The organism is Enterococcus sp. DIV1096b, from assembly GCF_050498765.1.
In the GTDB taxonomy this organism is placed as follows: Bacteria; Bacillota; Bacilli; order Lactobacillales; family Enterococcaceae; genus Enterococcus_D; species Enterococcus_D entomosocium.
This window is the reverse complement of the sequence record NZ_JBMHEK010000001.1, coordinates 1,162,672-1,605,000: the sequence shown is the minus strand read 5'-3', so window position 1 is coordinate 1,605,000 and position 442,329 is coordinate 1,162,672. Positions and strand designations below refer to the sequence as shown.

399 protein-coding genes, 2 tRNA genes, 1 rRNA gene, 1 pseudogene, 4 riboswitches and 4 other annotated features (1 of these 411 only partly in view) are annotated in these 442,329 nt (G+C 41.9%); of the genes and pseudogenes, 93 read left to right on the top strand and 310 right to left on the bottom strand.

The window, feature by feature from the left end; all coding sequences use genetic code 11:
• Nucleotides 1–90: 90 nt before the first annotated feature.
• From IGJ17_RS07635 to IGJ17_RS07570, 14 genes are all read right to left on the bottom strand, one after another.
• Nucleotides 91–1,650: ribosomal RNA gene (locus IGJ17_RS07635) — 16S ribosomal RNA — on the bottom strand.
• A 542-nt stretch (nt 1,651–2,192) separates the two neighbouring features.
• Nucleotides 2,193–2,378 (bottom strand): hypothetical protein, encoded by a 186-nt coding sequence (locus IGJ17_RS07630; RefSeq protein ID WP_005236216.1) that lies wholly within the window; start codon nt 2,376–2,378, stop codon nt 2,193–2,195.
• Nucleotides 2,379–2,516: 138 nt separating this feature from the next.
• Nucleotides 2,517–3,038 (bottom strand): GNAT family N-acetyltransferase, encoded by a 522-nt coding sequence (locus tag IGJ17_RS07625; protein ID WP_034872232.1) that lies wholly within the window; start codon nt 3,036–3,038, stop codon nt 2,517–2,519.
• A 57-nt stretch (nt 3,039–3,095) separates the two neighbouring features.
• The gene (locus IGJ17_RS07620; RefSeq protein ID WP_005236221.1) at nt 3,096–4,034 is read right to left on the bottom strand and encodes a dihydroorotate oxidase; all 939 of its coding nucleotides are present in this window, start codon (nt 4,032–4,034) and stop codon (nt 3,096–3,098) included.
• Between the two features lie 206 nt (nt 4,035–4,240).
• On the bottom strand, nt 4,241–5,281 hold the full coding sequence (locus IGJ17_RS07615) for a galactitol-1-phosphate 5-dehydrogenase (RefSeq protein WP_008381339.1): 1,041 nt from the start codon (nt 5,279–5,281) through the stop codon (nt 4,241–4,243).
• A 17-nt stretch (nt 5,282–5,298) separates the two neighbouring features.
• Nucleotides 5,299–5,958, bottom strand: coding sequence for a class II aldolase/adducin family protein (locus IGJ17_RS07610; RefSeq protein ID WP_429961208.1), 660 nt, complete (start codon nt 5,956–5,958; stop codon nt 5,299–5,301).
• Nucleotides 5,924–7,693 carry a PTS sugar transporter subunit IIA gene (locus IGJ17_RS07605; protein WP_429961207.1) on the bottom strand — a complete coding sequence of 590 codons (1,770 nt, stop codon included), beginning with the start codon at nt 7,691–7,693 and terminating at the stop codon, nt 5,924–5,926. The genes IGJ17_RS07610 and IGJ17_RS07605 overlap by 35 nt, the downstream gene beginning before the upstream one ends.
• A gap of 164 nt (nt 7,694–7,857) precedes the next feature.
• Nucleotides 7,858–8,298, bottom strand: coding sequence for a PTS sugar transporter subunit IIA (locus tag IGJ17_RS07600; RefSeq protein ID WP_005236228.1), 441 nt, complete (start codon nt 8,296–8,298; stop codon nt 7,858–7,860).
• Nucleotides 8,299–8,360: 62 nt separating this feature from the next.
• Complete coding sequence (locus IGJ17_RS07595; protein WP_005236230.1) at nt 8,361–9,617, bottom strand: PTS transporter subunit IIC; 1,257 nt, start codon at nt 9,615–9,617, stop codon at nt 8,361–8,363.
• 2 nt (nt 9,618–9,619) lie between these two features.
• The gene (locus IGJ17_RS07590; RefSeq protein ID WP_005236235.1) at nt 9,620–9,922 is read right to left on the bottom strand and encodes a PTS sugar transporter subunit IIB; all 303 of its coding nucleotides are present in this window, start codon (nt 9,920–9,922) and stop codon (nt 9,620–9,622) included.
• Between the two features lie 24 nt (nt 9,923–9,946).
• Nucleotides 9,947–11,020, bottom strand: a complete 1,074-nt coding sequence (locus IGJ17_RS07585) for an alcohol dehydrogenase catalytic domain-containing protein (RefSeq protein WP_034878878.1) — start codon at nt 11,018–11,020, stop codon at nt 9,947–9,949.
• Between the two features lie 538 nt (nt 11,021–11,558).
• Nucleotides 11,559–11,876: a DUF2500 domain-containing protein gene (locus IGJ17_RS07580; protein ID WP_005236239.1), complete on the bottom strand. Its 318-nt coding sequence runs from the start codon at nt 11,874–11,876 to the stop codon at nt 11,559–11,561.
• A 756-nt stretch (nt 11,877–12,632) separates the two neighbouring features.
• Nucleotides 12,633–12,962 carry a metal-sulfur cluster assembly factor gene (locus tag IGJ17_RS07575; RefSeq protein WP_005231940.1) on the bottom strand — a complete coding sequence of 110 codons (330 nt, stop codon included), beginning with the start codon at nt 12,960–12,962 and terminating at the stop codon, nt 12,633–12,635.
• Between the two features lie 74 nt (nt 12,963–13,036).
• On the bottom strand, nt 13,037–13,972 hold the full coding sequence (locus tag IGJ17_RS07570; protein WP_005236241.1) for a YitT family protein: 936 nt from the start codon (nt 13,970–13,972) through the stop codon (nt 13,037–13,039).
• 153 nt (nt 13,973–14,125) lie between these two features.
• Between IGJ17_RS07570 and IGJ17_RS07565 the strand changes: the two genes are divergently transcribed.
• The gene (locus IGJ17_RS07565) at nt 14,126–14,617 is read left to right on the top strand and encodes a YajQ family cyclic di-GMP-binding protein (protein WP_429961206.1); all 492 of its coding nucleotides are present in this window, start codon (nt 14,126–14,128) and stop codon (nt 14,615–14,617) included.
• A 91-nt stretch (nt 14,618–14,708) separates the two neighbouring features.
• On the opposite strand, the gene IGJ17_RS07560 is transcribed toward IGJ17_RS07565, so the two are convergent.
• From IGJ17_RS07560 to IGJ17_RS07550, 3 genes are all read right to left on the bottom strand, one after another.
• Entirely contained in the window at nt 14,709–17,198 is a 2,490-nt protein-coding gene (locus tag IGJ17_RS07560) for an ATP-dependent DNA helicase (protein ID WP_429961205.1), read from the bottom strand.
• Between the two features lie 258 nt (nt 17,199–17,456).
• A complete protein-coding gene (locus IGJ17_RS07555) occupies nt 17,457–17,993 on the bottom strand; it encodes a hypothetical protein (RefSeq protein ID WP_016613385.1) in 537 nt (178 codons plus the stop codon).
• A gap of 279 nt (nt 17,994–18,272) precedes the next feature.
• Entirely contained in the window at nt 18,273–18,686 is a 414-nt protein-coding gene (locus IGJ17_RS07550) for a GNAT family N-acetyltransferase (RefSeq protein WP_008381348.1), read from the bottom strand.
• Nucleotides 18,687–18,784: 98 nt separating this feature from the next.
• Here IGJ17_RS07550 and IGJ17_RS07545 point away from each other — a divergent pair, with 98 nt between their 5' ends.
• From IGJ17_RS07545 to IGJ17_RS07535, 3 genes are all read left to right on the top strand, one after another.
• Complete coding sequence (locus IGJ17_RS07545; RefSeq protein WP_005236256.1) at nt 18,785–19,405, top strand: MBL fold metallo-hydrolase; 621 nt, start codon at nt 18,785–18,787, stop codon at nt 19,403–19,405.
• 34 nt (nt 19,406–19,439) lie between these two features.
• Nucleotides 19,440–20,144: a histidine phosphatase family protein gene (locus IGJ17_RS07540; protein ID WP_005236258.1), complete on the top strand. Its 705-nt coding sequence runs from the start codon at nt 19,440–19,442 to the stop codon at nt 20,142–20,144.
• Nucleotides 20,145–20,292: 148 nt separating this feature from the next.
• Nucleotides 20,293–21,126, top strand: coding sequence for an undecaprenyl-diphosphate phosphatase (locus tag IGJ17_RS07535; RefSeq protein ID WP_016620835.1), 834 nt, complete (start codon nt 20,293–20,295; stop codon nt 21,124–21,126).
• 74 nt (nt 21,127–21,200) lie between these two features.
• On the opposite strand, the gene IGJ17_RS07530 is transcribed toward IGJ17_RS07535, so the two are convergent.
• Nucleotides 21,201–21,824, bottom strand: coding sequence for a DUF47 domain-containing protein (locus tag IGJ17_RS07530; protein WP_008381351.1), 624 nt, complete (start codon nt 21,822–21,824; stop codon nt 21,201–21,203).
• A gap of 12 nt (nt 21,825–21,836) precedes the next feature.
• A complete protein-coding gene (locus IGJ17_RS07525; RefSeq protein ID WP_081118972.1) occupies nt 21,837–22,892 on the bottom strand; it encodes an inorganic phosphate transporter in 1,056 nt (351 codons plus the stop codon).
• Nucleotides 22,893–23,128: 236 nt separating this feature from the next.
• Here IGJ17_RS07525 and rpsT point away from each other — a divergent pair, with 236 nt between their 5' ends.
• The gene (gene rpsT, locus IGJ17_RS07520; protein WP_005230162.1) at nt 23,129–23,383 is read left to right on the top strand and encodes a 30S ribosomal protein S20; all 255 of its coding nucleotides are present in this window, start codon (nt 23,129–23,131) and stop codon (nt 23,381–23,383) included.
• Between the two features lie 52 nt (nt 23,384–23,435).
• Here rpsT and holA read toward each other — a convergent pair whose 3' ends face one another.
• The 6 genes from holA to IGJ17_RS07490 all read right to left on the bottom strand — a co-directional run bounded on the left by holA (nt 23,436) and on the right by IGJ17_RS07490 (nt 31,925).
• On the bottom strand, nt 23,436–24,455 hold the full coding sequence (holA, locus tag IGJ17_RS07515) for a DNA polymerase III subunit delta (RefSeq protein ID WP_429961204.1): 1,020 nt from the start codon (nt 24,453–24,455) through the stop codon (nt 23,436–23,438).
• 31 nt (nt 24,456–24,486) lie between these two features.
• Nucleotides 24,487–26,730, bottom strand: a complete 2,244-nt coding sequence (locus IGJ17_RS07510) for a DNA internalization-related competence protein ComEC/Rec2 (RefSeq protein ID WP_429961203.1) — start codon at nt 26,728–26,730, stop codon at nt 24,487–24,489.
• Nucleotides 26,702–27,199, bottom strand: a complete 498-nt coding sequence (locus IGJ17_RS07505; protein ID WP_086299489.1) for a ComE operon protein 2 — start codon at nt 27,197–27,199, stop codon at nt 26,702–26,704. The genes IGJ17_RS07510 and IGJ17_RS07505 overlap by 29 nt, the downstream gene beginning before the upstream one ends.
• Before the next feature lie 93 nt (nt 27,200–27,292).
• Nucleotides 27,293–27,934: a helix-hairpin-helix domain-containing protein gene (locus IGJ17_RS07500; protein WP_016613381.1), complete on the bottom strand. Its 642-nt coding sequence runs from the start codon at nt 27,932–27,934 to the stop codon at nt 27,293–27,295.
• Nucleotides 27,935–28,021: 87 nt separating this feature from the next.
• Nucleotides 28,022–30,616: a family 78 glycoside hydrolase catalytic domain gene (locus IGJ17_RS07495; protein WP_429961202.1), complete on the bottom strand. Its 2,595-nt coding sequence runs from the start codon at nt 30,614–30,616 to the stop codon at nt 28,022–28,024.
• A gap of 19 nt (nt 30,617–30,635) precedes the next feature.
• Nucleotides 30,636–31,925: a PTS sugar transporter subunit IIC gene (locus tag IGJ17_RS07490; RefSeq protein ID WP_429961201.1), complete on the bottom strand. Its 1,290-nt coding sequence runs from the start codon at nt 31,923–31,925 to the stop codon at nt 30,636–30,638.
• A 167-nt stretch (nt 31,926–32,092) separates the two neighbouring features.
• On the opposite strand from IGJ17_RS07490, the gene IGJ17_RS07485 reads away from it, so the two are divergent.
• A complete protein-coding gene (locus IGJ17_RS07485) occupies nt 32,093–33,118 on the top strand; it encodes an AraC family transcriptional regulator (RefSeq protein ID WP_429961200.1) in 1,026 nt (341 codons plus the stop codon).
• A 118-nt stretch (nt 33,119–33,236) separates the two neighbouring features.
• Here the strand turns inward: IGJ17_RS07485 and IGJ17_RS07480 are convergent, their stop codons facing one another.
• Nucleotides 33,237–34,277, bottom strand: coding sequence for a CAP domain-containing protein (locus IGJ17_RS07480; RefSeq protein ID WP_429961199.1), 1,041 nt, complete (start codon nt 34,275–34,277; stop codon nt 33,237–33,239).
• Between the two features lie 196 nt (nt 34,278–34,473).
• Nucleotides 34,474–36,273: a penicillin-binding transpeptidase domain-containing protein gene (locus IGJ17_RS07475; RefSeq protein ID WP_086299495.1), complete on the bottom strand. Its 1,800-nt coding sequence runs from the start codon at nt 36,271–36,273 to the stop codon at nt 34,474–34,476.
• Between the two features lie 170 nt (nt 36,274–36,443).
• Between IGJ17_RS07475 and IGJ17_RS07470 the strand changes: the two genes are divergently transcribed.
• Nucleotides 36,444–37,112: a response regulator transcription factor gene (locus IGJ17_RS07470; RefSeq protein WP_005236299.1), complete on the top strand. Its 669-nt coding sequence runs from the start codon at nt 36,444–36,446 to the stop codon at nt 37,110–37,112.
• A complete protein-coding gene (locus IGJ17_RS07465; RefSeq protein WP_016620842.1) occupies nt 37,102–38,544 on the top strand; it encodes a HAMP domain-containing sensor histidine kinase in 1,443 nt (480 codons plus the stop codon). The genes IGJ17_RS07470 and IGJ17_RS07465 overlap by 11 nt, the downstream gene beginning before the upstream one ends.
• A gap of 72 nt (nt 38,545–38,616) precedes the next feature.
• Here IGJ17_RS07465 and IGJ17_RS07460 read toward each other — a convergent pair whose 3' ends face one another.
• The 5 genes from IGJ17_RS07460 to IGJ17_RS07440 all read right to left on the bottom strand — a co-directional run bounded on the left by IGJ17_RS07460 (nt 38,617) and on the right by IGJ17_RS07440 (nt 43,575).
• Complete coding sequence (locus IGJ17_RS07460; protein WP_400450261.1) at nt 38,617–39,234, bottom strand: HAD-IA family hydrolase; 618 nt, start codon at nt 39,232–39,234, stop codon at nt 38,617–38,619.
• Between the two features lie 217 nt (nt 39,235–39,451).
• Nucleotides 39,452–41,044 carry a TPM domain-containing protein gene (locus IGJ17_RS07455; protein WP_429961198.1) on the bottom strand — a complete coding sequence of 531 codons (1,593 nt, stop codon included), beginning with the start codon at nt 41,042–41,044 and terminating at the stop codon, nt 39,452–39,454.
• A gap of 140 nt (nt 41,045–41,184) precedes the next feature.
• The gene (locus IGJ17_RS07450) at nt 41,185–42,534 is read right to left on the bottom strand and encodes a PFL family protein (protein ID WP_008381372.1); all 1,350 of its coding nucleotides are present in this window, start codon (nt 42,532–42,534) and stop codon (nt 41,185–41,187) included.
• 8 nt (nt 42,535–42,542) lie between these two features.
• Entirely contained in the window at nt 42,543–42,809 is a 267-nt protein-coding gene (locus IGJ17_RS07445) for an ACT domain-containing protein (protein ID WP_005236306.1), read from the bottom strand.
• Nucleotides 42,810–42,912: 103 nt separating this feature from the next.
• Nucleotides 42,913–43,575 carry a 2,3-bisphosphoglycerate-dependent phosphoglycerate mutase gene (locus IGJ17_RS07440; RefSeq protein WP_429961197.1) on the bottom strand — a complete coding sequence of 221 codons (663 nt, stop codon included), beginning with the start codon at nt 43,573–43,575 and terminating at the stop codon, nt 42,913–42,915.
• A 393-nt stretch (nt 43,576–43,968) separates the two neighbouring features.
• Here IGJ17_RS07440 and IGJ17_RS07435 point away from each other — a divergent pair, with 393 nt between their 5' ends.
• From IGJ17_RS07435 to IGJ17_RS07425, 3 genes are read left to right on the top strand one after another with little or no spacing between them, the layout of a single operon-like run.
• Entirely contained in the window at nt 43,969–45,450 is a 1,482-nt protein-coding gene (locus IGJ17_RS07435; protein ID WP_005236308.1) for an ABC transporter permease subunit, read from the top strand.
• Nucleotides 45,443–46,165, top strand: coding sequence for an amino acid ABC transporter ATP-binding protein (locus tag IGJ17_RS07430; RefSeq protein ID WP_005230134.1), 723 nt, complete (start codon nt 45,443–45,445; stop codon nt 46,163–46,165). Before IGJ17_RS07435 ends, IGJ17_RS07430 begins: the two co-directional genes overlap by 8 nt.
• A 17-nt stretch (nt 46,166–46,182) precedes the next feature.
• Nucleotides 46,183–47,337 (top strand): pyridoxal phosphate-dependent aminotransferase, encoded by a 1,155-nt coding sequence (locus IGJ17_RS07425; protein ID WP_429961196.1) that lies wholly within the window; start codon nt 46,183–46,185, stop codon nt 47,335–47,337.
• Nucleotides 47,338–47,491: 154 nt separating this feature from the next.
• Here IGJ17_RS07425 and IGJ17_RS07420 read toward each other — a convergent pair whose 3' ends face one another.
• The gene (locus tag IGJ17_RS07420; RefSeq protein WP_429961195.1) at nt 47,492–48,199 is read right to left on the bottom strand and encodes a DUF4811 domain-containing protein; all 708 of its coding nucleotides are present in this window, start codon (nt 48,197–48,199) and stop codon (nt 47,492–47,494) included.
• On the bottom strand, nt 48,196–49,674 hold the full coding sequence (locus tag IGJ17_RS07415; protein ID WP_005236311.1) for an MDR family MFS transporter: 1,479 nt from the start codon (nt 49,672–49,674) through the stop codon (nt 48,196–48,198). The genes IGJ17_RS07420 and IGJ17_RS07415 overlap by 4 nt, the downstream gene beginning before the upstream one ends.
• Nucleotides 49,675–49,811: 137 nt before the next feature.
• On the opposite strand from IGJ17_RS07415, the gene IGJ17_RS07410 reads away from it, so the two are divergent.
• The 3 genes from IGJ17_RS07410 to spxB all read left to right on the top strand — a co-directional run bounded on the left by IGJ17_RS07410 (nt 49,812) and on the right by spxB (nt 53,026).
• Entirely contained in the window at nt 49,812–50,297 is a 486-nt protein-coding gene (locus IGJ17_RS07410; RefSeq protein WP_005236312.1) for a MerR family transcriptional regulator, read from the top strand.
• Nucleotides 50,298–50,472: 175 nt separating this feature from the next.
• Nucleotides 50,473–51,165: an N-acetylmannosamine-6-phosphate 2-epimerase gene (locus IGJ17_RS07405; protein WP_008381380.1), complete on the top strand. Its 693-nt coding sequence runs from the start codon at nt 50,473–50,475 to the stop codon at nt 51,163–51,165.
• Between the two features lie 127 nt (nt 51,166–51,292).
• Nucleotides 51,293–53,026 carry a pyruvate oxidase gene (gene spxB, locus IGJ17_RS07400; protein ID WP_016620850.1) on the top strand — a complete coding sequence of 578 codons (1,734 nt, stop codon included), beginning with the start codon at nt 51,293–51,295 and terminating at the stop codon, nt 53,024–53,026.
• A gap of 77 nt (nt 53,027–53,103) precedes the next feature.
• Here spxB and IGJ17_RS07395 read toward each other — a convergent pair whose 3' ends face one another.
• Nucleotides 53,104–53,232 (bottom strand): hypothetical protein, encoded by a 129-nt coding sequence (locus IGJ17_RS07395; protein ID WP_005236316.1) that lies wholly within the window; start codon nt 53,230–53,232, stop codon nt 53,104–53,106.
• Between the two features lie 411 nt (nt 53,233–53,643).
• Between IGJ17_RS07395 and IGJ17_RS07390 the strand changes: the two genes are divergently transcribed.
• The gene (locus tag IGJ17_RS07390) at nt 53,644–54,201 is read left to right on the top strand and encodes an NfeD family protein (protein ID WP_429961194.1); all 558 of its coding nucleotides are present in this window, start codon (nt 53,644–53,646) and stop codon (nt 54,199–54,201) included.
• Between the two features lie 12 nt (nt 54,202–54,213).
• Nucleotides 54,214–55,668: a flotillin family protein gene (locus IGJ17_RS07385; RefSeq protein WP_008381386.1), complete on the top strand. Its 1,455-nt coding sequence runs from the start codon at nt 54,214–54,216 to the stop codon at nt 55,666–55,668.
• Between the two features lie 78 nt (nt 55,669–55,746).
• Here the strand turns inward: IGJ17_RS07385 and IGJ17_RS07380 are convergent, their stop codons facing one another.
• From IGJ17_RS07380 to IGJ17_RS07370, 3 genes are all read right to left on the bottom strand, one after another.
• Nucleotides 55,747–56,316 (bottom strand): sugar O-acetyltransferase, encoded by a 570-nt coding sequence (locus tag IGJ17_RS07380; protein WP_005236324.1) that lies wholly within the window; start codon nt 56,314–56,316, stop codon nt 55,747–55,749.
• Between the two features lie 22 nt (nt 56,317–56,338).
• Complete coding sequence (locus tag IGJ17_RS07375; RefSeq protein ID WP_008381393.1) at nt 56,339–56,848, bottom strand: cyclophilin-like fold protein; 510 nt, start codon at nt 56,846–56,848, stop codon at nt 56,339–56,341.
• 124 nt (nt 56,849–56,972) lie between these two features.
• The gene (locus tag IGJ17_RS07370; RefSeq protein WP_008381394.1) at nt 56,973–58,070 is read right to left on the bottom strand and encodes an alpha/beta hydrolase; all 1,098 of its coding nucleotides are present in this window, start codon (nt 58,068–58,070) and stop codon (nt 56,973–56,975) included.
• A gap of 215 nt (nt 58,071–58,285) precedes the next feature.
• Between IGJ17_RS07370 and IGJ17_RS07365 the strand changes: the two genes are divergently transcribed.
• On the top strand, nt 58,286–59,164 hold the full coding sequence (locus tag IGJ17_RS07365; RefSeq protein WP_429961193.1) for a LysR family transcriptional regulator: 879 nt from the start codon (nt 58,286–58,288) through the stop codon (nt 59,162–59,164).
• Between the two features lie 309 nt (nt 59,165–59,473).
• Here IGJ17_RS07365 and IGJ17_RS07360 read toward each other — a convergent pair whose 3' ends face one another.
• The 19 genes and pseudogenes from IGJ17_RS07360 to IGJ17_RS07270 form a co-directional block, all read right to left on the bottom strand.
• Nucleotides 59,474–59,935, bottom strand: a complete 462-nt coding sequence (locus IGJ17_RS07360) for a DUF3788 domain-containing protein (protein ID WP_005236333.1) — start codon at nt 59,933–59,935, stop codon at nt 59,474–59,476.
• Between the two features lie 43 nt (nt 59,936–59,978).
• On the bottom strand, nt 59,979–60,443 hold the full coding sequence (locus tag IGJ17_RS07355; RefSeq protein WP_008381399.1) for a hypothetical protein: 465 nt from the start codon (nt 60,441–60,443) through the stop codon (nt 59,979–59,981).
• A 231-nt stretch (nt 60,444–60,674) separates the two neighbouring features.
• On the bottom strand, nt 60,675–60,806 hold the full coding sequence (locus tag IGJ17_RS07350) for a hypothetical protein (protein ID WP_008381400.1): 132 nt from the start codon (nt 60,804–60,806) through the stop codon (nt 60,675–60,677).
• A gap of 171 nt (nt 60,807–60,977) precedes the next feature.
• Nucleotides 60,978–61,343: a hypothetical protein gene (locus IGJ17_RS07345; protein WP_005236340.1), complete on the bottom strand. Its 366-nt coding sequence runs from the start codon at nt 61,341–61,343 to the stop codon at nt 60,978–60,980.
• A 268-nt stretch (nt 61,344–61,611) separates the two neighbouring features.
• Nucleotides 61,612–62,595, bottom strand: coding sequence for a serine hydrolase domain-containing protein (locus IGJ17_RS07340; RefSeq protein ID WP_008381404.1), 984 nt, complete (start codon nt 62,593–62,595; stop codon nt 61,612–61,614).
• Nucleotides 62,596–62,735: 140 nt separating this feature from the next.
• On the bottom strand, nt 62,736–63,272 hold the full coding sequence (locus IGJ17_RS07335; protein WP_061054032.1) for a CDP-alcohol phosphatidyltransferase family protein: 537 nt from the start codon (nt 63,270–63,272) through the stop codon (nt 62,736–62,738).
• 142 nt (nt 63,273–63,414) lie between these two features.
• Entirely contained in the window at nt 63,415–64,098 is a 684-nt protein-coding gene (locus tag IGJ17_RS07330) for a M23 family metallopeptidase (protein ID WP_429961192.1), read from the bottom strand.
• A 300-nt stretch (nt 64,099–64,398) separates the two neighbouring features.
• Nucleotides 64,399–66,363 carry an FtsX-like permease family protein gene (locus tag IGJ17_RS07325; protein ID WP_429961191.1) on the bottom strand — a complete coding sequence of 655 codons (1,965 nt, stop codon included), beginning with the start codon at nt 66,361–66,363 and terminating at the stop codon, nt 64,399–64,401.
• Between the two features lie 3 nt (nt 66,364–66,366).
• A complete protein-coding gene (locus IGJ17_RS07320; protein WP_005236354.1) occupies nt 66,367–67,125 on the bottom strand; it encodes an ABC transporter ATP-binding protein in 759 nt (252 codons plus the stop codon).
• 93 nt (nt 67,126–67,218) lie between these two features.
• Entirely contained in the window at nt 67,219–68,202 is a 984-nt protein-coding gene (locus IGJ17_RS07315) for a sensor histidine kinase (protein ID WP_086338140.1), read from the bottom strand.
• Complete coding sequence (locus tag IGJ17_RS07310) at nt 68,195–68,887, bottom strand: response regulator transcription factor (protein WP_086299510.1); 693 nt, start codon at nt 68,885–68,887, stop codon at nt 68,195–68,197. The genes IGJ17_RS07315 and IGJ17_RS07310 overlap by 8 nt, the downstream gene beginning before the upstream one ends.
• 107 nt (nt 68,888–68,994) lie before the next feature.
• Nucleotides 68,995–69,826, bottom strand: a pseudogene (locus tag IGJ17_RS07305) (prenyltransferase).
• 331 nt (nt 69,827–70,157) lie between these two features.
• Nucleotides 70,158–70,586, bottom strand: coding sequence for a VOC family protein (locus IGJ17_RS07300; protein WP_086338139.1), 429 nt, complete (start codon nt 70,584–70,586; stop codon nt 70,158–70,160).
• A 74-nt stretch (nt 70,587–70,660) separates the two neighbouring features.
• Nucleotides 70,661–72,322: a phosphoenolpyruvate carboxykinase (ATP) gene (locus IGJ17_RS07295; protein ID WP_086338138.1), complete on the bottom strand. Its 1,662-nt coding sequence runs from the start codon at nt 72,320–72,322 to the stop codon at nt 70,661–70,663.
• Nucleotides 72,323–72,745: 423 nt separating this feature from the next.
• Nucleotides 72,746–74,113: a 23S rRNA (uracil(1939)-C(5))-methyltransferase RlmD gene (rlmD, locus tag IGJ17_RS07290; protein ID WP_010749606.1), complete on the bottom strand. Its 1,368-nt coding sequence runs from the start codon at nt 74,111–74,113 to the stop codon at nt 72,746–72,748.
• A gap of 244 nt (nt 74,114–74,357) precedes the next feature.
• Nucleotides 74,358–76,187 (bottom strand): translational GTPase TypA, encoded by a 1,830-nt coding sequence (gene typA / locus IGJ17_RS07285; protein WP_005236363.1) that lies wholly within the window; start codon nt 76,185–76,187, stop codon nt 74,358–74,360.
• A 130-nt stretch (nt 76,188–76,317) separates the two neighbouring features.
• Nucleotides 76,318–77,085: an inositol monophosphatase family protein gene (locus IGJ17_RS07280; protein ID WP_005236366.1), complete on the bottom strand. Its 768-nt coding sequence runs from the start codon at nt 77,083–77,085 to the stop codon at nt 76,318–76,320.
• Nucleotides 77,086–77,093: 8 nt separating this feature from the next.
• Nucleotides 77,094–77,366 (bottom strand): UPF0223 family protein, encoded by a 273-nt coding sequence (locus IGJ17_RS07275; protein ID WP_008381425.1) that lies wholly within the window; start codon nt 77,364–77,366, stop codon nt 77,094–77,096.
• A gap of 207 nt (nt 77,367–77,573) precedes the next feature.
• Entirely contained in the window at nt 77,574–78,479 is a 906-nt protein-coding gene (locus tag IGJ17_RS07270) for a hypothetical protein (protein WP_429961190.1), read from the bottom strand.
• A gap of 188 nt (nt 78,480–78,667) precedes the next feature.
• Between IGJ17_RS07270 and IGJ17_RS07265 the strand changes: the two genes are divergently transcribed.
• Nucleotides 78,668–79,192, top strand: coding sequence for a type 1 glutamine amidotransferase domain-containing protein (locus tag IGJ17_RS07265; RefSeq protein WP_005236373.1), 525 nt, complete (start codon nt 78,668–78,670; stop codon nt 79,190–79,192).
• Nucleotides 79,193–79,264: 72 nt separating this feature from the next.
• Here IGJ17_RS07265 and IGJ17_RS07260 read toward each other — a convergent pair whose 3' ends face one another.
• The 19 genes from IGJ17_RS07260 to purC all read right to left on the bottom strand — a co-directional run bounded on the left by IGJ17_RS07260 (nt 79,265) and on the right by purC (nt 104,641).
• Nucleotides 79,265–80,464 carry an MFS transporter gene (locus IGJ17_RS07260; RefSeq protein ID WP_086338134.1) on the bottom strand — a complete coding sequence of 400 codons (1,200 nt, stop codon included), beginning with the start codon at nt 80,462–80,464 and terminating at the stop codon, nt 79,265–79,267.
• A gap of 162 nt (nt 80,465–80,626) precedes the next feature.
• Nucleotides 80,627–81,898: an O-acetylhomoserine aminocarboxypropyltransferase/cysteine synthase family protein gene (locus tag IGJ17_RS07255; protein WP_086338133.1), complete on the bottom strand. Its 1,272-nt coding sequence runs from the start codon at nt 81,896–81,898 to the stop codon at nt 80,627–80,629.
• Nucleotides 81,899–81,948: 50 nt separating this feature from the next.
• Nucleotides 81,949–82,202 (bottom strand) — a binding site (T-box leader).
• A gap of 110 nt (nt 82,203–82,312) precedes the next feature.
• On the bottom strand, nt 82,313–83,719 hold the full coding sequence (lpdA, locus tag IGJ17_RS07250; RefSeq protein ID WP_005230052.1) for a dihydrolipoyl dehydrogenase: 1,407 nt from the start codon (nt 83,717–83,719) through the stop codon (nt 82,313–82,315).
• A 7-nt stretch (nt 83,720–83,726) separates the two neighbouring features.
• Nucleotides 83,727–85,373: a dihydrolipoyllysine-residue acetyltransferase gene (locus tag IGJ17_RS07245; RefSeq protein WP_005236379.1), complete on the bottom strand. Its 1,647-nt coding sequence runs from the start codon at nt 85,371–85,373 to the stop codon at nt 83,727–83,729.
• A 25-nt stretch (nt 85,374–85,398) separates the two neighbouring features.
• Entirely contained in the window at nt 85,399–86,376 is a 978-nt protein-coding gene (locus IGJ17_RS07240; RefSeq protein WP_005230047.1) for an alpha-ketoacid dehydrogenase subunit beta, read from the bottom strand.
• A 2-nt stretch (nt 86,377–86,378) separates the two neighbouring features.
• Nucleotides 86,379–87,488 carry a pyruvate dehydrogenase (acetyl-transferring) E1 component subunit alpha gene (pdhA, locus tag IGJ17_RS07235; protein WP_005231936.1) on the bottom strand — a complete coding sequence of 370 codons (1,110 nt, stop codon included), beginning with the start codon at nt 87,486–87,488 and terminating at the stop codon, nt 86,379–86,381.
• A 434-nt stretch (nt 87,489–87,922) separates the two neighbouring features.
• A complete protein-coding gene (gene mgtA / locus IGJ17_RS07230; RefSeq protein ID WP_005236382.1) occupies nt 87,923–90,514 on the bottom strand; it encodes a magnesium-translocating P-type ATPase in 2,592 nt (863 codons plus the stop codon).
• A 187-nt stretch (nt 90,515–90,701) separates the two neighbouring features.
• Nucleotides 90,702–90,873, bottom strand: a riboswitch (M-box (ykoK) riboswitch).
• Nucleotides 90,874–91,271: 398 nt separating this feature from the next.
• The gene (wecB, locus tag IGJ17_RS07225) at nt 91,272–92,372 is read right to left on the bottom strand and encodes a non-hydrolyzing UDP-N-acetylglucosamine 2-epimerase (RefSeq protein ID WP_042890118.1); all 1,101 of its coding nucleotides are present in this window, start codon (nt 92,370–92,372) and stop codon (nt 91,272–91,274) included.
• A gap of 122 nt (nt 92,373–92,494) precedes the next feature.
• Entirely contained in the window at nt 92,495–93,472 is a 978-nt protein-coding gene (gene guaC / locus IGJ17_RS07220; RefSeq protein WP_086317478.1) for a GMP reductase, read from the bottom strand.
• 210 nt (nt 93,473–93,682) lie between these two features.
• Nucleotides 93,683–94,597: an aldo/keto reductase gene (locus tag IGJ17_RS07215; protein WP_086317297.1), complete on the bottom strand. Its 915-nt coding sequence runs from the start codon at nt 94,595–94,597 to the stop codon at nt 93,683–93,685.
• A 168-nt stretch (nt 94,598–94,765) separates the two neighbouring features.
• Nucleotides 94,766–96,052, bottom strand: a complete 1,287-nt coding sequence (gene purD, locus IGJ17_RS07210) for a phosphoribosylamine--glycine ligase (RefSeq protein ID WP_086317295.1) — start codon at nt 96,050–96,052, stop codon at nt 94,766–94,768.
• 16 nt (nt 96,053–96,068) lie between these two features.
• A complete protein-coding gene (gene purH / locus IGJ17_RS07205; RefSeq protein WP_429961189.1) occupies nt 96,069–97,604 on the bottom strand; it encodes a bifunctional phosphoribosylaminoimidazolecarboxamide formyltransferase/IMP cyclohydrolase in 1,536 nt (511 codons plus the stop codon).
• Nucleotides 97,597–98,181, bottom strand: coding sequence for a phosphoribosylglycinamide formyltransferase (gene purN, locus IGJ17_RS07200; protein ID WP_086317291.1), 585 nt, complete (start codon nt 98,179–98,181; stop codon nt 97,597–97,599). Before purN ends, purH begins: the two co-directional genes overlap by 8 nt.
• Complete coding sequence (gene purM / locus IGJ17_RS07195) at nt 98,178–99,224, bottom strand: phosphoribosylformylglycinamidine cyclo-ligase (RefSeq protein ID WP_005236392.1); 1,047 nt, start codon at nt 99,222–99,224, stop codon at nt 98,178–98,180. The genes purN and purM overlap by 4 nt, the downstream gene beginning before the upstream one ends.
• Nucleotides 99,225–99,348: 124 nt before the next feature.
• Entirely contained in the window at nt 99,349–100,773 is a 1,425-nt protein-coding gene (gene purF / locus IGJ17_RS07190; protein ID WP_016613330.1) for an amidophosphoribosyltransferase, read from the bottom strand.
• On the bottom strand, nt 100,758–102,986 hold the full coding sequence (gene purL, locus IGJ17_RS07185) for a phosphoribosylformylglycinamidine synthase subunit PurL (protein WP_301388387.1): 2,229 nt from the start codon (nt 102,984–102,986) through the stop codon (nt 100,758–100,760). Before purL ends, purF begins: the two co-directional genes overlap by 16 nt.
• Nucleotides 102,979–103,656, bottom strand: coding sequence for a phosphoribosylformylglycinamidine synthase subunit PurQ (gene purQ, locus IGJ17_RS07180; protein ID WP_016613328.1), 678 nt, complete (start codon nt 103,654–103,656; stop codon nt 102,979–102,981). The genes purL and purQ overlap by 8 nt, the downstream gene beginning before the upstream one ends.
• Nucleotides 103,653–103,925, bottom strand: coding sequence for a phosphoribosylformylglycinamidine synthase subunit PurS (purS, locus tag IGJ17_RS07175; protein WP_005230018.1), 273 nt, complete (start codon nt 103,923–103,925; stop codon nt 103,653–103,655). The genes purQ and purS overlap by 4 nt, the downstream gene beginning before the upstream one ends.
• Entirely contained in the window at nt 103,916–104,641 is a 726-nt protein-coding gene (purC, locus tag IGJ17_RS07170) for a phosphoribosylaminoimidazolesuccinocarboxamide synthase (RefSeq protein WP_086372828.1), read from the bottom strand. The genes purS and purC overlap by 10 nt, the downstream gene beginning before the upstream one ends.
• A gap of 214 nt (nt 104,642–104,855) precedes the next feature.
• On the opposite strand from purC, the gene IGJ17_RS07165 reads away from it, so the two are divergent.
• From IGJ17_RS07165 to IGJ17_RS07155, 3 genes are all read left to right on the top strand, one after another.
• Nucleotides 104,856–105,290 carry a hypothetical protein gene (locus IGJ17_RS07165; RefSeq protein WP_086372827.1) on the top strand — a complete coding sequence of 145 codons (435 nt, stop codon included), beginning with the start codon at nt 104,856–104,858 and terminating at the stop codon, nt 105,288–105,290.
• A gap of 101 nt (nt 105,291–105,391) precedes the next feature.
• Complete coding sequence (locus IGJ17_RS07160) at nt 105,392–105,997, top strand: DUF1054 domain-containing protein (protein ID WP_008381464.1); 606 nt, start codon at nt 105,392–105,394, stop codon at nt 105,995–105,997.
• 1 nt (nt 105,998) lies between these two features.
• Entirely contained in the window at nt 105,999–108,047 is a 2,049-nt protein-coding gene (locus IGJ17_RS07155) for a penicillin-binding transpeptidase domain-containing protein (RefSeq protein WP_086372826.1), read from the top strand.
• A 45-nt stretch (nt 108,048–108,092) separates the two neighbouring features.
• Here the strand turns inward: IGJ17_RS07155 and purB are convergent, their stop codons facing one another.
• The 9 genes from purB to IGJ17_RS07110 all read right to left on the bottom strand — a co-directional run bounded on the left by purB (nt 108,093) and on the right by IGJ17_RS07110 (nt 116,324).
• On the bottom strand, nt 108,093–109,391 hold the full coding sequence (gene purB / locus IGJ17_RS07150) for an adenylosuccinate lyase (protein ID WP_008381467.1): 1,299 nt from the start codon (nt 109,389–109,391) through the stop codon (nt 108,093–108,095).
• 13 nt (nt 109,392–109,404) lie between these two features.
• Nucleotides 109,405–110,523, bottom strand: coding sequence for a 5-(carboxyamino)imidazole ribonucleotide synthase (gene purK, locus IGJ17_RS07145; protein WP_172634721.1), 1,119 nt, complete (start codon nt 110,521–110,523; stop codon nt 109,405–109,407).
• Nucleotides 110,516–111,004, bottom strand: coding sequence for a 5-(carboxyamino)imidazole ribonucleotide mutase (purE, locus tag IGJ17_RS07140; protein WP_005236418.1), 489 nt, complete (start codon nt 111,002–111,004; stop codon nt 110,516–110,518). Before purE ends, purK begins: the two co-directional genes overlap by 8 nt.
• A gap of 331 nt (nt 111,005–111,335) precedes the next feature.
• Nucleotides 111,336–112,640 carry a nucleobase:cation symporter-2 family protein gene (locus IGJ17_RS07135; protein ID WP_016613324.1) on the bottom strand — a complete coding sequence of 435 codons (1,305 nt, stop codon included), beginning with the start codon at nt 112,638–112,640 and terminating at the stop codon, nt 111,336–111,338.
• On the bottom strand, nt 112,640–113,221 hold the full coding sequence (locus IGJ17_RS07130) for a xanthine phosphoribosyltransferase (RefSeq protein WP_016613323.1): 582 nt from the start codon (nt 113,219–113,221) through the stop codon (nt 112,640–112,642). Before IGJ17_RS07130 ends, IGJ17_RS07135 begins: the two co-directional genes overlap by 1 nt.
• 76 nt (nt 113,222–113,297) lie before the next feature.
• Nucleotides 113,298–113,395, bottom strand: a riboswitch (purine riboswitch).
• An 82-nt stretch (nt 113,396–113,477) separates the two neighbouring features.
• The gene (locus tag IGJ17_RS07125) at nt 113,478–114,155 is read right to left on the bottom strand and encodes a hydrolase (RefSeq protein ID WP_008381475.1); all 678 of its coding nucleotides are present in this window, start codon (nt 114,153–114,155) and stop codon (nt 113,478–113,480) included.
• Nucleotides 114,156–114,175: 20 nt separating this feature from the next.
• Nucleotides 114,176–114,781 (bottom strand): glycoside hydrolase family 73 protein, encoded by a 606-nt coding sequence (locus IGJ17_RS07120; RefSeq protein ID WP_005236425.1) that lies wholly within the window; start codon nt 114,779–114,781, stop codon nt 114,176–114,178.
• Complete coding sequence (locus tag IGJ17_RS07115) at nt 114,778–115,788, bottom strand: M15 family metallopeptidase (RefSeq protein ID WP_194188144.1); 1,011 nt, start codon at nt 115,786–115,788, stop codon at nt 114,778–114,780. The genes IGJ17_RS07120 and IGJ17_RS07115 overlap by 4 nt, the downstream gene beginning before the upstream one ends.
• 32 nt (nt 115,789–115,820) lie before the next feature.
• Nucleotides 115,821–116,324, bottom strand: coding sequence for a hypothetical protein (locus IGJ17_RS07110; RefSeq protein WP_086317279.1), 504 nt, complete (start codon nt 116,322–116,324; stop codon nt 115,821–115,823).
• Nucleotides 116,325–116,447: 123 nt separating this feature from the next.
• On the opposite strand from IGJ17_RS07110, the gene IGJ17_RS07105 reads away from it, so the two are divergent.
• Nucleotides 116,448–117,404: a Gfo/Idh/MocA family protein gene (locus tag IGJ17_RS07105; RefSeq protein ID WP_429961188.1), complete on the top strand. Its 957-nt coding sequence runs from the start codon at nt 116,448–116,450 to the stop codon at nt 117,402–117,404.
• Nucleotides 117,405–117,437: 33 nt separating this feature from the next.
• On the opposite strand, the gene IGJ17_RS07100 is transcribed toward IGJ17_RS07105, so the two are convergent.
• Nucleotides 117,438–118,400: an aromatic acid exporter family protein gene (locus tag IGJ17_RS07100; protein WP_429961187.1), complete on the bottom strand. Its 963-nt coding sequence runs from the start codon at nt 118,398–118,400 to the stop codon at nt 117,438–117,440.
• A gap of 98 nt (nt 118,401–118,498) precedes the next feature.
• Here IGJ17_RS07100 and IGJ17_RS07095 point away from each other — a divergent pair, with 98 nt between their 5' ends.
• Nucleotides 118,499–119,098, top strand: a complete 600-nt coding sequence (locus IGJ17_RS07095; RefSeq protein WP_005231932.1) for an FUSC family protein — start codon at nt 118,499–118,501, stop codon at nt 119,096–119,098.
• Between the two features lie 44 nt (nt 119,099–119,142).
• Here the strand turns inward: IGJ17_RS07095 and IGJ17_RS07090 are convergent, their stop codons facing one another.
• The 5 genes from IGJ17_RS07090 to IGJ17_RS07070 all read right to left on the bottom strand — a co-directional run bounded on the left by IGJ17_RS07090 (nt 119,143) and on the right by IGJ17_RS07070 (nt 126,449).
• Nucleotides 119,143–122,565, bottom strand: a complete 3,423-nt coding sequence (locus IGJ17_RS07090; RefSeq protein WP_429961186.1) for an FtsX-like permease family protein — start codon at nt 122,563–122,565, stop codon at nt 119,143–119,145.
• A complete protein-coding gene (locus IGJ17_RS07085; RefSeq protein ID WP_008381485.1) occupies nt 122,566–123,267 on the bottom strand; it encodes an ABC transporter ATP-binding protein in 702 nt (233 codons plus the stop codon).
• 160 nt (nt 123,268–123,427) lie between these two features.
• Nucleotides 123,428–124,267 carry an SDR family oxidoreductase gene (locus IGJ17_RS07080; protein ID WP_008381487.1) on the bottom strand — a complete coding sequence of 280 codons (840 nt, stop codon included), beginning with the start codon at nt 124,265–124,267 and terminating at the stop codon, nt 123,428–123,430.
• 122 nt (nt 124,268–124,389) lie between these two features.
• Nucleotides 124,390–125,535, bottom strand: coding sequence for an N-acetylglucosamine-6-phosphate deacetylase (nagA, locus tag IGJ17_RS07075; RefSeq protein ID WP_061054006.1), 1,146 nt, complete (start codon nt 125,533–125,535; stop codon nt 124,390–124,392).
• A 68-nt stretch (nt 125,536–125,603) separates the two neighbouring features.
• Nucleotides 125,604–126,449, bottom strand: coding sequence for a helix-turn-helix domain-containing protein (locus IGJ17_RS07070; protein WP_008381491.1), 846 nt, complete (start codon nt 126,447–126,449; stop codon nt 125,604–125,606).
• Nucleotides 126,450–126,609: 160 nt separating this feature from the next.
• Here IGJ17_RS07070 and IGJ17_RS07065 point away from each other — a divergent pair, with 160 nt between their 5' ends.
• A complete protein-coding gene (locus tag IGJ17_RS07065) occupies nt 126,610–126,789 on the top strand; it encodes a hypothetical protein (protein ID WP_005236448.1) in 180 nt (59 codons plus the stop codon).
• Between the two features lie 55 nt (nt 126,790–126,844).
• On the opposite strand, the gene IGJ17_RS07060 is transcribed toward IGJ17_RS07065, so the two are convergent.
• The 4 genes from IGJ17_RS07060 to IGJ17_RS07045 form a co-directional block, all read right to left on the bottom strand.
• Nucleotides 126,845–128,062 carry a pyridoxal phosphate-dependent aminotransferase gene (locus IGJ17_RS07060; protein ID WP_005236450.1) on the bottom strand — a complete coding sequence of 406 codons (1,218 nt, stop codon included), beginning with the start codon at nt 128,060–128,062 and terminating at the stop codon, nt 126,845–126,847.
• Nucleotides 128,063–128,230: 168 nt separating this feature from the next.
• The gene (locus tag IGJ17_RS07055) at nt 128,231–129,106 is read right to left on the bottom strand and encodes an ABC transporter ATP-binding protein (RefSeq protein ID WP_194199477.1); all 876 of its coding nucleotides are present in this window, start codon (nt 129,104–129,106) and stop codon (nt 128,231–128,233) included.
• A gap of 10 nt (nt 129,107–129,116) precedes the next feature.
• A complete protein-coding gene (locus tag IGJ17_RS07050; RefSeq protein ID WP_005236453.1) occupies nt 129,117–130,331 on the bottom strand; it encodes an ABC transporter permease subunit in 1,215 nt (404 codons plus the stop codon).
• Nucleotides 130,328–131,440, bottom strand: a complete 1,113-nt coding sequence (locus IGJ17_RS07045) for a hypothetical protein (protein ID WP_429961185.1) — start codon at nt 131,438–131,440, stop codon at nt 130,328–130,330. The genes IGJ17_RS07050 and IGJ17_RS07045 overlap by 4 nt, the downstream gene beginning before the upstream one ends.
• 196 nt (nt 131,441–131,636) lie before the next feature.
• Between IGJ17_RS07045 and IGJ17_RS07040 the strand changes: the two genes are divergently transcribed.
• From IGJ17_RS07040 to IGJ17_RS07030, 3 genes are all read left to right on the top strand, one after another.
• Nucleotides 131,637–131,719 (top strand) — tRNA-Leu (locus IGJ17_RS07040).
• 404 nt (nt 131,720–132,123) lie between these two features.
• A complete protein-coding gene (locus IGJ17_RS07035) occupies nt 132,124–133,359 on the top strand; it encodes an Ltp family lipoprotein (protein WP_429961184.1) in 1,236 nt (411 codons plus the stop codon).
• 199 nt (nt 133,360–133,558) lie between these two features.
• Nucleotides 133,559–134,830, top strand: a complete 1,272-nt coding sequence (locus IGJ17_RS07030; RefSeq protein WP_429961183.1) for a hypothetical protein — start codon at nt 133,559–133,561, stop codon at nt 134,828–134,830.
• Between the two features lie 92 nt (nt 134,831–134,922).
• Here IGJ17_RS07030 and IGJ17_RS07025 read toward each other — a convergent pair whose 3' ends face one another.
• The 12 genes from IGJ17_RS07025 to IGJ17_RS06970 all read right to left on the bottom strand — a co-directional run bounded on the left by IGJ17_RS07025 (nt 134,923) and on the right by IGJ17_RS06970 (nt 146,792).
• Nucleotides 134,923–135,150, bottom strand: a complete 228-nt coding sequence (locus IGJ17_RS07025) for a hypothetical protein (protein ID WP_005229963.1) — start codon at nt 135,148–135,150, stop codon at nt 134,923–134,925.
• A 64-nt stretch (nt 135,151–135,214) separates the two neighbouring features.
• Nucleotides 135,215–136,087 (bottom strand): VOC family protein, encoded by an 873-nt coding sequence (locus tag IGJ17_RS07020; protein ID WP_016621174.1) that lies wholly within the window; start codon nt 136,085–136,087, stop codon nt 135,215–135,217.
• Between the two features lie 165 nt (nt 136,088–136,252).
• Nucleotides 136,253–137,086, bottom strand: a complete 834-nt coding sequence (locus tag IGJ17_RS07015) for a sugar phosphate isomerase/epimerase family protein (RefSeq protein WP_301388351.1) — start codon at nt 137,084–137,086, stop codon at nt 136,253–136,255.
• 149 nt (nt 137,087–137,235) lie between these two features.
• The gene (locus tag IGJ17_RS07010) at nt 137,236–138,729 is read right to left on the bottom strand and encodes an extracellular solute-binding protein (RefSeq protein ID WP_016613309.1); all 1,494 of its coding nucleotides are present in this window, start codon (nt 138,727–138,729) and stop codon (nt 137,236–137,238) included.
• A gap of 3 nt (nt 138,730–138,732) precedes the next feature.
• Nucleotides 138,733–140,325 (bottom strand): glycoside hydrolase family 43 protein, encoded by a 1,593-nt coding sequence (locus IGJ17_RS07005; RefSeq protein ID WP_194187997.1) that lies wholly within the window; start codon nt 140,323–140,325, stop codon nt 138,733–138,735.
• Nucleotides 140,322–140,768 (bottom strand): DUF4064 domain-containing protein, encoded by a 447-nt coding sequence (locus IGJ17_RS07000; RefSeq protein ID WP_087664226.1) that lies wholly within the window; start codon nt 140,766–140,768, stop codon nt 140,322–140,324. The genes IGJ17_RS07005 and IGJ17_RS07000 overlap by 4 nt, the downstream gene beginning before the upstream one ends.
• Nucleotides 140,765–141,682, bottom strand: coding sequence for a pectinesterase family protein (locus IGJ17_RS06995; RefSeq protein WP_429961182.1), 918 nt, complete (start codon nt 141,680–141,682; stop codon nt 140,765–140,767). Before IGJ17_RS06995 ends, IGJ17_RS07000 begins: the two co-directional genes overlap by 4 nt.
• Nucleotides 141,643–142,533: a dienelactone hydrolase family protein gene (locus IGJ17_RS06990; protein ID WP_429961181.1), complete on the bottom strand. Its 891-nt coding sequence runs from the start codon at nt 142,531–142,533 to the stop codon at nt 141,643–141,645. Before IGJ17_RS06990 ends, IGJ17_RS06995 begins: the two co-directional genes overlap by 40 nt.
• A complete protein-coding gene (locus IGJ17_RS06985; RefSeq protein ID WP_008381518.1) occupies nt 142,530–143,846 on the bottom strand; it encodes a glycoside hydrolase family 28 protein in 1,317 nt (438 codons plus the stop codon). The genes IGJ17_RS06990 and IGJ17_RS06985 overlap by 4 nt, the downstream gene beginning before the upstream one ends.
• Nucleotides 143,843–144,964, bottom strand: a complete 1,122-nt coding sequence (locus IGJ17_RS06980; RefSeq protein ID WP_429961180.1) for a glycoside hydrolase family 88/105 protein — start codon at nt 144,962–144,964, stop codon at nt 143,843–143,845. The genes IGJ17_RS06985 and IGJ17_RS06980 overlap by 4 nt, the downstream gene beginning before the upstream one ends.
• Nucleotides 144,965–145,130: 166 nt before the next feature.
• Nucleotides 145,131–145,808 (bottom strand): YesL family protein, encoded by a 678-nt coding sequence (locus tag IGJ17_RS06975; RefSeq protein WP_005236490.1) that lies wholly within the window; start codon nt 145,806–145,808, stop codon nt 145,131–145,133.
• A 15-nt stretch (nt 145,809–145,823) separates the two neighbouring features.
• On the bottom strand, nt 145,824–146,792 hold the full coding sequence (locus tag IGJ17_RS06970) for an ABC transporter permease (RefSeq protein WP_008381525.1): 969 nt from the start codon (nt 146,790–146,792) through the stop codon (nt 145,824–145,826).
• 259 nt (nt 146,793–147,051) lie between these two features.
• Here IGJ17_RS06970 and IGJ17_RS06965 point away from each other — a divergent pair, with 259 nt between their 5' ends.
• Nucleotides 147,052–147,939: a carbohydrate ABC transporter permease gene (locus IGJ17_RS06965; protein ID WP_008381527.1), complete on the top strand. Its 888-nt coding sequence runs from the start codon at nt 147,052–147,054 to the stop codon at nt 147,937–147,939.
• A 62-nt stretch (nt 147,940–148,001) separates the two neighbouring features.
• Here IGJ17_RS06965 and IGJ17_RS06960 read toward each other — a convergent pair whose 3' ends face one another.
• A complete protein-coding gene (locus IGJ17_RS06960; protein ID WP_218193136.1) occupies nt 148,002–150,215 on the bottom strand; it encodes a helix-turn-helix domain-containing protein in 2,214 nt (737 codons plus the stop codon).
• A 162-nt stretch (nt 150,216–150,377) separates the two neighbouring features.
• Between IGJ17_RS06960 and IGJ17_RS06955 the strand changes: the two genes are divergently transcribed.
• From IGJ17_RS06955 to IGJ17_RS06935, 5 genes are all read left to right on the top strand, one after another.
• Nucleotides 150,378–151,358: a LacI family DNA-binding transcriptional regulator gene (locus tag IGJ17_RS06955; RefSeq protein ID WP_005229927.1), complete on the top strand. Its 981-nt coding sequence runs from the start codon at nt 150,378–150,380 to the stop codon at nt 151,356–151,358.
• 70 nt (nt 151,359–151,428) lie between these two features.
• The gene (locus IGJ17_RS06950) at nt 151,429–152,832 is read left to right on the top strand and encodes a tagaturonate reductase (RefSeq protein ID WP_429961179.1); all 1,404 of its coding nucleotides are present in this window, start codon (nt 151,429–151,431) and stop codon (nt 152,830–152,832) included.
• Between the two features lie 12 nt (nt 152,833–152,844).
• Entirely contained in the window at nt 152,845–154,356 is a 1,512-nt protein-coding gene (locus IGJ17_RS06945; protein WP_218193138.1) for an altronate dehydratase family protein, read from the top strand.
• A gap of 20 nt (nt 154,357–154,376) precedes the next feature.
• Nucleotides 154,377–155,801 carry a glucuronate isomerase gene (uxaC, locus tag IGJ17_RS06940; protein WP_008381536.1) on the top strand — a complete coding sequence of 475 codons (1,425 nt, stop codon included), beginning with the start codon at nt 154,377–154,379 and terminating at the stop codon, nt 155,799–155,801.
• Nucleotides 155,776–156,447 (top strand): rhamnogalacturonan acetylesterase, encoded by a 672-nt coding sequence (locus IGJ17_RS06935; protein WP_429961178.1) that lies wholly within the window; start codon nt 155,776–155,778, stop codon nt 156,445–156,447. Before uxaC ends, IGJ17_RS06935 begins: the two co-directional genes overlap by 26 nt.
• A gap of 258 nt (nt 156,448–156,705) precedes the next feature.
• Here the strand turns inward: IGJ17_RS06935 and IGJ17_RS06930 are convergent, their stop codons facing one another.
• From IGJ17_RS06930 to IGJ17_RS06910, 5 genes are all read right to left on the bottom strand, one after another.
• Entirely contained in the window at nt 156,706–157,512 is an 807-nt protein-coding gene (locus tag IGJ17_RS06930) for a gluconate 5-dehydrogenase (RefSeq protein ID WP_429961177.1), read from the bottom strand.
• Nucleotides 157,513–157,534: 22 nt separating this feature from the next.
• Nucleotides 157,535–158,377 (bottom strand): 5-dehydro-4-deoxy-D-glucuronate isomerase, encoded by an 843-nt coding sequence (gene kduI / locus IGJ17_RS06925; RefSeq protein WP_005229915.1) that lies wholly within the window; start codon nt 158,375–158,377, stop codon nt 157,535–157,537.
• A gap of 12 nt (nt 158,378–158,389) precedes the next feature.
• Nucleotides 158,390–159,388 (bottom strand): sugar kinase, encoded by a 999-nt coding sequence (locus tag IGJ17_RS06920; protein WP_301388315.1) that lies wholly within the window; start codon nt 159,386–159,388, stop codon nt 158,390–158,392.
• 1 nt (nt 159,389) lies between these two features.
• On the bottom strand, nt 159,390–160,037 hold the full coding sequence (locus IGJ17_RS06915; RefSeq protein ID WP_016621203.1) for a bifunctional 4-hydroxy-2-oxoglutarate aldolase/2-dehydro-3-deoxy-phosphogluconate aldolase: 648 nt from the start codon (nt 160,035–160,037) through the stop codon (nt 159,390–159,392).
• Between the two features lie 110 nt (nt 160,038–160,147).
• The gene (locus tag IGJ17_RS06910; RefSeq protein ID WP_016621204.1) at nt 160,148–160,900 is read right to left on the bottom strand and encodes an IclR family transcriptional regulator; all 753 of its coding nucleotides are present in this window, start codon (nt 160,898–160,900) and stop codon (nt 160,148–160,150) included.
• Between the two features lie 151 nt (nt 160,901–161,051).
• On the opposite strand from IGJ17_RS06910, the gene IGJ17_RS06905 reads away from it, so the two are divergent.
• Entirely contained in the window at nt 161,052–161,792 is a 741-nt protein-coding gene (locus tag IGJ17_RS06905) for a MurR/RpiR family transcriptional regulator (RefSeq protein WP_008381545.1), read from the top strand.
• A gap of 18 nt (nt 161,793–161,810) precedes the next feature.
• Here the strand turns inward: IGJ17_RS06905 and IGJ17_RS06900 are convergent, their stop codons facing one another.
• The 15 genes from IGJ17_RS06900 to recQ form a co-directional block, all read right to left on the bottom strand.
• Nucleotides 161,811–163,184: a gluconokinase gene (locus IGJ17_RS06900; protein WP_429961176.1), complete on the bottom strand. Its 1,374-nt coding sequence runs from the start codon at nt 163,182–163,184 to the stop codon at nt 161,811–161,813.
• A 219-nt stretch (nt 163,185–163,403) separates the two neighbouring features.
• The gene (locus IGJ17_RS06895; protein WP_086338716.1) at nt 163,404–164,735 is read right to left on the bottom strand and encodes a 6-phospho-alpha-glucosidase; all 1,332 of its coding nucleotides are present in this window, start codon (nt 164,733–164,735) and stop codon (nt 163,404–163,406) included.
• The gene (locus IGJ17_RS06890; protein ID WP_008381549.1) at nt 164,735–166,363 is read right to left on the bottom strand and encodes a PTS transporter subunit EIIC; all 1,629 of its coding nucleotides are present in this window, start codon (nt 166,361–166,363) and stop codon (nt 164,735–164,737) included. The genes IGJ17_RS06895 and IGJ17_RS06890 overlap by 1 nt, the downstream gene beginning before the upstream one ends.
• 164 nt (nt 166,364–166,527) lie before the next feature.
• Complete coding sequence (locus IGJ17_RS06885; RefSeq protein ID WP_429960065.1) at nt 166,528–167,106, bottom strand: hypothetical protein; 579 nt, start codon at nt 167,104–167,106, stop codon at nt 166,528–166,530.
• A gap of 15 nt (nt 167,107–167,121) precedes the next feature.
• Nucleotides 167,122–168,765: a hypothetical protein gene (locus IGJ17_RS06880; RefSeq protein WP_005236527.1), complete on the bottom strand. Its 1,644-nt coding sequence runs from the start codon at nt 168,763–168,765 to the stop codon at nt 167,122–167,124.
• Nucleotides 168,766–168,783: 18 nt separating this feature from the next.
• Nucleotides 168,784–169,659 (bottom strand): carbohydrate ABC transporter permease, encoded by an 876-nt coding sequence (locus IGJ17_RS06875; protein WP_005236529.1) that lies wholly within the window; start codon nt 169,657–169,659, stop codon nt 168,784–168,786.
• 12 nt (nt 169,660–169,671) lie between these two features.
• On the bottom strand, nt 169,672–170,619 hold the full coding sequence (locus IGJ17_RS06870) for an ABC transporter permease (RefSeq protein WP_005236531.1): 948 nt from the start codon (nt 170,617–170,619) through the stop codon (nt 169,672–169,674).
• A 57-nt stretch (nt 170,620–170,676) separates the two neighbouring features.
• Complete coding sequence (locus tag IGJ17_RS06865) at nt 170,677–171,594, bottom strand: ROK family protein (protein WP_429961175.1); 918 nt, start codon at nt 171,592–171,594, stop codon at nt 170,677–170,679.
• 13 nt (nt 171,595–171,607) lie between these two features.
• Nucleotides 171,608–172,609, bottom strand: coding sequence for a LacI family DNA-binding transcriptional regulator (locus IGJ17_RS06860; RefSeq protein WP_042890402.1), 1,002 nt, complete (start codon nt 172,607–172,609; stop codon nt 171,608–171,610).
• Nucleotides 172,610–172,832: 223 nt separating this feature from the next.
• Nucleotides 172,833–174,977, bottom strand: coding sequence for a glycoside hydrolase family 3 N-terminal domain-containing protein (locus IGJ17_RS06855; protein ID WP_086338112.1), 2,145 nt, complete (start codon nt 174,975–174,977; stop codon nt 172,833–172,835).
• Between the two features lie 303 nt (nt 174,978–175,280).
• On the bottom strand, nt 175,281–177,620 hold the full coding sequence (locus IGJ17_RS06850) for a WxL domain-containing protein (RefSeq protein WP_429961174.1): 2,340 nt from the start codon (nt 177,618–177,620) through the stop codon (nt 175,281–175,283).
• A gap of 45 nt (nt 177,621–177,665) precedes the next feature.
• Nucleotides 177,666–178,031, bottom strand: a complete 366-nt coding sequence (locus IGJ17_RS06845; protein ID WP_429961173.1) for a hypothetical protein — start codon at nt 178,029–178,031, stop codon at nt 177,666–177,668.
• 545 nt (nt 178,032–178,576) lie between these two features.
• Complete coding sequence (locus IGJ17_RS06840; protein WP_005236546.1) at nt 178,577–179,317, bottom strand: MurR/RpiR family transcriptional regulator; 741 nt, start codon at nt 179,315–179,317, stop codon at nt 178,577–178,579.
• Between the two features lie 57 nt (nt 179,318–179,374).
• Nucleotides 179,375–179,794 carry a GNAT family N-acetyltransferase gene (locus IGJ17_RS06835; protein WP_005236549.1) on the bottom strand — a complete coding sequence of 140 codons (420 nt, stop codon included), beginning with the start codon at nt 179,792–179,794 and terminating at the stop codon, nt 179,375–179,377.
• Between the two features lie 57 nt (nt 179,795–179,851).
• Entirely contained in the window at nt 179,852–181,618 is a 1,767-nt protein-coding gene (recQ, locus tag IGJ17_RS06830; RefSeq protein WP_429961172.1) for a DNA helicase RecQ, read from the bottom strand.
• A gap of 118 nt (nt 181,619–181,736) precedes the next feature.
• Here recQ and IGJ17_RS06825 point away from each other — a divergent pair, with 118 nt between their 5' ends.
• The gene (locus IGJ17_RS06825; protein ID WP_429961171.1) at nt 181,737–182,852 is read left to right on the top strand and encodes an NAD(P)/FAD-dependent oxidoreductase; all 1,116 of its coding nucleotides are present in this window, start codon (nt 181,737–181,739) and stop codon (nt 182,850–182,852) included.
• A 93-nt stretch (nt 182,853–182,945) separates the two neighbouring features.
• Here the strand turns inward: IGJ17_RS06825 and IGJ17_RS06820 are convergent, their stop codons facing one another.
• On the bottom strand, nt 182,946–183,956 hold the full coding sequence (locus tag IGJ17_RS06820) for a plasmid pRiA4b ORF-3 family protein (protein ID WP_008381564.1): 1,011 nt from the start codon (nt 183,954–183,956) through the stop codon (nt 182,946–182,948).
• A gap of 65 nt (nt 183,957–184,021) precedes the next feature.
• Nucleotides 184,022–185,566, bottom strand: a complete 1,545-nt coding sequence (locus IGJ17_RS06815) for a metal ABC transporter solute-binding protein, Zn/Mn family (protein WP_429961170.1) — start codon at nt 185,564–185,566, stop codon at nt 184,022–184,024.
• Between the two features lie 323 nt (nt 185,567–185,889).
• Nucleotides 185,890–185,989, top strand: a riboswitch (TPP riboswitch).
• A gap of 94 nt (nt 185,990–186,083) precedes the next feature.
• Here IGJ17_RS06815 and IGJ17_RS06810 point away from each other — a divergent pair.
• Genes IGJ17_RS06810 through IGJ17_RS06795 form a run of 4 tightly spaced genes read left to right on the top strand, consistent with a single transcriptional unit; the run spans nt 186,084 to nt 189,318 of the window.
• Entirely contained in the window at nt 186,084–186,707 is a 624-nt protein-coding gene (locus IGJ17_RS06810) for a YkoF family thiamine/hydroxymethylpyrimidine-binding protein (protein ID WP_005236559.1), read from the top strand.
• Entirely contained in the window at nt 186,700–187,302 is a 603-nt protein-coding gene (locus tag IGJ17_RS06805) for an ECF transporter S component (RefSeq protein ID WP_005236560.1), read from the top strand. The genes IGJ17_RS06810 and IGJ17_RS06805 overlap by 8 nt, the downstream gene beginning before the upstream one ends.
• Nucleotides 187,299–188,711, top strand: coding sequence for an ABC transporter ATP-binding protein (locus IGJ17_RS06800; RefSeq protein WP_086372802.1), 1,413 nt, complete (start codon nt 187,299–187,301; stop codon nt 188,709–188,711). The genes IGJ17_RS06805 and IGJ17_RS06800 overlap by 4 nt, the downstream gene beginning before the upstream one ends.
• The gene (locus tag IGJ17_RS06795; RefSeq protein ID WP_086372801.1) at nt 188,638–189,318 is read left to right on the top strand and encodes an energy-coupling factor transporter transmembrane component T; all 681 of its coding nucleotides are present in this window, start codon (nt 188,638–188,640) and stop codon (nt 189,316–189,318) included. The genes IGJ17_RS06800 and IGJ17_RS06795 overlap by 74 nt, the downstream gene beginning before the upstream one ends.
• 62 nt (nt 189,319–189,380) lie before the next feature.
• On the opposite strand, the gene IGJ17_RS06790 is transcribed toward IGJ17_RS06795, so the two are convergent.
• Nucleotides 189,381–189,899, bottom strand: a complete 519-nt coding sequence (locus IGJ17_RS06790; protein ID WP_016613282.1) for a signal peptidase I — start codon at nt 189,897–189,899, stop codon at nt 189,381–189,383.
• 178 nt (nt 189,900–190,077) lie between these two features.
• On the opposite strand from IGJ17_RS06790, the gene IGJ17_RS06785 reads away from it, so the two are divergent.
• Both IGJ17_RS06785 and proS read left to right on the top strand, forming a co-directional pair.
• Nucleotides 190,078–191,919: a hypothetical protein gene (locus IGJ17_RS06785; protein ID WP_429961169.1), complete on the top strand. Its 1,842-nt coding sequence runs from the start codon at nt 190,078–190,080 to the stop codon at nt 191,917–191,919.
• A 96-nt stretch (nt 191,920–192,015) separates the two neighbouring features.
• Nucleotides 192,016–192,220 (top strand) — a binding site (T-box leader).
• Between the two features lie 41 nt (nt 192,221–192,261).
• Nucleotides 192,262–193,695: a proline--tRNA ligase gene (proS, locus tag IGJ17_RS06780; RefSeq protein ID WP_008381577.1), complete on the top strand. Its 1,434-nt coding sequence runs from the start codon at nt 192,262–192,264 to the stop codon at nt 193,693–193,695.
• 47 nt (nt 193,696–193,742) lie between these two features.
• Here proS and IGJ17_RS06775 read toward each other — a convergent pair whose 3' ends face one another.
• The 6 genes from IGJ17_RS06775 to IGJ17_RS06750 all read right to left on the bottom strand — a co-directional run bounded on the left by IGJ17_RS06775 (nt 193,743) and on the right by IGJ17_RS06750 (nt 200,536).
• Nucleotides 193,743–194,747, bottom strand: coding sequence for a lipoate--protein ligase (locus tag IGJ17_RS06775; protein WP_005236575.1), 1,005 nt, complete (start codon nt 194,745–194,747; stop codon nt 193,743–193,745).
• A gap of 18 nt (nt 194,748–194,765) precedes the next feature.
• On the bottom strand, nt 194,766–195,506 hold the full coding sequence (locus IGJ17_RS06770) for an MBL fold metallo-hydrolase (protein ID WP_005236590.1): 741 nt from the start codon (nt 195,504–195,506) through the stop codon (nt 194,766–194,768).
• A 208-nt stretch (nt 195,507–195,714) separates the two neighbouring features.
• Nucleotides 195,715–196,500, bottom strand: a complete 786-nt coding sequence (locus IGJ17_RS06765) for a DUF975 family protein (protein WP_228085134.1) — start codon at nt 196,498–196,500, stop codon at nt 195,715–195,717.
• Between the two features lie 9 nt (nt 196,501–196,509).
• A complete protein-coding gene (locus tag IGJ17_RS06760) occupies nt 196,510–197,592 on the bottom strand; it encodes a M42 family metallopeptidase (protein ID WP_008381585.1) in 1,083 nt (360 codons plus the stop codon).
• A gap of 135 nt (nt 197,593–197,727) precedes the next feature.
• Nucleotides 197,728–199,782: an FtsX-like permease family protein gene (locus IGJ17_RS06755; RefSeq protein ID WP_005236604.1), complete on the bottom strand. Its 2,055-nt coding sequence runs from the start codon at nt 199,780–199,782 to the stop codon at nt 197,728–197,730.
• Nucleotides 199,772–200,536: an ABC transporter ATP-binding protein gene (locus IGJ17_RS06750; RefSeq protein ID WP_429961168.1), complete on the bottom strand. Its 765-nt coding sequence runs from the start codon at nt 200,534–200,536 to the stop codon at nt 199,772–199,774. Before IGJ17_RS06750 ends, IGJ17_RS06755 begins: the two co-directional genes overlap by 11 nt.
• 286 nt (nt 200,537–200,822) lie before the next feature.
• Here IGJ17_RS06750 and nrdD point away from each other — a divergent pair, with 286 nt between their 5' ends.
• Nucleotides 200,823–203,018, top strand: coding sequence for an anaerobic ribonucleoside-triphosphate reductase (gene nrdD, locus IGJ17_RS06745; protein WP_005236607.1), 2,196 nt, complete (start codon nt 200,823–200,825; stop codon nt 203,016–203,018).
• An 80-nt stretch (nt 203,019–203,098) separates the two neighbouring features.
• On the top strand, nt 203,099–203,695 hold the full coding sequence (gene nrdG, locus IGJ17_RS06740; RefSeq protein WP_429961167.1) for an anaerobic ribonucleoside-triphosphate reductase activating protein: 597 nt from the start codon (nt 203,099–203,101) through the stop codon (nt 203,693–203,695).
• 136 nt (nt 203,696–203,831) lie between these two features.
• Here the strand turns inward: nrdG and IGJ17_RS06735 are convergent, their stop codons facing one another.
• The 13 genes from IGJ17_RS06735 to dnaX all read right to left on the bottom strand — a co-directional run bounded on the left by IGJ17_RS06735 (nt 203,832) and on the right by dnaX (nt 214,307).
• Complete coding sequence (locus IGJ17_RS06735) at nt 203,832–204,488, bottom strand: DNA alkylation repair protein (protein WP_420657389.1); 657 nt, start codon at nt 204,486–204,488, stop codon at nt 203,832–203,834.
• Nucleotides 204,489–204,508: 20 nt separating this feature from the next.
• Nucleotides 204,509–205,633: a DNA polymerase IV gene (gene dinB, locus IGJ17_RS06730; protein WP_244733482.1), complete on the bottom strand. Its 1,125-nt coding sequence runs from the start codon at nt 205,631–205,633 to the stop codon at nt 204,509–204,511.
• A gap of 150 nt (nt 205,634–205,783) precedes the next feature.
• Entirely contained in the window at nt 205,784–206,125 is a 342-nt protein-coding gene (locus IGJ17_RS06725) for a P-II family nitrogen regulator (protein ID WP_005229830.1), read from the bottom strand.
• 16 nt (nt 206,126–206,141) lie between these two features.
• The gene (locus IGJ17_RS06720) at nt 206,142–207,359 is read right to left on the bottom strand and encodes an ammonium transporter (RefSeq protein ID WP_005236611.1); all 1,218 of its coding nucleotides are present in this window, start codon (nt 207,357–207,359) and stop codon (nt 206,142–206,144) included.
• Between the two features lie 171 nt (nt 207,360–207,530).
• The gene (gene rsmI / locus IGJ17_RS06715) at nt 207,531–208,391 is read right to left on the bottom strand and encodes a 16S rRNA (cytidine(1402)-2'-O)-methyltransferase (protein WP_005236618.1); all 861 of its coding nucleotides are present in this window, start codon (nt 208,389–208,391) and stop codon (nt 207,531–207,533) included.
• Between the two features lie 74 nt (nt 208,392–208,465).
• The gene (locus tag IGJ17_RS06710) at nt 208,466–208,813 is read right to left on the bottom strand and encodes a DNA replication initiation control protein YabA (RefSeq protein ID WP_077452675.1); all 348 of its coding nucleotides are present in this window, start codon (nt 208,811–208,813) and stop codon (nt 208,466–208,468) included.
• Between the two features lie 19 nt (nt 208,814–208,832).
• On the bottom strand, nt 208,833–209,633 hold the full coding sequence (locus tag IGJ17_RS06705) for a PSP1 domain-containing protein (RefSeq protein WP_005236620.1): 801 nt from the start codon (nt 209,631–209,633) through the stop codon (nt 208,833–208,835).
• 29 nt (nt 209,634–209,662) lie between these two features.
• Nucleotides 209,663–210,595: a DNA polymerase III subunit delta' gene (gene holB, locus IGJ17_RS06700; protein ID WP_005236622.1), complete on the bottom strand. Its 933-nt coding sequence runs from the start codon at nt 210,593–210,595 to the stop codon at nt 209,663–209,665.
• A 14-nt stretch (nt 210,596–210,609) separates the two neighbouring features.
• Nucleotides 210,610–210,939, bottom strand: a complete 330-nt coding sequence (locus IGJ17_RS06695) for a cyclic-di-AMP receptor (protein WP_005229817.1) — start codon at nt 210,937–210,939, stop codon at nt 210,610–210,612.
• A 32-nt stretch (nt 210,940–210,971) separates the two neighbouring features.
• Nucleotides 210,972–211,619 carry a dTMP kinase gene (tmk, locus tag IGJ17_RS06690; RefSeq protein ID WP_005229815.1) on the bottom strand — a complete coding sequence of 216 codons (648 nt, stop codon included), beginning with the start codon at nt 211,617–211,619 and terminating at the stop codon, nt 210,972–210,974.
• A 20-nt stretch (nt 211,620–211,639) separates the two neighbouring features.
• A complete protein-coding gene (gene recR, locus IGJ17_RS06685) occupies nt 211,640–212,236 on the bottom strand; it encodes a recombination mediator RecR (protein WP_005229813.1) in 597 nt (198 codons plus the stop codon).
• A 14-nt stretch (nt 212,237–212,250) separates the two neighbouring features.
• On the bottom strand, nt 212,251–212,565 hold the full coding sequence (locus IGJ17_RS06680; protein WP_005236633.1) for a YbaB/EbfC family nucleoid-associated protein: 315 nt from the start codon (nt 212,563–212,565) through the stop codon (nt 212,251–212,253).
• Between the two features lie 20 nt (nt 212,566–212,585).
• Nucleotides 212,586–214,307, bottom strand: coding sequence for a DNA polymerase III subunit gamma/tau (dnaX, locus tag IGJ17_RS06675; RefSeq protein ID WP_086317206.1), 1,722 nt, complete (start codon nt 214,305–214,307; stop codon nt 212,586–212,588).
• 283 nt (nt 214,308–214,590) lie between these two features.
• Here dnaX and IGJ17_RS06670 point away from each other — a divergent pair, with 283 nt between their 5' ends.
• The 5 genes from IGJ17_RS06670 (at nt 214,591) to IGJ17_RS06650 (ending at nt 219,868) form a co-directional block, all read left to right on the top strand.
• Nucleotides 214,591–215,817, top strand: coding sequence for an SPFH domain-containing protein (locus tag IGJ17_RS06670; RefSeq protein ID WP_086299567.1), 1,227 nt, complete (start codon nt 214,591–214,593; stop codon nt 215,815–215,817).
• A gap of 16 nt (nt 215,818–215,833) precedes the next feature.
• Nucleotides 215,834–216,955 carry an ATP-binding protein gene (locus IGJ17_RS06665; RefSeq protein WP_086299568.1) on the top strand — a complete coding sequence of 374 codons (1,122 nt, stop codon included), beginning with the start codon at nt 215,834–215,836 and terminating at the stop codon, nt 216,953–216,955.
• On the top strand, nt 216,952–217,773 hold the full coding sequence (locus IGJ17_RS06660; RefSeq protein WP_005236637.1) for a TPM domain-containing protein: 822 nt from the start codon (nt 216,952–216,954) through the stop codon (nt 217,771–217,773). The genes IGJ17_RS06665 and IGJ17_RS06660 overlap by 4 nt, the downstream gene beginning before the upstream one ends.
• Nucleotides 217,774–217,870: 97 nt before the next feature.
• Nucleotides 217,871–219,421: an ATP-binding cassette domain-containing protein gene (locus IGJ17_RS06655; protein WP_086317202.1), complete on the top strand. Its 1,551-nt coding sequence runs from the start codon at nt 217,871–217,873 to the stop codon at nt 219,419–219,421.
• A 9-nt stretch (nt 219,422–219,430) separates the two neighbouring features.
• The gene (locus tag IGJ17_RS06650) at nt 219,431–219,868 is read left to right on the top strand and encodes a helix-turn-helix domain-containing protein (protein WP_005236643.1); all 438 of its coding nucleotides are present in this window, start codon (nt 219,431–219,433) and stop codon (nt 219,866–219,868) included.
• A gap of 95 nt (nt 219,869–219,963) precedes the next feature.
• Here the strand turns inward: IGJ17_RS06650 and IGJ17_RS06645 are convergent, their stop codons facing one another.
• Complete coding sequence (locus tag IGJ17_RS06645; RefSeq protein WP_005236650.1) at nt 219,964–220,932, bottom strand: pyridoxal-phosphate dependent enzyme; 969 nt, start codon at nt 220,930–220,932, stop codon at nt 219,964–219,966.
• Between the two features lie 210 nt (nt 220,933–221,142).
• Here IGJ17_RS06645 and IGJ17_RS06640 point away from each other — a divergent pair, with 210 nt between their 5' ends.
• Together IGJ17_RS06640 and IGJ17_RS06635 are read left to right on the top strand one after the other, a co-directional pair.
• Nucleotides 221,143–222,162 carry a branched-chain amino acid aminotransferase gene (locus tag IGJ17_RS06640; RefSeq protein ID WP_086299571.1) on the top strand — a complete coding sequence of 340 codons (1,020 nt, stop codon included), beginning with the start codon at nt 221,143–221,145 and terminating at the stop codon, nt 222,160–222,162.
• Nucleotides 222,163–222,311: 149 nt separating this feature from the next.
• Nucleotides 222,312–222,485 (top strand): hypothetical protein, encoded by a 174-nt coding sequence (locus tag IGJ17_RS06635; protein ID WP_005236653.1) that lies wholly within the window; start codon nt 222,312–222,314, stop codon nt 222,483–222,485.
• A gap of 119 nt (nt 222,486–222,604) precedes the next feature.
• Here IGJ17_RS06635 and rplL read toward each other — a convergent pair whose 3' ends face one another.
• The 4 genes from rplL to rplK all read right to left on the bottom strand — a co-directional run bounded on the left by rplL (nt 222,605) and on the right by rplK (nt 225,005).
• The gene (rplL, locus tag IGJ17_RS06630; RefSeq protein WP_003127081.1) at nt 222,605–222,976 is read right to left on the bottom strand and encodes a 50S ribosomal protein L7/L12; all 372 of its coding nucleotides are present in this window, start codon (nt 222,974–222,976) and stop codon (nt 222,605–222,607) included.
• 60 nt (nt 222,977–223,036) lie between these two features.
• Nucleotides 223,037–223,537 (bottom strand): 50S ribosomal protein L10, encoded by a 501-nt coding sequence (rplJ, locus tag IGJ17_RS06625; protein WP_005236672.1) that lies wholly within the window; start codon nt 223,535–223,537, stop codon nt 223,037–223,039.
• Between the two features lie 65 nt (nt 223,538–223,602).
• Nucleotides 223,603–223,729: a sequence feature (ribosomal protein L10 leader region), on the bottom strand.
• 63 nt (nt 223,730–223,792) lie between these two features.
• Nucleotides 223,793–224,482: a 50S ribosomal protein L1 gene (gene rplA, locus IGJ17_RS06620; RefSeq protein WP_429961166.1), complete on the bottom strand. Its 690-nt coding sequence runs from the start codon at nt 224,480–224,482 to the stop codon at nt 223,793–223,795.
• A gap of 100 nt (nt 224,483–224,582) precedes the next feature.
• Nucleotides 224,583–225,005, bottom strand: coding sequence for a 50S ribosomal protein L11 (gene rplK / locus IGJ17_RS06615; RefSeq protein WP_005229787.1), 423 nt, complete (start codon nt 225,003–225,005; stop codon nt 224,583–224,585).
• A 318-nt stretch (nt 225,006–225,323) separates the two neighbouring features.
• On the opposite strand from rplK, the gene sdaAB reads away from it, so the two are divergent.
• A complete protein-coding gene (gene sdaAB / locus IGJ17_RS06610) occupies nt 225,324–225,989 on the top strand; it encodes an L-serine ammonia-lyase, iron-sulfur-dependent subunit beta (RefSeq protein ID WP_005229781.1) in 666 nt (221 codons plus the stop codon).
• A gap of 13 nt (nt 225,990–226,002) precedes the next feature.
• A complete protein-coding gene (gene sdaAA / locus IGJ17_RS06605; RefSeq protein ID WP_429961165.1) occupies nt 226,003–226,875 on the top strand; it encodes an L-serine ammonia-lyase, iron-sulfur-dependent, subunit alpha in 873 nt (290 codons plus the stop codon).
• Nucleotides 226,876–227,029: 154 nt separating this feature from the next.
• Here the strand turns inward: sdaAA and IGJ17_RS06600 are convergent, their stop codons facing one another.
• The 4 genes from IGJ17_RS06600 to rpmG (IGJ17_RS06585) form a co-directional block, all read right to left on the bottom strand.
• Nucleotides 227,030–228,520 carry a DUF1576 domain-containing protein gene (locus tag IGJ17_RS06600; RefSeq protein ID WP_400450070.1) on the bottom strand — a complete coding sequence of 497 codons (1,491 nt, stop codon included), beginning with the start codon at nt 228,518–228,520 and terminating at the stop codon, nt 227,030–227,032.
• A 128-nt stretch (nt 228,521–228,648) separates the two neighbouring features.
• Nucleotides 228,649–229,191, bottom strand: coding sequence for a transcription termination/antitermination protein NusG (gene nusG, locus IGJ17_RS06595; RefSeq protein ID WP_005229769.1), 543 nt, complete (start codon nt 229,189–229,191; stop codon nt 228,649–228,651).
• 119 nt (nt 229,192–229,310) lie between these two features.
• Nucleotides 229,311–229,481, bottom strand: a complete 171-nt coding sequence (gene secE / locus IGJ17_RS06590; RefSeq protein WP_005229766.1) for a preprotein translocase subunit SecE — start codon at nt 229,479–229,481, stop codon at nt 229,311–229,313.
• A 12-nt stretch (nt 229,482–229,493) separates the two neighbouring features.
• Nucleotides 229,494–229,646, bottom strand: a complete 153-nt coding sequence (rpmG, locus tag IGJ17_RS06585) for a 50S ribosomal protein L33 (protein ID WP_005229764.1) — start codon at nt 229,644–229,646, stop codon at nt 229,494–229,496.
• Between the two features lie 155 nt (nt 229,647–229,801).
• Between rpmG (IGJ17_RS06585) and cbpA the strand changes: the two genes are divergently transcribed.
• On the top strand, nt 229,802–230,440 hold the full coding sequence (gene cbpA, locus IGJ17_RS06580; protein WP_008379786.1) for a cyclic di-AMP binding protein CbpA: 639 nt from the start codon (nt 229,802–229,804) through the stop codon (nt 230,438–230,440).
• 83 nt (nt 230,441–230,523) lie between these two features.
• Here cbpA and IGJ17_RS06575 read toward each other — a convergent pair whose 3' ends face one another.
• Both IGJ17_RS06575 and IGJ17_RS06570 read right to left on the bottom strand, forming a co-directional pair.
• On the bottom strand, nt 230,524–231,033 hold the full coding sequence (locus IGJ17_RS06575; RefSeq protein WP_008379785.1) for a QueT transporter family protein: 510 nt from the start codon (nt 231,031–231,033) through the stop codon (nt 230,524–230,526).
• A gap of 628 nt (nt 231,034–231,661) precedes the next feature.
• Complete coding sequence (locus IGJ17_RS06570; RefSeq protein WP_005236686.1) at nt 231,662–232,360, bottom strand: Ig domain-containing protein; 699 nt, start codon at nt 232,358–232,360, stop codon at nt 231,662–231,664.
• A gap of 367 nt (nt 232,361–232,727) precedes the next feature.
• Here IGJ17_RS06570 and IGJ17_RS06565 point away from each other — a divergent pair, with 367 nt between their 5' ends.
• Nucleotides 232,728–233,255 (top strand): FUSC family protein, encoded by a 528-nt coding sequence (locus IGJ17_RS06565; protein ID WP_005236688.1) that lies wholly within the window; start codon nt 232,728–232,730, stop codon nt 233,253–233,255.
• Nucleotides 233,256–233,313: 58 nt separating this feature from the next.
• Here IGJ17_RS06565 and bsh read toward each other — a convergent pair whose 3' ends face one another.
• Nucleotides 233,314–234,288 (bottom strand): choloylglycine hydrolase, encoded by a 975-nt coding sequence (gene bsh, locus IGJ17_RS06560; protein ID WP_005236690.1) that lies wholly within the window; start codon nt 234,286–234,288, stop codon nt 233,314–233,316.
• Between the two features lie 394 nt (nt 234,289–234,682).
• Between bsh and IGJ17_RS06555 the strand changes: the two genes are divergently transcribed.
• The 3 genes from IGJ17_RS06555 to IGJ17_RS06545 all read left to right on the top strand — a co-directional run bounded on the left by IGJ17_RS06555 (nt 234,683) and on the right by IGJ17_RS06545 (nt 236,893).
• Nucleotides 234,683–235,195, top strand: a complete 513-nt coding sequence (locus IGJ17_RS06555) for a hypothetical protein (RefSeq protein ID WP_429961164.1) — start codon at nt 234,683–234,685, stop codon at nt 235,193–235,195.
• A 16-nt stretch (nt 235,196–235,211) separates the two neighbouring features.
• The gene (locus tag IGJ17_RS06550; RefSeq protein WP_005236692.1) at nt 235,212–235,460 is read left to right on the top strand and encodes a hypothetical protein; all 249 of its coding nucleotides are present in this window, start codon (nt 235,212–235,214) and stop codon (nt 235,458–235,460) included.
• A gap of 461 nt (nt 235,461–235,921) precedes the next feature.
• The gene (locus IGJ17_RS06545) at nt 235,922–236,893 is read left to right on the top strand and encodes a diacylglycerol/lipid kinase family protein (RefSeq protein WP_008379780.1); all 972 of its coding nucleotides are present in this window, start codon (nt 235,922–235,924) and stop codon (nt 236,891–236,893) included.
• 52 nt (nt 236,894–236,945) lie between these two features.
• On the opposite strand, the gene IGJ17_RS06540 is transcribed toward IGJ17_RS06545, so the two are convergent.
• From IGJ17_RS06540 to IGJ17_RS06530, 3 genes are read right to left on the bottom strand one after another with little or no spacing between them, the layout of a single operon-like run.
• Complete coding sequence (locus IGJ17_RS06540) at nt 236,946–238,118, bottom strand: ABC transporter permease (protein ID WP_016613262.1); 1,173 nt, start codon at nt 238,116–238,118, stop codon at nt 236,946–236,948.
• The gene (locus IGJ17_RS06535; RefSeq protein WP_034878640.1) at nt 238,105–239,250 is read right to left on the bottom strand and encodes an ABC transporter permease; all 1,146 of its coding nucleotides are present in this window, start codon (nt 239,248–239,250) and stop codon (nt 238,105–238,107) included. The genes IGJ17_RS06540 and IGJ17_RS06535 overlap by 14 nt, the downstream gene beginning before the upstream one ends.
• Nucleotides 239,251–239,263: 13 nt before the next feature.
• On the bottom strand, nt 239,264–240,196 hold the full coding sequence (locus tag IGJ17_RS06530) for an ABC transporter ATP-binding protein (protein ID WP_005236700.1): 933 nt from the start codon (nt 240,194–240,196) through the stop codon (nt 239,264–239,266).
• 86 nt (nt 240,197–240,282) lie between these two features.
• Between IGJ17_RS06530 and IGJ17_RS06525 the strand changes: the two genes are divergently transcribed.
• Together IGJ17_RS06525 and IGJ17_RS06520 are read left to right on the top strand one after the other, a co-directional pair.
• On the top strand, nt 240,283–241,392 hold the full coding sequence (locus IGJ17_RS06525) for a sensor histidine kinase (protein WP_005236702.1): 1,110 nt from the start codon (nt 240,283–240,285) through the stop codon (nt 241,390–241,392).
• Nucleotides 241,389–242,012 (top strand): response regulator transcription factor, encoded by a 624-nt coding sequence (locus tag IGJ17_RS06520; RefSeq protein WP_008379771.1) that lies wholly within the window; start codon nt 241,389–241,391, stop codon nt 242,010–242,012. Before IGJ17_RS06525 ends, IGJ17_RS06520 begins: the two co-directional genes overlap by 4 nt.
• 99 nt (nt 242,013–242,111) lie before the next feature.
• On the opposite strand, the gene IGJ17_RS06515 is transcribed toward IGJ17_RS06520, so the two are convergent.
• From IGJ17_RS06515 to IGJ17_RS06495, 5 genes are all read right to left on the bottom strand, one after another.
• On the bottom strand, nt 242,112–242,339 hold the full coding sequence (locus tag IGJ17_RS06515; RefSeq protein ID WP_005236708.1) for a hypothetical protein: 228 nt from the start codon (nt 242,337–242,339) through the stop codon (nt 242,112–242,114).
• A 96-nt stretch (nt 242,340–242,435) separates the two neighbouring features.
• Nucleotides 242,436–245,096, bottom strand: coding sequence for an SF1B family DNA helicase RecD2 (recD2, locus tag IGJ17_RS06510; RefSeq protein ID WP_016613259.1), 2,661 nt, complete (start codon nt 245,094–245,096; stop codon nt 242,436–242,438).
• 20 nt (nt 245,097–245,116) lie between these two features.
• Entirely contained in the window at nt 245,117–245,770 is a 654-nt protein-coding gene (locus tag IGJ17_RS06505) for a histidine phosphatase family protein (RefSeq protein WP_008379766.1), read from the bottom strand.
• Nucleotides 245,771–245,787: 17 nt separating this feature from the next.
• Nucleotides 245,788–246,291, bottom strand: coding sequence for a tRNA (uridine(34)/cytosine(34)/5-carboxymethylaminomethyluridine(34)-2'-O)-methyltransferase TrmL (trmL, locus tag IGJ17_RS06500; protein WP_008379765.1), 504 nt, complete (start codon nt 246,289–246,291; stop codon nt 245,788–245,790).
• A gap of 353 nt (nt 246,292–246,644) precedes the next feature.
• A complete protein-coding gene (locus IGJ17_RS06495) occupies nt 246,645–247,487 on the bottom strand; it encodes a methyltransferase domain-containing protein (protein ID WP_061053975.1) in 843 nt (280 codons plus the stop codon).
• 102 nt (nt 247,488–247,589) lie between these two features.
• Here IGJ17_RS06495 and IGJ17_RS06490 point away from each other — a divergent pair, with 102 nt between their 5' ends.
• Nucleotides 247,590–248,231 carry a copper homeostasis protein CutC gene (locus IGJ17_RS06490; protein WP_086332246.1) on the top strand — a complete coding sequence of 214 codons (642 nt, stop codon included), beginning with the start codon at nt 247,590–247,592 and terminating at the stop codon, nt 248,229–248,231.
• A 75-nt stretch (nt 248,232–248,306) separates the two neighbouring features.
• Here the strand turns inward: IGJ17_RS06490 and IGJ17_RS06485 are convergent, their stop codons facing one another.
• Entirely contained in the window at nt 248,307–250,088 is a 1,782-nt protein-coding gene (locus IGJ17_RS06485; protein WP_005236718.1) for an ABC transporter ATP-binding protein, read from the bottom strand.
• Nucleotides 250,075–251,826, bottom strand: coding sequence for an ABC transporter ATP-binding protein (locus tag IGJ17_RS06480; protein ID WP_086332245.1), 1,752 nt, complete (start codon nt 251,824–251,826; stop codon nt 250,075–250,077). The genes IGJ17_RS06485 and IGJ17_RS06480 overlap by 14 nt, the downstream gene beginning before the upstream one ends.
• A 144-nt stretch (nt 251,827–251,970) precedes the next feature.
• Here IGJ17_RS06480 and IGJ17_RS06475 point away from each other — a divergent pair, with 144 nt between their 5' ends.
• Nucleotides 251,971–252,807, top strand: coding sequence for an AraC family transcriptional regulator (locus tag IGJ17_RS06475; RefSeq protein ID WP_005236722.1), 837 nt, complete (start codon nt 251,971–251,973; stop codon nt 252,805–252,807).
• A gap of 59 nt (nt 252,808–252,866) precedes the next feature.
• On the opposite strand, the gene mgtE is transcribed toward IGJ17_RS06475, so the two are convergent.
• The 4 genes from mgtE to IGJ17_RS06455 are packed head-to-tail and all read right to left on the bottom strand — an operon-like array spanning nt 252,867 to nt 256,624.
• Entirely contained in the window at nt 252,867–254,231 is a 1,365-nt protein-coding gene (mgtE, locus tag IGJ17_RS06470) for a magnesium transporter (RefSeq protein ID WP_086332244.1), read from the bottom strand.
• Nucleotides 254,232–254,248: 17 nt separating this feature from the next.
• The gene (locus IGJ17_RS06465; protein ID WP_034872214.1) at nt 254,249–255,148 is read right to left on the bottom strand and encodes an RluA family pseudouridine synthase; all 900 of its coding nucleotides are present in this window, start codon (nt 255,146–255,148) and stop codon (nt 254,249–254,251) included.
• 4 nt (nt 255,149–255,152) lie between these two features.
• Entirely contained in the window at nt 255,153–255,950 is a 798-nt protein-coding gene (locus IGJ17_RS06460) for an NAD kinase (RefSeq protein ID WP_301280263.1), read from the bottom strand.
• Between the two features lie 5 nt (nt 255,951–255,955).
• Complete coding sequence (locus tag IGJ17_RS06455; RefSeq protein ID WP_005236729.1) at nt 255,956–256,624, bottom strand: GTP pyrophosphokinase; 669 nt, start codon at nt 256,622–256,624, stop codon at nt 255,956–255,958.
• A gap of 196 nt (nt 256,625–256,820) precedes the next feature.
• Here IGJ17_RS06455 and IGJ17_RS06450 point away from each other — a divergent pair, with 196 nt between their 5' ends.
• Nucleotides 256,821–257,399, top strand: coding sequence for a CYTH domain-containing protein (locus tag IGJ17_RS06450; protein WP_086332243.1), 579 nt, complete (start codon nt 256,821–256,823; stop codon nt 257,397–257,399).
• Nucleotides 257,400–257,504: 105 nt separating this feature from the next.
• The gene (locus IGJ17_RS06445; protein ID WP_008379746.1) at nt 257,505–258,161 is read left to right on the top strand and encodes a DsbA family protein; all 657 of its coding nucleotides are present in this window, start codon (nt 257,505–257,507) and stop codon (nt 258,159–258,161) included.
• Between the two features lie 136 nt (nt 258,162–258,297).
• Here IGJ17_RS06445 and pepF read toward each other — a convergent pair whose 3' ends face one another.
• The 5 genes from pepF to IGJ17_RS06420 all read right to left on the bottom strand — a co-directional run bounded on the left by pepF (nt 258,298) and on the right by IGJ17_RS06420 (nt 264,918).
• The gene (gene pepF / locus IGJ17_RS06440; protein WP_086332242.1) at nt 258,298–260,115 is read right to left on the bottom strand and encodes an oligoendopeptidase F; all 1,818 of its coding nucleotides are present in this window, start codon (nt 260,113–260,115) and stop codon (nt 258,298–258,300) included.
• A 60-nt stretch (nt 260,116–260,175) separates the two neighbouring features.
• The gene (locus tag IGJ17_RS06435; protein ID WP_223347076.1) at nt 260,176–261,174 is read right to left on the bottom strand and encodes a competence protein CoiA; all 999 of its coding nucleotides are present in this window, start codon (nt 261,172–261,174) and stop codon (nt 260,176–260,178) included.
• 100 nt (nt 261,175–261,274) lie between these two features.
• Nucleotides 261,275–261,925 (bottom strand): adaptor protein MecA, encoded by a 651-nt coding sequence (locus IGJ17_RS06430; protein WP_005236753.1) that lies wholly within the window; start codon nt 261,923–261,925, stop codon nt 261,275–261,277.
• A 152-nt stretch (nt 261,926–262,077) separates the two neighbouring features.
• Nucleotides 262,078–262,476 carry a transcriptional regulator SpxA gene (gene spxA / locus IGJ17_RS06425; RefSeq protein ID WP_003127030.1) on the bottom strand — a complete coding sequence of 133 codons (399 nt, stop codon included), beginning with the start codon at nt 262,474–262,476 and terminating at the stop codon, nt 262,078–262,080.
• A gap of 705 nt (nt 262,477–263,181) precedes the next feature.
• The gene (locus IGJ17_RS06420; protein ID WP_086332240.1) at nt 263,182–264,918 is read right to left on the bottom strand and encodes an ABC transporter ATP-binding protein; all 1,737 of its coding nucleotides are present in this window, start codon (nt 264,916–264,918) and stop codon (nt 263,182–263,184) included.
• Nucleotides 264,919–265,162: 244 nt separating this feature from the next.
• Between IGJ17_RS06420 and IGJ17_RS06415 the strand changes: the two genes are divergently transcribed.
• Nucleotides 265,163–265,897 (top strand): HAD family hydrolase, encoded by a 735-nt coding sequence (locus IGJ17_RS06415; protein WP_034872213.1) that lies wholly within the window; start codon nt 265,163–265,165, stop codon nt 265,895–265,897.
• A gap of 47 nt (nt 265,898–265,944) precedes the next feature.
• Here IGJ17_RS06415 and IGJ17_RS06410 read toward each other — a convergent pair whose 3' ends face one another.
• Genes IGJ17_RS06410 through IGJ17_RS06400 form a run of 3 tightly spaced genes read right to left on the bottom strand, consistent with a single transcriptional unit; the run spans nt 265,945 to nt 273,378 of the window.
• Nucleotides 265,945–269,109 (bottom strand): DEAD/DEAH box helicase, encoded by a 3,165-nt coding sequence (locus IGJ17_RS06410; RefSeq protein ID WP_086332239.1) that lies wholly within the window; start codon nt 269,107–269,109, stop codon nt 265,945–265,947.
• Nucleotides 269,110–269,125: 16 nt separating this feature from the next.
• Nucleotides 269,126–272,254 carry an AAA family ATPase gene (locus IGJ17_RS06405; protein WP_086332238.1) on the bottom strand — a complete coding sequence of 1,043 codons (3,129 nt, stop codon included), beginning with the start codon at nt 272,252–272,254 and terminating at the stop codon, nt 269,126–269,128.
• Nucleotides 272,255–272,256: 2 nt separating this feature from the next.
• Nucleotides 272,257–273,378 (bottom strand): exonuclease SbcCD subunit D, encoded by a 1,122-nt coding sequence (locus tag IGJ17_RS06400; RefSeq protein ID WP_005236763.1) that lies wholly within the window; start codon nt 273,376–273,378, stop codon nt 272,257–272,259.
• A 254-nt stretch (nt 273,379–273,632) separates the two neighbouring features.
• Here IGJ17_RS06400 and anmK point away from each other — a divergent pair, with 254 nt between their 5' ends.
• The 3 genes from anmK (at nt 273,633) to IGJ17_RS06385 (ending at nt 277,320) form a co-directional block, all read left to right on the top strand.
• Nucleotides 273,633–274,793, top strand: coding sequence for an anhydro-N-acetylmuramic acid kinase AnmK (gene anmK, locus IGJ17_RS06395; RefSeq protein WP_429961163.1), 1,161 nt, complete (start codon nt 273,633–273,635; stop codon nt 274,791–274,793).
• 21 nt (nt 274,794–274,814) lie between these two features.
• Nucleotides 274,815–276,110 (top strand): PTS sugar transporter subunit IIC, encoded by a 1,296-nt coding sequence (locus IGJ17_RS06390; protein WP_008379718.1) that lies wholly within the window; start codon nt 274,815–274,817, stop codon nt 276,108–276,110.
• A 118-nt stretch (nt 276,111–276,228) separates the two neighbouring features.
• On the top strand, nt 276,229–277,320 hold the full coding sequence (locus tag IGJ17_RS06385; RefSeq protein ID WP_086332236.1) for a DUF871 domain-containing protein: 1,092 nt from the start codon (nt 276,229–276,231) through the stop codon (nt 277,318–277,320).
• 53 nt (nt 277,321–277,373) lie between these two features.
• Here IGJ17_RS06385 and IGJ17_RS06380 read toward each other — a convergent pair whose 3' ends face one another.
• Nucleotides 277,374–278,009, bottom strand: coding sequence for a lysophospholipid acyltransferase family protein (locus IGJ17_RS06380; RefSeq protein WP_005229679.1), 636 nt, complete (start codon nt 278,007–278,009; stop codon nt 277,374–277,376).
• Nucleotides 278,010–278,146: 137 nt separating this feature from the next.
• On the opposite strand from IGJ17_RS06380, the gene IGJ17_RS06375 reads away from it, so the two are divergent.
• Together IGJ17_RS06375 and IGJ17_RS06370 are read left to right on the top strand one after the other, a co-directional pair.
• Nucleotides 278,147–278,881, top strand: coding sequence for a tRNA1(Val) (adenine(37)-N6)-methyltransferase (locus IGJ17_RS06375; protein WP_005236774.1), 735 nt, complete (start codon nt 278,147–278,149; stop codon nt 278,879–278,881).
• Nucleotides 278,871–279,149: a GIY-YIG nuclease family protein gene (locus IGJ17_RS06370; protein WP_005236776.1), complete on the top strand. Its 279-nt coding sequence runs from the start codon at nt 278,871–278,873 to the stop codon at nt 279,147–279,149. Before IGJ17_RS06375 ends, IGJ17_RS06370 begins: the two co-directional genes overlap by 11 nt.
• 83 nt (nt 279,150–279,232) lie before the next feature.
• Here the strand turns inward: IGJ17_RS06370 and IGJ17_RS06365 are convergent, their stop codons facing one another.
• Nucleotides 279,233–279,925 (bottom strand): hypothetical protein, encoded by a 693-nt coding sequence (locus IGJ17_RS06365; RefSeq protein ID WP_005236777.1) that lies wholly within the window; start codon nt 279,923–279,925, stop codon nt 279,233–279,235.
• Between the two features lie 231 nt (nt 279,926–280,156).
• Nucleotides 280,157–280,229, top strand: a riboswitch (Fluoride riboswitch).
• 94 nt (nt 280,230–280,323) lie between these two features.
• Here IGJ17_RS06365 and IGJ17_RS06360 point away from each other — a divergent pair.
• Nucleotides 280,324–281,535, top strand: coding sequence for a chloride channel protein (locus IGJ17_RS06360; protein ID WP_008379710.1), 1,212 nt, complete (start codon nt 280,324–280,326; stop codon nt 281,533–281,535).
• Nucleotides 281,536–281,597: 62 nt separating this feature from the next.
• On the opposite strand, the gene efp is transcribed toward IGJ17_RS06360, so the two are convergent.
• The 18 genes from efp to parE all read right to left on the bottom strand — a co-directional run bounded on the left by efp (nt 281,598) and on the right by parE (nt 307,823).
• Nucleotides 281,598–282,158, bottom strand: a complete 561-nt coding sequence (efp, locus tag IGJ17_RS06355; protein ID WP_005229668.1) for an elongation factor P — start codon at nt 282,156–282,158, stop codon at nt 281,598–281,600.
• A 74-nt stretch (nt 282,159–282,232) separates the two neighbouring features.
• Nucleotides 282,233–283,171: a cation diffusion facilitator family transporter gene (locus IGJ17_RS06350; protein ID WP_034872243.1), complete on the bottom strand. Its 939-nt coding sequence runs from the start codon at nt 283,169–283,171 to the stop codon at nt 282,233–282,235.
• A 104-nt stretch (nt 283,172–283,275) separates the two neighbouring features.
• Entirely contained in the window at nt 283,276–283,845 is a 570-nt protein-coding gene (locus IGJ17_RS06345; RefSeq protein WP_005236782.1) for a DUF2179 domain-containing protein, read from the bottom strand.
• A 362-nt stretch (nt 283,846–284,207) separates the two neighbouring features.
• Complete coding sequence (locus tag IGJ17_RS06340; protein ID WP_422705340.1) at nt 284,208–287,207, bottom strand: WxL domain-containing protein; 3,000 nt, start codon at nt 287,205–287,207, stop codon at nt 284,208–284,210.
• Nucleotides 287,208–287,616: 409 nt separating this feature from the next.
• On the bottom strand, nt 287,617–288,378 hold the full coding sequence (locus IGJ17_RS06335) for a hypothetical protein (protein WP_005236785.1): 762 nt from the start codon (nt 288,376–288,378) through the stop codon (nt 287,617–287,619).
• Nucleotides 288,379–288,459: 81 nt separating this feature from the next.
• The gene (locus IGJ17_RS06330) at nt 288,460–290,913 is read right to left on the bottom strand and encodes a glycogen/starch/alpha-glucan phosphorylase (protein ID WP_086332234.1); all 2,454 of its coding nucleotides are present in this window, start codon (nt 290,911–290,913) and stop codon (nt 288,460–288,462) included.
• 117 nt (nt 290,914–291,030) lie between these two features.
• On the bottom strand, nt 291,031–292,464 hold the full coding sequence (gene glgA / locus IGJ17_RS06325; RefSeq protein ID WP_086332233.1) for a glycogen synthase GlgA: 1,434 nt from the start codon (nt 292,462–292,464) through the stop codon (nt 291,031–291,033).
• Entirely contained in the window at nt 292,461–293,612 is a 1,152-nt protein-coding gene (gene glgD / locus IGJ17_RS06320; protein ID WP_016613233.1) for a glucose-1-phosphate adenylyltransferase subunit GlgD, read from the bottom strand. The genes glgA and glgD overlap by 4 nt, the downstream gene beginning before the upstream one ends.
• Nucleotides 293,602–294,744 (bottom strand): glucose-1-phosphate adenylyltransferase, encoded by a 1,143-nt coding sequence (locus tag IGJ17_RS06315; protein ID WP_016613232.1) that lies wholly within the window; start codon nt 294,742–294,744, stop codon nt 293,602–293,604. Before IGJ17_RS06315 ends, glgD begins: the two co-directional genes overlap by 11 nt.
• 42 nt (nt 294,745–294,786) lie before the next feature.
• Nucleotides 294,787–296,721 (bottom strand): 1,4-alpha-glucan branching protein GlgB, encoded by a 1,935-nt coding sequence (gene glgB / locus IGJ17_RS06310; RefSeq protein WP_086332232.1) that lies wholly within the window; start codon nt 296,719–296,721, stop codon nt 294,787–294,789.
• A 174-nt stretch (nt 296,722–296,895) separates the two neighbouring features.
• A complete protein-coding gene (locus tag IGJ17_RS06305; RefSeq protein ID WP_086332231.1) occupies nt 296,896–297,303 on the bottom strand; it encodes a hypothetical protein in 408 nt (135 codons plus the stop codon).
• Between the two features lie 94 nt (nt 297,304–297,397).
• Nucleotides 297,398–297,844: a hypothetical protein gene (locus IGJ17_RS06300; RefSeq protein ID WP_005236794.1), complete on the bottom strand. Its 447-nt coding sequence runs from the start codon at nt 297,842–297,844 to the stop codon at nt 297,398–297,400.
• A gap of 196 nt (nt 297,845–298,040) precedes the next feature.
• A complete protein-coding gene (locus IGJ17_RS06295; RefSeq protein WP_034872210.1) occupies nt 298,041–298,850 on the bottom strand; it encodes a DUF1803 domain-containing protein in 810 nt (269 codons plus the stop codon).
• An 88-nt stretch (nt 298,851–298,938) separates the two neighbouring features.
• Nucleotides 298,939–299,868: a manganese-dependent inorganic pyrophosphatase gene (locus IGJ17_RS06290; protein WP_008379685.1), complete on the bottom strand. Its 930-nt coding sequence runs from the start codon at nt 299,866–299,868 to the stop codon at nt 298,939–298,941.
• A gap of 94 nt (nt 299,869–299,962) precedes the next feature.
• Nucleotides 299,963–300,718, bottom strand: a complete 756-nt coding sequence (pflA, locus tag IGJ17_RS06285) for a pyruvate formate-lyase-activating protein (protein WP_008379682.1) — start codon at nt 300,716–300,718, stop codon at nt 299,963–299,965.
• A 104-nt stretch (nt 300,719–300,822) separates the two neighbouring features.
• Nucleotides 300,823–303,051 carry a formate C-acetyltransferase gene (gene pflB / locus IGJ17_RS06280; protein WP_008379680.1) on the bottom strand — a complete coding sequence of 743 codons (2,229 nt, stop codon included), beginning with the start codon at nt 303,049–303,051 and terminating at the stop codon, nt 300,823–300,825.
• Nucleotides 303,052–303,321: 270 nt separating this feature from the next.
• Nucleotides 303,322–305,784, bottom strand: coding sequence for a DNA topoisomerase IV subunit A (gene parC / locus IGJ17_RS06275; protein ID WP_005236805.1), 2,463 nt, complete (start codon nt 305,782–305,784; stop codon nt 303,322–303,324).
• 11 nt (nt 305,785–305,795) lie between these two features.
• Entirely contained in the window at nt 305,796–307,823 is a 2,028-nt protein-coding gene (gene parE / locus IGJ17_RS06270) for a DNA topoisomerase IV subunit B (protein WP_034872209.1), read from the bottom strand.
• Nucleotides 307,824–308,107: 284 nt separating this feature from the next.
• Here parE and plsY point away from each other — a divergent pair, with 284 nt between their 5' ends.
• Nucleotides 308,108–308,746: a glycerol-3-phosphate 1-O-acyltransferase PlsY gene (gene plsY, locus IGJ17_RS06265; protein ID WP_086332230.1), complete on the top strand. Its 639-nt coding sequence runs from the start codon at nt 308,108–308,110 to the stop codon at nt 308,744–308,746.
• Between the two features lie 52 nt (nt 308,747–308,798).
• Here plsY and IGJ17_RS06260 read toward each other — a convergent pair whose 3' ends face one another.
• From IGJ17_RS06260 to IGJ17_RS06190, 15 genes are all read right to left on the bottom strand, one after another.
• Nucleotides 308,799–309,674: an aldose 1-epimerase family protein gene (locus tag IGJ17_RS06260; protein WP_086332229.1), complete on the bottom strand. Its 876-nt coding sequence runs from the start codon at nt 309,672–309,674 to the stop codon at nt 308,799–308,801.
• Between the two features lie 11 nt (nt 309,675–309,685).
• Nucleotides 309,686–310,477: a GTP-sensing pleiotropic transcriptional regulator CodY gene (gene codY / locus IGJ17_RS06255; protein ID WP_005236817.1), complete on the bottom strand. Its 792-nt coding sequence runs from the start codon at nt 310,475–310,477 to the stop codon at nt 309,686–309,688.
• 13 nt (nt 310,478–310,490) lie between these two features.
• The gene (gene hslU, locus IGJ17_RS06250; RefSeq protein ID WP_005236820.1) at nt 310,491–311,888 is read right to left on the bottom strand and encodes an ATP-dependent protease ATPase subunit HslU; all 1,398 of its coding nucleotides are present in this window, start codon (nt 311,886–311,888) and stop codon (nt 310,491–310,493) included.
• A gap of 14 nt (nt 311,889–311,902) precedes the next feature.
• Nucleotides 311,903–312,445, bottom strand: a complete 543-nt coding sequence (hslV, locus tag IGJ17_RS06245) for an ATP-dependent protease subunit HslV (RefSeq protein WP_005229630.1) — start codon at nt 312,443–312,445, stop codon at nt 311,903–311,905.
• A 22-nt stretch (nt 312,446–312,467) separates the two neighbouring features.
• Complete coding sequence (gene xerC, locus IGJ17_RS06240) at nt 312,468–313,406, bottom strand: tyrosine recombinase XerC (protein ID WP_005236822.1); 939 nt, start codon at nt 313,404–313,406, stop codon at nt 312,468–312,470.
• A gap of 196 nt (nt 313,407–313,602) precedes the next feature.
• Nucleotides 313,603–315,039: a flotillin family protein gene (locus tag IGJ17_RS06235; RefSeq protein WP_016613227.1), complete on the bottom strand. Its 1,437-nt coding sequence runs from the start codon at nt 315,037–315,039 to the stop codon at nt 313,603–313,605.
• A 13-nt stretch (nt 315,040–315,052) separates the two neighbouring features.
• Nucleotides 315,053–315,478: a hypothetical protein gene (locus IGJ17_RS06230; RefSeq protein WP_008379668.1), complete on the bottom strand. Its 426-nt coding sequence runs from the start codon at nt 315,476–315,478 to the stop codon at nt 315,053–315,055.
• A 119-nt stretch (nt 315,479–315,597) separates the two neighbouring features.
• Nucleotides 315,598–316,899 carry an FADH(2)-oxidizing methylenetetrahydrofolate--tRNA-(uracil(54)-C(5))-methyltransferase TrmFO gene (gene trmFO, locus IGJ17_RS06225; RefSeq protein ID WP_016613226.1) on the bottom strand — a complete coding sequence of 434 codons (1,302 nt, stop codon included), beginning with the start codon at nt 316,897–316,899 and terminating at the stop codon, nt 315,598–315,600.
• A gap of 152 nt (nt 316,900–317,051) precedes the next feature.
• A complete protein-coding gene (gene topA / locus IGJ17_RS06220; RefSeq protein WP_008379664.1) occupies nt 317,052–319,130 on the bottom strand; it encodes a type I DNA topoisomerase in 2,079 nt (692 codons plus the stop codon).
• A gap of 142 nt (nt 319,131–319,272) precedes the next feature.
• Nucleotides 319,273–320,151: a DNA-processing protein DprA gene (dprA, locus tag IGJ17_RS06215; protein ID WP_429961162.1), complete on the bottom strand. Its 879-nt coding sequence runs from the start codon at nt 320,149–320,151 to the stop codon at nt 319,273–319,275.
• A 68-nt stretch (nt 320,152–320,219) separates the two neighbouring features.
• A complete protein-coding gene (locus IGJ17_RS06210) occupies nt 320,220–320,984 on the bottom strand; it encodes a ribonuclease HII (RefSeq protein WP_005236834.1) in 765 nt (254 codons plus the stop codon).
• Nucleotides 320,968–321,834 (bottom strand): ribosome biogenesis GTPase YlqF, encoded by an 867-nt coding sequence (ylqF, locus tag IGJ17_RS06205; RefSeq protein WP_005229614.1) that lies wholly within the window; start codon nt 321,832–321,834, stop codon nt 320,968–320,970. Before ylqF ends, IGJ17_RS06210 begins: the two co-directional genes overlap by 17 nt.
• Before the next feature lie 423 nt (nt 321,835–322,257).
• Nucleotides 322,258–323,163, bottom strand: coding sequence for a class C sortase (locus IGJ17_RS06200; protein ID WP_086332227.1), 906 nt, complete (start codon nt 323,161–323,163; stop codon nt 322,258–322,260).
• A gap of 22 nt (nt 323,164–323,185) precedes the next feature.
• Entirely contained in the window at nt 323,186–325,057 is a 1,872-nt protein-coding gene (locus tag IGJ17_RS06195) for a SpaH/EbpB family LPXTG-anchored major pilin (RefSeq protein ID WP_034878666.1), read from the bottom strand.
• A gap of 54 nt (nt 325,058–325,111) precedes the next feature.
• Nucleotides 325,112–328,687, bottom strand: coding sequence for a SpaA isopeptide-forming pilin-related protein (locus IGJ17_RS06190; protein ID WP_086332226.1), 3,576 nt, complete (start codon nt 328,685–328,687; stop codon nt 325,112–325,114).
• 343 nt (nt 328,688–329,030) lie between these two features.
• Here IGJ17_RS06190 and IGJ17_RS06185 point away from each other — a divergent pair, with 343 nt between their 5' ends.
• Nucleotides 329,031–330,524, top strand: coding sequence for a helix-turn-helix domain-containing protein (locus tag IGJ17_RS06185; protein WP_005236849.1), 1,494 nt, complete (start codon nt 329,031–329,033; stop codon nt 330,522–330,524).
• Nucleotides 330,525–330,657: 133 nt separating this feature from the next.
• On the opposite strand, the gene lepB is transcribed toward IGJ17_RS06185, so the two are convergent.
• The 7 genes from lepB to IGJ17_RS06150 form a co-directional block, all read right to left on the bottom strand.
• On the bottom strand, nt 330,658–331,206 hold the full coding sequence (gene lepB, locus IGJ17_RS06180) for a signal peptidase I (RefSeq protein ID WP_086299602.1): 549 nt from the start codon (nt 331,204–331,206) through the stop codon (nt 330,658–330,660).
• 32 nt (nt 331,207–331,238) lie between these two features.
• A complete protein-coding gene (locus tag IGJ17_RS06175; protein ID WP_086332225.1) occupies nt 331,239–332,669 on the bottom strand; it encodes a S41 family peptidase in 1,431 nt (476 codons plus the stop codon).
• Nucleotides 332,670–332,745: 76 nt separating this feature from the next.
• The gene (locus IGJ17_RS06170; protein ID WP_005236867.1) at nt 332,746–332,967 is read right to left on the bottom strand and encodes a YozE family protein; all 222 of its coding nucleotides are present in this window, start codon (nt 332,965–332,967) and stop codon (nt 332,746–332,748) included.
• Entirely contained in the window at nt 332,960–333,481 is a 522-nt protein-coding gene (gene msrA / locus IGJ17_RS06165; RefSeq protein WP_008379644.1) for a peptide-methionine (S)-S-oxide reductase MsrA, read from the bottom strand. The genes IGJ17_RS06170 and msrA overlap by 8 nt, the downstream gene beginning before the upstream one ends.
• A complete protein-coding gene (locus tag IGJ17_RS06160) occupies nt 333,481–334,131 on the bottom strand; it encodes a YpmS family protein (protein WP_005236869.1) in 651 nt (216 codons plus the stop codon). The genes msrA and IGJ17_RS06160 overlap by 1 nt, the downstream gene beginning before the upstream one ends.
• Nucleotides 334,128–335,114: an SGNH/GDSL hydrolase family protein gene (locus IGJ17_RS06155; protein WP_086317054.1), complete on the bottom strand. Its 987-nt coding sequence runs from the start codon at nt 335,112–335,114 to the stop codon at nt 334,128–334,130. Before IGJ17_RS06155 ends, IGJ17_RS06160 begins: the two co-directional genes overlap by 4 nt.
• Before the next feature lie 214 nt (nt 335,115–335,328).
• Nucleotides 335,329–336,171, bottom strand: a complete 843-nt coding sequence (locus tag IGJ17_RS06150; protein WP_034872242.1) for a DegV family protein — start codon at nt 336,169–336,171, stop codon at nt 335,329–335,331.
• Nucleotides 336,172–336,297: 126 nt separating this feature from the next.
• On the opposite strand from IGJ17_RS06150, the gene trhA reads away from it, so the two are divergent.
• Nucleotides 336,298–336,951, top strand: coding sequence for a PAQR family membrane homeostasis protein TrhA (trhA, locus tag IGJ17_RS06145; protein WP_005236874.1), 654 nt, complete (start codon nt 336,298–336,300; stop codon nt 336,949–336,951).
• Nucleotides 336,952–337,014: 63 nt separating this feature from the next.
• Here trhA and IGJ17_RS06140 read toward each other — a convergent pair whose 3' ends face one another.
• The 14 genes from IGJ17_RS06140 to IGJ17_RS06075 all read right to left on the bottom strand — a co-directional run bounded on the left by IGJ17_RS06140 (nt 337,015) and on the right by IGJ17_RS06075 (nt 351,615).
• Nucleotides 337,015–337,503 (bottom strand): dihydrofolate reductase, encoded by a 489-nt coding sequence (locus tag IGJ17_RS06140; RefSeq protein WP_086299606.1) that lies wholly within the window; start codon nt 337,501–337,503, stop codon nt 337,015–337,017.
• Between the two features lie 5 nt (nt 337,504–337,508).
• Nucleotides 337,509–338,255 (bottom strand): hypothetical protein, encoded by a 747-nt coding sequence (locus IGJ17_RS06135; protein WP_429961161.1) that lies wholly within the window; start codon nt 338,253–338,255, stop codon nt 337,509–337,511.
• Nucleotides 338,256–338,298: 43 nt separating this feature from the next.
• Nucleotides 338,299–339,246, bottom strand: coding sequence for a thymidylate synthase (locus IGJ17_RS06130; RefSeq protein ID WP_086317048.1), 948 nt, complete (start codon nt 339,244–339,246; stop codon nt 338,299–338,301).
• Between the two features lie 16 nt (nt 339,247–339,262).
• A complete protein-coding gene (locus IGJ17_RS06125; protein WP_086332222.1) occupies nt 339,263–341,170 on the bottom strand; it encodes an ABC-F family ATP-binding cassette domain-containing protein in 1,908 nt (635 codons plus the stop codon).
• 204 nt (nt 341,171–341,374) lie between these two features.
• The gene (locus IGJ17_RS06120) at nt 341,375–343,411 is read right to left on the bottom strand and encodes a cation:proton antiporter (protein WP_086317044.1); all 2,037 of its coding nucleotides are present in this window, start codon (nt 343,409–343,411) and stop codon (nt 341,375–341,377) included.
• Nucleotides 343,412–343,414: 3 nt separating this feature from the next.
• Nucleotides 343,415–343,696 carry a hypothetical protein gene (locus tag IGJ17_RS06115; RefSeq protein ID WP_008379625.1) on the bottom strand — a complete coding sequence of 94 codons (282 nt, stop codon included), beginning with the start codon at nt 343,694–343,696 and terminating at the stop codon, nt 343,415–343,417.
• Between the two features lie 190 nt (nt 343,697–343,886).
• Nucleotides 343,887–346,007: a peptidoglycan D,D-transpeptidase FtsI family protein gene (locus IGJ17_RS06110; RefSeq protein ID WP_086332221.1), complete on the bottom strand. Its 2,121-nt coding sequence runs from the start codon at nt 346,005–346,007 to the stop codon at nt 343,887–343,889.
• A gap of 311 nt (nt 346,008–346,318) precedes the next feature.
• Nucleotides 346,319–347,347, bottom strand: coding sequence for an LCP family protein (locus tag IGJ17_RS06105; RefSeq protein WP_422705344.1), 1,029 nt, complete (start codon nt 347,345–347,347; stop codon nt 346,319–346,321).
• Nucleotides 347,348–347,533: 186 nt separating this feature from the next.
• Nucleotides 347,534–348,343, bottom strand: coding sequence for an ABC transporter permease (locus IGJ17_RS06100; RefSeq protein ID WP_008379622.1), 810 nt, complete (start codon nt 348,341–348,343; stop codon nt 347,534–347,536).
• 45 nt (nt 348,344–348,388) lie between these two features.
• Nucleotides 348,389–349,444, bottom strand: a complete 1,056-nt coding sequence (locus IGJ17_RS06095; protein ID WP_008379621.1) for an ABC transporter ATP-binding protein — start codon at nt 349,442–349,444, stop codon at nt 348,389–348,391.
• A 168-nt stretch (nt 349,445–349,612) separates the two neighbouring features.
• Nucleotides 349,613–350,014, bottom strand: a complete 402-nt coding sequence (tagD, locus tag IGJ17_RS06090; RefSeq protein ID WP_008379620.1) for a glycerol-3-phosphate cytidylyltransferase — start codon at nt 350,012–350,014, stop codon at nt 349,613–349,615.
• Nucleotides 350,015–350,123: 109 nt separating this feature from the next.
• Nucleotides 350,124–350,324, bottom strand: a complete 201-nt coding sequence (locus IGJ17_RS06085) for a cold-shock protein (protein WP_005229578.1) — start codon at nt 350,322–350,324, stop codon at nt 350,124–350,126.
• 144 nt (nt 350,325–350,468) lie between these two features.
• Nucleotides 350,469–351,074, bottom strand: coding sequence for a superoxide dismutase (locus tag IGJ17_RS06080; protein ID WP_005236898.1), 606 nt, complete (start codon nt 351,072–351,074; stop codon nt 350,469–350,471).
• 79 nt (nt 351,075–351,153) lie between these two features.
• Nucleotides 351,154–351,615 carry a GtrA family protein gene (locus tag IGJ17_RS06075; RefSeq protein WP_008379619.1) on the bottom strand — a complete coding sequence of 154 codons (462 nt, stop codon included), beginning with the start codon at nt 351,613–351,615 and terminating at the stop codon, nt 351,154–351,156.
• Between the two features lie 664 nt (nt 351,616–352,279).
• Here IGJ17_RS06075 and IGJ17_RS06070 point away from each other — a divergent pair.
• Nucleotides 352,280–353,089, top strand: coding sequence for a DUF1189 domain-containing protein (locus tag IGJ17_RS06070; RefSeq protein WP_008379616.1), 810 nt, complete (start codon nt 352,280–352,282; stop codon nt 353,087–353,089).
• A 77-nt stretch (nt 353,090–353,166) separates the two neighbouring features.
• Nucleotides 353,167–354,111: a phosphoglycerate dehydrogenase gene (locus IGJ17_RS06065; protein ID WP_008379613.1), complete on the top strand. Its 945-nt coding sequence runs from the start codon at nt 353,167–353,169 to the stop codon at nt 354,109–354,111.
• Between the two features lie 62 nt (nt 354,112–354,173).
• Here the strand turns inward: IGJ17_RS06065 and IGJ17_RS06060 are convergent, their stop codons facing one another.
• From IGJ17_RS06060 to IGJ17_RS05965, 20 genes are all read right to left on the bottom strand, one after another.
• Nucleotides 354,174–355,118 (bottom strand): glycosyltransferase family 2 protein, encoded by a 945-nt coding sequence (locus IGJ17_RS06060; RefSeq protein WP_176256988.1) that lies wholly within the window; start codon nt 355,116–355,118, stop codon nt 354,174–354,176.
• A 57-nt stretch (nt 355,119–355,175) separates the two neighbouring features.
• Entirely contained in the window at nt 355,176–355,475 is a 300-nt protein-coding gene (locus IGJ17_RS06055; RefSeq protein ID WP_008379609.1) for a HesB/YadR/YfhF family protein, read from the bottom strand.
• Nucleotides 355,476–355,486: 11 nt separating this feature from the next.
• Nucleotides 355,487–356,152, bottom strand: a complete 666-nt coding sequence (locus IGJ17_RS06050) for a potassium channel family protein (protein ID WP_005229566.1) — start codon at nt 356,150–356,152, stop codon at nt 355,487–355,489.
• Between the two features lie 87 nt (nt 356,153–356,239).
• A complete protein-coding gene (locus IGJ17_RS06045) occupies nt 356,240–356,869 on the bottom strand; it encodes a response regulator transcription factor (RefSeq protein ID WP_005236913.1) in 630 nt (209 codons plus the stop codon).
• Between the two features lie 3 nt (nt 356,870–356,872).
• Nucleotides 356,873–357,940, bottom strand: coding sequence for a sensor histidine kinase (locus IGJ17_RS06040; protein ID WP_005236914.1), 1,068 nt, complete (start codon nt 357,938–357,940; stop codon nt 356,873–356,875).
• Nucleotides 357,937–358,668, bottom strand: coding sequence for a cell wall-active antibiotics response protein LiaF (gene liaF / locus IGJ17_RS06035; protein ID WP_010749367.1), 732 nt, complete (start codon nt 358,666–358,668; stop codon nt 357,937–357,939). The genes IGJ17_RS06040 and liaF overlap by 4 nt, the downstream gene beginning before the upstream one ends.
• 152 nt (nt 358,669–358,820) lie before the next feature.
• Nucleotides 358,821–359,300 (bottom strand): transcription elongation factor GreA, encoded by a 480-nt coding sequence (greA, locus tag IGJ17_RS06030; protein WP_005229556.1) that lies wholly within the window; start codon nt 359,298–359,300, stop codon nt 358,821–358,823.
• Nucleotides 359,301–359,415: 115 nt separating this feature from the next.
• Nucleotides 359,416–360,759, bottom strand: a complete 1,344-nt coding sequence (mltG, locus tag IGJ17_RS06025) for an endolytic transglycosylase MltG (protein ID WP_086332219.1) — start codon at nt 360,757–360,759, stop codon at nt 359,416–359,418.
• Nucleotides 360,760–361,077: 318 nt separating this feature from the next.
• The gene (locus IGJ17_RS06020) at nt 361,078–363,429 is read right to left on the bottom strand and encodes a GW domain-containing glycosaminoglycan-binding protein (protein ID WP_422706595.1); all 2,352 of its coding nucleotides are present in this window, start codon (nt 363,427–363,429) and stop codon (nt 361,078–361,080) included.
• Between the two features lie 335 nt (nt 363,430–363,764).
• Nucleotides 363,765–366,245 carry a CDP-glycerol glycerophosphotransferase family protein gene (locus tag IGJ17_RS06015; protein WP_422705348.1) on the bottom strand — a complete coding sequence of 827 codons (2,481 nt, stop codon included), beginning with the start codon at nt 366,243–366,245 and terminating at the stop codon, nt 363,765–363,767.
• On the bottom strand, nt 366,235–367,362 hold the full coding sequence (locus tag IGJ17_RS06010; RefSeq protein WP_422705349.1) for an acyltransferase family protein: 1,128 nt from the start codon (nt 367,360–367,362) through the stop codon (nt 366,235–366,237). Before IGJ17_RS06010 ends, IGJ17_RS06015 begins: the two co-directional genes overlap by 11 nt.
• Nucleotides 367,349–369,088, bottom strand: a complete 1,740-nt coding sequence (locus IGJ17_RS06005) for a DUF6020 family protein (protein WP_429961160.1) — start codon at nt 369,086–369,088, stop codon at nt 367,349–367,351. The genes IGJ17_RS06010 and IGJ17_RS06005 overlap by 14 nt, the downstream gene beginning before the upstream one ends.
• 36 nt (nt 369,089–369,124) lie before the next feature.
• A complete protein-coding gene (locus tag IGJ17_RS06000) occupies nt 369,125–370,069 on the bottom strand; it encodes a glycosyltransferase family 2 protein (protein ID WP_008381165.1) in 945 nt (314 codons plus the stop codon).
• The gene (locus IGJ17_RS05995; RefSeq protein WP_422705351.1) at nt 370,069–372,441 is read right to left on the bottom strand and encodes a CDP-glycerol glycerophosphotransferase family protein; all 2,373 of its coding nucleotides are present in this window, start codon (nt 372,439–372,441) and stop codon (nt 370,069–370,071) included. Before IGJ17_RS05995 ends, IGJ17_RS06000 begins: the two co-directional genes overlap by 1 nt.
• A 3-nt stretch (nt 372,442–372,444) precedes the next feature.
• On the bottom strand, nt 372,445–373,176 hold the full coding sequence (locus IGJ17_RS05990) for a WecB/TagA/CpsF family glycosyltransferase (RefSeq protein WP_008381161.1): 732 nt from the start codon (nt 373,174–373,176) through the stop codon (nt 372,445–372,447).
• Nucleotides 373,166–374,299: a CDP-glycerol glycerophosphotransferase family protein gene (locus IGJ17_RS05985; protein WP_008381159.1), complete on the bottom strand. Its 1,134-nt coding sequence runs from the start codon at nt 374,297–374,299 to the stop codon at nt 373,166–373,168. The genes IGJ17_RS05990 and IGJ17_RS05985 overlap by 11 nt, the downstream gene beginning before the upstream one ends.
• A gap of 169 nt (nt 374,300–374,468) precedes the next feature.
• A complete protein-coding gene (gene asnS / locus IGJ17_RS05980) occupies nt 374,469–375,767 on the bottom strand; it encodes an asparagine--tRNA ligase (RefSeq protein WP_086332213.1) in 1,299 nt (432 codons plus the stop codon).
• A 43-nt stretch (nt 375,768–375,810) separates the two neighbouring features.
• Nucleotides 375,811–377,004, bottom strand: a complete 1,194-nt coding sequence (locus IGJ17_RS05975; protein WP_429961159.1) for a pyridoxal phosphate-dependent aminotransferase — start codon at nt 377,002–377,004, stop codon at nt 375,811–375,813.
• A 50-nt stretch (nt 377,005–377,054) separates the two neighbouring features.
• The gene (locus tag IGJ17_RS05970) at nt 377,055–377,555 is read right to left on the bottom strand and encodes a DUF5590 domain-containing protein (protein ID WP_005236934.1); all 501 of its coding nucleotides are present in this window, start codon (nt 377,553–377,555) and stop codon (nt 377,055–377,057) included.
• Between the two features lie 48 nt (nt 377,556–377,603).
• Nucleotides 377,604–380,360 (bottom strand): helicase C-terminal domain-containing protein, encoded by a 2,757-nt coding sequence (locus IGJ17_RS05965; protein WP_008381153.1) that lies wholly within the window; start codon nt 380,358–380,360, stop codon nt 377,604–377,606.
• A gap of 212 nt (nt 380,361–380,572) precedes the next feature.
• Here IGJ17_RS05965 and IGJ17_RS05960 point away from each other — a divergent pair, with 212 nt between their 5' ends.
• Complete coding sequence (locus IGJ17_RS05960) at nt 380,573–381,343, top strand: SDR family oxidoreductase (RefSeq protein ID WP_008381149.1); 771 nt, start codon at nt 380,573–380,575, stop codon at nt 381,341–381,343.
• A 98-nt stretch (nt 381,344–381,441) separates the two neighbouring features.
• On the opposite strand, the gene IGJ17_RS05955 is transcribed toward IGJ17_RS05960, so the two are convergent.
• The 5 genes from IGJ17_RS05955 to IGJ17_RS05935 all read right to left on the bottom strand — a co-directional run bounded on the left by IGJ17_RS05955 (nt 381,442) and on the right by IGJ17_RS05935 (nt 385,616).
• Nucleotides 381,442–382,074 carry a YfbR-like 5'-deoxynucleotidase gene (locus IGJ17_RS05955; RefSeq protein WP_008381147.1) on the bottom strand — a complete coding sequence of 211 codons (633 nt, stop codon included), beginning with the start codon at nt 382,072–382,074 and terminating at the stop codon, nt 381,442–381,444.
• A 106-nt stretch (nt 382,075–382,180) separates the two neighbouring features.
• Nucleotides 382,181–382,381 carry a cold-shock protein gene (locus tag IGJ17_RS05950; RefSeq protein ID WP_003126918.1) on the bottom strand — a complete coding sequence of 67 codons (201 nt, stop codon included), beginning with the start codon at nt 382,379–382,381 and terminating at the stop codon, nt 382,181–382,183.
• Nucleotides 382,382–382,659: 278 nt separating this feature from the next.
• Nucleotides 382,660–383,784: a hypothetical protein gene (locus IGJ17_RS05945; RefSeq protein ID WP_086332212.1), complete on the bottom strand. Its 1,125-nt coding sequence runs from the start codon at nt 383,782–383,784 to the stop codon at nt 382,660–382,662.
• An 83-nt stretch (nt 383,785–383,867) separates the two neighbouring features.
• Nucleotides 383,868–384,587: a ThuA domain-containing protein gene (locus IGJ17_RS05940; protein ID WP_086317030.1), complete on the bottom strand. Its 720-nt coding sequence runs from the start codon at nt 384,585–384,587 to the stop codon at nt 383,868–383,870.
• 96 nt (nt 384,588–384,683) lie between these two features.
• Nucleotides 384,684–385,616: a PEP phosphonomutase gene (locus IGJ17_RS05935; protein WP_074536761.1), complete on the bottom strand. Its 933-nt coding sequence runs from the start codon at nt 385,614–385,616 to the stop codon at nt 384,684–384,686.
• A 69-nt stretch (nt 385,617–385,685) separates the two neighbouring features.
• Here IGJ17_RS05935 and IGJ17_RS05930 point away from each other — a divergent pair.
• Nucleotides 385,686–385,757: transfer RNA gene (locus tag IGJ17_RS05930), tRNA-Arg, on the top strand.
• 76 nt (nt 385,758–385,833) lie between these two features.
• Here the strand turns inward: IGJ17_RS05930 and IGJ17_RS05925 are convergent.
• The 11 genes from IGJ17_RS05925 to sfsA form a co-directional block, all read right to left on the bottom strand.
• Nucleotides 385,834–387,015, bottom strand: a complete 1,182-nt coding sequence (locus IGJ17_RS05925) for a GNAT family N-acetyltransferase (RefSeq protein ID WP_422705352.1) — start codon at nt 387,013–387,015, stop codon at nt 385,834–385,836.
• Between the two features lie 60 nt (nt 387,016–387,075).
• On the bottom strand, nt 387,076–387,489 hold the full coding sequence (locus IGJ17_RS05920; RefSeq protein WP_086317024.1) for a DUF3284 domain-containing protein: 414 nt from the start codon (nt 387,487–387,489) through the stop codon (nt 387,076–387,078).
• Nucleotides 387,476–387,670, bottom strand: a complete 195-nt coding sequence (locus IGJ17_RS05915; RefSeq protein WP_005236946.1) for a hypothetical protein — start codon at nt 387,668–387,670, stop codon at nt 387,476–387,478. The genes IGJ17_RS05920 and IGJ17_RS05915 overlap by 14 nt, the downstream gene beginning before the upstream one ends.
• A gap of 12 nt (nt 387,671–387,682) precedes the next feature.
• Nucleotides 387,683–387,904 (bottom strand): hypothetical protein, encoded by a 222-nt coding sequence (locus IGJ17_RS05910; RefSeq protein ID WP_005236947.1) that lies wholly within the window; start codon nt 387,902–387,904, stop codon nt 387,683–387,685.
• Between the two features lie 59 nt (nt 387,905–387,963).
• A complete protein-coding gene (locus tag IGJ17_RS05905) occupies nt 387,964–389,361 on the bottom strand; it encodes a PTS sugar transporter subunit IIC (protein WP_005236948.1) in 1,398 nt (465 codons plus the stop codon).
• An 81-nt stretch (nt 389,362–389,442) separates the two neighbouring features.
• The gene (locus IGJ17_RS05900) at nt 389,443–389,760 is read right to left on the bottom strand and encodes a PTS lactose/cellobiose transporter subunit IIA (RefSeq protein ID WP_005236949.1); all 318 of its coding nucleotides are present in this window, start codon (nt 389,758–389,760) and stop codon (nt 389,443–389,445) included.
• Between the two features lie 38 nt (nt 389,761–389,798).
• Nucleotides 389,799–390,116 carry a PTS sugar transporter subunit IIB gene (locus tag IGJ17_RS05895; protein WP_005229471.1) on the bottom strand — a complete coding sequence of 106 codons (318 nt, stop codon included), beginning with the start codon at nt 390,114–390,116 and terminating at the stop codon, nt 389,799–389,801.
• Between the two features lie 134 nt (nt 390,117–390,250).
• Nucleotides 390,251–392,965 carry a sigma 54-interacting transcriptional regulator gene (locus IGJ17_RS05890; protein ID WP_086332210.1) on the bottom strand — a complete coding sequence of 905 codons (2,715 nt, stop codon included), beginning with the start codon at nt 392,963–392,965 and terminating at the stop codon, nt 390,251–390,253.
• Nucleotides 392,966–393,031: 66 nt separating this feature from the next.
• Complete coding sequence (locus IGJ17_RS05885; RefSeq protein WP_086332209.1) at nt 393,032–394,306, bottom strand: DEAD/DEAH box helicase; 1,275 nt, start codon at nt 394,304–394,306, stop codon at nt 393,032–393,034.
• Nucleotides 394,307–394,320: 14 nt separating this feature from the next.
• A complete protein-coding gene (locus IGJ17_RS05880; RefSeq protein ID WP_008381134.1) occupies nt 394,321–395,322 on the bottom strand; it encodes a Gfo/Idh/MocA family protein in 1,002 nt (333 codons plus the stop codon).
• Between the two features lie 18 nt (nt 395,323–395,340).
• The gene (gene sfsA, locus IGJ17_RS05875; RefSeq protein ID WP_005236955.1) at nt 395,341–396,066 is read right to left on the bottom strand and encodes a DNA/RNA nuclease SfsA; all 726 of its coding nucleotides are present in this window, start codon (nt 396,064–396,066) and stop codon (nt 395,341–395,343) included.
• Nucleotides 396,067–396,248: 182 nt separating this feature from the next.
• Here sfsA and IGJ17_RS05870 point away from each other — a divergent pair, with 182 nt between their 5' ends.
• The 3 genes from IGJ17_RS05870 (at nt 396,249) to IGJ17_RS05860 (ending at nt 398,548) form a co-directional block, all read left to right on the top strand.
• Complete coding sequence (locus IGJ17_RS05870; RefSeq protein WP_008381130.1) at nt 396,249–396,593, top strand: DUF4828 domain-containing protein; 345 nt, start codon at nt 396,249–396,251, stop codon at nt 396,591–396,593.
• A gap of 214 nt (nt 396,594–396,807) precedes the next feature.
• Nucleotides 396,808–396,972: a hypothetical protein gene (locus IGJ17_RS05865; protein WP_008381128.1), complete on the top strand. Its 165-nt coding sequence runs from the start codon at nt 396,808–396,810 to the stop codon at nt 396,970–396,972.
• A 241-nt stretch (nt 396,973–397,213) separates the two neighbouring features.
• Nucleotides 397,214–398,548: a serine hydrolase gene (locus IGJ17_RS05860; RefSeq protein WP_008381126.1), complete on the top strand. Its 1,335-nt coding sequence runs from the start codon at nt 397,214–397,216 to the stop codon at nt 398,546–398,548.
• A gap of 57 nt (nt 398,549–398,605) precedes the next feature.
• Here the strand turns inward: IGJ17_RS05860 and IGJ17_RS05855 are convergent, their stop codons facing one another.
• On the bottom strand, nt 398,606–399,118 hold the full coding sequence (locus IGJ17_RS05855) for a GyrI-like domain-containing protein (RefSeq protein WP_429961158.1): 513 nt from the start codon (nt 399,116–399,118) through the stop codon (nt 398,606–398,608).
• Between the two features lie 124 nt (nt 399,119–399,242).
• Here IGJ17_RS05855 and IGJ17_RS05850 point away from each other — a divergent pair, with 124 nt between their 5' ends.
• Nucleotides 399,243–400,442, top strand: a complete 1,200-nt coding sequence (locus IGJ17_RS05850; protein WP_086332208.1) for a YdcF family protein — start codon at nt 399,243–399,245, stop codon at nt 400,440–400,442.
• A gap of 48 nt (nt 400,443–400,490) precedes the next feature.
• Here the strand turns inward: IGJ17_RS05850 and IGJ17_RS05845 are convergent, their stop codons facing one another.
• Both IGJ17_RS05845 and IGJ17_RS05840 read right to left on the bottom strand, forming a co-directional pair.
• A complete protein-coding gene (locus IGJ17_RS05845) occupies nt 400,491–401,000 on the bottom strand; it encodes an HD domain-containing protein (protein ID WP_005236965.1) in 510 nt (169 codons plus the stop codon).
• Between the two features lie 124 nt (nt 401,001–401,124).
• A complete protein-coding gene (locus IGJ17_RS05840) occupies nt 401,125–401,886 on the bottom strand; it encodes a TrmH family RNA methyltransferase (protein WP_086332207.1) in 762 nt (253 codons plus the stop codon).
• Between the two features lie 95 nt (nt 401,887–401,981).
• Here IGJ17_RS05840 and IGJ17_RS05835 point away from each other — a divergent pair, with 95 nt between their 5' ends.
• The 3 genes from IGJ17_RS05835 (at nt 401,982) to IGJ17_RS05825 (ending at nt 404,362) form a co-directional block, all read left to right on the top strand.
• Entirely contained in the window at nt 401,982–402,260 is a 279-nt protein-coding gene (locus IGJ17_RS05835; RefSeq protein ID WP_005236969.1) for an acylphosphatase, read from the top strand.
• Between the two features lie 124 nt (nt 402,261–402,384).
• A complete protein-coding gene (gene yidC / locus IGJ17_RS05830; RefSeq protein WP_005236971.1) occupies nt 402,385–403,311 on the top strand; it encodes a membrane protein insertase YidC in 927 nt (308 codons plus the stop codon).
• A gap of 109 nt (nt 403,312–403,420) precedes the next feature.
• A complete protein-coding gene (locus IGJ17_RS05825; protein WP_034872197.1) occupies nt 403,421–404,362 on the top strand; it encodes an AEC family transporter in 942 nt (313 codons plus the stop codon).
• Nucleotides 404,363–404,647: 285 nt separating this feature from the next.
• Here the strand turns inward: IGJ17_RS05825 and IGJ17_RS05820 are convergent, their stop codons facing one another.
• The 9 genes from IGJ17_RS05820 to rpsB all read right to left on the bottom strand — a co-directional run bounded on the left by IGJ17_RS05820 (nt 404,648) and on the right by rpsB (nt 417,307).
• A complete protein-coding gene (locus IGJ17_RS05820) occupies nt 404,648–408,997 on the bottom strand; it encodes a PolC-type DNA polymerase III (protein WP_005236975.1) in 4,350 nt (1,449 codons plus the stop codon).
• A gap of 108 nt (nt 408,998–409,105) precedes the next feature.
• Nucleotides 409,106–410,815 carry a proline--tRNA ligase gene (locus IGJ17_RS05815; RefSeq protein WP_429961157.1) on the bottom strand — a complete coding sequence of 570 codons (1,710 nt, stop codon included), beginning with the start codon at nt 410,813–410,815 and terminating at the stop codon, nt 409,106–409,108.
• Nucleotides 410,816–410,883: 68 nt separating this feature from the next.
• Entirely contained in the window at nt 410,884–412,152 is a 1,269-nt protein-coding gene (gene rseP, locus IGJ17_RS05810) for an RIP metalloprotease RseP (protein ID WP_008381110.1), read from the bottom strand.
• 150 nt (nt 412,153–412,302) lie between these two features.
• Nucleotides 412,303–413,109 (bottom strand): phosphatidate cytidylyltransferase, encoded by an 807-nt coding sequence (locus IGJ17_RS05805; protein WP_005236992.1) that lies wholly within the window; start codon nt 413,107–413,109, stop codon nt 412,303–412,305.
• Nucleotides 413,106–413,906 (bottom strand): isoprenyl transferase, encoded by an 801-nt coding sequence (locus IGJ17_RS05800; RefSeq protein WP_086332206.1) that lies wholly within the window; start codon nt 413,904–413,906, stop codon nt 413,106–413,108. Before IGJ17_RS05800 ends, IGJ17_RS05805 begins: the two co-directional genes overlap by 4 nt.
• 191 nt (nt 413,907–414,097) lie before the next feature.
• Nucleotides 414,098–414,655 (bottom strand): ribosome recycling factor, encoded by a 558-nt coding sequence (gene frr, locus IGJ17_RS05795; protein ID WP_005229434.1) that lies wholly within the window; start codon nt 414,653–414,655, stop codon nt 414,098–414,100.
• A gap of 1 nt (nt 414,656) precedes the next feature.
• Nucleotides 414,657–415,379 (bottom strand): UMP kinase, encoded by a 723-nt coding sequence (pyrH, locus tag IGJ17_RS05790; protein WP_005229433.1) that lies wholly within the window; start codon nt 415,377–415,379, stop codon nt 414,657–414,659.
• 147 nt (nt 415,380–415,526) lie between these two features.
• Nucleotides 415,527–416,408, bottom strand: a complete 882-nt coding sequence (gene tsf / locus IGJ17_RS05785) for a translation elongation factor Ts (RefSeq protein WP_005229432.1) — start codon at nt 416,406–416,408, stop codon at nt 415,527–415,529.
• A gap of 110 nt (nt 416,409–416,518) precedes the next feature.
• Entirely contained in the window at nt 416,519–417,307 is a 789-nt protein-coding gene (gene rpsB, locus IGJ17_RS05780) for a 30S ribosomal protein S2 (protein ID WP_005229426.1), read from the bottom strand.
• Between the two features lie 300 nt (nt 417,308–417,607).
• Between rpsB and IGJ17_RS05775 the strand changes: the two genes are divergently transcribed.
• Nucleotides 417,608–418,078: an arginine repressor gene (locus IGJ17_RS05775; protein ID WP_005236999.1), complete on the top strand. Its 471-nt coding sequence runs from the start codon at nt 417,608–417,610 to the stop codon at nt 418,076–418,078.
• A gap of 85 nt (nt 418,079–418,163) precedes the next feature.
• Here the strand turns inward: IGJ17_RS05775 and argS are convergent, their stop codons facing one another.
• From argS to IGJ17_RS05725, 10 genes are all read right to left on the bottom strand, one after another.
• On the bottom strand, nt 418,164–419,855 hold the full coding sequence (gene argS, locus IGJ17_RS05770; RefSeq protein WP_005237000.1) for an arginine--tRNA ligase: 1,692 nt from the start codon (nt 419,853–419,855) through the stop codon (nt 418,164–418,166).
• A 127-nt stretch (nt 419,856–419,982) separates the two neighbouring features.
• Nucleotides 419,983–420,176: a binding site (T-box leader), on the bottom strand.
• An 80-nt stretch (nt 420,177–420,256) separates the two neighbouring features.
• On the bottom strand, nt 420,257–421,270 hold the full coding sequence (gene argF, locus IGJ17_RS05765; RefSeq protein WP_086332205.1) for an ornithine carbamoyltransferase: 1,014 nt from the start codon (nt 421,268–421,270) through the stop codon (nt 420,257–420,259).
• Between the two features lie 136 nt (nt 421,271–421,406).
• Nucleotides 421,407–422,426 (bottom strand): tRNA (adenosine(37)-N6)-threonylcarbamoyltransferase complex transferase subunit TsaD, encoded by a 1,020-nt coding sequence (tsaD, locus tag IGJ17_RS05760; RefSeq protein ID WP_016621244.1) that lies wholly within the window; start codon nt 422,424–422,426, stop codon nt 421,407–421,409.
• Nucleotides 422,419–422,892, bottom strand: coding sequence for a ribosomal protein S18-alanine N-acetyltransferase (gene rimI / locus IGJ17_RS05755; protein ID WP_086332204.1), 474 nt, complete (start codon nt 422,890–422,892; stop codon nt 422,419–422,421). Before rimI (IGJ17_RS05755) ends, tsaD begins: the two co-directional genes overlap by 8 nt.
• Nucleotides 422,885–423,427, bottom strand: a complete 543-nt coding sequence (gene rimI, locus IGJ17_RS05750) for a ribosomal protein S18-alanine N-acetyltransferase (RefSeq protein ID WP_008381099.1) — start codon at nt 423,425–423,427, stop codon at nt 422,885–422,887. The genes rimI (IGJ17_RS05755) and rimI (IGJ17_RS05750) overlap by 8 nt, the downstream gene beginning before the upstream one ends.
• The gene (tsaB, locus tag IGJ17_RS05745; protein WP_005237009.1) at nt 423,411–424,136 is read right to left on the bottom strand and encodes a tRNA (adenosine(37)-N6)-threonylcarbamoyltransferase complex dimerization subunit type 1 TsaB; all 726 of its coding nucleotides are present in this window, start codon (nt 424,134–424,136) and stop codon (nt 423,411–423,413) included. The genes rimI (IGJ17_RS05750) and tsaB overlap by 17 nt, the downstream gene beginning before the upstream one ends.
• Before the next feature lie 264 nt (nt 424,137–424,400).
• Nucleotides 424,401–425,381, bottom strand: coding sequence for a LacI family DNA-binding transcriptional regulator (locus tag IGJ17_RS05740; protein WP_086332203.1), 981 nt, complete (start codon nt 425,379–425,381; stop codon nt 424,401–424,403).
• A gap of 32 nt (nt 425,382–425,413) precedes the next feature.
• On the bottom strand, nt 425,414–426,898 hold the full coding sequence (galT, locus tag IGJ17_RS05735) for a UDP-glucose--hexose-1-phosphate uridylyltransferase (protein WP_086332202.1): 1,485 nt from the start codon (nt 426,896–426,898) through the stop codon (nt 425,414–425,416).
• Between the two features lie 3 nt (nt 426,899–426,901).
• Nucleotides 426,902–427,900: a UDP-glucose 4-epimerase GalE gene (gene galE, locus IGJ17_RS05730; protein WP_081118772.1), complete on the bottom strand. Its 999-nt coding sequence runs from the start codon at nt 427,898–427,900 to the stop codon at nt 426,902–426,904.
• Nucleotides 427,901–427,941: 41 nt separating this feature from the next.
• A complete protein-coding gene (locus IGJ17_RS05725; RefSeq protein WP_008381089.1) occupies nt 427,942–429,099 on the bottom strand; it encodes a galactokinase in 1,158 nt (385 codons plus the stop codon).
• Between the two features lie 150 nt (nt 429,100–429,249).
• Here IGJ17_RS05725 and IGJ17_RS05720 point away from each other — a divergent pair, with 150 nt between their 5' ends.
• Nucleotides 429,250–429,417 carry a DUF3042 family protein gene (locus IGJ17_RS05720; protein ID WP_017144401.1) on the top strand — a complete coding sequence of 56 codons (168 nt, stop codon included), beginning with the start codon at nt 429,250–429,252 and terminating at the stop codon, nt 429,415–429,417.
• Nucleotides 429,418–429,473: 56 nt separating this feature from the next.
• On the opposite strand, the gene IGJ17_RS05715 is transcribed toward IGJ17_RS05720, so the two are convergent.
• The 9 genes from IGJ17_RS05715 to IGJ17_RS05675 all read right to left on the bottom strand — a co-directional run bounded on the left by IGJ17_RS05715 (nt 429,474) and on the right by IGJ17_RS05675 (nt 435,733).
• A complete protein-coding gene (locus IGJ17_RS05715; RefSeq protein WP_016613158.1) occupies nt 429,474–429,830 on the bottom strand; it encodes a DUF488 domain-containing protein in 357 nt (118 codons plus the stop codon).
• 151 nt (nt 429,831–429,981) lie between these two features.
• Entirely contained in the window at nt 429,982–430,383 is a 402-nt protein-coding gene (locus IGJ17_RS05710; protein ID WP_016613157.1) for a rhodanese-like domain-containing protein, read from the bottom strand.
• 82 nt (nt 430,384–430,465) lie between these two features.
• Entirely contained in the window at nt 430,466–431,437 is a 972-nt protein-coding gene (locus tag IGJ17_RS05705; protein ID WP_008381084.1) for an ROK family glucokinase, read from the bottom strand.
• Nucleotides 431,437–431,646: a YqgQ family protein gene (locus tag IGJ17_RS05700; protein ID WP_005229394.1), complete on the bottom strand. Its 210-nt coding sequence runs from the start codon at nt 431,644–431,646 to the stop codon at nt 431,437–431,439. Before IGJ17_RS05700 ends, IGJ17_RS05705 begins: the two co-directional genes overlap by 1 nt.
• A gap of 30 nt (nt 431,647–431,676) precedes the next feature.
• A complete protein-coding gene (locus IGJ17_RS05695) occupies nt 431,677–432,345 on the bottom strand; it encodes a rhomboid family intramembrane serine protease (RefSeq protein ID WP_086332201.1) in 669 nt (222 codons plus the stop codon).
• Nucleotides 432,346–432,357: 12 nt separating this feature from the next.
• Nucleotides 432,358–432,897, bottom strand: a complete 540-nt coding sequence (locus IGJ17_RS05690) for a 5-formyltetrahydrofolate cyclo-ligase (protein ID WP_086299630.1) — start codon at nt 432,895–432,897, stop codon at nt 432,358–432,360.
• A gap of 90 nt (nt 432,898–432,987) precedes the next feature.
• Nucleotides 432,988–433,965 (bottom strand): FecCD family ABC transporter permease, encoded by a 978-nt coding sequence (locus IGJ17_RS05685; protein ID WP_016621237.1) that lies wholly within the window; start codon nt 433,963–433,965, stop codon nt 432,988–432,990.
• Nucleotides 433,965–434,945: a FecCD family ABC transporter permease gene (locus tag IGJ17_RS05680; RefSeq protein ID WP_086332200.1), complete on the bottom strand. Its 981-nt coding sequence runs from the start codon at nt 434,943–434,945 to the stop codon at nt 433,965–433,967. The genes IGJ17_RS05685 and IGJ17_RS05680 overlap by 1 nt, the downstream gene beginning before the upstream one ends.
• Entirely contained in the window at nt 434,942–435,733 is a 792-nt protein-coding gene (locus IGJ17_RS05675) for an ABC transporter ATP-binding protein (protein WP_061053916.1), read from the bottom strand. The genes IGJ17_RS05680 and IGJ17_RS05675 overlap by 4 nt, the downstream gene beginning before the upstream one ends.
• A gap of 202 nt (nt 435,734–435,935) precedes the next feature.
• Here IGJ17_RS05675 and IGJ17_RS05670 point away from each other — a divergent pair, with 202 nt between their 5' ends.
• The 7 genes from IGJ17_RS05670 (at nt 435,936) to IGJ17_RS05640 (ending at nt 440,764) form a co-directional block, all read left to right on the top strand.
• Entirely contained in the window at nt 435,936–436,895 is a 960-nt protein-coding gene (locus IGJ17_RS05670; RefSeq protein ID WP_016621235.1) for an ABC transporter substrate-binding protein, read from the top strand.
• Between the two features lie 137 nt (nt 436,896–437,032).
• Nucleotides 437,033–437,182, top strand: a complete 150-nt coding sequence (rpmG, locus tag IGJ17_RS05665) for a 50S ribosomal protein L33 (protein ID WP_005229384.1) — start codon at nt 437,033–437,035, stop codon at nt 437,180–437,182.
• 330 nt (nt 437,183–437,512) lie between these two features.
• Complete coding sequence (locus IGJ17_RS05660; RefSeq protein ID WP_005237045.1) at nt 437,513–437,764, top strand: hypothetical protein; 252 nt, start codon at nt 437,513–437,515, stop codon at nt 437,762–437,764.
• A gap of 70 nt (nt 437,765–437,834) precedes the next feature.
• Nucleotides 437,835–438,245: a FosX/FosE/FosI family fosfomycin resistance hydrolase gene (fosX, locus tag IGJ17_RS05655; RefSeq protein ID WP_008381069.1), complete on the top strand. Its 411-nt coding sequence runs from the start codon at nt 437,835–437,837 to the stop codon at nt 438,243–438,245.
• 64 nt (nt 438,246–438,309) lie between these two features.
• The gene (locus tag IGJ17_RS05650) at nt 438,310–438,696 is read left to right on the top strand and encodes a VOC family protein (protein ID WP_061053912.1); all 387 of its coding nucleotides are present in this window, start codon (nt 438,310–438,312) and stop codon (nt 438,694–438,696) included.
• Between the two features lie 254 nt (nt 438,697–438,950).
• Complete coding sequence (locus IGJ17_RS05645; RefSeq protein ID WP_016613094.1) at nt 438,951–440,345, top strand: Y-family DNA polymerase; 1,395 nt, start codon at nt 438,951–438,953, stop codon at nt 440,343–440,345.
• A 143-nt stretch (nt 440,346–440,488) separates the two neighbouring features.
• Nucleotides 440,489–440,764 carry a hypothetical protein gene (locus IGJ17_RS05640; protein WP_008381063.1) on the top strand — a complete coding sequence of 92 codons (276 nt, stop codon included), beginning with the start codon at nt 440,489–440,491 and terminating at the stop codon, nt 440,762–440,764.
• Nucleotides 440,765–440,799: 35 nt separating this feature from the next.
• Here IGJ17_RS05640 and IGJ17_RS05635 read toward each other — a convergent pair whose 3' ends face one another.
• The 3 genes from IGJ17_RS05635 to IGJ17_RS05625 form a co-directional block, all read right to left on the bottom strand.
• Entirely contained in the window at nt 440,800–441,258 is a 459-nt protein-coding gene (locus IGJ17_RS05635) for a hypothetical protein (RefSeq protein ID WP_008381061.1), read from the bottom strand.
• A 67-nt stretch (nt 441,259–441,325) separates the two neighbouring features.
• Nucleotides 441,326–441,694: a thioesterase family protein gene (locus IGJ17_RS05630; RefSeq protein ID WP_008381059.1), complete on the bottom strand. Its 369-nt coding sequence runs from the start codon at nt 441,692–441,694 to the stop codon at nt 441,326–441,328.
• Between the two features lie 7 nt (nt 441,695–441,701).
• A protein-coding gene (locus IGJ17_RS05625) for a CCA tRNA nucleotidyltransferase (RefSeq protein WP_086299632.1) crosses the window boundary here: on the bottom strand, nt 441,702–442,329 show its 3' portion. Its footprint extends 587 nt past the window's final position; 628 of the gene's 1,215 nt are visible here — the last part of the coding sequence; the start codon falls outside the window, past its right edge; its stop codon occupies nt 441,702–441,704.

The window sequence follows — 442,329 nt, the reverse complement described above, 5'->3', positions numbered from 1 at the left end:
CCAGTTTTCAATGAACAAATTTGTTTGAGAGTAAACCTCTCAAAACTGAACAAAGGCAAACGATGTGTAGTCTTCCGAAATATTCCTTAGAAAGGAGGTGATCCAGCCGCACCTTCCGATACGGCTACCTTGTTACGACTTCACCCCAATCATCTATCCCACCTTAGGCGGCTGGCTCCAAAAAGGTTACCTCACCGACTTCGGGTGTTACAAACTCTCGTGGTGTGACGGGCGGTGTGTACAAGGCCCGGGAACGTATTCACCGCGGCGTGCTGATCCGCGATTACTAGCGATTCCGGCTTCATGTAGGCGAGTTGCAGCCTACAATCCGAACTGAGAGAAGCTTTAAGAGATTAGCTTAGCCTCGCGACTTCGCAACTCGTTGTACTTCCCATTGTAGCACGTGTGTAGCCCAGGTCATAAGGGGCATGATGATTTGACGTCATCCCCACCTTCCTCCGGTTTGTCACCGGCAGTCTCGCTAGAGTGCCCAACTAAATGATGGCAACTAACAATAAGGGTTGCGCTCGTTGCGGGACTTAACCCAACATCTCACGACACGAGCTGACGACAACCATGCACCACCTGTCACTTTGCCCCCGAAGGGGAAGCTCTATCTCTAGAGTGGTCAAAGGATGTCAAGACCTGGTAAGGTTCTTCGCGTTGCTTCGAATTAAACCACATGCTCCACCGCTTGTGCGGGCCCCCGTCAATTCCTTTGAGTTTCAACCTTGCGGTCGTACTCCCCAGGCGGAGTGCTTAATGCGTTTGCTGCAGCACTGAAGGGCGGAAACCCTCCAACACTTAGCACTCATCGTTTACGGCGTGGACTACCAGGGTATCTAATCCTGTTCGCTCCCCACGCTTTCGAGCCTCAGCGTCAGTTACAGACCAGAGAGCCGCCTTCGCCACTGGTGTTCCTCCATATATCTACGCATTTCACCGCTACACATGGAATTCCACTCTCCTCTTCTGCACTCAAGTCTCCCAGTTTCCAATGACCCTCCCCGGTTGAGCCGGGGGCTTTCACATCAGACTTAAGAAACCGCCTGCGCTCGCTTTACGCCCAATAAATCCGGACAACGCTTGCCACCTACGTATTACCGCGGCTGCTGGCACGTAGTTAGCCGTGGCTTTCTGGTTAGATACCGTCAAGGGATGAACGTTTTACTCTCATCCTTGTTCTTCTCTAACAACAGAGTTTTACGATCCGAAAACCTTCTTCACTCACGCGGCGTTGCTCGGTCAGACTTTCGTCCATTGCCGAAGATTCCCTACTGCTGCCTCCCGTAGGAGTCTGGGCCGTGTCTCAGTCCCAGTGTGGCCGATCACCCTCTCAGGTCGGCTATGCATCGTTGCCTTGGTGAGCCGTTACCTCACCAACTAGCTAATGCACCGCGGGTCCATCCATCAGTGACGCAAAAGCGCCTTTCAACTTTCTTCCATGCGGAAAATAGTGTTATACGGTATTAGCACCTGTTTCCAAGTGTTATCCCCTTCTGATGGGCAGGTTACCCACGTGTTACTCACCCGTTCGCCACTCTTTTTCTTTCGGTGGAGCAAGCTCCGGTGAAAGAAAAAGCGTTCGACTTGCATGTATTAGGCACGCCGCCAGCGTTCGTCCTGAGCCAGGATCAAACTCTCATAATGATTTGTTTGAATGACCATACGGTCATTAAGCTCATAAAAATTAACTTTGCTAGCTATTGCTTGCATGTATTTGTTTCAATAAATTGAAACGTCCTACACATTGGTTCGTTTGCTTGCTTTGTTCAGTTTTCAAAGGTCTACCGTGCTGTGTTAGCAACTTTTATATCATATCAGAGCAACAATTGATTGTCAACTCTTTTTTTAAAGTTTTTTTCGCTCGTTGTTTTTCAACTTCGCAGCGGCTGTCTCAGCGACTTCATTAGAATAACAAATGATTTGTTATTTGTCAACAACTTTTTCCAATTAATTTTGTTGATTTATCAACATCGATTAACTGTTTTATTATTGCGACTTTGTTATAATATCATCTGTTTCATTTTTGGTCAAGTCTTTTTTGAAGTTTTTTCAAAAGCTTTTTTGACCCGCTGGCTCAATTGCCAACGTTGAATACTTTATCATTCTAAGAATGAAAGAGCAAGCTTTTTTCTGAAATATTTTCAACTAAGTCGAGATAAACAAAAAAACTACCCAAAATAGGTAGTTTAATCAATATCGATCGTACGAAAACGGATCTGATTTTGATCGTCTCGTTTTAAGGTTGTTTCTTCTTTCAGATAAGAAAACTTCTTCTCATTGATCGCTGGATTCTCAAGCATTTCTTCATAACCCGCAAAAATATCATGGATATATTTTTTATAAGCTTTTTTCTTTTTGATTCTTTTCTTCATTTGGCACCGTCCTTTACGTGCTTATCTTAGCAAGCCGAAAGGATTCTGACAACCATTATCCGCATTTTCATACCAAAAATTCACTTTGACACAACTATTCCATTAATTCAGCCAAGTGACACTAATGGAATAGAATGCTTAGCTTGCGGTCAAACGTTTTTGAAAAGCCAATCGCTCTCCGTTCGGAAAAGGGAATGTTACCTCTCCTTTGTATTGATAGCCAGCTGCTTGAATATTCTTTTGCATACCAATATTAGCTTTATACGTATCGATACGTAAATCAACGATTCCTTGCTCTAATGCAACCACTTCAAGAGCTTGCAGCAATTTGGCGCTTAACTTTTGCCCTTTAAAATGAGAACTGACAACGACGCGATGAATGGATAGATATGGACCGTTTCCATCCCACCCTGCGCCGGTAATTGCGTTGTAGACAGGATCTTCACCGGATACTAACGCTGCCGATGCCGCAATTTTTCCATCTATCACCAACACATAGCTCTCATCGTTTGCAATATCTGCTTTGATTTGATTTTCTTTAGGACCGTATCCATCTTGCCATTGCGGAGATCCTTGTGCTTTTAAGAAAGCAATGCCTTCTTCAAAAAGCGCCATCAACTCAACCAGATCATCCTCCGTTGTTTTACGAAACTTCTCCATTAAAAACCACCTTTCTTCTATAAAAAGAAGCGGATAGTAAAGCATTCAAAGTCGTTCTTAATCAATCGTTTTTAATTTCCCCTGGAACTCACTGATTGATTGATACCCTTTTTCTTTCATGATCGCTGCTAATTCTTTCGTCAATCGTTCAAAGATCACCGGTCCTTCTTTTTGCAGCTCTGTGCCGATCTGCAACATAGAAGCGCCACATAACAAATGTTCGTACGCATCTTGACCATTACGAATCCCACCAGTACCGATAATTTTGATTTCTGGCTTGAGACGTGTATAGAAAGCCCGCACATTGGCTAATGCCGTTGGTTTCACATATTCGCCTCCCAAACCGCCAAACCCATCTTTTGGTTTGATAACTACTGAGTCAGTAGCAGGATCGATAAATAAAGCATTCCCAATACTATTGATTGAATTGATATAAGTTAACGGATACTTGTTCAATATCTTAGCCATCTCATCAAAGTGAGCCAAATCAAAGTATGGCGGCAATTTGACACCTAAAGGTTTTGTGAAAAAACCAAAGACTGTTTCCAGAATTTGATCGGTCAAAGGAAAATCATAGGCAACTTGGGGTTTTCCTGGCACGTTTGGACAAGAAAGATTTAACTCTGTGATTCCTTCAAAATCACTTTCTTGGATTTTCTTCAATAACTCAATGTTTTCAGCCACGCTCATACCAGCGACAGAGAAAAAGAAGGGCGCTTGCTGGGTCATTTCCTGCTGTTTTTTGATAGCATAGTCTAAGTAGTAGTCCACCCCTAGATTTGGTAATCCCATCGAATTGATGCTTCCTAACGGTAAATCGGTATAACGTGGTTCTGGATTTCCCGCACGTGCTTCTAGCGTTGCACTCTTCGTGACAAATGCCCCAGCTGCTGATGCCGCTAATTCATCTAATTCCTCGATCGTCATACAATGGACTCCTGAGGCGTTCATAAACGGATTTTTGTATGTATATTTCCCAAAATTCGTAGCTAACATTGATTCATTCCTCCAATCTTTTCAACTAGTTTACCGTTTCATTTCTGAAAATGCAACGATGTCTTTGAGTGGGACAGGTTTTAGAAGGAGCAACCTCTGTAATCAGAGTAGCAAATCAAAAAAACCATATCCATACAGCTTGTTAAAACTTACTGAATAAATATGGTTTTGAAAACAATCGGTTTATATTGTACTCAAATGTTTTTTTAGAGCATGATCATGATTTTATTAAAGCTTTCACTTCTATTTACCGCTAAATCAAATGCTCTTTGAAGATCCTCTAATGGAAAGCGATGGGAAATCATATGACTGACACTCAAGCGTCCGCTTTCTAAAAAGGTGATTGAATCAAACCATTCTTTACCTGGGAAAGGCGCAGAATAACTATTCCAAAAACCCTTAATGGTTAATTCACTGCGAAAGATTTTTTCAAATGCCCGTTGTCTAATCAAAACATCAGAATAAGCGATCCCTTGAAATCCAATTTTCCCGCCTTTTTTTGTCACTAAGAGACATTGCTCTTCGGTTATTTTAGTACCTGCACATTCCATTGCAATATCCACGCCTAAACCATCCGTTATTCGGGAGATCTCTGTTTCAAGATCTTGAAGACTAGGATTAATCGTATCGGTGACACCTAAATCTATTGCTTGTTCCAGTTTCTCTGATTGAATATCAATGCCAATGATCGTTTTCACACCCGCAATTTTTAACCATTGGATCGTCAGCAATCCAATCGTTCCTAACCCAAAAACTGCAACGACATCGCCCACTTTAGGTTCGATTCCATAAACACCATGCGCTGAGACAGCAAGAGGCTCAATCATGGCCGCTTCTTCAAAAGACAACTTAGTCCCTATTTTCACGATATTGCTCGCTGGCACGGAGACGTACTCTGCAAATCCCCCAAACCGTTGCGATCCCATCATGATATAGTCCGTACATAATTGATACTTCCCGATAGCACAGTATGCACAGTTACGACAAGGAATAAACGGGACAACAGCGACCCGATCGTCTTTTTTTAAATGATGAACAGAACGACCAACTTTTACAATAGTCCCAGCCATCTCGTGCCCCATGATCATGGGTAACTTGTATTTCCAGCCTTTACTCATTTTGTGGATATCTGACCCACAGATTCCTGAAGCTTCTACTTTTACAATCACTTCATTCTGATGGCATTGTGGAACATCCATTTCTCGAATCTCAAATTCATTCAGTCCAATTAAGAAACCAGCCCTCATCCACTCTCCTCCAATCTTCATTCATGGGATTCATAGGTAACGTTTGTTTTGTCAGTATAATATTCATAGCCCTGCTGGAGAAGCGCTTGCGAATGTAAATGCACATAAGCATTTGTTTCTAGTCTTTCCAGATAATCATTTGCAAAAGCCAAATTAGTGGCTCCAACAATTACCCCATGTTCTCGCAATAACATTCCATAAGGTAGTTTTTCTTCATTTGTCACCATGTTTTGAGAGTAGTCACCAACCAAGTGTGCTAACTTTTCAGTTGTTGCAGGTGCATAATCCAAACAACGGATCGCATCCGGTCCGAAACGAAGGTTTTCACAGATGATGGGCATATCAGTCCCTATACAACTGTAAACCATCAAATTTAATGGATGAGCATGAATCACTGCTTTGATCCGTGGATCTGAGTGATAAAAACTCATATGCATATTGATTTCCCTGGTCAAGCGACCAGTACCTTCGATGAGGGATAGTTTCTTATCTACCAAAAGAATTTGCGCTGCCTCTAATTCCCAAAGATACTGAACAGATGCCAAAGTAGGTGTAATCAAGAAATGATCTTCTGAAACTTTTATAGAGATATTGCCACCAGCAGCATCCGTTAGCTTCCTGTCAAATAAAGATTTGGCAATCTTACATATGAATTTCCTTTCTTCTAAATAATCCATCGGCTTCCTCCTGTCTAAAACGTAAATATTTTTCAATTAATCCATATTTCCCAAGAAACATAATATCTTCAACAATTTCTAAATATTCTTCACTTCTTACAAGAGCGACGAAGAAAACATAAGTTACTTGAAAATAATCCTCAGATCCGTATGAGATTTTTTGTTTATTCGTCAAGAGGCTAATCGTGCTACGGTGGACATTTCCCCGATTGTTCGCATGAGCTAAAGCAACACCTTCACTTATTACGATATAAGGTCCATTTTGTTTCACATTTTCAACGACTTCTTCTACATAGCTCTGCTCAATACACTCGTTTTGTGTCAACACTTTCCCTGCTAAGCGTAAAGAATGCTCCCAAGAACATTTTTGGTCGATTCTGATAACATGCGAATTTAACAAGTAATCATGCAATTTTCTTTGTGGTTGTTGGACAAATTGATCAAATTTTTCTTCAGTCTCTTCTTCATTAATCGTAAACAAACGGTCAACCGTCTTTACTATATTTTGGATATCTTCTTGAGTCACAAAAGGTGTTATCCTTAAAACATCCTCTTCCAAAAAAGGCAAAGGATCAGCAGTTAAGATTAAACGATTGGCTTTTTGACGGAAGCACATCTTACGATAAGTAGCAAGTGTTAGCACATTCATAATTTTGAACTGCTTGTATCGACTAATTTTCATAGCAATCATTTTCGCTATCGATAAATTTTCACACACGATCCAGATATCGATTTTGCTCATCTTATATTCTTGTCGGGTTAAGGCAGTTGCGATATGAATAGCGATCGTAGTAATAAATGATTCATTGAAGGATCGGGACAGGTAGTTTTCAATGACACCACTATTAGCCCTTACAGCTACGATAATATCCATAAACTGATGCCGCAAAAGACCGATATTTTCAATATCCAAAATAATGTTCTCTTCTTCAATAATTTGTAAGTGATTGTATAGATCAGAAATTAAGTCAAATTCGTACTTTAGAGTCGTCCCTAAATCTTCATCAATTTTATTCAGAAAATAGATGACCAAATTATACAATTCAGCATCCTTCACATTTTTTCGCTTTTTCAAATGACAAAATTCTGCTATTGCCTGTTTGTCTTCGAAAGAGATCGTTCGATCAAATCTTTTTTCAATTTGATCGATGAGTATGCTCAGGTTTTCCGACATAACGACAAATTTGGGAGATTCACCTTGTTCTTTGCGGGGCATATTGATAACGATAAAAATATAGACGAAAAGATCAAACTGCTGATACTTTTCTGCATACTTTAACTCGTTAAAAATGAATCCCAGAAAGTCTAAATACTCCATTGACCCGTCAAATGCCCGAAGGATTTGCATCCCGACATAATTAATGTATCCTTTTGCGTCTATATTTTCTAAAAACAATGTAAACAAATACTCTCTTTTCTCCGATTGATTCATCTTAAGGATAACCCCTTCGCCCCTAAGCGTTTCGATATATTTACTCATGATCACTTCTTGTTTTTTCAACGTATTGATATCGCGGATGATTGTTAATCGACTGACGTAAAACAAATCAGCAAAATGATCCATCGTAACAACATCTTCTGTTATCAATAAATTGATCAGAAGTAATGTGCGTCTTTCATCAGGATTCAAGGAATAGTCGTAAGGGGACAATTCTAAAACAAGCTGATAAGCTTCTGACAAATCTAGTTCATCAGGAACCTGCAAGTATCCGCTTTCAATTTTCACTTGCGGCATATCGTGAGTATTTAGAAACGAGTTCAAGACTTTGATTTCACTCGTGAATTTCTTTGGCGAGAGATTCAAGTTTTTATAAAGTTGCTCCAATCTAATTTTCGTTATTTTGTTATATAGTAGGAGATAGATGATTTCAGCAGTAATTTTCCTCACAGCACTCCTCCTTAATGAATAGACAAATTCTCTCTTAGAAAATCAACAAGTTTTTCAGGTTCACACTTGCTTAATTGAACAATAAAATTTCGAGATTGGATGCTTAAAATCAATTTTTTAAGAAATTCAATATAGGTATGCTCATCTTTTAGTGCCATGCAAAATACATGTTCGACTGCTAAGTCATCTACTTGCGTATCCATCTGTTTAAAAGTCACAGGCTTTTTTAGTCTTGCGTAACAGACAGAAGATTCTTTCACAGAGAGATCAAAGGTATGCGGAATCGCAACTGGCGGGTCAACTGGCAGACCAGTAGGAAAATGATGTTCGCGTTCGATACAAGACTCGATAAAACTATTCCCGACGAGCCCTTCGTTTAGCAGTTCAAGTCCGCATTGTTTAATCACTTCTATATTGGAGCGCTCATTCAATTCGATTGCTTTAAATTTCATACACTATTTCTCTCCCACTAAGCCATTTATTTTGTCAACAGTTCGTTTATTCATTTGGTCAATTACCCAACGATTCGATGAAATAAGCTGATTATAATATTTGCTAAATTGTAGCCCCAGAAACTATCTGTCACAACCCCTTCCACAGGTACACCGGTCGCATTCATCATTTCGGTTGCTTCAGGTGCAAAGGTGTTTGTTCCAATTAGAACGATAACTAAGAAGAAAAAGCCAGTGACAAGCGTTCGAAAAAGATTGCCATTTGATGCTAATGCTAGTAGTGGAATCATATATACGATTACTGTTAAAACACCAACTGGAAAATAATGCATACCAGGGATAATAAATGCTAAGAATATTGCTATCGGAATCAGAATCACTGTCGTTGTGATCGCTGTCGGATCTCCAAGACCAAGAGCAATGTCCATGCCGATATATAATTTTTTCCCTTCGCCAATATGTTTCTTCATAAATTCTTTGGCAGCTTCCCCGATCGCAGTCAAGCCTTCCATCATAACAGAGACCATTTTGGGTATCAGTACTAGCACCGCTGAAACTCCAACCCCCATAGAAATCGCTACCGTAAATTCTTGGCGTGTCAATACGCCTAGAAAAGTTCCAACCAACAAACCGATAACTGCTGGATCTCCAAAAAAACCAATTTTACTTTCGACTTTTTCCAAACTGATATCGATTTTGTTAAGACCAGGAATCAGATCAATCAGTTTATTTACTAATAGTCCAAAAGGATAAGCGAAAGTAATAAATGAAAATGTCGTACAAGTCGTGCCTTCCAGTCCGTAATACGCCTCCCATCTAGGAGCAAACCACTGAGCCACGAATAAAGTGACAATTGATAAGCCAACCGTAACAGTCAAACCTAGCCAAAAACTATCAAACAAGGCATACGCTAATGCTCCAGGAATCAAAAAATGAATATAGTTCCAAATGTCGACATTCATAACCGTTGTCCATTTCAAAAGAATAAACAATACATTTAATCCTACGATCATCAAAATAGCAATCGCTGCAAAAGGTACTGACCACGACGCCGCTCCCACAGCAGCCCAGCCAACATCCATCGTGGTATATCCTGATCCCATTTCCTGATAATAATCGATGGCTGGTTGCAAGGAAGTACCCAGGAGTCCTACAACAAGCCCCAACCCTTGAAAGCCGATGCCGACTAAAAGCCCAGTTTTAAGTGCTTTGCCAATTTTCATCCTAAAGACACAGCTTAAAATAAAAATGACAACGGGTAGCATAACCGATGCCCCCATATCCATGATGTTTTGAATAACTGATAATACAGCTTCCATTTTTATCCCCCTTTAATAATTCGATGGCACTCTTCAACGATTTTCTGCGCGGTCTGCTCTTCGTTGATTCCCGATATCAAACTGAAAACAGGAAGAATCGGTACTTTTACTGGCTTGACATATCGAGTAGTCACCAAGATTAAATCCACTGTTTCTGCTTTTGAGGGAATTTGATTAATATTCCCTTTGGTGATGGAAGCCTGAATGTTGCTCTGAGCTAAGATTTGTTTGACTTTCTCTTGAACAACCGTGGACGTGGCGATCCCACTACCACAAGCAATATAGATCTCAATTTTTTTATTCATTTTCTTTCTCCTCCTTTCCTTACTCTATTTTTGAGATTTCAATAAAGAATGAATTTTATACTCTTCTTCTGGTAGTAAAACGACTTTTAACGCCTTCCCTTCTCTCGTCAATTCGATGGCCTGATTGATGTCAGCTAAAGGCAAAACATGAGAAATAATTTTTTCAGCAGGAAACTGATCAGATAAGGATAAATGGAAAGATTTTTCGACTTGAATACTATTTGCACCATAATGACCATAAATCCAGAGATTGTTATAATGAACTGCATTCGTATCTATAGGCGTTAATTGATTCTTTGCTACACCACCAAAAAAGACGACAATTCCACATTTTTTAGCCATAAAAATACTTTGTTGCTGTGCTTCTATTGATGGATTAGCTGAAATCACTTTATGTGCGCCATGTCCATTCGTATACTCTTTCACCTTTTCTACAGGATCTTCTTTGGAAGAATCGATCCTATGATCTACATTAAACGCTTCCATAAGAGCTAGTCTGTCAGCATTTTTATCAATCACGATTACCTTGCTTGCTCCGCGAATCCTTGCTAGAATCGCTAAAAAGACCCCAATTGGACCTGCACCAATAATGACGACCGAATCGCCTAACGAAACCTGAATATTCTCCATGCATGCATAAGTGGAGGATAAGGGTTCAGCTAATGTTGCCGCGATAGGCTCTCGTCCTTCTGGCACTTCAAAAATCGCTCCTCGTTCTACTCTTGTTGCACTATATGCTATATACTCTGCAAAACCGCCTTGAAGATCGGTGTAACTTTCAGCTTCCGTACAACATTCGTGCTTCCCATTACGACAATTTTCGCAACGTAGGCAATGAGCCATAGGGTATACATAAACCATCTGCCCTCTTTGATACTTCGTCACATTTTCATCAATTTCGACGATCTCACCAACGATTTCGTGTCCATAAATATGAGGGTAGCGCCCCGCTTTTGAATCGGTCAGCAAATTGCGAATATCAGAGCCGCACAGACCAACTGCCTTAACCTTCAATAGAAAACCTCCCTCTGGACAGCAGGGTCGCTCTACTTGTTCATAGCGAATATCTCCTGGTCCATACATCAACGCAGCCTTCATTTTTTTCACAAACGTTCAACTCCATTCATTCTTTCTTATTTTACATGTTCATTGTAAGGTGCGTCGGATGTACCTCACAAGTAACACTTTTTGCATTTCAAGTTCTATATTTGTTACTTGAATGAGAAAATGTTTGTGAAAAACCATGAACGATTTTTCCTTCTTGGAATTATTTTGAAGCCACGTAAAAACAAAAAAACCTCTTAGCAATGAGCCAAGAGGTTTTGGTGAAGCAAACTATTCTATTTATGAGTATTTAAAACTATAGGTAGCTCATCACTTCTTCCATTCGAACGGATGAGTGAACTAAATTGAGCCGTTCCTCGTAGGAAACTTTCCTCGGTCTTGGTTTCAATTATGCGACCTCAGTAAGGAGAAATTCTCAAGTGTTACTCGATGATACTTGCGTTTTCCATTGAAAGCGTACAATTCAAATCATTTCAAATGATAAAACACTTGAATAGGAGTTTTTTAATTGACTGTTCAACTTTTTTTGAAATTGAAAACGAATAAACACATACTATATACATACAAATTTTTACCTATCAAGTGAATTAAACCTTTTTCTTTGATACCTCAATACCCCAGTATCTCCGATGACGTATAATTTGTATTTTCCATACCCTACTTTAAATTCTAATCTTTCGCCACTTGCGATTTCAAATAAAAGATAATAGGTAATGGATTGATTCGTAAAGCCGTTTGCAGCAATATTCGTGCTACTTGTCATTCGTTTGTCAACTAGCGTGGCAAGTATTGACACTTCTGGCGTAGATTGATCCTTTAAGAATTCGACAATATGATATAAGATAACTGCGACGAAAATAAAAGCAAATAAAGTAAACAGAAAATCCACAAAACACACTCCTTTTTGTTTTTTATGATCAAGGGAATCAAGCAAATCATTTTTACAACTTAACTATAATTATACATTAATTAAATTAATTAATCTCGAAACTCTAATAAAATATGTTGCTTGCTAAATGATTGACCGAAACTGTAACTGGGCTATCGTTTTCATGTATGGATTGTTGCATACAATACATTTGTATATTTGTTAGCCAAGAGTCATTTGAAAGGATGATATCACGTGACCTTTGAAAAAGCATTTCTAGAATCATCCTTTTTCTTTCTACATTGACTCCTTTAGGAAAAACCATCGTATCCCAAAGTCTCTGACTAAATTCAGTTACTTTTATTTAGACATGTTTTCTCGGATGCACCATAAGGTTATCAATGTGGATGAATAAGAATTTAATCTATGCTCTCTTTTTGTCAAAATGATTGAAGGTTTATTGAAAGTATTACTATTTCGGTAAAGTTAAATACTAACTCACTTTCAGTTGTCACATGAATGGAAAATAAGCTGAGCTTTCAGGTTCTAAAATATCTTGTATTCCTTAATGCTTTTAGTAAAAAAGCTTAACTTTTTCACCAAGTAACTGTTTATTTAATAAAGTATTCTAAAAAAAACTCTTCTACCAACTATTTTCAAAGTTAATAAAAGAGTTCTGTGTTTATTTTCTCATTTTGCCAACTGTCCACCACCTAAGAAAACAGCTTGTTCCAACTAGTTAACAAATATGAAACACAATTGTATGATTGAAAATCCTTAACGAATCCCCAAAGCAATCCGTGCATAACGACTCATTTTATCAGTCGTCCAAGCGGGATACCAAACTAGTTTTACTTCTGGATTTTTGACTTCTGGAATATCGCTTAATGCTTCGTGTATCGATTCAGTCAATACGTCGGCTAAGGGACAGCCCATTGTTGTTAAGGTCATTTTGATTACGGTATTGCCTGTTTCTGCATCAAATTCGACTTCATAAACTAAGCCTAGATTCACTATATCAATCCCCAACTCAGGGTCAATCACGGTTTCTAAGGCAGCCAAGACACGCTCTTTGATTGCTTCTGCTTCTACTTCAGTATATGCCACGGTTGAAGACCTCCTTTAATTCTTGTTTCAAATAATACCTTCTTTTGCAAGATTTGTAAATGGACGATCCTTGATTATGGACGGCTTTTCTTGTGTATTTTCAGTTCTGGGAAGACCCCCGTCGTTTTAAAGGTCCGTTGTTCATCATCTGTCGCAAAACGACCTGTGATCGATTGGGTCGGCACAAAGTTAATAAACGCATTGCCGTCTGCTTCTAAAACGGCTTGTTCTAAATCGTAGATCTCGTAGCGGGTCACGACCATCATGATCATATTGCCCGGTACGCCTGAATAGCCTCCGACTGAGGGGAACAAAGTCATGCCGCGAAACACATGCTTAGAAATATTTTTCCCAACAGCTTCCGCATTGGTCGTAATAATCATCGCCGTTACCTTTTGATGACTTGTGTGCAGCATGTCCACCACGTAGCTCATTGCGAAAATCGAAATGATCGTGTACAAGGCACTTTCCCAAGAAAAGACGAAACCTGAGACCATGACAATGATGCCGTTTAAAATAAACATATATTTACCGACCGTTTTTCCAGTCGTTTTTGATAATATCAACGAAAGGATATCCATTCCGCCGGTGGTAAAACCCATTTTCAGTGAAAACGCAACGCCGACGCCTAACAGTACGCCACCGAGCAAAGCGTTAACCAAAATATTGTCAGTGATTGCTCCTTGTGGAAGGATTATCGTTAAGACAGAAACGACAACGACATTGATAAAGCTCAATAGTGTCGATGATTTCCCGAGTTTGATGAACCCAAGAACAAAGATAGGCAAGTTTAAGAGGAAAATAAACAGCCCTGTACTAAGGTGAACGCCAAAATGTTCCAAGGCAAGTGCCACGATCAATTGGGCGACCCCGTTCATCCCAGCAGAAAGAACGTTTGCGGGAATCAAAAAGAAATTTAAAGCAATGGCTGCGGTGATACCTGACAGCAAAATAACCCCTATTTTTTTCAATCGTTCTGATTGTTCGTGCTTCGTTAATAACTTACTCACAATGATCTAGCTCCTTCACTAAAAATCTCCTTCCAAAGAATAGCAGTTTGTGTGAAAAAATGAAACAATTATTTGCAAAAATTTACTTTTGATTCCCGCATCGTTCGCCTCCATGTTAAAATCATAGGTAAGAGATGAGAGGAGTGATTGATTTTGGCAAAAGAAGCAAGTTTTGATGTCGTATCTGAGATCAACACAGAAGAAGTGAAAAACGCCATTCAACAGGCGGAAAAAGAATTGAAAAACCGATTTGATTTTAAAGGCTCCACGGTAGAAATCAAGATGACTGAGGGCAAACTGACGATCGTTGGAGATGACGAATTTAAGTTGGAGCAAATCAAAGATGTGCTCTTTGCGAAGATGATCAAACGGAATGTACCAACGAAAAATATTCAATTTGGCGAAACGGAGCATGCCTTGGGGGCAAAAGCTCGTCAAACGGCAGAATTGATCAATGGGATCGATAAAGAAAACGCCAAAAAAATAACGACAGCGATCAAAAACGCCAAGCTAAAAGTTAAAAATCAAATTCAAGACAATCAAATTCGGGTAACCGGCAAAAGTCGTGACGATCTGCAAGAAGTGATCCAATTGTTGCGTAAACTGCCCCTGACGATCGATTTACAGTTTACAAATTATCGCTAATCAAAAAAACTAGAACAGAGTCTAACGTGATGGTTAGGCAAAATCGGCCTTACCCGCTGATTTTGCACAACCTCTCCTGAAAGCTCTGCTTCTAGTTTTTTTCTTGCCAAAAATGAGTCAATGCCTTTGATAACTCTTGCGGCCGACGAATGTTTAAGGCATGCTGCCAGTGCAGTGGGAAAAGTTCTTGGTAACGCGGTGTCCGAAAACGTTGATCCAGCAATAACACCACGCCGCGATCGCTGACATCCCGGATCACTCGACCGGCTGCTTGCAGGACTTTATTCATCCCGGGCAGCTGATAGGCATACGCAAAGCCAGCTGCCTTTTTCTCATCGTAATATTCCCGAATCAATTCTTGCTCGTGATTGATTTGCGGCAGTCCGACTCCTACCACTGCCGCACCGATCAAGCGATCGCCTTTCAAGTCGATCCCTTCAGAAAAAATTCCACCAAGGACACAAAATGCCACTAATGTTTTTGGCTGGCTCTCTTGTCCGTCTTGACTTGTTTCTAGCAAGGATGATCGTTGCCGCTCAAGAGATTGAAACTGTGCAAGAAACGCCTCGCGCTCTACTTCGTTCATGGCTGTCCCCTGAATCAAGACCTCCACCTCTGGCGCCTGTTGGGAAAATGCTGCCGCCACATCATCCAAGTAACGATAAGAAGGGAAAAAGACCATATAGTTTCCCGCTTTCGCTGCGGTCATTTGCTGGATTGCATCAACGATTGCAGGAATGCTGGCTTCACGTTGGCGATACGTTGTTTGGATATAGTCTGCAATAAAAATCCCCTGATTTTTCGGATCAAAAGGACTTGGCAGGCGATAGCGCAAAGCTTCATTGCCGCCTCCTAACACCTCTTGATAATAGGACAAAGGAGTAAAGCTCGCAGAAAACAACAGGCTGGCCTTGCCCTTATCTAACACAGATTCCAAAAACGGCGCTGGTTCGATGCAAAATTGCCGTAGTTTGATATCATAGCGGTCGATCTCCACCGTCGTTTCGTAGTGATCATCATAAAATTCACTGATCTTCAAATAATGGTTAGCTTCAAAATACACTTGCAGCACTTCTTCTTGCAATTCATGCTCAGGATTTGCCGGCAACCATTCCTTCATCAATTCAGCTACTTTGTAGAGCTGATTGACCATCGTTTCATGGGGAGCTGCTTGATGGTGATATTCCCACTCTTCCTCTTTTGCTATTTGAGCAATAGCCGCAAATTCTTTGTCAACTTTGTTTAGGGCGCGTTTTAATTTTTGCTGGTCATTGGATAGTTTCTTCTTTAATTCCTTAAATGGCTGCCGGGTAATGGTTGCCGAATACATTTCTTTGGAACGGTTGACTAAGTTATGGGCCTCATCCACTAGAAAGAAATATTCTTCATCCGGCTCCTCAAAAAATCTTCGCAAATAAACGGTGGGATCAAACAAATAATTATAATCACCAATAATGACATCGCAAAAGACACTGACATCCAGTGAAAGCTCGAAGGGACAGACCGTATGTTTCTTTCCGTAGGTCTCGATCACTTCTCGGGTTATTTGGTTCTCGTGATGCAACAGATCCCATAATGCTTCGTTGATTCGATTGTAATAGCCTTGCGCATACGCACAGTGTTCTGGCGTACAGTTTCGTTCATCTAAAAAACAGATTTTGTCTTTGGCGGTAATCGTGACACTTTTGGTTTCACTACCGTTGTCTGCTAACTTGCTCAGTGCATCTTCGGCCACTTGTCTGGTGATCGTCTTCGCCGTCAGATAAAAGACCCGATCAGCCCCTTCTTCCCCTAGCACTTTTAATGCGGGAAACAGCGTTGACATGGTTTTTCCAGTTCCAGTTGGCGCTTCCGCAAAAAGTCGCTTGCCATTTTTTAGTGTTTTATACGCCGCTGCTGCTAACTCTCGCTGCCCTTTGCGAAAGGTTTCAAAGGGAAAAGACAGCAGCTGCAAAGACGTATTGCGGACACGGCGCCAATTCTCTTGAAAAACTAACCATTTATAATATTCCTGAAGTAATTCTTCATAAAAAACAGCTAATTCTGAAAACTGAAATGTTCTTCTCGTACGGGTGGTCAGCTTTTCAGTGGTTTGATAATAAGTCAATTGTACGGCGATTCGATCGATGGGTCTCTTCGGATCATTACCTTCAGCAGTAGGTTCCGCTTCTGGTTTCTCTTGATTTTCACTGTCACTAAGCGCTGCTTGTTCATTTTCTTGTAGTAAAAACAAATAAGCATAAACCATTCCCTGGGCAAAAAACAAATCGATTTGATCTTCAGGGATATCTTCGAACGCTGGTTCTGAAGTTTTGATCTCATCGATCACCCAAGAATTAAGAGTTGCATCAAAAAAGAGACCATCGGCACGACCTTCGACAGTGATCGAATCTTTCTCAATTTGGCTTTCTCGTTTGAAAAAGACTTCTTTTTGATACGCATCCCCAGCCTCTTTTTGTAGTTGGCGATGGATACGGGCGCCTTCTTGCGCGGTATGATTACTGACTTTGCGGCTATCAATATCGCCTCGGCGCAAAATAAATTCTACGATTTTTCTAACCGCAACTTTTCCTTTATACACGTGTTCACCTTCTCGTTTGCCATTATAGCGGATAGATTACTTTTGGAAAAGCGAACAGAAACAGCTTTTCATCCTCTGCGGAGAGTATCCTATCCAAACAGGTTTTATCACCATGAAAAAACCACTTGCAACAAAACACCTACTCATCAGATAATTGACTTCATTTTTTTTTCCAGAAAATGGGTTTGGCGAAGGATTTACAAAAAAGCCTACTCTACTCACCTAAGCAAGTAAAGCAGGGCTATTTTTGAAAGATATTTATTGATCGACTTGAATATCATAACTGACACCATTTTGGTCAAAAGCTTGTTGATTGTCTAGATCTAAGGTGAACTCAAAGGTCCGTCCATCTGCTTTGATTGTCAAATGCTTCCCTTCAACCGTGTATGATGCATCTTGATAGGTGATCTCATAAATTTGATAAGGGTCGTTGGACAACTGTACCTCTGAATGGGAAAAATGACGCTGAAAATCACTTTCGATTTGTCCTTCATACAAGGCAACATCACTAGAGCTGGCTGAACTATCTTCTAAATCTGCCATCGGCAAATACTGCTTAACGATCGTCAACTCATTCTCATGAAAATCATAAACCCCTTGGCTTTGCGGAAAGATGACACTCTCATCTTGGATCAGCATCAAATCAAGGTCCCCATTTTCAACCGTTTTTGAGGCGGAAGTAACAGTTTCAGAAACTTCTTTCGAATCGTTGATGGTTAGCTCCTCTTGGCCACAGCTCACTAAAGCGAGCGCGGCGAAGCATAGAGTGAAAAAAAATTGCAGGGATTTTTTCATAAAAAACACCTTCTTACAAAAAGTTGAGGTATACCAATCAAAACTAACGCAAGATACAGATCACACACTTTCCTCGAAGTTGGTCACGAAGAATGTTCATGCTTTTGTCAAAAACTAGACCCGTTTCAAACGAATCAACGCTTTCTTATTTTAATTAGTATAACAGCAGTTTTTTGCTAATGCGGTTTCTTAGAAAAATTTTCGAATTCCCACAATAATTCTAAGCTTTTCTCTCATCAAACTATTGGTTAGCCTTATCACCTGCCTGCCAAAGGTTGATCACAGCATCTTCACGAAGTAAAGCCTATCCGTGCCAAGCACAGGTGTATCCGTAAGCACAGCAAACGGTTCGAAGCCGACTGCTTGGTAGAATTGCGGCGCTTGGTAGTCTTGGGTGGTAACCGTCACGGAACGACACCCCGCTTTTTTACCGTGATCAAAAAGTGCTTTTATCAATTGTTTCCCGATCCCCTGATTCTGATGGCTTGGATCAACTGCTAACAATTGAATATGGATCGTATTGCCTGTCCGTTTTCCAATCACCCCACCAAGTTGATCCTGATTGTCAAAAAAAGCAAATGAAAGCTGCTCTTGATCGGAAAAGGCACTCACTGCCTCTGTTTTTTTCGTTGAATGATTTAGCCATTGACAGACTGCCTGACGATTGTCTTCTGCGTTTATCGTTTTTATCATTAATTTTTCACTCCTAAAAACCTTTCTTTGTTTCCTCTTATACTTTAAGCTATACTTATAGTCAGACACAAGTATTTGTGATCCTAGGAGGTTTTAGCATGAAAATCATTGGTTTAGTGACAGGACCCGTTCAAGAAAATTGTTACCTAATTTGGAAAGAAGATGTTTTGTTGATTATTGATCCTGGAGCAGAAGCAGCGAGATTGATCGCTGAGATCGAAAAAACAGGCGCAAAACCAGCAGCGATTTTATTGACCCACACTCATTATGACCATATCGGCGCAGTTGACCATTTGCGGGATTATTATCAGATCCCCGTTTACGTGAGTCCGCTTGAGCAAGGATGGCTAAGTGATCCTATGAAAAACCTTTCTGGCCGTCATCCTGAATTAGGAACCATCACCGCACGTCCAGCTGAATTCGAGCTAGAGTTGAAAGAGTACGAGATAGCTGGCATGTCCTTTAAGGTTGTTGCAACCCCGGGTCATTCCATTGGCAGCGTCAGTTTTATTTTTGACAATTTTGTCGTTTCCGGAGACGCCTTATTTAAAGGTAGCATTGGTCGGACAGACCTGCCAACCGGAAATTTGGAACAATTGCTGACCAGCATCCAAACGCAACTCTTTGTTTTACCGAATCAAATGGCGGTCTATCCTGGCCACGGAGAACCAACAACGATCGAAATTGAGAAACGGACCAATCCGTTTTTTAACGCATAAACGTATGACGAATCAAAAGGAGGAATAACTAGTTATGGCAAAGACGGAATTGTATGTCGTGCGTCACGGAAAAACAATGTTTAACACATTGCAGCGGGTGCAAGGCTGGTGTGACACACCATTGACTCGAACCGGTGAACAAGGCATCCACTATTTAGGCCTTGGGTTACGCGATGTGGATTTTGTAGAAGCAGTATCCAGTGACAGCGGTCGCGCGATTGAAACCATGCGTCTGATACTGGGTGAACATGTCAGAGGACCGGAGATCCCTTATCACATCGACAAACGGATTCGTGAATGGTGCTTTGGCTCACTTGAAGGGGCCTATGATGCAGAAATGTGGGGCGTTCTGCCGCGGATTCTTGATTTTCCTGATTATGATGAGATGATTGCTAATCATGTCACGTTTGAGGCGATCGCCAATGCGATCTACCACGCCGATACAGCCAATTGGGCGGAAACCTTTGATGTTTTGACCGAACGTGTCAAAACAGGGTTTGAAGATATCGCCTATCGCGTTGAGAAAAAAGGCGGCGGCAATGCGTTAGTTGTGTCTCACGGCTTAACGATCGCTTTTCTTTTGCATCTGATCAATGATGAGAACAATGTTCGTATGGATATTGAAAATGGTTCGGTCACTCGACTGATCTACGAAGACGGCAGCTTTACCATCGCCGAAGTTGGTAACACAGAATACATCAAAAAAGGCTTAGCGCTCTCTCAAGAGCTTTTGTCCTAAGAGAAACCTCTGACGGCTAATCAATTTCTTCAAGAAAGGAGCAGTTTTTGTTTTAAAAACTGCCCTCTTTTTTTAGGAAAAAGATTGGTATTCGAATCAGGAAACGGTATACTAAGAGTTGTATTTTGTCATAGAAAGGACTGGACCAATGTTTTTTACAAATTTTATAAAAGCGATTTTATTTGGGATCATTGAAGGGATCACGGAATGGCTGCCAATTAGCAGCACTGGTCACTTGATTCTTGCCGACGAATTTATCGGTTTGAATGTTACCCCCGAATTTATGACGATGTTCAATGTTGTCATTCAATTGGGCGCGATACTAGCGGTCGTCTACTTATATTTCCATAAACTGAACCCTTTTTCCCCACAAAAAAATGAAATAGAGAAAAAAGATACGTGGACGTTATGGTTTAAAGTTATTGTTGCGGTCTTGCCATCGGTTATTATCGGATTGCCGTTAGATGATTGGTTAGATGCGCACTTCTACAACTTTTTCTCCGTTTCGATCGTCTTGATCGTTTATGGGATCGGCTTTATCGTAGTTGAAAAACGAAACAAGAATAAAGCACCGAAATGTACCGATTTGAACAAATTCACCTACAAAGCGGCCTTGATTGTCGGCATGTTCCAGGTATTGGCATTGATCCCAGGAACTTCTCGTTCTGGTGCTACTATCTTAGGTGCTATCATGATCGGCGCTTCTCGTTATGTTGCTGCTGAATTTTCATTTTTCTTAGGTATTCCAACCATGTTTGGTGCCAGTGCCTTGAAAATCTTCAAGTTTTTGAAAGATGGCAATGCCTTTGATTTACAAGGAACCGTCATCTTATTAACAGGAACCATCGTCTCATTCATCGTTTCGATCATCGCGATCCGTTTCTTGATGAACTACATCAAGCGTAACGATTTTACCGTATTTGGATGGTATCGTATCGTTTTAGGAATCATTTTGATCGGCTATTGGCTGATCCAATTATAAGCAAAAAGAGCAACTCTTGTGGCACTTACCTGCCCAAGAGTTGCTCTTTTTTTGTTTGAAAGGTCTCTAGTTCCTCACGTGTTTTTGATTACCATACCGTCAATAATATCCACCGCACTTTCGGTGTCGTTGATAATTGATTCAAAACGATCATAAACATCTTTCCATTTAATGATTTCAAGAACGTCCGTTTCGTCTGTGAATAACGCTTTTTTCATTTTTGAATACAAACGGTCTGCTTCTGATTCAATCGTATTCACATCATTAATCATTTGACGCAATGTTTTTGAATTTTTGAACTTAGGAAATTCTTTTAAGGCCGTTTCAACGCCTTGTGTCGCTTGAACGATCATTCCAGCAAATAAGTTGGTTTCAGGGCGGATCTTCGTAATGACCAAATTCTCAAATAAATAAGTCAGTCCCATAATGCCATCCAAAATATCATCTAGACGCTCTGAAATGACTAGGATGTCCTCGCGATCGATAGGGGTGATAAATGAATCATATAACTCATTGGTTAGCTCAGCGATCACTTTATCCCCTTCTTTTTCCAAAGCATGAATCTCAGCTGCTGCTTCGGTCAATGCTCGTTCAGAATAATCGTTGATCAAAAGCGAAAAACGTTTGGCAGCTAAATGGCCGTTCGTCGCCAACTGCTCCATTGCTGCAAAATAATCGAATCCTTTTTTTCGTGCCATTACTTTCTCTCCTCACAAAATTAGCAATAAAAATTTGACCATTAGAAACGCAATCAATCCACAGCCAGGAAAGGTTAAAATCCAAGCATAGATCATTTCTTTTACAATGCGCCAATCAACGCTAGAAAAACGCCGAGACGCTCCAACGCCCATGATAGCGGTCGTTTTCGTGTGCGTTGTTGAAACTGGGATACCAAATACGGAAGACAAGAACAAACAGATTGCTGCAGTAACATCTGCAGAAAAGCCTTGGTATTTTTCCAGTTTTACCATATCCATCCCCACTGATTTAATGATCTTCATCCCACCGACCGATGTACCGATCCCCATGGTCAAGGAACAAAGAACCATCACCCACAGTGGGATGGCAAAGCCATTGCCGGTCTTTTCAGCAAGATTGTTGTAAAAAAGGCCTAACATGAACACACCCATGAATTTTTGTCCATCTTGGGCACCATGCAAGAAGGCATTGGCACCAGCCGCGATGGCTTGACCAACTGTAAAAATTTTGTTGGCTTTTCGCCGTTGGGTATCGCGAAAGAGCCATACGATCAGTTTCGTGATCAGAAAGCCGCCAATGAAGCCCATCAACGTAGAAACGACAAGACCGATCAAAACTTTCAGCCACTCCTCGCCATTGACTGCATGTAACCCACCAAGGGCCATGGCTGCACCAGTCAGTCCTGCGATCAACGCGTGGGATTCACTGGTTGGGATCCCAAAATACCAAGCTGCGACCGTCCAAACAACAATTGAAAACAAGGCAGCGGCTAATGCGATCTGTGAGACCCGAAAACTCCCGCCTGAGTCAAAAGTCACAATATTACTGATGGTTTCTGCAACTTGCGCATTAAAATACGTCATCACTAGCACACCTAAGAAATTCATGACGACAGCCATGCCAATGGCGATATTCGGGCGTAAGACTCTCGTGGAGACAGCGGTTGCAATAGCATTCGGCGCATCCGTCCACCCGTTGACGAAAATCACCCCTAATGACAAGACAATCGTTAGAAACAAAGCGATATTCACATAGATTCCCCCATTTAAAAATTCCGAAGTAATCATAGCATAGAAAGCTCTTTCTGTGTAAACTTTTTATAACTATTCAGTAAAAAATGTGTAAAGAAGCATTTTTCAAAACCATAAAGCAAAAAATAGCACGGCCAAAAAACAAATTTTTGTGTTAAGTAAAATTTCTTTACAACTTTTATTGCAATCACTCTTGGCATTAGGTATAATGACTAGTGTTGATTTATACGTTTTCTAAACGTAATTGAACTTTTTTTTCGGAGGTGAAATACATGCCAAACATTGAATCTGCAATCAAACGTGTTCGCACAAGCGAAGCGGCTAATGCTAAGAATTCATCTCAAGTAAGCACAATGCGTACAGCAATCAAAAAATTTGATCAAGCTGTTGAAGCTGGTGCTGATAACGTAGATGCGTTATATAAAGATGCTGTTAAAGCAATCGATATGGCTGAGACTAAAGGATTGATCCACAAGAACAAAGCTAGTCGCGACAAATCTCGTTTAAGTAAAAAAATTGCAAAATAAGCAAATTAAGAAAGGCGCAGCAATCATCGATTGCTGCGCCTTTCTTTTTGACTTACTGTTTGCCATGTTTTAAAACAAATAGCTGGAACAAATACTCTTTGTCCATCTGGCCACTTTTTACTAAGTAATCATTTTCGATCAATTCGTTATAGAGTGCCGCTAATTGCTTTTCTCCAAAGCCTCGCGCTTGCTGCATCGCTAACTTCACTCGGTACGGATGAATCCCCAACGTTTCTGCGATATTGGCTTGCTGGTAGCCAATTTTCATCAAAATCGCTGCCTGTAACAGTAGACGGACTTGGCTGATCAAAATAGCATTGATCTTGATCGTCTCTTCCCCTTGCAATAATAGATCGTCATACAAGCGCAACGCATCCGATACGTTCCCCTTTAAGACATCACTGGTTAATTCAAAGACATTATGTTCCAACGTCTTAGGGATCAACTGCAAGACGATCTCTTTCGTGATTTTATTGCCGTTTCCTGCATACAATCGTAGTTTCTGTAACTCCTGCATCGCTTTTGATAGGTGCAGATCCGTTAACCGTAAAAACAAATCAAACGCCTCTCGGCTCATCTCGATGCCATCATTGGCCAACGACTGTTGGAGATACTGACGCACGTCGGCTTCTTTCATAGGTGCGACATCAATCACAACTGCGGCTTTCTTCAGCTGCTTAGTAATTTTTTTCCGTTCATCTAATTTATCGACATCTGCAAAAATCACCATTACCGATGATTCCAATGGGTCTTTGATGTAATTCAAAAAATCATCTAGGTCATGCTCAGGTGCATTGCTCTTTTTTTCAGCCGTTAAGAAAAATGGCCGCTCAACGAAAAGTAATCGCTGATCGCCAAAAAAAGGCAACGATTGAGCTTCTTGGATCACCATATCAAGGGGATCTTTCTCCATGTCAAAGGAAGCAAAATTCAGATCATCTTTCCCAACGGAAAAACGCTCCAAAAAGGCCGTGCGAACTTGCTCTTGTAAAAACATTTCACTGCCGATGACTAGATAAATCGATTGCAACTCCTTGGTTCGAATTGCTTGCAACGCTTTTTGTAATTCCATCGTTCCCCCCGCTTTCATTCTTATCCTACCATTAGTCAATCGGATAGTCTAGCAGCGTTTTTATCAAAAATGATTGTTGTTTTTCAGACCAAATAAATTGGATCATGCCTTGCTGATCGGTTCGCAAAACGGTCTGATTTACCAACGTTTCAAGCACCTCTTCATGAGGATGCCCGTACCGATTGTTCCGTCCACTTGAAACGATCCCGAATTGGGGATCGATTGCCGCAACAAACTCAGGTGCCGTCGAGGTTCGACTGCCATGATGCCCTAGTTTCAATACATCAACTTTAAGATTCGGATAATCATGAATCAACTTTTTTTCCCCTGCTTGTTCGAGATCGCCAGTAAATAAAAATGTTTTATCCCCTACCTTGGTTTTAATCACCAGCGAATCTTCGTTTTGCCCTGCACCTGATTCTGGTGCCAATACTTGCAACTGAAGGAAATCACCCACTACTTGGCCAACCGTCGTCCAAACAACGCTTGTCTGCTTAGGCAGTTCGTTTAAAAGCTTGGCGATGCGGTGATCTTGTTCACTTCCTGGTACGAGATATAACGTTTCAACGGGGATCGCCTTCATCAAGGCTAGTGCGTCCCCCATATGGTCCGTGTCCCCATGAGTTAGAAACAAACCAGTAATCTTACTGACTCCCTCCCCTTTCAGAAAAGGAATCAATGTAGATTCCGCGGCAGCTTGTCGTTTGCGCTCTTGCCAGTTTTCTTTCGGAAAAGACAGTGAACCTCCAGTATCGATCACATAAACTTCGCGATTTTTTTCTGCCTGCAAAACGATACTATCGCCTTGACCAACATCGACATAACTAATGGTGGATAAAACGCGATTCTGCTGAAAGACGATTGGTACAACAAGCGAAAAACAGATCACCAGCAGCCACCTTTTCTTTTGGTAAAAGAGCATGCTGAACAAACAACAACTGCCAGCCAATCCTGCAGGAACGGCACCCACCGTTATCGATACGCCTCCTACAGCGCCCACGACAACTTCCATAAGCAGCAAAAGCCCTTCAAAAAGTGCAATCAGCCCACTGATGGTTGGAAAAAGAGTCCCAGTAACGAACATTAAGAAACAGGCTGGCAGCAAAACCATTTGAAAAAATGGTAAAAAGACAAACGTCAAAAAGCCCCCAAATAATGGGAATTCATAAAAGAGCGAGGCAATGACAGGCGCAGCCAGCACCGTGAGGAACTGACAGCGCCAAAACCACGTCAATCCGATTGGTCGCTGCATTACTATCAAGAAGGTCATCAAAAGACTTAGTTGCCCCGATGTTTGAAGCAATACTTTGGGATCAACGAATAAAAGAGCCGTTAAGACGATCCCATAATGATCACTTGCCGATAGCCGTTGTTGATAAAGAGTGGTCACTTGAGTAACCGACAATGCCAAGACAGCACGCCAGACACTAATGCCGCCGCCACAAATCCCAATTACGACCAAGAAAAAGACCCCCATTGGCAACAGCATTTCTTTTTGCGTAAACCCCAATCGGCAGAAGCATCCGCGAAACCATTTGAAAAATAAGACAACATGCATTCCTGAGATCGTAAAAAAATGCAATAAGCCACTCGCACGATACATTTGACGTACTTCTTGAAAGCCATGGTCTTTAAAACCAAAGAGCAACGCATTGATATAGGCAGCTGAGCGTTCAGGAAAGATTCGTTGAACAGAAGAAATAACATCTGCTCGAACTTTTGCAAGTGAAAAGCCTGCATCTGCTTCTTTCATCCCTACCATTTGCTCGATATGGACTGTGCCAATAATTGATCGACTAGCTAGATAAGCAGAATAGTCAAATCCATGGCGGTTTCGTGGTTTTTCAGGAAGAGAAAAAAATCCTTTCACCAGCAGCTTTCTCCCCCAATCGGATCGATTCTGCCATTGCTGTTTTTCAGTCTCTGAAGAAATTGTGTAACGGCCAATCACTTTACCTGCAGAGGATTTTGCTTCAAATGTAAGTAGATCGCCATTGATTTTGATCGTGTCTGGCAGCACATTGACTACCCCTTGATACTCACCTTCTTGTATGTTCCCAGTCCGAGAAAGAGAAACGCGGACACTTAACAGCAACAGTCCGACAAAACAAATCATGCACAAAAATGCTTGTCGTTTTAAGACAAGCATCCCGAAATAATAAAGTGCAATGAGTCCCAGTAAGATGGACTGCCGATAGTAAGCAGTCACCGAACAAGCAAAAATAATACTAAGAAATAAAAATGAATCAGTTCTCTTTTGTTGGTTGTGCATCATTCAGCACACCAAATGAAAGTTTTTCAAAATACACCGGATCGAGTTCAACTTGGTGGACGGAAGCACCTACTTGTTGAATCAATTCCATTGCATACTGATTGTTGCGATAGTCATTCAAATAATGGATCTTTTTGACCCCTGCTTGCAAAATTGCTTTCGTACAGGGAAGACAGGGAAAATGCGTCACATAGATTTCCGCATTGTCTGTTGATACCCCTAATTTTGCACATTGCAATAAGGCATTCATTTCTGCATGAATCGTCCGAATACAATGGTCATCGACAACATAACAGCCATCGTCAATGCAGTGTACATCGCCACTGACGGACCCGTTGTAGCCTCCAGCGATGATTCGGCGATCTTTGACTAATGTAGCGCCGACTTCAAGTCGGGAACACGTACTGCGTAAAGACAGTAATACAGCTTGTGCCATAAAATACTGGTCCCATGGGATTCTCGTATTGCTCATTCGTTTGCTCCTTTGTCATTGATTAGTTCTATTCTAATCGAATTTCTTGAATTTTCAACCGTCATTTCTTAGTATTTCTTACATTTATTTGGTTCAGTCCGCCACTGTAATCATCTCTTTCAAGGACTCAAAGGTCTTCTCTCCGATGCCTGTGATCTTTTTTAGGTCATCAATCTGTTTAAAAAAGCCATATTCTTCTCGGTAAGCGATGATTGCTTCTGCTTTTTTGGCACCCACACCTGGCAGTTCTTGCAGTTGCTGCGCATTGGCTTGATTCAGATTGATTTGTGTCACTGCTGTTTGGCTGCCACCTACTCCTGAAGCATTCATCTCCATAAACGCTTGATCCTCTTTATGAGGGACGATCACCATCTGTTGATCTTGCAGCACTTGTGCTAAGTTTATGGCTGTTTCTAACGCCTCTTCTGTCAGACCACCTGCTTGTTCGATCAATTCATACATCCGCGCACCTGATTTCAAGCGATAAATTCCCGGTTGGTGCACTTCCCCTTTGACATCTATAACGATCTCATACTCTTCATCGTGAAGACTATCTTCTTGAAGGGCTCCACCTTTCCCCATTTCAGACGATTGACCTGCTGCATCTGCCATTGAATGCCAGTTTGTTTCTTTTTTTTGCGAGAACGGTACAAACCAGATGATCAGCAATACCATCAAAACAGCACCACCAACTGCCAATCGCCAATAGTCTTTGAACAGCTTCCATCGATCCATTTTCACCACCTCATAGATGAAATACGCAAAAGATAGTAAACAACAGAAAAAAAGTCAACACTTTCCACGTGTCGACTTTTTCACTAGCTAAGTAGTAATCGTATATAGGCAGGAAACTTTTTTTCGCCCCCCCTCATCCTCTATTTTCTCACTGACTATTCTAAAACCTTTCATCTGACTGATTTCATAGCCACATGTTCGTGGCAACTCCACCGTTAAGCGAACGGTACGATCAGTCTTTTCCCAGCTTAAAGCTACTAAACCAAACGTACTTTGTAAGGAGCCTTTGACATGGGCTATAGGTACATCGAAGGCTGGTTGTATCAGTATCCCAGCGCTTGTCACCTGAATGCCTAATAAATGACGGACAAACCAATACCCATAAGAAGCAAACATGGCATGATTCAACGAACCCTCGTAAGTGGCTGAATGTTGCGGCGTTGGAAAATGTTCCATCAAAGTGCCGTTTCCGCTTGCCAGCATTGCTGCATAACTAGGCGCAGATTTCCTCGTTAACCAATCAAAAATAATATCATTATAGCCAGCTTCAGCCAGCAACTGATAACTCCATGCCATCCCGAAGATGCCGAAAGAGAAAATACCCTCTTGCTGCTTGATCCGTTGTACTAGTTTTGGCAATATTCGTTTTTTCTCACTGAGTCCTGTCTTCATTGCAAAGATCATGCTAGACAAGGTGCCCGCACCGTATTGCTCATTTTCTTTAGAAAACTTCTGTTTGATTTGCAGTGTCGTGTACTGGATCGCTGCTGTCACTCGCTGACAATAGTCCTCTTTACCAATGATCCTCAAGTCGATCAATTCTTGGTAACGCTGTAGTAAAAGTAGATACATGCAGGCAGAGCAAAAGGACTGATCTGGCGAAGTAATAACCCCGTTTTGCTGAGTTTCATCAATTGCTCCCCAATCGCCGAGACAGCACTGGGCGATATAATCAAAATCAAAAGCGAGTAAATAGTTGAGATGCCTTTCCAACTGTGGACGCAGCTTGGCAACCGCTGCTTGTTTTCCATAGGTCTTCACCAAGGCCAAAGCAAGCTCTGAAACTACCAATTGCCACCCTAACGCACCACCACCATTTGATGGACCATTTGTCATGATTCCTACAAATGGCGCAGTTGCAGTCATTGCACCATCCGATCGTTGGTCGTTGGCAAAATCCCACAACACTTTTTCCAACAACGGCTCAATCGCCAGATCTGCCATCTGCGTTGGTAGTAACGCAACGATGTCCCCACCATAACCAAAGCGCTCACGAGTGCAGTCCTCAAAATAAGAGTGGATGTTGTTCAACCGCGTGGCTTGTCCAACCGCCCATAACTGATCCAAGAAAGGATCGGAGGTTTCAAGTGTCACCAACGATTTCACATCCGTATGCAAGCGATAGGCTTTGATTGCTCCTACAATCGCTTGAAGGTTGTCAGCAGGTTTCCTCTCGATCAACGCATAGCGAAAGGAATGATACGTGTAGCGGTTTTCAAAAACGAACGTCTTCGCTGCCGTTTTCTCAATGATGTCTCGTTGAACGATAGGATCATCTGGCTGCTTCCCTTCATAGGGATCGTAGACGCCATAAGTTCCACTGATCGTAGACGTATAATCAGGGTTGCCTTGCTCGTCTAATGTTTCTGCATAGCTGATTCTGATCTGACCAATGAAATCTTCCTCAAGAGTACAAGCAAATTGACCGCTGATGATTTGACCGAAGTCAATGAGCAGTCCCGCTGCAGTTTCGGTCATTTTTTGGGGAACGATCGATTGTGTGCGCTTGATTTTTGGAATAAAGCTTGGCTTAAAACGTCCCGCGGGTCCAGCAATTTGTACCGTTTTTCCTTCTGGACGAGGATCAGGTACATCGGTAACGATTTCTCCTATATAAAGATTGTTTTGCAAATAAGGCCCAAAACTACTTTGCCACTGATTGTCTGAGTAAATGTAACGATTCTCTCCTCCATCATTTAACTGAAGCTCCCCCCAGAAACAGGGTTTGCCGATCGCTAGTTGTTTGCGGATGTTATACCGACCTAAAATCTCAATCGGAGCAGGGTTGTACCAGCCATTCGCAAGTTCAACTTCGATCCGATTGTCTCCCTCCTGTAAAAAATCAGTTAACTCATAAGTATCATAGTAGACGACTCGATCATAGTTCGTTACATCACTGTTTAAATAAACATCTGATACCGTTTTTCCATTAACTGACAAGCGATAAAAACCAAGCCCGCAGCAATCAATCACTGCATAGGAAGGACACTTTTCCAGTGTGAAAGAGCGAGACAAGCAGCTATTTTTCTCTTCTGAAAAGTAAAATCGTTCTTTTTTAATGGGATCATCTAAGCGAGTGATCCACTTGCCCATGGTTTCTTTAGGTTTCTCACGCTTTGCTATCGTGAAAAACACACTACTGTAACTGGTGACATCGTTTCCTGCTCCGGCGGTCAATTTGACTTGATATTTTTTTCGCTGCGGATGCTGTGGCAAGTGGACCGCCATTTTATTCTCAGAAGCGGCTATGTTGGAAACGTCATACACTGCTTGCTGCTGTTCATTGAAAATTTGCAATCGGTAGCCTTGGTGATTGGTCATCGGCCATTCAATAAGGATCGGATCATTTAAATCCACTGTTAATGGCTTTGTCATTCCGTTGATGGTTATCGTTTCTTTCATAAGCTGCTCCTTTCGTGGGTTATTGTGCTTCTTCAACACAGATCTGCTTATCAGCAACTTTGATAAATGGCAACCAAATCATCGTTGCGATCACGATCAAGACGATTTGTAACAATGCGCCCATGATACTACCAGTGACAAAATAGCCGCTAATGATCGGCGGAGTCGTCCACGGAATTTGCGCAAGCCCAGTTGGGATCGGGACTAGCCCGAAATAAAAAGCAAAGTAAGCGACGATCGTTGTGACGGCATTTGCAAAAACAAAAGGAATGATAAAACTGAAATTCAGCATCAACGGTATCCCGAACAACGCTGGTTCACCGATATTGAAAATATAAGGAACACTAGCAATTTTTCCAACCTCTTTGTACTGTTTACTTTTTGCTACGATCAAAATAGCAATGATCGCACCAACGACGCCAATCGAAGCAAAATGATTCCGAAAACTCATACTGATAATATTCGTTGGAATCTCTCCCGCCACTGATGCCACACGATTTTGGTCTTCAAGGACTTGATGGATTGGGTCCATCACTGCTTGAATGATCGAGGTTCCATGAAGGCCAAAAAACCACAGGAATTGCTCGAAAATTTTCACAACGACCATTCCTGCTAGGGAGCCACCTAACATAGTTAATGGAATCCCGAGGGTCCCATTGATCAACGTCATGGCATCACTATTAAATAAGGCTTCGATGATGAGCCGGATGACCCAAATCGTCGTGATGACAAGAAAAGATGGAATCACCGATTCGAATGGTCCAGAAACAGCTGGTGGAACTGCTGCAGGCATTTTGATTTTGATTCCTTTACCTTCAATCTTTTTATACAGAACAGTACTAAAAATACCGACAATGATCGCTAAAAACATTGATTGGGCACTAACACGGGTGATATCTAAAAAGGTCCCTGCTTCCATTGCATCCAACGGTGTTAATAGTAAAAAGGAAACAAAAGCAGTTAAGACACATTGTAAAACATTTGTTTCAAGTTTTTCTGCAAGTGATTTTGCGAGGGAAATGACAACTAGCAAACCACCGATTGCGAGTGTGGCATTGTTGACATAGAGCAATTTCTCTTGCCAGACACTAGCATCTTCTGTTCGCAACACCATAGTAATAAAATCGGTCACTTGTTGGATCGGAAAAAAAGCAATAATTAAAAAGATCGACGCAATAAAGGTGAATGGCATGTAAGCTAACATTGCATCCCTAACTGAAGTAATATAAATATTCCCATTAACTTTACTTGCAAATGGACCAAGGGTACTTTGGATCTTATTCCCTAATGATGGTTTGTCGTGGTTCATGGTGATTCCCCATTTCTTTCGAATTTGCTGGTACTATTGACTATTATTATCATCCGGATTATGATAATTGATAACGCTATCATACAAGTATTATATACTATCTCTACCTGTCTTCAATGACGATACTCTACTATTTCATTGACTATTTTTTACCTAAGGAGAAAGCGATGGATAAACAGAACATTCTGCAGCAGTTACAACAATTGACGACTACCGAAGAAATAGCCCTTAAAAAGACGCAATCTCTTCCATACAATTATGAGGATTTTAAGAAAGTCTACACTGAAAAAAATGAGCCAATCTACCAATATACATTCGAAAAACACCTTTCTCGTCTCATACGGAAACGGCCGCAAGATAGCGGATTTCTTAAGACAAGCCAGCTCTTGATTTTAAAACATGCACGCTTTTCTTCTACGCCACTACATCAGCATGATTTTATCGAAATGAATTATGTTTTTTCTGGAACAGTCACGATTATGATCAATGAGAGAAAAGTGATCCTAAAAGCAGGTGACTTTTGCTTACTAGATACAGGGGTGATCCACCAAATTATCGAAACAAATCAAGACGACATTGTTATTAACTTTTTAATCAGCAAAGAGTACTTTTCCACCCAGATGCTCAGTCGGTTGGCATCCAATAGCATGATCGCCGATTTTGCCATCAATGCGTTATCTGAAAGCCAAAAGCACAATCAATACCTAGTGTTTGAAACGAGTAACAACGACTATTTGATTGATGCGATTTTTGGGGTCTTGGCCCAGTTCTTCAATCCCTCCTTCGGTTCTCATGAGGTCATCCATTCCTATATGATCATTATTTTTTCCGAACTCGTTCGTAACTTCCAGGAAAAACAACGGATCGAGTCGCAAAAAAGTGACCAACTGTACCTCGGAGAATTGTTGGACTATCTGGAGAAACATTTCGCTACTTGCACACTAGCTTCGGTTGCGGAGGCATTTGGCTACAACCCGAGCTATTTGAGTCGCCGTATCAGTCAGCAGCTTGGTCGATCCTTTGTGACGATCCTTCAAGAATTAAAACTCAATCAAGCCAGTTTATTGTTGAGAAGCTCTTCTCTGCCTGTGGAACAAATCGCACACCAAGTCGGCTATAAAAATGTCTCATTCTTCTATAAGCTGTTTCAAAAGAAGTATCAGTGCTCTCCTCATGCCTACCGTCAAAACTAAACAATACTGCTGCACACCATTTTATCGACATAAAAACACTACTCACTTGATGCTGCTAACGCAGCAATCTCAAATGAGCAGTGTTTTTTAACTAATCAGTTTCAAGCAATTCAGGAATTTACGACGTCGATCCTCGGTGATACAACGTTGTATAATATGGCTGTTCGCTGGTATCGATCGCAATACCGATCCCGAGAAATTGATACTCATCGTTTAGAATCGTTGCCCGATGTCCCTCTGAATTCATTAAACCTTGATGGGCGTAAATACTGCTGGCTTGGCCAAATGCCAAATTCTCCCCTGCAGCAGTGAAGCTGATCCCGTCTTCTTGCATCCGATCAAATGGAGTCGATCCATCTAACCCAATATGGTCAAAGTATCGATGTTCTGCCATATCTTGGCTATGCTTGACGGCAGTCTCACTGGTTGCTTCACTGAATCCAAGGGGCGACAAACCAAATTTCACTCGGGTGGCATTCGTTAATTCAAATAACTGTGTTCGTAAGCCGCTTAAAATGGCAGCTTGATTTTGGCGAAAATCATTCGCATGGCGTGTTTCTAGCGAGCGATTGATGATTTGAATCGCAGTCACTGTATCTTCGGCATGAACATCATAGAAAAAAGTAATCAATTGGTCGTCTTGTAAGAACAGATCATAGTCGGCATCAGAATCGATGCGATACCGTCTTGATCCTCGTTGTAGACTTTCTTGGCGCGTACCCATCTGATTACGAACGCTTGCTTTTGAAGACCCGATACCTAGCGTGTCATCGATAAGAATCGTGTCTTGATTCGTATAGATCCCTTGCGCAATATCATGTTCATCGTACATCACCATCATGAAGTTACGAAAATCATCGTGATAGGAAGTCCAGTTCAGTCCATACCTATTCGCTGATTCATTGATCGCTTCTCCAAAGGTTTCTTCGATCACTTGTCGTGATTCATTATATAAATATGTCTGGGCAGGTGTTTCTGCCGATGGCCCGGCTGAAGTGTCTTGTGAAGGAGAAAATTGGGACGAGAGAGATTGAGTGATCTCGTTGAGTCGAGCATCCCGAAATGCCAAGCGCCCGTCTTGCCATGTAATCATCTGGCTTACAAAATAAAGAAGCCCGATGAGAAAAATGCTTTTGATTAAGAATTTTATTTTTTTCATATGACACCTCCGTCAATGAATCATTATGTGTTAGCTGTAGCGCGATCGTTTATCCACTCATTCATCCCTAGATTGGATCGCTGATAACCCGTCCTGCCTTTTCTAAAGACTATCATTCCTGTGGAAAATTGACCAGCTGCAGCATGAAACTTCTTAGATGGTCTATGTCTTTTTAAGCTCCTGTTAAGAAACTTTTTTACTCACGAAAACTTTGCAGCGCCATCGAACGCTCCATCAAAGGATTGGCAATTTTAGCTAAGGTATGACGATCGTATTCTTCTGGTCGCTTGATAGTGAGGTAAAGAATAAACTGTGGATCATCCGTTGGATAGATCGAGACCGCCGAATAAATATAATCAAACTCTCCTGTCATGTAACCTTGACCATTCTCATTGGCGATCTGAGCAGTCCCAGTTTTGACAGAAATCTCATGGTTCGTCAGTTGGTATACATCATAAGCGGTTCCATAGCGTTCATCCGTCACTACATCGGTCATGTATTCCAATACAGCATCAGCCGCTGTTTGTGAAATAGGCTGAGAAACGACTTCTGGAAAAACTTGGGTCTCTTCTCCCACTTGCCGAATCAATTGCGGACGAATCATCTCGCCACCATTGGCAAATGCGCTAAATAACTGCATCATCTGCATCTGATTGACCCCAATCGCATGGCCATAAGAACTCATGGCATAATCCACCCGATTTCTTGAAGGTAAGATACCAGGCACCTCACCGGGAAGCTCACTTCCTGTAACTTTCCCTAGTCCAAAATCAGTTAAATACTGCGCCCATGCATCAAAACCGATCCGTTGCTGAAGTCGAACCATCCCAGTGTTGCTTGACCAAGCTAACGCTTGTCGCATCGTCAACTCACCATTTGCTCCTGAGTCGTGGTCGTTGATGATTCGATCTTCAATCTGCATACTCACAGGATTGTAGCGTTCCGTCGGATCAAAAACACCTTCATCAATCGCTGCCGCAACGGTTGCCAGCTTCAAGGTCGAACCTGGTTCATACATCTCTTCCGTAAAAAGATTACGCCAAATAAAGTGCTCATCCGCAATTCCTTCTTGGGTCTCTGGATGAAAACTAGGTCTTTGAGCCATCGTTAAAATCTCTCCAGTTTTCGCATCCATTAATAAAGCCGTCAGATTCTCTGGTCGTGTTTGTTCCATAACTTCATCCATCACTGATTCAGTGAATAACTGCAGATGAGCATCTAATGTCGTCCAAACATCGTTCCCATCTACGCCTTCTTCTACCATTTGATTGGTTGCAGGAACAGGATTCCCTGAAGCATTGACTTGAAAAGACTCTCGCCCATTTTGATTCTTCAAAAAGTCGTTCAGTACATATTCTAATCCAGAAACTCCGACTCGAATTTCATCATCATCTGACGTTGTCCCTATCAAATGTGAAGAAAAGATGCCATTCGGATAGCTGCGACTTGAACGAGCATCGAAATAGATACCATTGATTCCAGCTGCATCAAACGCCGCTTCGATTTGATTTCGAGTGGTCACACTTAGACCACTGCCAACATTGCCAAATTCCACTTGAAAGACAGGCGGGTCTATTTGATTCGCACCGTCTGTCAAGATAGACAAAACTTGCTCGTTAGAAATAGGTAAATACTCCGAAAGAATCGTTGCGGTCTCCTCAAAGCGCGCTCTGTCTAAATACATGGGTCGTCCATTATCAATGTAATCTTCAGAAAGAACCGCTCGAACAGTATAGGAAAGAATATCCTGTGCGATCACTGTCCCCTGCCGATCAAAAATTGCCCCTCGACTTGTTTCGATGGATCGTGAACTATAATACAAATTTTCTATTCTTTCAGACAAAGAGACGCCAGCAATCACGCCGACTTGAACAATGTAAATCAAACGTGCAGAAAACCCCATAAAAAGCGCAAGACTGATTATGTATAACCAATGACCGACTAGCTTACGATTTTTCTTCGCTTTTTTCTTTTTGACTATATGATAGTCATACATCGCCAAAGCGCCCCTTTCGATCGAATATACCTCTATAGTATTGGGTATTTGTGATGATCTTGTGAGGGAAAGAACAATTATTTTTCAAAGAGTCATTTTCCTATTAATTCAGCGATTATGCTGTGATATACTTTAAAAAATATAAATTATTTTTAAGGATGTGAATAAAATTGCAAAAAATATTGATTGTCGATGATGACACTCATATGCGTGCCCTAGTGAAAACTTATGCGGAGATCGAAGGGTATCTATGTTTTGAAGCATCAGATGGAAAAGAAACTTTGGAAAAATTAACCAATCATTCATTCGACTTGATTCTCCTAGATGTCATGATGCCGGGAAAAGATGGCTTTCAGACGCTTTCGGAAATCAGAGGTAGTTGTAACACGCCAGTCATCATGATTACCGCTCGAAAGGAAGAGTATGACAAACTCTTTGGCTTCAATCTTGGTGCCGATGATTACATCGCCAAGCCATTTAGCCCTAAAGAGCTGATGGCTCGCATCAAAGCTGTGTTGAAACGAAGTAGTCAATTTCAGTTCGAAAAGATCGTTTATGGCGATCTCGAAGTCAATGTTTTTTCTCATACTGTAACGATCAAAGGGAATCCTCTGCCGCTTACGCCAAAAGAATTCGATCTGCTGGTCTATTTGACAAAAAATAATCATATTGCTTTGAGCCGAGAATCAATTTTAGAAGGTGTCTGGGGCTTCGATTATTTCGGTGATACCAGAACAGTGGATACACACATCAAGTCCTTGCGAGAGCGTCTAGGGGATTACCGAGAGTTGATCCAAACGGTTTGGGGCGTTGGGTATAAATTTGATTATGAAGACTAGTCGGTTAGGTTTTACTTACATCAAAAGTAAATTACTCGTGCGGCTTTGGTCCGCCAATATGCTGCTGGTCATCATTGGCATTGCTTTTTTATGGACTGTTCAAATTTTGCTCTTTGAACCAAATTATATCAATGTAACGAAAGAATCACTTTTAGAAACAGTTCAGGAAACAGCTGCCGCTGTTGAAGAAATGGCAGTAGATCCAGATGATTTACCAGAAGATCCATTGCTTTTCCTCAGTAAAACGATCGTTGGGACTCTTTTTTTAGTCGACGAGTATGGCGAAATTCTGGCGGCATTTAACAATGGACAACAATTAAACATAGATGGGTTGAGCAACGAATACAGCTGGTTGTTATCTCATGCACCCACTGTCCTTAACGGTGAGAGCCTTAGTGCTGTAGAAGACTTTGAAAAGTCTTCTGCCATTCTTATTGGCGTTCCTACGACTCTTTTCCAACGCCCAGCTGCCCTTTTGCTCTCCAATACGATCACTCAAATCGAAGCGCTTCAAAGCATGAATCGACAGCAACTCTTTCTATTCACCATCATATTAACAATTTTTGCATCAACGATCTCCTTTTTTTTAGCACAGCATTTTATTCGCCCGATCAAAACCATCAAAGAAGCCATCATCCGCTTAACCAACGGAGAGCTTTATTCCGTACCCAAACTAAACCGTGGCGATGAATTAGGTACACTTTCTGAATCTGTTGCGGACTTAAGTACAGAACTTCAGCGAGTAGACGTGTTGCGAAAAGAAGTGATTGCCAATGTTTCTCATGAACTACGATCCCCCCTCGCGTTGATCACGGGTTATGGGGAGATGGTACGTGATGTTTCTGGAAGTGACGAACGCCTTCGAAAAGAACATATGGAACTAATTATCAGCGAAGCCCACCGTATGAGTGCCATGGTTGATGACATCATGGATTTCTCTATCATGCAAGCAGGCTATACACAACTTAAAAATGAAATCTGGAATACATATGAGGTGGTTTCCTCCGTCGTTGCCTACGCAAGAGGGATCGCCAATCAATATGACATCACTGTCGATTTTGAAGCAGATAGTAAGAATGGAATTGCTCTTTTTGATCGCATCAAAATGGAACAGGTTTTGCGTAATTTAATAAACAATGGCATCAACCATACACCTAAAAACGAGCGTCTTTTGATCAAATTAACGAATACATCTACAAGAACAAAAGTTGCTGTCATCAATCCCGGAAAAGATATCCCTCCAGAACAACTCGAACTCATTTGGGAAAGATACCAACGCGTCCAACATCAAGCAGGACATAAAGAAGGAACCGGCATCGGCTTAGCGATCGTGAAAACCATTTTGACTTCTCACGCCTTCGATTATGGCGCTGAGTCGAAAAATGGCGTGACTTCTTTTTGGTTTGTTGTGCCGAGACTAGAAGACCAATGAGAACCACGTTTATACCGTTCATCATAAGTAATGAATGTCTTACTTTCTTTGCACAAAAAAAGCCTTGATTTCTCAAGACTTAATGATTTCTTGTATTTCAGCCATGGATTGGACGGTATGGTCGGCGGATACATCTTTTAAGATACCTTCTATATCATAAAATATCGTCTTGACACCTGCTCCTTGTCCTGCAAAAACATCCATCGTACGATCGCCGATCATGACGGTCTGATCTTTGTCTAAATGATATTTTTCGACAAGATAAATCAATGAAGTTGGATCAGGTTTACGGGGAAAGTTGTTTTCCGGTCCTACGATCTCAACGATCAGGTCTGCCATCTGTTCTTTTTCTAACAGCTCTTTTGTTGAAACGACATCGCGGTGGGTCAAAATGTAGTTCTTGCCACCAGCAGCAACCACGGCTTCTAATGTTTCTTTGGTTCCTACAAAGGAAAACGGCAAACGATCATCCAGCGCTTCATTTGCTTTGAATGCTTTAGTGAACTCTTGAAAATCTAAGTTGTATTTTTCAGCAACTTTTTTGGAAGATGAATCTTTCAATATATAATAAATCTCCGCTGGATCTGGATCGAAGCCATACTCCTTCAATGTCTTAATAAAAGCTTTTAACATGATTGGGTAGCTGTCGTAAAGTGTTCCGTCAAAATCCCATATGTAAGATTGGTACATGATATCCCTCGTTTTCTCCCTTTTTCAAATGAATGAAACTTCCATTCATTTTCTGTAACTCTAAAAAGTTTACCACACTTTGTTTGGTTTGTCTTATTTATCAAGGGATTTCCTCCACAAGAAAAAACGCCATTGACCATACAATCCTTCCGCTTGCACAAACCTACATGCAAGCGAATGTATTGCAGAACAATGAACGTTCCTCCTTACGAAAAAATTACCAGCTCCCAGAAACACCGCCACCGCTGCTGCTTCCTCCGCTAAAACCGCCAAAATCATTCGAAGAACTTTGTGTATCGGCAATGACTTGTTCTTGATGGGACACGTGATTATTCATCATCACAAAGAACAACGCCATATTCATCCCATGCGGGTCATACTCTTGGCGAGCATTATTTAAAACTGCTGCTCGATCAGAAGCATCAAATGAGGATAATTTGTTTGCTAAATCTGGGTGATTTTGATAAACCTGTTTCAAGTCAACTTGGAACAAGGCATCTGTTTTCACTTCCGCTATAACATTAGAAACTTCTTTCGGAATGGCTTGTACCATCTCAGGATAGGTCGCTTTTTCCGTCACAAGTTGCGCTAAATAACGCCCCTGCTCATTGCGTCTTCTGATCTCTTCTTTGGCTTGCTTAGCTATTTCTGCTCGATACGCATCTGCTAAAGGCAAATTCTCAGGTAACACCGCATCAGATAAATCATAGTCTGCCATCCGTTCAGACACTTCCCTGCCTAATTGGGCTTCATAGGTTTTTAAGGTGTCATGTTGTGTAAGGATCACCTGACCGAAATGTTTGACCGTGGTTTTTTTCTTCATCAGCAAGTTTGAAAAATAAGATCCAATTGCTGGATTCGTCAAGGCATGTTGGATAACTCGTTTATCCGCAGTCGGCAATCCGGTGATCGAGCTCAATTTCGCTGGCACGTAAGTACTCGTCACATACTGCGTAAATGCTTGTTGACAATCTTTTGCTGTCTGATACTGATGGTAACGCTGATAGTTCTTTCTATTGCTAGCCCATTTCAAGAAATCTTTCTGTTGGAAGTGACTATCTTCTAACAGATGTTTCGGCAACGGCAGGTGCTCTTCAAAACGCCGTTTGGTTTTAAGATGGCGAAAACTGATGAACCCGACAAGGCCTGCAGCTGCTGCCGCTACGACACCACTGACGATTTTTCCAATAGTGAACCACATTTGCTTAGTGGCTTCTGCTTCTTGTGCCTGTTTTTCTGCTAACATTTGATTGCCATCTTGATAAATCGTCCCTAATCCAATCGTTTCATCCGCTTCTTTCATTCGCTGATAGACTTCATTAGAAGCTGCCAATATCGCTGTATCATAATCTTCATCTCGTAATGCGTCTTTGGCATCTTCATCCACTAAATCATCTTCCGATAGCTCACTGAAGACATAGGATAGTCCATCGCCATAACCCAGACGAAATTCACGATCATCAATGGCAAAGAGAAACAATAGTCCATTATTGTCCTCTGGATTTCCTAAACCATATTCATTGAACAGTTCCAAATTACGCTCTTCAATCGATTGCCCATCTAAGGAAGGGATCGTGATCACAGCATATTCTGGCGCGCCAGTCAATGATTGGAACCCCTCTTTATTCAAGGCATCGATCTGTTCGATCGTCTCTTGTGAAAGGACCCCGGCATCATCGCGAACAAATGTCTGTCCAAAGGCAATTGATGGTTGAAGGACAAAAAATCCCATCAAACCAACAAAAACCAACATCCCAAGTTGGAAGATTTTCTTCATTTTACCACCCCTTTTTATCGTGTTATCTTTCATTGTATTCGATTCCAAACAAAAAAACATCCGCCTTAGGAATGAAAAAAATAGTAACAGGACCAAAAAACCTTTAAAAGACAGCATTCTGATTAGTCTTTTAAAGGTCACTTTATCATATTTTCTTACAAAATGAACACGAGCTAGTTTTTAAATGAATGGATCGGTGCGGGAATACGGCCGCCACGCAAAATGAAATCAGTAGACTTCGCAGGATTGGTTTTCATCACTGGCGCTGTCCCTAATAACCCACCAAACTCGATGCGATCGCCGATTTCTTTGCCTTTCGCTGGAATGATTCGGACAGCTGTCGTCTTGTGGTTGATGACACCGATCGCTGCTTCATCCGCGATCATTGCGGCGATCGTCTCAGCCGAAGTATCTCCCGGAATCGCAATCATATCTAAGCCGACAGAGCAGATCGCCGTCATGGCTTCAAGTTTTTCTAAATTCAATAAACCAGCTTCTACTGCTTTGATCATTCCTGCATCTTCAGAAACGGGGATAAAAGCACCCGACAGACCACCAACATGGTTGCAGGCCATTACGCCGCCTTTTTTGACTGCATCATTTAACAATGCCAAAGCAGCTGTCGTTCCGTGGGTACCGACAGATTCTAAGCCCATTTCTTCTAAAATCAATGCCACACTATCGCCGACTGCAGGAGTTGGCGCCAGCGAAAGATCGACGATCCCGAATGGAACGCCCAAGCGCTCTGAAGCCACGCGCCCGACCAATTGCCCCATCCGCGTGATCTTGAAAGCTGTTTTTTTGACTGTTTCCGCCACGACATCAAAGGACTCGCCTTTGACTTTTTCCAAGGCACGTTTGACGACACCAGGTCCGCTGACACCGACGTTGATTTCCACATCAGCTTCACCGACCCCATGAAAAGCCCCCGCCATAAAGGGATTGTCTTCCACTGCATTCGCAAAGACGACGAGCTTCGCACAGCCCATATCTGATGCCTCAGCCGTCTTCTTGACTGTTTCTCCCATCAGACGTACTGCATCCATGTTAATCCCAGCTTTCGTTGATCCAATATTGACCGACGAACAGACAAAATTGGTTTGAGCCAAGGCTTCTGGAATCGATTCGATCAATGCAAGGTCGCCGCCTTGATAGCCTTTTTCTACTAGTGCGCTATAGCCGCCGATGAAATTTACTCCGACTTCTTGCGCCGCTCGATCCAAGGTCTTCGCAACTTTGATACAGTCTGCGGGTGTCGGCTGGCAAGCTGCCACTACGATCGCTACAGGGGTAACCGAAATCCGCTTGTTAATAATCGGAATGCCATATTCACTTTCGATCTCTTCGCCGACTTTGACAAGATCTTTCGCTTTTGTTGTAATTTTTTGAAAAATTTTCTCACAGGTACGATCAATATCGGCGTCGATACAATCCAATAATGAAATCCCCATCGTGATCGTACGAATATCTAAGTTTTCTTCTTCCACCATGCGAATGGTTTCAAGTATTTGATTTGTCTCCATAGTGCCTCCTATAATTTATGCATGGTATCAAAAATCTCTTGATTTTGAATGCTGATTTTCACACCTAATGCCTGACCTATTTGGTGAAGCTCCTCACGAACACCGTCAAAATCCTGATTGGCATCCATGTTTAAAAGCATCATCATCGTGAAGTAATCTTCCATGATCGTTTGGGACACATCTAAAATATTGATTTCTAATTCTGCTAATTTCTGGCTGACACCGGCGATGATCCCAACCTTGTCTTTTCCAATAACGGTTAATACGGCTTTCATATTCTCCCGCCTTTCATTAAATTTTTCTTATTATAGCACAACAAAACCACATTTTCGATGTAACATCAAACGAAAATGTGGTTTATTCTTTAAATGTTCGTTATTACGCCCGTTCAATCAAGTTTGCTTGGCTATCAAACTCATAAATGATCGGCTGTGCGTTAGGAATATCGATCGTATCCATGTCATCTTTGGGCACGTCCTCCAAGTATTTGACTAACGCCCGCAAACTGTTCCCATGACCAGTAATGAGAATATTCTTATGATCTTTAAGTAACGGAACCACCTGATCTTGCCAAAATGGAACCACTCGGGCCACGACCATTCCCAGATTTTCTCCCTTAGGAATCAAGCGAGGATCCAAAGAATCGTAGCGTCGATCGAAATCATTTTCCTCCACATATAAAGGCGGTTCATCATATCCTCGACGCCATTTTTGCACCTGTTCTTTTCCATATTGTGCCACCATCACATCTTTATTGACCCCAACCAGTTGCCCATAATGACGCTCGTTTAAGCGCCATGTTTTGTGTATAGGGACCCAAAGCTGATTGCTAGCTTCCAAAACGGCATCACACGTGATGATCGTTCGTTGAAGCACAGATGCAAAGGCAAAATCAAAAGTAATCCCCATTGCTTTGATCTGTTCCCCTGCTACCCATGCTTGTTGCCGGCCTTTCTCGGTCAGCGAAACATCCAGCCATCCTGTCCAATAATTTTCGAAATTTGCTTCACTTTCTCCGTGTCGAATCAATACGACCTTCATCCTACCGCCTCCTCTTCACTTTTATTATCGCAAGAAATCAAAAAAATGTCTTATGTTTCGTTTTTTTTGGCTTCTTCTGAGACCATTTTCCATTTGTTCATTCAGTGTGGTCACATTTCTTTATTATCGGTTTTTTTCAAAGTGAAAGATCGAATATATATGTTTAGAAAAAAGACGCTGTGCCTTCTTCACATTGCTCTTGGTTGGATTGCAAAAAAATTGAATAAATGGTTTTACGCTCTACAACATTTTTTGACTTTTTTTCTCTGACTTATTGACTTCAACTGATGTTATGCTATGATAGTTTCTATCACTTATATGTATTTTTATACATTTATTAGTTATTATTTGCATTTTTAATAGATGCGCAGAAAAAGTTAAAGGGGCGTTTACATGAAAAGGTTTAGTAAGGGTACTGTTTTATTAGGGATCATCACAGCATTGCTGCCGTTTTTCTTTGTCGGACAAGCACATGCAGAAGAAACTGATCCAATCTATGAAAAAGTCAAAGAAAATGGTGTATTAGTCGTGGGTTTATCTGCCGATTATGCACCTTATGAATTCCGTGCCAATGTTGACGGAAAAAATGAAATCGTGGGAATCGATATTTCCATTGCCCAAAAGATTGCAGATGACTTAGGGGTCGATCTGAAAATCGAGGAACTTGGATTTGATGCGTTGTTAGGGGCGTTAAAAACAGGCAAAATTGATGTCGTCATCTCTGGGATGGCTGCTACGGATGAGCGCCGCAAAGAAGTCAATTTCACTGACACCTATATGGAAGTCCAACAAACTGTTCTGGTTCGAGCGGAAGACGCGGATCGTTTCCAATCGACGGCTGATTTTGATGGTGTGGCTGTCGGTGCACAACGACAAACCACCCAAGAAGAGCTGGCAAATACAGAATTGACTGGCGCGACTGTCACCTCTTTGCAAAGGGTGCCTGATTTGATCACCAATCTAAAATCACGCAAGATCGATGCGATCGTGATGGAAGGTCCCGTTGCCGAAGCATATGTGACGGCGAATGATACATTGGCATTAGCCGAAAATGTCACGTTTGAAAACGGTGTGAAGGAGACCGCCATCGCCATCTCGAAAGAAGCGCCAGTTTTACTGGAAAAACTCAACTCCTCCATTGAAACCATCATTAGTAATGATCTTTTAAGCCAATACAAAGAAGATGCCTATCGATTGATGTTTACCGAAGATGGCACGATCGATGAAGAGCAAAGCTTTTGGGAAAAATATCTGCCTTTTTATATCACCGGAACTGGCTATACCATCTTCCTAGCCTTGGTTGGGGTATTATTCGGCTCTATCGGTGGCAGTTTGTTAGCCTTTATGAAGCTTTCTAAATCAAAAGCACTGAAAGTCATTGCCGCTGTCTATATTGAATATGTTCGAGGAACACCTTTGTTAGTACAAATATTTATTGTATACTTTGGAACAGGCGTGTTAGGCTTAGAGCTTTCGAAATTAGCTGCCGGCTGTATTGCCTTAGCACTAAACAGTGCCGCCTATGTGGCAGAAATCATTCGTGCCGGGATCAATGCTGTCAACAAAGGACAGCTGGAAGCCGCTCGTTCATTAGGAATGAATCAGATCCAAGCGATGCGCTTCATCATTTTCCCGCAAGCCATCAAAAACATCTTGCCTGCTCTAGGAAATGAATTTGTCACGGTCATTAAAGAGTCTTCGGTCGTATCGGTGATCGGTGTGTCTGAACTGATTTTCCAAACAGGCGTCGTTCAAGGGGCCAGCTTCAAACCGTTTTTACCATACGTTATCGTATCATTGATCTACTTTGTATTGACCTTCGCCCTCTCACGTCTCTTGGGTGTTGCTGAAAGGAGAATGAAAACTAGTGATTAAAGTTGAAAAATTAGTGAAAACATTTGGCGAGAATACCGTCTTAAAAGAAATCGATCTTGAAGTGACACCTGGTGAAGTCGTTGTGATCATCGGACCATCAGGAAGTGGAAAAAGTACTTTCTTACGCTGCTTGAACCTTCTTGAACAGCCGACCGGCGGGAAAATCACCTTCGAAGGCAATGATTTATTGGCAAAAGGTGTGAAAATCGATCAGATTCGTCAAAAAATGGGAATGGTTTTTCAAAGCTTCAATCTATTCCCTCATAAAACGGTGTTAGAAAATCTGACTATCAGCCCGATCAAAGTCAAACAGCAAGAGCAAGCCGCTGCCGAAGAGACAGCGAAAGGATTGCTGGAGCAAGTTGGCTTAGCTGAAAAAGCGGATAGTTACCCCTCTAGCCTTTCTGGCGGGCAGCAGCAACGGGTCGCTATTGCTAGAGCGTTGGCAATGGATCCTGATGTAATGCTCTTTGACGAACCAACATCGGCTTTGGACCCAGAAATGGTCGGAGAAGTGTTGACGGTCATGCAAGCTTTAGCAGAAAAAGGCATGACGATGGTGGTCGTTACCCACGAAATGGGCTTCGCTAAAGAAGTTGCCGATCGTGTCATCTTTATGGCTGACGGTATCATTCAAGAACAAGGAACACCCGAACAAATCTTTGAGCATCCGCAAAATGCGCGGACACAGGATTTTTTAAGCAAAGTTTTATAGAAATTGGAGATGACAAAATGAACCGTCCGTTGATTGCAGAACGTTTTTTACAACCAGAAGAAAATCTTTTAATGGAGATCGCCACTCTTGCGAAGAAAACCCCAAATTTGATTGATTTGTCGATTGGTGATCCTGATTTGATTACAGATGCGACGATCATTGAAGCAGCTTTTGCTGACGTCAAAGCGGGTCATACAAAATACACCGCTTCAGACGGTAGTGCTGATTTTATCCAAACTGTCGTTGATTTTTATCAAAAGCAATACCAGCTTACTTTTTCTCCTAGCCAAGTACGAGGAACTGTCGGTGCATTGCATGGCATGTACTTAGCTTTGGCTGCCATCATTGATCCTGGTGATGAAGTGATTATTCATGAACCATACTTTTCACCTTATAAACAACAAGTCGAACTAGTCGGTGGTGTGCCGGTCTTTATCCCGACCTTTGAAAAAGATGGCTTTCAAATCGATGTCGAGGTCTTAAAATCCGCCATCACTGAGAAAACTCGGGCAATCATTATCAATTCACCAAACAATCCTACTGGCGCTGTTTTTTCTCCAGAAACTTTTGAAAAAATCGCAGCAGTTGCCATTGAACATGACTTGCTGATCCTCTCGGATGAAGTCTATGAAGCCTTTTGCTTTGATGATACCTTTGTACCGATGGCAGCCTTCGCACCTGAGAACACCATCACATTCAGCAGTTTCTCAAAAGCCTTTGCCATGACTGGCTGGCGGATCGGCTATATGATCGCACCTGAATCGATCAATCTTACGGCAAAACTGATCAATGAGGCGATCGCCTATTCGGCACCAACCCCTTCACAACGGGCAGGTATTTACGCATTGAATCACTATGATACCCTCGTGCCGCAAGTGGTTGCTGTCTTTAAGGAACGACTGACTTACATTGAACAACGGGTTGCTGAGATTCCATTCCTTTCCTTATCCCCTGTCAAAGGAAGCATGTATGCCTTCATCAACATTGAACAAACGGGGTTGGACTCTGTCAGCTTTGTCGAGAAATTATTAAAGGAAACCAGTGTGCTGATGATCCCTGGGAAAGCCTTTGGAGAAACGACCGGCGATGGCTATGTTCGCTTAGCTGCCACCCAATCGGTGGACTTGTTAAAAGAAGCTTTCGACCGGATTGCCGCGTGCTCATTTGAATAAAGAAAATCCCACTCACTACTAGTGTGTGGGATTTTTATTGTTGATGGACACGACCAACATTTAGCAGCTGTTTCGCTAAATCACAAGTTTCATGTAGAAAAAGGGACAGAAGAATCCGATTTGATTCTTCCATCCCATGACTATCTACTCGTTTTTACTTTTTTGCTTCTTCAAGCAGTTTTGCCATCGCTTCTTTTTGATAAGCTTCTGTCAATTCAGCGATTTTTGCTTTTTGGGCTGCCTCGTCCATAGTTGGATCAGCCATTAATGCAGCTTGCATTTTTTCTTGGACATACGCTTGTCCTTGTGTTTTCATGGTGTCCGCTTGTTCTTTCGCTAAAGAAGCCAGTTTTTTTGCTTGATCCACACTCAAGACTTCCCATGAATCTGGTAATGAGAACGTATTGGTACGGCTGACATATTGGCCATCGTTATCAGCGATTCCGAACAAGAAGCGTGATAGGTCACTTTTATAAACCCAGCGCGTCGTTTTTGTTTTTAATTGAGCTGAATCAGCCCCTGTTTCCACGACATTGGTCACTTTATCAGTACCGGTTTGTTTTGGTTCCTCTTGAACAGCATCCGTTTTATACAGGTAGATTTTTTCCGTACCATCTCCTAATGGCTGATACAATAGTAAATCAAAATTCTCGTTATCGGCACTAGAAACCAGTGGGGTTGTTTTAGCAGTCGTTTCTTTTTCCATTCCAAAATGGTAAGTCAAATTGGCCATCAATGCGACGACACTTGCTACGAAAACTAGACCTAAGACCAATGATAAACCTGTTTGCAGCTTGTTTTTGGCAAAAACATTCAGTACCGCAAACCCTAACACGCTAAGAACGATCAAAAGCAAGATCATTTGTCCGCACCTCCTTCAAGAACCGTCAATCGTGGTTCTTTTTTCTTTAAGGAGAAGGCGATCAAGAATCCTAAGAAGCTAAAGACCGCTGCCACATAAAAAGCGGCATGGTAGCCAGATAAAGTCGCTTCGATTGCTTGTTCTTTGTATGCCAAAGGCGTTGCATCCAGCAAAGAATCACTTGGCAAGTTGCCTTTGGTGACGTTTGTCAAGACACTGATCAAGATAGCCGTACCAATTGAGCTGGCTACTTGACGGAACGTATTGTTTACTGCGGTACCGTGACTGATCAAGTTTCCAGGCAATGCATTCATTCCTGAAGTCGTTACTGGCATCATCACCATTGAGATCCCGAACATCCGAATCCCATAAAGAATGATGATATGCAAAATCGGTGTATCTTTTGTTAAGAAAGCAAATGGTAAGGTTGCGGCGGTCAAGATAAACATCCCGGTGATAGCTAAACGTTTTGCACCATACTTATCAAAGATCGCACCAGTGATCGGCATCATGATCCCCATAATCAACGCACCTGGTAATAACATCAATCCTGAATGGAACGCTGATTCACCACGAATGTTTTGGATATACAATGGGAGAACCATTTCAGCACCGATCATCGCCATATTCGTGACCCCGGAAAGGATCGATGCCAAGGTAAAGGTTGTTGATTTGAACACGCGCAACTCTAAGAAAGGATGCTCGATGTGCAATTGACGCCATGCAAAGAAAGCAATGAAAAAGACACCGGCTGCTAGAAAACCGATTACTTCAATACTGCCCCACCCTTTGTCACCGACACTTGAAAAGCCATAGAGCAATGTACCAAAACCAAGCGTTGATAAAATCGCTGAGAAAAGATCGATTTTCGGATGCGACAATTCAATCACACTCTTCATTAGAAAGAGCGCTAAGACTAAGACTAAAACGACGATAGGAATGACCATTCCGAACAAATAACGCCAGTCATAATGATCAATGATCCAACCAGATAACGTTGGGCCTAAGGCTGGTGCCAACCCAATAACGATTCCAGACATGCCCATAGCTGAACCGCGTTTTTCTGGTGGGAAGATCGACAACATGATATTTTGCAAAAGCGGCATGGAGATCCCTACACCAGCAGCTTGCACTAAGCGGCCAATCAATAATGTAGAAAAGTTCGGTGCTGCAAAACAAGCGATCGTTCCAGCCAGGAAGATGCTCATTGCCGTTAAGTAAAGATTTCTTGAGCTGAACTTGTTGATCAGCCATGCGGTGATCGGGATCATGATCCCATTGACCAGCAAGAAACCGGTGGTTAGCCATTGGACATCAGATGCAGAGATGTCAAAGGCATCCATCAAGGTTGGAAAAGCCGTTGTTAACAATGTTTGGTTCAAAACAGTACAAAACGTACCGATCAGCAAAACCATAACCAGTAAGGAACGATTGTAAGGTTTGCCGTAGATATCTAAAGGACGACTCGTTGACATATTTCACACTCTTTTCAGTATATTTTTCATAAAACCTTCTTTACTTTAAATCTTTCCCTAACATTTGTCAACCTACTTGACATAAAAGTAAAACAAGTTACAATGTTAACAAATACCTTTACAAGAATGGAGTCCGTATGTCTCATCTTTTTCGAAAACTCGTTGATAATGAAAACTTGTTGGTCGGCATCAGCGAACTTAGCCAAATGTGTGATATCTCCCCTCGCCAATTGCGTTATTGGGAACAAAAAGGATTTATTCAATCGGTCCCACAAGAAGAAAATGCCCCACGAAAATACCGACTGCCCACGGTCGTCAAAGTGGAAATGATCAAAACGTTTTTAGATGAAGGCTTTACGTTAGCCAAGGCTGTTGAAAAAGCAGACAAAAAAATCAAGACCGCCCATCATATTCGCAAAGTGTTTTCTGGGGTTTTACAGAATTTAGAAGTCATCAATGAACGGTTTACGATCATCAGTCTGGGACCAGTAGACGAAGACGGAAAAATCCTCCATATCATTCACGATGAAGAAACAGAACGATTGCAATACGAAGTGCTGTCTGCTAATCAAACGATCGATTTTGAGAAGTTCAAGCAATGCACGTCAAAACAAGCGGAATAAAGGATTCCCTATCCTCACCTCCTAATGAAGCAAGCACCCTTGATGACGGTGCTTGCTTCTTTTTTGGTGTTCGCTTTCCTTTTAAAGAAGGTGTCGTTTCATTTACAAGGAAAAAGCCTCATGATATAGTCGAAGGGAGAAACGAACCTTTACAAGAATGGGAAGTGTCATATACATGGAAAAAGAAGTTTTTATCCAACAAATCAAGGACGGAGTGATCGTTTCTTGTCAAGCATTGCCTGGAGAACCCCTATATACCGAAAACGGCGGTGTCATGCCCCTATTGGCAAAAGCAGCTCAAGAAGCTGGTGCTGTTGGCATCCGTGCCAATTCCGTTCGCGATATTCGCGAGATCCAAGCAGCTGTTGATTTGCCGATCATCGGAATCATCAAAAAAGACTATCCACCGGAAGAACCATTTATCACAGCAACCATCAAAGAGGTACACGAATTAGCAGCTTTACATATTGCGGTGATCGCCTTGGACTGCACCTTGCGCAAACGTCATGATGGCTTGACGGTCAATGCCTTTATCAAGCAAATCAAAACTCTTTATCCCCATCAACTACTCATGGCAGATATCGCCACCTATGAGGAAGGCATCAATGCCTTTGAAGCGGGCGTCGATTTTGTTGGTACAACTTTGTCAGGCTACACGGCGAACAGTCCTACCAATGACGAACCGGACTATCAGTTGATCCAGCAATTGGTTGCGGCGAAGGTTCCGGTAATAGCCGAAGGCAAGATCCACACACCGGAACAAGCAAAAAAAATTCAGGATATGGGTGTGACCGGTATCGTGGTTGGTGGTGCCATCACCCGACCAAAAGAGATCGCCAGTCGATTCGTGCAAGAGCTTCGCAACTGAGTCGTTCATTTCCTAAAATAAGTCTTTCTATGCGCCTTGTGACAGAAGGCGCATTCTTTGTTGTCTTTTTGAGAAACGTTTATACTTAAAAGAGAACGAATGACAACAGAGAAAGCGAGTGAAGAAAATGACAAAAATCAATGCTGGTACAGCAATGATCAAGATTTTTGAAGCGTGGGGCATCGACCATATCTATGGAATCCCCGGTGGATCTTTCAACTCAACGATGGATGCTTTGTACCATGAACGGCAATCGGTCAAATATGTTCAAGTACGTCATGAAGAAGCGGGTGCGCTGGCAGCGGCGGCTGATGCCAAGCTAACGGGAAAAGTCGGTGCGGTTTTTGGTTCTGCTGGTCCGGGTGCCACCCATTTGATCAATGGCTTATACGATGCTCAAATGGATAATGTGCCCGTCGTTGCCTTGTTAGGACAAGTAGCTTCGAGCTCGATGAACTACAATGATTTTCAAGAAATGAATGAAAATCCGATGTTCGCTGATGTCAGTATCTACAATCGCACGGTCATGTCCCCTGAAAGTTTGCCCCACGTGGTGGACGAAGCCATTAAAGCAGCCTACAAATTTAAAGGAGTCGCTGTGGTAACGATCCCGGTCGATTACGGGTTTGCAGAAATCGACGAACAGGAGATTGCAACCGCAAAAAATCATAAGACAGGTGTTCTCCAGCCTGATGAAGAGGGTTTACAGGCTGCCCTTCCTTATTTTGAACAAGCAAAAAAACCCGTCCTTTATATCGGACAAGGTCTCTTTGGTCATTTTGATGCCATCGATGCTTTTTCTAAGCATTTCTCGATGCCTATCGCAGCTTCTGTCTTAGCCAAAGGCATCGTGCCTGATCTTTATGAAAACTTTCTTGGATTTGCTGGACGGGTTGCGACAAAACCTGCCAATGAAGCTTTGGCAGAAGCCGATCTCATCGTTTTTGTCGGCAGTGACTTCCCTTTTGGCCGCCGCTTTTTCAATCCTGGTGCCAACTTTGTCCAAGTTGATATCGACGCCTCGAAATTTGGTCGTCGTCATCAGACGGATGTCTCCGTTTTAGGAGATGGTGCGACCGCTCTTAGAAAATGGACAGAGATGGCAGCCCCTCGTCCTGCAGATGCTTGGTTAAAAGCCAATCAAGAAAACTGTCGCAATTGGCATGCATGGCGCCATCATTTTTACCATGATTCGCAAGTTCCTTTGCGTCCTGAACCTGTCTATCGAGAAATCAACCGGATTGCAGCTCCTGATGCCCTGTTTGTCACGGATGTCGGTAATGTGACGATCCACAGTATCCGTCATTTAGAAATGACGGGTGAACAGCGTTTTATAACGTCTGGCTGGTTTGCGACAATGGGTAATGGTGTACCTGGTGGGATCGCAGCTCAATTGAGCTATCCGAATCGCCAAGTATTTACCTTTAGTGGGGATGGCGGTTTTGCGATGCAAATGCAAGACATCATCACCCAAGTGAAATATGATTTACCAATCATCAACGTGGTCTTTTCCAATGACTCATTCGGCTTCATCGAAGCGGAGCAAGAAGATACCGAGCAAACCAAGTTCGGTGTGCAACTAGCCGGTGCTGATTTTGGTAAAGTTGGGGAAGCATTAGGTGCGAAAGGCTTCACGGTAACGAAGGAAGATGAATTAGCATCCGTCTTTACACAAGCTAAAGAAATCAACGGACCTGTGGTGATCGATGTCAAGATCGCTAACGAACGACCTCTTCCTGTCGAAGAACTGAAACTTGATCCGAACCGCTTCAGCGCTGAAGAAATCGCAGCGTTTAAAGCAAAATACCAAGTCCATGATCTGCCAGCTTTGAGTGAGTTGTACGTGAATTCTGAGGAATAAAAAAAAAGAGAGAAAGACAGCAACCCTGTCCTTCTCTCTTTTTTTAATCGCTCATTTCGTATTAATAATCCATCGCCTTACTTATTATAAATTTTCGGGCCTTTACGCATGTTTTTCCGATCATTTTTTGGGGATTCCATCTTTTTTGAACGGCCGCCGCCTTGTTTTTTCTTGATTAGTTCTAACATTTTTTCTTTTTGATCCATCGATTCCACCTCTATTTCTTAGCAATACGATCTGTCGGTTGAAAAGAAGTGTTCCTGACTTCTTTTATGTTTGCGAACAACTACTTTATTTCGATTGGGTTAAAAAACAAACGCTGCCTATTGACGTGTCTAGAGTCAGCAGTTCCTTTTGACATTTTTACTACCCTGATTTAATCTACTTTGATTTTGATTGTTTGTCAATGGCTCTTGAAAAAATCATGTGCTTTTGTTGCCTTCTCCCAAATAACAAACCACCATTTATTATATTATTTTATCATTTTATCTAATTAAATCGAATATTTTTATTATTTATTGGTATAATTATAACAGAATCTCTGTTCCTTTCTTTTGCTTCCTTCGTTCTTCTTCCGATTGTCTCCTAACTTTCGTCGTTCTCACAAATCACGCTATTTGAAAGGAGGTGGATATGTGCTGCACACTTATGCACCTGAGCAAATTTATTTGTATGTTTTGATTGGCTGTGCTGTTTTAGCCTTTTTGCTGCTTCTGTTTGGGGATATCTTCGATTTCGACGGACCAGTCGATCCGATGTTAATTATTCCATGGTTTGCCTTTACAAGTCTCTTCGGTTACTTAGGAGAAACTTTTCTGTCTGGCTATTCGCTCCTACTTTTCGTCATTAGCGGCTGCCTTGCTACAGGGCTCGTTTTTCTCTTGAATTTTTACGTGCTGATTCCCATGCGAAATGCGGAAGCGACACTGTCAAGTTCTGAGAAAGATTTTGAAGGTCGCATCGCAACGGTGCTGACGCCGATTCCTTGTGAAGGAATGGGCGAAATTCAACTCACAAGTGTCACTGGTTCAAGCAATCGACCAGCTACGGCTTTCCAACCAATCGATGAACCATTAGCAGCTGGATCGAAGGTTTTGATTATTGAAGTCAAAGAACGAGTTTGCTACGTCGTTCCTTACACAAAAAATTTTTGGATAACTAAACTAAATCACTAAAGAGGTGTATCTATGGATATTCTATTATCACCAATCGTTTTCCCGATCGCCATCGTGGCATTCATTTTATTAATGCTTTTGATCGTCTTTGTCACGAAATATCAAACAGCCAAGCCCGATGAAGCATTGATCATCAGCGGAAGCTATCTAGGTAGCAAAAATGTACACGCCGATGAAAGCAACAACAAAATCAAAATCGTGCGTGGTGGCGGAGCCTTTGTTTTGCCAGTGTTTCAACGATCGAATCGAATCAGTTTGCTCTCCAGCAAGCTGGATGTCTCAACGCCGGAAGTCTACACTGAACAAGGGGTTCCCGTGATGTGTGACGGAACTTCCATTATTAAGATCGGCTCATCCGTGGAAGAAATTGCAACGGCAGCGGAACAATTTCTAGGAAAAACCCGTGAAGAATTAGAAAATGAAGCGCGGGAAGTGCTAGAAGGCCATTTGCGTTCGATCCTTGGTTCGATGACTGTGGAAGAAATTTATCAAAATCGCGACAAATTCAGCCAAAGTGTGCAAGAAGTAGCCTCTGTCGATCTAGCGAAAATGGGCTTGATCATTGTCTCCTTTACGATCAAAGAAGTACGAGACAAAAACGGCTATTTGGATTCTCTTGGAAAGCCTAGAATCGCCCAAGTCAAACGGGATGCTGAAATTGCGGAAGCTGAAGCACTGAAAGAAACCCGCATCAAAAAAGCCCAATCGGAACAAGAATCGCAAACAGCGGAATCAAAACGCATGACCGAAATCGCTGAAGCATTGAAGGAAAAAGAATTGAAGCTGGCGCTTTATAAGAAAGAACAAGACATCGCCAAAGCCGATGCCGATCAAGCCTATCATCTACAAAGTGCCATCATGAAACAAAAAGTCCGAGAACAAGAGATTGAAGTCGAAGTCGTTGAACGACAAAAACAAATCGAATTGGAAGAAAAAGAAATCTTGCGTCGTGAGAAGCAATTTGATTCAGAGATCAAGAAAAAAGCCGATGCGGATCGTTATGCGCTTGAACAAGAAGCGCTAGCCAAAAAAGCATCTGCCTTAGCTACCACTGAAGCCGAGCAATTTCGAACAGAGTCCTTGGCAAAAGCCGAAGCCGATAAGATTCGTTTGATCGGTTTGGCAGAAGCCGAAACCACTTTGGCGAAAGGAACGGCAGAAGCCGAAACGAAAGAAAAAGTCGCTGAAGCCTTCAAGAAATACGATGAAGCAGCCATTCTGAGCATGATCGTCGAGATCCTGCCACAATTAGTCAAAGAAGCAGCCGCACCATTAGGCAATATCGATAAAATTTCAGTCGTTGATACAGGATCAGGTGAAGGTGGCGGTGCCAATCGTGTCACCAATTACGCCACCAATCTCTTATCGACCACACAAGAAACGTTGAAAGAAACCCTCGGTCTTGATGTGAAATCGTTGATTGAAAACTTCGCCGGTTCCACTACGAGCGAGCCGCCTCAAGAATAAGAAAACTGCTGTTAGTCTTCATCGCTTTACAAGCGACAAGGCGAACAGCAGTTTTTTTCTTACTCATTGCTATTATGCTTACTCAGTAACCTCTTTGACATATTTTGCAGGTACACCAGCCACGATCGTGCGCTCAGCGACATCTTTGGTCACCACCGACCCAGCAGCAATGATCGCATGGTCACCGATGGTCACACCGGCAACGATCGTTGCATTTGAGCCAATCCAGACATTCTTCCCAATCGTAATGGGGGCTGGATAAAGCGTGCTACGATCTTCAGGGTGAAGGCCATGATTCAAGGTAGCTAGAACAACGTTATGCCCAATTAGGGTATCATCACCGATCGTGATCCCTCCTTGGTCTTGAAAATGACAACCCGCATTGATAAAGACATCTTTGCCAATGCTGATATTCTTGCCATAATCTGTATAAAAGGGTGGAAACAGCGAAAAAGTCGGCTCAACTGGTTTTCCTGTTAATTGGGCAAAAAGTTCTTGTAACTCATCAGACTCATGGTAGACTGTATTGATTTTCATCGTGATTTTTCTCGCCTTAGCACTCAGAGCTACCATTTGTTTGGAAGCTTGCGAACCGGCAAGTAAGGGTTCGCCACTTGCCATGAGTTTGTTTAATTGATCGATCGTCATGTGTTTTTCTCCTATTCATTTGTTATTCACGAGGATTTCTTAACGAAAAAATAACCTCTACGTCTTCCGCCCCAAGTACTTCTTTTAACCCCGTCGGATCTTCAATGACACCGATACGATTATAACCACCATAAGAATTGGTAAAGGTCTGATAAAACAGCACCAACGTATGACTATTCCAGCTCATGATTTCTCCTTCGTGAATGATCTCCGGCCGTTCTGTAGTCATTTCTGGCAAATTCTCAGAAAAACGATAATATTTCTCGTTGTTGTTCAAATCACTCATTGTCACCGTAAAGGGCATTTGATTCATTAGGTGCTCAGACACCTCATTTTCATAAAACTTCGCTAGAAAATCCTGTTGACCAACCGTAATGACGACAGCTGTTGCTGCTGAAAACTGCTGGACATTCTCTTGGCTAGCTTCCGATGAAGTTTCGTTAGCGGATTGCATATTGGTTCTCTCTGTTTCGCTTGTCCCACAGGCACTTAATAAGAACAGCAAAATAGCGGATATCAATTTTATAAGCATCTCTTCGCTCCTTTCTGGTGATGATTCTATGTAGAAGCGGGCAACTGAATGCGTATTTTCAAAAAAACACGACTGCTCAGCAGAGGCAGAGTGACCGAACAGTCGTGAAGATCGTTGTGGCTATTTAGTTCAAATGTTCTTGGAAGAATTGGGTCATTTGATCAAAAGGAATTACGTCTGTTTGATCATATAGATCAACGTGCGAAGCATTAGGAATGACCGTCAACTCTTTGTTATCGCCTTGTAATTGTTCAAAGGCGTCTTGACTGAAGTAAAGAGAGTGGGCTTCTTCCCCATGTAGTAATAAAACGGCGCTTTGGATCTCATCGATATACGACAAGAGCGGCATATTTAAGAACGACAGCGATGATGTCACGTTCCAACCGTCATTAGAATTTAACGAACGTTCATGATAGCCGCGTTCCGTTTTGTAGTAATCGAAATAATCTTGCATAAAGACCGGTGCATCCTCCGGTAGTGTATCTGGCACTCCACCTGCTCTTTCGTAGCTACCGTTAGCAAAATCGACTGTCCGCTGGGCGTTCAGCTGTTGGCGCAATTCATGACGTCCTTCAGCCCCCATCTCATCAAAATACCCCTGAGCATTGACTCTCGACATGTCATACATCGTGGCGGAAACCGTCGCTCTCACACGGGTATCAATGGCTGCGGCATTCAATGCCATCCCGCCCCAACCGCAAATTCCGATCAAGCCGATTCTTTCTTCATCTACATTTTCTTGGACTGACAAAAAATCGACTGCTGCCTGAAAGTCTTCTGTATTGATATCTGGTGATGCCACATAGCGTGGTTCCCCACCGCTTTCGCCTGTGTATGAAGGATCAAAAGCGATCGTAACAAAACCTCGTTCAGCCATCGTTTGGGCATATAGACCAGATGTCTGTTCTTTGACTGCCCCAAAGGGTCCGCTAACCGCGATTGCTGGAAGTGGTCCTTGCGCATCAATTGGTTCATAAAGATCAGCAACTAAAGTGATGCCGTAGCGATTTTCAAAAGTTACTTTTCGGTGATTCACCGTGTCACTTTCTGGGAAAACTTTGTCCCATTCATCTGTAAATGAAACATTTTCTGTCATCGTTTCTCCTCCTGAACTGGCTTGTGTTGCTTCGTTTGCCGCCTCGTTATTGCTGCTGCAAGCACCTAAAATAAGTGGTGCTAGCATCAATAGTGATACAAGTGCCTTTTTTTGCCAATTTTTCATTTCATTCGCCTTCTTTCATGGTCAATCATCCTGTACCTTAGGGCGACATATACAACTCCTTTTCTCTTTTGATCTTTTGTTTGTTACCAGCAACTCATAGATCAAAAGAGTGATTCTCGGATTAAATCTATTGTACTTCGCGGTCTTTTCCATGTAAAATATCAATATCAAATACCTAACTATTCATTTTACGAATAACAAGAGGAGCATTTTAAATGGAATTAAAAAATCTGACCACCTTTTTAGCAGTTGCAGAAAAAGAGACAATTTCGGCTGCCGCAAAACATCTGCATCTTTCTCAACCTTCCTTGTCCCGACAATTGATGGAGCTAGAAAAAGAATTAGGCGTGACGTTGTTCACCCGAGGCAATCGCAAAATCACACTAACAGAAGACGGACTGTTGTTTCGTAAACGGGCGGAAGAAATCGTAGAATTATTAGAAAAGACCCGCTCAGAATTTTTGTCGCCTCGAGATACGATCGCCGGCAATGTATCGATCGGAGCTGGAGAAACTTATGTGATTCAGTTGCTAGGAGCAATCATCAAAGAAATCCAAGCTGAATACCCTAACATCAAATTTCACTTTTATAGCGGCAACGCCGATGAGGTCAAAGAACGATTGGATAAAGGATTGTTGGATTTCGGTGTCGTAATCAGTCCAGCAGACGTCAAAAAGTACCATTCCTTACGCTTACCTGCCAAAGATACCTGGGGCGTGTCGATGCGAAAAGACAGTCCTCTAGCTGTCAACGAAGTCATTACCCCAAAAGATCTCTGGGACGTTCCCTTGATTACTTCGCGACAAAGTTTGGTCAGCAGTGAACTTTCTAAATGGTTGAAAAAAGACCTGAAAAAATTGACGGTCGTCGCCACATATAACCTAGTTTACAATGCATCAAAGCTGGTAGAAGAAGGTGTCGGTTACGGATTGACTCTAGATAAATTAGTCAACTTCGCCCCAGATAGCCAATTGTGTTTTAGAAAATTGAGCCCAGCACTGGAATCAAACCTTGACGTCATTTGGAAAAACACTCAAGTTTTTTCAAAAGCTTCTGGACTTTTCTTGGAGCGGATGAAGGAACAGTTTTCGTAGGATAGGTATTGAAAAACAAAAAACGAAGTGTTTCATCTTTCACATGAAACACCTCGTTTTTCTTTATTAAATGAGATGATTTATTGGCTAAAATCAGTTAAGGCATTCCCGTTCTTTAACTTGGACGTCTTTTTCCATCCACTGAAATAGATGAAAAAATAGCCTATCTCCTTTAAATCACGACTCTTTATTACGAGACTTCCTAAAAAGCCATTGCGCATTCCGATAGCTATGGGTAAAAATATACAAATTTCCTTAGCTTTTAAGAACGACAAATATAAGAATTTTATTTTTTCGAAAGAAAATTGCTTAAATAGAATGCTTTCGAAACTCAGCGATTTGGTAAATATCACTCAAAGGAACGTCACTCGCTACATCAAAAATCACAGAAAAAAACTTCATTTTCGTGCCATTGGTCGGCGCCTTATGAATCCTTTCTTTTGTGTCATCACTGATTGGTAGAGACAATAACTGTGTTCGGACTTTCTCGCTAAAGTGAAAGGAGACTTTGAAGAAGCCCTCCCACATCGAAAGCCAAAAAATTGGTTTCACTTTATTCGTCCCACGAGTCGTTGTCCATTTGTATTCACCTTTGGACAACCACGCTTTTCCATCTTGGTAATAGCGCCAATCCATAAGAGAGATGCCCTCGTTTTCAAGCGTTTCGACAAAACGTTGATAAATGGCATATCCCTCACCCAGTGATTCCGCAATCAGTTGCTCTGTTGGTTTCACGTTTTTGTCTCGAAACAATTGCTCTTTGCCTTCCATCCTTTCGCTCAACTCCTTGCGCTTTTTTTAGGTTTTTGCTACGTTACAATTTAATTTTGTTGATATCATCAGTGATGACCCAATCGTCCATATTTTTTTCACGATTGTACTGAAATGGCGTTATTTCTTCTAATTCAGCGATTTCATAGACCGCTAGATACTTTTTCCCTGCCCAACGATCGACTTGCTTTTTCGATAGATTCAACTCTTTTTCATAGCGTTCTACAAAATCTATGGATTCTTCTTTCGTCATCTTTTCAGATTCAGTCACATTGGCAATGATGCCCCGATGAGTGATGGTCAAATCGCCGCCGGTCTCCACAAAATAAACAAGATCGTTGATTTTGGCTCTTCCTCCTAAGGGTGATTTTCTGCCAGCTGCCCCCCGAATGATCATTGTTTTGTCGCCATGAATCAGTTTCTCAAGCTCTTTGGCTTCCTTATTTAAATAGACCAAATGTTCTGCCCGCCCAGCTTTTCCTTGATACCATTCTGCTGTTTTTGTCATAAGAAGTTCCTCTTTTCATATGAATTGTTTTTTAGCGTTGTCCATTCCATACTGAATGGTTATTGGAACATTTTTTCAATCGTGTATAGGTGAGAGCTGCAACTGTTTCGATTGATGAATGAATAAAAACATTTGTGCAAAGGCATCTGGGATACCGCATTGGTCAAATGTTTCCGCATCTTCTTTCGTTTCGAACTTGGTGATGTCAGCCCAAATTTCTCAATCTACTAATCATTCAAAAGAAAGGTATCCTCTTTGTTTGAAAATGTATTCACGGTTGAATTGTTCAACGACTGGAACAAATTCTGCTGTTGAAGCACCTTTTATTAATTTGTATAAGTTATGAAATGCAACCTGTCCCATCGTGTGTTCCTCCTTTCCGATTCCCTCAAGAAACAGAGCATTTAAACAACTAATAGTCGTCGATTCAACATTCGAATGACTTTTTAACATCCCGTTGTATTTTTCCCTATAATTTCTAAACAGTTGCAACAAAAAGTCCGTTCATCTGAAGAGCATCCGATACTAAAACGATCACTCAATCACTTCCCCTAAAAGCTTGTCGTGGGGAACGATCAAACATTTCTCGATTGCTTTCCAATAGCTTTCATACAGCCTTTTTTGGGCTTTGCCATAGTTTTCTTCGGTATCAAACTCCCAATAGTGGGCATATTTCACACATTTTATGACTCTTGTCAATGGATCAGGCAGGCGTCCTTCCTTGATGGTGCTCATTTCTTTAATGTAATGGGTTCGTTTCATTAATCGAAAGAACAAAGCCCCCTCCATGGCCTTCATTGCCTCTGTTGCTTCCTGCATGATTGCTTCAAAGGTATCGACTTCACTTGGTTTTACTTGATAAATACTGATTTCTGAAAACACTCCGACCGCTCCTTTCACTTGTGATTTTCTTCTCAATTATAGTATACCAAGTTTACGCCGTTGATAGTTTGGTCATTTTATTCATTTCTCATTTATCTTCCGTTTATTATTGATTTGGCCTCCTATATGCGGGATCAAATTGCTAGATTTTAAATTCATAAAAGACTAGCAGCCAAGCTTTATCCGTAGTCACCTGCTTGCCATAGTCATTAAAAGGATCATAAAGCTTTCACCTACAAAAAAAGCAATCAACTTTTGACAGTAGACTGCTTTTTCTTAACGCTCATTATTGCAAAAAGAACGGTTTTAGCTCTGTCTCGATAAAGTCGATTCGATCAAAGACAGTTGGCTTAAAATAAGCCGTAATAGCAATGACGCAATCTGATTCGGGATCAATATAAAGGACATTTCCGCTATTACCGATGGCGGCATAGGTGCTTTTCTCAGTATCCAAAATCCACCACAAATATCCATAACTCATGTTTTGAAATTTCTCTATGTTTGTCTCTAGCGGATTGACCATTTCAGTGAGCCATTGTGAGGAAATCACTTGTTTCCCTTGATGGATGCCTTGGTTCAAGCATAGCTCACCGATTTTGGCTAAATCTTTTGCTGAAAGGCATAGCCCGTAACCTGCCGCCCCAATATTTAAAGGATCGCAAAACCAAACTGGTTTTTTTGGTGCCTTGCTCATTGTAAAGTGCTTATGTTCTTGTGCCGTTTTCGCATAATAATTGGTTATTTCGGCTACACCAAGAGGGCGAAATAAATAATGGTTCGCATAATCAACGGTCGTCATTCCAGAAGCTTTCGCTAACAAACCAGTGAGGATCTGCAGACAAACGGTTTGATAATTGAATTCATTTGTCACTCCTTTTCTTCCTCCCAATAAATCAAGGGAGGCGCTGGTCCAGTCGTCACTCGAACAAACTTTTGTCCATGGATCACCTTTGCATTTATACGGGGCTCGCATCGTTAATAGGTGTTTGATGGTAATATCGTGAATCGTTTTTTCGCCCCGTTTTACGGAATAGTCTGGAAAATAATCGAGTACTTTGTCATTGACACTCCTGATGAGGCCTTGATCTATCGCTATTCCGACTAGTAGAGAAACGATACTTTTCGTAGCGGACATAAGGTGGCAAGTATCGTCTGGCTTATACTCATGCCATTCATCCGAGTAAACTTCCTTTCCATTTTGGTAGGCAGAAATTTGGCAAATATTGGGCTGGTTTTTACTGATACATGCATGCAGTTCTTGTCTGTTCATTTGTGAAGCCTCCCTTCAAAGATAAGCATAGTACCATTAAAAATTGTTTTCAATGTTATTTTTAAAATTGTTTTTGAAAGGACTTTTAAAAGACTACTTCAGAGGAACAAACAAAAAAGGCCCTCAATGATAGAGGTACCTTACATAAAACTTTCGAATATCGATTTTTGATTTCTATCCAGTTTTTTTGCGAGAATCGTTATCAACAATTCTTCTAATGCCGAAATAGTGGCGATGGTCCCCAAAATCAAGACAACAATTCTTTCATGGAATACGATGAGCAGCAATGGAAAAATACATAAAAGAAATCCGACTGCTTTGTTGAGCCATGTATGCAGACTGCTAAAAGACTGAAATTTTACATAGCCAATCAGATAACTGACGAAGCGGATGATAGCGATCACCAAGATCCAAACCATGATCGTTTGGGTTTCCAAAAGCTGCGGTAGAAAAGAAAGAAAGACAGCGAGAAAAAAGCTTACATCTGCGAAACTATCTAGTAAGGCACCGACCTCACTCGTGAGGTTCATCCTTCTTGCTAGTAGCCCATCGACAAGGTCACTTAAAAAACAATAGGAATAAAGCAGCCAAAACCAGCCAGACATTGGCTGAAGGAATAGTAAAAGTGGTGCTAGAATCAGTCGAGAAGTAGTAATGATATTGGGTAATTGCTTCATTTGTTCCCCCTGAGATACATTTTCTGAATACCTAAGATTGTTGCAAGTTTTTTAAAGAAGCTCAGAAACGTTAAAATGTTCTTTCTTCTAAGCATTTCGGCGATGCCCCCTATCAAAGTCTCACAGCTAGTCCCTAATGCTCCTATAAAAATCGTATCCGTTCTGTACTATCTGGTATCTGATTCCGAACCTTTATCCATCGTCCTGCTCGGTAAACCTCGTATTCTTCAAAGCGGCAAGGCAGCCCTTTTGCATGGGCGATATCGTTACTGTCCATCACTTGAAAATGCAGATGAGGCGAAGTCGAATTGCCGGAATGACCGACATTGCCAATCACCATCCCTTTGGTGATTTTTTGTCCTACGGAAACTTTGATGGATCCTTTTTGCAAATGGACGAATGCCATATATACGCCCTCAGAAGCTTTTATCACAATGTAGTTGCCAGCTATTTGTTGATACTCATCTTTTTGTTCATTAAAAAACAAGCCATTTTTTAAAGCAATCGAAAAATCTACAACCCAATGAACGACTTTGCGTTCCCGATAGCCCTCTCCTACAACAATCACTTCACCATCACAGGGCGCATAGATTTCTTTGCCCCAACAATAACAGTTCTCAAGGGGAACTCCTAAGAAGAAATAGCGCAGAAAGCTTCGGTCGTGAAAAGCTTTTGTTTTCCCCTCAAAATCGACTTGTAAAAAATCAAACGCATAACGTAACCCCATTCGATCGGTGCCATGACTAGGAATCTTCTTGGCTGGTTTAGTCGGCGCAAGCCACTCACCTCTTAAGGGAAATTCAATGGTTATCGGCTGCTCTTTCATAGGACTTTCTCCTTTTTGGATCACATGATCTCTTTTATTTGGAAATGACTATCAGCCTCGCGGCAATCTATACCTGTGCTTTACTCCTTTTCACTATAGGTCACCTAAGCCTTTTTTTCAACTCTAAAAAAGTGGGCTAATAGGAGTAGCTAAAAAAAACACCTCAATCATATAGTGATTCCAAAAAGTTAGATCAAAAATTCTAACTTCTAGAAGTCGCTTCATGGATGAGGTGTTCTCACATTCTATTTTACTGTAGGTCCTGTCGGTGACGACTGTTCGACTAACTTTTTTTAACGGCTATTGTTTTCGCTCCACAAGTCGGTAGTAGACTCTTGCAGTGATGAAATACACCAGTAAATAGATCATTGTAAACAGCAGAACAGAGATCATCGATACCGTGATCAATAAGTTGCGATCTGTCAGACCAAAAAGAAGCAATAACTTCCGAATCATCGGCAAAGCAAATGCGAGATGGATGATCGCTGCCGCCAATGGAAATGAGAAAATCATCAAGACTTGCTGCTGGATCACTTGTTTGACTTCCTTATGGCTTAACCCAACTTTTTGCAAGATCTCAAAGCGTTCTTTGTCCTCCATCCCTTCGGAAACTTGTTTATAATAAATGATCAATGCGGCAGCTAAAATAAAGACCACACCAAAAATCAAGCCTAAGAAGAAGAAGCCGCCGGTAAAGGTTTTGGTCTCACCTTCAAAAAGATCTTTTGACTGAACGCTCGCATGAGCATCTGCTGCCAGAAGTTCGCTGCGAATCTCTTTTGCGATCGCTTCGCGATCGCTTGCTTGAAAATTAAAGACTGTTGTTGTCATTGGTTGCTGGTAAAGTTGAAAATCTTCTTTTTGATACCAAGAGCTTAGCTTTTCAGTAAGCCACTGATCATCCGCCACAAGAACAAGATGCTGAACCGGGTTTTCTGTTTTCGTGAATGTTGGCAGTTCCTTCAATTCCCGCAAACGAAATTGACGATCATCGATCGTGGTCTTTTCTGGTAATGCTTGTTGGGTCCAAGTTGCGGGAAAAACAAATAATTCACCTTCAGCAGGTCCTGTTTTCCCACTGATTTCATGGTATTCAGAACTGGTAAGAAAAATAAGATACACGGCTTTATCTAAACTACCGCTATTTTCTTCAAAAGTGGTTGAGGGAACAAAATTTGGTTCCTCAAAGGTAAAAAGCAATGGTCTTGTTGTAGTGACTTGCTGGCGCTCTTTGATCGTTAGCTTCTCTTCAAGTCCATCAATCACTGTGTTGATTTGCTGGGAATCAGCCGCTGACTCAATTTGAACATCGTATGGAAAACGAGTTTCGATCACATTCTTTTGTCCAAAGTAAAGACTGGCGGTCGTAGCAACTGTCACTAACACCATCGTTGATAAAATACAAATACTTGCTAAACCAGCCGCATTTTGTTTCATCCGATACAGCATGGTAGAGACATTGATAAAATGGTTCGTTTGATAATAATAGGTCGTTCGTTTTCTTAAAAACTGCAACGCTTTGATACTGCCAGAAATAAACAACAGATAGGTGGCTAAAATCACGAGGATCACTGCGACAAAGAACAGGCCTAAGGCACTGATGGGAGACTTGATCGTCACAGAGATCGTATAGCCGGCTACTAAACAAAGGACACCTAATAGTGCTAAAATGCCTTTCGCACGAGGCTCTTTTTCATTACGCTTGCTTCCCTGTAGCAGTTGAAGTGGGTTGGTTTTGCGTACTTGCAACAGGTCAATTAAAAATAGACAACCAAGCACGCACATAAAATAGAGGATCACAAATCCGATACTTTCAAATGAAAGTTTAAAAACAAAGAATTCGCCTACGGCTAAGATTTTCTTCAGGATCAAAAATCCTAATCGTGCAAACAATAAGCCGCTGATCAACCCGGCCGCAAGACTAATAAGAAAACTGTAAAAGAGTTCCCAAAAGACCACGAAGGCTATCTCGCGTTTTCCTAGTCCCAAAACATTGTAGAGACCAAATTCTTTTTTTCGCTGCTTGATCAAAAAGTTATTGGTGTAAAAGGAAAAGATCGCCGCAAAGATCATCAGGATGATATTTCCTAAATGAAACATGAAAATGGCGCTTTGACTACTAGGAAGTTCCTTCATCCCCGGATTGTTCACGATGATTTGCGTCATCATCAAAACAGCTACCAAGAAACTCATGGATACTAAAAAGGGTGTGTAGGCTTTGGCATTTTTACGTAAATTGGAGAAGGCGATTTTTTGAAAGAACATTCGTTACTCCTCCTTCGCAAAAACAGCAGTCATTGTTTCGGCGATTGCTTCTAGAAAAGCGGTATCACTCCGTTCTCCTCGATACAACTGGTGAAATACATACCCGTCTTTGATAAACAAGACGCGTTGTGCGCGACTGGCTGCGATCGAACTGTGGGTGACCATCACGATCGTCTGTCCGTTTTGATTGATCTGCTGAAATAATGTCAGTAGTTGATCAGAGGTTTTCGAATCCAGCGCTCCGGTTGGCTCATCTGCTAATAGCAGTTCTGGTTTTGTGATGATCGCTCGTGCGACGGCAACACGTTGCTTTTGTCCGCCAGACAATTCATACGGGTAATGCTGCAATAAATCGGCGATTCCTAAAGTTTGTACAATAGGCTGAAGCTGCAATTCCATTTGTTTGACGGAAACTTTCGATAAAACTAATGGCAATAAAATATTGTCCTTTACCGTAAAAGTGTCCAATAAATTAAAGTCTTGAAAGACAAAGCCTAAGTGATCCCGTCGAAAACTTGCTGCATCTTTTTCTTTGATGGTGGTCAAATCGATGCCATTCAGCTGCATCTCACCCGCTGTCGGTTGGTCTAACGTCGCCATCAAGTTCAGTAGCGTACTCTTCCCCGAACCTGATTCCCCCATGATGGCTACATATTCCCCTTCTTCTACCTTAAAGGTGATATTCTTCAACGCTTCGACGGGTTGCCCATTCAGCTGGCTTTGATAGATTTTTTTTACTTGTTGAATGTTTAAAAGTGTCATCTTGTTCCCTCCTTCCTTTTTAGAATAAGCTGACTGGCAGAAAAAAGCGACTTACAATAAAAACCGCAAACTTACAGTGTTGAAAGTTTGCGGCTATCGGTTATTTGTGGTGGGAAAAAGAAGTGTGACGATGGTTCCCTGTCCCACTTCAGAATCAATCGCTAAACGGCAGCCGATTTTTTCAGCCGCTTGTTGACTCATATATAAGCCTAGCCCGCTCGCTCGTTGCTGAAACCGACCATTGTGTCCCGTATATCCTTTCTCAAACACCCTTGGCAAGTCTTCCTTACGAATACCAATGCCGCTATCTTGAATCACCAAGGCATTGTCTTTAGTGAAAACATTAATGCCACCGGTTTCAGTATACTTCAAGCTGTTGAAAAGAACCTGTTCAAAAATAAAAATGAGCCACTTTCGATCAGATGTCACCGTCAAATCCACTGCCATATCCAGTTGCAGATTCTTTTTCGAGAAAAACAAGGCATACTTTTTGATTGTTTGACGAACAAGGGGCTCTAAAGCAATCGACTCAAAGACAAAATCATCATTCGCTAAATTTTGTCGCAAATAATTCAACATCATTTGCAAGTAATCGTTCACCTTAAATAATTCCGCTTTGACCTCCGTCGGTGACAGGGTATCGCTTTGAACCAAAAGATCCAACGCCGCTAGAGGCGTTTTGATTTGATGAAGCCACAAGCCGAAATCTTCATAAATTTCTTCATTTTTCACGGTCGCTTTGTATTCAGACAGAGTTTTTTCTTTTGCCATCTGCCTAAGAAGCGTTTGATACTCGTCTTCTAGCCGATTTCGAGTGGTCGGCAAGAACGCCAACGCCGCTTCCGTCATACGTTCTTTTCTTAATAAATGCTGTAGCTGCTTTCTTTTTTGTGCGTAACGAAAATAATGAAAAAGGGAAAGACCTCCTAAAATCACCCCTGAAAAAACCGCATAGTCAATGAAGGGTTCTAATGGAAGGCTGTGAAGAAAGAATAACCCTAGTAGACCCGCACTAAATAGCAGGTAAACGAGATAAAACTTTCCATACAACACGAAATATTCTTTCACATTAGTCATAGGCGTGTTCCTTTTCTATCAAATAGCCTTTATTCTTTACCGTTTGGATCAAATCGGATAGTTCGATCTGGCTCAATTTTTTTCGCAAACGAGTCATATTGACGGCTAATGTATTGTTATCGATGAACTCTTCACTATTCCAGAGCATTTCAATGATGGTCTCTTTGGCTACGATCTTCCCTCGATGCTGCAAAAGCAAGGAAAGAATCCGAGCTTCATTTGGAGAAAGCGGCAACTGTTCCCCCTGATTTTTTAATACATTTTCTGTTGGATAAAAGGTTACTTGCCCTATGTCAAAGGTCAGCGATTGTTGGTGGCTATACTGATAGCTGCGCCGCAGCAACGCTTGGATTTTTGCCAAAACGAAGGCTAAATCAAAGGGTTTTGTTAAATAATCATCCGCCCCCATGTTCATCGCCATGATTTGATTCATCTGCTGATCCATCGACGAAAGAAAAATGATCGGTACTTCTGACGCCTTGCGAATTTCTTGGCACCAATGATACCCATTGTAATAAGGCAAGGAGATATCTAAAAGAACGAGATCAGGTTTGATGTCGTGAAACTCTTGCAAGAGTTCAGCAAAATTCTTGGCCGAATGGCATTCGTATCCCCACTGCTGCAAATAATCGGCTAAAACAGAGACGATCGTCGCATCATCTTCAACCAGATAGATTCTTTGCATGTCTTTCTCCCCTCTGTTGATTATTCGGTCGGTTCTTTAGAGACAGTGTACCAGAAAAGAAAAAGAATCGTCTAGATGGAGGAACATTCCAAAGGACTGTTTTTTCCTTAATCTTCTGCCAAGTGAGCAAGGATTTCTTGGTACCGTCGGGTGGCGAAGGAACTAATTTGTCCTTTTTTACAAAAATTCAGTTTCCCCAGTTTTGGTACAACCCGTTCTACAATAACATTGCCATTTTTAACTTTCGATTCAAACTGCTGCAAAGCCTCCAGAAACCGTGCGTCTTTTCTGGCAGAAGGATAAAAAGACAAGACATACAGATAATAAAAAAGATTGTACCCTCTAAAGGGGTATTCTGTCTGCATAAACAATGTGCCCATTCCGTAATGACAGGGACTGATTGGCTGACGAATCTCCCAATGAGCAAGCAAGCATTCGATTGCTTGATTAAGTGTTTCCATCTGTTCACGATCATGAGTATATCGAAAGGCATCAAGGACCGTTAACGTCGTTCATCGGGGTTGAATAGCGGGTCTCCGGGCCGCGACCAAAACTGTATTTATTGCACTTCCAGCCGCCATCTGTTTCCTGAGTAGCAAGAAAATAGTGAAAGGTCTGTTGTAGCCGCGGGTCCCTTGCGTAACCAAGAGCACACAGCGTTCGCAAAGCCAGCGCTGTATGACAGGGATAAATCCCCCCTGATGGCGAAATTTTAAATCTGCCATCTTCTCTCCATCCTTGAAAGATCAATGCAGCGGTCTCTTTTAATAAGTTCTCCTCAGGCGACATACCAAGTTCAAGCAAATAATGAGGACACTCTAAGGTTGTAAAGGGTGCTCCTTTCAGTAATTTATGGTCTGGCGTCGACCATAAATCGGCGCCATGATCATATTGACGGGAAATGATCGCTTCGATATCTTGCTGAACCGTCTGATCCATATTGTTCCTCCTCCATTTCTTAAGTGCCCTGCAATCAACGCAACAATCCTTATTGACCCACAATGCAACAGCTTCTAGAATGATAAAATCGACGTTTTTCAACACATGAGTTAGATTTTTGTATTCGAATTGTCCAAATAAATTTTAGGAACCAACGAGTTTTTCAGGATGGACGTACTTAAAACAAGAGTGTTCAGATTTTCCTGATGACAGGTTCTAAAAAAGTTTCTCTCTAAACTCGCCTGATTATGCTAGCCCCTTAATGAAAGATCACCTTAATAAGAACGCGCTCACGCAATAATTTAATGCCACACTCTTCTAGTTAAAGGAATCAGGCATAATGAAATAGTTCAAAACGAATGCCTTCTGGGCTTTCAAAGAATAAGGCATAGTAGTTAGGAGCGATGCGCTCATTGTACTCCATTGGTCGATCGTGAAGGATCTTTACCCCTAAGGCTTTTATTTTGGGAAAGATCGCATCTACTACTTCGCGGCTTTCCGCCTTAAACGCCATGTGCTGAACCGAGCCAGGTTTTCTTGAATCGATTTTCTCCTTCTTCCATTCTTTTCGTGGGGAACAAATACCGAAATCAAATGAATCCCCTATATATTCTACTACTTCCATCTCGGCATGTTCTAAATACCCAGAATATTTCTTCTGAAGGTCGAAACCTAATAGTGCAAATAATTGATCATAAAAACCTTCTGCTTTTTTTACATCATTGACTGTGATTTGGATATGGTGAAACTGAATGTTCATAATCGCTCCTTTCTGGCTAACAAAATAAGTGTTTCAGGAAGAAAAGCCGCTTGCGGAAGTTTGATTCAATGGGATTAGCCAGGAAGCTCATTTAATGTAGAAATCACATTTCCCATTGCCTTTGCTACCTCTTTAGGCAACTTATTATAGCCATCATTTTCTGTTTCTTGAGCCAAAATAAAGTCCAGCCGTCCTTGCATCCGCTCTCTTAAATGAGCAACATAGGAGGCATCTTGAAAATCGACTTCGAACCCTGTTACTGGCAGGTAACTCATTTCTGTGATTTCACCAAACCTCTTAAAATTGGCCTCGCCTTCCACAATTTTTTCAATCGATGTCAGCGTGACTTCAGGTGTGACCTTCTTGTCTTTGTAAAAGCCTGTATTTAGAATATAACAAGCCGTTTGGTTTTCTTTGAATAAGTTCATGAAATGGGCAAAATCTTCTTTTAAAGGATAGACTCTAAATGGATTGGCATAAGGCTCGATGACCAGTTTATCTATATCCGTGGTCTCGACAACATGTTCAGCTGTCGTGCGCTTCGTAGCTAAGGTCAAACCAAAAACAGCGGCTAAAATCGGATCGTCAATTTTTACTACAGGAGGTAGCGTGTCATCTTTCATGATCCAAAATACTGCATCGATCGGCGACTCTAAATGATCCACCCGGTTAGGTGTGACATACCGTGATTTGACGGTTCGACCATTCCCGTTACGAATATCTTGGGTCACAAGCACCTTCTTTCCTTCCTCGTCTAAAGTAACCCCAACATTTTGACAGGTGATAAAGTAGCGGACATTTGGATTGGTTAATGGATAATCCTGCGTTTTATCAAAATAAGAAGGCTCCAGAGCAGTGGACGCACCGTTTGTTTGATTGATCACAAACGCATCGTCATGCAGAACCTTGATATCATATTTGCCATCATGTTCTGCCAATGTAATGGTCGATTTTCCTGATCCTGAAAGACCAAAAGCAGCCATCGTAAATGTTCGATTCGGTAGCTGATATTGCTTCATTCCTCCATGACACGCCACAAAGCCATTGCGATGCGCGGTAGCCCAAGCCAAAGTTAATGTCGCTTTTTTCAATTCACCAAAATAGTTTAAGCCTAAGACTGCCGCAACATTGTGTTCAGGATCAAAGAGAGATAGCCCATAGGGAAAATCAGGATGTGTCCAGTCCGGATCAGCGTACAAGAATATATCTGTCTCTGGATAGTTCTTGGAGTGTTGATACCTTTCCTGCCATGATTTCGTCAGCATTTGAAAATTCAACAAATAAGAATAAAAATTGGTTTCATAGTACTCTGGTAGCAACAGGTGTGCTTTGACCATAAACGCTTCGTCTAACCCTACAACAACTTCACCGCCATAGAATTTTTTACGTGTCCCTTGAAATAAAGCATCTCTTAAAATCCCTTCATACAATTTTCGATCAATCCCGGGATGTCCGATGATGCGTCGAGCTGCCGCTGTCCGTCCAACAACTTTTCCGTCATTAAACACGATGACTTTAGCATCCTCTGGTAGTCCTAACTCCTTGGTGTGTGTGACCGGCATATCCGTAAGAATAGCACCAGAAGATTCTTTTGCTAAGCAATAGGCCGTGGCTAGATCATGAATCCAAGTGACATTGTTCCCATAAAAAGCTGACTCTATCAACACTTTAAAACTCGACAAATGCGTATTCTGCGGTGTAATCTCTTTGTGTGAAAATGCACGAATCGTTGCCATGTGTAATCCCTCCTAACAAAAATTTTCTATTCACTACGTTTATTATAATACTTTCTAATCACCACACGCCATATTTTTATACACATTAACTATAAATTGCCGACAAACCATTTTGTTAAAGGATTTGGATCTCTGCATATTTGAAGCTTCACTGCTTTTTACATTGATTTTTTCCCCGCTCATCAATAGTGAGAAAGAACAAAAAAACTGGCACAGAAAGAGTATCTTTCAGTTCCAGTTTCTGGTTTTATATTTCATCCATTCTAAACGTCACAATCGACGTAACTAGATAGACAGATGGGTTTTAGTTGCTTATTTCTCAATTGACTTGCTTTCTCTAGTAACTTTGCTATCGTAAGATTTTATGACATTTACCATAAAAAGAATTCAAAATCAAAATTGCTGAAAAAAACTTGTTGTTTCTTAACCACGTTCTAACAACACGACACACTCCACATGGGTCGTTTGTGGGAACAAATCTACAGGTTGAACTTCTTTTGTCACATACCCTTCTTCCGCAAACAACGCGAGATCACGAGCCAAGGTTGCTGGATTGCAGGAAATGTAAACGATGCGCTCTGGTTTAACCGCAGCAGTCGTTTCGATAAAGCTAGCATCTAAACCTTTGCGAGGTGGATCAACGAAGACGACTGTCGGTTGAATGCCTTCGCGTAGCCATTGCGGCATGATTTTTTCGGCTTTACCGATAAAGTAATGCACGTTTTCGACACCATTTCTTTTGGCATTGGCTTTGGCATCGTTCACTGCTTCAGGAATGACTTCCATCCCTAACACTTCTTTCACGCGATCAGCCAAACTAATCCCGATCGTTCCGATTCCTGCATAAGCATCCACAACGACATCATTTTCAGACAGTTGCGCCATCTCGAAGGCGGTTTGATACAAGACTTCTGTTTGCGCTGTGTTGACTTGGTAGAAAGATTTCGCTGAGATTTGGAAGGTTTTACCTAATAATTGATCATCGATCGATGACTTGCCATACAACACACGCTCGAATTCCCCCATGATCACATTGGTTTTTTCTTCATTGATGTTTTGAATGACAGAAACAACTTCTGGAATCTCTTCGTGGATCACTTCCGCGATTTCTTCTCCTTTGAAGAATTTCGGTTTACGTGTCACTAATACGACCATCATTTCACCTGAGTGATGCCCACGACGAACGACAATGTGGCGTAAGAACCCTTCATGGGCTTCTTCATTGTAGGCTTTGACATTGAACCGCTGCAAAATATCTCTGACTTTGATGATTGCTTGATCGATGTTTGGATCTTGAATATAAAAGTCTTCGATCGGTACCAGAGTATGGCTGTTTTTGCGGTAAAATCCAGTCGTTAATTCCCCATGGATTTTTTGCACAGGGATTTGCGCTTTGTTGCGGTAACCAAATGGTTTTTCCATTCCGATTGGCGCATTGACTGTGATTTCAGGCAATTTGGCGATTTTAGCCAAAACATTCTCTACTTGCTGCTGTTTGAAGGCTAATTGTTTGTCATAGCTCAAATGACTCAATGGAGCGATACCGGTGCGCAACAATGCTTCATTCGGCAATTCTTGCCGATCAGGACTTGCTTGCAACAATTTCATCACTTTGGCAAAACCAAATTTGTTGCCGACTTTCAACACTTTGACTAAGGCACGTTCATTTGGCAGGGTGTTTTCAATAAATAATAAGTACCCATCGACTTTGGCGATCCCATTTCCTTCATGGGAAAGATCCAAAATATCAACTTCAAGTTCCTGATTCTTTTTAACAGGATAATTTTTCATAGATTTCTCCTTTGTGCTTGCTTTCTTCATTTTAAAAAGGAATGGCCGAAATTGCAAGCGGTGCTTATTCTAACGGTTCAACTTGACTTCGAGCAAAAAAGAACCGAAGGAGGGAAATCGGCTGATTGCTTTTTCTGGGTCCTGCGGCGAAGAGCCGCTGCAACACAGGAGCAATCCCTTTTCCATCCTTCGGAAAATCGAACAGATCAGAAGTGTTTAAAACTTTTGATCACTGTTTTAGTTATCAGTTATTTTTCTTTTTCTGTGATTTTTCCCGTTCGCTCTTGTTCAAGATTTGTTTTCTTAAACGAATGCTTTCTGGTGTTACTTCACAGTATTCATCATCATTCAAGAATTCCAGTGATTCTTCCAAAGAAAGAATACGAGGTTTCTTGATAACTGAGGTTTGGTCTTTGTTTGCAGAACGGACGTTGGTCATTTGTTTTGCTTTCGTGATATTGACCGTTAAGTCTTTGTCACGAGAGTTTTCACCAATGATCATTCCTTCGTACACTTCGGTACCTGGTTCAACGAAGACCGTTCCACGTTCTTCAATACTCATGATCGAGTAAGTCGTTGCTTTTCCTGTATCGATCGATACAAGTGCGCCTTGATGACGGCCACCAATTTGTCCTTGGATCATTGGCAAATATTGATCGAAGGTGTGGTGCATGATGCCGTAGCCGCGAGTCATTGATAGGAATTCTGTCGTGTAACCGATCAAGCCACGAGCTGGTGCCAAGAAAATGATCCGTACTTGTCCATTCCCTGTATTGATCATATCTTGCATTTCTGCTTTACGCATTCCCAATGATTCGATTACTGATCCCATGTATTCTTCTGGGGTATCGATTTGCACCCGTTCAAATGGTTCGCATTTCACGCCATCGATTTCGCGTTCGATAACTTCTGGACGAGAAACTTGCAATTCAAAGCCTTCACGACGCATATTTTCGATCAAAATTGACAAATGAAGTTCGCCACGTCCAGAAACGATCCATGAATCAGGTCCGATTGGATCCACACGCAATGAAACGTCTGTTTGCAATTGCGCCATTAAGCGTTCTTCAATTTTACGAGCGGTTACGAATTTTCCTTCGCGACCCGCAAATGGTGAATTGTTCACGATAAAGGTCATTTGCAAAGTTGGTTCATCAATGTGTAAAACAGGTAATGAATCTTGATGATCGATTGGTGTAACAGTTTCACCAACGAAGATATCTTCCATCCCAGAAACGGCAATCAAATCACCGGCTTTGGCTTCTTGGATTTCTAAACGTTTCAAACCGAAGAAACCGAAAAGTTTCGTCACACGGAATTTTTTAACTTCTCCGTTTAATTTCATCAATGCAACTTGGTCGCCGACTTTGATTGATCCGCGGAAGACACGGCCAATACCGATACGTCCAACGTAGTCATTGTAATCAAGCAATGATACTTGGAATTGCAATGGTTCGTCGCTGTTGTCGATTGGCGCTGGAATATGTTCGATGATCGTATCAAACAATGGTGCCATCGTTTTTTGTTGATCAGCAGGATCATCTGATTCACTTGAAGTTCCGTTAATCGCAGAAGCGTAGATCACTGGGAAGTCCAATTGGTCATCGTCGGCACCTAATTCGATAAATAGTTCTAAGACTTCATCGACAACATGCTCAGGACGAGCAGATGGTTTGTCGATTTTGTTGACAACTACGATTGGCACTAAGTGTTGTTCCAACGCTTTTTTCAATACGAAACGTGTTTGAGGCATCGTTCCTTCATAAGCATCAACAACCAAAACAACACCATCGACCATTTTCATGATCCGCTCTACTTCACCACCGAAGTCCGCGTGTCCTGGGGTATCCATGATATTGATTTTTGTACCGTTGTATTCAACCGCTGTATTTTTCGCTAAGATCGTGATGCCTCGTTCTTTTTCGATCGCATTTGAATCCATCGCCCGTTCTTGTAATTGGGTATGGCTATCTAACGTTTGGGATTGTTTCAATAATTCATCAACTAATGTAGTTTTTCCGTGGTCAACGTGGGCAATAATTGCGACGTTGCGGATATCATTTCTAATATTCAATTTATAAACTCCTTTTTTGGTGACATTGCACTCGACAAGCCATTATACCAGAATTTCTTTCTGAAATATAGTGCAAAGTTTTCATTTTTACAGAAAAAACCAGATATTAATAAAATATCTGGTTTTTTTCTTATTGATTAACGATCGCCAATAATTCTTCAAAAGCTTTCGGTGTACCGCCGACAAACAATTCCCGTCCATTCAGGGATAGTGGCTCTCCTTTGATGTTTGCCATTTTTAATCCAAGGGTTTCTAACAAAACACCCCCTGGCGCATAATCCCATGGCGCAAGATGAGAAAGATAGCCTGCTCTTTGTCCTTTAGCGAGGGCGATCAACTCTACCCCAGCACATCCAGTCATACGAATGCCTAATGCTTTGTCACTGACTTCAGTTTCGTGGTGGCGGTTATGGATCAACATGGGTGAATTCAAGCCAACGAGACCCTCGGATAAGGCAATATCTTTCGGCGGTTCGATCTTCTTGCCATTGTTATAAACACCAATCTCTGGACCCCCCCATAAGAATTCATCTTTCATGACATTATAGACAAAGCCAAAGCGCCCTTTGCCCTCTTCGTAGATCGCGATCATGATACAAAAGTTTTCTTTTTCCAACACGAAATTCATGGTTCCATCGATCGGATCAATGATGAAGACCCGTCCACTCATGTCGGCAAGTGTGTCCAGTCCGTTTTCTTCACCTAAAATTTTGGCATCCGGATCATAGGATTGGATCTTACCAATCAGAAAATCTTGCGTGGCTTTATCCAATTCTGTCACTAAGTCTTTCCGTCCTGATTTTGTCTCGACCACCAAGTCTTCTTTATTTAAATTGCCTTTGATCCTTTCGCCTGCAGCGATCATCCACTGGCGAACTTCATTAACGATTTCATGCATTCGTTGATCTACCCTTTCATTTTTAGTTTTCCCTCAGTCTTTTTCGCTGCCTGCACGGCATGGTATAACGAATAGCCTGATAGTTCTTCAAATTCTCTACCTAAACGGCGTTCCTCGCCAATGCTGGGAACGACTTTCTTAAAGGCTTGATACGCCTCAAGAAACGTGCTGCTAGGAAGGCCTTTTTCATAGGCTTGTTCTAACCGTTCCCACATCTTCATGACGACGACCATTTCATCCGTCGACCAATCTAAGTCCAGAGGATATTGATAATCCCGCATATTACCACTCCTATTCATCTTATTCAGTGTACCACAAAATTGAAAATAGGTCAGAGCCTCCGCTGCAAAAAAGGTACATTCTGGCAATGAATGTACCTCTGGTTTACAAACTATTTGGATTTCTAGAAGCTGAACTCCATGAATCTCAAATAAGAAGGAAATTCCTTTGTTCTTTCAACGAGATCGCTGATTAAAAGATGACCGATTTCAAAAAGGTTCGTCTAGAAAAGCCCGCAAAAACAAAAAATTTTTAATGATAGCAATTGATTTCCACCACTGTTTACTAATGAAAAACTCTGGGTAATCTGTTCCCCATTGCCATGGAATGACAAATGATCCGTCTGCTTGTTGGTGTTCTAAAATTTCTTCGGCTTCTTTTTTACATATTTCTTCACTAAAAATCCCAAGCAGCTGCTCTCTTGTAAAGAAAAAATTTGAAGGTTTGCTGACATAAGACGTGAACCACTCTTCTGGCTCGTTTGAGACAGTATGGCGAATTTGCTGGAATAAGATCTCGCGAAAGCGGTCATTTGCTAAAACAGGCTGATACTGGATTTCTTCACAGTCTTGTAATAATTCTAGATAGACGACTAATGTGTGCATTTCACTGGTTGGCTCCTTAAGGAAACTTGCAACTGCTGTTTCGGCGATTTCTTGTGCTTTTTGATAGAGGGTCGTTTCGCCTGTTCTTAAGATCGTACCAGCTAGACTGACCGTTGGGTTGTCTGCTGGCACGCCCACAGGACTCTCCCACCAAATCGCATGCGGATAGGATACCGTTGACGGCACTTGGTTGAGCCATTTCCCTTCAGAAAATTCTTTTCCACTAGCTAAATACCTTAGAATCCCTTGGACTTGTGGATTTGACGAATAAAGGCATTCAAGCTCTCGTAAAATTCGACATGCCTCCCACACTGCAATCGGTGTACTATTGGGATTCCAATAATCAGGTTCCAAACCATGCCCATAACCACCATCTTCATTTTGGTAGACTTGTAACGCCTGTAATACAGCCTCGCGAGATCCATTTTCAAAATGGTACTGCCAACGAGCAAGGTCTAAAGGGCGCGCGTTTTTGTAAATAAATTTTCGTGCTTTTTCGAATGCTTCCATATCTTCGCCTCCTTTGGCTTTCTTTTATTATCGCTTACTCCCCTAATGATTACAACGCTTACATCAATATCATTTCTCTGAACGACCATTCTCAGAATAGCTTCTTGGCATTTTTCAGGAAGCATACTTTTGGTGTTTCCCTTGGCATGATGTTACAGTAAGAATAACAAGAAAAAGGAGGAATTCTCTTGCGTTTAGAAAACAAAAAAATCATTGCCTTAGTCGACAATGATTTCGAAGATTTAGAACTTTGGTATCCGGTCCATCGGTTACGGGAAGAAGGCGCACAAGTCGATTTAGTCGGTGAAGAAGCGCATAAAACGTATATTGGCAAATATGGTGTACCCGCAGAATCAGCCTATGCTTTTTCTGATATTCACGCCGATGACTACGATGCCATCTTAGTTCCGGGTGGTTGGGCACCTGATAAATTACGGCGTTTCCCAGAGGTCATCTCTTTCGTGCGAACGATGGACAAAGACCAAAAAATCATTGGACAAATCTGTCATGCAGGCTGGGTCTTGATTTCTGCGAATATCCTGCAAGGCAAGACGGTTACCAGTACACCAGGCATCAAAGATGATATGACAAATGCTGGAGCCACATGGGTCGATACACCTGTGGTTACGGATGGACATATCGTTTCCAGCCGCCGTCCCCCAGATCTACCAGACTATATGCGGGAATTTATTGCTGTTTTAGAAAAGAAATAGTACCCATTGATCAGATTCAAAAGAGTTGCGACCGAAGGAAATACGGCCGCAACTCTTTTTTCTACCTATCGATCATTCGCTTATGATCGCTAATTTTTTGTTGCTTTTAGGGATTTTTTTCACACCGATAAAGGTCAATGTAGCACCCAAAACGGCAAACCCAGTCCCAATCAAAAGCATTTCCCAGACACCAAAGCTTTGGATCAGCATCCCCCCTAAAAGGTTGCCGATCACGCCACCGATCGTGGTAGCGATAATGATAATCGTTTGTCCAAAAACCCGGTCTTCATCTGCCAAACTATGGTTGAACAAATAAGCAGAAGCAGGAATAAACAAGGCAAAACTAACCCCTTGCATCAAATGGCTCATTTCCATCAGGATGATGGAGCTGATCAACAGCATCAGCACTCCACGAATGGCAAAGGCAACACTGGACAGCAACAGCCAAAAACGGCTAGACCGTATCCTCACTAACTGTTCAAAGAAAATCATGCCCGGCAATTCGCATAACGCCGCAATCATCAGGGCGATGCCAACTTCCTTACTGCCACCGCCAATATCGGCAAAAATTTGTGCCAAAAAACTGTTGATCATCGTGTGGAAGCTGAAGAGAAAGCTAAATCCGACAAAGAGAAAGAGTAAAAAAGGATATTTTTTCAAAAAGGCACCTGAATGACTTTGTTCTGTATGCATCACGGGCATTTCTGGCTTCTTGATCGCTGGCAGCAAAAGCAAAATAATGAGAAACAAAACGGCTTGCCCGATAGCGATCATTGGCAAAAGGGCTGCCGAAAACTCCTCTAAGAGCTGCCCCAGTAAAAAGGAGGTACCCGCAAATCCTAGTGACCCACCGGCACGGGAAAAGCCAAAATTGATTTTGTTGCCGCTATTTGTGTATTCAAACGCCAAGGCGTTGAGAAAGGACTGCATGGAAACGAGCAAAATCCCTCCTAAAACATAGGTCAGTATTGATAATCCAGGGACCATCACACCTGCTAAGAGCACCGCGACCACGCCGATTGTCATCGTTTTCAAGACAACGATCAGTGGTACTTTGCTTTTTTTGATAATGACTTGACTGATGAAGGGCTGCAAAATCGTAGACGCAATATTGACTAGGGCTAAAATACCGCCAATTTTTGCTGGATCGACCTTGAAATAAATCAAAAAGAGTGTCGCAAAGCCATAGATTGAGCAAAACATCATCCAATAAAGAAATTGCAAACTTGTGTAGTAAAACCGAATCCTCTTGTCACTTGCATGATTACGCATACATCCCCCACCTTATCCATATTCCTTAGCAACTAAATATAGCATAGAACCGATGGATTTACTATCCTTCTATCAACAGAAACCGCAGTTTTATTTGAAACACTAACCCACAACAAAAAAGCGCAGCATAGTATCCTGCGCTTTTCCTACTGCTTCAACTATTTAGAGCTGTTGGAAGGCTTGCGTGAGATCTTCCAATAGATCGTCGATGTTTTCCAATCCAATGGATAAGCGAATCGTCTCTGGACGAATTTTGGCTGCTGCAAGTTCTTCTACGCTAAGCTGAGAATGGGTCGTCGAAGCTGGATGGATGATCAAGGACTTTGCATCGCCAACGTTCGCCAGTAGCGAGAAGAGCTTAGTTGCGCCACAAAAGGTTTTGCTTGCTTCTGCCCCACCCTTTAATCCGAAGGAAAAGACCGAACTGGTCCCTTTGGGGAAATACTCCTGCGCCCGCTTAAAATAAGGACTGTCCGGCAGAGTTGGGAAATGAACCCAAGAAACTTCCGGGTGCTTGGCTAAAAATTCAGCAACTTGTTGCGCATTTTCTACATGACGTTCCATCCGCAACGAGAGGGTCTCGATGCCTAAAAGCAACACCCATGAATTGAAGGGAGAAATCGCAGCACCTGTATCCCGTAAAAGAATCGTTCGGGCCCGAGTGATATAGGCAGCGTTACCAGCGGCTTCTATCCATGAGATTCCATGGTAACTATGATCGGGATCGACCAGCTTGGGAAATTTGCCGTTTGTCCAATCAAAGTTGCCACTATCAATAATAGCCCCTCCTAAAGCAGCCCCGTGACCACCGAGGTATTTTGTCGTGGAATAAACGATGATGTCCGCCCCGTGCTCAAACCCTCGAAACAGATAGGGAGTCGCAAAGGTGTTGTCAATGATGAGGGGAATCCCGGCTTCATGAGCAATCGCTGCAATCTTTTTAAAGTCGGCAATATCAATATCTGGATTGCCTAAAGACTCTAGAAAAACTGCTTTGGTATTTTCTTGGATGGCTGCTTTTAGTGCTGGTAGATCTTCACTATCGACAAAGCTTGTGGTGATGCCAAAATCTGGCAATGTATGGGCGAACAAATTATAGGTACCGCCATAAATTGAAGCAGCAGAAACGATATGATCTCCTGCTTGCGCGAGATTTAAAATTGCATAGGTGATCGCCGCTGAGCCAGAAGCCGTAGCTAACGCACCGATACCACCTTCTAATAGGGCTAATCGCTCTTCTAGAACCGCGGTCGTCGGATTGGTAATACGGGTATAGATATTGCCGCTCTCACTAAGACTAAATCTCGCTGCCGCTTGGTCAGCATCATCAAACACATAGGATGTGGTTTGATAAATGGGTACGGCGCGACTTCCTGTGGTAGGATCTGGTATTTGTCCTCCGTGTAATTGAATCGTCTCAAATCTTTCTGTCATACTATTCCTCCTTAATAATGCAAATAAAAAAGCCCTCTGATATCGAGATATCAAAGGACGTGTTTACGTGTTACCACCTTTATTCAAGCAGACTTTCCAGCATGCTTCTCAGCAAGTACGCGACAAATAAACGTCGTTATACTCTGACGCGATAGCGGGCGCACCCGGATCTCCTTATCTTTCGTACAAGTTCAGAAGATCACCTTAGAGGCCATTTTCGATTGATCCTACAAGTTCTTCTTGCACCTTACGAAGACTCTCTAGGCTTGCCAAATCAATTTACTTTCCTCATCAACGGTTGAAATATTAAGAGCATCGTATCATTTCCAGAAGATTCTGTCAATAGCATAGGATCGCTTTATTTCTGGTGATAAAAAAACTCGTTCACCAAATGATGAACGAGTTTCACAAAGCTTAAATGTGGATTGGTAATCCTAGAGCTAACTCAGCAGCATCCATTGTGATCTCACCTAGAGATGGATGTGGATGGATCGTTAACGCGATATCTTCTGCGTTCATGCCAGATTCAATAGCTAGAGCAAGTTCTGAAACCATATCGCTTGCTCCTAGACCAGCAATTTGCGCACCGATGATCACATTGTCTTCAACCGTTGTTACTAAGCGGATGAATCCTTCAGTTTTTCCTAGAGATAACGCACGACCGTTACCTGAGAATGGGAATTTGAATGCTTTTGCTTCAATTCCAGCATCTTTGGCATCTTTGATCGTCATACCGACAGAAGCCAATTCTGGATCAGTAAAGGCAACTGCTGGCATTGCTTTGTAATCAACGGCAACTTTTTTACCAGAGATTGCTTCAGCAGCGATTTTTGCTTCGTAGCTGGCTTTATGTGCTAATGCAGCACCAGGTACAATATCACCAATTGCGTAGATGTTTGATACGTTGGTACGGCCTTGTTTGTCAACCGTGATCAATCCGCGTTCGCCTACTTCAACACCTGCTTGTTCTAAGCCCATGTCATCAGTATTTGGACGACGACCAACAGTAACCATCACGTAATCAGCAGTAACTGATTCTTCTTTACCATCTACGGCATATTTGACAGTTACGCTATCGCCATTGTCAATTGCTTCTTTCGCCATTGCGTTCGTAACGACTGTTACACCTTTTTTCGCAAAGTCTTCTTCAACCAATTTGACCATGTCTTTTTCATAGGTTGGCAAGATTTGAGGAGAGCCTTCAAGGATCGTTACTTCTGCCCCTAGGTTTGCATAAGCTGCACCTAGTTCAGAACCGATGACACCGCCACCGATAACAACGAATTTTTTAGGAACTTCTTTTAATGCCAATCCGCCAGTTGAATCAAGAACACGTCCGCCGAATTTGAAACCAGGGATTTCAATTGGGCGAGAACCTGTTGCGATGATTGCATTGTTGAAAGAGTATGTTTGTGCTGAATCTGGGTGGATGACACGCAATGTGTGATCATCAACGAAGAAAGCTTCTCCTTCAATCGTTTCTACTTTGTGTTTTTTCAATAGGAAACCAACACCTGAAGTTAACGTTTTAACGACTTTGTTGTCTTTCCATTCTTGTGTTTTGGTAAAATCAAGGGAAACATTTTCACTTGTTACACCAAACATTGTTGAATCCAAAGATTCTTGATAATGATGACCTGCAGCGATCAAGGCTTTTGAAGGGATACAACCAACGTTCAAACAAACGCCGCCGATGTATTCTCTTTCAATGATTGCTACTTTTTGTCCCATTTCAGCAGCGCGGATGGCAGCTACATAGCCGCCAGGTCCCGCACCGATTACAACTGTATCTAATTCAACAGCAAAATCTCCAACTACCATTTGTTAATCATCCTTCCATCATTAATAGCTCTGGATCAGCTAATAGACGTTTGATATTATTCATTGCTTGTTGCGCTGTTGCGCCATCAACGATACGGTGGTCGAAGCTTAATGAAAGTTTCATCACACGTCCGACAACGATTTCGCCTTCAGCGTTTACGATTGGTTGTTGCGCGATTGTACCTACACCCAAAATAGCTACTTCAGGGTAGTTGATTACTGGAGTGAACCAGCCGCCACCAACTGAACCGATGTTACTGATTGTGATGGTACCATTACGCATATCATCTGCAGCCAATTTGCCGTCATGAGCAAGTTTTGCTTTTTCGTTGATTTCATCAGCGATAGCAAACATGCCTTTACGATCTGCATCTTTTACGTTTGGTACATACAACCCATGGTCAGTATCTGTTGCGATACCGATGTTGTAATAGTTTTTGTATACGATCTCTTGTTTTGCATCATCGATCGACGCATTCAAGATAGGGAATTTTTTCACTGTTGCAGTCAATGCTTTCACAACATATGGTAAGAAAGTAAGTTTTGTGCCGTTTGCAGCAGCAACTTCTTTGAATTTCTTACGATTATCCCATAGGTTTGTTACTTCAACTTCATCATGCAAGGTTACATGAGGTGCTGTTTGTTTGCTGTTTACCATCGCTTTAGCGATTGCTTTACGTGTAGGTGTTAAGGCAACACGTTCTTCTAAATCACCTAAGTTTGATTTGAAGGCTTTTGCTGGAGCTGCTGGTTTGCTTTCAGTTGCTGCAGCTTTTGTTTCTTCTTTCGCAGGAGCTTGAGTTTCAGCTTTTGCAGCTTGTCCGCCACCTGATAGGAAGTTTTCGATGTCTTCTTTTGTTACACGTCCGCCTTTACCTGTTGCTGATACTTGGGAAATATCCACATCTTTTTCGCGAGCGAATTGACGGACAGAAGGCATAGCCAAGACACGTTTGTTAGGATCTGCTGCTTCAACAACACTTGCTGAACCAGAAGTTTCCACTTTTTCTTTTGGTGCTTCTGCAGGTGCGCTTGATGAAGCAGGCGCACTGTTGTGACCAGGTGCGTCGATTTCAACTAAAACATCACCAACATTTGCAACTGTTCCTTCAGCAACAACGATGTTTTTCACTGTTCCTGTTACTGGAGATGGGATTTCTTCGACTGATTTGTCGTTTTGAACTTCAAGCAACGTATCGTCTTCATTGATGGTATCTCCTGCTTTAACGAACCATTTTACGATTTCGCCTTCTGCAATTCCTTCACCGATATCCGGTAATTTGAATTGGAAAACGCCTGCGCCTTCAGAAGAACCAGCTGATGCTTCAGCCGTTTCCGTTGTAGGTTCTGCTGCTGGTTTTGCTGGTGTTTGAGACTCTGCTGCTACACCTGCATCGCCTTCGTTGTCTTCATGTCCTGGTGCATCGATCTCAACAAGGACATCTCCAACGTTTGCGACTGTACCTTCAGGGACAACGATGTTTTTCACTGTTCCTGTTACTGGAGATGGAATTTCTTCCACTGATTTATCATTTTGAACTTCTAGTAAGGTATCATCTTCATTGATGGTATCCCCTGCTTTGACGAACCATTTTACGATTTCGCCTTCTGCAATTCCTTCACCGATATCCGGTAATTTAAATTGAAATGCCATTTTCTATTCTTCCCTTCTTCAACTATTAAAAGTTCACGATTTCTTTCACTTTGTCTTCGATGTCTTTTGCATTTGGCAACCAAATGTTTTCAGCTTGACCGAATGGGAAGATCGTATCTGGTGCAGACACGCGTCCGATTGGAGCTTCTAGTGATAGAACCGCACGTTCAGAAATTTCAGAAACGACTTGAGCGCCAACACCTGCTTGTTTTTGTGCTTCTTGAACGACAACCACACGACCAGTTTTTTCAACTGATTTGATGATCGTTTCAACATCAAGAGGAGCAACTGTACGCAAGTCGATAATTTCAGCGTTGATGTTTTCTTTCGCTAAGTTGTCAGCAGCTTTGATTGCTTCACGAACCATTGCACCATAAGTGATGATTGAAACATCAGAACCTTCACGAGTTACTGCTGCTTTGTCTAAAGGAACTTCGTATGCTTCTTCTGGCACTTCTTCACGGAATGAACGGTAAAGTTTCATGTGCTCTAAGAAAACAACTGGGTCATTGCTGCGGATAGAAGCAATCAATAATCCTTTTGCATCATATGGGTTTGATGGAATAACGACACGGATACCAGGTGATTGAGCGATCAATCCTTCCAAGTTATCTGAGTGCAATTCTGGTGTGTGCACACCGCCACCAAATGGTGAACGAATAGTGATTGGTAAATTACGTGTACCACCCATACGGTAACGAGTACGCGCCATTTGACCAACGATTTCGTCAAATGTTTCAAATACGAAACCAAAGAATTGGATTTCTGGAACTGGACGGAAACCTTCTAATGCTAAACCGAAAGCCAAGCCGCCGATACCAGATTCAGCAAGAGGGGTATCGAAGACACGATCTTCGCCGAATTTTTCTTGTAAACCTTCTGTTGCACGGAAAACCCCGCCGTTTTTACCGACATCTTCACCAAAGACTAAAATCTCTTTGTCATTTTCCATTTCAACAGCTAAGGCATCTGTAATTGCTTGAATCATTGTTTTTTGTGCCATGACTATTTCGACTCCTTCGCTTCGTAAGTTGCAATTTGTTCTTTAATGTTTTGTGGTTGTACTTCAAACATGTTTTTCAAGAAATCTGAAACTTTTTGTTTTGGCACGCGGTCCGCTTCAGCGATCGCTGCTTTGATTTCTTCTTTTGTTTGTTCAATGACTTGTTCTTCTTTTTCTTCAGACCAAAGTCCTTTTTCAGTTAGGTAAGTACGGAAACGTACCAATGGATCTTTTTGTTGCCATTCGCTGTCCATGTCTTTTGAACGGTAACGGGTTGGATCATCACCAGACAATGTATGTGGACCGTAACGGTAAGTCAAGGTTTCAATCAATACAGGACCGTTGCCGTTTGCTGCCCATTCACGAGCTGCTTTAGAAACATAGTACACTGCCAATGGATCCATACCGTCAACTTGGATACCAGGGATCCCAGCTGCTGCAGCTTTTTGTGCCAATGTTGGTGCCGCGCTTTGTACTTCACGAGGTGTAGAGATCGCAAAACCATTGTTTTGGATATAGAATACAGCGTTTGCATGGTAAGCCCCTGCAAAGTTGATTGCTTCATAGAAGTCCCCTTGTGAAGAACCGCCATCACCTGTATAAGTGAATACAACATTTTTCTTGTTGCGTTTTTTCAATCCTAAAGCAACGCCGGCTGCTTGGACGTATTGTGCACCAATAATGATTTGTGGTGGCAATGCTTTTAAATCTTCTGGATAAAGGTTCCCAGCAACGTGGCCACGTGACCATAAGAAAGCTTCTTTCAATGGCAGACCGTGTTGGATCAATTGTGGTACATCACGGTAACCAGGTAATAAAACGTCTTCTTTTTCAAAAGCAAATTGACTTGCTAATTGGCTTGCTTCTTGTCCAGCAGTTGGCGCGAAGAAACCTAAACGACCTTGACGGTTTAACGCAGTTGAGCGTTGGTCTAATACACGAGACCATACCATACGAGTCATCAATTCAACTAATTCGTCGTCACTTAAATCTGGTACTAACTCTTGATTTACAATTTTCCCGTCTTTGTCCAAAGCTTGGTAAGTTGGAAAATCCGCATTGACTTGCTCCAAAATCGCTTGGAAATCAAGTGCTTTTTGTTTTTTTGCCATCTTGACACACTTTCCTCTCTGATATAAAAATTCACTTTCGTATGTAACAGGGTTTAAATCTGTACTATCGAAATTTCATTTACTCTTATAAATTATCATTTAACTTCGAAAATGACAAGTGAAAAGGGTATTTTTTTTAATAAAAGAATTCCCACTGTAGCAACTCTTAAGAAAACATTAGTGAAATTAATCACATTAAAGCAATCGCTTTCTTCAATTTTTTCTTTTCAGATTCTTTTTTTTATTTAAGAATAGTACAGCATCCACCATTCCGCTAAACAGATTTATCATTAACCTCCTTTTATCACTTGTGAAGGATTCGACTTGAATCAAAGAGAAATTTCTTAATATGAGAAAAAAATAATACAGAGAACGGATAAAAAGAAACAGATCGGCGATTCTCCCCCTGTTAGGAAGAACGCCGACCTGTTTTTTTAAATCCATTCTCTCGTGACATGAATGTAAATGCGTTTCGCAAACTCAACTGTTACTAAATAAGCTAGATTGATACCGACATACCATGGCCAGTAACTTGATGGCAGTGCTGCAAAATCAAAGACGGTATGCAATGGCGTCAAGATGACCAAGAAGCCAACTGCAATCGCTAGAACACTTGAAATCAAAACTGCAGGTGATGCGATACTTTTGATAAATGGTAATTTTCTCGTTCTGATCATGTGAACGACTAAGGTTTGTGTCGTCAAGCCAATCATAAACCATCCTGCTTGGAACAAGGCTTGCTCTTGGATGGTATTTGCACTAAAGACATGCCACATCATAAAGAAAGTCAAAATATCGAAGATGCTGCTGACAGGTCCAATGCCGACGGTAAACTTCAATAGTCCACCCACTTGCCATTTAACTGGTTTTTCTAACTCTTCTTTATCTACGTTGTCCCATGGGATCGTCAATTGGGCCATATCGTACACCAAGTTTTGAACCAACAGTTGAATGGACAACATTGGTAAGAAAGGTAAAAAGGCACTAGCAACTAAGATCGAGAACACATTCCCGAAATTCGAACTCAACGTCATTTTGATGTACTTCATCATATTGGTAAATACTTTGCGGCCTTCGATGACCCCTTTATCAAGGACATTCAAACTTTTTTCTAATAAAATGATCGAGCTGGCATCTTTGGTGATATCTGCTGCGGTATCAACCGAGATACCAACATCTGCTGTACGTAAAGCAGGCGCGTCGTTGATGCCATCTCCCATAAAGCCGACCGTATGGCCTGCCGCTTGAATGGTTTCAATGATTCGGGATTTTTGCATTGGATTTAATTTTGCAAACAGATTAGTTTTTGCAGCTTTCTCTGCTAACTCTTCATCTGACAGATGATCTATATCGGTTCCTAACAAGTATTCATCTGCATCAATACCAACATCTCGACAAACTTTTTGCGCAACGATCGCATTATCTCCCGTTAACACTTTGACATTGATGCCATGACCGTGTAAAGAAGCAATCGCTGTTTTTGCTGTTTCTTTTGCTGGATCTAAGAAGCCCATAAAGCCAATCATGATCATATCTTGTTCATCTTCTACAGAATAAACGGCATCTGCGTGGGCATCTCGTTTTACAGCAACAGTCAACACGCGCATTCCTTGTTTATTCAAGCGCAAATTCACTTGACGCAATTGTTTTCTCAATTGAGGAGTCAATTCCATCACTTTGCCATCAACTTCTACGTACTTGCAGACTTGTTCCATTTCCTCGGCGGCACCTTTAGTGACCATCAGTTGATGACCATCTGCATTGACAACAACCGTCAAGCGGCGACGTGAGAAGTCAAACGGAATCTCATCGATTTTTGTCACATCGTTAAATGGCGCTGCCAAGCCTTCTTCTTCATAGTAGTTTAAGACAGCAATATCCATCAGGTTTTTCCACCCTGTTTGATAGTAAGAATTTAAATACGTCATATCAAGGACTTGTTTATCTTCTACGCCAAATGGGTTTAAATGCTGTACCAGTACAACACGATCTTCGGTGATCGTACCCGTTTTATCGGTACATAGTACATCCATTGCACCTAAGTTTTGAATCGAAGGCAATTCTTTGACGATCACTTTTTCTTTTGATAAAGAGATCGCCCCTTTGGCTAAGTTACTGGTGACGATCATTGGTAGCATTTCTGGCGTCAAACCAACTGCTACTGCAATCGCGAAGAACAACGCTTCGCCCCAATCACCCTTGGTCAAACCATTGATCAATAAAACGATTGGGAAAAGAACCATGACCATTCGCAACAATAGCTTGCTAACTTTTGTTAAGCCATCTTCAAAGGTTGTTTTGCCCCGTTTCGTGGTCGCATTTTTGGCAATATCACCGAAGAAAGTACTTTGACCGGTTTTCAAAATAATGGCTTTTCCTTGACCACTTAAGACATCGGTACCCATGAAAACAAGATCTTGCATATCTAGTGCAGAAATTTGTTCATCGCTTTCTTTGATCCCAGCATCGACAAATTTTTCAACTGGCATTGATTCGCCTGTTAATGAAGATTGATTGATAAATAAATCTTTGGTCCAAATCAAGATCGCATCCGCAGGAATCATGTCGCCGGTTGCTAAGGTGACGATGTCTCCTGGAACGACTTCATCCATCGGAATTTCTCTCGTGATTCCATCTCGGGTTACGGAACAAGTATTTTCAATAAGTTCTTTTAACGCTAAGCTTGCTTTTTGGGAACGGTATTCTTGGACGAAAGTAATCATGACACTGGCTAAAATCATGATTCCCATCACGATCACTGCTTCAATATCGCCTGTTACAAAAGAAATAACCATTAATAATGCCAAAACTAACACAAAAGGATCTTTGAAAGCACCTAGGATCATCAACCAAGCAGGTGTTGGTTTTTGCGCATCCACTTTGTTTGGACCGTACTCTGCCAAACGTTCTGCAGCATCTTCTTCCGATAGCCCTTGGAAGGATGTCCGCATTTCCATCAGCAGTTCTCTTTCGGTCAATTTTGCCAGTAATTTTAGTTCTTGATCTTTCGATAGTTTTTTTAACATCTTTTTTTCCTCCTAGCACTTAGGAGTTGCTTACGCCACCCCTAGCGATTCGATAATTACTCCGCTGTTTCATCTGGGGACTGGGGTATTCCATGTGAATCTTCCTTTCTTTTTATTAGGTAAGTCACTGTGGAACATGCGTAAAAGACACAAAAAAACGCACGCTCCCAATAAGCATGCGTAAAAAACTCATGATCATTGTAGAGCTTTAGCACTATAGGGCGTAGATAGCAAATCTGCTATCAGCTACTTTGGGTTTAACCTTCACGATTAGACCTGTCCTACCAACTAAGTATCTCTCGATACTTTTGCGGCAGCAGCTTGTGTCCATATAGGAGCCTCACCTAACAATTATTTGTATAAAATGTCAGTTCGCCGGAAGTCTATCTTCCAACTACCCACATAATAACTGCTATCCTAGCCAATGTCAACCGCAACAATGGAAAATAGCACCCTTTTTTCATAGATTTTCGTTGGTTTTCAAATGAAAGGTCTTACAATAAAATAACAACGTTAAAGAACTGCTGTGATTTTATATGTGACAAAACTTCTTTTACACGAATAGATAGAGAGAAATCCTCTCAGGGCAAAACCCAGAATCCATCAAGTCACTTCGGCTATCTCATTGAAGGAGAGAATGTAATAAATTTCCAAACTCGAATAAAAAATAGACAGCCATTTAAATAAACAGCTGCCTATTTCTCTTTCATATCCGATTCTGAAAAATGATTTTTTCTATATTCTTTCGATCCAGCTCTCACGAAAAATGATCTGCTAAAATTTTCAAGATTCGCCGACTAGCTTTCCCATCGCCATAGGGATTTTCTGCATGTGCCATGGCATTGTAAGCTTCTGGATCCTCTAGTAGTCGCTTCGTTTCTTGATAAACCGCAGCTTCAGACGTACCGATCAGTTTTAACGTACCTGCAGCAATTCCTTCTGGGCGCTCTGTTGTATCTCGCAAGACCAAAACAGGAACGCCTAACGACGGTGCTTCTTCTTGGACACCACCAGAATCCGTCAAAATCAATGTGCTTTGATTGGCAACATTGTGAAAATCAATGACATCTAAAGGCTCAATCAGCGTGACATTTTCTAGTTCCCCAAGTATCTCCATAGCAATCCCTCGGACTTGAGGATTTTTATGCATAGGAAAAACCACTTTGATGGTTGGTTTCTCCTTAGCGATCTTCGCTAAAGCGCGGAAGACTTGCTTCATCGGAACACCTAAGTTCTCGCGACGGTGCATTGTCAGAAGAATCATGGTTTGATCTGCTGCAGAAAGTTCTGGATGCTGATAGTCCTCCGAGATCGTATAACGCATCGCATCAATGGCGGTATTTCCCGTTACAAAAATTGCAGCTTTATTGCGATTTTCCGCTAATAAATTTTCTTTGCTTTGGACAGTTGGCGCAAAATAAAAATCCGCTAATACATCGATCAGCTGACGATTGGCTTCCTCCGGATAAGGAGATTTTTTGTTCCATGTACGCAAACCGGCTTCCACATGCCCCACAGGAATCTGCTGATAGAAAGCTGCCGTCGCGGCTGCATAAGCTGTGGTCGTATCCCCGTGAACGAGTACGATATCAGGGGTTTCTTTTTGCAAGATAGGTTCCAGATCCAGCAAAACTTTGGTAGTGATTCCTGTCAAAGTTTGCCCTAAAGTCATAATATCCAGATCATAATCTGGTATGATTTCAAAAACCGTTAAAACTTGATCCAACATTTCTCGATGCTGCGCCGTCACCACAACGATCGATTCAAAACGCGGGTCGTTTTCCAATTCCTTTACTAGTGGCGCCATTTTGATGGCTTCCGGTCTGGTACCGAACACAGACATCACTTTGATTGTCATTTGGTCACCCGCTCCTCTACTTCTCATTGCTTCTATTATAACGAAGAAAACAGAAAAACAAAATGGTTGTTCCAACAAAAAAAAGAAACGACCGCTAAAAGGCCGTTTCTTCAGTATCCAGCTTAAATAGTATCTCCATTGAAAATCGAATTTTTCACGATTACGTAATCCACTTTACGAATCGATTCTAAATCTTTTCCACCTGCATAAGAGATCGATGACTGCAAGTCTTGCTGCATTTCAACTAACGTATCTTTTAAAGAACCTTTGTATTGAATCCAAATTTTCTTTCCTTCTACGTTTTTCTTTTCACCTTTTTGAAATTCTGATGCAGAACCAAAGTATTCTTTCATTACAACGCCATTTTCTACCTTGGTTTCTCCTGGTGATTCTTCATGCCCAGCAAACAATGAACCGATCATGACCATGGTTGCACCAAAGCGGACAGATTTAGCGATATCGCCGTGTGTCCGAATGCCACCATCTGCAATGATTGGTTTGCGAGCAGCTTTGGCACACCAGCGTAATGCTGCCAATTGCCATCCTCCAGTCCCGAAACCAGTTTTGATTTTTGTGATACAAACTTTCCCTGGTCCAATACCGACTTTTGTTGCATCGGCGCCAGCGTTTTCCAATTCACGAACTGCTTCTGGCGTTCCAACATTTCCAGCGATCACAAACGTTTCTGGTAAATGCTTCTTGATGTGTTGAATCATATTGATCACGGCGTTTGAGTGACCATGGGCAATATCGATCGTGATAAAATCAGGAACAAGCTCTTTCTCAGCTAGTTCTTCTACAAAGGCATATTCATTTTCTTTGACACCCACGCTGATTGAACTAATCAAGCCGCGGCTTTTCATTTTTTTGATGAATGGAATCCGTGCTTCTTCATCAAAGCGGTGCATAATATAAAAATAGCCATTTTCAGCTAAAAATTCTGCGATTGAATCATCAATAATTGTTTGCATATTTGCAGGAACAACAGGCATTTTAAACGAGTGTCCGCCTAATGTCACCGTGGTATCACATTCTGAACGGCTGTTCACGATACACTTGTTAGGAATCAGTTGTATATCTTCGTAATCAAAAACTTTCATGTCAAACATAAAAATATCCTCCAAATCTTACTAAGAGTGAAGCAAGCATCAAATGGCATCAGCCTATTTTTAACGCCCACAACAATTTAAACCACCTGGAAATGAAATACAAGCTTTTTAGAAATACTTTTTGAAAAAAAAGGATGAATGTTCGTCTTTTACGAACATTCATCCTTATAAGTACTGAAAAAAACGGAATTTACGTATAAATTACGGCAAGATGTTCCCTGCTGCTTTATACACCTCATACCATTCATGGCGGGTCAATACGATCGAAGATGCTTGCGCGATTTCTTCGATCCGATGTGGGGTCATCGTTCCAGCAATCACTTGCATGTTTGCAGGGTGACGTAAGATCCACGCAGAAGCAATACCTGTCGGTGTCGTTTGATACTTGTCCGCTAGTTCGGTCAATTTTTCGTTCAACTCTGGGAATTTCTCGTTACCGATAAAGACCCCTTCAAAGAAACCATACTGATACGGAGACCAAGCTTGGATCGTCATCTCATGCAAGCGAGAATATTCTAGAATTTCTCCATCATGATCGACACTACCAGCATCCGTCATGTTGACATGAATTCCTTGATCGATCATTCCCGTATGCATGATCCCGAATTGCAGCTGATTCGCTACTAAAGGTTGGGAAACATATTTTTTCAACAATTCGATTTGACCAGGTTTTTGATTGCTGACACCGAAGTATTTCACTTTACCGTCTTTTTCTAATTGGTCAAAGGCTGCTGCCACTTCTTCTGGTTCAAACAAAGTGTCAGGGCGATGCAATAATAACGCATCTAAATGATCAGTTTTCAATCGTTGCAAACTACCTTCCACAGAAGAGATAATATGCTCTTTCGAAAAATCAAACATTTCACCTGGAACGATGCCGCATTTTGATTGAATAAATAAATCTTCTCTTTTAGCTGCCGTTTTTGCTAACGCTTCTGCAAAAATCGTTTCACATTCACCGCGACCATAAATATCCGCATGGTCAAAGAAGGTAATGTCATTTTCAATCGCAGTCGTCAAGACCTTCACAGGATCTTTGGCATTGTTGATGCGCATCAATCCTAAAATCACGCTGGATACTTCTAAATCAGTGGGACCGAATTTAATTTTTTTCACGTAAAGTTCCTCCTTATTTAAACTACATTCCTATTTTATCACAACAAGATGAAAACGCTATACAAACGTCAAAAAAACCTCCCATAAAACGAAAACCACCAGCACAACCGATTGGTTCTACTGGCAGCCCTCCTTTTTTTCAGGTTGTGTTATGCACAGAAATATTCTTTACTTCATCGCCTTTGATGAGTTGCTATATTGCAAGGCTTTATCGCCGATATCGTTTCGGTAATATAAGCCAGATAAAGACAACCTGCTGATTGCTTCATAGACGTTCTTTTGTGCAGCAGCTAAATTCTCAGCTGATGCTTCCACAAGAAAAACGCGCCCACCAGCTGCCGTCAAACCACCTTGGTCGGCAGCTTCATCCACTCCTGCATAAAAGAATTGCGTTCCTTCTCCTTCTGGGCTTGGGACAGGCATTCCTTGCTGATACTTGCCTGGATATCCTTGAGAGGCAATCACGACACCGATCGAAGCCGATTGATTCCATTGGATCGTAGGTACTTGGTCCTGTAAGAGATCATCAATGATCTGGGCTAGACTGCTTTCTAAGCGACTTAGCACGACTTGTGTTTCTGGATCGCCAAAACGCGCATTGAATTCGATGACTTTCGGTCCATCATTGGTAGCAATCAGACCTGCATAGAGAATCCCCGTAAACGGTGTATTGTTGCGAATCATCCCTTTTGCTGCAGGAAGTAAAACTTCTGCTACCGCTTGATCGACCATTTCTTGCGGAATCTGCGGTACCGGCGTATAAGCCCCCATACCTCCTGTATTCGGACCTAAATCGCCATCGAAGGCACGTTTATGGTCTTGGGCAATGACCATTGGATAGACGGCTTCGCCCTTCACAAATGCCAATAGCGAAAACTCCTCGCCAGCCAAAAACTCTTCGATCACCACTTTTGCACCACTTTCACCGAAAGCATTTTGCTCCAGCATCGCTTCGACTGCTGCGTTTGCTTCTTCAATGGTTTCCGCGACAACCACGCCTTTGCCCGCCGCTAAACCATCTGCTTTGATGACGATTGGCGCACCTTTACGTTGGATATAGGCTTTTGCCTGGGCACTATCTGTAAAGCTTTGATAGTCTGCTGTTGGAATGTGATTGGTTCGCATCAATTCTTTGGCAAACTCTTTTGATCCTTCAATCATCGCTGCTTGGCGATTGGGGCCAAAAATTTCCAAGCCCGCCCCCTGAAAATCATCTACGATGCCATTTAGCAACGGAACTTCCGGACCAACGAAGGTCCAATCAACCTCCTGCTCTTGAGCAAAAGCAATTAGACTTTCATGATCGGACTCTTCAATTGCGACTGTCTTGATCCCGTCTTTTCGCATACCGGGATTGCCCTTCGCACAAAAGACTGTTTCCACTTGAGGATCCTGCAGAAACTTTTTTGCGACGGCATGCTCTCTACCGCCACTACCAATAACAAGTATTTTCATCGTCTTCTCCTATTTCTTAGTGTTTAAAATGACGAACACCAGTAAAGACCATCGCCACACCGTATTTATCTGCCATGTCGATCGACTCTTGATCTTTGATACTGCCACCAGGTTGAATAATCGCTTTGATTCCTTGTTGCGCTGCATATTCAACACTGTCATCCATTGGGAAAAAGGCGTCGCTTGCCAGCACTGAACCAGCCAGTTTATTGTTTTCACGGGCTTGTTCGACGGCGATTTTCACCGAACCCACGCGGTTCATTTGACCAGCGCCGATCCCGACGGTTTGCTGTTGATTGGCTAAAACGATGGCATTAGATTTCACGTGTTTCACCGCTTTCCAAGCAAAAACCAAAGCTGCGCTTTCTTCTGTTGTTGGCTTTCTCTTTGTCACCACGGTCCAATCTTCTGGTGTTTCCATTTGATCATCTGGTTCTTGCACCAATAAGCCCCCAAGGACAGAGACAACTTCTGGCTGTTTGGCTGCTTTTTCGAAATCAACAACCAGCAGGCGCAGATTTTTTTTCTTCGTTAAGATTTCTAGTGCTTCTTCTTCAAATGCAGGTGCAATGATGATCTCAAGAAAAATCCGCTGCAGTTGCTCCGCAGTTGCCACTTCAACTGGACGATTCAAAACAATGATCCCGCCAAAAATCGACACTGGGTCTGCTTCGTAAGCTTCTTGGAAAGCTTCAGCAATCGTTTCTCCACTTCCGATTCCACAGGGATTCATGTGCTTTAGGGCTACCGCAGTTGGCTCTGTAAATTCTTCTGCGATCCGCAAGGCAGTGTCAGCATCTTTAATGTTGTTGTAAGACAATTCTTTGCCGTGGATTTGTTTTGCGCTGGCAATCGAATAGGGCACGGGTAATGCATCTTGATAGAAGGAAGCTTTCTGATGACTATTTTCACCATAACGCAATGTTTGTTTCAAAACATAAGTTTTCGTCAAGGTCTCTGTTTCTGTTTCAGCCACCGCTTTGGTCAAGTATTCACCAATCAAGGCATCGTAAGCGGCGGTATGGCGGAAGACTTTGGCAGCTAATTTCTTTCTTGATGCCAACGTCGTATTGCCTTCCTTCAGCTCAGCTAAAACCCAGTCGTAATCGTTGGGATCAACGACAACAGTTACTGAGGCATGATTTTTCGCCGCAGAACGTAGCATGCTTGGTCCGCCGATGTCGATATTTTCGATTGCGTCGGCTTCTGTGACGTCAAGCTTACTGATGGTTTCTTTAAATGGATAAAGATTGACGACAACAAGGTCGATCGGTAAAATGCCATGCTCAGCCATTGCCTCCATATGAGAAGGCAGATCACGCCGTCCTAACAGACCACCATGCACCCTTGGATGTAGCGTCTTGACCCTACCATCCATCATTTCAGGAAATTCTGTGACCGCTTCGATGCCGATCGGTTGAAGCCCCGCTTGTTCCAAGGCCGTTTTTGTCCCGCCAGTTGAGATAATCTCAAATCCTAAATTGGTCAATTCTTGGACAAATGGTACGAGTCCTTCTTTGTCAGACACACTGATTAATGCACGTTTATTCACGATTCGATAGCCCCTTTTCCACGATTTCAGCTAAAACAGCTGGATAGATTTGATGTTCTACTTGATGAATTTTTTCTGTCACATTTGCTAATGTATCGTCGGTGTCGATCCGAACGATTTCTTGGGCAATGATTGGCCCTGTGTCAATGCCGGCATCGACATAATGAACCGTCACTCCCGTCACTTTCACGCCGTAAGCGAAGGCATCGGCGATCCCAGATTTACCTGGGAAACTCGGCAACAAGGAGGGATGGATATTGATGACTCTGCCTTCATAAGCGGATAATAGAGTGTTGCCGATGATTCGCATATACCCTGCTAAAACAATAAAATCGATGGCATGATCCTGCAATTCTTCGATCAATTTATTTTCAAAGGCTGCTTTTGATGCAAATGCCGCTGGCTCTATGACAAGCGTTTCATAGTCTCTCGCGCGGGCTTTTTCTATTACTGGCGCTGTAGGTTTATCGGAAAAGACCAACCCGATCTGCGCTCCTTTGATTTTATTTGCTTGGATCGCATCGGCGATTGCTGTAAAATTGCTGCCCGTTCCAGAAGCAAAGACGGCGATCCTCATCGGACTGCCTCTTTGAAGCAAACGGCTTCGTTGTTACGTTTGGTCACTTTACCGATCCGGTATGCTTGTTCTTCATTGGCGGATAGAAGTGCCATCACAGCCGCAACATTTTCTGGCGCAACGGCTAAGACCATACCGATACCCATATTGAAAATCTCGAACATTTCTTGATGAGGAATCGCGCCATGAGTAGCGATCATATCAAATATTGGCAACTGCGGCCAAGTGTCTAAGGCGATTTCTGCCGCCAGACCTTCAGGCAGCATCCGTGGGATATTTTCAACAAAGCCGCCACCAGTGATATGAGAAATTCCAGCTAACAATCCTTCTGTCAATAAAGGTTTCAGTGCATCAACGTAAATTCTCGTTGGCGTCAATAAACTTTCTGCAAGCGTTTGGTTACCAAGTTCCGCAAACGTTTCTGCTCCTGTATAGCCATGCTGTTCAAAAAAGATTTTTCTGACTAAAGAGTACCCATTGGAGTGAATGCCTGAAGAAGGCAAACCAATCAGCTCATCGCCTTCTTTAATGGTTTCTCCAGTGATCAAGCGACTTTTTTCGACGATCCCTACGGCGAAACCAGCAAGATCATATTCTTCTGGCTGATACATCCCCGGCATCTCAGCGGTTTCCCCACCAATCAGGGCAGCCCCCGCTTGCACACAGCCCTCTGCGACACCAGCAATGATTTGTTCGATCTTTGCCGGATCGTTTTTACCAACTGCAACATAGTCAAGGAAGTAGATAGGTTCTGCCCCTTGAGCGACGATATCATTCACGCACATCGCGACGCAATCAATGCCGATCGTTGTGTGCTGTTCTTGTTGGATCGCCAACAAAAGCTTGGTTCCTACACCATCTGTCCCAGAAACGAGTACCGGTTCTTTCAATTGGTACGATGATAAGTCAAAACAGCCACCAAAGCCCCCGATTGCCCCCATCACGCCTAGCCGTTCTGTTCGTTTCACATGCTTTTTGATCCGTTCGACTACTTCATAACCGGCTTCGACATCGACACCGGCTTTTGCATATGCATTTGCCACGTTCGTTCCTCCTCAATCATTCATCCGCTTTTCTTCATTCAGCTCATTCGTCGTTAACGCAAGTAAACCAGCGGTCCTTCACTGCTTCGTTTGAAAAACCATTTTTGCCTACTATTTATTCAGCTTATTCAGCTAAAGACGCGAGATAGTTTTCTTCATAATCATACAAAGGGGTTGGATAATCGCCATTGAAATAGGCCATACACAATCCTGAGTAAGGTGCGTCGAAATCTAAACCGATCGCTTCGATCAACCCGTCTTCACTTAAAAAGGCCAAAGAATCTGCTTCGATTTTTTCACAAATCTCAGCTTCCGTATATTTGGCTGCGATCAATTCTTTTCTCGTTTGAATGTCGATCCCGTAAAAACATGGATAGCGCAAAGGCGGCGAACCGATACGCACATGAACTTCTTTGGCACCTGCCTCTTTTAGCAGTTGCACGATACGGCGGCTGGTGGTTCCTCGGACGATCGAATCGTCGACTAGAATCACTCGTTTGCCTTCGACTACGCCACGAACAGCTGAGAGCTTCATTCGCACGCCTTGCTCTCTTAACTCCTGTGTCGGTTGAATAAACGTTCGTGCAATGTATTGATTTTTTACTAAGCCCAATTCATAAGGAATACCTGAAGCTTCTGCGTACCCGCTGGCAGCAGATAAGGATGAATTCGGTACACCAATGACCATATCCGCTTCGATCGGCGCCTCTTTTGCCAAGCGACGGCCCATATTTTTACGGGCACGATGAACATTGACGCCAGCGATGTTGGAATCAGGACGGGCAAAATAAATAAACTCCATCGAACAAATCGCCGGTTGTACTTCTTGGGTATACTGCTCGATTTGAATGCCTGCATCATCAATGATCACGACTTCGCCCGGTCGGACATCACGAATAAATTCCGCACCGATGACTTCCAACGCACAGGTTTCTGAAGCCACCACATAAGCACCATTGACCATTTTCCCGATTGACAATGGCCGAAAGCCATTGGGGTCTAGTGCTGCGATCATGGCATTTTCCGTCAGTAAAAGGTACGCAAATCCACCTTTAACTTGATTTAATGCCTCCTTGACCCGATCCATAAAAAGCGGTTCTTCGCTGCGACGGATCAAGTGCATGAGAATCTCTGTATCGGAATTCGAGTGGAAAATCGCACCAGCCTCTTCTAATGATTTCCGTAGACTTTTCGCATTCGTCAAGTTGCCGTTATGAGCTAAGCCAATCTGCTGATCAAAAAATTTGAATAAAAATGGTTGAATATTATCAACGCTACCATTACCAGCAGTTGCGTAACGAACGTGACCAATGGCAGCATCTCCTGTCAGACGCTGGAGGACACGTTCATCCGAAAACACTTCCGCTAGCAAACCTAAATCACGGTGACCATTGAGTTTTCCCGCATCATTCGTGACGATCCCAGCACCTTCTTGGCCGCGATGTTGCAAACTGTGTAGTCCGAAGTAGGTGACACGAGCGGCATCTGGATGACCCCAAACACCAAAAACCCCACATTCCTCGTTGAGGCTCTTTACTTCATTAAACATGGAATGGCTTCCTCCCATTTCAATTTCGCCTCAGTAAGGGGCATCTCGATCGTATCATCTTGTGCTTGCATGCGAATCTGGCCATCAGCAGTCACTTCCCCGATCGCTATTGCAGCAGCACCTACCAGTGCTTCAAAAGCTGCTTGCTTATCAGGTGCGACTGAAAGCACAAAACGGGATTGGGTTTCTGAAAACAATTGTGCTGCTGGCAATGACACGGTCACATTTAGACCAAAGCCCTTGTCAAAAGCGGATTCGGCTAAAGCGATCGCTAAACCACCTTCGGCACAGTCGTGGGCACTTTGAACAAGACCTGCTTGGATCGCTGCGGTAACCAAATGTTGGTTCGTTTTTTCTGTTTCAAGATCAAAGGACATTAAACGCCCAGCGATCTTTCCTGTCTGCAGTTTTTGCAATTCAGACCCATTGAAATCAGCATGGGTTTCCCCTAGGACATAGATCACATCCCCTGCTGCTTGGAAATGCTGCGTCGTGATATGCGCCAGCTCTTCGATCAATCCGACCATCCCAATTACAGGCGTTGGATAGACCGATTGTCCGTCCGTTTCGTTGTATAAGGAGACGTTCCCAGAGATTACTGGTGTCTCTAGTACACGACAAGCTTCTGAGATCCCGTCAGCAGCCGTAGATAACTCCCAGAATCCTTCTGGTTTATCTGGCGAGCCGAAGTTAAGGCAGTCAGTGATCGCCAATGGACGCCCACCGGAAGCGACGATATTTCGAGCAGCTTCTGCAACTGCGATCTGTCCGCCGACTTCAGGATCTAAGTAAAGGTAACGAGCATTACAGTCAGTCGTCATCGCCAAGGCTTTATTGGTTCCCTTGATTCGTAAAACGGCCGCATCACTGCCGGGTCCTACCACGGTATTGGTACGAACTTGCGAATCGTAGGTTTCAAAAATCGAGCGTTTCGAAGCGATCGTCGGCTGCTGCAGCAGATCCGCAAATACAGACGTTGCTGAATGAATCACTGGAACAAAGTCCGGTGTTTCCTTAAACACTTTGATCCGTGCTGGTTCTGCCATCTCTTTGTAGTAAGTCGGTGCATCTTCAGCTAAAGCATCCACTGGTAAATTAGCGACTTCCTGTCCATGATGGAACAAACGATAGTTGCCATCATCCGTCACTTCACCGATCACGACTGCTTCTAGATCGTATTTCTTAAAGAGAGCTTCCACTTCAGCTTCATGCCCTTTTTTGACACAGATCAGCATCCGCTCTTGGGATTCTGACAACATCATTTCATAAGGCGTCATATTGGTTTCTCGTTGTGGAACATCATCTAATGTTAAGCGCAAACCTGATCCGGATTTTGATGCCATCTCGGCACTAGAAGAAACCAATCCAGCAGCACCCATATCTTGAATTCCGACTAAAATGTCCGAATGATCCACGATCAATTCCAAACAAGCTTCCAACAAAAGTTTTTCCATAAAAGGATCACCGACTTGTACGGCGGAACGTTGTTGTTCTTCTCCTTCGACAAATTCTTCCGATGCAAAAGTCGCCCCATGTATCCCGTCGCGTCCTGTTTTTGCGCCGACATACATGATGGTGTTCCCAACACCTTTGGCCTGCCCTTTTTGAATATCCTTGTGGGCAATGATCCCTACACACATGGCATTGACTAACGGATTGCCTTCATAACAAGGATCAAATGCCACTTCACCACCGACGGTCGGAATCCCGATACAGTTGCCATAGCCACTGATCCCAGCAACGACTTCTTCCAAAAGATATTTCGTTCTTGGATTATCTAACTCACCAAATCGTAAGGAGTCTAAAACAGCAATCGGTCTTGCTCCCATACTAAAGATGTCGCGGATGATCCCACCAACACCAGTTGCTGCTCCTTCATAAGGTTCCACCGCAGAAGGATGATTATGGCTTTCCGCTTTAAATACGACAGCTAGATCATCGCCGATATCCACGATGCCCGCACCTTCTCCCGGACCTTGCAGTACTTGCGGCCCATCTGTCGGGAATTTCCGCAAAACAGGTTTGGAATTTTTGTAAGAACAATGTTCACTCCACATCACTGAAAAGAGTCCAGTTTCGGTATAGTTTGGTAAACGTCCCAAAATATCTTCTGAGATCATCCGATATTCTTCTTGGGTCAATCCCCATTGCTCGTATAATTTCGTATCTTTGATTTCTTGTGGTGTAGGTTCTTTTACGATCATTTTATCCATTTACCGGCACCTTCCCAAAATTTTTCAATAATGAAGCAAAAAACTTCTTGCCATCTTCTGAGCCTAATAAACTTTCCATCGCTCGTTCTGGATGAGGCATCATGCCTAGGACATTGCCTGCTTTGTTGCAGATACCAGCGATATTGTGTAGACTGCCGTTGACGTTATCTTCATAACGGAAAACGATTTGATTGTTGGCAACCAATTCCTGATAAGTCGTTTCATCACAATAATAATTGCCCTCACCATGAGCGACAGGAAGCGTAATGACTTGATCCGTTTCATATTCAGAAGTAAAAGCTGTTCGATTATTCACTTGCAGACGGACCGGCTTGCAAATAAAATGCAATGATTCATTTCTTTGTAAAACCCCTGGTAACAAGCCCGCTTCCGTTAAAATTTGAAACCCATTGCAGGTACCAAAGACAGGTTTGCCTTCATTTGCCAAACGAATGACCTCTGACATGATCGTAGAAAAACGGGCAATCGCTCCGCATCTTAAGTAATCACCATAAGAAAATCCTCCTGGAAGCAAAACACCGTCAAAACCGGCTAAGCTTTCTGCATCATGGCGCACATATTCTGCTTCTGCCCCCATGATATCTTTGATTGCCCACATCAAATCAACATCACAATTTGATCCAGGAAAGACGATCACTGCAAATTTCATAGGGCTGCTTCCTCCATTTGAACTATTTCATAACGGTAGGTTTCCATATTGACGTTTGCTAAAAGTTTGTCACAGATCGCTTCAATCTCCTCTGCTACTGCTGCTTGTGTTTGATTGTTGGAAGGTGTCACTTTGATTTCAAAGTATTTCCCGATGCGAATATCACTGACATCTTGATATCCTAAGCGATGAACAGCTCCTTTGACGGCTTCTCCTTGAGGGTCCAAAACAGATTCCTTATAAGTGACGTAAACTTTGACTAAATACATGTTGAATTCTCCTTTTCTAAACGATTTAAAACTTCTTCATAAACAGGAACGATGTCCCCTAAATCACGACGATAGACATCTTTATCAAGATGTTCATTTGTACCCATATCCCATAAGCGGCAAGTATCTGGTGAGATCTCATCAGCCAGGAGCAACTCGCCCTTCTTGGTTTTGCCGATCTCGATTTTAAAATCGATCAGTTGAATCTGGATACTTGCAAAGATTTCCAGTAACGCAGCGTTGACTTGTAGCGCCAGTTTTTTGATCTGGTCCAGTTCCTCTTTTGTAGCAAGACCCAGATAGAACACATGATCGTCATTGATAAACGGATCATCTAAGCGATCCTCTTTGTAGTAAAACTCCACGATCGGCTTTGGCAGTTTGGTTCCTTCTTCGATGCCCAAGCGCTTTGAAAAACTACCAGCAGCCGTATTGCGAACAACGACTTCTAAAGGAATCATGGTGACAGCTCGAATTAATTGTTCGTGTTTAGACACTAATTGAAGAAAGTGACTTGGGACATTTTTATCAGCTAAACGCTGAAAAAGATGCGCAGTGATCTGATTGTTTAGGGCACCCTTCCCTGCGACTGCATCTTTCTTTAAACCGTTCAGCGCAGTTGCTTGGTCCAGATAAAGGACTCTCAACACATCTTCTTCGTTGGTTTTAAACAATTTCTTGGCTTTTCCTTCATAAAGAAGCACTTCTGATTCCATATTCCACCTCAGTTAAGTATTATTTTTCACATAGCGATGACACACATCTTTATTTGTTTATTATTCTAACAACGCTGAAAAAGCGGGTCAACGATTATCTGTACATTTACACATTAATAAACACGAATGTTCGCCTTTTATCCCGTCAAGTAAGTTTACCTCTCCCGTTTGACTGGCGAAGGGTTTTATAAAGCGTTTACAACATTCTATTTTCATGCTATATTTAGGTCGTATTGTAGCTACATTCAAGGAGGAGTACTATATGTGGTCGCTAAAGAATCGTGCTGAACTTTTTTTAGCTCATCTAACAGACAAAGAAAAACAACATCTCCATAACGAATTATTGGCCGTGCAGCAAATCCTTTCCATTAACCAACAAACGAGTTTCTATGTATTCAGTCCCTTCAAAAAAGGGGCACGTCCTCACTATGCAGAAGAACAAAAAAGAGTTCTACAATTTCAAAATGGCCGCAATGACGAATTGATCATTCACCAGATACATCGTCAAAGCTTATTTAAACATACGTATTCTTTCCGTATTTATTTTAATTTAGAAGAAATGGACTTTTCTTTTTTAGACGATCTTTTGCATCTTTTGAAGGAACAAAGTCAAGCCCCTACCTTTAACTTAAGTCACGCTACGCACTGACGGGTGATCACTAAATAAAAATAAGATAAAAAAAACAAAAGCCCGAAATTTTACGGGCTTTTTTTGTTATACTGTTTTCAGACAAAAGAAAGGACACGATTATGCTATTTACAAAACAGTCATTTGATGCTTTTGCTTTAGAAACATTAGAAGAAAGAATGGAAAAAATCCGTTCAGAGATCCAGCCGGTTTTCCAAACCATCGGCGAGGCAGCGATCCCATTATTTGAAGAAAGCTGTCAAGACCCTTTTTATTTGCATATCGCACAGCATCGGCGTAGAACCGTCTACCCTCCTGCCGAAACGTGGGCGGGGATCGGCCCTAACAAGCGTGGTTATAAAATGGATGCCCACTTTCAAATTGGGATCAATCAAGAGTATGTCTTTGTTTGGCTCAGTGTGATCGATCAACCGAAAAATCAAGCAACGATCGCGGAATCTTGGCTGGCTCAAAAAGAATTATTTGATCAATTGCCAGCAGACTTTACGCTATCTCCTGATCATACCAAGTATGACCACTCTCCAATCGCTAAATGGCCAACCTACTTAGAACGATTACAGAAAGTCAAAAAAAGTGAACTTCAAATTGGCAAGATCTTTCCAAAAGAAATGATCGAAGACGTTGAAATGGCGGATATTTTAGCAGTTTATCAAACGCTGTTGCCGCTTTATCACGCCCGTTTGTCGGCACTAAAGGAGGAACAATAATATGTCAGAAAACCGGCGCTCTCGCAAAGAAAAACCAGCGAAAAAACCTAAGCGTTTCGTCTGGCTGGCACTCCCTGCCGCCTTATTAGTACTTGGTGGCGGTTATTATGGCTATACAGTCTATCAAAATCGACAAGAAGAAGCAGCAGCAAAAAAAGTCCTCAATTCCTTTATCGATGCTATATCTGATCAGAAGTACAGCGATCTATCTGCTTTACTGACCGAAGAAAGTTTGGAATCAAACGGCTTTACCGCAGACGAAGTCTCAGCAAAATACGAAGCGATTTTCACTGGTATCGGTGCCGAATCATTTAAAGCTTCAGGAATTGAGGTAACGCCCGATGATAAGGATTCCGATCAATTCAATTTCCAATACAACGGTTCCTTAACCACCTCGTTAGGTGAATTAACAGAGCTGTCTTATAGTGGCACGATTACTCTGACTGATGACCAAGCCAAGATCGATTGGTCGCCTCAATTGATTTTTCCGGGAATGGAAGGACAAGACAAAATCAGTATCTCTGTAGATAATGCCACACGTGGAGAAATCCTCGACCGAAATAATGAACCGCTAGCAGAAAATGGCACGCTCTATCAACTAGGCGTCATTCCTGGGCAGCTGGGTACGGGAGACGAAAAAACCGCCAATATCAAAGCAATCGCGGAGCGTTTTGACCTAACAGAAGATGCGATCGATCAAGCATTGGCTCAATCGTGGGTCCAAGATGAGTTGTTCGTTCCCTTAAAGATTATCGAACCAACCGATGAAATGCCAACTGGAACAAGTTTAAAAGAAACGACGGGACGGACTTATCCTCTTGGAGAAGCCGCTGCCCAGTTGATTGGTTATCTAGGGAACGTGACTGCAGAAGATATCGAAAAAGATGAAACACTAGCAAGTAACGGACAAATTGGTCGTAGTGGTCTGGAAGCTGCCTTTGACAAAGAGTTGCGGGGCGAAAATGGCGGAAAAATCGCCATCACTGATGAAGACGGTGCTGAAAAATCGGTTCTTTTAGAAAAAGAACGGGCAGATGGTAAAGATATCCAACTGACCATTGACGCACAAGCCCAAAAGACAGCTTTTGACGCCTTACAAAATCAGGCGGGCTCCACGGTCGTCACAGAACCAAAAACCGGTGATCTGCTAGTATTAGCCAGCTCACCAAGTTATGATCCCAATAAAATGACCCAAGGAATCTCACAAGAAGACTATGATGCGTATGAACAAAATGAAGCCTTGCCTTTCATCAGCCGCTTTGCTACGGCCTATGCGCCAGGTTCGACCTTTAAGACCATCACGGCAGCGATTGGCTTAGAAAACGGTACGATCGACCCTACCCAAAGTATTGCGATCGATGGATTGAAGTGGCAAAAAGACAGCTCGTGGGGAGACTACTTTGTCACCAGAGTCAGCGATGTAGCTTCTGTCAATCTAAAAGATGCACTGGTTTACTCTGATAACATCTATATGGCACAACAAACCTTAGCTATGGGTGAAGATGCTTTTCGTAACGGTTTGTCGAAATTGATTTTTGGTGAGACGTTGGATTTACCGATTGCGATGAATCCTGCTCAAATTTCCAATGAAGAGTCCTTCAACTCAGAGATTTTACTGGCAGATACCGGCTATGGGCAGGGAGAACTGTTACTGAATCCCATTCAACAAGCTGCTGCTTACTCGGTCTTTGCCAATCAAGGGAAGCTGGTCTATCCCCGTTTAGTGAAAGAGGCAGAGCAAAAAGACAAAGAAGTCTTTAAACCAGAGACGATTGAGCAAATCAATCAAGATTTGACAGCTGTTGTCTCAGATGCCAACGGAACGGCACACTCTTTGGCAGCGCTGAACATTCCGCTAGCTGCCAAAACAGGAACTGCTGAAATCAAAGAAAAGCAAGATGAAAAAGGCCAAGAAAACAGCTTCTTATTCACCTTCGATTCGCAAGATCAAGGATTTCTGATGGTTTCCATGTTAGAAGATCGCCAGGAAAACCAATCAGCAACTGGTTTAGCACCTGATCTATTGACCTACTTAGCTGAAAATTATTAAAAAAGCCGCAACCTTAAGACGGAGGTCTCAAGGTTGCAGCTTTTTTTATTCGGCTAAACCGACACGTTCAAAGATCGTGTCAACTTGTTTTAAATGATGGTTGTAATCAAAGGCATCGTCCAAATCAGCTTTGGTCAAAACATCCGTGATTGCTGGATCAGCTTCTAACAATGGGCGGAAATCCGTTTGTTCATCCCAAGCTTGCGCTGTTTTCGGCTGAACCAAGTCATAGGCTTGCTCTCTGGTCATTCCGTGATCGATCAATTTCAACATCACCCGTTGGCTGTAGATCAATCCAAAGGTCGCATTCATATTGCGCTTCATATTCTCTGGGAAAACGGTCAGATTTTTGACGATATTGCCAAAGCGATTCAGCATGTAATCGATCAAAATCGTCGTATCCGGAATAATGATCCGTTCTGCCGATGAATGTGAGATATCCCGTTCATGCCAAAGGGAGACATTTTCATAAGCCGTCACCATATGACCGCGAACGACTCTTGCAAGTCCGGCCATATTTTCAGAACCGATTGGGTTACGCTTATGGGGCATGGCAGAAGAACCTTTTTGTCCTTTGGCGAAGAATTCTTCAACTTCCCGCGTTTCTGATTTTTGTAGTCCACGGATCTCGGTGGCGAATTTCTCAATGCTGGTTGCGATCAATGCCATTGCTGAAAAATATTCTGCATGTAGGTCACGAGGCAATACTTGCGTGGAAATATCTTGCGCACGAATCCCTAGTTTTTCACAGACATACTCTTCGACAAATGGAGGGATATTTGCAAAGGTTCCAACAGCACCACTGATCTTTCCAGCTTCGACCCCTTTTGCTGCCCGCTCAAAACGTTCAACATTGCGTTTCATTTCTGAATACCACAAGGCTAATTTCAAGCCAAAGGTCGTTGGTTCCGCATGAACACCATGGGTACGTCCCATCATCACGGTATGCTTGTATTCTTTGGCTTTTTCACCAATGATCGTCACGAAACGGTTCAAATCTTCCCGAATCAAATCGTTGGCCTGTTTCATCAAGTAACCATACGCCGTATCAACAACATCCGTCGACGTCAAGCCGTAGTGGACCCATTTACTTTCATCACCCAAAGATTCAGAGACTGCTCGGGTAAAAGCAACCACATCATGTCGCGTTTGCGCTTCGATCTCTAAGATACGGTCGATATCAAAGGATGCTTTTTCACGAATCAATGCAACATCCTCTTTCGGTATCTCTCCTAATTCCGCCCAAGCTTCGTCAGCTAAAATCTCGACTTCTAGCCACGCTTGGTAGCGATTTTGATCGGTCCAAATAGCACCCATTTCTGGTCTTGTATAACGCTCTAACATGTTTTTATCTCCTTTAATCCCAAATATTGGTTTGATAGATTTCTTCAGTGGTTTCTGCAATGTCTTCCGTCAAAATAGTGATATGTCCCATTTTGCGACCGGTTTTTGCTTCTTCTTTGCCATAGTAATGAAATTGCCAAGCAGGTTTTGTGGCAATCAGATCATAGGTTTCTGTCAATTCATCTCCTAAGACATTGACCATGACTGCTGGTGAAAGCAAAGAAACTTCCGGCAACGGCCAGCCACAGATGCCGCGGATATGAGCGTCAAACTGACTCATGGAGCAAGCTTCGATCGAATAGTGACCCGAATTATGCGGACGTGGCGCCAATTCATTGACATACAAGCCGCCGCTTTTGGTCAGGAACATTTCGATGGCTAAAACGCCTTGCAGATCCAAAGCTTTTGCAATAATGTGAGCGATCCGTTTGGCTTCTTCGGCAACTTCTGGATCAATGTGCGCAGGAGCGATCGTTTGATGCAAAATATTGTTACGGTGGATGTTTTCTACCACTGGGAAAGTGGTAAAGGTTTCTCCATTACCGGCAACTAAAATCGATAATTCTTTTTCAAAAGGAATCCATGCTTCTAATTCGCAAGTTCCTTCGCGAAGTAAATTCATGGAAGGCGCCAAATCAGCCGTACTGTAAAGCACGTGCTGTCCTTTTCCGTCATAGCCGCCTCTGGTGGTTTTTAATACACAAGGGTAACCAATGCTATCGATGGCATCTTGGATGTCTGTCGGGCTGATGATCGTGGCATAAGGTGCAATCACGATATTGTTTGCCTCTAAAAATGACTTCTCTAACAAACGATCTTGAGTGATTGCTAACAGATCGGTGCCTTGAGGGATATGTGAGTAAGGCAAAATAGAGTTCAATGCTTCAACACTGACATTTTCAAATTCATAGGTGATTACATCGGCACGTCGAGCCATTTCTTCTAAAGCAAACACATCATCATAGGCAGCAACAATATGCCAATCAGCGACTTGGGCTGTTGGACAATTGGCAGTAGGGTCTAAAACGCCAACCCGAAAGCCCATTTCTTTGGCACTCATTGCCATCATACGACCTAGCTGTCCTCCGCCAACGATTCCGATCGTTGCGTTGGGCATTAAAGGTTTAATCAAGTTGATCACTACTTTCCAATACGATTTCTTTTAATGTATTTCTTCGTGCGTCTAATTTCTCCGCTATCTCTAAATCATACATGGAAAGCATCTGGGCTGCAAGTAGTCCTGCGTTAGTTGCGCCAGCTTTTCCGATCGCCGTTGTTGCTACTGGTACACCACCCGGCATTTGCACGATCGATAAAAGGGAATCCAAACCGTTTAATGCGCGTGATTGGACGGGAACACCAATGACCGGCAATGTTGTTTTAGCTGCCACCATTCCCGGCAAATGGGCAGCGCCACCCGCTCCTGCAACAATGACTTTAATCCCTTTTTCTCGGGCTGTTTCTGCAAATTCGAACATCAAATCTGGTGTACGATGTGCCGAAACGACTTTTTTCTGATAAGGTATCGCTAACTCATCTAAAATCAAGCAGCACTCCTTCATTGTTTCCCAATCTGATTGACTTCCCATAATCACTGCAACTGCTGGTTTCATTCAATTTTCCCTCCACTGAATTTTTACGATTCTCTTCTGAATAAACCTCAGAAGTATTTTTCTTACGAAAATCATTTTGTTAGCAACCTTTTGAAGCTACGTCTGAGATATCCCAAAGGCACATGGCTCTGCTAACATTCACTTTCACCTCTAAATAGTAACGAGTTGCCCGAGCAATGTCAAAATATTTTCGAACTATTAACAAATTTTACTTTTCATTGTTCGCTTTTATCTCAAAGATATGTATTCAACACGTCAGATATCCGATAATAAGACAAATAAAGGAACAATACAAAAAATCCAGACGAATCCTCGTCTGGATCAAATAAACTTACTGTTGCAAGCGCAATTCCGTCACTTCGTCTGTTTCTTTCGGCAGTCCATTAAAGAACAGATTCAAAACAATGGCAGTCAAACTACTCATGACGATCCCATTGCCTGTAAACATTTGAACGGTTTCAGGCATTTGACTGAATAAAGTGGGCATCATATTGAACCCTAAACCAAAACCGATTGATACTGCAATCACTAACAAGTTCTTGTCATTCATAAAATCAACTTTGCTCAGCATTCTCATCCCTTGAACAGCCACCATGCCAAACATCACTAACATGCCGCCGCCAAGCACTGCCTCTGGAATGATCTGTGCGATGGCACCGACTTTTGGAAACAACCCTAATACGATCAAAAAGATTGCTGAAAAGAAAATCGGACGGCGCGTCTTAATGCCTGAAAGTTGAACCAAACCTACGTTTTGTGAAAATCCAGTATAAGGAAACGTATTGAAGATCCCACCAAGGATCACCGCCAAGCCCTCCGCACGATAGCCGCGCTTTAAGTCATTGCCTGTAATCGGTTTTTCAGTAATGTCTCCCAGTGCAAAATAAACGCCTGTGGATTCTACCAAACTAACGATGGAAATAATGATCATCAAGACGATCGACCACAGATCAAAGGTTGGTAAACCGAAATAAAAAGGCTGAGGCAAATGAAACACAGGTGCATGAGTGATGGCAGAAAGATCAACCAAGCCTAATAATGCTGCTAAAATAGTCCCACCGATCAAACCGATCAGTACGGCAATCGAGCGAATAAAGCCTTTGCCAAACACTTGCACGCCAATGATCAGCGCAATCGTCACAAAGCCTAACAATAAATTCGTTGGATCACCAAAGTTAGCAGCTGCGGCATCCCCTCCACCGATTTTGGTGATGGCGACTGGAATCAAGGTCAAGCCGATGACGGTAATCACCGTTCCTGTCACCAATGGAGGGAACAAAACTTTGATTTTCGAAAAAATGCCGGCGATCAAGACAATGAAAATCCCAGCAGCAATGATCGCTCCGTAAATCGCACTGATTCCTGATTTGGTGCCAATCAAAATCAATGGGGAGACAGCTTGGATGGCACAACCTAAAACGACTGGTAGGCCGATCCCAAAAAAGCGGGTGACGACTAATTGCAAAAGCGTAGCGATTCCGCACATGAAAATATCGATCGAGATCAAATACGTCATCTGCGCTTCATTAAAGCCGAGGCCTGTTCCAATCAACAAAGGGACGGCAACAGCTCCTGCATACATCGCTAGCAAATGCTGCAAGCCTAAAACTGCTGAACGGCTATTCGTCTCTTTCATTAGGCATCTCCTTCTAAAAAGCTAACTTGACCTTCCGACAATGAGGCGATTCGTGCTAAGGAAACAACGGGGATTCCCATTTCTTCAAGCAATTGTCGACCAGTTTGGAATGATTTTTCAATGACGATCCCAATGCCAACGACTTTTGCTCCTGCTTGCTGACACAATTCGATCAATCCTTTTGCAGCTTGTCCGTTTGCTAAGAAATCATCAATTATTAATACCGTATCATCTGAAGATAAGAATTTCTTAGAAATCGATACTTGGCTGGTCACTTGCTTAGTAAAGGAATAGACCGATGCGGTCAACAACTCTTCATCCATCGTCAGACTCTTTGCTTTTCGAGCAAAGATCATTGGTACCTGCAACTTTTCTGCAGTATAAAGTGCTGGTGCGATCCCTGAAGCTTCGATGGTCACTACTTTGGTGATCCCACTTTCTTGAAATCGTTCTGCAAAAACTGTACCGATTTCTCTCATCAACTCATAATCCACTTGGTGGGTCAAAAACTGGTCCACTTTGAGAACCCCTTCACCCAAGACGTTCCCGTGTGTTTTGATACGCTCAACTAATTTATCCATCCTAGCTCTCCTCGTTCCTTTCTATTCCATCCTGAAAAAAAAGACACTCTTTTTGCCAAAGCAAAAAAAGTGTCTAACAGGCACGATTTTTACTTATAGTCCGATATTTACGGTATCGGGTAGAGACTGTCGACCATATTTCGACGATATACAAGTAATTTTTAAATGATAGATTCGATTATGCCTGTCTTTGATTAAAAACACAAGCATGGAATGCCCTTTATAAATAAAAATATTCTCATTTGTGGATCATTTGCTACTCTGGTTTCTCCATATCACGATAGTGCTCCATCTTTTTACTGAAAAGCTCCCCGTTGGAAGGCGGCGTGTAAGTGATCGCATTCGCACCTGCTTCAATCGTTTCTAAGATGCTCTCCTCAGTTGGACCACCCGTTGCAATGATCGGCAGCTTCGGATATTTTTTACGGAAGAAAGCCACGGTATCCGCTGTGTCCTTGCCGGCACTGATATTGATGACCTTCACACCAGCTTCAAGTTTGGCATCAATTTCAGTATACTTACTCGTTACGGTACTGATAACGGGAATATCCACGACTTTACAGACTTGCTCCACAGTTTTCAATGGCGTGGGTCCGTTTAAGACGACCCCGATCGATCCCTGAGCTTCAGCAAACATGCTCATATAAGAAGAGCGGAATCCTTGGGTCAAGCCGCCGCCGACACCAGAAAACACTGGAATATCCGCTGCTTCGATAATTGCTTTCGTAATTGCTGGGTGCGGTGTAAAAGGATAGACCGCTATCACAGCGTCAGCATTTGTATTACGGATGATCGCAATATCCGTAGTAAAAATAATGGAGCGGATTTGTTTCCCAAATATTTGAATGCCGCTAGCCTCTCGAATAACTTTAGGCACTTTGACGATATCTTTGCGTAAATCAGTGGTGATTTTTGGCATATATTTTTCTTCCATAAGCAGCCAACTCTCTTTTCTTATTGATCAAATCGATTCAATTGGTAGGTTTCAATGACTTGAATGATTTTGCTGGCATAATCTGGATCCGTTGCATATCCTGCATCTTGTAAGGCTTGTGCGGCACTGCGGTAGTCGTTTGCTGTCAAGACATCTACATAAAGCGCAGGATTCCAATCAACACCATTTACAAACAACATCGTATGATCATCCATTGATTCTTCCCAAGTATCATAGACACGAAAATCTCCTTGAATCGTGACCCATTCTCCATTATAAAACTCTTGGGTATCTAATGTCACCTTTTTTGAATGACCAAATGACTTGATGCCAAATAAATTATTGTATTTGCTGGCTAGAGAACTCTGGCCCCAATCTGATTCAAGAATCGCCTGACCTATAATGATACTTGGTAAAATCCCATAGCCTTTTTGCAGTTCTTGCGCGTAAGGAGCAATGCGATCGATAAATTCTTCATGAGAGATCGCTTCAGTATTTGTTTCTTCCTCTTTCGGAAGAGGATCCGCCAAACTATTTAAGGAAAAAATAAAAGCAATCCCAATTAAGAATAACCCTAGAAAGACTAATGGGAAACGAGTCTTCTGTTTTTTTCGTCTTGCGCTCATTTTTTCACTTCCTTTGTCTGACTAAACACGTTCTTAGCGAACAAGTCGCCTCCACTCAGCAACACCTCATCTTGTGTAAGCTCACTGCTTTCTTGACTTTTAGCAAGAGAACCCTCATAGATCCAGTCCTCTGACAAAGGATCTTCCCATTCGTGAGAGGACAGTTCTGCTTCTTTTCGAGCGATGTGTTCTTTTGCTTCTTCTAGAAACTCTTCAAAGGTCAACTCCTGCTCCTCAATGTAGGTTGCCGCTTCGACTCCTACATATCGTAGATGCCAAGGCTCATAATCGATTTGCGTAATAGCATGTTTTCCTTTCGGGTAACGGATGATAAACCCATACTCCCTTGCATGAGCTTGTAGCCATTTTCCACCCTCAGTATCACCGAACCCCTCATTGAGCAGCTCTCCTGTATGATTTTGATACCAATCCAGATCCACAACATCAACAGCAAGCCCAGTATGGTGTTCGCTATAGCCAGGCTCAGTAAAGGTCAGTTTCGTGATCCGAATTGCTTCTTCTTTTGTATGACCTTGACTCATCAGGGTGTTGACATTGGCATTGAATATCTCCTCTTGATACGCTACTGAACGGTAGGCAGAGACCATCACCAAAGGATGTCCTGCAGCTTTTGCGGCATCTGCCAGCTTTTCATAAGTTGAAACGATGCGTTGATCGACGAGATAGCCATTCGACAATTTTCCTAAATCTTTTTGGGCAATTTCGCTTTTGATTTTATTGTTTGGGCCTACCAAAACCAATGACCAATCATCCAATGAAACAGTTGGAAAATCCTCTTCGTTCACTTCATCACTAGCACTTGCTTGTTCTTGTGACTCTTGCGTGTTCCCATTTGGCTCTTTTTCATTTGTTTCTGTTGTTTCACCCGTTGATGCTTGATCTGTTGAACGAGCGATACTTGCACTCTTTGTTGGGGTGACTGCGGTCACTCGGTTCACTTGAATGGTTAAAAGAACCAGAAACAAGAATCCTGCTGCCGCAGCCATTCCATAATACTTTTTCAAAAAATACCCTACCTTTAATTATAAGTTTCTTCCAGATTTTCTTTAACCCACTCTAACAACTCGATTTTTTCATTGCGGATCTGCTGCTGAACAACAGCGGGCAATCGGAAGTTTAATATATCATCATAACCCCACTCATCATACGTAATACTGACTCTCAAATCAAGGTATTGGGCTGTTTCTTCAGATTCTGTTAACAATTCGACTTTTGCTAAATCGCTACCTAGCCACGTTCTGGCGATTTGGGTTTTCATTTTTTTGAACTCGACGACCGCTTGATTGCGTTTTTCTGGATAAATGACGGTCTGGCGAATGATTTTTTGGATCAGCATCCATTCATAATCCGAAAACAGCAGTTTCACTTTCTGATTTTCAGCAGGCGATAAACTCATTGTGCCGCTTTTCCAAGCTTCCCATTGCTCCTCAGTGATTCCTAAATGTGTCTCATAAAACTGTTTTTCTGATGTATATTGCTCGATAATCGTATTTAAAATAATGGCTATTGATACATTATGCATATGTTATCCCTCCTCTTCTATATTTTACTGAAAGTCAGCCGTAATGGAAACTTTTTGCGATTGTTTTTGATTATTTTAAAGAATTCATTTCTTTTGTTATACTAAATATGAAGGAGATGATCAATGATGAAAAAATACCGTTGGGGAATGATTGGACTTGGAGACATCGCGACACAATTTGCCGCTGGTTTTTCCAATGAAGCAAGTGAACTGTATGGAGTCAGCGCCCGCAGTTTGCCAAAAGTCCAGGCCTTTGCCGAAAAATACGCTATCCCCCATGCTTATGAAAGCACAGATGCTATGCTGGAAGATCCGCAAATTGATATTGTGTACATTGCAGTACCTAATGATCTTCATCACGAATTTATTATGAAAGCTCTAATGGCCGGAAAACATGTCCTCTGTGAAAAAGCCATTACGACCAGTGCCGATGAATTAGCTGAAGAATTGACCTTAGCCAAAGAAAAAAATCTGATCTTAGAAGAAGCTATGACGATCTTCAATATGCCGGTTTATGCACGTTTGAAAGAAGAGATCGATGCTGGACGCTTAGGAAAATTAAAAATGATCCAAGCACCATTTGGCAGCTATAAAGATCCTGATCCCACCAATCGTTTCTTCAACCCAGATTTAGGTGGCGGTGCGTTACTGGATATTGGCACATATGCCGTTTCATTTGCTCGCTTTTTCATGACGGATACGCCAGAAGTGGCGTTTAGCAGCATGAAGCCCTTCTCTACTGGTGTAGACGAACAATCTGTAACGATCCTCCAAAATCCAGCTGATGAAATGGCTAGTGTCACGCTGACTTTTCAAGCGAAAATGCCTAAAACCGGTATCGTCGCTTTCGAAGAAGGATACATTACCGTAGATGAATACCCTCGTGCGGACAAAGCCGTGATCCATTTCCGAGATGGAACAAATGAAGTGATTGAAGCTGGCGACAGCAGTCAAGCCCTTAATTATGAAATTGCCAATATGATCAAAGCCATCGATGGCGAGCTCGAAGGATCGATCCATTTGACCACCGATGTCATTGACGTTCTTGATCAAATGCAAGCTTTTTGGGAACAACAGTAAAAGCGAAAAGACTCCTTTGCAGGAGTCTTTTTTTTAGCGCTCCATCGTCTGAATCTGTTCAGAAAAGTCGGCTTTGGTTTCAATAAAACTTTTAAAGGTTTGCAGAAACTGAAACAGCTGGGCCCGATTTTCAAATTCTGCTCTTGTTTGCGGCAATGGTTTTTGTCGATAATCTTCGTATAAAGCTGCAATTTTTGCCAAGATCTCTTTTCCATCGTTATTTTCATGAAAGGACTGGGCGGTAAAGGATAGCAGCTCTTGAAACGCATTTGTATAGGCTTCTTCTACCCAAAACAATTGTAATAGATCAACCATTTCCAAGAGTAAGCGCGCTTGACTTTGCCGCATGGTGAAATACTCTTCATAATAAGAGGCTTCTCCTCGCCACTGGTTTTCACTATGAACCATCGCTTGCTGTTTGCCTTGCTTGATTTCTCCTAACAATGCTTGGCAAACATGAGGGAGCGTCGCCTTTTCTTTTTCTGTTAACGCGATCGACATGTCTTTTAAAAGACTTTTAAACGTTTCTTCCACCAACTGCTGTTTTTCTTTCAATGCCCGTTCGCCGTCTGGCATATACAAGTTAAATAAAAGTGCAAAGCCGATGCCAATACTCATCAACAAAAAAGCATTTCCAATCAATGGCCAAGCAAAAGAACGTTCCATCATATAATGGGTCACCAAGACCGAATTGACCACGATCCCATCGATTAATTTGAAATAGACTGCCGTCGGAATAAATAGGAAGAGAAAAAGAACAAAGCCCAGCGGACCAAAGCCTAAAAGATGAAAGCTGACAAAAGCTAGGAGCGTCGCGATCGCCAAGGAAACCAAGCGACCGATTCCTGTAAAGAGCGAGGTTTTCTTTGTATTCCCAACACTCAAAATTGCGATGATCCCTGCGGCTGGTGCATACAATAGACCGATCTGCTGAGCAAGAAACATGGACAAACCGGAAGCAACTGCTGTCTTCACTGTTCTCAATCCAATTTTCATTTTTGTCACCTCCTTTGAAAAGTATACTAAATTGTGAGGAATAAGACTAGAATTTCTCAACAGCATTGGGTATGATTAAGTAAAGGGGGCATTCTACCATGAAACTGGGGCGTTTTCGCTTAGGTATGCGAACGATAAAAACAGCCATCGCTGTCATGCTTTGTATTCTGCTCTTTCATTTCCTTGATCGCGGCCAGCCTTTGATTGCTGCCTTGTCTGCTGTCTTTTCATTGCGACAAGACCTGACAACAACAATCTCTTTTGGGAAATCACGGGTATTAGGAAATACGATCGGCGGCGGTACAGCCATTTTTTATTTTTTGACGAAGCAATATTTTCAAAATGATTTTCTGATCGAATTGTTTGTCCTGCCCGCACTGGTCATCTTTGTCATCGTTTTTTCAGATGGCATCAATAACAATTCTGGCATCATCTCTGCCATTGCGACGATGCTGTTGATCACTTCCAGTGTTCCACAAGGGGAATCGATCATCTTTGCATTGGACCGTGTGCTTGATACCTTTATCGGTACCTTAGTTGCCCTGTCAATCAATTTTGTTATTCGACCACCTGAGGAAGAGAAAAAGGATGAGATTCAAGAAGATTTGGTCGTGCTAAGGCAAAAAGAGCTTGAACTAAAAGCCATGCTAGAAGAAGTCCAAGGGGAAATCTCTGAGCAAGAAAAACAAGAAAAATAAAAACAGCCTTTTTCCAGAATGCTTCTGAAAAAAGGCTGTTTTTGTTACTCATTGGCTTTCAAGGCATCGATCATATTGACATGTTTCAACTTGAAATACATCGCGATCCCTACCACGCCTGAAAACAAGCAGGTCAATCCCGCTGCATACACATAGCTCATTGGTTCGACTGTCGGTGAAAACATGGCGATATCAACTTCGATGGTCTGTAAGACAAATTGATGCTGAAGCACCCCTAATAACAAGCCAAAACCAATACCGAAAATCGTTAAAAAGATATTCTCACGAAAGACGTACATCGTCACTTCTCGATCATAAAAGCCTAATACTTTGATAGTCGACAACTCGCGGATCCGTTCCGCTATATTGATATTGTTCAAGTTGTACAACACGATAAAGGCTAATGCCCCTGCTGACGTGATCAAGATCCAAATGACGATGTTCAAGGTTGCTGTCGTGTCATCTAAGGCATCCGCTGAAGCTGAGAGGAAGGAAACATTGATGACATTATCTTGTGCCATCAGGTCAGCTGCGATCGCTTCTTCATCTGTTTTGCTTAAGCGCTGATTGAATTTCAATAACTCACTATTGTAAGCAGGCGTTTCCTGAAAGATCTTTTCGTACGTTTCAGGTGTCAAATAAGCAAAATGGCCCGTGTAGTTTTCTGCGATGGCAGCTACCTTCAGTTGAAATTCCTCGCCGCTTTCATTCGTCAACGTTATCGTATCACCCACCGATACTCCAAACAACTTAGCAAGCTTTTCATTGATGATGGCACCCTCTCCTTCTAGCTCGTAAGCTTCTCCTGAAACCCGATCATTCAAGTGGACAAAACTCGATAAAGCCGCAGGTTCTTCTGGCACGGTGACGGTTACTTCTTGCTGCGTGACCCCCGATTGAGCCAACGTCAGACTTTCCGTATGCAAGAATAACCCTGCTTCAAAGCCTTCAATATCTTCTGCGGCGGCTTTTGTTTCACTCATTGCTTCCGAATCCTCATCATCAAAGGTGATCACCGCCTGATACTGCCAGATTTTCTCAAACTGTAAAGGAATGATATTGCTGATAGAATCTCTTAGACCAAATCCAGTCAAGATCATGGAGGTACATCCCGCGATCCCTAAGATGGTCATGAGCATTCTGGACTTGTAGCGAAACAGGTTTCGCATTGTAACTTTTTGAATAAAACTTAAGTGCCGCCATAAAAAAGTGATTCTTTCTAAGAGAATTCGTTTTCCTGTTTTGGGTGCCTTTGGTCGTAACAATGAAGCCGATGACTGTCTTAAATCAAAACGTAAAACCAGCAACGCGATACCGATGGTGCAAAGCAAGCTGACTCCCACAGCAATCAATGAAAGCCGCAAATACCATGGGGTGTCATACTCCGTGAGATTGTAAAGCGGTCCATAAGCTTGAATGATGATTGCTGGAAAAAAGGAAAAGCCTACTGCTAGGCCCAATACAGCACCTGTGATGCCTGCTGCAGAGGAATAAAGCAAAAATTTCTGTCCAATCTCCCAGTTGCGATAGCCTAGTGCTTTCAACGTTCCGATCTCACTGCGTTTTTCATCGATCATCCGCGTCATAGTGGTTAGACTCACTAAGGCTGCGATCAAAAAGAAAATGACTGGAAAAATCGTCGCTAACGAAGAAACGCGTTCCGCATTGTCTTGGTATTCTGAATAACCAGGATTCGCATCGCGGTTCGCGACACGATAAACTGCCGGTTTTAGCTCCAACAATTCCTGCTCTTTTTCCGCAACTTCTTTTTTGACATCTTCAAGCTTTTCGCGTTCTTTTGGTGCTCTTTCTTTAAATTCGGCAAGCTTTTCTTGAAGGGTTGCTTCGTTTTCTCGGTATTCCAGCCAGCCCTTGTCTAGCAAAGACTGACCATTAGCTTGCTCAGAAGCTAAAGTCTCACGAGCAACACTCAGCTGCGATTCTCCTTGAGTGATCTGGGTCTGAGCCTGTGCCAATTCTTGGCGTCCGGCACTGACCTGGCTCCAGCCAGCGTTGACTTGCTGTTGCGCCCGTTGAAGTTGCACTTCTTGTTCATTGATTGCAGCCAGTTGTCCGCTTAATTGGGCACGTTGTTGCTCACCTTCAGCAATGAGTGGATTCAATGTATCTTCAGCTGCCGTCAGCATAGTAGCAATCATCGTTTCATCGATTTCCTCCAGATCAGGAATCGGACCAAGGACATCTGTCGGTAGGTTCAACTGTGCCAGAGCGGCTGTTACTTGTGCATAGACGGTAGGCAGCTGGGCCATTTGCTCCTCTGCAGAAAGTTGACCCACACTTCTGATTTGATCCATGCCTTGGTATGCCAGCGCAAGTTGCTCCTCCACTTGTTGGATGCCACTTTGTAGTTCTGACTTTTGTGCCGAAATGGGCGCTAACTGGGCTTGGGCTGATTTTACTTGGGCTTCTTGCTGAAGCAACGCTTGTTCGCTTTGATCCAGCAGTCGTTGGTTTTCCGCCAACGCTTGCTTACCCTCAGCTATTTTTTGTGCTTCACTATTCAACTGCTCTTGGGCAGCTTGAATTTCTGTTTGGAATGCTGCTTCTTGTTCCGTCAGTTCCCGGTGCGCCTGCGCTAATTTTTCTTGTGCGTCGTCGAGTTCCCTTTGTGCTTCTTGCAGAGCCGTTTCTCCGTTGCGGATCTGTTCTTTGGCTTCGTCAATGGCTGGTTGTGCTTCATCGATCAGCTCTTGTCTGCGTCCTTGCGCCCGAGGAGCCAACTTTTTCTCAACTTCAGCACTTATTTGATCTCTTTTCGTCTGATACGCCACTGAATAGCTTTCCATTTGAGATAAGTCATCAAAGCGAACTAAAAATCGGGCGTACGCACTTTCTTTAAAATCCTCCTCAGGAATCACCGCAAAGTAATCCACTGTCCCATTACCAACGGTACTGTTCCCCCGATGAAAGTTCTCAATATATTCAGGACTATTGACAAAGCCCACGATCGTGAAGGTATGGTTTTTTAATTGATTTTCGCCACTTTCTGGAAACTCAAAGGATTCATCTAATTCGAAACCACCACTATTTTGTGCCGCTTGATCTAAGGCGATTTCCCCTGATTTTTGCGGCAATCGACCAGAAGTCACCTCATATTGATTGACAGATCGATCTGTTGAAAGAGAGAAGACACGAATCACAGCACGATGATTTTCGGCATTGATATCAGCGATCTGCTCCGTCTCAACCGCTGTGACACCAGGCATTTCCTCAATGATTTGCCGATCGGTATCCGACAACCCCAAAGTTGAAGCAATTGTAAGGTCGGCTAATTGTTGGCGAGAAAAGTAATCTTCAGCAGCTTGTTTCATATTAGGGCCGGTGGCGCTGATCCCGACAAAAAAAGCGACTCCTAAAAAGATAATGCCTAAAATGGACAAAAACCGCCCGGGTGCTTGCCTAATTTCACGTAAACTGGAACGTAATAATGTTTTTTTCATAGGCATTTACCAAGAAATAGAGGCAATTGGAATCGGATGAGTATTTTTTTCCATCTTGCGAACCTTTGCGTCATTGATATGGATCACGCGATCCGCCATGGGAGCCAATGCACTGTTGTGTGTAATGATCAAAACGGTCGTCCCAGTCTCGCGAGCTGTTTTTTCTAAAATAGCCAAAATCTGTTTTCCCGTTTCATAGTCAAGTGCCCCAGTTGGTTCATCACAAAGCAGCAGTTTGGGCTTCTTGGCTATGGCACGAGCGATCGTGACCCTTTGCTGTTCACCGCCAGACAATTGTGCAGGAAAGTGATCCAAGCGATCACCTAATCCAACTTGGGTCAAAATCTCAGCTGCATCAAGTGCTTCGGGTACGATTTGTGCCGACAGTTCCACATTTTCTCTAGCCGTCAAGTTCGGCACCAAATTGTAAAATTGAAAGACAAATCCGACGTCTTTGCGACGATAGGTCGTTAGTTGTTTAGCATCAAAACCAGCAATATCCGTTCCATCGACAATCACTTGGCCGCTGTCACATTGATCCATCCCGCCTAGTATGTTCAAAACGGTGGACTTACCGGCGCCACTAGGACCAAGGATCAGCGCGATCTCGCCTTTCTCTACGGAAAAAGAGACGCCATCATTGGCAGCAATCACCGTATCGCCCATTGTGTATTTCTTCACTTCTTTCACTACTTCAATATAACTCATTTTATTCCTCCAAGAATTCCAGCGCCGCATGCGCTTTCTCGCTTAACAGTGTATCACACTTTTTCCCTTGAAAGAAACCGCAAAAAAGCAGCACAAGGTCGTGCTGCTAAAAAACAAGTCATTTATTCAAAGTGATCCAGATTGGCAAAAGCAAAACAAATCATTTTGTGTGGTCCGCAATTCTTTGTTGCGTTTCTTGCCATAGTTTCTGTGCTTGTTGCTGCTCCTTCGGGATCTCGGTTAGGACTGCTTGACGATCAACAAAGTAGCGGCCACTGATACCCGCAACGTCTGGACTTAGCGCTAAGTAAATCGCTGTATCTGCCCCTTCTTCGGCTGTTTTAAAAAAAGGCGTCAACATTTTATAAATAGATTGACCAAATCCTGTTTGTCGACTGACCCCTAAGCTGGTCGCCACAGCTCCCGGATGCAAGGAATTAGCAGTAACGGTCGTATTGCGTAGCTGAAACGCAAGCGCATCCGTAAATAAAATCAGGGCTTTTTTTGAGCGGCCATATTCCCGCCAAGGGAAAAAATCCGGTACATCGAAAAAGCGCTGATCCTTTTTCTTTACAAATTTGTAGGCGCCGGATGACACATTGACGATCCTGCCGGCATCGGCACGTTTTATTAGCGGCAATAACTGACGGGTCAGTTCAAAATGCCCCACGTAGTTTACGCCCAGCATTTGTTCAAATCCATCGGCTGTTCGCTCTTTTTTTAAATTGACGATGCCCGCATTATTGATCAGTACATCCAATTTCTCAAAGCGGGCGTTGATTTCAGCGGCTGACTTGCGTACGCTAGCCAACGACCCCAAATCACCGATCACTAGATCGATGCTTGGATTGCCTGTCTCTTCCTTCAAACGTTGCTGTGCTGCCTGCCCTCGTTCGGCAGAACGGCAATACAAAATCACATGCATCCCCAATTCTGCCAATTGTTTGGCTGTTGCAAAGCCCATACCGGCATTGGCGCCGGTAACTAAAATCGTCTTCAAATCCCCATCATCTCCTTCATAGGATGTCGTTTTCTTTCATCATAACTGAAAACAAAAAAATCTGCTCAAAAAACAGATCAAGAGAAGCTCTCTTCTTGTTTCTTTAAGCAGATTGTTTTATTTTACACCTGGTAGCGGCAGACGCCATCTAAATAGGTGGCTGTTACATTCATTTCTTGATCCAAAACAATAAAGTCAGCTGGGCGACCTTGTTTGATCATGCCGCAAGCATGGTCAATTTTACAGCTGATTGCTGGAATCAAGCTGGCCATCATGACCGCTTCTTGAGGGGTAGCGATTCCCCAGTCTACTACATTTTTCACAGCTTCTTTTAGTTTCAAAATACTACCAGCAAGATTGCCAGTTTCCATTCGAGCCGTTCCGTCTTTCACCACTACTGGAAATTCACCTAAAATATAATCACCATCTGGCATGCCGCCAGCCATCATACAGTCAGTGATCAAGGCAACATGGTCGTGACCAGCTTTTTCCATCAAAATCTCAGCTGCTTGAGGATGCACATGGTGGCCATCACAAATCAACTCTGAAAAAACTTCTTTTAATGAAAGTAGGGCACCAACCATTCCAGGCTCGCGATGGTTTAATCCGCGCATACCGTTGAATGCATGAACAAAAACGCTAGCACCAGCTTCAACTGCTGTTTGCGCTTCTTGTAATGTACCGTTACTATGGCCTAGAGCAACCACTACGCCTTCTTCCGTCACTTGCGAAACAAACTCACTCACACCTTCTCGCTCAGGAGCCAAGGCGATTTTTTTGATAATTCCACCAGAAGCTTCTTGCCATTCATGGAAGGTATCGATATCAGGATCACCAAAATAAATTGGATTTTGTGCACCTTTATGTTCTTCAGTAAAGAATGGGCCTTCAAAATAGATCCCTTGGATTTTTGCTCCTGTAACTTCGTCTTTGACTTTCCCAACGGTTTCAGCAACATCCCGCAACCGTTCTTTGCTGGATGTTAAGGTTGTTGGCAAGAAGGAAGTCACACCACATGATAAAAGGCCTTCCGACATGGCTTTAATGCCTTCTGCATCGTTGTCCATCACATCATGGTTCATAAATCCGTGGATATGAGTATCCACAAGACCCGGTGCTACCCATTTGCCTGAATAATCTTCTACGTCTGCACCAGAAGGGACTTCATCGACGATCGCTCCGAATTTCCCCTCTTTGACCTCCAGGTAACCAGGGCCATGAACCGCTGATTTTAGAAAGAATTTGTCTGCGTAAATATATTTATTCATCTTGATCGCTCCTCTATTTCTTTTCTTCCTTAAAAGTACTCTTATTTAGGGAAGAAGTCAAGAAAGGTCTACACCACTTTGTCAGATTGGCGAATATCCATGACAGCACGATACAGCTGAAAACTTTTTTCGGCTGCATTTTCTTCTTTCAGTCTATAAAGTAAGTGTCCCTTCAGTTCAAACAATTCTTCTAGAAAATACAAACTGTTTTTTTCTCTGGCTAAGGAAATGCCTTCGTTCGTTACCTTTAGCGCGAGGCAATCTTCTTGTTGCTCCTTTAAAAAGACCGCATAATTGTAGTAAATTTTGGTCAATGATGTGGAGAGACGTTCCGGCGGCAGTGCGTGCATGGCATCGTAAGCTTTTTCTAAGTAAAAACGAGCCTCACCCAGTTGCAGCAAATCACTATAGACGCGGCCCATGCAGCTCAGGATACGAATTTCCATCACCGAAACATTGGTCTTATCCTGTTGATAGGAGTAGGCCAGTCCTTTTTTCAGCGCCTCAAGGGCGGCATCATAGTTTTGATCGAGGAAATAATCACAGCTGCCTAGATAGTAGTAATACATTTGCATATCTGAATCCAGATACAAATAATCCTTGATCGCCTTATCTTCCATTTTTTCCCGCATTTCTTGAAACTGCTTATGGACAAAATGTGATTCGATTTCGGCAAAGATTTGATTGGTTTTGTTGATCTCTTCCGAATGAAGCATCATTACTTGATCTAAGGTGACTCCTAAGCGTTGGCAGATTTGGTACATCACCCAGACATTCGGCAACTCTTCGTTGTTTTCAATACGGCTTAAAACACTTTGCGAACAAATATCTTCCGCTAACATCTTCTGTGTCATCTTTCGTTTCAACCGAATCGAACGGATATTTTGACCAAAAGATTCTTCTTTTTTCTTCATAATTGTCCTCCAGGGGGAATTCTTATAAAAACCGAACGTTTCTTGTCAAAAATGCGAATTCGCATTTTTAATTTTCTTTATTTTAGCACATAATGACAAAAAGGAAAGCAATTTCAAGAATGTCTTGTTATTTTTCCACAATTTCAAATGAGGTGTTAAGATGACGATCGACAGTACGATCTTTTTTACATGGGATGGCAAGAAGTATCAAGGGATCATCGAACGAGAATATGAGAACTCTGTTCTGGTTCAAGTCACCGATCCTAGTGCTGAAATGCTGGATAAATTTACCAATCGAATGATTGTGAGCAAAAAAATTTGTCAACCAGTTGCCGAATAAAAACATAAGCACCACTCCCTCACGGTTGTTGAAGGAGCGGTGCTTTTTTATATTTTTATTTCTGACGATAGGACGCCAAAAATTCTGTCATTTTTTCAGCAGTCGTTTTTAAGTCTTCCATATTAGGAAGATAAACGATTCGGAAATGATCTGGCTGTTGCCAGTTGAACCCACCGCCGTGAACCAGCAAGATGTGGTGCTCGTGTAAAAAGTCTAAAACAAATTGTTCATCATTGGTGATATTAAAGCGTTGAATATCAATTTTAGGGAAAATATAAAAGGCGGCTTTCGGTTTCACCGCTGACAATCCCGGAATGTCATTGATTGCCTTGTGGATAAACGCTCTTTGTTCATAAATACGACCACCTGGTAATAGTAACTCATCAGAACTTTGATAGCCTCCTAATGCGGTCTGAACGATTTGTTGCGATAAGACATTCGAACACAGTCGCATCGAAGATAGCATATTCAAGCCTTCGATATAGTCTTTCACATGGGACTTGTCGCCACTGAGGACCATCCAGCCCACACGGAAACCTGCCACTCGATGAGACTTAGACAAGCCACCTAGCGTCACAACGAATCGATCTGGCGCTAATGTAGCAATCGGCACATGGACATAATCATCCATGACTAATCGGTCATAGATCTCATCAGAGAAAATGATCAAGTCATGCTCACGAGCAACGTCGACGATTTGCTCCAAAATTTCTTTTGGATAAACGGCTCCTGTTGGATTGTTCGGATTAATAATGACGATCGCTTTGGTTTTGCTGGTGACCTTAGCTTTGATGTCCTCGATATCAGGATTCCAATCTGCTTGTTCATCACAAATATAATGGACGGGCTTTCCGCCAGCTAATGAGATCGAAGCAGTCCACAAAGGATAGTCAGGCATCGGCACGAGCACTTCGTCCCCATTGTTACATAGGCCCTGCATACACATCGTGATCAGCTCGGAAACACCATTACCTGTGTAAATATCATTGATGGTCACATCAGGAAATTTCTGTAATTGATAATATTGTTCGATCGCTTTACGGGCAGAAAAAATCCCTTTCGAATCAGAATATCCTTCCGATTCTCGCACGTTCATAATCAGGTCTCTAACGATCTCATTTGGGGCTTCGAACCCAAAAGGCGCGGGATTCCCCGTATTTAATTTCAAGATACTGATGCCTTCTTCTTGCATCCGATCGGCTTCTTCTAAAACTGGGCCGCGCACATCATAACTGACCCCTTCAAGTTTTGACGACTTCGAAAATTTCTTCATATTCCATTTCTCCTTTAACCATAGGTCAACGTCAGGTTATTGGTTCTCGTCGTTGATCTCTTTTCAGATTGAACCTATTATAGCAAAAAACTTTTACCTATGGCGAAATTTTTTTGCTTCTCCTTCATCTGTGCTTGTCCCGCTCTCATCTCGTAAATAGTGCGACAGTCAGTGATTTTCAGGAAAATACGTCAGATACAATTCATTTAGTGCCAAGTGCCCCACAGAAAAATCAGTGATCCCTGCAGCGATAAACCGTTGCGGTAGCTGAGGATCGCTGATTTCTATCAGATAGATCCGTCCTTGCAGATCGATGGTCACCGTCGTTAATTCTGGAAAAGCCACCAAAAAATCTGCCGAGTCCGTTTTTAAGTACAACGGTTGATTGACTAACGACTTGCGACCAAAGTATTCGTGAATGATCTTGCCGTCTTTTAAAAACAAGACCCGATCCGCGTAGGAATCCAAATTCGTCAAAATATGCGAAGCAATCACGATCGCTTTCTTTTGCGCTCGCAAGGCTTTTAATACGTTAGAGATCAATTCCACATTGGTCGGATCCAAGCCATTCATGACTTCATCCATCAGCATATAAGGCGTATCCGTCACGATCTGCATCGCAAAACAAAGACGTTGCCGCATGCCCAGCGAATAGGTACCCACAGGACGTTTGATATAGTCACTCATTCGCAAGCGCTCAATCGTTTCTTCCACTAAGTGTTCCTCTGAACGCCACATTCGCTGATACAGCTTGAGATGCTCGAAACCACTCAAATCATTGTACAAATCATTTTGGTCAGGAAAAAACGAAATTTGTTGATGCGCTGCCACTTCTGATTTTTTGGTCACATATACTTGACTGCCATTCAAAAATACTGCGCCTTCATTCGGCTGGATGAAATTCATCGCCACATTCAATAGCGTGGATTTCCCGGTGCCGTTAGGGGCGACTAACCCGACGATTTCCCCGGGAGAAAAGGCAATGGAAAGCTGATCCAATACTTTTCTCGTATACGTGACCGTCACATTTTTCAGTTCTAACATATCGTTCCTCCTATGCCAAATGAAATTTTTTGCGTTGGATCGTCACGAAGAAACACATTTCGATCAGAAGCCAAACGCCTCCTAATAAAAGCAACCCTTTTTCCATCGTAAACCCTGCAGAACCAAAATAAAAACGTGTCCAGCCTGAAAGGACTTGTCCCACATTTTGATACAGATAGACATACAGCGTTTTATCAAGGTAAGCACTGAACCAACGTCTTTGGAAAATATAGGGTGAAAGCAAGCAAAAACCAGCCAAAAGCAAATTAACCAGTTCTGAGCGAAACAGGGCACTGAACAACAAGATGCCGCGACAATAAATAAACTGCAAAAAAAGCGTCGCAAGAAAACATTGGCCTATAAAAAGACCGATGGCTTGTGTTTCAAAAGCGTTGAAATCTGTGATCGGGTAGCGAGCATCAAAGGTCGGTGATAAAATCGTGACCGGTAGTTCCAGGGAACCAAAGCCGAATTGAATGCCAGAACCCAACCAGAGAAAGAACATGGTCCCAAGCGTTGCAATTGCAGAACCGACCATCAATACTGCCGTTTTGCTCCAAAGGATCTCTTCTGCCGATAATGGCAGTGAAAGAAATAGGGATTTATGTCTTCGTTCTTTTGGCAAACAATCGATCGCCAAAAATAAAGAAACAGCAAGCAATAGAATCGGTAAATATCCAGTAAAACTTCGCTGCAATGCCTGTATCCCCGTTTTTTGCTCCATGACTGCTTGCGAGAGTTTCTTATTCGGCAACTGGCTGAAGGCTTCCATAAGCTTAGCGGTTGAAGCATAACCAAAGCGACCGTCATAGGCAGCGTAGTAATTTTGAAACGTATAATAATCCGGTGTATAAAAAACATTTCGTTCATCGGTAAACTGCAACGCCAACTGGTACCACGTAGTTGTTCCTCGTGCATAAGCTTGCCAGTTTTCATCAGCTAGTGCATCTAATCGTTGTTTTTCCGCTTCGTTCCATGGGGTAAACATTTCAACTGCTAAGCTTGCCGACCAATGGTCAGAAGGATTGGCTGCTTGTTGATCAAGAAAATCTTGTCGCACAGTATAGCGTTGTTGCATTTCTGTTTTATCTACTCGTTCAATCGGGCGAAAATCTTTTTGCCAAAAACTGTAAACGCCGCTATAGATAAGAAGCAAGCAAAAAAGACCAATAGTTTTCTTACTCTTTAAGAGTTGTCGTAATTCAAATAAAAAATAGTCTTTCATCCTTTGCCTCCTCTCAACAAGCGATTCTGTTTATCCGCAACGAGCATCAAAGCTATACAAAGGAAGATCCACACCACCGTCAGCAGCCAACTAGCATAGACTCCCCAAGAAGTACCAGAACCCAATGCAAAGGCGCCCGAATAAAATTTATCCATAGCAGCTATATGAACTGGTAACAGTGGGATCTTTTGCAGCATCGGAATCAAGCCGAGCCCATAAAAAAGCACCAGCAAAAAGAAAGAGACGTATCGATTGGCTGCGATCATGTTCATGACAAAACCTAAGCATTCGATCAAACCAATCAGCAAGCCAAAAGAAACCAGGCTATATAAAACGCTCTGCCAAAAAGGTAAGGCTACCCAATCCCCATTGAGATAGACGGCTACTGGATACTGCCAATCCCCGAACTCCCCCAGAAGGCTCATTGAAAGAAAGACGCCTAAGAAGAACACAATCAAAACGCCTAAATTTGTAATCCCTTTAACCACAATTTTACTTAACATCCGAATCGGAAAAATCTGCGGGTACGAGCGAATCAAAGAGAAGTGTTCTCTTTCTTCTATCAAATTGTCACTGGCAAAAAAAGCCCAAAAGAAGAAGCCAAAATTAAGCAAAAAGGTTATTGCCAAAGCGACAGCGGTCTGGGCATTGGCAGCCGTGAGGACCGGCTCTTTTTCTTGCTCGACTAAAGCTTGATAGACCTTCTGATCTTGTTCGATTGCCCATAAAGGTGGCAAAAATCCTTTGTCATCAACTTCTGACGCCCAAATCTGCTTTTTTAGTTCTGCAATTTGAATACTCGTTTGATTAAATCGTTCGTATTCTTCCATAATCAAGTTGGATAACTGTCGCGAAGTCAGTGTATTGTTTTCAAGCAAAAGTTGATACACCTCTTGTTCAGCAGGTGAACCCGACTGATTGGCTTGGTAGCGATCAACAAGCCGTGAGGCTTCCGCTTTTTCTGCAGTGATCGTGGCGGGTAAGTTGATGGGTTCCATCAGCTTCAAATAAATGGAAAAACAGCAACCTAAACTAAAGGCACCAATGAGCAGGAAGAGGAACGTTTTCTGTTTGACAGATTTAGCTAACTTGTTTTTAAAGTAGTTCATTTGCTCTCCTCTCAAAAAAATAATTATTCATTCTTTTAGCATACCTTTTATGGAAAAAAATGCAATCTAAAGTCTGAAAATTCTTTCAAATAGCATTAGGAAAAGTTATTGACAAACCTGTTGAAAATCAGGTAAGATATTTTCTAGACGCGGCGTGACAGAACTACCTCAGCCTGCGTTTCCTTCTATAGTATTTGCGGAAATGACGGAATGGCAGACGTGCAAGATTGAGGGTCTTGTGAGCAATCGCTCGTGTGGGTTCAAATCCCATTTTCCGCATCCTTACAGCTTCCCCATTGTGGGAAGCTGTTTTTTTGTTTGCTCAAAAGATTCCCCATGGCGATCCTTCGATGAATTCTTTCGATCGCTTTGATCTTGAGCGTCTACTCCTAGAAAGTTGATACGAAGCTTCCTTTCCCAAATGTAAAAATCGATAAAAACTCTTTTATCATTGCATTTCACACTATTTTTCATATAAAATGAATAATATAACAATTATTCTCAAAAGCTGGTTCGATGCTCCGCTTTTTCTTATTGGCGGATCAGAAACAGTTGCCTGAATTTACTGGTGATGAAAAATCTTTTCAGCATTTTTCCCATTCACCTTCTCTCCTCCTTCCCCCAGATAAACAAACCTCTTCCGACCGTTTTCTCAGTTACTTTCGATAGAAAGAAGGAGCCTAATGAAAAAAAGAGTACTGATCACCCTATTGTCATTCGTTATTTTGCTTATCGGTTGCGCAAAGGCAGATGAAAAACTGTCAGAGACCGTTGCACTTGGCATCGACGCACGACTGGAATATACAAACCAATCCGGAACGGGCTGGGCCTATTATCACCCAGCAACCTTAGAGTTGTTGATTGCCGGCAGTCAAGCCGAATTGGCTATTTTGGAAGAGCTTGATTCTTCCGACGAAGATCTTTATCAGTTAATCAGCCACACAATTGATTTGATGGCAACCGCTGAACGAGCGTTAGTGGAGCGTCGGATCGATGTCCCTGCTTGGTTTGCTGCCCGCATTGGTTATAGCCAGGCTCTGGCTGCGATTCATGAACGGAGCCCTATCATTCTCAGTAATCAAGACAACCTCAACCGTCTACTGGAGGTAGCAAACGAAACGATTCCTGAAGCCGACCCGCGTCAAAAGCTGGGGCTTATGGCAGACGATATTGCGCAGCTTCAGCAGCTCACCGAAGATGAGCTAACTCTTCATCGCAGGATCAAACTTGACGACGAACTCACCGCCACTGTTTACCACACAAGTGAAACGAATGTTGACGTCTTCGTTTTTTCGAAGCCCGAAGAGGAGTACGCATCTGGATTTACTGTTCTTAATCGGGAAACTGCCGACGAGCAAAAAGCTGCATTCTATGAAACGATTTTACGAGGGCTGGTCGTAAATATTCCTCGTGAATCGTTGATGTTTATGAATCGATTCGATCAATCTTCAGATGAATATCAGCTGGCGGTGATGACCTATGGCTTTGATCATGACATTGATCAAGACATGGTCACTACCGTGTATCAACAGCTTCAAGAAGCAAACGCAAAACAAGAAGCAGCTACGGCTTTGCAGCAAGAGCAAAGCCAGCAAAACCAGGACGAACAAACTCAGACCGAGAATGAAGGAGCTTCAGAACAAAGACGAGCGATCGCACTTGCCGAATCCTATACGAACCTCATGGCTTTCTCACGTGCACGATTGATCCAACAATTAGAATTTGAAGGGTTTACCCATAATGATGCGCAATGGGCAGTTGATCAGCTCACGATTGATTGGAACGAGCAGGCGTTGAAGAAAGCAAATAGTTACCATTCCTTGATGAGTCTTCCTCCAGACAACATTCGCCGGTTATTGGCTTCCGAAGACTTTTCAGAAGAACAAATCGACTACGCGATGACAAACATGGGTAACTAAAAACTAGCGAAGAAAAGGGCATCGCGATGCCATATGCTGTTGTAGTGACCCCAAAAAATTTGGTTTTTTGGTCTAACTTTGGGGGTCAGTTGATGTCCCTTATACTGTGACTATGTTTATACCCAAGAAAGTGCTCGTTCTGATGCGTTCATTCGTACAAATTGGCGAGGTTTACTAGAGTCTCACGAGGAGGAGAAAAATGAAAAAACAAGTTTTGTTGCCATTATTACTGATACTATCCCTGATTTCAGGATGTGGGACGATAAATTTAGCAAGTCCTGAGGAACTTTCTGAGCGCATCGGTGCCGCTTTAGATGCCGGTTGGGAGCATACCTATCATGCAGAAAATCTGACTTATGAGTTAAGTATTGAAAATCTCGAACTGATGATTCGAGGCAAAGAAGCAGAATTGGCCTTTCTAGAACAGGTCAATAGCAACTCAAAACACAAGGCGGCATTCATTGAAAACACGGAAAAAATGATTCAACTCGCCCAAGAAGCGATCGAAGCTCGCTATCTGGATATGCCCAGTTGGGTTGCCGCTCGGAATGGTCGTATCGCAGCCTTACTTGCCATCCATGAGGAAAGCCCGATCATCGTCAGTAGACGAGCAAAATTGCAAGAATTATTCAAAGAATACGAAGAGGATTTAGCACTAGTGACCGCTGGAGCAAACAATCCTCTTGCCGATGAAGAAGGAATTAATGAAGATACACGAGAAAAGCTTGGTTTGACACCTGATACACTTGAACGTTTACACCAACAAAGCGATGACCAAGAAATCGAGTGGCAGAGTGCTATTGATTTGGCGAACGGTGTGACCATGAATGTCTTTTCAACAAAACATGAGCCAGTGGGGATTCTCACATTTACGAATGCTGGTGAGACCTACCCTTCCGCAATCACTTTGTTTAATGGGCAAACGACGGAAATCGTTCCCGAGATAATGACACCACACGAAGCCGTTTCCGCTTATTTTTCCGAAATAGCTGATGCTGTTTATGAGACAATTCCACCTGGTTATCTCTTTCTCGTTGAATCACTAGGGCTTCAACTGGAAAACGACAATCGCTTTCATTTCAGAACCTATGTTTTTGACGATGAGATCACCGAAGAAACAATTTTGACAGGATTCCACCATAGCCCTTCTATCGCAGCACGCTATGAGCGCGAAAACAATGCGACAGAACGAGAACGTGAAGCCTTTTTCCTCGTTAGAGCGCAAGGAAATCGTCGCTTTTATTCAAAACAAGAGATGGCAGAACTGTTAGAAACAGAAGGTTTCACTGCGGAGGAAACACAATGGGCACTAGAGACCCTTGACGTAGATTGGTATCGCCATGCTTTAGGGCGCGCCAATCAATCCCGCCGGGTGTTAGGAATCCGTCAAAGAAATATGGCCGCTCATCTTGAAGGGAACGGCTTCTTACCTGATGAGATCGAATTTGCGATTGAAAACATGGAAAATTAGTATGTAGTGGACGAGACAGATCCCATTCCCCATTTTTTCTTAGCGTAAACAAAAAACCGACCAATCTTCCTGTTTAAGATTGGCCGGTTTCTTTATTTTTTGGTTTTGATTGGTACCATGGCTTTGCGCCGATGCTGTTTCATTATTGCTTGAAGACCATAGACACCAACTCCGATAATTCCTGCAAAAGCCGAAAAAGCAATAAAAATCACAGGAGACGCCCCACTTTCTATTAATTGTTTCCCTTGGACAAAGAAAAATAAGCCCATGCTGATCAATAATGCTAGAAATAGTGATTGTCCCGCCCCGTTTTTTTTCATGCTTGCTCTCCTTTTACTTGATTATAGGTTATTCTCTCATTTCATGAATGAAAAAACCTCCATCTTAAGGCTGATTCTTTCTTTCGATGATCAGATTGATCCCATTCGGATCAGTCAAATGCAAGCGGCTGTCTGTTTCTAACTCATAAGAAACGCCACTTGCCTTTAGATGACTTCGTAACGTAGAAAAAGCAAAAGCTGGCAAAACGATCGTAAAGTACGCTAAGCCTAGATCCTTTTCCTCCATAGCTGGAACATTTCTTCCCATCCAAATATTCGATCCGATATGGTGATGATACGAACCAGCAGCAAAAAACTTTGCTTGGCTACCAAAATCTGAAGTCAAACGCATGCCTAAAACTTCGGTGTAGAATTCTTCTGTTTTTGCCAGATCCGCCACTTTCAAATGGACATGCCCCACCGTGGTGCCAACTGGAAAAGTCGTTTGTGATCGGTCAGCGGCTCCCAGCACGCCTTGCGCGTCCATTTCGATAGTAACGCCCACGATCTCACCGTCTGCTCGAATATCCCAGTCACTCTTCGGTTTGTCACGATACACTTCGATCCCGTTTCCTTCTGGATCGGTCAGGTATAACGCTTCACTATACCCATGATCGCTAGCACCATCCAGAGGGGCTTTGGCCTCCAAATAATGAATCAGCATATTTCCTAGGTCTTTACGGCTAGGCAAAAGAAACGCCGTATGGAAAAGGCCTGTTTTCCGTGTCAAAGGCAACGGATCACTTACCTTCTCTAGGACTAAAAGCTCTTGTGTCCCCACGCCCAATCGCGCGTGATCTACACTTTGCTCCAATAAAGTTAGGCCAATCACGTCCGAATAAAACCGGCTCATTTTTTCCATATTCGCTACTTTTAAAACGACTTTGCCAATTGCGGCTGTTGCATCGATTTGATAGGTTGATTGAATCATTGTCATCGCTATTTCCTCTTTTCTAAACAGTTAAGTTCACTTGTACCTTTAAGTATAACACTAACTTTTAGTAAGTAAATAAATCTGCTTGTTGAGGAAAGGATTCCTTGATCTCCCGTGACTCCTTGTAACAAAGCTTTTCCTCATCAGTCACAATCAAAGACAGCTCGCTCACTTTTGCAATGCTTCAATCAGTGAAATGGCCGGCTGCATCGCTTCTTCGGTCGTCCCTTCTAACACAACATAACAAAATGGCTTGTATTCAGCGGTGATGGCCAATAGTTGTTGATAATCAATCCTTCCTTCTCCCAATGGCACTACCTTGATTTTACCATCGATTACTTGATAGTCCTTCAAGTGCAAGCAAACGATGGCATCACCAAAGCGGGAAAAAGCTTCCCTTGTCAAAGCGACTTGCTCTTGATAGTTCTTCGCCGTAATCAGATTGGTTGGATCAAAGATGATCCCTAAATAGTCAGACGGTACTCGTTCCAGCAATTCTTCGATTCGATCGATCGATGATAGTGGATGATTCAAGCCCGCTTCAATCCCTAGCATCACTTGATGTCTCTTAGCCACTTGGACCAAACGCTTGATCACCTGAACCAAATCATCGAAAACGATGTCACTGAAATTTTCCTCGGTATACCCCATATTTGGCAAAACCGAACCAGTTTCACTTGCAACCATAGCTGCATCAAAGTATTTGGCATGTGCGAGATAGGTCTCGAATCTGGATAAAATCGCTTCCCGTTTTTCCAGATCAGGATGGATCAGATTACTATAACAACTCAATAAAGCGACCTGAACATAAGATTGACCAAAAACACGTTTGAAAAAGCGGCCTAAACCAGGGCTTAATTGCTCTGGCTCTGCCCATTGCGGGAAGGATTTATTTAATGCAAATTGAATGTTATGAATGTTTTTGGCGACAATTTTTTGCGCTAATTCTTCTGGGGACCCATAATTCTTTAAATCATGCCCCCGAACAGTTAGTTGAAACATAGCTTCTCCTTTCTTCACTGCTTTTGAAGCAAAAAGAAGACCAAGCAGCGAATCACTTCAACTGGTCTTGGTCTTCCAATCATTCAGCAGTAGCGGCTCCTCACTTCATCCATTCCTTCTCAACAGATGATCAGAACCTTTTGTGACCTTTATTGTTGTGAACGATAATCTTCCGTGAACTCATCAATGATTTGCTGTCCACCATTTCTTAAGAAGGTTTCGATCGCTGTATCAAACCCATCGATCTCGATTTCCCCAGTCATATATTGGTAGTAAGCGTCTGAGATTCCTTCAATCAAGCTTGACCATGAACGATCATAGGTTTCAGAGGTCAGCGATTGTGCAGGATTGATCACCGCAAATTCTTCATTTTCCCGAATCTTTTCATTGGCTAAGTTGACATAGGGGTTGCTTGAAGGGAAAACTGTTACTAATTCTGATGGACGAGACGAAGAAAATGGTTGTACTTCTTGTTGCCACTTCGTATCATCTAAACGGACATAGACACCCTCATCATCAATTTCATAATGGACCCCTTCGATCCCTTGCGTCATCAAGGTAAACGGCTCTTCGTCCATCAAATCGTTGATAAATTTCAAAACAACACGTAAGTCTTCTTCGGTTTCAACATTGTTTTTCGGAATGGCTAACCAACCGCCCATTCCACCATTGGTATCAGAAAGGATACGACGTTCCACATTTTCATGGACGATATCATTGATCAAGACCCATTCCATATGCTCTTCATCAGTACCAGCTGCATCATCAATGTAGTTACGTACTTCTTGCAAACCACTCAATACAATCCCACCACGACCTTGAACGATATAGTTCTTCTGATCATTTTTCGCCATTACCGCAAAATCAGAATTCATCCAGCCGTTATCATAGATATTACGGAACCATTCCATTGCTTCTTTGTATTCTGGTTGCATAAAGGATGGCATCACTTCATCATCATCCGTGATCGTAAACCAATTGTCTGCACCAAAGTAACCTGAAAGTGAACGGAACCCAACATTAAAGGACTCATCACGTTCAACGAATCCGACCGTGTCATCTACCCCATTGCCATCTGGGTCTCCTTCTGTAAAGGCTTGTGCCACAGCTGATAATTCTTCTAAAGTCGATGGCACGTCCAACCCTAAATTGTCTAACCAATCTTTTCTTACGAGGACACCATAACGAGCGATCGGTTTTAGAAACGGTACACCATAGATATGACCATCGATCCGAGAAGATTCTAAGCGATCCTCAGAAATTTCTGCCAGATTCGGAAACTCTTCTAAATAGGGTTCCACATCCCAGAACATTCCAGATGCTAGCGAACTACGGACGGTTGTGTTATTGATTTCTGTCAAACTTACGATATCTGCTAAAGAATTTGACGCTAATGCTGCATTCAAGCGTTCTGTTTTTGATGCGTCCGGCACCCATGTAAAGTCGATCTCGACCCCTGTATATTCTTCTAACTTTTGTGTTACATCCCCAGACGGAGGTGAAGCGGTATGCAGCATTGCCATCCAAGAAATACTTGTTTTTTCATCACTTTCTGGTCCATCAGATGAACCTCCGCCATCGCCGCAGCCTGCTAAAAACAGTCCTGCACATAATAATAAACTTGCTACTTTCAACTTTTTCATTCGTTACCCTTCTTTCTCTATTTTTAGGGAATCATCATCGAGCGGATCTTTCCCTTGATACTTAAAGTACGTAAAATCGGCATAGCTTCCAGCAAAGTGATCTAGATCATGGGCACTGATTCCAATGAAATTCCCTGTAAAACCACCAGACAAGAACTGGATGTTTTGCTTTTTATAGGGATGCCACGTTTGTGATTGCCGATAGAACCATTCTGCTTCTAGATAAGAACCGACTACTTTCAATCCGATCGGCTCACTTGAAGCAGCGAGGGGCAATTTATCTGGGAACAAGTGAAATTCTCCTTCACAACACCGAATCAGACGAAGGATCTTGCCGTCTTTTTCATCATAAGTCACATAGAAAAACAAATAGTTTTCTTCGTTTAAAAACAGCGACAATCCAGCCATCTGATTAAACGATTGGGGGTGGTATTCCATCACTGTTTCAGCTTCAAAACAAAAGTCTTGTTGACGAATCGCCAATAAGTGCTTATGAAAGTTCGATTGCATCGATTCTCCGCCGATCAATCGCAAATACCCTGGTCGCTTACTCAGATTGCACCACTCTTCATTGGGCAGCAATCGCCTACCGTTCCATGCTTTTTGCAATGATCCTTTAAAATCATCCATAAAAACAGCAGGTGATGCCCTTTGCTTCTGAGCGTCGCTAGCGAGCCTGATGGTTTGATCTGGGATCGTATCATCATTGCTAAGACGCAGCCATCCTTCGTGATCCCAATAGACGGTTTGGAGTGCCGTCTCTCGTCCAAGGATCGCTGCCTCTTCTACTGGCCGAGTCATCAAATAGCTCATGACCCATTCTCCTGATGGTGCAATCGTCAAACTGCCATGACCTGTACATTGAAAAGGGGAATCTTCGCGCTGATAGGCACGCATCATGGGAAAATGCGGATCTACTTCATAAGGCCCAGTGATGGTTTTACTACGACAAACCGTTACCGCATGACCTGCACCCGTTCCTCCTTCTGCCGTCAGTAAGTAATAACACTCATTGTGGTAATAAAGATGCGGTGCTTCAGTCTTCGCCAGCTGGGTTCCAGAAAAAATTGGCACTCTGTCACCGATCAATCGGCCTTGTACTTCAGAGTATTCTTGGAGCACGATCCCCACCGATTTATTTGGTGTATCCTTACGATAATCCCAAAGCGCATTCAATAACCAGATACGCCCCTCTTGATCATGAAACAAGGACGGATCAAAGCCACTACCATTTAAGTAAATGGGCTCACTCCATGGCCCATGAATCGTAGGAGCCGTGATGAGATAGTTTCGACAGTCTTTGAAGGGGCGTGTCGTGTTGCGAACATTTGTATAGACACAATAGTATTGTCCGTTTGCGTAACTGATTTGCGGTGCCCAAATGCTGCAATTTGCTGCGTTGCCTAATAAATTCACTTGATTGGTCAGAATATCTGTTTCATGGGACCAATTGACTAGATCTTGGGAACAGTAGACCCGAATTCCTGGTAACCACTCAAAGGAAGAAACCGCTAAATAATAAGTATCCTCGACTTTTAAAATACTCGGATCAGGATGAAACCCTCTTAAAATCGGATTATTGATCATTGCCTTCATGCAACCCCTCCTTGTTTGCTGACTGCGTCCGTTGTTTTTTTCTTGTGTCCGTCATCGCGATGGAGAAAACAAAAACCCGCCGCTAAAAAGAAACAAAAGGCAATCGGAAAAGCGATCATTTGACTACCAATCAATGTCACGACACCAGTCAAAAAATAAATAGCACAAGATTGCTTTCGATAATTACGATAGCGAACAAGCATCGTCGCCACTGAAACCAATATCAGGAGTGCCAACAGCGTGAAGCCAAACCAAGCACCGAGTGTTTGAAATTGCGCCAATGCTGCTTCTGCCGTCATTTGCTTCAGTACAGAGGGAAACGCACGTTGAAAGATCTCTTCGAACTGCTGGACAGTCATTTGATTGATCGCCAAGGAAAAGCCGCCCATCAACACCAGAGCGAGAACCATCCCGATCCATCCAGACCATTTTGCCTTGCTCATTTTTCTATCACTCCTTCGATAGTCACCCATTCAGGACGTTTGGGGCTTGTTTGGTAACAACACATTCGCTCCGTGAACGCGACCGTTTGGTGGTTTGCTGTTTTTCCCCAATCAGACCATCCGCAAGGGACGAGCTGTTGATCAAAGCAGCAGGATAAAAAGGTTACTTTGGCTTCATTGCGCCAAGGGCGGCCTAGATAATAGGCTTTGTCCCCTGTCACCCGACACCGATCGAAGGTTAACCCGCTTGCTTGTTTGCTAGTTGAGGCAGCAGTAACGTAGTTCGTTTGTGGTGTATTTTTACAATGCAAGCGACACTCTTCAAAGGTGGCGGAACCACCGCCAAAAATAAAATCGACTGTTCCACTGATCCTGCAATGCAAAAACAAACTCTGTTGTTGGTCAAAGATTATCTTTCGCCAAGGACTGATCATTGGTTCACCTTCTTTGGTATATTTTGGCAATGGACCCAGACACAAGGTATCTTGAAAAGCATCGAGATGACAGCGTTCGAAGCGAATGTCATCCCCTTCGATATAGACGGCAACTGCTTGCCCGACTGCTTGCCCATACCCTGCGTCATTGATGATGGTCAGGTTTTTTACAAAGACTTCTCGGCTATTGATAAAGAGCGTCGCTGTTTGGAAGGTTCCTCTTTTTTGCCCATTTTCATCGGTTTGCTCGGCAGCCAAGTGGTAGCATAAGAACGTGTTAGTTTCCCCGATCAACGTAAGCTGGTTTTTATAGATTTTCACCTGTTCTTGATACACGTCAGAGGCGATCGTGATCTCACAAGGTGCGTTTAAGGCTTCAGCAGCCAACACGGCTGCTTGGATACTCGTAAAATCACCCTTTTGCGGCTCTTTACTAACCTTTAGCTTGATAGGAGGTGTTGTTTTAGAAATTCGATCCACTGCGCTCTCATCTCCTTGGTTTCTTCATGACCACCTGGCAAGCAACACGCCTGCCAATGCTCCTTGTAGCCTATTGCTTCATAATGCTGCCCGACCTGCTGATCCAAACGAGCGACGCCGCTTGAGGGGCAGCCACGATCCTCTTTGCCAACCAAACTCAAACGCGGGCGTGGTGCGATCTGTTTTTGGATCGCCGCAGTCGTAAAGTCTTTCAACACATTAGGAACATAATAGTAAAACCCATGTTTGCTTAGACGGTCCTCTTCGATCAATGCTTGATAGTCCACTTGTGCTGCCATGTCCACCACCACTGATATCCGTTCATCTAGCGCTGCCAACCACCAGCTCATCAAGCCCCCCATAGAAAGTCCCAATGTGGCGATAGCGGACTGTTTCACTTCTTTACGGGAAGCAAGATAGGTTAAAAACTGTTGATTGTCATAGATTCGTTGTCCCCATAATGTTTTGCCTTGCAACAGAAACCGCTTGTAGCTATCATTCTCACCGTTTTTTCGTTTGCCAAAGCCCCACATGTCGATCACTCCAACGGCGACGCCCAGCTTCATAAATGCAGCGAATAGGCTTTCTTTTTGCATATACGGCGGACTTTGTCGCAGTTCTTCTTTCCCCATCGTGAAGTCGCCGCCATGAGAATGATTGAACAAAACGAGTGGAACCGGTTGCTGAGAGCTAGGATAAGCAAAGTATGCAGGGACATCCTCTTCTTGATTTAATCGTAGAAGTAAATGTTCCAAGGTATAATTTTGCACCTGCTCTTTTGTTTGCTGAACCACTTGTGGTGCAACTTTCATATCAGGACCTAGCAGCTGAAGTAACTGAGGATCCCTCACAAAAAATCTCCTTGAAATCCCAGAGGCTGACGATTCTCAAATGACTGTGTGACGGTGATTTCCCGGCTATTCTCGATATGGAACGCTTCAGTTACACCTTCCAAATTGATACGATCAAACTGAATATTCCGTCCACAGCCAATATAAAAACCTTGTTTTGTCATCTCTTCGATACCTGTCATCATCGCAGGCTTTCCTGGAATTGGGTGCTCAGCCATAGAGACGGCAATATCTTGGAAAGTGATATCTGAAATAAATTGTTCAGCCAAGCCATAAACAAACCCAGCGGCCGCATGGACATTCCGAGCCGAGATATTTGCAAAATGAATTCTCCGGAAATGAGGGGTTTCCTCGGTGATCGGGTACGGATTTTTATCCCAAACATACTTTTCTTTGCCTTTCGGTCCACAGAAATAGTAAAGATTTAAAGTGAATGGACAGATGACATTATCCATCACAATGTTATTCACTCGAATATCTTCGATCGTTCCGCCACGTCCACGACGTGATTTCAAACGAATCCCACGATCGGTATCTTGAAAAATACAATTACTAATAGTGACATTACGAATATCGCCGCTCATCTCACTCCCTAGAACGACGGCCCCATGCCCATGAAGCATATGGCAATTTACGATCGTGATATTCTCACAAGCGACCCGTTCTTTAGTGTCCTCCGTTCCTGATTTGATGGCGATGCAATCATCGCCAACATCGATATGACAGTTACTGATGCGGACATTTTTACAAGATTCAGGATCGATCCCATCTGTATTTGGCGAATCCGCTGGATTTTTGATGCGAAGATTATCGATCGTTAGATTTTGACAAAGAATCGGATTGACGGTCCAACTGGGTGAATCGACAAGACGGATATCTTTCAACGTAATTTGCTGGCAAGAGTCAAAACTGATTAATTTTGGTCGTGGATAAGCAAGCTGTTCACGATTTTCCCGAAAGGTCTTCCACCATCTTTGCCCTTGTCCATCAAGCATTCCTAGTCCTGTGACAGCGATATTTTCCGCATTCTCGGCATATAAACAAGAGGCATAAACTTCCCGTTTGACCCCTTCCCAGCGAGACACGACGACGGGATAGTCTTTGGGATCATCAGAAAATACTAAGGTCGCCCCCAATAGTAGGTGCAGTTCAATGTTACTTTTTAAAAAGAGCGCACCCGTCGGATAGCGTCCTGCTGAAAAAGTGATTCTGCCTCCTCCTTGTTGATGCAATTCATCAATTTTTTCTTGAATCGCTTCTGTCAACAGACCTTCTTTTCCTTGTAAATCAGCTGTAGTCAATTGGATATTCATTTCTTGCTTCCTTCCTCCGTTAATGGTTGCAGCAGTAAACTCGCTTGTAAAAAGGCACCGTATCCTTTGAAATCATTCGTGATAACGGGTTCACTGATATAGTAAACAAACGTACCATCCCGATTATCTGGTCCACCAAGACCAGCAACTTCACAGTTTCTGATCAGATTCAACCAACCTTCTTTTGTTAAAAAGACAAACTCATCCAGCAATCCTTGATAGGTCTCTTGGGCAAACACTTGCCATTTTTGATCGATGATCCCTGCTTTGACCGCTTTCGCTGTTGCGTAACAAATCATTGAAGAAGCGGATGCTTCTAAATAATTCCCACGCTCCCTGCCTTTATCTAAGACTTGATACCACACTTTTTTCTGGGGATCTCTTACTTTAGCAAGAGCTTCTAGACAGGAGACAAACATATTTTCTAATGGATTCTTCAGCTCTGATTCCCCTAATAGCACCATCGTATCTGTGAGAGCCATCATGAACCATCCCATTGATCGTCCCCAGAAATTTTTTGAACAACCGGTCTTGGGATCTGCCCACGGCTGGACTTTTTGTTCATCCCACGCGTGATACAAAAGACCCGTTTTTGGATCTAGGGTATGCGTAAAGCATAAGGTGAATTGCTTGATTACATCTGCCAATGCTTCTTCTTTCTCAAATGTCAGTGCGTATTCTGTCAAAAATGGGGCCCCCATATATAAGCCATCTAACCACATTTGATATGGATAGATTTTTTTATGCCAGAACCCGCCTTCGCTTGTTCTTGTCATCTGCTGTAATTGTTGATACAGCGTGTCCAAGGCGATCTTGTATTTTGAAGCACCTGTTTCTTTGTATAGTAAGAATAAACATTTGCCATTATTGATGTAATCGATATTCATCGCATCCATCTGATAGTTTTTGATACAACCGTCTTCGTCAATATAAACATCCATCGTGTTTTGGATATAGTCGAAATAGCGTTTATCACCAGTTTGCTCATAGGCTTCTTTCACGCCTTGTAAAACGACCCCGATGTCATAGGACCATTTTCCGTGATAAATTTTTTCTTTGCATAAGTAGTCATAGCGCTCAAATAATGTGTTCAAAGCAATTTCCGAATAGTTCTTCATGTACGATACTTCCTTTTATTGTAGTCTCCTCAATTCATAGAGCTGTTTCAATGAATCCGTTTTACTGGCTATATTTCATGAGGGTTCAACTTGTTTTGCTATTTTTCAGGTGTTTTCTAGTGACCGTTTTGTTCACGGACCAGTAAAAGTCTTTGAGCCGTTTTCTTTAGATAATGACCTCATCTCCTTTACTGGCAACGGTTTGCTCCGTAGTCGATGCCGTTTTTGAAACCACCTGATCTGTTTCAATTGGGTGGATATCTTGAAGAATTTTTTTACCAGCAAGGGCAAAAACACCACCAACTAAGCTGCTCCCCATCAAAATGAGGCCGATCAAGAAATAGCTGCCAAGAACTAAATAGCCAACGATCAAAATCGACCAACTAATGATCGAATAATGCAGATAGCCTAAACCTAACAACGCACTCCCTCGCAGGATCTCAAACACGGTCACAAAGTTAGTGGCTGCCATGACGGTATACACGTGCATGAATAGAAAGAGAAACGCAATCAAAAAGAGGACATTCGCTACTTGGATAAACCATGGAAATGGCGCAAATATATTGGTGATCACGATTGCTGCGATGATCAGAAACAACCAACTGATCAGCACCGATTGTCGGAACCGTTCTTTACTATAGTAGAAAAAACTTTTGATCAAAGGCGGTCGTTCGTGAAGACGAAGCCAGCGATCATAATATTTCATCATGGCATACGAGGCTGGTCCGATTCCCAAAAAGATTCCCCCCAGAAGTGTCACACTTAGCCAAAGAAAATGAAGGGCGATCAGGGTCAAAAACGCGGTTAGCCCATCGTTGATTTTCGTGATTTTCTCAATCGTCATATGATCCCCTCTTTCTTAATAGATACCATCTTCCCCAATTTTTTTCGCCAAACGATTCGCAAAAACAACGAGGATCAAACCTACAAGACCTTTAAACAGCCCAACAGCTGTCGAGTAACTCAATTGACCATTTTGAATCCCGGCGGTATAGACAAAGGTATCAAAGATTTGGGCAACCTCACGGTTCATTGAGTTCATTAATAGGAACATATGCTCAAAGCCCATATCTAAGATCGAACCGATTTTTAAAATCATTAAGGTCACAATCGTCGGACGAATACACGGCAACGTGATGTGCCACATTTTACGTAGTTTGCCAGCCCCATCCATATCCGCAGCTTCATAAAGCTGTTCATCAACATTGGTAATAGCGGCTAGATAGACGATCGTCCCCCAACCGGCACCTTTCCAAAGATCTTGGAAAATGTACATTGGACGTAGCCAAGTACGGCTAGTTAAGAATGGGATACGTTCCCCACCAAGACTTTCGATCATGTTATTGATCACACCGCCTTCAGTCGTCAACAGGACGTAGAAGATTGAAACTACGATCACCCACGACATAAAATGAGGCAAATAAATAATCGTCTGGATACTTTTTTTCAAGCGACGGTTATTTACTTCATTTAACATAAGCGCCAATAAAATAGGAAAAGGGAAGGAAATCGTGATATTTAAGAAAAACATGATCAGCGTGTTGCGCATCAACATCACAAAAGTATCTTCAGTAAAGAGCCGAATAAAATGAGTAAACCCAACAAAGGGACTGCCTAAGATCCCTAAGAATGGCTGGTAGTCTTGAAAAGCGATGACTAAACCGCCCATTGGAATGTAACGAAAGATAATAAAATATAAAATACCTGGCAATACCATAATATAGAGCGCACGATTTTTTCTGATTTGCGCCCATTTTTTCTTTTTCAACCGCAGTCGCTGTTCTTCTTCAGTAAGTGGTGAGAAGTAATTATCAACTTTTGTTTCCATACTTGTTCCTCCGAGTTTTTTTGATTTGATAGTCCCATGGTAGCGTGTAAGAAAGATAACGTATATAATCATTTTCTCAGCATTGGAAGGGCATACATTTTTTAGGATTATTTCTCGGTCGAATTGGAAAACCATTGATTTATCAACGTTTGTCATGATTGTGATTTTTTTAACATGTAAAAGTGATTATATACGTTGTCCCCGCCTCATGATACGTTGGAAATACCTATTTAAGTAAAAAAAGATGGAGGTTTTTCCTATGCAACAAACCCTAAAAAAAACGAATCGCCCGAAGAGTGAACGGGTTGTTCAAGGATTTATTATCGGTTTTCTACTACTCTTTACCTTAATGTGTCTCTTGCCTTTTCTGAACATTCTCGGAAGCTCCTTTGCTTCTTCTTCTGAGATTGCGACACGAACATTTATCATTATCCCACGTGAATTTAGCTTAAATGCTTACCGGTATATTCTCTCGACTCCCACGATTTTTACGAGTATTGGTGTTTCCCTTTTTGTGACCATCGTCGGAACGGTTCTTTCAATGATCTTGACCTCTTTTATGGCCTATGCTCTTTCAAGAAAATATTTGCATGGACGTGGCATCTTCAATTTTATTGTCGTATTTACGATGTTGTTTAGCGGAGGGATGATCCCAAGTTTTATTTTGGTACAAAGCCTTGGCTTGATCGATTCTCTCTGGGCACTGATCTTACCGAGCGCCATCAGTGCATATAATATGATCATTATGAGAAACTTTTTCCAAGGGATTCCTGATAGTTTAGAGGAATCAGCAAAAATGGATGGTTGCTCTGATTGGGGCGTCTTTTTCCGTATCATCTTACCTCTTTCCTTACCATCGATTGCGACGATCTCTTTGTTCTACGCTGTTAGTTATTGGAATACTTATCAATCAGCGATTTTGTACATCAATGATTCAGCGAAATGGCCGATCCAAGTGCTCCTTCGACAAATCGTGATTGTCTCCAGCGGGATGAACGCCGATGCCGCTAGTGTCGATGTTGTCCCCCCAGCACAATCCGTGAAAATGGCCGTGATCGTCGTTGCGACTTTGCCAATGTTGATCGCCTATCCATTTGTCCAGAAGTATTTCGTGAAAGGTGCCATGGTTGGTTCCGTCAAAGGGTAGCCAACAGGCAGCAAAGAAAAAAAGCGTTTTTTGATCGTTGATCAAAAAACGCTTTTTTTCTTTTAATCTTTGGATCGTTTGCGATACTCTCCGGGTGTCATCTGTTCTTTCTTTTTGAAAAAGCGGATGAAGTTTTGAGAGTTGGTATATTGTAGGTTGGCGGCGATTTCTTTGATGGTCAAATCGGTTTCTCTTAACCACTTTTTCGCGACTTGCAATCGATAGTTTTGTAAGTAATCGGCAAAATTGATGGATAATTCCTTTTTAAACACATTACTTAAGTAATTGGCATTATAATGCAACTGTTCAGCAATGCTATCTAAGGAGAGATCTTGGTCGTATTGTTGGTGTACGATCAAGACCATCTTTTCAGACAAGGAGCGAATTTCTCGATCTGTTTTGGCTTGTGTCGTTTCAACGATAGGTAAAACTAACTCTTGATAGATGATTTGCTCAACTTTGAACAAACTGGTTTGGTTGAGCACGGATTGATAGACTTTACGACTATTCTGCAAGCTAGTATGATCTGCTCCTAGGAGTTGCCCTAGCTGAACGATACTGTTGATCAACTTAAACAAGGCACTTTCAATCGTCAACGGATTTTTGTTTTCATGAATGATTTCGCGTACGACTTCTGTGTAACTCGTTTTGATGGTCGCTAGATCCCCACTACGCATTGCATCCAAAAAGGTGCTTTCTGCTTCTCTAGGGTACTGAACGATCGCGTTATTGTCTAATTGTGCCGCAATGTCGTCAAAAAAGATAATGACTTCTTCCCCTAAATTCATTCGATAGTGCAAGGCTTCTTTAGCGTTATCAACCGCTAATTTGGTTTCTACGAGGCGGTCGTAGGATTGTGAGACCCCACAACTTATTTTGATTTTCAAGTAATCTTTTGCCGCTTGATGGATCTTTTGACAATAGGTCAATACTTGTTTTTGGTCAACTGATTCAGGAAGCTTTAAAATTGTTCCTTGGGTTTCTTGACTGGAGATGATTGGCTGAAAACGCAAATTCGCCGGAATGATTTCAGAAACGAGATTCTCGATGGCAAGCAAGAAAATATCAATAGTCGCTGTTTCTCGTCCACACAAATCATCGATTTGAATCAGTAATACGGCATAGTGTTCCGTTTCGGATACTTCATACCCAAATTGTGACAGTTTTAAGTGACTATCTGCTTCTGAGATACAGCCGCGAAACAAGTTTAATAAAAACAAGGATTCTAACTCGGGCTTTTGGTGTTCAACTTTGACGGCGAGATCGTGGTTTTGATGTAAGACCTGGTCGATATCGGAAATCAACTGATTGACTTCTAATTTCTGACCTTGTTTTTTGGGCTTTAAAAGCTCACCGATCCGATTGATGGGTGAGGTAGCCACGATCGCAATGCGATAGGATACTAATAAAAAGAGGATGATCAAAAGACTGCCAATCACGATCAAACCGCTTCTTAATTCACGGATTGCTTGCGAAACACTGGCAGGTGCCAGACGGATCACATGATACCACTTATTGTAATCCGATTGTGTGACCACATACTTATTGTTTTCTTTGTCAGTGAAGATGCCATCGTCGTGGGCAGCTGCGATCATTGTTTCGTGTAAGTCAGAATCGATCACTTCACCATTATCGAAAAGCAGTTGTCCGTCCGCATGAAAAATATTCAAAAAGGAATCGTCATGATCTGCCACCAACTGCGCAATGGTATGGTCTTGGATTTCAGCGATCCCCAAAGCAGTGGTTTCCTGTCGAAAAACAGGCAGCGTCATCACCATTTTTAAATAGCCATCTTCTGGCAACCAATACAAGTAGCGTTGGTTGTCGATCAACGCTTGAAAAGCAGCGAATTCAGTATCATCGATCTGTTTTAAGGAGCCTTCTTCGATTTTCCAATGCTGATTCAAATTCACCAATTGGTAGCTGGCGTTTTCGATTCCCATCACACCAATGTAAGCCAGTTGCGAATTGATCTCGCGCACTTGTCGATAATTCGTCACGGAAAACGGCTGTTCCATCGTATCGGAAAAGCTTTGCGTGCTGCTATATGTAGAAAAGGCATACTCCACCATCTGAATTTTTTGATCCAGATTTTCTTTGACTTGGTTGACCAAATTATGTTGACTTTGCAAAAACGTTTCTTGAATGTTTTGATACGTTCGATGATAAATGACCCCACTAAACCCAATGATTAAAGCGCTACCAATTAGAAAAATCAAAATAAATATTTTATAAAACAAGTTGGATGTTTGATGATAGCTTAAAAAGAATTTCATAGACTCCCTCCCATTACCTAACTATCTTCTTTTATACTAGCACATCCCAGAAAAAGTTCCTATGTTATTTTGAAAAATGTTTCACGTGTGCATCCTTGGTGTATTGACATTCTCGTGGGAACAAGCTATGCTTGAATCAAGCAAAAAGGAAGAAGGTTTTCTATGGTCACGATCAAAGATATCGCCAAAGTCGCTGGTGTTTCACATACAACTGTTTCTCGTGCGTTAAACGATAGCCCATTAATCAAGCCAGAAACAAAAAAGAAGATCGCAGCCATCGCTGAATCTTTACACTATGTGCCCAATGTCAATGCCAAAAGTCTGGTGAATCAGAAATCTTATATCATTGGTCTTTATTTTTCTCATCTATCCATTGGTACTTCCGATAGCTTTTTAGTCGAAGTGATCAAAGGAATCAGTGATACCCTACCATCCGAATATACTTTGGCGGTTCATGAATTATTGCAATCCGATACATTTGATGAAGAGCCGAATCGCCTAGATGGAGCGATCGTGATGAGTCAAAGTGATCGTGATGACGGCTTTATCGCTGCTCTTTCAAAGAAAAACATTCCCATCGTCGTTTTGAATCGTCAATTGCAGGATGCAACCTTGATGAATGTCACTAGTAATGATGCCCAAGGGGTCTATCAAATGATCACCTATGTGCTTGAACAAGGCTTTCGAAAGATCGCCATGATCGAAGGGATCGCTTCCTTTGGTTCCGCTAGAGAGCGTCGCAAAGGATTTATGAAAGCGATTCAAGAAAAGCAGCTTGTCTGCCCGAAAGAATACTTCGTAGCTGGCGACTACTCGTTGGAAAGTGGTCAGCTGGGTGCCCAGCAACTACTCGCTTTACCTGAACCACCTGAAGTGATTTTTTGCGCCAATGATGATATGGCGATCGGGGCGATCAATGCCTGTCATCAAGCAGGACGAAAGATCCCAGAGGAGATCGGTATCATCGGTTTTGATGATAGTTCTTTTTCTCCCTATACGTATCCCCCTTTAACAACGATCCGCAAACCAGTCTATGAAATGAGTCAATTGGCAGCAACTCTGCTGTTGCAAGCATTTGCCAATCAAGTAGTTGAGAAACAACATTTCTTTGATACCTCGTTAATCATTCGTCAATCGCTGTAAGCCTCTTGTTTTCAAGAGCGCTTACGCAAAAATGTTAACGTGTGCATAACTATTTTTTAAGGAGGATTCTATGAAAAAAATTACCGAACAACCCCATCAAACCTATCCAGCCCGAGTGATTCAATTCGGGGAAGGCAATTTTATGCGGGGCTTTTTTAACTGGCAGCTGCAGCAAATGAACAAACAAGGGCTTTTTAATGGCAGTGCCGTTGTGGTACAGCCGATTGATCACGGCTTGAAAGAGCTGTTGGCACAACAAGAAAATCTCTACACCGTTATCTTAGAAGGACTTGTCGATGGCGCTCCTTCTCAAACATTTGAAGTCGTCTCCACCATTGATCAAGTGCTGAATCCTTATCAGCAATGGGTAGACTATCTTGCTTTAGCCGAAGATGAGCAACTCGAGATCATCGTTTCTAATACGACGGAAGCAGGTATTGCGTTTCACCCAGAGGATACCTTACACGATACCCCTCCCAAAAGTTTTCCTGCAAAACTGACCGCTCTTTTGTATCGTCGTTTTCAACGACAAAAACCGGGATTTTTGATCATTCCTTGTGAATTAATCGATCGGAATGGGGAAAAACTAAAAGAGATCGTCTTACAATATGCCGCATTATGGTCTTTGGAGTCAGACTTCGTCAACTGGTTAGAAAAAGAAAACACCTTCTGCTGCAGCTTAGTCGATCGGATCGTTCCAGGATATCCTCGCGATAAAGTGGCACAATACCAAGAGATTCTTGGCTATGAGGATGCCGTAATGGTCACTGCGGAACCCTTTATGCTCTGGGTGATCGAAGGAAGCGGCGTAGCCGAAAAGCTTCCCTTGCAAGAAGCTGGGTTGAATGTGATCGTGACAGAAGATATGACCCCTTACCGTGAACAAAAAGTACATTTATTAAATGGTCCTCATACGGCGATGGTTCCTCTCGGTCTTTTAGCTGGTTTAGAAACCGTTGAAGAAGTAATGAACGACCGTGATTTTGCAGCCTTTTTGGATGGTCTTTTTCTGGAAGAGTTGATTCCAATGCTTGATTTGCCTAAAGCGCAGCTTGCAGCTTATGCGGAACAAATCAAAGAGCGCTTCAGAAATCCTTATGTGAAGCATCAGCTGCAATCGATCGCTTTAAACAGCGTCTCAAAATTCCGTGCGCGTCTTCAACCAGTCTTAACTCGTTATGTCCAACAAAACCAGCAGTTACCAAAACGAATCACTGCCGCACTGGCAGGGTTGCTGACTTTCTATCTCACTCGACCTTTTCAAGATGATGACCTAGTGACAACCATATTTCAGCAAGTGAAACAATTACCAGCAGAAGAACAGATCGCCACTCTATTAAAAAATGAGCAACTCTGGCATGCAGACCTGAGCTTTATGACAGCGACAATCAATGAAATGTGCGCATGTCTAAAACAAGACGGACCCCGCCAGTTACTTGCGTCGATTGACACCCCTGAGCCAAGTTTGAAATAAAGGAGAATCTTTATGTCCAGCACATTAACAGAAACACCCGCGCAACTATTGAAATTGCACCCTAATGATAATGTCGCAGTCGCATTAAAACCACTAGCTGCTAAAACGACCCTTTCATTTGAAGACCAAACGATCACCCTTTTTGAGGATATTCCGCAAGGACACAAAATCACCCTCAAAGACCTAGCTCAATCACAAGACGTGATCAAATATGGCTACCCCATTGGACATCTCTTAACTGATGTTAAAACTGGCCAATGGTTGCATACCCACAATGTCAAAACCAACCTTTCTGGTACCTTAGCATACACCTATGCCCCCGATTTGCATCCCGTCCGTTATCCAAAAAGGGCTGCGACGTTCCAAGGGTACCGGCGGGCAAATGGCAAAGTTGGGATTCGTAATGATTTACTGATCGTGCCAACAGTTGGTTGTATCAATGGCATCGCTGAGATCATTGTTGAAAACTTCAAGAAGAATCATCCAGATCTTGGCACCTTTGATCATATTACGATCCTTAAACATCCCTACGGCTGCTCCCAGTTAGGCCAAGATCATCAAAACACCCGTCAAATTTTAATTGATGCGGTGCATCATCCAAATGCCGGTGGCGTCTTGGTCTTTGGCTTAGGTTGTGAGAACAACACCGTTCCCGAGTTTAAGAAAAACCTGGGTGACTACGATCCAAAGCGCGTCAAATTTATGGTGGCACAGGAAAGCGACGATGAAATTGCGGTCGGCGAAAGCTTATTAGAAGAATTACTGGAAGCAGCAAAAGAGGATCAACGAGAAGCCGTTCCCTTGAGTGAGCTAAAGATCGGGTTAAAATGTGGGGGTTCTGACGGGTTTTCTGGGATCACCGCCAACCCTTTGTTAGGGGCATTTTCTGACTTTTTAGTTTCTCAAGGTGGCAGCACGGTCTTGACGGAAGTACCCGAAATGTTTGGCGCTGAACAAGTCTTGATGGCGCGTGCACAAGATGAAGCAACCTTTGAAAAAATCCTCCATCTAATCAACGACTTTAAAGATTATTTTCTTGCTTACGGTGAACCAGTCTATGAAAATCCTTCTCCTGGCAATAAGGCAGGCGGCATCACTACGCTAGAAGATAAGTCATTAGGCTGTACCCAAAAATCTGGGACTTCCGCTGTCGTCGATGTCTTAAAATATGGGGAAAAACTCCGTAAGCCAGGCTTAAGCCTGCTGGAAGGTCCAGGAAACGACCTTGTTGCCGCTTCTGCACTGGCTTCTGCCGATTGCCAACTCGTCTTATTTACCACTGGTCGGGGCACGCCATTTGGTGCCTATGTGCCGACCATGAAAGTTGCCACGAATCAAGAGATTTATCATAAGAAACCCCACTGGATGGATTTCAACGCTGGTCGCTTGTTGGAAGAGCCGATGGAGGTCGTGCTGGAAGACTTTATTCAAGCGATCATCGATACTGCCAGTGGAAAACCGACGCGTAATGAAGCCAACAACGTTCGTGAGATCGCCATCTTTAAAAATGGTGTGACACTATAACCAAAGAAAAGAGGTTCGACATGTTTTTAAATGAAAACTATTTACTGCCAAATGAAATTGCTCAAACCCTTTACCATGAATATGCCAAAGATCTGCCGATCATTGATTACCACTGCCACTTAGACCCGAAAGAAATCTATGAGGATCGGCCCTTTAAAACTATCACCGAGGCATGGCTAAGTGGCGATCATTACAAGTGGCGATTGATGCGCGCTTGTGGCGTACCCGAAGAAGCGATTACGGGCAATGCCAGTGATTATGAAAAATTTTTGGCATGGTGTCAAACAGTGCCAAAATTGGTGGGAAATCCCCTTTACAGTTGGACCCATTTAGAGTTAAAGCGATTTTTTGCGATCGATCTTCCCGTTACTGAAGAAAATGCCGAAACTTTGTGGAGGCTATGCAACGAAAAATTGCAGCAAAAAGACTTTACCCGAAGAGCTTTGATTGCTCGCAGTAAAGTCGAGATCGTTTGCACCACAGATGATCCAGTCGATGATCTTCACTATCATCACCAATTAAGCCAAACAGAGCAACGTTTTCGGGTCTTGCCGACCTTTCGACCTGACAAAGCGTTACAAATCGACCATCCGAATTTTCTTACCTATGTTACCAAACTCGAAAAGAGTGTCGAAAACGCGATCACTACCTACGATGCTTTCTTGACAGCCTTGCGGGACCGTGTAAGCTATTTTCACCAGCATCACTGCCGCTTGTCTGACCATGCGCTGGATACTTTAGTGTATGCTACAGACGAACAGTTATCCCTTGAAGCAATTTTTGCCAAAGCATTAGCTGGAGAATCTTTGGAGGAAAAAGAAGTCTCGTTCTTCAAAACCAATGTTCTAGTTGAACTGATGCAGCTGTATCACGAACATGGTTGGACGATGCAACTGCATGTCCATGCGTACCGTAACTGCAACCAACGAATGTTTGAGCGCTTGGGACCAGATACTGGCTACGATGGCATCAATGATCAACCACTGACTCAAAACTTGCAGAAATTATTGAACGCTGCTGATGCGCAAGACCATTTGCCTCAAACGATTCTCTACTCCTTAAATCCCAATGACTATGATGCACTCGTCGCTTTGATGGGGTGCTTCCAGCAAGAAGGCAATAATAAATTGCAGTTAGGATCTGGTTGGTGGTATAACGACACCCGCGCAGGCATGCGTCACCAATTGACGAAATTCGCAGACGGCAGTGTGATCTTTAACTTTGTCGGCATGCTGACGGATTCAAGAAGCTTTCTGTCTTACACCCGTCATGAATATTTCCGACGCGTCTTTTGTGAATGGCTTGCTGAGATCGTTGTACGTGGTGAAGCACCTGCTGATCTTCGTCAGCTAAAACCATTAGTAGAAAATGTCTGTTATCAAAACGCCAAAAACTACTTCAAATTTCAGGAGAAAGACAATGGAAAAAATCGTCATCGTCGGTGATTCCACCGCATCGATCAAAGAGCCTAGCGCTCGTCCAGAAACGGGCTGGGGAGAAAAAATCTCACGCTATCTACCCCAGCATCAAATCGTCAACTTGGCAAAAAATGGGCGTTCCTCCAAGAGCTTCATTGAAGAAGGACGCTTGTTGCAGGCAGAAAAAGAACTACATGCTGGTGATTATCTCTTGATTCAATTTGGACACAATGATCAAAAAACAGATAGTCGCGGTACGACACCTGTTGAATATCAGCATAATTTAACAACCTACGTGCAAACGGCACGCCAGCAGCAAGCGACACCGATCCTATTGACCTCGATCACTCGTTTGCATTACGTGGACCAACAACAACTTGATCCTTTGGCAGTCGGTCCTTACCCAGAAGCAATGCGTGCTTTGGCTACCTCCTTGGATGTGGTCTGTCTGGATCTTTTTGCCGCAACACAACGGTTCTTTTCAGCGCTGGAACCACAACAGGCGAAAACCTATTTTCTTCATTTAGAAAAAAATCAGCACCCCAATTATCCAGCCGGCATTACGGATAACACGCATTTGAATGACCAAGGTGCTACAGCCGTCGCCAAATTAGTTGCAGAATGTTTGAAAGATGCTCCATTACCGCTTGCACAACAAGTTCTTTTAGATTGAAACTCATTGTTTGTGTTGAATCTTCCCCTAACATAAATACGCTACCTGATTTGAAAAAGAGCTACTCAAGCAAAACGCTGCGAAGAACATTTTCCTTCACAGCGTTTTGCTTTTGATTCTTATTAAAGGATTTGTTTGCCATTCCTTTGCTTCAACCCATTTATCGCCAAGCTACCTTTTAAAAACTTGCATTTCTTAGGTGTTGCACCATAAAAATGGGAACGATTGCAATCGTCCCCATCCTTACTACTGATTGTTTTATTCAGGTTGTTTCCCGATATACGCCAAGATACCGCCGTCTACATATAAGACATGGCCATTGACAAAGTTTGATGCCTCAGAAGCTAAGAAAACCGTTGGTCCTGCTAAATCTTCTGGCTCACCCCAACGGGCAGCAGGTGTTTTCGCTACGATAAATTGATCAAATGGGTGACGAGAACCGTCTGGTTGGATCTCTCGTAATGGTGCGGTTTGCGGTGTTGCAATATAACCAGGTCCGATCCCATTACATTGAATGTTAGCTGAACCAAATTCAGCACAAATGTTTTTCGTCAACATTTTCAAGCCGCCTTTAGCCGCTGCGTAACCAGCCACCGTTTCTCTTCCCAATTCACTCATCATTGAGCAAATGTTAATGATTTTTCCATGTCCTTTTTTGATCATTGACGGTAAGACTGCTTTTGAAACGATAAATGGAGCGTTCAAGTCCACGTCAACGACTTGGCGGAAGTCTTCAGCAGACATCTCCAACATCGGGATTCGTTTGATGATCCCAGCATTATTGACTAAGATATCAATCACGCCAACTTCTTCTTCGATCTGCTTGACCATTTCGTTGACTGCTTTTTCATCCGTTACATCACAGACATAGCCGTGGGCTTCGATCCCTGCTTCACGATAGTTTGCTAATCCTTTATCCACTGATTCTTGATCCAAGTTGTTAAAAACGATCGTTGCTCCTGCTTCTGCTAATGAACGAGCGATCGTAAAACCGATCCCATAGACAGCGCCTGTCACTAATGCGATCTTACCATCTAAACGAAATTGATCCATTGAAAAATCCATAATTGATAAACCCTCTTTCTTTTTATTTTAAGTCGTCCATTGCCACCATATCCATGTCGGTATAGGTGATATTTTCGCCACACATTGCCCAGATAAAGGAGTAGTTACTGGTTCCAACACCCGAATGGATCGACCAGCTTGGAGAAATAACTGCTTGTTCTTCACTAACGACTAAATGCTTCGTTTCATCTGGTTTGCCCATCATATGGAACACTTTTGTGTCTTCGTTGGCAAAATCAAAATACACATATGCTTCCATCCGACGTTCATGGGTATGACTTGGCATCGTATTCCAAGCACTGCCTGGTTCTAAGATCGTGTACCCCATTTGTAATTGACAGCTTTCACAAACATTTGGGTGAATGTATTGATAAATTTTCCGTTCATTTAATGTCAAGCCCTCGCCTGTCTCCATTGGTGTGACTTGATCAATACTGATTTTTACATTTGGGTATTTCTTATGTGCTGGCACGCAAGATAGATAGAATTTCGCTGGATTTGCTGGATCATCTGAGTGGAACAAGACTTGTTTGGTTTCCTTGCCGATATAGTAGCCGTCTTGTTTTTTCATTGGTTCTTTTTGGCCATCGATCGTGATCGCACCAGGTCCTCCAATATTGATGACGCCTAATTCGCGACGTTCTAAGAAGTATTCCACCCCTAATTCGCTGCTTAATTGCACTTCTAACGCTTCTTCTGTCGGTGTCACTCCGCCAAAGATCATCCGATCATTGTGGGTATAGGTCAGCATGATTTGTCCTGGTGTGAAAATTTTTTCTACCAAAAATTCTCTGCGTAATTCCTCGGTACTATAGTGACGAATATCAAGTGGACTATGGGTATAGCGTGTTTCCATGTGTTGCATGTTTTATTCCTCCTATCGAATAATTTTTCCTGAACCTGTTGCAATAAATTCTTGTATCTCATTGGCGCTAAACTGATTACAGTCGCCATGGATCGTATGTTTCAAAGCAGATGCGGCAGTGGCAAAATCAACGATTTCTTGGTCTTGTTTCTTCGTGACAACACCATGTAGGATACCAGCTGAAAAGGCATCGCCGCCTCCGACGCGATCAACGATTGGATTGATCTCATGGGTAGCAGAAACGACATAATTGCCGTTATGCCATAGGCTTCCTGTCAATTGATTGTGACTTGCTGAGAGCACCTGACGACTAGTTGAATAAAAGAGCTGGATATTTGGGTATTTCCGATGCATTTCTTGATAATAGTAGTCATCTTCGACTTCCTCTGTTGGAGCTGCTACATCCATAAAGACTTGTGCATCTAACTGTCCTGCCGAGCAATAATCGACATAGGGGAGCACTTCTTGCAAAAAGTCGCGCGCTTCAGCGGTCGTCCACAGCTTTCCACGATAATTGATATCGAAACTGATTTTACAACCAGCTGCTTTCGCTTCTTTGATCAACGTCAGCAAAAGTGTCTGCCAAGTCGATGAAAGAGCTGGCGTGATCCCTGAAAGGTGAACAATGTCAATCCCATCAAAAAGGTCAGACTGCCACTCATTTTCCTTCATTTGAGCAAAGCTAGAGCCTGCGCGATCATAAACCACTCGCGCTGCTCGTTCCCCGATACCGGTTTCAATATAGTAAGTACCTAGTCGGGAACCGCCACGAAGCAAGTGACGACAATCGACGCCATAGCTTCGTAAATGATGAAAAACGGCATCTCCTAAAGCATTTTCCGGCACTTTACTAGCAAAAGAAACGTGATGACCAAAATTTGCCAAGGAAATCGCAACATTGGCTTCCCCGCCACCATAATGGGCAGCAAACGTCGAACTATGGGCGATTCGGTCGCCTAACGTTGTCGATAGACGCAACATGATTTCTCCTAGTGTCAGAATGTTTGCCATCTTACTTTCCTCGAATCTCTTTTAATTTTGCCGCATATTGTTTCGCTACTTCTGTTACTTTGTCAAAATCCCCACTTGCTGCTGGCGCTAACAAATTCCCCCCTACACCAACGGCTACAACACCCGCTGCAAACCATTCTTGCATGTTGTCTAAGCTGACACCACCGGTCGGCATAATGTTTAATTGTGGCAATGGCGCTTTGAAGGCCGAGATGATACTTGGTCCATACGCACTACCCGGGAATAGTTTAATGATATCTGCGCCTGCTTTTAAGGCGTCCTTCATTTCTGAAATGGTCATGCAACCAGGCAGATACGGGATTTGATATAAATTACATAATTCAGCCGTTTCTTGATCAAAGGTTGGGCTGACGACATATTCTGCTCCTGCCATGATCGCTAAGCGGGCGGTCACTGCATCAAGAACGGTCCCCGCACCAACAACTACCTCTGGATTCTCTTTGAAGGTTGCTACTAATTCAGCGATTACATCCGCCGCTTGAGGCACTGTAAAAGTCAACTCAATGCCGGTGATCCCCCCTGCAACGATCGCTTTACTTGCTTGTAGTGCTTCTTCTTTTGAAGCGCCACGTACAACAGCGATCACACCGCTTTCCTTTAGTTTCATTAAATTCGCTACTTTTTTCATTAAGACCCTCCACTTATTTCCTATTTGGAAAATGGTATTTATTATAAAGAAACTTACACGTTCATTATACCGTTCTCGTTTTTATTTGCAAGGGCTTTCCATTAAAAAGTTTATAACGCTTGTTCAATTTGTTGTTTTGTCGCAATAATCGCATCGATCAATGTCGTTTTGTATTCTGGGGTCAAGCGGTATTTCGGTAGGCTGATAGAAAACGCCCCAACGATCTCCTGATCTTTTATCAGTGAGGCGCCGATGCAATAGATTTCTTGTTCCATTTCTTCATCATCAAAGGCTACTTGGTTCGCTTTTGCCTGTTCCAATTCTTTCTTCAACTTCAACTGATTTGTAATGGTATTTTCGGTATAAGCGGTTAAAGGCGTTGCTGCCAAGTACTCCTCTACTTGAGGGGCATCAAACTCCGCTAAAACGGCTTTCCCCATGGCAGAGCTATACAACGGTCTTGTGATTCCTACTTTTGAAGACATGCGGATCGTTTGATTCTGAGGCTCCAATTTATTGACATAAAGAATCTCATTGGCGGTCAAGACCCCTAAGTGGATCGTTTCATCCGCCGTTTTCTGCAATGCTTCCAAGTATGGCAAGCTGATTTCCACTAAATCAAGCTCTTGAATGTTTTGATTCGCATACTTGATCAGCTTAGACCCTAAGCGATAATTCTTCTCTTTGTCGCGTTTGACATAGCCGATCATTTGTAGCGTTTCCAATATTTTCAAAGCTGTGGATGGGGTCAGTTTCGTTGCTTCTGAAATTTCTTGCAATGGTTTACTTGGCGCTTCTGCGAGGTAATCTAAAATGGTTGCTGCTTTTAGTAGTACGGTTCCATATGGTTTTTGTGTCATCATTTCTCCACCTTTATTTTCTATATAAGAAATTATAATATCTTTTTAGGAAATGCACAATCTTTTTTCCTATATATCAGCATGACGCGATTCCTATTTTACTTTCTGTCGTTATTCATTGTATGATGAAGACAAGACAAAGGAGTGCCGAACAATGGACTTAAATGTATTGATCAAAGGAAAAAAATTGACTGACAATGAGCTGCAAATTCTTGATTATTTGCTTGCAAATACCGCTGCGATCGATGGACTGCCCTTAAGAGAAATCGCTAAAACGATCTACACTTCCCCAGCAACCATCGTGCGGCTTGCGCAAAAACTAGGTTTTTCTGGCTATCTAGAGCTGCTTTACTTCTTAAAGAATCGCTTGAAAAATCAGACGATCACTGAAGCCGCCATCGATTACCAAATTGACGCTGCCAGTATTGCAGATACGATCGAAGCGATCAAAGAAATCTATGGACAAAACAAGAACAAGTTTATTACGATTTATGCCACAGGTTTTTCGGGGATCGTGGCAGAATACCTCCACAAAAAAATGCTTGTCAACGGCATCAAAACCTTATTAGTCAGTGCTTCTGACTCAGGTGGGATCATTAGTAACAACATCGAGAACATCAGTATGTTGATTACTATTTCTAAATCTGGCGAAACACAAAAAGTGCTGGAAAAGATGGCATTAGCCAATGAACATCACATACCAACTGTTTTGTTTTGTGGGAACGGTGAGCATCGCGCCAATCAACTAGCGACCTTTTCCTTTGAAGTGACAGATGAACGTCCCTACGACACCCAAAACATCCAGTACACCAGTTTCTTTGGCAAACTGCTCTTATTGATGGAATATATCGTCGACGCTTTCACGTGTGTTGAAAAAGAAAACCAGCAACCCTAGTGGATTGCTGGTTTTTGCTTATGCATGAAAATACGTTTTTGCCAGTTCTTGATAAAGCGCGTGGTTCTGCGGATCAGGAACAAATTTTTCATCTGGCTGATCTTGCCGCACAACAGAGCTTTTGTACAAATCATACAAGCCGAATATCGGTTCATTTTCATCGGAAAGATAACAGGTTAGCCCCAACACATCCGCGGTCATTTGACCTAATAGTTTTGTTTGAAAGAAACCACCACTTACAGTGACTGCTCCTTCCAACTGCGCCATTTGCTTTAATAAATCGATGTTCATCAGCATGCCTTCGAGGACTGCCCGCAACATATCTGAGCGATTGTGTTTCAGGGTCAAGCCAGAAAAGCCACCTGTGATTTCATTCGTCCAAAAGGGTGCCCGCTCGCCATTTAAATAGGGGAAAAAACGTAAACCGTTGCTGCCGATCGGTGATTCCTCCATGACTTGCGGCAGATAATGATAAAACCCATCAGGATCTTCTGATAAGGTCTCTTTTGCCCAAGCAAGGACACAGCCACCATTATTCGAAGGTGCCCCTACGACATAGAGGTCATCTTGCAGATAGTAGCAAAAATTTTGTTTTTGGTCATCAAAGACGGTGGTCTCACTTACTTTACGAACCGCCGCACTGGTCCCGATCGTCAAGCTGTTGCGGATCCCTGTAGAAATATAGCCAGCATATGCTGCCAAACACCCATCGCTAGCCCCACACATCACTTCTACCTCAGGCTTCAAGCCACACCGCTGCGCCATCTCCTCGGTAATCAAAAAACGATCAGTCGGTGCACATAAAGGCGCTAATTGGGCTTTTGAAAGGGATAAATAGGTGAGAATCTTTTGACTCCATTGCTTTTCTTTCAAAGAAAAAAGACCGGTTGCTGATGCGGTACTATAATCGATCCGTGCTTGTCCGGTAAACAACGCCATTGCTAGTTCTTTTAAGCCTAACCATTTCGTCTCTTTGGAATATGAACCACTTGTTTGAAAGTAAGCCAGTTTCGCAAAGGGAGACATCGCATGGATCGGTGTCCCTGTCTCTTCATAAAACGTTGCCGCCAGATCCGTTTGACGAAAGGCCGTCATCGTTTGATTCGCTTGATTGTCTGACCAAATGTAAATCTCTTCTGCTGTCTCACCAGCCACTGGCATCAAACTGTGCATGGCGGTACTGAACCCGATCACTGTGATTGCCGCTTTTAATTGAGCGGGAATCGTTGTGACACCACTGATCAATTGGCTACTGATCTGGGTCGCTGATTGGGTCTGTTTTAACCCGTGGCTATGGGTTTTGATTGGTAATGACTGTGAGTAAATGATTTTCCGATCTTCAATGACCCCAAATTTTATGGCTGTTGTGCCGATATCAATCCCTAAAAACATCGCATTGCTCCCTCTCATCTGATTCAATTAGCTTTATTCTACCATAGTTAGTGGCATATTCTAGCATACCTGTCTGATCGTTTTGTTGAGAAGACGTTTAGTGGTGATTTTCTTCAGAGAAATATCCTTCCACAGCAAAAATAAAAAAAGAAAGATTCTCGGAGAATCTTCCTCTTTCCAGTTAGCCAATCAGCAAATGTTTCGCAAATGTGAAACAAATCAAGACAATCCTGGCCAGTAATCACCATTTTCCGAGACCAAATCATCGAGTAACTCTTTGGCTACTTTTGCGCTAGGAATCGTTTTGGAAAGGCTTAACGCTTGCCACATTTTTTGATAGCTCTTTTCCACATATGCTTCGACCACTAATTTTTCCACAGTCACCTGTTGGAACATGAGCGCTTGTTGGAAGGCAGGAATTTTTCCTTGAGCGAGGGCTTCTGGTCCATCAGAACCGACGATACATGGCACTTCCACCATGGCATCATCCGGGAAGTTCGCAATCGCGCCGTTGTTTTCCACAATCATGACCATTCGCTCATGCGTATTAAAAGCGATGGCGCGTGCCAAATCAACGATAAAGGTTGCATGGGCATCAATCTCAAAAGCGATCCCTTCAGCAGATCCTTGTGCAGTGATCTTTTTGGCATGATCGAACACTCGTCTTTCCCGTCCTTCCATCACTTCATTGGAACGCGTATACTCTGGGTGTTCTTTCATGTGTTCGTAGACGTAATCTGGGTATAAATAATACTTCAAGTACGTATTTGGCAGATATTCTGGCGTGAGAGCCAAGAGGTCTTTGGCTTTTTTGTGGGTGTCTTGCCAACTTGGGTCTGTATGTTGGGTATCCACTTCGATCTGCGTCAAATAGCCATGTTCTGCAACATAGTCACGTATGGTTTGAATGTACTCCGTGCCTTCTTTGTCTTTGACACTAGTCCACCAGCCAAAATGATTCAAGCCAAAGTAGCGAACTTCTAACTCCTCTGGCTGTTTGCCAATGATTTGCGACATGCGACGCAACGTGCCCACGGGCATGTCACAGATATTCAGAACTTTTGATTTAGGACGCAAGACTCGACATGCTTCAGCTACGATTGCAGCCGGATTGGAATAATTCAGCATCCAACAATCGGGGGAATACTTTTCCATGTAATCAATGATCTCCAGCATACCAGTGATGCTGCGCATCCCATAAGCGATCCCTCCTGGACCACAGGTTTCTTGACCAAAGACGCCATGACGCAAGGGGACTTTTTCATCTTTTTCCCGCATATCATACTTTCCTACTCGGATATGCGCCATACAGAAATCGACATCGCTGAAGGCTTCTTCAGGATCCGTCGTAAATGAAAATTCGATTTGCGGTGCTTGTTCTTTTAATAAAATCGCCAGGGCTTCGCCGAGGATCGCTTGGCGTGCTTCATCATTGTCGTATAGTTTCAGCTTTCTTAAAGGAAAGCGTTCTTGATTGTCAAGTAGCATCATAACGATTCCCGGGGTAAAGGTACTGCCGCCCCCTGCGATCACTACTGAAAAATTTTTCATCATTCAATCTCTCCTTCTCTTCCAAGATAATTTTCTAATTCTTCCCGCACTTTCGGCACAGTCAACCCGTAAACGACATGGACATTTTCACCATTTTTGATCACGCCTTTGGCTTGTGTTTCGTCTTTTAGTAGCGCTTCATCCACGAGTTCAGGATCCTTTAGTTTTAAACGTAAGCGGGTATAGCAGTTGTCGATGGTTTTGATATTGTCATCGCCACCTAGCGCTTTGGTGATGATTGCTGAGATACTTGTTTCACCAGTCGGACTAATGGCGGCTTGGTCACTCGCCATGACCCCGACACCTGCTCCAGCAAGTTGTTTTTCTTTGTACTCTTTCTTCGAATACAGTTTGGTCTCTGTCCCATCTTCTTCACGCCCGACCGTTTTCAAATTCAGTTTCGTGATCAAAAAGCGGAACAAGAAGTAATAAAGAAAGAAGAAGACGACTCCGACGATCAAGTACACTGGCCAGCGAGTTTTCTCGATCCCTAAGGGCAAGTTGTACAAAAGAAAGTCGATGAAGCCATTCGGTCCGATGGCGCGAGAACCAAAGAGATTTAACGCCACCATGCTCAAGCCGCTAAGTGCAGAATGAATGACGAACAAAACAGGTGCCACGAACATAAAAGAAAATTCGATTGGTTCAGTCACACCTGCAATAAAGGAAGTGACGACAGCTGGAATCAAAATGGCTTTGACTTTGACTTTATTTTCTGGTTTTGCCGTTTGATACATCGCCAAACAGGCACCGATCAGTCCAAACATTTTTGAGATCCCACGAGCGTCCCAAATGACACTTTGCGATAATACGCGGACTGCTGGGTCAGCAATTTCCGCAAAATAAATGTTTCGTGCCCCTTCAAAGACTTGACCGCCAACTTCTGCGACACCACCTAATGAGGTATACAAAAACGGCGTGTAGATCAAGTGATGCAAGCCAGTTGGAATCAATAAGCGTTCCAACATACCGTACAAGAAGATGCCAAAGTTGCCCGTTTGTTGAATGATGCCGCCTAAACCGTCGATGCCAGTTTGTATTACTGGCCATATAAACGTGAAAACGATGGCTAATAACACGACGACCGGAATCAAGACAATAAAGACGAAGCGCGCGCCGCCATAAACTTGAAAGGCGTTGTTAAAGGTCGTATCGATAAAACGATTATGGATCAATGCTACGACGATCCCTAAAATGATCCCCAGAAAGACACCCATATCCAACACTTGGATTCCTAAAACGATCGCTTGTCCTGAACCTTGAAGGGCATCGGCTGGAACCAACATCCCCCGAAGTTCCATGAATTTATTCATGGCATTCAAGAAGACGAAATAACCTAACAACGCGGTAAATCCCGCTTCAGCTTTTTTCTTATTAGCTAACCCTAGAGCAATCCCGACACAAAAAATAATGCCCAAATTGGTTAAAATCGGTAATAAGGAAGCGGACAAGATACTACCAAAACCGGTGGTTATCGGATTATCCAAAAAGGGAAACTGCTCAAGCAAGCGGACATTTGTAAACACATTCCCAACGGCAATCAATATCCCTGCGATCGGCAAAATCAAGACGGGCACAAACATTGCCTTGGAGAATTTCTGCATCGCATCCATCACTTTTTCTTTCATTGAGGAAACTCCTTTGTAATTGATTTGTAGGTTCATTATAGGAAACATTTGTTACTAATAGAATAGCAAACGTTTTCAATTCAATGCGTTTCAAAGATTGGAATGTGTTTCATCCTGTTTACTTCCTTGCTAGTGGCGATTACAAGCAACAAAAAAAGAGTGAATCAAGATTGATCCACTCTGTTTAGATGCAACACTTTTTGATAGAAATACAAGGGCCCAGACAGACAAAACAGATAGAAGATACCTGGTGCTGATCGCCATGTGAAGAAATAGCCGATCGCTGCTAGGACTAAGATTCCGATCCCTTTATGGTAGTGCATCATCGTAAAGAAAAAACTACTACGAAAAAGGTCAAACAGGTTTTGCCGATCTTGCATTTTTGATTGCATCACATACAGGTTAATGTTGTAGGACAACAAAAAAGTAAGAAAAATGATGGTCAAAAAAGAGAAAAACAATGAATTCGTCAAAGTAGCAGAACGCCACAAGCTGAGTCCGCATAAAAATGAGAAGAGATTGAAGACCCCTAGTGGCAGAGTCTTCAATAACGCGCTTTTACTATTTTTCAAAAAGGGTTTTAGCAGTTTTGCTTCAGGATGTTCGTAAGCATCGACCACTGCTCGCAAAGCGGCTGGAAACGTGATGATCGGAAACGATACCACTAAAAACAAGAGATTCAATACCAGCATACGAAAAACGATTTCGCAAAGACGATAAAAACGACTCTCTAAAGCAAACATCACACTCACACACCTTTAGTTTAATTTTTCAATATTTTCAGCGATTTTCTCATTTCGATAATCAACGATTGCTGACCATCCATTGTTTTCTCGTTCTTTTAGGTAGTCTTCCCAAATCTGACGGCCCGCTTCTTCCGAGTCTGCTTGAATAAAGTTGACCAACGCTTGCACTCTTGCTGTGTTGATGGAAGTGAGGTTTCTTGCTTCAGAACCGGTGCGAGGATCAATGTCTTCGATCTCAAAACGCGGCGCCAATTTGTCTTGCGACCATTCCACCATCTGCCGAATCGATGTTGCTGGTTTTTGTCCCATTTGAATGGCGTAATTGTCATTGCCAACAAACCAATAAGAACCTAAACCAATTTCCTTATCAAAGCGAGCAATATCAGAATTTCGTAACGCTTCTGTTTCTTCTGAGTACTCAACCACGCCATCCACAAGATTGTATGTTTCCCCTTCGATACCAAAGGTAGTGACCATCGTGCCATACTCACTTGCTAAATACGTCAAAAGTTCCATGGCTTTTTGGGGTTCTTTTGTCGACGTCGTGATGAAGGTTTGTGTCCATCCACCAATATTTCCGCCAGTAAAAGTGGAATCATCGCCATTCGAATTTTTCGGACCATCGACGGCAATATAGGTTTGCTCAGGATTACGGGCATTATTATCGGACATAAACTCATTGAGTCCCTTCGTATTCGTATGCAGGTAAGCAAAATAACGCCCTTGTCCTAGTTTTTCCTTCATCGTGTTGTCATTGTCTGAAAACTGGTCATTGTTGATGTATCCCTCATTGTACGCTTTTCTAAATGTCTCGATCCAAGTGATGTACTCCTCATCAGCGTCACGATCATTGAATTGACCGTCTACACTTGGTGCGATACTGAGAAAGTCTTGCAAAGTACCACCATAGGCGCCATCCCCACCATTGGAAATATCTAGTGCAGTCGAAGCAAATGGGACTAGAGCTGCACCATCATCTGCTGTCGGAAATGCTTCTTTTGCCCGTTTTAACGCATCTAAAAATCCTTCTGGCGTCGACATATCGGGTTCACCTAACGCTTCGTAAATATCTTTGCGGACAATGAAAACTTGGTCTCCCACTACATTGCCGTCCTCATAATCTTGTGCAGTCGTGGAAAAGCTCGGGTATCCATAAATGTTGCCATCTTCTAAAGTAAACCATTGAACAGATTCCGGTTTCGCTGCATGTTCTAAGAAGTAAGGGTCATATTTTTCTGCCAAAAGATTCAATGGCAAGGCAAATTTTGTCGCTTCATTTGCAGCAGACAGGTTTTTATCGAAGGTCATGATATCTGGAAGATCGCCACCAGCTAGCATCGTATTAAGGTTCTCGTCATTTCCTGAAATAAATTCGACATTGATATTCATGTCTTCTTTGATTTTTCGCGTCACAGTGTCTTTGCCCCACCCCGGCTGAGCATACCAATCAAAATTGACATACCATTTTAAGGTCGCTTCATGGTCGGTGTCTTTTTGCCAGCTTGGTGTATCTTTGTCTGCTTCAAAGCGAGCTTCTGGCAGATCTTCTACCTCAGCAGCTCCTTTTGACTCGCTGCTGGAATTACCACAGGCACCTAATACCATGACTGATGTACATACGAGACCGATCCCTAAAAATAATTTGCTTGCTTTCATTTTTTTCTCTCCTTTTGTCTATTCTTTTACTGATCCAAGAGTCATCCCTTGAATAAAGTACTTTTGTAAAAATGGGTAGATCACGACGACAGGAACCGTCGTTACCACCATGGTTGCTAATTGCAATGACTGTGAAGTTGTATTTCTGACAACATTGGTTCCGGTCGCCACTGCGGGCGATAGATTTTCCGAAACGATCCGAAATAGTAGCATTTGTAAAGGATATAAACTACGATCATCCACATAGATATTGGCGGTCATGTAGTCGTTCCACTGAAAGACGCCGTGGAATAATGCAATGGTTGCCAAAACTGGAAGGGACAATGGCAAAATGATTTTCACGAAAATAATAAAAGGATTGGCGCCATCCATCATGGCAGATTCTTCCAGCGAAAATGGAATGCTCCGGAAAAAATTCATCAAAATCACCATATCGTAAAAAGAAAATAAGACAGGAATGATGTAAACCCAAAAATTATTTAACAACCCTAATTCTTTGAATAAGAGAAAGGTTGGGATCATTCCTCCGGAAACGAACATCGTTAAAATCCCCATGTTCATGTAGATTTTCCGTCCCATTAAGTTTCTGCGACTCATCCCATAGGCGACCATCGCCGTTAATGCCGTATGCAAAACAACGCCAATCACTGTTTTTGCAACTGAGATAACAAAAGCTTTATAGATCGCAGAATCTTCAAAAACGGTGTAGTAACTTTCTAGTGAAAATTCCCGTGGCCAGAAATAGATCCCCCCTCTTGCGGCATCGGTTGCATCATTGAACGACAAAGCGACGATATTCCATAATGGCAACGCAATGATGGCTAAAAAGAATACCATGAAAATCACATTGGCGGTATTGAAGATCTTCTCATCTTTTGAAAATGTTTGTTTCATACTTTTCCTCCTCTAAAAGACTGATTCATCACTGATTTTTTTGGTCAAAAGATGACTTCCTACTACAAGGATCAAAGAAACAACCGACACAAACAGGCCAACGGCGGTCGCATAGGAGAAGTCTCCTTGTTGGATCCCCATTTTATAGACAAATGAATTAATGACTTCACTGGACTGATAATTGACAGGGTTTTGTAAGACGAGTGTCTGATCGAGGTTTGAACCCAATAACCCCCCCACTGACAAAACAAATGTCAAGGCGATAATATGACGGATCGAAGGAATCGTGATCCGCGTGATCTGCTGGAACTTCGTGGCGCCATCCATTCTAGCTGCTTCATAAAGAGCTGGATTGATCCCCGTCATAGCAGCGATGTATAAAATCGTATTCCAGCCAACTTCTTTCCAAATATCGGAAATGACTGCAATCGCCCAATATTTTTCGGGATCGGTCAAGAAGCGGATCGGTTCATCGATCAACCCAAAACCTAACAGTAAATTATTGACCAGACCGGTATCAGACAACCACGTAATAAACATGCCACCTAAGATGACCCAAGAAAGAAAGTGCGGTAAATAAGACACCGTTTGAACGACCTTCTTCAAGCGCACATGAACGATTTCATTGATCAATACCGCTAAACCAATCGCCGCTGGAAAGCCAATCAGTAGTTTAAAAAAGCTGATGCCCAATGTATTACTCATCACCGTCCAAAACATTGAATCACTAAAAAATTCTTGAAAATATTGAGTACCGACCCACTCCGCATTTGCGATCGAATCAAGAACTGAGTAATCTTTAAACGCGATAACGATCCCATACAATGGGATAAAATTAAAAATAATCATCAAGATAATACCTGGCCAAACCATCGCTTGATAAAAGCTTTGGCTTTTTAGTTTTTGCAAAAATGACCTTTTCTGTGGGGTTGCTTTTAGCATGACACCTTTTGATTCCATTTTTCCACCCTTTCTAAAACGCTTACTTTTTCACCCAAAGGAAATACATGCTTTCCTTTATTGGTTCATCAATTGATAGACCGCACCAATCATACCAGCATCATTTTTTAATTTTGCTCGTTGAATCGGTGCAATCGTGCGACCTTCTAAATAACCAATACTTTCATGGCGAGCTTTTAGCTGGCTCATGGTCTCTTCAAGCCTTGTCATGAAACCATCATTTTCACTGACCCCACCACCAACCAAAATCAGCTCGGGATCAAATGTACTGATCAAATTCAGTAAGCCCACTGATAAATCTTGGAAAAATTGAGCAATCACTTGGTTCGCTACTACTTCTCCTTGTTCTCCTCTCTGGAAGATCTCGACTGCATCTTGAGGCAGATCACTTCGCCCTTGTTGCTGAAGTGCCAGTTGATACTGATGGCAAAGACCACCCACGATGGCTGCTCGTTGATTCAAGGAAACTGACTCTAGATTTCCCTGTTCAGGCAATCTGTCGATCAGCATCCACCCAAATTCACCTGCCATGCCATGACTGCCTCGATAGAGCTGATTGTTGACGATGATCCCGCCACCAATACCAGTTCCCACAACAAGACAAAGATAGTTCTCACAAGCCTGTGCATGCCCAAGCCATTTTTCAGCAATCGCTGCAGCATTGGCATCATTTTCAACAAGGACTGGCAGCTTGACACGTTTCTCTAATTCCAACTTTAGGTTGATTCCATAAAGCGGTTTGATTGATCCTGCCGTGATCATCGTGCCATCTTTTTGGATGATGCCCGGTGCGCTAATACCGACACCTTCGATCATTGCGTCTTGCTGCAGCGATTCGATCAATGCTGTGACGGATTGCAAAAATTTTTCTTTTTCATGAATGGTTGGCATCTGTCCTTTCTTCACAATTTCACCCGTTCTCAAAATCACACCATATTTGATAGCCGTTCCTCCAACATCAATTCCAATAAACATTGCTTCACCCTCATTATTCATTTACTTGTTTTGTCGATTGCTTAATACTCAATTCTCCTGGTAAAACGTAGGAGACACCACATGCATTTTCCTCAATCATTTCGATCAAGTGGTTTACTGCCGTGACCCCTTGCAATTGGATTGGATTTTTCACAGTCGTCAACCGAGGCATGAAATAGTCCAAGAGATCGATGCCATCAAAGCCAATTACGCTGAAATCATCCGGCACCCGCCACTTGGTCTCATGGATCGCCTTGACCGTTCCGATCGCACTAAGATCATTTCCCGCCAGAAACGCTGTGGGTAAATCTTTCTGCTCTAGCAAAAACTGTTGCACGCGGACTCTCGTTCGTTCTTCTTCAAAGAACCCCTGCAATTGATAGTCCGACCGTTTAGAAACCCCTGCCTCGTTTAATGCTTCTAAATACCCTCTTAAACGCTCATCACTATCATAAACACCAGTAATACCACTGATAAAGGCAATTTTTTTGTGGCCAAGTGACAAAAGATACTCGGTGGCTGCTTTCCCTTTTTCGAAAGAATCAAAGACTACACTGCCGAAGTTCTTCTCTTGAATGTTTCGATCGATAAAGACGGCTTTGATTTGTTCTCGTTCCATCGCAGCCAAATCCTGCTTCGTTAAAAAATCTTCAAATCCAATAATGCCATCAACAACACCACCTAAAATACTATTGAGGACAACGCGCTTATCTGCAGATAAAAACACGTTGACTGCATACCCATGTTTTTCTGCCTCTCTGGCAATGGCTTCAACTAGTACGCTAAAGTAGGGGCCCTTAATGCTGGTGGTGTAAAAACCAAGCATCTTGGTTTTCGTGTTTTTTAATTGTTTGCCCATCAAATTTGGGACATAATGCAACCGCTGCGCGGCAGCCATCACACGTTCTTTCGTTGCGGGCCGAACAACATCGACACCGTTTAATGCTTTAGACACGGTCGCAATCGACACGTTTGCCTCCTTTGCCACTTCCCGAATCGTGATTCGATTTGTCAAATGATTCTCCCCTCCTGAAGGATTCTTCCCAAAAATAAAAACGTTTTTATTTTGCTGAAAAAATCAACGACCACTCTAAGGTTGGCCATCCGATAAACCAACTATATATAAAAACGTTTTCACCCACAATGGTTCTAGGACTAATTGGCGCATGTACCAGCACCTTGAAACCTGTGCCACTTTGGTACAAGTTGTACCCGAAAAAAAAAGCCTCGAAAGGCTTTTAAATCGTGAGCGTACCAATCAACTTCGCTGAGGCAGCAGCAAAGCCAAGGTATAAGGAAATCGTACCAGGATCACTTTCTGTCGAGAAATCGGAATGAACATAAGCAAAATCCTCTGGTGTAACATAGAATGAATGCTGCCTTTCTTCGGCTGCAGCAAGATGGATTTTTTGCCATTGTTTCAATTCCCTCATCGGTCGTGCTACTTCCGTAACATCGTCTCTGCTATAGAGTTGCAATGTCGTTGTATGCGGCACATCGCCCTCATTTTTCAGTGTGCAACTGATCTCAAACGGCGCACCCTTTTCCTGAGGAATAATGATTTGGGTGTGGGTAATCGTGCATTTACTATAGCCTATCCCCGAGCCAAAAGAAAACAACGGCTCATTTTTTTCATCCATATAGCGCGAAATATATTTTTGATCACTATTCTCTTCTGTCAGTGGCCGACCTGTAGAGAGTTGAGCATAAGTCAACGGCAACTGTCCTTCTGCCCTTGGAAAACTCATAGCTAAACGTCCTTGCGGTTCAGATTCGCCCATCAACAAATCTGCCAATGCATTACCGCCTTCTGATCCAGGGAACCAGGCAATCATGATTGCTTGACAAAGAGGCTCGATGGCGGTCAAAACCAGTGGTCTGCCACAGAAAAGAATCGTTGCGATCCTAGGATTGACCTGACTTACTGCTTCAATCAATGCTTCTTGCTTTCTTGATAAAGAAAGTTTGGTCAGACTTGCCGCTTCTCCCGCTTCCTCGCTGGTTTCCCCCAGAGCCAATAAAACGACCTCAGCTCCTTTAGCGACTTTACACGCCTCATCAAGAAAGGCGCTCGTCAACATTTCCCCATCAGGGTACGGTAAGACAGTTAAGTCAATTTCTTTTTGAGAAAGACCTTCCGCTAAGGAGACCGCAGCCTCTGGTTTGCCGATCCACGACCAAGCCCCCAAAAGATCCTTTGAATCTGCTTTGGGACCGATCAGCGCGACCTTTTGTTTTTTCTGCAAAGGCAACAGTGCCTGGTTTTTCAGAAGAACCGTTGTTTGCTTTGCTGCTTCTCTTGAAAGAAGACGGGTTTCCTTTAGGAGTCTAGGCGTTAAGTTTTCCGGTGCTAACCCTCTATAAGGGTCTTCAAAAAGGCCTAGCTTGTTCTTTAAATGTAGCACATGAAAAACCGCCTTATTCAACTGCTCTTTCATAGCAGGATCTGCCTGAATGATTTGCTCTAGTGCGTTCAAATAGCAATCACTCATCATATCCATTTCGACACCTGCAGTAAAAGCTTTCTGTGCGGCTTCCTTTCGATCAGCAGCTACACGATGCGCCATCAATTCCGCCACCGCTGCCCAATCTGAGATGATCAAGCCATCAAACCCAAGCTTTTCTCGCAATACTTCCTGCAACAATGGTTGATTGGCTGTGGCCGGCACACCATGGATCGTATTAAAAGAAGTCATGACCAATTCTGCACCAGCTTCAATCGCCGCCTGAAACGCGGGCAGATAATTTTGGTAGAGCTCCAGATCAGACAAATCGACAGTATGGTAATCCCGGCCGCCTTCTGCAGCGCCATAGCCGATAAAGTGTTTGACACAAGCAGCAATTCGCTGTTTATTTTCTGCAAGGGAAGCAGTTCCTTGATACCCTCGTACATAAGCAGCCGTCAACACCGCAGATAAGGTCGGATCTTCCCCATTACTTTCCAAGACCCTCCCCCAGCGCGCGTCTTTAACATGATCCGCCATCGGTGAAAACGTGACATGGACACCAGCTTCTGCCGCTTCTTTTGCTGAAGCTTTAGCAACCTCTTCCACTAACTGCGCATCAAAGGAAGATGCTAAGGCCAGTGGAATTGGGAAAATCGTTTCATACCCATGGATAACATCTGCCATAAAAACAAGAGGAATCTTTAAGCGACTTTTCTCAAGATAAGACGTTTGGATGGCATACACTTGTTCCGCAGTATGAGTGCCCAACACAGAACCAATCGAAAATAATTGGTCTTCACTCATGTGCCATTGTTGCATCGGACCGGTGATTTCTCCTCCTTGCGCAAAAAAATCTGGTGTCAATTGGACCAACTGGCCCACTTTTTCAGCTACAGTCATTTGGTCAATCAGTTCTTTTAGTTTTACGGTTTCCACTATTATTCTCTCCAATCATTAGGCTCTATTCTTTTGCTTATCGAACTTGCGGCATTTGCTCCTTCTTAGCAGAAGCAACATGTTGCCGATTCCTTTCATTCAGTATAATTAAAAACGTTTTCAAAAAAAGACGGTCTTCATACTTTGGTGCAACTCATGGCAAAAAGGAAAAATCTTCATCATGGTACAAGGTGTACCATAAATAATGGATAACACCAAATCCCCTGGTACATCCGACATTGTGTCTTCTCCGATGCTAACAAAAAGAAGCTGCAATTCGCTGCAGCTTCTTTTTGTTTATTGTTAAGGAACAAATGAAAGTTCCCAAAGAATGGTTGCTGAATATCTCGTGGCTTGAGGAGTCGCACTAATTGGCACCTCAAGTTTGACACTTTGATCCATTGTTTCTCGATCGCCAAAGCGCTGGACCCAAGTGCCTCTGCCTTGGTTGGCACCTGCTTGTGCGATTATCTCCGCATTTCCAACAGTCAGTGCTGCTTGCTTTTTATGAGTAGGTGGCTCAGACACGTTTTCTCGAGTCGTTACTACATCGATATTGTCTAATAAAATTCTAGCACCAGTCAGTTGATGCCCTTCATCACTTTCAAAAGGCTCTCGTAAGGTTGCACGGAGGGTCCAACCGGAATTTTCCCGCCTCCGATCTGAAACCTGCACATAATTAGGGCGTAGATTATCATTTGGATCAGCCGGCTGAAGCAGTTTCTGCGGCAGGGCATCGTAGGTCGTCGTTTCTGACCGAATGCCAACTGTCCCAAACTGGAATTGGGAAACAAAATCCAAGCTGACAAACCCTTGTTCTGCATCAATCTCAGGCGGATTCTCAGGATTTACTTGCGTATCCGGATCAAGAGGGTCTACTGGTTGCGGAGTACTTTCCAAACCATAAACCAGCCAGTATTCTTGTTCATCTCGGGTGACTCTTGTTTCCAGCGGCTGACCGTCCCGCTCGTAAAGATATTGATAATAAGGAATTGTCAAAGGCAAGATATCAACCGATTCATTTACGAATTCTCCTTGATAGGTTGGTTCCCTCAATGCTACCCCTTCTTCATCTATGTGATTGATCTTGATGTTCGATGGCACGCGATCAAATAAAAAAGTAACATTCTGATGGAAAGGCTGCGGCATAATAGCAAATGTACCTGGGTCAAAGTGTTCTGTGACATACTCAACCCCGTAATAGTCATACCCTAACTGATAGGGTTCATCGCTCTCTCGGTTCTTGGGGTCAAGGGTATGAAGGAAACGTAATGGTAGTTCTAATGTTTCAGTTGGTAGAATATCCTCCCCTGTCTCTCGATCTCGATAATCCACATGGACGGTTCCGGTACCAATGTGATATTCCATCCAATCAAAAGTAAAGGTATGGCGATCACTCCTTGCACCTGTACTTCCAGTAATAAGAAAAGCCATCGCAGAAACATCCTCAGGTTGCCAATCACTAATATCTCTACGCCATGTCCGATTGTCATAATCGACTTGAAACCATCTCCCATCTTCATCCGGCTGATATTGAATAAGTACATCCAAATCATGTCCCAAGCGATTTCCAGCTCTTTGCGGTAATGCATCATTGCCCGTGTAGGTCGCCATCGTTCGCGGACCTGTATGATAGATGAATCCAGCGAATGGCGCACCGCCAACAGATATTGGATCTCTAATCACCTCAAATCGATTCGTGAATTCATCAAAAATACTAGGTGAATTATTATAATTATTGTCCAATTTAAACCCAAAGCCATCGATCAAACCGCCAATACCAAACGCATTTCCTGGATACCCGACTTCATCTGTAGCCGAATTGTGAAAGCCAAAAGCAATGCCATCGGCTCCGTCTAATCTCGTTCCGATATTTGCTTTGCCTTTTAGCGTAAATGGACGATCCAAACTGAGCCTTTCTTTTAAAGTAACATTACCAACGTGATTTGATAGATTGGGCGTTAACAGCACTTCTCCTGTTTGCTCGTTATAAGTAGCATCGATAGGGTGTCCTTGCAAATCAAAATGATCTAAGAAATCTGCTCGCTCAATTCGAATTTTAGCTGTAGGATCACTTCTATCATCTACTTCTGCCTCTATTCCTACTTCATCCGCAGCCTCATCTGCTTGATCTGCTTCCGCAGAGTCATTCTCTTCTTCCGTCGAATCAGTGTCTTCGGCATCCGTATGATCTAAGATCAGCAGGCGCTGCGTAGCAGTCTCGGCAACGATGATCTCATATTCTCCGATCGTATCCACAAGAATCGGTAAGACAAAAGTCGTTTGTGGGGTCTCGCTGTTCAGCTGCCACACACCTTCGTGGTCTGTTGCTACCACCGTCAGTTCATCGTTCAAAGCTTCCTGATCAATGATTATTTCCTGAGGCAACGCGATGTCCACCGTTTCGAGGGCAACTTCTGAGTAGAAAATAAAATCTATTACGTGCTCGACCTCGCCTTGGATCAGTTCCTCCGCAAAGGAGATTTCTCCACTCACTTCATCGTCGGCCTTCTCCTCGTGTTCTTCCTCTGGTGTCCACGAAAAAATCGTCTCGGCATTCATGATTGTTAATGTTGTAATCAGTGGGAGTAAGGCAAGTAGAACCAGCAACCACTTATTTTTTTTGCGAAAAAATGAGTTCATCGCATTCACTCCTAAATGTCATTTCTCTTATTTTCCCCATGGGATCTAGCCCCACTTAGGGAATGTTGATTTCCCTTTTTTGATAAGTTGTTTTACTACGTATATGTTAAGTGCGGTGATCAGCAAGAGACTTCCAAGAATCACCCAATCCAACCGTTGAATGAAGTTTGTCTGGGGCAGCTGCCCGCCGGGTTTACCCGTGTCTTGCGGTGGACGCGGAACAGGACCGGTTGGTGGAGATGGTTCTGGTTGATCCAAAGGCTCATAAATCCCGGTAAACCCCACTGTCCCCTCCGTTTCCGTTGAACGTCTCTCCTCGCCAAAACTCGTTCTTGTAAATCCGAAAGCGAACAATAAGACCAAACATACTTTCAAAGCACTTCCTCTAATAGATGCACCGTTGATATCCATTCTCCCTCCTCCTTGTGAGTTGTTCATTTCGAAAACGATCGTTTTTGAGACGTGTTATTTTATTAAAGCCAATCTCTTTACAAAAGCCTAAATAGTACTGTTTATATGGAATTCATTCTATCTTGATCCTAGTCGTACTTGATATCTCAAAAACCATGGTTTTCAAACATGTCATACTAATTATATCGATGTTCTACTTAGAATAAAATTCACGATATTCCTCGATCGATGAATATCCTGCATGAAGTTAAAAAAAACATACGTTTCATTCATATGTTATTGTTGCAACTATTTTAGAAACTTGCCATCTCCCTTTTATACAACAAAAAGCTCAATGATCATAGATTACGTTATTCCTTTAATCCTCGACACCTTGAATCGACGCTTCATGTCAGGCGTCCCTCTCATTTTCTATCAACAAGACTGAACCGTAATTAGCTTGCTAAAATGCAAAAAAACAAACAGGTCCAAAAGTCATCAAAAGAAAAGTCTCTTGATCCATTAAACCTGTTTGTTTTTTTCATTTATTTAAGGAAAAATGTAGCTTATTCCCCTGCGGACAAAGAAAACTGACGAACCGTCTCCGACAACGCTTCGACTAAGAAAAGGCAAGGAATTTGCGTCGTCAAATCTTCATACTTGTTGATGCGTTTCACATCAACTGAATAGTCTAAGACATAATCGGACATTCGCCCCAGTGTGCTGTTGGCGTCACTGGTGATTGCTACAGTGGTGAAGTCAGGATTATTACGAAAGCCATTGACCACTTCAATGATCTCGGTGGTCGTTCCGGTGATTGAAAGGACCACGATCATATTGTCTGACGTATGCTTCAGCTTCGCAAAGATTGGATAGGTATTATCCACCAAAGCATAACTGTTAAATCCGATCGTGGCAAAACGGCGGGCAGCATATTCACACATTGAACCTGACGCACCGATGCCATAAAAAATAATATTCTCACATTCCAGCATTCGTTCAGCGATTCGCCGGATTTTTCCTTCGATGTCTCGCGGGAAGCGTTCCGGATCCAAAACGGTCATACTGCTAAAAAAACTGACAGCATCTAACTCAGGTGCTTTGAACTGGGTACGAAATTCTGTAAAGCTCTCATACCCTAATTTACGGATAAAGCGCATAACAGAAGAAGCTGAGGTGTGGGATTCAAGCGCGATCTCACGGACCCGCATATAGGGAATCTTATCACTTTGGCTCGACATATAATGATAAATCGCACGATCGGTCTCTGATAACTCATTGAAATCGATTTTTCCAAAAAAAGACATAGTAAACGCTCCTATTTTCTCATTCTCCTATCAATGTACCACAAGCTAGCAAAAACATCACAACTGTTTGATAAGAAATAATTCCATCGGCTGTTCAAATCCAGGACTTGTCAAAAGTAACCCACCGGCATCTTGGTAACCAAGGTTGCGATAGAAATGCTGTGCCTGCTCGTCGACTTGCGTGGAAGTCAAACAAAGAGCATGGCCGGCTGCTTTTTGCTGTTGTTCCCAATAAGTAACCAACCGTTTTCCAAGTCCCTTGCCTTGATGCGCCTCTGCGATCACTAACATGGTACAAAAAGGAATCGTGTCCCAGAAAAAATTGTAGCGCAGTAACCCTACTGGCTGTTCGTCTGCAACTATCACATAAGCAGTTTTTTCCATTATCTTTTTGGCGAAGACTTCCTTTGGTAAGTGAGTATCCAAAGAAAACCAAAACGCTTGATCTGCAGCTATTGCCGGTCGAATCGTAATCACTGATTTTTCGTCCCTTCCTGCTGTTTTTTTGTCTTATCGTAGAGAAAATGGTCTATTTTAGTCACTTTCCGTCTTTTCGTATTCAGAAAGCAATGCTAAAAAGGCATCGCCATACTTATCCAATTTGTTTTGGCCAACCCCTTTGATCTGTAAAAAATCGATCGGCGTTTTTGGCTGAACTTCCGCCAATTCTCGCAGTGTTTTATCAGAAAAAACGACATATGGCGGCAAATTTTGTTCTTGTGCGAGATTCAATCGTAAGGTGCGCAGTTGATCGAACAGTTCATCATCAACCACTAACTGTTTGACTTTGGTTTGTTTTCTATAAACTTTTGCTTTTCCAAGCAACACATCAATCCCCGCATTGGTCACACTTAACAAAGGGTATTGCCCTTCTGACGGCAAAAGATACCCTGATGCTGTTAAATAATCGATCAGCTGATTGACTTCCTTTTGAGACCAATCTTTCATTAATCCATAAGTTGGTAACTTTTCAAAGCCCCACTGTTTGACTTTTTGGTCGCCAGAGCCCGTTAGCACTTTCCCCACCAAGGCTTTCCCGAAGCGTTCGCCCATTCGTTTCACACATGACAACACTTTTTGTGTATCCACTGTGATATCCACTTGTTCTCTTTCATCAAGGCAATTGCTGCAACGACCGCAATCGGGGCCATCTTCTCCAAAATAACGCAAAATATAGCGCTGTAAGCACAGTTGGGTATGTCCGTATTGGCTCATCTCCCGCAATTTCAAGTATTCGTTTTGGCGATAAAGAATATCTGATTCGGATTGATCGATAAAGAATTGCTGAATCTGCATGTCTTGTGGAGCATAAAGTAAGATCGCATCACTGGGTTCGCCGTCTCGCCCGGCACGCCCGGCTTCCTGATAATAAGACTCCAGATTTCCAGGTATCTGGGCATGGATCACGAAACGGACATTGCTTTTGTTGATTCCCATCCCGAATGCATTGGTCGCTACCATCACTTGCAGGCGGTCATAAAGAAATTCTTCTTGGAAAAATGAGCGCTCTTCTTCTGAAAGTCCGCCATGGTAATACCCGACGGACACGCGTTCATGTTTCAACAGGTGATAGATCCGTTCCACTTCCTTGCGGGTACTGGCGTAAATGATACCTGATTGTCCTTGGTTCATTTTCAAATACGTTGTGATGTAGGTATCTTTTTGATCCTTGACGACTTGAAAAGCCAAATTTTCCCGAGCAAACCCGGTTTTGACTTGATTTTCTGCCGGAATTGAAAGTAAGTTTTCGATGTCTTCGGCAACTTTGGGTGTAGCTGTCGCGGTAAGGGCAACGATCGATGGCTTCTGCTCCCAGTTTTCGATCGTTTCGGCGAGTCGCAGATAGCTCGGGCGAAAATCATGTCCCCATTGGGAAATACAGTGGGCTTCATCAACGGCCAATAAAGCGATCGGCATCTGCCGCAATGAGTAGCGGAAAGATTCTGAGTCTAAGCGTTCTGGCGAAACATACAGCAGTTTGATTCGCCCTTGGCGTGCTTCTTGCAAGCGTTGATTGATCTGTGCTCCTGTCAAGGAAGAATTGATATACGCTGCTGGGATCCCCATATCAACGAGGCTATCTACTTGGTCTTTCATTAATGAAATCAAAGGGGAGATGACCAAGGTCACTCCATCCAGCAAGAGCGCTGGCAATTGATAACAAATGGATTTCCCTCCACCTGTGGGCATGATTCCCAAAACATTTTGTTGTGTTAAAATAGATTGAATAATCGTTTCTTGACCTTCACGAAACTGTGAATAGCCAAAATGTTCTTTTAAGACTGTTTGAATAGTTTGCATAATACCCTCTTTTCCATTTCCTTATTATACGCAATTAAGTACGCAAAGAAAACGGCATTAAGAGAACTTTCGCTTTTTATTCGCTTTTCAATGAAAACAAACAAAGGAGTCTTCTACTATGAAAAAAGTTATGATTATCGGCGGTGGGATCATCGGTTTGACCCTCGCCAATTATCTTGATAAAACCAAATTTGACGTGACTGTCATTGATTCCCTCATCGGTCAAGCAACATCTGCCAGCGCTGGTATCATTTCCCCTTGGCTATCCAAACGCCGCAATAAAAAATGGTACCAGTTAGCACAAGACGGAGCCGCTTTCTTCCCGAAATTGGTACGGGATTTTGCTTTAGATGAATCCATCTATGCCCCATGTGGCACTTTGGTAGTGCGACCCGAAAAGGCGCTTCAAGAACTGGCAGAATTAGCTGAAAATCGACGTAAGGCGGCACCAGGAATCGGCGAAATCGACTTACTGACGGGCTCACAAACCAAAGAGGTATTGCCATTACTAAAAGAAATGCCCTCTTTACGAATCACAGGCGGTGGCCGCTTAGATGGTCAGGCTTATCTTGCCCACTTAAAAGCAAACGCTCAGCAGCAGCAAGTGACTTTTATTGAAGAAAAAGCTGAGATCGTCAGAACCGACAACCATTGGCAAATCAAAACCAAGGATCACTTTCTTGAAACCGAGATTCTTTGCCTGACAGCTGGACCGGGATTGCTAGACTTGTTATCACCTTTAGGGTATCAGGTTGATATCCGTCCGCAAAAAGGCCAGTTGCTCTCTTTTGCCACCAACCTGCCGACAAACAGTTGGCCGGTCGCCATGTTAGAAGGCGAAGGCGACTTGATTCCCTTCTCTAATGGTCAAATTTTATTAGGCGCTACTCATGAAAATGATGCTGGTTGGGATTTGACACCTACTGAAGCAGCCCAACAGCAATTGATGACAGGAATCGGTGCTTTCCTTGAAGACCCCGAAGCACTCTTTGCTGCCCCAATGACTATGCGAGTCGGCACACGCGCTTACACCTCTGATTTTGCGCCTTTCTTTGGGGAAGTGCCTGATGAAACGAATTTGTTCGCCGCCAGCGGGCTAGGTTCTTCCGGTTTAACGACGGGACCTTACACCGGTTATCTTCTAGCAAATCGGATCAATGAGGTACATGCGCAACCAACAGACTTCTCGTGCTACACCAAACCGATGACAGAGTATATCAAGAAGCGCCTTTGATAGGAAACCATTAAAAAACCACCAGAACCGTTACGGTCTGGTGGTTGTGCTGTTTGATTCTTGTAAAATTACGGACAATTTCCGAACTACTAGTTAAACATATTCTCCTGTTTCCCAATAATCGAGTAAAACTTCATTGATGATCTCACGATCCAGTGGTTCACGGATATCATCATCAAAGGCATCTTCGATCGGGACATCGCCCACAGCTTTGATACAAACCGGGACGACCGGATTCGGATGATCCTCTGCTGTCAACACTTTTTCAATCTTGATCTTATGTGTCCAATCTGCCCCCATATCATAAATATAGGTCATGGACTTACAATACTGAAAATCTTGGTCAATAGCGGACGCATCCGTTGGAACGGAATTGCCTAAGCCGATCGATTTCGAGCCGGCAATAAACAAATACAAATGTTGATTCATCCACTCAAAGGCAATCTGGATCAAAATATGTAGCTGTTCATAGGTCAGCCCTGCAGGAATAATCAAACGACGCCAAATTGGCGGACGGTATCCTTCTAAATCAATACGGACCTGATAGGCGACCGGCGTATCTGCTGCGTCATCAAAGGCCGTATGCTTTGTTGGAAATGGGACGATTTTTGGCGAGATTGCAGCAATCCGTGGGTCATCAACGGGCAATAGATCATGTTCTTCGGGATCGGTGTCTTTAATCATTGCTAACATCGCTTCTTTCTTTTCAGCTGACCAAAACTGTGGTTTGGACATCCGAGCGAAAAAGATAGGTTGTTTTTCAGCCAATACAAAGGCAATTTCTAGGTATTGCGATTTGGTAATATGCTTTTCTTTATACATGCAGTAATAAAAGTCTTCAATGGCTGTTTTGGCAAACGGAAGAAAATTTAGACTGTACGGTACTTCTTGAGGCAGCATTTCAGTATATACCCATTCAACAAAGACTTTGTCTTTTAGTTTGGTCATGCCGCCATCTGTTTCCGCGCAAAAGATCAAGTAAAAAACAGGATCTAAGTAATGCTCAAGATCGTCGTCACTAACCACACTGGGTCCGCCATACAAATCAACGTGATCCATCATCCGGTCAATCACTTTCGCTAATTTCTTCAATGTTTTTTCCAAAAAAATCTCGCTCCTTCCTATCAAGTTTACTTTGACGAAAAGAGCGAAGATTGTCAATCTTTTTTTTAATGGGAGAGCATTTCCTGTGCAATTTCTAATCCGCTCATCCCCGTTGGGTAATAGGTCGGCCAATGCTCCATTTCCTCTAGTAACGCTTCATGACTCTCGTTGCCAAAGTAGATATGGAAATGATGTGAAGCACCTGGTGCGATCATATGGTCGCTAAATTGGATATATTTGAACGCCGCATCTTCATCGGTGCTTTCAAATAAGAAGCGTACGCCACGATTACCAGCTGAGTAGTTCAAAACCTCTTTGCCAGTATACACATACTTAGCTTCTTTCTCTGTACCATCATCAAAAATAAATGTCATTGTATTGTCTGTGATCTTGATCTGAGCAACATCCGTTTGATACCCTGTCGTATAATACTCTTTGTATTCGTCAGCTGTCATTTTCTTGTCCATTTTTGCTTTATAATCAAACACTTGATCCAATGTTCCGTCTTGTAAAAATGGGTAAACGGATTGCCAGTCTCCTGCCCAGTCAGATAAAGGACGGTCTTGTACATCGGCATCCTCAAAGTAGCCGTTATAAACTGTTTTTTCTTTTTCGGCTTCAGCCATTTCTTTGTCATTTGCTACATCGGTGGTTTTTCTCAAGGCATCGCGGTTTTGCTCCATAATTGAAATGTAGTCTTCCCCGTTATCCATCTGCTCTTGGGTCAAGCCTTCTAATGGATTCAAAACAGCCAGTTCGACTCCTGCTTCTGACGCTAACGTCCGGGCAATGCTGTCTTTGGCATTTTCTTCAAAATAGATCGTCTGAATGCCTGTTTCTTGAACGAACTCTTTTAGTTCTGCGATCCGTGAAGCGGAAGGCTCTTCACTTGGTGAAAGACCGGAGATCGGAACTTGGGTCAATCCGTATTCTAAAGCTAAATAACCAAAAGCGGCGTGCTGCGTTACAAAATGATTTTGCGCCGGATTGCTAAATGCTTCTTCATACGATTCATGAAGATCTTGTAACTGTGCTAAATAATTTGCAGCATTTTCAGCAAAGGCTGTCGCTTTCGCTGGATAAGCCTCACTCAGCTGGTCACGGATAGCCTCTACTTGTTTCATGGCTAAGCTTGGGGCTAACCAGACATGGGGATCTAATTCATGAGAATGACCATCATCGCCGTGGTCATGATCGTGATCGTGGTCGTGGTCATCGTCACCGGGTAACAGGACCATTCCTTCTGTGGCTTTAACCACTGTCACATCCCCGTCATTTAACGTGGCTTCAATCGAAGGAACCCACATTTCCATGTTCTCATTGTTGTAGACGAAAACATCCGCATCTTGGATCTTTGCCATATCTTTTGCAGAAGGTTCATAATCGTGGGAATCAGTGCCCGCGGGCATCAATAATTCAACCTCCCCTTCATCCCCTACAACTTGACGAGTAAAATCATACATCGGATAAAACGTAGCCTTGACCTGGATTTGTTCATTATCAGAAGCAGCGTTGCCTGATTGTTCAGTTGCATCAGAGCCTCCTTGTCCACAGGCCGCCAAAGCTAGGGCTACTGTTGATAACATCGTTATTTTAAAAAACTTCTTCATTTTCAAAATACACTCCTTTTTATTTTTCCATATTTCCTTTTCCTCGGCAAAACACTGATAAATCAATTACGATTTACAAAAACAAAACGTAACGTTTACGTTTTACCATCGGTTTTCTACTTTACACAACTATTTACTCCTTGTCAACAGCTTTTCAAGATGTTTTTTTATATGTAAAAACTTTCATATGTACCACTGCTGATATCATTATTAACTTACTGAATGGATCGGTTGATTCGGCAACAATTGGCAAATGACGAAAATCGCTATCTATTGTCCTTTGTCGCCTCCTGTGCTACACTCGGGGGGTAATTGAATAGAAGATTATCCACTAGGGGCGCTTTATGCTGAGATAGACGTATGTCTGGTCCCTTAGAACCTGATTTGGTTAGTACCAACGTAGGGAAGTGGCAGCGCATGATTTTTCGCGTTCCCATTTTTTCTGTCTACGTGTGGATAGAAAAAGGAGGAACGCTTTTTTTGTAGACAGAAAAACCATCGAGAGGAGAAGAGAAAAATGACAAATGAACCAATCGCCTGTGCGGCAGATGGGATCGATATCACGGGGTGCCGAGTTAGCTTGTACCCAATGAAAGACCATTTCGCGCAACAAATTTTAACAAGTATCGAAAAAACGAATACGAGCGCTGTTTGGCAGCAGACCGATCTGTTCAGTACCCTTTTTCGAGGGGAAGCGCCTAGTGTCATAGACGCAGCAGAGGCGCTATTTATCAACGCCTACGAATCAAAGACACACCTCGTGGGTGAGTTTACTTTTTCCAAAGGCTGTCCCGGAGACACTGCGGGTGACACATTCTTGAATGGCGAACAGGCGCAACCCAATAAAGGAAAGAACCTTGCGAATGGTGACTTTTTGGTTGATTGCAAATATTCGTTTTACGTATTTGGCGAAAATCATTATATGGAAGAAATCGCCACGATCGTCCAACTGGCAGAGACTCATGGCTTGAGCCCTCGTTCCGCTCACTATGTGACGATGCTGACCGGATCAGCAAGCCAACTCTTTGCGTATTTTGAAGCCGCATTAGCTTATGCCCATGACCATCTCCCCCACTATGTTCTGGAAGCGACTGTTTCGGTCAATAGCCCTTCAAAAAAGGAGGCGATGCCACATGACTAAGTGGGCTTTGAAAGATGTCATCATGGTAGGAATTGCTTCGTTGATTTTTGGCGTGATCTATCTTGGGGCTGTCCATTTCGGATTGTTGTTAGGTACGCTTCTAACGCCCTTTGGTTTATCTGTCTTAGCCAATGAGTTTATCTTTGGTGTTTGGTTCATGGCGGCAGCTTTTGCCGGATATGTGCTACGTAAGCCGGGAGCAGCTACGATCACTGAAATGATTGCGGCTCTTTTAGAAGTGTTTATGGGAAATTTTTATGGACCTATCATTTTTATTAGCGGTTTTGTACAGGGGATCGGAACAGAAGCCGGCTTTGCATTAGGCCGCTACCGACGATACGGGTGGTTCCCTTTAGTTACTGGAGCCGTGGGCGCCACGATCACGAGTTTTCTTTGGGGAATCATTCGGTCAAATTTCATTAACCTACAATGGCAGTTGCTGTTGGCGATCTTTCTTATTCGCTTGCTTTCTTCGTTATTCTTTTCAGCCTTTTTAGTGAAGATCGTCTGTGACCACCTGACACGGATGGGGGTTCTCAACAGTTACCCCATTGCTGAAGATCAAACGGTCATCGTCAAACGGAAAACCGCATGAGCCTGTCGGTAAAAAACGGCAGTTTTTTGGTGGATCAAAAGCGACTTAAATTGACTCTGTCTTTGGCCCCTGGTGAAACAAAAGGGATTTATGGTGCTTCAGGAACAGGAAAAAGCACCCTTTTCCATCTCTTAGCGGGACTAAATGAGAAGGGGTTTGATGGAGGGACGTATACGATTGACGGCCAAACGATGAACCAGCTTTCCATCCGGGAAAGAAGCACGTCCGTCAGCTTATTGTTTCAAAATCCTGATATGCAATTTTGCATGGCAACACCTCGCGAAGAGTTGCTTTTCTGTTTAGAGAATCAATGTATTCCCCAAAAAGACATGCCAAACAAAGTGGCTGAAGCTTTGGCATTTTGCGAGATTACCCACCTTGCTGATCAACCTTTCACGACCTTGTCTGGTGGTGAAAAACAGCTAGCCGCATTGGCTTGTTGTCTGATATTAAAAAGTCGTTACTTGCTTTTGGACGAACCCTTTGCCAATTTGGATTCGGACACAAGTCAAAAAGTCATACGAAAGCTGCAGCAAATCCAACACAAAAATGCTCTTGGTATTTTATTGATCGATCATCAAATCAAAGAGACCGCTAACTGGGTCGATGAGTGGCTGCTGATTGAAGAGGAATTCAGAACGATCAATCAAGCAGCGCTCCGCCAACTTGATCAGCACCTACGCAAGTCGCTGCCGCTTGTGAACATTAAATCGACTTCTAACGAAAAACGGCTTTCATTTCAAAATTTCCGATTACCCATCCGAAACCATGAAATTGTTTTCCCAGATCTTGCCTTTGATAAGGGCTCACTGATTGGAATCACTGGACGTAGCGGCAGCGGCAAGTCTTCGTTTTTAAAAGCTATTTTACAGCAGCAGGCCTATAAGGGGGATATTCTTTTGGCAGGTAAACCAATCAAGAAGTATCCGTCACCTTTTCGCTCCATCAGTTGGATCATGCAAAATCCGCAAGACCAATTTTTGGCAGCTACCGTTGCGCAAGAGCTTAGCCAAGGAAGCGCCCCGACCGAGAGCGAAAAACTACTCGAAAAATTGCGTCTGCAAAACAAGAGTGCCCAGTCGCCTTTTCTACTGAGTCAAGGACAGCAACGACGCTTGGCTGTTGCCTCCTTACTGCAGCGCCCGGTCGACCTACTGCTAGTAGACGAGCCGACATATGGTCAAGATGTCACACAAGCTTGGCAGATCATGGAGCTATTAGCTGCTAAAGCAACCACTGGCACGTTAGTTTTGATCGTTAGTCACGATGTTTTATTGTTGCAACAGTTTTGCTCGCAAATCATTGATTTCAATTGCTATCAAAAGGAGGTCGCAGATGCGTACACTCAATCCCACAGTCAAGTTATTCGCCATTTTAGGACTCGCCTTAGTGGTTTCTTTTCAAAATAATTTCAGATTGAATTTATTGCTCTCTGTCCTATTCTTCGTTATTACTGTAAAAGAGCGCTCCTTGAAAAAAAGTCTTTTGCTCTTTTCTGCATTGACATTGGCAGCTGTAGGGGTCTTTTTCACTGGTCTCCTTTACTATCAAGACCATCAAGGCGATCCCTCCTCAACGACAGCTATTCACTATGGGCTTGACATGGCGAGCCGTATCTACTGCTTCGGTATTCTGGGCAGTTCCTTCAGTGTGACGACCACGATCAATGAATTGATTTATTCGCTGCAGCAACAGCTGCATCTACCTGCCGTTTTTGCGTACGGTCTGCTCGCTGCGTTTCAAATTGCTCCGATCATTCCAGCAGAGTATCAAAACATCCGCAATAGCATGCGTTCCAGAGGAATCTCAGTCAATTCGTTTTCTTTCAAAATGTTGATTCCTTTACTCGTCAAATCCATTCGCTGGTCCGAACTTTTGGCGACGGCAATGCTTTCAAGAGGTTTCGACGGTGAAGGAAAGCGAACTTATGCCAAGACATTTCGAATCACTTTTATGGATACGCTGTTTTTATCCTTATGTTTGATGGTGGGACTTGGCGGAACACTCATCCTATAAAGGGGAAAGAGACAAAAAGACAAAGAAACGTAAGGGTTTCTTTGTCTTTTTTCATTGATTTATTAAGAAGTGATCGTCTTTTTTACTGAGCCAGATTTGATTTGGTAAAACGTAACAAACATCGTCGTTGCTAATATATACAAGGCGAAAAGAAGATACATGTTTTTAAACAGCTGGATCGTCGTTTGGTTCAACCAGGCCCCTACTTTGGGAATATAAAATATCGGCTGGCCAATCAATTGACTTTTTTGAATTTCGTTTGGTTCCATCTGATTTTGATTGTCGCCAATGGTATAGAGCACCGATTGATTTTCCCCAACCGCAACGATTCGCCGCGTCCGCATCTGTCTACCTTGATCAACATAATACGTTACTTCGTTGCCAACCACTAAATTATCTTCAGAAGCTTTTTTTACAAAAAGGAGTGTCCCTTCAGAATATGTCGGTTCCATTGCATCACTAGCAACAATAGCCATTGTGAAACCAAACGCATGTGGGATCACCACAATTAGTACAGACAGCAGCATGAACATCAGTACAAAAAGTGAGAGCATGATACTTTGTTTTGGAAAAAGCTTCATTTTCTATTCTCCTTCTAAACCTCAGTTTCTTTTATGATTCTATAACATAACTCTATTTTTTTCAAATATTTAAAAACGTTTCATTGAATTTTTATACGAAGATTACTCGATTATTATTTGACTTTATTTAATTATTTATATTATGCTAAAGGCGATTAAAAAACAGAGGAGAAAAAGTATGCCTTTTTTAAATAACAAGTTTTTTTTAAAGCGTTGGATTCCCTTCATCCTTCTGGTCCTATTTTTACTGGGAAGTATTGTCTTTTTTCTCGTTCTTTTTTTATTCCCAACTTCTGATATCCATGCAGTGGAGAAAAAGGAAGACTGGATTTTCTATGCTGAGGACAATCCCGAATCTACTTTTATTAGTCGTTATGTGAAACATTTACCTAGTGTAAAAGCGAATGATCGTTTTGTGATGAAGCGAAAAATGACCAACGATTATAAATACCCTACAATGTTACTAATTGGCGATCATCAACACATGACTGTCTATCTCGATGACCAAGAAATTTACACCAACGATGAGCCCAATGATCCACTGACTCTCAATCATCCAGGCAAAACATTGTCTTTTATCACCTTGCCTGAGGATTATGTTGGTAAAACCTTGAAAATATACGTGACTAGTCCTTTTGACACCTATTCTGGCTTCCCAGCAGAAGTCTTTTTTGGCCCTGCAAATGCACTGATCGGCTATGTCTTCAGTCTGTCAATTTTAAATATTTACATTCTTTTATTTACTGGTTTTATTTGTATCATCAATTTATTTTATGTCTTAGTTTCTTTTATCAATCAACGAAGGCTGAAAACATCTTCTCTCTTATTCAGCGGCTTTGCCTTAACAGCAGGCTTGGAAGCGGGCTTCAGCGATATGCTTGGTGGACTACTGTTTCCCCCAATCGTCAACTCTGTAATGTTAAATATTCTTTCTATTATTACACCAATGTTTTTGATCGGCTTTTACTGCACGAATATGCATTTTATTCGCAAGTACTACCAGAAATGGTTATACTTCCACTATTCATTCGGTCTGTTAGCGATACTTTTCGCACTTTTCCAAGCACAAAGTTTGCCCGTCATCATGAATTATATGTTCTTGTTGAATATTACCAGTACCTTCGTTACTTCTTTTGCAGCAATCTATGAAGCATTGAAAAAAAATCCTTTTTATGTCATTTGTGCGCCTTGGATCGTGATTGCGGCTATTGGTCATTGTTTCTTGTATATTCAGGATATTTTAGTTTTGCCACAATCTGATATCAATTGGCGTTCGATCATCTTTTTCTTATTAATTATCATTTTTACTTGCTACGGCTTCCTTGAACTCTTTTTTGCCAGCGAGGGTAAAAATAAGCAGATCGATACAGCAGACATCAAAGTGCGTTTATATGAGAACCAACAAGCGATCAGCCCTGAACAAACGTTAAAATGGCAGCAAGTTTTACGGACCATCAAACAAAGAACCCATACGGTCAAGGATATGTTAGAAGATCAGCAGTTGGCAGCGGCCTATGAAGGCCTTAGTGAGATTGAAGAACAGATCAAGCAGCAGTTAACGAGTCCTTCCGTTGAAAAAGAATCACTCACGACGATGCTGCTTGCTAATTATAAACACACAGCTGCTCAAAAAAGGATCACCTTTGCCTGTGATGGCATCATAGAACCACCGGAACAATTGGCGGAAAATGATCGTCTATCCTTGATCGCTCATTGCCTAGAGTACGCCATCCGATACACTTGTGCGGTCACTGATCCTCAAAAGCGAAGACTCGCGTTGAGGGTGAATGACACGAACGGCCAGTTGCATATCGACTGCCAAATGCCGCTTCTCTCAAATGAAGAAGCAGAAAAACTACAGAACAATGAAACCAAACGACAGGCGATGCAGGCTGACATGCAAATGCTAGAACAACTTTGTTTAGCCTACCAAGGAAGTATCCGGATTGAAGAAACTGACGGGCTTCACCTCTTGCATTTGACACTTAGGGCGAAAATAGATCCGCTGTCTTTCGACTGACCGTCTTGCTACATTAGTTTTAAAGGAGCGATTTTAAGAAAAAGCGAAAAAACTCTTGCTTTTTTCGCTTTTTCGCTTTAGCATGATAAAGAACAGCAACAAGCATTGGAATAGTAGTTTTATGATGGTCTTAGAGAGTCGATGGCAGCTGAAAAATCGACACCCACTGATAAAATGAACCTACCCAATGGCAATGACCGCAAAACGGTCGGTGGAAAGGCCTTATCCTTTACGAGTTGGATTATCCCGATAGATAATCAACAAAGGTGGTACCGCGAAATCCAAGCATTTCGTCCTTTTTTAGGACGAGATGCTTTTTTATTTTTTTAAGGAGGAAAAAGAATGACACAAAAAAATGATTTTACAGAATGGTATATCCAAACGATCCAAAAAGCCGAATTGATGGCTTACTCCCCAGTGAAAGGCTCCATTATTTTCCGTCCTGACGGCTTCGAACTTTGGGAGCATATCCAAGAAGAGTTCAATCGATTCTTGAAAAAAGAGGGCATTCGCAATGCGTACTTCCCAATGCTGATTCCGCAAAATTTCTTTATGAAAGAAGCCGATCATATTGAAGGTTTTGCGCCTGAATTGCCATGGGTCACAGAAGTCGGCAATGAAAAATTGGAAGAACCTTTGGCCTTGCGTCCAACCTCAGAAACCATGATTGGCTCTGCCTTTTCTGATTGGATCAACTCCTATCGTGACCTACCTTACGAAATCAATCAATGGGCAAACGTCTTTCGTTGGGAAAAGAAAACATTGCCTTTCTTGCGTACCTCAGAGTTTTTATGGCAAGAAGGTCATACCGCTCATGAAAACGAAGAAGATGCACGTCAACGCACCATGAAAATCTTGGATGAATATGCCCGCCTTTGCGAAGAATTCCTAGCGATCCCTGTTTATCGCGGACAAAAAACCCCTTCTGAGCGTTTTGCTGGAGCAGTTGATACTTATTCGATCGAAGCGATGATGAAAGACGGCAAAGCAGTCCAAGCAGGAACCAGCCACTACATGGGGACAAAATTTGCTGAAGCATTTGATATTACGTATTTAACGAAAGAAAACAAGCATGTCCATGCCCACACAACCTCTTGGGGTGTCTCTACCCGCTTGTTGGGGGCCTTGATCATGACCCATGGCGATGAAAATGGGTTAGTTTTCCCACCAACCATTGCACCAACCCAAGTTGTGTTGTTACCAGTCGGTCCATGGAAAAAGAATCCAGCCATCTTAGAAAAATTAGAAGAACTGTATGCCAACTTTAAAGCCAAGGGCATTCGTGTTCGATTGGATGATTCTGATAACTCACCTGGCTATAAGTTCAATGAATGGGAACTAAAAGGCGCTTGCTTGCGAATCGAATGTGGCCCAAGAGATTTAGAAGCTGGCAAAGTGATGGTCAAAGTCCGCGACTTGACTGACAAGCAAACAGTCGCTCTTGAGGACTTGGAAGCCTTCGTTGATCAAGAACTGCAAGCAATGACCCCACGCTTATTGGCAGCTGCGAAGGAACGTAACAAAGATAATGAGTACACCAACATCGATACATTGGATGAACTAAAAGCCCATATCGAAACGTGCAAACAAGAAGACAAAGTGACTGGCTTTGTTTTGATCGGTTGGGACGGCTCGGAAGAAACGGAAGCGAAAATCAAAGAAGAAACCGGCTTTACTACCCGAAACATTCCGTTTGAAGCACCAATGGAAAAAACAGTCGATATCGTCAGTGGCAAACCTGCCAAGCATACCGTTTGGATCGCCCGCGCATACTAATAGAAAAAACGAAGCAGCCAGATTGAAAAGGCTGCTTCGTTTTTTGATTAATAAATCAATGAAAGAAAATCTTCAGGCGTGATGTTGCCAAAATATTTTTTGACATCAATGTTGGCGATGACTTGTGCCAAATCTTCCTTGGCATAACGAGTACCGATCAGGGCTTGTTCGACATCTGCAATGTCCCCTAGTCCGAAAAAGTCGCCAAAGATTTTGGCATCCGTGATTTTTCCTTCTGCCACATTCAAACGAACTTCGATGGAGCCGATTGGGAAGCGATGACGGCGTTCAATATCAAAAGCTGGAGATTTACCGTAATTCCAATCCCAGTTGCGATAATACTTATCGGAAATCTCATTGATCTTGACCCAATCCTCTTCAGTCAGTTCATAGGTTTTGACTTCTTCCACGGAATCGACACCAAAAATCTTCAATAAGATTTCTTGACGGAACTCTTCAGTCGTCATGTCTTGCTTCTCTTTTGGCAAGAATGGTTTGATGTTGGTCACTCTTGAGCGGATCGATTTGATGCCTTTTGATTCGATTTTGTCTTTGCGGACTTTCAAGGCGTTGACCACTTCATTGATGTCACTGTCAAACATGATCGTCCCATGAGCAAACATCCGGCCATTCGTTGCGTACATCGCATTCCCAGAAAACTTCATGTCATTGATCACAAGGTCGTTGCGCCCTTTTAGTTGCGCCCCTTCAACACCCATCTCATGCAAGGCTTGGACGATTGGTTTGGTCAGTTTTTCAAAATCTCTGAAAGAATTGCCATCGTCAGGCATAATAAAGCTGAAATTCAAGTTTCCGAAATCATGATAGACTGCACCGCCGCCGCTGAAACGACGAACGACATGAATCCCATGTTCATCCACATATTCCTTATTGATCTCTTCGATCGTATTTTGATTGCGTCCAATGATAATCGATGGTTCATTAATGTAAAAAAGTAAGATTGGTTCATCCACTTTCATTTCTTGAAGAAGAAAAATCTCGATGGCTAAATTGATGCGTGGGTCGTTCAGTTCATTCGGTACAAAAAGCATACTATTCGTTCCTCCTAATTAGATGATTTCTACTATTTTTTGAACAGCCGCCAACTCAACAGGGATTCCATTGGCAGCTAGCGCAGCCTCTTCTCGTAACTGTTCTAAGTCACCGTGTTGCGGCAAATGCGTCAACATTAATTTTTTCACCTGCGCTGCATGGGCGATCTCCCCTGCTTCTTTTGAAGTAAAATGAGCCTTGTGCCGCTCATTTCCTGCAAAAAGATAAGTATCTGCCAAGAATAAGTCAGCCCCTTCAGCAAACGGAACGAAAGATTCTAAATAGCCAGAGTCTCCAGTAAAAACAAAGACCTTGCCCGTACTTTTCTCAACAAATCGCATGGCATAGCAAGTGACTGGATGAATCGTTTTCATAAAGGTAATGGTGAACGGGCCCAATTCCAACGACTCAGACTGAAGGTAATCAAATCCTTGGGTCACTCCCGGCATCGTCAGACTTTCAAAATGAACCCTGTCCTCCCCATGACCGTAGATCGGCAAAACCTGCCGTTCTTCGTTTTCGGGATATAATTGCCAATAGTATTGTAATACCCCCAGATCCGCAATATGATCGTGATGGTAATGTGTCAAAATCACTGCATCTAAGTCTAAGGGATCAAGGATCTTTTCTAATTGGACCAAGGTGGTACTTCCCGCATCAAGCAGCAAATGAAAGCCATCTGACTCTACTAAATAGCCAGTAGTCCCTTCACCATTATACGGATAGGCACCTAAACAACCTAAGACAGTTATTTTCACATGTGTTTCCTCCTCTTTGGCTCCAGCTGATTTTCTACTTCTTTTATGCTATCACATCTCAGCTGATTTGACTAAAATCTGACCATTTTTTTTTGCGAAAAAGGATCAAGAAAATGAGAAAAAAACGACGTCTATTGATGAATCCCTTGAATGAGTGTTCTACTCTATCCTTAAGGAACCATTCCAATGGTACGTCGTCTTTTTTTACTTATCTGATCAGCGCTCGTTGTTCATTGATCAATTCTTCATAGAATGCTGCGTTGACCGCATACGCATAGGCGTTTGCCCACAACATCCCAATCATAAGCGCCAAGAAACCCAGAATAAACCAGCCAATCAATGATAATTGCAGCCAAATGTATTGGCCCAGATGCGGTCGCAAGAGAGCGAAAGCTGCTTTAATTGATTGAAGGACTCCTAATTCAGGCTGATCATAGCGCAGATAGATTGCTAATTGGATCACACCGGTAACAACTTGCGACAAAAAGAAGAACAAGATGATGGAGAGAATCGTCCCAACCACAAAAGCGATCGAACCGTTAAACATCGATACATCAATAGAAATTCCCCGATTAAAATTGAATACCAAGCCCAAATATTGATTAAGGCCTGATAAGACAAATTGCGGTAAGAAAATCGCAAAACTCAAAAGATAATTTAAAAGCGCGCTCACTAAGTTTAATAACAAAAACGGTACATACAGACGCTTATCAAAGACGAGAAAAATATCCGCCACCTGGATTCCTCTGCCACGAACCAGATAGAGTGCCATAATACTCAATGCTACCGAAAACGCAAAGAAGACAAAATTGTCCAAGATCAGATCGATCCAGCTCTCTGCATTGTTTGCACCAAAAGAAGTCCCAATACTACTAAAAAGCGAGCTGACCACCGCTTGTACGGCAACCGTCGCTAAAATACTTAAGACGAACGTTCCCCAGAATCCGCGCAAGGAGTTTTTAGCCGTCTCACGAATCATTGTGTTTGATCTCATAAGCTCACCTTAATAACTGCGCAATGCTTTAACGGTTTTATCGTCTAAGCGGCGAACCACTTCCGTTACAAGCTTGACTGTATTGAAGTAGTCATCCTCATGAATGACAGAAGTATGAGAATGCAGGTAACGAACGGGCACGGTAATAGCGATCGAAGGGACCCCATCACGAGTCAAATGCATTTGACCAGCATCGGTTCCTCCACCAGTGATCACGGTATATTGGAAAGGAATTTCCATCTCTTCGGCGACATCGATCACAAAATTCAATAATTTCTTGTGAGGAATCATGGAAGCATCGAAAATCAAGACTTGTGGGCCTTTCCCTAACACAGAATCCGCTTCTTTTGGCGTCATTCCAGGTGTGTCCCCAGCAGTACCAGTATCTAGGGCGATAGCGATATCAGGATTCACTAAATGAGTGCTTGTTCGCGCACCTCTTAGGCCAACTTCTTCCATCACGTCACTGCCGGCAAACAAGCAGTTTGGATGTCCTTCTGCTGCCAAGGTTTCTAATACCCGCAGTGATACCGCCGTACCGATTCGATTGTCCCAAGCTTTTGCTAGCAAAAATTTGCTGTCGTTCATCCGTTTGTATTGGATATAAGGGGTGATCATGTCTCCAGGACGGATGCCCCAGCCTTTGGCTTCCTCTTCGCTTGACGCGCCAATATCGATGAACATATCTTTGATATCGTAAGGTTTGTTTCGAGTCTCTGGACTCAACACATGGGGTGGTTTTGAGCCGACGACACCGTGGATCACTTTGCCTTCATTGGTTTTGATCTCCACTTGCTGTGCCAGCATCACTTGCCCCCACCAGCCCCCAAGGGTTTGAAATTCAATAAAGCCTTTTTCTGTGATTTTTGTTACCATAAAGCCGACTTCATCCATATGTCCCGAAATAAAAATTTTCGGACCGCCGCCATCACCAACATGTTTGGCAATGACACTTCCTAAACCATCAAAAAAGATATCTTCAGCAAAGTCTTTGGCATATTCTTTAAAGACTTCACGCACTTCCTCCTCATTCCCAGGAACCCCACGTGCAGTCGTTAGGTCTATTAAAAGCTGTTCTTCTTTTTTCTCCATCTTGCTTCCTCCTTTGTCTCATTGATTATGATTATACCATTCTCTTAATCTGGTGCCAGAGGGAAATACAAAAAGATTGGTTAAACGAAAAAAAACGATCCTAGTTTCCTAGAATCGTTTTATCGTATAAATAGATCAAGTTTCAATAATCCGCAGACACAGCTTGACGGTAATCAAATAGGCAAACAGATAGACGACTGCTGCCACTGCTGCAAACAAATGAGCAACCCAATACCCGGGACTATCGATGATCTGTGTGAAAGTATTGATGGCAAATACCGCATGCAAAATCGCCAATAAGGTGCCAGGCATAAAAATCCAAATGTTTTGCCAGTACACCAACTTGCGCACTTCATTACGGGTGTAGCCTAATTTTGTCAATAGTCGGTAATTGTACTTTTCCCGCTCCGTGTTAGAAAATTGCCGAACGATCAAACTACTAGACGTGGTGATCAAAACGATCACCCCAACAAATAGCGATACGAACAAAATGATTCCTGCTTGTCGTCGCACCCCGCGCATTGTTGTAAAGCGATTGGCTAACGTTAGCCGATATGCGGTCGTCTGACCACTATCACTACTTGAATCCCGAGCGGTCTCTGGATAAAAGCGTACGTTTTTTTGGTCGTCGCTAAATTCATAGGTCAATGGATGCGCCCACTCGATTGGCAGCTCTTCATCCAACAACTGTGTCAGCGCGTCTGTTTGCACCTTTTCGGTCTGTAAATAAGCAATGGTATAGGTGAATCCTTTGATTTGTTGGTACGCCTCATCTTGAATGACAAGGACATTGGGTAAAGAATAGCGTAAAGCACTATCACCAAAATAATCTTGTTCGGCTTGAATGAGTTTAAAATTATGCTGACTGCCGACTTTGACTTCATCGCGATATGTGATAAATGAGCGAGTTACGTCGTATTGACTGTCAAAAAGTACAGCTTGCTTATCAGTACTCAGTCGAATCTCAGGAGCACCCGGAACCAGTTTTCGCAGACGCTGATAATCCGAAAGTGCCACCAGATTCACCATCATATTTTCGACACTTTCATCTTGCAACTCTCCTAGGTAGCGTGTCTGCACCGTCATATTGGTCATTTTGTAGGGAATTGCTTGTTCCGCTGTAATTGGCACATCCGACTTTTCTAAAAGGGTACGCAAGGCCCCTGCCTGCTCTCCTGACACCTGAAAGGAAGTTGGATAGATACGGTTCGTTGCTTGGTAATTCAAAGAGATGACCCCCATTGTTCCCCCGATCAATGAAATCGCGATTGCAGTGATAATCGTCAAAAGGGCGTAGCTTTTCCACGTCCTTTGCAAGTAAGCACGCACGTTATTGTAAGCAATCAACTTCGCCCCTTTGATAAGGCGTTTTTTTGGTTTACTCAAAAAATACAACAGTGCTGGCAAGGAACAATCAAAAAAGAGATAGGTTGCCGTTATACAGCAAAATAGAATCAGTAAAGGGATCCATAGAATCGCTGAAAAATCTTGCGTATACGTGATATAGTTGGTCCATGTTTCCCTTAGGGTCAATGACAGATAATACCCTACCCCAAGTAAAATCAGACCTAGGACCCCCATCAATGTACGAAACGGAGTCATTTTCATTTTTTTGATCGGTAAGCGGTATTCAGTCTTGATCAGCTCACTCATTGGGGTACGCCATACAAAAAGGATCACTTGAATACTCAAAATAATCATCGCCGCGATAAAGACAAAAACCGTTGAAAAAATCGATTGGGGTGAATTAAAGAAATGACTCGTTAAATTCAAGCCCATCGCTCGAATCAAAATCATAGAAAAAAATTTCGAAAAAATAATCCCCATAAAGATGCCGGTCACTAAAGAGAAAAAGTTCAATAGAAACGTTTCCCGCAGCAACAGCCAAGCCAGACGACCTTGCCGCAGCCCCAAAAGCTGGTAAACACTGATTTCTTTTTGCCGCTGACTAAGAAAAAAATGATTGGCACTCAGCATAAAAAACAAGACGACAAAGGCAACCACACTGCTGCCGAATCCTAAAACCCCTTCAATGCGTATATCTTGCTGGACCCGTTGATTCAGCAGACGATCATTCATCAAGGCGTTAAAGGAATAGAAAATCATCACGGCGGTCATCATACAAATAAAGTACACCATATAGTTGCGAAACTGCCGTAAAAAACTCCGCCAGCCGATTTTAAACAACATGGCGCGGACCGCCTCCAATCGTTGCCTGCATATCGATGATTTTTTCAAAAAATTCCTGACGCCCGCCTTTTTTGACGACTTCTGCAAAGAAGACACCGTCTCGGATGAATAAAATTCGGTTGCAGTAGCTGGCGGTGAAAGGATCATGGGTGACCATCAAGATCGTTGTTTTCTCTTGTTGATTGATTTGTGCTAAATACCGTAATAATTCTGTCGCCGCTTTTGAATCAAGGGCGCCAGTGGGTTCATCAGCAAAAAGGACCGCCGGACGACTGATGATTGCTCGAGCAGCAGCGACCCGCTGTTTTTGCCCTACAGACAATTCTTCTGGGTAGCGATCTAACAAGTGCTCGATCCCTAACAAATTGGCCGTCTCCTCGATACGTACTTGGGTTTCCTTCACGGGCAAGCGATCAATCGCTAAAGGCAGCAAAATATTGTCTCTGGCTGTCAATGTCTCTAAAAGATTAAAATCTTGAAAGATGAAGCCAATCTGCTGACGGCGAAAATCGCTGAGGGCTTTTTCCGACATTCGGGTAATGTCTTTGCCATCGATATAGATCGAGCCTAAGCTAGGTCGCATGATTGAAGACAAAAGATTCATCAAGGTCGTTTTCCCAGCACCGCTTGGCCCCATGACCCCAACAAATTCTCCTTGATCCACTGCAAAAGAAAGGTTATCTAATACTTTGGTTTGATTGAAACGGGTGCCGTAACTTTTTGTCAGATGCTTCACATCGATCATATTTTTCACACAGAACCCTCCTTTAAAAAAATTCTCTCCTTATGGTAGCATACTTTATCATTGAATACTTCTGCTTCAAAACAGAGAAAAAATAAATTTAAAAAAGTTTTTATTCATTATGTGAAACATGGAACAACCAAATCCTTAATCTTATCAAGTTTTCTCGGAAATACCCAAATGAATATACACCATATATTGTGTATATCCAAAACACAAACCCTTTACGACTACTATATATAGTTGCTCATTTCTACAATTTGTTTTATTATATTGTGGAAGATAAGGAGTGGTAGAAATGATGAACATTAAGAGAAATCCTGAGCAAGGGTTGGAAAGACAGTCCGCTTTGCGTCAGTTAAAAATCGTAAAACGTGATGGACGGCTTGTCGATTTTGATGATCAAAAAATTTATGATGCGTTAGTGAAAGCCCTGAGAAAAATCAACGGTGAGCTTTCTCCCATCGACCACGAAAAAATCACCGAGATCGTTGACAGTGTCGATCACGAGATCGCGGAACGTTTTCGTACAAATGTAAAAATCTATGAGATCCAAAATATCGTCGAGCATATCTTGTTAGCAAAGAACGAGTATGCCTTGGCTGAAGAATATATCAACTACCGGACCCATCGTGATTTCGAACGCAGCAAAGCAACAGACATCAACTTTACGATCAATAAATTGATGAATAAAGATCAATCGGTCGTCAATGAAAATGCCAATAAGGATAGTAACGTGTTCAACACACAACGTGATTTGACCGCTGGGATCGTAGGAAAATCGATTGGTTTGAAAATGCTGCCTCCTCACGTGGCAAATGCCCACCAAAAAGGCGACATTCATTACCATGACTTGGATTATCATCCATATACCCCAATGACTAACTGCTGCCTAATCGATTTTAAAGGCATGCTAAATAATGGGTTTAAAATTGGGAACGCCGAAGTGGAATCGCCAAAATCGATCCAAACGGCCACCGCTCAAATCTCACAAATCATTGCAAATGTAGCATCGAGTCAATATGGTGGCTGTTCTGCTGATCGAACAGATGAATTATTGGCTCCTTTTGCTGAGTTGAATTACCAAAAACATTTAAAAGATGCCGAAGAATGGATTGAGACACCCGAACGTCGGGAAGCTTACGCGAAGAGCAAAACCCGCAAAGATATCTACGATGCAATGCAAAGTCTAGAATACGAAATCAATACGTTATTCACCTCTAACGGACAAACGCCGTTTACTTCCCTTGGCTTTGGTTTAGGAACCAACTGGTTCGAACGGGAAATTCAACGAGCGATTCTCCAAATTCGCATCAACGGGTTAGGCAGTGAAAAGCGTACCGCTATTTTCCCAAAATTGATTTTTAGTATTCGCCGTGGGGTCAACTTGGCACCTACCGATCCGAACTATGATATTAAAGAACTGGCTTTAGAATGTGCCACTAAACGGATGTACCCGGATATTTTGAATTATGATAAATTGGTTGAATTGACTGGGAGCTTTAAAGTGCCGATGGGCTGTCGTTCTTTCTTGCAAGGCTGGAAAAACGAACGTGGTGAAGAAATCAATGTCGGTCGGATGAATCTAGGTGTCGTGACATTGAATATTCCACGGATCGCCTTAGAAGCAAATGGCGATCAAGAAAAATTCTGGTCACTGCTGGAGGACCGTCTGCAAATCGTTAAAGATGCCCTTGTCTATCGAGTGGAACGCTGTAAAGAAGCGAGTCCCGCCAATGCGCCGATCCTTTATATGTATGGGGCTTTCGGTGAACGTTTGGATCGCAAAGACAATGTCAACGAATTATTCAAAAACAAACGTGCCACTGTTTCGCTTGGTTACATTGGTTTATACGAAGCTGCTTCGGCTTTTTACGGTGGAACTTGGGAACAAGACCCAGAAGCAAAGGCCTTTACGATGGCGATCGTGAAAGAATTGAAAGCTCATGCCGATGCCTGGGGCGATGAATACGGCTATCATTTCAGTGTGTACTCGACCCCTAGTGAAAGCTTGACCGATCGTTTCTGTCGCTTAGATACCGAAAAATTCGGTGAAGTTGAAAATATTACCGACAAAGAATATTATACCAATAGCTTCCACTATGATGTGCGGAAAAATCCGACACCATTTGAGAAACTTGATTTTGAAAAGGACTATCCAAAATACTGTTCTGGTGGCTTTATTCATTACTGTGAATATCCAGTCTTGCAGCAAAATCCAAAAGCGTTAGAAGCGGTTTGGGATTACGCATATGATCGGGTCGCTTATCTTGGAACAAATACCCCTATCGATCACTGTTACGAGTGCGGATATGAAGGAGACTTTAATCCAACCGAACGAGGCTTTGAATGTCCACAATGTGGCAATCACGATCCAAAAAGTTGTGATGTTGTCAAAAGAACCTGCGGGTATCTTGGAAATCCTCAAGCTCGCCCGATGGTCAACGGTCGTCACAAAGAAATCTCTGCTCGGGTCAAACATTTGCAAGAATAATCATAAAAGGAGTGTTAGATTTCTTCTACACTCCTTTTATCGAACAACCCCTGTAATTCACAATAGAAAGAAGTTTTCTTATGAGAAATCCTAAGCCCCAAGAATGGAAAACAAACGAGTACAGTCAAAATTATATCGCTGATTACAAAGCCTTCAACTTTGTGGACGGTGAAGGCATCCGAAATAGTTTATATGTGAGCGGCTGCCTGTTTGCTTGTGAAGGCTGTTTCAACAAAGCCGTCCAAAACTTTCGCTACGGCACACCTTTTACCCAAGAGCTAGAGGATCGAATCATTGAGGATCTGCGACATGACTATGTTCAAGGACTGACCCTCCTAGGCGGCGAACCTTTCTTGAACACGACGGTCTGTCTGAAAGTTGTTGATCGCGTTCGCGCCGAATTTGGTCATAGCAAGGACATTTGGAGCTGGTCAGGCTACACTTACGAAGAACTGCTCTTGGAAACCCCTGACAAACTAGAACTTTTATCCAAAATTGATATTTTGGTGGACGGCCGTTTTGAACTCAGCAAGCGAAACCTAAACTTGCAGTTTCGTGGTAGCAGCAATCAACGAATCATTGATCTTGCTGCATCTCGAGAACAAGGAAAAGCGGTTATCTGGGCAAAGTGCAAAGATTCTGAAGCAAGTTACGAACAAATCAAAAAACAAATTTAACGACTCAAAACACCGTGCATCTTGAGATGACCCCAAAAGTTAGACCAAAAAATCGAACTTTTGGGGTCACCACATCTTCCTTCAAAGATGATGCACGGTGTTTTTTTTGTTATATAAAAATCAGTGACCAAGCTTTTTAAAGGTACTTACTTGCTTCACGAACCGTCAAAGGCGCCAGACTTTTTTGATGGCGTAGAAGAAAATCTTGGACCCACAGAGGATTCGTCTTGGCATAGTCTCGCAAGCTCCAGCCAATGGCTTTGTTGATAAAGAATTCAGAACTCCCCAAATTGTTGACAAGGATCTCTTCAAGTAATGGTCGATCCATCTGTTCTTTTTGCAACAATTGGTGAAGAATCGCCACTCGCCGTAGCCAAAGATTATCCTCAAGACTCCAACGAAGCATCTCAGCCTTTAACGCTGGCAGTCGGCGAACAAGCTTTCTGACGACCTCACTTAGTGCGTCCACGCTATCCCACCAAGATTTCGTTATGACTAACTGTTCAATTTTTCCTAGATCAACGGCTGATAAAAAGGGCTCCAGCGCCACTAAATAATCAATCGCAAGGTACTGGTGTTCCCGATAGCTGCTTTGCCAACATTGATCGATAAATTCCCAATCGATTCGTTTCATTTGTTTTGCTACTTTAAAGGCTGCTTTTTCCTGCTGACGCCGCAACGGTGTAGGGATGCCTAAAAACTCAAACTGATGCCGCATATAGGCGGCCATTTTTTCACTTCGTTCTTCATCAGCCAAAGCAATCATCGTTTCATATACTTGATAGATCGTCATATTGGTCCTCCTTTTTAGGTCTACTGATCGTCAGATGTTTGCCATAAAGGCAGTACGATATTTTCATAGGTCAGAGGATCGAGATTTGTGACGGTGACTCCCAAAAGACGAATGCCTTTTTCAAGACCTAAAATCTCTTCCCAAATGAGACTGGCTTCCGAAAATAACTGTTCTTTTTTATGAACGTAAATCGGCAAAGTCACTCGTTTAGTGATCGTAGAGTAATCACTGTAACGGACTTTCAACACGACTGTTTTGCCATGTTTCTGTGTGCGCTTTAGTGATCTCTCAACTTCTTCTGCGATGGCGCGTAATTGACTTAAGACTTGTTCTTCACTCGTTAATGGATTGCCGTATGTATGCTCCTTACCGACTGATTTTCGTTCTCTGGTCACACTGACTGGTGAATCATGGATTCCTCTAACTTTACGATACAAAGAATACCCCATTTTGCCAAATTCGCGGATCAACGCCATCTCACTCCAAGCGTATAGATCTGCTCCTGTAAAAATGCCTAACTCATGCATCCTGGGGACAGTTTTCTTCCCGATCCCATGAAATTTATCGATGGGTAGTTGTTGTAAAAAGGCCACTGCCTCATCCGGCATCACCACTGTTAACCCTCGTGGTTTATGATAATCCGAGGACAATTTTGCCAAAAACTTGTTGTAACTGACGCCTGCCGAACAAGTCAAATGGGTCTCATGCCAGATGTCTCGCTGAATCAGACGAGCGATCTTAATTGCTGAAGGACAGTTGATTTTGTTCACTGTGACGTCCAGATACGCTTCATCAATTGAAACTGGTTCGATGATGTCGGTGTATCGGTGAAAAATTTCTCTGACTTGCTGGGACACTTCACGATACTTTTGATGATTCCCCGGTTTAAAAATCGCTTGCGGACAAAGCTCGTAGGCTTTTTGTGCGCTCATTGCCGAATGGATGCCATATTGTCGCGCCAGATAATTCGCTGTCGTGACCACTCCTCGGCCGCCGGTATCACTTGGGTGACGGGCAATGACAAGGGGATGCTTGGCCAGCTCAGGATCATCCCGTTCTTCCACCGAAGCAAAAAAAGCATCCATATCAATATGAATAATTTTGCGGCTCGTATCATTTTTTAAGGGAAATTGCAGTTCCGACATCGTTGCTCACCTCGCTTCTTATTATAAACGAACAGAAGTTCCCTATCAAGCAAGGAATCAAGACAAAGACGCAAAAAGGACCAATTTTCATTGGCCCTTCCCTAAACGTTCGCTACTTTTGCTGCACGGTTCATGACCCAAGAAGTTCTGCTATAAGGCAGCTTCTCCTCGTTCATTGGTGCGAATCCGAATCGCTTCTTCCAAAGGGTAGACGAATATTTTGCCATCACCGACTTCATCTGTCCGACAGATCGATACAATCAGCTCAATCACGGCATCGACTTTTTCATCTGCCAAAACAAAGCGGACATTTACTTTCGGTAAAAGAGTCGTGATCACTTCTTGGCCACGAATAAACTCTTTTAACCCTTTTTGATTGCCACACCCGAGAACTTGACTGACCGTCATCCCACTGATCAGATCCGATTGATCCAAAGCGGCTTTTAGCTCCTCTAATTTTTCTTGGCGAATAATCGCTTCAACTTTTTTCATGACTGCTCCTCCACTCTTAAGAATCTAACCCCATAAAGGTAGGATAGGCCGTTTCATCATGTTCGATCCGATCCATCCCCACCGCTTCTTCTTGCTGAGATACGCGAATCGGCATCACCCATTTGATCAAGGTAATTATGACAAAGGATAGGATACCAGCGAACAAAATCGTAAATACGATACTTTCGGCTTGTGCGATAAAAAGATCAACACCGCCATAAAGCAATCCTGAATGTCCACCAACAGCGGGATCGGCAAAGATCCCGGTCATCAAACCACCGAAGATTCCGCCTACCCCGTGACAACCAAAGGCATCCAATGCATCATCTAACCCTAATCGATGTTTGATGACGGAAATAAAGAAGTAACAAAACGGACTGACTAAAGCGCCAATGATAAAGGAAGACCAAAGGGAGACAAACCCCGCCCCTGGTGTGATGGCAACTAAGCCCACAACTGCACCTGTACAAGCACCGACGATTGTCGGTTTTCCCACGACGATTTTTTCGATCAGCATCCAAGAAAGCATCGCACTGGCTGCTGCTGTATTCGTGGTCATTAGGGCGTGGATCGCTAGACCATCAGCTGCTAACGCAGAGCCAGCATTAAAGCCAAACCAGCCAAACCATAAAAGACCGGCACCTAGTACAACAAAGGGAATATTATGAGGACGATATTCGGTTTGATGAAATTCTCGTCGCTTACCGACAACGATCGCTAAGACTAGCCCACTGATTCCCGAACTGATGTGAACGACATTGCCTCCTGCAAAGTCGATCGAGCCGATCGCATCTAAGAAGCCACCGCCCCACACCATATGCGCCATTGGAAAATACACGAAAACCAGCCAGAAGCCAATAAATAGAAAAATAGCAGAGAACCGCATTCTTCCAACGACTGATCCAGTGATAATCGCCGTCGTGATCAAAGCAAACATCATTTGAAAGGCAGCAAACAACCCTTCTGGAATTCCCTCTCCTTCTGACATCGAAACATGATTGAAAAAGACTTTGTCTAAATTGCCAATAAATGATCCTGTCCCGCTAAAGGATAATGTATACCCTAGAGCGACCCAGAGGACGGACGCCAAGCCCATCGTACAAATCACCATCATCATGGTATTGAGGATGTTTTTGCGTCGTTCCAATCCTCCATAAAAAAATGCCAATGCTGGAGTCATTAGAAAAACCATACCGCTACAAATTAAAATAAATGCAATATTCCCTGTATCCATTTTACACGCTCCCTTTCTATATGTTAGCTATCCTAACACCATATTTTCGAATAATCTAGATTTTTCTGAGAAAAACATGAATTTTCTGAAAATAGCTGACTTTATATGTTAGGTAATATCACATAAGTGAGCGTGTGGTACAAAAAAATACCGAGAGAAGTCTCGGTATGATTACTCTTCTATTTGGTGATACGCTTGATAGACAAGCTGTTTCTTTACTTGATTACGTTTAGCCACTTCTTTGATTGCTTCTTTTGAGGACATTTCGGCCTCTTCCATCAAGGCAGCTACTTGTTCTGCGTAACTTCCTTCATAAACAATTTCATGTATTTCAGAAGAGCCTTCCACCAACAGACAGCATTCTCCTTTGATTGGCTGCTGCTCTAAATAGTCGATCAATTCAGAAAAGGTCCCTCGCAAGTATTCTTCATGGATTTTTGTCAATTCTCGGCAAATGACTGCCTGACGTTCACCAAATACCTCTAGCATTGTTTCAATCGTCGCGGCGATTCGATAGGGTGACTCATAAAAAATCATCGTTGCTTTCTGGGTCGCTAATTCACTCAAGGCTTGTTTTTGTTCTTTTTTCTTACGAGGTAAAAAGCCATAAAAAAGATTTGGTTGCGGCGATAAGCCTGAAGCAATCAACGCTGTCAAACCTGCCGTAGGTCCCGGAAGCGCAATCACCGCGATTCCTTCAGCTAGACAGGCCTTGACTAATTCATGCCCCGGATCACTGATGGAGGGCATACCAGCATCGCTGCATTGGGCAATGGTCTTGCCCATCTGCAGCTGTTCTACCAAATGCGGAACTCGCTCTTTATAATTGTGTTCATGTAAGCTTTTTTGCGGTGTCGAGATCTCAAAATGATTCAACAATTTCTGGGTATTGCGAGTATCTTCACTTGCAATCAGGTCCGCTTCTTTTAAAATTTTGACACAACGGACCGTCATATCTTCCAAGTTCCCGATCGGTGTCGGAACAAGATACAGTTTTCCAGTGTCTTGTTTATAACTTTGTTGCTTTTGCATGTACTGCTCCTTTCGAAAAAAAGACCAGTGGAAACTGATCTTTTTTCTAACGAACCTATTAGACTGTCAGTCAGTTATTTGCCGCTTTCACGATAGATCACTTCTAGACAAAATGCACAAGGTTCATCATGTTCTCTGCGAGAACCGTATAAGTCATAACAAACATGAAATCCTTCTTCGTAAATCTTTTCTAAATTCATTCGTGATTTAGAAAGTTCTTGTTTGACCGATTCAGCGGGTGCATCTGCCACTTGGTTCAACTCACGAATGTGTTCACGTAAGCGTTGATTTTCCAATTCTAATGTCGTATTTTTTTCGACGATTTCTTGCAAAGACTGCTTCATTTCCGCTAGATTATTTAAGGAATTTTGCAACTCCGATTCTAACTGATTCAATCCGTCATATATTGATCGTTTGTCCATGCTCATTATGGTCACCTACTTATTTTGTCACTAGTTCTTCATAATCATATTCGATTGGTGTTTGCCGATCATGCAAACGGACTTTGATCACTCGGCTCAACAGATCCAGCCCAACCACACGTCCTTTGCCATCTGGCGTTTCAACTTCCTTGCCGCGATCCGGCAATTCTTTTTTCGCCCGCTCATATTCTTCACTTTCATACTTAAGACAGCACATCAAACGACCGCATAATCCTGAGATTTTCGCAGGATTCAAGGAAAGTCCTTGATCTTTAGCCATCTTGATGGATACAGGGATAAAATCCCCTAAAAACGTCGCACAGCATAGTTTGCGACCACAGGGCCCAACTCCGCCTAGTGCCTTCGCTTCATCCCTGACACCGATTTGGCGCAGTTCAATCCGGGTATGAAATTCACTTGCCAAGTCTTTGACTAATTCGCGAAAGTCAACACGGCTTTCTGCAGTAAACGAAAAAATCAGTTTTGTCCGCTCAAAGGTATAGGCTACTCGAATCAGTTTCATTGGCAACTGATGTGCGCGGATTTTTTCTTTTCCAATTTTTAACGCTTCATCTGCCGCCTTTTGATTGGCTGCTGCCTGTTCCAAATCTTTCTTCGTCGCCCGACGTAAGATAGGTTTGACTACCTGAGGCAAATCGCTCTCATTCATTTCTCTGCTTTTGGTGACGACTGTGGCAAGACATTTAGCATCTTGTGATTCCACGATGACTTGGTCATTTATAGTATAGGTCTGTTTTTTCGGTGTGTAAAAATAAATCTGGCCTACGTCATGATAACGCACTCCGACAACTTCGATCATCTCTGGTCTCCTTTTCCGGCTGCTGCGTTTTATCCATAGATGATTTTCACGGAAAATTGTTCTGCCACACCTTGGAAAGACACATTGGCTTGCAACTTTTTTTGTGCTTGCAATGCGGCTTCAATGGCACGATTGATCTCTTTTCCCCATAAACCTTGCCCCAACAATCGATCCCGCTCCTCTTGAAAGTAAAATAACAAGAGCAAAAAGATTTCTGATTGCTGATTTTTTTCTTTTGCTAGACCCAATAATTTTTTCTGAACAAAAATAAATGCTTGCGGGTCTTTCTTCAAAAGGTAATTCACCCAACGCTTAACAGCATCCTTAGTTTCATTAAACCATTCATCTTGCGAGATTTCAACTGCTTTATGATAACTATTGGTCAAGTGGCTTAGAAGTCGGCTTGTCTCTTTAGAAAGTCCCTCTTCTTGTAACTTTTCTTGCAGTTTTTCTTTTGACAAAGGAGAGAAATGAATGATCTGACAGCGAGACTGGATGGTTGGCAAAATACGACCAAGGCTCTCCGTTTCTAAGATCGCCAGAAAGTTTCCCACTGGTTCTTCTAAAAACTTTAGTAAACTGTTGGCAGCGCTGTTGTTCATTTTGTCAGCTTGAGACAAAATAAAGATTTTCAAACGGCTTTCAAAGCCGCTTTTTGAGAACTCCTCTTGCAGCTGTCGAATCTGGTCGACTTTGATCATCTGCCCATCAGGTTCAATTTGGATAACGTCAGGATGCTCTCCTTGGGCGATCCGTAGACAATTGCTGCATGCACCACATGGCGCTTCTTCTTGTACATTGGCACAAAAAAGGCGTTTTGCGAGCCATAGACTTAGTTCATGCTTGCCAGTCCCCTTGTCCCCTTCAAAAAGATAAGCATGAGCAATGCGCCCATGCTTGATACTTTTTTTTAGTTGGGCAAAAACAAGAGGCTGGTATTCTTGTAGAAATAACTCCTCCATGAAATGCTCCTTTTTTAATATTGATGGAATCCGTCAACTGGCAGCACGAATACGGTGGCGCCACCGACTTCGACTTCGACCGGATAAGGAACTTGACCATCTAAGGATATATCTAGTGACATCGGTGTCGAGACATATTGCTTTCTTGATTGACAGGTTTTTTTAATCAATTCTAACGCATCTTGCACACGGTCATCTTCAATACCAATGATAAACGTACTATTACCAGCCTTTAAAAAACCACCCGTTGATGACAATTTTGTAGCACGGATATTGGCATCAATAAACTCATTTGCCAAACGATTACTGTCTTTGTCTTGTACGATTGCCATAATTAATTTCATGGGACCATCTCCTTTGTGTTATCCAACCTACCCTAGATTGATTTGAAGTAAGCAGGATACGATTCAACGATTGCTGAATAGCTGGATTCAACAACTTCTTGTAACCCCATTCTAGCATCAATCTTATGAATGCGTACAGGATTTTCTTCCGCTAGCTTTAGATACGCATGACGAACCCGTTGATGAAACTCCAATCCTTCCGAATCTAGTCGGTCATATTGATGTGCACGATTTTCTTGGATGCGACGCAAGCCAGTATCAGAGTCAACATCTAGATACAAGGTAAAATCAGGGGTCGTTCCTTCCGTCGCAAACTCGTTGATCCGTGCGATCTCAGGAATCCCGATGCGACGTCCAGCTCCTTGATAGGCAAGCGAACTGTCAACAAAGCGGTCACAGATCACGATGTGTCCGGCGTTCAATGCCGGCAGGACAACCTCAATCAAGTGTTGGCGGCGTGCCGCTGCATAAAGTAAGGCTTCGGTCCGCTCATCCATTTCTTCATTTCGCGGATCTAAAATAATTTTACGAATTTTTTCAGCGATTTTAACTCCGCCAGGTTCTCTTGTTTTAACGATTTTTCTTGTTGCTTCAAGCTGTAACCGAGGATACAATTCTTCGATCACACTGGTTTTTCCAGCACCATCCGGTCCTTCGATGGTTATAAACAATCCATTCACCCTAATTGCCTCCAATATCTTTATAATTCTCGGCGACCTTCTACTGCTTTTAGCAAGGTCACTTCATCCGCGTATTCAATATCGCTGCCCACAGATAAGCCATGAGCCAAACGCGTGACTTTAATACCGGCAGGCTTGATCAAACGCGACATATACATCGCCGTCGCTTCGCCTTCCGTGGTCGCATTGGTCGCAATGATCACTTCTTTGACCTGATCATCATGCAGCCGCTGTATCAGGGATGCAATGTTGATATCTTCTGGACCTGTCCCTTCCATCGGGGATAACACGCCATGCAGCACATGATAAAGTCCATGATACTCGCGGACTTTTTCTAATGCCATGACATCTTTAGGCTCTTCAACTACTAAAATCGTTTCTTTGTCTCTTGTGGGATCACTGCAGATTTCACAAGGATCTTCTTCCGTTATATTTCCGCAAATACTGCAAAAGTGCAAATCTCGTTTAACACTAAGCAACGATTTAGCAAACTCATTGACGACTTCTTCTTTCATATCAATCGTATAAAATGCCAAACGTGTTGCGGTTTTTTGTCCAATTCCCGGCAGTTTCATGTAACTGTCGATCAATCGGGCGATCGGTTCAGGATATTGCACCGTCATTTCTCCTTTTATAGACCCGGAATGTTTCTTGTATATTTGCCCATTGTTTGTTCCGATTCTTTTTCAATTTTCTTTAATCCGTCATTGATGGCTAAAATGATCATATCTTGCAGCATTTCCACATCGTCAGCATCAACGATTGCTTCATTGATAGCAATGTCTTGTAACGTCTTATCGCCAGTAAAGGTCGCTTTGACATAGCCATTTGTCGATTCGCCGATAAATTCTTTGCTGTTTAGTGCTTCTTGTTCTTTCATCATTTCTTTTTGCATTTTTTGCATTTGTTTCATCATGCCTTGCATATTTCCCATGCCTCGCATCATTATTCATCACTCCATATTCATTAATTTTCTTCAATGCTGGTTAATTCACCAAATAACTCTTGCGCTTTTGTTACTAAGTCGTCATTTTCTGGTTCGACAGGAGCGGCTTCGGTCTCTTCTTGCTCTACTTCAATTTCTGACTCTTCCGTTGCTTGACCGCCAGCCAAAAACTCTTGTCGTAGCGTCGGCCAACTTTCTTTTGTAATAAAGACAGCCTGTGGGGCGTAGTCTTTGATCATACGGGACAATTGATTATGGATCATCAATTGAAACTCTTGGTCGTTACTTGCTCGCTGACATAAGATCTCATAGTCAAAAGCGATCACGACGCCCGATTCGCTGGCAGCTTTTGCTTCACTGGAGTGCAGCATAGCTCTTTGCGTCACGGAAAGAGACATCAAAAGATCGTCCCAAACATTACGAACATTTGCCAAGTCTTTCTTCGTTGCACTTTTCAGTACTTGGAACACGCGTTCCTTTGGTAAACGGAACGTAGTGGTCGCCTTGGTTTTCTTCACTGGCGCGGTGGTTTCAGCAACGGCACCTGTCGGTCGATTCTCTTGCAGTCGTTGCACCTCTGCCTGAAGTTTTTGCAGTGCTTGACGTAACTGCGCCACTTCTTGACTATTGTCAGCTGAATTGCTGGCAACAGCAGCACTTTCTGGATCATTGGCTAATTTGACCACAGCCACTTCCAAATAGATCGTAGGATTGTTCGTAAATCGTACTTCATTTTGCGTATCGTTTAAGACCGTGATCCAGTGATAGATTTTTGATGGCGGGGTAATTTTTGCCAGTGTTTGAAACGCTTCAGTCAACTGCAGAGACTTTTCAGATAGCAGCTGCGGCGCTTGTTGATACATCAGCAAGTCTCGACAATAAACCAACAAGTTTTCCAATAAACGGCGGGCTTCTTTACCAGAGGCTAATAACTCCCGCAAGGTCGCTAACGCATCGGCAACTTCTTTTTCCCCACAAGCCTGCATCAGACGGTCCATCATTTCATAGGACAAGCTGCCCGTCACTTCTAAAGCATCTTGGGTCGTTACGGTTCCATCACTAAAAGCGATCGCCTGGTCGGTGATACTCAAGGCATCCCGCATACCGCCTTCTGCGGCTCGCGCAATGATCTGTAAAGCTTCTGCTTCGTAATTGATCTCGCTAGTAGTAAGGACCGTTTCCAAATGACCCACGATGTCTTGCGTATTGATCCGTTTGAAATCAAATCGTTGGGTTCGGGAAATAATCGTTGCTGGAATCTTATGGGGCTCTGTTGTTGCCAAAATAAAGACAACATTTTTCCGTGGTTCTTCCAATGTTTTTAGTAATGCATTAAATGCGCCTGTTGACAGCATGTGCACTTCATCAATGATATAAACTTTGTATTCTGCTTGGGTCGGTGCATAGTTCGCACGATCACGAATAAAGCGAATTTCTTCTACACCGTTGTTACTTGCCGCATCGATTTCGATCACGTCTTCTTGCGTTCCAGCTGTGATTGAGCGACACATGTCACACTCATTGCAAGGCTCGCCATTGACTTGGTTCGGACAATTGATGGCTTTGGCAAAAATTTTCGCTGCACTTGTTTTCCCGGTTCCTCGAGGGCCCGTAAACAAGTAAGCATGCGAGATTTGATTTTGATCGATTGCATTTTTTAAGGTTTGGGTAATTGCTTTTTGTCCGACAACATCATCAAAACGCTGAGAACGCCAAACACGATATAATGCTTGATAGGCCATAGTTTTCCACACTCATTTCAAAATTCGCTACCTTCTATTATACGTAATATCAGCTAAAAAAACCACCGTTTGCGTGGTGGAATCTCAAAAGAAATGGAAATTTAATTCGAAGAGCCATTCCGCGCGCTTTCACTCACTATATCCTTTTATTCCTCCCTATTTTCAAGAAAAAAGACCATTCCTCTTCTCCAACTTTAGACTGATAACGTAAATCTCACCTCCTATGGTATAATGAATCTACGTTCATCTATTGTGATGAAAACAATTTAAAGGAGGACTGAAAATGGGTATTATCAAAGCGGCAACAAGCGCAATTGGCGGCGGATTAGCAGATCAATGGCTAGAGGTGATCGAGCCTGACAATATGAGCGATTCGACAGTAATGACAAAAGGTGTCAAAGTGCGGCGTAATGACAAACGCGGTTCTAACAGAAAAGGCACGGAAGATGTCATCACTGATGGGTCAGTGATCCATGTCTATCCGAATATGATGATGTTATTGGTTGATGGCGGGCGAATCATCGATTATACCGCTGAAGAAGGCTACTATACCGTCAAAAATGAATTAGCGCCTTCGATGTTGAACGGTTCATTGAAAGATGCGATTTCTGAAACCTTCGACCGCTTTAAGTTTGGCGGCGTTACACCACAAAAACAACAAGTTTTTTATATCAATCTTCAAGAAATCAAAGGAATTCGCTTCGGTACTTCATCGCCTTTGAACTATTTTGACAACTTTTATAACGCAGAACTATTCTTACGGGCGCACGGAAACTATTCCTTACGAATTACCGATCCAATTTTGTTCTATACGAATGCGATCCCAAAAAACAAAAGTCAAGTCGATATCAACGACATCAATGAGCAGTACTTAGCTGAATTTTTGACCGCCCTACAAACAGCGATCAACAAAATGTCCGCTGATGGCGAACGAATTTCTTACGTTCCATCTAAGAGCATGGAATTAAGCAAATATATGGGAACGGTTCTTGATGACAGCTGGCGAGAACTCCGCGGCATGGAAATCGTTTCTGTTGCCGTCGCAAGCATCTCTTATACGGATGATTCCGTAAAACTGATCAACATGCGGAACCAAGGGGCAATGTTAGGCGACCCTTCGATTCGTGAAGGCTATGTTCAAGGTTCGGTTGCTCGTGGTATGGAATCTGCCGGTAGCAATGCCGCTGGGGCTACGACTGGGTTTGTTGGCATGGGCATGGGGATGAACGCTGGTGGCGGGTATTTGAACCAAGCGTCACAAAACAACCAACAGCAAATGCAGCAACAGGCTTCTGCACAAAACAACGCAGATCATTGGGACTGTCCACAATGCGGCACCTCTAATACTGGTAAATTCTGCAGCAATTGCGGGACGCCAAAACCAACGAGCGATGGACCAAGCCTGAAAATGAAATGCAGCGATTGTGGTGAAGTGATCGATTTAGCCAACGGCATTCCAAAATTCTGTCCGAATTGCGGCAAACCTTTCAAAGGTGTCCCAGTAGACTAATTGAGGAGGATTGCTGATGGATGTTATCACACATAAGTGCCCCAATTGTGGGGGCGCTTTAACCTTTGAACCTGGTGATCAAAAATTTCATTGTCCATTTTGTCTGAGTATTTTTACTGAAGACGAAGTCACTGCCTTCGAAGAAAAGCAAAAAGAAGCGCAGATGGCCGATACTCCTGTCTCAGATACTTCTGCAGCGACCGAGACTGAACCGTCCCTTCAAGAAGAAGTTAGAGAGCAAGCCGATGCACAAGCGGGGCAGATGGACCTTTTCACCTGCCCCAGCTGCGGTGCTGAAATCGTGACGGATGCGACTACAGCCGCAACCTATTGCTACTTTTGCCATAACCCGGTCGTTTTGTCGGGACGGCTTTCAGGAGAATTTTTACCTAACAAAGTCCTCCCTTTTGCCATCGAAAAGGAAGAAGCAACTGCGAAATTCTTAGAATGGGCGCAAAAGAAAAAATTTGTGCCACGGGATTTCTTCGATCAAGCACAAGTAGAGAAATTGACTGGTGTGTACTTCCCTTATTGGGTCGTCGATGCTGAGATGAATGGCTCGCTTTCAGGTATGGGTACCTCTTTGCGTATTTGGCGCGTTGGTGATATTGAATATACTGAGCACAAACAATACGATGTCTTGCGACGAGGAAAAATCAAGGTGAATGAATTGCTCAAGCATGCGCTGTCAAAAAACGTTCAGCAAAAAATGGTGACTGGCGTTCAGCCGTTTCCCCTTGAAAAAGCTGTTAATTTTCGCAGTCAATATTTAGCCGGCTTCCAAGCAGAAAAAAGAGACATTGAATACATTGATCTTTCTGACGAAGTCAAAAACGAATTATCGGGTTATGCTGAAAATCTGCTAGCAGGTACCGTCAATGGCTATACTAGTTTTAAACGCAACAATCGTTCCATCAATCTAACAAAAGAAGAAAACAACTACGTTTTGCTTCCTGTATGGCTAGTGACCTATCGAGCCGATGATGAAAACAAGAGTGCCTTTTATTATGCGATGAATGGGCAAACCGGAAAAGTCAGCGGTGTTTTACCGATTAGTTACAAGCGCTTGGGAATCGTCAGTGGCGCAATTTTCGCGGCAACGACCATCCTCGCATTGATTGGAGCGTATTTCTTATGAAAAAACTATCTTATTTGTTGTTACTGCTGGTTGGTTTTTTCTTAACCGCCCTGCCCGCCTTCGCAGCCGAAGAGACAGTCGCAGACCACGCTGGACTCTTTACCGAACAAGAGATCCAGAAGTTGAACGAAGAAGCAGAAGCGCTGAATGCAAAGATCAAGGGCGAAGTTTTTATTCAAACAACAAACAGCAATACGGGAGATATCGAGTTGTACACTGATCGATATCTTTCAAGACGGATCGGCAACGACAACAACGGTTCGGCATTGGTGATCGATATGGCGCAACGGAAATTTCACGTTTCGACTTCCGGAAATATGATCGATTATCTTACCGATTCACGTCTAGATAAGCTACTTGATGCGGTATTTGACCAGATGGCAGAGGGAAATTATTATCAAGCTGCATTGGTCTATCTGCAAAAAGCAGAGGGTTTTGTGGAAGCAGGTGTTCCAGCCGATCATTATCGTATCGATCGTGATACCGGAAAAATTACTTATTACAAAGTGATAACGCCACTAGAAATTGCTATTTGCTTAGCGATCGCGGCAGTGATCAGTATCGCTTTTTTCATCATTGTTAAATCCCGTTACCAATTAAAAATGGGCGGCTACAAATTTAACTATCTAGAAAAATCAAGTATTGATCTGACCCAAAAAGAAGATCGCTTAGTCAATTCCTTTGTCACAACCAGACGCATCCCCCGTCCTTCGAATAATGGTGGAGGCGGTGGTGGCGGTTTTTCTGGCGGCGGCGGTGGCAGTACGACCCACTCTTCTGGTGGCGGAACATTCGGCGGCGGCGGACGCAGCTTTTGATTTTTCAAGAGTTCCTTTAATCAGGAACTCTTTTTTTATTGACAATTTTCATAAAAACATCTACCATTTAGGAAAATATAGGAAATGAGTTGATTTTATGTTTGAAATTATTAGAAACAATAAACTTTTTATCAGTTTGAGTAGTTTGCTAGTTTTTTTGACTGTCCTGACAAACCTCGCTTTCCCTTTGCTTCTACAAGAAGATCACGCACTGCGCTTTGATCATCTCGTCGGCTTATTAGCGTTCATATTAAGTATCACTTATTGCGCGCAATTCTTATTGATTTTGATGAAAGAGCGCTATGCAGCTTCGATGAATGTTCGCCATCTCTTAGAATTGTTAAAAAAAATGAAAAGGAAGAGTTATGTAGAACTCTCTGAAAAGGAGCCCACTTATCTATTAAACCGCATCTTTGGCGTTGTTGATTCCTTATACTTGTTTATTTGCGGTAGTTTTAGCGAATCCATTCGCTGCTTTTTCTTATTGCTGATCCCACTTTTTTTGTGTTTCCAATTGCATTATTTACTGGGTTTCATTTTACTATCGCTATTTCCCATCAATGTTTTTGGGTTTCGATGGATCAATCAACAGTTGAGTATTAAGATGAAAAATATGCAAGAAGCATTTGCTCTTAGCAATAAGGAAATGTTAACAACATTGTCCCATATTGATACAATGAAGCAATGGAGTGACGCTGTTCTTGAGCAGCTGTTTTCCTCTCAATTGACATCGATGTATCAAACATTAGCAAACACCAATACTTTTGCCCAAACGACTAGTTTAGTCCTTAATGCGATCAATCAGATCGCCCAGATCGGCGTCTATTTGTTTATGATTCAAGGAATATTACAAGATGAACTGCCAACCTCTGCGTTGATTTTGATTGGCGTGCTATTACCCATTTACTTTTCTGCATTAAGTGGTTTAACGAAAATCAATCTTGATACAGCTACTCTGAGGACCAATCAACGTTTTGTTAACGAAGAATTGGCTGCTCCCGATGACCGCTGGAACCAAACGTGTGAAGCTACTCTGAGTCTTACTTTCGACCACCCTGTCGTATCCATTGGCAACCACAGCTTTTCCTTTCCCATTGAAGAAACCTTGAAACCTGGTGAACATATTTACTTGGCTGGCGCTTCAGGAAAAGGAAAATCAACGTTTTTAAAGGCAATTGCTGGCCTTTATCCATCAGAAGGAATTTCGCTTTCAACGAAGAGTAAACGCATCAAGCCAAGAAACCCTGAAACAGATAAAACCCTCTACCTTGCTCAAGACCCTACGATTCTCTCTCGGACAATTGAAGAAAATCTTGTATGGGGAAGAAAAATGACGAGAGAAGAAAAAATAATTATCGAAACCTCTGGTATTTTAGCGCCCATTTTTCAACAGCGCTCATGGACTAGCAGGCTTACGGAAAATGGTGCCGACTTGTCTGGAGGAGAAAAGCAAAGAATCGCTCTAGCTCGCATATTATTAAGTGATGCCGAAATCATTCTTTTAGACGAAGCTACCAGCAGCCTTGATGATGAAGCTGCCGAAAAGATTATGAAGTATTTAAAAAAACATGCAGAAAAACGCATGATCATCTATACTAGTCATAAGAAAGAGGAGCAACGCTTTTGTGATCGTACAATCGCTTTGTAGGAGGAACCGATGAAAGATTATTATACCGTTGAAGAAGTCGCTGAAAAACTGGGCGTAACGACTCGAACCATCCGAAATTATCAAAAGACCAACCAACTTAAAGGGACAAAAATTGGCGGGCAGTGGCGCTTTTCTTACAAAGATGTGGCTTCGTTGATGGGCGAACCATTTGAAGATCCCCTGCTTTCTTTTGCTTCAATACGTTCAGAAAAACAGATACCCGAAAGCTTACTTGCCATTGATTTCTTTATTGAATCAGAGGAATTGCTACAACAGCAAAAAAAAATCGTTATTGATGAGTTCAATGCACTTTACTCAGGGGAAAGTCGGCGTTTTTACTTTGAAAAAATCAACCCAACGATGGCACGATTTACATTGATCGGACCGTTGAAATATGTAACAACCTTTGGACAGTGGATCGAAACAATACTTTCTCTCCCAAAGTAATCATCTGAGCGCCTGCTTTGAATTTAAAAGAAGAGACCCAATTAGGAGAATGTCTAATCAGGTCTCTTCTTTCTTTTTTGGAAGGCTTGTTGCACTCAGATGATTTCCTTAAACACAGAGAAATCAATATTGCCGCCGGAGACCAATGCCACAGTTTTCTTTCCTCGAAGCAAATGATCGATCTGTCCGCTTAAAATCGCCGCCGTACTTAATGCACCAGCCCCTTCTGCGATGACTTTTTCCCTCAATGCTAAGTAATGGATCGCTTGTTCGATATCGGATTCTTCAACTAAGACCGTTTCATCGATACGGGTCTTTAAAACATCATAGGTCAGTTCCCCTGCCAAAGCAACATCACAGCCATCGGCGATCGTTCTACTGCGGCGATTGGCTACTAGCTTTTGCTGCCAAAGTGAGGCGATCATGCCATAAACGCCATAGGATTGAACGCCGATGATTTTGACTTCTGGACGAAGTTCTTTTAAGGCTAAAGCAATCCCAGCAATCAACCCACCACCGCCGATGGGAATAATGACATTATCAACATCTGGAAGATCCTCCAACAGTTCGATCGCAATCGTTCCTTGCCCCTCCATTACTGCACGATCATCAAAGGGAGAGACAAATACTTCGCCACTATCTTTCATGGCGTCTAGTGTCAGTTGTTTGGTTTCATCAAACGTCTCTCCTGCTAAAACGACTTGTGCGCCATAACTTCTTGTCGCCTCTATTTTTGTTTTGGCAGCCGTTAATGGCATAAAGATTCGGACATTGATCCCCAGTAACGATCCGGCGAGAGCAACACCTTGCGCATGATTTCCTGCAGAACAGGCAATGACACCGCGAAGTTTTTCTGCATCAGTCAATGACGCGAGTTTGTTATACGCCCCCCGCGCTTTAAAGGAGCCGGTACGCTGTAGATTTTCTAATTTCAAAAATATCGTGCCCTCTTTTTCTTTGCCTAAAATATTACTTGGTGCAAGTGGTGTATGGATCATGATTGGTTTCAATCGTCGATACGCAGCAGCGATCCCCAGACTGTCCGTCAACACTTCCTCAATCACAAACGTTCCCCCTTTTTTGTTTTTTTATACTCTCATTGAAGCACAGAACTTGTAGAAAAACAATCTGGGGAACTCGTACAAGCAAAGATCGGTTCCCCTTTCTTTACACGTCACTGTCACCAAATATTCTTATAGAAGAATTTTCAGAAAATAATGACATTTCTTTTCTGAAGTGCTATACTTAGAAAAATTAAAAAAGGGTGTGAACGAATGACAATCGATTGGTCAAATTTAGGGTTTTCTTATATCAAAACGCCATGGCGTTTTTTGGCAACATGGAAAGACGGTTCTTGGAATGAAGGCGAACTTACCGAGGATAATTATCTGCATATCCACGAGGGATCAACCGCTCTTCATTATGGACAGCAATGTTTTGAAGGACTAAAAGCCTACCGAAGAAAAGATGGCGGCATCAATTTGTTCCGTCCAGACGAAAATAGCAAACGGATGAACCGCAGTGCCTATCGCCTGCGTATGCCAGAGGTTCCTGAGGCCTTTTTCTTAGATGCGGTAAAACAAGTAGTAAAAGCAAATCAGGAATATGTTCCGCCTTATGGCAGCGGCGCCACCTTGTATATTCGTCCTCTATTGATTGGCGTCGGAGAAAATATCGGTGTCAGCCCAGCACCAGAGTATATTTTTACGGTTTTTTGTATGCCGGTCGGACCTTACTTTAAGGGCGGATTGACACCAACCAATTTCATTGTTTCTGACTATGATCGCGCGGCACCAAATGGTACTGGCGCAGCCAAAGTTGGTGGAAATTATGCGGCGAGTTTGTTACCTGGATACGAAGCCCATCAACGGAAATTTTCCGATTGCATCTACCTTGATCCAGAAACGCATACCAAAATCGAAGAAGTCGGTTCTGCCAACTTTTTCGGGATCACGGCTGCTAATGAATTTGTGACACCAAAATCTCCTTCTATTTTACCAAGTATCACAAAATATTCATTGCTGCATCTAGCGCAACATTCATTAGGATTGACCCCTGTGGAAGGTGATGTTTATCTCAATGAGCTGGATCGTTTTGTCGAAGCGGGTGCCTGCGGAACAGCTGCTGTTATTTCCCCGATCGGCGGGATCCAAAACGGCGAGGATTTCCATGTGTTCTATAGCGAAACGGAAGTTGGTCCACAAACAAAAGCATTGTATGACCAATTGACCGGCATTCAATTCGGCGATATTTCGGCACCAACCGGTTGGATCTTTGATGTTCCATTGGATTAAGCGAACCGGGCTACATCCTCTTCAACCGAACGATCACTACGGACCGTTCGGTTTTTCTCTTACTATCGATCAATTTATCATCACTGCATCAGAATTGATTGCCACAACTCTTTTGACTTGTTACAATCATAGCAAAGGGAGGCGTAATGATGGGCAAACGATTCGGCTATTCTTTGCTAGCAACAGCCTTGTATTTGGTGGTTTCCAATATTGGTAATCTCGTTTTTGGCATTAACCGCAGCTTTAGTTGGACCACAACGTTGTGGGAAGCATTTTTCTTTTTTATTTTCGTGTTCTTATTCCAACAATTTCGAAAAAAATAAGCAGCGATCCTCGCTCATAAAAAAACGAGGATCGCTGCTTATTACTTTTTAGGAATCTCAGCCTCTAACAAAAAAAGCGCCAAATCCCTTCATACAAAAGGATTTGACACTAAGAAAAATTATTTAACTGTTACTGAAGCGCCAACTTCTTCTAAAGCTGCTTTCAATGCTTCAGCTTCGTCTTTAGAGATGCCTTCTTTAACTGCTGAAGGAGCTCCGTCAACGACTGCTTTCGCTTCTTTCAAGCCTAAGCCAGTTGCTTCACGAACTGCTTTGATAACTTTAACTTTTTGATCGCCAGCTGCAGTCAATTCTACAGTGAATTCAGTTTGTTCTTCAGCAGCACCAGCATCGCCAGCTCCACCAGCTACAGCTACAGGAGCTGCAGCAGATACGCCAAATTCTTCTTCGATAGCTTTAATTAAATCGTTTAATTCTAAGATTGTCGCGCCTTTTAGCTCTTCGACAATGTTTTCAATGTTCAATGCCATTTTGTTTTCCTCCATTTAAGTAAGTAGTTTAGTTTTTAATACTGAAAAATTATGCGGCAATTATGCTGCATCTTCTTCTTTTTCTGCCACTGCTTTGACAGCGTAAGCCACGTTGCGGATAGGTGCTTGTAGCACAGATAGCAACATAGAAAGAAGTCCTTCGCGGTTTGGCAATTTCGCCAATGCAGTAATTTCTTCCAATGAAGAAACTTTGCCTTCGATGATACCGCCTTTGATTTCTAAAGCTTTTGCGTCTTTTGCGAAATCGTTAATGATTTTTGCAGGTGCAACAACGTCTTCGTTACTGAATGCTACGGCAGTAGGGCCAGTGAATACTTCACCTAAACCTTCTAGACCAGCTTTTTCAGCAGCACGAGAAAGAATTGAGTTTTTGATAACTTTCATCTCAACGTTTGCATCACGCAATTGTTTACGTAAGCGAGTTACTTCATCAACAGTTAGTCCACGGTAGTCAACAACGACTACAGATGCGGCTGCAGAGAATTTTGCACTCACTTCATCAACGATCGCGGATTTTTTAGCGATAGCTGCTTCACTCATTTATATTTCACCTCCTGATTTTGATGGAAGAGTTTCTTCGAAACAAACTGTTCCTTTGTCCTATAAAGGACAATAAAAAAACTCTATGCCACCGTAGACATAGAGGGACTATTGAAGATTCTCAATAAACGTCCTCGGTAGGAAATTAAGGCAAATGCCACCTACTGTCTTCGGTACAGTTAAACTTTTAACCTTGACTACCTTACCATAGATAAGGTAGTCAAGTCAATAAAAGTTTTGAATTTTTGTATTAAATTAGAAAGAAGCTTGTTCTACATGGATCCCAGGACCAAATGTTGTTGTAACTGAGATATTTTTCATGTATTGACCTTTTGCTGCTGAAGGTTTAGCTTTCAACAATGTTTCATGGATCGTTTTGAAGTTTTCAATCAATTTGTCATCTTCAAAAGAAACTTTTCCGATTGGTACGTGGATGTTTCCAGCTTTGTCAACACGGTAAGTAACTTTACCAGCTTTTACTTCGTTAACTGCTTTTGTTACGTCCATTGTTACTGTACCAGTTTTAGGGTTAGGCATCAAACCTTTAGGGCCTAATACACGACCTAATTTACCAACAGTAGCCATCATGTCAGGCGTTGCAACAACAACGTCAAAATCGAACCAGCCACCTTGGATTTTTTGAACCATATCGTCGTCACCAACGAAATCAGCACCAGCTACTTCTGCTTCTTTGGCTTTATCGCCTTTAGCAAAAACTAAAACTGTTTGTGTTTTACCAGTACCGTTTGGTAATACAACCGCGCCACGGATTTGTTGATCCGCTTTTTTAGGGTCTACGTTTAATTTGTAAGCAACTTCAACCGTTGCGTCGAATTTTGCAATATTTGTTTCTTTTGCCAAAGCTACTGCTTCTTCAACTGAATAAGCTTTTGTAGCATCAACTTTTTTCAATGCTTCTTGCATTTTTTTGCTTTTTTTAGCCATTTTGTTTCCTCCTTGATGTGGTTATAACGGTAGAACCTCCCACGTGTCCCATATTTTTCAATATGAAGCCGACTGAGAAGCTACTTCCTTAGGGCTGTAATTATTCTACAGTGATCCCCATGCTTCGTGCAGTTCCTTCAACCATGCGCATTGCTGCTTCAACGTCAGCTGCGTTTAGGTCTTCCATTTTCAATTCAGCGATTTCTTTTACTTGATCGCGTGAAACTTTTGCAACTTTTGTTTTGTTTGGTTCGCCTGAACCTTTTTCAACGTTTGCTGCTTTTTTCAACAATACTGCTGCTGGTGGTGTTTTTGTAACGAAAGTAAATGAACGGTCTTCGTATACAGAGATCACTACTGGAATGATCAAACCTGCTTGATCAGCTGTACGAGCATTGAATTCTTTAGTGAATCCCATGATGTTGATACCCGCTTGACCTAGCGCAGGACCTACCGGCGGAGCTGGTGTTGCTTTACCTGCAGGAATTTGCAATTTAACGATTTTTTCTACTTTTTTTGCCACGAGACATACCTCCTTGAGTCCGTGATGTGGTTAATTGGAGATCCAAATTTCTCCTCCCACTTTGGTGATTCATGTGCACACACAAAAAACGTGTGACGAAAGCACACTGGAATATTATAACATCTTTATGGAATAATTCAAGGTTTTTCAGCTGATTTTTTTGAAAAAATGCTCACCAGCGCTTTTCGTTAGTCCATCGCTAAAAAAAGAAATAAAAATCACTTGCTTTTGGTCTGCTTTTTTCATTCTCTCATTTTTTTATGCTACACTACTACTGGAATTCTTCCCTATTCGTTTACTACTATCGAGGTGAAAAAAATGGAACAATTAAAATACCGCAGTGTATTTGACATAATCGGACCCATCATGGTGGGTCCCAGCAGTTCTCATACCGCCGGTGCTGCCCGGATCGGAAAAATCGTTCGCAGTATTTTTGGCGAACAGCCAGACAGTGTAGATATCCTGTTGTATGAATCGTTTGCTAAAACCTATCGCGGTCATGGAACCGATATTGCGTTAGTTGGCGGTCTCTTAGGCATGGAGCCAGATGATGCTCGCCTAGCGGACTCTTTAAAAATCGCTTATGAGAAAGGGATCGAAGTCTTATTCGTCCCTAAAAAAGAAAAAGCGGAACATCCGAATATGGTCAAGATGATTTTGACAAAAGGTAGCCACAAACTATCTGTCACTGGCATCTCGATAGGTGGTGGCAACATTCAAATCTCAGAGCTTAACGGCTTCAAAATTTCTCTGACACTGGGTACCCCTACTTATGTGATCGTCCATCAAGATGTTCCGGGAATGATTGCGAAAGTAACCAATTTACTATCAGAGGCTCAAATCAATATCGGTACGATGACCGTTACGAGAGAAGCTGTCGGTGATAAAGCAATCATGATCATCGAAGTCGATCAGCGCAATGATCAGCTGGCGCAACAAATCAAAGTTTTGCCGCACGTTTACAGCGCTGCGTATTTTGATTAAAGGAGATAAGCACATGTTCTATACAATAGAAGAGTTAGTAATAGAAAGTAAAAATTATCCTTCCGTTGCAGAGATGATGATTGCGATCGAAGCAGAAAATACTGGTCGTAGTCGCGAACAAATCCTTGCAATCATGGAAAAGAATTTAGTTGTTATGGAACAATCAGTCGCTGAAGGTGTCGCTGGTGTAAAATCGGTGACGGGATTGACCGGCGGCGATGCGACTCGCATGAACGACTACCTTGCTACCGGTGATTTTTTAAGCGGAGAAACCATTCTACAAGCGGTCCAAAATGCCATTGCAGTCAACGAAGTCAATGCGAAAATGGGCTTGATCTGTGCAACACCGACTGCCGGTAGTGCGGGTGTTGTTTCTGGTGTATTGATGGCCGTACGTGAGCGTTTGGCACTGACTCGAGCGCAACAAGTCGACTTTTTGTTTACAGCCGGCGCCTTTGGTCTGGTGATTGCCAACAATGCCTCGATTTCCGGTGCCGAAGGCGGTTGTCAAGCAGAGATCGGTTCTGCTAGCGCAATGGCAGCGGCGGCTTTGGTTTGTGCAAAAGGTGGCACCCCCCACCAAGCGGCTCAAGCGGTGGCGATCACCCTCAAGAATATGATGGGCTTGATTTGTGACCCTGTCGCGGGCTTAGTCGAGGTCCCCTGCGTGAAGCGCAATGCCCTGGGATCTTCCCAGGCCTTTATCTCTGCCGACATGGCATTAGCAGGAATCGAAAGTGTCATCCCACCTGATGAAGTGGTCTTAGCGATGTATCAAGTAGGACGACAAATGCCTAGCATTTTCAAGGAAACGGCTGAAGGTGGTCTAGCCATGACGCCGACTGCCCAACGCCTACAGGCAGAAATCTTAGAAGCCAATCGTTGATGTTTTTTTAGAAATGAACACGAATAAAAACCAACCAAGAACAACCAATCTTTGCTTGTTCTTGGTTGGTTTTCATTTTCCCATTATTTCCAACGACGAAAAGGCAAGCACTCCCTACTTGTTAAACAAGTAACAAATGACATTGGCGGTTTTTCTACTCCCACTCGCCTACCCTATAGTGTTTCTTTTGGGCAACGGGTTTTAATACCTTCACAGGCTCGGAAAATTTAGGTTTTCCTTCTGTTTGATCCAATGGGACCAATGGCTGCTCGCTTTCTTGTGCTTTCAAGTCCATTTGTGGTTTTTCATCCTTGGTAGCTTGCGCCTGATCGGCTGATTTTTGCCAAAGCTGTTTGCTGAGATCCAATAAGGGAATGATCATCATGGCGACTAGCCCGCCAGAAAAACCATTGTTATACAGATTCAAACCTCCATGTAAGAAATCAATATTCAGTACCATTGAGGCGTGCACAAAACCGACCACCAAGCCGCCTTTCCAGCCATAGGCATTTGTTACTGCACAGAGCATCATCGCAAAAATCGCTGACGTGACTGTAACCGTCTCGTTGATGGTGTATACGCTCAATAGATTGGCAATCGTCACCCCTGCCAATAAAGGCAGCGAGTTAAAGACATGAGAGCCACAAGCAGAAAAGCCGATGACGCAAAAGATCGCACCGATAACTGGTCCATTTAAAACCGCTCCAATACTGACAACATATGCCACAAGCAAAAACGTCATCAATCCCATGTTGATCATCGTATTATAAACGCCGGTATCACGTAAGATATCTCGTTCGATTTTGCCACTATGAGACCAAATCGCTCGCATATTCAATCGTTTTTTCTTGATTGCCATCAGCGACCCATAGCCTACGAACACACTTCCTAAAACCAGCATCATGAGAATCAAACGCGGCTGCTGTTCTTGCGACACCAATGTTCTTAGCTCAATCGTTAGGCCAAACATCCGACAGATAGCGGCGACTAATGTACACAACATTCCTGAAGTGAATCCAGCACTGTATAAACTGACGCTTTGAAAAAGTCCTTGAAAATATAAGGCCATGGGAACCATCAAAAAACCGGTAAAAATTCCAATACCGTACCCCATCACCAAGCTAAAATAAGGCGGTAGTGAGTCATTGAATGCAAAATAGCTGACGATTGGAGAAACCGACGATCCATACAATGCAATCAACAGAAATTTTTTCAATGGTTCATTCATAAAATACGAATACAGACGGACGCCTAAAAATATCGGGATAAAATTTAGTAGATTTTTCCCAAAAAAACCATACCCAGTCACCATAAAGATAGCAGACACCGCGCCTCCTGTGATCGGCACCCGATAATGATAGCAAATCGAGATCGCTACAAACGTCATCAAACTGCTGTTTAATAAAGCCGACCCTACAGAAGTCATAGCAATATAATCTGTCACAAGATGACTTTCCGAAAATAAAATCAACTTGAGCTCTTCGACTGCCACCCTTGGATCGAAAAACAACATGGCAAAGAAAAACAGCAGCAAATTAAAAAGAAGCAACAAGCTATACCCATTATGTACAGAGATCATCCCTTTAGTATGGGGATGAAAATCATTGTGAAACTTTACTCTAAAAAAAGCAAATAATTTTGACATAAGACCCCTTCCTCTTATAAAGCGCTTACTCATTTTGAGAAAAAAAGTGGGCCAACGAATTGGTCCACTTTATTCTCATTACTGTTATTTTACCGTAAATGAGCCGTTCATGCTAGTCTATCCAGCAGTTAAATTTTATCTACTTGCTCAAAATCAAGTTCTGTACTGGTTTCACGACCGAACATATCGATGTTCACTTTTAGTTTTTGTTTTTCTTCATCGATTTCTGCTACTTGTCCTTCTAGACCAGAAAACGCACCTTCGATGATTTTGACGGTTTCGCCAATTTCGACTTCCAGTTCAACTGTCCGAGTACTCATACCGATCGAACGTAAAATTGAATTGATTTCTTCTTGTAATAAAGGCGCTGGCTTGCTTCCTGCACCATGAGAGCCAACGAAACCTGTTACCCCAGGAGTATTACGTACAACGTACCAAGATTCATCCGTCATGACCATTTCAACTAATACATAGCCAGGAAATGTTTTATGAACGATTTCTTTGGTTTTGCCGTTTTTTTCTTCTGTTTCTACTTCTTCGGGAACGACGACACGGAAAATATAATCACCCATCCCCATGCTTTGTGCACGTGACTCTAGGTTCGCTTTTACTTTGTTTTCATAGCCAGAATACGTATGCAGTACATACCAATTTTTTTCAAAAGATTCCATTTTTTTCGGACTCCCCATCTTTTTTGTAAAATAAAAAAACCTCAGCTGCACCGAAGTTTTTCCTCAAAGCGATTATAGCACGATTTGTGATAAATGACTAGCGCTATCAGTAAGAAGTGTTACTTTAGGATCCAATTGAAGACCGTTTGAATCAGTGTGTCCATCACAAAGAACATCAATGCAAAAATAATTGTTGTTTGAATCACCACAAATGTATCTTTGCGTAATTGTTTTTTTGATGGCCAAGAAACGTTTTTCATTTCTTCAACAACATTTTTCAAAAATTTCATTCGATTCCCTCCTTACTTCGTTTCACGATGCAACGTATATTGATTGCAATACTTGCAAAATTTGTTGATTTCAAGGCGTTCGCCTTTTTTACCTTCACTGACTGATTTTGAATAGTTGCGGGATCCGCAGACAGAACAAGCCAAAGCAGCTTTTTTCGTTGCCATCTTAGTGTCCTCCCCCTTTTTATAAAGTTTTCCAACACTAAAAATACCATTTATTTAAGATTGTGTCAATTTTTGATTTTCTGTCGTATAAATATAGTTTCTGCTGATTTTGTGGTATGATAATGGTGTTAAATGGGTATTTGGGAGGGAAAATTATGTTATTAAAAACAATGGTTTACAAAAAACGCGATTTAACAACGGTAAAGGAAACAGCTACCTTAGAAGAAGCGCTGGCAATTTTAGAAGAGTCTGGTTATCGTTGTGTGCCTATCCTAGATGAATCAGGAAAGATTTTTAGAGGAAATATTTATAAAATGCACATCTATCGCCATAAAGCAAATGGCGGTGACATGACTTTACCCGTCACCTATCTGCTAAAAAATGCGACGAAGTTCATTTATGTCAACTCTTCATTTTTTAAGGTTTTCTTTACAATCAAAGAATTGCCTTATATTGCGGTACTAGATGAAAACAATCAATTTTACGGCATCTTGACTCATAGTTCCTTATTGAATATGTTGTCACAATCATGGAGCGTTGAACAAGGAAGCTATGTGTTGACGATCGCATCAACAGGTCAACAAGGCGACTTAGCGGTTATCTCAAAAATAATCGCAAAATACAGCAGTATCGCTAGCTGTATCACTCTCGACATCGGTAAAGACGAATTTATTCGTCGTACGATGATCACTTTACCAGCAAACACATCAAAAGAATTATGCGACAAGATCGTTGCGCAACTAGAAGCGAAAAACTTCAAAGTTGTGGAGATCGAAGACTTAAAAGCAGAATAAAATAAAAGATCATTCCTTCATTTCTTAGGAATGATCTTTTTTCTTGTTTTTTGAGAACCATCAAAGCAAAAAACAAGCTTTTTTTACACGCGCTTATCGAAGCGAACGGCACGATTGATGATATACATCACCGGTGCCGTAATCGTCATTACAATAAATTCACTCAATGCCGTTGTTGCAAATGTTGGCCAGAAAGGCAATGCTAAGGTGATATTTAGCATAATCGCAATCAGGAACATACTTAATGAAAAAACAATGGTATTAAATGCCAGTCTTACGAAAACATTTGGAATCTTCTTATATACCAATGCAGTTGCTCCTAAAGCCAAGAAGCTTCCGAAACCGCCGAATACGACATCCAAGATCCCCATTCCAAAGAACATGTTATACACTACAACCCCGCCAACGACACCCCACATCAATTTTCTGTTGAAAACGACCAAGTGATTCAATCCTTCAGATATCCTAAATTGAATCGCTCCTGAGGCAACGGGTGAGACTAGAACCGTTACAGCAACATAAAGTGCCATAATGATCCCATTGGCTGCGACGACACGCAAACGTTGATTGGTTAGATTTGTTGATTTTTCCATTTGATCCCTACTTTCTCCGAGTTTTGATTACGCGGGATGGTTGATGAACCGCGGTGCGCTTCGCACAAGTACTTATTATACACATTAATAGCCATATATCAATGTTAAACCGGCCATTTAATCATCAAATCATCTCGAAATCACCTGACAAAACTTTATGCAGATGGAATTGCTCCCTCTGTTCCTTCATTCGTTGATTCAAAGAAACACTTCGCAGCTTTCATTTTCTAGCCCTATTCGACTATCAATGAATCATCCATCGTCAGATTTCCTAATAGCTTGTGATTCAATCTTTAACCTTGAAAGAGATGGCAAAAATATTATTTTTACGCCTACCGAAGAAATGAACGATGAAGATGGTGGCTTTGTGTTGAAACCTCGCTAAATCAAGGCGCATCTCGTGATGAAAGGTTAAGTGCTGAATTACTTTAAGATTCGTCGGATCTACGCACAGAAATCATCTTGAATACGTAAAACATCCCTTTTCGCTAACGGAAAGGGATGTTTAGAATGAATCAGACGATTCAGTTACTTTTTGATCAAAAATAGCTTTCTTCTCGTTGCCTCGTTACCTTTTTGGTAAAGCAATTTCTCATAGATGTTTACTCAGCGAATGCCTGCCACACCTCTATTTAGCTGGTCGAAAGCCCGCTTTGTAGGCTTCCACCTCTGTCTTGAACATCCGAATTGGACTGGTCGTTTTATTATAATATTGACTCCCCGGTATATGATAAATCTTTTGTTTGGAGCCTTTGATCAGCCCTTTGCCCCGTTTGTCTACATATTTTTTCAGTCCATCTCTAAATGCATCATTCGTCGTTCCAGGTGCTTTCCCACCTTTTTTCACCAGTTTGACCTGGATTGCTTCCAGTTGAAAACCAAAGCCAGACGTTCCTGAAGACTGTCCGTTTTTCGCCCACCCCATCCAGCCAAATTGTTGTGCATTGACTCGATAATAGACATCGTAATACTTAGCGATCTCACCGGTGAGTTTGATTTGGATCGCCTCCAACCGTTGCCCTTTTCCACTTGTACCAGATAGAGTCCCATTTTTTCTAAACGATTTTTCCCATCCTTGTTTCTGAATGGAGGTTTTATATTCAATATTCCCTTTGTATTTTTCGTTAGTAATTTTTATCTTGATTGCTTCAAGTCGCTTGGCTTTCCCTGTGGTCCCTGACGTCTGACCGTTTGTTTTCCATGATTGCCACCCTTGAGACTGGATATTTGTTTGATAGCTCACACTTGGTGAAGATGCAGCAAAAACTGTCATCGGAAAAACAACAAAGCCAAGTAAAAGAACAAATAGTATTGACACTTTTTTCATTTTAAACCCTCCTTATTTTGATTATCTCAATATAATATCTAAAAAACAAACTTTTTATGAACAATAAATATTTTTTTATCAAAACACTTATTTAAACGTTGAACAGACTGAGAAATAAAAAAAGGAGTCTTAAGCGATGGCAACGAAAGTCAATTCATTTAGGGTTGGGGTCACTTATTGTATTCCTTTCAACACTCAAAGTTGAAAATTGCATGGTATCAAGCTAGCTTCTCGACGACTGATAAAATTTGCCTGTCAACGTACGATGAAAGAATCGTTGTTCATTTTTCTGAAAATCTAAGCAATTGACCGTCTGCAATGTGGTATAATCGACTTCGTTGAAATTTGTTTTGAGAGGATGGCATGATTGAACTTATTTGGATTGACCTTTGGCTTAAGAAATGTAAAAACTGGAATCAGTGTATTCCTCTGTATTTTGATTAGTGTTCTTTTGAATCGTGAAACCTACGTCGTATCAACGATCACAGCTGTTTTCACATTAAGAGAAGATCATGAGAATACCGTCAAATACGGGAAACATCGGATTGCCGGTAACAGCTTCGGCGCAATCGCTTCTGTATTTTGTATTGCGATATTTAACTTTTTCGGACATTCGTCCTTTATTCAAATGATTGCAATCCCTTTAGTGATCATGTTAATGATCGCTTTATTGGTCAAATTTGATTACTCCGAGGGAACAGTTGGTGCTTGTGCCACACTATTGACGATTTTATTTATGATTCCTCAAACTGAATCTTACTTGTATGCTTTTAATCGAATTGTTGATAGTTTTATCGGCATGACGATTGCAATATTGGTGAACCGCTTTTTTCCATTTCCGAATAAAAGTACCGCAGGGACGAAGACGACAACAAATGAGAGTGATTCATTTTAAAAATGAAAAAGAAAAAAACCATCTCAAAACAGCTTTGAGATGGCTTTTTAAGAATGGATCAGTTACTGAAAAGAACTTGTTGGTCTTCAATTAATGGATAAGAAATCGGTACATTACCTTCCAAATCTTCTTTATTCATATCAACTGCAACGATTTGACTATTTTCATACGTACGATAGTAATAGATTCCTTTATCTGTATTGCAGCAAGAAGAATAAATCGTGTACTCATAGCGCTCATTGCCTATGTCACAAAGTCCTTTTTGTTGCTCAACCGAACCTAAAATATGGAAGAACTGACTAATGCTTTCGGATTCAGATTCTCCAGAAACGGAATTCAATCGGGTAAAAGCTACTTTGACAAAGCGAGACATCGAAGAAAGATCTCCTGGCAGACCTAAGCCGCCCATTCCACGACTATATTCATCAAAATCCACCTTGTCAGAAAAATGAGTTTCCGGAGTTTTCGATGATAACACACGGTAATTATTCAAATTGAACAATTGATAGTCAAATGGTGGATTATTTGTCAAAACTCCCACCGGATTTTCATGAATATGAAGGCCATCACTCATACTTTCCACAACGATGGCACTTTTTTTATCAGCAATCATCCAATGCAAAGGCGATAGAGGCAAATCTTCACTAAAATTGATCCGAACGAGATTGACATTGGCTAATAGCCCTTTTACCTCTTCGACAGTAGCGCATTGTCCTAAGAGCCATGGGATGAACTCAAAAGGCGTAACATTCTCTTTTCCTTCTTGAAATTCATTGTAGACAGCATTTTCTGGAAAATTCAATCCAGCGATACCTAAACCTTTTTCATTGACCGCATCATAATACAGTGGATACTCAGCGACACCAGCAGCAATCCCAATCATTGCGTAATGGTGATCTATTTCACTTACTTTGCGAAATTTGAATGGATAATTTCTCGGAGTAATGGTCACTACTTCTTTATAAGAAACATCATAATCAAAATTTCTGCCAAAATAATGATCTTTCGTTACATAAGTTAACGCAGTACACATAATACTTCCTCCTAAAATAAGTTTTTTACACTTCTAATTTACTCCTATCGCTTTTTTTTAACAAGGAAAAAGCAATAAATAATAATAAAAAAATAATTAGATATATTATAGTTATTTTAATATCTTTTCTCCATAAAATGCAAACCTTTTGAATTTTTACACAAAATAAAAAAACGCTTTTTTTATCACTATTTATAACAATATGCATAAACATAGTTAAATAATGGTTAAAATAACCAGATACTTCTTTATTCGTGAGGCTTTTCAAGGTAAAATAAATAAAGTATCTAAAAAAGAAAGGATATGTTCTTTTTTAGATACAAAAAAATATTTCTTCATAAATTATAATATAAGCAAAATATTACAATTTATTTTGAAAAAAAGGGGTTTAAAAATGAAAAAGATTTTATTTGGTTTTGTACTAGTATCCACTTTATTCCTGGCTGGTTGCTCTAGTGAAGATGTGGAAAGTGATACTGTCGAATCGTCACAACAAACAACTGAAACAACAATGGAAAGCTCCGAAGATTCTGAGGATGTCGCTGCTTCTGAAGAAGAAGAGATTGAAACTAATGAGAGCTCAGAAGAAGAAATTGACAGCCAAGCGAATGAGCAAGCTTCTGATGAATTGGAAGCACAACTTGAAAAATTATCTGATACGTACGCTGATCTGATCGCAGAAGTTGAAGGGTATATTGCCAATCCTGAAACTTATGATTTGTCCGCTTACACTTCTGTTATGCGTAGCTACACTGATTTGATGAGAGAATTTCAAACAACCACTGAGACAATTGAAGCGGCTGATCTAGGTGACGGCTGGGCTTACTACGATATCTATATGGATATTTTAGAAAAATCTGTGAAACTAACTGAAGCCTTCGCCAATCTACCAGAAATGCAGCAATAACTAAAGGAGCTCTCCTATGAAAAAAGTACTAATTAAGCTAGTACGGATTTTATGTGTGATCACAATAATCCTTAACATACTAGGCACCTCTGCTTTATTTTATCTTGCCCATACTCAAAATTTACTGGGATTTATGTTTCAAACATGGCAAAATAATCCGTTTAATTTTAGTAATTACGATGTGCTGATAATCAATAATGCGATTATATTTTTAGTGGTTCCAATTTTGATTTTAATTTTTGTGAAAAATCCAAAAAAAGAATGACTGCTACTTTCTAAAAGACATAAAAGCAAAATCGAATGAAAACTCGGTTTTGCTTTTCCTTTATCTTTTATTTAAACTATTTAAATTTATCTAAAAGACAACTACCAAATCACGTAAGCGATTGCTAAAAGAGAAAAATGTGCTATACTATAAGTGTAAGGAGCAAGGATTCCCAGTAAAGCAGACGAAGCAGGTTCTGCAAGAAAAGAATTGTTGTCAACTTAGAATAAAAGACAAAGGATGTGGGAATTTGAGTTACTCCTTACTAATTGAATAGGATTCGGCGATGGGCATCATTACCTGAGGATCAAAGTGGACATAAGAACCTTTGAAAACCCAGAAAGCACAATCGTCGAATCTATTTTTTTGCTCTTTTTTCAGGCATCGTCTCCCCGCCTTCTGTCGAAACATGCTATAATTAACCGCATTGAACGAAAAAACGATATGGAGTTATTCATAAAATGAACTATTATTATCACTTCCTCGTAAACCCTGCTTCAGGTAGTGGACGAGGAAAAAAAGCGGCGGAACGTGTGCAAAGAATCGTAAAAAAACATCGTTTCCCCCATCAAATCTATCTAACCAAATCACCCGGTGACGAACGGAACATTACCAGAAAACTCTTAAAAGAACGCCTTTTGCCTTGGGATGATGTCTATTTAGAAAATGGCGAGATGCTTTATCCATTATTGGTGGTTATCGGCGGTGATGGAACGCTGCACCAAGTAGTATCAGAGTTACAACTGGAACAACAACAAATTCCCGTTGCTTACATCCCCGCTGGCTCGGGAAACGATTTTGCGCGAAGTATCGATCTGCCACGAGAGCCGGAAAAAGCGTTTTGGAAAATTGCCGGTACTACTAAGCCCCAAGAATTGGCCATTATCCGCTATGAAGAGCAGATCCAAGAGGAAAACGGCATCGCTCTTAATAATGTGGGTATTGGTCTTGATGCGGCAATCGTCTATACCACCAATCACTCTGTGGCAAAAAGCAGTCTTAATAAGTTCAACCTCGGCTCCTTTTCCTATATCGCTGCAATTATCCGCGTTTTGTTTCTTCAAAGAGGTTTTCCGATCTTAGTCGAGTGTAATGGGCAACAATTCAGTTATAAAAAAGCTTTTTTGTGCACCACGACCAATCATCCTTACTTTGGCGGCGGTGTTGCAATCGCCCCAACCGCTTCAGTCAGAGAGAAAAAGTTTGATTTCGTACTCGTTGAGCGTGTGTCGATTTTCAAGATTTTCTGGCTGATCGGTTTACTGATGCGTAAGAAACACATGAATTCACGCTACTTTCATCATCTCTCCACGTCGAAGCTGAGAATTATCTCTACCGTGCCCCAACATGGACAAGAAGATGGCGAAGAAATGGGCCAACGTCCCTTTGATATTACCTTTACTACTGCCAATCAATTATTTTGGTGCCCATAAAGAAAACGATACAAATCAGCAACGATTTGTATCGTTTTTTTCTGTGTACCTGTTAGTTTTTCGCTGAGTTGTACTGCCAACGAGGACTGCCTTCTTTTCCCAAAACAAAATGAATCATTGAAAATACTGCTGCAAATGCAACCAAGACAAAGCCATTGAACCAAAACGATTCAGTAAACCCTTGATTGTACGTGAGGGTCTCGCTAATCAAGGTATTGTTTTGAACAAACCAATACGTTGGTGTAAACGCCGCGATTTTATTGACGATATCTGGCAGGAAATTAGCTGATACAAAGACACCACCGATAAAACAGCTGCCGGTTATAAAGATATTGCTGATCCCGCCGATTGCTTCTGAATTTTTCACCAGGGAAGTGACACACGCCGAGAAGCTGATGACTGGTAATAAAAACAAGAACGTGTTCAAAATGTGGTACCAAGCTGCTGTATCCCAAGACGTGCGGATCACTAATAACACCATCAGTAATAAAAAGCCGAAAGTTAAGAGCAGCGAATAACTGATCAAGCTTAACAGGATTTTCCGCTGTAAGACACGTTTAGCAAGAGGGGCGCTCTGGTTTCGCTTGCTGATTGCTTTGCGATTAAAGGCCATATTGATCACGCCAAACCCGCTAAATATTGATAGAAAGAGACCATATGACAATAAGTTAAAGGTCATGCCTGTTAACATTTTTTTCATTCGTTGACTATATTCTGTACTGAGTTCAACTTGCCCAGTGACGGCTAGCGCTGTTTGTGCTTGTTCTATCGCCTCACTAACTGTTTTACCTTCTTCTTTAAAAAGCAAAAGCGTCTGTAAGTACGTGTTCACTTGCTGGGTGACAATGGTTTTAGAGAAAGCATCTGGCCGGCTTTGAATCTCGATTGCTGGCATCTGGCCGGCCTCCACCTGTTCCGTGAAATCTACTGGTAAATGCAAGACGATGTTTATGCGATTAAAATAAAGGGCATCATCAATTTCTTTTTGTGAGGTACCCTCCAAAGTGACCAAGGTCTGCTTCTCCTTCAAGTAGTCCCGAAGACCGTCAACGACTGGCGACTCCTCTTCACTGATCAAAGCAATGTTGGCTTCTTGTAAAGAGGTGTTTTCGACGTCGATGCTTTGTGCATAAAAGAATGTAACTCCCACAGTGATCAGTACTCCAATTAGTAAATTCGACTTATTGGCCTTCAGTAAAGTCCAAATCGTTTTATAAAGCGTCATAGCGCACCCCTCTTTCGATCCAAGTATTTCCAATTGCGAAAAGGACGATAAAGCCAGTCAACCATAAAAGATTGGTATAAAAGCTAGCCAGATCTGTATAGTAGTATAATTGATAGAGACTTTCACTGATCAAATTGACGAGATTTATTTGCCCCAGTATCGGCACATGTAGATCAAGCCAATACTTGATTTGTTCCGAGCCCATCATCCCGGCAAAAAAGCTCATCGCCATCGTCACGGAAATCAAAATGCCATCCTTTTGCACCAGATTCATTTTTGGCGTCAGATTTCCAATCAATGTTCCTAGCAAAATCGCACACAATGATCCCAACGCGGCAACCAGTAGTAGCCACTGCCATCGTTCACCAAAGTCTACTTGATAGACAAAACGAAAAACCGCTAAAATAATGTAGACTTCTACTAACACAATCGTAAAACTCGCCGCTAAATTCGCACTTGAAACCAATGTGCGTTTTCTTGGTATCAAGGAAAGCCGAATCCCATTCGCGGATTGATTGGCTTGCTGATCCTGAACATTGCGAACACCCCACATCGTCCCATAGAGGATCGCCATCCCAATCAAAGTAAAGAAATAAAAACTTTTAACACTCATGTCACGATCAGCATTCACTTCTTGAAAAGTCGCTTCCTGTTCAAACGCGGCCATAATTGGTGCAAGATCAAGCGTTTCAAGTTCTGCTGCTTTACTAGAAATAATCGCTGTACGTTGTAAAAATTGATCCATTACATTTTTCATCAACGTCTGACTCATGCCCGCTTGCCCCACATGGAGTGAAATCGTTTCGTCAGCTATCAGATAAAACCCAGCTAAATCACCCGCATTCAGCTCTTCAACTGCCTCTGCTTCTGATAGTTCCTTAAGATCAAATAATGGTTTTTCATTGATTTCCACTTGTTCAAGGACCGCGGAAAAATTTTCCGAAAGCGCTGATTGATCCCCGTTTTTTACGATTCCCGTCGTGATTGTCTCTAAATTTCCTGCTTGATCGATCTCCCCAAAGGCCGCCATAAACATTAGGCCTAAGAGAATGGGAAACGCCAACGTCCAAAACAGCATGGATTTATTTCGCAACAGCACTTTTGTGCGATATTTGTAAAAATGCCAAAACATGTTTTCCCCTCCTTTAGTCTCTCAATTCCTTGCCCGTGATCTCTAAAAAGACATCATTTAAGGTCGCTTCTTTGGTTGCAATTTTTCCGTAACTGATTTTCTCTGCTTGTAAGAGCGTCAAAATGGGGAGCAAGACCGTATTGAGTTCCGTCGTTGTTACTTGGAGCTGTCCCTCTTTATAAACGATCCCGTCAGCAGTAATGGTGGTTTGAATTGTAGCCAATACATGGTCTGGCAGTAAGGGGATGTCGATGGTCAAACGATCTGCCGTGCGTACCATGTCTTTCAGAGATTCCTTGGTCCCTTTGGCAATCACCTGTCCCTGATCCATAATCACGATCTGGTCACAAAGAATTTCCACTTCTTCCATGTAATGGGTCGTATAAACGATCGTTGCTCCTTGGCGATTCAGCTCTTTGATGCTTTCCAAAATTTTATTACGACTTTGGGGATCGACGGCGACTGTTGGTTCATCTAAAAAAATCAAGCGTGGCTTATGAGCGATCCCACAGGCAATATTCAACCGTCGTTTCAAGCCACCACTCAGCTCACCTGGATGGAAAGTCACGAAATTTTCCAATCCCACTAATTGTATGACTTCTTCGATCAATGCTTGCCGTTTCTCTTTGTCAGCAACATATAAACCACAAAAATAATCGATATTTTCTTGTACACTTAGTTCTTCAAAGACGGCAACATCTTGAGGAACGACGCCGATCATTGCTTTAACGGCATAGTTTTCAGGGGTCATGGTTGATCCAAACAGTTTAATGGTGCCTTTGTCATAATTTAGCAAAGAGAGCATACAATTGATAGCAGTCGATTTCCCACTACCGTTTGGTCCCAATAATCCTAAAACTTCCCCTTCTTGTACTTGCAGATCAAAATGATTCAATGCCACAAAATCACCATAGCGTTTAACTAATTTATCAATTTCAATAATCATGATGAAAAACTCCTTCCAAATTTCTTGTTAATCTGACTATAATAAAGTTTAAGAAAAGAAACTAGTGACGATTGACCAAATCAACTATGACATTTGTCACAATGAAGGAGTCTGCCATGTCCAAATCTCGACTACTCAGCGAAGCTGGCTTTCTACTCGCAATCTCGTTGCTTCTATTGGTAAATCAAGGATTTGTTGCCGTACAAGTCATTTTTTTGCTGATCGCTATTTTCTTCACTGGTGTCAGTTATTTATTGCCTAGGAAAGCAAGCTGGTTTTTTCAAGTTATTCTATTGCTTCTATGTACTTTTTGGCCAGAGCTTGCCCTCTTTCTGCCTGCAATGATGCGGGTGATCGCTCCTGAAGAAAGAAAAGATGACATTCTATCTTTATTAGGATTTTTATTGATCGCAACAGTTGGCAATCAATCCCCCTCCAAGATCGCCTTTGTCATCCTTTTGTTGCTTTTTGCTTTTTACTTACGTAAAAAAGAACAGCGAATGTCTGCTCTTGAGAAAAAGTACATCGCTTCAAAAGATACTCATTGGGAAAAACAGCAGCAATTATCGCAGCAAAACAAAGTACTAGCCTTATCACAAGAAACAAAATTGGCCTTACAAATTGCCGAAGAACGAAATCGAATCGCGCGAGATATCCATGACAATGTTGGCCATCTGCTGTCGAGTGCCATTTTGCAGATTGGCGCACTTGAAATGATCAATCAAGAACCAAAACTGAATGAGCCCTTAGCAAATTTGAGTGCTACGGTTCACACTGGGATGGATCGTATCCGCCAAAGCGTTCATGATCTCCATGAGACATCGATTACTTTCCAACAGTCCTTAGAGTTTCTGATTGCTGATTTTCCATCTTCAGTCACGATTGAAGGAACCTTATTTGAAGGATTGAACGAAGCCCAGCAAAATTGTTTCTTAATGGTGATCAAAGAAGCCTTGACCAACAGCATCAAACACAGTCATGCCAAAACCGTTGTCTTGCATTTTCGGACACTGCCTGCTTTTTTCCGCTTGCAAATCACCAATGATGGGGTCCGCGGATCTCAAATTGCTAAAACTGGAATCGGTCTGAAAACGATGCGTCAACGGGTCCAAGAACAACAAGGACAAGTTCATATCTTACAAGAAAACCAACGCTTTCAGTTGACGATCATTTTACCAAAGGAGGAACACCAATGATTACTGTAGTTATTATTGACGATGATCCGTTTGTGACGACCTCGTTGCAAACCATTTTAGAAAGCACAGAAGAAATTCGTGTATTAGGCATCGGTCATTGTGCCAAAGACGCCATTGACCTCTATGAAACTCATCGTCCTGACGTTTTGCTGACGGACATCCGCATGCCGGAACAAACTGGGATCGATGCTGCCAAAGAAATACTGGCTAAATTTCCCCACGCGATCCTTTTGCTATTGACTACCTTCAAAGATGAAGAATACATTCGAGAAGCCTTTTCCATCGGTGTGAAAGGTTATTTGATCAAACAGAATTTACAGGCAATCATCCCTTCTGTCAAAGCCTCTTATAATGGCCAAGTTGTCTTTGGGAATGAAATCGTTGAGACCTTCACGCAGCTAATGAAGAACGAACCATCAATTGACAATCAAGCTTCCTTTAGCGAACGTGAATTTGCGATCATCAAAGAAGTAGCAGCGGGTAAAAACAATAAAGAAATCGCCGATGCCTTGTATTTGAGTGATGGAACCGTTCGTAATTACATCAGCCAATTACTAGAAAAGCTGGGGTTACGGGATCGCACGCAATTAGCAATCTATTTTTATCAGCATTTACAGTGAGTCTCGTTAGACACAAAAAACCTGAAGAAATGCGCCTTTGCATTCTTCAGGTTTCTTTCTATTCGATTATTCAACAGTTGGTTTCTTCTTGGTAGAAAATCATGGATTTCCAGGACTGCCAGGATTCGTTGGGTTATTTGGTGTGTTAGGCGGGAAAATCGGCGCCTTATCTAACGTTTTTTCTAATCCTGATTCTTCCCGTTCGCCTCGTTCTGCATCAGGGCTTTCATCTAATTTAAATTCTTTTTCCATCTCATCCAATTTCTTAAAGTCGTTGCCAGATTCTTTTGCGAGTTTTGCTAATTTGTCTTCGGTTTCTTTCGCCATAATGTAACGCCTCCTTTTGATTTCAGCTTAGCATAAGAAGCTGAAAAACCAAAAGAAAGCGCTCACTAACAACCCATTTTTAGCATTTTCTCATCGTTATAATCCCTCGTTTTTTACGGGCATAAAGTCGTACGGAGAACAGTCCTTCATCCCAATCATTGGATCTACTAAATGCTTTTTGACCATCGTTAAGGTCAGCACACCATCGTTTTGCGTTTCTTCGATGAGTGCTTCTTCCCCCGTAGTCCCTTCACTTAGGACCTTATCCCCTGACAGAGGCTTGGCCGTTTCTGTCTGATTTGATGCCGACGGATCAGGTTCGGCAAAAGCAAACAAGTCCAACCCACTATCTGGTGACTTTTCTGTCGCTTGCTGGTTAGCAGCAGCTTCAGTGCTGGGATTTTCCTTTGGCTTCGAAGCTACCATTTTTGCCTTCGTGTTCTCAGAGGAATCATTATAAAACGGATCATCGGCTTCCTCAAACTGAGCCAATTTCGCCCGTTGCAGCGGCGTCATTTCTTCCGTGCCATTGATACGTTCTTTTAATGTCGTTAAGCGAGTGGCAGATTCGTGACTGACACAGGTTTGGTAGGCTTGCGGTTCACCAAGTAAAATCAGCATCTCTTTGCTGCGAGTCACAGCGGTATATAGCAAATTGCGCTGCAGCATACGCTGGTATTGATGAACCATCGGCAAAATAACCATTTGAAATTCACTACCTTGGGATTTATGGATCGAACAACAGTAGGATAATGTGATCTTGTTCCATTCATTACGCTTATAGGTCACTTCGTTGGCATCAAATTGAATGACCAGTTCGTCAACCTTGTCTTCCGACTGTTTGGCTAGAGTGATCCCAACGATTTGGCCCATATCGCCATTAAACACGTTATCTTCAGGAGAGTTTACCAACTGCAAGACCTTATCGCCGATACGATACACCGTATCATTGAAGGTGACCTCTTTTTTGGTTCCATCGTTGGGGTTAAAAATCTCTTGCATCATTTTATTCAGAGCATCGATCCCAGCTGCCCCACGATACATCGGCGCCAACACTTGAATATCTTGCGGCGTATAACCTTTGTCTTTCGCCCGTTTCACGATCTGAGCGATCAACGGTTCGATCTTGTACGCATCACACGCAAAGAAAGAACGATCTTTTTGGTTTTGTGTAAAATCAGCAGGCAGCTGCCCGTTTTTGATGGCGTGGGCCAGTGGAATAATACTTGATCCATCTCCTTGACGATAGATTTCCGTCAATTCTTGTTTCGGGATCGCATCGATCGCTAGCAAATCATGAAGGACTTGTCCTGGTCCCACAGAAGGAAGCTGATCTTTATCCCCCACAAAAATCACTTGCATGTTTGTAGGGATCGACTTAAAGAGCGTATTCGCCAACCACGTATCGACCATTGACATCTCATCGACGATCAGTAAACCGCCTTCTAACTCTTTGGGACTAATCGATGGTGCTTTTTCACGGCCATTCAATCCTAACAAACGATGGATCGTACCACTTGGCAAACCAGTCGTTTCGTTCATCCGTTTGGCGGCTCGACCAGTCGGTGCTGCCAAGAGAATCGGAAAGGTTTCGTCGCTGTATCTTGATGGTTCTAAGTCCAAATCGTTCAACTCAGCAAATAATTGTACGATCCCATTGATTACTGTTGTTTTCCCGGTACCTGGGCCACCTGTCAAAATAAACAATGGCGATCGGATTGCTTCTTTGATCGCTTCTTCTTGCGAGGAACCATAGGTGATGCCTAAGTGCTTTTCTATTTTACGTAACGTTTTGCTGATTTTTTTCTCAGGATAGACGATTTCTTTTTTGCGGGAAAGCAAGCGTTCGATGGAACTGGCAATTCCCCATTCAGAAAAGTACAAACTATTTTCATATAAACGGGTTTCTTCTTGTTGGATCTTTCCTTCTTCCACTAGATGAATGATCGTTGATGCCAAATCGTCAGGCGCAATCTCAATGGGGCGGCTCGTTTCTAATAGGCGCAGTGTCTGCTCTAACAAATCTTGGGCGTGGATAAAGGTATTGCCCGTCTGCAAGGACTGGGCGAAGATTTGATGCAAGACCGCCGCTCGAAACCGTTGCGGTGACGAAGCCTCGATCCCCAGCTGTTCAGCGATGCCATCTGCACGTTTAAAGCCAATGCCTTCAATGTCTTCCACCAGCTGATATGGATTCTCCTCAATAATGGATAGCGCCTCATTTTTGTAGGCTTGATAGATAGCAAAAGATAGCTGGCTACCAAAGCCATAGCGACTCAAGCCAACGATTACTTGATCCATCCCATGGTTTTGCCGAACGGTATCTAAAATCATTTTTTGCTTACTTTCATTTAACCCTGGAATCTGCTCCAACAATGCCGGTTCTTCCAGCATCCGGTCGATCGCTTCTTCTCCTAACAGGTCAACGATTTTTTCAGCAGTCTTTTTGCCGATGCCCGGAAATTTTTCACCAGAAAGGTAGGCAATCAATCCTTGTTCAGAGGTCGGTTGTTCTTGTTGGTAACTCTCAGCCTTCAACTGGACGCCATACTTGGGATGATTGACCAGCTCACCAAAAAACCGATACTTTTCCTCTTCTTGGATCTCGCCGAAACTACCAGTAACGACGATCTCCGAGTCTTTGTAGTCGGCATTATTCTCAGTGACTTTAACTAATAGTACTTTATAAAAATTGCTGGGATTCTGGAAAAAGATGGCGGCAACATGGCCGACAAAAAACGTTCTTTCTGGAATCATGGTGCCGCTCCTTTCATGGTTTACAATAAAGCGTCTAACCCTGCCTGATTGCTTAAAAAGCTTGCTTCATTCCAAAGTTTCAGTTCAAAAGGCAGTACTTTTTGGTCATTGGTCTCTAAAAGGCTTAAGCTGTTGTTGACTAGTCCACCTTGCTCTCTTAATTCGGCTAATGGTTTGCCTGCAAGCCACTGGATAGCAGCCGTAAAGGATGCCCCATGACCGACGAACAATAATGGGCCTTCATGCTGCATCACCGCATCCATGACGACGGTCTCGATCCGGCTCAATGTTTCTTGGATCGGCTCTCCCTTAAAGGCACTGGGATCGTAGCGATCAAGATGATTACGCAGATCAGTCAATTGTTGAGGATACTTCTCATGCATTTCATCGATAGAACGTCCTTCTAATTCACCAAGTCCGATCTCACGCAGGTTCTCATTATAAATAATTTCAACAGGGTGATGGAGCCTTGTTTGGATCTCTTGGGCAGTTACTTTTGCTCGTAAAGACGTGCTTGAATAAATCTTCTCAAAAGGAATAGCAGCCAGATGATCACCGAGCAGTTTGATCTCTTCATGACTTTCCGGCAATAACGGTGAATCCCCTAGCATCCCTTGAAAGCGGCGCGCTTGGTTCCACTCTGTTTTTCCGTGACGGGTAAAGTATAATTGCATCGAACAAGCCTCGTTTCTTAATCTAGTTTGTCGTTCTCATAATGGTGTGTCAATTCCAGCTGTGGGAAGCCTTGCTGCCGCAAAACTTCATAAATGATCAAAGCAGCCGTATTTGATAGATTTAGGGAACGAACATGCTCATCATTCATCGGAATGCGTAGGCATTTTTCGGCATGCTCACGCATAAAGCTTTCCGGAAGCCCCGTCGTTTCTTTCCCAAAAATAAAGAACTGATCATCATCTGCGGTATAATCGACGTCAGAATACACGCGATTGGCAAATTTCGAGATCAGGTACAACGGACGCTCTCCTAAAAAGTCCATAAAAGTAGCCAAATCTTTGTGATAGGTGATATTGACATCATGCCAATAATCAAGTCCTGCCCGCTTCAATTGCTTGTCATCCGTTGAAAAGCCTAGTGGCTCTATTAAGTGTAAATGAGTATTTGTTGCTGCACAAGTACGTGCAATGTTCCCCGTATTGGCCGGGATCTGAGGTTCAAAAAGAACGATGTGATTCATAGATAAAAACTCCTTTCGATCGGATATTGCCGATCGGTTCTCGCATTGATTTGTGTCTCTGTATCTTGCGTTTTACAATTGATTCTCAATAGCTTCTTCAATAACTTCTATAGTACCATATTTTGGCACGCTTGTTTTTTGAAAAAGACATTTTTTAAGTTGAATTTTGGGCATAAAAAAAAACGTACCAACTCGGTGTCGATCACTGCGAGTCGTTACGTTAGTGAAGCTCTTTTCACTAACTTTTATCAGAACAGGAACCTGATAAAAACCAATGAAAAATGACTTGAGAACAATATATCACTCCCATGGCATGATTGCAAGAGTAAATAACAAAAAAGTTCAAAATATTTTCAGGAAATTTTCGCAATCAACACCTCAACATCAACAGTTATCTGTGCCAAAGGGGTTTGACGCAGCTTTTCTTTCCTTTCCTCCGAAGCCCCCCACTCTAACGGCGACATGGCAAGTAAATCTTGCCGATTTTCTTCAGGAATCGCAAAAACATGCGTTACTCTTTGACGGGATGCGGTGGGATAGTGTTCAAAAAATTTGCTAACGACCCGTTCATTCGAATACTGCTGTTTTGTTTCGTCATCAGGATAAAAAGCGGCTCGTAGTTCTTTTAAATAATCCGCTGCTGGGACGACTTTGATCAACTGGCCACCCTTTTTTAGAATGCGGTTGAACTCCCCGTAATTTGACGGTGAAAACAGATTGAAAATCGTATCAAAGCTCGCTTCAGCAAACGGCAGGTTGGTCAGATCCGCCACACACCAAAAAGCCGGTACGTTTTGATTGGTTGCTAGATAGACCCCGTCTTTGGCGATATCAAAGCCGACAGCCGCCTGAGTCTTTTCATTGACCATCTGCGCAAGGAAACTGCCTTCACCGCAGCCGACATCTAAAAGATACTCAGCAGCCCCCAAAGCTGCTTTGATGGTCTCAAGGACTGGTGCATACATGCCGCTAGCGATCATACGTTGACGCGGCAAAAACAGTGCTTGATCATAATCTGCTTTAACTTGATGATCCAAAAAGAAAAGTGTGCCTTTCTTTGATAAGTCAAATCGATGACGATTTGGACAAACCAAGCCATTTTCGGTTGGGAAAAATGCTTGGCGGCACAATGGACATTCAAATAAGTGATAATGGGCGTTTAAAAAAAGGCGCCCCCGATCGATTTTTTTTAACATTCAACTTCCCTCATCTCTGCTCTACTTTAGCATATTCTTGTGGTAGAATGCTAGTGGATAGAATAACAAATCAATTGAACACCCATCTATTGGAGGTAAATCATGTTAAAAGAATTTTGTGCAGAAAATTATACCAATATTCCCTTAGCAATCGCACGAGGCGCACAGCGGATTGAACTCTGTGATAATTTAGCGGTCGGCGGAACAACACCAAGTACCGGCGTGCAAGAAGAAGTCCTGCAGTATGCTGGCGAAAAAGGAATACCCGTTATGACGATCATCCGACCTCGAGGCGGTGATTTTGTTTACAATGACACTGAGTTGAAAATCATGCATACCGACTTGATCGAAGCAAAAAAATTAGGAACAGACGGCGTTGTTCTAGGTTGCTTAACTCCTAGCGGCTGGTTAGACGAAGAAGCATTGGAGCTATTGTTAGAAACCGCAGAAGGCTTGCAGGTTACTTTTCACATGGCCTTCGACGCGATTCCTGCAGCGCGCCAATTTAAAGCGATCGATTGGTTAGCTGAGCATGGCGTACAGCGGATTTTGACCCATGGTGGTGCTGCAGGGACTCCGATTGAAGACAACTTCGATCATCTGAAAGAATTGATCGCCTATGCTGGTGAGCGTTTAACGATTTTACCTGGCGGTGGCATTTCCTTTGAAAATGCCCAACAAGTTGCTGATACATTAGGTGTAAAAGAAGTTCATGGAACCAGAATCGTCGACTTTAATGATTGAGCTTGCGTGACACAAAAGAATCACGCAAAGAAATCCCCACAAACGATGAGAACGCATCGTTTGTGGGGATTCTTTTTATATGGCTTGCAATAAGTCGTATTGTGATTGATACAAATGATGGTACAAGCCTTTTTGTGCCATTAGCTGATCATGGTTACCAGATTCAGCAATCGTGCCCCCTGCCACGTAAAAGATTCGGTCAGAATTTTTGATTGTGGACAGCCGGTGAGCGATGATGAATGAAGTTCTGCCTTCTAACAGCTTCAACAGTCCTTCTTGCAGCAATTCTTCTGTCTTCGTATCGATACTAGAAGTAGCCTCATCTAAGATCAAGATTTTTGGATCAGCCAACAACGCTCGGGCAAAGGAAATCAGTTGCCTTTGCCCCGCAGATAAAGTGCTTCCTCGTTCTTCGACGACGGTTTGATAGCCGTCTTTCAACTCCGTGATAAAGTCGTGAGCACGGACGATTTTCGCTGCTTCAATGATCTCTTCTTCTGTCGCATCTAATTTTCCATAGCGAATATTCTCTATGATCGTTCCTGAGAAAATAAAAGTATCTTGCAGCATGACCCCCATTTGTGAACGCAGCGATTCCAGCGTCACGTCACGAACATCCATCCCATCTACTTTAACACTGCCTTCATTGACATCATAAAAGCGGCTCAGCAAATTGATGATCGTGGTCTTTCCTGCACCAGTAGGGCCAACCAAGGCAATGCTTTCCCCGGGTTCGATGTGAAAATTGACATCAGAAAGAATGTTTTTGCCTTCTTCGTATCGGAAGGTCACGTGTTCAAAATCAACGGTCCCTTTCATCGTCGGCAATACTTTTGCATCTGGTTTGTCTTCGATATCTGGGACTTCATCCATCGTTTCAAAAATCCGTTCAAGATAGGCTGTTGCTGTAATCAAAGAATTATAAAAATTCCCGATGTTGATGACTGGATTCCAGAAATTATTGATATAACTGATAAAAGCGATCAGAGTACCTGTGCTGACAGCGACACCGATTTGGCGAATGCCGACAAAATAAATCAAACAAGTCGTAATGACTGAAATGTTTTGCACCCCAGGCCACATGAGAAACTGAATTTTGACAGCTTTCATCCAGGAAGTCCGATAATCATTGCTGACTTCTTGGAAAATCTCTGCATTTTCTTCTTCCCGTGCGAAGGATTGGGTAATCTTGATGCCGGCAATACTTTCATGAATGTAAGCATTTAAATTGGACTGTTTATTGCTCAACTCCTGATAGGCTTTGCGCTGGTTATTTTTGATTACCATCACCATGATGAACAAAATTGGCAGCAACGCAAGGGAATATAGGGTCAATTTGAAGTCGATTGCAAACATAAAGATCAAGGTGATGATGACGTTGAAAACATCGGAAATCAAATTGATCAGGCCATTACTCAACAGGTCACTCAGTGTATTGATATAGTTTACGATGCGGATCAAGATCTTGCCATGGGGCCTTGTATCAAAATAAGAAAACGGCAGCCGCTGCAGATGTTCAAAAATATCAAAGCGCATATCCTTCAAAACATCTTGCCCAATATTCGTGATATGGTAAATACGATAACGCATGCAGACGCCAATAACGATCAAGGTCACTAGAAAGGCAGCTCCTAAAAGCAGCAATTGATTGACATTTTTCTCAGGAATCGATGAGTCGATGGCGATCTTCGTGAAAACGGGCGCCAGCATTCCTGCTAAGTTTGCCAGGATGATCGTAAATAGTACTTTCCCAATGCTTTTTTTATACGGTACGACGTATTGGGACAAACGCTTGAAATCCTTCCAGCTAAATTCCTGGTCTAATTCCTCATCCACATCAAATTTATTTCTCGCCATCGTCTTCACCTCCTGACAAACCTAATTGTTTTTGATACACTTCATAGTATTTACCTCGCAGTTTGACAAGTTCTTCGTGGGTGCCTTGTTCAACGACCCGCCCTTTTTCCATCATCAAGATCTGATCGGCTTCTCGAACGGAGGAGATGCGATGCGCAATGATAAACGTTGTCTTCTCTCCAGTTAATTTCGTTAGTTCTTGTTGGATCTTCGATTCTGTTTCCATATCGACGGCAGATGTCGTATCATCCAAAATCAAGATCGATGGATCTTTCGCTAGAGCCCGTGCGAGGGAGATCCGTTGTTTTTGACCACCAGAAAGTCCGACGCCTCTTTCACCGACAATCGTCTCATAGCCTTGAGGCATTCGAGAAATAAAGGTATCTGCATCGGCGACTACCGCCATTTGCCGAATAAAGCCTTCATCTGCTAAAGGATTTCCAAAAGCAATATTGTCAGAGATGGTATTAGAAAACAAGAAGACATCTTGCATCACCATTGAAATGTTTTCCCGCATTTGTCGCACAGGATACTCTTTGGCATTTTTCCCATCAATGAATACTTCCCCTTCAGTCGGGTCATAAAAACGACCGACTAAATTCACTAAGGTCGTTTTCCCAGACCCAGTTTCGCCTAAAATCCCTAACGTTTGTCCTGGCCCGATGGTGAAGTTGATGTTTTCCAACACATTTTGATCCGGGTCATCTGAAAAGTGGAACGAGACATCTTTGAATTCCACAAACCCTTTGATCGGTTCTAATTTTTCTTGTTGGTGAACCGGTATTTTCGATTCTTGTGCTAGCATTTGTCGAATTTTGATACAAGCTGCAGAAAATCGCTGAACATCGTTGATCAACCAACCGCTCATACGCATAGGGTTATTCAACATCCATAGATAGCCATTAAATGCAACGAGATCACCTAATGTCATCTCCCCATTGATTACGAAAATTCCGCCTAAGACTAAGGCAATGACTGACAAACTTCCTGCTAAGCCATCAAGCCATGGCAGATAGGTACGGGATACTTTGGCAGATGCCATATTGCGGGTCTTAAAATCTTCGTTGTAGGAGCGAAATTTTTCAATCTCAAAATTTTCACGAGCAAAAGCTTTCACTACTCGATTGCCGCCGATATTTTCTTCCACCATTGAATTCAAGCGCGAAAAGCTCTCACGAATGTCAAAAAACAACGGGTGTGCTTTCTTAGACATGCGATTGGTCAACAGAAATATGATCGGTGTGACAGCCACCAGCGCCAACATCAATTTCCAATCAATAAAGCTCATGACCACCACCGCTGAAAAGAACCATAAGATACATTCAGCGATATTGTAAGTCACCCAAGAAACAAAGTGGCGAATGGCATCGGTATCACCAGTCATCCGTGCCATAATATCTCCCACGCGAGTGTGATTGAAAAAGTCGAAATCCAATTCTTGCAGCTTCTGATACAAATCTTCCCGTAAATCGTATAGCGTATTTTGCCCGACCCGTTCAAATAAAATTTGATAACTGTAGCGGACAATGGTACGAATGACGGTCGTTGCGATCATGATCAACAATAATGGAATCAATAAGTGCGTTTTTTGCTGATTGATGACATCATCGATCACCATTCCTCCCAAGTACGGATTAACAATGATCAGCGCTGCATTGATCACTAAAAACAGGACTGCCAATATGATTTTTCCCCGGTTCTTTTTGGCATAGCGCCAGATCCATTGTGTATTACTCATCTAATTCCCCCTCTCGTTGTTAAGCTTAGCGTTTTGAAAAGCGATTTGAATGGTTTTTCTTACTCATTTTGATGTAAAATATTAGTAAGAAGCACCATTCCCTTTTTTTATCGGAGATGGGCACCCAATTGGAGTGAATCAGCCATGAATTTAGTTAACCCTCGGACCTTCAATCCCGAAATCATCTATCTCTTTGACCCATGGACGCAAGCAGAAAGTCATGGAGAAATGCATCATCATGACTTTTTAGAAATCAGCGTCTTGTTAGAAGGAGAAAGTACGTATTATTTTGAAAAAGAACCAGCGAAGAAAATTCGTGCTGGCAGTGTCATGCTTTTTAATCCTGGTGTCGACCACTGCGAATTACAGCCTAAAGGCACTCGCTCCCACCAGTTGCATATTGGACTGAAGAATATTTCCTTGGAAGGATTCAAGCGAAATTTTTTCCCCAACAAACACCCATTGTTAGAATTAGGCAAATACCATCATCAAGTTTTGGAAAAAGCGTGGCAGTTGGTGCGAGAAAGCAGTGAAGAGCGGGATGAGTTTCAGTTGATGCAAAAAGCTGTCTTGATGGAGATGCTCGTCTATATTTTACGCGGACTAAATGAAGACCACATCAATGTCGTTCCTTACCTTTCCAAAAGCCAAAGAAGACAACAACAAATCGTCAACTATACCGTCTATTATTTGGAAAATCATTATAAAGAAGAAATCACCTTGGAAAAACTGGCACAAGATCAATTTCTCAGTCCAACGTACCTTTCCAAGATTTTTAAAGAAGCGACAGGGGTCAGCCCCATTAACTATTTGATAGAAATCCGCCTAAAACGTGCCAAAGACATGCTAAAAAATGACAACCTCACGATCAAGGAAGTCGCCTCTGCAGTTGGCTATCAAGATGCCTATCACTTTAGCAAGTCTTTTAAAAAACTTTATGGCGTCTCTCCTTCTGGGGTGTTGCCAAAACCAAAAAATTAAAAAGCAAGCCAATGATTCTTCACTCGAAGAAAAATCATCGGCTTGCTTTTATTTTTTATTCATTGAATAAAATAGTTCATAAAAAGACTGGCAATATTGAAATAGATCAAAACACTGGTCAAATCACTGAGGGTCGTAATAAACGGACCGCTCGCCACTGCCGGATCAAACCCAAGCTTATCCATTAGCATCGGAATCAAACTTCCCGCTAAGTTGGCTACTGTGATGGCACACATCATAGCCATCCCGATCACAAACCCTAGAATCGGATTTTGTTTCCAGACAGCCACAATAGCAAAAATCGTCAATCCGGTAATAGCTCCTGTGAAAAGTCCTGTAAGCACCTCACCGACCACTGTTTTCATAAAGCTATTTTCTTTATCATCATTGATCGCCAAGCGGCGTACGGCTACCGCTAAAGATTGGGTACCGGCATTGCCGGCAGTTCCGGTGATCAGTGAGATAAAGACGGCGAGAATACTTGCTTCACTAACTAACTCTTCATAATGGCTGATTAAACTGGCGGTTGCCATTCCGAGAAAGAGTAAGGTGATGAGCCAAGGTAACCTTCTCGAAGAAGCTTTGATCGGGTTTTCACTGACTTCTTCTACATTGACCCCTGCTAAACCCGAGTAATCACTGGCTGCTTCATCATCGATAACGTCGATGATATCATCGACGGTCACGATCCCTAATAGGTGATCGTCATAATCGGTGACTGGCAATGCGAGAAAGTCATAATCCCGGAAGGTCTGAGCGACATCCTCTTGGTCATCTCCAACATGAACCGACATCACCCGCTCGTTCAAAATATCAGCAATCATGGTATCTTCATCATTGATGATCAAGTCTCTTAAAGAAATAACGCCCACAAGTTTGTTGTCGGTATCCACGACGTAAATATAATAAATCGTCTCAGCAACATCTGCGGCATTTTTTAAGACATACATCGCTGAACGAACCGTTTGGTTGGCAACAATGGAAACAAACTCGGTTGTCATCAATGATCCAGCTGTTTCATCTTCATAATGCAATAGTTCTTTGATCTCGCTAGCGGCTTCAGCAGTCATCAGACTCAAATATTTGGCCGTTTGTTTCTTGTCCAATGTATTCAGTAGATCGACAGCATTATCGGTATACATCTCTGCTAACATCGTTGCAGCATATGCCGGCCGCATTTCTGAAAGATAGTCCACCATGTTTTCATCGTCTTCTTCAATGACGTCAAACATGTCTGCCAATTCTTTCGGCGATAGATACGTATAGACGATTTGTCGATCGTCTGCTTCTAGAGATTGGTAGAATTGACCCTGCTCGTAGATATGCAGATCCAAGAATGCCTCACGAAATCCCTGGATATCATTGTCTTTTAGTGCTTGATTCAGTTGATCAAATCGTTTGGTTAATTCTTGATTTTCATCCAATCTCTTCACCTCATTTGTTATTGCTTATCGATAGCTGAACAAACAGCGGCCATGTCTGCAGGTAAAGGCAGTTCAAAAGCCAACGGTTCATTCGTAAAGGGATGCTGGAATTGCAGCTGACAGCAATGAAGTGCCTGTCGTCTGATCCCAAAAGCCATTGGTCCCCCATACATCTCGTCTCCTAGTAAGGGACAACCGATTGCAGAAAAATGGACCCTTATTTGATGTGTCCGGCCTGTGTGTAGTTGAATGTCGACTAATGCGCAATCTGAATTGCGCTGTTTTAGCCAATACTCCGTACGTGCCTCTTTTCCTTCTTCACTGACCTTGCGTTTCAAAAGCGAGGTCAGGTCCCTAGCGATAGGCAAATCGATCTCGCTATGGGCGGATAATGCGGAAAGATCTCCCGCAACGAGGGCTTGATATTTTTTAACAACTTGCTTCTTCCGTAACTGGCTATCCAGCTTCGCATGGGCAAAGCCGTGTTTTGCAAAAAGCATCAATCCTGATGTGTCACGGTCTAAGCGAGTCACTACATGGATCACTTGATCTTCATAGTGTTGCGCTTGATAGTAGGCCTTGACTCGATTGGCCATCGTGCCAGTCGGATGATATTGCGCAGGAATCGATGAGATGCCAGCCGGCTTATTCACGATTAACAGATGGGCATCTTCATACACAATCTCAATAGGTGTCGGATCAGCCAGCATCGTTTCATGTTCCCCTTCAGGAGGAATTACAATAGTTACCCTATCATTTTGCGCCAAAGAAAACAAGACGTTTTGCTCGTGGTCGTTCACAAATATCTTTCCGCCTTGAAATTTTATTTTCGCTAGCAGACCTTTGGATACTCCTTGTTCCTTCAAAAAATATTTGACTTGCTGCCCTTGTCCAGTATATTGATACGTAAATTCCATGAGTTTATTCTTCTCCAATAAAGGAATCTTTGACACGATTCCAAAAATGCATATGCCGATAAGACGCAAAATGAATCCGTTCGTCGGCAATCCGGTAATAGATTGCATCGATTTCTTCTTGCTCGATGGTAAATTGATCAATCGTCACTAAATAGTCGGTACTTTGTTGCAGTTGCACTTTGACCCACTCGTGATGACCCACGACGATCGGTGATCCAAGTGTCCGAAAGACGCGATTGTTCAAAGAAGCAATCTCTGCTAATTGAAACGCATTGATACTTGGGTGCAATACTGCCCCACCAACACTTTTGTTATAGGCAGTTGAGCCGGTTGGCGTTGAGATCGAGAGGCCATCCCCGCGAAACTTTTCAAAGAGGTCTTCTTTAATAGAAATATCGGCAACCATGGTGCGATTGCCGCGTTTGATCGTTGATTCGTTCAATGCCAGGAAATGCTTGTCTGGTTTGCCATTTGCATAAGTGATTCGGACATCCAATAAAGGATAACTGACACTCTTTTGATGGTCATTGCATAAAGACTCTACCAATTCATCCAATTCATAGTCACGCCAATCTGTATAAAAGCCGAGGTGTCCCGTATGGACCCCTAAAAATTGTACTTGATCTAACTTATGGTTGAACAAGTGAAAAGCAGAAAGAAGCGTACCATCTCCACCAACAGAGATCACTAATTCAGGGTTCTCTTGATCGATCTTGTTTTCAGACTGCTCCAGGAGGACAGTTAAACGCTTCGTCACTTCTACTGACTTGCTTTCTTGATTATGGACGATTGCCACGCGGATGCCTTTCATTCTGATTCCTCCTTCGGCAACTTGGGCGTGTCATGTCCGCCGCGTTTGCCTTTCCCATGAGAAAACAATCGCTGTGCCTCTTGGATCTCTTCACGAATATTAGACATCTCTTCATCTAGCTGGTAGGCTGCTTCTGCCGAACGTCGTAGTCGCTCGCTAATTTCATCGGGAAATTCCCCTTGGTATTTGTAGTTCAATGAATGTTCAATCGTTGCCCAAAAGTTCATCGCCAGTGTACGAATTTGTACCTCTGCTAAGATAATTTTTTCTCCATCGATCAATTGAACTGGATACTCGATCACCAGATGATACGAGCGGTAACCACTGACTTTTTTATTGGTAATATAGTCACGTTCAATAATGACTTTCATGTCTTTACGTGTCCGCAACAGTTCAACGACTTGGTGAATGTCTTCCACAAACTGACACATGATTCGCAAACCGGCGATGTCAGACATTTCTTCTTCAAGACGATCCAGTGCGATTCCTCGTAATTTGCTTTTTGTTAAAATGCTATCTACTGGCTTGACACGCCCCGTGACAAATTCAATGGGAACATGTTTGTTTTGTTCCCGATATTGTTTTCTTATGCCTCTTAATTTTACTTTTAATTCTGAAACCGCCTGTTCATAAGGCGCTAAGAATTCTTCCCAATCTCGAATCATTCTTCTCCCTCGATTCTGTTCATAACATACCTCTTATTCTACCATACTCTTGGAATAAAACTGAATGGACAGAAGTGCAGAAGCAAAAGATTTTTTTGTCTGCCCCAATCGTTTCCGCTTTTCTTTGTTTAGTTTCTTTGACGGAATAGCTGAAACAGCGTACACTATGTTTGCAATAGAAAGAGAGTGAAAATCAATGGTCGAACAAGTAGAGATTGAATATAAAACAATGTTGACGGAAAAAGAATACCACCAGTTGCTTGCTTATTACAAATTGTCAGAAAAAGCCTTCAAGACGCAAACCAATTATTACTTTGATACGCAAGACTATAAACTGCGAGAAAAGCATTTTGGCTTACGCATTCGCACGACTCCTACCAATGCAGAATTAACGCTAAAGACCCCCATTGAACACGGTCTGTTAGAAACGACTGATCCTTTGACAATCGAAACCGCAGCGTCATTGATCGCATCAGAAAAAATTTTAAAAACAGGTGTGGTTGCTCAACGCTTAAAAGCAGCGAATATCGAACCTGATTCATTACACATGATCGCAGCATTAAAAACGAAACGGGCGGAATTTCCGATCAATGAAGGATTACTTGCTTTGGATGAAAGCTGGTATGGTCAACAGCATGATTATGAGTTAGAGCTAGAAGTCAGTGAGCCAATTCAAGGAAAACTTGCCTTTCAATCGTTATTGCATTCTTTTGGTGTTCCTTACCGACCAGCAAAAAACAAGATCATTCGAGCCGTTGAAGAAAAATCATTGTAGGATGCCCTTTTGCTTACTTTTTTCGCGTTTTTTTGCTATATTTAATAAAACATACTTATTTTGTTTTTCAAGTTACTCAAGAATCTTAATTGGGGAGAGATTCAAATGATCGAACTTTTTTTATTTATTAATCCGATTGGGCCTATTTGTTATGATATCGAAAAAGAGATTCTCAACAAATTAAACACGAGCCGCAAAAAAATCCATTTGCAGATCCTGCCTTTCGTTAACTTGTTTTCCGTAGGTGTTTCAATGGACTATTTGTCCATGAATAAGGCGGATTTGGTCTTGCGAAATGAACAGACCAACCAAATCTATGCTGCGTCATTGGATTATAAAGCAGCCCAGTTGCAAGGAAAAAAAATTGCTCGGGATTTCTTATTGAAATTGCAACAACGGATAGGGATCGAAAAACAGGAATATTGTGACACCTTAGTGAAAGATCTATTTTCAGAAACGAATGGTGATTTAGAGATGTTCCTAGAAGATCGTACATCTGAGTTAGTGAAAAAGAACTTTGCCACTGATCAGAGGGTAGCGAAAGACATGGGCATCACGATCACACCTTCTGCTGTGGTGTATGATTTTTCAAGTGAAGAAGAATATGGGGTCCTTTTAGAAGGATCAGAGGAACTGAGAAGTCTTCCTCTCGTCTGTGGTACAGCAACAGAACTCGATACATTTATGCAAAAAGCTCAGTCTTTGAAAGCACCAAAACTTTCCACTATTCATGAAATTGATCGAGGGTTGATTCTTTTATGAAACCCTATTCAATAGCGACGCTGCGCAGCGAGCCAAACGATGATCTTGTGTTTGGCTCGCTGCGCAGCGTTTTTCATTGCGGGAGGAACAAAAAAAACAAACCAATCCTTTTCGGACTGGTTTGTACTCTTTTCAATTATGCTTCGATTTCTTTTACGAGTTCTTCCAATTCATTCAAGCGTTGCTCAAATACTTTCATTGCATCTTCAATATAATCTGCTTTCGTCATATCTACGCCTGCTTTTTTCATGACTTCGATTGGATAATCACTACGTCCGGCTTTCAAATAGTTCAAATAGTTAGTTAAGGCATCAGGTTCGCCAGCTAAGATTTTCTTCGCCAAAGCAGAAGCTGCCGAAAAACCAGTTGAATATTGGTAAACATAGTAATTGTAATAGAAATGCGGAATGCGTGACCACTCAAGACGAATCTCCGGATCTTTTTCAACTGATGGTCCGTAGTATTTTGCATTTAACTCGGCATAGTTCTCGCTTAAGAATTCACTGGTCAACGGCGTTCCTTTCGCATCTTCCACGTGCATGAAGTGTTCAAACTCGGCAAATTGCGTTTGACGGAAAATCGTTCCTTTGAAGCCATCAAGAAAATGATTCAAGACATAGGCTTTGACCCGCGGATCAGTCTCAGTCTGAAGCATGTATTCCGTTAAAATATTTTCATTCGTGGTTGAAGCGATTTCTGCTAAGAAGATCGAGTAATCCCCATAGGCATAAGGCTGGTTACTCCGTGTGAAGTAACTATGCACACTGTGTCCCATTTCATGAACGAGGGTAAAGAGTTGATCCAATCGATCATTCCAGTTCATTAAGATATAAGGCAGTGTGTCATAAGCACCTGAAGAATAGGCACCACTGCGTTTGCCTTTGTTTTCAACGACATCGATCCACCGATTGCTGAAGGCTTCTTCAACTACAGCTAGATACTCTTCCCCTAATGGTTTTAACGCTTCTTTCGCTTTTTCGACTGCTTCTTCATAGGTATAGCGAATCGGTGCTTCCCCTAAAATCGGCGTGTACACATCATACATATGAAGCGTGTCGACAGCCAACAGGCGTTTTCTTAATGCCATATATCGGTGTAATAATGGCAAATGCTGATTAACGACGTCCACTAAGGTATCATAGACACTTTCAGGAATATGATTGGCACTCAAAGCGGCTTGGCGTGCCGAGTCGTATTTACGGGCTTTGGCTTTAAAGTTGTGGGCTTTGATATTCGTACTTAAGGTTTGGGCAAAGGTATTGCGGAATTGCTCATAAACGCCATAGAGACCTTTAAAGGCCGCTTCCCGAACAGACCGATCCGTGCTTTCCATCAACTCACCGTATACACCATGAGATAGCTGTACTTTTTCCCCGTTTTCATCTTCAACTACTGGAAAATCCAAATCAGCATTGTTTAAAACAGAAAAAATGTTGCCGGATGCTCCAAAAATTTCGCCTGCTCCGGCCAATAGCGCTTCTTGATCGGCAGGCAAAACATGGGGCCGCTCGTTAATAGTTTTTTCGATCATATGACGATAAACAGCTAGTTTCGGTTCTTGATCGAAATAGCCCCAAATGGTTTCATCGGACATCGTCAATAACTCGGGATCAAACCAAGCAACGGCTTCACTTACTTGCGCAACTAAACTGCTGGCTTTCGCATATAAGCCTTGATAAGTCGTATTAGCGGTATCTTGATCATTTTTCAAATGACTGTAAACATACAGTTTCTCTAAACGGCGAGAAAGATCTAAGACAAATTCTAAAGCGGATAGGAAGGCTTGTGGCCCATCTGCTAAAGTGCCTTGGTAACTGCTAGCTTCTTTGAGCTGTGCTTGGATTTCTTGAAATTCTATGTCAAAAGCCGCATCATCGGCATAGATTTTCGTTAAGTCCCACGTTTTTTCGACTGGAATCGATTCACGTGCTGGTAATTGTTTTGTTTCTGACATTCCCTTCACTCCTTGTTCATTGGTTAAAAATATCTTATCACACTTTTCAACGAAACCAAATCATTGGCTTGAAAAAGAAACCGAATTTTCTAAATATTGGCATTCTTGAAAGATTTCTCTCAGTATTTCTCTTTGATCAAGCAAAGGAAAGCACCATTGCCAATGCAGCTTCCTCAATTGAATCAACCACTGTTCAAAACTAATGGGACATTCACTTAAATAGAGAAAGCGAAAAATCAGTATGTGGTGTTCAAATAAAAAGCCAAACCGACTTTCACAATAGCACCAAAGAGGCAACTGTGAGACATTCCCATTCAACGGGTATACTATTTCTTGAATCTCTCTGATTTTAGGCAGTCTGTTTCGCAGTTTTCGAATCACCCACAAACGATAATCGACCGCTACCCATTCAATAGAATGGTGGGTATCTGATTCATCTGCTTCGTACAAAGGTCGAAGTGTCTCTTTCCTGTATGGCTCCCCTTTTTGTATAGCGCTTCGTCGACTGATTACCCCTTCTTGATAGTGCCATTTGATTTGGTGCAGCCGCACCAATGCCTGATTTCGCGTATCAATGAGCCACAAGCAAAAGCCAGTAGACTGATAAGTACAGCAGGCTTTTGCCAAAAGCGACCAATGGCGTTTCGGATACATTTTGGTCCCTAGGATCCACCAAGGCTGATAACCATTTGCTAAATAAGTGCTGGTTCGTTCCAGAAATCGTGAAACCTTGAGTGAAGAACACTGGACTTCAACGGCAATATTTTTGTAACAGAGATCAGGTCGCTGCTTAAGTTGCGGCAAGTAGGCTTCAAGTTCAATATCCATCTCTTGATACCATTCAAACAAAAGTTGTTTTGCTTCCAAGTGCTCCTTCGTCTCCCCTTCACTGTATGTCTGACAATCAGTGGTGGCTTGATGGGCAAAGTGGGATTGTCGCTTAAGTCCTTGCCTCAAAATCACTTCTTTCTGACAGCCTGGGCAATAAAAAGGGCCCGAGGATTTCTTTGCCCCTTTCGCTAGGATGACTTCTTTTCTTTGGTTCAACGCTTTCAACATCTGGCTCACCTCAATAAGAGGTACGCCAGATTCGTCAAACACAATTAAAAAAGCCAAAAACATTGTCAAAATGTCCTTGGCTGGAAATGATTTTCATTCATTAATCATTCTTGAAATAGAAACGAGTCAATTCAAGTGCATCGTTTTCCATGATCAACTCACCGTATTCTGATAAAACTTCGGGCGTCACTGAAGTCCTTTGGGCAAATTCCATCAAATAAGAAAGTGCATTTTCCACTTCAATATCAGTAATATCTGCATCCATAAATCGAATTTCAATATAATAATGATTGCCCATTTGGTAAAGATTGGTTGCAACGGAATCCAAATATACTTCGGATGCCAATTGAATCATATCTTCGAATCGCAACAACTCGAATACAAAACGATTGCCGATTTCTTCTGCTTGCTCTGACTCTTGTAATTGAGCCGCCACATGTTTTTTCAACATATCGGTAATGTCTTCATTCGCTTCATCGTTCATCTCATCAAAATTTTCCATTCCTTCTGGTGGAAGATTTTTGCTAATAAACAATTCTAACCCATCGCCTTTAGGCAAGACTTGGAAAGTTACAGCTTCACTGCCTTTAAATTCTTCGTCAATATCAACTTCTTCAAGAATACTGTAAAAGAAGTTTTCAATTTCATTGTGATTTCCTAGAAGGTCAAGAAAAGTGATGCCTCTCGCAGCTAAGTCTTCACTTTTGATCAATACACGAATGGTGTTCTCATTGATATGTTCCATTTCCATATTAGCTACACCTCACTTTTGCTACTCACTATAGGTTCATTGTATCGAAACCTGATAAAAAGTAAAGAGAAAACGAATATCCTCTTAAGAAAAACGTAAAAACTCAAAAAAAGACTCACTTTCTACGAGAAAGCGAGTCGATGAAGTCAAATTTATAAGCCTGCCATTAATTGCGCTTGTCTTAGTTCCAGTTGGCGAACATCCCTAGGTAAGAACCGACGAATTTCATCTTCATTAAACCCAACTTGCAATCGTTTTTCATCGATCATAATTGGCCGACGCAATAATCCTGGATTTTCTTGAACAAGTGTCAATAAATCTTTTAGGGGCAGGTCATCTAGATCCATATTCAACTTTTGGAATACTTTGGATCTGGTGGAAATAATTTCTTCTGTGCCATCTTCTGTCATTTGTAGAATTGCCTTAAGCTCAGAAATATTTAACGGTTCTGAAAAAATATTTCTTTCAACAAAAGGGATTTCGTGCTCTTGTAACCACGCACGAGCTTTGCGACAAGATGTGCAACTTGGGGAAGTGTATAGTGTCAACAACGTGCATCTCTCCTTTTTAATTTTCAATCAAGCAAGTCCTGTTCCCTCGCTTGATTTCAATTATACAGGTTTAACTAAAAAAAATCTAGTCTAAATCTCATATTTTTTAATAAAACTCGAAAGTTATATTAAAAGCGAAACCTTTTAGGCAAAAGGTTTCACTCAAAAAGTTTATTTTTAAATGAGAAAAATCAAATTTTTTTTTAATATTACTTCTTTTATACAACAGTGTGTCAAAGGTGTATCAAAAAGATGTCAGAATATTAAAATACTCTTTTAGTTGAATCCCGCGTTTTTTAATTTCCCCTCTGTAATTACATGTGTAATCAAAAAAATGGAGAAAAAAACCAAGTCCATGGCTCAATCGTTTTCAAAGGAAAAATTTCACGATACCTTGTTGCCTTGGAAACGACAGGGCTACAATAAAAATATATGTTATTTTTTCCAGAGAAGATTCTCAACCAATGTCTTCATTCTTGATTCCATTGTATCACATTCCTTTTTAATCAGAAAACCATACAAGCATTTCTGTCATAATCGACAATAAAACAGTAGGAGAAATGAATATCTGCTTATAAATGAAAAGGGTTTCTCACAAAAATTTAGTGAAAAAAGATCAACCTAAGAAACCCGTCTTTTATGCTTTTTCCTGACAAAGTATAAAAAGACTAGTGTTTTCTTGGATTGATCGTTCATTTCTTTCTTCTAAGGAAGAGAAGGTTCTCCATCACGAGCGAATTGCGCATCATGCAATGCGCGATAATGTCCCTTTTTCGCCATCAAATCTTCATGGGTCCCCTCTTCTAAGATGCCTTTATCACTAACGACAATGATGCGTGTCGCATGTTTGATCGTTGCGAGGCGATGGGCAATGATCAAGGTTGTACGGCCATCTGCCAAAGAATTCAATGACTCTTGAATCACTTGCTCGGTTTCCGTATCCAACGCTGATGTTGCTTCATCTAATATCAAAATCGGCGGGTTTTTTAAGAACATCCGAGCAATCGCTACCCGCTGCTTTTGACCACCGGATAATTTGACTCCTCGTTCACCGATGACCGTATCTAACCCATCCGTCATTTGATCGATGACCTTTTCTAAGTGTGCTAATTTGACTGCCTTTAAAATCTCTTCTTCTGTTGCATCAAGTTTGCCATAAGCAATATTTTCTCGAATCGTTCCCGGGAAAAGAAAGACATCTTGCTGCACAGTCCCAATCTGCTGACGTAAAGAAGCCAGGGTCATCTCCTGAATATTGATGCCGTCAATCGTAATGGCGCCTTCAGTGACTTCATAAAAACGCGGCAACAAGTTGCATAACGTGGTTTTCCCTGAGCCACTTTGCCCGACGAAGGCGATCGTCTCGCCAGCTTTGATCGATAAATCGATGTGATTCAAGACTTTCGTCGCATCCGCATAGGAAAAAGAAACATCTTGGTAGACGATATCCCCTTTTAATGATTGAACAGCCCGTGCCCCTGGTTTGTCTTTGATCGTCGGTTCTTTATCCAATTCTTCGGTCAATCGTTTGAAGCCAGCGATGCCTTTCGGATAGCTTTCAATCATCGTATTGACCTTCTCAATTGGTCTAACAAAGACATTCGATAATAAAATAAACCCAACAAACTGGCCATTCGTCAGTTCACCACGAATCACGTAGTAAGCACCAAAAATCAGAGCAAACAAGTTGATCAAGCGAATCAGAAAGTAATTATACGCTGAACTGATCGCCATTACCTTATAAAAAAGGATCTTCGATTGCCGATAGATTTCGCTCAATCCATCAAAGCGTTTATGTTCGAACGTTTCATTAGCAAACGATTGGGTCACTCGAATGCCGCTAACAGATGCTTCCACTCCGGCGTTGAACTCACCGAGGTTGTCATAGATCTGTGTATTGACTTTGGTCATTTTCTTATTGAAAAAAACCAAGGCAATCGTAATCAATGGAATCAACGCAAATGTCGCTATCGCTAATTGAACGTGCATATTCAACATCAATAGGAATGCCCCCACCAAAGTCATGATGGTAATAAAAACATCTTCTGGCCCATGGTGAGCGACTTCAGAGATTTCAAAGAGATCCGTGGTCAAGCGACTGATCAGCTTGCCGGTCTTTTGATTGTCATAATATTCAAAAGATTGGGTCTGCAGATGTCGAAACAGTTCTTGACGCATATCTGTCTCAATATTGACCCCAAGTTTATGACCATAAAAAACCACGATATATTGCAACACAGTATTGATCACATAAAACAAGAACAAGCCTAAGCAAGCCAATAGTATCAAGCGAAAGTTGTTCTGGGGCATGATCTTATCGATTACTTGGTTGACGGCAACGGGAAAGGCCAGTTCTAATAAACCAGCAAATACCGCACAAGTAAAATCTAGCATAAATAGTGACCGATACGGTCGATAATAACGAAAAAACCTTTTTAACACATTTCCCCCTCCTCAATAGCTTTCATTATAAGCAACTCTTTGAAGAAATGCAAAATGAGAAACATGTGAAAATGGGTAAAATTCACTATAATTTTGAAAACGTATCAAGACGCGGATTTCTAAAAACAGTAAATAAAACCTTTATTTCACAAGGTTTTTCCTCTTTTTTTTAGAGTCATAATGGCTTATGATTGATTCGAAAACAAACTGAAAATTTTCACTAACTTTGAAAGGCGTGTCTCTTTTGATCACTAGTATTCTTTTTGATGTCGATGATACCTTATATGACCAGCAACAACCATTTCGTAATGCCATAACCTCATGCTTTCCACAAATTGCCCGCAAGGACCTAACCGCTCTTTATTTGCGTTTTCGCGTACATAGCGATGAACAGTTTGGAAGGGTATTGGCGAATGAATGGACGCTGGAGCATTTTCGTTATTACCGGCTGACTCATTCTCTAACGGACTTAGGTTATTTCTCTATTACTATGGAAGAGAGCTGCCAGTTTCAGCTGTGCTATGAACAAGAACTAGATGCTATCACGCTACATCCGGAAGTTGAGTCAACCTTGAGTTATTTGTCCAAATTGCCAATCAAATTAGGAATTATTACTAACGGTCCCACCGACCACCAACAAAAGAAGTTGAATCAGTTGCAACTGACTCGATGGATCAAACCAGAGCATATGATCATTTCACAAGCAACCGGTTATCAGAAACCAGAGCTAGAAATTTTCCAATTGGCAGAAACCGCCTTTGCTCTTGATCCAGAAACAACACTGTACGTAGGTGACAACTTTGATAATGATGTAGTGGGCTGCAAAAAAGCCGGTTGGCAAGCCTTGTGGTTCAATCATCGTCTTCGTCAGGCGCCTAATGGATTGGAAGATTTACCCGATGTGTCGATCACTGCTTTCTCGCAGCTCCAAGAAAGTATTGACGCCCTCTTGCAGCTTCCTGCATACGCCTATAACTAAAAAAACATGGACCTTCGCTTCAAGCGGGTCCATGTTTTTTTGAATGCTTAATTTTCTTCGCCGATACTCAAAATTAAGCGAATATCTTCTTCGGTCATTTGTTGAAGCTGGGTTTCATTGCCTTGAATCACTTTTTGGAAAAGCTCACGCTTTTCTTGTTGCAATGCATCCATTCGTTCTTCAATGGTTCCTTCGGCGATCATTCGCCAGACTTCGACTACATTTTTTTGACCGATCCGATGGGCTCGTCCAGCGGCTTGTTCTTCCACTGCCGGGTTCCACCATAAATCGTATAAAATCACTGTATCTGCACCAGTCAGATTTAGTCCAGTTCCTCCTGCTTTTAATGAGATCAAGAAGACATCTTTTTCGCCACTATTAAAAGCATTGACCATCGTCAAACGATCTTGCGGCGGTGTGCTGCCACGCAAATAGAAGGATTCAAACCCTTCCTGGGCTAATTCTTCTTCAATGATCGAAAGCATACTGGTGAACTGAGAAAATAGCAGGACACGACGGCCATTTTCTTTGGCTGCTAAGAGTAAATCTTTGACCTGTTCAAGTTTCCCAGAAGACCCTCCGTAGTCCTCCACGAATAATCGAGGGTCACAGCAGATTTGCCGTAGACGAGTCAAGCCAGCCAAAATACTGATCCGATTTTTGCGGAAAGACGTAGAATCCATTTGCGCGATTTCTTCTCGCATTTGTCGCAAATACGCCAAATAAATTTTCTTTTGTTCCTCTGTTAGGACACTGTAATAATTTGTTTCCAGCTTTTGCGGCAAATCATGTAACACAGATTTTTTATCTCTTCGCAAAATGAAGGGTTTGATCATTTTTGCAATTTCCTGTGTAGATAGTTCCTTAAATTTCTGCTTGTTGGGGAAAAAGCCTGGCATAATCATTTGGAACAAGGACCACAATTCTTCTAAATTGTTCTCGATCGGTGTGCCACTGAGGGCGAACCGCTGCGGAACTTCCAAGGATCGCAATGCCTGTGCCGTTTTGGTCGCGCTGTTTTTGACCATCTGTGCTTCATCTAAAATCAAACACGATAGCTCTAGTGCTTGATAGGCATCAATGTCCTGACGCAAGCTTGCATAAGAAGTAATTCGGACGTCCGCTGATTGCGCCATCTGCGCTTCTCGCTCTTCTTTCGTTCCACTGATGACAGTCGCTGAAATTGAAGGTGCGAACCGTTTGATTTCTTGCTGCCAGTTGAATGTTAGACTGGCTGGCGCCACGATCAACGCATTCAATTTTTGATGCTCTTGTTTCTCAGAAAGCAAATAGCTAATGGTTTGGACGGTCTTCCCTAACCCCATTTCATCAGCAAGAATGCCGCCAAATTGATAATGGCTCAACATTTTTAGCCAACGAAAGCCAACTTCTTGGTACTGCCGCAACTCAGCATGCAAGTTGTCTGGCAACTGTGCCTCAAAGTTTTCTGGATGGATCAAATCTTCCGTCATTTGCTGAAAGCCTGTACTAAAACTCGCTTGATCGGCAAACTGTTCTTGCAGTAATAGCCCTTGATTCAATGGGACTTGGATTGCCCCGTTTTTCGTATCTAACGATAGCCGTAATTTTTTGAGGGCAGCACTTGCTTCTTGAAACTCTTCCGACTCCAGCGAAAGAACTTGCCCATTTTCTGTGGTATAAAATTGCGCAGATTGCAACAGACTCCGCAAAACATCGTTGATCTCTGATTCTTGAATGCCGCTAACATCAAACTTGATATCCAACCAAGAACCATTCTCTTCAATCACGATTTCTGGTCGATGATGCTGGGCATCAAGGTAGAGTTCCCTCAGCTTCTTGCCGATCCGCACTTCCCCTAATTGTCTCAAGACCGGGATCTCTCTCGTAAAAAAGGTATAGAGTTGCTCACCTAGCGGTAGATTTTTTTGCCAATTTTTGCTGCTGGCTTGATAGCCAAAGGTTTCAATAATGGCTTCGATCCGTGCTTCTTGTTGGAAATCACGTAAAATCTCTGGATGATTTTCTGGCATGTATTGATGTTTTTCATCACTTGAAAAAACGACTTCTCCATAAGTAAAATCAACTTGTAGATCTACTTGACCTTTGATTTTCCGCAAGGAGAAAACTGCTTTCAATTCAGATTCTTCGATGTCATTTTGAACCTCAGGAGCCACTTGGACACGCCCAATTTTTCGCAAATAAGGCAAAACTTTCATAAAGAGATTCGCCAGCTCTTCTTTTGGATAATCAATGATTGGCTGTTCAAAACGTTTAAACAGCTGCTGCATCGTGACATAGATCTCCTTTTGCTCGACAGTCAATTCATAAAATGTTCCGTCCAACAGCCCCCAGTTATAATAACTAAGTAAGTGGTCGAAGTCTTTTACGAACTGCAGCGGAAAATGATCCGCTTCTTTTGTAACTGAAAACGTCAATGGTTCCCCCGATTGGAAGTCTACTTGGCTGACCTTGGTTTCACCAATGGTGATTTGCGTGTAGACATCATTGAATTGCAATAGCAGTTCCTTGCCGAATTCAACGGGCAGAAGCAAGTATTTTTTATCAAGTTTGCCATTGATTTGAATGCCCGCTTGCCCCATTAATTGTTGGGTTTGCGCGATTCCTGTCAATCGATTCAATAAAGCTCGATTTTTCTCATCAAAGGCATCCGCAGAAAGCAAAAAGGTCTGTTGCTTATTGGCCGCATAGTGCTTGTTCTCTTGATACATCTGTAAAAATTTATAAATGTTTTTGACGACATAGGTCCTGGCCGTGCCGCGATGCCCGACCTTCAAAGAGACCCCTAAAATATCCATCTCTTGGTGATAAGGATTTGTCGCAATCGTATCTACCCGAAATTCAATCTGTAATGGTTTACTCGCTTCCTTTTCGCTGTCTAAGCGAGCAAAACCATTGGAAAACATCTCTGAAGCAGAAAAGGCTTTTTTGATGGGGGTTTGTTCATTGATTTTCCGTGTTTTTCCTTGTTGGCGTAAATAGAGTTCGACGGCCACCGTATGTTTGCAATAATGATGTTCTTCCCAATAGGGACATTGGCAATAATCCACTTCTTTGGCAGTAGCATCCAAAGTAACTAAATACAATTCTGTTCCGAGTACTTCTGCATGCCACACATTTTTTTCTTTATCCGGGGTGACAGACAGGACACGGCCTTCATTAAGATACGTTCTCCCCCGCTCGATTACTTTTTCTGGAATACTCCACTTCATAAGAGCCCTCCTCTCCTTATTCTTTTATTCGGATCCGGCTTTGCCCGCTGCCGTTGGTTTCTACGAAAACTTGCTGCAGGATCCTTGCCCGCAGTTCTCGAACATGACTGATGATCCCAATCATGCGCCCTTCATTTTCGATCATTTCTAATGCTTCCATCGCCATTTCTAATGATTCTTCATCAAGCGAGCCAAACCCTTCATCGATGAAAAGTGCTTCGATCTCAATCCCGCCAGCTCGTTGCTGGATCACATCTGCTAAAGAGATTGCTAACGCTAAGGCTGCAATAAAGCTTTCACCGCCTGACAGTGTATGTGCTCTTCTGACTTGACCAGCATTATCGTCATAGATGTCAATTTCTAAGCCTGTTGAGCTTCGATAGCTCCCAACTTTATCCGCTAATTCAAATTGATAGCGGCCACGAGTCAACCGAGCCAAGCGTTCATTGGCGACTTCTAAGATCTCTGTCAGAAATTGCTGCAGTACATACCGTTCCAAGCTGGTTTTTTTGACGTTTTCGCCGTTGATGGTTTCTGCCAACTGCTGAAGTTGGCCTAATTGGGCCAGTTCTTCGACATTTTGCTGATAAATGACCTGCAGCTCGTCAAACAACCGTTGATTGCCGTTGACTTTCTCCTGTTTGCGAACTGTTTCTTGCTGTAGTTCCTCCATCACGGTCTGCAACTGAAGGTAGTCAGCTTCCAATTGGTTTAAATCAATCGCAGCTTGCTCTTTTAACTGTGCATCTAACAATGCTAGCCGTTGCTGAACAAACACCGTTTCTTGCTCATAGGTTTTGATTTCTTCTGAGAGAACGGTTGTTTGAGCGGCTTGGGCAATCAATTCCCGCATCGTTTCCTCAGTCATACCAGCTTCTTGAAGTCGCTGCGTCAGTCGTTGTTCTGCTTTTGTCTTAGCCGCTTGCTTTTGTTCAAAAAATTGCTGCAGATTTTTCAGCTTCTCTGAAAGAATCGCTTGCTGTTCGTTTAGCTGCGCTTCTTGTCGGGCATCAGCCTCAATTTGTTGCGTATATTCCCTCAGTAAACCATTGGTTTTTGCTAAATCGGCTTGTAATTGTTCATACGTTGCGCCTGCAAGTTGTTCCTGTAAAGAAGCCAATTTCCCCTCCGCAAGCTGGCGCGCTTCTTGGGCTTTTTTCGCTTGCTCACTGACTTGCTGATAGGACTCATTTAACGTTGCTAATTTCTCATTTACTGCCTGATGTTTCTTCTGCGCGTCTTCATAAGAAGCGGCTTTTTGTTGATTGAAAGATTGCCGTTTCTTTAGTTCCGCTACCGCCGTTTCCTCGGTAATCGTCTCTTGGTTTTCTATCGGCTGCAAGGCAGCAAATGCCTGTTGAACTGCAGTCCAAGCGAATGCCACTTGCTTCTGCGCAGCAACACTGGTGGCTTGCCATTCGCTGATTCGCAATGTGGCTTGCTCCTGCAGCGTTTGATTTGCCGATACTTGCTGCTGGATCTTCGTCAATTTTTCTTGTGTTTGCTCAAGTCTTTGTTCACTGGCAATGATGTCTTCGATGCGATAGGTCGTGTGCTCCTGTGTATTCGGATGATCCAATGATCCGCAAACCGGACAGGGTTCATTTTCTTCCAGCAAAAGACGAAGCCGAGCAATTTGCATTCGAGCATTTTGACTGGTTTCTTGTTTTAACGTTTTTTGCAGCTCCAGCAAGGATGCTGCTAATTGCTGTTTTTCAAGAACCAACTCCGAATGAATTTGTTGCTGTTCCCCTGCTTTTTGCTCGGCTTCACGAAACTGCGCTTTTGCTTGCTGCCATTTTTCTACCAGAGCCTGCGTTTCTACTAATTTCACCGCTTCTGCTTGAAACCCTCGCAATGCTTCGATTTCTTCTGCCAGATGCTGCGCTTGCGCTTTGGCACTTGCTTGCGCTTGGTTTATCTTCGTTAATTCGGTGGTCTGTTTTTGTGCGGCTTTTTCAAGTTGCACCACTTCTTCTTGCTGCGCTTGTGTGCGCTGTGCTAGCGGGATCTGCTGCTGGATTCGTTGAACTTTTTGACTAGCAGCTTCCTGTTTTTTCTTGATGCCGTCAATCAACGCTCGTTGGTCTTGCCAGCTTACTTGTTGCTGCTGAATTTCTTGCAGCTGCTGCTTTGTTTCGTTGATTTGCTGAGTAGCTTGCTGTGCTTCTTTCACTCGTTCTTCTTTTTGCTGCATGATTTCTTGATGTTCAAGCGCCCACACCAACTGGTTCAACTGGGCTTTTTTCTGAGCGATCTCGGTTTTTTTAGCATGCAGCTCTCGGGCTTTTTCTTGTAGACCTTGCCATTCGATCCGTGCATTTTCAATTTCTTTTGCACGGTAAAAAGCGTCTTGCGCAGCTTTCATTTCTTGGATCGCTTGGTCTTTTTTGTGCAATAACTGCTGAAGCTGCGCCTGTTGTTTTTCTAAATCCTGCGCCCACAAAGTAAGACCTTCCGCAACCGTTAAAACCTCCTGCGCTTCTTCCCATTCAAAGCGCTCCATGATTTGCGAGGCGAGCAGCTGCTGATGCTCAAGCTTTTTACTTTGTGCTTTGACTTGCTCTTTCAACCATTCATTAAATTGTTGATACATTTCCGTGCCAAATAAATTCCGTAAAACGCGTTCTTTCTCATTGCTGCTGGCAATCAAAAAATTACGAAATTCTCCTTGCGGCAACATCATGATTTGAAAAAACTGTTTGGCATCCAGCTGCAGCAGATCCTTGATAAATGCATCAACCTCTGTCCGTTTACTGATCTGCTTTTTCTCTTTGCCCTCGGCGTCAAAAATTGTCAGCTGGACTTTTGCCGTTTGGTTGGTGACCCCGTCACCACGTTTTTTTGCTAAGGTCTGTTCCGGTTTCCGTTGGATCTGGTAAGTAAAACGCTGATGTTCAAAAGTAAAGGTGACGCTGGTCTCTTCGGTTGGTGAAGCAAACATCGATCGCATTTCTTTGCCTGAGCGCAGATTCCCCGATGTTTCACCGAACAAGGCAAACGTCATTCCATCGAAAATCGTCGTTTTTCCTGCACCAGTTTTACCGCTGATCAAAAACAACCCGCCAGCTTGCAGCTGACTAAAATCCAATTTTTCATCAATGAATGGACCAAAATTTTTCATTTGTAAAGACTTCGGTTGCATGACTATTCCCTCTTTTCCACGACAAATGCTTCATTTAATCCTTGTTCGATCCATTTGGTTTGTGAATCGAGCAATGAATCTCCCGTCATTTCTTGAAAAAAATGACTGATCAAGGTCTGCGGGTCGGTTTCTCGTGTCGTTAGCTGTCTTTTTTTCGTCTGTTCTCGTCCATTCAACCGTTCGACAGACAAAATAAATGGATAGATTTTTCGCAACTGATTCATCATATTTGGAATCACAGCACGATCCGTCAGCAGAAAATGCCAAAACGCCTCACGATCCAGATCACGGTAAAAAACCGGATCGATCAACTCCTCAAAGGACGCCGTCAGCTGCTGGATATCCCTTTTTGGTGTCAATGGAATAAATTCATTGGTATCTTTTACGGTATCAATAAGATAGATCCCTTTTTGGTTCGTCCGTTCAGAAAGGGAAAATTTCAGTGGTGAGCCGCTGTACCCGATCTTTGGGTGTTTGAGAGCCGTATTGGCATGTAAATGGCCTAAAACAACCCGATCAAAAGGCGCAAAAGCGGTGGTCGGTACGCTGTCCAATCCGCCAACTTGAATTTTTGTTTCTGAATCTGTTTGGCTAGAACCCGCCACAAAGAAATGGGTCACTAGCACTTGCTTTTTGGACGAGTCAAAGTTCTTGGTCATCTCCTCAATGACTCTTTGGACACTATCAGAAATCTTCATTAATGGTTCATCAAAAAACAAGCGGGCCTCGATGGGTTCGAAATACGGTAGTAAAAAGAATTGTGTATCGTCAAACTCAACCGGGTGCAAACTTTGTTCGATGCTGGTGGACAGGTAAAAGCGTGTTTGTTGAAACCACTGACTGCCGGTTTCTAAACGAGTTGGACTATCATGATTTCCTGAGATAGCCAATAATGGCAGTTCATTCGTTAAATTGATTTCAGCGATTTTTTCATTTAGTAATTTGACTGCATCAACAGCAGGAACCGAACGATCATAAAGGTCCCCCGCAATGACGATGGCATCGACCTTTTCTGCTCTTGCTAGCGCTATGATTTGATCAATGATTGCTCGTTGGTCTTCCAGCAGATCATAGCCATGTAGTTTTTTTCCGATGTGCCAATCAGCTGTATGTATAAAGCGCATTTCTTCACCTTCTTAAAAAATATCCTTCCAATCATTATACCACTTTCCCTGATCGTTAGACATCTCTCTTCCAGCGAAATTTCATTTACCACCCATTTTTGATAAAAATAGCGAACACCTAACATCATTATGTTGAAATGTTTTTTCAATTATAAATTTATATCTTGAAATATAATTACACTTCATTTACAATGAGTGTGAAATCGAATTCAACAATCGCTTTCATCACTATTCTAAAAGAAAGGAGAAAAGATATGCTTGCAATAGGACTCATGTCAGGAACCAGTTTGGATGGAATCGACGCTGCTTTAGTAAACATCAACGGCTGCGGTACCGAAACTGACGTCCAGCTGATGGAAATGCTCACACTGCCCATTGGTGAAGAATTGAAGGAACGAATAAAAACTGCTTGTGATCCGGTGGAATCAAATGTTCCCCTCATCTGCCAATTAAATACTGAATTAGGGTATCAATTTTTGAAAGCGTGTCAAATCCTCTGCCAAAAAGCCGGTATTGAAGAAAAAAGCATTGATTTTGTTGCCAGCCACGGACAAACGATCTGGCACTCCCCCGATGCTGATCCAGCGAATAACAGCACCTTGCAAATTGGCGAACCTTCGATTATTGCTTATGGCTTACAAACGAAAGTCGTCGCCGATTTCCGAGTGATGGATATGGCTGCTGGCGGGCAAGGAGCGCCCCTTGTACCTTATACGGACTATCTGCTTTATCAATCAGGCGATAAAAATCGCTTATTGCAAAATATTGGCGGCATCGGCAACGTTACGGTTCTGCCTAAAAATGGTGGCTTAAGCGAATTATATGCTTTTGATACAGGTCCAGGAAACATGGTCATCGATGAACTAATGGTTCAGCTATTCGGTCAGCCTTATGATGCGTTTGGTGAAACAGCCCGAGCGGGAGCAATTATACCCACCTTGCAAAAGGAATTAAGAACTCATTTTTATTTGTCCCAGCAACCGCCGAAAAGCACTGGACGTGAACAATTTGGCAAACATTTTGTGCAGCAGCTAATGACCGAATATCCCCAAGTAGCATCGGAAGACTTGGTGAGAACTTTAACCGATTTCACCGCATTTTCCATTGCTGACAGTTACCAAAGGTTCATTTTCCCTCAGTTGGGAACAAATGATATTGAAGTGATTCTTTCAGGTGGTGGCGCCCATAACCATCTGCTGATTGAGATGATCAAAGGCTATTTACCCGAAACAGTAGCCGTTGTAACACAAGATGACATTGGCGGTTCGAACGATGCCAAAGAAGCGGTGGCTTTCGCCATCTTAGGAAATGAAACCCTTCACAGCCGTGTCAACAATGCCCCTGCAGCAACCGGGGCAGCCCAAGGCGTGATTTTAGGAAAAATCATTCCGAATCCATGGGAAACAAAAATGTAAAACATCTTAGGAGGATAAACCATGTTAGATAAATTCACTCAGTTCATCGAACGCCATCTGGCAGGACCGATGGAAAAACTTGGCAGCCAGCGTCATTTGCGAGCGGTTCGTGACGGGATCGTTTCAACATTGCCATTGATTATCGTCAGTTCGTTCTTTATGATTTTAGCCTTTCCACCGCTGCCTCAAAGTTGGGGCATCTATCAATTCTTGTCTAGCAATGCCACAACCATCTTATTGCCTTATCGAATGACGATGTACATTATGAGCTTGTATGCTGCATTCGGGATCGGATACAGTCTTTCTCGCTCTTATAAGCTTGATGGTCTTTCAGGCGGGATCTTAGCAACGACCGCCTTCTTACTGACCTTCACCCCGGTCAATATCCCAGCAGAAGCGTTGGATGCAGCTGGAACGGTCGGTTTTGTCTTGCCAATGGCCAATTTAGGGAGTGCTGGTATGTTCGTGGCGATCATCACCTCGATTCTTGCCGTTGAAATCTATCGGTTAACGGACAAATCGAAATTCAAAATCACGATGCCAGAACAAGTCCCACCTGCAGTTGCTCGCTCTTTTGAAGCCTTGACTCCCACTTTAGTGATCATTTTAGGAATGGGCGCGATCACTTACTATATCGGTTTTGACTGGCACACGATCGTGGCAAAAGTCGTCGATCCTTTAGTCAGTGCCGCAGATACCTTGCCAAGTGTGCTTTTGATCACCTTCTTGACGACCTTCTTCTGGTCATTCGGGATCCATGGTGCTTCTATCGTTGGTTCACTGGCTCGTCCATTATGGTTACAGTTGTTAGAAGGAAATACAACAGCGCTTGCATCGGGAGATATGATTCCCAATATTGCAGCCGAACCATTTTATCAATGGTTCATCTGGATTGGTGGGGCTGGTTCAACGATTGGTTTGGCTATTTTGTTAGCTTTTCGCACAAAATCGGAATTCGGTTCAAAACTAGGAAAAACAGCCTTAATTCCAGCTATTTTCAACATCAACGAACCACTGATTTTCGGTACACCGATCGTCTTGAATCCAATCTTGATCCCACCGTTCATCATTGCGCCTTTAATCAATGGTGTCATTGCATGGGTCGCCACCTCAGCAGGTTTAGTCAATGCCGTCACGGTCAATGCCCCTTGGACATTGCCTGGACCAATTGGTGCTTTCTTAGCGACTGGCGGCGATTGGCGTGCGATCGTGCTGAATGTTCTTTTGATTCTTTTATCGATTCTGATCTATTACCCATTCGTAAAAATCTATGACAAAAACGAATTGGAAAAAGAAAATCAACCAGTCACACAATAATTTGTTGATAAAGGTCGGACGAAGCACCCATCAAGACAATCGGAAGAAGCGCTCCACAGCAGCATTTTTCGATACTAAGAGGTGCTTCGTACGATTTTTTTAGAAAGAGGGAAAACCATTGAAACGAGAAATTGGCCTTTCGATTTACCCCGACCATAGCGATCCTTTACTGGATCAAGACTATTTAAAAAAAGCTGCTGCCCTTGGTTACTCTCGCTTATTTATGAGTATGCTAGAAGTCAGTGAAGGCAAAGAGACCGTCAGAAAAAAATTCTCTTCGATTATCGGGTTTGCCAAGAACCTTGGGTTTGAAACGATTTTAGATATTTCCCCAGCTGTTTTTAGTGATCTGGCGATCTCTTATGACGATCTAAGCTTCTTTGCAGAATTAGGTGCGGACGGTATCCGCTTGGATCAAGGGTTTGATGGCAGCAAAGAAGCCCAACTGACCTTCAATCCATTCGGCTTGGCGATTGAATTAAACATGAGTAATGATGTGAACTATTTAGAAAATATCCTTTCTTATCAAGCCAATGAACCTTTTTTATATGGCTGCCACAATTTTTACCCCCAACGAGGCACAGGCTTAACGGAGGCTTTTTTCCGCAACTGCAGTCAACGTTTTAAAAAATATGGGTTGAAAACAGCCGCCTTCATCACTAGTCAATCAGCCAAAATTGGCCCTTGGGAAGTCAATGATGGCCTGCCAACCTTAGAATCTTGTCGCGATTTACCTTTGGCGTTGCAAGGAAAGCTGCTTTTTGCTTCTGGGTTGATCGATACGGTGATTGTTGGCAATGCCTATGCGTCGGATGCAGAACTGAAAGCTCTGGCAACGATCGATCGCTACAAACTGACCTTTGGCGTTTCCGTAGAAGCAGAAGCCAGCGAAATCGAACGGAGGATATTAGCTGAAACCAATCATTTTCGTCGCGGTGACAGTAATGCGTTAGTCGCTCGGTCCACACAATCACGGGTGAAATACCGTCCCATCGAAAACCTCCCTCATACAAACCAAGAACCGTTTGCTTATGGGGACATCGTTATCGGCAATGATACCTTTGGTCAGTACAAAAACGAATTGCAGATCGTTTTGACCCCTCACCAAGACGCCCGAAAAAACAAAGTCGGTGCTATCCCAAAAGAGGAGTTGCCTTTGTTGGAATATTTGAAACCATGGACCAAATTTGCTTTCGAATTGTTGGATTAAATCATTAGAAAAAAGCCGCTGATCACAAAAGGATCAACGGCTTTTCTTAGGTATTAATCTTCTCTTTTGGACTCATCGATTTGATAAACAAATGACGGATCGATCGCTTGATCCAGTGTGTCAAATGCACCTTGTATGCGCCGTTCCACTTCCGCCAAGCCCTCTTTGTCCATCTTTTTGATGTCACTGATATCGATTGGCTCCCCAAAACGGACAGTCACTCGCTTGCGTTTAAATAAATCCTTTAATGTCAGCGGTCCTTGATAAACAGAGGGAACGATCTTGACTTTGGCCATTTTCGCGATCAACGCCATGCCACCTTTTAAGGCCGTTGCATGTCTCGTACCACTTGGGAACATGATCAAGCTAAGATCGGTTTCCTTCAAGATTTTGACTGGCGTCTTTACCGCGCTCGGTCCTGGTTTGTCCCGTTTGACTGGAAAAGCATTGGCATGAATCAAAATGAACCGTAAAATCGGGTTTTTGAACAGCTCTTCTTTCGCCATAAAACTGAATTTCTTTGGCCGAGCAGCCACTGCTAGGTACAATGGATCCCACCAGGTTCGGTGAGGAGCCACTAAAATATAGTTTTCATTTTTAGGTAAAACCTCTTTGTTTTGATAACGAGCATTGCCGTTGATCAAAAATAATACTACGCGAACCACACCGCGCATAAAGCGAAAAAACATACTCATTTTCCTTTCTATTTCTCTCCTATTCAAGTATGCAAAAAAACGGTTTAAATGACAAGCCTTTTTTAGCGTTTCCCATTATTCTTAATCGTAGTATAATACATTGAAATGAATTTAGAACAGGAGTATGCTTCATGTTGCAACCGAACGAACGCATTGACCAATTGTATGCCGATGACATCAAGATTATTCAGAGTTCCGAAGTTTTTTCTTTTTCATTAGATGCTGTCTTATTAGCCAATTACGCTAGAGTACCAAAAAGAGGTGTGATCGTTGACCTTTGTGCAGGGAATGGCGCAGTCGGTTTATTTATCAGCAGAAAAACGACTGCTCATATTTATCAGGTCGAATTGCAGGAACGCTTAGCGGATATGGCGCAGCGCAGTATCGAATTAAATGACTTGCAAGAACAGCTGACGGTCTATCCTATGGATTTGAAGAATCTCTTTCAAAAAATCAAACCTGATTCCGTCGATCTTTTGGTCTGCAATCCGCCTTACTTTAAAAATATACCGACGGCGATCAAAAACCCGAATCCTTATTTAGCGATCGCCCGGCACGAGATCACCACAAATTTAGATGAAGTGATCCAAACCGCCAGTAAAGCGTTAAAAATGAATGGAAGGTTTGCGATGGTTCATCGCCCGGATCGCTTTCTCGATATTTTGGACCATATGCGCACCCATCGAATCGCGCCAAAACGAGTCCGCTTCGTCTATCCGAAAGTAGGCAAAGAGGCCAATATTTTATTGATTGAAGGAATCAAGGATGGTAAGGCGGAAGGGTTTAAAATTGATTCTCCTCTCATTACCTATGATGAAACGGGCTCTTATAGTCCAGAAGTGAAGGCGATGCTCTATGGCTGCTGACAACCATTACTTTTATGTCTTACGTTGCAACGACCAATCCTTTTACGGCGGCTATACTACCGATTTGAGTCGCCGCTTATTAGAGCATAACAAAGGGATCGGGGCAAAATATACCCGTCCCGCTAGTCGCAGACCCTTGCAAATGATCCATGCGGAAAGCTTTTCCACTCGCAGTAAAGCCACTCAAGCAGAAGCCGCCTTCAAAAAATTGCCTCGCAAAAAGAAAGAGGACTACCTGATCAGTCATAGGAAAAGCAATGTTCTCTGACCAAGCATGCAAAAAACTACCTGCGCACGGAAGTTTCCTTCTTGAGGGAGCTTTCTTTCGTGACTTAGGTAGTTTTTTTATCGTTATTCATTCCTATTCGGTAACGCCCATTGGGTTTGACTTTTCCCAAATTCTTTCGGGATCACAGAATCAACGGATTGATATTCGAGGGTTTCTTGGGACTTTGGAATCGTAATTGCCGTTAAATAGTTGTTGGTTTCGGAATAGAAACCAATTGTTTCAAAGGAAGGATCAGTCAAATGGTATTGAACCCCCTGCAGTTTAGCAGTTGTTTCCTCATCCACAAAAGTCGGTTGATAGCGAGCATAGTAAACCTGGGCGCCCATTTTAAAATATACGGAGTTATGAGCAGAACCAAGAAATTCAATCGCCCGTTCCACCGGTATTGCTTGATAGATTCCTAAAGTTTCAATCGCTTCATTGCTTTGGATGCGCTGATAAATTGCTGTAGTATCAGATTCGTAATATTTATAGCCTAGAAACATCTTTTCGCGATCTCGGATATTCGGTGTGATCAGCGCATTATACGTTTTGAATTCACCATACACTTGATCCCCAATAAAAAAACCTAATAGACACGTAACGACTATGCCGCCAAGCAATAGCGTCACTTTTGGGTTGCGGTTTTCTCGATAAAGCAGAACCATCAGGAACCCTAATAACGCAATCAGACCAACTACCATGAGAATTGGTAGGATCACATAATAAAAACGCTCACTTTGCAGCCATTTTTCGCTCGTCATAAATGCAACCATTTTTTATTCCTCTTCGATTCCTCACTACTCACTGTCTTACCCTTGGTAAAACAGTAGAAGGATCGTCCTTTCATCCCTTTTCATGCCAATTATCCTCAAGGCGCTCAATTCCCATATAAGTTCTTATGAGATTAATTTTACCATAACTATGTAGAAAAGATAAGTGTTAGATGAATTGCTTTTCACAACAAACATCCATTGACAAAAGGAGGGTTTTATCAGATAATATTGATGCTAATCGGGAATGAATGTCTCCCTCAGTTCTTACTGAAACCGCAATTTTGCTAATGACTTCTACCACTTTTTTTAGTGTGTAGCAGTCATTTTTTTATTTTCACTAGGTCGTCGTATTTGCAGGAGCATTGTTCCTATATTCTTTTTAAAGGATCGTGATAGAAATGATGAAACAAAAAACAACTAATTGGGAACTGACTGCTTTAGGTGTGGTCAGTCTGGTTATTGGCGTATTCGCTGGAGCCGTCGACACCTTCTTTGGGAAGATCCTACTTTCCTTAAGCGCCTTTCGTGATAGTCATTTTTTGCCCTTGATTCTCTTTTTACCCATTATCGGCATTTGTTTTACTTACCTGTTCCAAAAGTACGGTGACCGAAGTCCTCAGGGAATGAATTTAGTGTTTTTAGTCGGACATGAAGAAGAAAAAGACATTCCGTTGCGCTTGATTCCTTTTGTAATGGTGGGAACCTGGCTGACGCATTTATTTGGAGGAAGCGCTGGCAGAGAAGGGGTTGCGGTTCAGTTAGGTGCCACCATCGCCAATCGCTTAGGAAAATGGCTGCGACTAGAAAAGTACGCCAGCACCCTGATCATGATTGGGATGGCTGCGGGATTTGCTGGTTTATTTGAAACCCCGATCGCTGCGACGTTCTTCGCACTGGAGGTACTTGTCATCGGTAAATTCAGTCATCATGCACTCTTACCAACTTTGCTGGCTGCTTTCACTGCTAGTACGACTTCTCAATTGTTAGGATTAGAAAAATTTAGTTTTGCTTTGTCACCGTCCCCCGATTTGACTTTGGCTGTTTTTCTGAAATTACTTTTGATTGGCTTACTATTTGGTATTGTTGGTGGCAGCTTTGCGGGATTATTAGAAACGATGAAACGGATCATGAAACGACGCTTTCCTCATCCTCTCTGGCGCATCGGCATCGGTTCACTCGTGCTAGTCTTACTTTTTGTCCTTTTGTATCATGGTCGTTATTCAGGTTTAGGAACGAATTTGATCAGCGCTAGTTTCACGAATCAACCAATCTATTCTTATGACTGGCTGCTTAAGATGGTGTTAACTGTACTGACTATCAGTATTGGTTTTTTGGGCGGAGAAGTCACCCCTTTGTTTGCGATCGGCGCCTCTTTGGGCGTCGTGCTGGCACCGCTCTTCGGACTGCCTATCGAACTGGTGGCAGCCCTAGGCTATGCCAGTGTCTTTGGCAGTGCTACTAGCACTTTATTTGCACCGATCTTTATCGGTGGGGAAGTCTTTGGCTTTGAAAATCTGCCCTTGTTTGTGATCGTCTGCTCCGTCGCCTACTTTATCAGTAAACCCTATAGTATTTATCCCTTACAAAAATCATTGGCAGACGGGAAATGATTCACTTTTGATCCCTCCTCCAGAGCAAAAGAAAAAACCGCGAACAAGTCGCGGTTTTTTTCTTATTTCGCACGTTTTAAGTAGGTACCTTCAGCTGTATTGATTTCTAGCATTTCGCCTTCTTCAACAAAGTCAGGAACATTGACAACTAAGCCCGTTTCCATCGTTGCTGGCTTGCCTGAACCAGTCACAGTCGCCCCTTTGATCGACGGCTGTGTTTCAACAACCTTTAAGATTACGCTTGATGGTAGTTGAACGCCGATTACTTCGCTGCCGAAGAATTGGATTTTTACTTCCATGTTTTCAAGAATAAATTTCATTTCTTCTTCTACCACTTCAACTGGAATTTCATATTGTTCATAGGTTTCCAGATCCATGAAGAATGCTGTATCATCCATTGTGTATAGATATTGTACAGCTTTCGTATCAATATGCGCTTTTTCAAATTTTTCTTCTGGACGGAAGGTTGTATCATAAGTCGAACCAGTCCGAACGTCCCGTAATTTCATACGCATAACCGTATTTCCCTTACCTGGTTTGTGATGGCTAGCATCTAATACTTTGATAAGTTTGCCGTCTTGAACGAATGTCATTCCAGCTCTTAAGTCACTTGCATTGATCATAATTTTGAAATCTCCTTCACTATGTGATAATCCTTGTCTATTGTATCAAAAAAAGCTGCTTTATTCTAGCTAAATCAGTGGGAAGGTCGCACAAGTTTGCGCCGTTTCTCCATATAGTGAGGGTCATACTCATCTGTCTCAATATAAATATAGACTTTTTTATCTGCCATCTGGTGTCGAATCTCGGCTTCAATCTCATTAATGATCTCATAGCCGACCTCTTCTTGTTTCGAGGCAATATCAACTTTTGCCGCAATCAAAATTTCTGATGGTCCTAAATGCACCGTTTTAACATCAATCAAGCGATCAACATCTGGCCGTTCAAATGCTCTTTTGATCACTGCTAGATCCCGTTTTGTGACACTTTCGCCAATCAGTAGACTGTAAAATTCGCGGGCTAAGAAAATGGCTGCTACCATCAATAAAAGACCAATCAATAAACCACTGAAGGCATCAAAAAATGCGTTACCCGTAATCATGGTTAAAATCGTACCAAATAGTGCGATCATTAGGCCGATCATTGCACAAAAGTCTTCTGTGAAAATGATCAGAATCTCACTATGCCGACTTTCTTTCAAAAAACGATAGATTGGTTGACGTTCCACATTCAGTTCGCGGATCTCCTTGATCGCGATCCACAACGAACTTCCTTCAACGATCATCCCGAAAATCAAAATAGCGATCACCAACCAAGCGTTACCAACTTCATGGGCAGGATGCAGCAGCTTTTCTACCGCTTCCATCACACCGAGTGCGCCCCCACCAAAGAAGAGCATCATCGCAACGATCGTGCTAAAAAAATATTTCGCCCGACCTTCTCCAAACTGATGCAGTTCACTTTGGCCCTTTGTTGCCCGTTTATCCCCGATCAATAAAAAGATTTGATTGCTACAATCCACGACACTATGAATGCTTTCATTCAACATGGCTGCACTGCCACTTAGTGCATAACCGACAAACTTACTAATAGCCACCAAAATATTTGAGATCAGGGCAGCGATGACCGCCATCATACCATTTGCTTTCTTTTCCACACCTTACGCTTCCTCTCATCAATAAATTCCCTGTCTTTTACTCTGCTATTCTTCTCAAATGAATCACGGCTGACTGAGTTTCTTCAATCAACAGGTGCTTGTTTTTTCAACTTTGCTTCTCGGCGACTGATTTTTTTGGTCCAAAATCCACCTGAGATATACTTGGGTTCATAGCTGATGATAAACGCTCGTTCTTCCACCGCTTTGATGGTTTGATAGAGCTTTTTCTCACTTTTTCTTTGGGAAAGAATCTCTAAAATCAGTCGTGGCCCTTCTAAGCCTTCTCCATAACTTTGTGTAACTCCGTAGCCTTCTTGTCGTAAGATCTTAGGCAAACTTTTTTCCTCATCCGTATTACTAGGTAGGATCACTGTGACCATTGTATAGCCCAGAGCCAGCTTATCTTCGATTTTGATACCAATACTGACTCCTGCAGCATAACCTAATGCATAGAATAAGAGATTCAGCGGGTTATCCAAACGATCCAATACCATAGATAAGCCTAAAATATAGATCGTGATTTCGATCATACTCACTAATGGGGCAATCACGCGATACCCTTTCATTGTCAATAAAAATCGCAGTGTGTTCAATGTAACATAGGCGAGATTGATAAAGAAAATCATCGCCAGCATTTGTAGATCAACTTCCATCTTTGATTCCCCCTTGTTCTTAGCATATCAAAAGGCAAGAGAAAATTAAAATATTTGAGCAGGATTTAATTACTAAAATAGCTAAATAAAATTTATACTGGGGAAGATATAGTGCTTAAGTGATTTCATTGATCACTACCATGTCATGATTTTACTCATTGATCCATTGCCTGTGGTTTCACTCTCTTCTATTGATCGAAAAGCATATCCACCAAAGTGGAAAAAGCAGTTTAAACCACCGCTCGTCTGTTTCAGACAAAAAAGAAGTCCAATGGCAAATGGACTTCTTTTTGTCTGATCAACTTTTACAGTGTTCGATCATATTCACGATTGCAGAACATACTTACTTGTTTTCCAAGGGGTTATTCGTCAGCACCAGGTACGAAACTCAGCTCCCAATGGATGGTTCCTTGATAACTTGTTGCTTGCGGCCTCGCGCCAATAGGGATTTCCAGCTCGACACTTTTTTGCATGGTATCCTCGTTTCCATAGCGTTGAATCCAAGTTCCCGCCCCTTGCTTTTCATTGGCACGTGCAATCACTTGGTTCTGCGGTCCCAGCTCGATTGCATCAAAGTAGTCTGGTGCTTCAGAGGGATTTTCTCTAGAGGTAACCATTTCAATATTCGTCAAATGCACACTCGCTCCTTTTAAGTGGTGCTTAAACGCTTCCGTGCTAACGAACCCTTCCTCTGATAATCGGGCACTCAAGGTCCAGCCCTTTTGAAGAAATCGACGATCGGAAACCTGAATGTAGTTTGGTCGTTCGGTTGATTCATGATCATCCACTAAAGAAATTCGTTGCGGACGCGCCGGATAGCGGCTTGTCGACGAGCGAATCGGTACTGTACCAAAATCGAATTGTGAAACAAAGTCTATACTGATAAACCCGCGATTTTCTGGTATCAAGGGTGGATTTTCAGGTAGAATCGGTTGATCAGGATCAAGGGGATCTTTTGGGTCTACGTCACCAATGGGTTCCACAGTGGTTGATGCTTCTGCCCATTTGCCATCAAGAAATGCCTGAGCGGTGACCACCTCACCTTGAGTAAAATACTGGAAAGGTTCTAAATCAGATAGATCAAGTAAATAATGCCCGTTTTCATCCGCTTGGGTGTGAAAATACGTGCTATTGCCAGCACTATCGACTGTCGTTTCAAGCGTCGGTTCTGGCATCAGTCCCTCTCTTTGGAATCGAAGGTAGCTACCAGGATTGGCGGTTCCCGAAATCGTATAGGCATTAGGTAAGGTTCTATCTTCTGTCAAAGGATCGATGGTCACCGTGACGTCTGGTATGTTCTCAAACAATAGCCGTTGCGAACGAGAAGCAAACTGCGCGGCAAACCCTCGACTTGTTTCCTCATTTAGCGAAGATACATTGGTCACATTGGTATTGGTTCCTGAAATCGCCGCAGTCATGGACAAAATCGGTTGCCACTGAAAATCAACTGTCTCTCCTGTATTTCCATGCCGCCACTGGCGAATCGCCTGATTCTTTGCAGTGATTCCTCCCCCTTCAATTAGACCATTTGTGGTGGTCGTTATGGCGCGGGTTCTTTGCAAATTGACACGCTTGGCATCGTCGATCGTCAATCTTGCGGGATTGTTGGCACCGGTAAAGAAAAGTAGCCGTTGGACAGCTTGTGGGCTGTCCGAACGAATATCTAAGGTAGCATCTTTGCCCACGTTGAGATTGCCAGTCGTGCCAGAGAAGTGGAAGATATTTGCGGTTGTATTTTGATTTGTTGCTTCAACCTCTAAGGTGCTGCTGTCTTCTAAGGTGACATGCGTATTGGCACTTAACCAGAAAATATGACTGTACAACGTTCGGTTTGCAGCAGCAACCGACAAGCGACTTTTTTCCATTAAGCGAATATCATGGGGCGTGCCTGATGTGATGACTGCTGGGCTGTTGTTTTGTGTATTTAGTGTCAATTCCGCGCCTTTTCCTAACTCAATGCGTCCATTGCCAGCGACAAAGCGAATATTAGCACCGCCTGCTTCACCAGCTGAACCGTTGGCATTTAATGATAGTCGGGCATTATCCCCTAATACGAGACGCGCATTTATATTATAAAAATCAAGATTTCCTGAGCTGATCGTCGACATTTCGACGTTTGCTCCCTCACGAAGCTCGATTTGGTTGATTTCAAAATTCGCTTGGGTGTTCGAGTGAATCATCCAAGAAGCATTGAAGTCTGATGTATATCTAGGCGTTTGGTGTGAAACCGAATGTCCAGAAAAGCTGGCTCGAGAGTGCAACCCGTAAAACAACTGATTGCCCGTATGGTTGAGATTGTGGTACCGAATGATTGAACGCTGCTGATTTGACATGTTCAAATCATGGTATTCAATTGCCCCCCAAAAGTTTCCATGGTAGAGTTCCAAATTTTGCAAGGTAATGTCCCATGGGGAATCAGGATTGACACTGGAATCGCGGAAACAGATCGCTACGGCTCTAAGATCCATCTGAAAGGTGTCGAGACCATCGATGATTAACGTTCTTGAAACTCTCGAGGCATTGATATAAACATAGGCTAATCCGCCATTAGGATTGGCACTGCTGCTCCAGCCGTCAATTCCCGTAATGCCTAAACGAGGATTATCGTTCGTTTGAAAACTGGCTGTCAAATAAATATAATTGACCGTCGGATCGACCATTGCAGCCATAAATTCGACCCAGTTAGCAACCCCTCTCTTTTTTACGTCGTCGCCTAACAGATATAGATTGCCAGGATCTGACTCTGATTCGTCAGGAATCTGGCTTTCTATTTCCTTCTCTTTTGGTAATTGATCCTCTTTGTCCTCTTGATCGAATTGATCAGTGGAGTCACTCGAATCGGTTAGCGCATCCTCTTGTGTATCCGTAGGGTTTGTCTCCCGTGCTTCCTTTATTTCAAGTATTATCATTGATTCTGCTACTTCAAATGGAAACGCCCCTGCTGTATCAACTACCAATGGAACCAAAAAATCACTTCTAGGGATATCAGTCGTTAGTTTCCAACCATTCTCTTCAGTGGTTGACGTAATTTTGACTCCCTTTGGCAACTTCTCTTCAACAAAAACTGCAGATTGCGGCAACCGGATCGCTATTTCACTAATGGGACGGCCCGTATGAAACGCAACTAGTAACATGTCTCCTACAGTCCCGGCTTTCGTTGATTCATCAAAATAAATGGCAACTTTTTCCTCAGCCTCTTTCTCTCGTATCGGTTCGAATGGGTCACTCGCAACCGTTTCTTCCTCCAGCTGTGCAGCAAAGAAAATGTTTGAAGAAAACACACTCATGGTTGAAAAAAAGTAGAGTCCTCCAAGTAAACCAATAATGATGGTGAAATATACCTTTCTCTTTTTCTTGTTCATTTGTTGATGCCCCACCTTTCAGCGTATCTTTCCCTTGAAATCGATCATGGATCAGTCCTTCCCAAAGAGCAGCTTTAACCATCAGGACGCTTGCTTCCTTTTTTCAATTACGGCTGATCAGAAAACCACAATCCTGCCATCGATTTTAAATGACAAAAGAAATCGCCAATTAAAATAACAAACATTATAAATAACGATGGTTTTGATCGTTTCACTTTATTCTATAGCCCACGCTATTGCTTAGTAAAATCAGAATATTCCTCAGTCGGTGAAAAATGTAATTCGACTAAGTATTTTGTGAAATCGGCAGTTTCAGCACACAAAAAAAACAGCTAGATGTTCGCCATCTAGCTGAAATCATTCATCGTTATGCTCAAAGGACTACTTCTATTAAAAGTAACTGTCTCTGCTATTTAGAACGAAAATAGCCATTTGAAGATTCTGCTTGTTGATCGTCTTCAATCATTCCTTTTAATGATCGATCTAAAACGGACCGTTTTTTCTCACCATTTTTTTTATTGTTGGCTCGAAACTCGCTGCGTGTCATCCCAACAGAGGGGTGGCGATTGAATTTTTTGACGGTTGGATCGCTTTCTTCTTTGACTTGATAAGCTGCTGGTTCAGTGTCAAATAACAAATAACTTTCTTGTTTTTTTGCCATTGCATCCATCAAATCGTTCGGCGTAATTTCAGGTTTTTGCTCATCTGGAATAATTGATGCAGGAATATATTTAGGCACGAAGTAAGAGCGTCCCGAATATTCTTTTTTTGAAGAAACAGGAACCTCAGCTTTTTCCTTCTTACTAGTCACTTGATAAGAAGAATGGTTCGCTTCTTTGCCAAAAAAATTGGTTTTTCCTGTCGGCATCTGCTCTTTCACCGGACGTTTTCCGTACTGAGGCAAGTTGGCACGGTGATTGGCAAGCTCTTCTTTTTGACGAACATTGTGCCCTCGATCGCGTTGGCTGGACTGCACTTTACGCTGCAAAGATTGATTTTCTTCCTTGTGAGAATGACTCACGGGATCTTTGATTTCGGTTAAAATCCAATCATCTGCTTTACTGAATGCGGGGCGATGCTCGGATTGAAGCTTCACACCGTCTGTATCATCATAAGCAGGAAAACGGAAGTGTTTTCGTTTCACATCTAAATAATTTGCCACTGTACTCATCCTCTTACATGCATTTTTTTCATCATACCACAAATAAAAGAGAATTTCACGAAAGACTGCGCCATTTCAACCGAAGTCGCTTCAATTGTCTCCCCTTGGAGGCACTGACTCCGTCAAGCTTGCCGCATTTGGTTCTTTGATATGGGCAAATAATGGATCGATCTGCCAAATATCTGCTGCATAATTTCGCACCGTTTCATCCGCCGAAAACTTCCCAGCATTCGCAATATTCATTAGACTGATTTTTTGCCAGCGATGAGTATCTTGATAAGCAATATCCACCCGATGCTGTGCATCACAATAGGCGTGGAAATCTCTTAATAAAAAGTACTCATCATTGTATTTCAAAAGTGAATCAAAAATCTCGCGGCCTTCTACTTGAATATTGGGGATTGTCCCGTCAATAAAGGCATTGACTACACGTTGCAATAGTGGATCTGACTCATAATACGCATAGGCAGAATAATTACGCTGGGCGTAATACTGATACACTTCTTCTTCGGTTAGCCCAAAGATCGCGATGTTTTCATCACCGATTGCATCTCGAATCTCAATATTGGCACCATCTAAAGTGGCGATCGTTACTGCCCCATTTAGCATCAACTTCATATTACTTGTCCCTGAAGCTTCTTTGGAGGCCAATGATATTTGTTCACTGACATCCGCTGCTGGGATAATTTTTTCTGCTAAAGAAACGTTGTAATTTTCTAAAAAAACAACCTTGATTTTATCATTGATGGTTTCATCATGATTGATCAGATTCGCCACTTCATTGATGACTTTAATGATCGATTTTGCGTAGTGATAGCTTGGTGCGGCTTTGGCACCAAAGAGAAAGACTCTTGGATGAAACGCAGCAGTTGGTTCGTCTTTGACCTCAAAGTAGAGCTTTAGAATATGCATAAGATTTAGTAATTGTCGTTTGTATGCATGCAGACGCTTGATCTGCACATCAAATATTGCCGTCGGATCTACTGTGATGCCCGTTGCTTTTTGAATGTACTGTGCCAGTGCACGCTTGTTACTCATTTTTGCGTCGGCAATTTGTTGGAGAACAGTTTCGTCCTCATAATAGTTTTTGAGTAGTTGCAGGTCTAATGGATCATTGCGCCAGCTTGTACCGATGGACTGATCCAATACTTTGGCTAACGGTTGATTGGCTAGCTGAAGCCAACGCCGTTGCGCGATGCCGTTGGTCTTATTGTTGAAACGGGCCGGATAAATAAGATAAAAGTCATGGAGTACCACTGATTTTAGTAAATCAGAATGGAGCTTGGCTACCCCATTGACACTGTGGCTGCCGATGATCGCGAGATGTGCCATATGGACTTGATCATCAATAATGATTCGTGTCCGTTCCAGTAACGCTTGCGGATGGACCCCTTGCATCGTTTCCACAAAACGGCGATCAATTTCTTTGATGATCTGATCCATTCTCGGCAAAACTTCTTCAATCATGCGCACGGGCCATTTTTCTAAGGCTTCCGCCATGATTGTATGGTTCGTATAACTCATGACTTTCACGGTGATCGCCCACGCTTGTTCCCAAGCAAGACCTTCTTCATCAACTAAAATGCGCATCAGTTCTGGGACACAAAGGGCTGGGTGCGTGTCGTTGATATGGATTGCTACTCGTTCACTGAGCATTGCTAAAGGCAGATTCGATTTTTTATAATAGCGAATGATACTTTGAATGCCTGCAGAAACAAAAAAGTATTCTTGCATCAATCGTGTGCGTTTGCCGATCTCGTTTGAGTCATCTGGATATAAAACAGCAGTCAAATTTTCTAAAGCTTGCCGTGATTCCAATGTCGCATAATGCGCCTCATCTTCAGCAGGTACTTCGACACTCCACAAGCGCAGTGTGTTGATGTGTTGATTCTGATAGCCAACCATCGCGGTGTCATACGGAACTGCCCGCCAGGTAAAGCCACCTTCATAGACCGGTGCTAGTTTTCCGTCCTCTCCCGTAACGAGATAGACCTGGCCCCCGAAACGAATAGGCACCGCCTTGCTTTCTTTGCGGACTTCCCAAACATTTCCCGAACGCAACCAGTCATCGGGCAACTCTACTTGATGGCCGTCAATAAATTTTTGTTTAAATAATCCGTAGCGATAGCGGATCCCATTGCCATTTCCTGGCAAACCTAAAGAAGCCAATGAATCCATAAAACAAGACGCTAAGCGACCGAGGCCCCCGTTGCCTAAAGCCATGTCTTTTTCCGTCTCTGCAACATCGTCAAGTGAAACCCCTAACTCTTCAAAAACGGCTTCCGCTTGCTCCAACAACTGCATATTTAACAGATTACTCTTTAACATTTTGCCGGGTAAAAATTCGATTGAAAAATAATATGCTTGTTTTTGATCCTCCAACAAGAGATTTTTTCTGGTCTGGCGCCAGTCTTCTGAATACACTTGCTTCACCACATTGGCTAGTGCCTGAAACAATTCCTGCGGCGATGCTTCATCGATCTCTATCGCAAACAGTTCGTGCACGTTGGTTTCTAACAGATCACGCAATCGTTCTTTTGTCATAGGGTTACACTCCTTTATGCTAACCGTTTATAAAAAAGAAGAATTCTTGCCGCCAGAATGGCTAGTCATACAACTAGCCGCTCTGTTGCAGACAAGGATTCTTCTGTCTTAAAACAATCAAACTTTGATATTATTATACAACTCAACATAAAGATCTGAGCTTTGATTCCAGCTAAAATCTTTTTTCATTGCTTGCTTGACTAATGCCGTCCATGTTGTCGGATCCGATTCATATAATTCAATCCCCTGTTTTAAGGCATTCATCAAGTAAAAAGGTGAAAACTCTTGGAAGCCAAAGCCAGTTCCTTGTTTCGTGATCGGATTATAGGAATCCACCGTATCTTTCAAGCCACCGATTTCATGAACGATCGGTAATGTACCATAACGCATCGCGATCATCTGCGATAGTCCACATGGTTCAAAAGCCGAAGGCATCAAGAAGAGATCCGCTGCTGCGTATAACTTTTGCGCCAGTGCAATATCAAAAGAAATCGCGGCAGCACATTTGTCAGGATATTTCTGCGCAAAGTAGCGAAAGCCTTCTTCAAAATCATGCTCACCGGTTCCCAATAGGATAAACTGTACATCAAACTGCAAGAGGTTTTCCATTTCTTCAAGAACTAAATGGAACCCCTTTTGAGTGGTCAAACGACTAACAACGGAAATCAGCGGAACCTCTTTACGAGTTGGCAAGCCAAACTGTTCTTGTAGCGCTCGCTTGTTTTTAGCTTTTCCTGATAAATCCTCGACACTGAAAGGATAGTCCAAATGAGGATCGGTTTCTGGATCATTCATTTCATAATCAATTCCATTCAAGATACCGCTTAGCTTGCCACTTTCCATGCGTAAAATGACTTCAAGACCACAACCAAACTCAGCTGTTTTGATTTCTTCACTATAGGAAGGACTGACGGTCGTGATGCGGTCCGCATACAAGATTCCTGCTTTCATAAAGTTCAAGCAATCGTTTAAACGCAAGGTTCCATCATCATATCTTTCCGTACCCATCCCAAAAAGATCCGGTAAAATATCGCGACTATACCACCCTTGAAACCCAATGTTATGGATCGTCAAAACGGTGCGTATGTTTTGATACGCTTGGATCCAATGATATTTTTCTTTGATCAAGAACGGAATCATCGCCGTATGGTAATCATTGACATGTACGACGTCTGGAATAAATTCAATGCGTTCCATCATTTCGATCACGGCTAATTGGAAGAAAGCAAAGCGTTCCCCATCATCATAAAAATCATAGAGCCGTTCGCGACCAAAATAGTAGAGATTGTCTATGAAATAATAAGTCACAGCGCCTAGAACTAATTTTTTGATCCCACAATATTGCTTGCGCCAGCCGACCGCCACTTCAAAGGAAAAACATTCTTCCATTTGGTCTTGGTATTCGGCAGGCATTTTCGTGAAATAAGGTAAGACGACAACTGTCTCGACGCCTTTTTTGACCAACTCTTTTGGCAATGCACCTGCAACATCCCCTAACCCGCCTGTTTTAAAAAACGGAGCGCACTCTGCTGCTGTAAACAAAACCTTCATGCGCTTGCTCCTCCGATTACATCTTCTGTCACATGAGAATTCTTCTTAATGACAATCGGCGTTTCTTTGGTTCCCTGCACTTTTACACCTTCTGCGATGGTTACATTTTTATCTAAGATTGCATAAGAGACTTCGGCACCTGCTTTGATTTCGTTATTTCCGAAAATGATCGCGCCTTTGACTTTTGCCTCAGGATGGATTTTCGTACGGCGAGCAACCAGTGACTGCTCGACAGAGCCTTCAACGATGCAACCAGAAGCAAAGTGGCTATTTTTCACCTCAGACGTTTCCGAATAATAGGTTGGTACTTCATTCTTCAATTTGGTATAGATTTTTTGATTCGAATAAAGCAATGAGGTGAATTTATGCACATCTAGCATGTCCATATTTGTTTGATAATAAGAAGAGATATCATAAATGTTACTTAAGTAACCAGTGTACTCATATAGGCCAGTGTTCTCCACAGAGATCATCTCTCGTAAAAATTGACCGAGATCTGCCGTTGCGCCAACTTTTTGCCCTTCTTTAAGAGCCGCGATCAGACGATCCGTTTGAATGATAAAAATATCCGTACACAAGTTGACTAGGGAGCCAACTTCCCCTTTTTTCGCTTGGATCGCTTCTTCTAAGTGTCCTTCACTGTCAACATTAAACAACAAGTCACTTTCAGAAACATTGTCACTGCCGATGCGTTTATACACCACAGTCATTTCATTGCCTTGTAGTTGATGAATTTTCAGCAAAGCACGCAAATCGATGTTGCATAAGATTTTGCTGCCCATAAATACAGTGTGATCTGATTTTGATTTTTCCAAATAGTCAATGACGTTATAGTAGTACTCTTGCCCTTCGGCTTGCTTTTTCAATGAGTCTTGGAATAAGTGGATAAAGAACCGGTTTTGAACACCGTCCAAGTTCCACTCTTTTCCACCACCGATATGATCAAAAACTGACTGGGTCTCTCCTTCATTGAAAATCATGTAGACTTGTTTGATGTTGGCATTTTCAATACTTGAAAGATTGAAATCCAGCAATCGATATTTGCAGTCAAACAACAAGGTCGACAGCGGACGATTCTCCGTTAATGGCATCAAGTCTTGGTATCGCTGTAGGTTCCCTAAAATTGCACACATTTTATTAGTTCTCATCAATCGTCACCCCTAAAATTTCAGAATAGCCGACTACGGCAATTTCGTCTGTTCCATCGATCTCTGCGTCGTCACCAATCACTGCATTTTCCCCAACGATCACACGATTTAATTTGACATTTCTACCAATCACCGCTCCAGGCATGATCACGCTATCTTTGATAGTCGAGCCTTCTTTCACTTGCACGTTCTCTGATAAAATACTGTGCTCGATCTCCCCAGCAACATAGCAGCCGTCCATCACAAGCGAATTTTTAGCAGCACCGGTTTCAGTTACAAAGTGCGGTGGTGCGATTGGGTTTTTGGAGAACACTTGCCAGCTTTTATCCCGGATATTCAACTCCATGGCTGGATCAATAAATTCCATGTTGGCTTCCCACAATGAATCGATCGTTCCTACGTCTTTCCAATAGCCAGAGAAGCGATAGGCAAAAACGTTGTCGCCGCTTTCTAGATAAGAAGGAATGACATGTTTCCCAAAATCGACCATTTCGCCGTCTTTTGTGTAGTTACTCAATAGCATACTGCGTAGACGACTCCAATCAAATATATAGATCCCCATCGAAGCAAGATTGCTTTTTGGTTCGGCTGGTTTTTCATCAAATTCGATGATGCGGTCATTTTTATCAGTATTCATGATCCCGAAACGAGAAGCATCTTTCATCGGAACTTCGAGAACTGCAACCGTCAATGAAGCATCATTTTCTTTGTGTTTTTCCAGCATTTCTTCGTAATCCATTTTGTAGATATGGTCGCCGGACAAAATCAAGACATATTGCGGGTCCATCTCATCGATATAGGCGATGTTTTGATAGATGGCATGGGCAGTTCCCTCAAACCATTTTTCGCCTTCTGAATTTGAATATGGCTGTAAAATCGTCACACCGGTACTGATTCCATCCAATCCCCAACTGGCACCATTGCCGATATGGTTGTTCAGTGCTAAAGGTTGGTACTGCGTGACTACACCCACATTTTTGATTCCAGAATTGACACAATTACTCAACGTGAAATCGATGATCCGATACCTGCCGCCAAACGGAACTGCTGGCTTGGCAATATTTTTTGTTAGTTTCCCTAAACGAGTCCCTTGTCCTCCTGCGAGGATCATTGCTAACATTTCTGTTTTCATTTTGTTTGGTGATCTACTCACCGTTCCCCCTCTACTCTTTTTTTATGCTTTCTTTACTGCTTTTTTACGAGTCATTTTGATTTTTTCTGGTTTGATAATCAAAGCCCCAAGTGCAGGCAAAATTGTTTTGATTTGATAGTCGTATTGTTTAAAAGGGGCATTACTGGTCTGGCAGTCTTGGTTATTAGCCACCCAAGTTCCACCAAATACATCCCGTTCAGTGTTTAAAATCTCTCGATACGTTCCTTCGTATGGCACGCCGATCGCAAAATCGTGACGCTCCACTGGTGTCAGATTGACAACAACGATCAAGAAATCTTTTTTCGTTTTTCCTTGTCGTAAGAAAGTCAATGTCGTTTCATCTAAGTTGTCTGCATCGATCACCATCAATGAATCTTCTTGATCATCCAATTCCCAAAGGGCTCTTTCTTCTTTGTATAGTTCATTCAAGGTCTGGGTGAAGAATTGCATTTTTGCATTTAATGTGTCGTTTAAATCGCCCCATTCAAGTCCATGATCATATTTCCATTCTAAAAACTGTCCCCATTCACTACCCATGAATAACAGTTTTTTCCCTGGATGCATCATCATGTACGTATAGAGATTTCGTAGTTGTGAAAACTGTTTGTAGCGGTCCCCCCACATTTTATGCATCAAACTTTTTTTACCATGAACGACTTCATCATGAGAAAGTGGTAAGATATAATTTTCTTGCATCCGATACATGAAAGAGAAAGAAAGCAGATTTAAATGATCTTTACGGAAAATCGGGTCCATTTCATAAAAACGCAGGACATCGTTCATCCAGCCCATATTCCATTTATAATCAAATCCTAAGGCGCCTTCTTCGACCATTCCTGTTATTTTGGTTTCAGACGTACTTTCTTCTGCAATCATGACCACTGCTGGATGGGCTAACTTGATAACAGAATTAAGCTTCTGTAAAAAGTAATAGCCTTCAAAGTTGCGATTGCCCCCTTCGTGATTTGGTTCCCATGGACCTTCATCATAATCGCGATAGATCATGTTGGAAACGGCATCTACCCGAATACCATCAATATGATAAAATTCGATCCAGAACAAGGCACTTGAGATCAGAAAGCTTTGGACTTGTGGTTTGCCGAGATCAAAGTTGATCGCACCCCAGCGAACATTTTTGGCACGGTTTTCATCCATGTATTCAAATGTCGGCGTGCCGTCATAATAAGCTAGGCTGTCATCATTGACACAAAAATGTCCTGGTACCCAATCAACAAAGACACCAATATTTTCTAAATGGCATGCCTCTACAAAGTCTTGAAATTCTTCTGGTGTCCCATAATAGGAACTGAGCGCAAAATAACCTGTCAGCTGATAGCCCCACGAGGTACCTAATGGATGTTCCATCAAAGGCATAAATTCAATATGGGTATAACCCATTTTTTTCACATAAGGAATAAGTTCATCTTTTAATTCAGAGAAGCGATAAGGGGTGCCGTCTTCGTGATGCTTCCACGAGCTGGCATGAACTTCATAAATATTTAGAGGTCGATTAAATGTTTTCTGTCTTTTTTTGCGGCCTTGCCATAGTCCATCCCGCCATTTTTTTTGTGGGATCGAATGCAACACGGCAGCAGTTCCTGGTCGAGCTTCGAAATGGACAGCAAAAGGATCAATCTTCAATACTTCTCGTCCATTTGCTTGTTTGACTTTGTATTTGTAAAGCTGTCCTTCTTTTACTTGGTTGGTCTCAATCTCCCAGACCCCAGATTCTGCCCTTTTATTCATTGGCAAAGTGTCTGTCCATTGGTTGAAATCACCAACCAGCCAAACTTGTTGAGCGTTTGGTGCCCAAACACGAAACACATAGCCATCATCCGCTTGATGGGCTCCTAAGAAATGTTGGACATAAAAATTTTCACCGCTCAGAAAGTCCTTTTCTGCAGTCAGTACCTGTTGTTTGGTAACCACTCTCTCATCAGTCCTCCTTCGACTCATCTTGATCGCTTATTCTTTAACGATCGATCATTGTCCCATTTTTTAATAGAGAAGCATTTGCAATCAAACGATCTCTACTGTTAGCATAGCATAAAATAAAATTCTAGTAACCTAATAACCCTATGATACGAACGAATTATTCAGGACAGAAAAAAACAGCTTGAACGTATCTGTTCAACCTGTTTCAGCTCTACTTTTTAGCTTTTGGAAAATGAAGTATGTGACTACACTTAACTGAAACAAATTTGCCAAAACCAGGATGAAAACAACCATCACCGGAAATGTCTCAGTTAATTCAACATATGCCAGCAGTGTCCCAAATGCAGAAGAGGCGGAGCAAAAACACCAGAATCGAAACCCGTAAAAACTCGTCACTACGGTATAAAGACTAATAATCCCCAATAAGAAAAGCTGAGTAAATCGGTCAAATACCGTATCGGTATAATAAATTTCACCTAACATGACTTGTATCGTACCAAAACTAGTTGGTACTTTATAAAGCGTCAGCAATGCACCGATCAAACTGAATGCACCAATCAAAAGATGACTGCCAGCTAAGCTGATTCGAATGTTTAGTTTCACGCGTCCTTCACAACCTTCAATCTTCGATCCTTTTACGAAAACAACTGCTTCTACAGCCGTTTCCCTTCTTCGCTAGAGCCGAAATCACCTTCAATTATTTTGCTTGCCAAAGCTCTTTTACTTGCCCATCGGTGTAAACTTTATAGGCTTTATTTACTGCCAAGGACTTGTCTGCGTGACCAATTAAGTAATAATTGCCATCACAGTCAAACTCTCCCTCACTCAATAATTTATAACTCGTTAATGGACCATCTGCCATTTTTTTCGCCAAATAACGAAGGGCATTCGCGGGATTCACTAAATAGTTTTGATTCACTAGCCAATCAATAACCACTGAAACGATCGTATTTGCCCCAAATCGTTCCTTTTGCTTTAATGCGAGAATGAGATCTCCATCAGAAAAACGCGTTTCATCGATCCCCGCATTTGTAATTGCTTGCCGTGCCGCTTCTATCTCTGACATTGATACGAATGTAATCATTTCTGCTTTCGTTTTATTCCGTTCCAACTGTTCAAAATCAACCGTTTTATATCCTTCCATTTTTATATCCCCTTTCAACGTTCTAAAATCATCATATCATCCAGAAATCAAATCTCCAAACAAAACGATCGTTATATTTTAATTTTTATTCATCAAATTATCATTTTAGCGAACAAGAAAAAAAGCTATTAGAATAACATCTAACAGCTTTGTAATATTCAGAAATTTAAAACAAATAACATAATTATTAGAAATCTCAATTATCATTGAAAAAAAACGTGTTGTATGAACCTGCTTTTTTCGCTAAGTGAGCGAGCACTGATCGTTGCAAGAAAATATCCTTTTCAGCAGATGGATAACGGCCGTTTTTTAGATTATCACAATTTATTTCTTCCAGCAAGAAATCTAGCTCGGAACTAACGATTTTCAACTGTTGAAGCGATTCTAGAAAAATACTCGGACGCACTTTTTTGTTTTTACGGATACGTTCAAAGATGACACTTACTTGATCTAAGTAATAGACCGGATCGACATCGCCGATCAAATCCATTAGTTCGTCATAAACCGATAGATTTTGCAGCTGGCGATTTGCTTCAAAAAAAGCCGGCAGCGTTGGTGGCCATGGCGCTTCTGCGTATGAGATCATCTGAAAACTTTCATGGGCCAAGGAATAAACAATCCCCTGCTCCACCTCCTGCAAACAACCATAGAAGTATTTATTTTCATTACTTAATGTCGCAAAGTTTTTGAGAAAACCAGCGATTTCTTGTGTTGACCAATCAAGGGCATCTTGATAAAAACCGTCACTTTCTTGCAGCTGCTTTTGATCTTCTTCAGTATAAACAGGAAAACCTAAAAAATAGCGTCGATTTTGGCGGATGATCAAAGCTGATGCGATCAGACGGTCAAGGGTTTTATCAAATGACACCTCTGGAAACTTCGCTTTTAGCTCTCGTAGTGTCGGCGGTTCCTGACAGCTTAAAAGCACATGAACCAAATCATGGAATTCAGAAGATGCCAGGATCGGTTGCAACGAACGATAATGGGGACTATAAAAAAATTTCACTGTGTGTACTCCTTATTAAAAAAATCATGAAAAATGCTGGCTTGATCTACCAAAACAGATCTCACCAGCACTCTGACATTTATCCTTATTATCCTTCGAAAACCGCTGTTAATTGAGGAACGATTTGTTTTTTACGAGAAACAACGCCAGGTAAAAAGGCACGATGGTTCGTTAATGTCGTTTCAAACGCTGCTTCTACTGGGGCAATTGGTTCACCAACAACTAATAGCTCAGAATTACTGTCTAAGATATCAGTAGCAACAAGCAAGAACAAATCATAGCCATTTGCTGACATTGATTCTTTCATGGCAGCTTCCAATTCTGCTTGACGGTCAAAGACCTCTTTTAGGTCGACTGTATTGACTTGTCCGATACGGATGTTTTTCCCGCCCATTGGGAAGCTTTTTGCATCAAGATCCAGCAATTCTGCGGCTGATTTCGTTCCAAGATTTGTGCCGGCTTTCAACATATCCAATCCGTATGCTTCCAGTTCAACACCTGCTAAAACCGCTAATTCTTTTGCTGCCGCTACATCTTCATCGGTACATGTTGGCGATTTGAACAACAATGTATCGGAGATGATCGCTGAAAGCATGATTCCTGCGATCGCTTTTGGAATTTCCACTTGATTTTCTTTGTATAACTTCAATACGATCGTACTGGTACAACCAACAGGTTCTGCACGATAATACAACGGATTGGCTGTCTCAAAGTTAGCAATACGGTGATGATCAACCACTGCCAACACTGTAACATCAGCGATATCTGCCGCACTTTGCTGAAACTCATTGTGATCCACCAGCATTACTTCTTGTGTTTCCTTAGTTACTGAATCGATTACACGAGGAGCAGCCAGGCTAAAGGTGTCTAGTGCAAATTGTGTTTCTTCATTCGGTGTACCTAGCGCCACCGCTTCACAGTCTTTCCCAAGTTGATTTTGTAAGTTTGCAAAGGCAATCGCTGCACCAATAGCGTCGGTATCAGGATTTTGGTGACCGAATACTAATATTTTCGACATTTCTTCATCGCTCCTATTTCAATTGATATTCACTTTCTAATCATAGTAAAAAAACAGGAAAGAAGCAATAGCAATCTCTTCTTTCCTGTTTTGATCAACGGGTTAAGTAGCCTTTATAGTCATCTACATGGAGCAAACGTTTGGCATTTTTCACCCGATCTTCGGTTGGTGGTTCGATCCCTTCAAGGGGATATTTCAAGCCTAGCTCATCCCACTTGTATTTCCCCATCGTGTGATAAGGTAAGATCTCAACTTTATCGACATTCTTCAACGTCTTGATAAATTCATCCAAACGGATCAAGAAGTCATCATAATCGCTTCTAAAAGGAACCAGCACATGACGAATCCAGACGGGCTGATTGATCTCTGAAAGATAATTTGCCATATCCAAAATATTATCATTGGATTGGGTGGTCAGCTCTTTATGGGCTTTGTTATCGATATGTTTGATATCAAACAACAGCAAATCAGTCACAGTCATCAACTCTTGAAACTTACTGAAAAAAGGCTCTTCTCGTGTAAATGGTTTTCCGCAAGTGTCCAGTGTTGTGCTGACCCCTTCTGCTTTGGCTTTGCGAAACAGATCGATCAGAAAGTCCATTTGAAGTAACGGTTCCCCACCACTAACGGTGATCCCACCTTTTTGTCCCCAGAATTCGCGATATTTCAACGCCTCTTCTAAGACGTCATCAGTCGTTCGTTCGATACCCGTGCCAATCTTCCAAGTATCTGGATTATGACAAAACTGGCAACGCATGCGGCATCCTTGCATGAATACAATAAAACGGATACCTGGTCCATCTACTGATCCAAAACTTTCTGTTGAATGTACTTGTCCTGTTACTGCCATAATGCTCTTCCTTTCTTCGAAACGACGGATAACCATGCTCCGTCTGATACTCTCAAAACAAGAGGCGGCGGATTTTCCCGTCCGCCGCCTGAAGTTGTTGCTTATTACATTGCTTCGTGCATTGTACGAGCAATGACATCATCTTGTTGTTCTTTGGTTAATTTAATGAAGTTAACCGCATAACCAGAAACCCGAATCGTTAATTGTGGGTATTTTTCTGGGTGAGCTTGCGCATCAAGTAATGTATCACGGTTAAATACGTTGATATTTAAGTGGTGACCACCTTTTGCTGCATAGCCATCTAGCATTGTTGCTAGGTTTTCTTGTTGTGTCTCATCGTCACGACCTAATGCTTTAGGTACGATTGAGAAGGTGTTTGAAATACCATCTAATGAGTAATCATATGGTAATTTCGCAACTGACGAAAGACTTGCTAATGCACCATGCGTATCGCGGCCATGCATTGGGTTTGCACCTGGAGCAAATGGTGCACCTGCACGACGTCCATCAGGCGTGTTCCCTGTTTTCTTCCCATAAACCACATTAGAAGTGATTGTAAGGATCGAAGTTGTATGTTTTGCATCACGATATGTTTTTGTGCGTTTTACTTTCTTCATGAAAGCTTTCAACAAGTTGACTGCGATATCATCTACACGGTCATCATTGTTTCCGTATTTAGGATAATCGCCTTCGATTTCGTAATCTTCAACAATGCCGTTTTCATCACGAATCGTACGAACTTTGGCATATTTAATCGCTGATAATGAATCAACTGCAACAGAGAAACCAGCGATACCAGTAGCCATCGTACGTAGAATATCTGTATCTTGGAGCGCCATTTCAATGCGTTCATAAGAATATTTGTCATGCATGTAATGAATGATGTTCAATGTGTTCACATACAGATCACAAATCCAGTCCATCATTGTGTCATATTTTTCCATTACTTCGTTGTAATCCAAGTATTCAGAAGTAATTGGTTGGAATTTTGGTCCAACTTGTGCTTTTGATTTTTCATCGACCCCACCGTTGATTGCATACAACAATGTTTTCGCTAAGTTGGCACGAGCACCAAAGAATTGCATTTGTTTCCCGATGCGCATTGCGGATACACAACAAGCGATTCCGTAATCATCGCCCCAATGTCCACGCATCACATCATCGTTTTCATATTGAATCGCTGATGTTTGGATCGACATTTTCGCACAGAATGTTTTGAAGTTATGAGGCAAACGTGTTGACCATAAAACAGTCAAGTTTGGTTCTGGTGCTGGACCTAAGTTTGCTAGAGTGTGTAAGAAACGGAAGCTGTTTTTTGTTACCATGTGGCGTCCATCTTCACCCATACCAGCGATTGACTCAGTTACCCAAGTTGGGTCACCAGAGAACAATGCGTTGTAATCAGGCGTCCGAGCAAATTTCACAAGACGTAGTTTCATGACAAAATGGTCAACGATTTCTTGTGCTTCTTCTTCAGTGATCACGCCATTTTTTAAATCGCGTTCAACATAAATATCAAGGAAAGTTGACGTACGTCCCAATGACATTGCCGCACCATTTTGCTCTTTGATGGCTGCTAAGTAACCAAGATATAACCATTGGAATGCTTCTTTCGCCGTTTGAGCTGGTTTAGAAATATCAAATCCGTAAATGTTTCCTAATTCTTTCAATTCGCTTAAAGCGCGAATTTGTTCACTTAATTCTTCACGTTGGCGGATAATGTCTTCAGACATGGTTCCGTTTCCGCAATACAATAGGTCTTGTTGTTTTTCTTTGATCAAGAAATCCACTCCGTATAATGCAACACGACGGTAGTCACCAATGATCCGGCCACGGCCGTATGCATCAGGAAGACCTGTGATTACACCAGAACGACGAGCTGCTCTGATTTCAGGTGTATAGGCATCAAATACCCCTTGGTTATGTGTTTTACGGTAGTCGCGGAAAATGTGAGAAACTTCCGCATCGATTTCATAGCCGTAAGATTCTGCTGCTTGTTCTGACATGCGGATGCCGCCAAATGGTTGCAAGCTGCGTTTAAATGGTTTTTCCGTTTGGAAACCAACAACTGTTTCTAAGTTTTTGTCTAAGTAGCCAGGTCCATGAGAAGTAATCGTTGAAACGACTTTTGTATCCATATCCAATACGCCGCCAGCTTCACGCTCTTGCTTGTTCAGTTCCATGACTTGATCCCATAGCTTCGTCGTTGCTTCAGTAGCATCTGCTAGGAATTCATCTGTTCCGTCATAAGGTGTGTAGTTTTCTTGGATGAAGTCGCGTACGTTTACTTCTTCTTTCCAAGTTTTTCCTTTAAATCCATTCCATTGTTCCATCTGATGGACCTCCTTAAATTTTCTGTTCACTAATGTAACAGCTTTACGTGAACAGTATAACACACACCCTAATGATTGCAAGTGTTTTCAAGAATTATTTTGAACAATTTAGTTTTTTTTAAGATTTTTATTATTAAAAACGTTGATTTATAAGCATTTATCAAATGTGAATCTTTTATTAAAGTTCGTTTTTTATTAATGTGAAAGATTAATTAAGAGGCAAAAAAGCAACCATTCTGTACTGGTACAGAATGGTTGCTTTGTTATAATTTATAGTACAGAATCCTCTGCGATTGCAGGACTGATTTGTGTTTTCACTTCGTAGATTTGCCCCCCTGTTTTCTCATCCATGATAAATGAGCCGTTGGAGGTCCGATCATTGATCGGGATTTGATTCGTGATGACTTCAAAGGCTTGTCCTTTTTGGTTGGTTACCAGTAGCTGCTGGTTCTCTCCATTCCCCATATAGACTACGCGATGAGGGTTTTTCTTCAATTCCCGTAAGACCATCAATCCACGCTTCGCCCGTCCTAATTGGGTGATCTCTTGGGCTAGCATGCGTTTTGCTGCGCCACGTTGGGTAATCAGAACGATCGGTGTATCCCCTTCTGAATAAACTAACAACCCATTGATAAGATAATCATCCGCTTTAAGGTTCATCGCTTTGACCCCAGCTGCTTTTGGTCCCACAACGGGCACTTCATTAAGCGAATACCGTAAGCCAAAGGCAAGATGACTGACTAAAAAGACATCCATTTCTTCTGTTTGATCAGTCAAAAAGACATTGACTAATTCATCTGATTCATCTTTCAGCTTCATGATCGTCATTGGCCGTGTCTTATAGGTGCGCCAAGGTTCAAATTCCGTCATTCGTGTTTGTTTAATCATGCCGTTTTTACTGATCAGCACAAAGTTTTTCAACGGATCGATCTCTTTGTAGGCAAAGACCCCAATGATCATTTCATCTTGCGCCAGTGTCATAACCGTTTGCGAAATATGTTCGCCTAGATCTTTCCATTTTAAATCAGGCAATTCATGAACCGGACGATAGATCGTGTTTCCTTTATTGGTTACCAATAACAGATGATCCAACGTATTCATTTGGTTGCTGTAAAGTAAAGAGTCGCCTTCTTTCATGCCGATCTCTTCTGGTTTTGAGGCACCGTAAGAACGCAAACTGCTGCGTTTGACATAACCGTCTCTTGTGACTGTCACGACGACTTCTTCTTGCGCGACTAAAACTTGTGTTTCGATCTTGATTTCTTGAATTTCGGCTTCGATCTCAGTCAATCGCGGTGTCGAATATTTTTTCTTGATCTCCCGCAATTCCTTTTTGATCACTTTCAGTAATTCACTTTCCTCATTTAAAATCGTTGTCAATTCAGCGATCGTTTCAGCAAGTTCTTTCGCCTCTGCTTGCAATTGTGTGATATCCGTATTGGTCAAGCGGTACAACTGTAAGTTCACAATGGCTTCTGCTTGCTCTTCCGTAAAACCGTGCTGAACAACCAGATTGTTTTTGGCATCTTTTTTGTCTTTACTGCCGCGAATGGTGGCGATCACTTCATCAAGAATCGATAAAGCTTTGATTAACCCATCGACGATATGCTGTCTCTTTTGGGCTTTTTGCAGTTCAAAACGACTGCGTTTTTCGATCACTTCACGCCGATGCTTGATGTAGCTTTCTAAAATCCGTTTCAAACCGACTTGTTGGGGGCGCATATTGTCGATAGCCACCATGTTGAAGTTGTAGTTGATCTGCAATTCGGTATTTTTAAATAAATAATTTAAAATTCCTTGTGCATTTGCTTCTTTTTTCAGCTCGACAACGATCTGCAAACCAGTACGGTCAGTTTCATCACGCACTTCAGCAATCCCGTCGATCCGTTTATTCAAACGAATCTCATCCATTTTTTTGACTAGATTGGCTTTATTGACCTCATAGGGAATCTCATTGATAACGATTTGCTGCTTGCCACCTTTGATGTCTTCGATCTTGGTTTTCGAACGCAGGATCACTTTGCCTTTGCCTGTTTCATAGGCTTTTTTGATTTCTTCTTTCCCTTGTAAAATCCCTCCTGTTGGAAAATCAGGGCCGGGAATATACTTCATCAGCTGATCCAAAGAAGCTTGCGGATGGTCGATCAAATAGACCGTTCCATCAATGATTTCCCCTAAATTATGGGTGGGAATTTCCGTTGCATACCCAGCTGAGATCCCAGTTGAGCCATTGACTAACAGATTTGGGTATTTTGCTGGTAAGACCGTTGGTTCTTTTTCGGTATCATCAAAATTCCACACCAATTCGACGGTGTTTTTTTCGATATCTTTTAACAGCTCACCGCTTAATTCTGAAAGTCGTGCTTCGGTATAACGCATGGCAGCTGGCGGATCACCATCCATACTCCCGTTGTTTCCGTGCATTTCAATCAAAATCTGACGCAATTTCCAGTCTTGGCTCATGCGGACCATTGCTTCATAAATACTCGAGTCACCATGGGGATGAAAGTTCCCCATGATATTCCCGACTGATTTCGCTGATTTTCGGAAGCCTTTGTCATACGTATTGCCGTCTTGGTTCATGGCAAACAAGATGCGCCGCTGAACCGGTTTTAACCCATCACGAATATCTGGCAATGCCCGTTCTTGAATAATGTATTTGGAATATCGACCGAAGCGATCTCCCATCACTTCTTCCAATGTCAATTCTTGTATATTGCTTCTGTGTTCCAAGAGACCACCTCCTATTCCTTAACTAAATGTTTGCTTTCTGCTTGTTCGGTATCCATTAACTTTTCATCAACTAATTCCGGTACCGTATCTTCTTTTTTATCCAAAATACTGCCATCTTCTTCTAAACTGAATTGAACATGGCTTTCGATCCACTTCCGACGAGGTTCTACCTTGTCCCCCATCAAAGTGGTGACGCGACGTTCTGCTTGAGCCGCATCATCGATTCTTACCCGAATCAGCGTCCTTGTTTCTGGGTCCATCGTCGTTTCCCACAATTGATCGGCATTCATTTCCCCCAACCCTTTGTAGCGCTGAAGCATATAGCCTTTACCGATTTTTTGGGTCAGTTTGCTTAGTTCATCATCCGTCCAAGCATATTCGACTACTGCCTTTTTCCCTAACCCTTTAGACACTTTATACAAAGGTGGCAAAGCAATGTATACTTTTCCCGCTTCGATCAAAGGTTTCATATACCGGTAGAAAAACGTTAAAAGCAGCACTTGGATGTGCGCCCCATCGGTATCCGCATCGGTCATGATAATGACTTTGTCATAATTGCAGTCTTCAATCGAAAACTCTGGGCCAACACCGGCACCGATAGTATAGATCATGGTATTGATCTCTTCATTTTTCAAAATATCCTGCATCTTGGCTTTTTCTGTATTGATAACTTTGCCTCGTAACGGTAAAATCGCTTGGAACTTGCGGTCACGGCCTTGCTTCGCTGACCCGCCGGCTGAGTCCCCCTCCACCAAATACAATTCATTTTTCTTAGGATTACGAGATTGAGCAGGCGTTAATTTTCCAGAAAGCAGTGACTCACCTTTTTTGCGTTTCTTTCCAGTGCGGCTTTCTTCTCTCGCCTTTCTGGCAGCTTCACGGGCCTCTCTTGCTTTGATCGCTTTACGAACCAGCATTTGACTCATTTCACTGTTTTCTTGCAGGTAATAGCCTAGTTGCTCGCCAATCACATTGTCTACAGCATTTCTTGCTAAGGGTGTTCCTAATTTCCCTTTGGTCTGTCCTTCAAATTGCAAAAGATTTTCTGGAACACGGATCGACAGCACGGCCGCTAAGCCTTCACGAAAATCACTACCTTCAAGGTTCTTATCTTTTTCCTTCAACAAATTGACCTTGCGGGCATATTCATTGAAAGCTTTCGTCATTGATGTTTTCATCCCAACTTCATGGGTACCACCATCTTTGGTACGTACATTGTTGACAAAGGACAAGACATTTTCCGAATAGCCATCATTGTATTGAAAGGCAAGTTCTACCTCGATTGCTTCTTTGGTACCGGAAAAATAAACCACCTGGGTCAAGGTATCTTTTTCTTCATTTAAATAATCAACGAATTCTTTGATGCCTTCTTCATATAAAAAAACTTCATGAATTGGTTCTTCCCCACGTTCATCCGTCAGGGAGATTTTGACCCCTTTTAGCAAGAAAGCCGATTCTCTTAAACGTTCTGCGAGAATTTCATAGGAGAATTTGGTTGTTGAAAAGATCGTGTCGTCAGGTTTAAAGGTGACTGTGGTTCCAGTTGGTTTACGAGTTTTGCCGATTTTTTTCAAAGTACCCGCTGGTTTCCCACCGTCTTTGAAGCTCTGTTTGTATTCGATGCCATCACGAACGATGACTACTTCCAGCCAGCTGGATAGAGCATTTACAACACTGGCACCAACCCCATGAAGGCCGCCAGAAGTTTTGTAGCCTCCTTGGCCAAACTTCCCGCCGGCATGTAGCACTGTGAAGATCACTTCAACAGTAGGGATTCCCGATGCATGTGTCCCGACCGGCATTCCTCGCCCATTGTCTCGAACACTGATACTATTGTCTTTGTGGATCGTAACATCGATTTCATTGCCGTATCCAGAGAGTGCCTCATCAACCGCATTATCGACGATTTCATACACTAAGTGATGTAAGCCGCGGCTATCGGTCGAGCCAATATACATTCCTGGCCGTTTTCTTACTGCTTCTAGGCCCTCTAAGACCTGAATGGAAGCATCATTATATTCTGTGGTTTTCTTTGCCAAACCCACCGCTCCTTTAATCTTGATCAGTCCTTTTTTACTGCTGAAAGGACTGCAAAAAAAATCTTAACACAAAATACGCTTTTTTCAAGCGAACATTTTTCTAAACTATCTTATCCTTTTTCCTTTGTTTGCACAAGCTAGAGTCACAAAATGGCTTGTTTGTGTTTCACAGCTCCGAGGAAAGCTGTTTTTCTTCTTTCCCTGACTAGCGAAAGATTTTCTTATTGTTGGAAAGGCGTTTTCATGCTAAAATTGCCCTAGCCTTGCAAAGAAAGTTGGTTATTATGAATACGATTCTTTTATTTATTGTTGCTTACCTTTTAGGTTCGATCCCCTCGGGTGTTTGGATTGGCCAATTGTTTTTCAAAAAAGATATTCGCCAATTCGGCAGCGGCAATACGGGAACGACCAATACATTTCGCGTTTTAGGAAAGAAAGCCGGGATCGTTGTTTTATTGATGGATATCTTAAAAGGAACTTTGGCAACCAGTTTGCCTGTCCTCTTTGGTCTCCATACCGTCAATCCGCTCTGGTTTGGGGTCTGCGCGATCTTAGGTCATACCTTTCCGATCTTTGCCAAGTTTAAAGGCGGCAAAGCGGTGGCGACAAGTGCTGGGATGCTCTTAGGATACAATCCGCTCTTTTTCATTTATTCTTCATTGATTTTTGTTATCTGTCTTTATGTGACAAGTATGGTAAGCCTGACCAGTATGATCGCGGCGTGTTTGATCACCTTATCGACGGTCGTTTTGCCTTTTATCGCCCCTGCGATATTGCCTGAGCAAAACTGGTTGCTGACCTTCATCGCGATCGGCGTAACGATTTTTATCTTTATTCGCCATCGCGAAAATATTTCACGTATTAAAGACGAGACTGAAAGTCGGGTACCGTTTGGTCTGAATAAGCGTCAAGCGAACAAATAAGCAGAAGCTGAGAAAAGTGCAATGACTTTTCTCAGCTTCTTTTTGCCTGCTTTTATTTGACTGTGATCGAGTACTTTGTTTCAAATAACTCCTCAGGCGAAAGTGCTTGAATACCCAATTTTTCTGAAAGCTCACCGGAAGCTTCCAGTGTATCTGCGATACCGCACCATGGTTCTATACATAGAAACGGCGATTTTACGGGATACGTGGACCAAAAACCGACATACGGCATATTATTGTAGCTTAACGTAACACTATGAGGCGATTTCTCACTGCGAATCGTGTAGGAATGTAATCCTTTCGTTTCATAAACCAGCGCATCATTTGCAAACATATCGTGGGTCAAGCGCAAATCCGTATTCGTTTGACCGAGTGTGCGTTGTTCATAATCAATATAATTGCCTTTTAATGGCAATTTCACTCGTGATTTTTTTGGAGAAAAAGAAAGGTAGTAGTCTTCAAATGTCAGCCCTTTTTCAAGTGGGACGTTGAATGCAGGGTGTCCTCCAATGGAGAAGAATAGTTCTTTTTGACCGCTATTCTTTACTTGGTATTTGACGACTAAGCCATCACCGCCTAATTCGTAACTGACATACAGCTGAAAATCAAACGGATACTTCACTTTGGTTTCAGTTGAACTTTCTAATAGAAACAAGGCATAGTCTGTACGTTTTTCAACGACAGTAAACACCATGTCTCTGGCAAACCCATGACGGGGCAAATGATAACTTTTGCCCTCATGCTGATAGGTGTCCTCTTTTAAGGCGCCAACAATCGGAAATAAGATTGGCGCATGCTTTCCCCAGTGGTTTGGATCAGCTTGCCAAATATATTCAAGGTCATTGCTTGTATCAACTAAGCTTTGTAGCTCAGCCCCTTTTTCTGCAATTTTTGCTTGCAGATGACCCGCCGTGATGGTAACTGTCATGGTCTCATCTCCTAATATTGATGTTTCGTCAATTCCTCTTTAAAGCGGCTGTTAAGCACTTTTAAATAGGTGCCTTTCATCCCCAAAGAGCGGGATTCTATAATGCCGGCAGACTCTAGTTTACGCAAAGCATTTACGATCACCGACCGTGTAATTCCAATGCGATCAGCGATACTTGACGCGGTCAGACGACCTTCGTCGCCTTCTAATGCCTCAAAGATCGCTTGAACAGCTTTCAACTCACTATAAGAAAGGGTGTTGATTGCCATTTGAACAGCTGTGGTACTGCGAACATCTTCTTCGATACTGCGGGATTTTTGGTACAAGAATTGCATACCAACAACTGTCGCACTGTATTCCGCTAATACCAAATCGTCGTCATCAAAGGACTTATCGATTCTGGAAAGAATGATCGTACCTAAACGTTCTCCTGCACCGTAAATCGGTACGATGGTCGTTAGTCCGTTGGGATACAACTCACGGCCTTCTACAGGAAAAGCGGTCATATCATCACTGATTGGCACATTAGCTTCTGTGGAAGTCAGGTGATCGACTAAATCTGTATAATTTTTAGGAAACTGTTTTTCAACAAACATTTTTTTGATGCGTTCATTATTGACATCATGGTTCTCAACAAAACCTAACACGCTACCGTCAATGCTAATAATATACGCATTGCTGTCTAGGATGTTTCCTAAAATGACAGCCATCTTGTCGTAAGGCAAATCAGAAGCTAAATTAAAGGTGTTTTTTTGCTGCAATAATTCGTTGATTTGTCTTGTCTTTTCTAATAATGTTTTCATTGGTCCGCTCCCTTTATAAAATATACCGGCTTAAGTCTTCATCTTTTGCGATGGACGCAAGTTTTTCTTCCACATACGCTTCTGTGATGGTGATTTCACCCATTTGCATCTCAGATGCTTCAAATAATAAGTCTTCAAGTAGTTTCTCTAGAATCGTATGCAAACGACGAGCACCAATATTGTCGGTATCGCGATTCACTTGATAAGCAATTTCGGCAATTTTCTCGATAGCTTCCATCGTAAAGACTACTTTGACATTTTCGGTTCCTAACAAGGCAATGTATTGCTTGACTAAGGCATTGTTGGGCTCCGTTAAAATTTTAACAAAGTCTTCTTTTGTCAAATCATCTAGTTCCACACGAATCGGGAAACGCCCTTGCAATTCAGGGATCAGATCGCTTGGTTTCGACAGGTGGAATGCCCCAGAAGCAATAAAAAGGATATGGTCTGTTTGTAGGGTTCCGTATTTCGTATTGACTTGCGATCCTTCAACGATCGGCAAGATATCTCTTTGCACCCCTTCACGAGAAACTTCTCCTGACTGCTGTGATTTCGAAGATACTTTGTCGATTTCATCTAGAAAAATGATGCCACTAGATTCTGCTAAACGTAATGCTTCACTATGAATATCCGCGTCGTTGACCAGTTTTGAGGATTCTTCTTGAATCAGCAATTCTCGTGCTTCTTTTACGGTTACTGTGCGTTCAATTTTCTTTTGCGGTTTCAATGCTCCTAAGGTTTCATTCAAATCGATCCCCATTTGTTCTAAGCCATTGTTCATCATCGGTGCTTGATTTTTCGGCTCATCGACTTGGATCGTCACTTCCCGGTTGTCTAAAAGGCCCTTTTCTAATTGCTCAAAAATGGCTTGACGGTTGCTGCGAATCTCATCCGTCAATTCTTCTTTTGGCTCTTCTGGTTGTTGTGCGGCGTTGAACATATTCATCATTTGTTCATAAGGATTGGTATTCTTTTTCTGTTCCTTTTTAATACCAGGAACTAAGACTTTTACTAAACGACGGTTGGCTTTTTTCTCTGCTTGGATCCGCACGTTTTTATATTGTTCTTTTTTCACGATTTGGATCGCATTCTCAACGAGGTCACGTACCATCGATTCTACGTCTCGACCGACATAGCCGACTTCCGTGAATTTCGTCGCTTCTAACTTAACGAAAGGTGCATCAACGATCTTTGCTAAGCGTCGCGCAATTTCCGTTTTACCAACCCCTGTTGGTCCGATCATCAAAATATTTTTTGGTGTGACATCTTGTTGCATCTTTTCATCTAATTGCAGCCGGCGGTAGCGATTTCTCAAAGCAACAGCCACTGATTTTTTGGCGTTGGTTTGTCCAACGATGTATTCATCTAACTCTTTCACGATTTCTCGTGGTGATTTGTTTTGGTTTGTCATATCGTCATCCCTCTTTAAAACTCTTCTACAATGATATTGTGATTCGTAAAGACACAAATGTCTGCGGCAATATTCAAGGCACCTTCAGCAATTTCTTTGGCAGATAGTTCACCGCCATAACGTTTCATCGCACGGGCTGCTGCCAAGGCATAGTTTCCACCTGAACCGATGGCTAAGATCCCTTCATCTGGCGAAATGACTTCGCCTGTCCCAGAGACCAAAAGCATCTCCTTATCATTCATGACGATCAGCATCGCCTCTAATTTTTGCATCGACTGCTGAGTCCGCCATTCTTGTGCCAATTCTACTGCAGCTCGCTGCAAATTTCCGTTGTATTCATTTAGTTTTCCTTCAAATTTTTCTTCCAAGGTAAAGGCATCTGCCACACTGCCGGCAAAACCAACGATCACTTCACCGTTGTAAATTCGACGGACTTTCCGAGCGGTTCCTTTCATAACGACCTGTTCTCCCATCGTTACTTGTCCGTCACCGGCCATGGCAAATTTCCCATCTTTTTCAACCGCACAGATGGTGGTTGAATGAAATTCTGACTTCATTTATGTTCCTCCTGTACCAATTTTACGCGCGTGGATGAAATTGGCGATAATTTTTTTGTAAACTGTCTTTGGTGACATGCGCATAAATCTGTGTCGTCGATAGATTGGCATGCCCCAACAATTCTTGAACGGTCCGCATATCGGCGCCGTTGTTTAATAAATGGGTTGCAAACGTATGCCGAAGCATATGAGGATGGATTTTACTGTCTAAACTGCTTTTTCGAATGATTTGATTCAAAACATATTCGATCCCAGTTGCAGTGATCCCGTCACCAAGATGATTCACGAAAAGGATCTCGTGTTCCTTGTTCTGCTTTTCCATCAGCTGTTTGCGTCCTGAGGAAAGATAGCGTTTGACTGCTGCTTGTGCGTAACTACCGAAAGGAACATAGCGATCCTTATTCCCCTTCCCATGGATCAGTAATACGCCACTTTCCCAATCGATTGCCCCCAGTGTGAGACTGCTGCACTCACTGACCCGCAAACCTGAACCATAAAGGACTTCTAACAATGCTTGATTGCGCTGTTGTAGTGGCTCATCGCCAGCAACACTTTGAAAGAGAGCATCCATTTCCTTCTCATAAAAAAAACGCGGCAATTTGGCGTTTTTCTTTTTTAAATGAATGTAGGCGAAAGGATTCTCTTTGACGATCTCATGCTTGGTTAGAAACTGATAAAAAGATCGCAAACTAGCCATTTTACGACTGATGGAATTACGGCTGTACTCTCGTTCCGTCAAATAGCTTAAATAGACGCGAACATCGCGGTATTCCACTGCTAATGGGTCTTCATTGCCAGACTCTTTTAAGAAGTGAAAAAAATCGCCCATATCTTCTTGATACGCTTTTTTTGTCTTTTCCGAATACCCTCTTTCAACAATAAGATAACGAAAAAACTCTTCTTGAAACTGATCTGTTTGCAAATTAACCCCCCTTTTCATGATTCGAAATAACTTTAGCATAGACCACAAAAAAAAACAAATGAATTGTCAGAATTTAATCAATATTTCAAAGTTTAGACATAATTGTGAAAACTTTCTAAGAATCTACGTAAGATTCTTATCTTTGTTCAGAAAGATCCGTTAAATGCGCCAGAAAAACGTACCAGTCCCTCTCCTCAAAAGAAAGAGGGACTGATACGTTTCCACTTATTTGCTTTTATTCGATTGGATCAGTTGTTGGCTGATGCGAACCAGTGCTTTCAGATACAACCTGAACTAGCTCTTTGTTTCCTTGTTTTGTGGACATCGTGTCATTGATTAACCCAACTAAGTCTAATCCGGTTGTCTCTTTGATCGTATCAAAGGTTCGCGCTAAACCAGCTTCCCCCATTGATTGAAGACCATCATTGCCGCCAAAGCTAACCACTTTATCAATATTGCTCAGTGGCGCATTGACCTCTTTCGCGATTTCAGGCAGCACTTTGATGAACTCCATCAAAATACCAGCTTCGTTCAGTTTGGTCAAAGCAATCGCCATCTTTTCACGGCTTTCCGCTTCGGCTTGACCGACTTTTGCGATCCGTTCCGCGTCGGCACTACCTAGTTTTTCAATTCGTTCGGCTTCTGCTTGGGCAGCTAATTTGACTTTTTCCGCTTCCGCTTGTGCTCGTGCGATTTCTCTTGCTTTGTCTGCTAAAGCGTTTTGTTCAACCACATATTTATCCGCTTCGGCTTTTTTACGGACAGTTGCATTCAATTCTTTTTCCGTCAATTCCGCTTGTTTTTCTTGAATCTCGATATTTTTTTCTTGTTCGATCAATTGAACTTTCATTTGTTCGCCGACCGCGATCTGTTCCGCTTTCGCATCCGCAACTTCGCGTTCTTGTTTGTATTGTGCTTGTTTCAATGCCATATCTTTTGTCGCTTCTGCAATTTCTGTTTGGCGACGGATCTCTTCATGCTGTGCCAATTGCTCATTCTCAGCTTGCTTGATTCGAGTTTCTCTTAAGGCATTGGATTCCGCTACTTCGGCATTTTTTTTCACTTCAGCAATCTGAGGGCGTCCTAACGCATCCAAGTAGCCATTGCTGTCGCTGACATCTTTGATCGTAAACGAAACGATCTCCAACCCCATTTTCTTCAAATCCGTAGAGGCAACTTCTTGCACTTGTTCCGCAAAATCATCGCGGTTTTTATAGATGGCTTCTACCGTCATCGTTCCTAGAATCGCCCGTAAGTGACCTTCTAAGACTTCTTGGGCTTCATCTTCCAATTCACCTGTGGATTTGCCTAAGTATTGCTCAGCAGCTGTCTTGATCGACTCGGTACTGTTGCCGACCTTTACAAGCACCGTCGCACTGGCTTTGATCGGTACGCCTTGTTCCGTATAAACTTCTGGTGTCCCAATCTCTAACTTGTGGGTCAATAAACTTAATTTATGGGCTTTTTGAACAATAGGAATCACAAACGTCCCACTGTTTTTTAAGATTTTGATGCCTTCTTTTCCTAAAAACGACCCCGTAACGATCAATGCTTCATCGGGTTTCCCAATGCGATAGCGTATCATCAAAAAAGCGATCAATAAAACAACGAGGACAACACCCCATAAAATCGGATTACTTAAAAAATCTACTGCTGATCCTGTATCCACCATAACGTAACACTTCCTATTCTATAAAATTTTTACTTTCCACCACCAACGCGATCCCTTTTTTATCAAAATCGACAATGATGACTTTGGTTCCGACTGGCAATCGAACATTGTTTTCACGATCTTCTTCCCGAAAAAAACGTGCAGGATAAACAGAACGTGCACCTTGACTCCCTATCTCCATGACTTCGCCGATTGTATCTCCGACAATCTTTTCCGTCAGTTCACCGATCACAAAATCATTGCGACTAATGACATTGCTGCGGTTTTTGTCTGTGATGCGATTGTAAAGCCACATAATGGGACCTAACAGCAAACTAAATAAAACAAAGACAACGAAAATGACCCCGACCAACAGGATCAGCCATCCTAAAAATTGAATTACTGTAGGAAAACGCTGTAAATAGTTTTGAATCAAATGAATCCATTCTCCAATCACCATCTTCACCACCTTCTGTCATTGTTACTGTCTATCATAAGTCACCTTGATTAAAGTTTCAAGACAAATTAAAAAAAAACCTTCTTACCATTTATTAGTAAGAAGGTGATGACTCATCGCTCTTATAGTTGTTCTTTGGCTTCTTCTAAGGCAGCTAATGCCCGGTTTGCCAATGCTTCATAACGAGATTTTTTATCTCTGATTCGTTCTGGAAGTTCTGGCAGCAAACCAAAGTTGGCATTCATCGGTTGGAAGTGTTTGCCTTCTGCATGAGTGATATAATACGCCATACTGCCAATTGTCGTCTCTTGTGGCATAATGATCGGCGCTTCCCCTTTTGCAAGTTTGGCAGCGTTGATCCCGGCCATCAATCCACTGGCTGCACTTTCAACATACCCTTCAACGCCTGTCATCTGACCAGCAAAAAAGAGGTCTTCACGTTTTTTCGATTGGTACGTTTGTTGTAACAACTCTGGTGAATTCATAAAACTATTCCGATGCATCACGCCGTAGCGCACAAATTCTGCCTCTTCCAAACCAGGGATCATCCGGAATACCCGCTTTTGCTCGCCCCATTTCAAATGTGTTTGAAAACCAACGATGTTGTACAGAGAAGCAGCTGCATTGTCTTGCCGCAGCTGAATCACTGCATAAGGACGCTTGCCGGTTTTCGGATCTTCCAAACCAACGGGTTTCATCGGACCAAACAACATAGTTTTCGGTCCACGGCCAGCCATAACTTCGATTGGCATACATCCTTCAAAGAATTTTTCTTTTTCGAATTCTTTCAAAGGGGCCACTTCCGCATTGACTAAAGCTTCACGAAACGCATAAAACTCCTCTTCGTTCATTGGACAGTTCAGATAGGCTGCTTCGCCTTTGTCGTAGCGTGATTTCAAATAAACTTTATCCATATTGATGGTGGATTTATCGACGATCGGTGCTGCTGCGTCATAGAAATAAAATCCTTCTGATCCGTTAAAAGCTTGGATCGCTTTTGATAAAGGTTCAGAAGTCAAAGGTCCAGTTGCAATCACGGTAATCCCTTCTGGAATTTCAGTGATCTCCTCTTCGATGACAGTGACTAAAGGATGTTCTTTTACACGTTTGGTTACTAACTCTGAGAAATCATCACGATCCACAGCTAAAGCACCCCCTGCTGGAACAGCTGTTTTGTCTGCAGAGGTAATAATGACTGAATCTAAGCGGCGCATTTCTTCTTTCAAAACACCGACCGCATTCGTTAAATTGTTGCCCCGAAGTGAATTCGTACAAACAAGTTCAGCAAAATTATTTGTGTGATGGGCTTCTGTCGATTTCTTAGGACGCATTTCATAAAGCTTTACTGCGACACCTGCTTGCGCTGCTTGCCAAGCAGCTTCGCTTCCGGCTAAACCGGCACCAATAACATTGATTTCTTTCATAGTGCTCTCCTTTTATTTCAAAAGCTCGCCTCTTCTCATAAGAAACTGCTTGTATTAATCAAAAGGACCGGCACTTTCTTTTGTCAGCCAACATCGAGGCTGACCGTTCAAAAGAATGCGCCGATTCTTTTTTTAACAGGGAATCCTGCTAGTTATTTTTGCACATTTTCTTCATAGTCCCCATTGATACACACGACTTGCTTGCCGCCTTTGACTTTCTTCTCGACTAAGTAATTATCACATTTCGGACAATTACGGCCTACAGGTTTGTCCCAAGAAGTAAAGTCACAGTCCGGATAGCGGGTACATCCATAAAACAACCGATTTTTTTTCGATTTGCGTTCAACAACTTGGCCTTGGTGACAGACCGGGCACTCAACGCCGATTTCTTTGACGATTGGTTTCGTGTTGCGACAGTCAGGGAAATTGCTGCAGGCATAAAATTTTCCGTAGCGACCTAATTTGATCACCATTGGATGGCCACAAAGGTCACAGTCAAAGCCTGCAGGTTCGTCTTTGATTTGGATTTTTTCGATACTTTCTTCTGCGGTCGTCAATTCTTTTTCAAAGGGACGGTAGAATTGATCGACGACTTTGACCCATTCTTCTTTCCCAGCTTCAATGCTATCCAAGCTATTTTCCATTTCAGCAGTAAAATGCATATCAACGATTTGCGGGAAGAATTCCTCGATCAATGAATTGACGATCTCACCAAGTTCAGTTGGCTCAAAACGTTTTTGTGTCAATTTCACATAATAACGTCGTTGGATTGTTTCCAACGTTGGTGCATAAGTTGAAGGACGACCCACACCGTTCTCTTCAAGGGTTTTGATCAAGGTGGCCTCACTGTAGCGGGCAGGTGGTTGAGTGAAATGCTGTTTTGGTTCGATCGATACGGATTGGACCACATCTCCTTCAACTAACTCTGGCAAAATGTTCTCTTTGTCTTCTTTGCCATCATCGCGCCCTTCCACATAGACCTGCATAAACCCTTTAAATTTGATCTTTGAACCATTGGCAATAAAGATGACACCATTTTGATCCAAGGTAACTTTCATTGTATCCAAAATCGCCGGCGTCATTTGACTAGCCACAAAGCGAGACCAGATCAAGCGATACAGTTTCAGTTGGTCTTTGTCTAAGAATTTCTCCATGGCTTCTGGCGTACGCATCACACTTGTTGGTCTTACCGCTTCATGGGCATCTTGTGCCCCTTGTGCATTCGCGCGTTTTTTGCCACCGTGCGCCGAGAACTCTGAACCATAAGTACTTTCAATAAATTCGGCCGCTTCGCCTTTGGCTGTGTCTGCGATTCGGGTCGAATCGGTACGCATATAGGTGATCAAACCAACGGTTCCTTGTTTACCAAGAGCGATCCCTTCATAGAGCTGCTGTGCGACCATCATGGTTTTCCGCGTTCGAAAGTTCAGTTTACGGGCTGCTTCTTGTTGCAAGCTACTGGTGGTAAACGGTGCCGCCGGGTTGCGTTTGCGTTCTTTCTTTTCAACCTTCGTCACTTGAAACTCTTTACTAGAAAGACGATCGGTGATTTCTTTTATGCTTTCAGCATTCGGTAATTTTTTCTTTTTGCCATCTAGGCCCCAAAAATTGGCTTTGAATTTTTTCGTGGCTTTTTTAAAGTTCCCATCGATGCTCCAATATTCTTCAGGAACAAACTCACGGATCTCTTTTTCACGATCTATAATAATCTTAAGCGCCACCGATTGAACACGGCCAGCACTCAAGCCTTTTTTCACTTTACGCCAAAGGATCGGGCTCAATGAATACCCCACCAATCGATCTAAAATCCGGCGCGCTTGTTGAGCGTCAACGAGATCTACATCGATCGTTCTTGGTTCTTTGAAAGCTGCCTTGACCGCATCCTTAGTGATCTCATTAAAGACGACTCGGTTTTTATCTTTTAAATCTAACCCTAGTAGAAAAGCTAAATGCCACGCAATAGCTTCTCCTTCTCTATCCGGGTCACTTGCGAGGTAGACTTTTTCGGCTTTTTTCGCAGCTGAGCGGAGACTTTTGATCACATCGCCCTTGCCACGGATCGAAATGTAATGCGGTTCGTAGTCATTTTCGACATCAATTCCCATTTTACTTTTAGGAAGATCACGAATATGACCGACACTTGCGACGACTTTGTAATTTCGTCCAAGGTATTTTTCAATGGTTTTCGCCTTTGCCGGCGATTCCACGATTACTAAATATTTATATGCCATATAAAGAATGGCTCCTTCCTGAATTTTTCCTACTATTATATTCTATCAATCAGTGAACCTATCGTATGCAGATGAAACATACAAATCGTAGCTTATCATAGCTTTCAAGAAAAGGTTTGTCAAGGAAGGTTGATTGGAAAAATCAAAAAAAGGCTAACTCCTGTAAAATATCTGACACACTAATCGTACATTTTGCGCCATCTTGAATCAAGTGGTGACAACCTTTTGACTGATCGGAAATCATTTCACCAGGCACTGCAAAAACTTCTCGGCCATTTTCCATTGCTAATTGTGCCCTAATCAAAGAACCGCTTCTTTCTTTAGCTTCAATCACACAGATTGCTTTTGAAATACCGGCAATGATGCGATTGCGTAAGGGGAAGTGATGTCTTTGCGGTTTGGTGTCGTGAGAATATTCACTCAGTACTAGATGTTCTTGACGAATCTGCTGGAACAACGGATACGCAGAAGTAGGATAACAATGTTCCAAACCAGAAGCAATCACGGCAATGGTTTGTCCCCGATTTCTGATGGCTGATTCATGGGCAAAACTGTCGACGCCATTTGCTAATCCACTGACGATCGTATAGTTTTCTGTCACTAAAGGCGGGATCAGCTTTTCGCAAACTTTACGCGCGTAGCGAGAAGCTGTTCTTGCGCCGACAAATCCAATCATGGGCGTTTGCAACAATTGCAGATTTCCTTCGTAAAATAGTAATAATGGTGGGTCCGCAATTTGTCTTAAAAGCATCGGATACTCCGCTGAAAAGAAGGTGAGGTAGTTTTGTCCCCCCATCTTTTGTGTGATATGCTCTTCTGTCATTTGCTCCCACGATCGGCGAAAGACCGTCCTATGCTGTGCAAGGACGCCGATGGCAATCATCTCTTCCAACGAACAACGCATTTCTTTTGTTTCCAGCCAATGCCAAATAATCTTCCAGCAACCTTGCAGACCGATTCCCTGACAGTAGTACAGTTTTATCAACTGTTTTTCAAAATCTGTTGCTTGTTGATATTTCATAAACAAAGCCCTCTTTTCTTAGTGATCTTACTTATAAGATTCGCTAAAAAAAGAGGGTTGGATGAAATTTATAGGTATTGTTTAACTGGGGCAAAGGTTTTTCGATGAATAGGGCAAATTCCATGGGCAGCTAACCCTTCTAAATGAACTTTGGTCCCATACCCAGCATTTTGATCAAACCCATAAAAAGGATACACATCATGAAAATCTTTCATTAAATTGTCACGATAGACTTTGGCAATGATACTTGCTGCGGCAATCGAAATGGAGCGGGCATCGCCTTTGATCAAGCTTTGTTGAGGGATGTCGGTCTCGATGGTCATCGCATCAATGAGCAAATGTTCCGGCTTGACCGCTAAGTCGATCAAAGCTTCTTTCATCGCCAGGCGGCTCGCTTGATAGATATTTATCCGATCGATTTCTTCAGGACTAACCACACCGATACCGACAGCCACGGCTTTATTTTGAATTTCGATAAACAGTTCTTCTCTTTTCTTCGCAGAAAGCTGTTTTGAATCATTCAGACCTAAGATCTGACATTCTTTAGGCAGAATGACCGCAGCTGACACCACGGGTCCTGCTAATGGTCCACGCCCCACTTCATCTAAACCGGCGATAAAACGGGCACCTTGTTGAAATGCTTCGTTTTCAAAACGCATCATTTCTTCGTATTTCTCCTGCAAAAGCTGCTGTTTAACTAATTGTTTCTCATATTGTTGCAGTAGCTTTTGGACCCCCGCGCGTTCATCTGCCTGCAATTCCTGTAAAAATGCCAGGTCATTAAATGTTGGATCAAATAATCGCTCTTTGATTGACTTAATCGGTTGTTTCATCTTGGCTTTCCATTTCCTCCACTCGATCTAGTGTATAACGGCCTAATTTTCCTTGCCGAATGTCAAAGACAACAAGCTCGCTTCCTCGATCATAGTTATCTTTATACCCACGTTTTTCAGTGATTTTCATCAACAGGTCTGGCGCTAACAACGCCTCTTCCTCCGCCTTTAGTTGGTAACGATTGGCGATTCTTTCAGGATAATAACGGGCAAAAAAATCAAGTCCATACAATGCGATATCATCCAAATGGATCAGCTGATCTTTAATAGCCCCCGTCAATGCCAATTTTTTACCAATCTCAGGATCTTCAAATTTTGGCCATAAGATCCCAGGCGTATCTAGCAGCTCTAGATCAGTCCCAAAACGCAGCCATTGCTGTCCTTTGGTCACGCCGGGTTTATTACCCGTCTGAGCAATTTTCTTCCCTACTAAACGGTTCATCAAGGTTGATTTTCCGACATTCGGAATGCCAATCACCATCGCTCGAATCGCACGGGGCTTCAATCCTCTGGCTTTGTCACGAGCGATTTTTTCCTTCAAGACTTGCTTAGCCGTCGGGACAATGGCTTTGACGCCTTGATTGTCTTGGGCGTTGATCGCCAAGGCTAAATAGCCTTGTGCTTGGAAATAATGCTCCCATTTTTTGGTTTGAACGGGATCTGCTAAATCCGCTTTATTGATCAAGATCAATCGTGGTTTTTGCTGTAATAATTGGTCCAGCATGGGGTTGCGGGATGAGATCGGCAAGCGTGCGTCCACGAGTTCAAAAACGATATCCACGAATTTTAATTTTTCACTTACTTCACGTCTGGCTTTCGCCATATGGCCTGGAAACCATTGAATGGTCATTTGAACGTTTTCCTCCTTGGTACTTCTTCGAATTGGTAAAAAGACAGTAGTGTCTAAATCCATGCAGTATATATCTGACAAGAACGAGGACTATTTGCTCTAAAACCATCAGAGAAACTAGTCACACTGGGCATTTTGCTAAAATTGCTTTAGGACAATGTTCTTGTTCCAACCTCGTGCATAGGTAAAGCTTTCAGCGCGATTCTCATGCGTCATACGCGCTTTCTCGCTTTTTAATTTTGGGGAAGTGGTTGGAAAAAGCTTGTCTATCCACTCATTCTTCCTTTTTTCTGACACCTTTACCATTAGACCGACTGCTTTTTACTACCTTTTATCTTCGTTATTGTACCATATTTCACACGACATGTTTCGTTCTGAGTAAGGTTAACAAGTCATTTTCTAGTGGATCTAGAGGAAAACCTGCTATCTTTTCTTCTTATCACTGGGAGTGATCAAATCATGCTGTTTTTTTCTTTTGATTCTGCTAATCACCAGCAGGAGTAGTAATAGTATGGTGCTTACAACTAGCAGCACCCACAAATCCTGCTGGTTTGCTTTTTTTGCGGCACTTGTTTCATTTTCTTCATTGTAAGAAACCCTTTTGCCGCGAACCAATAAACGATGGCTATTGACCATATAGGGTGTGCAGGTTAGTAAGGTGACATAATCACTGCCTTTGACAATTTTTAGTGCTTCGGTATCATCAGGGGCGACCGTTTTAATCTGATCTATTTGATACGCCAACGTATCATCAAACGTTTCGATATAAAACTCATCGCCGATCTGCAGCTTAGGCAGATCCGTAAAGAGGGTTGCACTCGTTAACCCACGGTGTCCGCACAGAACTGCATGGGTATCTTCACCACCTATTGGATACGAAGCGCCCTCCAATAATGTTGCTCCTCTTTTTAACAACGTATCGGTGGTTTGATCAAAAATCGGGAGAGCGACACCAATCACGGGGATCTTTAAAACGCCGATCGTATGTCGTTCATAGTAATCAGGTGTATCGCCTGATTCTGAGTCCCTTGTTTCTGATAAATCTTGCGTTTCTTTGATTCCAGGATTGCTGGGATGCTGTGCCAGCTCTTGATTTACTCGTTCCAACTGGTTCCTTTTTTGTTGTTTTTCTATTTCACTCATTTTTTTAGCTTGGCTTTGGTAGTAGCTGATCAACTGTTGATCCAAAAAGGTGTTGAGCTGATTACTTACAAAAGGATAACTGATGATCAGAACACCTAGCAGCAGCAGAATACCCATTAGAACATCCAACAAAGTCACTTTTTGAGTAGGTACTTTCGTGCCATTTCTTTTCCTTTTGATTGTCATCGTGCATTTTCATCTCATTTACTTACCCTTTTTTCCGTTTAACAAAATAACACCCAGCTAAACCAACGATCACCACTCCGATGGCGCCCATTAAATACGTGCCGGCACCACCAGTTGCCGGTAAGGTTCCTTTGCGGCGGTTAGGGACTTTTTCTGGATCTCCCAATTGCTCTTTCGTTCCATAAGACGTTTCATGTACTTCAAAAGCGATGCGATTTGTTAGCAGTACATAATTTTTTGGTGCTTTTACTTCTTCCAAATAGTAGGTGCCAAATTTTAACCCGATGATATCAACTAATCCATCTGTCCCTGTGGTAAATTTCGTCGCTTCATCCGCTGTTTGCACCCAAGATACCTGTTTGGTTCCTTCTTCGATTTTCAGGTAGTTGGCATCATCACGGTCTTGATCCCGTACAACAAAAACTGCATCTGCCAATGCTTCGGTAGCGGTCACAGCCCCATCGACTTTTAAGAACCGTTTGCCCCCTGTCAAAACTTCCACGCTTGGAGGCGTTTGATCCGTCATGAAATCCGTTTCTACATTTGCTTTATTCGTAAAGCCATTGATAGGCATAGCTTGTTCATTTAAATACATATAATACACAAAGCGCAATTGATTTCCCGGCGTTAATTGCGGCACGAATTCTGGATTGATAGTTACCGTAAAGCCATGCTCTTTTTCCGTTACTTGGTAATTCGTCGCATCGATTTTCTGCTCTCCATCATACAATGCATAGCCCGTTTCTCCTTCAGCTGTATTTTCAAAAGTTAATGCTGGATCATGGGCATCGATCAATTGAAAATGTTTGTATTTGTTTTCTGATCCTACTTTATCTTGAATACCTGATGGGATATTGACCGTTAGGTGATATTGGATTCTTTCGCCGATCTCCACGTCTTTGCCGTCTAATTGTGGTGTTGTTTTTGTAACATTTGTTGTGTCATTCTTGATTGTTAGCTCAACAGTAACGTTACTTCCTGAATCAATCGAGAAATCCTTGATTCTTTCTTCCTCGATTAAGGCGGCTTGACTTGGGGCTTTCGTTTCCTCTAATTGATAGGCGCCTGTTTCTAGTTGCGCAATCTTTAGCTGTCCTTTTTGGTTCTCACTCACATCGATACCAGCGTCTCCAGCAGCATATTGTTTGCCTGTCAAAAAACGGTATGCTGCCTGTTTGTCAGTTGTCCATGTATAAAGTCCATCGGCTGCACTTAAAATGTATTTCTTGGTATTTTCGCGTCCTTCTTGCTTTGAAACAACAAATTCCGCATCATTCAGTGGTTCGTTTTCCCCCGTTCCTCGCTTATTCACAAGGAGCGTTCCTTCATTTGTGACGATATTCTTCGGATAAAGATGGATCGTGTCTAGCTCTTCTTCTCCATAAACATATGAGCCATCAGCTTGTTGGATCATTTCATATACGGGAAAGGCGATCACCATATTCTCAGCAGTTGTAACGCCGTCTTTAGGGGCTTCTACAATGGTGTAAACTGCATCCCGATCGGCTTGTTTTTTCGGCAATTCAAAAACCAAATCACCGGCTGCATCTGTTTTCCCGCTAGCTATAGGGGAACCAGACGTCAAGGTTTGAACTTGACGCTTGGCTTCTTCAACGGATGCCCCTGCAGATCGTTTTTCATAAAATGCTGCTGTCACATCATAGACAGAAAAAGTGACATCGGCTAAGCCTTGGTATTGATCAAACTCTTCCATCTCAGTCCCACTATTTTGAATCAATGAACCTGGCAGATTGACCATTTTCTTTTTATGGAGATGGATCTGTGCCAAATTGCTCTCTGCAGACACTTGCTGATTTTTTGTTCCAAAAAAGACAAATGGCAAAAGTAAAAATAGGAGACAAACCATTTTCGTATGATTAAAAATCTTTTTCATTGTTCTTTCCTCTCTTCTAAATTTTTTTTCGTTTTTCATTCGCTAATGGAAAAATTACTTTAATGAAGGCTTATCTTTGCGCTTAACGTGCAAATAGCTACCAGCTAAAAGGACTAGCAGACTTGCTGAAAGAATGACCATCCATCCATGCCAATTCCCTCCGGTTTCAGGAAGAGACACTTTCACTTGATTGGTTACGATCAATTCTATTTGATTGTTCTTTTCTCCAGAAACAAGAAGATTCGGTAGTCGTTCTTCATCGATAAAGACCTGACCATCCTCTTCAATCTTGATTTGGACAGGTGCTGTTAAACCTGCATAGCCTGCGGGTGTACCAGTTTCTTCCAAGGTATAGCTGCCGGGTGTGAGATCTTGGAAGTGAAATACCGCTAGTGCTTCTCCGTTTTCAGGCAGTTCGACAGTCCGTCCGTTTCCACTTAGCCGGAATTTTGCCCCCTCAAGTGCTTGTCCCAGTTCATCCTGTTTATTGACCACCAAATCAAAAGGTTTTAACTGATTGCCATGGGTAAGGGTCCAACAGTTGGCATCCCCGTCGACATTTTCCCCTTGATACTGGATTTTTCCGTCTGTACCAACGACAAATTCATAGTCACCGGCAACCGTATCATATCCGAGCGGACCGGCTGTTTCTGAGATACGATAAGCGCCAGGCTCAAGGATCGTAAATTCAGCCATCCCAACATCATCCGACGTTTCTGAGGCGATTTCTTGATAATCCCCTCCTGCTGTTTTTTGTTGAAGAGAAAAGACAGCGCCTGCTAACAATACTTGCTGCTCATTTTGCAACGAATATTTTCGAATAGCGACTGGAATTTCTGTAAACGGATTGGTAATCTCCAGGATAATCGTATGCTCGACCAGTGTGACAGGTTGTCCATCAATCGTCGCATGCCCTTGCTCATCAATATGGATCAGCCACTCTGTTTGCTTAGCCAAATGATGTCCCGCCGGTGCAGTGACTTCCTTTAAACGATACGTCTGACTTTTTTGCAACGTAGTATCTGCTGGCATCCCGTACGTTCCATCCCCTTGATCCACAAGGGTTACTGTCTTTCCAGCGCCCGTCAATTCAAAAACAGCACCTGTCAGCTTCACCTCTCCTACAGCGGATTTTTTGATCAGATTTAATGCGAGGGGCACAAATGTCTTTGTGTTTTTCCATGTAGAAACGTCCACTCTTGTCGATTCGTAGCCTGATACTGCCAGTTCATTTGTGACTTGATAATTAAACGTTTCTCCTTGATTGTTATAAAGCGGCAGTAGCCGGGTTTCTTCGTAATCCGTTCCATCCTTTTCAGAAACCGCGGAAACCTTGCTTCGTTCCCAACTTGTCTGATCTTGTGCATCGGTCTCAGTAAGTTTGAGATATCCTGTTTGCCAGCTCTCCTTGCTAGTAACTGGGCTTCTGCTTATTTCAAAATAGACAGATTCTGGGCGACTTGACGTATCGCCATCGTATTCCTCCCAGACTTTTTTGATCGTCAACTCTTTCCCAGGTGCTTTGGCAGAAGGCACACCAAACAATGCCTTTTGATCGGACTGATGATTCGGATAAAACACCGTTTCTCCATTCATTTGATACCAAGTATCTGGTTTAAAATCCGCTGCTTCCGTTTGAATCCGCACTTGATAATGAATTTGCAGTTCCTGTCCTTCGCCTAAATAAAGACCAGAAGCATTGAGTGTATTGTCAGATATCGTGACCTCAGGCTGCACCGTTAGAGCAGCAGAACCGACACTTTTGATGGACAAGCTATTTTCTTCGTATAAAAATGGCTGCGAAATGGGGTCAGTAATCTCTCCATCAGTGACTGTCGCCGAAATATGAAGGGCTTTTTTCTCGAGATAGTCGGCAATATCCGCTGCTTCATTGGCTGACTCATAATAAAGATGCCCCTCTTCATCAGCAGAAACCATCTGTCTCATTTTGTTCTCAACATCGGCCTTTGTATACCCAGCTGTTTGATCCCCTTGCAGTTGAATCCCCAATCCGTGAATCTCAATCCCGCGCTCTTTTAACGCCATCGCCTCACCGATCGTGGCGACAAACGTATTGTTGATCCATTTAGAGTTACCGTACTGATCAGATGCAAAATACCCGTTGTAGAGATGTGAAGTATTCATCGGCTGGTCTTGAGAAAGAGAAAAGGCGGTTCCATAATAACTACCATCTGCTTGTGTATGCACTTTGGACACATGATAACTGTAGGTCGGCACGCCATCTGTTAGCAAAACGATGACTTTCTTATGTCCATTTTGCGTTGATAGCATATCCCCAGCTTGGCGAAGCCCTCTTTGGGTAAAGGTCCCCCCAGCTGCTGTTTCTGGCGTCATCGTTCGGATCGTCTCTTTGACTTCAGAAAATTTTCCTAACTGGCAGGTTTTGTTTTGGTAATTGTTACCATCACTGGAATAACCGACATAGCCCATGTAGACACTGTCTTGAATGCCGCTTCCTTCAATTTGATTCAAAAAGCGATCCACACCTTTTTTTACCTCAGTGATGCGTCCCATCTCATTCATACTCCCTGACCAATCCACTACCAACACAACATCGATCGGATCAATTTGGCGTTGAACATTCCCTCGTACATTTAGGTAGACATCAAACAGTCCTGGAGTATTCGTCTCTTTTGCAAATTTCCGTAAAGCAAAATCCGCTTCATCTCCCACACCACCATACTCAATATACGAGTTGGTCAAATTTTCTGGATCACCATTCCATGTAGTTACGCCATCCCAGGTTTCGCCTGCATCTTTGTTCCCCTGATGATTTAAGACATTGCTCTTTTCATCAATTGTCCAATTAGCCGAAGGATACGTCCCGCTTTGGTCTGTCGTATAATCTGGTTCAATCGAAGCAAAAGCCTGTGAAACGGTCGTTTTTTGATAAAGACGTTCTTGTTTAAACGGTTCAATGAGTGTTTCGTCTTCAGAAGAACTTGTCGTTGTTCCTGTTTCCTTTGTCTCTTCCTGCGTTTCTTCATTCGAAACACCTTTTGAGTCTTCATTCGACACTTGTTCCGAAGTTGACTCCGTGCCGGTTTCTGCAGCTTGTGAATCAGTTGAGCTGACTTCCACCCTATCTGAGGAAGCAGATTCTGTCGCAAGCGGAATGTCAACTATCAATTCATCCAAAGACGCCAATTTGTGCGATTCTTGATTTTCGTGATCATATTCTTCAATCTGAATCGCCAACTTCAGTTTTTTTGTTTCATTAGGTAGTTGAAACGTTACTTCTTGTTCACAGGGTGTTTTCAAGAAGTCTTGTGTTGTTAGCCAAGACTGCGCGGATTCATCCTCAATAAAAACCACCTCTTTGTTGTTCGTTTTCGTTAGCGGTTGTTCTTTTGTTTCATCAAGTGCATATAATTGCAGCCAGATGCGTTGCTGTTTGTTTTTTTGTGATAGCTGATATCGTAAAGTAAATTGATTGCCCTCCCGTTGACCTGTCAACTTGATCTGCTCCGTTTCGGTAATAGCGATCGTATTTTCTTCTTGTGCACTTGCTATCCCATTTGTTTGCAAACTCGAATAAATGAAAAATAATATCCCCCCTAACATACAGAAAATGAAAGAGAACCAGTGGTGTCTCTTTGTCAAAAACATAAAAAGACCTCCTTTCAAAGAATCAAAAATTACAAGCTGATGATACAAGAAAGAAGCGAAAGACACCTCTTTTTTTTATTTTCTGAAAAACAGGAAAAATTTACGCATCTGTAGTTATTCATAAATAAAAAAGTTTTTTTATTTCAAAGTGGAACCAATTAACCAACGTTATTTAATAACTAAAAAAAACTAGCGTTTTTCACATGCGATTTCTATTTTTGTTCTTTATGAGACAGCTCTGGCAAAAATTTGTCTCAGTTTTTCTAAAAAAAAGCAAAAGTTTTGAGACGTGTCTTTACACAGTAATATAAATAAGTTATTAATAAAATAAGAAGGTGATCATTTGATTGAAAAAATACTCTTAGATACCCGAGCATTAGACAAAATCGGACTCTACGGAAAACTACTATCAATTGCTCCGGGTGAATACAACATAGAGTTCGTGAAAAATCTGACCCATTTAAGTGCAACGAGATTGAAAAGTTTACTTTCCTCGATCCAAGAGGACCTGCAAAACCTCTCCCCAGTAAATCTTTCATTACATAAAAACACCCTTAGTCTCCCTAAAAATTTGATTGAATACAATCAATATCAGCAGTTTTTAGCCCAAGAAAGTATTTCTTATAAAATGTTGTTAAGTATCTTGACCAATCAAGATGAAAGTTTGCTGGCATTTTGCCAAAGAAACTATATCAGTCGTTCGACTTGTTTCCGACAAACTAAAAAGCTTCAGGATCATTTAAAGGAATTCAACGTAACCTTAAATCAATCCGCCATGACGCTTATCGGTTCAGAGATGGTGATTCGCATCTTATTGTTTAATTTTATCTGGCACATTTCTTTAGGGGATAGTTTGGTGAAGGCCTTTGACCAAGAGATCGAAGAGCTTTTTGTTACCTATGAAGGAACGAAATACAAAAGCAAGTATGAAATTGGCAAAAAAGAAGCCTTACTTCATTGCAAGATTTGTCTGTTTCGTTTAAAGGATGGTCACAAGACAAATCTTTATCAGTTAACGAACCGATCATTTATCCCCAGTGGTGAAAAGCTTGATTTCTTCTCTGCTTTCTTTATGATCATTGATTCTGCAATAGACATTCTTGAGATCAATTCTTTGTTCTTTCTTTTTTATTACTGGCCGATGCTGACTTCTGCCAAAGATGTGCGTCTTCCGATTGTAGCGGATTGTTACAATCACGAAAAGCTAGAATTAAAAGAGCTGATGACTGAGTTTGAAGAACATTGCCAAAAATTTCTCTGTGATTTTGACTTCGACCATCAGTCGTTCCTTTATATGAATACATATCTTACGTTGCTGAAGTTCTGTATATTTAAGCAAAAAGTCCCCCTTTCAAATTTTTTCGAAGCAAATGTCATTAAGGATAAATACCCATTACATACGATTTTGACAAATACCATTCAAAGTTTTTGGCGTAAAATAGCAAATCGTAAAGGTTATGAGTGGTTAAAAACCTGTTATACCGATCTTGCTTTTTATCAAGCCTGTTTGCTTTATCCCATTTACATTGAAAAGGAACAAAAATATAAACTTAAAGTTGCTTTTGTCTATGTATCTAACTACTTGGTTTCCATGGAAGTTTTTAATATATGTGAACGGTTGCCCTACGTTGAAATTGAACGGATCACGCTGCCAACTGAAGAACCTTTTGACTTTTATATTTTGAGCTCACCACAGCTTTTACCCCCTTTTACAACCGAAGAAAACTCGGCGATCATTGATTTTTGTCGCTATCGTGATTTTGAAACGAATTTATGTCAGAAACTATCGAATGCTTTTAATGAAAAAATAAAAAAATTAACAGCAATTAGTGACTAAACAAACGCTTTTTTCGATGCTAACCATTTCCCTTTGGAAAAAGAATAAAAAGCTAGACAAAATCCCCCCTTGGAATCAACGGATGATTCCAAGGGGGGATTCATTATTTAATTATTTATTGATTTTACACAGACTAAATCAATCGAATATGAGTCAATGGATAATAAACAAAACGAGCATTGCCTAAAATGGCCTCTCCTGATATTGGTCCAAAGGAACGGCTATCTTTGGAGGCACGTCGATTGTCTCCAATGACAAAGTAACTATCTTTCCCTAATTTCTCAACACCTAATAAAGATTCCAAATCAAAGTCATTGGTGTAAGAGACAGACTCGTGATCATTGCTGCGGTTCTTCACTAGAAAATCTTCATCTACCGGTTCATCATCAATGTAAAGCTGATCATTGACATATTTCACTGACTCACCCGGTAAGCCAATCACCCGCTTGATATAGGTCGAACCATCCGGCAACTGGAAAACAACGACATCAAAACGTTGGATTGGCGAAATCTTCTCAATGACCACCATGTCTCCTTGTTTTAAGGTTCCTTCCATCGAATTTCCTTCAACAGGAACTGGGATCAACAAGAATGCCCGAATCAAGAATGCTGTTGCAAAAGCGATCAACGCATATTTCACTACTAGCCAAAAACGATCAACCCAGAATTTTTTCGCCTCCACACGTCTGCCTCCTCTCCAATTTTTCACTTAGTTTATTCTTCAGAAAGCAAGGACAGTGCTTTTAAATATGCTGGGTCCTCTGCTTTGAGTTTCTCCGTTACTTCTTTTTCGATCGCTTGGGCAGTGTCTGCATCGACTTCCCCAGTCACTTTTAAATCATGAGCCTCTTGTAAAGTCTTCACTGCTGCTGTCGTCTCATCATTGAAGGTATCACCACTAGTGGCATACCCTAACGCTTTAAGAAATTGATTTAGGTTATTGACTGCCGTTGATGATTGTCCAGCTTTTAAGGCATTGTCCCGTGGTAATGGCGGGAAATACGCATACTCTGGATAGTCCTCTTCATAATCCGGCATCACACCTTGATCATTGACCCAATTTTCATCCGGTGTCAGCCATTTCATGACCGTCATTTTTAATTCACTATTATCCCCCAGATCTTTCACGTTCTGAACGGTTCCCTTGCCGAAGGTTTCTGTACCAACAACTGGGATATCCGCTGATTCTTGCAAGGCTGCGGCAAAAATCTCCGATGCAGAGGCACTGCCGCCGTCGACTAAAACAACGACCGGCTCTGTGACTTTGAATCCTTCATCCAATGCTTCGCTCGCTTTGGTCTCACTGACCACCCCTTGATTGTTGGCAAACTTCACGATCGTTTGGCCGTTTTCTAAAAACATACTTGCCATGATCTGTACTTGGTCCAGCAGTCCGCCAGGATTTTGTCTTAAATCCAAGACAAACGACTTTGCGCCGGCTTCTCGCAGTTCGGTGATGGTTTCTTTCAACTCAGCTGCTGTGTTTTCACCAAAGGAAGTAATATCGATACGACCGATTGTGTCATTATTTTCAGCAATTTCTCCATGGACCGTTTCGATTGGGATCACATCACGAGTGATCTCCACATCAAAGGTGTCCTGATCACGTTGAATCGTTAAGGTGACTTTCGTCCCTTTTTCACCACGAATCTTACCCACAACTTCAGATAATTCCTGTCCCTGCGTATCTTCACCGTCTACCTTAACGATTCGGTCATTGATCCGCAGACCACTTTTTTCAGCAGGCGTATTTTTTATCGGCGCTTGTGCGACTTCTGGATAGTCTTCAACGATCGACAAGGTAGCACCAATCCCTTCAAAACTTCCAGAAAGTGATTGTTCTAAGCTATCCGCATCTGATTGGTTCAAATACGTCGTATAAGGATCATCTAGCGCATCAGTCATCCCTTGAAGGGCACCTTCTATCAAGGCATCCTCATCCACTTCTTGGTAATAATTCGCAAGGATCTGGTCATATAGCGACTGGATTTTCTCCATTCCGCTGGCTTCTGTGGTCGTTTCTGTCACCGGTTGCGCCGTCTGCTGATTTTGCTGAGCCGTTTGCCATAAATAGACACCGCCTCCTGACAAAATTGCGACACAAACGAGAGAAACGATATATCGGCTCGTCGTTAAACCTTTCATTCACAACACCTCTCTGAGAAAAAACAGCTCCGTTCTGCGGATTTTATGCAACCATACAAAACGAAGGATAGTTTTTTTATTTGTTATTTTCGAGATACTCTGCCCAGATACGATCAAAAATATCCATGGATGGCAAATAATCAACATTTAGTTCCAGATAAGAAGAGACTTCATCATAGTCATCGCTGTGCTTCGGAAACTGGATATCATGACTTGCATGAGTAGCAAAGATCTGGGCCTCATCTGTATGACTCGGTCCTTTGACTGCCATTAAATAGGTATAAAAACTTTTACGCATGTTCTTGCTCCCAATGATTTTCTAAAAAGGCTGCTCTACGGGCATGATTGCGAGCAAAATTCTCAGGATTCTTTTTGTAATACTCTTGGTGCTCTTCTTCCGCTAAATAAAAAGGTTGGGCTGGTTCGATCGTGGTCACGATCGGATCGGTAAATCGACCGGAAGCCTGAAGCGCCTCTTTGCTGGCTTCGGCTTTTTTCCGCTGCTCTTCATTAAAATAGAAGATAGCCGGACGATAATTGTCGCCGCGATCTTCAAATTGACCAAAAGCATCTGTCGGATCCGTTTGCTGCCAATAGATCGTCAAAAGGTCTTCATAACTGATTTTTTCAGGATCAAAAATGATTTCCACTGCTTCAGTATGCCCTGTTTGATGGCTTTTGACTTCTTCATAGGTTGGATTTTCGGTATGTCCTGCGGTATAGCCGGAAAAAATTGAATGCACCCCTTCTAATTCATCAAAGGGTTGGATCATACACCAAAAGCACCCACCGGCAAAAATTGCTCGTTCCATTATTCATCCTCCGTTTCAGCTGGTAAATATAAACTCATTTGAATTTCATCATCCACAAGATTGATTTTGTTGGCTTTGATAAACAAGCCATTTTGCATACGGAATTGATCCAAACGTATCAAAATGATTTGTTCATCGGCATTGACATCGATCCAGTCAGGAAATTTAAAACTACGTTTGATCATTTTCATTACTTCACTGGTGGGCAGATCCAAGGTGCCGATTGATAAGCTTTTGGCTTTCAATTGAACGTTACCTTCTTCGGTCACGTAAGGATCAAAATAGAGATAGAAGGTGATAGGAAATCCTAATACTTGAAACTCTCCCGTCAACAATGCCTCATTTCTTAGCTCAAAATTATACTTGACCTCTTGATCTTTTTGAAAATCTGACAGATAAAAATCAATCAATTGGTTGACCTGGCTCTTGTTGCTGTTAACGGTCAGAACAGGACTGCCCTCCCGTTGAACAAGTTCAGCACTTTCATTTAAGCCGGTTTCTCGCTGTTGAAAAATTCTTGAAGCAAAGAAAACCGTTGTGCCTAAAAGGATACCGACCAACACTAGAAAAGCAATTTTCCAGTAGTTGATCGATTTTTTTTTCGTTGCAGCTGTTTTTTCCGGCTGCTTCGTTGATTCGCTTGGTTTCATTTTGCTTCCTCCTCTAGCAACCAATAATTTTGCGTTTTGATCACTTCATCGCGAACGGCATTCGCCATCAGTTGATACCCAAGATTATTGGGATGGAAGCGATCGCCTTCATACAAAACATTGTTTGTGATATTATTCCCGACAGTTTGCGATGAGTCAGTTGTCGTTGAAGTACTGCTTTGTGATTCGTCCGAAGCTGTCGTCGATGAATCAGATAAGCGTTCTGTGTCCGATGATTCGGCAGTTTTCTCTGATTCTCCTTCTTCTGTATCAGCAATACCGACCTCATCACTTAACCCTTTATAGAGCAAATCGTTGATAGGAATAAAAAAGGCATTGTCTTGCTGATTGACGAACGTTTCCGTTTGTTTATTCCAGTTATCAATGATCGTCTGCATATCCGTGATTTCTGGGAAATTCAGATAAAATGGATTGTAGATGCCCAAGACATAGATTGGTGCATCACTATTCAAATCGCGGATTTGAGCAAACAAGTCTTTTAAACGTTCCTGGTAATCTTCCATCGGTTCCGTAAACGTCTCAATGCTCAAGCCGAAGAAATTGCTCTGAATCACTTTTAGTACGTCGTTACCGCCGACAGTCAAGGTAATCAAATCCGCTTGACTAAGATCTTGGCGTAAGTCTTCATCGTTTTTCACTCGCTTTAAAATCTGATCGCTTCTTTCACCAGCGACCCCATAATTTTTAGTTACCAAATTGCTCAAATCATAGCGATCCTCTAGATCCCCAGCCAAAATGGGCACAAAGCCACCACGAGCTGTTTCATCACCAACCCCTTCTGTCAAGGAATCCCCAAGAGCGAGATATTCAATGGCGGATTTTTTTGAATCATTGGCTGCTAGCTTGTCCACAGGGGTCAGCAATGGTTGGGCTTTGGGAACAGTAAAATGAAACAGTAAGCCAGTTCCAATAGCTATCAATCCCACAACGAGTAGATAAGTTACTAATTTCTTCCATTTCACAGGTATTCAAACTCCTTTGTAATCTTTGCTATTTTAACAAAATTCTCATAAAATTCCTAGTCGCAATCCTTCAAACTTAAGAAAGAAAACAGCTACCTGCCAAAGAGTCGACAAGCAACAGCAGCTTCTTTTTTTGTTTTTTCTTCCTGACAGCTTGTCATACGCCAAAAAGCGATTCGTCATTAAACGAATCGCTGAAAGAAAACATGCTTTTTTATTCCGTACTATAAGTAATCGCAAAGGCACCTTTACCTGTGTGAGTGGCGATGATCGGTGTCGTGTGCAACAAGGGGATATCCAACTCGGGGAATAGTTCCGCTAATTCCTTTTGGAAACGTTCTGTGATTTCTAACCCTTCAGCATGAGAAATACCAATTTTCGTCACTTTAGGCATACTCTTCAGTTCAGCTTTTAACTCTTCAAACCATTTATTGAAGGTCTTGACACCACGTCCTTTGACGACTGGAATCAGTTCTGAATGATCAAAATCCATAATCACTTTCATGTTCAGCAAACTCGATAAAAGACCTTTGGCACGACTGATACGACCGCCTTTTACTAAGTTTTCTAACGTTGAAACGCCGATAAATAATTTCGTATGCTCCCGCACCAAATCCACCTCTGGTAAAACTTCTTCTAGTGTCTTACCGGCTTTAGCCAATTCTGCTGCCCGAATCACTTGAAAAGCCAACGCTTGGTCTGTCGTGTCACTATCGATCACAGTGACTTTGGCTTTTGATAGATGACTGGCTTGACGAGCCGCTTCCACGGTTCCGCTAAGCCCTTTGGTCATATGAATCGATAGTATTTCACTGCCATCTTTGCCTAATTCATCATATAGTTCTACAAAATGACCGATCGGCGGCTGGCTAGTTTTAGGTAATTCTTTGGCTTGCGCCATCATTTGCATAAATTTTTCTCCCGGCAGCGTTTCATCATCTGGATAAACGACACCATCGATCATTACAGATAAAGGCACGACATGGATAGCCAAAGCATCACGGACACTTGGTTCCATCGTACTGGAAGAATCTGTCACAATTTTAAGATTTGCCATCATATATTCACTCTCTCTTTAAATCAAGTCTTTTTTCGTGGTAAAATAACCACAGACCATTTATACTAAGTATAACAGAGAGAAAATTTTTTTTCATCTAATTTCGATTCGAAAGGACGGTGCCGAATGCAGCACATGAAGTTTAGTCGCAGATATTTGATCGTCAATGAAGTATTAAATGCAGTAACCCACGGGATCGGATTAGGACTGAGTATCGCAGGACTGGTCATCCTCTTAATCAAGGGGGCAAATCTAGGGTCACCTATCCACATCGTTTCCTATGCCATTTATGGGTCGATGATGATTTTGCTCTTCCTCTTTTCTACCTTATTTCACAGTTTGATTTTTACCAAAGCAAAAAAGGTCTTCCAAGTCTTTGATCATGCCTCCATTTTCTTGCTGATCGCCGGAAGCTATACACCTTTTTGCTTGCTTAGTATCCAAGGCTGGCTTGGCTGGTCACTCTTTGTCTTGATTTGGCTACTAGCAATTAGCGGCATCGTTTATAAGTCACTGACTCTTCATAAAAAAGAGACTGTCTCAAAAATCTCCACCCTGATCTACATCATCATGGGCTGGCTATGTGTCGTCGCCTTCAAACCTCTGATCGAACATTTAGGCTACTGGGGAACATTTTTACTAGCAAGCGGTGGTGTTTCTTATACTGTAGGTGCGCTATTCTATAGTTTAAAATCCGTTCGATTCATGCATGTGGTTTGGCACTTATTCGTTATGTTAGGTGCTGGACTGATGTACTTCTCCGTCTTGTTGTATACCTAAAAATGAAGCATTGCTTACAAACAAAGAACAGGAAACTTTCGCTGCAGAAAGCTTCCTGTTCTTTTATTTTCTATGATAAAATTCAAATTGATGGGGGTAACGGTTCTTTTCATCGACGATCCCATCGATCACATGATCAAGTTTCCATTGCGTCCAATCAATCTCTGGGAAATACACATCTCCGTTAAATTCCGCATCGATCACTGTACGGTACAATTGATCGCAATCGTCAATCATCGCTTCAAAAACACCCGCTCCACCAGTTAAAAAAACGGGATGCTCTTGTTGCTTCACATACGCTAAGATTTCCTCTCGGTCATGCATCACTAACGCGCCGTTGGCTTGATAGTGTGGATCACTTGTCAAAACGATCGTCGTACGCTGCGGCAGTAATCTTTTTCCCATTCCTTCAAAGGTTTTGCGCCCCATTATAATCGTATTATTGATGGTTTGCTCTTTAAAAAATTTCAAATCATTTGGCAAATGCCACGGCAACGTGCCATCCGCTCCGATCAAACCCTTTTGATCTTGTGCCCAAAGTGCGATCAACATAAAAATTACATCCCTTCTGTATAAAATGATTCAGAAATAGTAGCAGCAACCTGCAGCCGCTGCATCAGCTGAAAAGCTGATTCATGCTCAAATGGATCTTTGTTGCGTTCATCAAAGCGCAAGCCATCACAGGCTTGGTAAACAATTGTGCCGCCGCTTCTTTGGACATTTCTCGGCCATTCCCCATCGTTTAAACGCGCGTTGTTGTTTTTCAGTAAGGTCGGTATCAGGGAGATAGGAAAGAGAGCACTACCAGCTGCGACATCAATTTCTTGTATTTGAAAAAAGTCAGCTGCGATCTCGTTGATCAAGCGCTCCGTTCTTTGCCACGTTTGCGGATGACTCGCAAACGCCCTTGCAGTTCGCCCTAGGATACAATACGTATTCTCTGGTAACGGCTGTTTGCTTATTGCCACAAGTTCTTCTGGATACGTCTCGATCCAAGTCACTACGCGATCAAAATCACAAATATGCAATGAATCCAGCATTGGTAAAGTATGCTGTGCCGCAAAAATAAGCCTTCTGCGGGCATCCGCCGCCCCTTTAGCTGGTATAAAAAGGGCAGTGCACTGCTGATTTGATCGAATGGCTTCTTTTAGCTCCGGCACAGTTTCCTCGGATACGGATAGCCAAACTGTATCATAGTGCTGATGCAAGAAATCAATGCATTGATCAATGAGCAATGCATGAATCGATCCAGCATGTCTCTGATGAAAGGTCGCCGCAAAGCCTCGTTTCTGGGTATTTTCCATTACGCCTCATTCCTTTCTTTATGAAATGAAACCAAACAACCACTTAAACTGCGATCGGTGCTTTGATTGTTGGATGCGGATCATACCCTGCCAGGGTAATATCTTCCATTTCAAAATCAAAGATTGACTGTTTTTCAGGATTTAACTGTAAGCTTGGCGCCGGACGTACTGAACGAGTCAACTGTTCCTTCATCTGTTCTATATGATTACTGTACAGATGAGCATCACCTAATGTATGGATAAAATCTCCGACTTCTAGTCCAGTTTCATGAGCAATCAGGTGCGTTAATAGCGCATAACTAGCAATATTAAAGGGAACGCCTAAAAAGACATCGGCACTGCGTTGATATAACTGACAGCTTAAGCGACCATCATGAACATAAAATTGAAACATCGTGTGACAAGGGGGCAACGCCATCGTCGGTACATCTTCTGGATTCCAAGCAGAGACGATCAAACGACGAGAATCTGGCGTCGTCTTGATCATGTCGATCACTTCTTTGATTTGATCGATAAACCCGCCCGTACTTTTTTCCCAATGGCGCCATTGGTACCCATAAACGTGTCCCAAATCGCCGAAGGCTTCAGCGAAAGTATCATCAGATAAGATTTTTTCACAAAACTGTTTCAACTCGTGTTGGTACTGTTCGTTGAAAGCTTCATCCACTAGGGAACGACGGCCAAAGTCCGTCATGTCAGGACCTGTGTAAGCATCACTTTTAATATAGCGCTCAAACGCCCATTCATCCCAAATGTGGTTATTATGTTCTAGGAGATAACGAATGTTGGTATCTCCTTTTAGAAACCACAATAATTCGCTTTTGATCAAGCCAAAAGGAACTCTCTTGGTTGTCAACAATGGAAAGCCTTGGGACAGATCAAAACGCATTTGGTGACCAAAGACACTGCGTGTTCCCGTTCCTGTACGATCACTTTTATCATTGCCTTCTGCTAATATTTTTCTTCCTAGATCTAAATATGCTTGTTCCATCGTTCTCTCCTTTACTCTACACAAACTCGCTCAAATATTCCCAACGATCCATTTTTTCTGCAAGTTGCGTTTCAACCTCGCTGATTTCTTGCTGTAATTTTTGGAGCTTGGTAAAGTCAGCTCCTTGATGATTCATCTCTTCAGTCAAAGCGGCAGCTTTTTCTTCTAACGCCGCGATATCATCTTCAATTGTCGCCCACTCTTTTTGTTCCATATAACTCAGTTTCTTTTTGACAGGCGCTGCAGCAGACTCCTCACTATCAGGAGAAAGTGAATCGTTTTTTGATTCTTTTGGCTCTAGTACACTTGAACTAGCTTTATTGGTATTGGCTGCTAGGTACTCATTAATGGAACCAAAGTAGGACTTAATCCTGCCGTCTCCTTCGAAGATCAGCAATTTTTGGGCAACTTTATCTAAAAAGTAGCGGTCATGGGAAACAGTGATTACTGCACCTGGGAATGTTTCCAAATAATTTTCCAAAATCGTCAGGGTATCAATATCCAAATCGTTGGTCGGTTCATCTAACAAGAGAACATTTGGCTGCCCAATCAATAGCTTGAGCAAAAATAGGCGTCGTTTTTCCCCGCCAGACAGCTTGCCGATCTTAGTGCCGTGCATGGATCGCGGAAACAAAAACTGTTCCAGCATTTCTGCGACACTGACTTGTGAGCCATCCACTTTTTGCACTTCCTCGGCTGCTTCTTGCAAATAAGCAATCATTCGCTGATCAGGGTTCATCGCTTCAATCGTTTGCGTATAATAAGCCATTTTCACAGTCACGCCAATCGTCCGCTCCCCTTCTTCTAAAGGCAGGCGACCAGCTAAAATATTGAGCAACGTAGATTTGCCCGCACCGTTTTCTCCTGTGATCCCTAAGCGTTCTCTTGATTGAATCAACAGATCAAAGTGAGACAAAATCGTTTTGTTTTCAATCTGGAAACTCGCATCTTTTAGCGCTAAGACTTGTTTGCCTAAGCGTGTCGTAGCAACATCAATGGCCACTTCGCCGTTCCGTTTTACTTGATGTAGGTTTTCTTTTAAATCATCGAAACGATCGATCCGTGCCTGTTGTTTCGTTGTACGGGCCTTCGCTCCGGTGCGAATCCAAGCCAACTCATGTTTGTATAACTGCTTGCGCTTGTCTTCTTGCGTCTCCTCCACTCGTTCTCGTTCTGCTCGAGCATGAAGATACGTCTCGTAATTGCCTTGATATTCATGCAGCTTGCCAAAGGACAATTCAAAGATCCGGTTAACGACTCGATCCAAAAAGTAGCGATCGTGGGTCACCATCAATAACGCACCCCGATAATTTTTTAGATAGCCTTCCAACCATTGGATCGCATCATAATCTAAGTGGTTAGTCGGTTCATCCAATAACAACAGGTCTGGCTCATCGATCAATACTTGAGCCATAGCCACTCGTTTCTTTTGACCTCCAGATAACTCACTGACCTTTTTCTTTAAATCACTGATCCCAAGTTTTTGGAGGATAATTTTGGCTGTTGTATCTGTGTTCCAAGCATCCGCTTTATTCATCGCTTCTTCTGCCAATTGATAATTGCGCTGCGTTTGTTGATCCATACCATTATTTTCTAAAGCAATCAGCGCTTTTTCATAGTCGCGAACAACGCGGATCAGCGGACTGGTCCCTTGAAAAACAGCATCTACAACGGATAATTCTTCTTGTAGCTGATTGTCTTGCGCTAAAAAGCCAATTCGATAATCTTGACTAGCAAAAACAGTTTGGCGATCACCATCTCCACGATCCAAACCTGCTAAGATTCGCAGCAAACTTGATTTCCCGGTGCCATTGACACCGATCAAACCGATCCGATCTTTTTCATGTATCAGAAAAGAAAGCTGATCAAACAGTGTTTTTTCACCGTAAGTTTTGGTTAATTCACTTACTTTTAATTCTTTCACAGAATCCCTCCTGAGTTTTTTCTTCGCTCATTGTACCACATTTCATCCGAGGAAACGATGAGAGAAAGGAGCAGTTTTTGCAATAAAAAAGAATGCCTTCGTCAGTTTATTCCCTCTGATCATCGATGTTGATCATCTTTTAGGAATAACCTGACGGAGACACTCCATAAAACGTGCATCAAGTTGCGCGCCTTTTGAGACATATTATCGGCGGAACATCCGCTGTTTCGGTTGTTCTTCCGCTCGAGACATCGCATACGATTCTAACAGATTGACATTGCGTCGGTACTCATTTGCAGAAATCGTTGAAATCTTCTCTGCCACTTCATATTCATCGATCGTCTTGCGCTCAAGATAATAGCCCCAAAGGACTTTCTTAACAAAAATCGGGTCTTGCTCAATCATGATCGTTTCAATGAAATTGCTATGTTCAAACCGTTTGATGCTCATTTCTCGTTGACGAATAAAGAAATTGATCAGCGAGGAATCATAAACATCTTCTAAATTGCTCAAACTGTGAAAAATGTATTCGCTGTTTTTTAAGTAGATTTTTTGTACTTCAGAAATGTCTCGTTGTTTCAAGGCATCTTTCAGTTGCTGCTGCCGCTGTAAAAACAAACGTGGATGGATCAGTACACGAATAAAACGCTGAATAAAGAAGAGCCAAAAACTAAAGAATGAGAGAATTTGTTTTGCGAGGGAATGCTGCTGCTGAGAAATAAAGCGTGAATAAAAACGATAGCCATTTAGGCTGACTTTCCCATTTCGATAAGCTTCATCCAAGCCGTCTTGTTCGATCGATAAGATCAATCCTTGAATTTCTTGGATTTCTTGTTTTTCTGAATCAGTCAAACTATTGCGATACAATTCCCAACGACGATTTTCATAGGAATTGATGACAGCATCGATCGCTAAGCGACCTTTATCAGAAAGCTCTTGTTTTTCTTCTGCTTCCAATTGTTCGATGACGTCTTCTAAGATCAGCAAGTGATTGAAGTCGACACTTTCGGCAGCTTCACCATCTGCCAAATAAGGTAAGACCATCACGCTGATGATCAATGTCAGCAAAATTACACAGGCGGTCAAAAACAGGAGCAAGCTCCGTTCCTGAAACGGTGTATCATGCACCATCACCGGTAAAATGAAGATGGCTGCCAAACTGACTGTTCCCTTGACGCCACCAAAGGTCAACAAGGCGACTTGATTCATGGATACTTGTTTTTTTGACTGTAAGAACCAATAATAAAATAGCAAAAAGATAAATCGTACGAGGAAAATCACCGCTGTGACGACTAAAATCGTGATGACTAGATGCCAGTTTGCATAGTTTTTGCTTTCCCAGATCGGTGAAAAGACTTGTGACAACTCGATCCCTAGAAAGAGAAACACTAGTGCGTTCAATGTAAAGACAATGGTCGACCACGTGCTTTCCGAAATGTTCGCTAATTCTGCATCAAACAACGAGATCCGGCGTTTTCTTTGGGCTTGGGCTACACCTGCCACAACTGCTGCGATAATCCCTGAGACGCCAATCATTTCTGCCAGCAAATAGGCAGCAAATGGCAAGAGCAGTTCAATCAATAAGTATACTGTGACATCTTGTGCCGAGATTTTTTCAATAAAACGTAAAATCCGGCGTTTCAGCCACACGATCAAGTAACCGACAAGCCCGCCACCGATACTAGAGAAAAGAAGTTGGAAGCCTGCGTTGGCTGCTGAAAAACTCCCGGTAGTCAAAGCCACGATAGCAAACTGTAATGCGGTAACCCCCGAAGCATCGTTCAGTAAGCCCTCGCCTTCAAGAATATGCATAATGTTTTTGGAAATTTTCAAACGCTTTGCTAATGAGGAGACTGCCACCGCATCAGTTGGTCCTAACGCAGCCCCGAAAGCGAAGCAAGCAGCCAGAGGTATCGTCGGCATCAACCAATGGAGGGTTCCGCCGACCGCAAACAGCGTCATTAAAACGCCACCAAAAGCCAAAAACAGCACGATCTTGCTGTTTTTTAGGATCTCAGGTACATCTGCTCGTTCCCCTTCTCGAAATAGCAATGGACCAATGATCATTACTAAAAACATTTCCGGTTCAAAGGCGATCTCTTGACCCATTTCTGTAAGACCTAATAAAATTCCTAAGATGATTTGAATAAAAAAGATCGGTACTGAGGGCAATATTTTGCTCGCCACATTTGATAATGTGACAAGAATTGCAATGATAATGACGAGTTCAATAAATTCCATCCATTACCCTCTTTTCTTTCGAATGGCTAATAACAGCTCAAGAAAATCTTCTTTTTTTAAAAGGATCTTGTCGTTTAGAAGACCTAACTCCTTTTCGTTATTTTCAATCTCGCATTGGACACGCCGTGATTCCAAGCGATATAAATCGTGTTTCATTCGTTCAAATTTTCGGAAAAGCAATGGATTTTTCCGTTGCAAATAATCCCGAATCTCCTTTTTTTCAGCTGGTGTAAATTGTCCCAACTGCTTCATTAGTTCTTGCTTACTTAAACATTCCTTGTTCATAATTACGTTTTTTACCCCTTTTATCATCAGTTTATCTTTTTATTTAACGTGCAAATCAAAATTATCTCTTGACCGCTAGTATTCTAAGCCAATCATTCAAAAATAGCAAGTCTTTCTCACTAAATGTTGGTTTTCTATCAGTTTTCTTATAAAACAAAAAAACCGCAGTCTTCACTGCGATTTTTTATGCTTATTTCATATATAAGTCGTAGTAAGCATCCATGATCTCTTTGGCGATTTGAATATTTGGATGGGTATCTGTGTCGCCTTTTAATTGAGGCATTACGATCGCAATCGCAATATCCGCATCACTGCTTGGCCCGTAGGCAACGATGTTTAGGTTAACTAAGCTGATGGTATTGCCATTACTATCCACAATTGGTGTTTCGGCAGTACCTGTTTTGGCAGAGACCTCCATTTTCGCAGAAGCCAAGCCTTTGGCAGTTGCCCAAGCATCCGTTCCATGGACTGCATCATAAAATCCATTTTGAACAATTTGCATTTGAGCATCTGTTAAACCAACTTCATTCAATACCGTTGGTTCGATCTCTTCAATCAGTGAGCCAAGACCGCCAGTTTCATCATTGCCGTAAATACCGTCGACGATATGAGGCTGCAATCTTTTGCCACCATTAGCAACAGTTGCTGCATATTGTGCCAGTTGCAACGTGGTATAGGTATCAAACTGACCAAAAGCCAAGTCAAGGATCTTCCCACCATCACTGACCGGGTCCATGTTATCGATCGATGTGCTGATACCAGTCGCTTCTCCTGGTAAATCGATCCCAGTTTCAGTTCCCATACCAAAAGAGGCAAAAGACGAACGTAGTTTTTCATAGACATCCCCTTGACGATCCACTGTTGGAATCGAGATACCTGACTGATAATTGATGCCCATCAAACGTAAAGCGACTTGCATCATATAGGAGTTAGAAGAAACTTCCAACGCCTGCTCCGCAGAAAGGTTACGATTATTTGCCCCAGTTGGGTTGAAAATTGAGGCTTTTACATCGGAGCCAATTCTGATTGGTTGATCCAATAACACTTCATTGCCGTTTAAGACCCCATTTTCCCAGCCGGCAGCCAAAGTCCCTGCTTTGACAACGGACCCTGGTACAAAGGAATTAATGAAGGTACCAATGGCATTTTCCTGCAATTCATTTGAACCTGTATCATGATGATAGCCGGACATTGACAAAACGCCGCCGGTTTTTGGATTTAACGCCACTGCGTAAACCCCTGGAGAATATTCTGCTGCCCCAGAATCAATCAGTTTTTGGAAATTGTCTTGCAAGATTTTATCAACTCTCGCTTGAAACTCAGCATCTAATGTTAATACAAGGTTATCCCCTTTTGCCCCAGCAAAGGTTTCTTTTTGACTTTCAATATTATTATTGTTATCAAGGGAAATCTCGGAAATGGATTTTGTGCCTTGTAAGACTTCTTCATACTGCTGCTCTAAATAACTACGTCCAACGCGATCATTACGAGCATAGCCTTTTTCTAAAAATTCATCCAAAACTTCTTCCGGAATTCCTTGTTCTTCACTAGTCACCGTTCCGATCAAACTAGCCAGAGAACTTCCTTCAACGATGTTTCTCGTCCAATCAGTCCCCGTGGAGATTCCCGGTAAATCAACCATATTTTCAGCGACAACAGCTAATTCACGGTCAGACACATCCGACGTCTTAATAAAGACCGTACTCAAAGATTGGGCGCTATTCATCCGCTTAAAAATCGTGGCTGCTTCTAATTCTGCATCAGAGAAATTGATTTCATCTTCTGTCACTTTATCAACGGTTGCCGCATATTGTTCAGAAGTACCTAAAGAACGCTCTTCATCACTCAATCGGTCAGTTGCTGCTTCAAAATTTTCTTCATCGGCCAGCCAAAAGTCCTTAAGATCACGATCAGACAAGTTTTTGTCCACAGGTACTTCGATCAACTCGCTCAATTTTTTGGCCGTTTCTAATAAATCTTGAGCGGTCATTTTGTTTCCGCGGGTAAATGTGATTGCTGCATTGGCTTGATTTTCCACCAGCGCTTTTCCAGAAGCGTCATAGATCATTCCCCGAGGGGCGCTTCCTTTGACTTCCACTACAGATGAAGCTTTCAACTGCTGCTCAATATTGTCGCCATTGACGATCTGTAGATAGCCTAATTGAACGATCAAGGACACAAACAAAGCAAAAATAATAAAAAACAAAAAGTTCAATCGAAATGGAACATGAGATTTGCGATACGATTTAGCCTTTGGTTCTTCTGGCCCCTTGCGTATCCCTTGGACAACTTTATCTTTCAAATTCTTCATCTCATCTATCCTTCCAATCTATAATGACTACTGTCCTATTTTACCAAAAAATTCGATTCGAAACAGAAAAAACAAAAAATATCCATTAATCCTTAGAAAAAACTATAAAAATTGGCGTGAATCCGAGTAAATGTTTCACAGTTTGATTGTTTCATTTTCATTCTTTCATGAAAAAATTGTTTTTTTAAGCTTTCTTATGTTTTTTCATTTGATGGTTTCGTGAAACAAGATTTTCGTTGGTGCTTTTGTGGAAAACTAAAAAGCAGGAGGACTTTCGGTCATCCTACTTTTTAGGCTTCTAAAGAAACTAGCTACTCTCCAGTTGTTGAGTTTTCTTCTGAAAAGGTCAGGCTGTCGTCGTATAACTGATAATTAGGCGATCCGTTAGTAAATTCGTCGCCTTGGGTCAAACCATCGTTCGTCGGAAGCTGCAACTGCTCCTTTAATAAATTTTGCGTATGCAACAACTGATTCGTCCCCAATAACTGATAATACACTCCACCAATCAGTTGCCCTTCTCCTTGGAGTTGCTCTTGTTTGATGGTCGTAAAAGCAGGGATATAATTGGTACCGATGTCCATCATATCATCCCACGTAAGATCCGTCTTCGAATTCTTTTCAACCGCCTTAAGAATCTTTTGGTAATTACTGATACCATCCAGACTCATAACTTTTTGAAGAATTTTCGTAACCACTTCTCTTTGCCGTATTTGGCGACCGATATCCCCTTCCGGATCTTGTTTTCGCATTCTTGCATAAGCCAAACCTGTCTTACCATCTAAAGTAATTTGCCCTTCAGGGACATGAACACCTTCTAAAGTAAAATCGATAGCATTTGTCACCTCGATGCCCCCAACTGCATCAATCAGATCCCGCATACCCTGCATATTGATCGTCACATAATGGTCGATAGGAATGTCCAAAAGATTTTCAACAGAATCCATGGCCATGGCCTCCCCACCAAAAGCATAAGCATGATTCAGCTTATCGATCGTATTGTACCCAACGATTTGTGTATAAATATCACGGTCAAGGCTAATGATCGTTGACTGTTTTTTTTCTGGATTGACCGTCACCACCATCATACTATCCGAACGACCTTGTTCGGTTCGCCCTAAAGCCCCAGTGTCGATTCCCATTAGCAAAATGGAAAACGGATCTCGATCTTCAATGCTGATCGCTTCCTCTCGTTTGTCTGTTTTCCGATCAACAGCGTGAGAGATTTGATTAAAAGTGGCATTCGTCTCTTGATAAACCTGCATCCCGTAGATCGTTACTCCAATGATTCCAACCACTAACACGACTAAAATACCTAAAATTACCTTTTGATATCTCCGCATCTTACACCTCACCAGTAAAAATTCACTCATCAAATAAATTTTCCCACAAAACGCATCTTTCAGCAATCGCTATCATGCATCAACTTCATATTTAATCCTTCCGTAACTTCTTTGAAATAAACAAAAATAAAACAAAAATAAAGTGCACCCTCTAAGTTAGAGAGTGCAGCACAAATAGTCACTTTTTTAAATATAATCCACAAAACGAGCACGAAACTTCATATGCAGATGGCTTCCTAAAATAAGAAGCATCAAAGTTAGACACCAGAAGATAAGTGTATAAGTTGTTTTTTCCCAAACCCATGCACGAGAAAGGAAAGCATCACGAAATCCTTCGATTAAATAGTAAATTGGATTTAAATGTAACACTTTAATTAGCCAATCTGGTAAATTACGATTATTGATATTCCAAATAGGTCCTGAAACATAGAATAATAAACGAAGTACTGATTGTAAGAAAATATGATAATCTCGAACTAGTACTGTTATTGTGGCGTTCAATAGACCAAATGCAAATAAGAAAACAATCATCGCAAGAAAGTAATAAATAAATTGTAACCAATAGATACTTGGCGTCACACCAGCTATGAATAACGAACCTACCACGATTGCCACCATAGGGATGTAGGATGATAAATTACTTATAATATTGATCGATGGTAGAATACTGACTGGAAACTTCATTTTCGCTACCATTCCTACTTGTCGGTGAATACTATTCGAGGCTCCTAAGATTGACGCACTAATATAAAACCATGCCGTGATCCCAATCAACATCCAGATAATAAATGGTACGCCGTCAACATTTCCGTTTTGATTAACGCCTAGACCAAAAACCAAGTAATAGATTCCTACTTGAATAGCGGGATTTAAAATCTGCCAAGCTAAACCTAGATAGTGACTTTGATAGGTTGCTTTATCTTCATAACGGGACATCCGAAAAATAATCCCCGCATTTTTAAATTGTTCTTTTATAACTGCAGCAATCTCTTTCACAAACTTCTTCCTTTTCTATATGAACTAAACAAAGAAACATCTTCTTTATTTGAAAACTTGACTAATCGTTTCAATAGGATTCTTAATTGCGTAAGTAATCGAACGCCCACTAAAAGAAACCAGCGAACAAAATATCGTTGCGGCTACTACCAAACCTAGGATCCCTTTGGTTGGCCAGCTCATTTTTTCCCCTAAAGGTGTACGTTTCAAGTTTTTTTGGATCATTTGGTCCGAAAGATTTTGTTGTTGCAAGAAGTGATCTTCACGGCTTTTTTCTGCTAATTTCTCCAAATTAAAGGCTTTCTGGTCTTCTTTATAATTGTCTTGATACGCTTTTTGCTCTTTCTTTGGCTGCTTTTTGAACCAATCAATGAATTTGCGATATTCAGCCATTACTTCTTCAGTAGGACCAAACATCCGTAAATCACCATAGTGCATCCAAATCGTTCGGTCGCACAGTTTTTCTACCTGTCCTAAAGCATGACTGACAAAAAAGATGGTTTTTCCGGCTGCTTTAAATTCCATGATTTTATCCACACATTTTTGATAAAAAGTTTCATCACCGACAGACAAAGCTTCATCAATAACTAAAATATCTGGATCATTATGAACAGCAATAGCAAAGCCTAACCGTGATTTCATCCCACTGGAATAGCTTTTAACTGGTTGATTGATAAAGTCACCCAAATCAGCAAAGGCCACGATCTCAGGCATTTTTTCATCAATTTCTTTATTAGTCATTCCAGACATCAATGCTTTGAGCCGAATATTTTCTAACCCAGTCAGCTGATATTTTAACCCCGCACCGATTGCGATAATCGAGGTGTCACCATTTACTTCCATCGTACCAGATGTCGGTGGGATAATCCCACTGATCACGTTGGATAAAGTTGATTTCCCAGAACCATTGATTCCAATGATCCCTACTGATTCGCCGGCTTTCACATCGAAGCTGATCCCTTTTAAGGCCCAAAATCGAGGAACATTGCGATGATAGAACTTGAATAGCGCTTTTACTTTATCCGCTTTCTTTTTATATAAGTCGTATTCTTTCGTCACTAAAGTTGCACGGACTTTGATTTCTTTTTCCACTTTCTTCATCCATTCTCATAGAATTTCTAATTGATCGAGTCAACTCACAAAACATCATACCATATTTTGTGTTCTGAACAAATAATCAATGAAAAACTAGTAATAAAATCTTAATTTCTTGAAGTTGGGCTCAATAAAAAAAACATCTGTAAAAGATGCTTTTTTATAATAGTCCTTTTAATTGTTAAGTTTCAAATCTTTTTTGATTTGAGTAGTTGATATTTCCGGGGTCCGTGCTAGATAGATCACTTCAGCATCGGTTTCTTCTTGAATAAAATCAAATTTGCCAGCCCAATCGTCTCCCATAACAAAGGTATCCACATGATATTCTTTGACATCGGAAACTTTTTGTGCCCACCCTTCTTCAGGAATCACTAGATCCACATACCGAATCGCTTCTAACAATTGCTTTCTTTTCTCATAAGAAAAGTAGCATTTTTTTTGTTTTTCGTTCCAATTAAATTCATCCGTTGATAGTGCCACGATCAAATAATCGCCTTGCTCTTTTGCACGACGCAAAAGATTGATATGTCCATAATGCAATAAATCAAATGTTCCGTAAGTAATTACTCGTTTCATGCTTATCCCTCTTCGCTTCCTAGTCTTACTAATGTATTGAAGATACCAAATATGGCGAGAAATAGCAAATTAAAAAAGCTGAGGGCTTACTCAGCTTTTCCGTTCTGATTTAGACTTTGGTCACTTCTGCTGCTTGAGGTCCGCGGGCACCTTCAACGATCGTAAATTCAACTTCTTGACCTTCTTCAAGTGACTTAAAACCGTCTCCTTGAATGGCAGAAAAGTGAACAAATACATCATCGCCACCGTCAACTGTGATAAAACCAAACCCTTTTTCGTTGTTGAACCATTTTACTTTCCCATGTTCCATAGTGTGTAAAGCCTCCAATAATTATAATCCGACGATTCCGTCGCCTTTATTATAGCGGATTATGTAAGCGTTAGCAATATCAAAACGATTCTTTCTATCCACAAAAAAAGAAGCCTTTTAGCAGGCTTCTTTCTAGTAAATTGTTTAAGCTTTTGCGAAATATTCGTTTACTTTGTCCCAGTTAACAACACTCCAGAAAGCATTGATGTAATCTGGACGAACATTTTTGTATTTCAAGTAATACGCATGTTCCCAAACATCTAAACCTAAAACAGGTGTTTGGCCATCCATCAATGGTGAATCTTGATTCGCTGTTGAGGTGATTGCTAATTTGCCATCTTTAACGACTAACCATGCCCAACCTGAACCAAAACGTCCGGTTGCAGCCGTTTTGAATTCTTCTTTGAAGTCTTCAAAGCTGCCGAAAGCTTCGTCAATTGCCTCTTTGATAGCTCCAGTAGGTTCACCGCCAGCATTTGGGCCTAAGATTTCCCAGAAGAACGTGTGGTTAGCATGGCCGCCGCCATTGTTACGAACCGCTGTTTGAATATCTTCTGGCACAGAAGAAAAGTCAGCTAATAATTCTTCAACTGTTTTTTCACCTAATTCAGGGTGTTTTTCAATCGCTGCGTTTAAGTTTGTTACATAAGTGTTATGGTGTTTATCATGATGCAAATGCATCGTTTCTTCGTCAATGTATGGTTCTAATGCATCGTATGCGTAAGGTAAATCTGGTAATGTGTAAGTCATAAAAAAATTCCTCCTCAATGATAATGTTTACATAAGTAACATTATCAGACTATCAGACTTTGTTCAAAAAATATGCTTACTATCTTTCATCATTTGCTTCAAAATTTTTTATTTTCACCTGATTAAATATCAGGAATTTACTAAATAAATAATTAGCGAGGACAACAATGATTTGAGTAATAATTTTTGCCGTTAAATTCGTTGTATCCATTAAATCGATCATGACATACATCACCCCCATATCCATCCCTAGGGAAAGGACACGATAAAAAATAAACTTAGCAAATTCAACTAAAAGATCTAACTTGCCTTCTGTCTTTGAATGGAACACCCATAATTTATTTGTTACAAATGCAAATAAAACGGAAGCTACCCAAGAGATTCCATTTGCCAATAAGTAGTGCAGAAAGAGCCATTCTATACAAATAAAATACGTCACAATATTAACAATCGTTGCAAGGCCACCAAAAAAAAGATAAATAAAAAGGCTCCACAATTTTCTTTCTTCTAATGTCTCTTTAAACCTTAAATAAAATTTCAAAAAGAACACTCCTATTATATTAACGCTTTTTTCTATATCACATTATATCCTATAAGTAATTAATATACGAATTTTTTCATAAGTTTATCTTTTTCTCACTTCTTTTTACACTCATTCATAAATACCTTGGAGAGCTTCTTATACTATTTTCTCAACTTCCATACAATCATTTTTGTTAAAACAGTAGAGAAAGAGTTGAAATGATTTTGATAGCAAAGCTAAAAAGTGCCTTATATAAATTTGTCAAACTCAGTCAAGTCAGTGAGGTAACATTTTGGAAAATTGTTGTTATAATAGCTTCATCCATGCTTTTACACGTCCAATTAAAATTCAAGTAACCTCAATATTCATCACATAAAAGAAGACTAAAATTAATATTTGATATATCATAGTAGAATTTCAAGCATTCACGAAAAATGAGATAGACGACAATGTTGACTACAGTCGTTAATCCACCAAAAAATAAATACGTAATCGGCTCCCACAACTTTTTTTGCTGCAAGAACTGTTTGTATTCGTTGTACTTTTGCATTCTTTTGCCTACTTTCATTTCTTTATTTATTCATTCCTACGATAATTGGTTCTTTTTTTGTGAATTCCTTGTAATTCAAAGAACCCTTCGTTACAATTACTCTAGTTATACCACAAAGGAGTTCATCAGCAAATGACTATCGTCCAACTATTTAAAATTGCTTTTTTCCGAATACCTGATTTAAAATTTGTCAAAAAAGCAGAATTTTCCAAAGTAATCGTTTTTCTATTAAGCGCCTCCGTGCTTATCGCGGTACCGATGACCATCAATGTATTAGGTGTCTTTCGCGATGTGCAAGCAGACGGACAAAAAATAGGCGAATCGATCCCAGATTTTACGATTGCAAATGGGCAGCTTGCTGCAGCGTCGGATACGCAAGGTTTCATTTATCAAACCGATTCGATCATCTTTACTTTCGATCCAGATGGCAACCGTACGCCAGCAGATATTGCATCTGATGTCACTGGCTCTGTCATCGCTGTTGGCTTGTTAAAAGATCAGCTGGTCATCCGTATCCCCTCTTCTGGCTTATCGACGTCAATGTTAGATTCTAATCAATTAGAATTTGATTACAGTGAGCCTGCGCTGCGCAATCTTAACGGTCAGGCGATTCGAGAAGCGCTATCAAACCAAGCGATCCCCTGGCTAATCAAACTCATTGTCTTTTTTGTTGCATTGTATCCATCATTTGTCAGCTTGCTGATCACCTTAGTGATGGGGACCTTTATTGCAACGATCTATACAAGATTAAAACGATTCTCCTATACCTTCTTTGAAAATTTAAAGATTCTAATCGTAAGTGCTGCATTGCCTACGCTTATTAGTGTAATCGTACAACTACTATTGCCTTCCTTCGATGCAACCACCTTTATTTTGTTTGGTTCTTTATTCTTATTCACACAAGGGGTCAAACATTCTCCAAAAATTCAGTTTAAAACCTGATCTAAGCCATGTTCAATTCCTTGAACATGGTTTTTTTCTCATTCTTTGCTACACTTATGTTAAAAGGAGGCTAGGCAATGAAAAAAATAATCTTAGCTACTCGAGAGTTTCGCGACATATATGTGAAACAAATCGAAAAAGACTATCAATTTCTTGTGTACACAAAGGACCAAGCAATTGATTGGTCACAAGTAGAAATCACCATTGGTTGGAAGTCGGAATGGAAGGACTACCTGCTAACGGAGAAAACAAATTTGAAATGGGTCCAAGCGATTTCAGCTGGCGTAGACACCTTACCATTAAAAGAGTTTGCGAAATACAATATTCGCTTATCTAATGGCAGCGGCATCCATGCCGAATCGATCACAGACCATTTGTTGGCTCTACTATTTATGGAAAACCGCGGGATTTTCCAAGCAATTCAGCAACAGAGAAAACAGCAATGGTCACCGAATACAATTCACTATACAAAATTGTCGGACCAAGAGATTTTGATCGTTGGTACAGGACAAATTGGCCAAAAGTTAGCTCAAGCATTGACCTTTTTTGGTGTAAGTCCTATTGGTATCAATACTAGCGGGCATGACGTGACAGGTTTTGAAAAAACGTTTGCGTTATCTGACTTACACGCTTGCGCAAAAACCGCTGATTGCGTCATCAATATTCTTCCCCTGACAGAAGAAACCACACATTTGTATGACGAAGACTTTTTTGCACAATTGAAACCTTCTGCTTCTTTTTATAATGTCGGCCGTGGGCCTAGTGTGGATACCACTGCATTAGCAAAAGCCCTAGAAAAAAAGCAGATAGCATTTGCCGCACTGGATGTTTTTGAAGAAGAGCCATTGCCCGAAAATGATCCGTTATGGCACATCGAAAACCTTTTGATAACCCCCCATATCTCAGGGCATACGCCCCATTTTCAAAAGGCATTTATGGCCATTTTCTTAGCGAACTTCCAACATTTTTTGGCAAAACAAGAACTTGTAAAAAATGAGATAAACTTGGATAAAGGCTACTAACATATTCTTTCCGCAAAAAAAGTGTACAGTCGGAGGCAAACCCTTCAACTTGTACACTTTTTTTATTTTTGTTTTTCTTGATCTTTTTCGGTTTCTTTCAAAAAATACAAGGGTCTATTTTTAGTCTCTAAGAAAATTTTTCCGATATACTTGCCGATGATTCCTAAACAAAGCAATTGTAGTCCACCAACAAATAAGAAGATGCTGACCATCGAAGGCCATCCTGATGTCGGATCTCCAAAAATAAAAGTTCTTATCACAATAAATACCAAAGCAATCAGAGAGCCAAAACAGGAAAGCGCCCCAATAAACGAAGCAATATTCAAAGGCGTATCTGAAAAGTTAACAATCCCGTCGATCGAATATTGAAACAGTTTCCAAAATGACCACGAAGTTTCGCCAGCGACTCGTTCCCGGTTCTCATAGGCGATGTATTCTGTATCAAAGCCGACCCAGCTGAAGATCCCTTTTGAAAAGCGATTGTACTCTGACAGTTGTAAAACGGCATCCACCATATTACGACGCATCAAGCGAAAATCTCGGGCACCATTTACCATTTCGGTATCGGCAATCTTGTTGATAATATTATAGAAGGCATCTGAGAAAAAACTACGAATTTTCGGTTCTCCTTTGCGATCTGCTCGTCTGGTCCCCACACAATCAAGGTCTGGTTTTGCTTCCAGCATCGCAAACATTTCTGGCAGTAATGTCGGCGGGTCTTGTAGATCTGCGTCCATCACAGTGACAAAATCGCCTTTCGCCGCTTGTAAACCTGCATAAAGTGCAGCTTCTTTGCCAAAGTTTCTCGAAAAAGATAAATAGCGAACACTTTCAGGATGGGCACGATATAACGCTTTTAAAACAGGTAGTGTTTGATCTGAAGAGCCGTCATTAACAAAAATATATTCAAAAGGCATGTTTAAATGCTTCTTCACCTTTTCTGTTTCCTCAAAGAATATCGGCAAGCTCGCCTCTTCATTAAAACAAGGTACAACAATTGATAACATCGGTTTCATCTCCTAGAGCCAATCGTGGAAAGCCGGTCAGCTATGACCGAATCCACATTATTTTTTATCTTCACTAAAATCGTACTTCGGTTCATCCAACGTTTGATCATAATCAACTGTCAGATTATAGCCTTTGAAAAACCACTCATCCGCTTCATCAATAAAAAAAAGCAATCCGTCAATGGTTTGTTCAACGATCGGACGTTCTGGTTTGTCTACTGACATCCCCACGGAAAATCCGTCATGCACTTGTGTCTTTCCATAAATTTTTCCAAAAAAACGAATTCCGCTTCCTTGGTCTACCACCAATTCTTTTTTGAACCATTGCATTGCTTCAGGACTTATTGTTAAGTTCATTTTCTTCACTCCTAATCATTCATATGTTCATCAAGTATATCTACATCATCTGTATTGCCGATCACGAGTAAATTGTCATTTTCACGCACGATCGCCTCTGCATCAGGCGAAACGATCACTTGTCCTGGTCCCCGACGAATCGCAACGACTGTCAGACCATACTTTTGTCGAAAATTCAGCTCAATCAGGGATTTATTGAAAAAGCGTGGATTGGACACGCGAATCTCTGCTAGAGAAAATTCGTCAGATAGTTCAATATAATCTAAAATATTTTTGGAAACAAGATTATGGGCGATGCGAATCCCCATGTCACGTTCGGGATGAACGACACGGTCTGCGCCGAGTTTTTCCAGTACACGGGCATGGTATTCGTTTTGGGCTTTCGCTAAGATATTAGGAACACCCATTTCTTTGACCATCAAGGTCACCAAAATACTAGCTTGAATATCCTCACCAATCGCAACAATGACATGGTCAAAGTTACGGATACCCAATGAGCGTAACGTCATCTCATCTTGTGCGTTGCCGACCACCGCATGGGTGGCGATATTCATGTACTCATTGACACGATCTTCGTTGCTATCGATTGCCAACACTTCTTGACCTGATTCAATCAACGTACGACAAATACTTCCACCGAAACGACCTAATCCAATAATTGCATAATTTTGCTTCACCACAAACGCTCCTTTGTTTGCCAGATCATTATTTAGTATAACAAAAACCTCCCCTGCTTGCCATGAGGAGGTATGATTATTAAGATTTTATTTTATCAAGCCATGTTTAAAAGCATATATCGTAGCTTGTGTACGATCTTCTACTTCTAATTTTGATAAGATATTTGACACATGTGTCTTCACTGTTTTCAGCGTAATGAAGAGTGAATCCGCAATCTCTTGGTTGCTCTTTCCTTCAGCGATCAACAGTAACACTTCTTGTTCCCGATTGGTCAAATCTTCATGTAGGATTGGTGTCCGATTCGTCAAACGATCCATCATTTTCGTGGTGACTTCGGGTTCTAAGACCCGCTCTCCTCGCTGGGTTGCACGAATGGCTTCCGCAATCTCATGAGCAGTAGACGTCTTTAACAGGTAACCGGCCGCACCCGCTTCAATTGCAGGATAGACTTTCTCGTCATCAATAAAACTAGTGACAATGATGATTTTTGCTTCTGGCCAATCATTTAAAATCAATTTCGTAGATTCGATCCCATCCATTTCATCCATCACCAAATCCATCAAAATCACATCTGGACGTAATTCCAATGCCTTTTCATACCCGACTCGACCATTTTCCGCTTCCCCAATTACTTCTATATCGTCTTGAATTGATAGATAAGAAGAGACCCCCAGACGAACCATTTCATGGTCATCAACTAACAACACTTTAATCATACGTTATGCCTCCTTCAACAGTGGAACTTTGATTTCAATACTGGTTCCTTGATTTTTAAAACTAATAATTTTCAACGTTCCGCCAACAGCACTTACCCGTTCTCGGATATTCATCAAGCCATAGCTGCCGGCCTTTTGATCTTGGGGATCAAAGCCAACTCCGTCATCGATCACCCGCAATAACACGTTATTATCGATGCGATGCAAGTATACTTCTAACTCATCAGCTTTCGCGTGACGCAGTGTATTAGACAAGAGTTCTTGGATCACACGAAAGAGTTGATCTTCAATCGAACTAGGCATCGTAAAGTCTTCAATATCCCAAGTCAATAGAATTTTGATTTTGGTCTCTAATTCCTTTAACAATTGCTCGATTCCTTGCTTTAGACTCTTCCCTTCCAAAGTTACAGGTCGTAGATGAAGCAAGAGCGCCCGCATTTCAGATTGCGAAGCATTGATAATGTCTGTGACCATCGCTAACTGTTTCTTTTGGCTTTCTGGAGCATCTGTTCGAATCGCTTGCTCATTCAGTGCAGACATCATCATCATGGCGGCAAACAGCTGTTGAGAAACAGAGTCGTGCAGTTCACGAGCCAGACGCTGCCTTTCTGCTTCTAAAATCTCTTCTTTCGTCTGACCATCAACAAACTGCGGTTTCGCATTCAATTGCTGTAATTCCATCGACATCTGTTTCATCTTCGATTGGATACTGGCAATATCACGATCCACATTCGCAATCAAATGGTTTTCAGACGCATGTGGGATCTTTGTTTCCAATAAAGGGCTATCGATATAGCCGCTGGCTAACAGTCTTAGCTTTTCTTCCACCGGACCGTATTGACGGTTGCGAAAAAAAGAAATCAGTAAAAAGACAGCTAAAGCAATCAATGCAGATATTACAAGTAAGTGAAAGATAATTGGGATAAAAAAGAGTTTGATTTGAAAGACTTCTATCAGCCAATTATTTTTCCCACTGGCATACAAATAGGAAAACAGCATCAATATCATGGTGAAAAAACTTGCTAATCCTGCGTAAAAAGCGATCATGCCTCTTGAAAATTTCCCAATCATACCCGAATCACCTCAACATCACCAACAAGGGTATTCGTTAAGATTTTCAAACGCCGACTATTTTCGCCATAATCCGGGCTGTAAATCGTCACTTTTTCATTTTTCAAGCTCGTTTCTTCGCCTTCAAAGATAACAGAGCCAATAAAAGTACTGTGCTCTAATTTGATCGCTATGCCAGCAGGCACTAAAATACGAGTTCTACCAAAGCCTTTTCGTACGATCACGACGTTTTCTTTCTTAGGCAATAAAGTGTTGCCTAGATCGATGAAAGTGTCTCCCGTCAAGATATCTAAATTGATATCGTCCCATTCATAGACTTGACTGCCGATCCGTTCATTGCCTAACCATTGCTGCTTTTGTTTCAGCGGATGATCAGCTTTGGGTTCTTCAGTTTCAACGATAATCATTTGTTTTTTGCGCCAGAATGAATTTTTAGTTAAGTCGATTCCGGTAATCTCGACTCCTTTTAAACCAATAAATAAAATCGCAAAAATCAGCATCAGCCACAGTGCTGGACTATTTAACAAACTGATCAAAATAGCAATGGAACTTGAGACCATCAAGAAATTTTTAAAATTGCTCTTGCGCTCACTTCGGTTCACAAGGACCAAGCACGTCACACCAAGTATTAATAAAAATAATAATGGCGGATTAGATAAAATTTGCCATACCGCAAAAAGCAGTAAGAGCGCTTCAACAATAAAGAAAAAACGCCAAGGACTTTTCATTCAAGCTCCTCCTCCTAGTAATTCTACTTTATCATACCCGAAAAAAATGGTTTGTCCATCCGTCGCTGGTCCGAAAAAAGACCCTGTTTGATCAAATTCCCTTAAGGAGAATGAACAACAGGGTCAACTAGTTTGATCGAGTGATCAAGCAATTAGCTTTTCTTTACTTCTGTGATTCTTACTTGCATATCTCCGCCTGGCGTTGAGATCGTCACTTCATCATTGACTTTTTTCCCAATCAAGGCACGAGCGATTGGTGAATCATTGGAAATTTTACCAGAAAACGGATCTGCTTCAGCACTACCAACGATCATGTACTCTTCTTCGTCACCATCAGGCAACTCAACAAAAATCACAGTTTTTCCGATGGAAACTTCATCAGAGTCTACACCCTCATTATCAATGATCTCTGCAAAACGAATCATATTTTCTAAAGTAGTGATTCGGCCTTCGACAAACGCTTGTTCATCTTTTGCAGACTCATACTCGGAGTTTTCGGATAAATCGCCAAAACTGCGGGCTACCTTGATACGTTCAATGATTTCCCCGCGTTTTACCGTTTTCAATTCTTCTAATTCTTGTTCTAGCTTTTCTTTTCCTTCAAGTGTCATTGGGTAAACTTTTTCTACCATAGTTCTTTTCTCCTTTTAGTAACTTCTAATAAATCGCAAAAGGTAATCTTTTGCGATGAGTCCACAAAAGATTACCATGCTTTTTTTTAAATGTAAACTATAAACCTATGAAAATTTAATTTGAGGTATTGTTTACATATTGTTCCACTAATTGCATATGCTGTTCATAGGTTTCCGCAAAGTAAACTTCTTGGGTTTGAATTTCAGCAACGAAATAATAGTAGTTGTTCGGTGTTGGATCTAAGACTGCTTGGATCGCTGCTTCGCTTGGATTGTTGAATGGTCCAGGTCCGTAGCCAGTATGCACATAGAGATTATAAGGAGAGTCAACTTGAGTGTCCTCATAAGTGACTAGCTCTTTGTGCTCACCTAACGCGTATAGAATCGAAATATCCGATTGCAGCGGCATATCAATCGCTAAACGATTGAAGAATACCTGTGCGATATTTTTACGATCTTCTAGCTTACTACCCTCTTTTTCAACAAGTGAAGCCAATGTAAGGACTTCTTGAACCGTCATTTCTTTTTGAGCAATTTGATCGAAATATTTGGACAAGACTGAATTTGATTTATCCACCATTTGGGTAACGACTTCTTCTAGGGTATTCCCTGTATAGTAGTCATACGTCGCTGGGAACAAGTATCCTTCTAGTCGGTAACGCACGCCTTGCGCATCGCCGGCACTTGCTAAAAGCTCAGGATAGGTCTCTTTCATTTTTTCAAAGAACTCATCGCTTTCCATCAAAGCTAAGAAATCGTCTTTCGAGATATTTGTTGCTTCCGCTAGAGCATCACCGATTTGATCCACATCAAATCCTTCTGGAATCGTCACTTTTGCATCAGAGGTGACCGAACCTTCGCCATTTTGCAGCATCTTTGAGATTTGATCCAATGTCATACTAGGAGAAAAATGATAATTTCCTGCTTGAAATCCAGTTAAATTATTGAATTTCGTATAATAGTTAAAGATCATACCACTTTTAATGATATTGTCTTCTTCCAATATTTCTCCAATTGCTTTGTTGGACGATCCACTAGGAATCTCAACTGCCACCGTTTCTGTATCTTCTGGATTCAACGGCTGCAATCCTGATGTTACATAACGATACATTGAAAATCCTAAAACACCACCGATGACGAGCAGAGCAAGGACTACGATCAAAACGATCCGATTGACAATCCGATCTTCTTTTTTGCGTTGCTGCTTGCGCAATTGCGTTTCCCCACCTTCAGCTATGGGCACTTCTTCCGCTGCTGCCCTACGACTTGTAGCAGCTTGCTTTGCTTGTTTATTTTTGGTCTTTCCACTTGCAGTTCGCGAACCCACCTCTTCTTGAGGTTGTTGAATAGGACGCTCGTTCAAACCTTGGTCTTCATGGGTTTGATCTGATTGAGGTTGCTTTAAAGCTCCTAATACTTCGTCTTTAAAGGATTTATCCTCTGGATGTTGTTTACTCAAAACAACTCCTCCTAACTTTCGTAATACTGGCTTGTACCATTATACACGAAAGTTAGGAGGAGTGGAATCAATTTTACCATTGGATTTAATAAACTTTACGATATCACTGAATCTCTTTTCGATAAACAACTTATTCCTATTTGCGTTTCATCATTAATACCTTTTCAAATTTATTATTTCACTCAAATCACCATGAAACTTTGTAATTAAACACATTTTTTAAATGTTATATGAACCAAAAGCGTTGTCTCCATCTTATGTTCTATTTTTATTCAAGAAAGCAACAATTACGATTGTTCGTTCTAAAGCTAGTAAAACTTATTCTTTATCCTCCGAAGAAAAGACTATACTACTCGAATCCATCATACTAGATTCTTCAGAGATACTTGGACTAGTTTCTGATATTGCTTCTGATGAATCTTTTGTTTCTGCTACACTGTCTTTAGATGTAGTAGTTGTTTCCTCAGTCTGTGGCTGTTCACTTACAGATGGAACAGCTTTTAATCCAATGAAGTTTCGAATATCAGCCCATGCAGTCATACTACCATCCACTGTTTGGAATTGATAATATTCACCACTTGCCGTCTTCACATAGTTAATTAGCTTCACATCTTTATTCACGTAGGCGCTCGTATTACCGATTCGTGTTGCTCCATACGTATTCCATGGGCCTGCATAAATACCATCATACTTGGTTGCTTGTACTTTACTATATTGATTCATTGCTTTTTGTTCGATGATCGTATCGTACATCTTGAAGTTTCGAATATCAGCCCATGCAGTCATACTACCATCTACTGTTTGGAATTGATAATATTCACCACTTGCCGTCTTCACATAGTTAATTAGCTTCACATCTTTATTCACGTAGGCGCTCGTATTACCGATTCGTGTTGCTCCATACGTATTCCATGGGCCTGCATAAATACCATCATACTTGGTTGCTTGTACTTTACTATATTGATTCATTGCTTTTTGTTCGATGATCGTATCGTACATCTTGAAGTTTCGAATATCAGCCCATGCAGTCATACTACCATCTACTGTTTGGAATTGATAATATTCACCACTTGCCGTCTTCGCATAGTTAATTAGCTTCACATCTTTATTCACGTAGGCGCTCGTATTACCGATTCGTGTTGCTCCATACGTATTCCATGGGCCTGCATAAATACCATCATACTTGGTTGCTTGTACTTTACTATATTGATTCATTGCTTTTTGTTCGATGATCGTATCGTACATCTTGAAGTTTCGAATATCAGCCCATGCAGTCATACTACCATCTACTGTTTGGAATTGATAATATTCACCACTTGCCGTCTTCGCATAGTTAATTAGCTTCACATCTTTATTCACGTAGGCGCTCGTATTACCGATTCGTGTTGCTCCATACGTATTCCATGGGCCTGCATAAATACCATCATACTTGGTTACTTGTACTTTGCTATATTGGTCCAAAGTCTTACTAGAAAGAATTTTGTCATATAAAGTAAGGGTTCTATAATCAACCCAGCCAACAATCGTCCCATTTGAGTCTTTAAATTTATAGTACTTATCTGTCGCAGTCGATGCTTCTTCAATCACTGTTAATTTTTGACCATTATAATTTGATAGATCGCCAATTTTTGTATAACCAGGCGTATTCCAAGGAACATTATAGATGCCCGAATATTTAAGATCTTTTATTGTAGCATCGTTATCTAATGTTTTACTCGATAATACTTTGCCATATAATTTTATATTCTTTTCAGCTACCCAGCCTAAATAATTAGATCCCTCTTTAACTAAATAATATTTACTGTTGCCTGGCATAGTAACTTCTCGAATTGCATTTAATTTTTTATTAGCATAACTGCTAATATTCCCAGTTATTTTAGAATCAATATTACCTTGAGGTTCAGAAAAAATGTACCCGGTACCAGTCACTAAAGCATCGTTATTTATATTTTCTATCTTCGTAGCAACAGACCCACCAATCTTGTTATATATATAAACAACTAATTCATAGAAATCATACATTGAATAATTATTTGCACTAAAGTATCCCACAGGATCAGTATGATCCGTTCCTCCTAAAAACCTAGTAACTGCATCGTGACTCCAAACAGTTCCTTTCCCATCACTATGAGCATTATCTGGAAACAAATTATATTTTTTTAACATATATGCTGTATAAAAAGCGTCGTTATATACAGATCGATCAAAATTTGAACTAGAAACTCGCACCAATTCTATTTGAATAAATTTGGGATTAGCTTGTCGACCGGCCCCCCAACTGTAATAGTCTGTAGGATGGATTTCAATAATATTATTATGATCAACAAAAGCATGCACAAAAGCATTTTGCCAATTTCTTTTCATATATGCAATCTCATTTTGGATTGTAGAGTTTGAATTTGCAGTTTCATGTATGACAACACCAGTAGGCAAAGCATATCCATCTTGATAGTTCATCTTATCAAAATTACCAGAATAGTCTTTTTGAATTTTAAGAAATGGGTAGTTTTTACTAATAATCTGCGAGTTTCTCTGACTCCTTAATAATGCAGTGATTTCATCATTAAGAATATTTGAGTCAAATATATCATCCGCATGAGCATTAGTAGGGAGCATTAGTATAGCTACGAACATACATACTTTTAGTAATTTTATAAGTACTTTTTTCATAATACCTCCTTGAATAATTAAAACTAAATTTGATAATCCTATTAGATGCTTACTTTTTAAATTGTACCATAAAACAAATCAAGGCTATAGATTGCAGATGAATTTATTTTATATAAATTCATCTGCAATCTATGACTGTCTGGGATTTTATTTCTAAATTCCTTTCAAATTGGTAATTTAATGAACACTCTTTCAAACAACTCTACATAAAAAAAACCTAAGACAGAAAAACTCTATTCTGTCTCAGGTTAAATTCAGTAGTTATACATACCATACTACTTAGTATATGCTGTTACATAGTTAGTTATACCAATCAGTGATTTATGAGTATTATTCTATTCAATCAATGCATAGAAGCGATTTAATGCGTCTTGATTGTATTGATCCACATTTAATGATGAAGGAATTTTTTCTCCAGCCAAATAGCGATTCATACCGCCCACCAGCCCCTCAACACTATTGTCCACTATCATTCCATTTTGATCTTCCAAAACAGAAATATTTCCTGGAATATCCGTTGCAACAACTGGAATTTGAAGTGCTAGACATTCTAGCAAAGTCATTGGTTGTCCTTCGTGATTTGAAGGAAAGACGAATAAATCACACTTATCTAGTATCTCCATTGCATGTACAGTTTGCCCTACAAAAATAACATTTTTTTCTAAGCCTAATACATATGCTGTGGTCTTAAGTTTTTTCTCTTCTTTTCCAGAACCAATAATATAAAGCTGGTGCTGATCATTTGATTGCATCATAATTTCTTTAAAAGCAAACAATAGTTTTTCTTGATCTTTTTCAGGTGATAACCGACCAATTGTCACAAAGTTTTTGGCATTCTTAGTAGGAGCAGTCACTCCCACTAACATATTTCTTCCAAACTCACTAGCTTCTTCAATAATTAACTTTTCTTCCCCTAGAATCTCTTTGATTGATAGTTGGGGATTATTTCGATGATCGAAAAGGTATTCCTTATCCAATAAATTTGGAACATAAACAAATTTGTCATTTGAAACAAATTTCGAAAGATTTTTTTTGTTCTGTTCCATTGTAAGTTTACCAACGGATGCAATATAATCAAAGTATTTATAGAATTCGAAAATAGTGGTTAAATTTTTCTTATGAACGTATCGACCTTCTACAACTTTATCAAACTCTGCTTGCATGTCATTATGCTGATAAATAATTTTTCTTTTCGCTTTAGAAAATGCCATCATATATGACCAGAACGGAGCGTATCCGCCAAAATCAATAGCTCTATCAACTTGAGTGTTCCCCAAAAGCCGTTTCCATTCTCTAGCTACAAATACCTGATGTGTTTTGATATCTTCTACAGAAGAACGGTTAAATAATCTATTATACTTAATCCACTCTGAATAAGTAAGGCTTAACCCATTATTTCTATAGACAACATGTGCTTTCTCCGATAATCTACCAATATTTGCCTCAAATTCTTGGTTAACCTTGTTTTTATCAACAATGATAAGATTGTACTTATCATAATCAAAATTTTTGCTTAGATTAATTAAAGAAGAGGTAATCCCATTATTTAATAGCCCTCCGCCATATACAACAACATTCGGTTTGTGATTATCAAAAGAGCGAACATTAACAGCCTTATTCCCGTTCATTATAAAGTTTATATACTTCTCTGTTACGTGACCGTCCTCGTGAGAAATATATTTTTCCTTAAAAATAGTTACATTCGGATTAGCATGAAATTTTTCATTATCTGCCGACAAAATAGAATCCACTAATTTTTTCGTTGTAGTACAAATTTCTCCAGGCATTTCATTTAAATCGAAATATAGACCTCTTGAGTGCTCATATTCTTCTTTATCATACATATAAAACAAAATTGGTTTATCTGTAACCAAGTAATCAAAGAAAATACTACTGTAATCAGTAATCAAAATATCTACAAAGTGAAGTAATTCATTGGCATCGATCCAATCTGGTACTAGAAAGATATCATCTAAGGGAATCTCTTTTATAAATTGATAAACTAAAGGATGTACTTTAACAATAAACTGTTTATTACTTCCAGAAATCCCCTGAGAGATCGCGTTCAATCGTTCAACCATATCCGTAGTTGTATCTTGTACTCGACCAGTAATTCCTCTCCAAGTCGGCGCATATAAAACTAACTCTTTATTTAGATCAATGTTATTTTTTTCTAGAAAATTTTTTACAACTTCACTGTTGCTGAAAATGCTATCTATTCTGGGATACCCATTTTCTAACACTTTTCCTTTGTAAATGCCATCGATATCATAGGAGTAAACCATTTTTTCTGTAGTAAACGTATTTGGGGATAGTAAAAAATCACTTTGCAAAAAATTTCTTTGAACATTGTAGTTCTGAGCAACATTACCAGCCATTTCATTTCCTAATGTTTTTAAGGGAGTTCCATGCCAAGTATTTACATATACTTGGCCTTCGTTTTTGATGTAATAAGGAGGCAAAGTAACATTACTGTAGATATATTTTGCTACCGTTAAATAGTAATAGTAATCCTTCGTATAAGGTGTTACAAATTTGACATTTTTAAACTTACTGTAATATTTTACGTATTCATTATCTGTAACATCGTTCAAAGACCACACATGAATTAAATGATCATACTCATTACTATTTACTAAATATTTAAATATTGCAAATGGATTATCATTCATTGCTTTTCCATGAAAAGACTCATAAAAAACAATATTGCTTTTCACCTTGTTTCTAATGTAATTTTTAGTGAACTGAGTTCTTCTCGAGAATTCTTCATTTAGCATATTCCTACTGAAGTTTTTAAGTATGCCTTTAAAATCCATTTTTTTTCTCCTTTGTACCAAATACTTTTTCTTGAAGATGATGAAGTGTTGTAGAAAATAAATGCATCACCACATTTATTACAGGTAATAAAACGATATAGATGACAATTCCCGTAAGGAATATAAGTATAGAAATGAAAAATCCATACAACACAATATTTTTACCCGAATCAAATTGACTGCCGTTCACAAGTATAGGCCACAAATACTCAGTGCTAAACCATTGGCTACTCTGGATCAAATAAACTCCAAAAGAAGCTCTTGCGACAAATGAATATATCTTTCGTGGTCTAATTTGTAATTTTAGGAAAAATACAAAGATAAGCACTGCAAATATCAATAAATACGGGCTAGAATCACGTGTATAAAAAATTGTCTCATTCCATCCCAAAGCAGTAAAAACATTTCCAAAAAAACTATCCTTGTTTGCAAAAATAATCTGCAAACTAATATTAATTCCAATCCCTATAACCAACATCAAAATATTCATTGTAAATAAAGGAATCATTTTAATTTTCTTAATATTTTTCTCGTTCAATTTTATATAAGCACCGATGGCATATAAAAAAAGAAACCAGACTGGATGAGAGAAATTTAATCCTTTATTATAATAAATAAACGTATATGGACTAAAAATAATAAAAGAAAATATCAAAACTTGTTTTATTTTTTTTATATCCGTACTTACCATTAATTTGTTTATAGCGGGAATACAAAAATACATTAATGTATAAGAGGTAACAAACCAATACTTCCCAAAAACAACTGGGAATAGTCTGAAAATAAACTCTTTCCATTCAAAATGAAAACCAATATCTGGATTAAAAACTAAAAAGAAATAGATAATTAGCGAAATTAAAGTTGTTTCTACCCAAACTTGAAATAAGCTTCTAATTTTAGGAATGGAAGAAATTAGAAAATATCCAGTAATCATTACAAAAATATTTACTCCAAGTTTTCCTCCGATTAATAAGGTCTGAGCTGCTAATTTGTTCAACTGAAAACCCGAGGAAAAATCCCATCCTGACCACAACGCGTAGTGGTGGACTATGATAGCCAGAATTGCCAATATTTTCAACACATCAAAACTTCCTACACGTTGGCTAGTTTTCTGCATTTTCGGACACCCTTTCTGAGAATCGTCCCTTTACAGTAGCCAGCCCCAAAATCCCGATAAATATATTAGGCAATGCATATCTAATATCTTGCGCAGGAATTGCAACAAAAATTGTACCCATTACTAATACATACGGCATAAAAGCAATTATTAGTTTTGTTTTATTTTTGACAATAAACATAACCATTGAAAAAAGAAACAAAATAAAGTAAAGAGCTGGCATTAATAAAACATAAAGTCTACTTTTTAGAATCCAATTTTGTAACTCGAGCAATTGGTTTCTTACACGGTTATTCCCTTTAGTTATTTCATCTAAATTTAACCCTTCGTAATCCGGATCAATTTCCTCTCTCTGTTCTCTAGTCATAAAGAAAAAAGGACCTTGTTGACCGCTTAACTGGTTTCTAAAGATTGGTCGTAAATTATCCAGTTCTAAAGAAAAGTTTGCGTGCCATAAAATTTCGGTTTGCTTCATATATGCTTCTAATGTTAAGCCAGGATTTCTAATTATGAGACCAAGAACTGTTTCTAAAAATTTTTTAGGATCATCCTTTATTACTTGCTTTTTAAATCGTTCTTTAAATTTTATATTATCAACATTATTCGGTTGGTATAGGTTCTTCCAATCCTCTTTTGGCATCAATGTTTCCAAATATGTCATTTCCTCTTTAGATATAGTCCCGTCATACTTGATAATAGCAGCGGAAATTTGAACAAAAATTCCTAAAGATTCAGTTGAATCACTTCTAATAACGTTGAAGTGATTATAAATAGGACCCGTAATAACTTGATAGCTAAAAACAACTAATCCGATTACGAGGAATAATTTAATAAATTTTTTTCTAAATAAAAATACTGCAAATACTAATGTAGATACAAGCAATGCCGGCCATCCATTATGTCTAAAAAAAACAAATCCTAATAAAGTAAAATACAGTAGAGCTAGATTTGAGATTTTATTTAGCCATTTTCCTTGGCTTATAATGATTCTTACCAAGTATAAGGTAACTAATAAAAGTGTATAAGTAAATAGAGAGTCTTTAACTATATATATACTAGCTAACGGAAAGATCGGTATAGCTATAAAAAAGATACAAGATATCGTCGCAAATTTACTTCCCACAAACTCTCTAATAAAATCACAAAAATATGCCATAATCAAACTATAAATAACAATTTGGAATACTATAAATCCTATTGGATATTTTCCTAACGAAGTAGCCATAATAACAAATGTGTGCCCCACTGGATGCCAATCATTCCATGGTACATTACTTGTCTGGATTTGATCCCATTGATTGATAGAATCCGGGAAAAATATTCCTGGATAATATGCATATAAATAAATACTTGACATAAGAAAAAAAGCTAAAGTATATACCCAAAAGGATGTGACTTTTCTTTTAGAATTTTCTTGGGAAGAAATTAATAAGTAATCTTGTAAAGCGGAAAAAAAGCAAAGAAAATAAGCAAATGTACCCAATAAATAGATTCCTTGCATACTAAATATTAGATTAAATGTTGTCAATATTTCTGAAGGTATTAAACTAATTCCCATGATCGTTGCAAATAGAAAAGATATAAAAAAATTGGTCAACCTACTATAGGGTCTTTTTTTTACACTATCACTTAAAAAAAACAATAGAATAAAATTAATTACAGACATTCCAATTATTACTTTTATATCTTGGAAAAGCATCATGCTGAATAATACCGATGCTGTCATCCAGAAGAAATACTTAATATAGGTCCTGTTTAGCAATTATTTCCCTTCCCTCTTTAACTCAAATAACAGACGATAGACATCCATTTCGTATTGAGCCCTTGACTTTCTAGCCACTGTATCTAAGATTAGTCCACAAACAAATGCTAACATAGCCATTAAAACAAGTCCGACAGCTAGCACTGCAGATGGTAATTTATCGATTAACCCTGTTCTATAAAATTCACTTAAAACTGGAATTCCCGCAATTAAGCCAAAAATTAAAAAGATTAACGCCCACCAAGAAAAGAAAATTAATGGTTTATAGTCTTTAAATAGATTGAATATTGTTTTCAAAACCTTAAATCCATCAGTGAAAGTATTTAGTTTGGATTCACTACCTTCTGGTCGATCACGATATTCAATAGGAACTTCTACTAAATTAAAACGTTTATCCAAAGAATGAATGCTTAACTCTGTTTCAATCTCAAAACCTGGGCTTAAAACAGGAAAGCTTTTAACAAATAACTTGTTGAATCCTCGATACCCTGTCATAATATCTTGATAGTTTGCTTTATACAATCCATTAATTAAACTTCTGACCAAGCTATTGCCTAACCCATGAAAAGCACGTTTATTTTCTTCTGCATAAGTCCCATTTGATAATCGGTCACCAATCGTCATATCTGCGCGCTTTTCTTGAAGTGGCGATAATAGTTTAAAAACTTCTTCAGCTGGATAAGTATCGTCCCCATCTGCCATGATGTAATAATCTGCATCAATGTCTCGGAACATGGATCGGACTACATTCCCTTTTCCTTGCTTAAATTCTTTTCGAACAATTGCTCCTGCGGCTTTAGCTATTTCAAAAGTATTATCGCTTGAATTATTATCATAAACATAAATGTCAGCCTCTGGTAAAACATTTTTAAAGTCTTTAATAACTTTCTCAATGGTTTTTTCTTCATTGTAACATGGTAATAATATTGCTATTTTCTCTTTCATTAACTATTCCACCTTATCATCAATTGTTTTATTATATTTTTTTCGGTATCAATCGCATCCCACGAAAGTAGATTCTGAAGTATTTTCTGGTTATATAATTTTTCGTTATTATTCTTTATTTCACAGGCAAGTTCCTCTTCTGTATATGAATGTCCTATTAAGCCCGTTAATTTTTCTAGATCAAAATACCAACCTATACTATTCTCATAATCTACAGCATCTTCTTGTAAAATAATGATTTTTTTATCTAAGTGAGCAAAATCAAACATAGCAGATGAATAATCTGTAATCAATATATCAGCTATTAAGTATAATTCCTGTATATCAGATATTTCATTAAAGAAACAATGAATACGTGGGTCTAAATTATTGTAATAATTGATTAACTCTGATTCTAAAGGATGCAATTTTACAATTAGTTCATATTCATTTGGCAACTGATTTAAAACTTTTATAAAATCAAGTTGACTGATAGCATCTCTTTTTTGTTTTCTCCAAGTTGGACAATACAAAATATATTTTTTCCCTAACTCGAAATTATAATTAAAATACTTCCCTAACAGCTTATTTTTTAATGCCGTATTATCTTTATTTTTTATCAAAAAAGCATTTCTTGGTGCGCCACTTTTTAAAATTTTTAATTGCGTGTTTTTTTCTAATTGAAAAGCACTTTCAAATAATTTTAAATTCCGTGGAGAAGAAGTAATCAAGTAATTCCATTTTTTCATTCTTGGGATAAATGCGGATACTTCAGTTTCTCTTTGACGAAAATCAACTAAATCTGCAACCATTTTTTTTAGAGGAACACCATGCCAAGTTTCTAAAAAAATCTGGCCCTCTACTTTGCCTGCTTTATCCAACGAATTCCCGTTCAATATCACTAACTTTGATTTTCTAAACTTTGTGACATATTGTTTTCCGCCTAGACGCACCGGTATCATTCCGTAAGAATATATTTCCATGTCAACTAATTCATTCACTGAGCTAACGTAAAACGTGTATTCAGGAAAATTTTTCTTTAACGCTATGGCAAGATATTTCGGATCACCTGTGAAAGATTTGCCATGAAAAGATTCTACAAAAACAAAATCATCCCTCAGATTTCCCTTTAACAGTATATCACTTGTAGGAGTTGCCTCTGTTTTTCTCATCAATCTCTTTAACATTTCTTTAGTTTTCACAGAAGAAACAACAGGTCCGATAACCCTCATCTCTTTTAATCTAAGATAAATCTTAAGAGCAAATGTATCTTTACTTAGATTATTCTGATCATAAATCATTTGATATAGATTATCTGTTTTGCCTTCGAAACGTTGCTTATTTACTAGCGGCGCGGATAGAATTGTTTCTTCATATTTCTTGCCATAATCTTCCAAGGGGCTCAAGTCTTCAACCAAAGGGATGTCGTGTTTGAACAAATGCAGCTTTTCAGAGTAATTATCGTTTACATAATGAATAATCTCTTGTGCATCTTTTATAATGTTCTTCTCTAACCAACAAAAACTTTTGAAGTCACGATAAATATCCTTTAGTGAATTGTCGTCTCCTTTGTATAAAACGATTGGAAGGCCATCTATAAATGCTTCAATAATAGAATAACCAAGAGTTTCATAACGAGCTGTTGACAAATAGATTCCATATTCAGGCACTTTATGATTCAAGAAAACATTCTCACTTAATTGATACAATTCAATTAGGTTTTTATATAAAATTTCACCGGTTCCAGTTCCATTAATATATAATTTATAATGATTTTTGCCTGCTCTGTGAACTAGATAATCCATTAACTTAATACTATAAGCTATATCTTTCTGTGATTCATCAAATCTTGAATATACTAAAAAATTGACTTCCGAATTTATATTTTTCAAAGAGATATCTTTATTTTGTACCTTGTTTGCCAAATGACGAATACTTACTGGAAAAACAACAATATTATTATCTTTAAATTTATCCTTTAGTGTTTGTTTGATCTTTTCTGTTGCTACTCGATATGTATCAATAGCATCAGGTGCAAAATCGGTTTCTGGATCAATTAAACTCAGAGGTGTGTGGACTTCTCCAATCACTTTTACTTGAGGGAATTTTTCCTTAATTATTTTTGCAAAGACAAAAAGGCTTTCTCGAGTGATGATATACGTATCTGCTTCCTGACTCTCTGAGAAATCTTTTAACTGATAAAATTGAATTTTGTCTGGATTAATAAATAATTTTTTTATTTTTTTCACTTTCAGGCTAGAAAAAGGTAATAAATTGAAATAGATAATTTCTTTATTATCTGCTAAAAATTCATTGATTAGATTTGTATTACTTCGAGTTGTTCCTCCTGTACCAAATAAATCATAACCAACTATTCCTATTTTTCTTGTCATAACTTAATCGTCTCCTCTAACCTTCCACCACAAACTTTTCACCACAAAGATAGGCAACTGAATAATCCGACCAATCCGTTTCGGATTACTTAACGAACGATAAAGCCACTCTAAATGTAAGTTTATAATCATTTTTGGCGCTCGTTTTACTCGTCCGCTTAAAACATCGAAACTCCCTCCTACATCTTGTAGGACAGTAACATTTAAGCGAGATGTGTTACGAGCCAACCATTGCTCTTGACGTGGAAATCCCAATGCTACAAAGAGAAAGTCTGGCATTGCTCTATTAATCATTTCAACTACTTCCACTTCTGATAAAGAAGTGTAACCATCTATTCCACCAGTAATTGTCAAGTTAGGATATAATTCACGAGTATTTTCTATGGCATCAAATAAAACTTCGGGTTTCGCTCCATAAAAAAAAACTCTTTTTTGATGATTATTAGCATATTCTAAAAATTTCACCATTAAATCAAATCCAGCTACGCGTTCTTTAATTTTACCACCAGTTAGTTGGGAAACTAGCACTATTCCAATTCCATCGGGAATACGATGTGTACTTTGTTTGATAAATTCTACTATGTCAGGATATTTTTTTGCGTCAACAGCTATTTGTGGATTTATGCTAATCGCCGTCATTTTCTTTCCATTCTCAAAATATAAAGGCAATTCTGCCAAAATAGTTTGATAAGTAACCTGATCAACAGGTAATCCCATGATTACTTCAGTATTCATATTGTGCGTTCACCCACTCTACTAGTTGTTCTATGGCATTCCCTTTAACATATGTGTTCCATTCTTGGTTGAATTGGTTTAAATCACTTGTTCCCTTTTGTATGATTCTGACAAGTTCATCTTGTGTTTTAGCTATGCTCTTTTGTTTTTTGAAACAATCTTGGATACCAACAGTTTTATCATATAAATCATAATCATAACAAAAATAGCAAATCATACCACTCGGGTTGCTTAAACTATACTCAAAAGGTATTGAAGAATAATCAGTCACTAAACAGTCGATTATCGGAAATAAATCTTGGATTTTGTAGCCTTCAAAATTCGTTATGATTCCTTCAATTTTTTTTAAATGTTGTAACTGCTTTAAATCATGGGGATGAAGTTGCACAAGAATGTTCCACTCAGGTAACTCTGTTAGTAATCTGTTAAAATCAATAAAAAAATCTCCTCGTTCTTCCCTGTAGGTTGGTGCGTAGAGGAGCAATTTTTTTCCTCCAAAAATTTTTTTCATTTCTTTTATTTTTTCATCATCACGTTTAAAATACTGATCCGTTGGTGGATAGCCAAAGGGTAAAAAAGTCAATTCACGTTGATAGCTTCTCTCAAAAATTGACGCCATTTTAGGTGAACTTACCACATAGTGGGTATATCGACGATAAACATCCTTATAACGTTTTTGATCGGCCTGGGTTGCTTTTTTAGCATAGTGAGCTTCTAAACCGAATTTTTTAATTGCTCCATTAGCATGCCATAGTTGAACTATTTTTGTTTTGGGTAAAAAGTCAATCCCACCTAATATAGCAAAATAGTTATCGCACAATATAACTCTTGCGCTTTTCAATAAAGGAACAATATGTCTAAATAAAATCAGTTGTGAATCGATACAGTAAATTGGACATCCTTTTTCTTGATAAGTTCTTGCTAAATCAGTTGCGTTCTTTGTATAACAAATTGTCAGTCGTTTTTGATATTTCTGAAACAACTTCTCAATTATATAATTGCTTGTACTAGGAAAACTAAGTAAATAAACAATTTGCTGATGCTGTTTCTTATTTTTTTTAGCAAATCGCTTAATTGTGAATAAATAACTTTGCTTAATTTTCGCAAGAAGCCATGATTTCATCACAGTATCCCTTTCTTTTTTTACGCTACCTTTCATTTTACCCGATATTCATCTAAAAGAAAATAATTGTAATAAAACCGTTATATTGTTACCAATAATGAAACATAAATGAAACTTCAAAATAAAAAAATAACAGATGATTGAATAGTTACCAACCATCTGCATTTCCCTAAGGATAAATCCGATTCAACAACCGTGGAAACGGAATGGATTCTCTTACGTGCTCGATTCCTGATAACCAGGTAACGGTCCGTTCTAGTCCAAGTCCAAAGCCGGTGTGAGGAACTGAGCCGTACTTGCGTAGGTCTAAATACCATGAGTATTCGTTTTCGTCCAAGCCATGGGCGCGGATTTGCTCTAGGAGGTATTCATGATCGATGGCACGTTCAGAACCACCTATGATCTCGCCATAGCCTTCTGGTGCGATCATATCGGCACAGATCACGACATCTTCTCTCGTTGGATGTGGCTTCATATAGAAAGGTTTGATGGCTTTTGGATAGTTTAAGATAAAGACGGGCTGATCGAATGAATTGGCAATAAAAGTCTCATGTGGTGAGCCAAAGTCATCGCCCCATTGAATATCATCAAAGCCGTTCTTTTGTAATAATTCCACTGCATCATCGTAAGAGATTCGTGGGAATGGTAATTTGGTGTATTTTTTCAAGACTTCACGGTCACGACCTAAGACGTCTAACGCATAGGCACAGTTATCGAGCACATTTTGCACTAAGAATGCCACGTACTGCTCTTGGACTTCTAAACTTTCTTCTTGGTGCATAAAGGCCATTTCTGGTTCAATCATCCAAAATTCAATCAAGTGACGACGTGTCTTTGATTTTTCGGCACGGAAAGTTGGTCCAAAAGAAAAGACTTTGCCAAACGCCATAGCGGCAGCTTCCATGTACAATTGACCGGACTGAGATAGATATGCTTTTTGATCGAAATAGTTGGTTTCAAATAAATCGGTCGTTCCTTCTGGTGCTGATCCGGTTAGGATCGGTGGATCGATTTTGATAAAGCCATTCTTGTTGAAGAATTCATATGTTGCCCGAATGATTTCGTTTCGGATTTGCATGATGGCATGTTGTTTTGAAGAACGCAACCATAAGTGACGATGATCCATTAAGAAATCTGTTCCGTGTTCTTTTGGTGTGATTGGGTAATCGTGGCTTTCACCGACAACTTCTAAACCAGAAATGCCAATTTCATAGCCAAATTTTGAGCGGCTGTCTTCTCTGATTTCCCCAGTGACCAGTACGGCAGTTTCCTGATTTAAATTTTTCGCTAATTGGAAAACTTCTTCCCCTACTTCACTTTTTACAACGATTCCTTGAAAATATGCTGTTCCGTCGCGAAGTTGTAAGAAGGCGATCTTGCCGCTAGAACGTTTGTTAGCAACCCATGCTCCGATTTGAACGGTTTCGCCAACGTGTTTTTTTGCATCTAAAATTTGAATAGATTCCACTTGATTCTCTCCTATCTAATTAATAAAGGCACCATAGAGCATTTTAAGCTTTTTGGCGCTTCTTTTCAACAAAATCATGGATTCGTTTGATAGCTTCCGCTAACGTGTCCCAATCAGTTGCATAGCTGATCCGTAAATAATCCGGTGTGCCAAAACCAGCACCAGTCACTACTGCCACGTGGGCTTCCATTAGTAAAGCTTCTACGAAGGCATCAATGGTTTGATAGCCGCACATTGTCATGGCTTCTTTGACATTTGGGAACAAGTAAAACGCGCCTTGGGGTTTCGTCACCTTAAAACCAGGAATAGCGGCAATTAGCGGATATAGTTTATTCAAGCGTTCTTCGAAGGCCTGACGCATCACTTCGATCGATTCTTGATTACCAGTCAGTGCCTCAACTGCTGCGTATTGGCTAGCAGCCGGCGGGTTGCTGGTAGCTTGGGAAGCGATATCGACCATCGCTTTGATGATTTTTGCATCGCCGACAGCAAATCCGATCCGCCACCCAGTCATAGAATAGGTTTTTGAAACGCCGTTGATCACGATGGTTTGTTTGCGGATCTCTTCAGATAGGCTAGCGATTGATGTAAAGGTATTGCCGTTATAAACCAAACGACCATAGATATCATCCGCTATGATCCAAATATTATTTTCCACTGCCCAGTTGCCGATTGCCGTTAATTCTTCTTTTGAGTATATCGCCCCTGTTGGGTTGGCAGGCGAGTTTAAAATGATGGCTTTCGTTTGCTCTGTACGAGCGGCTTCTAATTGAGCAACAGAAACTTTAAAATCTGCTGATTGCTTAGCTTCAACAAACACAGGTGTCCCTTCTGCTAAACGGACTTGTTCCGCATAACTGACCCAGTAAGGAACTGGAATGAGTACTTCATCCTCTTCATCAAGAAGCGCTTGAAACAACGTATACAGGGCAAATTTCGCGCCATCTGTCACGATCACTTGGTTTGAATCATAGTCAGCACCATAAAACTCTTTCATATAAGCAAGAATCGCCTGTTTTAGCTCTGGAATCCCAGCAGTTGCTGTATAAAAACTAGCTTTGCCGCTCTCAATCGCTGCAATCGCTGCTTGGCGAATGTTCTTCGGGGTAATAAAGTCGGGCTCACCGACGGTTAGACTTAATACGTCTACACCTTGGTCTGCTAATGCTTTTGCCTTAGCAGATGCCGCTAACGTAGCGGAGGGTTCTAATTTTTCTGCTCTTTTTGAAAGTACCATGTTTATCATCCTTCCTACGATCCAAATTTCTGTCTATCAAAAGCGCCTTTTTATAGTTCAGTGACCGCTTTGATTTCTTCTCCATCTTTGAAACCAATCAAATAATAGTTCAAGCGGCCTTGGTCGTCTTTAGTCATGACTTCCCAAGCGGGCTCGCCTTTAAAAATACCCAATGCTGCTTTTTGGATTTCCTGCCCTTGATGGTTGTCGCGAACGAAGGCTTTGGCCTGTGCTTCCGTCAATCCATCCCCTTGATTAAAAACGGAAACCTTTTCGCCGCTTTTAGGAATGATCACGACGATCTCATTGTTATTCGTATCTTTTCCAACAATGCTAAAAGATGTTTCCTCACGGGTGAACCAATAAAATTGTTCGACCTCTGCTAAATCGGTGTATCTTTCTGCTATTTCGATCGCTTCGTTTCTTGCTTGCCGCATTGGACGAGAAGAACGGAGATAGAAAATAGAAGCGAAGAGAATAACGACCAGTAAAACCGTGATCGCACTCAGCAAAATAATCACTCGCCGATGTTCTTTGTCTTTTGTTTTCACACTTCGTACTCCAATCTTAAATAAAACTCATTATATCAGATGTTCGACTCATTTTTCAAAATCAACCGCCGCTTTTTCCTCTTGCGCAAAAAAATGTTGAATATCTTCGGCAATTTCGGTTGGACTAGCTTCAATCAGAGGTAAGTTTTTAGGCAGACCTTTGACCATCCGTTTGCCATACTTCGTTGATAACAAGCGTCGATCAAGGACGACCATCACGCCTGTATCCTCTTCAGAACGGATCAAGCGCCCCAACGCTTGGCGTAGCCGTAGAATCGCTTTAGGTAAGGCATCTTCTTTGAAAGAATCGATGCCTTCTGCTTCCAAGAAGGCATGCCGTGCTTGGACCATTGGTTGCTTAGGATTCTCAAAAGGTAAGCGAGTCACCACAGCGATCTTCAAGGCCTGACCTGGTAGGTCGACCCCTTCCCAAAAACTGCTAGTCCCTAATAAGATGCCATTTTCCGCTAATAAAAATTTCTTTAAGATTTTCTCACGGGTTCCGCCAGTTCCTTGAGCAACGATTTCTCTGCCATAATGCAGGGCTTTTTTATTCAATCGATCATAGACATTTTTCAAAGTTTCGTGCGCCGTAAACAACACAAGCGCTGGTTGCGGATTGTCAAACAAAATTGGGACTAACGCTTCGACTAAATAATCCGCGTATTCAGCAGCTGATGCTTGTTGGATCGAGAGTCCTTTTTTAACTACATAGAGTCGAGTTTGTTTGCTGTAGTCATAAAAAGCGGGAATCGTTTTGACTGGCACATCGGTCAAGCCAATCTGATGGGCAAAATATTCTTTATTTCCTGGGATCTTCAATGTCCCCCCAAGATAAATGATGTGCTGATAGCGTTGATACCACGTGCTTTCCACGATCGAATGCCCTTCTAGATCAGCTAATTCAATCACAGCATTTCCTGACTGGGGATGCTTTTTCAACCAATGAACGTAACGAGGATGCCACCAAGTCAACCATGCGGTCACCGTTTGTTCCTGGGTTTCCATTTGACCAAAGAAATCAAACAAACGAGCAATCACGATTCGTTGTCTTGCATACCACCGATCATTGGTCAACTCGAATCGCTGACGCAACTGTTGTTGGATCTCATTGATTTCTTGATAGTAAAGGCTCAATTTCTGATGAAGCTTGTCTTGTTCTAACGTGCCATCATAGAGGTCGTCATGGTGCACGACTTGTAGCTCTGGCGCATCGATCGACAAACTGCGAAAATACTGTTCTTGTGTTTCGACCAAGATCGACAACGCGTTTCGATACAACGAGAACATCCGTTGCAGAAAGTCATCCTCGGTAATGATTTGGGCAATTTCTTCAAATAGCCCTTCTTCATTTAGCTGTAAAAACTGCCGCTTGAAGTGAGCAGAGTCAAAAACATGTTGACTAAAGCCTTCTGCTTGCTGCGGCAACTGTTGGGCTTCATCAATCAATAAGTAATCACTCGTTGGCAACAGTGGCTGAGCTCGCCGGTTTTCCTGCATCAAAAAGGCATGGTTGACGATCAAAACATTGCTTTGCGCCATCCGCTTATATAAATGTCGAACAAAATCTTGTTCATAGAAGGGTTGATCTTTGGCTAAAAAAGCAACGCCGCGATGGCGGATGTCGGTAAATAAAGGATGATCAAGTCGAACCAAGTTCAATTCATCGAAATCCCCCGTTTCTGTTTTAGTCAGCCAAACTAAGATCCCCATTTGGTATTGCGCATATTGCTTTTGCTCTATCGGTTGATCAAGGGTCGCTTTAAAACGCTGCAAATCAATGTAATGACGATGACTTTTGACCAAAACTGCTTGCAAAGGTTGCTGCAGTACTTGGTTTACCAAAGGAATGTCTTTGTTGATGATTTGATTTTGCAATAGAATTGAAGAGGTACTAACGATCAACGGATTTTCTGGTGTCACTAAATAGGCGGCTGGAAACAAGTAACCAATGGTTTTCCCCATGCCTGTTTCTGCTTCAATGATCAGATTTTTCTCTGGCTGGGTGTAATGCGTATACACTGCATTCATCAAGCGTGCTTGTTGTTTCCGATAGACTAAGTGCTGGCCAAAGCGCTGTTCTTTTTCCGTTTTAACTTTCGGATACGTTTCTTGAAAATGCGTAGATTCAAAAAGCGGGACGGTCTTTTTCCGCAAGACGATACCGTCGATCACTTCTAAATCTTCTGCCAACTCTGGGCCTTTTTCTTTTAAGATTCCATGGATATAGTCACTCGTTTGCATGCCCATTTGACCGCTTAAAAGCGCAATTTGTTTAAGGGTCGTTCGGGGCAGTTCTCGCATGATCGCTTCGATATACAAAAATAAAGCTGCGGTCACTTCTGCATCACTATCAGCTTGATGCGGGTTATCATGACGAAAGCCGATGCTATCTGCCAGATCGCCTAAACGAAAGCTGCTTTCTGTTGGTAGAAACACTTGCGCCAATTCCACCGTATCGATTCCGGGAAGTGATAAAGGCGGTAGCCCGCAACGCACAAATTCATTGCTTAAAAAATGATAATCAAAATAAATATTATGCGCCACAAAAATCGTGTTGCTGAGTAAGTTATAGATCGTATCAGCTACGTCTTCGAAATATGGCGCTTTGCTTACTTGTTGGTTTGTGATGTGTGTCAATCGTTGAATTTGCTTAGAAATTCTGCGGTCAGGGTTGATATCTGCGGCAAAACGATTGATGATCTTGCCATCTTGGACTAAGACACAGCCAAATTGAATAATTCGATCAATCGTCGAATCGGTTCCTGTTGTTTCAAGATCCACCACAGCGTATATGGGTTTCATTGTATTCCTCCTTGCACACTGTCTGCATTATACTACAAAATCAATGGCGATTACATCTGTTTTCCCACTAGATAAGAGGGTTCTCGGGAGGTAAAATTAGAAAACCAACCATTGGCGTTTCCTAGCTGAAGAAGTTTGTTGCTGTTCGCTGATCGCTTTTTTCGACAAAAAAAGGGATCTTTTTTATAATTTACTGTAAGGAGGCGAAAAAAATGAATGATTTCAAAAACAAACGAGTGATTGTAACGGGGGCTGCTTCAGGGATTGGAAAAGCGGTGGCAGAACAATTTCTAGCACAGGGCGCACTTGTTGGGTTAATTGATCGCAACGAAGAAGAGCTGCAGGAGTTTCTTGCTGACTATCAAGCACAAGCCCATTATCGAGCTGTTGACGTCACTGAAGCGGATAAGCTGCAAGAAGCAATAAGTGGTCTTGTAGAAGAACTAGGCGGTCTCGATGTACTCCATGTCAATGCCGGCATCAACGGTACCTGGACACCGATCGAAGAGCTGACAGTGGCAGAATGGGATCAGACGATCAACACAAACTTACGTAGTACCTTTATTACCGTCAAAGCAGCCATTCCCTTTATGAAAACGAACGGTGGCAGCATTGTCATTACGAGTTCAGTCAATGGAAACCGCATCTTCAGCAATTTTGGTGCGACTGCTTACAGTACGTCTAAGGCAGGTCAAGTCGCCTTTACAAAAATGGCTGCGCTGGAACTTTCTGGTTATAATATTCGGGTCAATGCCATCTGCCCTGGGGCGATCGCGACGAATATCGATGCCAGCACAGAAATTGAAGAAGAGGTTGCTCGCGTTGAGATCCCCGTCAAATATCCAGAACGTTCTCGACCATTAAAGCAAGAAACAGGCGTGCCAGAACAAGTCGCCAACCTTGTGCTTTTTCTATCTTCAGAGGCTGCCGGCAATATTTCTGGAACGGAAGTCTATATTGATGGAGCAGAATCTTTGCTTTAATCCAACAAAAAAACGAAAAATCAAACCTGATCCCCTCACTTGTTTCATTGAAGCCCTTGAGATGGATCATTTCTTGATTTTTCGTTTTTTCGTTTGGGTTATTTTTCCACCAAAGCCGCGATTTCTTCTAGAAAAGCAGTCTTGCCATAAAAATCTGCATTTAGTAACTCTGGAAAAATGGCTTCAAAGAAATAAGTGACACACGGTCGATGCTGAAACTCTTTGACGGTTAAAACGGCCTCTCGAAACATTTCTTTGTATACTTTATCTGGGTTGCTTTTTGAGATCTCTTCAAAAGATTCATACAAAAGATCGATCTTATCCGCAATTGCTAATAGCTGCCCTTCAAGGCTGTTGTCTTTGCCATCCGCTAAGCGTCTGCGATACGTTGCTTGAAAGCTTCCTGGAATTTCTTCTTCGATGAAGGCATCGGTCATTTTTTCTTCAACGGTTGATAACATTGCCCGCAATTCTTTGTTCGCATATTTGACCGGCGTTTTGATATCACCGATGAAACGTTCAGTGTAATCATGATTCAAGGCTTTTTCGTAGAGAATTTGCCAATTGACTTGATTCCCCGCCTTTTCTTCGATATCAGCTAAGGTCTGGGCAATCATCGTTACTCGAAATGAATGAGCAGCTACACTGTGCTCAGTAAACTTAAAAAAACCCGGCGCTCGTTGGATCTTCTCTAAATTAGCCAATCCGAGAATAAATTCATTCAATCCCATAAATGTGCCTCCTTTTTTTAAGAGTATAACAACTCCTTTGTCTGCAAGCAACTATCTCGCGCACAAAAAAAGAGCAGCTAAGCTGCTCTTAAAAGGCATTCACTAATTATGCTTTGTTAACGTTAGTCGCTTGAGGGCCACGTTGTCCGTCTTCGATATCGAAAGTCACTGCTTGACCTTCTTCTAAAGTTTTGAACCCTTCGCCTTGGATAGCTGAGAAATGAACGAATACATCGTTACCGTTTTCTGCAGTGATGAATCCAAAACCTTTGTCTGAGTTAAACCATTTCACTGTACCTGTTTCCATAATAAAAATCCTCCTTGTGTTTATACACATATTTTGCAATTACTTGTATAAGGTGAAAATGTGGAAGATGTTTAAGATGAAACAAGCTACCATAATTTACCGTAACAAAAACTACACTTTGTATTATAGCACATTATCTTCATTATGACTAATAGAAAATCAAAAAAAATGAAAACGCCTTTATTTTTTTATAATTCGCAAAAAGGCTGCTGCATTAAAGATCTGCAACAGCCTTCTCTTTTTTGGAAACGATTTATTGGCTAACGACGCAACTGCGTTTAGTAGCGCAAAATCGCCGTCAAACTTTTTTCTCCAGGGGCATCTTTTTGTTCCAAGATAGATACCTCACCGCCGTTCTCTAAAACATCGATTGCCAGTGTATTTAACACTTGCCGCCGATCGTACTCTGTATCAGGATCTTCTCCAAAACCATCGGCGAGATTTGAGGTAGCCACAAACAGATTGGCGATCCGGCCTTCTTTGGCTGAAGGCACGATATCAACCAATTGGTCAATAAATTTTCGATCCAACAGCTTACCGTATTCCCCAACTTCTTTTTGTGTCAACTCTGCAATCAACTTATGCGTACACGTTTGGATCTCTTTCAAGGATAACGATGCTGGGGAAGAGGAAATACTTGGTTCTGCTTTGAAAAAGTTCGTTTTTGCCACTTTTTTAAACAGCGTTTGATTTTCTGGTAATGCAAACAGATACATTGGTAAATGCTCTTCATTTGAAAAATCATTCTTGAAAAATGCATCAACTGCTTGGTAGTAGTTGACGTGATCGATCTCGACTTCTTCATCTTTGGCACTAAAGCCGTGATAAGCAACGCCTTCTCCCCCTGAGTTAGGGCCACCTTGAGCACTGTAATTAAAGTTACCACCACCAGTGACTTCTTCCCCCAGCGCTTTTTCAATCGTCGTCGGTGCCTCTTCTGGCAACTCGACTTCACGCACTTGATTGTTTTCAACTTGATAGACTTGCATTGAATCGCGATTCAACGCTAAGAGATAAAATGGGTAATTAAATTGTGCATTTTTGATGACAGCTAATACATAAGGGGTTTCCCCTACGTAATATTGATCATCCACACGAATACTTAACCGATGGACCAGTACCTCTTCTGGGGTGATAATCACCGCCACACTTGTTGTACTGTTGCGCCAAAATGATTGATCTGCAAGCAGTTCATCAACTTTCGTTTGAAAAAGATCCCAAGAATGTTCTGGGTATTTCTTTTCAAAGCGGCGCTTCGCATCTTTGGCAAAGTTCTTAAATTTGATTTGATCCTTTTCGACATTCTGGTGGCCGACATGCGTATTGAGCATGATCGTGACAAATGGTCCTTTGATTCCGTCAGATATTACCTGCGATAAAAAACTTTTTCCAAATTTTCCCATTCCACATTACCTCCTGCTTAATCAAATACAAATAAAGTGTACCATGCTTATTTTCTTCCATAAAGTAAAACGATTGCACAATTTTATTTCCTCATTCGTTTTTCTGATGACTCACTATACCGACTATTCTTCAACGGATCTGTCAATGTGTTTCTGGTGGCCCATAGAAAGCCTCGCTTGGTCCAAGTCTGAATGGTCGGCTCTTTCAGCTCTTTTAGACTGTGTCCAACAGATTGGAAAAAGACTCGGCCCTTGCCCCATTTTTTGATCCACATCATTGGCAGTATGACTTCTTGGTTAGCTGCATTCGGATGATCTTTAGCGGCAAATGTTGAGGTAGCTAACACAGTGACGGCTGGATCAACCAGACAATAGTATTGCTCCGTCGTCAACTGAGGGATCGATTGCGTATTTGCCGTAATATAGTGATTTGTCGTAAGATCGATGCTATAGGTCGTTTCCAAGCCGCCAGGATGTGCCAAAAAACAGCCGCCAGTCAGAAACAACCAGCCTTTACTGGCTTGAAAAGCCGAAGCAAAGCCGCCATGAACTCCTGCTAATCCTACTCCTTCTGCTACAGCCTGAGTGACATTTTGCAGCGGCTCATCAGGCAATTCTCCACGCGTCCAATTCATGATCAACAGATCCAGCCTTTTTAATTCTTCTTTATGATAGAGAGGTTCAAAATCTGAGGCGAGTGTCACCTGATATCCTTCTGACTCCAGCAACGTTTGGTAAAACTGACTGGTTTCTTTTGGGGCGTGTCCTTCCCATCCTCCGTAAATGATCAATGCTTGTTTCATTTTGTGTTTCCTCCTTTCTTTCTAACTTAGCGAAAAAAACGCAAAAAGCGAAGCAGAACGATTCTTCGTTTTCCTTCGCTAGTAATTTTTTCTGATTTAACGATTAATTGAACGCCCGACACGATTGATCGTATGGCGCATGCCTCTAATTGCAACCGATGTTTCGAAAATATTTTCGGTCGGTGCCATACCGCCATAGCCGGCATCACCGATATGCTGCAGATCGACCCCACAGGTTTTGTTGATAATGGCTAATTGCCGCAACGTTTCTGGACGTGCGCTTTCTTGACTCGTTCCGATCGCTGACATCGTCAATAAGTCATATTGTTTGGCAATTTGAACAGCTTCAATCAGATCCTTTTCTAGAAAGCCTTGAATCGAGCCAACGGAAGGCAGTAACAAAATATCTGCCCCAGCTTCAGCGTAAGAAATGATGGCTTCTCGATCAACCACAGGCTCATCTGAGCCGGCACTGTGCATTTTTCCAGCGATGATCAACCCAGAGAAATGTTCTTTTGCCAATTTTACTGCTTTAGCGATTTCTCGGTTGGTCACACCTGTTCCAGGATTGCCTGTAAAGCAGAGAAAGTCCACCCCGAGTTCTTGGGCTTTTTTGATGGTGTCAACCGAACTTGTTCGGCCTTGACTGATGCTGATCTTTTCACTCATCATCTCCGTCGTAGCTGGGATCGGCTCAAGATTGATGCCGACAGGTCGTCCAATCAGTTGTTTTAGTTGAGGAATCGGGTTTTCAATCGGTTGTGTAGGATCAAGCAGCTGCTCCAATGTGATACCAGGCATCCCAAAAATAGCTGGACGATAACAATCAAACCCATTCAACAAAATTAAGTCAGCCCCAAAAGCTGCCGCGACTTCTGCGTTGGTGATATCGCCAGCTTGCGGCATGGTTTGAACCACCGTTTCACAGACGATTACTCGTCCTTCGCTCGCTTTAATGGATTGTTTCAATTCTTGCGCCGACATTTCTTTGATTTCACTATAGTTTGCACTTATCAATCGTTTGACCATGTTTTTCTTCCTTTCTTTTCCTTCTCATCTTGCGAGAAACACGAATAACAGGTAAAATATAGCTATTGTGTTCCCTTAGTTAAATGGATATAACAAGTCCCTCCTAAGGATTAGTTGCTGGTTCGATTCCGGCAGGGAACGTTTTTTGAAGAAAAAGATTCCTTATTTTTAAGGAATCTTTTTTTGTTAGAAAGTGAATGCGTCTGTGTCGATTTGCTTAGAAATAGTCTTCCAATAGTGGTTTTCCTGTTGGCAAGTTTTCCTGAATCAACACTGCAGCTTCCTGGTCCGTTTCCATTTGCTGGAAAAAGACCAGAGAATCGAGGGATTGTGCCTGCAAGAACAGCTGCACAAAACGCTGAATCGACAAGGTTGCTTTTGGCAGCTTGGTGGCCGCCGTTTTCGTGACTTGATGCTGAGCGTTTTCGATTGTCACTTCATAACACCCATTATTCCATGGGGCATATTCATCCCCTTGAATTTCTATGGCAAAACCGCCGGCTTTTTTCAATGTGAATGGATAACTTTTTAGAAACCCTTCCACATCGATGACGCGCGCCATCATGTCCGGGCGCACTTGGTAGTGAGCCAATGGTTTGGCCGCGTTTGCTTGTAGGACTTCCCCATCAAACCCTGGTCGATAGTTAATCTGTGCTACTGAATCTGCATGGGAGACGATAAACCGATTAAATCCTTGGTAAGCATTCGCAGTCAAATAGCCCCACTCTTGAATATCGAAACGTCCTCCCTCGATAAAGTAAATCAAGTAGCCTTCAGGGACCCCTGCTTCATTGCGATAAATCGCAAACGTATACGGTCGGCGCAAAACAAACTTGATTTCTTCCCACCAGGGTTGGCGAATCAGTCCGCCCTTTTGATGGCGCGGCAATTGATGATAAATCTCGTGAATGATCGGCTGTGCTTCCTCCCAATTCATGCGTTGAATCGTTCCATTCACTTTCTTGCCATCGGGCCATTGATGCGCATCGACTTCATAAACCGTCCGTTCAAAAGTATACTCATACCCATATCTGCGATAAAAAGCAAAGGAGAAAGGTGCCAGATAGGAAAGAACGATTTTTTGTTCATAGCAGTCCTTAATGATTTGTTTCATGATCCGATCGATCCGACCTTGGCTGCGATACTCTGGATACGAAGCCACAAAACCGATCCCTGCCATCGGATAACTCGTTCCATGAAAGTTCACATCAAAAATCGTTGCCATGATTTGGCTCGCCAATTTTCCATTCCCATCGTAGGAACCATAATTCCAAGAATTTTCCGCAAGCTTGCGATAGCGCTTGATATTTGTTTCATTCAATTCCCACTGAAAGGCATAAGAAACCAAGTCCAGTACTTCTTGCGAACCAAATTCGGTCATTTTTTTGACATCTGTCATTCCTTCATCTCCTCTACTTGAAAACACGCAAGAAACGCAAAAAAGGCGTCAGTCGACCCCTTAATATGCTTCTTCCATCATACTCAACATTTTTTTAAATTGCTTGCGTTTGAAATATCCTAGAATCGTACCTAAGAGCATGTCATTTAATTGCTGAATCATGCCTTCAGAAGTCATTTTCTCTTCATAGTGCAAGGTGCAATGCGCGTCATCTATCGCTTCAATTTGATAGTGTACACGGAAGGTATTTTTTTTCGTCGCCGTTTGGAACGCATAGGCTTGATTCTTCTTGACTGTTTCAATCGTTATGGTGGCATTGCTATCTTTATAAAATTGTTTTAGATAACTATAGCCTTCTAATTGCTCTTCAGTAAGTGTTTGATCTGTCGCTTGTTTAATATCATGTAAAACGGAATCGATGATCGTTTTATATAAAAAGTCAGCGGGTACATTCATTTTTTTAGTGATTTCCATCTTGCGCCTCCTTGTCTTTCTTGTTGCGTTTGTGTCCAATTGAAGCCATGATTCCTCCAATAGCCATTAGAATGACTGACGTGATGAGATTCACCCAGTGGTATTCACCTGACTGCGCGTTAGCGCTGTATATAAATAACATACTACCGATGCTTATAAAAAACAATCCATTTTTAAACATGATATCACCTCACTATTGACTAACGACGTTAAAGTATAGTACTCGACCCCAATCAGTATTTTTGATTGCGTCTTTGGCAAGTTTCGCTGCTTTTTCTTTGTCTTCTGCCGTTGTTTCAAAAATCAACTGAATCCCTTTTTTTTCTTTAAAGGTATACTTGATCTCACCTTCTGTCAGAGACTCAAGTAATGCTTTGATGTTGTCTTGTTGCATCGCGGAATTTACAATAATCATTTTTTCTCCTCCTAAAAAAGATAGCTAGATGGGTGAAGCCACCCATCTAGTTTATTTGATTAGTTCTCTTGGTCTGCTGGATTGATTTTGTTGGCAGCAATAATAAATGGTGCCCAGATCAATAAAGCTACAGCCAAATTAATAATTGTCAAGATGATCGCACGCCAGTCTCCACCGGTAGCTAAGAAGCCGCTTAGGATCGTTGGCATTACCCAAATCACATTTACCACAACTGGTGCAACTAACCCTAAAGTTGTTGCAAAGTAAGCAATCGTTGCTGTAACTAACGGTGCAACAATAAATGGAATGATAAACAATGGGTTTAACACGATTGGTAGACCAAACATTACTGGTTCATTGATATTGAACAACCCAGGTCCAATCCCTAGTTTACCAACTGTCTTATAGTCGGCACGTTTAGAGAATAGCAAGATTGCGATCAAGAGCATTAAAGTCACACCTGCTCCACCAGGCCAAACAAATGCTTCGAATGAACCTGCTACCCATTTATAAGGAACAGCTTCCCCTAATTGATAAGCATTAGTATTTTCAACCATTGCCACACCGTAGATCGATTGTAGAACAGGTCCCATGATATTTGTTCCATGTAATCCAAAGAACCACAAGACATGGACAAGTAAAACAATGATAAATACGGCAAAGTACCCTTGAGAGAGACCCAATAATGGTTTTTGGATCGATTCGGAGATCCAGTCAATTATCGGCATACCGACAAAGCGTTCAAATAGATAGTAAATCAAACCTGAAGCATATAGTCCGGCAATCCCAGGGATAATCGCTGCAAAGGCACGGGAAACTGCTGGTGGCACTGAATCTGGCATTTTGATAATAATATTTTTTTGCATCAATTTTGCAAAGATAATAACTGAAACGAAACCAAAGATGATTGCCGTGAACAATCCAGAGCCACCCATATAGGCGCTAAATGGGAAGTAGCCCCAGCCTGCAGCGCTGATCGTTGAACCATCTGCTGCAAATCCTGATGTAGCACTTGTACTGTTGATCATGTCTACCACGTTTGCTGGTAGTGCTTCTTCTAACGCTAAAGAAAGAGAAGCAGATTGTGGAATACCCATAATAAATGCTGCTAAAGAGACCAACGCACCTGATAGTGCATCAACATTGTAAGCCTTCGCTAAATTATAACCGAATGAAGCTGAGAAGATAACCGCCATAATTGCTAAGGTACCTGTCCAAACTAAACCATTGACTGCGATCACTGGTGTGAAAAATTTCGTAATTGCATTGTCCGCACCAAGATAAGTGTTTGGAAAATCACGCATGAAGGCGTTCAATAATACTGCAATTGCCCCAGCCATCGTTGCTGGCATCATTCCGATAAAAGCATCCCGCAAGGCAACCAAATGCTTTTGCGCACCAATCTTAGCTGCAACCGGGAGAATGTGTCTCTCCATCCAACTTGTTAATCCATCCATTCTTAATTCCTCCTATAAGTTCTATTCGTCAAAGAAGATTTTTTGATTCATCGACAATAACTACTTCTATCCGTTCAAAGATTATTCGTTATTTAGACGTCGATAGACATCAATGATTTCTTTCGCTAAATCGGTAAATGCGATTGATGTCATTAGGTGATCTTGTGAATGCACGGTCAACAATGTCACGGTCATATGATTGCCTTGCGCTTCTTGTGTCAACAATCCTGTTTGCGAATGATGCGCTTCCACAAGAGATGCTTCAGCATCTTTGATTTTTTGGTCAGCTAATTCGAAGTTCCCTTCTTTTGCTGCCGCGATTGCTTCCATTGCGTCACTTTTTGCATTACCACCATACATGATCAATCCCATAATGGCTTCCAAATTTTGCTCATCCATCTTTAAAAATCCTCCTTACACTTCGATCCTAAAAAATCTTAGTTCATTAATGTTTCTGCTTGTTGCAATACTTTTTCGCCGTTCATCATGCCATAGTCTGCCATGTTGATCACGTCCAAAGGAATGCCTTTTGGTGCTAATTTTTGTTCAAATTGTGATTTCATGAAACGTACTTGTGGTCCTAACAATAGAACATCGACTGGTTTTGACTCCAAATGTTGGTCGGCTTCTGAAGCTGAAACAGCAAAGATATCTGCTTCCATTCCTTTAGCTTCGGCTGCTTTTTGCATTTTTGTCACCAATAGACTGGTACTCATTCCTGCTGAACAAACCAGCATAATCGTTTTTTTCGCCATCGCGCATCTGCTCCTTTCTGTTGTAAGTTACACTTTACTATAAAGCAAAAAGCGTGCCAAAAAAAAATAAGTTCAGACCTTTATTTATCAATGGTCTGAACCAATTTCTCGTTTACACACTCGCAGTTTTTTCATTACACACTAAAATTGTGTGCGGATTCATCATAATTTTTGATTTTGTTTTCTAAAAACATTTGGGTTAAATAGGCGATCTCATCTTCAGAAAATTTGATTTGATAATTTTTTTCAATTTGTAATAAATGGGTTCGTAAAACATCCATTTCAATTCGGTACCGTTTTTGGAAAGTAGCTAAGTTGACGAAAGTACGGGAAGGCTCCTTCTTCAATAAACTTTCTACCAAAAAGGCTAAATGAATGACTAATCCTGCATCGACGGTTGGTTCTACAATCACATGCAATTGATTTTGAATCTGATGAACGATTCGTTGCAGGCTTTCGATCAGATGATAGACGGACCCAACATGAGTTATCGTATTTTCCAATGAACGCACGATCTTTTCGATCGGCACTTCATCTGAAGCGATTCGTTTTAGCACATTCAAGCGATTGTCATCAAAAACATCATAGGCGGAGAAAAACGGAATGTTTTGATAATCGATCTCGACGGTGCCGGCAATAGCTTTGATCTCATATTCTTCTAGCAAGCCGTCAATATGTTTTTTGAAGGTTTCTTTTTCAATAAATTGCATTTGGATGATCTCGACTTTTGATTGATCGACGACGGGATAAATTCGTTGATAAAGTTTGGCAGCGACACCTTCCCCAGTAAAGCAAGTAACGATGACTGCCTTTTTATTTCCTTTTGCTTCACGAACCGTACGGAACTGTTCTTGTACGATGGTTTCAAAAGAACGCTGAATGTTTTGGTAGATATCTTCTAAACTGCGCCCACTCTCTGCCATCCGCAAAGCTTCTAAAACAATCATCGTGCTGACCATCGAAATAGCTTTCGTACGAATCCCCGTCTCTTCGGAAATCAAATTCGCAAATGAATTGAGGGAGCCCATATCGGTTAAAAGCAATAAGCCATTGCTCATCTTCTCTTTGTTTTCATTGATATAATTCAACAGCTGGTCATACATTTGCCCGACTTCCATATCCAAAGACATATTCATTGCCTTGCCATAGTCGGTCTCCAGCAGCTCTTGGGCTGTCTCCAGCATACTGCTGGCAGTTGCCTTGCCATGCATCAAGACAATGATCTCGATTTTTTCAAGGGGCAATGGCGAAGGCTGTTTGACTTGAATCGCTAAAAACATACTGATAAAGCCTATTTCATCAAATGGGATCTCGACATGACGTTCCTCTTCAATGATCGTCGATAAATCCATTGCCACTTGAAATTCGGATTTTAAGTTTTTTCTAATCGTGTTCAAATCGGGATGAACGATCATATGTCCCTCTTTAACACGTTCCAGCGTACTTTGCAAATGCAACGCAAAGGCAAAACGGGCTTTTTCACTATAAGTTCGATCTAACCTCTGACCTGCCAAGTCATAAAGAACATTGGTCAGTTTCCAAATGTCTTCTGGAATCAACTCTTTATGAACAGGGTTTTGGATCAATTCTTCGACATATTTTTCAAAGTAGGCATCCACATCCTTAGAGATCAAGTTTTCTAAATCAACATTGGCTACACCGGTTTCAATCAGTGTGCTGACTTTTTCTTCGATCTCATTGTACACCTGCATATTCCGTTGCGGATCACGAGACCAGACAACATCTGGGTCGCCGGGTTCGAAACTCAGAAAGTCGCCTTTGCCATCTAAAAACCGATCCAAGCGTTCTGACATTTCTTTGATCTTCAACAGCCCTTTTTGAACTTGCAGTGAGCAATCGCCTTTTCGAATCAGGAGGTGTTTTTTCCCATAGGTCCGATAATGTAAGAATGCCTTCGCACAGACGAGTTTCAGGTCTCGCTTGATTTGACCGATGTTGCCTTCTGCATCATAGAGCATAAAGGCCAATATCGCATCTCGCTCGACATCGATCCGCTGATTTAGACGGGTCGCCTCTTGCTTGATAAACAAGGAAATGATTTCATACCGTTCATCTAGCGAACGACTTTCCACATTTGGCAAAGTAATAGCCATGGGAATTCGCCGATTGAAGGTCGTCAAAAAGGTTTCTGATGATTCAGTGGTGGCACCAATGATCTGCACGGCGGCTTCATGAACTTGGTTGCTTTCCCCTAATGGGCGGTAGATCCCTTTGTCAATGAAGGTAAAGAGCATTTCTTGGCCTTCTGGCGGCAGTCGATGGATCTCATCCAAGAACAATATACCGCCATCGGCTTTTGCCATAAGTCCTGGACTATCTTCTGCAGCACCTGTGTAGGCCCCTTTTTTGATGCCAAAGATGTGACCAAACAACAACTGCGGATTTTGTGCATAATCCGCACAATTAAACGATACGAAAGGAGCATCTTTTTCTAACATATTTGATTCAACCGCAAAGTGATACATACATTCGGCAAATAAGGATTTACCGGTACCTGTCTCTCCAAAAATAATGGTATGGAGTCCTCTAGGCGGATATAAAATTGCTGCTTTGGCTTGCTGGATACTTACTTTTAAAGAAGCTTGAACCCCAACAAGACTTTCAAAACTCACTTCAGAGGAAACATCCACATGCACCGTTTCTTCTAATGGCTCATAAACGACCGGACGGCCGGAACGTTTGCCGATTTTCTTTTCTTTATAAAGCTCACTGAGATAACGGCTTGCATTGCTGCGATCGATTTGTAAGATTTTAGCGACGTCAACTGCGGTCAACCCTTGCTTATGCAGTTCGATCGTTTGAAAAATCTCTTCTTTTCGCGAATTCATTCGATAGCCTCCTCATTTTTTTACACACTAATAATAAACAACGTTAATGGTAACACAAAAAGACGCTCAATGGCGTCTTTTTCCTTTGTCTTTTTGCTTTTTCGTCTTTTTCTTGGTCTTTTTAACAGGAGTGTGTAATTTTTCAGATGTTTTCTTGGAAATTTTCTGCACACTTACTATTTTCGTTTCTTTCTTGCTTTCCTTTTCGATAACAGGTGCTTCTGTGTGTAATTGTCCCCCATGCAGATAGACTTCCTTGAGTTCTATGAACAATTGATTCGCGATTTTTTTCAAATCCTTCAACGAATGGTCTTGAACGATCGTGACGACGGTTCCTTCTTTGCCCATTCGTCCAACACGTCCTGCCCGGTGCAGATAGGATTCTTTTTCTAACGGGACTTCCGTATTGATGACATAAGGCAAATCCACCACATCTAAGCCGCGAGAGGCGACATCGGTCGTCAATAATTCTACTAGTTTTCCTTGACGGAAGCTCTCCAGTGCGCCTTTTCGGGCAAGTTTGTTTTGGTCAGATGCTAATGATGCCACCGGCAAGCCGTGAAACAGCAGTTTTTCTTCTGCATTTCCCATTGCGCTTAATTCATTGAAGAAAACCAAGGCTTGAAAGTTTGGTAAATGAGCAAAGCGCCTTAAAGCATCCACGATTCGTCGTTGCGGATAATTCAAATAGTAGTGATGGATCACGCCTTTGCTCTGATCTTCTTGGGTAACATCAATGATCAGCGGCTCTTTTGTCACCAATGGTCGAATCTCATCAATCACTTCGTTAGCGGTTGCTGAAAAGAAACTACGCTGGATTTGTTTTGGCAATGTTTGATTGATCTTGGCAGCCAGTGTGAAGGCCCCTTCTTTCAATAATTGGTCAACCTCATCTAATACCAACGATTGCAACTGCTGGGTCTTGATTTTTTTTGCTTTGATCAATTCTAACACTCGGCCTGGGGTGCCAATCAAGACCTCGGGCTTGTCTTTCAGTTTTTCCACTTGGCGTTTTGTACTTGCGCCACCAATTAGCGGCAGAACGGTCAAACCAATGGCTTGGGCCCATTCCCGGGCCACTTCTGTGACTTGCATCGCTAATTCTTGTGAAGAAGTCAAAATCAGCAACTGATTACCTTGCTTTGCCTCGACTTTTGTTAACAGTGGCAAGAGGTACGCCAAAGTTTTACCAGAACCGGTCGGTGAGACTCCAATGACAGACTCACCATCTTTTAAAGGGCCAAAGGTTTTCTCTTGGATCAAGGACGGTGCGTGATACCCTGCCGCCTGCCATTTTTCTTGCCAGATGTCTGGCAATTGTGTCAATTCAAATACTGTCATAAATGTTCCATTCCTTATTTTTTATCTGCATCAAAAATGATGCCTGCTTGTTTACGCATAAGAGCGATGGTTTCATTGACACTGCGAGCAAGTTCCACCCATTCCTCATACCGTTGTCCTTGTTGGGGATCATTTTTGTTTTCGATGATGTCTGCAAAGTCTTGTGCTTCTTCGATCATCGGGTTTTCTAAAGCACTTACTGCTAATGCCTGGGTTTGTTTTGTTTTTCGCTCATAAAATGCGGCTTCTTCGATGGCATTGACGGCATTTAGGTCTAATGTACCGTCTTCAAAATAGATTTCTGAACGCAACTCTGAATCAGCGATTTTTCCTGTTTGGATTGTGACATCAAAGTCAGCATAGCGCAACACTGCAGTCCCGATACCATCTACACCAGTCGGTAATTTACGGGCAAAATAATGAACATCTTGCGGTTTGCCAAACCAAGCGACCGCCGCATAAATCGGATAGACGCCCAAATCCGCTAAGGCACCGCCAGAAAAATGTGGAGAAAAAATATTTGGTTCCTCCCCAGCTAGTACAGCGTCATAACGAGACGAATATTTCATATAAGAAAAGTTCGCCCCAAGAATGGCACCGCGTGTCGGTAAGAATTCGGCTACAGTAGAAAAACTTGCTTCATGGATGTTGCGAGCTGCTTCAAAGAATAATACCTGTTGCTGATTTGCCAATTCGATGATCTCCGCCATTTCCTCAGGCGTTGAAAAGGCTGGCTTCTCCACAATGACATTTTTTCCTGCTAAAATACCTTGCTTGGCTTGTTCAAAGTGCAAACTATTCGGAGACGCGATGTAGACCGTGTCCATATGAGCTAAGCCAAAAAAAGTGTCCAGATCGGTCGCATACTCGATGTCCCCATATTTTTCTCCAAAACGTTGTGCCGTTGCTAACTTTCTTGAGTATACGGCAACCAATTGATAGCGTTTGGTTTCGTGGGCTGCTTGTACAAATTGATCGGTGATCCAATTTGTGCCGATAATCCCTAAATGAATCATGTTTTTTCCTTCTTTCTTCTATAGATTAGGGTCGTCAAAGACGACATTCAAATCAAAAGGGATTGGTTCTTTGACCGTGATCATCCCTTGGTTTACTTGGCAATTATAGGCAAACACTTCGACACCCTTGCTTTGCGCTTCAGCGATTTTAGTGGCCAGATCCGGTTGCATCTGTCGATGGATCGTGGCGATTTGCACCGCTTCAAATTGGATCATAAACAAAACCGCCGCATAATAGCCAGCTTCTTTGGCATGGATCAATTCATTGACGTGTTTCAAGCCACGAATGGTTGGTGCATCTGGAAAAGCACCGACTTGCTTGTTTTCAAGGGTCATTCCCTTGATTTCTAAAAAGCCTTTTTCTTGTTCATCTGTTTCAAAATAAAGGTCGAATTTTGATGTCCTATAGACAACTTCCCTTCGCAAAAGCGCGATTCTCCCTTTGATATTTGGCAACTGGATCGTGCCATCCAAGAGGCCTTCATAGCCTAAACGATTCGGTACTTGACTATCGATGTTGATCCATTGGTCTTGTTTCTTGACTGAGATCAAGTCGTAATTGGTTTTGCGTTTCGGATTGTCCCAATATTGCAGGGTAACAAGCGCACCTTTGTGCAAGAGCTCTTTTCCTCGTCCGGTATTTTTTACATGGACGATTACTTCTTGACCGTCAACGAGACATCGGGCAATGAACCGGTTGTCTCGCACGAGAAACGTGGCTAAAAGGGTATTCGGATAATTCATTTTCTCACCTACTCTTTTGAATCATAGCATATTTTGATAAAAACTTCTAAACTTCAAACTAAAGTACCATGCTTTTTTACCTTCTCATGGTATACTTATGGCAATTATTTTCTAGTGCGAAAAAGTGGACACCTGTCCACAAGGCACAACTTGATGAATCGTAAATGATAGGACGTGTATAAATGAAGAAAAGGTCTATTTTGATTGGTTTATCTCTTGCAACGGGCGTGGTCAGCTCCTTGCTGTTGCGAAAAGAAAAACAAAAAAATGAGAATCGCCAGAATTTCATTGGTAATTGGCGTTTTACTTCCAAGACAAAAGAAGATGTCACGATAGAAATAGCCAATGATTATTCGTTGACCATCGAAGGCAAGCCTTTGACTGCTTCCATCGTTGAATTGACTCCGATGCGGTTAGTTTTACTGGACACATTTGGCTATCATTTAGTTCTTGAACAAAAAGGCTCCGTCATTACTTTATATGATGAAGCTGAAGATTGCCACTATTCTTTGACAAAAATCATCTAAAATCGCTGAGAAAGACAAGTTCATGTTTTCTTCACATTTTCTTCGGTCAATTCTCAGACTTTTTATCAGCATTTCTTGGCAATCCATGCTATCATTAACTTAACAAGTGGTTGAACAAGGTGTTCCGTTGAGTGATGTTTGATCGTTCATAGATTAAGGTGTAGGTTCGATTCCTACCTTCCACATTTATTTTAAATAGAAAGAAGGGATTTTTATGTTAACGACCTTTATTTCACTCTTTTCCATCTTTGCTTTAGCTGCATTGTTAGCTGGGACATTCTTTTTAGCAAAATTGGCTATGCAACAAGAAACGAAGGCGGTGAAAGTTCCCGTCAGAGTCCAAAACCAAAACCCGAGAATCCATTCCAATCGTCGCTAAGTGAATCAGTTTGACCCTATGTCAATTCACAAAAACTTGCCTTCTATTTTATAGGAAGGTAAGTTTTTTTGTTAGCTATTATTTACAGTAAACAACCTTAGTCACGTAACGTCTCAGTTTGTCTACTGAGGGATCGGTCTTACGCAATTAAATGCTAAGTTTTCTCTTAGAGTATTGCAACAGTGGATACTCTTTGTTAAAATTTTTGCTTAGATACAACTTTAAAGGAGCTACTACATATATGCAGAAAATAACCAAGTTCGGGTATTCCATCGTTGCTGCTTTGGCAATCCTCTTTGCTGCTGCCGGCTTACCCGTCGTTTCGTATGCTGATGATACAGCTATGAGCGCCGAAGAGATCCAAGATTTTTCAGTCGATGCAAAAGCCGCTTACTCCATTGATTTTGACACAGGCAAAGTGTTGTATGATCAAGATGGTGAGACCGCCATGGGCATCGCCTCCATCACCAAGATCATCAGTCTCTACCTTGTAGCTGAGCAAGTAGAGCAAGGAACCATCGCTTGGGATGATCCTGTCCCTATTTCAGATTATGCCGCGAATCTCAGCGTGTCGCCAAACTTATCGAATGTCCCTTTGCATCAAGACGTTACCTATACAGTAAAAGATTTGTATGATGCCAGTTATATCCAATCTGCAAATGCTGCAATCGTAGCGCTCGCGGAGCTGATTGCTGGGTCTGAAAGTGCCTTTGTTGATCAAATGCAAGAAAAAGTGCAATCATGGGGCATTACCGATGCAAAGATCGTCAATGCTTCTGGCTTGAACAATACTTATTTAGGGGACAATATCTATCCCGGGTCAACTTCCACTGACGAAAACGAACTATCCGCAAAAGATGTCGCCCTGATTGCTCGCCATTTGCTGCAAGACTTTCCAGACGTTTTAGAAGTAACAAGTCTTTCCACCAAACAATTTGGCGAAGGTTCCTATTCGCCTGTCGAGATGGTCAATTGGAACTGGATGCTTCCAGGTTTTACGAATACTAAAGATGGTGTTGACGGTCTTAAGACTGGTACGACAGATATGGCAGGCGCCTGCTTTGTCGGAACCGCCGTCAAGGATGGTCAACGAATTATCACCGTCGTGCTAAACGTCAATGGTCATGCGGAAAATCCAAGCGTACGTTTTATCGAAACAGGTCGGTTGATGGACTACTCCTTCGATGCTTGGGAACAAGTAGAAATTCTACCAGAAAATGCACAGTTAGAAGATACACAGACGGTGTCAGTCAAAGATGGGAAAGAATTGAGTGTTCCCGTTGCCTTAAATCAAGGTTTGACCTTATGGGTACGTGGAGATATGGATGCAACAGCCTTTGAAACAACCATTGACTTTAATGAGCATTATCGTGATTCTGCCCTGCAAGCGCCATTGACTGAGGGCACAGAAGTCGGTACTGTAAGTGCTTCGATTCCAGCTGATACGCTTGGTTATATTGATGCTTCTGATCATGACGAAACTGCAGGATTGGTCACAACACAAACGGTAGAAAAAGCCAACATCTTTGTTCGTGCTTGGCGCGGTGTGTCTACCTTTTTCGAGAATCTTTTTTAATCCAAACCAAAGAAAAAATCTGTCCTGAGCAAAGATTGCTTCTCGGACAGATTTTTTTTATTCTACCGTTTCCACCGTTGCTGCTGCCAAAGGCTCAACAGGGAAAAACAATTCAACTTCCCCTTCTTTAAAATGAGGAAGATATCTTTCTTGGATCGCTGCTGACAAGTGGACGTTATTTTCTGGTAAAACTTCCATCAACATTTTTTCAGTCATCATGGTCAAGTTTTTTTCATCCGTTTTTACAACGAGATAGGTCATTGCGGGCATTTCCCAACGGACCCAACCGACGGGAGGAAAATTTTCTGTATGGACTTGAACGCCTGCCAAATAACGGCCGGTTTCTTGCCAAGGCTCTAACCAATTAGTGCCATCACTCATTAAGCCCCAAAATTCCAGTTCTTCTGCCTTTTGATCGCTCACTAGAAATTCGATCTCTTCAAAATCCTTTGTTGCAAGTTCCCATAGCGCTGGTACCCAAGAAGCTCCTTCTTCCGCTAATCCCTTGCCTTCTTTTCCGATCACATAAAAAGCGGGCCGTTCAACGCGAATCACTTTACCTAATTGCATGTTCCTTCCTCCTTCTTTTCTTCATTTTAGCGAATTGCAAGAAATTCAGCAACTTTGACCTTAGCAACAAGCAATTTTTGTCATTTTTCGGTATACTAGGTGTATCGTTAAAGGAGTGAAAAACATGGATTTTACGCAATTGCTGATTTTTGCCATCAGCTATTTGACGGGTGTGATCGTCGTTCAAAAGTGGCGCAAGAGTAAAGATGAGCCAGATATTTTCTTTTTTGAGTGCTGTTGGACGATTTTAGCCCTGCTGATTTATTTAGCCGTCTCAGAATTACGGACAGGCAGTTTCTTTATTCTAATACCAGTCGCCTTCGCCGGCCTTTTTTTATTTTCTTATCGGCGCAACAAGCACCGACTCGTAAATGGCTTGCTCTTTAATTTGTTTGTCTTAGCATTTGGTGGCTACCTAGTCATTAATCTATACCGAACACAAGATATTCTTGTAGGTGGTCTATTGGCTGTTTTGCTAGCGATCTTCTTTGCTGTATTATTATTCGGCTTAGCCATTCTCGTGGTCTTTCTTTACTGGAATTCCATTATTGTTTTACGAAGAGAGTCGCGATCAATCGCCAATCTATTGACCCTGATCTTAGCAGTGGTTTTGACCGTTTTATTATTTTCAGATACCCTTTTGCACTTTTTCCCGGATTGGATCCGAACCTTATTCGGCGTTGTTCCCCTAAGTCTGATGTATCTATTTGTGGTCTTTTTGAACTTTTTATCGATTTCAGTCATTTATCAGTTCAATCATCCTCGTTACAATCAAGATTTTATCATCGTCTTAGGAGCAGGTCTTTTGAATGGCACCACGGTCTCCCCTTTATTGGCCAAGCGTATCAATAAAGCAATCTCGTTCTACGAAGCGCAATTTAAAGCGAAAAAAACCGCTCCTCGGTTACTGATGTCAGGCGGCCAAGGAAGCGATGAAAAGCTGCCAGAAGCTGTCGCGATGAAAGAATATGCAGTTGCGCAAGGAGTGCCCGAAGGAGAGATTTTAGTAGAAACAAATTCCACGACTACTTATGAAAACATGAAGTTTTCGAAAGAAATCATGGATTCCTTAAAGCCAAATGGCTACAAAGTTATTTTTTCCTCCAACAATTACCATATTTTTCGTGCCGGTCTCTATGCAGATCAAGCACAACTTAAAGCGGATGGTATCGGAGCACCCACCGCCTTTTACTATTTACCAAATGCCTTCTTACGAGAATTCGTAGCGATCCTTTTTATGCACAAAAGACGACACTTAACGGTATTGATCACCTTACTGATCCTTTATGTAGGCGCAGCGATCCTCCAACTTATTTTTGGCTAAGCAAACAAAAAAAGTTCTTTGAACCGGCTGGTTCGAAGAACTTTTTTCTTATTGAATCGTACGATGTTTCTTCCAGAAACGTTGTTGCCATTTTTCTTTCATACTTTCTGTAAGTGGTTCTGATGCTTCTTTGATCGCACAATATTTGTCAACCATTGTGACAATATAGCTTTCTTTATAACGTGGCGGCGCAATCGTTGCTCCCCACATATGTTTCAAGATGATATCTTTTTCTAGATCACTTAGTTCAGTGATTTTTTCAGCATTTTTTACTGCAATTCGTGGATGCATATACGCATGGGTACCTTCATCAAACTTTGTGGTACGCCAGTCATAGTAGAATAAATCATGAAGGAGTCCTGCACGAGCTGTTGCACGAGCATCGCCGCCCCATTTCTTGGCCAATTTGTAACTATAATAAGAGACGCTGATCGAATGTTCCAAACGTGTGGAGTTCATATGCTGCACAAAGTTGGCTAATTTTTTTACAGCTTCTGTTTCTAACAGGTCAGCCACGTAAGACATATATTCGCTATCTTCTTGCCATTTTTCTGTCATAAATTTTTGTCTGCCACCTTTTTTTGATCTGCTTGATTGTTACAAGACAAAGTATAGCACCTATTCATCGAAGATTCTAGGTGAGGTGCAATAGATTCAAATAGTTTAACAGTTCCTTAAAAATCTAACTGACAGAAAAATACATCAAAATTCCGGCTGCAATGGCGACGTTCAATGATTCCGCCTGACCATAGATGGGAATATACACATTTTTGTCAGTCAAAGCCAACAGTTCTGGGTGAACCCCTTGTCCCTCGTTACCTAAAATGAAGGCAGCTGTTTGTTCTTTAGGAAGCTCGGTATAAGGAACGGCTTCTTTATTTAATTCGGTGCCATAAATCGTCACGCCAGCTGAGCGCAGCTGCTTTAGAAATGGCGGGATCGCTCCTTCTAAAATCGGTAAATGATAGTTGCTTCCTTGCATGCTGCGCAAGACTTTTGTGCTGTAAAGATCTGCTGTTCCTTCGCCGAGAAACACCCCGCTAAATCCAGCAGCATCCGCTGTTCGAAGCATGGTACCAACGTTCCCGGGATCTTGCACATTATCTAAAATCAACCAATTACCCGTCAGTGTCTGTAAGTTTTGCTCTTGCTTTTCCACCACGGCAAAAATTCCTTGTGGTGTTGGTAAATCAGAAAGCATCGCTGCGATCTCCTCTGTGATCAAATAGCTTTCTTCCTGATAATCATCGAGCTGCCCGTTGGCTTCACTTAACCCTCGCGGTGTCACCAACAACGCTTTGATAGGTACTTTGGCCTGCAGCGCTTCTTGCACTAAATGCCAGCCATCGATCAAATACGTATTGGTCTGTGTACGGTGTTTTTTTTGTGTTAGTTTTTTGATTTCCTTGATAAAGGTATTTTTTTTCGATTGAATTTCTTTCATGTGGTCACCTCGATTTATTATAGCATGAGTCAATCGATCTAACTTGTTCTTTTACTGAAAAAACGCTATCATTATAAGCAGAGGAGGGATTGTCCATGAAGAAACTACGAATCCATGTTCAAGGGCGTGTCCAAGGTGTCGGCTTTCGTTATACCACGAAAATGCTTGCCGATCAATTAGGGGTCACAGGATCTGTAAAAAATGAGGCAGATGGTTCTGTTTCGATTGAAGCGATGGGAGATGAAAAAATCATCGATGCCTTTGTTGCCGGAGTGAAAGATTCTCCTTCTCCCGCTGGAAAAGTGAACCAAATCGACATCCAACCAGACGATACCATTAAAGAACGTACTAGCTTTGATGTAGTCTATTATTGATAATTGAATGTTTTCTAAGTCGAAAGATTGATTTTTCAATGAATTTCTCTTTGTACATTGAAATAGTCGGTCTTTTTTAGTATAGTTATTTTTGTCTAAATTTATTGTGAAGAGGAAGAATAGAATGTCTAAAATGAATAAATGGTTGCTTTCATCAGGATTATTTGGCCTGTTATTAGCATTATCAGGCTGTGTCAGTACCAATGCTGATGGTACGCCGAAAGAAACAGGAATGATTTATCGCTTTTTGGTGAAACCTTTAGGTGATATGATCACGATGCTCGTTGAAAACTTCAACTGGTCTTACGGCTGGGCGATCATCGCCGTAACGATCGTTGTCCGCGTCATTATCTTACCATTAGGGATCCATCAGTCTCGAAAAACGATGATTCAAAGTGAAAAAATGCAGTTTCTGAAACCTCAAGTGGATATTGCGCAAGCCAATTTGAAGAAAGCAACCACTCGGGAAGAACAAATGCAAGCGCAAGCGGAGATGCAAAAAATCTATTCTGAAAACAACGTCAGTATGTTTGGCGGTATCGGTTGTTTGCCTTTACTGATTCAGATGCCGATCTTCTCTGCCCTCTACTTCACCGCCCGTTACACACAAGGAATCCAAAACTCTGAGTTCTTTGGCGTATCATTAGGTGACCCCAGCATCCTCTTTGTAGCGATTGCTGGTATTTCCTACCTGGCACAAGGATACATCTCAACCATTGGGATTCCGGAAGAACAGAAAAAAACGATGAAAACCATGTTGATCGTTTCTCCATTGATGATCGTTTTCATGTCAATGAGTGCACCAGCTGGTGTGACGCTTTATTGGGTAGTCGGTGGGGTCTTCAGTTGTATCCAAACATTTATCACGAATGTCATCATGAAACCAAAAATTCGTGCCCAAGTCGAAGCAGAAATGAAAGCCAATCCGCCAAAAACGGTGGTTACGCCTCGCAAAGATGTAACTCCTGAAAAAACAGAAGCTGTCAAAAAAGCGTTGAACACGACAAAGCCTAATGGAAAAGGTCGTAACGCAGGCAAGCAGCAACGTTAGTAATTCTTGACCAAATCGCTCAATGAGTGGTTTGGTTTTTTGTTGTTTTCAAATGGGAATCAGTTGCTTCTTCTTCTGCCTTTCGCTATAGTAAATGAGAGGTGAGCACATGTTTCAAGCATATATCAATATTTTTGTCATTTTCAGTCTCATGTTTATCGGTTATTGGTTGTCTTACAAACAATGGTTTTCTAATCGAACCGCCGATACGTTTTCAAAATTGGTATTAAATGTCTCATTACCAGCCAATATGTTTTTAACGATTATTAAAAACTTTACGAAAGATGAATTTCTTTCATTGGTTTCGGGGATGATCATCCCATTACTTTCCATGATGATCACTTACTTCGCTGGTTATTTATGGCGACGTTTCGCGCAAGTTGAAGCCAAACACCAAGGCGCATTTTCCGCCATGTTTACCTTTTCCAATACGATCTTCATCGGCTTACCGATCAATTTAGCTATTTTTGGTGAAAAAGCCGTTCCTTATGTGTTGTTGTACTATATTGTAAATACGACATTATTTTGGACCATCGGTATTTTTGAGTTAGCAAAAGACAATCCTGATTTTGGTGAAGCCCGGATTTCCTTTCATCCATTGGTCATGCTAAAAAAGATTTTTTCACCAGCCTTGATTGGTTTCATCATCGGTTTGATCTGGATGCTATTCACCTTACCGCTGCCCTCATTTGTTGATGGCCTTGGAAGCTATCTAGCAGATTTGACGACACCCTTATCAATGTTTATTATCGGAATCATCGTCTACTTTGGGGGACTCAAAAATTTGCGAATGACGAAAGACATTGTCGGTGTCTTGTTTGGTCGTTTCGTTCTTTCGCCCCTCGTTGTGTGGCTGTTAAGCAGAATCATCCCTGTTCCTGAATTGATGCTTTCTGTGTTTATTATTCAAGCCTCTATGCCCGTCCAAAACTCTGTCCCGATCCTTGTACGAAACTACCAAGGGGATGAAGAATTTGCAACTTCATGTTTAGGCTATTCCGTCTTACTGTACATGGTGTATTTGCCTGTTTTGCTTTTTTTCTTTTTTTAGCTATTTAACGAACTTTGTCGAAAAATACTCGTTACCAAAGGCATTCGCTTCTTTCGGTAACGAGTATTTTTCTCCTCTTTGTATGGTAAAGGTTCGATTGATTCGCTACCAAGGCTGGCCCCTATGATTTCCCACAATAGACCACGATCTTTCTGATTTTCGTCAGATTGTGGCTGCTTAGATCGATTTCACAAACAAGACAAAAAAGCACATCATGCAGAAACTAGCTATACTAGCCATTATGATGATGTGCTTATTTTTTATCTTAAGTGAACAGCCGGTGGTTTACAACATATCAAACAACGATAACTGATTTTCATCAGGTAAATCTTTAAGAACACCGTTATCCGTCATGTATTCAATCAAAGTCTTAGAAACTTTCCCGCGATTGGCGAGATCTTCTTTCGATAAGAAAGGACCATTTTTCCGTGCTTCCACGATTTGTTTCGCTACGTTTAGTCCCAAACTCGGCACTGCTCGAAATGGTGCGATCAATTTTTTTCCGTCGATCACGAAGTTTTCCGCATCCGATTTATACAGATCGATCATCCCAAATTCATAACCGCGCTCTAACATTTCATTGGCTAACTCCAGAACGGTTAACAGATTCTTTTCTTTCGTTGACGCATCCAATCCTTTGTCAGTGATTTCTTGCATCCGTTCTTTTACGGCGTCTTTTCCTTTTGACATGGCAATCAAATCAAAATCATCCGCCCGGACAGAGAAATAAGCACAGTAATAGAGAATTGGGAAGTACACTTTAAAGTAAGCCACCCGCAACGCCATCAAAACATACGCCGCCGCATGGGCTTTCGGGAACATATACTTGATCTTCGAACAAGAATCGATATACCATTCAGGGACATTGTTCTCCCGCATCGCTTGCAAGTAAGTGTCCCGCAAGTCGTCAGGGATCTTGTTCCATTGCCCTTTACGAACCGTCTCCATGATTTTAAAGGCCATCCCGTCATCTAAGCCAGCATGGATCAAGTACACCATGATATCATCCCGACAGCCGATTACTTCTGCTAGACTGGCATCTCCGCGACGAATCAGTTCTTCGGCATTGCCCAACCATACATCGGTACCATGGGAAAGACCAGAGATCTGCAAAAGCTCTGCAAACGTCGATGGATGGGTTTGATCCAACATCCCCCGCACAAATCGGGTCCCAAATTCTGGGATGCCTAATGTACCTGTTTTTGAGTAGATCTGCTCTTCAGTCACACCTAGCACGTCCGTACCACCAAAAATACGCATCACTTCCGGATCATCCGTGGGGATCGTTTTAGGATCGATTCCTGATAAATCCTGCAGCATCCGAATCACCGTTGGGTCATCGTGTCCCAGGATATCCAGTTTTAAAATATTGTCATGAATGGAATGGAAATCAAAGTGGGTCGTTTTCCATTCTGAATTTTGATCATCTGCTGGGTATTGAATCGGCGTGAAATCATAGACATCCATATAGTCTGGAATAACGATGATTCCCCCCGGATGCTGACCAGTTGTCCGTTTGACGCCAGTTGCACCCTTAGCCAATCGATCGACTTCAGCTGCTCGATAATGGAGATTATGATCGCGCTCAAAGCCTTTTACGAAACCGAAGGCTGTTTTATCGGCTACTGTACCGATCGTTCCGGCACGATAGACATATTCTTCGCCGAAGAGCACTTTCGTATAGTTATGGGCCTCTGGCTGATATTCCCCAGAGAAGTTCAAATCGATATCGGGGACTTTATCGCCATGGAAACCAAGGAAGGTTTCAAAAGGAATATCATGGCCATCTTTGTTCAGACGTGTGCCGCATTTTGGACATTTTTTCTCTGGCATATCATAACCAGAACCATACGAGCCGTCTTCGTAAAACTCAGAATACTGGCAATCGGGACAATAATAATGAGGGGCTAATGGATTGACCTCAGTGATCCCAGTCATCGTTGCTACGAAACTAGAACCGACTGATCCCCGTGACCCTACTAAGTAGCCGTCTTGATTGCTTTTATGAACCAGTTTTTGTGAGATCAAATAGATCACGGAAAACCCATTCCCAATGATCGAATCAAGCTCTTTTTTCAAACGTTTTTCCACAATTTCTGGTAATGGATCACCGTATAGCTCTTTGGCACGGTTGTAACTCAAGTCGGTGATCTCTTGTTCAGATCCGGGAATCTTTGGTGTATACAGATCATCTTTTACCGGAATGACTTTTTCACAGAGATCAGCGATTTTATTTGGGTTCGTCACCACAATTTCTTTCGCTACTTCTGGACCTAAAAACTGAAAAGCGGTCAGCATCTCATCGGTTGTTCGGAAGTGTACATCCGGTAAACTATGCCGATTCAAGGGATTGGCGCCCCCCATCGAATTGATCAAGACCTTACGATAAATGGCATCTTCTTCGTTCAGGTAGTGGGCATTCCCAGTAGCAACAACGATTTTTCCTAACTCTTCACCCATTTGGATCAAATTCCGAATAATGTCTTCTAGGTCTTTTTCACTTTTCACGAGCTCCGTTTCTAAGAGATGGGCATAAACTGCTTTGGGCATGACTTCGATATAGTCATAAAACTTAGCAAGTTCCCGCGCTGCATCGACCCCTTTTTGCATCATTGCGACAAAGACTTCCCCTTTATCACAAGCGGTTCCGACTAACAATCCTTCCCGCAATTTCACCAATTCTGAGCGCGGGATCCGCGGGACTTTATCATGGAAGTACTTCACATTCGACATCGAGATCAGCTTGAATAAATTCTTCAATCCCGCCTGTGTTCGGGCTAAGATCGTGGCATGGAAAGGCCGAGCTGCTTTATAGGAGTTCTCGCCCCCAACGTGTCGGTTCAAATCTTCGTGCAGCAGCATGTCATGTTTTTCCATCGCTTCTTTGACAAAGATCCACGCTAAATGACCGGTTGCCTCGGCATCGTAGATCGCTCGGTGATGTTGCTCCAAACTAACGCCGAATTTTTTGGAAAGGACACCTAAACCGAATCGCTTAAACTCTGGATACAAATAACGAGCGAGTTCCAATGTATCAATGACGGGATTTTCTGCTTCTGGAATACCGTATTTTCGATAACTTGTATTTAAGAAGCCCATATCAAATGACGCATTGTGGGCAACTAGAATGGCTCCTTCAGAAAACTCACGGAACAAACGTAAGACTTCTTCTTCCGATTTTGACCCCCGAACCATTTCATCGGTGATCCCCGTCAATTCTACGGTCGTTCGTGATAAAGGATGGCCAGGATCGATGAATTCATCAAAGGAGCCTTCCACGTTGCCTTTATGCATCCGCACAGCGGCCAATTCAATGATGGTGTCGTACACTGCAGACAATCCGGTGGTCTCCACGTCAAACACGATATAAGTGGCATCAGTCAGTGGGACAGGCTTCGGATTATAGGCAACCGCTACCCCGTCATCCACGATATTGGCTTCCACACCGTAAAGAATTTTTACCCCGGCTTTTTCTCCGGCGTGATGGGCATCAGGAAACCCTTGTGCGCCACCATGATCGGTGATCGCAATCGCCTTATGGCCCCACTTGCCAGCTTGAGCGACAAAGTCTGCCACATTGTTGGTTGCATCCATCGTACTCATATTAGAATGCAGGTGAAGTTCGACCCGTTTTTCGCCTTCAGGTGCATAATCTTTGCGGGCCTCGTGTTTGACTTCCAGCAAATCTTGCGCATTCATAACGAGATCTCGCATAAAAGTATCTTCTTGAACACTACCACGCACTTTGACCCAACTACCTTTAGCAATGGCATCAAAGACTTGTTCATCTTTTTCATTATTGGAGAATTTTTTCACACTAAACGACGACGTATAGTCGGTGATTTTCAAAATCAAAATCTTCCGTTTTGAACGCAATTCTCGAACTTCTTTATCAAAGACATACCCTTGGATCGTAACTCTGCGTTCTTCCTCAATGATATTGATCATCGGTGTCACAGGTTCATCGGCAGGAATATTACGTCCCAAGGCAATTGGTCCGTCAAATTCGACTGTTTTGACTTCTTTTTTGCGTTGCTCGTGGGCCATTAAGTTCTCAGCGGCTTGCAATTGGAAGGCTGCCGTTTGTTCTTCTTTTCGTGCTTCAAGTTCTTTCAAGGCTGCCTCAGCCTGTTCTTTGTCTAGCTGCGGCAAGATCCGAAATTTTTGAAACCCGAAAGTCCCATAATTTTCCTCAATGATCGGTAAGTACTGTTGCTGCAAAATCGTGATGACCGCATCATTGTTGACGGGTAAAATCACTTTGTTCTCTTGAATCATAGGCATTTGATTTTTAATCACTTGATGAACTAACGGCCGATCACAATTTTGATTGGCTAACGCTAATGGCCAGTATTCTTGAATGAACTGCTCATCGAAGGAACCATCTTGAGCTTCAATGACAATGCGAACTTCCGCGATCTCTTTAAACGCTAGTTCAATGTGTTGTTTAAAGGATTGATACACCATCACCGGTAATAAACGTTCAAATTGGAAATAAAACGTCCACGCTTTTGATTGTCGATGCACGGTTACTTGTCTGATTTGGGCAGTCTGCATCAACGGATGCTGCCGAAGATTTGGGGCAGCTGCAATTTGGTCTAATAATATCTCAAAGGTCTCTCTTTCTTTTGACAATTGAAGATCCTCCTTTTCTCAGTACTCACTAGTATACCTCTTTTTGTCTTCACTTTCATTAAAAAATCGAGAAAGGATTTCCTCTCTCGATCTACCATTTGTTCCGATTTATTCTTGGTTGGCTAATAAAATCGTCAAGGTCGAAGCGACTTCTTCTTTCCTCACTTCAACGGTTGCGCCAGTATGCTTGATTTTGATCTCCACGATGCCTTCTACGGCTTTTTTACCGATGGTCAAGCGAATCGGACAACCAATCAAATCGGCATCTGCAAATTTGACCCCTGCACGTTCATTGCGGTCATCCACCAATACTTGATAGCCGACTTGGTTCATCATTTCTTCTACTTCTTCACTTAAGGCATTTTGATAGCTATCTTCAATCGACGTTTGGATGATATGCACATCAAATGGGGCAATTTCTTGGGGCCAATCGATCCCAAACTCATTGCCGTATTGTTCGACGATTGTTGAAAGCAGCCGAGAAACGCCCAGACCATAACAGCCCATGATGATTGGTTGTTCATCGCCATTTTCATCGACAACCGTCGCTTCTTGGGCCTCGCTGTACTTGGTTCCTAACTTGAAGATATGCCCAACTTCGATTCCTCGCGTAAAGGTTAAGGTTCCTTTTCCATCTGGGGAAGGATCGCCTTCTTGAACCAAGCGAAAATCGGCAAAGGCTAGTGGTTGAAAATCACGGCCTACATTTGCATTGAGAAAATAGCTCTGTTTTTCTGCCGCTGGGACGATCAGATTCGCCATATCTTGGACATGCTGATCCGCATACAATTGGATCGAATCAGCAAGCTCAATGGGGCTGCGAAGTTGTGTGTCACTGGTCAGATAGGACTCGGCTTCTTCAGCAGTCAGGACCTTCACTTGATCAGCCGCTAAAAAATGCTTGATTTTTGTTTCATTGAGACTGTGATCACCTCGAAGTAATACCATAATGACTTGCTCGTCAACGAGCAGCAAAAATACTTGAACGATTTTTTGCAAATCCGTATCGTGTGTTTTCGCCAGTTCCTCTAACGATAATGATTCTTTATGAACGACTTTTTGTAACTCTAAGTAGGTCTCATGAGATTTTTTAGCGATATACTGACTAGTTGCTAGTTTCCAATTGGCGACATAGTCGCTTTCAGTCGAATAACAGATCAGCTCTTCGCCGATTCCAGACAATGCCAAAAACTCTTTTGAATCTCGGCCACCCATCAAGCCATTATCCCCGATCACTGCCCGATACTCGATCCCACAGCGTTTCAATATGGCATGGTAAGCCATTTCGTAGCGATTATAGGTTTGATCTAAGCTGGCTTCATCGGCGTGAAAAGAATAGCCATCTTGCATGATAAATTCACGGCTGCGAATCAATCCAAAACGCGGCCGCTGTTCGTCCCGATATTTCGTTTGGATCTGATATAAGCTCAAAGGCAGCCGCTTATAAGACGTGATCTCGTTTTTGATCAATGTCGTGAACGGCTCTTCGTGAGTGGGCCCTAAAACGATCTCTCGTTCGTTTCGATCTGTCAACCGATACAAAGACTCACCATACAATGAGGCCCGTCCAGACTCCTTCCATGGTTCATACGGAAGCAAAGAAGGCATCGCCATCTCCACAGCATCGATTTCTGCCAGCTCCTCACGAATGACCCGTTTGATCTTTTCTAACACCCTTTGAGCTAATGGCAAGTAGACATAGATGCCTGCCGCCACTTGTCGAATATACCCTGCCCTAACTAACAGTTGATGACTTAACGTCTCCGCATCGCTGGGGGTTTCCCTCAATGTCGGAATCAAACATTTTGACTGTTTCATTTTTTTCTCCTTTGCTAAAAAAAACATGTTCACCCGATCAACAATTGATTTGCTTGTGCGTCTTATTTTTAAAAGAAGAAACGTTGGATATCATTCCAGGTAACGAGAACCATCAGCAGCATCAAAAACCCAAACCCAATCAGGGTAATGATGCCTTCTTTTTCTTGACTGATTGGCTTGCCTCGCACACCTTCTAAAATATTTAAAACCAGTTTCCCACCATCTAATCCAGGAATCGGCAATAAATTAAAGATCCCCAAATTGATGGAAATCATCGCCATCATGGCGATCACCGTTGTGACACCTTGCGATGCGGCTTGAGAAGACAGTTGGAAAATCGCTACCGGTCCGCCCAATTTATTGATATCTGGTTGGGCGATCAAGTTGCCGACTGCTCTAAAAATAACCAGCGAATTGTCAATGGTCGTTTGTAAGCCACCCAGTAAGATGTCTCCGATCCCAGTTTTTAACGAAGCCGTGATCCCTAAGAAACCGATCGTGGTCTCCCCTGATTCTTGACTCGCAGGAGTTGCTGTCAAATCAAGTGTTTCCGCTCCTCGTTTGACTTCTAGAGTAATCTTAGTAGCTGGGTACTTTTGGATCTCTGTCGTCAATTCTGACCAGTTGGAAACATCGACGCCTTCAACTGCTAGGATTTCGTCGCCATTTTTCAGCCCGGCTTCAGCTGCCGGGGTTCCTGCTTCGATTCCTGTCACGACGGTTGCATCTTGATTCGCGACACCACCTTGCGCAAACACCAATCCAGTGAATAAAACCAAGGATAAAATAAAGTTATTCATCGGTCCTGCAAAATTCGTCAGCATTCGTTGCCACAGCTTTGCAGACTGGAATTGAACGTCTTTTGGTGCGATCCGAACTTCAACGCCATCTTCATGAATGATCGTTGCGTCATGATCCACAGCGTACGTAACCGCTTCTTGTTCATTGCCGTTGATGAAGCCAGTGATCGTCAACTTCTCCTCCAAGTCAAAGTCGGTCACTTCCATGGGGATCGCTTGCGGCAATTGGATCTTTTTGCTTGTATTGATTTTGATGACTCTGCCAGTTGCATCTTGAACCAAGGAGACTGGCATGCCAGGCGTTAATTCAGTCTCATCTTCGCCCCAGCCTGCCATTTGGACATACCCGCCTAATGGCAGCATCCGAATCGTGTAGGTCGTCCCATCTTTCGCTTGATGCGCGAACAATTTAGGCCCCATACCGATGGCAAACTCTCTTACTAAAATACCTGCCCGTTTTGCAAAGAAGTAGTGTCCAAATTCGTGAATCACTACCACCACGGAAAAGATAATGATAAATACAAGTATCGTTTTCATGCTCGTTCCTCTCTTTCACAGCATCCCTCTCATTCAGGGCAGCCTTTCCTTATTTTATCACACCGGTTCCCGTTGAGGAACTCACATTCCCGTTGTAACAAGAATTTAAAAAAAGAAGCGCAAGCCAAGCCTGCACTTCTTAAAACTTTTCTAAAAGACACCGAATAAATACATGATTGGAAACACAAACAACATGCTATCGAAGCGATCTAAGATTCCTCCGTGACCTGGCAGGATATTCCCTGAATCCTTCACGCCATAGTGACGTTTGATCGCGGATTCCACTAAATCACCAAATTGCCCAGCGATCGAAAAGAGGACCGTCAATAAAATCATGATGGCACTACCGTGTCCAAAATAATCTTTCCCAGGAAATGCTAATAGATACAAACCAGCTACGACCACCGCAGCAGCAATCCCGCCTAGGGCCCCTTCGATGGTTTTATTAGGAGAAATCTCCGGCCATAATTTTCGTTGGCCGTAACGCCGTCCCACCATGTAAGCCCCAATATCCGTTGCCCACACGATAAACAGCCCGAAAACTAAAACAACTAATCCATCCGTTGCTGACCGTGCCGTCAAGAAACGTTCAAACCCGACACCAGTATATAAGCTAACGATCACCGGAAACCCAGCTTCATCGATGGTATACGTATTTTTCGAAATAACCGCGATCCCTAGTAACAAAAGAACGATCAGATAGTACAAGGCACTTTTATCTGTCCCCTCTGGCAAAAAGAAAAACCAGCGTTCTTGAGGCAAAACTAAGATCACCGCTCCGAGGATTGAAAGAATTCCTTCAAAACTGAAAATAGCTAGTCCTTTCATCCGAAATAATTCATAAACACCAATTCCTGCCATTGCTGCTGCCAGCAATTCGACGGCAATGCCGCCAACATAAATAATTGGCAGGAAAAAGGCTAATGCGACGACCGCAGTGATTACACGTTGTCTCACTCTTCTTCCTCCTCTGTTTTCAAACCGCCAAAACGCCGGTTTCGTTGTTGAAAGCTCCCGATCGCATCTTCTAGTAAAGCAGCATCGAAATCAGGCCAGAGCGCCTTCGTAAAGAATAACTCGCTGTATGCAATCTGCCATAACAAGAAATTACTGACACGTTCCTCACCACTCGTTCGAATCACCAATTCAGGATCCCGCAAAGGGCTTGGTAAAAAACCAGTCATCAAATGCGTCCCCAGCATGTCTTCCGTGAGCTCTGGTAGGGCTTCGCCGGAAGCCGAGAGTTCTTCATAAAGCGCTTGGACAGCTGTCAAAATTTCTGCGCGGCTGCCGTAATTTAAAGCAAAATTCAAGATCATCCCGGTGTTATCTTTGGTTTGGTCGATCGCTCGCTTGACCGCTTCTTGCGTGTGCGCGGGTAAAGAATCCGTGAACCCCATCACTTTGACTTGAACATTTTCTTTGATCAGCTCAGGAACAAAGGTGTCGAAAAAGTCGACTGGTAGTTGCATCAAAAAGTCTACTTCCTCGTTCGGCCTTTTCCAATTCTCTGTCGAAAATGCATAAAGCGTCAATACCTTCACACCTAAGTGTGAAGCGTGTTTCGTGATTTTCTTTACCGTCTCCATGCCTTCTTTGTGGCCAGCTACTCTTGGCAAGCGCCGATTTTGCGCCCATCTGCCGTTACCATCCATAATGATCGCGATGTGTTGGGGAATCGGCAGTGATGGATCAAATTCATGTTCAGCCGCTTCTTTGATATATTTGTCTTTTTGTGGAAAAAAACGCAGCATCGTATTCGCTCCTCTTCCAATTCTTGAAATTCATCTTTTACATTATAACAATAATCAGATTTCTTGCCTATGAAAACCAAGAAAAGATTTCTATATTAAGAAAAAACAAAAAAACAGCTGTCATATTCAAGTACATGAGATAGTTTCGCCCATAAAAAAAGAGCCGCTGAAGCGACTCTTCGTCATTCCTTTTAAACTTCAAGTAATTCTTGTTCTTTTTCAGCTGCGATGGCATCGATTTCTTTGATGCTGTTATCTGTAGCAGTCTGCACTTCTTTTTCAGATTCCCGCAAATCATCTTCTGTGATATCGCCAGCTTTTTCTTGTTTCTTGTAAGCTTCCATGGCATCCCGACGAATGTTACGGACGGCGATTTTCGCATTTTCAGCTTCTTTTTTCACGTCTTTCGCTAATTCTTTACGGCGTTCTTCCGTTAATTGAGGAATCACCAAACGAATGACCGTTCCATCATTGGCAGGTGTGATACCAATATCACTTTGCATGATAGCTTTTTCTACTTCTTGGATCATTGTTTTGTCAAAAGGTGTGATCATCAAAATTCTTGCTTCTGGAATCGTAATTGAAGCCATTTGGTTCAAGGGTGTTGGTACACCATAGTAAGTAACCATTACGCGGTCTAAGATGCTCGCGTTCGCGCGGCCAGCACGGATTTGTCCTAATTCCCGCTGCAAGTTTTCTGCTGCTTTTTTCATTTTGTCTTTTGCTTCTGTTAAAATTTTGTCAGCCATGTTATTTCCCCCTTACTGTCGTTCCAATATGTTCACCTAAAATGGCGCGGCGAATGTTTCCATGCTCATTCAAGTTGAATACGACTAATGGAATATCGTTGTCCATACTTAATGAACTTGCGGTTGAATCCATTACTTGCAATCCTTTGGAAATGACTTCTAAATGAGTCAATTCTTCAAATTTCACAGCACTTTGATCCGTTTTAGGATCTGCTGAGTAGACGCCATCAACATTGTTTTTTGCCATCAAAATGACATCGGCGTTGATTTCAGCTGCCCGTAAGGCTGCGGTCGTATCAGTTGAGAAATAAGGATTCCCGGTTCCGCCAGCAAAAATGACGACCCGTCCTTTTTCTAAGTGGCGTTCTGCTCTACGACGAATATAAGGCTCAGCGATTTGACGCATCTCGATTGAAGTTTGGACACGCGTTGGTACACCAGCGTTTTCTAGTGTATCTTGTAATGCTAAAGCATTCATCACAGTCGCTAGCATGCCCATGTAATCAGCTTGGGCTCTTTCCATCCCCATTTGCGCACCGATTTGTCCACGCCAAATGTTTCCGCCGCCGACCACGATCGCCATCTGTACACCTAATTCGTGGACTTCCTTGATCTCTTTAACGATCTCCTGGATGGTCGGTGGTTTGATCCCAAAGCCTTCGTCACCCGCTAATGCTTCACCACTTAATTTTAATACAACACGTTGATATTTTGGTTTGCCCATCATGATTCCTCCGTACATTCTCCAATACTATTGTAGCATATTGGTGCTCTTTCGTTGAAAATTATCTACACTATTTCTTCAAAAACCGTTTTTGCTTAAAAAAAGGGAGCGCACTTCCATGCGTTCCCATCTGTTCGAGGAACAGAATTATTTTTTCACTTGGCTCATTACTTCTTCAACGAAGTTGTCTTCGCGTTTTTCGATACCTTCGCCGACTTCAAAGCGGACAAAAGATTTCACAGTTGCGCCTTTTGATGCAACATATTTTTCAACTGTCATATCTGGGTCTTTAACGAATGGTTGGTCAACCAAAGCGATTTCTGCTTTAAATTTCTTCAAGCGTCCTTCAACCATTTTTTCAACGATGTTCGCTGGTTTGCCTTCGTTCAATGCTTGTTCTGTCAAGACTTGTTTTTCATGATCCAATTCTTCTTGAGAGATTTGTGCTTCGTTCACGTAGCGAGGGTTGATCGCTGCAACGTGCATTGCAACATCTTTCGCAACTGATTCGTCAGTTGTTCCTTCAAGAACAGTCAATACCGCAATACGTCCGCCCATGTGTAGGTAACCGCCGAAAGCAGCATTGTCATCTTTTTCAACAACTTCAAAACGACGGAAGCTGATTTTTTCTCCGATTACTTGTGTTGCTTCGATCAACGCAGCATCCATTGTGCCTTTAGAGGTTTCTAATTTTAAAGCAGCATCCATATCAGCTGGTTTGTTCGCTGCGATTACTTCAGCGATTTCTTTTACTAAGTCTTGGAACATTTCGTTTTTAGAAACGAAGTCAGTTTCTGAGTTCACTTCAACGATTGCTGCTGTGTTGCCGTTGATTGCTACAGATGCTAAACCTTCAGCAGCAATACGGTCGTTTTTCTTCGCAGCTTTTGCCATACCTTTTTCACGTAATAAGTCAACGGCTTTTTCGATGTCGCCTTCTACTTCAACTAATGCACGTTTTGCGTCCATCATTCCTACACCAGTCATATCGCGTAATTCTTTTACTAATTTAGCTGTTACTTCTGCCATTTTTTGTTTCCTCCTAAATGTTTTTAAACAAGATTGCTTGTCTTTAAAAAAAGCTGTTTCAAAGGAGAGTGAGGCTTGGCGCCTAGCCTTTGAAACAGCTCCATCATTTATTATTCAGCTGATGCGTTGTCGCCTTCGACAACATCAACGATTTCTTCGATTGAAGTTGCGTTTTCTGTTGATTCAGCAGCAAAATCTTCTTCTGCTACTTGGTCTTCGCCTTGGTTACCTTCGATGAAAGCATCTGCCATTTTCGCAGTGATCAATTTAACGGCACGAATAGCGTCATCATTTGATGGGATAACAACATCGATTTCGTCTGGATCACAGTTTGTATCGACCATCGCTACGATCGGGATATTTAATTTGCGTGCTTCTTGGATCGCGATACGTTCTTTACGTGGGTCAACAACGTACATTACATCTGGAATTCTTGGCATATCAGCGATACCGCCTAAGAATTTTTCAAGACGTTCGCGCTCTTTGTTCAAGCCAACGACTTCTTTTTTAGGAAGAACAGCAAATGTACCATCTTCTTCCATTTTGTTGATTTGTTTCAAACGAGCAACACGTTTTTGGATTGTTTCCCAGTTTGTCAATGTTCCACCTAACCAACGATGGTTAACATAGTATTGACCTGAACGGATTGCTTCTTCTTTGATTGCTTCTTGTGCTTGTTTTTTAGTACCTACGAACAATGCAACGCCGCCTTCTTCAGCAACATTTTTCATGTAGTCGTAAGCTGCGTCTACTAATTTCACTGTTTTTTGCAAATCAATGATGTAGATGCCGTTTCTTTCTGTGAAGATATATTTCTTCATTTTTGGGTTCCAGCGACGAGTTTGGTGACCAAAGTGTACGCCGGCTTCAAGTAATTGTTTCATTGAGATTACTGCCATGTTGTGTTTCCTCCAATTTGGTTTTTTGTTTTCCTCTCTTGCTCTTTTACTCCTTGAAGAACTGAATCGATCAGCACCGCTTCGCAGATGGAACAAGATGTGGGATTGACGTGAAAAACTCACGCCTTAAACAGTATACAGTAGCTAAAAAAGAAATGCAACTGATTCAAATGAAAAACTACGATTCACGATCCAGCTTTTTTTAACACTCTAAATCTTTTCTTATAATATCTAGGTTTTTTCGGCGTTATCTGCTATGATAAGGCTGACTTAATCAATCATGCTTAAAGGAGTTTACCTATGCGAAAAGCTGATCGCCATTTACTTATTAGACAAATCATTACTGAACATACTGTACGCACGCAAGAAGAATTATTGCAGCAATTGGAAGTCCAAGGCGTCTCCGCCACGCAAGCGACTATTTCTCGCGATATTCGTGATTTGAAAATCGTGAAAGTGCCCGATGAGTCAGGTCAGACAAAGTTTGTCATTTTTCAAGGAATGCAAGCTTCTGAGGATGAAAAAGAAGAAGAGCAGCGGTTGATACAGATGATCGAAGACGTTGTCACTAAAGTAGATCGTGTGCAATTCATGACCTTGATCCATACCGTTGCGGACAATGCGCCTTTGCTTTCGGCAGCGATCGATGAAGTGACCATGCCAGAAAAAGTTTGCTCGTTGGCGGGCTTTGATACAGTAGCGGTGATTTCCCGCAGCGACGAAGACGCTGAAACTTTTTATCAATTTATCAGAAACCACGCGGTCTTATAGCGCAAAAACAGCTATAGGATCTAGCTGCATTCTTCACTACAAAAAAGCTGTGCCCTTGTCGAAACAAGAAGCACAGCTTTTTTTGTTACATTTTGTCGGGTGCGTGTAAACCAAGCAACCGTAAATCTTCTTTCAATAGAGTAGTTACTGCATAAACAAGAGCTAGACGTGCGTCTTTTTCCGTATCTTCGGCTAAGATTTTGACATTGGCATAATACTTGTTAAAGGCTTGTGCCAACTTGATGGCATGTTTGGCAATGACGGATGGTTCATATTTTTCCGCCGCTTGCATGACCGTTTCTGGGTAGCGCTGAATCAATTTGATAACTTCCCAGCTCTCAGCGTCTGCCAACGCCAGACTGCTGACAGCAGCGGGATCAAAGTTGGCTTTTTCAAGAATGCTCATGGCACGGGCATGAGAGTATTGCACGTATGGTCCGGTCTCTCCTTCAAAACGGACGACTTCTTCTAGCGTAAAGTCGAAATTATTCAAACGGTCATTTTTCAAATCGTGGAAAACGACTGCCCCGACACCGACTTGTTTTGCTACTTCTTCTTTGTTTTCAAGTGTTGGGTTCTTTTCAGTGATTTGTTCTTTCGCTGAATCGATCGCTTCATTCAATACTTCTTCCAAAAGAACAATCTTGCCTTTTCTTGTAGACAGTTTTTTCCCATCTTTGGTGATCAACCCAAATGGTACGTGGGTCATATCATCTGCCCACTCAAAGCCCATTTCCTTCAAAACAGCTTTTAATTGTTTGAAGTGATAACTTTGTTCATTCCCTACCACGTACAATGATTTTGCAAAATTGTAGGTCCGTTTGCGGTAAAGCGCTGCAGCCATATCCCGTGTGATGTAAAGGGTCGCACCATCGGACTTACGGATCAATGCCGGATTTAAGTCATAGGCAGCCAAATCAACGATTTCTGCCCCTTGGTCTTCTTTTAGCAAGTGTTTTTCTTCTAATAATTCCACGACTTCTGTCATTTTATCATTATAGAAAGCTTCGCCATTCAATGAATCAAAGGAAACTTCCAACATATCATAGATTTTATTGAATTCTTTTAATGATTCATCACGGAACCATTGCCACAAATCCATTGCTTCTTGGTCACCATCTTCTAGTTTCTTGAACCAAGCTCTCGCATCATCTTCTAATTGCTTATCTGTCTCGGCTGCTTCATGAAAATCAACATACAAACGTAATAGTTCGTTGATTGGTTCCGCTTTGACCGCTTCTTCTGACCCCCACTTCTTATAGGCAACGATCAATTTCCCAAATTGTGTGCCCCAGTCGCCTAAATGGTTGATGCGAATTGGCTGATAACCGATTTTTTCTAAAATAAAGCCGATCGAGTTACCAATCACAGTGGAACGCAAATGCCCCATTGAGATGGGTTTGGCAATATTTGGTGAAGACATATCGATCGGTACTGCTTGCTGATTGCCGATGGTTTGATCGCCAAAATGATTTTTTTCTTTGAGAACCAGCTCTAAGACATGGGCAGAGATTGCTTTTTTATCCATAAAGAAGTTTAAATACGGACCGACCACTTCAATTTTTTCAAAAGACGCTTGATCGATTTTTTCTGCTAAGTCTGCGGCAATTTGCTGCGGCGCTTTCCGATAGACTTTTGCTAGCGAGAAGGCTGGGAATGCCACATCCCCATGGTCGGCTGACTTTGGATTTTCCAGTAATTGCTGAACTTGTTCGATCGATAGATCTTCTTTTACTACTTGATGGATCGCTTGTGCGACGATTTCTTTGTTATTCATAGTATCCCTCCTATAATGACTGAACCCATTTTTTGATGAAACGTTGTTTGAAGCAAGCAAACAGTTGTATGTTTTTCATGCAAGAAATGATTGATAAAAACAAAAAAGCCTCTAGCGCATAACTTGCACTAGAGACGAGATTTCCCGCGGTACCACTCTGATTGTCCTTTTCGGACCCACTTTTTTCTGATAACGGCAGAATTCCGTTTGCTTAGCAAATTCTCACAAGTGCGTTTCACAATCTGATCAATTCGGCTTCCACCACCCCGAACTCGCTAACTGATACTCGAATCGCTACTTCTCTTGTTTCATCAAATCAAGGCTATTTACTTCCCAGAAAGTATAGCAAAGAAATGTTTGTTTGGCTAGCGAGATTCTGGCATTTTTCAAAAATTTTATTTTTATACTTTAGGAATAAATAGATCCCCGGCAGTCACTGCCATGATCGCTTTGATTGAGTGCAAACGATTTTCGGCTTGATCAAATTGACGAGCATACTTGCTACGAAAGACCTCGTCAGTGACTTCCATCTCAGAAATCCCATACGCCTGCGCTGCTTTTTTGCCATAAATAGTTTGTTCATCATGAAAAGCCGGTAAACAGTGCATAAAAATCACTTGGTCATTTTGCGTTTTTTCCATCAACGATTGGTTTACTTGATAAGGCAGCAGCTGTTCGATCCGCTCTTCAAATTTTTCTTCTTCGCCCATTGAAACCCAAACATCGGTATACACGACATCAGCGCCTAAAACACCTTGATCCACGTCATCCGTCACCAGGATCTTTGTGCCAGAGTGCTGAGCATAGGCTTGTGCTTGTTCGATAATGTTTGCTTCTGGCTGCAAGGCCTTCGGGGTGACGACATGAATATTGACCCCTAAAATCGCACTCGTCACTAACAAAGAATTGGCGACATTGTTGCGCCCATCCCCGCAGTATGCGATGGTCAAGCCAGTCAGTTCACCGAAGTTTTCTTGAATGGTTAAAAAGTCAGCGATCATTTGTGTTGGATGCCAGTCATCCGTTAAGCCATTCCAAACAGGCACGCCTGAATAGTTGGCCAGATCTTCGACAACCTGTTGGCTAAAGCCGCGAAACTCGATCCCGTCAAACATGCGGCCGAATACTTTGGCGGTATCTTCAATGGATTCTTTAGACCCCAACTGAATATCATTGGCCCCTAAAAATTCCGGATGTGCCCCCAGATCCACCGCTGCAACCGTAAAGGCTGCTCGTGTCCGTGTCGAATTCTTTTCAAACAAAAGTGCAATATTTTTTCCTTCTAAGTAGCGATGTGGTTGATTGTTGGCTTTCATCCCTTTTAAGTGCTGGGAAAAATCAATTAAATATTGCAGTTCTTCTTTTGTGAAATCTTTCTCTGCTAAAAAACTGCGTCCTTTAAAAACTGATGTCATTGCATACCCGCCTCTCAAATAATTAATAAATATACATCAGAATATCAAATAATGAAATATAATACAACTATATCTTCTGTTTGCTCATAAATGAAACAAAAAAAACACCTAAGAACGGATCTTAGGTGCAATCATCTTAAGAAATCCTATGGGCAAAGCTGACACTTGGATCAGCATTCAATGAAAGGTCTGCTAGGTGCTGCTTTTTCAACGCAACATGGGCATAGGCACCAATCATGGCCGCATTATCTCCGCAAAGGCGCAACGGTGGAATCAACAGTTCTACCTCCGGCAATTCCTGCATTGCTTTTTGTAAAGCGTCACGCAAGCCTTGATTCGCGGCGACCCCGCCAGCGACGATCAGTTGTTTTACCGGATAGGCTTGGCATGCCCGCACTGTTTTGTGAACCAATACTTCGACTACGCTGGCTTGAAAACTGGCTGCTAGATTTTCTACTGACAATGCTTCCTCTCTTTGCTGTGCATTATGCACAAAGTTGATAAAGGAACTCTTCAAGCCACTGAAACTAAAATCAAAATTATCTTCTTGCATCATTGCTCGAGGAAAGTGATACGTATCACTACCTAGATGTGCAAGGCGATCAATTTCTTTCCCACTAGGATAAGGCAAACCGAGAACTCGACCGACTTTGTCATAGGCTTCACCAGCGGCATCATCTCTCGTTTCTCCGATGATCTCAAAAGAGCCATCTTCTGCCATATACACCAATTCGGTGTGGCCGCCGCTGACCAATAATGCCATTAAAGGAAAAACCAATGGCTTCACTAGGCGAGCTGCATAAATATGTCCTGCCATGTGATTGACCGGAATCAGCGGTAAGCTGTGGGCCCACGCAAAGGCTTTCGCTGCAGAAAGCCCAATCAACAGTGCCCCAACCAACCCTGGACCATAGGTGACAGCCACGGCTGATAATTCTTCTGGTTGTGTGTTGGCTTGGGTCAATGCTTCGTCGATGCACAAAGTAATCTGTTCGACATGGTGACGACTAGCGACTTCTGGTACGACACCGCCGAAGCGCTGGTGGCTCTTGATCTGCGAAGCAACAATGTTACTTAAAATGGTGTCGCCGTTTTTAATCACTGCCACACTGGTTTCATCACAACTGCTTTCAATGGCTAAAATCAATTCATTCATTTGATTTTTTTCCGCCTACTTTCTTTTCCATAATCAACGCATCCTCTTCAGGATGACTGTAATATTTTTTTCTACGACCGATGACCGTATAGCCCATGCGCAAATAAAGGGCCTGTGCTTGTAAATTCGACACACGTACTTCAAGATAGATCCGCCGACCATCGGTTTGTTCCACGAGCGATTCCATTTGTTTCAACAATTCTTTCGCCAAACCATGCCCTTGATATGCTGGTAAAACCGCTACATTAAACAGCTCTGCTTCATCCAGCACTTGCTGAAAACAGAGAAACCCAATCAGCTCTTGCTTGGTTTTTCCATAACGAAACAAATAGCGACTGTTGCTGTTTTGCAAATCTTGCTGAAATTGCTGCAGATTCCAAGGCGAGCCAAAGGGATAGCTCTGATCCGCCAATGACCAGAGCATTTGCGGTGTCGGGATCGTTTGTTCTGCTTGTTCGTTAGTCATTTAAAAATTTCACCATATCCAATGCGTCTTCATTGCCTTCAGTGTAATACGCCGTTTTGATCGCCTGTGAAACAAACCCGAGGGTCCGATACAAACGTTGCGCATCACGATTGCCCAGGCGAACTTCTAATGTCAAACGGTCGCATTTGTTTTTCCTTGCATAACGTTCCATCTCTCCTATCAAGAAAGAACCGATCCCTTTTCCTTGATAATCAGGAATGATCGCGATATTAGTGATATGGGCATCAGCGCCTAAAATCCGCACCCCGATAAACCCAATCATCCGTTCATTATGCAAGATGCCCAAATAAAGATGTTTGACCCGTGAATAAAGTTCTGACAAAAAGGCGCTCTTGGTCCAAGGCAGTTCCCCAGCATACACGAGACGCTCCACCTGCAGCAGCTCTTTAATGTCATCACCGACTAATTCACGAACAACATACGTTTCCCCTCGTATCTCTTTTTTACGCTCTGGATATTGAATCTGACGGAAAAGAGCCAACTTTCCCGTCATCGTTTTAAATTTTTTCAACATAGGCATCCACTCCCGGTTCATGCGAGGCTAACCATTTTTCTTCGGCTTCAACTAATTTTAAATAGTCCGGTACAAAATCATGGATCGAAGCCACCGGCGCTTCTTCTTTCGCAATAGCAGCTAAAACAACGCCATTCGGGTAATTCCAAAACGACACTTGATTGATATGGGCTGTCGGCAGTTCCGCCTCGATCATGTCTTTAAATTTGACGGTATCGGCGCCGACAAATAGCACTTCTTGACCATCAACTGCTTTTAGCTGGGTCAATAACTCAGACAGTGAGATATGCTGGTCTTTGATCCTTGTTTCTAAGGTACCATTATGCCATTGGTAGGCACCTGCGTAGACATTTTGACGGCGAGCGTCAAACAACGGGACGATCACTTGCGATACGCCCACGCAATTGGCAGCGACTGCTTTCAAACTAGAAACACCAATCAGCGGGATGTTCAATGTTTGTGCCAGCGTTTTTGCTGTTGTGACACCGATGCGCAAACCCGTATACGAGCCAGGACCTTTCGCAACAACGATTTGCTCCAGCTCTTTAGGGGCCATCCCCACCGCCTGCATCAATCCATCAATGGCAGGCATCAATGCTGTGCTGTGGTTTTTGATCGCCATCGTCTGGCTTTGTCCCAACACTTCTTGACCATCGACCACCGCAACCGCCAGTGTCTGGTTTGAGGTATCAATCGCTAATGTTTTCATCTATCTTCTCCCCATTCAAAAAACTCTCTCATATTCTACCATATTCTAATCAAATGCCCAACCAAGTCTCCAAAAAGATGCCTGCGTTTAGAAAAAAAGCAATAGGACAACAATACCCGAACCTTTGAAAAAAGCAAGCACGGCTGCAGTTGCAAACCAGCGGGGCTGTTTAAAGGTTCGGGTAAGGCGATATTCATTTTTTTGTTATTTCATTAAAACTCAGTTGACGTGTGTAACGGTATCCTCCGATGATTCAACTGGTTGCTAAGAAGATTGGCGCGTAATCAGCTCCGTTGCGATCGTAACTTTTCGAGGAACGGGTGCTGCATTCGTAATGATATCCAGCAAGGTCGTCACTGCCAGCTCCCCCAGCCATTCCGTATGAACTTTGATGGTTGACAGAGTCGGAAAGACGTACTTTGCGACACTGACATCATTGAAGCCGATAATTGCGATCTTATCTGGAATCTTGATGTTTTTTTCTTGCAAAGCACGCATAGCGCCAATCGCTAAGGCATCACTGGAAGCAAATAAGGCACTTGGCAACTCTTTGTTTTGCTGCAAATACTCTTTCATCGCCTCATAACCGCCCTCTACTGTAAACGGTGCGCTGAGATGATATTGCGGGTGGTGCAACTTCAACCGACGAAGCCGTTCCTCAAAAATCCGGCGCCGAGGGTCATCGATTTCTTGGTGATGGTCCTTGGTAAACTCAACGCCTGATAACAAGCCGATCCTTTGGTGGCCTTTTGCAATAAAGTCATCGATCACTAAATCGACCGCTTGTTGAAAGTCCACCACCAGAGAATTGACGCCCTGGGCCAATGCGTCAAAATCGACCATCAACAAATTGGATTGGCTTTTTTTCAATTGACGAATCTGGTGATCATCGAATTTCCCTAGCGCGATCGTTCCATCGACGGCGGTATCAGACAATCCTTCATAGGGTTCTTTCAGCAAACGGATCCCTAATTCTTCGGTTTTGTTTTCAATCCCGATACGGATCGCTAAATAGTAAAGATCCGCTAATTCTTCCTCGGTATCAAACCATTGGATCAAGCGCATACTACTGGTTTCTGGCTGACTCTTTTTTTTATGTTTTGTGTAATTGAGTGCTTCTGCGGCTTTAAAAATTTTCTCTTTGGTTTCAGAACTGACCGATAATTCTGAATCGTAATTCAGCACCCGTGATACAGTGGCTGGCGAGACGCCAGCCTGTTGTGCAATATCTTTAATCGTTGCCATCTTCCAGCCTCCTTTTTTTGCGGGGAACTTTTTTATAAAGTAGCTATAAAGCGAGCAAAGGCCGCTTGCCCTGTCTGGTCTCGTTTAAAGACGCCTGCATGCGTCAATACTTGTGTAAAGACTTCTCCTAATGCATTGCGCAAAATCTGCGACACGTTTTCGGCATTGCATTCTGGGTGCTGGGCTTTGATCGCATCTGCCCACGGTATATGGTAAGCCGCGATCTGATTGGGCTGATCCAATAGATAAGCAGTCACTTCTTCTAGTTCCGGAGCTAAACGCGGTGGGAGAACTGCCAAACCCATGACTTCAATCAATCCGATATTTTCTTTTTTGATATGCTGCACTTCTTGATGTGGATGAAAAATGCCGTCAGGATGTTCTTTGGAAACATTATTATCCCGCAAGACTAAGTCCATTTCAAACAGCTCTCCTTGCTTGCGGGCGATCGGTGTCACTGTATGATGAGCCGTCCCATCTTCTGAAAAAGCAAGGATCGAAACACTTGGATCTGAGTACTGTTGCCATTGGGCTAACACATATTGGCAAGCGGCGGCTAATTTTTGTTTGTTTTTCGCTTGTAATCGTATCACCGACATTGGCCACTTCACGATCCCCGCAGCTACATCAGGAAACCCAGTCAAAGAAAAGTGTTGTTCGATTGGCGCTTTTGCCATGGCAAACGTATGCCGCCCTCCTTGGTAATGGTCATGGGACAAGATCGAACCCCCAACGATCGGCAGATCGGCATTGGACCCGACAAAATAATGCGGCATCACTTCAATGATCTGCAACAAGCGAGCGAAGGTTTGCAAATTGATTTTCATAGGCCGATGGTCTAAAGAAAGAAAAATCGAATGCTCATTGTAATAGGCGTAAGGAGAATATTGGAAGCCCCACGCTTCATTATCCAAATTCATACGAATGATCCGATGATTGGTCCGCGCTGGGTAATTGACCCTTCCTTGGTAGCCTTCATTTTCCAAACACAACATACATTTCGGATAATCTACAGAAGCAGCGGTACCTTCTTGGGCAATTTGCTTCGGATCTTTTTCAGGTTTTGATAAATTGATCGTGATCTCGATCTCCCCATACTCCGTATCAACAGGAAAGACGATATTTTTAGCGATGGCCCGAGTCTTGATGTAATCATTTTGACGGCACAGCTCAAAGAAATAATCCGTCGCTTCTTTAGGATCATTGGCATAATGTTGCGCAAAAAAAGCATTGACTACTGAAGGTGGTGGCGTCAAAAAGTCCATCAACTGGGCTTCAAAGATTTCTCTTTCTGCGTGAGAATCGCCAATTTGCTGATTGCTCAATGCACATGCCACCAGTTCGTCCATCATTTCAATCGAGGAACGAGCAACAGAACGAATTTCGCTGGGCTCAAAAACAGCTTCCCCGATCATAGCTAGTACTCGGTTTTGCAAATAAATACGATCCATTTCCATCCAGCCGCCAGCCTTGATTGCTAAAGTGACGAAATCGCTGATTGTTTGGCTGATCGTCATTGGTTATTCCTCCTGCCCTTGATACCCATTTGGATGGCTGACATGCCAATTCCAAGCAGTCTCGATGATTGCTTCGACGTCGGTATAGACTGGTTTCCAGCCTAAAACCTTTCGTGCTTTTTCACTCGATGCCACTAAGGTACTTGGATCACCGGCACGGCGAGGCGCCACTCTGGCTGGGATCTCTTTTTTCGTTACATTGCGGGCCGCTTCCACCATTTCTTTCACAGAGTACCCATGATTGCTGCCTAAATTGAAGACATTGCTCTCATTGCCTTTTTGTAAATATTCTAATGCCAACAGGTGAGCAGCGATCAGATCTTCGACATGGACATAATCACGAACACAAGTCCCATCTGGAGTATCGTAATCCTCCCCAAAAATCGCGACTTCTTTTCGTTGTCCTAAAGCAGCTTGTAAGATGATCGGTACTAAGTGTGTTTCTGGATCATGGTCTTCACCGATCGAAGCATCCGACTTCGCGCCAGCCACATTGAAATAACGCAATGCGACATACTTCATACCATAGGCTTCATCGCACCAACGCATCATTTTTTCCATGATCAACTTGCTTTCGCCATAAGGATTTTTAGGATTTGTTGGGGTTTCTTCCGTGATTGGACTATGATCAGGTTCCCCATAGGTTGCTGCTGTAGAAGAAAAGACAATATGTTTCACTTGATGTTCCTTCATCACTTCTAAGAGGACCTGCATCCCATACACATTATTGTTGAAATATTTCAATGGTTTTTCTACGGATTCACCCACCAAAGAGCTAGCAGCAAAGTGAATCACGCCATCGATCGTTTCTTTTTCAAAAACCGATTGTAAAAATGCTTTGTCGCGAATATCCCCTTCATAAAAGGTTGCTGCTGGATGGATCGCTTGGCGATGTCCTGTCAGCAAATTGTCAACGACAACGACTTGTTTTCCTTGTCCGATCAATTGATCGACTGCATGAGAACCGATATAGCCGGCTCCTCCTAATACTAAAATCGCCATATTTTCAGCCTTCTTTCTAAATTCCTTCATCATTTCTTATTCTACAGTTTTCGTGCACCATCATCAATACTTGCTTGATAAATGTCGGTTGCGTAGCCGATTTCTGCTAAATAGGTTGCTTTGACGGACGCTTCAAAATCAGCCCATTCACTTGCTTTGACCAATGCGATCCCGCAGCCGCCAAAGCCCGCACCAGTCATCCGCGCACCTAAAACAGCAGGATGCGCTTGAGCAGCTGCGACTAATGTATCTAGTTCACGCCCTGTCACTTCATAATCATCCCGCAATGAAGCATGCGAAGCATTTAACAACTGGCCGAATTCTTCAAGATCACCAGCAGTCAAAGCGGCTTTTGCTTTTAATGTCCGTTGGTTTTCCGTCACTGCATGTTTCGCCCGTTTGATCAAGCGTGGATCATCGATCAATGCTGTATTTGCAAAAAAGGTTGCTTCGTCTAATGCACCCAATGAATCAACGGCTAATGATTTTTGCAAACGAGCTAATGCTTCTTCACATTCTGCACGTCGTTCATTGTATTTAGAATCAGCCAATTCGCGGCGCTTATTGGTATTCATGATCGCTACGACATAATCACCAAATGCCGCTGGTACGACTTCATAATTTAAAGTGTTCGTATCTAAAAGCAATGCATGGTCTTTTTGACCCATTCCGATCGCAAATTGATCCATGATCCCTGAGTTAACGCCAATAAACTCATTTTCGACTTTTTTGCCGATTTTAACTAAGTCCAAGGTCTTCAAAGTTAAATCAAAGAGATCTTTTAGACAAACCCCCGTCAGCAATTCAATCGATGCAGAAGAAGAAAGACCTGCGCCATTCGGAATGTTGCCATAAAAAGCGATGTCAAAGCCACGATCGATCCCTTGCCCCGCTTCTTTTAGGAAACGAACGACCCCTTTCGGATAGTTTGTCCAATCATCTTCTTTTCGGTAATCTAGTTCATCTAACTGAAAGGAGATCACGCCTTTTTCTGGAAAATTCTCTGAATAGAGTTGGATCAACTGGTCTTCACGTTTTCGTGCTACTGCATACGTGCCTAATGTGATTGCCGCCGGGAAAACATAACCGCCATTGTAATCTGTGTGTTCACCGATCAAGTTGATTCTCCCTGGCGCAAAATACATGCCTGTGCCTGCTGTTCCAAATTTATCAATAAATATCTGTTGCAATTGCTCCATTTTTCTCACTCCCACTTTCTTTTTAGTAAACTTATTGTAAATTATTTACTAAATTATTTCAAGCGTTTTCAATCCCAAAAGTGATTTTTTTTGATATTTTTTCCGTTTTCATTCATAATGAACCTATAACTAAAGGCGAGGTGTTTAATGATGAAACGATTTCTTTCAGGATTTTTAGTAGGAACAGTCGCAACGGTTGCTGCAGCTGCAAGTGTTGTTATGACGGTCAAGAAACAAGTGATTGATCCAATTGACGAACAACAAGCAGATCATGATGAAAAACGGAAACGCGCGATGCGTAAAAGCGTTGCCCGCTAATCATTTGCTACAAAAGAGCCGTCAGCCTTCAATAGGCTGGCGGCTCTTTTAGGTAATCATTCTGCCTTCTCCAGTAAGTCCTGCAAAATCACGGCTTGATTTTGTTCTTCATTTTTCGCTCCGTAAAGTAAGGTCACGGTCTGTTGTTCAGCAACCAACGCTTTTAACCGTGCCAAGGCATCTTTAGCTGGCGCTTTCTCTAATTCTTGTAGATAGCGGCCTTTAAACGCATCAAAACGTTCAGGATCATGCCCAAACCATTTGCGCAATTCAGTACTTGGTGCGACTGCTTTGAGCCATAGATCGATCTGGGCTGCCTCCTTTTTCATTCCTCTAGGCCAGATGCGATCCACCAATACCCGATAGCCATCTGTCGTTTCCGCCACTTCATAAATTCTTTTTCGCTTGATCAACGCACACTCTCCTTATCGATAGACCTAAGTTCTATAAATAAAGGCAAAAGTCCACAATGTAAATTGAACAATGACTTACTTGAAACACTCCGTTTGGTGTTTCGTCGCTCATTCAAATTTGCTTGTGTTCTTTTGCCTTAAGTTCTCTCTTTTATAAACTATTTTTCTTTTTCGTCTTGCCACTCCAGCCTTCATAACCTTCTTTTAGGATATAGACATTGGTAAAGCCTTCTTTTCGTAATTTATTTGCTGCGCGAATACTCAACGATTTACGCGTGTCATATAAGTAGATCGGTTGATCTTTACGAAATGCGCTGAAGGAATTGGTTAAAACAGTAAAGGGAATATTACGCGCCCCTAAAATATGCCCACTGTCAAATTCATTTTTTTCCCGAACGTCGATCACTTGGGCTTTCTTCATTCCTGCTTTAAATTCATCTTCTGAGATGATCGTTGCTGAACGGCGTCCCATAATTTGAAAATACGCCCAGTTCAAAGCGATTGCTAAGATTATTAATGCCAAAACCAAGTTTAGCCACATAATTGGTGTCATTTCTTCTATTCCTCTCTATTGTAACAAACATTCTTTTTTGATTTATGCTGCTTTAATCTATCCTTGCCTAGCAGCTTGTCATCTATGCTTTTGCTGCAAACTGCAAAGCTAATGATGCTGCCCCAATCACACCGGCATCATTCCCAAGTTCGGCCAATTTGATTTCAGTACTTTCCGTTACCTGTGGGAAGGTAAATTGAGCAAAGTAGGCAGCAACCCGTTCACGTAAAAATTCACCGGCTGCCGATACGCCTCCACCTAAAACGATACTTGATGGATTTAATGTGTTTCCTAGGTTTCCGCATGCCAACCCAAGGTAGAAGCACACTTTATCAACGACCATCAAGCCAAATGAATCGTTTGCTTGAGCCGCTTCAAAAATATCTTTACTTGAAACATCTTCCCCATTGTCCAGCTGTTGTTTCAATGCCGAGTCGCCAGCATATTCTTCTGCCAACTGTCGAGCAACTCGCACAACACCCGTCGCACTAGAAACCGTTTCTAAACAACCACGTTTGCCGCAAGTACATTCGAACCCTTCAGGATCAACAGTGATATGACCGATTTCTCCGGCACAACCAGCAACCCCATGAAGCAATTGCCCTTCCATGATGATACCGCCGCCAACACCTGTACCTAGTGTGATAAAGATGACATCAGGATTGTTATCCCCTGCCCCTTTCCAACGCTCACCTAAAGCTGCTACATTGGCATCGTTATCGATGGCAAATGGGATTTTTGTGCCTTTTTCAATCAGTTCTTTGACTGGCTGAAGTGTTTTCCAGTTCAGATTGTAGGCACCTATGACGGTTCCTTTGTCACGGTCGACACTTCCTGGTGTCCCCATACCAATACCGATAAATGCTTCCGGCTGTAAGCCATATAATTCTAGGCGATGATTGATCGATGCCACGATTTCTGGCACGATATGTGAGCCTTCATCAAGAATATTGGTGTCAATACTCCATTTTTGCTGAATCTCGCCTTCGCTCGTTAAAATAGCGAATTTCACCGTTGTTCCGCCTAAATCAATTCCGATGATTTTTTTGTCCATCACTTGTTTTCCTCCCGGCTTTCTTCAATTCGATGCTCCCGCGTAAGAATTCGCCGGGCAGTCAGATATACATCCCGATCTATCAAGCGACTGTCATAAAAGTTTTTCAACTCGATTTGCATCAGTTCTATATCGTAGATCCGCTTGCCGACATATACGTAAACACCAAATTGTTTCAGTAATTGTTGTACGTCATATAACGTTTCCATTTAACCACTTCCTGCTTATTATACAAGTAATTAATATTTTTTAAAACCATATATCACAAAAATAGCCAATAAGAAAACAAAGAGTCCGCCAGAGAGGATTCTGGTGTGGATCGAATATTTTCCATAGTTCTTTGGCAATGCCAAAAGATTCCCTAACAATAACCCACCGAGGATCCCGCCAATGTGTCCCCACATATCAATCGTTTGATCAAACACCCCAAAAACCAGGTTCAATCCAACGAATAGGGCAAATTGCCGTACCATTGCTTGGATGCGGTAATCATTTCTAAAATGCCAACCTAAAATCAAAAATGCCCCGAAAAGCCCGAATAATGAAGTACTAGCGCCTGCTGATTGAACCCCTATTTGGTTGAAAGCAAAACTCATGGTATTGCCCATGATGCCGCTTAGTAAATACAAGGCAAAAAAACGGCTATGACCATAGATGGCTTCTACTTGTTGCCCCATATAATAGAGAATCACAGAGTTGATTGCAAAATGTGCCAACCCGAAATGCAGAAAGATTGGGGTAACGAAACGCCAATATTCATTTAAATAGACGACAAACGGACCAAACATCACCCCGCCTGATTGAATAGAGGGACTAAAATAACCCAAGATAAACACAATAGTTTGGATAGCTAAAAATAGATACGTGAAGATCGACTGATTCAGCCATCTTTTCATTTGAGAATTCATTGACGTGCTCCTTTACGTGCGAATAAGCGAATCCGTATAGATTTTATCGATTGGAATGTCGAATACATCTGGTGTCCATTGATCGTTGAATTGTTCTCCGAAGACCAAAGAAACGGTCTTGCCATCAAAAGCTGACAAGAAACGATCATAATAGCCGCCGCCAAAGCCGATGCGATAGCCTTTTTTCGAAAAAGCCAAGCCGGGAACAATGAGTAAATCCAAGTGATGGGCTTCTTGCTCACTGATCGGCTCTTCAACCCCAAATGCCGACGTTTCATAACGCGTTGCCGGCTCCACATGATAAAACTGCAATTTTTTTTGTTGTGCTTTCGGCACTGCGATTCGTTTGTTTTGTTCAAATCCTTTAGCAAAAATAGCCGCTGTATCAAATTCAAATGGCAACGAACGGATCACTCCTACTGACTTAGCCGTTTGCCAAATCTGAGAAGAAAACAGCAACTGCAAAATCACCGTTTCTTTCTGCTGCTTTTGTTTGCTCGGCATTTTTTTTAATGTTTGGATCATGTGCTCTCTAATGACTGGTTTTTCCATTGGATCACTCCTCTCAGAAATAGTACCAAAAACTGTGTCCAAATAGCAAACTAGAATCGCAGATTTCTTGGCAAGATCATGACTATCTGCTCATCCTTCTTTACGCCGGATCAGTAAAAAGACAAAGTACGGTGCCCCCACGATAGAAATGATGATACCAGCTGGGATCTCACCGCTTGTCAATAGTAAACGACCGATCGTATCACTTACTAAGACCAGCAGACTGCCGATCATTCCCGCTAAGAAAAAGGCACTGCGAGATTCTCTGCCGATGAGTCCCTTGGCGATATGAGGCGCCAATAAGCCCACAAAGGCTAAATTACCGGTATAGCCAACCGTACTGGCAGCCAAACCAACCGCAATCACTAAAAACCACGTCCGCAACCGTGTCAAAGAAACCCCTAAGCTAATTGCCTGTTCCTCACCAAAACCAAGCAGATTAAGTTTAGGTACGGTCCAGAAAGCTGCGACAGACAATACGATGACCCAAGGAAGCAGACTGGTAATTTGCTGCCACGAGGTTCCCCAGATAGATCCAGAAAGCCATGCTGTTACAAAGCGATAGCGGTCTTTTGATAATTCCACCGTAAAAAGTAAAGTAGCCGCGGCCAACCCTGCATTGACGGCGATTCCCGCAAGCAGCACTCGCTCCATCGACAACAATTGGCGGTGTTTATAGGCAATCAAATAGACCAGTACAGCAGCCAACAAGCCACCGAAGATCCCAACGACAGGTAAAAGCTGCGATCCTTGGGTATAAACCCCTAAGTAGATCATTACAAAGAGACCCGCGCCATTGTTGATTCCTACGATACTTGCATCAGCCAGCTCGTTTCTCGTCACCCCCTGCAAGACAAAACCAGAAAAACCAAAGGCACCGCCGGCGATCAGCGCCAGACAAGCCCGTGGTAGTCGAAACTCAGTAAACGTCAGTACCTGACTCGAAGAAGCCGTACCTTGAAAGATTGCCCCTAATGTCTGAAAGGTTAAGATTGTTTTTCCCACCATGACACTTCCTAAAAAAGCGGCCATCACCAGTAGAAAAAAAACAAAGAGTGTTTTTTTCATCAGTCTTCCCTCCGTATCTTGACCAATAGAAAAGGCACACCGATCAATGCCATCAGTATCCCAAAGGGTGTCTCAAAAGGGGGATTGATCAAGCGACCTGCCAGATCAGCGGCCATCACCAGTGTTCCCCCTCCAAGGATCGTCAAAGGCAAAATCAGTTGATAGTTTTTGCCCACCATCCCCCGCACGACATGAGGAACCATTAAGCCGACAAAGCTGACCGGTCCTACAAGCGAAACCGCCATTCCCGCCAAAACTACGACTAACAGTAAGGCAGATGCCCGAATCAGATGCGGGTGCTTGCCTAATGAAATGACGGTGTCATCTCCTAGTGCTAACAGATTGAGGGCTTTTCCTAGCCGTAGCACAAAAACGATGGCGATCAGATAGATGGGGCCCACAAAACGCAGTTGCTGCCAAGTCACATTCGCCGCACCACCGATAAACCAAAAGGCTATCTCTTGGTTTAAATCAAATTGCAATGACAGAGTTTGACTAATGGCTGAGAAAAAAGAACTTAATGCCACACCAGCCAAAATCAGTCCCGTGGGCGACATGCCTAGTTTGGCGTATCTGGTCAGTAAAAAAAGCAGCCCAGTTGCCGCAAACGCACCAAAAAAGGAAAACAGCGCCGCTTGACTCGGTTGCACACTAGGAAAGAGGATAAATGCGATCGCTAGTCCCAAGGCAGCCCCACTATTGACACCTAAAAGACCACCATCTGCCAAGGGATTTCTCGTAATCCCCTGCATGATGGCTCCTGTAACAGCAAAACAACTTCCTACTAGAAAAGCAGCCAAAACACGTGGCAACCGAATATTGCGCAAGACTTGATGCAGCTGATTCTCATAATCAAAAGCAAAGACGGCATCCCAGATCGTTTCAAAAGAAAGGTCCGCTGCTCCTTGAGTGATCGCTAAAAAGAAACAGATAATAAAGCAGCCACTAAAAAGCAGCAGCAGCCAAGGAAACTTTTTCATATCTGCGCTCCTAACTCATAGGTCAAGACCAGCGGCTTTGTACTATTAGGAAAGGTACCTAACACGGCATCGATCTCAAACAAACGCTGCAGCCATTCTTTGGTCAGCACCGTTTCCGGTGTACCGGAAACCAAAAGCTCTCCACCTTTTAATGCGTAAATATAATCAGAAAAACGTGACGCATGATTCAGGTCATGAATCGACATAATGATCGTTTTCCCATAGGTTTTATTGATTTGCTGTAATAAGAGCAAAATTTCTAATTGATGCGCAGGATCTAAAAAGGTTGTTGGTTCATCTAAAATCACGATATCCGTATCTTGCGCCAGTGCCATGGCGATCCAAACGCGCTGCTTTTGTCCCCCTGACAGCGTACTGATCACTTCTTCTGCCAGTGCCGTCAAACCAGTTGCCTGCAAAGACCAGTCGATCGCTGCAAGATCTTGTTCCGATAGACTATTCAGTCCTTTTTGATAGGGAAAACGACCGTAAGAAACAATTTCGCGAATCGTCAAGCCAATCGATGAGTCGCTAACTTGTGAAAGCAGCGCAATCTTTTTAGCCACTTCTTTGGTTTTGATGTTCTGGAGGTTTTGTGTATCTAATAGGACCTCACCAGACAAAGGCTGTAAAATTCGGGCGAGTGCCTTTAAAAATGTCGATTTTCCACTGCCGTTCGGACCAATCAAGCCGATGATTTTCCCTTCTGGAATCTCAATTGTTAGATTTTGCACAATTTTTTGTTTTTGATAGCCGACACTCAAGTCAACTGTTCGTAATTTCGCCATATTCGTCCCCAAAATAATTGATTGATAATGCTTATCAATTATGAATGTAATCCTACTATTCGTCAATAGTTCTAAAAAAAGGAAATAAAAAAATAAGATTGACAAATCAGCGTTTCTCCGTAATAATAGCAATCAGCAAATGAGAATTATTCTCAATTAAAATGATAAGTGCTCATCTTTTAACAAAGGAGGAAGTTTTTCTATGAAACAATGGTCAAAAAGAAGTACTTGGCTTACCCTGCTAGCAGCCTGCTCCCTTACTCTACTGGGTGCTTGCGGTACGAATAATGACTCAACGGATAGCAGTGGATCAGCCACTACTTCTTCAGAAATAGCAACAACCTTTACCGATGCGATGGGAAATGAAGTCACTGTTCCCGAAAACCCACAACGGGTGATCGGTAGTTACTTGGAAGATTATTTGGTCGCTTTAGGGGTAACCCCGGTTGCTCAATGGACAGTCGGCAATGACAGTGATCAAGCATACTTGCAAGACAAACTAGCAGATGTGCCAAGAATCAACTATGATCTGCCCTATGAAGATGTCTTGAGCTTTGAGCCAGACCTGCTGCTGATGGATAGCAATTCCATGGTGGAAGGCGACAAATATGATCAGTACAGTAAGATCGCGCCGACCTATGTGGTCACAAATGGCGAGGAAGTAACCTGGCGTGAACGTCTGACAGATATCGCAAAGGTCTTACACAAAGAAGAGGAAGCTGCCCAAGTAGAAGCTGATTATGATGACTTAGTCGCTACTACCAAGGAAACGTACGCTGATCAAATCCAAGGCAAGTCAATTGCTGTTTTATGGGTGGTCAATAATTCTGTCTTCATGGTTTCAGAAACAAAATCAAGTGGTCAACTGCTGTATCACGAACTCGGTTTTGAAGTTCCCTCGCTTGTTTCAGAAATCAGTGAAAGTGCCACTGCTGACTGGTCTGCCGTTTCTCTGGAAAAATTGGCAGAATTGGATGCCGATTACTTGATTTTAGTGAATAGTGATAAAGGCGCTGATTTTTTCAGCGAACAAGTCTGGCAAAATCTTGATGCAGTCAAAAACAATCATTTATGGGAATTCGGTCCTGAATCAAGCTGGCTCTACAACGGTCCTATCGCCTATACCAAAATGATCGAAGATATCCAGAGCAAATTGGACTAATGCGTTTCAAGTAATTCGTCAAGTAAAACTACTTAACAAATTTCAGGAAAAAGCTAGCATTCCCGCACAAAACATGCTATTATATTTTAGTCTGAGAGATTTCTTAGAGGATTCTTGTATCGTTAGGGGGGAAAATCATGCGCGTAAACATCACATTAGAGTGCACTTCTTGTAAAGAACGCAACTACTTATCAAACAAAAACAAACGTAACAATCCTGATCGTTTGGAAAAGAAAAAATATTGCCCACGTGAAAGAAAAGTTACTTTACACCGCGAAACAAAATAATACTATTTAAGAAGTTCGCAAACGCTGATAACCAAGGCGTTTGCGAACTTCTTTTTTTTCAGACATTTTGCAATGATAGCTGCTGCATTTTTATTTCCCTCTTTACACAACCACTCCCCTATTTTCACTTATTTGCTTTGAACTTTTGAGCCAACTTTTTCTTTGAAGCGACGTATAAATAAATTTTAATGTATAATGTAAAAAAGAAACTAATGTTCAACAAAGGCGGCACATAGAACATGAACTAGCTTTTTCTTCTAGCTGTCCTTTCAATATACTTTGAGTGCCAGTCGATCCTTTCATGCTATACTGCCTATAGGAGGTGAACCCATGCTTGGCAATTTTACGTATCTACCTAGTAACTATCGTCTGTTTTATGGCGCTTTTCTTTTTGCTCTTATTGGAAATATGCTTTTCATTTTCATTAAACACCCTGCTTGGACCTTTAGCTTACCGACAGTGATTATCCTCTTCTTAATAAATGTCTTCTTTTGGACAAAATACAAGAAGAAAGTTATTCCTTGCACAACTGATGCACTGTTTTATGTTCTGCTCTTCCTATTGGTATTTTACAATCACTAACATAATGCTTATTTTGATACTAATTGTTTCTCTTTCCCCTATTTCGTCATAACGAAGGAGTGTTGATGCGATGGAGATTTCCCATATCACGTTGATCGTACAGAATTTAGCAAAGACGACAACGATGCTGGAAACATTGTTTGAAGCAGAGGAAATTTATGATAGCCGAGACCAGCCCCATTCTTACTTCCCAGAAAAATTCTTTTTGATCGATGGCTTATGGCTTGCTGTTATGGAGGATGCCTCCCAGAAGCTGCCGAAAACGTATAACCATATTGCCTTTAAAATCGATCAAACTCAAATCGATTCCTTGATTACGCGCATCCAAGGACTAGGATTGAAGATCGAAAAAGATCGTTCTCGTATCAAAGGCGAAGGTGCTTCCATTTACTTTTACGACGATGACAACCATTTGTTTGAACTACATACTGGTACGTTGGCTGAACGGTTGCACCATTACCGTCTGACAGAAACGAGGTAATCTTCATTGCTAGCAACTGCATTGACTGTTATGGAAAGAATTCCCACAAGAAAGGAAGAAAACAATGAAACTAGATATGGTTGGTATTATCACAAAAAACATGGAACAGGCACTGGCTTTTTATCAAGTACTTGGCTTCACGCCATTAGGTCAGCACTCAGAAGATTATATGGAATTAGCAAACGACGGGGTTCGCATCTCTTTGAATAGCCGCCAGATGGTTGCCGGGATCTACGGACATGCACCAATGACTGTTGGTGACACAATTGAATTAGCCTTTTTATGTGATTCCCCTGAAGAGGTTGATGCCCTTCATGCAAAAGTCGTAGCTGCCGGGTATCAGTCTTTCAAAGAACCTTGGTGTGCCTTTTGGGGGCAACGCTATGCCATCGTCAAAGATATAGACGGCAATCTCTTAAGTTTGTTTGCAATGCTACCTGCCGAAAATTGATTTAAGCTACGACAGTCGGTCCAATGGATCGGCTGTTTTTTTAATCACACCTTCGGGTAAAAAGACAAAATCACGTTTTTATGTCCAATCGGATTCTGATAACCTGAAATGAATGTATCCCTTATAAAACAACGTTTCCCATCATTATAAGCCAAAAATAATCTCTCTATAAAAAAACAAATCCACCCATCCGCTCCTGTTCGCTTGACAAAAAAGAACAAACGTTCGTATAATCTCGGTAAGGAGTGATAAAAATGGGTGGTTTTAATTATGCGCTCGAGCCAAAACGCGATATCTTATTTATCGATGTCAAAAGTTTTTATGCTTCTGTCGAATGCATCTCGCGCGGCTTAGACCCTATCCAAGCGATGCTGGTCGTCATGTCTCATTCTGACAATACTGGAAACGGCTTAATCTTAGCGGCTTCCCCAAAGGCAAAATCGGCTTTAGGAATTTCAAATGTGACCCGCAATGACAATCTGCCGACGCATCCCGATTTGTACAAAGCATCGCCACGTATGAGTTTTTATATCAAAGAAAACACCAAAGTCAATGATGTCTTTCGCAAATATGTTGGACAAGATGATTTGCTGCTCTATTCAATCGACGAAACGATGATGGATCTGACCCGTACACTGGATCTTTTCATTCCTGATAACACGATTTCTCGCGAAGAAAAACGTTGGCTGATTGCCCAGCAAATTCAAAAAGACATTTACGAAACAACGAAATTGTATGTCACCATCGGTATTGGTGACAATCCTTTGTTAGCAAAACTAGCTTTAGATAACGAATCCAAACACAACCGTTCCTTGATTGCCGAATGGACCTACGAAGATGTCCCGACAAAAGTTTGGCAAATCAGCCCCATGACTGAGTTTTGGGGAATCGGTCGACGCACAGAAAAACGACTTCACTTGATGGGGATTGAATCTATTGAACAATTGGCTCATGCCAGTCCTGATCTTTTGCGCAGTCGCATGGGAATCATTGGTGAGCAGCTCTACCATCACGCTCACGGCATTGACCGCACCATTTTAGCCGAACCGACACCGCAGGTCATGGAAAAAAGCTACGGCAATAGTCAGGTCCTACATCGCAATTATTATTTACAAGAAGAAATCGAGATCGTCATCAAGGAAATGGCAGAGCAAGTTGCCGCTCGAATTCGCCGCCATCATTGTCAGACCGCTTGTATCAATGTTTACATCGGCGTAGCCTTTGGTGAAACTGCCTCTGGCTTTTCCCGACAAATGAAAATCCCGCCAACTGACAATACACGTAAGCTTGTTGCTCATTGCCTATTTCTCTTTCGAAAATTTTATACCGGGCAAGTCGTTCGCCACATCGGTATCACCTATTCAAAATTGGTTTATACAGAAAATGTCCAGCTGGATCTTTTTGAGCAAGCAGAAACGCAATTACGCCAGCGTAAATTAGATTTGATCATCGATAAGATTCGTGAGAAATACGGCTTCACTTCGATCGTTCATGCCACAAGCCGAATGGAAGGCGCTCGTGCCATTGCACGCAGCAAATTAGTCGGTGGTCACGCTGGTGGTCTAGATGGGATCGCCAACATAGGACCTGTCCATCAGCAAAAAGAAAAAGAACCGTTTGCTGATGGTTCAAAAAATACTGGCACTTGACTCGTTTTTCTTTCCTTTTCGATGACAAATCTTAAGATAACATTAACAAACGATCCATTTTTTAAAGATTTATGTAATTTCGAGGCCCCCATCTCCCCCTTTACTTCTTTCTAAGGTACTTTAATAGCAAGGAGTGTGAGCAGATGAAAATTGACAAAATCGAATACAAACGAGTCATCAATGGTGCGGGACACCTTGAGTACGATTTGCTGCAATATTTAGAAAAGAATCGGGCGACTGCTGCACAAAACCTGAAACAGTCTGAGATCGATTACCTTCTGGAAAAAGATATTCAGCATCGGATCATTCAACATGCTCGTAAGAGTTTCTTTGGCGATACAATCGTTTTAAAGGATGAATATGCCGAAGATTATCTTTTATTAAAAAAGTATACGGATATGTTCCAAGAAACATTCTAAAAAAAAACGCAGAACCAACTGGTTCTGCGTTTTTCTTATTCTTCGAAATGTTCTTGATAAACATCATCAACCGTTTGATTTGGGTCGATCACGATATACAGACTCTTCGTTTTTTCACTGATTTTTGTTGATTGGTATACATTATCCAATCCTTCCGTATCTTTGTCCTTGTATGGGAAATAAACAAGATCCGGTGTACCGTTACGGTAAAGAATTTCCATCCGTTCAATATCTTCATATTTCAACGCACGAGCAAACATCCCTAATTCAAGTCCGCCTAAGTTGATGTCATGTGTTGCCACATGATCGCCTTCTTGAAAGATTTCAATTTTGAACCCAGCACATGGATGAATCTCAACGAATTCGCTTCCGTGGATACGGCCAAAACTGGTCGTGATTTGTTTGATCCATAAGTCACCGATGTAACGGCGCTCGATCGTCCATGTTTCTCCATTACGGAAATAAAATTTTAAAGCTTTCATTTCTCTAGCCATGACAAAACGCTCCTTTTTATTAATAATACATTTTAATTCTAACACATAGTCGCTACTGGGACACAAATTAACTTTGGTTTTCGTTGACTTTTTTCATAAACCGAGAGATTTCCACCGCCGCTCGTTGATGAGTCCCTTTAGCAATGAGTTGTTGCGCCCCATCGGTCACCTGATAATCAAACTGGAATCCTTGTTCTTTTTCCCATTGTATAAGAACTGTGATTGTCGCTCCGACTGGTGAAGGTTTCAAATGATCGATCGAAAACTTTGTACCGACGGTGGTAAACCCTTTATCTAAAGTAGGCTCAAGTGCTTCCCAACAGGTGTTTTCCACCATTGCGACTAGTCGAGGGGTTGCTAAAACCGCTAAACCGCCAGAACCCAAAACAGCCGCAGTGTCTTGAAGGTCAACGAGAAAGTCTTTTTTGCTTTCCATTCTTCAGTTATCCCTCCTTCGCTAAATATGCTTGGGCAAACGCCAATAGTGCTTCTTTTTCATTAGGGATTTTTCGTGTGATGACTGCAGCTTCGGCAGCGGCCAAGACTTCTTTGAGCCACGGACCAGAAGAACGATCAACTGTCTGCAGTAAATCACGTCCATTGATCGCCAGCTCCTTCAGTGAATGGATCGGTAGCTGCTGATAGCGCTGACTGATTTTTGCAGGATCATTGGGCAGCTTGTCATAACGCAATAATCCTTCAGCTAAACAGGTTGCTTCTAAACCGAACTGATACAACAGCAGATCGTTCCATTCGCCGTTTCGACGCATTAGCAGTGCTTGATAGACCGTTTGTACTTGGCGGATGCAGTCATTCGAACATTTCCAAGCTTTTAAAAAGCTGCGGACTGCCTCAGGAGCTAAACCGATTTGGTCAATGAGCAATACCCAAGCCGTCGTTTCGTTTTCTAATGGGATCGCTGGCAGGTCTGCCATCCGCAGTAACGCCTCACCGTATTCCCGTAAGCCTGGGCAATAGATATAGCATTCGGTTTCTACTAGTGCTCGTAGTGCTTGGTTCCGATGATTGCCTAACAGCAATTTCACGAATTCAATCATGATCCGTTCAACA

Coding starts and splice junctions, on each gene's coding strand:
- IGJ17_RS07630 (WP_005236216.1), bottom strand. CDS start 2,378: ATGAAGAAAAGAATCAAAAAGAAAAAAGCTTATAAAAAATATATCCAT.
- IGJ17_RS07625 (WP_034872232.1), bottom strand. CDS start 3,038: ATGGAGAAGTTTCGTAAAACAACGGAGGATGATCTGGTTGAGTTGATG.
- IGJ17_RS07620 (WP_005236221.1), bottom strand. CDS start 4,034: ATGTTAGCTACGAATTTTGGGAAATATACATACAAAAATCCGTTTATG.
- IGJ17_RS07615 (WP_008381339.1), bottom strand. CDS start 5,281: ATGAGGGCTGGTTTCTTAATTGGACTGAATGAATTTGAGATTCGAGAA.
- IGJ17_RS07610 (WP_429961208.1), bottom strand. CDS start 5,958: ATGGATTATTTAGAAGAAAGGAAATTCATATGTAAGATTGCCAAATCT.
- IGJ17_RS07605 (WP_429961207.1), bottom strand. CDS start 7,693: ATGCCGCAAGTGAAAATTGAAAGCGGATACTTGCAGGTTCCTGATGAA.
- IGJ17_RS07600 (WP_005236228.1), bottom strand. CDS start 8,298: ATGAAATTTAAAGCAATCGAATTGAATGAGCGCTCCAATATAGAAGTG.
- IGJ17_RS07595 (WP_005236230.1), bottom strand. CDS start 9,617: ATGGAAGCTGTATTATCAGTTATTCAAAACATCATGGATATGGGGGCA.
- IGJ17_RS07590 (WP_005236235.1), bottom strand. CDS start 9,922: ATGAATAAAAAAATTGAGATCTATATTGCTTGTGGTAGTGGGATCGCC.
- IGJ17_RS07585 (WP_034878878.1), bottom strand. CDS start 11,020: ATGAAGGCTGCGTTGATGTATGGACCAGGAGATATTCGCTATGAACAA.
- IGJ17_RS07555 (WP_016613385.1), bottom strand. CDS start 17,993: ATGAAAAAATCCCTGCAATTTTTTTTCACTCTATGCTTCGCCGCGCTC.
- IGJ17_RS07550 (WP_008381348.1), bottom strand. CDS start 18,686: ATGATAAAAACGATAAACGCAGAAGACAATCGTCAGGCAGTCTGTCAA.
- IGJ17_RS07545 (WP_005236256.1), top strand. CDS start 18,785: ATGAAAATCATTGGTTTAGTGACAGGACCCGTTCAAGAAAATTGTTAC.
- IGJ17_RS07540 (WP_005236258.1), top strand. CDS start 19,440: ATGGCAAAGACGGAATTGTATGTCGTGCGTCACGGAAAAACAATGTTT.
- IGJ17_RS07535 (WP_016620835.1), top strand. CDS start 20,293: ATGTTTTTTACAAATTTTATAAAAGCGATTTTATTTGGGATCATTGAA.
- IGJ17_RS07530 (WP_008381351.1), bottom strand. CDS start 21,824: ATGGCACGAAAAAAAGGATTCGATTATTTTGCAGCAATGGAGCAGTTG.
- IGJ17_RS07525 (WP_081118972.1), bottom strand. CDS start 22,892: ATGATTACTTCGGAATTTTTAAATGGGGGAATCTATGTGAATATCGCT.
- rpsT (WP_005230162.1), top strand. CDS start 23,129: ATGCCAAACATTGAATCTGCAATCAAACGTGTTCGCACAAGCGAAGCG.
- holA (WP_429961204.1), bottom strand. CDS start 24,455: ATGGAATTACAAAAAGCGTTGCAAGCAATTCGAACCAAGGAGTTGCAA.
- IGJ17_RS07510 (WP_429961203.1), bottom strand. CDS start 26,730: ATGATGCACAACCAACAAAAGAGAACTGATTCATTTTTATTTCTTAGT.
- IGJ17_RS07505 (WP_086299489.1), bottom strand. CDS start 27,199: ATGAGCAATACGAGAATCCCATGGGACCAGTATTTTATGGCACAAGCT.
- IGJ17_RS07500 (WP_016613381.1), bottom strand. CDS start 27,934: ATGGATCGATGGAAGCTGTTCAAAGACTATTGGCGATTGGCAGTTGGT.
- IGJ17_RS07495 (WP_429961202.1), bottom strand. CDS start 30,616: ATGAAAGAAACGATAACCATCAACGGAATGACAAAGCCATTAACAGTG.
- IGJ17_RS07490 (WP_429961201.1), bottom strand. CDS start 31,925: ATGAACCACGACAAACCATCATTAGGGAATAAGATCCAAAGTACCCTT.
- IGJ17_RS07485 (WP_429961200.1), top strand. CDS start 32,093: ATGGATAAACAGAACATTCTGCAGCAGTTACAACAATTGACGACTACC.
- IGJ17_RS07480 (WP_429961199.1), bottom strand. CDS start 34,277: ATGAAAAAAATAAAATTCTTAATCAAAAGCATTTTTCTCATCGGGCTT.
- IGJ17_RS07475 (WP_086299495.1), bottom strand. CDS start 36,273: ATGTATGACTATCATATAGTCAAAAAGAAAAAAGCGAAGAAAAATCGT.
- IGJ17_RS07465 (WP_016620842.1), top strand. CDS start 37,102: ATGAAGACTAGTCGGTTAGGTTTTACTTACATCAAAAGTAAATTACTC.
- IGJ17_RS07460 (WP_400450261.1), bottom strand. CDS start 39,234: ATGTACCAATCTTACATATGGGATTTTGACGGAACACTTTACGACAGC.
- IGJ17_RS07455 (WP_429961198.1), bottom strand. CDS start 41,044: ATGAAAGATAACACGATAAAAAGGGGTGGTAAAATGAAGAAAATCTTC.
- IGJ17_RS07450 (WP_008381372.1), bottom strand. CDS start 42,534: ATGGAGACAAATCAAATACTTGAAACCATTCGCATGGTGGAAGAAGAA.
- IGJ17_RS07445 (WP_005236306.1), bottom strand. CDS start 42,809: ATGAAAGCCGTATTAACCGTTATTGGAAAAGACAAGGTTGGGATCATC.
- IGJ17_RS07440 (WP_429961197.1), bottom strand. CDS start 43,575: ATGAAGGTCGTATTGATTCGACACGGAGAAAGTGAAGCAAATTTCGAA.
- IGJ17_RS07435 (WP_005236308.1), top strand. CDS start 43,969: ATGAAAAGGTTTAGTAAGGGTACTGTTTTATTAGGGATCATCACAGCA.
- IGJ17_RS07425 (WP_429961196.1), top strand. CDS start 46,183: ATGAACCGTCCGTTGATTGCAGAACGTTTTTTACAACCAGAAGAAAAT.
- IGJ17_RS07420 (WP_429961195.1), bottom strand. CDS start 48,199: ATGATCTTGCTTTTGATCGTTCTTAGCGTGTTAGGGTTTGCGGTACTG.
- IGJ17_RS07415 (WP_005236311.1), bottom strand. CDS start 49,674: ATGTCAACGAGTCGTCCTTTAGATATCTACGGCAAACCTTACAATCGT.
- IGJ17_RS07410 (WP_005236312.1), top strand. CDS start 49,812: ATGTCTCATCTTTTTCGAAAACTCGTTGATAATGAAAACTTGTTGGTC.
- IGJ17_RS07405 (WP_008381380.1), top strand. CDS start 50,473: ATGGAAAAAGAAGTTTTTATCCAACAAATCAAGGACGGAGTGATCGTT.
- spxB (WP_016620850.1), top strand. CDS start 51,293: ATGACAAAAATCAATGCTGGTACAGCAATGATCAAGATTTTTGAAGCG.
- IGJ17_RS07395 (WP_005236316.1), bottom strand. CDS start 53,232: ATGGATCAAAAAGAAAAAATGTTAGAACTAATCAAGAAAAAACAAGGC.
- IGJ17_RS07385 (WP_008381386.1), top strand. CDS start 54,214: ATGGATATTCTATTATCACCAATCGTTTTCCCGATCGCCATCGTGGCA.
- IGJ17_RS07380 (WP_005236324.1), bottom strand. CDS start 56,316: ATGACGATCGATCAATTAAACAAACTCATGGCAAGTGGCGAACCCTTA.
- IGJ17_RS07375 (WP_008381393.1), bottom strand. CDS start 56,848: ATGCTTATAAAATTGATATCCGCTATTTTGCTGTTCTTATTAAGTGCC.
- IGJ17_RS07370 (WP_008381394.1), bottom strand. CDS start 58,070: ATGAAAAATTGGCAAAAAAAGGCACTTGTATCACTATTGATGCTAGCA.
- IGJ17_RS07365 (WP_429961193.1), top strand. CDS start 58,286: ATGGAATTAAAAAATCTGACCACCTTTTTAGCAGTTGCAGAAAAAGAG.
- IGJ17_RS07360 (WP_005236333.1), bottom strand. CDS start 59,935: ATGGAAGGCAAAGAGCAATTGTTTCGAGACAAAAACGTGAAACCAACA.
- IGJ17_RS07355 (WP_008381399.1), bottom strand. CDS start 60,443: ATGACAAAAACAGCAGAATGGTATCAAGGAAAAGCTGGGCGGGCAGAA.
- IGJ17_RS07350 (WP_008381400.1), bottom strand. CDS start 60,806: ATGGGACAGGTTGCATTTCATAACTTATACAAATTAATAAAAGGTGCT.
- IGJ17_RS07340 (WP_008381404.1), bottom strand. CDS start 62,595: ATGAACAGACAAGAACTGCATGCATGTATCAGTAAAAACCAGCCCAAT.
- IGJ17_RS07335 (WP_061054032.1), bottom strand. CDS start 63,272: ATGAAGCAATTACCCAATATCATTACTACTTCTCGACTGATTCTAGCA.
- IGJ17_RS07330 (WP_429961192.1), bottom strand. CDS start 64,098: ATGAAAGAGCAGCCGATAACCATTGAATTTCCCTTAAGAGGTGAGTGG.
- IGJ17_RS07325 (WP_429961191.1), bottom strand. CDS start 66,363: ATGTTCTTTCAAAAAATCGCCTTCTCCAATTTACGTAAAAATGCCAAA.
- IGJ17_RS07320 (WP_005236354.1), bottom strand. CDS start 67,125: ATGACACTTTTAAACATTCAACAAGTAAAAAAAATCTATCAAAGCCAG.
- IGJ17_RS07315 (WP_086338140.1), bottom strand. CDS start 68,202: ATGACTAATGTGAAAGAATATTTCGTGTTGTATGGAAAGTTTTATCTC.
- IGJ17_RS07310 (WP_086299510.1), bottom strand. CDS start 68,887: ATGCAAAGAATCTATCTGGTTGAAGATGATGCGACGATCGTCTCTGTT.
- IGJ17_RS07300 (WP_086338139.1), bottom strand. CDS start 70,586: ATGAACATTCAGTTTCACCATATCCAAATCACAGTCAATGATGTAAAA.
- IGJ17_RS07295 (WP_086338138.1), bottom strand. CDS start 72,322: ATGGCAACGATTCGTGCATTTTCACACAAAGAGATTACACCGCAGAAT.
- rlmD (WP_010749606.1), bottom strand. CDS start 74,113: ATGAAAAATTATCCTGTTAAAAAGAATCAGGAACTTGAAGTTGATATT.
- IGJ17_RS07280 (WP_005236366.1), bottom strand. CDS start 77,085: ATGCATGAAATCGTTAATGAAGTTCGCCAGTGGATGATCGCTGCAGGC.
- IGJ17_RS07275 (WP_008381425.1), bottom strand. CDS start 77,366: ATGCGGGATTATCAATATCCTCTGGACTTAGATTGGTCGACGGATGAA.
- IGJ17_RS07270 (WP_429961190.1), bottom strand. CDS start 78,479: ATGGAAGCATTCGAAAAAGCACGAAAATTTATTTACAAAAACGCGCGC.
- IGJ17_RS07260 (WP_086338134.1), bottom strand. CDS start 80,464: ATGCGTAATCATGCAAGTGACAAGAGGATTCGGTTTTACTACACAAGT.
- IGJ17_RS07255 (WP_086338133.1), bottom strand. CDS start 81,898: ATGACAGAAAGATTTGAGACGATTCAATTACACGGAGGACAAATACCA.
- lpdA (WP_005230052.1), bottom strand. CDS start 83,719: ATGGTAGTTGGAGATTTTGCTGTTGAATTAGATACAGTTGTAATCGGT.
- IGJ17_RS07245 (WP_005236379.1), bottom strand. CDS start 85,373: ATGGCATTTCAATTTAAATTACCGGATATCGGTGAAGGAATTGCAGAA.
- IGJ17_RS07240 (WP_005230047.1), bottom strand. CDS start 86,376: ATGGCACAAAAAACAATGATTCAAGCAATTACAGATGCCTTAGCTGTT.
- pdhA (WP_005231936.1), bottom strand. CDS start 87,488: ATGGCAAAAAAACAAAAAGCACTTGATTTCCAAGCGATTTTGGAGCAA.
- mgtA (WP_005236382.1), bottom strand. CDS start 90,514: ATGTTAAAAAAACTATCGAAAGATCAAGAACTAAAATTACTGGCAAAA.
- wecB (WP_042890118.1), bottom strand. CDS start 92,372: ATGACAATCAAAGTGATGTCTGTGTTCGGTACCAGACCGGAAGCCATC.
- guaC (WP_086317478.1), bottom strand. CDS start 93,472: ATGAAAGTTTTTGATTACGAAGATATACAACTGATTCCTAACAAGTGT.
- purD (WP_086317295.1), bottom strand. CDS start 96,052: ATGAAAATACTTGTTATTGGTAGTGGCGGTAGAGAGCATGCCGTCGCA.
- purN (WP_086317291.1), bottom strand. CDS start 98,181: ATGAGGATCGCCGTCTTTGCTTCTGGAACGGGCAGCAATTTTACAGCA.
- purF (WP_016613330.1), bottom strand. CDS start 100,773: ATGTTTAATGAAGTAAAGAGCCTCAACGAGGAATGTGGGGTTTTTGGT.
- purL (WP_301388387.1), bottom strand. CDS start 102,986: ATGGATAAAATGATCGTAAAAGAACCTACACCACAAGAAATCAAAGAT.
- purQ (WP_016613328.1), bottom strand. CDS start 103,656: ATGAAATTTGCAGTGATCGTCTTTCCTGGATCAAATTGTGATGTTGAT.
- purS (WP_005230018.1), bottom strand. CDS start 103,925: ATGTATTTAGTCAAAGTTTACGTCACTTATAAGGAATCTGTTTTGGAC.
- purC (WP_086372828.1), bottom strand. CDS start 104,641: ATGGAATCAGAAGTGCTTCTTTATGAAGGAAAAGCCAAGAAATTGTTT.
- IGJ17_RS07165 (WP_086372827.1), top strand. CDS start 104,856: ATGCTATATTTAGGTCGTATTGTAGCTACATTCAAGGAGGAGTACTAT.
- IGJ17_RS07160 (WP_008381464.1), top strand. CDS start 105,392: ATGCTATTTACAAAACAGTCATTTGATGCTTTTGCTTTAGAAACATTA.
- IGJ17_RS07155 (WP_086372826.1), top strand. CDS start 105,999: ATGTCAGAAAACCGGCGCTCTCGCAAAGAAAAACCAGCGAAAAAACCT.
- purB (WP_008381467.1), bottom strand. CDS start 109,391: ATGTTAGAGCGTTATACAAGACCAGAAATGGGTGCTATTTGGACCGAT.
- purE (WP_005236418.1), bottom strand. CDS start 111,004: ATGAAACCAGCAGTTGCAGTGATTATGGGAAGTCAATCAGATTGGGAA.
- IGJ17_RS07135 (WP_016613324.1), bottom strand. CDS start 112,640: ATGAAAGAGACGAATAGCCGTTCAGCAGTTTTAGGCTTGCAGCATTTG.
- IGJ17_RS07130 (WP_016613323.1), bottom strand. CDS start 113,221: ATGGATAAATTAGTTGAGCGTATCAAAACACACGGGAACGTCTTGGGT.
- IGJ17_RS07125 (WP_008381475.1), bottom strand. CDS start 114,155: ATGGAAGAAAAATATATGCCAAAAATCACCACTGATTTACGCAAAGAT.
- IGJ17_RS07120 (WP_005236425.1), bottom strand. CDS start 114,781: ATGAGCGCAAGACGAAAAAAACAGAAGACTCGTTTCCCATTAGTCTTT.
- IGJ17_RS07115 (WP_194188144.1), bottom strand. CDS start 115,788: ATGGCTGCGGCAGCAGGATTCTTGTTTCTGGTTCTTTTAACCATTCAA.
- IGJ17_RS07110 (WP_086317279.1), bottom strand. CDS start 116,324: ATGCATAATGTATCAATAGCCATTATTTTAAATACGATTATCGAGCAA.
- IGJ17_RS07105 (WP_429961188.1), top strand. CDS start 116,448: ATGATGAAAAAATACCGTTGGGGAATGATTGGACTTGGAGACATCGCG.
- IGJ17_RS07100 (WP_429961187.1), bottom strand. CDS start 118,400: ATGAAAATTGGATTGAGAACAGTGAAGACAGCAGTTGCTTCCGGTTTG.
- IGJ17_RS07095 (WP_005231932.1), top strand. CDS start 118,499: ATGAAACTGGGGCGTTTTCGCTTAGGTATGCGAACGATAAAAACAGCC.
- IGJ17_RS07090 (WP_429961186.1), bottom strand. CDS start 122,565: ATGCCTATGAAAAAAACATTATTACGTTCCAGTTTACGTGAAATTAGG.
- IGJ17_RS07085 (WP_008381485.1), bottom strand. CDS start 123,267: ATGAGTTATATTGAAGTAGTGAAAGAAGTGAAGAAATACACAATGGGC.
- nagA (WP_061054006.1), bottom strand. CDS start 125,535: ATGAATAAATATATTTACGCAGACAAATTCTTTCTAAAATCAGCGGTT.
- IGJ17_RS07070 (WP_008381491.1), bottom strand. CDS start 126,449: ATGAAGAAAAAAGAAGAATCTTTTGGTCAAAATATCCGTTCGATTCGG.
- IGJ17_RS07065 (WP_005236448.1), top strand. CDS start 126,610: ATGACGATCGACAGTACGATCTTTTTTACATGGGATGGCAAGAAGTAT.
- IGJ17_RS07060 (WP_005236450.1), bottom strand. CDS start 128,062: ATGAAGAAATTTTCGAAGTCGTCAAAACTTGAAGGGGTCAGTTATGAT.
- IGJ17_RS07055 (WP_194199477.1), bottom strand. CDS start 129,106: ATGTTAGAACTGAAAAATGTGACGGTCACGTATACGAGAAAAGTATTG.
- IGJ17_RS07050 (WP_005236453.1), bottom strand. CDS start 130,331: ATGAAAGACTATTTTTTATTTGAATTACGACAACTCTTAAAGAGTAAG.
- IGJ17_RS07045 (WP_429961185.1), bottom strand. CDS start 131,440: ATGAACTACTTTAAAAACAAGTTAGCTAAATCTGTCAAACAGAAAACG.
- IGJ17_RS07035 (WP_429961184.1), top strand. CDS start 132,124: ATGAAAAAAAGAGTACTGATCACCCTATTGTCATTCGTTATTTTGCTT.
- IGJ17_RS07030 (WP_429961183.1), top strand. CDS start 133,559: ATGAAAAAACAAGTTTTGTTGCCATTATTACTGATACTATCCCTGATT.
- IGJ17_RS07025 (WP_005229963.1), bottom strand. CDS start 135,150: ATGAAAAAAAACGGGGCGGGACAATCACTATTTCTAGCATTATTGATC.
- IGJ17_RS07020 (WP_016621174.1), bottom strand. CDS start 136,087: ATGACAATGATTCAATCAACCTATCAAATCGATGCAACAGCCGCAATT.
- IGJ17_RS07015 (WP_301388351.1), bottom strand. CDS start 137,086: ATGTTTCAACTAACTGTTCGGGGGCATGATTTAAAGAATTATGGGTCC.
- IGJ17_RS07010 (WP_016613309.1), bottom strand. CDS start 138,729: ATGAAAAAGTTGAAAGTAGCAAGTTTATTATTATGTGCAGGACTGTTT.
- IGJ17_RS07005 (WP_194187997.1), bottom strand. CDS start 140,325: ATGAAGGCAATGATCAATAATCCGATTTTAAGAGGGTTTCATCCTGAT.
- IGJ17_RS07000 (WP_087664226.1), bottom strand. CDS start 140,768: ATGAGCAAGGCAAAATGGTCTGGATGGATCGGGATGGTTCTCGCTCTG.
- IGJ17_RS06985 (WP_008381518.1), bottom strand. CDS start 143,846: ATGAATATCCAATTGACTACAGCTGATTTACAAGGAAAAGAAGGTCTG.
- IGJ17_RS06980 (WP_429961180.1), bottom strand. CDS start 144,964: ATGAAGAACTATTCGGAAATTGCTTTGAACACATTATTTGAGCGCTAT.
- IGJ17_RS06975 (WP_005236490.1), bottom strand. CDS start 145,808: ATGACGATTGAGAAAATCACGAAAATCAACGATGGGCTAACCGCGTTT.
- IGJ17_RS06970 (WP_008381525.1), bottom strand. CDS start 146,792: ATGGAAACAAAAGTTGATAATTACTTCTCACCACTTACTGAAGAAGAA.
- IGJ17_RS06965 (WP_008381527.1), top strand. CDS start 147,052: ATGCAACAAACCCTAAAAAAAACGAATCGCCCGAAGAGTGAACGGGTT.
- IGJ17_RS06960 (WP_218193136.1), bottom strand. CDS start 150,215: ATGAAATTCTTTTTAAGCTATCATCAAACATCCAACTTGTTTTATAAA.
- IGJ17_RS06955 (WP_005229927.1), top strand. CDS start 150,378: ATGGTCACGATCAAAGATATCGCCAAAGTCGCTGGTGTTTCACATACA.
- IGJ17_RS06950 (WP_429961179.1), top strand. CDS start 151,429: ATGAAAAAAATTACCGAACAACCCCATCAAACCTATCCAGCCCGAGTG.
- IGJ17_RS06945 (WP_218193138.1), top strand. CDS start 152,845: ATGTCCAGCACATTAACAGAAACACCCGCGCAACTATTGAAATTGCAC.
- uxaC (WP_008381536.1), top strand. CDS start 154,377: ATGTTTTTAAATGAAAACTATTTACTGCCAAATGAAATTGCTCAAACC.
- IGJ17_RS06935 (WP_429961178.1), top strand. CDS start 155,776: ATGGAAAAAATCGTCATCGTCGGTGATTCCACCGCATCGATCAAAGAG.
- IGJ17_RS06930 (WP_429961177.1), bottom strand. CDS start 157,512: ATGGATTTTTCAATGGATCAATTTCGTTTAGATGGTAAGATCGCATTA.
- kduI (WP_005229915.1), bottom strand. CDS start 158,377: ATGCAACACATGGAAACACGCTATACCCATAGTCCACTTGATATTCGT.
- IGJ17_RS06920 (WP_301388315.1), bottom strand. CDS start 159,388: ATGGCAAACATTCTGACACTAGGAGAAATCATGTTGCGTCTATCGACA.
- IGJ17_RS06915 (WP_016621203.1), bottom strand. CDS start 160,037: ATGAAAAAAGTAGCGAATTTAATGAAACTAAAGGAAAGCGGTGTGATC.
- IGJ17_RS06910 (WP_016621204.1), bottom strand. CDS start 160,900: ATGATGACACAAAAACCATATGGAACCGTACTACTAAAAGCAGCAACC.
- IGJ17_RS06905 (WP_008381545.1), top strand. CDS start 161,052: ATGGACTTAAATGTATTGATCAAAGGAAAAAAATTGACTGACAATGAG.
- IGJ17_RS06900 (WP_429961176.1), bottom strand. CDS start 163,184: ATGTTTTTAGGGATTGATATCGGCACAACAGCCATAAAATTTGGGGTC.
- IGJ17_RS06895 (WP_086338716.1), bottom strand. CDS start 164,735: ATGAAAAATTTTTCAGTAGTGATCGCAGGGGGCGGCAGTACCTTTACC.
- IGJ17_RS06890 (WP_008381549.1), bottom strand. CDS start 166,363: ATGAAAGAAAAAGTGATGGATGCGATGCAGAAATTCTCCAAGGCAATG.
- IGJ17_RS06885 (WP_429960065.1), bottom strand. CDS start 167,106: ATGTTTGCTTTAGAGAGTCGTTTTTATCGTCTTTGCGAAATCGTTTTT.
- IGJ17_RS06880 (WP_005236527.1), bottom strand. CDS start 168,765: ATGAAAGCAAGCAAATTATTTTTAGGGATCGGTCTCGTATGTACATCA.
- IGJ17_RS06875 (WP_005236529.1), bottom strand. CDS start 169,659: ATGAAACAAACATTTTCAAAAGATGAGAAGATCTTCAATACCGCCAAT.
- IGJ17_RS06870 (WP_005236531.1), bottom strand. CDS start 170,619: ATGGAATCAAAAGGTGTCATGCTAAAAGCAACCCCACAGAAAAGGTCA.
- IGJ17_RS06865 (WP_429961175.1), bottom strand. CDS start 171,594: ATGTTTATTGGAATTGATGTTGGAGGAACGGCTATCAAATATGGTGTG.
- IGJ17_RS06850 (WP_429961174.1), bottom strand. CDS start 177,620: ATGAACTCATTTTTTCGCAAAAAAAATAAGTGGTTGCTGGTTCTACTT.
- IGJ17_RS06845 (WP_429961173.1), bottom strand. CDS start 178,031: ATGGATATCAACGGTGCATCTATTAGAGGAAGTGCTTTGAAAGTATGT.
- IGJ17_RS06840 (WP_005236546.1), bottom strand. CDS start 179,317: ATGTCTTTTTTTGGAAAAATCGATTTCAATGAGTTATCAGAGACCGAT.
- recQ (WP_429961172.1), bottom strand. CDS start 181,618: ATGCAAACTATTCAAACAGTCTTAAAAGAACATTTTGGCTATTCACAG.
- IGJ17_RS06825 (WP_429961171.1), top strand. CDS start 181,737: ATGAAAAAAGTTATGATTATCGGCGGTGGGATCATCGGTTTGACCCTC.
- IGJ17_RS06815 (WP_429961170.1), bottom strand. CDS start 185,566: ATGAAGAAGTTTTTTAAAATAACGATGTTATCAACAGTAGCCCTAGCT.
- IGJ17_RS06810 (WP_005236559.1), top strand. CDS start 186,084: ATGACAAATGAACCAATCGCCTGTGCGGCAGATGGGATCGATATCACG.
- IGJ17_RS06805 (WP_005236560.1), top strand. CDS start 186,700: ATGACTAAGTGGGCTTTGAAAGATGTCATCATGGTAGGAATTGCTTCG.
- IGJ17_RS06800 (WP_086372802.1), top strand. CDS start 187,299: ATGAGCCTGTCGGTAAAAAACGGCAGTTTTTTGGTGGATCAAAAGCGA.
- IGJ17_RS06795 (WP_086372801.1), top strand. CDS start 188,638: ATGCGTACACTCAATCCCACAGTCAAGTTATTCGCCATTTTAGGACTC.
- IGJ17_RS06790 (WP_016613282.1), bottom strand. CDS start 189,899: ATGAAGCTTTTTCCAAAACAAAGTATCATGCTCTCACTTTTTGTACTG.
- IGJ17_RS06785 (WP_429961169.1), top strand. CDS start 190,078: ATGCCTTTTTTAAATAACAAGTTTTTTTTAAAGCGTTGGATTCCCTTC.
- proS (WP_008381577.1), top strand. CDS start 192,262: ATGACACAAAAAAATGATTTTACAGAATGGTATATCCAAACGATCCAA.
- IGJ17_RS06775 (WP_005236575.1), bottom strand. CDS start 194,747: ATGCTTTTTGTACCGAATGAACTGAACGACCCACGCATCAATTTAGCC.
- IGJ17_RS06765 (WP_228085134.1), bottom strand. CDS start 196,500: ATGAGATCAAACACAATGATTCGTGAGACGGCTAAAAACTCCTTGCGC.
- IGJ17_RS06760 (WP_008381585.1), bottom strand. CDS start 197,592: ATGGAGAAAAAAGAAGAACAGCTTTTAATAGACCTAACGACTGCACGT.
- IGJ17_RS06755 (WP_005236604.1), bottom strand. CDS start 199,782: ATGTTGTTTAAAATCGGCTGGCGGAGTTTTTTACGGCAGTTTCGCAAC.
- nrdD (WP_005236607.1), top strand. CDS start 200,823: ATGATGAACATTAAGAGAAATCCTGAGCAAGGGTTGGAAAGACAGTCC.
- nrdG (WP_429961167.1), top strand. CDS start 203,099: ATGAGAAATCCTAAGCCCCAAGAATGGAAAACAAACGAGTACAGTCAA.
- IGJ17_RS06735 (WP_420657389.1), bottom strand. CDS start 204,488: ATGACGATCTATCAAGTATATGAAACGATGATTGCTTTGGCTGATGAA.
- dinB (WP_244733482.1), bottom strand. CDS start 205,633: ATGTCGGAACTGCAATTTCCCTTAAAAAATGATACGAGCCGCAAAATT.
- IGJ17_RS06725 (WP_005229830.1), bottom strand. CDS start 206,125: ATGAAAAAAGTTGAAGCGATTATTCGCCAAGAAAAATTAGAGGAGCTA.
- IGJ17_RS06720 (WP_005236611.1), bottom strand. CDS start 207,359: ATGGATACAGGGAATATTGCATTTATTTTAATTTGTAGCGGTATGGTT.
- rsmI (WP_005236618.1), bottom strand. CDS start 208,391: ATGCAAAAGCAACAAAGTTATAAACAAGACACTGGAAAACTGTATCTT.
- IGJ17_RS06710 (WP_077452675.1), bottom strand. CDS start 208,813: ATGGACAAACGATCAATATATGACGGATTGAATCAGTTAGAATCGGAG.
- IGJ17_RS06705 (WP_005236620.1), bottom strand. CDS start 209,633: ATGATCGAAGTTGTCGGAGTGCGTTATCATGACGTAGGCCAGATTTAT.
- holB (WP_005236622.1), bottom strand. CDS start 210,595: ATGGAGGAGTTATTTCTACAAGAATACCAGCCTCTTGTTTTTGCCCAA.
- IGJ17_RS06695 (WP_005229817.1), bottom strand. CDS start 210,939: ATGAAATTAATTATGGCAATCGTACAAGACAAAGACAGTAATCGTTTG.
- IGJ17_RS06680 (WP_005236633.1), bottom strand. CDS start 212,565: ATGATGCGAGGCATGGGAAATATGCAAGGCATGATGAAACAAATGCAA.
- dnaX (WP_086317206.1), bottom strand. CDS start 214,307: ATGGCCTATCAAGCATTATATCGTGTTTGGCGTTCTCAGCGTTTTGAT.
- IGJ17_RS06670 (WP_086299567.1), top strand. CDS start 214,591: ATGGGTATTATCAAAGCGGCAACAAGCGCAATTGGCGGCGGATTAGCA.
- IGJ17_RS06665 (WP_086299568.1), top strand. CDS start 215,834: ATGGATGTTATCACACATAAGTGCCCCAATTGTGGGGGCGCTTTAACC.
- IGJ17_RS06660 (WP_005236637.1), top strand. CDS start 216,952: ATGAAAAAACTATCTTATTTGTTGTTACTGCTGGTTGGTTTTTTCTTA.
- IGJ17_RS06655 (WP_086317202.1), top strand. CDS start 217,871: ATGTTTGAAATTATTAGAAACAATAAACTTTTTATCAGTTTGAGTAGT.
- IGJ17_RS06650 (WP_005236643.1), top strand. CDS start 219,431: ATGAAAGATTATTATACCGTTGAAGAAGTCGCTGAAAAACTGGGCGTA.
- IGJ17_RS06640 (WP_086299571.1), top strand. CDS start 221,143: ATGACAATCGATTGGTCAAATTTAGGGTTTTCTTATATCAAAACGCCA.
- IGJ17_RS06635 (WP_005236653.1), top strand. CDS start 222,312: ATGGGCAAACGATTCGGCTATTCTTTGCTAGCAACAGCCTTGTATTTG.
- rplL (WP_003127081.1), bottom strand. CDS start 222,976: ATGGCATTGAACATTGAAAACATTGTCGAAGAGCTAAAAGGCGCGACA.
- rplJ (WP_005236672.1), bottom strand. CDS start 223,537: ATGAGTGAAGCAGCTATCGCTAAAAAATCCGCGATCGTTGATGAAGTG.
- rplA (WP_429961166.1), bottom strand. CDS start 224,482: ATGGCTAAAAAAAGCAAAAAAATGCAAGAAGCATTGAAAAAAGTTGAT.
- sdaAB (WP_005229781.1), top strand. CDS start 225,324: ATGGAACAATTAAAATACCGCAGTGTATTTGACATAATCGGACCCATC.
- sdaAA (WP_429961165.1), top strand. CDS start 226,003: ATGTTCTATACAATAGAAGAGTTAGTAATAGAAAGTAAAAATTATCCT.
- IGJ17_RS06600 (WP_400450070.1), bottom strand. CDS start 228,520: ATGTCAAAATTATTTGCTTTTTTTAGAGTAAAGTTTCACAATGATTTT.
- nusG (WP_005229769.1), bottom strand. CDS start 229,191: ATGGAATCTTTTGAAAAAAATTGGTATGTACTGCATACGTATTCTGGC.
- secE (WP_005229766.1), bottom strand. CDS start 229,481: ATGAAATTTTTGAAAAATGTTGTTGAAGAAATGAAAAACGTTTCTTGG.
- rpmG (WP_005229764.1), bottom strand. CDS start 229,646: ATGGCAACGAAAAAAGCTGCTTTGGCTTGTTCTGTCTGCGGATCCCGC.
- cbpA (WP_008379786.1), top strand. CDS start 229,802: ATGTTATTAAAAACAATGGTTTACAAAAAACGCGATTTAACAACGGTA.
- IGJ17_RS06575 (WP_008379785.1), bottom strand. CDS start 231,033: ATGGAAAAATCAACAAATCTAACCAATCAACGTTTGCGTGTCGTCGCA.
- IGJ17_RS06570 (WP_005236686.1), bottom strand. CDS start 232,360: ATGAAAAAAGTGTCAATACTATTTGTTCTTTTACTTGGCTTTGTTGTT.
- bsh (WP_005236690.1), bottom strand. CDS start 234,288: ATGTGTACTGCGTTAACTTATGTAACGAAAGATCATTATTTTGGCAGA.
- IGJ17_RS06555 (WP_429961164.1), top strand. CDS start 234,683: ATGAAAAAGATTTTATTTGGTTTTGTACTAGTATCCACTTTATTCCTG.
- IGJ17_RS06550 (WP_005236692.1), top strand. CDS start 235,212: ATGAAAAAAGTACTAATTAAGCTAGTACGGATTTTATGTGTGATCACA.
- IGJ17_RS06545 (WP_008379780.1), top strand. CDS start 235,922: ATGAACTATTATTATCACTTCCTCGTAAACCCTGCTTCAGGTAGTGGA.
- IGJ17_RS06540 (WP_016613262.1), bottom strand. CDS start 238,118: ATGACGCTTTATAAAACGATTTGGACTTTACTGAAGGCCAATAAGTCG.
- IGJ17_RS06535 (WP_034878640.1), bottom strand. CDS start 239,250: ATGTTTTGGCATTTTTACAAATATCGCACAAAAGTGCTGTTGCGAAAT.
- IGJ17_RS06530 (WP_005236700.1), bottom strand. CDS start 240,196: ATGATTATTGAAATTGATAAATTAGTTAAACGCTATGGTGATTTTGTG.
- IGJ17_RS06525 (WP_005236702.1), top strand. CDS start 240,283: ATGACATTTGTCACAATGAAGGAGTCTGCCATGTCCAAATCTCGACTA.
- IGJ17_RS06520 (WP_008379771.1), top strand. CDS start 241,389: ATGATTACTGTAGTTATTATTGACGATGATCCGTTTGTGACGACCTCG.
- IGJ17_RS06515 (WP_005236708.1), bottom strand. CDS start 242,339: ATGGCGAAAGAAACCGAAGACAAATTAGCAAAACTCGCAAAAGAATCT.
- recD2 (WP_016613259.1), bottom strand. CDS start 245,096: ATGATTCCAGAAAGAACGTTTTTTGTCGGCCATGTTGCCGCCATCTTT.
- IGJ17_RS06505 (WP_008379766.1), bottom strand. CDS start 245,770: ATGCAATTATACTTTACCCGTCACGGAAAAACAGAGTGGAACCAAGCG.
- trmL (WP_008379765.1), bottom strand. CDS start 246,291: ATGAATCACATCGTTCTTTTTGAACCTCAGATCCCGGCCAATACGGGG.
- IGJ17_RS06495 (WP_061053975.1), bottom strand. CDS start 247,487: ATGTTAAAAAAAATCGATCGGGGGCGCCTTTTTTTAAACGCCCATTAT.
- IGJ17_RS06490 (WP_086332246.1), top strand. CDS start 247,590: ATGTTAAAAGAATTTTGTGCAGAAAATTATACCAATATTCCCTTAGCA.
- IGJ17_RS06485 (WP_005236718.1), bottom strand. CDS start 250,088: ATGGCGAGAAATAAATTTGATGTGGATGAGGAATTAGACCAGGAATTT.
- IGJ17_RS06480 (WP_086332245.1), bottom strand. CDS start 251,826: ATGAGTAATACACAATGGATCTGGCGCTATGCCAAAAAGAACCGGGGA.
- IGJ17_RS06475 (WP_005236722.1), top strand. CDS start 251,971: ATGAATTTAGTTAACCCTCGGACCTTCAATCCCGAAATCATCTATCTC.
- IGJ17_RS06465 (WP_034872214.1), bottom strand. CDS start 255,148: ATGGAATTTACGTATCAATATACTGGACAAGGGCAGCAAGTCAAATAT.
- IGJ17_RS06455 (WP_005236729.1), bottom strand. CDS start 256,624: ATGATTCGAGATTGGGAAGAATTCTTAGCGCCTTATGAACAGGCGGTT.
- IGJ17_RS06450 (WP_086332243.1), top strand. CDS start 256,821: ATGGTCGAACAAGTAGAGATTGAATATAAAACAATGTTGACGGAAAAA.
- IGJ17_RS06445 (WP_008379746.1), top strand. CDS start 257,505: ATGATCGAACTTTTTTTATTTATTAATCCGATTGGGCCTATTTGTTAT.
- pepF (WP_086332242.1), bottom strand. CDS start 260,115: ATGTCAGAAACAAAACAATTACCAGCACGTGAATCGATTCCAGTCGAA.
- IGJ17_RS06435 (WP_223347076.1), bottom strand. CDS start 261,174: ATGTTGAAAGCGTTGAACCAAAGAAAAGAAGTCATCCTAGCGAAAGGG.
- IGJ17_RS06430 (WP_005236753.1), bottom strand. CDS start 261,925: ATGGAAATGGAACATATCAATGAGAACACCATTCGTGTATTGATCAAA.
- IGJ17_RS06410 (WP_086332239.1), bottom strand. CDS start 269,109: ATGAAGTGGAGTATTCCAGAAAAAGTAATCGAGCGGGGGAGAACGTAT.
- IGJ17_RS06405 (WP_086332238.1), bottom strand. CDS start 272,254: ATGCAACCGAAGTCTTTACAAATGAAAAATTTTGGTCCATTCATTGAT.
- IGJ17_RS06400 (WP_005236763.1), bottom strand. CDS start 273,378: ATGCGCTTTATACATACAGCTGATTGGCACATCGGAAAAAAACTACAT.
- anmK (WP_429961163.1), top strand. CDS start 273,633: ATGCTTGCAATAGGACTCATGTCAGGAACCAGTTTGGATGGAATCGAC.
- IGJ17_RS06390 (WP_008379718.1), top strand. CDS start 274,815: ATGTTAGATAAATTCACTCAGTTCATCGAACGCCATCTGGCAGGACCG.
- IGJ17_RS06380 (WP_005229679.1), bottom strand. CDS start 278,009: ATGTTTTTTCGCTTTATGCGCGGTGTGGTTCGCGTAGTATTATTTTTG.
- IGJ17_RS06375 (WP_005236774.1), top strand. CDS start 278,147: ATGTTGCAACCGAACGAACGCATTGACCAATTGTATGCCGATGACATC.
- IGJ17_RS06370 (WP_005236776.1), top strand. CDS start 278,871: ATGGCTGCTGACAACCATTACTTTTATGTCTTACGTTGCAACGACCAA.
- IGJ17_RS06365 (WP_005236777.1), bottom strand. CDS start 279,925: ATGGTTGCATTTATGACGAGCGAAAAATGGCTGCAAAGTGAGCGTTTT.
- IGJ17_RS06360 (WP_008379710.1), top strand. CDS start 280,324: ATGATGAAACAAAAAACAACTAATTGGGAACTGACTGCTTTAGGTGTG.
- efp (WP_005229668.1), bottom strand. CDS start 282,158: ATGATCAATGCAAGTGACTTAAGAGCTGGAATGACATTCGTTCAAGAC.
- IGJ17_RS06350 (WP_034872243.1), bottom strand. CDS start 283,171: ATGATGGCGGTCATCGCTGCCCTGATCTCAAATATTTTGGTGGCTATT.
- IGJ17_RS06345 (WP_005236782.1), bottom strand. CDS start 283,845: ATGGAAGTTGATCTACAAATGCTGGCGATGATTTTCTTTATCAATCTC.
- IGJ17_RS06340 (WP_422705340.1), bottom strand. CDS start 287,207: ATGAACAAGAAAAAGAGAAAGGTATATTTCACCATCATTATTGGTTTA.
- IGJ17_RS06335 (WP_005236785.1), bottom strand. CDS start 288,378: ATGAGTACAGTGGCAAATTATTTAGATGTGAAACGAAAACACTTCCGT.
- IGJ17_RS06330 (WP_086332234.1), bottom strand. CDS start 290,913: ATGACAAAAGAACGATTGCGTGATCTGTTAGAAACCAACGTGCACGAA.
- glgA (WP_086332233.1), bottom strand. CDS start 292,464: ATGAAGGTTTTGTTTACAGCAGCAGAGTGCGCTCCGTTTTTTAAAACA.
- glgD (WP_016613233.1), bottom strand. CDS start 293,612: ATGAGAACTAATAAAATGTGTGCAATTTTAGGGAACCTACAGCGATAC.
- IGJ17_RS06315 (WP_016613232.1), bottom strand. CDS start 294,744: ATGAAAACAGAAATGTTAGCAATGATCCTCGCAGGAGGACAAGGGACT.
- glgB (WP_086332232.1), bottom strand. CDS start 296,721: ATGAGTCGAAGGAGGACTGATGAGAGAGTGGTTACCAAACAACAGGTA.
- IGJ17_RS06300 (WP_005236794.1), bottom strand. CDS start 297,844: ATGGAAGGATATAAAACGGTTGATTTTGAACAGTTGGAACGGAATAAA.
- IGJ17_RS06290 (WP_008379685.1), bottom strand. CDS start 299,868: ATGTCGAAAATATTAGTATTCGGTCACCAAAATCCTGATACCGACGCT.
- pflA (WP_008379682.1), bottom strand. CDS start 300,718: ATGGCAGTAACAGGACAAGTACATTCAACAGAAAGTTTTGGATCAGTA.
- pflB (WP_008379680.1), bottom strand. CDS start 303,051: ATGGAACAATGGAATGGATTTAAAGGAAAAACTTGGAAAGAAGAAGTA.
- plsY (WP_086332230.1), top strand. CDS start 308,108: ATGAATACGATTCTTTTATTTATTGTTGCTTACCTTTTAGGTTCGATC.
- IGJ17_RS06260 (WP_086332229.1), bottom strand. CDS start 309,674: ATGACAGTTACCATCACGGCGGGTCATCTGCAAGCAAAAATTGCAGAA.
- codY (WP_005236817.1), bottom strand. CDS start 310,477: ATGAAAACATTATTAGAAAAGACAAGACAAATCAACGAATTATTGCAG.
- hslU (WP_005236820.1), bottom strand. CDS start 311,888: ATGACAAACCAAAACAAATCACCACGAGAAATCGTGAAAGAGTTAGAT.
- hslV (WP_005229630.1), bottom strand. CDS start 312,445: ATGAAGTCAGAATTTCATTCAACCACCATCTGTGCGGTTGAAAAAGAT.
- xerC (WP_005236822.1), bottom strand. CDS start 313,406: ATGCTAAAGTTATTTCGAATCATGAAAAGGGGGGTTAATTTGCAAACA.
- IGJ17_RS06235 (WP_016613227.1), bottom strand. CDS start 315,039: ATGGTGGATACAGGATCAGCAGTAGATTTTTTAAGTAATCCGATTTTA.
- IGJ17_RS06230 (WP_008379668.1), bottom strand. CDS start 315,478: ATGGTGATTGGAGAATGGATTCATTTGATTCAAAACTATTTACAGCGT.
- trmFO (WP_016613226.1), bottom strand. CDS start 316,899: ATGAAAGAAATCAATGTTATTGGTGCCGGTTTAGCCGGAAGCGAAGCT.
- topA (WP_008379664.1), bottom strand. CDS start 319,130: ATGGCATATAAATATTTAGTAATCGTGGAATCGCCGGCAAAGGCGAAA.
- dprA (WP_429961162.1), bottom strand. CDS start 320,151: ATGAAATATCAACAAGCAACAGATTTTGAAAAACAGTTGATAAAACTG.
- IGJ17_RS06210 (WP_005236834.1), bottom strand. CDS start 320,984: ATGAAACAACCGATTAAGTCAATCAAAGAGCGATTATTTGATCCAACA.
- ylqF (WP_005229614.1), bottom strand. CDS start 321,834: ATGACCATTCAATGGTTTCCAGGCCATATGGCGAAAGCCAGACGTGAA.
- IGJ17_RS06200 (WP_086332227.1), bottom strand. CDS start 323,163: ATGACAATCAAAAGGAAAAGAAATGGCACGAAAGTACCTACTCAAAAA.
- IGJ17_RS06195 (WP_034878666.1), bottom strand. CDS start 325,057: ATGAAAAAGATTTTTAATCATACGAAAATGGTTTGTCTCCTATTTTTA.
- IGJ17_RS06190 (WP_086332226.1), bottom strand. CDS start 328,687: ATGTTTTTGACAAAGAGACACCACTGGTTCTCTTTCATTTTCTGTATG.
- IGJ17_RS06175 (WP_086332225.1), bottom strand. CDS start 332,669: ATGAAAGGTTTAACGACGAGCCGATATATCGTTTCTCTCGTTTGTGTC.
- IGJ17_RS06170 (WP_005236867.1), bottom strand. CDS start 332,967: ATGCGTAAAAGTTTTTATACCTATTTAATGGCAGTCAAAGGACCGAGT.
- msrA (WP_008379644.1), bottom strand. CDS start 333,481: ATGGAACGAGCAATTTTTGCCGGTGGGTGCTTTTGGTGTATGATCCAA.
- IGJ17_RS06160 (WP_005236869.1), bottom strand. CDS start 334,131: ATGAAACCAAGCGAATCAACGAAGCAGCCGGAAAAAACAGCTGCAACG.
- IGJ17_RS06150 (WP_034872242.1), bottom strand. CDS start 336,171: ATGGCAAATCTTAAAATTGTGACAGATTCTTCCAGTACGATGGAACCA.
- trhA (WP_005236874.1), top strand. CDS start 336,298: ATGCAGCACATGAAGTTTAGTCGCAGATATTTGATCGTCAATGAAGTA.
- IGJ17_RS06140 (WP_086299606.1), bottom strand. CDS start 337,503: ATGTTGATCGCACTTTGGGCACAAGATCAAAAGGGTTTGATCGGAGCG.
- IGJ17_RS06135 (WP_429961161.1), bottom strand. CDS start 338,255: ATGGAAAATACCCAGAAACGAGGCTTTGCGGCGACCTTTCATCAGAGA.
- IGJ17_RS06130 (WP_086317048.1), bottom strand. CDS start 339,246: ATGGAACAAGCATATTTAGATCTAGGAAGAAAAATATTAGCAGAAGGC.
- IGJ17_RS06120 (WP_086317044.1), bottom strand. CDS start 343,411: ATGGAATTTATTGAACTCGTCATTATCATTGCAATTCTTGTCACATTA.
- IGJ17_RS06115 (WP_008379625.1), bottom strand. CDS start 343,696: ATGAACAAGGAATGTTTAAGTAAGCAAGAACTAATGAAGCAGTTGGGA.
- IGJ17_RS06110 (WP_086332221.1), bottom strand. CDS start 346,007: ATGAAGAATTTGAAAGATAAAGTTGTCCAAGGGATACGCAAGGGGCCA.
- IGJ17_RS06105 (WP_422705344.1), bottom strand. CDS start 347,347: ATGCGGAGATATCAAAAGGTAATTTTAGGTATTTTAGTCGTGTTAGTG.
- IGJ17_RS06095 (WP_008379621.1), bottom strand. CDS start 349,444: ATGAAGAAAGTGGAAAAAGAAATCAAAGTCCGTGCAACTTTAGTGACG.
- tagD (WP_008379620.1), bottom strand. CDS start 350,014: ATGAAACGAGTAATTACTTACGGAACATTTGATTTATTGCATTATGGA.
- IGJ17_RS06085 (WP_005229578.1), bottom strand. CDS start 350,324: ATGGAACATGGGAAAGTAAAATGGTTCAACAACGAAAAAGGGTTTGGT.
- IGJ17_RS06080 (WP_005236898.1), bottom strand. CDS start 351,074: ATGACTTACACATTACCAGATTTACCTTACGCATACGATGCATTAGAA.
- IGJ17_RS06070 (WP_008379616.1), top strand. CDS start 352,280: ATGACTATCGTCCAACTATTTAAAATTGCTTTTTTCCGAATACCTGAT.
- IGJ17_RS06065 (WP_008379613.1), top strand. CDS start 353,167: ATGAAAAAAATAATCTTAGCTACTCGAGAGTTTCGCGACATATATGTG.
- IGJ17_RS06060 (WP_176256988.1), bottom strand. CDS start 355,118: ATGTTATCAATTGTTGTACCTTGTTTTAATGAAGAGGCGAGCTTGCCG.
- IGJ17_RS06055 (WP_008379609.1), bottom strand. CDS start 355,475: ATGAACTTAACAATAAGTCCTGAAGCAATGCAATGGTTCAAAAAAGAA.
- IGJ17_RS06045 (WP_005236913.1), bottom strand. CDS start 356,869: ATGATTAAAGTGTTGTTAGTTGATGACCATGAAATGGTTCGTCTGGGG.
- IGJ17_RS06040 (WP_005236914.1), bottom strand. CDS start 357,940: ATGATTGGGAAATTTTCAAGAGGCATGATCGCTTTTTACGCAGGATTA.
- liaF (WP_010749367.1), bottom strand. CDS start 358,668: ATGAAAAGTCCTTGGCGTTTTTTCTTTATTGTTGAAGCGCTCTTACTG.
- greA (WP_005229556.1), bottom strand. CDS start 359,300: ATGGTAGAAAAAGTTTACCCAATGACACTTGAAGGAAAAGAAAAGCTA.
- IGJ17_RS06020 (WP_422706595.1), bottom strand. CDS start 363,429: ATGAAAAAAGTACTTATAAAATTACTAAAAGTATGTATGTTCGTAGCT.
- IGJ17_RS06015 (WP_422705348.1), bottom strand. CDS start 366,245: ATGGATTTTAAAGGCATACTTAAAAACTTCAGTAGGAATATGCTAAAT.
- IGJ17_RS06010 (WP_422705349.1), bottom strand. CDS start 367,362: ATGCAGAAAACTAGCCAACGTGTAGGAAGTTTTGATGTGTTGAAAATA.
- IGJ17_RS06005 (WP_429961160.1), bottom strand. CDS start 369,088: ATGACAGCATCGGTATTATTCAGCATGATGCTTTTCCAAGATATAAAA.
- IGJ17_RS06000 (WP_008381165.1), bottom strand. CDS start 370,069: ATGAAAGAGAAAATAGCAATATTATTACCATGTTACAATGAAGAAAAA.
- IGJ17_RS05995 (WP_422705351.1), bottom strand. CDS start 372,441: ATGACAAGAAAAATAGGAATAGTTGGTTATGATTTATTTGGTACAGGA.
- IGJ17_RS05990 (WP_008381161.1), bottom strand. CDS start 373,176: ATGAATACTGAAGTAATCATGGGATTACCTGTTGATCAGGTTACTTAT.
- IGJ17_RS05985 (WP_008381159.1), bottom strand. CDS start 374,299: ATGAAATCATGGCTTCTTGCGAAAATTAAGCAAAGTTATTTATTCACA.
- IGJ17_RS05975 (WP_429961159.1), bottom strand. CDS start 377,004: ATGGTACTTTCAAAAAGAGCAGAAAAATTAGAACCCTCCGCTACGTTA.
- IGJ17_RS05965 (WP_008381153.1), bottom strand. CDS start 380,360: ATGAAACCCATATACGCTGTGGTGGATCTTGAAACAACAGGAACCGAT.
- IGJ17_RS05960 (WP_008381149.1), top strand. CDS start 380,573: ATGAATGATTTCAAAAACAAACGAGTGATTGTAACGGGGGCTGCTTCA.
- IGJ17_RS05955 (WP_008381147.1), bottom strand. CDS start 382,074: ATGGGATTGAATGAATTTATTCTCGGATTGGCTAATTTAGAGAAGATC.
- IGJ17_RS05950 (WP_003126918.1), bottom strand. CDS start 382,381: ATGGAAACAGGTACAGTGAAATGGTTTAACTCAGACAAAGGTTTTGGA.
- IGJ17_RS05945 (WP_086332212.1), bottom strand. CDS start 383,784: ATGGGAAAATTTGGAAAAAGTTTTTTATCGCAGGTAATATCTGACGGA.
- IGJ17_RS05940 (WP_086317030.1), bottom strand. CDS start 384,587: ATGAAACAAGCATTGATCATTTACGGAGGATGGGAAGGACACGCCCCA.
- IGJ17_RS05935 (WP_074536761.1), bottom strand. CDS start 385,616: ATGGTCAAACGATTGATAAGTGCAAACTATAGTGAAATCAAAGAAATG.
- IGJ17_RS05925 (WP_422705352.1), bottom strand. CDS start 387,015: ATGACAGATGTCAAAAAAATGACCGAATTTGGTTCGCAAGAAGTACTG.
- IGJ17_RS05920 (WP_086317024.1), bottom strand. CDS start 387,489: ATGGAAATCACTAAAAAAATGAATGTACCCGCTGACTTTTTATATAAA.
- IGJ17_RS05915 (WP_005236946.1), bottom strand. CDS start 387,670: ATGTTTAAAAATGGATTGTTTTTTATAAGCATCGGTAGTATGTTATTT.
- IGJ17_RS05910 (WP_005236947.1), bottom strand. CDS start 387,904: ATGATTATTGTAAATTCCGCGATGCAACAAGACAACATCAAAGCATTA.
- IGJ17_RS05905 (WP_005236948.1), bottom strand. CDS start 389,361: ATGGATGGATTAACAAGTTGGATGGAGAGACACATTCTCCCGGTTGCA.
- IGJ17_RS05900 (WP_005236949.1), bottom strand. CDS start 389,760: ATGGATGAGCAAAATTTGGAAGCCATTATGGGATTGATCATGTATGGT.
- IGJ17_RS05895 (WP_005229471.1), bottom strand. CDS start 390,116: ATGGCGAAAAAAACGATTATGCTGGTTTGTTCAGCAGGAATGAGTACC.
- IGJ17_RS05890 (WP_086332210.1), bottom strand. CDS start 392,965: ATGAATTCGCGAAAAGAAGAGATTTTTCAAACGATCGAACTGCATAAG.
- IGJ17_RS05885 (WP_086332209.1), bottom strand. CDS start 394,306: ATGACAGTATTTGAATTGACACAATTGCCAGACATCTGGCAAGAAAAA.
- IGJ17_RS05880 (WP_008381134.1), bottom strand. CDS start 395,322: ATGATTCATTTAGGGATTATCGGCACAAATTGGATCACCGATCAATTT.
- sfsA (WP_005236955.1), bottom strand. CDS start 396,066: ATGAATTATCCGAATACCCTTTTAGCCACGTTTCTCGTGCGAGACAAC.
- IGJ17_RS05870 (WP_008381130.1), top strand. CDS start 396,249: ATGAAGAAAAGGTCTATTTTGATTGGTTTATCTCTTGCAACGGGCGTG.
- IGJ17_RS05865 (WP_008381128.1), top strand. CDS start 396,808: ATGTTAACGACCTTTATTTCACTCTTTTCCATCTTTGCTTTAGCTGCA.
- IGJ17_RS05860 (WP_008381126.1), top strand. CDS start 397,214: ATGCAGAAAATAACCAAGTTCGGGTATTCCATCGTTGCTGCTTTGGCA.
- IGJ17_RS05855 (WP_429961158.1), bottom strand. CDS start 399,118: ATGCAATTAGGTAAAGTGATTCGCGTTGAACGGCCCGCTTTTTATGTG.
- IGJ17_RS05850 (WP_086332208.1), top strand. CDS start 399,243: ATGGATTTTACGCAATTGCTGATTTTTGCCATCAGCTATTTGACGGGT.
- IGJ17_RS05845 (WP_005236965.1), bottom strand. CDS start 401,000: ATGACAGAAAAATGGCAAGAAGATAGCGAATATATGTCTTACGTGGCT.
- IGJ17_RS05840 (WP_086332207.1), bottom strand. CDS start 401,886: ATGAAAGAAATTCAATCGAAAAAAAATACCTTTATCAAGGAAATCAAA.
- IGJ17_RS05835 (WP_005236969.1), top strand. CDS start 401,982: ATGAAGAAACTACGAATCCATGTTCAAGGGCGTGTCCAAGGTGTCGGC.
- yidC (WP_005236971.1), top strand. CDS start 402,385: ATGTCTAAAATGAATAAATGGTTGCTTTCATCAGGATTATTTGGCCTG.
- IGJ17_RS05825 (WP_034872197.1), top strand. CDS start 403,421: ATGTTTCAAGCATATATCAATATTTTTGTCATTTTCAGTCTCATGTTT.
- IGJ17_RS05815 (WP_429961157.1), bottom strand. CDS start 410,815: ATGAAACAGTCAAAATGTTTGATTCCGACATTGAGGGAAACCCCCAGC.
- rseP (WP_008381110.1), bottom strand. CDS start 412,152: ATGAAAACGATACTTGTATTTATCATTATCTTTTCCGTGGTGGTAGTG.
- IGJ17_RS05800 (WP_086332206.1), bottom strand. CDS start 413,906: ATGCTGCGTTTTTTTCCACAAAAAGACAAATATATCAAAGAAGCGGCT.
- frr (WP_005229434.1), bottom strand. CDS start 414,655: ATGGCTGACAAAATTTTAACAGAAGCAAAAGACAAAATGAAAAAAGCA.
- pyrH (WP_005229433.1), bottom strand. CDS start 415,379: ATGGGCAAACCAAAATATCAACGTGTTGTATTAAAATTAAGTGGTGAA.
- tsf (WP_005229432.1), bottom strand. CDS start 416,408: ATGGCAGAAGTAACAGCTAAATTAGTAAAAGAATTACGCGATATGACT.
- rpsB (WP_005229426.1), bottom strand. CDS start 417,307: ATGGCAGTAATCTCAATGAAACAATTACTTGAAGCCGGCGTACACTTT.
- IGJ17_RS05775 (WP_005236999.1), top strand. CDS start 417,608: ATGCGAAAAGCTGATCGCCATTTACTTATTAGACAAATCATTACTGAA.
- argS (WP_005237000.1), bottom strand. CDS start 419,855: ATGAATAACAAAGAAATCGTCGCACAAGCGATCCATCAAGTAGTAAAA.
- argF (WP_086332205.1), bottom strand. CDS start 421,270: ATGACATCAGTTTTTAAAGGACGCAGTTTTTTAGCAGAGAAAGATTTC.
- tsaD (WP_016621244.1), bottom strand. CDS start 422,426: ATGAATGAATTGATTTTAGCCATTGAAAGCAGTTGTGATGAAACCAGT.
- rimI (WP_086332204.1), bottom strand. CDS start 422,892: ATGACTAACGAACAAGCAGAACAAACGATCCCGACACCGCAAATGCTC.
- rimI (WP_008381099.1), bottom strand. CDS start 423,427: ATGTTGAAAAAATTTAAAACGATGACGGGAAAGTTGGCTCTTTTCCGT.
- tsaB (WP_005237009.1), bottom strand. CDS start 424,136: ATGAAAACATTAGCGATTGATACCTCAAACCAGACACTGGCGGTTGCG.
- IGJ17_RS05740 (WP_086332203.1), bottom strand. CDS start 425,381: ATGGCAACGATTAAAGATATTGCACAACAGGCTGGCGTCTCGCCAGCC.
- galT (WP_086332202.1), bottom strand. CDS start 426,898: ATGACGATCAGCCAAACAATCAGCGATTTCGTCACTTTAGCAATCAAG.
- galE (WP_081118772.1), bottom strand. CDS start 427,900: ATGGCGATTTTAGTATTAGGAGGAGCCGGCTATATCGGTTCTCATGCA.
- IGJ17_RS05725 (WP_008381089.1), bottom strand. CDS start 429,099: ATGGAGCAATTGCAACAGATATTTATTGATAAATTTGGAACAGCAGGC.
- IGJ17_RS05720 (WP_017144401.1), top strand. CDS start 429,250: ATGAAACGATTTCTTTCAGGATTTTTAGTAGGAACAGTCGCAACGGTT.
- IGJ17_RS05710 (WP_016613157.1), bottom strand. CDS start 430,383: ATGACACCAATTATGTGGCTAAACTTGGTTTTGGCATTAATAATCTTA.
- IGJ17_RS05705 (WP_008381084.1), bottom strand. CDS start 431,437: ATGGACAAAAAAATCATCGGAATTGATTTAGGCGGAACAACGGTGAAA.
- IGJ17_RS05700 (WP_005229394.1), bottom strand. CDS start 431,646: ATGGAAACGTTATATGACGTACAACAATTACTGAAACAATTTGGTGTT.
- IGJ17_RS05695 (WP_086332201.1), bottom strand. CDS start 432,345: ATGAATTCTCAAATGAAAAGATGGCTGAATCAGTCGATCTTCACGTAT.
- IGJ17_RS05690 (WP_086299630.1), bottom strand. CDS start 432,897: ATGGAAAAACCAGTCATTAGAGAGCACATGATCCAAACATTAAAAAAA.
- IGJ17_RS05685 (WP_016621237.1), bottom strand. CDS start 433,965: ATGAAAAAAACACTCTTTGTTTTTTTTCTACTGGTGATGGCCGCTTTT.
- IGJ17_RS05680 (WP_086332200.1), bottom strand. CDS start 434,945: ATGAAAAAGTTTCCTTGGCTGCTGCTGCTTTTTAGTGGCTGCTTTATT.
- IGJ17_RS05675 (WP_061053916.1), bottom strand. CDS start 435,733: ATGGCGAAATTACGAACAGTTGACTTGAGTGTCGGCTATCAAAAACAA.
- IGJ17_RS05670 (WP_016621235.1), top strand. CDS start 435,936: ATGAAACAATGGTCAAAAAGAAGTACTTGGCTTACCCTGCTAGCAGCC.
- rpmG (WP_005229384.1), top strand. CDS start 437,033: ATGCGCGTAAACATCACATTAGAGTGCACTTCTTGTAAAGAACGCAAC.
- IGJ17_RS05660 (WP_005237045.1), top strand. CDS start 437,513: ATGCTTGGCAATTTTACGTATCTACCTAGTAACTATCGTCTGTTTTAT.
- fosX (WP_008381069.1), top strand. CDS start 437,835: ATGGAGATTTCCCATATCACGTTGATCGTACAGAATTTAGCAAAGACG.
- IGJ17_RS05650 (WP_061053912.1), top strand. CDS start 438,310: ATGAAACTAGATATGGTTGGTATTATCACAAAAAACATGGAACAGGCA.
- IGJ17_RS05645 (WP_016613094.1), top strand. CDS start 438,951: ATGGGTGGTTTTAATTATGCGCTCGAGCCAAAACGCGATATCTTATTT.
- IGJ17_RS05640 (WP_008381063.1), top strand. CDS start 440,489: ATGAAAATTGACAAAATCGAATACAAACGAGTCATCAATGGTGCGGGA.
- IGJ17_RS05635 (WP_008381061.1), bottom strand. CDS start 441,258: ATGGCTAGAGAAATGAAAGCTTTAAAATTTTATTTCCGTAATGGAGAA.
- IGJ17_RS05630 (WP_008381059.1), bottom strand. CDS start 441,694: ATGGAAAGCAAAAAAGACTTTCTCGTTGACCTTCAAGACACTGCGGCT.